Origin of the sequence: Sediminibacterium ginsengisoli (assembly GCF_900167075.1) — a bacterium.
GTDB lineage: Bacteria > Bacteroidota > Bacteroidia > Chitinophagales > Chitinophagaceae > Sediminibacterium > Sediminibacterium ginsengisoli.
In genome coordinates, this window is the sequence record NZ_FUWH01000001.1 from 1 (window position 1) to 461,373 (window position 461,373).

Consider the following 461,373-nt stretch of genomic DNA (forward strand, 5'->3'; position numbering starts at 1 on the left):
CTGAGGATGTGACGGAAGTATACCGCCGAAGGTGGGATATTGAAGTCTTTTTCAAATTCATCAAGCAATTATTCAATTTCAGTCACCTGGTGAATAGAAGTGAAAATGGGATTAAGGTTGTTCTCTATGTCACAATGATCGCAGCCATTTTATTAAGCGCTTATAAAAAAGAAACGAAACAACCGGGATATAAAATACCCAGGCTGAAGTTCGCCGCTGATCTCGAAGCAGAGATAATTAAATATCTGATTATCAAGTGCGGCGGTGATCCCGAAAAAATGAACGCTATTTTATTGTGTAACTCCTCATAAATATCTTTCGAACACCTGTGGTCGCCTGACCAACAGCATTGCCATTAACGCCCGCGACCAGTAATTGACCGCCAGTTCTTCGCTCCGGCGCATAGCAACCATAAGCAGGTTCCTATTTCCCCGATAGCTGGCAGTATTCTTAAATAGCCCGGGATGCCTGTTGAACCATAACCCAGTGAAAGCGTATTGCCGAAGAAATTGATCAGGTATCCGAAACATCCCAGCATGAGGAATATTCCCAGCAGCCTGGGCAGGAAATCAGATTTATAAACAAGGTAGCCGAATGGAAGTAGCCATAAGCCCCAGAAAATGGTTGTTATTAAAATGCCATTGTTATATTGATTCAGGTATAACATAACCTGGTTCTGTAATCCGGATAAATCTGCATTTTTCGGAACCGCAAGCAGATCAAGGATAGCGTATTTGTTTTGCAGGTTGATAAAAGAAATCGGCGCACTGATAATCGCCAGCAACGCCATCACTTTGGCCTGCCGCTCATTTACTGACCGCAGTAACCTGTAGAGCACAACAGGTAAAAAGATAAACGCGATATAGCAGATAACACTGCTCGCAAGACTCATCCTGAATAAAGATTCATTCCCGCGGATATTATTAAAAGTCTTTGCAGGATCATCCCAGACAAATAATTGTTTCGGAACATAAGCCAGGCTAAACATACCTGTTATAACTACCACCAGGTAGAGCAGTCCTGCTATTCTCGCCATTTTGTTCCTGTTATCCATAGATGTTTATTTTGTTATCGGGTAAATAATTTGTCTGCTAACAATATCAAGCCCTGCGTTATTACTCGTCTTCATACTATTGCTGGTCTTCATAATTGTTGCTGGTCAGGCGACCAGCAACGGCAGGGTTGTTTATGCGCCAGCCCTTATAAACATATCTTTTTAATGCATGTGAGCGAAAAAAATATGATTACCGGCAAACAAAGATGGCAATTGGCGGGTTGTTTATCTATAGCTTAATGTGTAGTTGATTTTTCAGGCCGGTCATACGTAGCCAGCAATCAATTTCTGACCATAAACAACGATATTCGTTTTATGACAGCCCAAGCCCGTAATTTTCGCCTTACTTTTCAAAAGCGCTGGTTTTGGCTGGTCGGTAATGCAGCTGAATTTGCCCTGGAGCCGCGGATCTTTCATTCCATCAGCCTGGGTCTGATGGTGCTGATGCTGGTGTATGTTCCTTACGATCTTCTGGCAGGAATGTATATAGCATCCTTATCGTGCCTGATCATCGCCGCTATCTTTTTTTATGAGTATTACCGCTCGCGTTTTCTTCGCCGCAAACACCGGAGCATTGTTTTCGGGGTGGCCGGCCTTGTATTGTTATCTGTTAACTATTTTGCCAATGCAGGCGTTGAAGGCTCTACCGATGTGATCTGGCCTGCCTACCTGCTGCTGGTTCTGACCATTTGCGAATACAGGCAGATGATAGTTTGGTTGCTCGTTTACATGCTGGCATTTGGTTTCGTACATGCATTGGAGCATCGTTACCCGGGGCTGGTATATTATCCGTTCCACGATGCAGCCGGGCAGTTTACCGATCATATCACAGCCTTTCCAATACCGGTGATCAGTATGGCAATTGTGGTAGGACTGTTTCGCCGCAATTACGATAAGGAAAGAACGATCGTTGCACAGAAGGACGCCGAAAAAGCCAGGCTGCTTTCCATTCTTTCCCACGATCTGCGTGCTCCATTTATACAGGTACAGCAATATTTTGAACTGCTTAAGTACGATACGCTTTCGCAGGCCGACCGTGCACGCCTTGAGCAGGCATTGAAACAGACAAACGATCAGGGCCTGAACCTCGTAACCAACCTGCTCTATTGGTCGCGTTCTCAGCTCGACGGATTTTCAATGCGGCTGGCGCCACAGCCACTGGCAGCTACGTTGAAGAATACCCTCGAAACAACTACCCGCCTGTGCAATGAAAAAGGTATTACGGTTATTGCAGCTATCCAGCCGGATATTTATGTAATGGCCGATGCAGATATGCTGCAGCTGGTAGTACGTAACCTGCTGCAGAATGCTATCAAATTCACTGCTCCGGGCGGAACGATCAAGATAGAGACGGAGCCTGATAATAACTGCTGCAGCATTCATGTGAAAGATAATGGCAAGGGGATCAGGCCGGAGCAACTTGAAAATATATTCTCAGGCATTAGGCCAACACCTGGAACTGCCAATGAAAAAGGAGTAGGGCTCGGACTTCGTGTGTGTAAAGAATTCATGGAGCGGCAGGGCGGGCATATCGGCGTTAAAAGCGAGTGGGGCGAAGGATCATGTTTTACGGTAAGCATTCCTGTTGCGGTTAATGCTGCTACCTGACCTGCAATTACTGCGTCAATTGATGATCTCTCCTTTGTTGTTCTCCAGTTTTGCCCTGAATTTCTGAAGTTCTTCGGCACCTGGCCGTACCCAGTCTGTTAGTTCGCCAATGATACGTAGCGGCTCCGCGGAACGGTAAGACCGGGTAGGATTGCCCGGAAATTTTTTATCCGTCAGGTTCGGATCATTCTCATAAGCTCCCGCAGGTTCAACAATATAAACACGTTCGGTTCCGGTGCCCTTAGCCAGTGCGGCGGCCAGACCTGCGCCATTGGGCAGCGCAGTGAAATAGATATGGTTCATGACGAGCTCAGACTTATAATTCGAATTACCGCCCGGGGTGAGTAAGTCGCCCACTTTCAGATCTGATTTTGTACCATGATAAAAAGGTCCTTTATCGGAAGGGTTACGCTGAAACAAAGCTGCCAGTTCGCGATTGTGCTTTGATTTTTCACTATCGCCCAAGTGCTCATAACATGCTGCAAGGGCCGAATAAAGAGCCGGGAATGCGCTTTTAACCGTATCGTCATTTATTTGTAAAGCATGATGCAAGGCGGTTTCCAGCCAATCCAGCTTATGCTGAACATTTTTTTGATGCTTTGCGAGGTAATAAGCTGCCAGGAATTTTTCGAGGTCATTCTCCGCTTTGTCCCAGGCTTCCGAAAACAGGCGGGCCGCTGCTTCAGGATCACCGGTTTCTTCCATAGTCATGCCTTGCAGGCATAGTTTGATAACAGGGTTGAATGGCGAAAATTCCATGTGAATTTATTATGCTGTTTGGTGTTCCAATTACTGCTGTTTATTTCTTAAGCAGCAATAATAATGATCAGCCCGGCAAAGGATAATTTATATGATCACTCGCAAATTTATCCAAATACCTGAGCCATTCCTCTTCCAGGTCTTTTAAAGATTTCCGGTATATTTTTTTTACTTCTTTAAATCCCTTTTCCCATAGCTCCCTGAGTTTGTCATTGCCGTAAGTTACCAGTAAAAATCCTGTAAAGCTTCCTATCTGTGGGTAGGCGATCATGGCGTTCAGCGCATAAAAGTCTTTTGTGAGTGCAGTGAGGTTAAACAGCCGGCGCTCGTTTTTCAGGTATTTGCACAGGGAGTCTACCTGGTAGCGACTCCAGGTATTATCATAATAAACGGCCAGGCCTTCGCTGAACCAGTTGTTGGCCGGTTTGCCCCAGATATGAAAAGCATAATAATGCGTCAGCTCGTGTTTTGTTGCCAGAGAGTAATTGCTGTTGTGCAAAAACACGACAATATTGTTTTCCGGAATAGCAAACCCCTGCGCTTCGAACCCGAGTAGCCGCTTTATTTTTTCTTTTGAATCAACAATGATAATGTTGGCCGTATCTGCAAAACTGCTGTCGTTAAGAAAATGAACGATCTGTTGTCTTGTGGTTTCAAGATTTTTTCTGATCAGATTTGCATGCTGGTCTGCATACTGGCCCGGTTCAACAAATAAAATGAAATGGTCGGACTGATGCTTTTTCCAGGCTGCAGGAAGTTGATTTAAAAACTGGTCCAGCCTTGGGTTGCCTTTTTGTGCAAAGGCCACGGTGTACAGAAATGACATTGTCAGCAGGGCAATAAGCTTCATTTGCGGGGGAATGGACTTTTTTTTATATAGATTAATGGCATGGATATTTCGTTCATTTCGGGCTTTTTTCATAAGAGCCCGGCAAAAATTAAGTAAAACGGAGCTCTTTTATCGTAAAATCTGCCGCTGTATATTCTTTGCTATCGGGAATGGCGGCGAGATCGATTTTGTGATCCTGCCAGGTGGGGTTGTATTGCGGATGCGACGTGATCGGTTTAATAGCGATCGGCGCGTATGTTTTTGAATGATCAAAGTCAATATAATACCGGTATGCCCCTTCCATCAGCGAAGATATATAATAGCGTATTTGCTCATCCGCAACATCGCTTGTATCCAGTCCAGCCTGGCTGAACAGTTTTCTTACAGCTTTGGTTTCATCGTCGTTAAGCGGATTGGAAAGCGGGATAATGGTTGTGTGTATATGGTCGGGCAATTGCTTAAATGCCTCTATTAGATCGTGAAGTTCTTTTTTGGGTTTTTGTACGATCCGCAACTCCTGGATTTTAGAGCCGGCAGATCTTCCAAACATTGGGCTGCAGAAACCGGCATTATTGAGAATAATTAATGAGTGGTCAATCGTTAGGTGTTCGGTGGAATCAATGAAGAGCAGATAAGCGGCAGGTAACATGGCAGGCGGCGTTTTTGCAGTAGCTTTTGGAAAGTTCCGGAACTTTCCAAAAGCTTAGTTTATGGATGCTTTCTTATTTATTTCTGTCAGAACCAAATAGCGCTTACGACCAAGACTTATGTAATAAAATAAAAGAACAAATGCCGGAACTACTAAAAAAATAGTATAACTGATATTGAATATAGTTGTAAGAATAAAATGAAGGGCGAGTATCGCTGCCGCAACCGGCATGATCCAGCGGCCATTTTTGAATCCGCCGACCTCCAGGTATATCGTTTCATTGTCGTCAACCCGGATGAGCAGGTCAGGGCTGCTGCACCAGTCGATTTTTACAGTCAGCGTATGATCACCGGGAGTTGTTGTAAACGTTTTATGCTGACCATTTGAAATGTTGCCCGCCTGTTGCCCGTCTATGAAGACCTTATAGTCGCGCATCAGGTTATTGTATTCGCTGGTCCTTTGAATATGAATGGATGCCATATTTTTCAATGCGTAATTATGTGATTATTTTTTAGCGAGATAGCCGGTTATTTGGGGCTGGCTGCAGTAAACCTTTTGGAAAGTTCCGGAACTTTCCAAAAGGGCGTAATTATTTTTTTAGAAGATAGCTGGTTATCTGTGCCTGGCTGAGATCAAGCGCATCTGCATGCGGGTCTGAGCGCAGAAAAACAAACTGCTTATCGGGAAGTACAATCATTGAATTGCCGCACCGGCTACGGTCCTTGAAAATTAAATTCAGTAAAGTATTTGAGCTGTCGATGATAATGTTGCGGTCCCATTTTTTAAGTTTATTCATATTGTTACCGGGTTCTCTGAAGTCGAAAGCCGAAATATTCTTTCTTTTTGCCAATACCTGCTGCACTCTTTGTGTGTGGGCGGCTATTGTTTTTTGAATATAATCATCGCTCATCTGATCAAGGGTATTCCAGCAACTTTCATTGTTGTAATCATATTTGATGATGAGTGTGTCTTTTAATCCTGTGGTACTATACCTGGCCAAGAAGCTTAGTAAAGTGTTATAGGTTTCCTGGCTGAGCGAGTCGCTGAATATTCTGTTCTTACTGTCGTAGCTGTAAAGCGGCGCACTTGAAGCACATGCCGACAATAGTAGTATGCCGGAAAAACAGGTCAGGAAATTTTTTATATTTTTCAACATATGCGCGGCAGTTTAGCTTCGGTTAACAATGTAACTTTTGGAAAGTTTGAAACTTTCCAAAAGTTATTTCCCGACAAGGCGCCTGTGGTAATTTATCTGTCCCAGGTGATAGGCCAGGTGCGTTGCCAGATGCACTAAAAAGTATTCAGTTGTTGTTTTTTCTGCAAACACCAGCACAGGGTATTCTTTTTTCAGATCTGCGTCAGCCAGCTTTCCGAGAGCATCTTTAATTACTTGTATGGTATCGGTTAATTTGCTAACGAGTTCTTGTCGCGGAATATCTTTCTGTGAAAATTCGAGTTCCCTGTTTCTCACATAACCGGTCTTCCCTAATTCCTTGCCAATATAAGTGTTCAGGTTGCCGACCAGGTGTAATGCAAGGTTTCCTGCAGCGTTTGAAATGCCACTTTCGATACGCCAGATCGTTGATTCATCGCGGTATTGATTAAGTTCGCTGATCACCTTGTTGAGATCTCTTTCGAAAAGTGCGGTTAGTGTATTTGCGAGCATGTTCAGGATTGTTAACTAAATATACTCTTTAAACCCGGCAGAATGGTAATAGATCTTAGTAAATTTTCATTTTTTGAAATGCCTGTACAGGCAATCAGGAACTCTTTCCGGGCTGTATTATTGCCGGTTGGTTATGGATCTTTTGAAATTCACAAGGTTTACAATTCCCCATGCTGCAAGGAGTAGTTCAACAGCAATACCGGCTAAGAAGTAAATACCCGGAATTCCGTCAGAAAATAAACTGATGATCCTTCCGAGGGCCAGGCCGGCCATAAAAACAATGTTCGTAATCGTTGCCGTTAACCACAGTTTCTGGTTGAAAACACCAATGAGCCAGAGAGAGCTCATGGCCAGATAAAGTCCCATAAGTGCCCGGAATATGTTCTTCAGGCTGGTGTGCTCGACAGCAAAGCCGAATAGCCTGGGCAGGATACGGCCGGGACAGACTCCGTATGCCAGACCGATACCAGATATCAGTAATGCCGAAACTAAAAGGTGAAAATTTTTCAAAGGAGTGTTTTTTGTATTTGAGGGAGTTCAGTATAGCGCATCATTTCCCAACTACTTCATAACACGATTCCAGTGCCGGACAATACAAATGCTGACCAACCAATTTATATGGTGCTGAAATGAGTTTCCCATTGTGTTTGAACGTAAAAGTATTTTTATTGAGCCGTAGGGGTGATTCGTCAGGAAAGCTGAAAATGATCCTGTAGGTGATTTTGCCGGAACCCTCAACCAGGTATACATTGCTATGGCCATGCCAGGTAGATGCAGCTTTTGATTTCTTAAATTCGGAAATTACATTAAGGCTTGCCGAATCAACAGTTAAAACGCCGAGGTATATTCTTCTGGCCGTATCAATAGGGCTTGTCTGAATATATGTTTTGTTTTTAACGCCGGCAATAATGATCTTTTTGAATGCACTTGTTTTAGTTTGACCAATGCATTTATTAAATACCATGAATAAAACAAGGGTTAATATGTAAAAATGCAGACTTCATGTAATTGAACCTGTTGCTAATTTAGAACAGCAAGCAGCTGTTTTTATCAGTAAGTATATTCCTTTACAGAAACCATATAAATTTCCCGTTTGCGTTTGCCATTTTTTTTAACCGTTACCTTGAAAATATTTTCCTCTGTACAGTTGCCAAAACTATCATAAGTATATTCTCCTTCAAACGTTGTTTCACTGCCATCCGGATTTTTTCTTACCCAGTGTATTAAATCACCATTCGTGTTATATACGGTATTGACGTCAGGGAATTTACTTGCTTCTGTGAAACTAATTTTTATGGTCTTGCTGGATAGAACTTTGCCATCATTGGATATTACAGATGTAAAGGCTTCGTTTTTATCATATGAATATGTGGCTGTTTCTTTGCCCTTTTGATTGCCATTCCCATCAAATAGCGATAATTCTATCGGATGGCCTTTTTCATTACAAACGATATCTGTTTGACGGATGACGCGGCCGATTTCATCTTTATCTGTTACGCCGATTAAAAAGAAATTGTTATCATAGGTGAAAACCGAACTTTCTTTAAAATACGCGAACTTCATCCATCTTTCAAAAACAGACGCGAGCACAATTCTGTGAACTGTGTCGTTTGTATAGCTCGCTTTTGTTTTCAGCATGCCATTAGCATCATAACTTTCTGACACTTGGACCATGCCTGCATTGTCGAAGACGATGACGTCCTTTGCAACATTATAACCACTTGCAGTAAAAGAAGTTGTTATATGTACAATTTTTTTGGGTCTTTTGGTCTTATATGACCTTTGTGCATTTAACTGCAATGCAGAAAAAATATTCTGCGATCTGGCAGATCCAATAAGAAATACTGCGAGGAGAAAGATTGTCAACTTGCGCATAATCAATACTTGCTGCAAATATACCCACCTTGGTAATATGAGGAGCCCGCATCCGGCTTCCGGGACTTATGGAAGGTAAATTGTTTTGATCAACAATTGTTGATGTCGTCGGGCAATTTGTAGAAAATTGACAATGCCTTAATCTCAACAATGCCTTCATAAGTCATCCGTTTAAAAATCGAACTGTCATTCTTGTCTAAATCCAGTTTGTCGGGGTTTGAAAGCCTGAAGCTGTCCTTGTCGATAAACACAAGTTTTCGTTTTTCAAGTGAATTGTCTGCCCATTTGATTGTGAGCAAACTGTCTTTTAATTCGTAGGTTCCTTTCCTGAGGTTTTCAGTAAGAATAACGCCATCCCTCAGCCCTTTATGTATAAAGCAGCTGCCTTCTTTCTGGAAGTAAAATGATGTAGTGGCTGCTGAATCCGAAAACTGCCATGTGCCAACAAGGGAAGTCGTTTGGCAAAACCCTGCTTGGATCCCGGAAAAAAATATCAGTAGTATAAATAAGCGTCTCATTTAATTGAATTTGTCAAATGATAACACAATATATCAGGATTTTCCTTGACTGGTTCATCTGAATTCAGGAACAAAAATTTCTCTAATAGCTTTACAGAGCTGATATTCTCTTTATGCAGGTATGCTTTAATTTCTGCAACCTTGATTACATGGAACGCATAGTCGATAACTTTTGCTACTGCTTCCTGCATAATCCCCTGCCTGTGAAATTCCGGCAAAAGTTCATATCCGAGTTCACATGCTCGGTTTTCGTCTGAAAACCCGAACAGGCAAATTGTGCCAATTAATATGTTTGGGTTATGTAAAGTGATGACCCAATATAAAGCACTGCTTTTAATAATCTTAGTTATAAAATCTCTTGCGTCATCAATTGTATTGCTTATTGGCCTGTCGAGGTATTTATTTACGTTAACGTCTGAGCGTAAGGTGAAAATTCGCTGATCGTCATGGATTGACAGTTGCCTGAGTGTAAGCCTTTCTGTTATCAGAATTGGGAAAGTATTGTGTTTTCCTTTTAACATATTGACAGTTCGTGATCAAATCCATGTATTCAATTAATTGCCTGGCCGTGGTAATCAATAAAAATGCTTTAGTTTGCGTTCAAGTGATCCCGGATAAAATGCTGCTGTTTTTCAAAAAATGCGCCTTATGTAAATGTCGCCAAAACCAGAAGCGATGAATTCTTCGGTAGACATGTAATTTGTAAAATCTGTAACAGATCGCCAGCCATTCAGTTCAAACTGCATGCTTTCGCCTATTGAAAAATTACATTCAATTTCAGGGTTATATTTTGCTATCTGACTTATGCAATCTTTAGCTTTTTGAGTCTGCTCGGGTACAGTATATTCAAAGGAAATCATATCTACAACATAGGTGAGGCCCTTTAAAACTTCGAGCTCATAACCTTCTACATCTATTTTGATGAACTTTGGTAAACCATATCTCTCAATCAATAGGTCCAAAGTTGTCATTTTAATTTTTATTGGCTTTGCCCATGTATAATTCTTAAATCTTTCTTTTTTTACATGTTCAATCCATTCTTCGGAAAAGGATGAAATTGTATGAGAATCTGCAATAAAAAAATCTTTGGTTTCCTCTTTCTCTCCGAGGCCCATAGGGACTATTTCAATGGTATTTCCAAACTTCTTTTTTAAAATAGTATAGCATTCTTTTTGTGGTTCAACGGCAACTACTCTTGCACCTATATTTAACAATGGCCTTATTCTATTGCCAAGATTGGCGCCTACATCAAACACTAAATCTTTTGGCTTGATAAATTCGCCATAAAACCTTTGCCGCGCTTTAATAACTTCTTCTGATTCTTCTTGTAAATTGGGTGTTAACCCTCTGAGTAACTTTACAATTTTGGGCCCTAAGATAAATTTTAATACTTTTTTCATTCAATCATTAATTTATTCCTGCACCAGCAACCAGACAGGTCTTGCTTTTCAATCGAAGAAACATTTTTGCAGTCACTAATTATACCGCTATAAATGTTTGAGAAGATTCGGCCACTTGTATTCCTAATAAAGCTATACCTGATCAGCTCATAATTTGGCCTCAACAACCCGGGTTAACCTGAGCCAAATTACTTTAGTCAGCGTAGCCCTGCAAATTTTTCGGTAACTTTTTATGCTGGCAAGGAAAGAATGGTAAAAGCCGGACAGAATGCAATAGCCTAATTTGCAGCCATGTCATTGTTCCGGCTTTGTAGTTTAGCAATCTCTTTCTTTTCCTGGTTTGGTATTTGCCAGCCATCTATCCATTGCATTGCTTCTTCCGGGTTAGTAAAAAAACGCTCTCTGTCGCTGCTGAATCTTGTCTCATATAGCTCCATTTTAGTCTCGTCCTGGTGCGAATGTGCAGCTCCAACGCATTGGATTCCTCTGGTGTTTTTGAAAGTCATTGTTTTGGCTTCTTCTTCAAACAAACCCAGGTAACCTGTTTTCCAGCCATAGTCGGCAAGTGTTAACGGAATCACAGCCCTGAATCTTTTATGTGCGTCAAGATTTACGGCTTTAAAGCCATGCATATTGATAAAGATCTTGAATGTGGAATTGTCTTCAATCTGGTCTAATGCGTTCCTGAAAGATGCCTCCCATTGCTCGATATCTTCTTTTTCGATGTCGCCGCTGATATGTGTTATAAGTAGTCTTTTTTCAGAGTGCCAGCTGGATGCTGTGATTTTAGTGGATACCATTTTGTCGATTCTTTGTTATTGGTTTTTAGTATTGTGGTCTGACAGGTTTTGTTCCCCGGACTTAAGTTATGATTTGCTTACGTTACAGGCGAAGGTGATTATATTTGGTTGTTACCTGTTTTTAGCAATTAAGTTTTTTGTTTTTAGTATTGCGGACCGGCACTTTGTTTTTTAAATACCAGTCAATAATCCTGTTCCTTAACCTGTCATAAATATCATCGTCTGTATATGGCTTGTTTTCTTTTGATATTGTATCAAGATCATTATTTATTTGACGTATGGTCTCTTTGCTGAACAAAGTCGTGTCTGCCAGGTGTTTCCTTAAATAAGATACGAGGATGCCATGACAGTCCGGGTTGAAATTGATATTACCATTACGTTGCGCTTCGTCTGCAAGCTTTTCTATCGCACGCAATAATTCTCCCTGAACGGTTTCAGCCTGTCCTGATTTGGGAACATAGGTTTTCCAGATAAACTGACCGATTTTTAAATACTCCTCCGCCGTCATTTTCTGTGCACTTGTATTGCTGTTTAAAAAGAAAAGCATGGTTGCTGAAAACAGGATTTTTTTCATGATCGGAATGTTGAGTAGCCTGGTATATAACAGTATTATTGCGGTGCTTCCGGTAAAGTTAAATATCAGGAAGCAAAGCGCTGTATTATCCCGGCGATCCAACATTAATAATTCGTTGCAATTTTATTTCAAAATAAAGGTTGCATTTACATTGGCCGTCACTTTTATTTTTTCAAACTCGATTTTAGGCATTTCGTTATAACCATTATTCTGAATTGATGCCAAGCCCCTGATTTTGATCCCTGCTACCTGATCTTGGAACGGCTGTGGAAAATTATTGTCGTTATCTGCAATATGAATAGCCGACCCGATCGTTTGATCCAATGGCTTCGTCAGGGCAATGGCTTTTTCTTTAGCGTCAATGATTGCCTTAGTCCGCATTTTGTTTTGGAGCTTCCTGAGTTCAGAATGATCCACCCGCTCGATGGAAGTATTCGATATCCCGAGCTCTTCAAGTTTCATGAATACTTTACTGGCTGTTACGGCGTCTGTTACTTTAAGCGTATAACTTTTTGTCTTGATCACGTCTTTGCTCTTCAAAAGATAGAATTTGAAGTTGCTCGACATATCAGAAGTGGTCAGATCGGTTTCCGTGTTTAGCCCTAAGCCTTTTAAAGCTGAGACCATTTTTTGTTCCAGTTCTTCAATGGAAACCCTGTCGCGCGTGTCTTTTTCTGAAAGCAGAATACGAATATAGATTTCATCAGGTGTTACCAATGTGTCGGCACTGCCAGTGACCTCAATGTACGGTACATCTATAAAATTCTTTGTCTGGGCACTTGCTGAACTGAGTGAAATGAGCAGGAGGGCTAAAAATGTAAGTCGTTTCATATCTTATTTTTGAAAAGGATGCCGGGATGCGTGAGATTACACAGGTAAGCATAAACTTTTTCAAAAATAATTTGAAGGGGTTCTGGAGGCCAGCCCTTGCCAAGCCAATGTTGCCGGGAGGGGTTGCTCTTTTTATAACAGCTTATTCACACAGCAGCATCCATGAAGTGCCATATTTGTCGCGGAGCATGGCAAATCTTCTTGCAAAGAAAGTCTGCTCCAGTTTCATGAAAATTTGTCCATCTCTGGAAAGTACTTCATAAAGGTGTTCTGCATTTTCAGGTGTATCAGGTCTGAGTGTAAGGTAGACGCTTCGCATTGGTTCAGCGTCCGGAACGTCAGCTCCTCTGATAATTGTACCACCTATTTCTATCATTGCATGAAGAATAGGCCTGGTCCATTCTTCAGGAAAATTGGCGGGTATATGTTCGTGCGGGAGCATCATTTTTATTGATCCGCCAAGAGTTTCTTCATAAAACTTGAAGGCTTCTTCGCAATGCCCGGGATAATTAATGTAAATGTCAAGGCCTATTTGCATGTTGTATATTTAAAAGTTAACTGGTTGGCTATTAATATCATTTGGAGACAATATATAGACAAATGTCCGCTAAAGAAAGCTTTGCGAAGATTAGGCAATAGAATTACCACTGCTATCTTGAACATTAAACCAATTAGTTAAGCCAAATCATATCACACACCATAGTCAAGCAAACTTTCAAATACTTTTATTTTGCCCGCGAAAGTACTCGATGCCTGGTCCGAATCACAATATTTGATGCACCCTATTCTGACGTCCAACTTTTGGAAAACCAACGTCGTCTGCATTTTCTATGACGTGATGATTTTATTTCCTCTGTTTTTAATTAGGAGCACTTCAACGATTTTAGCAGCAAGTTCGTCATCTATTTGTAAAGTTCTGGAAACAAATTCAAGGAGATTTTTTTCTCGTTCGTTAATAATTCCATCTGCCAGCACTATTTCTGTAGCCATTGCAAAAACAGTTGCCTTATCCTCCTCTTTTATTACTGCCGCACAACCTTCGATCAACTTTTGATTTCCCAGTTCATTTGATATTTGCATTGCAATTTTATAAAACGGAATGATTTCTATGTTTTCGAACTTCTGCTTAAAAATCAAAAGTCTTGATAACATATCGATTTCTACATCTGACACATCTCCATCAGATGCTGCACAAGCATATAAAACGCCCACCCATGCTTCGTAGTCGTTGAGCGACGTATAGGATTTTGTATTTGCTTGTTGCTTTGCGGTCGGCGAGAATATTTTGTCGAAAAGTCCCATATTGAAAGGTTTTAGTTAAAAATTACGTATAGTGTTTCTATGCTTTGCGGAGATTGAGTATTCTGTGATAGAAGTGTAAGCTTGACTTTCTTTTATCCAATTTGTTTAAAAAAAGTGATATGTTCCGTTCTACCAGACTCACAACCTCTTCAAAGCTGTAATAGCATTTTGATATTCCCTGAATGCGTTGCCGAACTGTTCTGTAAATTCATAATTACTGAACTCATATTCTTCGTTAAGACCTGTATTGGTTTGCAAACTAATTTCGCCATACCGCACAATCGGAATTTGATAGTTTCCGTTAAAGCGCTTGTCCGGGGTTCCGTTCTTGTTAACCTTAAACCAGGTTTTGTCTATAATTTTTGAGTCGCCAGGAACTGTTCCTGTTTCAGTAAACCGTACATAGCTTTGACTAAAGATTATTTCATCAAGGCCTATCAGTGCAAAGCTTGTTTTTGAGGAATACATAACGATGAAGCCCGGATAAAAGTATAAATCTGCACCGTTTGCATTTTGAAAATGTAATGCTTCAAAGTTGGATCTTATATCAGGCAGGGCTTTAATGCCAAACTTTACATCAGTCTTTTGCACAATAATGCTTGCTGATGAACGGGCGGCAACCCGGTCTTGCGAATGCGCACTCGTTACATCCCAGATTTTGTGGGAAGTTGTCAACTGTTTGAAAGCAGTGACAAGCTTGTCGTATTTTTCCTGTATCTCCGGCTCAAAATCTATGTCAAGGCTTACATAGCAGTTCTCAATTTGCTCTTTTAGCTGTTTAATCGCCTCCTGCTGTGCCCTGATATCTGTTTTTATGTTTTCTGCAATTGACCTTTTGATGAGACCGTAAAGCAGAATGTAACTTGCTGTCAGTTTAAGCTTTGAACTTCCAACGGCTGCCTGGATTTTAAGCAGGTCGTTTTTCAGGTCTTTTCTCTGCTGGTGTGCCATTATTATAGCTTCTTTCACACCTTGCATATCCTGGCTTGTAATTTCCTGAATATCCGCGCTGAAAATATTGTCTTCTGGTTCTGTAGTTGGCGGATGATAGTTTTGCGGCGCTGGATTATTGCCGGCGCCTGATAGTTTTTGTCTGTTGCGGATCCCGAGTATGGGTATGCTTGTATTTAGAAATGTTCCCGACTTGCCAAATGTCATGCTTGCACCCTTCACTCCAATAGAGGTGCTAATGCCTTTTTTGCTAAAATTCAAGTGGACACCAGGTATGATTTTAATTCGCCTTCGATAGCTCCATGCCATGTTGATAGGTTTAATTATGTTAGTCCTGTTTGATTCCTATTGCAAACAAAACTTTTTTTCTCGGCCTGGAATACGGGTTCCCGTAAAGTCGGGGCCTTTTAAAAAATAATTAAATCCTAATTATGAAAGTGCAGGATGTCCATGTATTCCAGCGCTTCTGCTAATAGTTTCGGCACGAACAAAAAAAATCACAGGCCGTTAAACCTGTGATTCCGGCATATGGTTGCTTTATGCTAAACTTTGCCCAATCTGTAAGTGGGTACCAAGCACAACCCTGTTCCAAAGATTGATGGTAATTACGGCCGTTATAATATCTGCGATCTGGGTTTCGCTAAAAAATTGCAAGGCGTTGGAATAGGTCTCATCTGATAATCCCTTTTGATGGATTAATGTCATTTCTTCCGTTATTGCCAACACGATCTTTTCTTCTTCCGTAAAAATATCCTCAGTTTCTCGCCATGCATTCAATAGAAAAATACGCTGGTTTGTTTCGCCATTTTTAATGGCGTCCTGCGTGTGAATATTGATACAGAATGCACAACCGTTGATTTGTGAAGCACGTATTTTTATGAGTTCTTTGGTTGTCCTGGATATGGAAGCGGTTGAAAGATACATTTCCAGGCCAATCATCGCTTTTAGTGCATTGGGAGCAACTTCCTTAATGTTAAATCGTTTTTGCATTGTATTATTCTTTTAATAATTGTTCAATGCAAAATTGGAGAATAAAAAAATCGAAGAACTTAAACTGGTTTAAGAAAGAAGTCTTTTACGGATCTCGCTTAAATATTCGGGAGTGAAACCAAGATAGGAAGCAATTAAGTATTGGGGAACACGTTGCACGAATTCGGGATGATTTCTGACAGCCTGCAAATAAAATTCTTCTTTAGAAAAGGAAAAAAGAAACTGGATACGCTTTTGAGCTGCTGCATAAGCTCGCTGGTACACGAAACGGAAATATCGTTCCATTACCGGAAATGCTTCTAACAGCTTTTCCTGTTTCTCTATAGTGATATAAAGTATGATTGATTTTTCTACAGCCTGAATATAAAATTGGGTAGGGACTTGTTTTTCGTAAGCAAAGTTGTCGGTAAGCCACCAGGTTTCTATAGCAAATTCGGTGGTTTGTTCAGTGCCTTTTTCGTTGATGTAGAACTTTCGCAACAAGCCGTTCAAAACAAAATAATGATGTCTGCAAATCTGTCCTGCCTCTAACAGGTTTTCCTTTTTGGCTACCTCTTTTGTGCTGAAATAGGTTTTAATTTCTTCAAATTCTTCGTCAGAGACTTGTGCGAACTTGCTTATATGTTTTTTGAATATTTCAGACATTTTGTTTTACGGGTTGGGTGTGTGAGATTGCAGTAAAGGTAAAGACTTTGCGAAGGTAGGGGCATGTGTGATCGCACTGCTGGTTTTGGCCACTACAACCTCGATTAGCTGAAGCCAAATTACAAAAGCCGACTAGAATTCTCCCGTTTCAGCGGGACTGATGGGTGCTATTCTGTCGCCTTTTTTGCAAAACCAATATTATAATACGGCTTAAATCAGCTTCGCTTTGTTAACCTTGCCTGGTTCTTCGAGCTATTATTGTTTGTATAAAAGAGAATACTAATATTCCTGCCAGTGAAATTTCCGAAATCAAATCTGATTTTTCACTGAGCCACTCAAATACCTGGTCAATGTAATTGTACCAGAAAAAAACACTGGCGCATACTGATGTAAAAATGCCGATAAGAACCTTAGCGAATTTTCCCTTCTCGGATCTGCCTATCCAGATAACAAATAAAATCATAACAAAAACGGCCGGAATAAGAGAAAGAATCTCTTTAACCTTTGACATTGGACTGTCCAATTGTTTCAGTGCAAATAGCAATAATAAAAAGATCAGGATGATAAAAAAGAAGATCCATTCCTTCGCGATTCGGTTTAGTTTCTTATTCATGTTAAAAAGTTTAGTAAATAAATTTTCCTTTAAATATATCACCATAGGATACGCTCCGCGGCTTGCGTACAAAATGAAAGGATTTTGCGAAGGTGTGGTATCTGTGATCCTACTGCTGGCTTGGCACTACAACCTCGATTAGATAAAGTCAAATTATAAAAGACGATTAGAAGTCATCCATTTAAACGAGATTGATAGGCGATATTCTGTTGCCCAACTTTTGCAAAACTAATGTTAGTTGCAGTTTAGGTCTGTTGCACTTAATGATTACTTAGTCACGCGTCAATTTTTGTCCTTCCCATTGATCAATCAAGCGATTCCATTTATCCTTTGAGACCGGCAAAAGCCATTTGTCAAAATATGTATGATAATCTACTTTGCCGCTGCTACTATTCTGCAAACTCTCGAACAAGCCGACCACAACTAAATTTTCTATGTCTGTATCACAGTTGGACAGAATGAGTTCAACTTGAACAAAGAAATTTGTAAAAATGTGAGTTTTAGTTTCAATATTACTTATGATGAATCTTCCTATTTCAGCTATGTCCAAATAATAAAGCCTCTCCTTTTCCAGGTCACTATATTCTTGTTGAAGATACTGAGCAAAAAATTTGTTTAAGTCTGAATTAAACTGAGTGAGGAGCTTGAATACTTCATCAATACTTAAATGATTGAATCTCATTTTCAAATTTCGAGAGGATTGAATAATTGCAGCGGCCAGAGCTTTGCGATGTGGCGATAGTCTGTCTTAATGTCGCCTGGTAAGTTATTCAAAAGTTGATCAGTGATCCATAGCCCAGCCCATATTCTATCCCGCCATATCGCAAAACCTCTTGTTGGCGGTGCGTTGTTCTTGCCTGATCAAACCTATATTTTATTTGCTACTTTATCGATTTCCAACACTGCAGGTGCTTAAAACTATTGCACTAAAGTTGATTTTCAATAGCCAGCTTATCTATAACTGACCATACTTGTTCAATCTTTCCCTCGTTAAATTGATAAAAAACATTTTCTGTAAAAGAAACCCTCTTCCCGTTTATATGCAGACCAAGAAAGTCCTTTTGTGGTGTACAGTCAAAACGTAATCTGCTGGCTAAATAAATATTATTAGAAACCAATAGTTGAACTTCAAAATGCAAGTCAGGAATTTCATTAAAGTTTTTCTCCAACATTTTTTGATAACCTGATAATCCAATCTGTGATTATTGTAGCATACATTATCGTGAACAAATTTCGCTAAACTTATTATATCACGCTTGTTTAAACATTTAATATATTCTCCGTAGATATCATTATAGCTATTCATTAACCTTATTTTTAAAATTGAACATATTTACCTGACAGGTTTTAATATCAGGGGCAGGTTATGTAATTTTTATTAAGACCGTCAGTTACGATGACCGCCAACGTAAAAGGCTTTGCGAAGGTTGGGCCGTCCGTGATCCCACTGCTGGCTTGGCCACTGCAAGCCCGATTAGCTGAAGCCAAATTACAAAAGTGGATTAGAATTCTCCCGTTTTTAAACGGAACTGATGGGGATTTCTGTCACCCAACTTTTGCAAAACCAATGTTGTAGGCAGTTTATTTTGTAATCAAGCTGACTGAATGCAGTTGAAACAAATTGCTATCGGTATTTGCAAGCCGGTCTAAGTATTCGCTATAGTCTTCCTCACTTTCAAGAAGCGAAAATCGCATTTTAACTTTACTTTCAAGTATTTCAATTGCCGCTGAGGTAAACCCATTAGATAAGGTCTCATATTTTAATTTATAGCCAATTCTTTCCTTAGCGAGACTCTTTGTTACATTTTGAATTGTTAGTTCTTTTGGTTTGTCAAATATCCATTTATATAATCGCAAACTTTGTCCACCACTCAATGTATAAATGCGGTCGGAATAAATTAAAGATAATTTCTCCTCATCGTTGAAGTGAAACTCAATGTCTCCATAAAACCAGATTGGACTGTTGTAATTGTCCGCATAAGTGTCATCTGGGTCAGGAAAGTTGTTTATTATCCATTCTTTGGTTTGTCCTATTTTTATATAGTCAAACTTACCAGTCTTTATAAATGTTAATAAGTCAATGTCTATTGGTTCAGTTACTATCATGTCTTAATTGCGCACAACGTTAAGGGCTTTGCGAAGGTTGGGAATTTGTTGATCGCCCAGCCCGTCATAAATGCCCATTTGAAAATATGTTGTTTAAGTTAAGAATTAAAGTTGAGTATTGAATGTCGAGCCCAACTGCTGCTAATGCCTGCACATAGATGATGTACATTGTCCAGCCCTGCTTTTGCAAATACTTTTGTTGTGCGCTGTTTATCGTTTTCTAAGCTCATTAATATATTCTAAAAAATTATTGGCAGTGTCACTTTCTTTTTTGTGTAAATTTTCTAAAATGTAGTATTTATCACCTGACATAAGCTTTCCATAAACTGCTGCAATATCCAAATAATTATCAATCATTCTCTTTTCCAAAAATTCCTCGTTCGCTAAAGTTTCTTTCTCAAATTCCGAAAACCCATCATCAACTAATTTTTTTCTTATTCTTGATTTTAGCTCAATTATCTCTTCGCAAAACGGACTTAAACATTCTCGATTGTGCAATGATTGATATCTCCCAGACCACATGTAAATTGGAACTATCTTATCATGATATGTTGCTTGTAACCTATTAGTTCCGAAAATAGAAGCTAAAACGATACCATCATAATCGGATTTGATAGTCTCATCTAAAATGTTTTTTTCAATAGCCGAATAATAATCTCCCCATTTTTCAAAATGGATAAAGTCATTTTCAAGTACTTTTTGTAATAACCCGTCATGAGTCACAAAATGATATTCAAATCCTTCTTGTTCGCCTTTGCGAATTGGTCTATTGGTATATCTTGGGATTAGTTTTATCTTTTCTTGCTTTAATTTAGTCTCGATAAGGTAAAAAAGGGTTGTTTTACCAACACCTGACGGACCGCTTAACGTAATAATTTTACCCATTTGATTACTTTAATTCTTTTAGAATAGTGATTTCAGTTGTTCCGTTTGATATTCTGTCGCCCTCAAAATTGATAAACCCATCTTCCTTCATTTTATTCAACTCGTCCAACAACTCGGGAGGGTTTATTCCATTTTCTATTGCTAAATCCACAATATAATCAGCTATGATTTTACGTCTTTTTTTCTTTATAGAAATAAAAGAACGGAACAGATATTCTCTTAATGTCTCTTCTTTAACGACTGCTTCAATATTTTTGGTCTCTACTACAGCCTTATTTAATAAAGTTGTCAAGGAGGTTTCTAAACTTTGTAGTTTGTCACCTGCTTTGCTTTGTTCAGCTAAAACTTTTGAAAGCTCTGATGAGAGTTCTGTCTTTAAATTAGCTATTTTATGCTCAGTCTTTTTTGCCAGTTCGTCTTCTATGCTTTCAGGTTTTTGAAAGTTTTGTTGTCCACTCCAAATATGTCCACGCATGTCAGATACAGTATCTTTTACAATTGAAAACGTATCTGAATATAGCTTGTCAAAAAGCTTTTCTAGCTTTTCAACGCTAGACATAACACTTTTTGAGGCTTCATTAGTTTTATCTGAAGCTTCACTTGATTTATTGAAAAATGCCCACGATAGCCATATAGCAATAATTGCTAAAATTAGTGAAGCTATTGAGGCTACTAAAGAAATAACATCTACGATTGTCATGTCCATTTATATTTAGTTTGGTTCTGTCAAATAGCACACAATGTTAAAGGCTTTTCGAAGGTTAGGTCATCCGTGATCCCACTGCTGGCTTGGCCACTACAACCCCGATTAGCTGAAGTCAAATTACAAAAGACGATTAGAATTCCCGCAGCTGATTGGCCAAATTCTGTCGCCCAACTTTTGCAAAACCAATGTTGTGTGAAGTTTTATCAGGGTTAAAAAGCTAAAGCAAATAAGCTAAGAATATAATTGTTACTATTCCAGTTGAAAGAATACACAATAGTGAATACATGTTAGTTTTGCCTATGCTTTTTCCCCATTTGGCAATATCTGCGAATGGCTTTTTCCTTATATCAGACTCAAATCTACTTTTCTCCATCATTCGATACTCTACAAATAAGAGAAGCATAAGATTTGCAATTGGAATTAATATTGTAGAGAGCGAAATTTCTTTTTCTAATTTGGAAAGTGCGAAATATCCAGCGATTAAGATATTGTTGAATGTAAAAAGCTTGTCGTGAATACGATCAAAATGCTTCAATGTATTCTTAAGTCCCTCTTCCTCTTGTTTTTCCCATCTTTTATCCATGTCGGATAATTCTTTTTCAGTCAGCAGCCCATGCTCTTTTGCAAAATCATCATCCATAATTTTTAATTTTGGTTTTGTGGAGGGTGTCATTAATTGCACACAACTTTAAAGGCTTTGAGAAGGTTGGGCCATCTGTGATCCCACTGCTGGCTTGGCCACTACAACCTCGATTAGCTAAAGCCAAATTACAAAAGCCGATTAGAATTTCTACAGCTGATGGGCGATATTCTGTCGCCCAACTTTTGCAAAACCAATGTTGTATGCAGTTTAGGTTACTCTGATAATAAGCGTTTTCTCCAATCCGAAAGTATTTCGACTACAGGAAAGAAGTTCATTTCAGCATTGATAAACGAATATCCCTTTATTATGGGCGACTGCAGAATATCAACATTCTTGTCACTGTCAAGATGAAAATGATTAAGTATGTTTAAGGTGCCAGGATGAGGTTTGTCATCTTTACGATGTTTATGATAGTTCGCGAGTCCAATTATTAGTTCGATCGCTGTCTTGTCAAAACCAGGAATGTTAGTATATTTTTGGTAATAGGCTGTTTTATTAGTAGTCGAGCCAGACAAGTCAAATATTGTAGAGTTGATATAATTCTGAAAAGCTAGTAAAGCAAGTCCAATAATTGGCTCTGCTTCCTCCAGCAACCATAATCCATCATACCAGCCGTTTAGTGTTCTCTGTGTTTTTAAAAAGTCTACGGAATCGTCTAATCCTTTTACGATATATTCCAAACTTGACAAATGAAAGTCAATTTCTTTCCAATGAGTCATCATCGGCTTCTCGTATTAATTGCATACAACGTTAAAGGCTTTGCGAAGGTTGGATAATCCGTGATCCCACTGCTGGCTTCGCCACTATAGACTCGATTAGCTGAAGCCAAATTACAAAAGCTGATTAGAATTCACACAGCTGATGGGCGATATTCTGTCACCCAACTTTTGCAAAACCAATGTTGTGTGCTGTTAAAGGTCTACATGAACGTTTGTGCTTTGATAATATTAATTGTTGGATTGATTTTTTCGATGATTTCTTTAATAAAGCTGAAGTCCTGGTTGCTCATTGCCCTTCCAGTTATCACCTCTTTGACTTCGACATCCACGTAGAGTTTGTCAGTTACGAATACACGTTCTTCCTCTTCATAAGCCCAAACATTTAGTTTGTGAGACAAAATCTCTCGCGGTGTGTCTTGTTCGATTTGCCCACCGTTTAAATAATGAATACCCGTATACTGAATAGGTCTTATGTCATACTTTTGGGGATTGATTGTTAATCCAATCGCGACACCTCGGTGTCCCTCCGAATAGTGTGACCACATCAACTCATTGTTGTTCTTTCGGGAAAGAGAACATAATCTCAAATCGCCTTTATCGGACGATATTTTCCTTAACATTGATTTGTCAAGTTCGCCTTTGTTATAGTAATATTGTCCCTCCATTGGATCGTTGAGGTCAACATATTTAGCTGCAAATAGCCTATTTTTCATTATGATGTCAATGAAAAACCTAAAATTTTGAACGCCTCTGTATTTGTAAAGTATTTTTTCCATAGCAGCGTGTTTGAACAATAGCACACAACGTTAAAGGCTTTGCGAAGGTTGGGCCATCTGTGATCCAAATGCTGGCTTGGCCACTACAGCCCCGATTAGCTGAAGCCAAATTACAAAAGCCGATTAGAATTTCCATAGTTGATGGGCTCTATTCTGTCGCCCAACTTTTGCAAAAACAATGTTGGGCGCAGTTCGGTGTCAGGAATTTTCTACCTCATTCCTAAGTTTTTGATCAATTAGATTTTGAACTTTTCGTACCCAATTATTGTATCCGTAAAAGGAAAGAAATAAACCTATAATAAGGCCGCATAAAGAAATAATGGAAAAATAAATCAATTTTTTAGTTTCAGCTTTTTGAAGATTGAGTAAATGGGCTGTTAAGGCATCATGCAGTTTGGAAGCGGCCCAGCGTTCCACCAATATCTTTTTCCCTTCTACTGCTGCGACTGATGTACTGTTTAACTGTTCACGTATCCGTGTTACCTCTTTGTCACCAATGTCTTTTTTCTTTATTCCGAGATTTCTTAAGAGTGAAATTTCGATAGAATCGATAGATGTTAGGGAAGTAAGCCTATCAAGCTCAATTTCTGAAAGGAGACTATCTTTAAAAAAGGTACTCTCACTTTTTAATATTTCTATTTCAATTGCATTACTCGATCCTTCAATTTTATCTACTTGGTTTATATAAAGAATGCACGAGGCGAGAATTATCAATAATCCAGACATGAAAATGAACTTGTACAAATTGTCCGTGGGCAATGTTGATGATATCATTTAATTGTCATTTTTATTGCGCCTAACGTTAAAGGCTTTGCGAAGGTTGGATAATCTGTGATCCCACTGCTGGCTTGGCCACTACAAACCCGATTAGCTGAAGCTACAAATTACAAAAGCCGATTAGAATTGCCACAGTTGATGGGCGATATTCTGTTGCTCAACTTTTGCAAAACCAATGGTTGACGCAGGTTAGCAGTCTGCGTCGATAACAATATTGTTTCTTGTTTCTCCGAAAGTATGTATAGGCTTGTAAACTAAATAATGTAGGATACCTGAAGAAACAAAAGTAAGAGTCGAACAGCCAATTCCGAAGCCTCTGAAAAACGAGATTGACAAAGCCAGTAAAAATGAGTTTATGAAGATTATTGGCATTACTCGCCAAAAGCCAACTGATGTAATAGTGTGAAATTTGGAGTTTTTGTGATTTCTGAAAAAAAGTAAGTTCTCGAGAGATTTTATTCTATTTATATACATTTGTGAAATCCCCGTTTCTATTACGTATGCAGCAAATAGGCCAATCCCACATAAAAAAATAAGTAAAAACACGTATCTGTAATCTTGAACGGAAAATGTGGTTTTTGTTTTGTCGCCTGATATAATATTTGCGACCCCGAAAGCAGAAGCTGGAATCGTTACTATCTTAAAATACCAGTCAAATAAGTTTTTTCTGTTTTTATGGGTTTCTTTATAGTAATCCCATTTAACCTTATACTCTTCTAATAAGGGATTGGGCGGTATTTCATCGCCTTGTGTTATTTTGTCGTTCAAAGTCATTATCATTTGAGAGCTATTATATAATACTCCGGCTAACGTTGAAGGGCTTTGCGAAGGTTGGGCCATCCGTGATTCCCACTGCTGGCTTGGCCATTACAACCTCGATTAGCTGAAGCCAAATTACAAAAGCCGATTAGAATTCCTACTGTTGATGGGCTATATTCTGTCGCCCAACTTTTGCAAAACCAATGTTAGCTGCTGTTTTTCATTTTGGACTTTAGTGAAAATAACTGGTCAATGTTATTGATATATTGAGCAAAGTCTTTTGTATATTTTCGTTCGATGTCAAATTTCTCTTTCGAAATGGATTGTGGAGAAAGCCATTTGTTCATTGCTTTATCCACGTAAAAACCACGGTTTTTGTCATTATTCGCATTCTGGAGCCAGTTAAGCATTCCTCTAATGTCAAACCCGAACTCGCTGTGTTTTTTAAATAGAGTAATGCTCGAGTTAATTTCAGTAACTAATTTTTGCTTGTCTTTAGTCATCGTTGACGACATAAGATTGAGAGCACCTATTATAGGTTCATATTCTTCGAGATACATTTTTAGGTCTTTTTGCATCTGCTCTTGAAATTCTACATGCTGTTTTATTTGATCATGTTTTACCTTATGCTTATGAAATATGTTGTCGAACTCATTGATGTTTCCATCTGGGTGATAAATCTTGATAAGAAGAAAACTGGCTTTTAAAAGTTCTTCTGCGGCGAGAATATTTAAGGAACACGCTACTCCATAGTCATTCTGTGCGGCAGCAGCATCTCCGGTTCTACTCAAAGCATCTGCGTTTTGTACGCTCAAGTTGTATCCCTCTCTATAAAATCGGAGGTACTCATTTAAATAGCAGCTAACGTTAAAGGCTTTGCGAAAGTTGGGCCATCCGTGATCCCGCTGCTGGCTTGGCCACTACAACCTCGATTAGTTAAAGCCAAATTACAAAAGACGATTTGAATTCTACCGTTTAAACGGGACTGATGGGCGATATTCCGTCGCCTAACTTTTGCAAAACCACTTTTGGCTGCAGGTTTTAGTTAATGTGTTCCATTTCTTTCAAAATATATTCTTCGAGAAATGCGTTTAATCTGGGATTGCTTGTGTCATTTGTCTTGTCGATTAATGCTTTGACTTCTTTCTTTGTTTTTCTGTCTATCCGACCTGCTATTACAATGATATTTTCATTTAAGGTTGTTAATAATTCACTTGTAAGTTTGGGTTGTATCCAACCTTTGAGATCAAAAGGAACCTGACTAATATATGATTCAAACTCGGTGAAATATTGGTCTGCATTTTTTAGCCGCTCTTTTATTCGATGCTGTCCATTCAATTCATATGCAAATAATGGAATTACTTCTGCTAATTCGCTAATTACGTCATCAATGCTTTTCTCAAGAAAATCGACATTACTATCCTCATTTTTTAATTTAGAGATAACTGGAAGAATTAAAGGCTTAATTTGCCCCATTGCATCGTCTATTTCCTGTCCGGTTTTTTCCTTTACCTTCTTGCTTAATTGATTTAAGAAAATATCAATCTCTTTGTCAATAGAATATTCATTTACCAAATAGTTTCTAATCTCTAAAAGGAGGAATAAAAGCTTCTTTAATTTTCTTCTGTCCTGTTTTTTATCAGTAAAGATTTTTCCACTTTCAGCCAGCCCCCAGCCAAAGAGGACTCCAAGTAAGGGTAATATGAGTTTTATCCATTCCATGTTTCAACTTGCAGCCAACGTTAAAGGCTTTGCGAAGGTTGGGTAATCCGTGATCCCACTGTTGGCTTGGCCACTACAACCCCGATTAGCTAAAGCCAAATTACAAAAGTTGATTAGAATTCTCCCGTTTAAGCGGGACTGATGGGCGGTATTCTGTCGTCCAACTTTTGCAAACCAATGTTAGCAGCAGTATTATGTCGTCTTGTGGTCAATGATTTTAGTAATGTCTTCAAATTTTATTTGCCACGATTTCGTTATCATTGTCTGTCCCTTTGCGTCAGCTGGATTTAAATCTTTTCCTATTATATCCAACTGCTCAGTCAGTGAGTTAAACTCTAATGATAATTTTGTGAAAAATCTATTACTTAAAAGTATCCCATTGACATCACAATTTTTTTCAAGTCTTGCTGCGAAATTAATCTTGTCTCCTATAAATGTAACCTCGATATCTCCCTTACCAATATTTAATGTGTAAATAGGTCCATTTGAAACACCAACTCTAGTTCCTGTTTCAACACTTTGGTCCATTTTTGAAAGTAAATTTTCAAAAGTCTCTTTTCCTAATAAGATGAGTTCAGAACAAAATTTTATTGTATTCAAATATGCTACAGTTGTCTTTTTCGGATAATTGAAAATTGCCAATACAGCATCACCAATGAATTTGTCAAGAATTCCATTATACTTGAAAACAAGGTCTCTAGCATTGCTGTAGTATTTGCTCATGGCTTCATTCAAATCATCTGGGTCAGCCGCCGTAACTATACTTGAAAAATTTTTAATGTCTGTCAATACAATTATTGCATCATTGTATTTTTGTCCAATAAATAGTTCCTTATGAAGCTGTTCACTTTCTTGGCTCAAGGTTGCTAAAATTGAATCAGAAAATTGTCGCCTAAGGGATATAAAGTCTGATGAATATTTTACTCCTCCTTGCTTGGTTTCAATAAGTGATTTTGCAAGTGCTTCCTTATCGGTTGATTGGTCGCCTAATTCGTTGCCAATATGTGCTTTTGAATAATTGTCAATTTTTGAAGTAATTGCTGCAATCTGTAACTGTACTAGATCATCCTTTGAATTTATTTCTAAGTTGTAGTTGTTTTTAAGAAAGTCAGCAAGGCTTAACCAGCTGGAATTTGAAAACGTAGCTTTTAAGAATTTATTAAAGAAATCAATTTCATTTTTTGATGGCTTCTTCGGTGTGATTAATATAAATTCATCAATGTCATTTATATGATGTAGAGAGTTTGATATTTTTCTAAGTTGTCCAACATTTAAATTTTGACCTTTTACTTCAATTGCAACTTTTTTTCCATCGTCATTTTTCAAAACAAAGTCAAAATTAGCTCTGTCTGAAGGCGTCGCAACAACTCTCTTTTTAAAATAGTCAAAAACTGTTGATAAAACAGATTCAATAAATTCGGGATTCAAAAACTCTGTCATAGTAGTGTGGTTGTATTGCTGCTAACGTTAAAGGCATTGCGAAGGTTTGGCCATCCGTGATCCCACTGCTGGCTTGGCCACTACAAACACGATTGGCTGAAGGCAAATTACTGAAGCTTGGTCAGAATTACAATAGCTGATGGGCAATATTCGGTCGTCCAACTTTTGCAAAATCACTGTTAGCGTCAGTGATCGTTCCAGTATGCTCCCACCAATATATTATCGAAAATCATCGCGGTTCCTTCGAAAATGGAATTGGAATTTTCGTCAAGCCATGAAAGCTGAAAGATGCTTCCGTTTATAGGATTTCGGCGAATTATCAATTGAGCAACTGCATGATTGGCATCTTCAAGCCAAATCGTTCGATATGTACCAATAAACACATCGGTAAGTACTAATGGTGTAATTAATTTACAAGACTCTGTAAATGGTCCATCGACGCTGTCACCATGATGATATTTTGATGTTAAACAGCCATCTCCTTCATTTCTCAATGTAAATGCTCCAATAATCTGATTTGCTTGCTTAGCCATAGTCCTTATTTTAATTGAAGAAAGTTCGGGGTAATGAAATTGAAGAAGTGCTTATAACGACTGGATGTGATGGTTGTCCGCAGTTCAATTTGCTTTGCCAGCGTTATACCTCCTTTTCTTATTGGGAAAAGTCCGCGCTTTTCTATTACATCAGCAATGGCCTCGAATGTCGATTTTTTATCTGGCATTGAAAGCAAAACAACTGCCACGGCTTCGTGTAGTTTTAAAGGATTTTTCAATAAACTAAATTTATAAGGATGAAGTTTTGTATTGGCAATACGATGTTGGCGGCTGGGCTTTTGTCAGTTATGTTGTTTTTAATTGTCAGCCTATGGGCGAATTTACTTTGTTTAAAATGGGAAGTCGTCCGTGTTTATCTGAGAACTGGTTTAACCAAGTTCGCTCAAGTTTTTGTAAATTCCTTGGGTCAAAAGTTGTGAAATAAAACCAAATTGCTTTTCCTTCGGAAGTGGGATTTGTCTTTTCGGGATTGTCTAAATGCTGTTTAAATCTCTTATTTAGGTTTGTTGCTAAACCAATGTAAAGAATAGTATTATCAAACGTTGTCAGAATATAACAACCATTTTCCTGTGGCACTGTTTTGAAAGAAACAAGTTTGAATTGCAGTTTTACTGTAGGCTTTGGCGTTAGCTCGTTAATCGTCATATTTCAATGTCTTTTTGAAAATTTGTTTTATGCAACGCTTTTACAAGCTCTGAGTTAATTACATTTAAAGCACCCGAATTTAAAAAACTTGCTGTTCCGCCTTTTATCCAAAAGTCTGTGTGTCCAACACCTGCGTAGTCGCCATCTACTTCTTCAAAAGTTTTTTCCAATAGTCCTTGCATAGTTGAAACTTTAAAGTCAGACATATTTATGATTTTATTGAAGAATGGAACAGCAAATTTGCAAAATAGCTCAACTCCATTGTATTTGAATAAAACAGTTGGTTCTTCTGTTCCCAAAATGTTCGTTATTGCTTTCCAATAATTCAAAAATATTTTATGTTGCTTGTTCGAAGTTTGAATAGTAATCGGATTGTTTGCTACCAAAACATATTTCTTAATTGATTTTACAAAACTCTGTTGATTGATACTTCCGTCATTGCTTTCTTGATTAGCCATTTTAATTTTGTTTAACCAAGGACTGTCTGGGTCTGAATTTAAAAAATCAACATACTTTAATGCTAAATCATCTTCGCCTTTTTCAATTGTTTTGGAAATCCATTTTGGTAAGTTTGGAATGTCTTCAATTTCTAACGCTTGAGTAAGTCTTTGATAAATTCTTTGTTCAACACCCTTTTCAACGCTTTTTTGAGTTGTGTTCACGATTAGAAAATGACACATTTGAGCAATCTTTGGAAGATTGATAGCAATGTTAACTGGCACGTCAAAATCTAAAACTCTTGTGTCCTTTTCGGCTGCCATTTTCAAGCCTTCAACACGATGTTGTCCGTCAACAACGCTAAACGGTCCTACGGTGTCAATATCAATCTCAATGGTGTTATTTGTAGGATTGAAGTCAATATTTTTATGTGTCGCCATAAAAATACTTGTCGGCAAAAAAGCGTCTTTTGTTTCTTGTCCTTCAACTATGTAGTCAGTAAGTCTTTTGGCTCTTGCTTTGTTCAAAAGCCTTTGATATCCTTTATCGTTGTCATCATCTGGGTCTAATGTTTCAACACTGTAGAAATTCGAGATTAGTAAATCCGATACTTTCAATGAAGTAGAATAAAGTGTCAGTTGACCTTGTTTTACTAACGCTGCTGGTCTTACTATTTTTTTACTCATTTTTCTTTCTCGTCTGTTTGTTTTAGGAAAGGTAGTCGTTTAGCCTTGCCGCTAACGTTAAAAGCTTTGCGAAGGTTGGGCCATCCGTGATCCCACTGTTGGCTTGGCCACTACAACCCCGATTAGCTGAAGACAAATTACAAAAGCTGATTAGAATTGCCACAGTTGATGGACGATATTCTGTTGCTCAGCTTTTGCAAAACCAATGTTAGCGGCTGAACTAGTCAGCATTGGCCTTAATAAGGTCTGCCTTATTAAATAGCTTTTTGAAGTAAAAATGATAAACTTTAGGGCCAGATGATTCGCTTAGTGGGAAGGCATTTACTAATGTCCAACCTTGTAGGCCTAAATAGTTTAAAGCATCTGTCACGGAGTTAAACTTTTTAAGTCTCCCCGTTACTTCATCTTTTAATCTTGTGTCACCACCAAAAAATTTTCTTTCCTCACCAAAATTCACGTCAATTGTCACTTTATTTGATAACAGTCGCCCTTGAGCAACTAACTCGCAATATTGTTCAACTTTAGTTGTGTCTGATTGCGCTTTAATTGCGCTAGTTGAGTAAAGTGTGAGGAAAAGGAAAAGTAAGATGAATTTCATATGTCAGTTTGGGTTAATTATATATTGAGTTTGTGTTTTGCTGCTAACGTTAAAGGTTTTGCGAAGGTTGGGCCATCCGTGATCCCACTACTGGCTTGGCCACTACAACCCCAATTATCTAGAGCGAATTACAAAGCCGATTAAAATTTTTCCGTTTAAGCGCAACTGAATGGCCAAAGTCTGCTACCCAACTTTTAACTATTGCAAGCAAGTATTTTTTTCCCACAGATGAATACGGGTTCCCGTAAATCAGTGATAATTTGAAAAAACCAATATCAGCCAAATTTTAATAATATCTTTTACGATTCTGTCTCCTGCTTACAATAAGATAGTCGGTTATAAGATCAGCGGTTTGCTCCAGATCATATTCAGTAAGCGCATTTGGAATTCTTAAAGTGGAATATCCCTTTTTAAATGAATGCAATGTTCGTTTTAGGTCAGACATAGCCTGTTTTCCGTTATAGGAGTGATGCATTCCGTCAACTTCTATATTAACTTTTGCATGTGGAAGAGCAATATCAATGGATTTAAAGCCATCTGATTTTTCAAGTCGCGCCGGTACACCTCTGTCCTTTAAGGCAAAGTATAATTCGATTGCATAGTCAGTTGCAGTAGAGTATTCTAAAATTTCACTGAACCAACTTTGGCATCGTCGGCATAGCGGATGAAAATAATTGTCAATAGAATAATTAAACACACGAATGTCTATTGCGGCGTCACATTCAATGCAGCCTAGATTTCGATTGTACTTTTTCATAAGAAGTCAGCAGTAAAGGTTTGCAAATAGTGATAGATTAGGTTTTGACGCGAGGTCTAGTCCTCACATGCTTTCGCCACCCTCAGTCACAACAATGCCTGCAGTAATCAAATTGGTACAAGCCTAATATATATACTATTTTCAATATTTAAAAGAGTTAATACAAAAAAATATTAGCTCAATTATGAGATCATATCATATAGTAAAAGACACCCCGCATCTCTACCAGTCGTTGCAGAAACACCTTTTTGGTTTCGGACGGAAATAGTAAGATCGGTACGGTTAGCCATTAACCATAAGACCCTACCAGTCTTTGCAGAGGCGCCTCTTCGGGTTGCAGATAATCGAAATAATGCGCAGCACATTTTGATAGATGCCAAAGCAGCGTTGGCGCAAAGACGAAGCCCAGCGGCCTGAGCGAAAAAGCAATGCGTTGAGTGAGGTTTGTAAATAGCCGGAGAGCGGGAATGATTGCCTAGCAGCTTTCGAATAGTTGTTGGTCAGCGACCAACAACGGCAATAAGATACCTGCACCGTCTGAAGCTTAAAATCTATAAGCAGTTTTAGAAATCGCAAGTGCGTGCTGCGCTGAGTCCCCTTCGGGAGACATCAGCGAGAAAAAATAGCCGGAGAGTGGGAATAATTGCTTAACAGCTTTCGAATAGTTGTTGGTCAGAGATCTGCAAATAGCAGGAGCCGGGTAATTATTCCTGAACAGCTACTGAGATACCTGCACCGTCTGAAGCTTAAAATCTATAAGCAGTTTTAGAAATCGCAAGTGCGTGCTGCGCTGAGTCCCCTTCGGGAGACATCAGCGAGAAAAGAGCGACAAATGCCTGCAGCTGCCTGAAAGTTCGAATGGATAAGCATCTTTAAAAATAGCAAAAGCGTGCTGCGCAGCGTCCCCTCCGGGAGACAGCTGCGGCGGCATAAAAAAGCCCCCCGAAAATCGGAGGGCTTCGTAGTCCCGACAAGAATCGAACTTGTATCTAAAGTTTAGGAAACTTCTATTCTATCCATTGAACTACGGGACCAGCCTTGCTCGTGCCCACGGTGGGGCCGGCGGGCTGCAAAAATAACAGATTATCATATTCGGCGCTCGTAATCGCCTATTAAAAATTAGGAAATGGCAGCAGACAAGCTTATCTTACCTGTTCAGCCCTGAACATATGAGAAAAATAGTGTTGGCCCTGCTTGCCCTGGCGGCAGTTTTATTCCTGATTAAAAGAAAGGATATGACCTGGAGACAATCCCTGCTGAAAACCATTTACCCCGTGCTGATGCTTAAATCAAAGCTCTTCCCGGGTAAAAAAGATGTACAACTCAATACAGCTAAGGCACCCGCGCCGGTGTCTTTTCATAGCTTAAATGCAACAACTATTGCCGGATCTCCACTTGCATTTGATTCTCTGAAAGGTAAAAAAGTGTTGCTGGTGAACACTGCCAGCGACTGCGGCTATACCGGCCAGTACGATGAACTGGAACGCCTGCAACGGCAATATGCAGGTAAAATAGTAGTGCTTGGCTTTCCCGCAAACGACTTCAAACAACAGGAAAAAGGCGATAATGCCTCGATAGCGGAATTCTGCCGGATGAACTATGGCGTGTCCTTTACCATGCTCGGTAAAAGCAGCGTGATTAAAGGGACTGACCAGAACCCGGTATTCCGCTGGCTCTCAGATCCTGCAATGAATGGCTGGTGCAGCCAGGCGCCGGTCTGGAATTTCTGTAAATACCTGGTTGACGAAAACGGTACACTTCTGGGCTATTTCTCCCAGCAGGTGTCGCCCCTCGATAAAAGACTGACTGATCTGATCCGATAATTACAAAGGACAATGCTCGTGGTAGTTCTCCAGCACGATCGGGTCGCGCTCGATCACGTAGCCGGCATAATTCTTTTGTACCTCGTCCAGCACGCCTTCCACTTCTTCCATGGTTTTCAGCGTAACAAGCCGGTTGCGGTAATCCTTGATGCCCGGTAAACCCTTCAGGTAATTGGCATAATGTCGGCGCATTTCATTGATCCCTACGATCGGGCCCTTCCATTCCAGCGATTTGCGTAAATGCCTCCGGCACACTTCCACGCGCTCATCAACAGTCGGCGGCGCCATCATTTCCCCGGTTGCCACAAAATGTTTGATCTCGCGGAAGATCCACGGATAACCGATCGCCGCACGGCCGATCATGATGCCGTCAACTCCGTATCGGTTCTTGTATTCCACGGCTTTCTGCGGACTATCAATATCTCCATTTCCGAAGATCGGGATCTTGATGCGCGGATTATTCTTCACCTTGCCGATCAGGCTCCAGTCGGCCTCGCCCTTATACATCTGCGACCGTGTACGGCCATGGATGGCCAGCGCTTTAATGCCCACATCCTGGAGTCTTTCAGCTACTTCTTCAATATTTTTCGACTGTTCATCCCAGCCCAGGCGGGTTTTTACGGTAACCGGCAGGCGGGTGGCTTTTACCACAGCATCGGTGAGCCTGATCATCAGGTCTATATCCTTCAATACCCCTGCTCCGGCACCCTTGCCCGCTACTTTTTTAACCGGGCAACCAAAGTTGATGTCGAGCAGGTCGGGATTGGTTACATCTACAATACGCGCGGCCATGGCCAGGCTGTCTTCATCGCCACCGAAGATCTGGATGCCGATAGGGCGTTCATAATCAAAGATGTCGAGCTTTTTACGGCTTTTGATGGCATCACGGATCAGGCCCTCACTGCTGATGAACTCGGTGTACATCAGGTCGGCCCCGTTGTCCTTACATACCACCCTGAACGGCGGATCGCTTACATCCTCCATGGGAGCGAGTAGCAAAGGGAAATCGGGGAGTGTTATTGTATCTATCTTAACCATAGCTGTAAAATGCGGACCGAACAGAACCCCGCCTGTCATATTTCAACAGGGGCGGATTTATTCTTTCCTGTATATTGTGGCTGCAAATTTACGTTCTTATTTGTCAACCGCATGAATCAACACCCCCGGATCAACTATCCTTCACAGTTTGTTTTGTTATTGGCCCTGGCGGGAATAGGCATGGTCATCGGTTCCTTCCTGGCCCTGTTCATCGTGAGCAGCCAGGCTAACGTTCCTTTTTTACAGGTTCCTGAAGCGATGAACCGCCCGGAATTTGCCCGGCTTTCAGGACTGGTGAACACGCTCGCCGCTTTCATGGCTTTTTTCATTCCTGCCCTGGTGGTAGCGCGGATCAGCGGTTCAAAACCATTTAAACGCCTGGGTTTCAATACCAAAATGAACCTGCGGCAGATCGGGCTGCTTTTGTTCATTACCTGTGCGGCCGTTGTGGTGAGCGGTGCACTGGGCACTGTGAACGAACAGCTGCCTCTGCCCGAAAGCTGGCTGGTGAAAGCGCGCCAGATGGAAGAATTGTACAAAAAGACCATCCTGGCCCTGGCGCAGATGAAAACGATCTGGGATTACCTGATCGCTTTGATCGTCATGGCGCTGGCTCCTGCCATTTTTGAAGAAACGCTGTTCAGGGGCAGCCTGCAGCAGATCCTGACGGACTGGACAAAACGTCCGCTGCTTGCTATTGTGATCACCAGCATCCTCTTCAGCGCCATCCACTTTTCTTATTTCGGGTTCCTGCCGCGGATGTGGCTGGGCCTGGTACTCGGGCTTGTATTCTTTTACAGCCGTAATATCTGGTTGAGTATTTTACTGCATTTCCTGAACAATGCCATGGTGGTGACGCAGCTCTACCTGCTGAGCAGCAAAGGCAAACCGATCGATAAGGCCATGGATGAAAATTCGCCGGTATGGCTGGGCATTGTTGGCCTGATCGCATTCATACTGCTGATGCGGCCATTCCGCAAAACCTCGGAGCAGTTAACCCTTACAGAAAATACCCGCTTATAATGGACCCCTGGAAAAAAGTATATGCAACCGGTAATTATGCGCAGGCCAATATCCTGAAAGGCATGCTGGAGGAAAATGAGATCCCGGTACAGGTGCTGAACAAGCAGGACAGCAGCTATCCGATGTTCGGCATTATAGAAGTATATGTACCCGGCCATTTGCTGGCTACCGCACAGCAGCTCATGAATAGCAGCCTCCTGAATTGATCCGGGCTTTATCTTCGTGGCTGCAAAACCACTTTTCATGGCTTTTAACTTCCAGACATTCAAAACCCGGGCGCTGACCGCCATTATCTTTGTTGTGATCATGCTGGCCGGACTGCTCTGGAACCAATGGAGCTTTCTGCTGCTGTTCTCGGTGATCCACTTCGGTTGCTGGACAGAATACCACAAGCTTGTAGGATTGATAGACCCCGCTTACGCGGAGATTTCAGCGCTGCATCGTTACAGCAGCATGGTAGCCGGCTGGGGTTTTATGTTGTGGATGACGGACGATACTTTCAACACCGGTGGCATTGTACTGCATGAAGTGGGCCGTTTGATCTTCTTCGTGGCATCGATCCTTTTCCTGGCGGCAGAAGTGGCGTTTAAAAAAGGCTTGCAACCCAAACTGATCGCCCATACTTTTTTCGGACTGATTTATATCTCACTCAGCTGGGGACTGATGCTGGATCTGCGCGGCGTGGCCATGTCGGTGCATTTCGATCTTGTTGGCTGGATGCTTCCGGTGATCATCATTGCATCGATCTGGATCAACGATACCATGGCTTATATCGTGGGTTCGTTCATCGGTAAAACACCATTTTCTCCTATTTCACCCAAGAAAACCTGGGAAGGAACGGCAGGCGGTGCAATACTGGCAGTGATCGCGGTGGCTTGTGCAGGCCATTTTATATATGGTTACGATACCAAACTGCTGCTGATGATCTCGGCCATCTGCGCCGTAATGGGAACCCTCGGCGACCTGCTGGAAAGCAAGCTGAAAAGAATGGCGGGCGTAAAAGACAGTGGCAGCATCATGCCGGGTCATGGTGGTTTCCTCGACCGTTTCGATTCGCTGTTACTGGCTACGCCGTTTGTATGGCTGCTGATGAAACTGGTGGCCTGATAGAGCGGTAGTTTCACCCAATCCTTATACATTTGCAGTTCAATCCCACTGCAATGACCATACATAGAGAAGGATACAAGAGCATCGGTATTTCAGCGCTCATTTTCGGCTTACTGAACGTAGCCTCATTTACATTCCTGAGCGCCAGCATACCCTGGCTGGCTATCGTGATCTTTCTGCTTACGCTGGGATTACTGCTTTTCATCATTTCCTTCTTCCGTATTCCGAACAGGCAACTGACCATCGACGATAGCAAGATCATTTGTCCTGCCGATGGTAAAGTAGTAGTGATCGAAGAAATTACCGACGTTGAATATTTTAAAGACCGCCGCATCCAGGTGAGCATTTTCATGAGCCCGGCCAACGTGCACGTGAACCGCAACCCCATGAGCGGCGAAGTGATCTACAATAAATACCATGCAGGTAAATACCTGGTGGCCTGGCATCCGAAATCCTCTACCGAAAATGAAAGATGGAGTGTAGTGGTGAATAACCAGCATGGTGCGATCCTGTACAAACAGATCGCCGGTGCACTCGCCAAAAGGATCTGTAACTATACTACGGTTGGTCAGCAGGTGAAGCAGACGGATGAATACGGCTTCATCAAATTCGGCAGCCGTGTCGATATCCTGCTGCCGGTTGGCACCAAAGTAGACGTGCAGCTGAACCAGGTGGTGAAAGGCGGTGTTACCGTACTGGCCAGCTGGAATTAATCGCGCCCTTATTTTACCTGTTTACCAGAACTGATATTGCATGCCTACTATTCAACTTGCGGAATTAACGGTAGTGGAAAGACAGCAATGGCTGCAGTATGCCATAGCCCCGCGCCCGATCTGCTTTGCCAGTACCATCGATGCAAACGGCCAGGTGAACCTGAGCCCGTTCAGCTTTTTCAACCTCTTTTCTTCCGCACCGCCGGTGGTGATCTTTTCACCGGCACGCCGCGTACGCGATAATACCACCAAACATACACTGGAGAACCTGCACGAAGTAAAAGAATGCGTGATCAATATGGTCGATTACGATATGGTGCAGCAGGTAAGCCTCGCCAGCTGCGAATTTCCGCGCGGTGTGGATGAGTTTGAAAAAGCAGGTTTTACCAAAGAGTCTGCCACCATGGTCAGGCCGCCGATGGTAAAAGAATCGAAGATCAAAATGGAGTGCCGGGTCCTGGAGATCAAAAGTCTCGGCGAATCCGGTGGGGCAGGCCAGCTGGTGATCGCTGAAGTATTGTGCATGCACGTGGACGATAACATCCTTGATGCCGATGGTAAAATTGACCAGCTGAAAATGCAGCATGTAGCGCGCCTCGGTGGCGACTGGTACTGCCGCGTAGACGAACATAGTCTCTTTAAAGTTCCCAAACCCAATACCCAGCTCGGTATCGGCATCGATGCATTGCCCCAGGGAATCCGTAACAGTAGTTTTTTATGCGGCAATCATCTCGGCATGCTGGCCAATGTGCACGCAATGCCGGTGGTTGATCCAGCTTTTGAAGATGAACAACTGAAAAATATAATACAGTACTATTCTGTAAGTCCTGCCGAAATGGAACAGGAACTGCATCGTTATGCCGCAAAACTGCTCGATAAAGGATTGGTGCAGGAAGCCTGGCAGGTGTTGCTGGCGGGGGATATAGGAGTTTTCTAAAAGCCGAAAAACTGTCGCGAAAAAGCTTTTCGCGACAGTTTTTGATTATTTTTGTCGCGAAAAAGGTATTTTTTGTCGCGAAAAGCTTTTAAGATGAAAAAAAATACGATAATCGAAGAGTTTGAGAAAATACAGTCGGCCCTTCAACAATTTGAAAAAGGCGCATCTGTTGAAGAGATTAAGGCTGCACTTGAAATTACTTTAGAGCTACGGACGCTTCAACGGCGACTTTCAAAATTGCAGGCTAATGGAATTATTGTTACTTCTGGCAAAGGACGTTCTCTCTTGTATTATCTCGCCAAAGAACCTATTACTTTAAAAGATCAAAAGCAGGAATCCGAAAAAGAACCGCTTCCTCTTTCAGAAAAAGGGAAAAGAATCAGACATCTTGTTTCCCAACCCATTCAAAAAAGAAAGCCTGTAGGGTATAACTTAAATTTTCTAAAATCCTATCAACCTAATGTAGACAGTTATCTTTCTGCAGGGGAAAGGAAAATACTTCTGGAATTCGGTAAAACAGCTAGTCTTGACCAACCCGCTGGTACTTATGCAAAAGAGATTTTGCAAAGATTATTAATAGACCTTTCCTGGAATTCCAGCCGTCTCGAAGGGAACACATATAGCTTGCTGGACACGCAACGGTTGATCTCTCAAGGTCATAGCGCTGACAACAAATCTGCCGCTGATGCTCAGATGATTCTGAACCATAAAGATGCTATTGAATTTATTGTTCAGTCATCAGATGAAATAGGATTTAATCGCTATACAATCACAAGTTTGCATGCACTCCTCTCCAATAACCTTTTGGCCGATCCTGCTGCTTCGGGACGTTTGCGAAATTTTGGTGTGGGGATTACAAATTCAGTGTACACGCCATTATCAATCCCTCAACAAATAGAAGAGTTTTTTGAAATGATGCTTACAAAAGCACAACAGATTAATGATCCGTTTGAAAAGGCTTTTTTTATTATGGTACATCTGCCGTATCTGCAACCTTTTGACGACGTCAATAAACGAGTATCCAGATTAGCGATGAATATTCCTTTAAATAACAGGAACCTGGCACCTTTGGCATTTGTTGATGTTCCGGAAGAGGTGTATCTGCAGGGTATTCTCGGAGTTTATGAATTGAACCAGATAGAACTATTAAAAGATGTCTTTATATGGGCCTACGAAAGGTCGGCGTTACGTTATGCGGCTTTACGGCAATCCCTGGGCGAGCCAGATACATTCCGAATGCAATACAGAGATGAAATTAGAAAACTGATCTCAGATATTATTTCCGGAGGGCTATCACGTGCGGAAGCTATCAGGAGAATAGAAGCAGATTCACAAGTAATTCCTGAAAAGGATCGTTCAAAATTTATTGAAACGATCGATACAGAATTATTAAGCTTGCATGAAGGGAATTTTGCACGTTATTTTATTCGCCCTTCTGTGTTTAAGTCCTGGAAAACAGCATGGGATTCCGAATAAGTAACGCAAGGGTCTTTAGAATATCTGCTCAAGCTCCTTCAAATGCCTGATCTCATAAGTGGCTTTGATATGCGGCTTGATATTGAGATGATTCACGAAAATAGTATCCATGCCTGCATTGATACCACCCTGTATATCTGCATCCAGGTTATCGCCGATCATAATACTTTCGTTAATGCTGGCGCCGGTTTTCTGAATGGCATAATCGAAAATGTCTTTGTTGGGCTTAAGACTGTTGCTGCCTTCAGATGTGATCACTTCGCCGAAGAAGGGCAATAACCCGGAATGGGTAAGCTTGCTGAGTTGCACCGTTTCAAAACCATTGGTAACAAGGTGCATCTGGTACGATTTTGTTTTCAGGTAAGTCAGGATCTCGATCGTATACGGAAAAAGATTTCTGCGCGATGGCAGCGCTTCCAGGAAGGCCACCGCCATGTTACGCGAAAGCGGTTCATCTGCAATTTTAAAATCGAGGAGCGACAGCCACATTCTTTTCCAGCGCAGTTCATCCTGTTTGATGAAGCCTTTGGTATAACGGTCCCACAATCTTTCATTGTGATAACTGTAGCGTTCAAAGAATTCGTTGAAATCAGCAATACCCCTGCTGCCGAGGTCGTTGCTGTGAAAAAGAGACTGGAGGGTTTCCCGGGCATTGGTTTCAAAATCCCACAATGTATGGTCCAGGTCGAAGAAAAGATGCCGGTATTTCATGTGGTAAAGTTAGGATGCAGGGATTTATCTGAAAAGATAAAATCCGGTTTCTCCGGAGTAACTTTGTATCATGAACGTAATTATCACAGGCGCATCGCAGGGTATCGGCTTTGCGGTAGCAGCGGCATTCGCGGCGGACGGGCACCGGTTATTGCTTTGCAGCAGAAACGCAAAGAAATTATACGATGCGGTCAGTGAACTGCAGAAACGTTTCCCGCAGGCGGAGATCAAGGCGCAGCCGGCCGATATGTCTGTAAAGGAAGAGATCCTGGCTTTTGCAAACTGGTGCCTCAGTTACGGAAGCCCCGATATCCTGGTGAACAATGCCGGTCGTTTCCTGCCCGGCAATGTGAGTGAAGAAGAAGAGGGCGTGCTGGAAGACATGATCCAAACCAATTTATACAGCGCTTACCACCTTACCCGTCAGTTGATCAAGCCGATGATGGCCGCCGGTTCGGGTCATGTATTCAATATCTGTTCGATAGCCGCACTGCAGGCCTATACCAATGGCGGCAGCTACAGCATCAGCAAATTTGCGCTGAACGGTTTTACAAAAAACCTCCGGGAAGAAATGAAGCCTCATGGTATTAAGGTTACGGCCGTTCACCCTGGCGCTACCATGAGCGGGAGCTGGGACGGCTTCGATATAGACCCCAAACGTATCATGGAAGCAGCAGATGTGGCAAAAATGATCCATGCCGCGGCCGGTCTTTCACCGATGGCGGTAATGGAAGAGATCATCCTTCGCCCCCAATTGGGCGATCTTTAACATCGACCCCTAACAATTCCTTCACAAGTACGTCACACTAACTTAACGGCACGGTAACGTTGGCTTCATATGCTATCGGGAGTTTTGCTAAACCCCATGTTATATGGAAAGACGTTCGGTTGATGTTGTTGTAATGAGTGACCTGCACCTGGGCACTTATGGCTGCCATGCGCAGGAGATTGTCAACTACCTGAAAAGTATTCACCCGCAGATCCTCGTTCTTAACGGTGATATCATCGATATCTGGCAGTTCAACAAACGCTATTTTCCCATCGCACATATGCAGGTGATCAAAGAGATCATGAACCTGTTGAGCAAAGGCACCCGTGTTATTTATATTACCGGTAATCACGATGAAGTGCTCAGGCGCTACAGCGATATGACCATGGGTAATTTCCAGCTCACAGACAAAGTGGTGATGGAGATCAATGGTAAAATGACCTGGATCTTCCACGGAGATGTATTCGATGCCACCACAAAAGGTAGCGCCAAACTCCTGGCCAAACTGGGCGGTCATGGTTACGACCTGCTCATTCTCATCAACAGTTTTATCAACTGGTGTCTCAAAGCCATGGGCCGCGAGAAAATGAGCTTCAGCAAAAAAGTGAAGAACAGCGTTAAGAAAGCGGTTGCATGGATCGGTGATTTTGAACAGACCGCAGCTGAACTCGCCATCGAAAAAAAATATGATTACGTGATCTGTGGCCATATCCACCAGCCCCAGAAAAGGGAAGTGGAAACCAAGGATGGTAAAGTGGTCTACCTCAACAGCGGCGACTGGATCGAGAACCTTACGGCACTCGAATACGAACACAACGAATGGAAGATCTATCACTACGATGAAAAACAGTTCGCTGCGGCTAAAGCACCGGTGGTAACCATGGGTAAAAAGCTGCCGGAACTGAACGTGGTAACGGACGAGGTCGCTTTATTCCTTCACTCTTTAGCAGTAAAATCATGAAAATACTTTATTCGGTCCAGGCAACAGGCAACGGCCATATCAGCAGGGCGATGGAACTGATGCCCTATCTTTCCCAGTATGGTAAGGTGGATGTGTTCCTGAGCGGGAGCAACAGTCACCTTCAGCCCGATCTCCCGATCGCTTATCGCAGTAAAGGACTGAGTTTATTTTATGGTAATACCGGCGGGCTGGACTACCTCCGCATGTGGAAGGAATGCAGCCTTTCAAGGGTGTGGAAGGAGGCACGTCAGTTACCGGTTGAAAAATACGACCTCGTACTGAACGATTTTGAAAGCATCACATCGCTCGCCTGCCGGCTGAAAAAAGTACCGAGCATCGGATTTGGGCACCAGGCCAGTTTCAGAAGCAATGCAACACCGCGCGCTGACAAAAAAGACCTGATGGGAGAACTGGTGCTGAAACAATATGCCACTGCCACGGATTATGTAGGCCTGCATTTCAGGAACTATGACAATTTTATTTTCTCACCGGTGATCAAGGAAGATATCCTGCAAGCGGATGCGGCAGACGACGGACATATCACCGTTTATCTTTCTCACTACAGTGATGAAGTGGTGATGGCTGCTTTATCCCGTGTGAAGGACATGCGCTTTGAAATATTCTCCAAAAAAGTAAGCGCACCGCAGGTACACGGCAATATCACCCTCTATCCTGTAAGCAACGAGGGATTCACCAAAAGCCTGATCCGTTCGCACGGCGTGATCACAGGCGCAGGTTTTGAAACGCCAGCCGAAGCTTTATATCTTGGTAAACGCCTGCTGGTCTTACCGATACGTGGCCAGTACGAACAATTATGCAACGCAGCGGCGCTGAAAGAATTCAATGTAAAAGTGGTGGATCAGATCACTGCATCTTTTCATTATGATGTTTTGCAATGGCTGGCGGCTATTCCTTCAAAACAACTGGAGCTTTCTCATTCAACGTATGAGATCGTGCAACAGGCGGTAAATGCGGGGCGGAAATTGCAGGCGGGACAGAAAGATATTTTATTGCAGGAAGAGGATTTGTCGCTGCTTTACTAAACATTTATATTCGATAAACTTACCTTGCCTAACTATTAATCGAGGCTGTATTTTGATATGGCAAAGTGTTAAATGTTGTAATTATAGTTCTTCATGTTGCATAGTTCTTTATTGTCTTCATCGTTAGAGTATTATTCCCATTAGTGCTAGGGATAGAATAGCTAAAATAATTCCAAAACAACCTTTGTTTTTTGATAAACCATAATTTTCTTCATTATCTGTGGTCGGGGGATTTTTAAACGTTTGATTTTTTTTGCTGGTCGCTATTTTAAGTGCTGCTTCAAGATAATCACAAGCTGCTTTATAAGCTATTGTATTAGTACTTCCCCCAATTACTTCGCGCCCATTAGTCTGATTTATTTTTCCAAAAAAACGAATGTCGGCACCCGAATATCGATTTATTGAGCGAATTATTTTTTCATCTTGAACAACTTCGGCTGCAAAGCCGAAAAAGATTGGTTTTTGAGGATGAATTTCAAGATTTGCTTGTCTGTCATCAGTTAACCAACGGTAGACTGAAAATATAAAAAAGGCTGCCTTATTATTAATTGATAAGCTTTCAAAAATGAGATCATATAACGCCCGGTTGCCAATGTAGTCTGAAAAAATCAGTTTATAATGATTTGCATAGTCTATTAATTCTTGACATGGGTCAGAATCACTATCCAGTTTTTTTTGTATAATAGCACTGAGGTCTTGTTTATTTGCATTTAAAGGAATTTTAGCCCCTAAGTCAGTTGCATATTTTATTTGAGCAACACTCGGTGGCTCAGGTGGCTTTACTGATATTTCAATAGGTTCAATTAAGCCTTGGCTTATGGCGTTAAGGCTTGCTTCCTCGTCAGAAAGAGCAGAAAGCTCAATAGTTCTTCTTCTTTTTGTAGTTTGATGGATACCAGAAATAATATATCGTCTTATTTGCATAGTATCCGTTCTTTCTGAATTACACGTGCTATTTTTTTCTCGCAAGAATAGAAAAATCCGAATCTTCCTTCACGATCGTATTGGTAAGTGTTCCGAGACCATCTATTTCCATTTCCACCACATCGCCCGGCTGCAGCCATTGCTCCTGGTAAGCCGGATCGTTGAGTTTGCCGGTTCCGTTCAGTTCCAGGAAACAACCGGTGCCTACGGTTCCGCTGCCGATCACATCACCAGGGTAAATATCCACGCCATAAGCACAACGCTCCAGGATCTCTGCAAAGGTCCAGTCCATATCTGCAAGATTCCCCAGGCTCACCTGCACACCGTTCACACGACATTTCATTTCCAGGTTCCAGGCTTTGCCGGTATGTCCTTCCTTGCAGGGCACTTCAAATGGTTCCAGTTCATCCAGCGTTACCAGGCAGGGGCCGATCACGGTTGAAAAATCCTTGCCTTTGGCAGGACCAAGGTTCAGCAGCATTTCTTCCATCTGCAGTCTTCGGGCACTCATGTCGTTCATGATCATCAGTCCTGCAATGTGTTTGTCCGCATCTTCAGCCCTGATATTTCTTCCCTGTTTGCATACCACGATGGCTGCTTCCAGTTCAAAATCGAGTTTTTCAAAATGATCGGGCATGCAACGGATATCGCCGGGGCCCTGTATACTATGATTATTGGTAAAATAGAAAATAGGATACTGGTCAAATTCAGGGATCATATCTACCTTACGGTTCCTTCTTGCCGCTGCCACATGTTGTCTGAATGCATAACCATCCCGGCATGAATTAGGGAAGGGCACAGGTGCCAGTAATCGCATGGAAGCAAGTGCAACTCCACGCTGTTTGCCGATGCGGCCGTCAACGATCGCTTTATTTACTTCCTGTGCGATGGGGAACATATCGTCCCAGTAATGCAGGAACATATTCATGCTGTTAGGCAGTTCCGGGTGAACCAGGTCGCAGTCGAATAAATAATCATCGTGCAGGAAAGCCAGCTGGTCACGGCCTTCGTTCATATAACTGACAAGCTTCATTTGAATGGATGTTTGGGGGCGAAAATAACATAAAAACATGAGGCGGATAGTTTTGCCTCATCCACTATCTTTAGCAACCCTAACAATTACGCCATGAAATATGCTCTCCGTTTACTGCCCTGCGTTGTTGCGCTGGCCATCGTTCTTGCTTTCCGTTCAGGTAATGAAACAGCTTCTTCCTGGATTCGGATCAACCAGCTGGGTTATACTACCCAGGGTATCAAAGCTGCTGTATGGTGCAGCAAGCAGACCGCGCCGATCGATGTGTTTGAACTGGTAGACGCATCAACTAAACAGGTTGCCTATAAAGGCAGTGCCGGACGCGCATTCGGTGCGTATGGTCCGTTCCTGCAGAGCCACAGGCTTGATTTTTCTTCATTTGTTAAACCGGGCCGCTATTTCCTGAGAGCCGGCAAAGCGGAATCGCCTGAATTTACTATCGGTGATGATGTATATAAAGGCTCCGCCGATTTCTGCCTGCGCTATATGCGCCAGCAGCGCAGCGGTTACAATCCGTTCCTGAAAGACAGCTGTCATACACGCGATGGTTATACTTTATACGGCCCCATGAAAGACAGTACTTACGTAGACGCAACCGGTGGCTGGCACGATGCGAGCGATTACCTCCAGTATACAACAACATCTGCCAATGCAACTTACCATCTCCTCGCGGCATACAGGGATTTCCCGGGTGTGTTCGGCGATACAAAGACATGGAACGGACTGGATGGAAAGAACGGTGTGGCAGATGTGCTGGATGAAGCGAAATGGGGGCTCGACTGGCTGAATAAAATGAACCCGAAAGAAGGCTGGATGTTCAACCAGCTGGGTGATGACAGGGATCATAAAATGATGCGGATCCCTAAAGAAGACACCAATTACTATGGCCGCGGGATCGAACGCCCGCTGTATTTCGTAACCGGCAAACCGCAGGTAAGGGGTAAATTCATGAACGCAACAACAGGTGTGGCTTCTACTGCAGGAAAATTCGCCAGTTCATTTGCACTGGCCGCAGAACTCTATGCTAAAAAAGATCCTGCCTATGCTAAAATGCTGCTTACAAAAGCAGATGCCGCGCTGAAAGCGGGAATAGAAAAACCGGGCGTTGCGCAAACTGCATCGGTATTGTCGCCCTATATCTATGCAGAAGACAACTGGCAGGATGATATGGAACTGGGTGCAGCAGCGATGGCTTCGGCAGGTAAAACACTGGGTATAAAACAAAATTTTAACAGCGGGCAACTTACCGGCATGGCATACAATTATGCGCAGCAGGAACCTTTAACCCCCTGGCTGGGTACAGATACCGCGAAGCATTACCAGTGGTATCCGTTTGTAAATGTCGGCCATTACGAACTCGCCAGGCAGCTGAAAGGCAAACAGAGAGATACCGTGATCGCGTATTATAAAACCGGGATCGAGAAAGTGTGGGCGAAAGCAACTACCAACGCATTTTACCGCGCCATTCCTTTTATCTGGTGCAGCAATAATCTTACTGTTTCTTTCGCTACGCAATGTTTCTGGTACCGCGAACTGACCGGTGATACACGTTACACCGCACTGGAGCAGGCCAATATCGACTGGCTTTTCGGCTGTAATCCATGGGGAACCAGCATGGTGTACGGCCTGCCTTCATGGGGCGATACTCCTGTTGATCCGCATTCTGCATTTACGCATCTGAAACAATATCCGATAGATGGCGGCCTGGTAGACGGTCCTGTTTACACTGCCATTTACAACGGGCTGATCGGAATCAGGCTCACACGTGAAGACAGCTATGCGCCTTTCCAGAGCGACCTGGCAGTGTATCATGATGACTACGGTGATTACAGTACCAATGAACCTACCATGGATGGCACGGCTTCGCTTATTTACCTGCTGGCAGCAAAAGAAGCGGATGCGAAAAAGAAACAGGCATTGAAACCGGCGGCTACGGCACCATTGAATACGAATATGGTCCGTTCACACGGCGCGGTGATCCGGGGCGATTCTACACGCAGAGAAATTGCACTGGTATTTACGGGTGATGAATTCGGGGATGGCTTGTCAACGATCATCAATACCATGAATAAACAGGCAGTTAAAGGTTCCTTCTTCCTGACAGGCCGTTTTTACAATACATCTTCTTTCCGCGAGCCGATAAGGCAATTGTACCGTGAAGGACATTATATGGGGCCGCATTCCAACGATCACCTGTTGTACTGCGACTGGACCAAACGCGACAGCCTGCTCATTACCAGGAGCACTTATATTCATGATCTCAATAAAAACCTGGATGCCATGCGTGCTGCAGGAATACCGGATGCATCTTACCGTTATTTCATACCGCCATACGAATGGTGGAATGATGCTGTGGCAAAATGGAGCAATGAGAGCGGCATCCGCCTGTTCTGCTTTACACCGGGCACAACCAGTAATGCAGATTATACCTATCCGGAAATGGGCAACAGTTACAAAAGCTCGGAAACGATCCTTAATAATATCAAACGCATCAATGAAACAAGGCCCGGCAAGCTGAATGGCATGGTGCTGCTGATCCACGCAGGAACAGATCCGCGGCGCACAGATAAATTATACAACAAACTGGATGAACTGATCAGCTACCTGAAAAAGAACGGGTATAGTTTTAAAACGATCGACAAACTGATCGGCGAATAATATCACCAGCGGTCTTCTTCGGGAATGTCATTTTCATTTTTGCGGAAGGCCGCCCTGGATTGCAGTTTCTGCTGCTGCCTTTCGATGATGAGTGCGGCAATGATGCGGCCTGCATCTTCGCTTGGATGCTGGGCAAGCATGTCCTTCAGCTTGTGCTCGCTTACATCGAGCCGGTACAGGAGATTGAGCAATGCGGGAAAATCAGATGTTACCAGGTTGTTTACGTATTCGACAAGCGCTTTCGCATCCAGGTTTTCCCAGGGTTGTATTTCTGCAGGCATATGCAAAATTAAAGGCTGTAATGCCAATCACTGAAATATCGTTTCCGTGATTTTACGGCGGTATTCGAAAATATGCTGCAGCCTGCGTTTAACGAAAAGGCTATTGGCTATATCGCCCAGGAAGGAAAAAGGGATGCGGTAATGAACAATATCCGTCATCTCAACACCCTGGGGTACTTCCCTGAAATGATGCTGGTGATGCCAGAGGCTGTAAGGGCCGTAGCGTTGCTCGTCCACAAAATATTCCAGTTCTTTTACATGTGTGATCTCGGTCATCCAGTAAAAGCTGATCCCCGCTACCGGACTTACCTTGTACTCGATCAGCTGGCCGGGATAGATATGGTTTCCATGATAAAGGCTGATCACCCGGAAACCCAGGTCGGGTGGTGTAATGCGCGCCAGGTTAGCCGGATCGCTGAAGAACTGCCAGGCAACGGCGGGGGTTACCGGCAGGATCTGCACCTGCTTGAAGGAATAGGTCCGGGACATATAACTGCTTTCCTTAAATAACAATATTCGCACCAAAAAGTTCATGCGGTTAACCGTATCGCAGGTACTGGCCCGGATGATTATCTTTACAATATGTCAGCAACAGCACAACAGGCAGAGCAATTCCGGAAAATCTATGAGTCACTGAACGAACAGCAGCGAAAGGCCGTAGATACGATAGAAGGGCCGGTGATGGTGATCGCAGGTCCCGGTACGGGTAAAACCCAGATCCTGGGTGCACGCATCGGCCGGATCCTGATGGATACGGATGCTTTACCGTCCAATATTCTCTGCCTTACCTATACCGATGCCGGTGTGGTTGCCATGCGCAAAAGATTACAGGGGTTTATTGGCCCCGATGCGTATAAAGTGAATATCTATACGTTCCATGCTTTCTGCAACGATATCATCCAGGAAAATCTTTCCCTGTTTGAAAAAACATCGCTGGATGCCATATCTGAACTGGAAAGCATAGAACTGTTTAAAAACCTGATCGACAGTTTTCCTAAAAATCACCCGCTCAAACGTTACCGCGGAGATGTGTATTTCGAGATCAGTAACCTGCGCTCTTTATTCAGCACCATGAAAAGGGAGGGCTGGACGCCGGAACAGATCAATACGGCAATCGATACTTACCTGGCCGAACTGCCCACCAGAGACGAATTCATTTATAAAAAAGCCTACAGGCAATTCAAGGCCGGCGACCTGAAGCAAAACAAAATAGCAGAAGAAACAGAGCGCATGGAAAAACTGCGTGCTGCAGTGAATGAGTTCAACCGATTCCAGGAGCTGATGCGCAAACGGAACCGCTACGATTTCGATGACATGATCAACTGGGTGATCCGCGCGTTCAGCGAAGACCCCTATCTCTTGTCAAAGTACCAGGAACAATTCCAGTATATCCTTGTTGATGAATACCAGGATACAAGCGGAACACAGAACCGGCTGGTAGAACTGCTGATCAGCTTCTGGGACAAGCCGAACATTTTTGTAGTGGGCGATGATGACCAGAGTATCTATCGTTTCCAGGGAGCCAACGTAGAGAATATGCTCGATTTTGCACACCGTTACCAGCAGGACCTGATGACCGTAGTGCTCACCAATAATTACCGTTCCATACAACCGATACTGGATGTGTCGAAAAGCCTGATCGACCGTAATAATGAACGCCTGGTAAACAAGATACCGGGTTTGTCAAAGGCATTATTGTCATCCAATACGGGCATCAATCAACTCACACATCCGCCGCTGATACAGGAATATAGCACCATGCGCCAGGAAATGATCGGCATTACTCTGGCCGCAGAACGCCTGCTGCAGCAGGGCATAGCGCCGGGAAAGATCGGTGTGATCTATAAGGAAAATAAATACGGTGAAGAACTGACGCGTTATTTCAAACAGAAAAATATTCCCGTTTACAGCAAGCGCAGCCTGAATCTTTTCGACCTGCCGATGGCGCAGAAGCTTATCCTGCTTTTCAAATACCTGGCAGCCGAGCACGATATCCCGTATGGCGGTGATGAAATGCTGTTTGAGATACTTCATTTCAACTGGTTTGGTATTGCGCCGATAGAAATAGCCAAACTCAGCGTGGAAGTTGCCGATAAAAAATTCGGTGAAGGGAAAACCTCGATCCGCAGACTGCTTTATGAAAAAGCGAACAGGCCGCCGGCAGACCTTTTCAGCACCGGTCCGGCGACCGGTCTCAAAGAAGCCAGCGCAGCACTCGAAAAATTAATAGCTGATGTGCCGAATGTAACCCTGCAGCACCTGTTCGAAAATATCATCCGCGAAGCAGGAGTGCTTCGTTATGTAATGCAGCAACCTGATAAACACTGGCAGTTGCAGGTCCTGACAGCTTTCTTCGATTTTATCAAAGATGAAACACACCGTAATCCCTTACTCACATTAGAACAACTGGTGAACATCATCATGCTGATGGAAAAAGAAGACATACGCCTGCCCCTGGTGCAGGTAAGCGGTATGGATACGGGTGTGAACCTGATGACTGCCCATGGTTCCAAGGGACTGGAGTTTGAATATGTGTTCATCGCCGGCTGTAATGCTGCCAGCTGGGAGAAAAAACGTAAACCGGGCGGAGGCTATTCACTGCCGGATACCATGTTCTCATCACAGCCGGCACAGAAAGACGATGAGGAGTTGCGCCGGCTTTTCTATGTAGCACTGACAAGGGCAGAGCAACACCTCTATATATCTTACAGCCGTTTCCGCGCAGACGGGAAAGAGCTGGAGCCGTCTATGTTCCTGGCCGAACTTCGCGAAGCGTATCATATGCCGGTTGAAAAGATCATCATCGATACGGAAACGGAAGCGCTCTTTGCCATGCTGGAGCTGACGGCCTCACTTGCACCGGAAATCGACCATGCAGAAGAAGAATTCGTTACCCGCCTGCTGGATAAGTTTGTGATGAACGTAACTGCGCTGAACAACTACCTGAAATGCCCGCTGCAGTTTTATTTCCAGAGCCTGGTGCGTGTGCCTTCTGGTAAATCGGAAGCCACGGAATTCGGTTCGGCCATCCATGATGCCTTGCAGAAACTGTTCGAGAAAATGCGCGAACGCGATGCATTCCCGCCGGCAGAAGAACTCATCAGCGATTTTGAGTGGTATATGCACAGGCACCGTGAAAGCTTTACCCGCGAACAGTTCGACAGGCGGATAGAATACGGACATGATGTACTCCGCAATTATTACGATACCTATGTAAACACCTGGAACCGCATTGTAGTGGTAGAACGTTCTATCCGTAATGTAGTGGTGAACGGCGTTCCGCTGAAGGGTAAGCTCGACAAGCTGGAATTCAACGGCAAAGAAGTGAATGTTGTGGATTACAAGACCGGCGATCCCGATAAAGCAAAAGACAAACTGAAACCACCGCACGATAAAAATCCGGATGGCGGCGATTACTGGCGCCAGGCTGTATTTTATAAACTGCTGATCGATCATTACGACCAGAAAGACTGGCGAGTGGTCAGCACCGAGTTCGATTTTATTGAACCCGACAATAAAAAGCAGTACCGCAAGGAAAAGATCACGATCACCCCGGCCGATACCACTACGGTAACCCAACAGCTCACCGAAGCCTGGGAAAAGATCCAGGCCCGCCAGTTCTATACCGGCTGCGGTAAGGAAGACTGCCATTGGTGTGGTTTTGTGAAAACGAATGACCTGGCCGTGGCACTGCACGACCTGTCGGACGGGGAAGAAACCGACGATTAACAGGATTTTGAGAACCGCATCCATGAACAATCCGCCCAAACCAGCTAAGTTTGCAGCGCTGATGAAAAAAACGATCCTATCATACAGCCTGGTCTGCCAGGCCCTTTTATTTGTATTGCTGACGGGTATGCTGGTATCCTGCGCCAACATCATACCACCCGGCGGCGGACCGCGTGATAGTCTGCCACCCCGGCTCTACATGGCAACGCCGCGGGATTCATCTGTAAATATGAGCACCACCACCAAAATGATCGTGCTTACGTTTGATGAATATATCGGCCCGCTCCAGGAAGTAGCCAAAAACATGATCGTATCGCCTACAACGAAAAACGCACCAATAGTGGATGCGCGTCTCCGCAACCTTACCATCCGTTTCCGCGATACGCTGGACCAGAATACCACTTACCGCGTCGATTTCGGAGATGCCATCCGCGATGTAAATGAAAATAATATTGCACGCGGTTTCAGCTACGTATTCTCAACCGGCAAAACCATTGATACCAATACATACCGCGGAAGAGTGGTAATGGCCGAAAGCGGCACGATCGACAGTACGCTGATCGTAGTGCTGCACAATAACCTGGCAGATTCGGCGGTCCGGAAACTGCGCCCGCGCTATTATGCGCGGGTTACCGGCAAAGGAGACTTCATGTTCCATAACCTGCCGGCCGGAAACTTTGCGGCGTATGTGGTTCCCGATGATTTCCTGCGCCGTTACGACGACAGTACAAAAATATTCGCATTTCTCGATCACCAGGTGAATACCAGGGCTGGGACAAGCGACACATTTTATGCATACCAGGAATTTAAAAGAGAGATAAAAGCGAGTGCGAATACAACCAACAAGGCAACAGGTAATAAGGACAAGGAAAAAGAAAAAGAGGATAAACGCCTCCGCTACAGCCATAGCCTCGAAGGCGGGCAGCAGGATCTGCTCGGCCATCTGCAGCTGACGTTCAACCGCAAACTGGCAACATTCGACAGCGCAGCGATCCAGCTCACGGATACATTATTCAGGCCATTGACCGGTTACCGTATTGAATTGGATACGGCACGCACCGGCGTTCATATTTATTACGCCTGGAAGGAAAATACACCGCTGCGTCTGAAGATAGCCCAGCAGGCAGTGGCCGATTCAGCGGGAATTACGCTTGCCAAGGCAGATACGTTACGGTTCAGCACACAGCGCGAATCCGATTACGGAAGCATCCGGCTCCGGTTCGCCAATATAGACCTGGCACGCAAACCGGTGCTGCAGTTTGTGCAGAACGACAAGCTGGAAGCATCTTATCCGTTAACACAGAAGGAGTTCTACCGCCGTTTGTACAAGCCCGGAGCGTATACATTGCGGATCCTTTATGATACCAATGGCAACGGCATCTGGGACCCGGGCAGTTTCAGAACTAAAAAACAGCCGGAAAAAGTAGAGCTCGTGAGCAAACAATTATCCATCCGGGCCAACTGGGATAACGAGGTTGAAGTATCTTTGTAACCGATTCAGAAAAGGCAGTCATCTACATGCAGTTACCATCATCATTACTGGAAAACGCCGTGGCGCAGTTTGCCAAACTGCCGGGTGTGGGCAAAAAGACCGCACTGCGGCTGGTATTGCATTTGCTCAAACAGGATGTGGATGATGTACAGCATTTCGGTGAAACCATTGCAAGAATGCGGCGTGATATCAAGTTCTGCCAGCGTTGCTGCAATGTAAGCGATGGTGATATCTGCTCCATCTGCGCCAATTCACAGCGTAATCCGCGGCTGATCTGCGTGGTAGAAAATATCCGGGATGTGATTGCTGTGGAAACCACACAGCAGTATAACGGAACTTACCATGTACTGGGCGGGGTGATCTCGCCGCTGGATGGGATCGGTCCGGATCAGCTGAATATCGAATCACTGGTACAAAGGATCGCAAGGGAAGAAACGGAAGAACTGCTTTTTGCCCTGAGCCCGAATATACAGGGCGATACTACCATTTATTATATCCAGAAAAAGATCGCGCACCTGCCCTGCAGGATCACAACCATCGCCCGTGGTATCGCTTTCGGCGGTGAACTGGAATATGCAGATGAAATGACCCTGGCACGCAGCATCGCCAACAGACTGCCTGTGCAGCAATACGTTAAATAAGATTTTAACGGTCCGCCATTACACCGTAATTTACGGAATGCGATTTTATATCACCCGGACATACGGTTTTGATGGCCGGAAGCCCGATATATTTTAAATTGCAGTTTAAACATCAATATTGAATATGAAAAATTGGGTAAAAATATTACTGATCCTGGTGGTGATCGGCGGCCTGGCAGCAGCCGGAGTGGCTTACTATGTTTACAATAAGCCCCATCGTGATGTGACCAAGGAAAAAGGTATCCTGTTAACGGCCCAGCAGCTGTACGATGCATTTAAAACCAATGAAGCCGATGCAAATGCAAAATACCTGGAAAAAGCCATTGAACTGAGCGGAGAAGTAGCGGCAGTAACAACCAACCAGGATGGGCAGGTAGTGGTAGATTTCAAAACCAGCGACCCGATGGTACTGATCAACTGTACTTTCAAAACCAACCCGGGCGCTATTAAACCCGGAGACACCATCACATTCAAAGGAATATGCACCGGTTATATTCCCGACGCCAATGTGGTGATCAATGAGGGGGTACTGGTAAAATAATTAATCAAACAGAAACCGAAGACTTATATGAAAAGAATAGCGTTATTATGTATGACCGTATGCCTGTTCTCCGTTGCTGTACAGGCACAGGTTCTGGCCACACGCAATGGCAAAATCAGCTTTGCATCGCCTTCAGATGATGATGTAAAAGCCGTGAATAACCAGGTAACGAGCAGGCTTACAACTGCTACCGGCCAGATGACCTTCAGCGTACTGATGAAAGGCTTCAAATTTGAGCTGGCAGAAATGCAGGACCATTTCAATGGAAAGGATTATGCCAATACCACCGCATACCCGCGTGCCGATTTTTCAGGTATGATCACGAATGTGAAAGCCATCAATTTTACAAAAGACGGCACGTATTCCGCAACCGTTAAAGGCAACCTGACCATGCACGGTGTTACAAAAAGCGTTACCGTAACAGGCAATGTTATTGTAGCCGGTGGCAAAGTAACCGTGAAAGCCAGTTTCCCGCTCAGCCTTGCCGATTATAATATCAATGGAAAAGGCGTAAGCTCAAAAGTAAATGTGGAAGTAAGCTGTAAATACGATTAAGCTAATCTGTCAATAAATTACACAGCCCTTCCTTACTGCCGGAAGGGCTTTTTTTTGTAATACCAATTAACTACCTTTGTATTCTACACAGGCGGATTTGTTTATTGTTCAGCCTGGGCTCCGGCCAATAGAACTAATAAACGTATAGGAAACTCTTCTGCTCCCTCCACGTTTATTTATTCTATTCCATGTAGTTAACCTGGTTATGCATGCATAACCGAAAATGTGAACTATGGATATCAGGAAAGAACTCGAAAAAAGGATTTTAGTGATAGATGGCGCCATGGGAACCATGATCCAGCGCCATAAACCGACAGAGGCGGACTATCGCGGTGAACGTTTCAAAGACTGGCATTGCGATGTGAAAGGAAATAACGACCTGCTTTGTATTACGCAACCCCAGATCATCAGGGGCATCCATAAACAATACCTGGAAGCCGGCGCCGATATCATCGAGACTAATACCTTCAGCAGCACTACCATTGCCATGGCAGATTACGATATGCAGTCGCTCGCTTACGAGCTGAATGTAGCTGCCGCCAGATGCGCAAAAGAGGCAGTGGCGGAATTCATGGCAGAACATCCTGATGCAACACCTAAATATGTAGCCGGTGCCATCGGCCCGCTGAACAAGACCCTTAGTCTTTCTCCCGACGTAAACAATCCCGGGTTCCGTGCAGTTACCTTCGACGAAGTGATGAACGCTTATTACGAGCAGATCTCCGGACTTGTAGATGGCGGCGTGGACATTCTCCTCATCGAAACCATCTTTGATACACTCAACGCCAAGGGTGCGATCTTTGCGGTGAAAAAATATTTCCGTGATACAGGTAAACCGGAATTACCGGTAATGATCAGCGGAACCATTACCGACGCTTCCGGGCGCACACTGAGCGGCCAGACACTCGAAGCATTTTATACCTCGGTAATGCATGCCAACCCGTTAAGCATCGGCCTCAACTGTGCGCTGGGTGCATCTGAAATGCGAAGTCATATTGAAGAACTTAGTCAGATCGCTGCCTGTTTCACATCCGCTTACCCCAATGCCGGTTTGCCGAATGCTATGGGCGAATATGATGAAGAGCCGCACCAGACAGCACATTTTATAGAAGAATGGGCGCGCCGCGGATTTGTGAACATTGTTGGCGGCTGTTGCGGAACAACACCTGATCATATCCGTCATATTGCGCAGGAAGTAAAAAATATCAGTCCGAGAACCCTCCCTGTACTGGAGGCTTCTTATTAAGTATCAACCCGGCTGTAAAGCCACCGAAACCATGAGCTCAGCAATAACCATCAAGCCATATCTGCGTCTTTCAGGACTGGAACCACTCGTGATCCGTCCGGAGATGAATTTTGTAAACGTAGGTGAACGTACCAATGTAACCGGCTCCAAGAAATTTGCGCGCCTGATCAGGGAAAACAAATACGAGGAAGCTTTATCTGTTGCACGCCAGCAGGTAGAAGGCGGTGCACAGGTACTGGATGTGAATATGGACGACGCCCTGCTCGAAGGCGTTTCAGCAATGACCACTTTCCTGAACCTGTTACAGAGTGAGCCCGATATTGCACGTATTCCTATCATGATCGACAGCTCAAAATTCGAGATCATTGAAGCCGGCCTGAAGTGTGTACAGGGAAAATGTATCGTAAACTCGATCTCTTTAAAGGAAGGCGAGGCAAAATTTATTGAACAGGCCATTGTCTGTAAATCATATGGTGCGGCAGTGATCGTAATGGCATTTGACGAAGTTGGTCAGGCCGATACGAAAGAAAGGAAGGTAGAGATCTGTCACCGCGCGTATAAAATCTTAACCGAACAGGTAGGCATTGCACCCCAGGATATCATCTTCGATCCGAACATTTTTGCGGTAGCTACCGGTATTGAAGAACACAATAATTACGCGGTAGATTTCATAGAGGCAACAAGGGAGATCAAAAAACTGATGCCGCTGACCAAGGTGAGCGGTGGTGTATCCAATGTGTCTTTCTCCTTCAGGGGAAATGATCATGTGCGTGAAGCCATTCACTCCGTTTTCTTATTCTATGCCATCAAAGCAGGTATGGATATGGGGATCGTGAACGCAGGACAGCTGGTAGTGTACGATGAGATAGAACCGACCCTGCGCGATCTTTGTGAAGATGTATTGCTGAACAGGAATAATGATAACAACGAAGCAACCGATAAACTGATCGCCCATGCGGAAACCGTAAAGGCGAAGGGTAAGGTAGAAGTGAAAGATGAGGCATGGCGTAATGAACCGGTAGAAAAAAGGCTGGCACACTCGCTTGTAAACGGCATCACCGATTATATAGACGCAGATACGGAAGAAGCGCGTCAGAAATATCCCAAACCGCTGGATGTGATCGAAGGGCCGCTGATGGACGGTATGAACATAGTAGGTGACCTTTTCGGAGCCGGTAAAATGTTCCTGCCGCAGGTAGTGAAAAGCGCAAGGGTGATGAAGAAAAGTGTAGCGATCCTGACTCCTTATATCGAAGCGGAAAAAGAGGCACGCAAACAGGCAAATCTTGCTGCGGGCACAGCAAATACGGAAACTGCCGGCGCAGCAAAGATCCTGCTGGCAACGGTGAAGGGTGATGTACACGATATCGGAAAGAACATTGTAGGCGTGGTGCTGGGCTGTAACGGGTATGATATCATTGATCTGGGTGTGATGGTTCCGGCAGATAAGATCCTTGAAACCGCAGAAAAGGAAAAGGCAGATATCATAGGCCTGAGCGGACTGATCACACCATCGCTGGACGAAATGGTACATATCGCGAAAGAAATGAAAAGACGCGGCATGAACCAACCCCTGCTGATCGGCGGTGCAACAACTTCGCGCATCCATACTTCCGTTAAGATCGCACCTGAATATGACAATGGTGTGGTACACGTACTCGATGCATCGCGAAGCGTAACTGTAGCCGGCTCATTGCTGAATAAAGAACAGAAAGAGGATTTTCTCGCCGGCATTTCCACAGAGTATAAAAAACTGAAAGAAAATTTCGACAATAAAAAACCGGTGAAGCAATACCTGACTTATGCGGAAGCATTGCAGAACAAGGTAGATGTGAACTGGGCTGAATATGAGCCAACAGTACCAACATTCATTGGTACCAAAGTGTTTGAAGATTATGACCTCGCGTCACTCAGGCCGTTCATCGACTGGAAGCCATTCTTCATCGCCTGGGAAATGCATGGTAATTTCCCCGATATCCTTACCGATAATGTAGTAGGAAAGGAGGCCACTAAATTGTATGAGGATGCCAATAAACTGCTGGATCAGATCATTGCAGAAAAATGGCTGACTGCAAAAGGAACCATCGGTTTCTGGGAAGCATCCAGCAAAGACGATGATGTGTTTGTGCAGCACGATGGTCAAGAGACGAAACTCTGTTTCCTGCGCCAGCAGATCAAGAAAGCGCCGGGGCAGCCGAACCTTTCACTTGCAGACTTTATCGCACCGGCAGCAGCAGGTAAAAAAGACTATATCGGTGCTTTTGCAGTTACCCTGCATGGCATAGAAGAACATATCCGCCGTTTCGAGGCAGCACACGATGATTACAACAAGATCATGCTGCAGGCCCTGGCCGATCGTTTTGCCGAAGCATTTGCAGAAGCGCTGCACCTGCATACCCGGAAAGAGTACTGGGGCTATGATAAAGACGAGCAGCTGAACAATGAAGAACTGATCAAAGAACAATATGTGGGTATCAGGCCTGCGCCGGGTTATCCTGCCTGTCCGGATCATACGGAGAAATACAAATTATTCGATCTGCTGAATGCTACCGAAACCACAGGGATACAGCTTACCGAAAGCCTGGCTATGTTCCCGGCGTCTTCGGTTTGCGGCTGGTATTTTTCAAATCCGAAAAGCCAGTATTACGGTGTAGGTAAAATACAGCAGGATCAGCTCGAAGATTATACAGAGCGTAAAGGGCTGCCTGCAGCTGAAATGGAACGCTGGCTCAGCCCGGTGCTCGAATAAACAGCCGTCAAAAAACAAACAGCTGTATCTTTGTGCCCTTTAACCAATAAAAGAGCAAATGAACCGTGTATGGCGTTTTGTGCTGCCGGTGATCGCTGTATTGCCGGCGATGCTGTTGCAGGCACAGGAAAAGAAAGAAAGGAAAGGTGAATTTTATTTCTCCTGGGGATACAACAAAGAATGGTATACCCGCTCCAATGTAAAAGTGGATCAGCCTTCATTGGGCAGCCAGTATACTTTAAGGAATGTGCGCTCGCACGATCATCCGGGGTGGGATGAAGGATTGTTCAGCATTCCGATCAGCATTCCCCAGTATAATTACCGCATCGGGTACTTCTTCAACAAGAAAAAAGGACTGGCATTCGAGATCAATTTCGATCATACCAAACATATTATCCAGGACGGGCAGGATGTAAGAATAACCGGAAAGCTGAATGGCCGCCAGGTAGACAGTACCGTGAATTTTTCAAAGGGCAACGGGTTCTATTATTACCTGAACAACGGCGCCAATTTCCTCCTGTTCAATATTGTAAAAAGATGGAACTGGTACGAAAGCCGCAACCATAACCTGAAAGTAGATGGTCTCGGTAAAGCTGGTATCGGCCCTGTGATCCCGCACGTGGAGAATAGTTTATTCGGTCAGAAAAATGACGACGGATTTCAGCTGGGTGGCTGGAATGCAGGAGTGGAGTATGCAGTACGCGGTACATTCTACAAACATGTATACCTCGAATTTGCCAACAAACTCGATTATGCCAGCTATTCCAACCTCAAAGTGTACAACGGAACGGCCAGGCAGAACTTCGGTACTTACGAACTGATCCTGAGCCTCGGTTATACTTTCCCGATGGGCAAAAGGGTTAACTGATATTTATGACCAACTCATAAAAAAGCAAAGGGAAAGCAGAACGCTTTCCCTTTGCTTTTATCTTTTCTCCAGCAGCCACCAGAGTTTTCTTCTTTTTTTCACTTTGAAATTCTTGGCGATATAAGCCTGGATATACTGCATGGCTTCCTCGATATCATCGGTAAGCAGGATCAGTTTTTTATCTTCTGCAGAAATAGTACCACTTTCGATCATGGTGTCGATCGCTTCCATCAGTGGCTGGAAATATTCCTTGCCAAACAATACGATCGGGAAATTGGTGATCACTTTAGTCTGCACGAGCGTGATGGTTTCGAACAACTCATCCATGGTGCCGAAACCGCCTGGCATAATGATGAATGCATAAGAATATTTTACAAGCAGTACTTTGCGGATGAAGAAATAATCGAACGTGATCCATTTCTGCATATAAGGATTGGGCTGCTGTTCAAACGGCAGTTTGATGTTGCAGCCCACAGACATACCGCCATGCTCGAAAGCGCCCCTGTTGGCAGCTTCCATAATACCGGGGCCGCCGCCTGTCATAGTAGTAAAGCCTAAACTCGCGATCCTTTTACCGAATTCCTGCGCTGCCTTATAATACCGGTGATCTTCCTTGAACCTGGCCGAACCAAACACCGTGATGCAGGGGTCCAGGAAATGCAGTGTTCTGAAACCTTTGATAAACTGCAGCAGTATCTGCCAGGCAAATCCTAATTCATAAATGCGGGGTTTAGGTCCGTCGAGATACACGGATTGTTTTGCCGGAATAATCCTTTCGTCTGTTTTTTCCATAATCTGTTCTTATATTCAATAGCGGTTCAAATTAGCACAAAATTTGCTGCTAAAAAGCAACTATCACACCTGCCGGCTTATGAAGAAGTTAATTTTCATCCTTTTGATACCCCTGTTATATGGCTCTCTGTCTGCGCAGAAAAAAATTGTGATAGAGGATCTGCGTAGTTTTTCCATGCATGGTCTTGAAAGTATTTACCTTCAAACACCCGCTATCAGGCAGACATTGCTCAGGAACCTGAATGAAATAGTATTACAGCATTTCGACTGTCCTCTTGCCGATACCAACTCGCTCTCTGTAGAAATGCTCAAGCTGCCGCGCGCCAGGACAAAAGCTGATTTCAACACGAGCGACACCAATCAGCTTCACCTTTTCCTGGATCTTTACCAGTATCGCCCGTTCGATTTTTTCCTGGCCACAAGGGCTACCCAGAACGACACTTCCGTGATGAAATCTACCAAGACGGTCATCCGCCTGAGTGCATTGCTGGCAAAGGATAAGAATACAGTGCTGCTGAACAAAACGATCGACCTGCTGCTGAGTCATGGGGAAACGCCGGGTATGGGGATTGTGTCGGAAAATACTTACTTGTCGCCCAAAAGTTTCCTTGAAGTATTGCGGACCGGTTTCAGGCTTTTACTGGATCCGCAGGATATGACGGAACAGATCGGCATCAAAGCCACGCCTGTATTCCAGGCAGAGAACCTGCTGATGCCGGCATTGTCGCAGCAGCAGCGGAGTGTTGCAGCCACACAGAAGAATGGTGCAGCATTTACTTATAACAGTGAACGGGAAATGGTTCGCTATGGCGACAAGCTCTACCAGGAAATAGAACTGCGCGGAAAAAACCCGACACCGCTTACGCCTTTCCTGCGGAATGTGATCGAAGAAGCACGAAATAAAAGCCGTTCCGATTTTATCTTCCTGCACCAGGAGCTGCGCGATGTGAAAAGGGATCATAACTATTTACTGAAGCTGCTCATCCAGGTAGGGCCGGATACCGAAGTAAGCAATCCGCTCACGAATTTTATGGAGGGCTATGTGCATTATCTCCTGAAAGACAAAGACACGATAGCCAGGTTCTCCATCAGTCATAATGCCAGGATGAGAGGAAAATTCATTTACCCTGATAAAGTCTGGAATGGCTTCGATACGGCATCTCTGCATACTTTCAGCCTTGCACAGGTTGTTCCGCCCCAGCCGCTTGTGGCTGCTTACCAGGTTAAAGGTCAGATCGGAAAGCACATGTTTACCATAAACTGCCTCGGCAGCAACACGGTGAAAGAAATACTGGTGGATGATAAAAGGATCTGTATTGTACAGGGGCGCTTTATTCCTGAAAGGTTTGTGTTTTTTGATGCATCTTTATCCCCCGAAATACTGGATCAGCTGCTGCTGATCGGGTTTTCCGGCTTTTTAGAATGATATACAACTGACTTATGCGTATTATTTCATACAACGTGAACGGCATCAGGGCTGCCATCAAAAAAGGATTTATTGAATGGCTGCAGACAAACCCTGCAGATATCATCTGCCTGCAGGAAACGAAAGCATCTAAAGACGATGTGAATATTAAACTCATCGAAGACCTGGGCTACGATACTTACTGGTTTTCGGCCAATAAAAAAGGATACAGCGGCGTAGCCATATTCACTAAAATAAAGCCCGACCAGGTTATTTACGGCAGTAATATCGAGCAGAGCGATTTTGAAGGCCGTGTGATCCGCGCTGATTTCGGAGATCTTACCGTTGTAAATGCATATTTCCCTTCGGGTACGAGCGGCGACATACGCCAGGTGTACAAATACCAGTGGCTCGATGAGTTCTTTGCGCACCTGCAGGAACTGCGTAAAACAAGACCGCAACTGGTGGTTACAGGCGATTACAATATTGCACACCGTGAAATAGATATCCATGATCCGAAAGGCAATAAAAATTCATCAGGCTTCCTGCCGCAGGAGCGAGCATGGATGGATATGTTCCTGGAGAATGAATGGATAGACAGCTACAGGCATGTGAACCCGGAAGCGAAAGGTGCCTATTCCTGGTGGAGCCAGCGTTTTCCATCTGTGCGTTTGCAGAACAAGGGCTGGCGGATCGATTATATCTCGGTAACCACGCCGTTGCAGGCATCCATCTGCGGGGCAGCTATATATCCTGATGTAAAGCACAGTGATCACTGCCCGATTTATCTCGAACTGAAACGAAACTGATATGCTTATCTATAATACAACCATCAAGGTAAGCTGGGCCATTCATGATGCGTGGCTGCAATGGGTAAAAGCAGAACATATCCCGCAAATGATGCGCTGCGGGTCATTTACTGGCTACCGCTTTGTGCAGCTGCTCGATACAGACGAAGAAGAAGGACCCACTTATGCAATCCAGTACGAACTGCCAGACAGGCAGGCATACGAACATTACCAGGCACAGTTTGCCGCAGGATTCCGTAATGAAGCGTTTGCACGATGGGGGAATGGTTTTATTGGATTTCACTCACTTATGCAGGTTGTGAATTGAGTGTGGATAGTTTTCCAAAATCATTTTGGTATTCATAAATCTTCGCTATATTCCCCTGAAAGCCGCTTGGGCGTTGCTTTTCAGCGTTTTTCTCCTGAAACCCTTTACAGTATTGGGTTTCAGCGGTTTTGTTTCCATTTTTGCCAGGAACACAATACGTATAAAATCGCCTGAAATCCTTGACAGTACCGCATTTGGGGGAATATTAAAAACTGCTTAAAAAGACGAAAAATATTTTGCTGATAGCTAAAAGCAGATAAATTTGTTTCCTGTTATTCAAACAATCTAAAAACACATCTATGAACAAAGCTGAATTGATCGCTCAGATCGCTGAAGATGCTGGTGTTACTAAAACCCAGGCTAACGCAGCGTTAGATTCTTTCGTTGACACTGTAACAAAAACCCTGAAAAAAGGTGATAAAGTTACCCTGGTAGGATTTGGTACTTTCTCTGTTTCTAAACGTGCTGCACGTACCGGTCGTAACCCGCAAACCGGCGAAACAATCAAAATCAAAGCTAAGAAAGTTGCACGCTTCAAAGCTGGTAAAGAACTGAGCGCTAAAATCTAATTTTAGTCCTGAAAAGAATTGAACCCCGCAAATTTGCGGGGTTTTTCTATTTTTGCGGTTCACTCATTGTTTAATACTTAAAACCAACATCATGGGCAGAGGTGATAAAAAAACAGCAAAAGGTAAAAGATTCAAAGGTTCTTTCGGTAAAAGCCGTCCGGCTAAAACCAAAAAAGCCGTAACTCCTAAAGCTTCTTAATCAAACGGGTAGATGATGCCTGGTCCGCATGCGGATCAGGCATCAGCAAATCCTGGTCAGGCTTTTTTCCCCGACGCGATCTCTTCTATCGCATGCACCAGTTTATCCAGGTCTGCTATGCGCGTGTATACATGTGGTGTAATACGTACACAACTGATATTCTCCCAGACAATCCCTACCGTGTGAATTTTATAAGTGCCGAATAAAGCACCATCGAGCTGTGCAGGTGTCATCCCGTCAACGGAAACACCGCAGATGGCACAGGAATAATCTGCTTTCAGCGATGTGTGCAGTTTTACTTTCGGTATATCTTTTACTTTATCTGCCCAGTAATTTTTCAGGTAACGGATCCTTTCCTCTTTTCTTTTACTGCCGATGGCGGTATGGAAATTAATGGCTTCGCCGATGCCCTGCTCTATGGGAAAGCTGCGTGTACCAAGGGTTTCGAACTTCCTGATATCGCCGCTGTTGGGTTTGTCGTTACAGGTAAGCGGCCAGATCTTTTCGATCTTCTCTTTTTTGATCCATAACATGCCGCTGCCGATAGGGGCACTCAGGAATTTATGCAGACTGGTGCCGAAATAATCGCATTCCAGGTCCGGTATCTTAAAATCGAGCAGGCCGAAGGAATGGGCGCCGTCTACCACTACTTCCAGTCCGTGCTGATGCGCCATCCGGCAAAGTTTGCGTACGGGCATGATCTGTCCTACCCAGTTGATGATATGCGTTACATGTAATATCCTGGTTTTGGGTGTGATCGCTTTCTCATAAGCCGCTACGATCTCGTCGTCGTTTTCTATGGGAAAATTAAAACTGAGTTGTTTATATACAATGCCGTCCCTTAAAGCGCGCTGCCTCCAGGCCTGTATCATATTCGGGTAATCCTGCAAAGTTCCGATCACTTCATCGCCGGCTTTCAGGTTCAGTCCGTAGATTACGGTATTAAGGGCTTCCGTGGCGTTCCGGTTAATGGCGATCTCATCGGGCTGGCAGCCTGCCAGTGTGGCCAGTTTGTAGCGCAAAGGCTCACGGCCCTGGTCCAGGATCCGCCACATAAAATATGAAGGGCCTTCATTGGCCAGTTTATTGTACCGTTCCACCGCCTCCTGCACAATACGCGGAGAAGGGCTGACACCGCCGTTATTCAGGTTGATGATGGCCGGGCTTACGGTAAAACCCTGCTGGATCACACTCCAGTAGTCTTCGTCTGCAGCTGCCAGCTCCGGGCTCAGCCCGCTTATTTTTTGCGCTGCCTGCTCCCAGGAAGCGGCATGCAGCTGATTGAAAAGGCTGCCTGCTGAAAAAGCGCCGGCCAGCATGCCGGCCTGTTTCAGGAATGTTCTCCGGTGATTCATTTTTTTTGATGAAAGTTAATCATTCCCTCAAATAATTCCCAGCACTCCTTTTGGGGCAACATTCCCTTAGTTTCTTTATATCTTTGTGCTGAAACACATGATTATGCAAAAGAAGCGTTTGATCCTGGCGGGATGTATCTTGTTACTGTTGTCTCTGAGTGAGCAGGCCGTAGCCCAATGCTCCATCTGTACCAAAACGGCGTCTCAATTGGGCGAAGGCCCTGCACAGGCGCTCAATTCGGCTATTATTTACCTGGCCGGCGCACCACTCGCGATCATGGGTTTTATCGGTTACAGGTGGTGGAAAAATGAAAAGAGGCTGCAGGATGCAGATATGAAATAAACATTAATCGGATAACCCATACTGATGCAGCTGAATAATCTTGGCCGTTACCTCAAATACAAACTGAACAAGGAAGAACGTAATATTCAGAAAGAAGCCCGCCGCTTTAAATGGCTCGAATCGTACGGTTTTAAAACCATTATCGATGTAGGTGCCAACGAAGGCCAGTTCACCAAAAAGATCCTGCGCGTGTTCCCGGATGCTGTGGTGCACAGTTTTGAACCGCTCACCGATGTTTATAATAAATTATCTGAAGCTTTCGGTCAGAACAAAAACATCATCACTTATAATTATGGTCTGGGCGAAAGCGCTGAAGAGAAAATGATCTACAACAACGAGTATTCGCCCTCTTCTTCGCTGCTGGAAATGCTGGACCTGCATAAAAATAATTTTGATTTCGCTGTAAAAAGCGAACCTATACGCATACAGATCAGAACGCTCGACAGCTTCTTCCCGCAGCCACCTGCCGGTCCGCTGCTGCTGAAGATAGATGTACAGGGTTATGAAATGTTCGTGCTGAAAGGTGCGGCACAGATCCTGGAACAAACAGACCTGCTGATCATTGAAACGAGCTTTTACCCGCTGTACAAAGACCAGCACCTGTTTGAAGATATCTATGATTACCTTACGGCACGCGGATTCAGGTATGCAGGTAATGTGGAACAACTGATCGCTCCTACAGATCATAAGATCCTGCAGGCTGATGCAGTATTCATCAAACGATAAACGGCTCGCCGGCCATGAACAGTACTGCTCCTTTTATTTCTGTGATCATCCCTACTTACAATGCTGCGGCTACCGTGGCACGTTGCCTGGATAGTTTTGTGATCCAGGACTATCCCAACAAGGAGATACTGGTGCTCGATGCATTCTCAACGGATGAAACTGTTGTCATCGTACAGTCTTTCTCTGCCGTACACGATTGTATAAAGCTGATGGTAGATAAAGACAAAGGCATTTACGATGCAATGAATAAAGGCGGTTCGCTGGCCACCGGCGAATGGCTTTATTTTTCCGGGAGCGACGATTTTCTGCTGGCTGATGATGTGCTTACGAAAGTGGCAAAGGAACTGGCGTCCGGAGAAGCTGATGTTTATTACGGAGACGTCCGCAGCGCCAGACTGGGTAAACATACCGGCGGTGTGTATGGCGGTCCGTTCGATGAAGTACGGATCCTGCAGACCAATGTATGCCACCAGGCGATCTTTATGCGCAGGTCTTTATTTCTTTCTTATGGCATGTACGATATCCGTTACAGGTATTATGCAGATTATGTAATGAACCTGAAATGGATGCTGGACAGCTCCGTCCGGAAAAAATACATCCCCGTTCTGATCGCTAATTATACAGACGGCGGTTTTTCCAGCACCGTTCCCGGCGATCCGCTTTTCTTCAGCAATTATGCTTCACTGGTAACTGAACTGGCTGCACCATTTTTTGAAAACTATCCTGATAAGATAAAATTCCTCAGGGTATTCTTTAACCGGATCAACAGGCTGGACGGGCCTGCCAGAACATTTGAAGCGGCCAGGCGTTTCGGGCAATACGGGAAAGCCGTATTCGCGGCACTTGCGCTTAGCATGCTTAAATATGCGGGTGGATTTTACTTCTTTAAAGAAAAGACCAACGCAAAAAATCAGCGTCTCGCTAATACTTCATCGTAAACAGACAGGTAATCTTCCGCAGCCTGCTGCCAGCTGAAAAAGCCGGCACGCGCTTTTACATGTTCTGCAAATTCCGGGTGATCCGTAAAATGCTGTAAGCAGCGGAACAATTCTGCGCGCATCGGTCCGGGATCGAAATCGTTGAAATAAAAAGCAGCATCGGATCCTATCTCGGGTAAAGAAGTGAGGGTGGAAAGCAATACAGGCTTGCCGAAATACATTGCTTCCACAACCGGCAACCCGAAACCTTCCGCAATCGACGGGAAAACAAAAGCAGTACACTGCATATAATACCATTGCTTATCGGCTTCGCTGATGGCTCCCGTAAAATGCACACGGTTATTAACGCCATGCTTTTTAGCTTCAGCGATAATACGTTCCTTATAGGAAGGATCGTGTACAATGCCGCCGATCACCAGTTCAAAATCATTATCAGCCAGCAATGCAGGCAGTACATGGAAATTCTTTTTTTCCTGGATAGTGCCGATCGTAAAAAGAAAAGGCCTGCGGGGTTGCAGCAGCGGCGCTTTTTCAATTTTTATTGTTTCAATATTACAGCCGTTGTAAATGATGCTGGTCTTTTTATTCTCCAGGTGTACATGCTGTTTCAGCTCCTGCAATACAAACCCGGAAATGGTGGTGATATGATCTGCGCGATCGATCTTTTCCTGAAGCTGGCGTAAATATTTTTTCTTTTTTGTTTCGTTTTTGCGCTGGTCATGAAGAAAATTGAGATCATGCACAGTGAGCACAACCGGGATCTTCCGCTTCGCGGGGAAATAATCGGTTGACTGATGTGTCGCATGCCAGAGGTCATAATTACGCGTGGCCGGGAGCAAAAATTTATGCAGGTTCTGCTGCAAAAGATAACCTGCGCCCTGTCCGAAAATGCCCTGCTGTACCGACGGTACATAAAATGTAAAATGCCTGGCTGTACCAGCTTTTTGCTGCAGTGCTTTTCCCAGTTGATAGCAATAATGATAAAGCCCTGTATTGGGATACTTCATCCGCTCACAATCTACCAGGATCTGCTGCATGGCTGTTATACGTTTATTGCTCGGTAAAATACTTCAATTATTGAATGCTCCAGAACATCTTGATGCAGAACAGCCACCTCCGCCATTCCGGCCTGCGTTTAAATGAAAGGATCTTGTGTCTGTTCTGAAAAAAGATCCGTACCCGCGTAAGATTATTCATCAGGCTGAAACTGGCGTAGCTTTTATGCATCAGACTGAAGAATCGCTTTTGATAAGGTAATTGCTCCGGACACTTTTCATACATCAGCGCCACTCTTCGCCTGATCTGTTCATTCTTTACAGCGCGCCCGGGCTTTTTCTTTTTTCTTTTCTTTCCATCCGCCGCCCTTACTGCACCAAAAACATTTCCGTCGTGCTGCCTGTACAGCACAAGCGGTTCCGGTATAAATTTTAAGGAACTGTCGAAAGTGGCTACAAAACTCAGCCAGTGGTCGTGCGGGATCATATCCGGCAGCGGAAAGGATGCTTCCGCCGTTTCTCTTGTCAGCAGCATGGCGTGGCCGGGCGCTGAATTCCCGATGGCATACATCAGGCAATCATCAAAATCTGCAAGGCGTTTTATATCCGATAATAATTTCCCTGTCTTTTCTCCATTGCTGTTGATCAGCGCCGAATTGCAGTACACAATCCGGTGGGCGCCCATTTCACGGTAGAGTTTGCTGAGCTTTTCCGGCAGCCAGATATCATCCTGGTCGCTCGGTGCCATCAGCTGACCTGTACTGAGCCGCATACCTTTTTCAAAATTTTTCACATAGCCAAGATTCACCTCATTCCGATACACTTTTACGCGGCTGTCTTTAGAAGCATATTCCTGTAAAATGCCAGGCGTATTGTCGGTGGAACAATCGTCCGTAACGATCAGCTCCAGGTTGGGATAGGTCTGGCCGAGGATACTGTCCAGCTGCTGACGGATAAACCGTTCGCCATTATAAGTGGCGATGATCACCGATATAAGAGGATATGTTGCAGGGCTGATTGGATCCATGTAAAATGCTTGATGATACGTTCTGAACAGGTGGCGGTTCCGTCAAAGATACTGTTGAATAAAACGGAAAAGATTAAAATCGGGTTCCTCCATGGCATTTGCGAGGGCTTGTTTCAACTGGCGTTTGTCCAGGTACTTCATTTTTTCCTGTTGTATCAGCTGCCAGGCTTTTTCCGTAAACAGCCATTGCCGCCTGTCTGAATGGTGCAGCTCGTGCTGGTGTGCTTCTATAGCTGCAGCCAGTTCCGGCAATCCGGTTTTCTGAACGGCCATGGTTTTGATGATCCTTATTTCCTGCTGTGCTGCATGAAATGCCGGTGCCAGCATGAGCCGCAGGTTCTTTACAAACTGGTCTGCATCCGGCCGGTCACTTTTATTCACAACAAATACATCCGCGATCTCCATCAGGCCTGCTTTCATGGTCTGGATCTCATCACCGGCCTCGGGGACCATTACCACCACAGTTGTATCTGCAAGTCCTGCTATCTCGATCTCGCTTTGCCCTACGCCCACCGTTTCAACAATCAGGTGATCGAAGCCTGCAGCCTGCATCACACTCATGATCTCGATGATCCGCGGATGCAGTCCGCCCAGTGCCCCCCTTGTTGCGAGGGAACGGATGAATACATTGGGATTGTTATACCATTCACTCATCCGGATCCGGTCGCCCAGCAGTGCGCCCATATTGAAAGGTGATGAAGGATCCACGCAGATCACACCTACTTTTTTCCCTTTACCCGCCCATTCGCCGATCAGTGCGTCGGTAAGTGTGCTCTTGCCCGCGCCCGGCGGACCTGTGATACCGGTCACCGCAGTTTGTGGTGCAGGCAGCTGTTGCAGGAAAAGATCATAGCCCGGCACTTCATTTTCGATCAGTGAAATGGCGCGTGCCAGTGCCTTATGACTGCCAGTAAGAATGTCTGCTGATAATTCCTGCCACATGCCGTTGCTGTAAGGAAGGTCCTTGTTTGATTATTTAATGATCCGGTAATTCCTGAAATCAAAAAGACGGATACCGGTGATCTTTTCAAAGTAATATAACAGCTTATCCTTGAATGAGAATTTTTTCTTTGTGATATCCAGGTCTACCTGCCAGTTCTTTCGTGCAATACGGTCCAGCATCACCGATGGGTGTGTCCCCTGGAAACGCTGAAGGGAATCGAAAAGATTAAAATCGTAGAAATCGGGGCTCATCATGAATTCCTTCAGATGCTCATCATCATGCCACAATTTGCTGAACTGTTTTTGTTTCTTCATCATCTGCTCGGGACTTTTTACCCAGCCGTAATGATAAACATAAGCATCGATGGGTTTCACATCCAGCTTCGCGTGGCCGATCCTGAAACCCTGCGCATCTTTATAGGCATTGATCTTTTTATCGTTCCTGATCACACGCACTTCATGATCATACCATTTGCGGCTGTCGCCTATATAATCGTAAGTGCCGTAAAAATGAAGGTATTTGAAAAGAAGTCCCTTCACACGCAGATCGTCCTTGTATTTTTCGCAGGCATCCCTGATCACGCCATGGTATTTTTCATGAACGGCTTCATCGCCCTGGATATAAAAAGCCCAGGTGCTTTCGGGGTCTATCAGGTGGAATGCCTTGTCCGTTTCTGCAGCCAGAACAGTTCCGCCGGAGCGCAATGCGGGATCCCATACGGAATGATGGATGATGATCTTGGGGCTGTTGATAGAGCGGATCAGCGCTTCGGTATCGTCTTCCGAATCGCCCACCAGTACGATCATTTCGTCAACAACCGGCAGGATGGATCGGATGGCTTCAACAACAGGATAGTCATTTTTAACGGCATTCCTGATAATGGTAAAACCCGAAATTTTCATACACTGCAAAATTGTTGCGGCAAAGAACCGAAAACTTTTGCATCTTGCCTATCTATACTTTTAAAAACGGCAAAGTGTGCAGCGGGAGGTAGCGTATGACAAACTTTATTCCCATCTTTCCCCTTGGCATTGTGGTATATCCCGGTGAATATGTGAACCTGCATATTTTCGAAGACCGCTATAAACAACTGGTAAACGACTGTCACAAATCAGGTAAACCTTTCGGCATACCGGTAGTAGTGAAAGACCGGCTGGAGGAAAGCGGCACACTGGTTTCAATAACCGAGATCGTAACCACTTATCCCGACGGGAAGATGGACATCCGCATCCGCGGCGAACAGGTCTTCAATGTGCTGGAAGTGATTCCTTCCGTGCCGGACAAATTATACCAGGGCGCCATAGTGAGCTACCCGGCCAACAGCGAAAGAAAGAACCGGGTGGCACTGGTACAGGTGCTTGCGGCGCTGCAGCTTCTCCATAAACTGCTGGGTGTAGCGAAGGATTTTAAAAAGAAAGAGCAGGACCTGGTGAGTTACGACCTGGCGCATCATGCAGGCCTGGCTCTGGAGGAAGAATATGAACTGCTCTGTCTCCTGCACGAATCGCAGCGGCTGGAATACCTGAAACGGCATCTCGATAAGGCTCTTCCCATGCTGGCAGGTATGGAAGATCTGAAAGAACGGATTAAGCTCAATGGTCATTTCAGGGAATTGAAAGGCTTTAATTTTGGACTATAACAAGAATGGCATGCAAACAACAGTATGTTTCGATTTTGGCAATACCCGGCTCAAATGCGCGGTATTCAAAGGGCGGGAAATAGCAGAGATTATAACCCTCGAAAATGATGGCCCGGAAACCATACAGGCATTACTGGATACCTGGAAACCGCAGAAATCCATCCTGTCATCAGTGATCAGGCACAGCGAAACACTGGAAAAGCAGCTGGCAGACCAGACCCGCTTTCATAAACTGGGTCATACCAGCAGGTTGCCCATGTCTACACCGGTAGGCAAGCCCGAGACCATCGGGGCAGACAGGCTGGCCCTTTGCGCGGCGGCGGTGGACCTTTTCCCCCAACAGCATAACCTGGTGATCGCACTGGGTACCTGCATTACCTATAATTTCATTAATAATCAGCATCAATTCCTCGGCGGAGCGATTTCCCCGGGTATGAACATGCGTTTCCGCGCCATGCACGAACAGACGGCACTTTTACCCCTGGTAAAGGCAGAAATGCATTTTCCGCTGGTCGGATACGACACAAAAACCAATATGCTGAGCGGCGTAATACTAGGAATGGCCAAAGAAATAGATGGAATTATTGATGAATATGCCCTGAAATACAGCAACTTTAACGTGCTGTTAACCGGGGGTGATATGGGTTTTTTTGTATCGCATCTAAAAAAGAGGATATTTGCCGACCCTTACTTAATTTTTAAAGGCCTGTATGCGATCAGTGAGCACAACAGCGGCCAGGCTTAGCCTGCCAATACTATTTGGATTTTCCCTGCTTAGCGCCTCGGCGCAGGAGAACTCTCCCTACACCCGTTATGGTATGGGAGATCTTTACAACGGAACACATATCATCAGTCGCTCCATGGGAGGTCTGGGTGCAGTATATTCAGACGGACTGAACAATAATATTGGCCAGTCTATCAATTTCCAGAACCCTGCAACCTACAGCAACCTGTATATGACAACGTTCGATATGGGACTTACCATCGACAGCAGGACCCTTCGCAGCGAAAACCCCTCCGGCAAGTTCGGTTCCAGGTATTTTGCCCCTACTTATCTTTCGGTAGGTATGCCCCTGAACAAGAATAAAAGCCTGGGCATGGCATTCGGACTGAGGCCTGTAACGAGGATCAATTATTCTGTGCATGAATTCGGAAAAGTAGGCACCAACGACAGTCTGGGTACTATTTATGAAGGCTCCGGTGGCCTCAACCAGGTATTTGCAGGGTTGGGAAAAAGGTGGAAAGCACTGAGCATCGGGTTCAATACGGGTTATAATTTCGGCAGGAGGGAGATCTCTACCAAAAAAACATTCCTGAACGATTCAGTATACCATTACCAATCGAAATCCTTTTCTGCAACAGATTTTAACGGAATATTCTTTAACGCGGGCATCCAGTACGACCTACCCATCGCGAAACGAGAAAACACCAATCTGAAATCTACTGAAAGGTATTACCTGCGCTTCGGAGCTACAGCTTCGCTGAGCCAGAAAATGTCTGCAAGCCAGGATATTATACGTGAAACCTACACGCAAACCACTTCCGGAGATATTACCATCGACAGCGTCTACGCATCCAAAAATCTGAAAGGCAAAATAGAACTGCCGGCCAGTTATTCCGGTGGTGTTATGCTGCATAAAACGGTATCAAATACAAGAGGGGTGTTTGAAATGTGGTCGATCGGCGCAGAATACAGTGCTACCCAATGGAGCAAATACAGGTTCTACGGCCAGACAGATCCACTGGTGAACAGCTGGCAGTTCCGCCTGGGAGCGCAGCTGAGCCCCGATCCGATCAGTGCACGCAACTACTGGAGCAATGTAAACTACCGCGCAGGTGTATACTTTGGTAAAGATTATGTGAATGCGGACGGTAAAGAACTGAAACAATTCGGTATTTCCCTGGGTGCAGGACTTCCCATCAAAAAATGGCGCTCTTACGATTACCAGTTTACGGTGATCAACACAGCCCTGCAATTCGGTAAAAGAGGTTCAGGGGTGAACAACATCACTGAAAACTTCTTCCAGTTCTCGGTTGGATTCAGTCTGAGCGATGTCTGGTTCAGAAAAATGAAATATGATTAATCGGTCCGGTCATAAAAATTATTTTGCAGCCGCCCTGATCAGCGGCTGCTTTTTTATGTTCGGATGTGAGAATGATATCAATGAAGTAAAACAGCTCGGTGCAAAAAAACCGAGTATTGAAGAGGGAAAAAAAATAGAAAGTTACCTCAGCACCGATGGTAAAGTACGTGCAAAACTTACCGCACCGATACTGCTTCGTTACCAGGGCGACAGTACCCGTAAATCCGAATTTCCTCAATCGCTCCATGTAGATTTTTATAATGACAGCCTGAAAGTAGAAAGCCAGCTGAGCGCGAAATACGGAAACTATATAGAAGGCGAGAACAAAGTATTCCTGCGCGACAGTGTGGTTGTATTCAATATAAAAGGTGATACACTTTTTACCGAAGAGCTTTACTGGGATCAGACCCAGAGCCTGTTGTATACGGATAAACAGGTAGTGATCAGCCAGAAAAACCCGCGCCAGAAGATAATCGGCCTCAAAGGCATGAAATGCCGCCAGGATATGTCGGATATGACCATTTATGAATTACGCCCCGGCAGTTTCCTGATTGTGCCAGACAGTACCACTACCCGGCGCGACAGCATTGCCACCCCTGCGCCCGCACCTGCCAAAACACACTAAGGGTTTCGTTTCTGCAAAGCGGATTATGAAGTAACTTGCTGTACATTCCTTACTAAACTTAAACAGGACAAACATGGAATACAGGAGAATGGGCCGTACCGGCCTTCAGCTAAGTGTGCTCAGTTACGGCAGCTGGGTAACTTTTCATAAACAGATAGACGATAGCAGCGCAGATGAACTGATGGGAATTGCCTACGATGCCGGCATCAACTTTTTTGATAATGCAGAAGTATACGCCCTGGGCGAAAGTGAAAAAATGATGGGCCGGGTACTGCGTAATAAAAACTGGGACCGGACTTCCTATACACTTTCTTCCAAAGCCTATTTTGGCTGGCGCGGAAACGAAAACAAACCCAACCAGACAGGACTGAGTCGTAAACACCTTACCGAAGCCTGTCATGAAGCTTTGCAACGCCTGCAGACCGATTACCTTGATCTCTATTTCTGCCACAGGCCCGATACCGGCGTGCCTATAGAAGAAGTAGTATGGACCATGCACAACCTGATACAACAGGGAAAGGTTCTTTACTGGGGTACCAGCCAGTGGAGCGGCGCTGAAATCATGGAAGCGCACCGGGTGGCGCAGCAATACAGCCTGATCGGTCCAACGGTAGAGCAACCGCAGTATAATATGTTCGAAAGATTTAAAATGGAGCAGGATTATCTGCCTGTTTTCAAAAATGTGGGTCTTGGAACAACGATCTGGAGTCCGCTGGCAGCAGGATTCCTGACCGGAAAGTACAATAACGGGATCCCGGAAGGTTCACGCCTGGCAATAGAAGGTTTTAACTGGCTGAAAGACAGGTGGATACAGGATGCGAAGCTCGAAAAAGTAAAGAAACTGGGGCAGCTGGCCGCAGATCTGAATGTTTCCCTCGCGTCGCTTGCCATTGCCTGGACGATCCATAATCCGAATGTGACCACAGCCATACTTGGTGCAACCCGTAAGGAACAACTGCATGAAAACCTGAAAGCCCTCGAGGTGTTACCGATTTTAACAACAGCGGTAATGGAACAGATAGAAAATATACTGGAAAATAAACCGGTACTGGATCTCGCATAAGGCATTGATAAAGAAGGAACAGCGAACTGCTTAAGCAGACTGTTCCTTCTTTTATTTTTACCGGGAACGCTCCCTTTCCGGCTTTGTTACAAAAAAAACTACATCATTTTCCAACCTTTTGGCAAATCCCCGCTCTTATTAAAGGAAATCATTGGAACAGGAATATACCATACAAACGGCTGTTGTGAGAAAAGCCTGCAAGGGCGATGGGGAATCTCAGTCCTGGCTGTACCGTCAGTACAGTAAGGCAATGTTCAACATCTGCATGCGCATGACCGGTAATCGCAATGATGCGGAGGATGTACTTCAGGACGCTTTTATACTGGCGTTCAGGAACATCCACCAGCTGAAAGAGCCTGCGCAGTTCGGTGGCTGGTTGAAACGGATCGTGGTTAATGAATGTATCCGTTTCAGCAAAAAGAACCTGCAATGGAGCGACTGGGATGAAAAATGGGACGATTCGCTGCGAAATGAAGAGCCCGAATGGTGGACAACGGTAAGCCTCGAACTGGTACACCGCGAGATCAAAGGGTTACCCGACGGGTGCAGGCAGGTGTTCAACCTGTATGTGCTGGAAGATTACAGTCACAGGGACATCGCATCAAACCTCGGCATTTCGGAATCCACCAGCAAAAGCCAGTATCATAGGGCCAGGCAACTATTGAAAGAAAGAATAACAAAGCAATTACAAATACATGGATGAATTTAAAAAATACCTGCAGCAAAACGCCGGATCGCTTGATCAGGATGAGCCAGCTCCCGATTTGTGGAACAGGATCAGCGCGGAGCTACAGCCACCTGTGGTGAAAAAGACCAATGTGGTGATGATGGTTGTGCGCTGGTCTGTAGCCGCCTGCATCATTGTGCTGGCAGGCATCGGAACCTGGCACCTGGTTAAGGGCAGTAAGACGGCTGCTCCGGAAGCGCCGACAGCTAACATAATCAAAGACACGCCGCCAGCAAAAACCGATGCACCCGTTGAACAGCCTGAAACAGTTACAACTACGGAGCCGGAAGTGCTGGCCAAAGCGGATGTAAAGCCGGCGGCTAAAAAGCCGAAAGTACAAAAGCAGCCAACACCTAAGGAATTGTCTCCGGATATGCAAATGCTGCAGAATATTGAAAACAGTTTCACGCAGGTGATCAACCTGCAGCGTGAGAAAGTAAGTACCATGCCGATGTATGCGGAAACGCCTGAGTATTTCAATGATTTCAAAATACAGATCAAACAGATGGAGAAAGATGAGAAAGTAATCAAGTCAGACATTGCAAAGCGCGGCATGAACGACGAGTTACTGGATCAGCTGATCAACCTGTACCAGCAGAAGCTGAACACCCTGAAGCAATTACAGCTTGAGATGAACAAGCTCAACAGCCGGTACAAAAAGAGCAGACAGCCTGTTGATCCTACCAGAACCTATTTCCTAAACATTTAATCACAACTTTATATGCAAACCCCGATGAAAAGAATTTTATTCAGCAGTATGGCGGTCCTGGCTTTTGCAGGAAGCGTACATGCCCAACAACTGACAGTGCTGCCACCACTGGCTTCAAGACCTGCTTCTGATGCGAAAGAACAAATGGCTATTAATAGTGACATTGACAGGTATAACAGTAACCTTGGCAAGTGCTGCGAAGAGCCGGGGCAGACAAGCCGCACTTTTAACCCTGCCGATCTGAAATCCAAGGAAGTAAGCCAGGAAGTGGCGATGCCTAAAGGTGGCGAAGTGTACATCGAAAACACCTATCGTACCACGCAGATCAAGATCTGGGATCAGCCTAAGGTAAAAGTAGTTACTACTGTATTTTACGAAGGTGAAGATAAACTGAGCAACGAAGAGTGGCTGGAAAAAGTAAACCTGTCGCTCCGTACACTGGGGACATCTGTAAAGATCAAATCCGGTGGTATCAACACAAGCGGCACTGTATTTTATGGCTCGGGTACAACCATTGCCAGCAGCGGGTCACGTAACAACACAGCAATTTTCAATGGCAATGGCCAGAATATAGGCACCAACAACAGTGTAAAACGTATGCTGGTGATTTATATCCCTTCCGGAACAAAGGTTGATATCGAAAGTAAATATGCCGATGTGCAACTGCCTTCAGGTATTGGTAATGTGATCCTGGATATATCCAACGGAAACGTGGAAGGCGAATCGCTGAACAAACTGATCCTGCGCTCCAAATACACCAACGTGAACCTGGGCGATATCAAGGAAGCAGAAGTGGAACTCTCTAACGGCCGCTTTACCGCCAAAAATGTAGGCGACCTGGATATCGATACCAAATATGCCACTGTAGAACTGGCAGCAGCTAAAAAAGTGGTAATGCGCAGCACCAACGATGAGTACGAACTCGAAGATGTGGAAGATATCCGCGGCCGCAAGAACTATGGCAATATGCGTATCACAAGGCTGAACGGTTCGTTCGACCTGGAAGGAAGCAATGCAGACATCAAGATCCGCAACCTGGGCGCCAATGTAAGCAGTATTAAAGTGAACAATAAATACGCCGATATCCGCATCCCGCTCCGCGAAACCAAAAGTTATGCGATCAACTTTTCCGGAGCATACAGTTCAGTATACGGCAACTTTGAGAAGAAACCATACACTGCAACCGATAAAGATGCAAAAGAAACAAAAGAGAGCTCTGTTACCGTAAACACTACCACAACCACAGTTTCAGGTAACGTGTACCGTAACAATACGCCGCTCACTGTAATAGGCCGTTCTACCATGGACCGCAACAGCGATAATCCATCGATGTTTACCGCCAATGTGGGCGATGGTAAACTGAAGATCGACATGAAGTGTCAGAACTGTACCGTAGATTTTAAATAACAGGCTTCATATCCCCTATACAACGGCTGGGTAACTGTAAATGGTTATCCAGCCCCTTTTAAAAAATTTTGCGCGGGAATACAGGATTGTTTGAAGCGCATCAAATTCACACAGCCGATTTTTCTCATGTTGTTATTATCGGTATCGTACCCCGTTTCCACGGGGTACTTCTGTTAACAGGGTATACAACCGCAGGATATGGCTGATGGCCGGCCCGGCTTTTGCTATATAGATTTTTTGTTCTATTTTTCCTGTATGACGGAACTGTATACCATCATCTGTATCGTGGCAACCCTGATCCTGATCGGCTTTTTTGCCGGTTATGAGATCGCATTTGTCAGCGCCAACAGGTTGAGTATAGAGCTGAAGAAAAAACAAGGCAAAAAAAGCGGCATCATACTCGCCGGTTTTGTAGAACACCCCGCACGTTTTATCGGTACCTGCCTGATCGGGCTGAATGTGTTCCTGGTAATTTATGGCTTGCTTTTCGATGGTTTCCTGAAAAGCATCGCCTGGAACCCGCTGCACATCAAAAATGAATATTTAAAGCTGATCATCGATACCATATTATCATCCATACTTGTGCTCGTGATCGGCGAATTCATTCCCAAAGCCATCTTCAAAGCCCGGAACGATGCATTGCTGGCTTTCTTTGCGCCGGTTGCGCAGTTCTTCCATACATTGTTCCAGCCGCTTACAAGCCTGTTTGTAAATATTTCCCAGTGGATCCTTAAATACCTGTTCAATGTGCGGATGAACGAACGCAGCGAAGTGTTCAGCAAGGTAGACCTGGAGCATTTTTTCCAGCAGACCAAAGAACAGGACGAGGATAACCAGGAGCTGAATACCGAACTTTTCGAGAATGCGCTCAGTCTCCCAACCGTAAAGATCCGCCAGTGCCTGGTGCCGAGAACGGAGATTGAAGGCGTAGACATCAACTGGACGGTGGAAGAAGTAAAAAGCCATTTCATCAGCACAAAACTCAGTAAACTGATCGTGTATGATGATTCAATCGACAATATACTCGGTTATGTTCACCAGATAGACCTGTTCAAAAGACCGGGAAATATCAAATCCGTACTGCACCCTATTATGGCAGTGCCGGAAAGTATGAGTGCGGCAGATCTGATCAACAAATTCACCAAGGAACAGAAGAGCATTGCCTGGGTAGTGGATGAATTTGGCGGAACCGCAGGGATCGTTACCATGGAAGATGTGCTCGAAGAAATATTCGGAGAGATCCAGGACGAATATGATGTGGAAGAATTTGTAGAGAACCAGCTTGCTGAAGATGAATTTATTTTCAGCGGTCGTCTCGAGCTGGATTACCTGAATGAGAAATACGACATGAATTTCCCTGTTTCGGAATCCGAAACCTTAAGCGGTTACATCATACACAAACATGAAGCGATCCCCAAACAGAAAGAAACCATCATCATTGGCGATTACCGATTCGACATCCTGAATGTAAGCGAGACCCGCATTGATATGGTTAAGATGAAGATACTCAGGTAACGGCTGATACTGTTTACCTGCCGGCTATAACTCCCAAGACCGATCTTATGTACAATTGTAAAAGCCTGGCTTTTGCGGCCGGCCTGTTGCTTATATGTAACAGCCTCGCTGCGCAGAAAACGGATGCTGTTATCAATGAATATGCAATCAATTATCCGAATGAGCGCATTTATGTGCATTTTGATAATTCATTGTATGTGCCCGGCGATACGGTATGGTATAAGGTTTATACCATGGCAGGCTTCCTTCCCACTTCTTTCAGTAAAAACGTTTACATAGACTGGAGCGATCAGAGCGGCAAAGTACTAGCGCACCAGTTGCTGGCGCTGGAGAATGCAACCGCAGCCGCGCAGTTTGTGATCCCTGAAAACTTTACAGGTAATGCGCTTTTTACAACGGCCTACACAAAATGGATGCTGAACGGAGATCCTGATTTTTTATTCAGGAGGCAATTGTCTGTAGTAACGGGAACGCCACCAAAACCCGAAGAACGCCAGGCGATTAAAACATCACTTAACTTTTTTCCTGAAGGCGGTTATGGCGTAAGCGGGCTCGGCAGCCGGCTGGCACTTAAAGCAACGGACCAGTGGGGCAATCCTGCAGAAGTGCGCGGCATTATCAAAGACGATCAGCAAAAAACAATAGACAGTTTTGCGACCACGCATAATGGCATGGGCCAGCTTGAAATAACCGCACAGCCCGGCGTAAAATATACTGCGGAATGGATTGCAGCTGATGGTAAGATCCAGCGCACGGCTTTGCCTGCCTTTAAGCAGGATGGAATACTATTGAAAGTAGATAATGTGCCTGGCCACAAAAAGGTTCGTATCAGTACGCTTCCCGGCAAACAGCAGTTGTATAAAGACTACCGGCTGCTGGTGACCATGCAGCAGCGCGTGGTTTATATGACTACACTGCAGTTCAAAGACAATCATCCGTTTGTGGAAATCAATATACCTGTATCCGAACTTCCTTCGGGTATCATGGTGGTTTCATTACTTGCTGCGAACTGGCAGCCTGTGGCGGAAAGGATCAGTTTTGTGTATGACAGGAATTCTGTTTTATATCCCGGCATGAAAATCATCCGCCGGCAACCGGAAGCCCGCGCATTGAATGAGCTGGAACTGCTGTACCACGATACATTTCCGGCAAGCATGTCTGTATCCGTAACCGATGCAGCCCTTGCGGATACTACAGCAACAGATAATAATATTGTCAGCAGCCTTTTATTGTCGGAAGAGCTGAAGGGCAGGATATATGACCCCGCGTATTATTTTTCAGACAGTTCCGAAGAGATCAAAAGCAATATGGACCTGGTAATGCTTACAAACGGCTGGCGCAATTACAACTGGCAAAAGATCGTGCAGCGCACAAAACCGGTATTTCAATATGCCCCGGATACAACTTACATGGTATTCTCCGGACAGATCAGGAATGTGCCGTTTCGCATTATGCGCAAAGATGTTGGCCTCATCAGTTTTTCATTCAAAGACGCAAAGCCGGTGGAAAGAAAGGACCTGCTTTTCAAAAAAGACGGCTCGTTTACAGACAGTAGCCTGATCATTTTCGATACCGCAAAACTCACTTATCGCTTCCCCATGGACAAAACCGGGCTTGTTACCTCCGATATCCTGTTTTTCCGCGACAAGGTCCCTGCACCGTTATCTGTTACGCCCTGGCAACAAAGAATGCCGGGTAGTAAAGTATTGCCGGGGATTACTGTGCCGGGATATGACAGCCTGGTGAAGCAGCTGACGATTTTACCCAATGTAGTAGTGAAGAGTAAGGCGCAGCCGGCACTGTCGACGGCCGATGAACTGGAGCAATTATACGCCGGCGACCTGGCCAAAAATGCACCGGGCTACAAATATGATATTGAGAATGATCCGGGAACAACCGGCCATACCAATATCATGAATTACCTGTTAGGGCGCGTGCCCGGGCTGATATCCGGCAGGAACGGGCCACAGTTCATGCGTGTTTCCAGGCTTAATACGGGAGAGATCAGTTATTTTCTGAATGATATGGTAACGGATTTTGAAAATATATCCACTATCCATCCCAGTGATATCGCATTTGTGAAAGCGATACCGGGTTACTATGTAGGAGCACCTAATGGCGGCAGCTCAGGAAGTATCCTGATCTACACTAAAAAAGACTACGTAGCCGGTAAAATGCGGCGAAAGGAAATACTGGTGGAAGGCTATACCGTTACCCGCCAGTTTTACCAGCCGGATTACAGTCAAACGACGAGCCCGGCACCCGATAACAGGCGTACGCTTTACTGGAACCCCAACCTGACCAGGGATGCCGCATCAAAAGCATATAAGTTCGCTTTTTATAATAACGATCATTCACGCAGGCTGAAAGTGATCATCGAGGGCGTGAATACAGACGGGAAACTGATCCGGTCAGAAAAGCTGATAGAATAATACCGATCGGCAAATGACGGATTGCTTCGCCGATCATCCTTAACTTTAGAAGCTTATAATCAGGGCAGCCGGTTTAATGCTGATGCCTGAACCCCAAGATTAAATCTTATGTTCCATCGTAAAAGTTTCGCTTTTGCAGCAGTTCTGTTGTTGATATATGGTAGCCTTGCTGCACAGAAAAAGGATGCTGTTATCAATGAATATGCTGTCAATTATCCGAATGAGCGCATTTATGTGCATTTCGATAATTCGTTGTACACAACCGGCGATACGGTATGGTATAAAGTCTATGCCATGGCAGGATTTACGCCAACTTCTTTCAGCAAAAACGTTTACATGGATTGGAGTGATCTGAGCGGAAAAGTACTGGCGCACCAGCTTCTTCCGCTGGAAAACGGAACTGCCGCCGCACAGTTTGTGATTCCCGGAACCTTTACCGGCAATACTCTTTTTGCAACGGCTTACACCAGATGGATGCTGAACGCTGATTCTGCTTTTTTATTCAGAAGACAATTTCCTGTAGTAACCGGAACGCCACCAAAACCTGAAGAACGCCAGACCATCAGAACTTCGCTTAACTTTTTCCCTGAAGGCGGTTATGGCGTAAGCGGACTCAGCAGCAGGCTTGCGTTCAAAGCAACGGATCAGTGGGGTAATCCTGCAGAAGTGCGGGGTGTTATCAAAGATGAACAGGGAAAGATAACAGACAGTTTTACAACCATACATGATGGCATGGGCCAGTTTGAAATAACAGCGCAGCCCGGGACAAAATATACCGCGGAATGGAGTGCCGCCGATGGCAGAATACAGCGGACAGCACTGCCCATATTCAGGCAGAATGGCATCTTATTGAAAGTTGACAACGCACCCGGAAGTAAAAAGATCCGCATCACTGTGCCGCAGGGGCAGCAGCAGGCATATAATGGTCATCATTTGCTGGTAACCATGCAGCAGCAGGTGGTTTATATGGCTACACTGCAGTTTAAGAACGGCAGCACGTTTATAGAAACAAATATTCCTGCAGGCGAATTTCCTTCCGGTATTATGGTGGTTTCATTGCTTACTGCCAACTGGCAGCCCGTAGCGGAAAGGATCACTTTTATGTATGACGATAGTTCTGTACTGCATCCCGGACTGAAAAGTATCCGCAAACAAACGGATGCGCGCGGACTGAATGAACTCGAACTTTTATACAACGATACATTTCCTGCAAGCATATCGGTATCTGTTACCGATGCAGCAACCGCAGACAGCACGGCAACGGATAATAATATCGTCAGCAGCCTGTTATTGTCGGAAGAGCTGAAAGGAAGGATTTACAATCCCGACTATTATTTTTCAGATACCACGGCTGAAGTAAGAAAGAACATGGACCTGGTAATGCTCACGAATGGCTGGCGCAATTATAACTGGCAAAAGATCGTGCAGGGCATTAAACCTGTATTTGAATATGCACCCGATACCACCTATATGGTATTTTCCGGGCAGATCAGGAATGTTCCGCCGGGCGTAATGCGTAATGGTAACGGGCTTGTAAGTTTTACATTCAAAGACGCAAAGCCGGTAGAAAGGAAAGACCTGCTCTTTAAAAAAGATGGTTTTTTCACAGACAGCACCCTGATCCTTTTCGACACGGCAAGAATCACGTACCGCTTTCCCACAGATAAAAGCGGGATGGCAACTTCGGATATCCTGTTTTTCCGCGACAGGTTACCAGCGCCTTTAACCATGGCTCCATGGCAGCAGCATACACCGGGTAAGAAGATCTTACCCCGTATTGAAATGCAGCAGAACGACAACTTCAGGAAAGACCTGACGCTTTTACCCAATGTAATAGTGAAAAGCAGGCCGCAACCGCAGTTGTCGCCAGCAGAACAGCTGGAAGAGAAATATGCGAGTGATATCGCGAAAAGCGCAAATGGTTATAAATATGATGTTGAAGCTGATCCCGGTATTTTCGGATATACCAATATCCTCGAATATCTCCCGGGCCGCGTTCCGGGGCTGACATATGCAAACGGCGAGCTTTATTTCATGCGTTACACCAAGATCAGCGGGCAGCCGGACCCGCCTGCTTATTTCGTGAATGATATACTGACGGATAAAGACGGCATCAAAGTCATCAACCCCAGGCAGATCGCATTTATGAAAGTGATACCAGGCTATTATGTGGCTGCACCCAACGGCGGAACCGGCAGTATTCTGATCTATACCAAAAAAGACTATGAAAATACCTCTGTGAAACGCGCAGAACTGGTAGTGGAAGGGTACACTGTTACCCGGGAATTTTACCAGCCCGACTACAGCAAGGGCTCTGATCCGGCGCCGGACAACAGGCGTACTTTATACTGGAACCCCAACCTGGCCCGGGATGCGGCATCGAAAGCCTGTAAGATAGCTTTTTACAATAACGACCATTCACGCAGGCTGAAAGTGATCATTGAGGGCGTAAATACAGACGGAAAACTGATCCGGGTAGAAAAAATGATACAATAACACAGGTTTGAACACTTAAAAATGGCAGGCCGTTTATTTTTGCATCCCGTAACTTTGGCAACTTATAACAGTCCAATCATACAATGGCATTATTAAACAGAAGCAGGGGTGGAAAGGCAGAGATGAGCTTTATAGATCATCTCGAAGAATTACGGATGCACATTATCCGTTCGGTACTGGCCATACTGATCATGGCGATCGTGGTCTTTATCTACAGGGACTGGGTATTCGATGTTGTGATCAAGGGACCGATCCGGCCCAATTTCATCAGTTATGAAATGTTATGCCGTTTCAGCCACTGGGCGCATATGGGCGATGCAATGTGTATGCCGCCTGTGAAAGTGCAGTTCCAGAGTCCTTCTTTCGGCGGCCAGTTCATCGGGAGTATCTCCATGTCGTTCATCCTCGGTATTATCCTGGCGTTTCCCTACATTTTCTGGGAATTCTGGCGCTTTGTAAAACCTGCACTGAAAGAAAAAGAGCTCAGGAATACGCGTTTCATCATTTTCTGGGTATCGTTTTTCTTCTTTATCGGTGCGGCTTTCGGGTATTTCCTGCTGGGGCCTTTTACTTTCAATTTCCTGGCCGGGTTCCAGCTGGGTACGGAGGGAACCATTATGACCCTGCCAACACTGGGCGATTACCTGGATAATCTGACTAATATCATTCTTGGCTGCGGACTGGCATTTGAGCTGCCGGTGCTCGCTTTTGCGCTAACCAAAATAGGATTGATCACTCCGGGTTTTCTGCGCAAGACGCGTAAATATGCAGTGGTGATCATATTGCTGGTAGCGGCATTCATTACGCCAAGTCCCGACTGGATGAGCCAGATGATCGTATTCATCCCCTTATGGTCGCTCTATGAACTGAGTATCATCATTTCGGCAAGGGTATACAAGGAAGAGCAGGAGAGAGAAGAGGAATGGAGTTGATGAACAGCTGCGGAAACCGCTAATTCCGCGTCAGGCAGGCTCTATCCGTTTATACATTTTTTTGAACAGGCAAAAGTCAAACAATTAACTTCACTTCACAAAACAGTAACATGAGCTTTGTTTTTGACCAGGCGAAACCCATAGCGATCGGATGCGATCATGCGGGACTGGAGTATAAGGATGCATTGGTAAAATGGCTGACCGGCAAAGGTTTCCAGGTAAAAGATTTCGGCACGTATTCGGCGGACTCTGTCGATTACCCGGATTTTACCCACCCCACTGCATCGAGCGTGGAGAAAGGCGAGGCAGCTTTCGGCATCCTGCTCTGCGGAAGCGCCAACGGAGTGGCCATTACAGCCAATAAACACCAGGGCATCAGGGCCGGCCTGAGCTGGCAGAACGATGTGGCAGAACTGATCCGTAAGCATAACGATGCCAATATGATCTGCATCCCCGCCCGTTTTGTAGCCTATGCGCTGGCAGAACAGATGGTGGAAATATTCATGAATACGCCGTTTGAAGGCGGAAGACACGCTACACGTGTTGGAAAAATTGCTTGTACCTAAATCCTAACTATAAGAACAATTATGAGAAAACTTGCACTATTATGCCTGCCCCTCTTAAGCACGGTGGCAATGGCGCAGGACAACTCTGCAAAATATGCGGAGCTGATCACTGCCAAGGGAATGAAAGATAAGCTGTCCATTATTGCCAGCGCAGAAATGGAAGGCCGCGAGACTGCAACTCCGGGACAGAAAAAAGCAGCTGCCTATATCGAGGAGCAATTCAAAAAAATGGGCCTGAAACCAGGTAACGGTAACAGCTACCAGCAGGTATATCCTGTTTACCGCGACCAGCTCACCGACAAAAAACTGTCTGTGAATGGTAAAGCTTATGAGTGGGATAAAGATTATGCATTCTCGCTGCAGGGTATTGCAAGCGGAGATCTGTCTTACGCCAACCTGGTATTTGCCGGATATGGTGTGGTAGATTCTGCGAACAATGTAAATGACCTGGCAGGTCTGGATGTGAAAGGTAAAATAGTAATGGTGCTTGATGGCAGTGCTACTGCAGCACCTGCACCGGCGCCGGGTGGTGGCCGCGGCCGTGGATTCTCTCCGGCTTCAGCTGCTGCAAAAGCTGCTGCTGCACGCAGGGCCGGCGCTGCCGGTCTGATCGTGGTATCTGCAGATTTCCCGCGCAGGATGCCTACACCGGTAAGAGGCAACATGTATATGAAAACCCCTGCCGTAACTCCTTTCACTACTGTAACCGTTTCAGCTGAAGTAGCTTCTGCATTACTGGGCAGAACCGCAAAACTGTCTATGGACGAACTGAAACAGGTAAACAAAGGCAACTACGTGGCGGAACTGAAAATCTCTGCAGTAAAAACCAAAGAAAACCTGGAAAGCAGCAACGTAATTGCTGTGCTGCCTGGTACAGATAAAAAAGACGAATACGTATTCCTGACCGCACACTACGATCACCTGGGCAAACAAGGCGATGTGATCTATTATGGCGCTGATGATGATGGTTCTGGAACAACTGCAGTACTGCAAATGGCAGAAGCATTTACCACAGCTGCTAAAAAAGGCAACAAACCACGCCGCAGCATCGTTTTCATGACAGTAAGCGGCGAGGAGAAAGGACTGTGGGGTTCTGAGTACTATTCAGAAAACCCGACTTTCCCGCTGGAAAAAACAACAGTAGACCTGAATACCGACATGGTTGGCCGTGTAGACACAGAGCGTAAACTGGCTGATACCCTCAACTATGTATATGTGATCGGTCATGATAAACTGAGCAGTGACCTGCCGGTGATCAATGAAGGTGTGAACAACAAATACACCAAACTCACACTGGACTACAAATTCGACGATCCTAAAGATGTGAACAGGATCTACTACCGTAGCGATCATTACAACTTTGCCCGCAAAGGAGTGCCTATCCTGTTCTTCTACGATGGTATGCTCCAGGCAGATTACCACAGACCAACTGATACGGTTGACAAAATCAATTTCGAACTGATGGAAAAACGTGTACGCATGATCTTCCACACAGGTTGGGAAATTGCCAACAGGGATGAAATGCTGAAAAGGGATATTCCTTTGACCATGCCAGCCCGTTAATCGCAACTGATTTAATATGCAGATCCCCCGGTTATAGCCGGGGGATTTTTTTGCTCGATAGATGAAAACTTCTATGTCCAATAATAAAGCCCGGCATCTCATGCCGGGCTTATAGTAATATCCCTGTAACGGAACAATTGAATTTTCTTACCCTTTCTTCAATAAAAGAATAATATTTCCCGTAGGCTGCTCCAGTACAAGACGAAGATTGCTGTTCACAAAATCAGCTTTAATGGTTTCTTTTACTTTGTCGCCCTCGGCTTCTACAGTAGTGATGGTAGAGTTCGCTTCATCTACCGTATATGTAGCTTTTGTAGCACCCGTACCCGGAACACCGGAATTCAGTTCGGCGGTACCATCGGCATTGAATTTAAAAGCCATCTTTTTGAAAACGCCTACCTGTTGTTTCATCATGCCCAATACCATGCTTTCCTGCTCAGGTTTAACCTGGCTTTTGATCGCTTCGCCTAAACTGAGGGAGTCCTTGTCCACATCATATTTAAAAGCAGGCGATGCATCTACAGCTGTGATAACCCAGTTGGATACGATATTGGTTTTTGTAACTTTTGTTTGTGCATTTACTGTCACCAGTGTAAAAGCCAATGCTAACAGCAGCAGACATTTTTGTTTCATGAAATTGGTTTGAGTTTGGGAATCTGATTCGCAGGACTATTTAAAGATAAGAAAAACTGCGCCAGGTAATCAAATACCGGCGCAGTTTCGGAAAGAGTTGTCAATATGTTATTACCAGCCCAGCAGGTAAGCGAAGATCAGCGGCGCAACAATCGTGGCGTCGCTTTCAACGATGTATTTGGGAGTGTTGATGTCCAGCTTGCCCCAGGTGATCTTTTCATTCGGAACGGCGCCTGAATAAGAACCGTAGGAAGTGGTTGAGTCACTGATCTGGCAGAAATAGCTCCAGAACGGCACATCATGCCATTCCAGGTCCTGGTACATCATCGGCACCACGCAGATCGGGAAATCACCGGCAATACCGCCGCCGATCTGGAAGAATCCGACACCTTTACCTGCGCTGTTGTTACGGTACCATTCGGTTAACCATACCATGTATTCGATACCGCTTTTTACCGTGCTTGCCTTCAGTTCGTTCTTGATCACATAGCTGGCAAAAATGTTACCGGTAGTGCTGTCTTCCCAGCCCGGAACCACGATCGGCAGGTTCTTTTCAGCGGCAGCTACGATCCAGCTGTTCTTCGGGTCGATCTCATAGTATTGTTCCAGCTCACCGCTCAGTACGGTTTTATACAGAAATTCATGCGGGAAATACCTTTCACCTGCGGCTTCAGCGTCTTTCCACTGTTTTACCAGGTGTTTCTGTAACCGGCGGAATGCTTCTTCCTCCGGGATACAGGTATCGGTTACCCTGTTATAATGATTTTCGAGGAGATCCCATTCGTCCTGGGGAGTCAGATCACGATAGTTGGGAACACGTTTATAATGACTGTGGGCCACCAGGTTCATCACATCTTCTTCCAGGTTGGCGCCGGTACAGCTGATGATGGCGATTTTATCCTGACGGATCATTTCAGCCAGGCTGATGCCCAGTTCTGCCGTACTCATGGCGCCGGCAAGGCTTACCAGCATTTTACCACCTTCGAGCAAATGGGTCTCATAGCCTTTTGCAGCGTCTACCAGTGCCGCCGCATTGAAATGGCGGTAATGATGTTCTATGAATTGCGAAACGGGTCCTTTATTCATTGTTTCTTGTTTTAAGGCGCAAAAGTAATTTTTTTGCCCGGTTTTACGTTGTTACGCTTTTTCAAGTCGTATTTTCGTTCATAGTGTAACCCCTACGCATGAAACTTTTATTTGCCAACATCAGGATCGGTAACCGGAACATTCCTTTCCCTGTACTGCTCTGGTTCCTGCTTGCTATTTTTGCCGCTGTTGCAGAGATCAGCCGTGGTGCCGGCGATATCAATAACTTCCTCATATTCAGGAATGTTTTCTGGCATACGTTCAACCGGGAGAATCTTTACCTTCCTTATCCGGAATTATATTTCGATACCAATCACTACGGCCCGGTTTTCAGTGTTCTCATCGCCCCGTTTGCACTGATGCCCATTGCCATCGGCTGCTTTCTCTGGTGCATGCTCAACGCGTGGATCCTGTACTATGCCATTTCAAAACTACCCCTTACCAGGCAGCAGCAACTCGGGATCCTCCTGATCACGGCCGTGGAAATGATGACTTCCATTCACAATGTTCAGTTCAATCCCATGCTGGCGGGCTGGATCATCCTATCCTATGTACTCACACAGAAAAAACAATACCTCTGGGCCACGTTTTTCATCGCCGCAGGCATGTATGTGAAGCTCTATGGCATTATCGGCCTTGCCTTTTTCTGGTTCTGCGATAACAAACCCAGATTTGTACTGTACTTTATCGGCTGGGTTATTGTTCTTTTCTGTCTCCCCATGCTGATCTCGTCTCCTGAATTCATTATCCAGAGTTATAAGGACTGGTACCAGTCGCTTGTAGAAAAGAATGCTTCCAATGTAGACCTCACGGCAGGAAGCGGTATGCAGGATATTTCGCTGGCAGGTATGATCCGGCGTATTTTCGGACTCAAACACATGCCCGGGCTCCCCATACTGATTCCCGCGGCTATACTCTACCTGTTGCCATTCTTACGCATTTCCCAGTTCAGGGAAATAGGTTTCAGGCTTTCTTACCTGGCGCTCGCGCTCATAGGCGTAGTCATTTTCAGCTCTTCGGCCGAATCGCCTACCTATGTGATTGCGGTTGCCGGAGCCGCTATCTGGTATGTAATACAGGATGATCTGACATTCAAGCCCTGGGTATTCATTCTCATACTTTTATTCATCCTTACCATATTTTCACCCACCGACATTGTACCCCGCTATATCAGGGAACATTTCGTTGTAAAATACTCGCTGAAAGCATTGCCTTGTTTCATCGTATGGTGTGTGCTGATTGTTCAGTTGTTAAAAAAGGATTTCAGGATCCGGACTAAAGCCCTATGAAAAGAAAGGTAGCCATTGTAATACCGGTATGCAACGAACAGGATAATATACCTGTGATACTGCCTGCATTACGGCAGGTGATGGATCAGACAGGCTATCCGTATTCCGTTACTTTTATAGATGATGGAAGCTCCGATAACACGCTGGAAGTACTGAAAACGGAAGCCGCGAAATACAACAATGTATTTTATATAGGCCTGTCGCGCAATTTCGGCCACCAGAACGCGCTGAAAGCCGGGATAGATCTTGCGGAAGGCGATTGTACCATTATGATGGATGGCGACATGCAGCACCCGCCCGATCTCCTGCCGGAATTACTGAAACGCTGGGAAGAAGGTTATGATATCGTTTACACCATCCGCCGCGATCATGAAGAACTGCCACTGATGAAACGTAAAACATCCAATATGTTCTACGACCTTATCAACAACCTGTCTGATATTGAACTGGAACAGGGTACTGCAGATTTCAGGCTGATGGATGGCAGGGTGATAGAAGTGTTCCGTGCATTCAAGGAAACAGATCTGTTCCTGCGCGGTCTCGTAAAATGGATGGGCTTCCGCCAGATCGGTATCGAATATGATCCGGCAATGCGCACACAGGGCAAGTCGAAATACACCATGAAGAAAATGATCCGTTTTGCTTTGCAGGGGATTACATCATTCAGCACAAGGCCGTTGTATATAGCAGCATACCTTGGTTTCGTATTTTCACTGCTTTCCCTCCTGTACATACCTTATATCATTTACAGTTATTATTTCGGACATACGATCTCCGGCTGGGCATCGATTGTGGCTACGATCGTGTTCTTTGGTGGCCTGCAGCTGATGATCCTCGGCATCATTGGTATGTACCTGGGTAAACTATTCATACAGGGCAAGCAAAGGCCCCATTATATTATCCGGGAAACAAACATGTCATGAAGGAAAGAGCGATACTGCTGAGCTTCGATGTGGAAGAATTTGATATGCCGCTCGAATACCGGTTCGATATTCCGCCGGCAGAACAGATGCGGGTGGGGAAACTGGGCCTTGATGCGATAAGGACTGTGCTGGAAAAACATACAGTACCCGCCACGCTGTTCACTACCGCCAATTTTGCCATGCAGTATCCGGATGATATGCGGCAACTGGCCCAGGCACATGAGATCGCCTCACATACTTTTTATCATTCCGATTTCAAAGATGAACATCTGCTGCAATCAAGGCAGAAGCTCGAAGAGATCACCGGCGTTCCGGTTACCGGCCTCCGTATGCCCCGTATGCGGCCCGTAGCTATGGAAGAAGTAAAGAAGGCGGGTTACAGGTATGATTCGTCGATCAACCCGACCTGGTTACCCGGGCGCTATAATAATTTCCATTTGCCAAGAACGGTTTATTATGAAGAGGGTATGATGCGCATCCCGGCTTCGGTATCACCCGGTATCCGTTTCCCCCTGTTCTGGCTCAGCTTTAAGAACCTCCCTTATGCGGTGTTTAAAATGCTGACCCTGCAAACCCTGAGAAAAGATGGCTATGTATGCCTGTATTTTCATCCCTGGGAATTTACTGATATTGCTGCTTATGGTTTGCCCGCCTATACAAGACGACTGGCAGGAGAACCTTTGCTGAACAGGCTGGACAGGCTGATCACGGATCTGAAAAAAGAAGGCAATTTCATTACAACAGCGTCTTTTGCAGCAAAAAGAGCCCCGTTGTAAAACGGGGCTCCGGAACTTATTGTGTTTCTCTTCGCTGGCATTATCCAGATCAGATATTTGGCGTTTAATCTCAGGTATGAAACCACCGCCGTTCACAAATGTTCTTGAATAATATACTACCAAACTCATGCCGCATCAGACACAGGCTGAAACAGCGCCCTGCGGTGGAAATGCTTACACGATCCTGGTTCTGCATGAGGATTATCCTATACAAACTGCTGAAAAAATAACACAGGTGTGGAAAGAGCGGACTGTTAAAAACACTAACATTTGTTAGTATGGCTATTCTTTTCGTATTTTTGGAAACCAAGTAACGGATATGGAAAAGGATTTTGAAAAAATATTCCAGGATAAGATAGACCGTGAGGTCCGGATTGAGCCGCGCGACTGGATGCCGGAGAAATACCGCCAGACGCTGATCCGCCAGATCAGTCAGCATGCGCATAGCGAGATTGTGGGTATGTTGCCTGAAGGTAACTGGATCACGCGCGCACCAAATCTTCGCCGTAAAGCCATCCTGCTGGCTAAAGTGCAGGATGAAGCCGGGCATGGCCTCTATCTTTATTCTGCTGCGGAAACCCTGGGTATCAGTCGTGATGAAATGTATCACCAGCTGCATACCGGTAAAGCAAAATATTCGTCCATATTCAATTACCCTACTTTAAGCTGGGCAGATATGGGGGCAATCGGCTGGCTGGTGGATGGCGCCGCTATTATGAACCAGGTGCCGCTCTGCCGTACCAGTTTTGGTCCATATGCAAGGGCAATGGTACGTGTGTGTAAAGAAGAGAGTTTTCACCAGCGCCAGGGTTTCGAGATCCTGCTTACGTTGAGCCGGGGCAATGAAGCACAGAAGAAAATGGCGCAGGATTCAATAGACCGCTGGTGGTGGCCGAGCATCATGATGTTTGGTCCGAAAGACGATGAAAGCCCGAACACACAGCTCAGCATGAAATGGAAGATCAAGAGGTTCACGAATGATGAACTGCGCCAGAAATTTGTTGATGTGTGTGCAGAGCAGATCAAGATCCTCGGCCTTACTATTCCCGATCCCGAACTGAAATGGAACGAAGAGCGCGGCCACTATGATTTTGGCCCGATCAACTGGGATGAATTCTGGCAGGTGGTACAAGGTAATGGCCCCTGCAACAAAGAAAGACTGGAAGCCCGCAGGAAAGCGTGGGATGACGGCGCCTGGGTAAGGGAAGCTGCATCTGCATATGCGGCAAAAAGAAAAAATGATACAACGGAAGCCGCGGCCTGAGCGGTTCTTTAATAATGCAAACTATGCTAAGGAAATTTTATTACGGAGATTACGGCGAATCAAAGAACGGCGCAGCTGATATCAGCACTTCCGGCGAACAGAAAAAGGAATGGCCTTTATGGGAAGTATTCATCAGGAGCCGCCAGGGACTGGATCATAAGCATGCAGGCAGCCTGCATGCAGCAGATGCACGTATGGCCGTTGAAAATGCAAGGGATGTTTATACCCGCCGTATGGAAGGTGTAAGCATCTGGGTAGTGGAAAGCAAGTACATTCATGCAAGCAATCCGGACGAAGCCGCTGAATTCTATGATCCGGCAAATGATAAAGCATATCGTCATCCTACCTTCTACGATCTGCCCGACGAATTAAAACATATGTAGTATCCGGCCCGCCAGCCAAACAAATCATTGCAGGAATGCTTTCTCCCAAAATAAAATACCTGTTATACCTCGCAGATAACGCGCTCATCCTGGGCCACAGGAACAGTGAGTGGTGCGGGCATGGACCGATACTGGAACAGGATATCGCTGTGACCAATATTTCACTGGATCTCGTAGGACAGGCACGTAATTTTTACCAGTATGCGGCATCCGAAATCGGTAATAATACCACAGAAGACAGCCTCGCCTATCTGCGTGATGTACGCGAATTTAAAAACTGCCTGATCACAGAACTGCCTAACGGCGACTGGGGCCAGACCATACTACGTCAGTTCTTTTTCAGTACCTATCAATACTTCCTTTATACAGCGCTGAAAGACTGTAATGATGAACAGCTCGCTGCAATCGCAGAAAAATCGCTGAAAGAAGTTACCTATCATGTACGCTGGAGCAGCGAATGGGTGATCAGGTTGGGCGATGGCACAGCAGAAAGCCACCAGCGCATGCTAACTGCCCTTGACAATCTCTGGAATTATACCGGAGAAATGCTGATTCCTTCAGCGTATGAAAAAGAAATAAATGAAGCTCTTGCTATAAAAGGAGCAGACAGCCTTGCAGAAAAATGGAACCGGAAAATAAAGGAAGTACTTGAAGAAGCGACACTCCCGGTTCCGCAGTCGGCCTGGTCGCAGCAGGGCGGAAAAGAAGGAATGCATACCGAACATTTAGGATATATCCTCGCCGAGATGCAATTTCTGCAGAGAGCTTATCCCGGTGTGGAATGGTAATAGTTTATCTTTAGAGATGCAGGTTGCAGAAAACGATATTGTCAGAAAAGTCCGTGCATTGCTCGAAACAGTATGTGATCCGGAAATCCCCGTACTTACTATAACAGATCTGGGGATTGTAAGAGCTGTACATGTAACGGACGATAAAGAATCTCCCGATATAGAAATTGTGATCACGCCAACCTACAGCGGCTGCCCGGCCATGGATGTGATCAGTATGCAGATCCGCATGGTACTGCTGGAAGCAGGTTTCAAAAATATCAAAATAACACAGGTGCTTTCTCCGGCCTGGACCACCGACTGGATGTCTGAAGCCGGAAGGCAGAAACTGAAAGCCTATGGAATTGCACCGCCCGCTTCCACGCAATCGGTCTGCACACCCGATGCATTCCAGGCAGAAGAAGCCGTGCAATGTCCGCAGTGCAACTCCTACAATACAAAACTGATCTCAAGGTTCGGAAGCACTGCCTGCAAATCGTTATACCAGTGCAACGATTGCAAAGAACCTTTCGATTATTTCAAGTGCCATTAACGGTAGCTGAATAATGCAGCAAACTTAACGGCATTGTCTGTAGCTATAGTAGTAAGGTCATCACGATTGGTGCCGAAAGAAGGCTGTTTTGCAAAATAAATATTGTCTGCCTCCTGTCTGGAATGCGGTATCGAAATGCTGATGCTGCGTTTTACCTGTTCCAGCTGATCGCAGATGAGCCAGTCGGTAGCGAATATCGCATTATAGGAAATGTCTTTTACCTTACGTCCGTCAGGATATTGTTTATCGCTGATATCCGCCCGTTCAAAGCCGCCCATGCAATCGGTAAGAATGATCAGGACAGAACTGTTATAACGCTCCTTTAAAGATTGTATCGCATGATTGTTTCCCTTGTGCAACTGCTTTTTCAAGTCGCTGTCGGCAAGTGAATCGATCAATACTGTCCTGAACAATGTGGCCTGCAGCTGTTTGCGAACGAGTCTTACATAATCGTTTTTGGTGTTGCCGATAACACGCATTCCTTTTTTCTTGCGCCAGCCCGTCATTTCAACATCGGCTGCATCTACCAGTATCACCGGTGAAGTAGACTGAACAAGCAGTACAGGTTGCGGCGGCTCCTGTTTTTTAAAACCGACAGATACCACACCGCAAGAGCTGAAGAACAGGATGCAGCATAAAAACGTAATGATTTTTATCATAAGCCAGGCGTTTATAAATTGTATTTTTGTGAAGATAACGGTTGCCGCTGCCGGCAGCCTGTATAAATAGACGAACGCAAAAAATACGGTATGAGCGCAATTTTGTTCACTATACAGGATGGCATTGCCACCATTACATTAAACCGACCCGATAAACTTAACTCTTTCAACCGCGAAATGGCGTTGCTGCTACAGGCTAAACTGGATGAAGCGGCATCACTGCATGAAGTACGATGCGTATACCTGACCGGGGCCGGAAAAGGTTTTTGCGCCGGGCAGGACCTGGCAGAAGTAGTAGACCCGGAAGGCCCGGGTATGCAGCGCATCCTGAGCGAACATTATAATCCCATCATCACCAGGCTGCGTAATATGCCGAAGCCGGTAGTGGCTGCGGTAAACGGTGTGGCAGCAGGTGCAGGTGCTAATATAGCACTGGCCTGCGATGTGGTAGTAGCAACTGGCTCGGCATCTTTTATCCAGGCATTTTCAAAGATCGGGCTGATACCGGACAGTGGCGGAACATACAGTCTGCCAAGATTGATCGGCTGGCAGAAAGCAAGTGCCCTGATGATGCTTGGGGATAAGATCCCCGCAGCGGAAGCAGAACGGCTGGGAATGATCTATAAATGTTTTGAAGACGCAGCGTTTGAAGGTGAAGCCTGGCAGATCGCCAATACGCTTGCAGTCATGCCCACAAAAGCACTGGCTTATATCAAACATGCACTCAATGCAGCTTCGGTAAATACACTTGAACAGCAACTGTTGCTGGAAGATGAATACCAGCAGAAAGCAGCCGTAACAGCAGATTTCAAAGAAGGCGTGGATGCATTCCTCGAAAAAAGAAAACCGCGTTTTAAAGGAGAATAAGCATGACAGACAAAGACAGCCAGGCCGTAATCTCAGTTGATTATATGATGAAGACAGACCTGTTCAGCCAGTGGCTGGGCATTTCTGTACTGGAAGTAAAAGCCGGCTACAGTAAAATACAGATGACCTTACGCCGCGAAATGATGAATGCCTTCGGGATCGCACATGGCGGAGTTACATTCGCATTTGCCGACAGCGCATTTGCGTTTGCCTGCAACAGCGACGGAAAAGTAACGGTGGCACTGGATGTATCGATCTCATTTCCCAAAGCCGGGAAAGAAGGTGATGTGCTCTTTGCAACGGCACGCCGTGTTAATACAACAAGGCGTACGGGATTATACCTGGTAGAAGTGACCAACGCAGACAATGAAATGGTGGCACTTTTCAAAGGCACCTGCTATAAAACAGAGAAAGACCTTATCGACCCCGCAAAGATGTGAGCATAAAAAAGGGCCGTATGAAAATACAGCCCTGCTCTTCTCGATTGCTTGTGATAACCTGTCATTATCGCGGTCATGGACGGATTTGAACCGCCGGTACAATGTTGCCCCACGGCACATGACCATTTTCTATGTGCATTAAATATAACTACCTATATCCGGCACAATATTAATACCCTTTTATTAATCTACAAAATTAGTAGACTATTATTTGATAAAATAAATGAACCGGTTGAGTGTTTCTGTAATGGATCGAAATGCATCTTCATTACAACCGGAAGGAAACCGCATCAACAGCATGGATAATGGCGATTCTCCAGTTCTGTAAGGTGGCTGAAAATAAGTGAAGGGTAATTGTATGAAGCCCAGCTTTTCATAGAAAGCAATACGTCTTGTGCTGTCATTATCCGCTGCCGGTTCGGTTTCAAGTACAATGCAGGGATATTTTGCCTGTAACATTTGTATAATAGTGCCACCGATTTTTTTTCCGCGCAGCCGGGGCTGAATAGCAAAATGTTCGATAAAATAAAACTCCGGCAACTGCCAGCCGATGAGAAAGCCGGCAAACAGGCCATCCGTTCTGAGTTCGAGGATCTCCATGGGTCCTCCGTTCTGCAGCAGGGCTGATACCTGACTCCATTCACGTCTTTCCGCTTTCGGGAAACTATATTCATAAAGCGCGTGGATCTGTGCCAGTTCAGCAGTGCAACCAATGGTAACAGGAATCATATCCATGCGATAAAAATATCTAATTTTAAGTATGATCTACGCTTTCAGAAACCATATACCCGTAATTGACGAAACAGCTTTTATTCACCCGCAGGCAGCCGTTACCGGCAATGTGATCATTGGAAAAGACGTGTATGTGGGGCCGGGAGCAGCCATTCGCGGCGACTGGGGCCGGATCATCATTGAAGATGGGTGTAATGTACAGGAAAATTGTACCATTCACATGTTCCCGGGTGTAACCGTGCTGCTGGAAGCAGGTGCGCATATCGGCCATGGTGCAATTATACACGGTGCGCGGATCGGCCGTAATTGCCTGGTTGGTATGAACAGCGTGATCATGGATAATGTTGTACTGGGCGAAGAATGTATTGTAGGTGCACTGAGCATGGTCAGGGCAGAGGTGCAGTTTGCACGCCGGAGCCTGATCGTGGGCAACCCCGCAAAAATGATCCGGGAAGTAAGCGATGAAATGATCGCATGGAAAACGGAAGGCACAAAATTATACCAGCAGCTGCCGGCTGATATGCGTGCCGGCTGGAAAACCTGTGAACCTTTGCGCAGCATCACCGATATCCGGGATGTGAATGAAGACGATGCACAAAATTATACTACCTGGAACCAGTCATCCGGCAGGTAAAGGCTGAAAACTGCAATAACTGCTGATACATTACCTTTGCGTTTTATCTGAACAAATGCCGTAGCGTTAAAAGACGCCACGGTTCAACTTACAGGAACGTGTCTGACAAGAATAACTTTATCGATTATATCCGCATTTTTGCCCGCAGCGGACATGGAGGGGCCGGCGCTAAACATTTTATGCGCAACAAGCTTACTGCCAAAGGCGGACCGGATGGAGGCGATGGAGGTCGCGGGGGACATATCATCCTGCGCGGCAATGCCCAGTTGTGGACACTGCTGCACCTGCGTTATTTTAAAAATGTTCTGGCAGAAAATGGTGAAGGCGGGAGCAAGAATAATTCAACCGGAAGGGATGGTAAGGATATCATTATAGAAGTACCGTTGGGGACAGTGGCCCGCAATGAAGAAACGGGCGAAGTGGAAGCCGAGATCCTCGAAGACGGCCAGCAGATCGTCTGGATGCGCGGCGGCCGCGGCGGTCTGGGTAACAGCAACTTTGCCACACCCACCAACCAGGTACCCGAACACGCACAACCCGGCGAACCCGGCGTGGAAGGCTGGAAGAACCTGGAGCTGAAAGTATTGGCAGACGTGGGCCTGGTAGGTTTTCCCAATGCAGGTAAATCTACACTGTTGTCCGTGATCACCGCAGCTAAACCCAAGATCGCAAACTATGCATTTACCACGCTGATACCGCAGCTGGGTATGGTAGAATACCGCGAAGGCCGCTCTTTCTGTATTGCCGATCTGCCGGGTATTATTGAAGGCGCAGCAGAAGGTAAAGGCCTGGGGCATCGTTTCCTGCGTCATATCGAACGTAATTCCATCCTGCTTTTCCTGATCCCTGCCGACAGTGCAGACCATGCAAAAGAATTTGAAATATTAAGGAGTGAACTGGAACAGTATAACCCTGAAATGCTGCAGAAAGACTTCATTATTGCGGTGAGCAAAAGCGACATGCTCGATGAAGAACTGAAAGAAGCCATCAGTAAGGAACTGCCTAAGGGAATCCCGAGCGTTTTCATCTCTTCCGTTACCAATTATGGTCTTACCACACTGAAAGATATGCTTTGGGATGCGCTGAATAAATCTATCGACTGAGTTTAATTACTGATAATCAATTCAAATATAAAATTATATTAATTTATTTATAATAAATTAATATATATGTATTCTTTTTTGGGTTACCTTTGTGCCGTTACAGTATTAAGAGTAACAACAGGCTGCCGGATCCGGCAAATGTTCTTGATCATTTACATTCTCCTGTTTCTGCGTTTGCTACGCCGATCTACGAAAAAATCTTGTTTGCATTTACGAATTATTGCTGCGCTTGCCGCTGACCATGAGGTTACGGATGCTTTTTGCCCTACGAGCTATTATTTATTAAAGAAAAAAATGAAAACAATTATGAAAACGCAATCAGTACGTGCAGTTGTAAGAATGATTATCCTTGGTGTGATCCTGTCTGTAGCAGTGACATTCGGTGCAAATGCCGCTACACCTGGTAATGACAGTGTGGATTCTGTCTCTTCCAAACAATTGAATATCCGTTATGCCGGTGTTGATGCAGATCAACTGCTGTCGTTCAACGTGAAATACAATAACCCCACCGGTCAGAAATTCAGCATTACCGTTTATGATGGTAACAACGAGATCCTGTACCGTGAAAGCTATTCCGATAAAGTGTTCAAAAAAGAATTCAGACTTGCCAAGAACGATATCAGCAAGCTCACATTCCTGGTGCAGGCTGGCAAACAGATCAGCAAGGAGGAGTTTGATGTAAACATCAGCACCCGCGAGATCATAGATGTAGTAGCCAGCAGGAACGAGAAATAGGTTTTACGATTTGAGTGAATATTTTATCCGGCTTAACAGGGCTGGTAAGGTAAGGACTGCAGTAATGCGGTCCTTATTTTTTGTATTGAGAGGTCTGCACTATTTATTATAATGGTATCTGCACTGAAATATATGAAGCCAGCCCTCTTTTACGGCATAAACCAGCCGGTGTTCATCGTTTATACGTCGACTCCTGTATCCCGAAAGACCCTTAAGCGCTTCAGGTTTGCCAATACCTTTGAACAGTGACCGGCATCTATCTTTAATCAGTTCGTTTATACGGTCCCGGATTTTTTTGTCCTGCTCCTGCCAATACAAGTAATCTTCCCAAGCCATAGATTGGAAAACTAATTCCATTTTATAGATTTAATTAATCTTCCAACAATTGACGAAGGTTACCGCCATTCTGGTTCATTTCATCAATGGCAGCTTCCAGCCGTGAACGATTCGCATGCGATGCAGTCAGGTGAAGGGTTTCCTGAATAGCATTGCATTCTTCCAGGTCCATGACTACCACTGTTTTACCTTTAGTTCTGGAAACCACCACTATTTCGCGGTCATTGTTTACCGCATTCAGGTTGTGAGCTAAGTTTTGCCTTAAATCACTATAATTAACGACTTTCATAAATTCTTATTTAAGGACAAAAAAAGTACTTTTTTTAATGAACGATTACTTCCCAAGTTTTGGAAATATTGGTGATGCAAATTTATGTTCTCAGAGTCCGTTTAAACCGGAGTATGAGAATATAAATTGCCTGCTGAAAAACAGATATACTTAATCGTTCGCAGACATGAAAAATAAACTTAAACCTGCTAATAGGATTTTTGAAAAAAACGAGAACATTACAGATCAATCAGGCTTACAGAACATATATAGAGTTGAAGCAGTAAATTCTTATTACTTATTCGATCATAGGCAACTCCTGAGGAGAAAACTGTTGGATGAGTCCAGACTGTCAAAAAAAGAAGCAATGGAAATTTTGAATGAATTTGAACAACTCACATAGTTGGGCATCGGCCTGCACTGAGATTGATGAGATACCATCTTATGATACCAAAATAAAAAAGCGACCAGTAAACATACCGGTCGCTTTTGTTATTTGAAAGACAATTCGGAACTATCCGATCGCCTCAGATTGCATGCTGCGTGCTACCTTTTTACGGTCTTCTTCGTTCAGAACGGTTTTACGCATACGGATCGTTTTAGGCGTTACCTCGATGCACTCATCCTGCTGGATATATTCCATGCACTCTTCCAGGGTGAACTGGAGCTTCGGTGTAATGCGAACGCTGTCATCGCTTCCGCTGGCGCGGTGGTTGGTCAGCTTTTTAGCTTCCACTGCGTTTACGTTCAGATCGCCTGGTTTGATATGCTCGGCGATGATCTGGCCCGCATATACCTCTTCTCCCGGATCGATAAAGAAGCTTCCGCGATCCTGTAATTTATCGATAGAATAGGCGGTAGTTGTTCCCTGGAATTTAGAGATCAGCACACCGTTGTTACGGCCCGGGATCGGCCCCTTCCACGGTTTGTATTCAATAAAGCGGTGTGCCATTACAGCTTCACCTGCAGTGTTGGTCAGCATTTGTGAACGCAGACCGATCAGTCCGCGTGAAGGAATTTCGAATTCAAGGTGCTGCATTTCGCCCTTGCTTTCCATCACCTGCATTTCACCTTTACGCTGTGTTACCAGATCGATCACTTTACCGCTGAACTCCGACGGTACATCTACTACCAGGTTCTCATACGGCTCATGTTTTTTACCATCGATGGTTTTCACGAGTACCTGCGGATTACCAACAGTAAGCTCATACCCTTCACGACGCATCGTTTCCACTAATACGCCCAGGTGCAGGATACCCCTTCCGTAAACCAGGAAGCTGTCGGCACTGTCTGTATCTTCCACGCGCAATGCAAGGTTCTTCTCGGTTTCTTTCATCAGCCTGTCGCGCAGGTGACGTGAGGTAACGAACTTACCATCTTTACCAAAGAACGGTGAGTTGTTGATACTGAAAGTCATGCTCATGGTCGGCTCATCCACGCTGATCACCGGTAATGCTTCCGGATTTTCTGCATCGGCAATGGTATCTCCGATATTGAAATCTTCCAGACCTACCACTGCGCAAAGATCGCCTGATACAACTTCTGCCACGCGGCGTTTGCCCATGCCCTCAAATACATACAATTCTTTCACACGGCTCTTCTTGATGGATCCGTCTGTCTGAACCAGTGCGATCTGCTGGTTTTCCTTTATAGAGCCACGCGTTACTTTACCAATGGCAATACGGCCAAGGAAAGAAGAATAATCGAGTGATGTGATCTGCAGTTGCAGGGTTCCTTCTGTTACAACAGGTTTCGGAACATATTTAATGATACCATCCATTAACGGGAGGATATCTTCTGTAGGAGTCAGGCTATCGTTGAACCAGCCGTTCTTGCCGCTTCCGTAGAAAGTAGGGAAGTCAAGCTGTTCTTCTGTTGCATCCAGGTTGAAGAAAAGTTCGAATACTGCATCGTGAACTTCATCAGGACGGCAGTTCGGTTTATCAACCTTGTTGATCACAACAATCGGCTTCAGTTTCAGCTGTAATGCTTTCTGCAGTACAAAACGTGTCTGCGGCATCGGGCCTTCAAAAGCATCTACCAGCAGGATCACCCCGTCGGCCATTTTCAAAACGCGTTCTACTTCACCGCCAAAGTCACTGTGGCCCGGCGTATCGATCACATTTATCTTGATGTCGTTGTAAGTAACGGCAGCATTCTTACTAAAAATGGTAATGCCCCGTTCTCTTTCGAGGTCATTGCTATCCATGATCAGCTCACCGGTTTCCTGGTTTTCGCGAAAAACCTTGGTAGTCTGAAGGATTCTGTCCACCAATGTTGTTTTGCCATGGTCAACGTGTGCGATGATGGCAATGTTTCTTATTTCCATGTAAAATTTTAAGGCTGCAAAGGTACGGCATTCACATGGGCGGGCAAAGAAGGAAAACAAAGTTAACATGTTGTGCCATGAAGAGCTACAAAGTATTTTTATTCATAATGCTTAAATCGCTCTTTTACATTTATAATATGAACATTCCCTAAAAACTTTCCCCGTTAAAACCGTCAGTGGTTTATACCGGGAATTTGGTTAGTTTTAGGTAAACAACTGTTATGCGCCTCCTGAAAAGAACCATCCTGGTCATTGCCATCATTGCCGTGATTTACCTGTTGGGGCCGCATCCGGCTCGTCCTGTTTACGGACTTACACTGCCGGCAGTGCCTGCTGAACCTGCAAAACTGGATGCTTATGTGACGGCAATTGAAGCTGGTCACAAGATCAAACCCGACAACGAAGCGCGTATCGTATGGGCGGACAGTACAAAAAAGAAAACACCTTATGCCATCGTTTATCTCCATGGCTTCAGTGCCAGCCAGGAAGAGGGTAACCCGGTGCACAGGGATATTGCAAAACAGTTCGGCTGTAATCTTTATTTGTCGAGGCTTTCACAACATGGCATCGATACGGCAGATGCGTTGGTCAATCTCACTGTTGATAACCTCTGGGAGTCTGCCAGGGAGGCATATGCCATCGGGAAACAGCTTGGAGAGAAAGTAATACTGATGGGTACCTCAACCGGCGGAACGCTTGCATTGCAGCTGGCGGCGGCTTACCCGGAAATTGCAGGACTGGTGCTGCTGTCGCCCAATATTGCCATCAATGATCCCAATGCCTGGATACTGAATAACCACTGGGGTGTGCAGGTCGCGCGGCTGGTAAAAAAATCGAAATTCAATACCTCAGCCAACCAGACGCCCGTATACAAGCAATACTGGACCTCTCAATACCGCCTGGAAGCCGCAGCAGAATTGCAGGAAATGCTGGAGACAAGCATGACCGATATTACGTTCCGGAATGTAAAACAACCGCTCCTGTTGCTTTATTATTATAAGGATGAAGCACACCAGGACCCGGTTGTAAAAGTTTCTGCCATGAAAGAAATGTTCGGTGAAATAGCAACGCCGGCAGCGATGAAAAAAGAAGTGGCTATACCGGGAACGGAAAATCATGTACTGGGATCGGCTATCGTATCCAAAGATGTCGGAAGCGTAGAAAGGGAGATTAAAAATTTTCTTAAAGACGTAATGAAATTGCCGGTGCCGTAATTTGCTCCCTGCGCTCGGCGAGTTTTCCTAACTTCACTTTTCAATCAAACGATTTGTATATGCCATTGAGTAAAATAGCAGGTATTGGTATGTATGTACCCGAAAATGTAGTCACGAACCAGGACCTTACCCGCTATATGGATACTTCCGACGAATGGATACAGGAGCGCACCGGCATCAGGGAGCGCAGATATGCGCACCGGACGGAAGAAACCACCACCACTATGGGTGTGAAAGCAGCAGAGATCGCCATTGAAAGAGCGGGAATACAGGCTGCAGATATAGACTTCATCATCTTCGCTACCTTATCTCCGGATTATTATTTTCCCGGCTGTGGTGTTTTGCTGCAGCGGGCAATGAAGATGAAAGAGATCGGTGCGCTGGATGTGCGCAACCAGTGCAGCGGTTTTGTGTATGCACTGAGCATTGCCGACCAGTTCATTAAAACAGGGATGTATAAAAATATTCTCGTGGTAGGAAGCGAGAAACATTCTTTCGGTCTCGATTTTTCAACCCGTGGCCGGAATGTTTCCGTGATCTTCGGCGATGGAGCGGGTGCTGTGGTATTACAGCCCACAGAAGAGGCCGGTCGCGGCATACTGAGCACACACCTGCACAGTGATGGCGAAGCAGCCGAGATACTGGCCATGTACAATCCAGGTACGCATGGCAATTACTGGGCTAAAGACCTTGCCGACTTCGACAACGCTGCGATCGGTGAAATGTTCATGAGTCATGCGATGATCGATAAAGCGCAGAATTTTCCTTTTATGGATGGCCCTTCGGTATTTAAAAAAGCCATAGTGAAATTTCCGGAAGTGGTGATGGAAGCGCTCGACAGGAACGGTCTTAATGCTTCGGACATAAACATGCTCATTCCGCACCAGGCCAACCTGCGGATCAGCCAGTTTGTGCAGCAGAAGCTGGGTCTGCGTGATGACCAGGTGTATAACAATATTCAATCTTACGGAAATACAACGGCGGCATCCGTACCCATTGCCTTGTGCGAAGCGTGGGAGAAAGGGCTGATCAAAGAAAAAGATCTTGTATGTCTAGCCGCTTTCGGCAGTGGATTTACATGGGCAAGCGCTTTATTGAGATGGTAATGCATAACAGGTTGTATCAATCACAAGCCGGTCATTTTCTTACGATTAACAGGATTTTATACCAATCCGTGAAAAAAAAGTGTACCATTGAAGTTTTAGAACGAAGACCCGCAGAGCAGTTATTTAATTAGAGACGATGGAAAGAAAAATTGTGTACCTGGTAAACCCTGTATCAGGTACTTCAAAGAAAGATGGGGTTAAAAAACTGGCAGAATCGGTAACTACCGCAAAAGGCATTCCTTATGAGATCATGCATACCCATGCAAACGGAGACTACGACCTGCTGAAAGAAAAAATACTTGCAGAACATATTACGGATGTAGTGATCATCGGCGGCGACGGCACCGTAAACCAGGTAACCAAAGCGTTGCATACATTACCTGTTAACTTTGGCATCATCCCGCTGGGCTCAGGTAACGGCCTCGCGCTGGCGGCTGGTATACCTTCAAAGACTGAACAGGCGCTGGACCTGATCTTTACAGGCAAAGCTGCTTATACAGATGCATTCATGGTGAACGATGAATACTCGTGCATGCTCAGCGGTATGGGATTCGATGCGCAGGTAGCCTATGATTTTTCAACCAAAGGAACGCGCGGGCTGTTTACTTATGTACAGCAGAGTATCATCAATTATGTAAAAGCGCATCCTTATCAGTATGAGATTGTGCTGGAAGATGGCTTCTCTTTTTTCTCAGATGCGTTTTTTATCAGTATCGCCAACAGTAACCAGTTTGGGAATAATGTTACCATTGCACCGCAGGCAAGCCTGAACGACGGATTGCTGGATATTGTAATTGTTCAGAAAATGAACAAGGCCCGGCTGCCGTTTGCGATCTTAAGGCAGATCCGCGGAAATAATAAACTGCAGCAACTGGTGGAAGACATGAGCAAGAAGAATATCCTGTATTTCCAGACCTCTGCACTCCTGATCCGCAACCTCAAGCACGCGCCGTTGCATATCGATGGCGAACCGAGGCCTACGGCGGATGAGTTCAATGTAAAAGTATTACGCAACTGCTTCAGGCTGATCAGGCCTCCGGAAGCAGGAAATTAATGCAATAAAAAAGCCGCTTTCGTTAAAGGCTTTGCGAAGGTTGGGGCATCGGGGTTCCCACTGCTGGCTTGGTCACTACAAACTCGATTAAATAAAGCCAATTACAAAAGCTGATTAAAATTCTCCCGTTTAAACGGGGACTGATGGGCTATACTCTGTCGCCCAACTTTTGCAAAACCAATGTTGGCTGAAGTGCGATAAGATTAAAGTTGCAGCAATTCCTTGAGCTTCTCATCTAATTGTCTCAACTCGTTTGATGTTAGCTTACCGAGCAGTCCCTTTGCTAATGATCTGTCTAGTGTCGCAATCTTTGCAACACGAATCAAAGATTGCTTTCTGAGTCCGTTTTCAGCAGAAGGGTTAAGGATCATATCAGATTTGTCTTTCCAGTCAAGCTGACTAGTTACAAAACAAACGGTTATATCAGCGTCTGTTTCAACCAGGACAACGGCTGGTCGTAACTTTGTGCCGCTTAAATCTGTAAAAGGAAAAGTAATTAAAACAATGTCACCCTTAGTCATTGTAGACCTGTTTTAGGTCACCCAATGTGTAAAGGTCTTCTTCCTCTTGAAGAAAAGAGAAGGCTTTGCTGTCTGATGCCATTTTTTGCATAGACTCAACCAGCTTGTGGTCTTCGTATCGTTTGGACACGAAATCAGCAAAGTCAGAGATTTCCTCTGCTTTGTCTTCAGGTAGTCGATTTATGGCCTGAAGCGTCTTTTCAATAATAGCCTGACGTGTCATATTGTAAAGTTATGCAAAAAAGATCAATTCAGCATTGCAGCCAACGTTAAAGGCATTGCGAAGCTTGGGCCATCCGTGATCCCTCTGCTGGCTTGGCCACCACAAACCCGATTAGCGTAAGCCAAAATACAAAAGTCGATTAGAATTCTAACTGATGATGGGCGAGATTCCGTTGCCGAGATTTTGCAAACCAATGTTATCGGCAGTTTAGTCGAGATCAAAATGTATTTTAGTATCAGTCGCATCGAATAATTCAGTTGTAGCACCATCGCGGATGCCTATAATTTTTTCATCATCTGTCAAAATGACTTTATCGTAGCTGGAAATCAAAAAGCCAGCTATTTTAAAACCCAATTTTGATTGGTAGTCTTCCGGAGCAATTTTCGATTGCTCAAGTTCTCTATTGATAAGATTTATTTGCTCAGATAATACTCTATCAGTCACTTGAGCCGATGCCAAACTACTTCCTAATAGCTTTTCAAGTTGGTTTTGTTGAATTAATATATCCATATGTGCTATTTAAGCTCTGTGAAAATTAATTCATGCGATTCTTTCATCCGAAAATTGGATATGCTTGAATAATTGCCCACAACGTATGAATGAAAGCGGCTTTTTTTATCTGGTACAAAACCTATTGTATCATTTCTTTTCCAAAATAACGCTGCAGCGCTGCCGGAAGCCTGATGCCGTTTTCCTGCTGGTTGTTCTCGAGCAGGCAGGCCATGATGCGTGGCAATGCCAGTGAACTTCCGTTGAGCGTATGCACCAGCTGTGTTTTACCCGATTCGTCTTTGAAGCGGCATTTCAAACGGTTGGCCTGGTAGCTTTCAAAATTACTCACACTGCTCACTTCCAGCCAGCGTTCCTGTGCGGCGCTGTATACTTCAAAGTCGTAGGTGATGGCGCTGGTAAAACTCATATCACCACCGCATAAACGTAGTATACGGTATGGCAGTTCCAAAGCCTGCAGCAGGCGTTCTACATGCAGTACCATTTCATCCAGTGCTTCATAACTTTTATCAGGATGTGCGATCTGTACGATCTCCACTTTCTCAAACTGGTGCAGGCGGTTCAATCCGCGCACATCTTTACCGTAACTGCCAGCTTCCCTTCTGAAACAAGGGCTGTATGCCGTCATTTTAACCGGGAATTCATCTTCTTTCAGAATAGTATCGCGGTAAATATTGGTAACAGGTACTTCCGAAGTCGGGATCATATAGAAATCGTCTTCGGGCATATAATACATCTGTCCTTCCTTGTCGGGCAGCTGACCGGTAGCGTATGCAGAAGCGGCATTCACCATGAAAGGCGGGAGTACTTCCTTATAACCGGCTTCGGTATTAAAATCCAGGAAATACTGGATCAGGGCGCGTTGCAGCCTGGCGCCGTTGCCGGTATACACCGGGAAGCCGCTTCCGGTAATTTTATTACCGAGTTCGAAATCGATCAGGTTGTATTTTTTGGCGAGGTCCCAGTGCGGCACAGCCGTTTCGGGCAGGTTCACAGCTACATCGCTCTGGCGAACCACCACATTGTCTTCCGGGGTTTTGCCTTCGGGCACCTGCGTGCTTGGCAGGTTTGGCAGTTGTACGAGAGAATCGTTCAGTTCCTTTTCCACTTTCGCCATCTGTTCTTTCAATGGTTCCAGCGAACTTTTCCAGTTAGCTACATCGGCTTTCAACGCTTCAGCGGCTTCTTTCTGCGCCTGCGCCATCAGTTTGCCGATCTCTTTGGAGGCGGCATTCACCTTGGACTGCGTATTGTCGAACTCGGCCTGCAGTTTCTTTCTTTCATCGTCGAGCGCGATAATACTGTCTACCAGTTCCGTCTGCTTAAAATGCTTTACAGCCAGTCTTTTTTTAACGTTCTCCGTATCGTTACGCAGAATACTCACCTGTAACATAAAAGGATCAATTTGGCGCAAAGATAAGCTTTAGAACAAGTGCATATGCGTAGCAATACGGTTTTTCGGCCGCACTGTTGCATGAGGATTTTTTTTAGTATAACTTGGGTAGCACATTATTGCACCGGAAGAGGCTGGACTGACGGGGCTGACCGGGATAATGTTTGTTACGGTTGAGGCCGATGAAAAAATCTTTCATATATAAGCTTTCGCTCGTATTTGTTATCACGCTGGTCGTTATCATGGGCAGTGGCTGGCTGGCCTATATCAATAACGACAGAGCAAAGAAGATCTCCGCCTGGATCGTGCATACGGAAACGGTGCTGGATATTACCAATCAGACTTTTTCGCTGATACAGGATGTGGAAACACGTTCCCGGGGCTTTGCGCTCACCGGCGACGTTGATTTTCTTGGTGATCAGGATGGCACAAAGGCAAAGATTTACAGCAATCTGGATACACTCCGGTACTTAACAGCTGATAATCCGCTGCAGAATGTGAGGATTGATTCCCTTGGTTTGTATGTGAGAAAAAGGATGGAGTTTGACCAAATGGTGGCAGATACCCGCCGCAGCAGCGGTATAGCAACAGCTGCAGATCTGATTTCCCAAAGGACCGGGAAATTATACATGGACCGGATCCGGCAGCTCATTGTTCAACTGCAGGCGGAGGAAAAAAGGCTGCTGGAGGAACGGCGCTCTGCCAATATTGCTACCACGCAACGGGTTAACCTGATCCTGCTCCTGCTTTTTGCAGCAACTATAGTGATAGTGGTACTTTCTTTTATTGCTATCCGTAATTATCTACGGGATCAGAAACGCCATCAGCTGGAGCTCGAAGAATGGACGGCCGGCCTGGAAGAGAAAATAAAAATGCGGACGGAAGATATTACCCGGAACGAGCGCCGGTTCCGGAATATCATAGAGAACGGTAACGATGTGATCATCCTGCAGGATAGCGCAGGCATGATCGTTTACCAGAGCCCTTCTGCAGAGCGGATTATAGGCTGGTCAGGCGAAATGCCGGGACACAGGCTTGAAGTTCATCCGCAGGACCATGTATTACTGTCGGAAAAAGAGCAGGAGGCAAAGCAGCATCCGGGTACACCTATCCGCCTTACACTTCGTCTCAGGCACCAGCAGGGCTATTACATATGGATAGAAGGGATATTGAATGCACTTTTTCACGATGAATCGGTGCATGGTATGCTGCTTAACTTCAGGGATATCACAGAGCGGGTTAAATCGGAACAGAAGCTTCGCGAAACGTTGAAAGAAGTATCCGATTACAAATATGCGCTTGATACCGCCTGCATTATAGCTATCACCGACCAGAAAGGCGTGATCAGGCAGGTGAACGAAAATTTCTGCCGGATATCGCAGTATACTCCCGAAGAACTGATCGGCCAGGATCACCGGATCGTTAACTCGCAATATCATCCTCCCGAATTCATAAAAAATCTCTGGGTAACCATAGCGAACGGCAAAACCTGGTCGGGCGAGATCCGGAACAAGGCAAAGGACGGAACTTACTACTGGGTGGCAACTACTATTATCCCCTTCCTGGATGAGCGGGGAAAACCCTATCAGTATATGGCTATCAGGGAAGACATCACAGACCGGAAAAAAGCAGAAGAGCAGATCCGGCAGATGACCGGAGAACTGGAAGAAAGGGTGAAAATGCGTACCCAGCAATTGCAGGAAGCTAACCAGGAGCTGGAATCCTTCACTTATTCCGTATCGCATGACCTGCGGGCGCCGTTACGGTCGATCGACGGCTTTACGCGGATTCTTTCAGAAGATTATACAGATAAGCTCGATGACGAAGCGAAAAGGCTGATGGATATCGTATTGAAAAATGCGAAAAAAATGGCGAATCTGATAGACGATCTGCTGGCTTTCTCCAGGCTTGGAAAAAAGGAAATATCCAGGCGGAATTTTTCAATGAATGAAATGGTACAGCAGGTATATGAAGATATTCTACCGTCAACTGAGGGCCGGGATATCAAATGGACGATAGCAGATTTGCCCGATGTGCCCGCCGATACAGCAGCCCTGCGCCAGGTATGGGTAAATATTATTTCCAACGCAGTTAAATATACCCGTCACACCGAAAAAACAGAGATCACGATAGGTGCGGATGAAGAGGCGGATAAAGTGGTGTATTATGTAAAAGACAATGGCACCGGCTTCGACATGCAATATATAGAAAAGCTTTTCGGGGTATTCCAGCGGCTGCATTCCGAGCAGGAATTCGAGGGAACAGGGGTGGGGCTGGCCATGGTGCGGCGGATCATCAACAAACATGGCGGTGAAGTATGGGCAAAGGGCGAGCTGAATAAGGGAGCCACGCTTTATTTTTCATTACCTAAAACTTAAATATGATGCAAAGCGCAGATGTATTACTGGTGGAGGACAATCCTAACGATGCCGAGATGACAATGCGGGCATTAATGAAGAACAATGTAGTCAATTCTATTACGCACCTCTCAGACGGCGCACAGGCGCTGGATTACCTGTTCCGGAAAGGAGAATATGCAAGCCGTACACCAGGGCACAATCCCAAGCTGATCCTGCTGGATCTTAAAATGCCGAAAGTAGACGGTATTGAAGTATTAAGAAAGATCAAAGAAACCGAAGACCTGCGGACGATCCCGGTAGTGGTGCTCACATCGTCTAACCAGGATCCGGATATCAGGATCTGTTACAGCCTGGGTGTAAACAGTTATGTGGTGAAACCTGTGGCTTTTGAGGCGTTTATCAAAGCCATTTCGGGGCTTGGGCTTTACTGGCTGATCACCAATCAGCCGCCGCAATGAGGTTTGATTATTATTTGCATCGGTAACGCGCCGCCCAGTAACTTTGCAGCATGTTTGTAAATGATGATCTGCAGCAAAGATGGTGGGCGCTGGAAGCAAAAATGGTAGAACGGTTCGGGAAAAAGCCGGACCTGGAGGCGATCCTGTTCCTGATCGGCATGCAGGAAACGGGCTTTATGAAAGAAAAGATCTCTAAAGAGCAGAAGCAGGACCTGATGCACGTTGCCGTATGCACGGTATTATGCCAGAGCGGCTATTACCTGTTGCAGGGGCACGATAAGGAAGGCTGGCCGCATTTCCAGCAGGTGAAAGAGCTGCCGGCAATGACGATGCCGGTACAGGAAAATTTTATAAAAGATCACGTACTGCTTTATTTTGAACAACAGGGGTTTTAAAAGAGGAATATTTTCCTAATATTTGCATTATCAAAACACGACTCATATGAATTTCCCGGCAGAATTACGTTACACGAAAGATCACGAATGGATAAGCCTCGAAGGCAATGTAGCCACTGTAGGTATAACAGACTTTGCACAGCATGAGCTGGGAGATATCGTATATGTGGACATTAATACAGTGGGCAGTGCCCTCGATGCAGAAGCGGTTTTTGGTACAGTAGAAGCGGTGAAAACCGTTAGCGACCTGTTACTGCCTGTAGCCGGTACTATTACCGAAGTAAACAGTCTGCTCGAAAAACAACCGGAACTGGTGAACACTGATCCTTATGGTGATGGCTGGATGGTAAAAGTAACTGTTGCCAATCCGGAAGACGTAGCCGCCCTGATGAGCAGCGACGCTTATGCCGCACTGGTAGGTTAAGAAATCCGGATCGTTTTCCGCTACGTATATCTTTACGTACAACCTTAATACCAAAGCCCAGTTTTGCAAGTAGTTAAGAAATACAGCGAAACAGAACTTGTGATGCTGCTCCGGCAGCGGTCAGGTGATGTATTTGAGTATCTGTATGATAATTACGCAGGGGCCCTCCATTCTATTATCCTGAACATAGTAAAGGAAGAACAGCAGGCATCCGATGTACTGCAGGACGTATTTGTGAAGATCTGGAAACAGATCGGCAATTACGACAGCAGCAAGGGCCGGTTGTTTACCTGGATGCTTAATATAGCACGCAACAGCGCCATAGACCTGGTGAGGAGCCGTCATTTCCAGAATAGTCAGCAAACGCTTGAATTAAGTGAGGAAGTGTATAATGGCGGAAGCACGGAAGGCCTCAATACCGATCATATCGGGTTGCGGAAGATTGTGCACCAGTTGAAAGAGGAGCAACGTGTGTTAATAGAATTGGCCTATTTTCAGGGGTATACGCAGGACGAGATCGCAAAACTCACTGCCTTACCATTGGGAACGGTTAAAACAAGAATAAGAGCCGGTTTGATCCAGTTAAGACAAATGATTAAAATATAAAGTGGATATCAGGGAATACATAGAAAGCGGAGCTATCGAAAGCTATGTGCTTGGCCTGGCCGATGCACAGGAAGCTGCCGAGCTTGAGCTGCTGAGCCGTCAGCATCCTGAAATAAGGGATGCCATTGACGCATTCGAGGCTTCCCTTGAAAGCCACGCGCTGGCGCATGCCGTTCCCCCACCCGCTGGCGTGAAGGAAAAACTGATCGGTGAGCTGAAAGATGGTTTTGTTGTAACCGATGTTATAACAACTGCTCCTGTTATCTCCGTCAACCGCCGCACCAGGTATATAGCCGCCGCTGCTGTTATATTACTGGTAGTAAGCGCAGGACTTAATATTTATTTCTATAACCAGTTCCGCGATACCAGGAACCAGTACCAGGCGCTGCTGATACAGAAGAACAGCCTGCTGGCAGAAAATAACGTGATGCAGGCCCGCTCACTGAATATGTACGAAGGCATGCAGATGATGAGCGATCCGGCCGTAAGAAAAGTTTCCATGTCAGGCGCAGGTACCGGCGTGAAAGAAAGGGAGAATAACCTGGCTACGGTATTCTGGGATAGCAAAACCAAAGATGTGTACCTGCTGGGCAATAAACTGCCCCAGGCACCTGCCGGAAAACAATACCAGCTATGGGCTATCGTAAACGGCAAACCTGTTGATGCAGGTATGATGGGCGATTGCCAGGGTCTCTGCAGGATGAAAAATATTACAGCCGCCTCAGCCTTCGCTATCACACTCGAGAAGGCAGGCGGTGTTGCCCAGCCCACACTTTCCGAACTGCAGGTGATCGGTAAAGTATAAACATTCCCCAATTTTCAGTTCCGTACCTCTTCGTCCTGCCGGTGGTTTTATCTTTGCCGGTTGTATCGTTATTGCTAATTAAAAACTCATGATTTGAAAGCTGTCCGCTTTATACCGGCTATTGCCTGGTTTGTGATCAGTGCTGTACTTTTTTGTTTGCCGGGATCTTTGATTCCGTCCCAAAGCTGGTTTTACGAACATATCCCTCAGATGGATAAAATAGTTCACGTGACCATTTTCACTTTATTGGGGATTACGCTGGCATACCCTGTCAAAAAAAGCAGCGTATCACACAGGAACAGGGTAAAATGGTTTCTCTTCGTTGCAATAATGGGTATCTTATATGGAACAGCGGTAGAATTTGTACAAAGGGCCTGGATTGCTAATCGTAGCTTTGATGTGTATGATATTGCTGCAGATACGATCGGCTGTTTACTGGCCTTCATTTTCAATATGATCGCATTTACAGAAAGGGCATAAAAAAAATTGGCCCCGATAGAAATCAGGGCCGCAACCAAAACTAACTGCTTATGAGAAAATTGACTACTTAACGTGTTTAATTATATAGAGCAAATCCGATGCCAATCTGTTTTTCACTTTTGTTAATCATTTCTAAAGATCTTTTTGTCTCTCCTATTCTGTGTCTTTAGCTCTCTTGCTCTTTGCTTATACAAATGTCTATATTAAAGACGAAAAGAAGTGTCAAGGGTTTAACAATGAAATGTTAAAGGAATAACTACAGGCTGTAGTTTGTTCTGAATGGACTGATTTTCAGCAAATTAAAAACCCTGATTTTAAAGGAAATTATTGCAGTAATAATTGCCTGAATGCGGTAGAATCTCCGTTGAAGACATTGCAGTCAACCGCGGTTATAATGCCATTTACCCTGCCGGTTTCACTGTGTTGCCAGAACGTCCATTCACGGCCTACCCTCGGTTTTTCCGGTTCCAGATAGTGCGCTACCCAAAGTGGATAATCGTTGAATTTTTTCCCCAGGTTCCGGTTATAAAAATCCGCATAAGTGTAGATGATTGGTTTTATACCATAATGAGCTTCCACTGCCTGCAGCCATTCTTTGAGCCTGGTCCGCATCAGCTCGGGTTTTACACCGTATAGCTGTTCTATATCTACCACGGGCGGAAGATCACCCTTTTGCAAACCAGCCTGTCTGATGAAATTTGCTGCCTGGTCCTTCCCGCTTTTTGTAGCCAGGAAAAAATGATAAGCACCACAGATCATACCTGCAGCTTTCGCACTTTCAAAGTTTGTTTTGAACTTTTTATCTGCATCGTTCAGTCCTTCCGATGCTTTGATAAACGCAAATCCCATCCGTGTACCGTCTACTTCCATGGCTTTCACTTCCGGCCAGGCAATGCTGCGCTGGTGACTGCTTACATCGATACCGTGAATGTCATATCCGGAAGGCATCGTAATTCCAAAAGCTGTATAACGGGCTTCCGAGGCCTTCTTTTCCTGTTCCTGCTGTAATAAATACCGGATGGAAAGGAAGAGAGAAACGCCTCCCAGCACAATGAGTACCAGCAGCCATAATACTCGTTCAATCCTGTTGTTCTTTTTAGCCTTTCTAGCCATAACGCAGCCAAAACTCCGTTTAATTATTCATAATCGCATTACCGTACAAAAAACTGTCCTGAAGTATCGAGCGCATCGGAAAGCCAGGATGGATTGATCCTGGCGAAATTGCCGGGAAGTGCTGCAGGATCAAAAAAACCAAGTGCGGCGGTTTCTTCGTTACAGAAGCCGGCTGCAATCTGATCATGCAGTACGGCTTCAAAATAAGTGGTGATGTATTGCACGGAGCCAGATGTGTAATGATAGGTTTGAGAATCGGGGGCTGAATACACACCAATGCACCTTTTTACGGAAGCGCTTGTTCCGGTTTCTTCCCTTATCTCCCGGATGATAGCATTTTCAACAGTTTCGCCAAATTCCACATGACCTGAAATGATGCACCACTCATTCACATCCTTTCTTTTCTGCAGCAATACCTGACCCTGCTCATTGAAGATAACGGCAGCAACTGCAGGCAGGATAACCGGAGTCTTTTCCATGCAATTATTTTCTGCAAAGTAAGCACCTGGCCGCAACTAAAACAGGGAAACTGGCCGTTCTACATTATTTTTACAATCACGATGCCTTATTTCAACTGGAACGATACGATCAATCTTTTTACCAAGTTTACCCCGCGGCGGTTATGGAATGCCGCTAAAGTGTATACCAGCTACCAGCTTACACGGTTAACGGGTAAGCCGGTACAATGGGGATACCCGGTATCCATTTCCTTCGAACCTACCACATCCTGTAATCTCCGGTGCCCGGAATGTCCGAGCGGACTGCGTGCATTTACGCGACCTACCGGGATGCTGCAGCGCGATTTCTTCACCGAAACCATCGATGATATTCATAAGGAGATCCTCTACCTGATCTTTTATTTCCAGGGCGAACCTTACCTGAACCCCGAGTTTCTGAACATGGTAAAATATGCGCATGATAAAGGCATTTATACGGCCACATCTACCAATGCACATTACCTTACCGATCAGAAAGCAAAACAAACGGTGGAGAGCGGGCTCGACAGGCTGATCATATCCATCGACGGCACTACACAGGATGTTTACCAGCAATACCGTGTAGGCGGCAAGCTGGACAAAGTACTGGAAGGGGCGCGCAATATTGTGAAATGGAAAAAGGAACTGAAAAGCAAAACCCCTTTTGTATTCTTCCAGTTCCTGGTGGTAAAACCCAACGAACACCAGATCGAAGAGATCAGGAGGCTGGGTAAAGAAATAGGTGTAGACCAGGTACGTTTTAAAACAGCGCAGGTCTACGATTATGAAAACGATCCGCACCAGCTGATTCCGGAGAATAATAAATACAGCCGTTACAAGAAGGACAGCAACGGCAACATGAAAGTAAAGAGTGGCCTCAGCAATCATTGCTGGAAGCTCTGGCATGCGAATGTGATCACCTGGGACGGCCTTGTTGTTCCCTGTTGTTTTGATAAAGATGCGATGCATCGCCTGGGTAATCTCAAAACCCAGGGCTTTAAAGAGATCTGGAACAATGATAATTACCGGCAGTTCCGCCGCGAACTGGTAACGAGCCGTAAGAACATCGATATCTGCGCCAACTGCAGCGAAGGACTTACTGTGTGGGAGGATTAAGGCGAACAATATATTATATATTTAACTTATTCAACTTCTCCGGGTTCGTTCTGATCCTTATTTTATTGTACTTTTACTGAATGGGCATTGAAAAAGATATACAGCAGCAGACGTTCAGAAATGAATATCAGAAGGCCGCTATTAATATTATTTTTTCATCCAACTGGCTCAATGAAAAAATAAAAGCGTTGCTGGAGCCGGAAGACATAACCCAACAGCAATACAATATCCTGCGCATCCTCAAGGGGAGCAAACAGCCACTCAGTACATTACAGATCAGGGCGCGCATGCTGGATAAGATGAGCGATACCAGCCGTATTGTAGAACGCCTGATGAAAAAAGGGCTGGTAGAAAAAAGAACCTGTACGGCGGATAAACGCCTCGTAGATGTAAGCATTTCCGCGCGTGGCGTTGCTTTGCTGGAAAAGCTGGAGAATATGAATACCGAACTGGACGAGATCCTCAACCGTCTTTCGGAAGAAGAGGCGAAGACCCTGAACCGCCTGCTGGATAAGATCCGCGAAGCGTGACAGGCGAAAAGCGAAGTATAATAAAATTGTTTTTTTATTTCCCGGATTCGAAGGATTAGTAATTGATATAACTAAGGAGCACGCTGTGTATTTAAGCACTGCAACAGGTATTTCATCCACATTTCAGAAACCGCCTCACCACATCATTTATCTTTGTACCATGAAAAGAATACTTACGTGCAGCCTGCTGCTCCTTACCACGTTATTGACAACCGCCTCTTTTGCGCAGGTATCGCCTGCTTACGAATTCCGCGCTGTATGGGTGGCAACGGTGAGCAATATCGACTGGCCCAGCCGTAAGAACCTTTCTGTTGAACAGCAAAAACTGGAATTTACCAGGTTGCTGGATATGCACCAGGCCAATGGCATGAACGCAGTAATTGTACAGGTAAGGCCTGCTGCCGACGCCCTGTATCCGTCTCCTTACGAACCCTGGAGTGAATTCCTTACCGGTCGCCAGGGTGTTGCACCAGCCCCGTATTATGACCCGCTGGAATTCATGATCGACGAAACGCATAAACGGGGGATGGAATTTCATGCATGGCTGAACCCCTACCGTGCCGTGTTCAACATGCTCACCTCTTCAGTTGCCCCCAACCATCTTACCAAAACAAAACCCGAATGGTTCCTGGTGTATGGGGGAAAGAAATACTTCAACCCCGGTTTGCCTGAAGTACGCGAGCATACGGTGAAAGTAGTGAAAGACCTGGTTACACGATATAATATAGACGGGGTTCATATGGACGATTATTTCTACCCCTATCGTATAGACGGGAAAGAATTTCCAGACCAGAAAACCTATGCACAATATGGGCGGGGCCTGAGCAAGGACGACTGGAGAAGAAGTAACTGCGACAGCGTGATCTTTGAACTTTTCACTGCCATCCGTTCCGTAAAACCTAAAATGCGTTTCGGGATCAGTCCTTTCGGTATCTGGCGGAATAAAAGCCAGGACCCGATGGGTAGCGATACAAGAGGCGGGCAGACCAATTACGACGACCTGTATGCAGATATCCTCCTGTGGTTGCAGAAAGGCTGGATCGATTATGTTACCCCGCAGCTGTACTGGGAGCGCGGCCACAAACTCGCGGATTATGATATACTCCTGAAATGGTGGAATGAACACGCTTATGGCAAACACTTATATATCGGTCACGGTATTTACAGGGCCGGTACCAATGCCGCCTGGCGTAACCCGGATGAAATTCCGGCAGAGATCAGGGAGCTGCGGAAATACAGCACCACGCAGGGAAGCATTTACTTTAACAGTAAAGTGTTTGAAAAGAATCCCAATGGCTGGAACGACAGCCTGCGGAACAATTATTACCGTCACCCGGCACTGATCCCGGCCATGCCCTGGATCGATAATGCCATTCCTTCACAACCCCTGACTGAAAAGCTGGACAACGACCAGGTAAAGCTGGTATACAAAGGCGAAGACAAGATCCGCGCATTTGCCATATTTACAGTAGCGCCGGGTGTTGAACCGAAATTCACCAATGCACAGCTTGTACAACTGATCATTGCCGACAAAACGGTTACTGTTGACCTGAATAAAGTACCGGATGCGAAAGGAATGAAAATTTATGCGGCGTCGGTAAGTCCTTATAATAATATCAGTCCGTTTACAGAGTTAAGGTAAAACTATCATTATCAGTATTTTATATCAATCGCCGGGACATGTAAGTGCCGGCGATCGCATTTCGGGCCGGTAAAGAAAAAAAATACTGTCAGGCATTCCAACCTTTATCCTGTTTCCTGCTCTTTTTAGTGCGCCCGTTGCGCAATTCATTATGCGGAAACTGAATCTTATCATACCAGTATTGATCCTTGCGGTTGCGCTGCTCCTTCTTTTTTGCGAGCGGCAGCCGGCAAAACAAAACAGGATGAGTGAAGCCAGTACTTCCATAACGGAAGACATCGGATCCGCAGCCGTCATGTTCAGATGTATCTGAGAAAGAAAAATTAATTAACCGGCAACCAGAACCCAATATGAACTGTTCAAAATTATTGGCATGCTTTCTTGCGTGCATACCTCTTCTTGTGCATGCCCAGAACTCGGGGCAGATCAGCGGAAAGATTGTTGATTCCGTCTCCGGCAAACCTCTTTCACTTGCAACCGTATCTGTTTTTACCGCAGCAGATACCACACTTGTCACTTATCGTCTCAGTAATGATGGCGGCGATTTTAAGGTGACCGGACTTCCTCTTTCAAAACAATTAAGAGTGATCGTTTCTTACTCAGGCTATGCAGTATACAGACAGGAATTCAGCCTGACGGCCGAAAAATCCGAACTGAATACCGGCACTGTTGCGTTGGTCACCAATGCAAATACACTGGATGAAGTGCTGGTTATAGCAGAACGTCCGCCGGTAGTGGTAAAAAGAGATACCATCGAGTTTAATGCGTCGGCATTTAAAACATTGCCTTCTGCGCTGGTGGAAGACCTGCTGAAAAAACTGCCGGGTGTACAGCTCGATGCAGATGTGAATATCACCGTGAACGGAAAAAAAGTGAACCGTATCATGGTAGACGGAAAAGATTTTTTCGGGGGCGATCCGAAAATGGCTACGCGTAACCTTCCTGCCAATGTAATTGAAAAGATCCAGGTGGTGGAAGATAAGGAAGATGCAGAGCAGAACCCGGATAAACCCAAATCAGATATCGGCCAGGTCATTAACCTGAAGCTGAAAAAAGATGTAAAGAAAGGCTGGTTCGGTAAAGCATATGCCGGCGGCGGCACAGACGAGCGTTATGAAACAGGAGGGATCATCAATACTTTCCGCGATACATTGCAGTTAAGTCTGCTCGGGTTTGCGAATAACCTGAACAAAGCCGGTTTCGGATTTAATGATATCCGTTCATTGGGCGGGTTCGACAGAAGCGGTATCAATAGCATTACGTCAACCAGCGGTGGCGGATTAAGTGTAAACGGGATTTCTTTCGGCGGAATAGGAGAAGGTGTGCAGACTTCAGCCGGCGGCGGCTTTAACCTGAATACAGAATTCAAAAAGAATATTACCCTGAATGGCCAATACTTCTATGGCCAGACCCGAAATGATATTACAGAACTGAACAGCAGGAAACAATTTCTCGGCGATACAATACTCACCACAACCCAAAAACGGGAAGAAGTACAAAAAACATTCAATCACAGGTTTGGAATGGGATTGAAATGGAGGATCGATAGTCTTACCAGGCTTGAATTCCGCCCGGGACTTGTAATATCGGACCAGGAAAGCAACCGCCTTACAAATATCAGTACCGAAAGCAATAAAGACGGACTGCTGAACCAGAGTAACAACCGCCAGCAGGTGAACGGACATAATGTGAATTACAATCATTCACTCACGCTCAATAAAACCTTCAGAAAAAAAGGCCGATCGCTGAATGTTTACAATTACCTGTATAATGATGCAACAGGCAGCGATCAGTATAATAACGTACTGAATACTTTCTACCCCACAGGCTCAACTACGTTAGACCAGCTGCGCGACCGCGACCTGGTTACAACACAGGTAACATTAAATACCATGTATTATGAACCGATCAGCAAAAGCCTTTCGCTCAGGCTGGCTTACCTGCTGAACTATACGGTGAATAAAGACGATCTCTCTACTTTTAACAAGAACGGGGGTAACGGCAAGTACGACCAGATCAATCCATTATTGACCAATAATATCGAGCGCACAAACCTGCGCAATACAGCAGCAGGCAGCCTGATCTGGAAGTATAAAGCACTCACGGTAACTGCAACCGGTAACCTGCTCTGGCTGGATCTTTCCAATAAATTTATTTCTGCGGGGAAAGAAGTACCAATGCATTATACTTATTTCCTGCCGGGTCTGTACGTGAACTGGAAGATCTTTAATGTCAGTTACGACAAAAGTATAACCCCGCCGTCCTTATCAGATATCCAACCCGTAGCGGACAATACCAACCCGTTATACATCAACAAAGGGAACCCGGATCTGCTGCCTGCGGAAAGACATAATGTAAGTTTCAGTTTCTTTAAAAATATCCCGCAGCAAAGCCTGCTGCTTACCGGTTACCTGAACGGAAGTTTTACAAATAACGGAGTGATCAGAAGCAGGACCATCGACGCCAACGGTATACAAACGACTATGCCTGTTAATTCGGATGATATCTATTCTATATACAGCAACCTTTATTTCAACAAGCAATTCAAGCTGAATAAATCCTTTCAGTTCACGATCGGAGCGGGATATAATGTAAACTACAACCGGAACCTTATTCTGATCAATAATCGGAAAAGTGCAACCACTACTATCGATGCCAACCCTTATGTAAGCGGTGGCATTAACTGGAAAGATAAAATTGAGTGGAATATTGCCTATACCCGCGGTTACAACAAAACGAGGTACGAGAGCAATGATTTCACAGATCTTGATGTAAACCGACACAGCCTGAATACGGATATAGTATTGCGCTGGCCCAAAGGCATTGTATGGGAGAGCAACCTGAATTACCGTTACAACTCGCAGGTAGCGCCGGGTATGCCCAAGTCAGTGGCGCTGCTTGGGGCAGGTGTTACATTCCTGTTCCTGAAAGAAGATAAAGGCCAGCTGAAACTTTCTGTATCAGATCTGCTGAACCAGAACACATCGATCTTTCGTTATGCTGCCGACAACTATATCAACGACAGGCAGATCAATGTACTGCAGCGTTATTTCATGCTCACGTTCACTTATAATATCCGGAGTTTCAAAGGCGGAAAAGTTGGTGGGTCGCAGAAAACATTTTTCTTTCTCTGATTGCCTAGTATGGTTTATGACAGCCCCCCGCAGTTCTCTGCGGGGGCTTTTTTTTTGACAGAAACAGCGCGGTCGGATATGGAAAAAAGAAGAATCAGCGTCTGTAAAATCAGTTTGACCGATTTAACAACTATTTTTTTAGTTTAAACTATATTTTTAGTTATAATTGCTTTATGAAAAAACTACTAACCATTGCTGCTGCTCTTTGTATGTCGGCCATCAGTTTTGCCCAAACGGGAAATATTTCCGGCAAAGTGTCTGACAGCACAGGAAAGCAACTGTTACCACTGACCACTGTTACAGTTTTTACAGCCCGTGATACAACCGTTGTAACGTACCGGCTCACGAATGAGAACGGGGTGTTCAAAATACCGGGTCTTCCGCTGAATGTGCCGTTGCGGGTAATGGCTACTTATTCAGGGTACGAGGCATTCAGAAAAGAATTCACTTTATCGGATGCGAATCCTGGCCTTGACCTTGGGCTGGTAAAACTGATCAGCACTTCAAAAGATCTGGACGAGATCATCGTAACGGCAGAACGTCCGCCGGTCATTATCAAGAAAGACACGATCGAGTTCAATGCATCTGCATTCAAAACACTGCCAAACGGCTTAGTGGAAGATATGTTTAAAAAAGTACCGGGCATGGAAGTGGATGCAAATGGCGATCTTAAGATCAACGGCCAGAAAGTGAATCGTTTGCTGGTAGACGGGAAACGTTTTTTCGGTGATGATCCCAAAATGGCAACACGTAACCTACCGAGCAGTTTTGTAGATAAGATACAGGTGATGGATGATAAAGATGAGATGGCCCTGAACAACGATGGAGATATGAGCAAGATCGGGAAAGTGATCAACCTTACCTTAAAGAAAGGCGTTAAAAAAGGCTGGTTCGGTAAACTATATGCCGGTGGCGGTACGGATGAAAGATATGAAGCTGGCGGTATTGCCAATATCTACCGCGATACATTGCAGATGAGCCTGATCGGGTTCAGCAATAATGTAAACCGCAGCAGTTTTAATATGAAAGATGTGACACAGCTGGGCGGTTTTGAACGCAGTGGCTTTTCATCCATGTCTATCTGGAGCGGCGGCGGCCGTGATGGTTTTGCACTCAACGGTATATCATTCGGCGGAACTTCTGCAGGCCTTACACGTGCAACCGGGGCCGGTGTTAACCTCAATCACGCCCCTAATAAAAACCTCTCATTCTTCGGACAATTCTTTTACGGGAACACCAGGTCTGTGGTAGAATCTGAAAGCAATGCACAGAAGTTCATCGGCGATACTACCATCAATACCCGTAACCGCAACCAGGCGCTCAATACCGGTAATTCATACAATGTAAATGCCGGAACCAACTGGCGGCCTGATTCTCTCACCAACATCACTTTCAGTGCATCGTTCAGCTATATAGGAAATGGAAGCAATGGTACAAACACAACGGTGGTTGTGAACAATAAGCTCGGGGCGCTTACCAATGTAGATGGCTCGTCTAATTCAGACGCATTCAACCGCGCCTATTATCATAGTTTTTCCCTTACGCGGCGTTTCAGGAAAAAAACCAGGAACCTGTCTATATACCATTCGCTGAACCTCGCAACGAACCCGGTTAATTATATTACGGAGACGGATAACGACTTTTTCTATCCCACCTCATATACCACATTCTTCCGTCAGCTCAGAACCACCAATGCGCCTTCCACCAGCATGAACCTCAATGCAAACTACAGCGACCAGCTTTCAAAGATTGTTACACTGAGGATCAACCAGCGTGTGGATTACGGCAAGCAGGTGCAGGATGTGTATACATTCGGAAAACATGTGAATACAAACGAATACGACAGCCTGGATATGAGCCTGAGCCGCGGACTGCAACGTGAGCAAACGCGCTGGAACAATAATGTTGCATTGAGCTACAAACTGAACAAAGTTACCTTGAACACGGGTTTTACCTGGCTGCAGCAATGGATCAATAACAGCTTTTCGATATTACCCGGCACCAATTCGAGGAATCATTATTCCGACCTGCTGTTGGGCGTAAGTCTTAACTGGAAGCGATTCAGTTTCGGTTTCTCGCAGGATGTCTTTGCACCATCGATCAGCTACATGGCGCCGGTTCCTGATAATTCAAACCCGTTCAATATCATGTATGGAAATCCGGCGCTCAATCCGTCAAAACGTAGCAGTTTAAACCTGAATGGTACCATCTACAATGTTAAGACAAGCACCACCATCAGCTTCAATGTGAATACAGGGTTTACAGACAATGCGGTTATCTATGATGTAACGCTCGGCAGCAACGGTGTACAAACCAATACGCCGATCAATGTGAATGGTTTATTCAGTACCAATGGTAGTCTCAGGTATTCAAGACAGTTCAAGAATAACCAGCGGTTCATATTCACCCTGGCGCCCAGCTTATTTGCCAACTACAGCAAAACGCCGATGTTGTTCAACAAGAACATGAGTGACGTGCGTGTGGTGAGTATTACACCTACCATGGCCATTACTGCCAACTGGAAAGACAAGGTAGAGCTGAGTTCTTCTTACAATCCAACCATTTCAAAAAGTACTTATTCCAACCAGCAGTTTAAAAGCACATCTCTTACCACGCATAATATCAACAGCGAAATCATCGTCCGGTTGCCTGAAAAATTTGTGTGGGAAACGAATGCTTCTTACCGGTACAACAGTATTACGGCGCCTGGCATACCTAAAACAAATATCTACTGGAATGCTGCGCTGAGCCTGCTGATGCTGAAAGAAGATAAAGGCGTGCTGAAACTGGCGGTATACGATATTCTCAACAGGAATAATTATGTTACCCGCGCCATTACATCAAATACCATTAATGATTTCTCCAGTAATGTGCTTCAAAGATATTTTATGCTGTCGTTTACTTATAATGTGCGTAACATGGGTGCTGCCAAACAAAAAATAGGCGGCAGAGAAAGGTTGCTCCTTTTCTGAGAACCTGCTCAGCTAATTGTGGCCGGCCTTTTAACAGGGCCGGCTTTTTATTGGAAGCGTTCAACCACACCCAATGCAAAAAGGGCAAAATCGTATTTCACAGGGTCTATAGGATCCAGTTCGCGTAAGTGTGCTGTGAGTTCAACCGCAGCCAGCCAGTCCGTCTGTTTCCTGCTGAGTAAATTGAAATGGCGTACTACCCGCGCCACATGCAGGTCTACCGGGCAGATCAGTTGTGACGGAGCGATACGTTTCCATAACCCCAGATCCACGCCATTGTTATCATTGCGTACCATCCAGCGCAGGAACATGTTGAGCCTTTTACAGGTAGATCCTTTATAAGGTGCTGCAATATGTTTACGTGTTCTGCCGGGCACATGTTCCAGGGAAAAGAAATAATGATGAAACCGGTTCAGCGCGGCTTCCATACTGAAAGCGCCGTTCTCCTCTGCATCTATCATAAAGGCAGCTTCGAGAGAATCCTGCTGTTCATAATGAAACCGGAAAAATTCAACGAAGTATAAGAGATCGGTTGCAGTAAATGTTCTGTGTTTGAATGATTCGAGCCGCTTCAGTTCACTGGCACCTGCATTGCGGCAAAATTCGTATGGCGCATTGCTCATCAGCGACATGAGTTCTTTCGATTTGTTGATAATGGTAGTGCGGTTACCCCATGCAAAAACAGCTGCAAAAAAACCGGCGATCTCCTGGTCCTGTTTACGTGTAAAAAGATGCGGGATGCATACCGGGTCTTCGAGAAGAAATGCAGGCCGGTTATACTGCGCTGCTTTTTCATCCAGGAATTTTTTCAGATCGAACTTGCTTTGCGCCACTTAGTAGAATTTTAATGCTCAAAGCACAAAGATATTGAAATAGCTACGGGCGCTTTCTCACCCTGCCGTTGCCGCTGATCTGTGTATCTACCGAACCGGGGCTGCCCCAGTAATCAATACTGCCCGAACCGTTGATGCGTGCGGTCAGTTTTTGCAAACAGTTCACTTCGATATTGCCGGAACCATGGATATCTGCCACCACTTCGCCCGCAGGGATAGCGGATGCGCGGATATTACCCGATCCGTTCACTTCAAATGCTGCTTTATTGAATGCGGAATTACCGATATCGATATTACCCGATCCGTTGATGCGGATCTTCAGGCTGGTACCTGTAAGAAAACCATTGATGCTCACAGCGCCGGAGCCATGTATCAGAACCGATTTGATATCCGGTACTATTACCTGCACTTTGATATTGTTCTTCCTGATATTATAAACATCGTCGTTAAAGCCAAGCACCAGCAACCTGTTTGCGACACTTGTCCTGTAAACGGGAACCAGGTTCTCGTATCCGCTCACAGTCACCTGCTGTAAAGTACCCTGCCTGATTTCCAGGTCGGCATCGCCGTCTATCCTCACTTCATCAAATGCAGAAACCTGTCTGTTCTCGGTAATAATGGCCCCGCTGCCCGTAAGATATTTTGTGCAGGCAGCAGCCACCAGGCAAATGCTGCATACAAAAAATGCTGCTTTCAATAAGGACCGTTTCATCGTGGGTAACTATTGATAAGAAGTAAAGTTCCGGCAGCGGTTGACAGACTTTCTGTCTTATTGAGGGAACGGCAATTTTTAGCGGATGAAATGTAGAAAAAGAGGATAAGAGCACCGGCTCTTATCCTCTTTTTATGATGACCCACATATTCATGTGATCTCCTAACCGATCGCCTGTGCGAGGTCTGCAATCAGGTCTGCGGCATCTTCAATGCCTACGCTCAACCTGATCAGGCTGTCGCTCAGCCCGTTTTTGATACGCTCTTCACGCGGTATGGAAGCATGCGTCATGGATGCCGGGTGGTTAATGAGAGATTCAACACCACCAAGGCTTTCCGCAAGCGCAAAGATGCGGGTAGCCGCGAGCACTCTTTTTGCTTCATCCACACTGTCGTCTTTCAGTTCAAAGCTCATCATTCCGCCGAAGCCGCGCATTTGTTTCGATGCAACTGCATAACCCGGATGATCTTCAAAACCGCTCCAGTATACTTTGCCTACTTTGGAATGGTTGCGCAGGTAATGTGCTACTTTTTCGCCGTTCTCGCAATGGCGCTGCATGCGTACATGCAGGGTTTTGATGCCTCTTAACACGAGGAAGCAGTCCATCGGGCCGGGAACAGCGCCGCAGCTTTTCTGTATGAAATACAATTTCTCTCTTAATGCTTCATCATTCATCACCAGGCAACCCTGTATCACATCGCTGTGGCCGCCGAGGTATTTGGTAGCAGAATGCATCACAATATCGGCACCAAGATCGAGCGGGTTCTGGAGGTAAGGAGAAGCGAAAGTATTGTCTACACAAAGCAGCACATTGGCCGCAGAAGCGATAGCTGCTACTGCCGCGATATCGGTAATGTTCATCAGCGGATTGGTCGGCGTTTCTATCCAGATCAGTTTTGTTGCCGGGGAAAGTGCTTTGCTGATATTGGAAACATCAGTGGTATCCACATAAGTGAACCTGATCCCGTATTTCGCGAATATTTTGGTGAACAGACGATAAGTGCCGCCGTACATGTCATTGGCCGCGATCACTTCATCGCCGGGTTCCAGCAGTTTGATCACAGCATCCGTAGCTGCTACGCCGCTGCCGAATGCAAGGCCGAACTTGCCGTTCTCGATCTGTGCGTACGCATCTTCCAGCGCTTTGCGGGTTGGATTCTGGCTTCTCGCATATTCATAGCCCTTGTTTACACCTGGCGCTTCCTGTACGTAGGTTGATGTCTGGTAGATCGGTGTCATGATGGCTCCTGTTGAAGGATCCGGCTCCGTGCCTGCATGTATATATTTGGTAGCAAGTTTCATGGGAATATGTTTATGGTTTGAAAAATTAGTTCTTTTTAACGGCTGCCGGTTTTTTAACAGGTGCGGCAGGTTCTGCTTCAGTGATCGGCAACACAGCTTTCACATCATCCCATAAGATGATCATGTTTGCTCCGTTCTTCGTATCATCGAAATAAATAGTAAAAGCTTCCACGTTATCTGCGGTTTTGTCTACTTCTACATCCGTTCTGAGCACATCTTTACGGCTGTCGTAGGTAAAGTTCCCCCAGCAGTAATTATCCTTGCTCAGGATCAGGGTCCATTTATTTTCAGCCGGAATACAATACAGCGTATAGCGCCCCCTGGTTACCGGTTTGCCCGAAACTTTTACGTTCCTGAAGAATTCTATCTCCGTTGCTTCATTAGCCCCGAGACGCCAGAGTTCATTGTACTTCACAATAGATCCGAAAATGACCCGGCCGCTTTTGAGGGGCCTGCCATAGATCACCCGCGCTTCAGGCTGGTCCTTGGCCTTGCCGCTCATTTTCAGAACCGGGTAGTTGGCCGGCCAGTAGCTCATATCCATGGGTGATTTATCGAGCTCTGTCGGCTTTTGTTGCGCTTCCGCACTTATTACACAGCACAGCAACAGTAAAGAGAGAATAGGTCTCATATTGTTAAATTTCATCAAAGATAAAATGACTGGTCATTCAGCAGTACATCGAATTGAGCAGCGGCAAATTTTTTAACATCCGGGAAAAAATCATCATAACAGGATTTCAATGATTCGTAATGTGTTTCAAAAAGCCGGAACACAGGTGCGGCCGTGTCCAGGTACTTCGCCCGTCTTACAACGCCTCCGAAACTTTTTTCTATTCCCCATCTGAACCGGTAATTGTAAAGCCAGTCGTGCTGCTGCATCCAGGGAAATATAAGCGCGAACTGTTCGGGTAATGACCCGTGACGGCTTTGCAGGGTACGGTAAGTAGCGGTGGTAAATTGCAGCCATTCCGCTTCGGTCATGATGGTCGGATCTAGTGCAAGGAAATGATCATACACTACGTCCATAAATGCGCCGGCATACAATCCCGATGCCGTTTTCAGGAACTGTTTGCCGGCCGCTGTTGCCGCATGGCTATCGGTGAACTCGTCTATCCGCCTGTGCAGCACGATCCCTTTCCGGATATCTGCCGGGTAATCATATTGTTTCTTTCCCTTTATAAAATCGCTGATCATATTACCCGTGAGTATGCCGGGATCACCGAAGGACAGATATGCGTGGGCGAGATAATTCATAATAAAACCAGAAAGGGCCAGTTATTACCGGCCCTTTCTGATATCAAGTTACAACATATTTCTATGTTATTGCTGTGTCGTTTTTTTAATCCAGTTACCTATCTCTTCGAGTACAGTCACGGAAAAGGTCTCTTCTATCTTATCGTATTCTGCCATCGGGCTCCAGGAGGTCTGGAACAGGTGATTGACGGCTTCAGGTTTTTTAACAGTATAATGGTTGTTGCCCGCTTTTTGTAACGCAGCTTGTATGGCGGGCAGGTTATTATTGGGCGTTACCTGTGTATCGTATTCGCCGTTGAGTGCGAGTACCGGGATCTTTATTTTGCTGAGGTTTACCGCTGGATCATAATTCAGGAAATAATTCAGCCATTTCAGCGCACGAGCTGCTTTCATCTGCTCTTCAAGCGCCAGGTATGGTTGTACGCCCGGAACAACCAGGAGCTTTTTTTCCGTTGAATCGGGCACTGCTGCCTTCCATTGTGTGTAAACTGTATTGATGCCGGCGCGGATTTCTTCATGACCGGTGCTTTTCATAAACATATTGAATACGCTGCTAAGCAGCGCCGCCGCTTTGGCATGTTCCTCTGCATTAAGTCCGGGCCGGATAAAATTCCGCTGCATCTGGTAGTTCCAGATCTCATTGCACTTAATACCCGGTGCTGCCAGCAATACAATGAAAGCAATATCCTTACGTTTTGCTGCAAGCATCGGGGCAATCATGCCTCCTTCGCTGTGCCCGATCAGACCGGTTCTTTTTTTGTCGATATCTGAACGTGTGAAGAGGTAATCGAGGCCGGCTTCTATATCGCGGGAAATTGTTTCCGTGGTGATATTGTCGATATCGCTCCCCAACTCCGATTTGCCCATACCCCTGTCATCGATGCGTAAAACAGCCAAACCCTGACGGGTAAGATAATCGGCCAGTACTGCATAGGTTTTGTGCGGGCCGGGACCTCCATCCCTGTCCTGCGACCCGCTTCCGGATATGAGGATCACGGCAGGGAAAGTGCCGGGGCCCTGCGGTTTGGTGAGTGTGGCGCCGAAGCGGACGGACTTATCGGCATTGGTATAGCTGATGTCTTCTGCCTGGTAAGGAAACGGAGGTTTGGGTGTTTGCGGTTTAACAACTACCGGTGGAGGCTGCACAGCATTATCGGAGCGGAGCAATACAAGGGGCAACCGCGCGGCGCCCTGCATGAACACGCCTGTGATGCTGTCTTTCTGATTCCACTTTCCTGTATACCCGCCCCGCATACTGGCAATTTCGGCGATCACACTATCGCCTAGTACTGTTGTTTTGGTAGCAGGTATATTGAATGCCTGCTGGTCGGGGCTGTCGAATGAAGCAATGTAAACTCCGGAAGCATTTTTAAGGTGCATTACAAAACGGAGCTTTACACCGCCTGCAGAAATCGTTCCCTGCCAGGTGCCGGTTATCTCCTGGGCCGTTACAAATGAAAAACAGGCTGTCGCAAGCAGGACAGAAAAAAAGCGTTTTATCATGAAAGGTCGTTTTTATGTTTCTGATAATACTGGTACGAGAAGATCACCGGTACCAGGCTGATGATGGCCGTAATGCTGAAGAAGGCAATCATCGACGCTTTGGCCGGTAATAACAGCGTGAGTATGCAGATAAGCAGACCGCCCGCCACCCAGCACCTGCCCGCCAAACGATGGGTGGCGCGCCAGGTGGCTTCGCTTTCCAGTGTCCAGGGTGTGCGGATACCTGCGAAATAATTAGGTTTGATGCTGTTCATGGCGTTGCCGATAAAAGCAAAGAAAAGCCCTGTTAACGGGAGGATCAGGTCTGCCTTGCCGGCGATGTCCGTTTTGCCGCCGGAGACACTGTAAATAATGAAAGCGTTCACAATAGCCAGGAATACCACTGTGCCCAACGCGATTTTTTTAAGTGTTCCTGCAGAATAACGGGCCGATTTTTTGGGGTCGATCCTGGGCAGGTATTTCATCAGCAGGTAACAAAAGATACCAACGCCGGTCATCAGTGCCTGAACGCCCAATAATTCCTTTTTACTGCCATAACGGTCAGGCTTACCATCGAGGCCGAAATGCATGGGAACCGTGTCGGCTAATGAATGGTACACCGAGGCGAGGTATACAACCGGCAGCAGGAGTAAGATCGCTGCTGCCACATCGGTCCTGGAGATTTTGCTCATAGCTTCTTTTTTTGAGTTCTGGTAAAACGGATCAACCATTGAAGGATATCATCCATCACAGAGGTATTCAAAGAATAATAAATGAACTGTCCTTCCTTCATCGCAACAACCAGCCCGGCCTGCTTCAGCAGATCCAGATGATGGGATATGCTGGGTTTGGAAATGCTGAAATGCTCCGCAATCTCTCCCGCCGTCAGGTCGCGCTCCTGCAGCAATTCCAGTATTTCCCTCCGGGTGGGGTCATTCAATGCTTTAAAAATGCTGTTCAAGGAACAAGTATTTAGACAAATGTCTAAATACTTGCCGGCATTGCAAAATAAATGTGGCACAGGCTTACCGTTCGTCCTAAAGCGGACACTGACTGTCCGCTTTAAAACACGTAAAAACAGCTTTTATAATTTCATTAAGAAAACTGTTGTAATCCTTACTGGTATTGGGTTTGAATTGAGTATTAACCTGCATTAACAATTCCTTTAACACCGTTCATAACAAAGGACTTCTGAAAGGATGATTTTAGTCACAATTGAGCTGTGCATGCCATTGCGCCGATCTACTTTTGATTTGTCAAAACGAAACGACGGTCTTTAAAAAATATTCAAATCAAAAAAAACATTCAAATCATGAAAAAGTTATTCCTGGCGGTACTGGTTGCTGCCACACTCGGTACCAGCGCTTTTGCTGCTGATGCAAACAAAGTAAGCTACAAAGTAAAAATGAGCTTCGAATCTCAGTTCTCGGATGCAAAAGATATTACCTGGAACGTAACGGAAATGTACACCCGCTTTACGTTTACCCTGAACGATGAGAAAGTAGAAGCTTTCTATTCTCCATCAGGTGAGTCGATCGGTGTAAGCCGTGCGGTTGAATTCAAAAAACTGCCACTCAACGCCGTTCAGAAGATCAAGAAAAATTACAGCGATTATACAGTGAAGGAAACGATCGAGTTTGATCGTGACGGCGACCGCGAATTCTTTGTTTCCCTTACAAAAGGTGATACCAAAAAGATCCTGAAAGTATCTGTTTACGGAAGCGTAAGCCTGTATACACCCGAAAAATAATCAATAGGTTTCTATAGTTCAGTTGGTTTAGAGGTCCCCGGCAGCAAACGGGGGCCTCTTGGTTTATTTGGCATCGAAGTCGAGCACCACCCGTTCCGTTCTCGGGTGCGACTGGCAGGTCAGTACGAAGCCCTGCTCAATTTCTTCCTGTTCAAGTCCGTAATTCACGTCCATATCCACTTCACCTTCTACCAGTTTGGCCCTGCAGGTACAGCAAACGCCGCCTTTACAGGCATAGGGCAGATCGGCACCGTTTTTCAGTGCGGCATCGAGGATGGACGGGCCTTCAAAAGGCAGTTCAAATCCGAAACTGACGCCATCTAACCGGATGGTGATGTTGCTGCTGGCATCGGGCCTGCCGCTTTTATCGCTGGCAGCCACTGTTGCTTTCTTCTGGTCCGGCGCTGTGAAGAGTTCAAAATGAATTTTTTTACTGTCTACACCAAGTTGTTCAAGCTGCGCTTTAACAGAAAAGATCATTTCTTCCGGTCCGCAGAGAAAGAAATCGTCCGTACTGCGCAGGTCGATATTTTTTTCGCAAAGGGCACTGCATTTTTCAGCATCGATCCGGCCGAAATGAATGGCCGCATCGGTCTTTTCCCTCGACAGGATATAGATGACGCGGAAGCGCGACATATACTTGTTCTTCAGCGCTTCCAGTTCTTCTTTAAAAATGATGGAATGCCTGTTCCTGTTACCGTACACAAGCGTGAAGCTGCTTCCGGGTTCTGTGCGCAAAGTGGTTTTGATGATGGAAAGCAATGGCGTAATGCCGCTTCCTGCTGCAAAACCTGTATAATTTTTACTGTTGGCGGGTGAAAGAGGAGTGAAGAACTTACCCATCGGCGGCATGGCTTCGAGCGTGTCGCCTTTTCGTAATTCCTCGTTGGCATAGGTAGAGAATGTGCCATGCGCTACCTGTTTAACGGCAATTCTCAGTTCATGATCGAGCGGACTGCTGCAAACAGAATAAGAGCGGCGGACTTCCTCACCGTTGATATGTGTACGGAGCGTAATGTACTGGCCCTGGGTATAAGCGAAGGTTTCCTGCAGTTGGGCAGGGATATCGAAGCTGATGGATACACAATCGTTGGTTTCCCTGCGGATATCTTTCACTTTTACAGGGTGGAAATGGAGCGACATAAATAAAGACTTTAAAACCGGCAGACTATTTATTGGTTAAACCGCCGGCCAGTATAGTGATCATATTTTCTTCCAGTTCGGCGGCACTGATCCGTTGGGTGGAACGGTGCCAGCTTTCAATGCCGCTGATGGCGTGCAGCATGATGAGAACAGCCGTAGGTGCATCAATTTTTTTGATCTCCTTCTCCCGGATACCGGTTTCAATGATGGAGGCGAAACGTTTGCGGTAGATCCTGCGCTGGTTCTGGTAGTTAGACAGGTAAGGATCTGCCAGGTGTTTCCATTCGCGGTCACTCACATATACTTCTTCATAGTGATGGATCATTTCATTGATATGAAAGCGCAGCAGTTTTTCGATCTTCTCGAGTGAACTGCTGTTTTCGCGTTCAATTTCATCGATATTATGCATGAAACGGTTAGCAACACTGAAGCAGAGTTCATGCAGTAATTCTGTTTTTGATTTGATGTGATTGTAAAGGCTGGCGGCCTCAACACCCACAGCCTCGGCCAGGTCGCGCATACTGGCTGCTTTAAATCCTTTTTCCCTGAACAGGGACGCGGCTTTTGCCACGATCACTTCCTTACGCGAGATATTTTTTTCTGTTTTGATTCTTGCCATGATGCGAATATAATATACTAACGTATGTTAGCGAAATAAATATAGACTGAAATGGGCGCTCGTTAGTTTTTAAATGCGCTTTTATTTGTTTTTGGCACGGAAGTATGGGTGGAAGCCTTTAAAATAGCGGGCTGATTATATTATTTAGCTATAAAATACGTTAGCTTCGCACCCCGATAACAAACCCATAAATATGTCTTTAGTAGTTGTCGGATCTATGGCTTTCGATGCCATTGAAACTCCGTTCGGTAAAAGTGATAAAATCATTGGCGGTGCAGGAACTTATATAGCCTGGTGCGCATCCAATTTCACATCAGTAAAACAGATATCCGTAGTAGGCGGCGATTTCCCGCAGGAAGAGCTGGATGCACTTACCAGCCGCAAAGTAAACCTGGAAGGTGTTCAGATCAAAAAAGACGAAAAGACATTCTTCTGGAGCGGACGTTATCATATGGATATGAACAGCCGCGATACACTGGATACACAGCTGAACGTGCTGGAAAATTTTCAGCCAGTTGTGCCCGAAAGCTACCAGGATTGCGAATTCCTGATGCTGGGTAACCTGGTTCCGGCTGTACAACGCAGTGTGATAGAGCAGCTGAAAACACGTCCCAAACTGATCGTAATGGATACCATGAATTTCTGGATGGAAATTGCCATGGACGATCTGAAGCAGACTATCTCAATGGTAGATGTATTACTGGTGAACGACAGTGAAGCAAGGCAGCTGAGCGGCGAATACTCCCTGGTAAAAGCTGCAGCAGCCATCATGAAAATGGGGCCTAAATACCTGATCATTAAAAAAGGCGAGCACGGCGCACTGCTGTTCCATCAGAATAAAGTGTTCTTTGCACCTGCGCTTCCGCTGGAAGAAGTGTTTGACCCAACCGGCGCGGGAGATACATTTGCCGGTGGCTTTATCGGTCATATCGCACGTACAAAAGACATTTCTTTCGAGAACATGAAAACTGCCATCATCATCGGCAGCGCCATGGCCTCTTACTGTGTTGAGAAATTCGGCACCGAAAGGTTAAGGGAGATCGGTAAAGCTGATATCGATGAAAGGCTGTCGCAGTTTGTACAACTGGTTAATTTCGACATTGACCTCGTATAAAGAATCTGAAAAAATTTTGCTTCAGCAAAAAAAGGATTACATTCGCTATACAATGATGACAACGAAACATACAAAACGTATTAAGATGCTCTCCTGACGGGAAGTGCCTGAACGTTTGTGTATGATAAATATACTTGAGGCCTTCCCGAAACGGGGAGGCCTTTTGATTTTAAGCACCATAAAACAAACCAATAAACCCAAAACAAAATGAAAGTAGCTGTTGTAGGCGCTACCGGACTGGTAGGCACCAAAATGTTACAGGTTCTGGCCGAACGGAATTTTCCCGTAACAGAATTGATTCCCGTGGCTTCTGAAAGATCAGTAGGCAAGGAAGTAACTTTTAAGGGCAAAAATTATAAGGTAGTGAGCATGGAAGACGGCATCGCAGCCGCTCCTGCAGTAGCCATTTTTTCTGCCGGCGGAAGCACTTCGCTGGAATGGGCGCCAAAGTTTGCAGCAGCAGGCATCCGTGTGATCGATAATTCTTCTGCATGGCGTATGGATCCGTCAAAAAAACTGGTGGTACCTGAAGTGAATGCAGATGTACTCACCAAAGACGATTATATCATCGCTAACCCGAATTGCTCTACTATCCAGATGGTGGTTGCCCTGCAGCCCCTGCATGCAAAATACAGGATCAAAAGAGTTGTGGTAAGCACTTATCAGAGTGTTACCGGAACCGGTAAAAAAGCCGTAGACCAGCTTTTCAACGAACGCAGCGGTAAAGAAGGGGAGATGGCATATAAATACCAGATCGATCTGAATGTGATCCCGCAGATCGATGTGTTCATGGACAACGGCTACACCAAGGAAGAAATGAAAATGGTGAACGAAACCAAAAAGATCATGAAAGATGATAGCATACGTGTAACCGCTACAACCGTCCGGATCCCTGTGGTGGGCGGTCATAGCGAAAGCGTGAATGTTGAATTCGAAAATGATTTTGACCTGGAGGAAGTGAAGGCCTTGCTGGCTGCCGCTCCTGGTATTATTGTGGAGAACGACGATGCGAACCAGCTCTACCCGATGCCGATGAATGCACATGAAAAAGATGAAGTATTTGTAGGCCGCCTCCGGCGGGATGAAACACAGGCCAATACGCTTAATATGTGGATCGTAAGCGATAACCTGCGCAAAGGTGCTGCCACCAATGCGGTACAGATCGCTGAATACCTGCAGCAGCAGGGACTTTTATAGCCAGTAACCTTGTGAGTGAATAATGATCCGCTGATGCGGATCGGCCGTGCCTGTGCAAACAGGCATGGCTTTTTTATATCTTTAAGACATAAATCATCACATGAAATTGCCCGATGCACAGCAACTGAAAGCCTGGGATGCCTACACCATACAGCAGGAACCCGTCAGCTCAACCGACCTGATGGAAAGAGCGGCTATGGCCTGTACCGGCTGGTTACTGACGCATTTCAATAACCGGGAATTCATGATCTTTTGCGGCAAAGGAAATAACGGGGGTGACGGATTGGCGATTGCAAGACTCCTGCTGCAGCATGGTTGTGCGGTAAAGATCTTTTTACCCCAAACCGCGAATCCTGTTTCTGCGGATCATGCGGTGAACCTGCTTCGTTTACGGGAAGCCGGCGGAAACGCCGTTGAAATTTCAACACGGGAAGAACTGCCGCACATCACTCAGGGAATCATTGTGATCGATGCGCTGTATGGTTCAGGTATGAACAGGCCCCTCGAAGGAATCGTGGCTGATATTGTAAATCACCTGAATAATTCAGAAGCGGTTGTCGTTTCGATAGATCTTCCGAGTGGTATGCTTGTTCACGAATCTTCTGTTGGCCGCCTGATGGTGAAAGCTGCATATACGCTGAGTTTTCAGGTATATAAGCTTTGTTTTATGGCAGCAGCAAATGCTGCTTTTTTCGGAAGACTGGTTGTTCTCGATATTGGCCTGCACCCGCTTTTCTTGCATCAGCTCGATACGGTTTACAGTATGACGACGAAAGAAAAAACAGTTTCTTTACTGAAAGACCGCGATGCATTTTCTCACAAAGGAACGCATGGCCATGCCTTGCTGATTGCCGGAAATAAAGGCAAAGCCGGCGCCGCAATTCTTGCAGCACGCGCATGTCTCAGAACGGGCGCCGGACTACTCACGGTTGATGCAGCTGAAACGATCATTGATATTCTGCAGACTGCAGTTCCGGAAGCGATGACCAAGGATAGACGTGAAAAGGCATTCAGTAACCGTTTCTCCGCAATTGGTGCCGGTCCGGGAATGGGTACAGGAAAAGAAGAAACAGACCTGCTGACCGGCTTGCTGAATGATACTGATCAGCCACTTATACTGGATGCAGATGCATTGACCATTCTTTCGGTACATAAACAATTGCTGGAACAGCTTCCCCCGGGAACCATCCTGACGCCGCATCCCAAAGAGTTCGACCGGGTTTTCGGAGCCTGCTCACATGAGTTCGACCGCTGGAACAGGGCTGTTGCATTATCTGTCCGCTATCCGTTTGTAATCGTTTTAAAAGGCCATCATACCCTGATCGCGTGGCAGGGGAAAGGCATGTTTAACAATACAGGTAATGCCGGTATGGCTAAAGGCGGATCGGGCGATGTGCTCACGGGCATGCTCACCGCTTTACTCGCACAGGGATATACAGCACATGACGCTGCAATACTGGGCGTATGGCTGCACGGACTGGCCGGAGATCTTGCATTGATGCAGCAACAGTCGCTTGAAAGTCTTTTACCTTCGGATCTTATCGATAGCATCGGTGCAGCATTCAACAGTCTGCGCGGGTAGCTATTCCATCGCGGTATTCAGGAAATAACAGAGTGGCTGCAGGGTTTCAAAAGCGCCAACGATCTTTGTTACCAGGTTTTTATCGGTCAGTTCCGCATCCGTAAGCGGCGTCATCGCGATCCAGCGCTTGAATTTCAGGTACTCGATCGCGGGATTGTCTTTCTCGTAACCTTTGGGCTCACGGCTTAATGTCTGTGCGTCTTCCTTTACCAGGCCGCCATACACTTTCTTGAATTTCGGTGAAGTGATGATCTTTTTGAAATCTTCCCAGTTATAATCGATCTCCTGCCTGATCTTTTTAATGTTTTGTTCTGGCATATAAGAACCGCCGCCTATAAAGCTTTTGCCGCCGGGTTGTAAATGAAAGTAATAGCCGGCGTATATGGACTTTTTCCCGCCCTGCACAATACTTGCACCCATATTGTTTTTATAAGGCGCTTTGTTCTTGCTGAAACGCACATCGCGGTTGATGCGGAAAACGCATTCCTTTGCAGTCAGCATTGCAATGGCCGGATCCTTTTTCCCGAATTTCGCGATCACAGAGTCGATGAGCGCTGCAAAATCTTCCTTTGCTGCTTCTTAAGCAGGACGGTTTTTATCGAACCATTCTTTATTGTTATTCCTGTCGAGCTGCTGCAGGAACCTGATTGTGCTTTGCTGTAGCATGTGTTATATCTTTTATTGAAGCAGGTTAATGAATTCATCTTCTGAAATGATCCTGATGGTGTTGATCTTTCTTGCTTTTTCAAGTTTGCTGCCGGCATCTTCGCCCACAACAAGATAGTTAAGTTTGCTGCTCACCCCGCTTACGATCTTCCCGCCATGTGCTTCTGCCATTGCTTCGGCATCGCTTCTTTTGAGCTTGCTTAACGTGCCGGTGAACAGGAAGGTCTGGCCATGCAGTGTGTCGGCACCTGCAGGTTTTTCTTTCTTTTCATTTTTAAGCTGCAGCCCGAGTTCTTCGAGTTGTCTTAGTATCTCCTGGTTCTGTTCGTTCTGGAAAAAATGATGAATACTGCCCGCTACTTTAACACCAACATCTTCCAGTTGCTGCAGTTCTTCGATGCTCATGTTGTTGAAATCGAAGATCTGTGTAACAGCATTGGCCAGCGTTTTCGCAGTTGTCTCACCTACAAAACGGATCCCGAGTCCATAGATTAACCTGTGCAGCGGTTGCTGTTTGGAGGCCTGTATGGCTGCGCCGAGATTCTCGATGCTTTTTTTGCCGAAACCTTCCAGTTTGCCAACCTCATCCAGCGGCAGTTTATAAATGGAAGGAATATCTGTCAATAAACCCAGCTCATAAAACTTGCGCACATTGGCTTCGCCGAAGCTTTTGATGTCCATGGCATCTTTACTTACGAAATGGATGATCTTTTCTACCACCTGCGCCTTGCATTCAATATTCACACAGCGCCATACGGCTTCGCCTTCTTCCTTGAACAGTTCGCTTTTGCAGACAGGACATTCTTTCGGGAAGATGATCTCCGTTTCGCTGCCATCGCGTAATTCAGGTAATGATTTCACGATCTGTGGAATTACATCGCCCGCTCTTTCAATCAGCACGCGGTCGCCTTTTTTCAGGTTCTTTTCCCTGATATATTCTTCATTGTGTACGGAAATGCTGGATACGGTTACGCCTGCCAGGTAAACAGGATCGAGCTTTGCCACAGGCGTTACCGCACCGGTTCGTCCTACCTGGAATTCAACATCACGCAGGATTGTACTTGCCTGCCGCGCTTTGAACTTGAAGGCAATCGCCCATCTCGGGTGGTGGGAAGTCATGCCCAGCTGTTCCTGCATAGATATTTCATCCACCTTGATCACCATACCATCGATCTCATAAGGCAGATCATCGCGTTTCTCTTCAAACTCAAGGCAGTAATCGATCACGCCCTGTATGCCTTTTACAACACGTTTTTCTTTTTCGGGTGATCGGAAACCGATATCCCATAACATTTTCAGTGAACCGCTATGTGTATCTAAAACCTTCGCCTGCGTATTCTCTCTATCGGTAACCGCATAACTGATATTGTACAGGAATGCATCCAGCCCCCGCTGCGCCACTTCTTTCGGATCTTTCATGCGCAGGCTGCCGGATGCCGCATTTCTCGGATTTGCCAGAGGCGAAAGTCCCTGCGCAACCAGCTGCTCATTATACCGGTGAAAAGCGGGTTTGCTCATGATGATCTCGCCGCGGATCTCCGCCTGCTGGATCCCGTAGCCGGAGAAAGGCGCCGACAAGGGAATAGAACGTACCTGACGGATATTGGTAGTCACATCTTCGCCCTGAATACCATCGCCCCTTGTAACACCGCGTACGAGCATGTCGTTCTCGTACAACAGTGAAATGCTGGCCCCGTCGAACTTTGGCTCAATGCAATACGTGATCTCTTCCTGTTTTGTAGCCTCGCGTACTTTCCGGTCGAAGTCGAGCAGGTCTTCCGCGTTATAGCTGTTATCCAGGCTGAGCATCGGTACCAGGTGCTGAACGGTATTGAACTGGCTGTTCAGACTGTTGCCCACTCTTTTGGTAGGTGAATCTGAAGCGGCAAGTTCCGGATGGTCCTTTTCAAGCTGCTCCAGTGATTTATACAATACATCATATTCAGCATCGGCTATGAGCGGATCATTCAGCACATAATACCGGTATTCATGGAAGCGTAATACAGCTCTCAGCTGTTGAACCATAGCTGCAACATCAGGCTGCGATGCGCCGGGGCGTAACAGCTGGTCGGTCTGTGCCTGAAGTGCGATGGTCTGTTCGGCGTTGTACATAAGGTGGAATTGGGGGCTAAAGTTAAGCTGTTAATCGATCTGCCTGCAGGCTCAAGGCAATAAATAAAGCCTGTGAAAGCAGGTTTTATCGGATAGCCAATATCTCTATCTTTACATACCAACCTGATCTGTAATGAAGAAGAACGCAACAATGGCTAATAACCCCTTACCGGCAATCAAAGATGCGGCGGCTCTGGTGGCGTCTTATCCGAAAATGCCGCTTACGGTCGACTGTGTGATATTCGGATTTGAAGAGAACGAGCTGAAAGTATTGCTGATCAAAAGCGACCTGGCGGTCTATAACGGCCAGCTGTCGCTGCTGGGAGATATTGTGAAGAATGAAGAAGAGCTGGATGCTGCCGCTTACCGCATATTAAAGGAGCGGACAGGCATGAACGATGTGTTCCTCGACCAGGTAAGAACATTCAGCAATCCGCTGCGTCACCCCGGCGGAAGAGTCATTACGGTGGCCTACTGTTCACTGCTGAACGTACGCCATCATGAACTGAAGATCCACGATAACGACCTGAACTGGCATAAAGTGTCCACGCTGAAAACGATGGCATTCGATCATAAGGAGATCATCGATGTATGTTACAAGTGGCTGCAGAAAAGGATACAGGAGCATCCGCTGGGGTTCAACCTCCTGCCGGAAAAATTCTCCCTGCGTGAACTGCAGAACCTGTACGAAGCGATACTTGACATCAGGCTCGACCGGCGTAATTTCCGGAAAAAATTTGCATCGATGGACCTGCTGATCGATATCGATGAAATGGAACAGGACGTTCCGCACAGGCCCGGAAAACTGTATAAATTCAACTTCGAGAAATACGAAAAGAACAAGAAGAAATGGATCGGGATTGATTTTTAAAAGCTGCACGAGCTTTAAAAAATGATCGTTCCGCAACAATTAGCTTATTTTTACCCATAAAGCATTCGCGCATGTTATATTCAATGACAGGTTACGGAAGAGCGGAACAAACGCTGGCCGACAAAACATTTCTCGTGGAAGTTCGTTCCCTGAACGGCAAACAGTTTGATCTCAGGCTCAATATTCCCGCCCTGCTCAAACCTTTCGAATTTGAAGTGCGCAATATGCTGAATGAAGGTCTTCAGCGCGGAAGTGTTGAATGCGGCATCACCATCAAGCAGAACGGAGGCTCAAAACCGGTATCCATCAATACCGAGCTAGCAAAAGCCTATTACCAGCCGGTTGCAGAACTGGCGGATGAGCTGAAAGTGGAAAAAGGAGATATCCTCAGCACTATTCTCAAACTTCCGGATGTGATCACACCGTCTACTGAAATGCTGAGCGATGAAGAATGGAATGCTTTTTCCAAAGTACTGAAAGAAGCCATCGCGCAGCTGAACGCACACCGCCGGGAAGAAGGAAAATCTCTCGAAGCGGATATCAGGCTGCGTCTTTCCAATATTGAAGCACAGCAGGCGCTGATCGCAGAACTCGAGCCGCAGCGTCGTATCAAGATCAAGGAAGGGCTGGTGAAAGTGCTGGAAGAAAATGTGGGCAAGGAAAATTACGACCCTAACCGTCTTGAACAGGAACTGATCTATTACATTGAGAAGATCGATATCAGCGAAGAGCAGGTGCGCTTGAAGAACCACTGCGATTATTTCCGTGCGATCCTCGATGATAAGGAAACAGGTAAAGGCAAAAAACTGTCGTTCATCCTGCAGGAGTTCGGCAGGGAGATCAATACCACCGGTTCCAAAGCATACGATTCCCAGATACAGCAATGCGTGATCCTGATGAAGGATGAACTGGAAAAAGCCAAGGAACAGATCCTGAACGTACTGTAGCTTCGCCCGGCATTGCATTATGCTTATCTTTGCATAAACGACTATCAGTGAAAAAACTGTCCGTATTCATTCTTGTTCTTGTATTGCTCCAGGGCTGCGGTACGCTGGATGTGTATGAAAAAACGAAGACATTCCCTGCGCATGAATGGAAGGGCAGTGAAAAGATCACCTGCGAATTCGCTATTGAAGATACCGTTTCCACTTATCATATCTATACGGTGATCAGGCATGAGGATGCCTACCGCTTCAACAATATCTGGCTCAATGTAACCACTGTTGCGCCGGGAGATACCGCACGTACACAGCTTGTGAACGTTACGCTCGCCAATAATGAAAAAGGCTGGCTGGGAACCGGGATGGACGATGTGTTTGATCACAGGGTCCGCATTACGCAGCAGCCGGTGCATCTGAAAAAAGGCACCTACACATTTACACTCCAGCATGCCATGCGTGAAGAGCCGCTGCAATATGTGCTGGCTGCGGGCATCCGTGTAGAAAAAGTGAAATTATGAGCCTGCTGAAAAATAAAAGGCTGGCATTCGTTACCCTGATATACTGGCTTTTGCTGGCTTATATGGTGGCGGCACTGTTTTTCTGGTTCATTGAACTGGATAAGCAGAACCAGAATATCAGCAGCATCAAACTGCAGGAACTGAAGCACGATGATCCGTCGTATTACCCCAAAGCCGTTGCAATAGAAGAAGCTAAAAAACGCAAAACGGCTCAATATCTCGGCGAGGGAATGACCTTTCTGGCACTCCTGACCGTTGGGGCTATCTATGTTTTCAGGGCTACCCGCCGCCAGATCCGGTTTTCGCAGCAGCAGCAGAATTTCATGATGGCAGTTACGCATGAACTGAAAACCCCCATTGCAGTAACAAGATTGAATCTCGAAACACTGCAGAAAAGAAAGCTGGATGAGGAAAAACAGCAAAAACTTATTGCCAACACTTTACAGGAAGCAAACCGGCTGAACACGCTTTGTAACAATATCCTGCTGGCAGCGCAGCTGGAAGCAGGCGGTTATAATGCGGCACGCCAGGAAATAAACCTGAGCGATCTGATCGAAGGCTGTATAGACGGCTTCCAGGCACGTTTCCCGCAACAGCTTATTATTGAAGATATTATGCAGGGGATCTATATCCACGGAGAACAGCTGCTGCTGGAGATGCTCGTCAACAACCTGCTCGAGAATGCCCTGAAATACTCACCGAAGGAAACAACCATCACCGTGAGTCTTTACGAAGAAGACAGGCAGGTGCAGCTGCAGGTGGCCGACCAGGGTTATGGCATACCTGACGATGAAAAAGGAAAGATTTTTGATAAATTCTACCGCTCAGGAAACGAAAATACACGCAGTGCAAAAGGTACGGGATTGGGTTTGTACCTTTGCCGTAAAATAGTGGAAAGTCATAATGGCTACATTTCTGTGACAGATAACCACCCGCAAGGAAGTATTTTTGCCGTATTATTCCAGCCTGAATGATGAAAGATAACAAAGCAAATATTTTGTTGGTAGAAGATGAAGAGAATCTTCATGAGACGCTGAAGCTGAACCTGGAAATGGAAGGCTATGAAGTTACTTCGGCCTTCGACGGTAGCGAAGCGCTTAAAAAAGTAAGCAACGAGTATTTTGATCTGATCATTATGGATATCATGCTGCCCGAAATAGACGGTATCAGCGTAACGGAAAGTATCCGTGTCAATCATAATGAAGTGCCTATCCTGATCCTGAGCGCAAAGAACAGCGGAAGCGACAGGGTACTGGGCCTTAAAAAAGGGGCGGACGATTATCTCACCAAACCATTCAACCTCGAAGAGCTCCTGCTGCGTGTTGACAAGCTGATCGAGAAAAATAAAAAGCTGCAGGAAAAGGAAACCGTGGGTGACAGCTATGAATTCGGCAATAACCGCATCGATTTCAAAGCGCAGGATGCAATTACATGGAACGGAGTACACGTAGAGCTCAGCAAAAAGGAAGCTATGCTGCTGAAGCTGCTGATCGAGAATAAAGGAGAAGTGGTTACACGCGAAAAGATCCTGCAGGTGGTTTGGGGTTACAATGTGTATCCTACCACCAGAACCATCGATAATTTCATCCTTAGTTTCCGTAAATATTTTGAAGAAGACAGCCGTAACCCGCGCTATTTTCATTCGGTAAGGGGCGTGGGCTATAAATACCTTGAACCATAAGATCCGTAACGGAACGCATAGCCGGTAAAATACAGCCGGAGAAAACCAGCAGATACATCGGATCTGTTGGTTTTTTTATGATCCGGATGATTGATTTGCACAGCCACAATTTTTTGTTGTGATCTGCGTTATCTAGCTACAAAAAAGCAACCATGTCACTGCAAACGATCATAGATTTTTTAGAGCCTGTAAATATTGCACAATTATCAGATGACGAAGGATTCCGGGATACGCAACTGGGAAAACATATTGCAGTGTACGAAGCGGAATTTCCTGATATCAGCAATGCCGATATGGTACTGGTAGGCTGCGGCGAAATGCGCGGTGCCGGTATCCAGTATACAAGTACCGGATCTCCCGATGCCATCAGAGCTGAATATTATAAGCTGTTCCACTGGCATACCGCTGTAAATGTTGCGGATGTCGGAAATGTGAAATGCGGTGCCACCCTTCAGGATAGTTATGCGGCATTGAGAATGGTGGTCAGCGAACTGGTATCAGCCGGCAAAAAGGTAGTGATCCTTGGCGGCAGCCACGATGTTACAACTGCGCAGTATGAAGCATATGGCGCTTTGGACAGGATCATCGATATCGCCTGCGTGGATGCACGGATCGACCTGGATATGGACAGCGTTCTGCCCGCAGATAATTTCCTGGTAGAACTTTTTACAGGCATGCCCAATCACCTGAAACATTACAGCCATATAGGATTCCAGAGTTATTTCATGCATCCGCATATGCTGGAAACCATTGATAAACTTCGCTTCGATTGCTTCCGTGTAGGAAAAGTAAAAGAGCATATTGAAGAAATGGAACCCGCTATCCGCAACAGCAACATGTTCAGTTTTGATATTGCCGCAATACAGCATTCACATGCACCGGCCAACCGTCTCACGCCAAACGGTTTCAACGGCGAAGAAGCCTGTACCCTGATGCAATATGCGGGAATGAGCCACGACTGCAGCAGTGTAGGCATCTACGGTTATATCCAGGCCCAGGATGAACATGCGCTCACAGCCAAACAGATCTCGCATATGTTATGGTACCTGATGGATGGCATTCACAAAGGCAAACAGGAAGCACCCCTCAGCGAACGCAATGCGTTCAATGAATTTACAATGGCTTTTGCAGAAGTGGAAACCACTTTCCTGCAGAGCAAACGTACCGGCCGCTGGTGGATGCAGCTCCACGATGGTAAATATGCAGCCTGTAGCTATAAAGATTATCTCACCGCCTGCAATAACGATATCCCCGAACGCTGGATGCGGGCGCTGGAAAGAAACTGATCGCGAGTTGTGTTTTCTTTAAATAAGAAAGCTCCCTGGTAACACCTGGGAGCTTTCTGCTGAATATAGGTTGGTCCGGTATAATTACCAGATCCTTGTACGCTGTTCTTTTGGCTTGTACATTTTGTCGCCCGGCTTCACATTGAATGCATCATACCATGCATCGATATTGGTTACAGGTGCATTTGCCCTGTGAATGCCCGGAGAATGCGGATCGGTAAGGATCAGCTGTGCCTGGGTTTCCGGCACTGCATTATTACGCCAAACCTGTGCCCAGTTAATGAAGAAACGCTGTGCCGGTGTAAGACCATCTATCAGTTTTCCTTTTTTGAACTCTTCGGTTTTGGTATAAGCTTCGTATGCAATGCTAAGACCACCCAGATCAGCCAGGTTCTCACCCAGTGTCAGTTTGCCATTTACATGGATCGTGTCAAGCACGGTGAGCGCGTTGTACTGGTTTACAACTTCATCAGCCTTGGCTTTGAATTTATCTGCATCTTCTTTGGTCCACCAGTCTTTCAGGTTGCCATCCGCCGCAAACTGGCGGCCCTGGTCATCGAAACCATGTGTCATTTCATGACCGATCACCGCACCGATACCGCCATAGTTCACCGCATCATCCGCACCAAAATCGAAGAACGGAGCCTGCAGGATGCCGGCCGGGAAGGTAAGATCGTTGTTGGACGGGCTATAAGATGCGTTGATCGTTGGAGGTGTCATGCCCATTTCAGTTCTGTCAACGGGCTTGCCCATTCTGTTCACCATATTGTTATAAGACCAGATACTGGCGCTGCGCAGGTTGCCGATATAATCGGTACGTGATGCTACTACTCCTTCATAGGTTTTCCATTTGTCCGGATAAGCGATCTTTTTGGCAAAGGCATTCAGTTTTTCAAGCGCTCTTGTTTTGGTTTCATCGCTCATCCAGTCGAGCCGCTTGATACGTTCTCCGAATGTGGCCTGTAAATTATTAACCAGTTCCAGCATCCGCACTTTCGCTTCCGGTTTGAAATATTTTTCTACATAGATCTCTCCCACCAGGTCGCCAAGCATACGGTCTATCTGACCACTTAATCGCTGCCAGCGCGGTGTTTGTTCTTTCTGGCCGGTCAGTACTTTGTTGAATGCAAAATCCTGATTTACAAAAGCGCTGCTGAGGTTTGGTGCCGCGCTCCTGATCACATTCCAGCGGAGATAGCTTTTCCAGTCGTTCAGGGAAACACTTCCCAGCATTCCGTTCACTGTTTTCAGAAATGAAGGATTGCCCACCAGCACGCTGTCTACACCTTTCACTTTCATCAGGCCGAACATATCGGTCCAGTTGATAGCTGGTGTAAGCGTGTTAAGTCCTGCTACTGAAAACTTGTTATAGGTTTTATATGGATCACGCATCTCAACCCGGCTGTATTGTGCTCTCGCCAGTTCGGTTTCGATCTGTAATACGCTGGCGGCGCTTTTCTCTGCAGTTGCTGCATCTTCACCTACCAGGGTAAACATTTTTTTAAGGTGCTCTTTGTACGCGTTGCGGATGGTGGTGCTGCGCGTATCATCCTTCAGGTAATAATCCCTGTCGGGCAGTGTTGTGCCGCCCTGGCTCACCGAAGGAATATATACTGTTACGTTTTTACGGTCTGGTCCTACGCCCATGCCGAATAAAGCGCTGCCCATGCCGTTGGTACGAAGTGTTGCTACTTCATACAGGAAGCTTTTGATATCGGCGAGTGCAGAGATCCTGTTGAGGTCGGCGCTGATTGGCGTAAATCCTTTTTTCTCTATACCGATGCTGTCCATACCACTTGCATAAAAATCGCCGATGATCTGTGTTTTACGGTCGCGGGAAGTGTTTTTAGCCGCATCTTCCAGCAATGTCTGCAGGCGTTTGGAACTTTCTTCACGTAATACATCAAAGCTGCCCCAGCGTGTTTTGGATCCGGGTACAGGGTTTTTCTTCAGCCATTCGCCGTTGGCATATACATAAAAATTGTCGCCGGGCTTTACAGACGGCTGCATATTGCTCTTGTCAATATACTTTGTTTTCGTGGTCTGTGCATCGGCAGCGCCGCCGCAAAGCAGCACGGCAGCCAGGGCAAGCCATTGAGGATGTTGTTTTATTTTCATGGTCGTTTTTTTCAGGATGCCTAAATTAATCTTTTTGAGGAGAAGAAGGAAGCAAAATTGATGAAGCACGGTCCTGAGTATGCGAAGTCATTTATTTGCTGTAAACTTGCCGATCCTGTTTAAAAACAACACCATGAAAAATGCCCGGACCGGCTGGCTGGCAGCTGCCATGTTTGTAATCAGTTCCTGTAGTGTTCAAAAGAAGCTGGAACGCCAGGCGAAAGCCGATATTTTCAGTAAGCCCGAGCTGTCAACGGCGCATGTGGGCATCAGCATTTATGATCCCGCACAGAAAAAATTCATTTACGATCACCAGGGCAATAAATATTTTGTTCCCGCCAGCAATACCAAGATCGCTACTGTTTATGTTGCCATGAAATACCTGGGTGATAGTCTTCCGGCACTGAAAGTAATGGAATATGAAGACCGCCTTGTACTGACGCCAACCGGCGACCCTACCTTGCTGCATCCGGATTATCCCATCCAGCCTGTGGTGAAAGCCCTGGCCGCAAGTTCCAAAGCCTTATGGAATAATGAACGCAACTGGCGGGAAAAGGCTTTCGGACTGGGCTGGTCCTGGAGCGATTATAATTCAGATTACATGGCCGAACGAAGTGCACTTCCGATCTATGGCAACGTGATCCGTTTTTCAGGAACAAAAGACAAGCTTTCCTACAGCCCGTCAACGATCAGCAAAGCGAAGATAGCCACGTCTCCCAAAGATGATGACGGCAGGTTTATCAGTGATGTCCGCCGCGATTATTATTCGAATAACTTTTCTGTACAGGCTGAAGGAAAAACAGCAAAAACAATTGATGTGCCTTTTATTACATCGCAGGAAACTTCTTTTGCATTGTTATCAGATACGATCCACAAAAAGATCAGCAGCCTGGGTGCAAAAACACCGGAAACAGCAGGACTTATCCGCCGTTATACCATCTATTCCCGGCCAACTGATTCCATGCTGAAACCGATGATGCACAGGAGCGATAATTTTTTTGCAGAGCAAAGTCTGTTAATGGTGAGCAACGTGAAACTGGGAAGTATGAACGATGCGGCGATCATCGATACCCTGTTAAAGACCGATTACAGCGACCTGCCGCAGAAGCCGCGCTGGGTAGACGGCAGCGGGTTAAGCCGGTACAATCTTTTCACACCGCAGGATTTTGTAACGATCCTCATGAAAATAAAGAACGAGTTTGAATGGAACAGGATCACTGATATTTTCGCCACCGGCGGAACAGGTACACTTGGTAGCTTTTACAAGGAGCTTAAAGGGAAACTCTATGCCAAGACCGGCACATTGAGCGGCCAGGTGGCATTGAGTGGTTACCTGATCACGAAGAAAAACAATACGCTTGTCTTTTCTGTGCTCGTCAACAATCACCAGACAACCGCTTCTGCCGTGCGTAAAGCAGTTGAAAGTTTCCTGATGAAGATTTACGAAACGAGGTAAGGATCTACTTGCCGAACATCCTGTCCAGCTGGTCTTCCTTGTATTCTATGAAGGTCGGGTTACCTGTTGGTGTAATGTTGGCATTACTGCAGGCAAACAATTCTTCCGCAAGCGTGAACATTTCTTTCTGAGATAATGATTGTCCTGCTTTGATGGCCTGCTGCCTTGCCATACAACGTACCAGTTTTTCGCGCCTGCTGAAAGTGACTTCGCTGCTGAAATGTTTGAATTGCTCGATCAGTAACTCTATCGCATGCGTTTCATTTCCCTGTAAAACATCCGCGGGGATGCCCGTTATGGTAAAGTTGTTGTTGCCTGAGGCAGACAGCTGGTAACCGATTGCCTGGAGGTCTGGCAACAGATCGTTGAGCAATGCGGCATCGGCCGGAGCCAGTTCGAGCGTGGCAGGGAACAGGGTTTGCTGCGATGCCATTTTCTTTCCGTGTGCTGCTACGCTGTAGCGGTTATAGAGTATCCGTTCGTGCGCCAGCTGCTGGTGGATCAGGATAAAGCCACTGTCCGTTGGCGCAATGATATATGTATTATGCAGCTGTAAAAGAGGACTGTCGGTCAGTACCTGCAGCTGCGGCTTTTTAGGAGCAAGCAGGAAATCCAGCGGATCGTGTGCCGGAGCCGGTTTCTGTTCGCTGCTCCTGGCAGGTTTATCCGCGGGTTCTGTAAAGAAGTCTTTCCAGTGCCGCAGTTCACTTTTGTTCTCCGGTTCGATGAAATGGGCCTGGTTCTTCTGCGTGAAGGTTTTGTAAAGACTGGATGATACGGCAACATCTTTCTGTTCTGTTGTGAAAGGTTTGTTCACCGCATCCAGCTGCTGGATATCTGCGTTGAGGGTAAAGTCGAGCGAGGGCGCTATGCTGGATTGCGCGAGTGCGTGTTTTACGGCAGCCTGCACAAAAGCGTAGATGATCTTTTCATCTTCAAACTTGATCTCCTGTTTGGTAGGATGAACGTTGATATCCACCTGTGCAGGATCGAGGTCGATATAGATCACATAACCGGGAAAACTGTCTTTGCCGATCATGCCTTCGAAAGCAGTATTCACTGCATGGTTGAGATAAGCGCTTTTGATAAAACGGTTATTGACGAAGAAATACTGATCACCGCGCGTTTTGCGTGCGGTTTCCGGTTTGCCTACAAAGCCATAGATGTTCATATAATCCGTTTCTTCCGAAACGCTTACCAGTTTGGCATTGTATTGATTTCCCAGTATCTGCACGATACGTTGTTTCAGCGAGCCTTTTTCAAGGTGGAACATTTCCTGGCCGTTGCTGGTAAGTGAAAAGAAAATATCCGGGAATGCCATCGCAACACGGATGAATTCGTCTATGATATGTCTTAATTCCGCTGCATTGCTTTTCAGGAAATTCCGTCGTGCCGGAACATTGAAGAACAGGTTCTTCATGCAGATGCTGGTACCCGCAGGAGCAGCACAGGGTTCCTGCTTCACCACCCTGCTGTTCTCTATCTCGAGATAAGTGCCGAGCTCATCTTCTGCACGGCGTGTTTTGATCTCCACCTGTGCCACGGCGGCAACGGAAGCAAGCGCTTCACCCCGGAAACCCATCGTTTTGATGCGGAAAAGATCGTCGATCTGTTTTATTTTACTGGTCGCATGCCGCTCAAAAGCCATACGGGCATCTGTAGGGCTCATTCCCTTCCCGTTATCGATCACCTGCACCAATGCCTTACCCGCATCCGAAATGATCAGCCTGATCTCGGTTGCGCCTGCATCCACCGCATTCTCCAGCAGCTCCTTCACCGCGCTTGCCGGCCGCTGGATCACTTCTCCCGCCGCTATCTGGTTGGCTATATTGTCGGGTAATAACTGTATGATATCCGCCACAAAATCCTGATTTGATAAAAGTCTGTAAAAATACTACACTTCGCAGCTTCCATAAAGTTTAAATTAACGTCCTGCAAACGCCATAACTGTAACGGTTGCGTTAATTTTGCATTTCAAATCAATAGTAATGACATTAAGTGCGGATATCAAAAAACTGGAAAGGCATTTTCTGCCGGCCGATTTTACTGTAACCACCTGGGATAACCTGGAACCTTATTTCAGGGAACTGGCAGACCGGCGGCTGGAATCCCGTGCCGACCTGGAAAAATGGCTGAAGGACATGAGTGAACTGGAAGCTGTAGTGAGTGAAGATGCCTGCTGGCGCCAGATCAAAATGACCTGCGATACCACCAATCCTGCCCTGGAAGAGGCATTTACTTATTTCTGCATGGAGATCCAGCCCCGGATCCAGCCCTATGCAGATCAGCTGAACCGTAAACTGCTGGCCTGTTCCTTTATCAGTGAACTTGATCAGCAGAAATATTTTACCTACCTGCGCAGCGTTAAAAAGAACATCGATCTTTTCCGCGAAGAGAATATACCTATCCAGGCAGAATTAAGCGTAATGCAGCAGCAATACGGAACCATTGCCGGCAAAATGACCGTGGAAGTGAACGGCCAGGAATACACCCTCCAGCAGGCAGCAAAATTCCTGGAAAGTCACGACAGGTCATTAAGGGAAGAAGTTTACCGCAAGATCCAGGAGCGCCGCCTGCAGGATAAGGATGCAATGAATACCCTGTATTCAGACCTGATCGCAAAACGCCACCAGGTAGCTTTGAATGCGGGTTTCGCCAATTACCGTGATTACAAGTTTGCTGAACTGGGGCGCTTCGATTATACCAAAGAAGATTGTTTTCAGTTTCACGAAGCGGTAAAACTGCATGTGCTGCCACTGATCGAAAAGATCTACCAGCGTAAAAAAGAAAAACTGGGCCTGGATGTGTTGCGTCCATGGGATACAGAAGCAGAACCGGAAGGTATCAAACCCCTGAAGCCGTTTACAGACGGTAAAGACCTGTATGAAAGGTCGGTAGCCTGTTTTGAGCAGCTCGGTACCTTTTTCGCAGATTGCCTGCGGAAGATGAACGAGCTGAATCATTTCGACCTGGAAAGCAGGAAAGGAAAAGCTCCGGGAGGCTACAACTGTCCGCTTGCAGAAAGCGGTGCGCCGTTTATTTTTATGAATGCTGCAGGACAAATGAGCGATGTTACAACGATGGTACACGAAGGCGGTCATGCAGTACATTCTTTCCTGGCACATAACCTTGAACTGAGTGCATTCAAAGAATACCCGATGGAGATTGCCGAAGTGGCGAGCATGGCCATGGAATTGTTCACCATGAACCACTGGCAGGCATTTTTCGATAATGACGAAGACCTGAAAAGAGCGAAAGAACACCAGCTGGAAAGAACGATCACCATTTTCCCGTGGATAGCGATCATCGACAAGTACCAGCACTGGGTATATGAAAACCCAACCCATACCGAAGCCGAAAGAACAGCAAAATGGATGGAGATCCTGGAAGAATTCTCAACAGCTGCTATCGATTATACAGGACTGGAGAAATTCCGTGAAATCGGCTGGCAGCGCCAGCTTCATTTGTTTGAAGTGCCGTTCTATTATATCGAATACGGCATTGCGCAGCTGGGGGCAATTGGTTTGTGGATGCAATACCAGCAGGACCCGAAAAAGGCGCTGGACAACTATGTTGCAGCATTAAGCCTCGGTGGAACAAGAACGCTTCCGGAACTCTACCAGGCCGCAGGACTGAAGTTCGATCTTTCGCCGCAGCATATTAAAACATTGATGGAGTTCACAGCGGCTGAAATGGATAAGCTGGCATAAGAACGTGATCATAAGCTAATGAAACAGGGCGATCTTTTGAGATCGCCCTGTTTCATTAGCTGCTTTTACTTATTTGTTTTTCCAGCGGAAAGTGCTGATCAGGTGTTTCATGTCCTGCAGCAGGAAATCGTTTACAATGCCAAGGGAATCTGCATTTGGGGTAGCATCGAAATAAAGCGCGCCCCGTAAAAAATGTTTCACGGAATCGGTCAGGAAAAACTGGTTGGCTGTAGCTACATCTCCGCCAACAGTAAAGAAAACACCGTGCACATTATTAGGTGTGCTGATCAGTGAATCTTCAATCGAGTAAGCTTTTGAAGCATGCTCTCCGGTGAATGTATACGCATGTTTGATAAGCGTATCGAACACATTTTTGCCGATGGCCTTATAACTCACATAAATGCGGCCGTTGAAACTCGGGAAGTCTACATTGATCCACCATGGTTCCGTTTCGGTTGCCTGGCCCATGAAAGTGGTGTCCTTCACAACCGTTGCATAAGTAGGGTATTCGAAAGAATACGGATAGCCGGGCATATCGAATACCTGGTATTTTTTTTCCGGGAAATCGATCTTGAAATAGCCGCGTGGCTTTGGTGTATATGAACTGTTACAGGCCTGCAGGAAGAATAAAACGATAAGCAGGCAGCCGATTGTGTTTCTGATGTTCATTATTCCTGTGCTCCTTCCGGTTTAATGGTTACCATGATCTTCTGAACACGGTTTTTTTCTACTTCCAGTACGGTAAAGGCAAAATCGCCGCTGGTAATTACCTGCGATACCTGAGGGATATCTCCTGCAAGTTCCAGCACAAGCCCGGCAAGAGAATCGCTCTCGCCTTTCACCTGCTCAAAGGTGTCGGTCTGCAGGCCCATGATCTTGCAGACATCGTTGATCATGGTACGTCCTTCAAATACATAATTGTTATCATCGATCTTTTTATAACCGCTGTCTTCTTCGTCGAACTCGTCTTTTATTTCACCGATCACTTCTTCCAGGATGTCCTCCAGTGTTACGATACCGCTGGTGCCGCCGAATTCATCTACTACTATGGCGAAATGGATGCGCTTGGACTGGAATTCCTGCAGCAGGTCTTCGATCAGTTTTTGTTCGTGAACGAAATAAGGCTGGCGCATCAGCGACTGCCAGTTGAAATCATCGGGTTCGTTGAGGTAGGCGATGAGGTCTTTGGTATGGATCATACCTGTTACTTCATCCAGTTCTTCCTTATATACGGGAAGGCGGCTGTAGTTGAGTTCGCGAACCATATCGATCAGTTCTCCGAAGCTTGCGGATTGCTCCACACCATGCACTTCCGTGCGTGTTTTCATCACCTGCTTTACCGTGATATTGCCGAACTTGACAATACCTTTCAGGATATTTTTCTCGTTTTCGGAAGCGGTACTATCGGTAGTCAGATCAATGGCATGATCCAGTTCTTCCAGGCTGTACGAGCCGTTGGATCTTTTGGCCAGTTTTTTCTCGATCACATCGGAATATTTCACCAGCCATTTGCTCAACCCTGCACAGGAATAGGAAACAGCCTGCACAATGCCGCCGAAGTCTTTGGCAAAGCGGATATTATTCTGTGTGGCCAGCACTTTGGGCATTACTTCCCCGAAGAGAACAAGCAGAAAGGAAACCGCCACTACTTTGATCACAAATTCGATCCAGGCCGCATCAAATTTCTCAAAATTGAACATTTCATCGATCAGCAGGTTGGAGATGATGATGATGGAAATATTGATGAAGCTGTTCGCGATCAGTAAAGAAGCAAGTAATGTTTTAGGCTTCTCCAGCAGATCTACAATTCTTTTGTATAATGGCTGCTGCTTGGCTTTCAGCAGATTGATATCCTTATAGGTAAGAGAGAAAAAAGCAACCTCGGAACCGGATAACACAAATGAAAGAAACAATAAGACCAGCAATACCATCACAAGCACAGTTGCACCCTGTGGCTGGATAGCTGATAATAAGGTAGTGTTAAGGACAGCGTCCAAAACCGGGTGATGATCCAAGGCAGAAATTTTAAATGAATAATCGGCCGGCCATCTTCTGGAAGCCGGCCCCCTCTTCTAACAAAAATATCATTTCCGGATGAATATCAGAAGGGCAGTGTTTCATTGGGTGGAGGAACATCGTCACCGGTGTATCCTTCCAGCGCTTCATGACCTCCCTGACCATCGCCACGCTTATCCAGCATGATCAGGTTATCACCCACTACTTCTGTTGCAAATTTTTTATTGCCCTCCTTATCTTCCCAGCTGCGGGTACGGAGACGGCCCTCTATATAGATCAGGCTACCCTTGTGGAGGTATTTCTGGGCCAGTTCGGCCAGCCCGCGCCATAATACTACTGTATGCCATTCTGTTTGAGATATCAGTTTACCGGAACGGTCTTTATAAGTTTCTGTTGTTGCCAATGGAAATTTTGCCACAGCAATATTGCCTTCCAGGTACTGAACATCAGGATCTTTCCCCAGGTTACCGATCAGCATGACTCTGTTAACACCCCTCATATGCTTTATTTTAGGTTCGTCGAAGGTTATACCACTCTTAAAAATACTTTTTTTTACTTAAACAAAAGCAGTACCAGCCAAAGAACCCGCAGGTATTTAACGGCCGTTCAGAAACTGTGTGATGAATTTTGGAAAAGCCAGGCCGGCCACTTCCGCCGGGCGGAGCCATTGCTGTGTTTTGAGTGAAGCTGGTATTGAAAGCAGTTGCACATGGATGAACTGACCTTTGATCTGCTGGTGGGTAAGTTGCTGTACAGACACAGGCGAAACCGAAACTAATGTTGCCTTCCGGATACCCATTTGTTCTCCCAGCCATTGACTTACAGAAGCCTGATCCCATTTCATGGCAGCTTCTGTTTCCAGCAGGTAAAATTCAAAAAGACCTTGCCAGATATCTTTTGCAGAACGCTGTTGTACCAGCCATTTGCCTTCATACTCAAACAGAAAGTAATAAAACCACCTGTGTTTCCGGTTCAGCGTTTTTTCTTTTACGGGCAGCTGGTTAACGGTTCCGTTATGGTAAGCCGCGCATTCTGACCGGAGGGGGCAGGACGCACAGAGCGGTGCAACCGGTTTACATACCGTAGCCCCGAAGTCCATGATGGCCTGGTTAAAAAAAGCGGGCTGTTTACGGTCGAGTACCTCGTTAGCCAATGCGGAAAATTCCTGTTTGCCTGCTGTGCTGTCGATAGCTGTACCGATATTGAAGAAGCGCGCAAGAACCCGGAATACATTACCGTCAACCACAGCATAAGGCTGGTTATAGGCAAAGGATGCGATAGCTGCGGCTGTATAGGGGCCTACGCCTTTCAGTGCAAGTATGTCCTCATATTGTACAGGGAATTCCCCATTTTGCTGAAAGGCAATGGTACGGGCTGTGGAAAGCAGGTTGCGGCAGCGGTTATAATAGCCAAGTCCTTCCCAGCATTTAAACACTTCCTGGTCTGGGGCAGCAGCCAGTTCGCGGATGGTGGGATAATTTTCGATAAAACGGGTATAATAATGCCAGCCCTGTTCCACCCGCGTCTGCTGGAGGATCACTTCACTGAGCCAGATCCGGTAAGGATCTTTTTCTCCTTTCCAGGGCATTTCACGCTTATTATCGTGCAAATGCCATGACATTAAAAGCCTCGAAAAATTTTTTTTCATCCGGAAGAAGGGTTGTCCGCAACACAATTCGGCAGAAAAGCGGCGATATTTCTGGTTGAAACCGTTTATTTATCAATTAATAACGTCTGTCATTTTTACGCTATCTTTTCTTGCAAATACCAGTTATTTTTCTTTATTTTAAGGGTAAAACTATCTAAAAACCCTTTTCAAATGAGAAAATCAGATCTCATCAACCAGATTTCCGACAAAACGGGCATACCGAAAGTAGATGTACTCGTAACACTTGAAACCATGTTCAAGGAAGTAAAAGAAAGCCTGTCAAACGGCCAGAACATCTATATCAGGGGCTTTGGCAGCTTCATTACAAAAAAACGAGCGGCTAAGATCGGACGTAATATCAAGAAAAACATTGCAGTAGAAATCCCTGAACATTTTATTCCCGCATTCAAACCTGCCAAAGAATTTGTCAGCGAAGTAAAAAGCAAACGTAAGTCGGAGTAACTTTGCAGAAATTTTCAGACAAGTGAAGAAACAGCAAATGTTACTGACAGGCGGCGGACTTGTCCTGTTGATCTTATTGTATTTTTTTGGAAAAACAGTATCTCCGGCAAAGTCGGATACCGCCAAAACAAACGTAGCGCCTGTAAATCAGGTAGTTAAGTTTGATGATTTACTTGTAAAAGCCAAAGAGCATATTTCTGCCGAGCAGAATGCACGCCTCACCGCGCTTGAAAATGCCGTGGTAAGAGGCGATGTAAAAGAGCAGCAGATCCATGTATATCACCAGCTTGCGCGCTTCTGGGCCGACTCTGCCCATATTTTCGAACCCTATGCCTGGTACACTGCCGAGGCAGCGAAGTTGGAAAATTCTGAAAAAAGCCTCACCTTTGCCGCCCATCTGTTTTTGGACAACCTGATAACAGAGGGGGAGCCTGCCATACAAACATGGCTGGCCACCAATGCAAAAGATCTTTTAGAGAAAGCGCTGGCGATCAATCCAGGCAACGATTCCAGCAAAATCGGGCTGGGAGCCTGCTATATGTTCGGTAACATTTCAGATAACCCGATGCAGGGCATTCTGCCGGTAAGGGAGATCGTGGAGAAGCACCCGGAAAACCTGTACGGACAGAAAATTCTGGGTTTGGGAGGAAGGAAAAGCGGGCAGTACGACAAAGCGATCGACAGGTTTAAAATCATTTTGCAGTACGAACCAAAGAATGTAGAAGCGATGTTGAACATTGCAGAATGTTACGAACTGAAAGGGGATAAGAAGGATGCAGTGAACTGGTATCAGAAAGCCAGGGACCTGATCGCAATACCCGAAGCCAAAACAGCGCTGAACAAAAGGATCGAAGAACTAAAGCATTAAACTTATTATTAACTATATAAAATTACTTTGAGTTATGCCTTGTGGTAAGAAGAGAAAGCGTCATAAAATTGCTACTCACAAACGTAAAAAACGTCTCAGAAAGAACCGTCATAAGAAGAAGAACAAATAGTTCTTTTCTGGTTTGACTATAATTAAACGCGACCTCCCTTACAGAGCGAGGTCGCGTTTAACACTTTATCTGTTAAAAGCCATCGCCTTCGTTCGCTGCAACTTTTACCTTTTCCTTCCTGATTCTTGTGGCTGATATTGCGGATGTAAGTGTATTCCTTTTGCCGTAACCATAACCGGCATGTGATTTTGTATTTAAAAGTTGCTGATTTGTGAACAAAGAATTAATTATAAATGCTGCCCCGGCAGGCGTTGAGATCGCGTTGCTGGAAGACAAAAAACTGGTGGAGCTGCACAATGAAAAGGCAGATGCCAATTTTGCTGTGGGCGACCTCTACCTTGGCAAGGTAAAAAAACTGATTCCCGGGCTGAACGCGGCATTCGTGGATGTAGGGTTTGAAAAAGATGCATTCCTGCATTATACAGACCTGAGTCCTTATGCACGTTCCATCATCAAGTTCACGCAGATGGCGATGAACGATAAGGATGAAAAGGGATTCGATTTTTCAAAATTTCAATCCGAGCCGGAAATCATCAAAACCGGTAAGATCAATGAAGTACTGAACGGAAAGCCCAATGTGCTTGTTCAGATCCTGAAAGAACCCATCGCAGCAAAAGGCCCGAGGCTGAGCTGCGAAATTTCTTTGCCGGGCCGCTTCGTGGTGGTAACGCCTTTCAACGAGATCGTTGCCGTGTCCAAAAAGATCCATTCTTCAGAAGAAAGAAAACGCCTGCACAAGATCGTGGAAGCGATCCGGCCCAAGAACTTCGGCGTTATTGTGAGAACTGCTGCGGAAGGTAAAACAACAGCAGAACTTCACCAGGATCTGCTTGCACTGATCGAAAGCTGGCAAACCATACAGAAGAACCTGAAAGGCGCTACCGCTCCTGTAAGGGTGATGAGCGAAGAAAACAAAACAACCAGCATTCTCCGCGATCTGCTGAGCGCTGATTTCAATAAAATTGTTGTGAACGACAAAAACCTGTTTGCCGTTACCCAGCAGTATATCCAGCGCATCGCTCCTGATAAAACGGATATCGTCTCTCTGTATAATAACGGCCTGCCCATCTTCGACCAGTTCGGCGTTACGAAGCAGGTTAAATCTTCTTTCGGTAAAACCGTGAACCTGCCAAGCGGCGCTTATCTCATCATCGAACATACGGAAGCCCTGCATGTGATAGATGTGAACAGCGGGTATAAGAGTGTAAGCAATAACCAGGAAGACAATGCACTTGGTACCAACCTGGAAGCAGCAGAGGAAATTGCACGCCAGCTCAGGCTGAGGGATATCGGGGGGATTATCGTAGTAGACTTCATTGATATGAAACTGCCGGATAATAAACGCAAAGTGCAGGAGGCGATGGAAGCGTTTATGAAAACAGACCGTGCCAAGCATTCGGTGCTGCCGGTATCTAAATTCGGATTGCTGCAGATCACACGCCAGAGAATGCGCCCTGAAGTGAATATCAATACTTCTGAAGCATGCCCGGTTTGTAATGGCACCGGTAAAATATCGTCAACATTACTGCTGGAAGATGAAATCGAAAAGCGGTTGAATTATCTGGTAACGAGCAGTCATAAAAACCTCACACTGGTAGTGCACCCCATCGTGCATTCTCATCTTACCAAAGGATTCTTCTCGTCCATTATCAAAAAATGGAAGAAGAAATTCAGGATCAAATTAAAGGCCCAGGCCAATACGAATTATCAACTGATAGAATTCAGGTTCTTTGATGAACATGATGAAGAAATAAAATTCTGATAATGAAAAGGGCGGCTGTACTGTTACAGCCGCCCTTTTTTATTTCTTATTTTGTAATTAGTCCCTGTCGCGCCCGTTTACAAAGATCAGCACATACTGAACAAGGGTAGCGATAGAAGCAACAGCCGCCACAACATAAGTACGTGCGGCCCATTTCAATGCATCTTTGGCACCCTCCTGTTCTGAAGGCACCAGCACTTTTTCACGTTCCAGCCAGGCCAGTGCACGGTTGCTCGCATCAAATTCCACCGGCAGTGTAATCAGAGAGAAAATGGTAGTCATCGCAAATAACACGATACCCGCGAGTAACAGGAATGGAAATGTATTGATGAGAATAATACCTGCCAGCAGGATCCATTGAACAATGCTGCTGCTGAACTGTACAACCGGCACCAGTTTGCTGCGCATGGTCAGCCATTGATAAGCAGTAGCATGCTGCACGGCATGTCCGCACTCGTGTGCAGCCACCGCAGCAGACGCGATGCTGGCTCCGCTGTATACTTCCGGACTCAGGTTCACTGTTTTCTTTGTGGGATCATAGTGGTCTGACAAAAATCCGTCTACCGATACAACCTGAACATCGTAAATACCATTATCGCGCAGCATTTTTTCAGCCACTTGCCTGCCGGTTAAACCGATGGCGAGCGGTTGCTGGCTGTACCTTGTAAACTTGGCTTTCAGTTGCATGGAAACCAGGAAACTGATGGCGACAAAAACAAGCGAAATCAACATAATACTACTCATAATTACCGTATTTGAATATTGCACTGCAAAATGCTAACCAATTATATTTCATCAGCTTAAGGGCGTAAAAGCAACATTCGAAAGGACAAAAAGTCTTATTTGAGGCTGGTTCGGGATATTTTGGGCTATCGGACTGACTTTTTGGCCGCATTTGAATTATTTAAAAATAGTATATGATCCCCTTAATTTTATACACAAGACCAAAAAATAATTTTGCCGTCTGGGCCATTTTTGTAATTTAGTGGCAGAATTTAATGGGTTAGTAAGTAATGGGGTCAACAGTCTTGTTGGCCCTTTTACATGTCTCCCGATAACACTCACACTTCCTCTTATTTTTGCAGGTACATCGCGGTTTGCGGATTAATTTTCATTGAATGAGCAAGATCAAAACAGCTTTTTTCTGTAGTAATTGTGGTTATGAAAGCGCCAAATGGCTTGGCAAATGCCCGGGCTGTGCGCAGTGGAATACGTTTACGGAAGAAGTGCTTGATAAGGGTAACGACAAGGAGCAGAAATGGGATGGTTATAACCAGGGAAAAAGGGCAGTGAAAACCGTTGCATTGCACGAAGTAACGGTTGCCGAAGAAAGAAGGATCGTTACCAAAGATGCGGAACTGAACCGGGTGCTTGGAGGCGGTATTGTGCCCGGTAGTCTTGTACTGGTGGCAGGGGAACCGGGTATCGGCAAGAGCACGCTGTTTTTACAGCATGGCCTGATGGCAGATCAGCTGACCGTATTATACATCAGCGGAGAAGAAAGCGAACAGCAGGTGAAGATGCGCGCCGACAGGCTGAACATCCCCAACAATAATTTTTATCTTCTGACCGAAACAGCAACGCAGACTATTTTTCAGGAGATCAGAAAACTAAAGCCGGAGCTGGTGATCGTGGATTCGATCCAGACGCTGCAGTCGAACAGTATTGATTCATCTGCCGGTAGTGTTTCGCAGATCAGGGAGTGTACGGCAGAGTTCCAGCGTTTTGCCAAAGAAACGAATACGCCGGTATTTCTGATCGGTCATATTACCAAAGATGGTGCGATTGCCGGTCCGAAGATCCTGGAGCATATGGTGGATACCGTATTACAGTTTGAGGGCGACAGGCATTATGCGTACCGTATACTCCGCACTCTCAAGAACAGGTTTGGCAGTACGTCTGAACTGGGAATTTATGAAATGACAGGTGGCGGCATGCGGGTGGTATCTAATCCCTCGGAAATACTGATCGCACAACGTGAAGAGCAGCTGAGTGGCAGTGCCATTGCAGCAACACTTGAAGGTATGCGTCCATTGCTGGTAGAGGTGCAGGCACTCGTAACACAAAGCGTTTACGGAACACCGCAAAGAACGGTCAGCGGATTTGACCTGCGCAGGTTACAGTTGCTGCTGGCTGTACTTGAAAAAAGAGGCGGCTTCCAGTTTGGTATGAAAGATGTGTTTGTGAATATTGCCGGAGGTATCAAAGTGGAAGATCCTTCCATCGATCTGGCAGTGATCTGCGCCTTATTGTCTTCCTATGAGGATGTACCGTTGCCGCATCATGTATGTTTTGCCGGTGAAGTGGGCCTGAACGGAGAGATCCGCGCGGTGAACAGGATCGAGCAGCGTATTGCCGAAGCCGAAAAACTCGGCTTCGAAAAGATCATCGTATCGCGTTACAACAAAAAAAGTTTCGACCCGGCAGCATATCGGATCCAGGTAATGGCCCTGGGCAGGGTTGACGAAGTTTATCAGCATCTTTTCTAGCTCCGATGGCATGGTCTTTTAAGCTTTTCTTGTAAAAAAAGCCATGAAAAAAACTATTATATACCTGATCATACCCTGCCTGCTGTTGCTGGCGGCATGTTCTTCCAGTCACCGCGTAACCAGCAGCTGGAAGGCGCAGGACTTATCCGGCGTTCCGGCAATCAATAAGGTCCTGGTACTGGGCGTGATCAATGAAAAAGACCGCCGGATCCGTGAGAATATGGAGGCGCAGCTGGTGCAGGATCTTACAGCCAAAGGCTATTCTGCAATTGGGTCTATGAGCGAATTCGGCCCCACTTCCTTCCAGAAGATGACGGAAGAAAATGCGTTGAAAAGGCTCAAGTCATCCAATTTCGACGCGGTGATCATTATTACGCTGCTGGATAAATCCAAAGAAAGATCTTTTGTGCCGGGCTCGGTACGCTACCAGCCTTATGCGGTGCGTTATAACCGTTTCTGGGGATATTATTCAACCTACTATGACCGTATTTATACACCTGGCTACTATACCACAGACACCAAATTCCTTTTTGAAACAAGCATGTACAGGCTGGAGAACAAGGATAATGATCTGTTGTATTCTGCGCAGTCTGAAGCTTTCGATCCCGGCTCTGCAGAGGAAATGGCATCCAGTTACGGCAAGAGCATTGTAAACGATATGGAAAAGAACGGCGTGATCATCAAAAAATAAAATTTACGGTAAATACGGATAAAGATTTGTTTGGGGCAATGCTAATTTCCTCCTCATGATCAGGATGTATTACGAAGCATTGCTCCAATTGGTTTACCCGCATCGCTGCCTGGGTTGTGGTACCGATGTGCTGCAGAAAGAGGCGTTGATCTGTGCGCAGTGTACAGGAGCGTTACCGGCGACAGGATTTTTCAATATTCCCGGCAACCCCGTAGAAAAAAGCTTCTATGGAAATGTAAAGATCGAGCATGCAGGGGCAGCCTGTTATTTTACCAGGGACTCGGTTATGCAGCGCTTGATGATCGCATTAAAATACCAGGGTAACAAAGAAGCAGGACTGTTTCTCGGAAGAATGATGGGGCGGATATTGAGCGGATGCGTCAGGTTCGGTGATATAGACATACTGATACCTGTTCCATTGAATGAACGAAAACTAAGACAGCGGGGTTATAACCAGTCATTCCTGCTCTGCGAAGGCATAGCGGAAACCTGGAATAAGAAAATAGTGGCTGATGCTCTTGTCCGCACACGTTTTACCAAAACCCAGACAAAGCAGGACAGGCTGCACAGGTGGGAAAACATGAAAGCAGTGTTTATGGTAAAAGATGTTACAGCGCTCGAAAATCAACATATCCTGCTGGTAGACGATGTGATTACCACCGGCGCCACACTCGAAGCCTGCAGTAACAGCCTGGCAGCTGTTCCGGGGGTAAAACTGAGCGTGGCAGCCGCGGCGTATACAATTTAAAATAATGGTTATGATTTTTTTTAAAACTGAATTCTGTTTTTAGTTGTTACTTTATAAAAAAAATCCATGAAAACTTTTTTATCCTTAATACTGGTAGCCATGCTGAGCGCATTTACCCTGCCCGGCGGAAATCCGTCCATTCACCAATTCAAGGTGAAATCCATTGAAGGCGGTATCATCGATTTCTCTGCATTCAAAGGCAAAAAAATACTTGTAGTGAACACTGCTTCAAAATGCGGTTATACACCTCAGTATGAAGCGCTGGAGAAAGTGTATGAGCAATACAGGGACAAACTGGTTATTGTAGGGTTCCCCGCCAACAATTTCGGTGCGCAGGAACCTGGTACCGACGGAGAGATCCAGGAGTTCTGCAAAGCGCGTTTCGGCGTAAAATTCCCGCTGTCCAGCAAAATCAGTGTAAAAGGTGATGATATGGCCCCTATTTACAAGTGGCTTACTTCAAAAGCAGAAAACGGTGTGCTGGATGCCACGATCGCCTGGAATTTCAACAAATTCCTGCTCGACGAAAATGGTAAAATGCTTGCATACTTTCCCAGTAAAGTAACCCCCGACAGCGAAGAAATCCTGAAATACCTGAAATAATCTAAGCTTAATTATAAAACAGTAAGTCCGCCAACTTTCGTTTTTGTACGACGGTCAGGCGGACTTTCTTATTGTGGAAAAACAGGCGGCAGGTTATCTCTTTTTGATGTGTTTCTGACCTGCATATGATTTACATTGCAGGCCGGATAATATTGATCATTCGTATTTACAGCTACATGCAGTTCAAAGATGTAATAGGACAAGAGGCGGTTAAGCAGCATTTGACGGAAATGATAGCCCATGACCGTCTTAGCCATGCACTGATCTTCCTGGGTAAGGAAGGCAGCGGAGCTTTGCCGCTAGCGCTGGCTTTTGCGCAACTGGTGGTAAGTCAGCCGGTAGCTTCTCCCGTTGTGGAAGACCTGTTCGGCGGTTTTACAGCGCTGGAAAGCAAGCCCGCTTTTGTATCGCCAGAGGATATTGCAACAATGCCGGCCTTTGCCAGGGCAGAACAACTGATCCATCCGGACCTGCATTTTTCTTATCCTGTAATACCAAAGAAGAGCGGCGATAAGCCTGTAAGTACAGATTATATTACCGAATGGCGGGAATTCATCCTGCAATTTCCTTACGGTAACGTATATGACTGGCTGCAGTTTATCGGTGCAGAAAATAAACAGGGAAATATTACTGCGGATGAATGCAATGACATCATCCGCAAACTGAGCCTGAAAAGTTTCGAAAGCGAATACAAGGTGCTGGTGTTATGGATGCCTGAATACCTCGGAAAGGAAGGTAATAAGCTGCTTAAGCTGATCGAAGAGCCGCCACCGAATACCCTTTTTATACTGGTGGCTGAAAATGACGAACAGATCCTGCCTACTATTCTCAGCCGCTGTCAGCTGGTAAAAGTTCCGCTGCTGGCCGACAGTGAGGTAGCGGAGGCTTTACAAACCCGTGGTAATGTTCCGCCGGATACGGCAAGACAAATAGCGGGTATCAGCGAAGGTAATTACCGGGAAGCCCTGCAACTGGTGCAGCATGCCGATGAAGACTGGCAGAGCCTGCTCCGTGAATGGTTGAATGCGACCCTGAAAGGCGGTCCGGTGGCCCAGGTGAAATTTTCGGAAGAAGCAGGCAAACTGGGGCGGGAAAAACAAAAACAGTTCCTTCGTTATTTCAATCATTTGCTGGAATTGAGCGTCCGCATCAGGGTTTTGGGTGCCGAAAACCTGGTTTTAGGGGATAGCGAGAAGGATTTTGCCCAAAGACTGAACAAAATTGCGTCTGTGAGCCAGCAACAGGCTATTATCGAAGAACTTGACCGCGCCTCATATTATATAGAAAGAAATGCTAATGCGAAAATGCTGTTCCAGGCCTTGACCATTAAACTCTACCACATCATTCAGAACAAAACCTTAATTTTGAGCAACTAGGAATCCCGTGTACAACGGGGAGGATGGATTGGAAAGTGGGCCGAAGAACTGTACAACGCTTATCAATATAATTTTGAAGGCATTCATGTTATGCTGGGTCGAGAAAAAAATAGAGTATGTAGTTGCCTGAATAACAGGCACGGGAGCAGGAAAGTGACCTAAACAGCAGCCACATAGCAGTATTATAGCCCGCCACACAATAATTTGTCCTGTTCCGGTGTTATTCATTCATAATTTAACTACCAGATATGGGATGTGGATCTTGTGGAACTGCAACGGGCGGCAAACCCGGCGGATGTAAAAGCAACGGCGGTTGCAGTACAGGAGGCTGTAACAGGCTGAATGTGCACGACTGGCTGATGAATCTTCCGTTCAGCGATCCTGAAAGCAGTTGTAAGGTTGTAGAAGTTAGTTTTAAACAAGGCAGCAGGAAAGAGTTTTTCCGTAACCCCACTTTGCAATTTTTTGAAAAGGGCGAATATGTTACCGTTGAAGGCGTAAGCGGATTCGATGTGGGTGAGGTAAGTCTTACCGGAGAGCTGGTACGCATACAGATGAAAAAGAAAGGGGTTGACGAATTCAATCCTGAAATGAAAAAGATCCTCCGCCGCAGCAGTGAAAGAGATGTCGAAACATTCAAGATCAGTAAAGGGCGCGAAAAGGAAATACTGGCGCGGAGCCGTGCCATTGCAAGACAGCTTGGTCTGCAGATGAAACTGAGTGAAGTGGAGATCCAGGCGGATGGGAAAAAAGGTACTTTCTTTTATACAGCAGATGACCGGGTCGATTTCCGGGAAATGATCAAAATATTTGCGGGCGACTTCAAGGTGAAGGTAGAGATGCGCCAGATCGGTATCCGCCAGGAGGCCGCGAAAGTGGGTGGCATCGGAAGCTGTGGCCGCGAACTTTGCTGCAGTACCTGGCTGAATGATTTTAAAAGCGTGAATACCACTGCAGCGCGTTACCAGAACCTTTCCATCAACCAGACCAAATTAAGCGGCCAGTGCGGCAGGTTGAAATGCTGTCTTAATTATGAGCTCGACACTTACCTGGATGCATTACAGCATTTTCCTGATTATGCAGATACGCTGGATACGGTGATGGGAACTGCACAACTCATCAAGAAAGATATTTTCAAAAACCTGATGTGGTATGTGCTGCCCAATAACAACAAGCACTATCCGTTAACGATACAGCGTGTAAAAGAGATCAAACGCCTGAACCAGCAGGGGCAGCGTGTAGACGAACTGCAGGCAGTGGAGATCACCAGCGGCAAACAAAAAGAAGCAGAACCGGCATTTGTGGAACTGGTGGGTCAGATCAGTCTGAAAAGCCTTGAACGTAACGACAGACGCCGCCGCGACCAGCAGCGGAATAGTAATAAAGGCAATAACCAGCCCCGCCAGCAGCAGCCACGTGGTCAGCAGGAACAGCGCCAGGGCCAGCCGGGAGGAAGTAACAACCAGCAGGGCGGCAGGCAGCAGAATCGTCCGCAGCAGCAGGGCGGACCGAAGCAGCAACAGGGTAATCGTCCTGCGCAACCTCCGAAAAATAATCCAGGTAACCAGGAGCAGAAACCTTCAGCGCAGGCCGGGAACAGACCGCAGCAAAATCCCAACAGGAATAACCAGCAGGGAGGCGCAAAGCCGCAGGGCAACCGTCCGCCAAGGCCACCGCGCCCGCAGCAAGGGCCGCCACCTCCGCCAAAAGAAAATAATTAATATGAAAGGCTGTTCCGGAATGAGCAGCCTTTTTTGTGAAAGGAGATCAATGGTTCGGGAGACAATGAACAGACCCTTATAGCTTTATGCTATCTTTGCAAAAACAGATCCGGATCACATGATAGCGATAGATAATAAACTGATTAGTGATGAAGTGCTCGACGAGCAGTTTGTCTGTGATCTTACGAAATGCAAGGGCGGTTGCTGCGAAGACGGTGATGCAGGCGCTCCGCTCGAAGATTGGGAAATGAAAGAGATCAATGATCACTATGAAGCGATCAAGCCTTATATGACGCCCGAAGGAATCCGCGAAATAGAACGTCAGGGAAAATATATTTACGATAAAGAATTCGGCTGGGTAACACCTACGATCAATGGTGCGATCTGTGCTTATGGATTCAGGGATGAAAAGGGTATTATTAAATGTGCAGCAGAACAGGCGTATAATGACGGAAAACTGGATTGGAAAAAACCGGTGAGCTGCCATCTTTTCCCTATCAAAATACAGAAAAGCCGCCGCGACCCCGATATGGAGTATGTGAATTATGAACCACGGGAAGATCTTTGCAAAGCTGCCTGCAGTCTTGGAGAAAAATTAAAAGTACCGGTATATATATTCTTAAAAGAAGCATTGATCCGTAAATACGGCGAAGATTTTTACGAAGCACTGGAAGCGGTTGCCGGATACAAAAAAAATAATGACTAAGCTGCGCATATGAAAGACACAGCTGCATCCTTTATAGCTAAAAGCACCATCAAAGCTGCCGATCTCGAACACCGGCGCAAGATCAATTTTAATATAGGCAGGTACAATGCGGTTGTTCCGCAAGGGAAAAAGCAGTTTGCAGACATGGCCGGAGCGCGGGAGCGTGCCAAGAACGCAAAATGGAATGCAATAGAACATCTCGATACATATCTCGAAATGTTCGAACAGAAAATAACTGCCCGCGGCGCAAAAGTGATCTGGGCCGAAGATGCTGCAGCAGCACTCGATGAAGTGGGCCGGATCTGCCGTGAACGCAATTGCAAAACCCTAGTGAAAAGCAAGAGCATGGTAACAGAGGAAATACACCTCAACCATTACCTTGAAACACAGGGGATAGAAAGTATCGAAACCGATCTCGGAGAATACATCCAGCAGCTCGATGGCGAGCCTCCATACCACATTGTAACACCTGCCATGCACAAAAGCAAGGAAGATGTAGCACGTCTTTTTGCAGATAAACTGGGTGTTCCTGCGGGTTTAACACCGGAACAGCTTACTCTTATCGCACGCAATAAACTCCGTGAAAAATATATTCAGGCTGAAGTAGGTGTAACCGGTGCCAATTTTATTGTTGCAGATGCCGGTGGCATTGCTTTAACCGAAAATGAAGGAAATGGCAGGCTGAGCATGGCCTGGCCTAAAACACATATTGTTATTGTAGGAATAGAGAAGGTAATACCATCGATGCATGACCTGCCTTTGTTCTGGCCCTTGCTGGCTACTTATGGAACCGGCCAGCAGGTAACGGTTTATAATACTTTGATCACCGGCCCGCGCCAGCCCGGCGAAACAGACGGACCGGAAGAAATGTTTGTGATCCTGCTGGACAATGGCCGCACCAATCTCCTTGCCAATCCCGCTACAAGAGAAGCATTGTACTGCATCCGTTGCGGCGCCTGTCTGAATGCATGCCCTGTATACAAAAATATCGGCGGACATGCTTATGAAACAACCTATAGCGGACCTATCGGAAAAGTGATCACACCGCATCTGCGCGGTATGGAAGATTATAAACACCTCAGTTATGCCTCATCCTTATGCGGCAACTGTACAGAAGTATGCCCGGTAAGGATCAACCTGCATGAATTATTGCTGGAAAATCGTCGAGAAGCAGTAACGCAGGGTACCAGTTCCCTGGCAGAAAGGCTGGCCTGGAAAGCCTGGAAAACGGCAAGCCTCAACCGCGGCATGATGAATATGGGTAATGGTAAAATGAAGAACTGGGTAGTGAATAAAGTATTCAAAGGCTGGACCACCCACCGCAGCGAACTGGATTTCAGCAGTAAAACCTTTAACGAACTCTGGCGCGAAAAAAATAAATAACAAACAGATTAATTCTCCTGCTGTGCGGCAATGACAGCACGTTGTTTGCGCAGACTTCTGTTAACCATGAATACACCGGCAAGCGTAATAACCGAACCTGCCAGGATTTTGAAAGTAAGATGCTCATCCAGCAGCATGGAGCCTATCAGAATTGCAACAATGGGATTGATATACGCATACAGTGCAGCAATTGCCGGCTCCAGGTGTTTCATAGAGTAGATGAATGCAATGAACGTGATTACGGAACCCGCAACGATCAGGTAAGAAATTGCTGCCCATGATTCCAACGGAATACGGTTGATGGGTAGAAAATCCCCGTTCAGTTTAGCCATAACAAAGAGGATCACGGAACTGATCAGCATTTCCCAGCCTGTGGCATAATAAGGATTCAGTTTCAGTTTATTCCTCGCAATAATGACCGTGCCGATGCTCCATGAAAGCATGGCAATAAATGATAAGAGAACACCCCACATATACCCTTCGGGATGATTATAGAATGCATGGTCGTAAAATACAAGGCCGATACCTCCGATCCCCAGTACGATTCCCAGGAATGTCAGCAAGGTGATCCTTGTATTTTTAAAGAAAAGCAGATCGATCAGTACAACCGACAATGGATATAATGCAGCGATCAGCGCTGCCATACCACTCGGAACATATTTCAAGGCGAGTGTGGCAAAACCGTTCGCAAGTACGAACATAAGGAAAGCCATCAGCACCAGCCAGCCGAATGTTTTACGATCCGGAACCCGATAGCCTTTGAGCAGGAAGAATACAAGAAAGAAAGTGCCGGCAATAAACTGCCTGATGGCGGCTATCTCCAGCCCCGGTACATGTTTTACACCGATCTTACTGGTAACCCATGTGGTGCCCCAGACAATGCTGGTAACCGCAAGTGCTCCATACGCTTTTTGCTTGCTCATTCCTGTTTCCCATGCTGTTTATGATCGGGGCCGGCTGGCCCCGATCATAAGTTTTTTATATTAGTGCCTGAAATGTCTTGTGCCGGTCATTACCATAGCAAGTCCATGTTCAACACAATAGCTGATACTGTCTTTATCTCTCACGGAACCGCCAGGCTGTATAAATGCTTCAATGCCCGCTGCATGCGCGATCTGTACACAGTCATTGAACGGAAAGAATGCATCTGATGCGAGCACCGCTCCTTTTAAATCAAAATTGAATTGTTTTGATTTTTCAATGGCGTGTCTTAATGCATCGATACGGCTGGTTTGTCCGCAGCCTTTACCAACAAGCTGTTTGTTTTTTACCAGTGCAATAGCATTGCTCTTAAGGTGTTTACAAACAAGGTTGGCAAATGCCAGGTCTTCTTTTTCTGCTGCAGTTGTTTCACGGCCGCCGCTTTCTTCCCATTTGCTGTAGTTGCCTTCATCTGCACCCTGCTCCAGTATGCCGTTCAGGATCGCTTTGGATGGGGTACGTAATACAGGTCGGGTTGTTTTTAATTGCAGCAGGATTCTGTTTTTCTTGCTTCTGAGTATTTCAAGCGCATCTGCATCGAATGCCGGCGCGATCAGTACTTCAAAGAAAATTTCGTTGATGGCATCGGCAGTTGCTTTATCGATAGTGCCGCTGCTTACCAGCACGCCGCCAAATGCACTTTCACTGTCGCCGGCGAGTGCCGCATCCCAGCTTTCTTTTACAGTTGGTCTGCTGGCAATACCGCAAACATTGGTATGCTTGATGATCGCAAAAGTTGTTTCATTGAATTCGCCGATGAGTTGTACGGCGGCATCAACATCAACCAGGTTATTATATGAAAGTTCCTTTCCGTTGAGCTGCTCAAATAATTCCTGCAGGTTGCCGCGGAATGCAGCCTGCTGGTGTGGATTTTCACCATAACGCAATACCTGGCCCGGGTTAAAGTAATTGCTGATGGCAATATCATAATGCATTACCACTTCAAAGGCTTTTGCAGCAAAGCCTTTACGCTGTTCCAGGCTGGTTTCTCCTTTCTGGTCTCTCAGGAGTTGTTCAAGTTTACTGTAATCGTCTTTGGCTGCAACAACAACAAGGTCCTTAAAGTTTTTTGCTGCTGCGCGGATCATTGAAGGTCCGCCGATATCGATCTTTTCAATAATGGCTTTTTCCTCGGTGGTATTACGTAAGGTTTCTTCAAAAGGATACAGGTCTACGATCACCAGGTCGATTTCAGGGATATTATAAGCCCTCATTTCTTCCAGGTCCTGCGGCTCATAACGGCGACCGAGTATACCGCCGAAGATTGCGGGATGCAGTGTTTTTACACGACCACCCAGAATAGAAGGGTAGGTTGTCAGACTCTCAACAGCTACGCAGGGAATACCCAGGTCTTCGAGAAATTTCTGGGTGCCGCCGGTAGAGTAAATAGTAATACCCAGCTCGTGCAGATTCCTGGCAATAGGTTCCAGCCCGTCTTTATAAAAAACGGAAATGAGTGCAGATTGAATTTTCTTTTGCATGATCAAATAAAGTCTTTAAGCCCGCCGGGGCCAAATGATAAGAAATAGGCTAGTAAAAGTCAGAGTGCCATCACCAATGCCCCTTGCTCAGGGATGGAATGGTGGCGCAAATGTAGGCTGTCTGCCTCTTTTTTCCAGAATCCTATTTTCCACAAGGGATTGCTGCTGTCGAATACATACATTTTACAGTCAAAAAAAGCGGTCAGCTCTGCAATCCGGACACGGGGATTGCTTCTGAGTATGATCATATCCACCGGAACCGGCTTTGCCGGGTATGGCTTTCCCGGCGGTTCAGCCAGGTACAGGATCGATTTCCCCCCGATGGTAAGCACCTCGTTACTGAAGCGCAGGCCGGTCAAAGCATCTCCAGCAGGGCCGACCCCATGTAAAATCCGCGAAGCTGTAAGTGCTGTATTCGCAGAACTGTATGCCGCTGTGTTTTTCTCTGCCAGGTCACCTGCAAAACAATGATAGAACCGGCCGATGTAAATGTCTGACAAACTTTGCCGGGGCAGGTTGTATACGACCAGTATCCGCTGCCTGTCGCGCCTGAATGAATAATAACAATCCAGCCCGCAAAACACTGTTATAGCAGCTATAGCCATTAAAAATGACAGCCTGTTTTTATACCAAAGCCAGTAAGCAATCGCGCCGGTGAAAGAATATAAGAGCAATTGCTGTAAAAAGCTGATGGAAATATTCCCGGTAACGGCGTATGGGATCCGGTCCGTTCGCCCTATGATACCATTCATTGCCTGTACCAATATGCCGATGCAGCGCCCCAGTATTGTATTCAGCACCGGAACCGGCGCAAGAACCAGTAATAGCATACTGCCGTATAAAACAAGACCGGATAGAGGTACAGCAAAAAAGTTTGAAAGAAGGAAGAGATTCGGGAATTGGTGAAAATAATAAAGCAATAAAGGCAAGGTAAGTACCTGTGCGGCTAATGTTACTGCGTTCAGCTGACAGATAAGGTCAAGTAATTTGTTCCTGCATGTAATACAGCGGTAGATCGGCTTCTGAAACAGCAGGATGCTGAGCACTGCAGCATAGGAAAGCTGGAATCCCGTATCCCATAAGTAGTACGGGTTGTATAGTAAAAGGAAAAATGCAGATGCGGCGAGCGTATTGAAGGTATTGGACTTCCGGTTAAGACCTTCACCTGCAATAATAAATGAGAACATCACTGCAGCGCGTAAAATAGAAGCGCCTGCACCCGCGAGCAGACTGAACCCCCAAAGAATAAAAAGTATCACCAGCGATTTTACGATCAATACCCATTTTCTCCGGCCCGCAAAATTGGAAAGACAAACCAGCATGCCATAGATCATCGCGAGGTGCATGCCGCTGATGGCAATGATATGTACAACGCCGGTATTGCTGTAAGATTGCAGCAGGGTTTTGTCCAGGTCGTTACGGTAGCCGATCAGCAATGCTTCTGCCACACCCGCTTCCTTTGGCCCGGGCAGGTATTTTTTCAAACATCCGAGTATGTATTGCTGCAACCTGTATAAACATTGCTGAAACCAGCCGGCTTCATTGCCGGGCAGCACTGTGTAATCTTTTGGATTGATGAATGCCTGGAAGAAAATATGCTGCATGCGGCAATACTCCCTGTAATCAAACATGCCCGGATTACCAGTTTCAGGGACCTGTTGCAGCGGCGCATAAAGTATGAGCTTTGTACCCATTGCAGGCAGGACAGGCGTACTGTCTTTTTTAAAATAAAGGATTATTTTTCCTTCTTCCGCCACCCATTTCCCATCCCGGTAAAAAGCATGCAGATCTGCAGTGGCTTTATAGGAACGCGCTTTTTCCAGCGCGTTCTCTGTAAGCGTTACGAGTACCGGCATGCCTCGGGTATAATTTTTACGCGGATCATGCTTTTGCCTGACACATACAAGCAGGATGCCGGTTGTAAAGAGCAACAGCTGTATGGCTGTGCCTGCAAGCGGGCGGAAAGCATAGCGTTTTTCAATTGGCAGCAACCTGTATAGTATAAGCACTACTGCAGATGCCAGTAACAGGCAAATACAGATCAGCCAGCCTGCCTGAAGGTAATAGGCACATAAGATGCCGGCAATCAATGCAGGCAGCAACCTTATGAAAGGTGCGGTTTTCCAGAATATGCCCTGTTCACGGATCATGGAGTAAACTTAGCAGGCGGGGATCAGTTTTAAAACGGAGACAGACAAATCAGGTATTAATGCTTATAAAAGGAAAGGTATTAATACGGTCGGGTATTTTCAGAGCTGCGCAGCATAACTTATTTTGTGCTGAATATGCAATCCGGAAAATATACTATTGCAATAATAGATGGAAGCGCAGACAGGCAACAACTACCTGCCGACATAGATCTCGCGCAGCACGACTTCTCCGGTTCCGGTGATGCCGCTGCATTTTCAGTTGCAGATACAGCACATGCTACCGCAATGGTAAAAACGATTCTTTCCATCGCACCTGTTGTACGTATTCTTTCACTGAAAGTAACGGATCAGTGGGGCATGCCGGATCTGGAAGCTGTAAATAATGCATTGCAATGGATCGCAGCACAGGAGCATATTGACCTTGTGTGTATAGCAGCGGCAGACTGGAGCAATTGTGTTTCCTGCGGGGATGCCTATCCTGAAACTGCTGTTTTGTTAGATCTGCTTATACATAAAGGCATCATTATCGTTGCACCAGCCGGTAACTGGTTTTCAGAATTTGACGAAACTGATGGAATGGCCTGGCCTGCGATACATCCTGGCGTGGTCAGCGTTGGTGCGATCATCCGTAATGCAGCTGATAAAATAATATTACATCCCGACAGCCAGCGTTTGCACCACATAAATGAATCCGGTTCATATACCACCGTTTTTGCGTTCCCCGGCGAACCCGGCAGAACCAGCGGCGCAGTGGCAACAATTGCAGGATATATGGCACTGATGCAGTCCGCCACGCAGACTTCTGTAAAAGAAATGCTTGCGCAGCGGACAAACCAGTTATTATTGAACGATGGCAGGTATTGGCCCTGCTGGACTACTTAACACAGCGTATTTATTCCGAGAAGGCTTCTATTGATGCAGGAATAAACACGGCAATGCTGATCACAAGGGTTACGCCGCATAATGCTAGTTTTGCTTTCGGATTTTTGGCCAGTTTCAGGAAAGAGATTGCACTGGTTACTTTCGAAACCTCACTGAAGAAAGTTCTCGTAAACTTCAGGGTAGCTTTCTTGCCGGTATTCTTCGTAAAAAACACAAAATTTATTCCCCTGATAATAGCACTGACCCCGAAGAAGAATCCTTCAATGCCTTTTAGTGCTTCTCCGCTTGGCGTACCTTCATTGAAGCAGTAAGTCCAGCGGCAGAATACGGCCATGCCGCCCAATGTCCAGCACAGGTAATCTCCGAGATTCGTACTGACTTTATCATCCATCAGCGTTGTGCTTATTTCGAATATCAGACCACCGAAGCCTAATATCGGTACAATAATGGAAGAGAGGCTGTCATACTTTCCTTTCAGGAAATCTTTTCCTTTTGTAAAACCATCTTTTGCTTTTTCAAACAGGGTTACGGGTTCGTAGAACGGGTCCGGTTTCTTGGTTACTACTGATGTTGCGCCTCCTGCCATTTCTTTGATGGAATAAAATGTGTCTGTAATGGCCGTGTATATTCCATAGGCCGGCATAGCCAGTGTTGCAAGCGCTTTCATATTCTTCACCGATATCCACGACGAATTCTGAAGCGATAGCTTGCCATACGCTGGCGCCAGTGTATGGCCTTCTTTGACCGGTGAGGACTTGAAGAACATTTTATACATCACCGTTGCCGGGATGGCTACCATCAGCATAACCGCATCGATGATCCTGAAGGAGATATCTGCATCTTCATCGGTAAAGAATTTGTAGATCTTTTCGATAAAAGGGAAGCGGATACGCAGCAGGCCCAATTCCCTGACTGCCTGTATAATCTGCCCGAGCAGTTCAAACAATTCATAAATGAGGATCTTGGCGGTTGCCAGCACTCCTGTAATGCTGTTGAGACCTACCACTTTAATGATCTCGAAAATGGTTGAAAAGCTGATGTCGCTCAGTTTCTGCAAACGCCCTTCAATAATAACCCCGAGGTCTTTTTTGATGGCATCGTAAATGAGCATGATCGCATCAAATGATTTTGTGGCAGTCTTTGCAGCAAATTTTTTCAATGCAGTAATCAGTGTTTCCAGCGGGTTCTTACCTTCAATGGTCACGATATTATCCATCACCTTCTGGAACTCTTTCTGTATGGTGGCAAATATGCTGTTGCCCATCATTTTATCAGAAGCTGATTCTTTGTCCGGATCATTCTTCAGTTTATTGGCCGGGTCTTCTTTTTTATCCTGCTCTATACCTGCCAGTTTTGCTTTTTCATATTCCGGTCCCTTCAGATCCTGTACTTTTTCGATCATATCATCGATCACCGAAATGATCGGCTCGCGCAGCTTTACTACTTTTTTTCCGAGACCAACCAGACCCTGATCGAAAAACTGTACAAACGCATCTCTCACACGAATGATATCCTGCCAGTCGAATACCATTTTTGCCCAGCTCACCACTTTCTCAAAACCCACTTTGATCTCGTTGAACATACTTTCGAAAAAGCTGCCGATCTGCTCCAGTCTTTTGATCACAAATGCCTTGATCTTTCCGCCGATCTCGCAGATAAGGTGGAAGGCCTTTTTCGCACCTTCTTTTACCTGCTTCAGTGCAATGGTCCAGCCTTCTGCCAGCAGATCCGATGCATTCCGGAAAAAGTCGCTGATATTATTATCTGGCAAAACAGTTTTATACGATAACGCAAAACTGCCCGGTATTAATGCCTGCAGCCCTTCATTACCCGAACGTACGGCCCAGAGGTAGCCATCAGACGATATATTACTTTCCACATCTGCAGCAAGGAATGAACTGAATGGTGCACTTGCCTTTGCTTTCCAGATGCCCGGGATACCGGTATTGGTGTTGTTTCCGTATGCAGACACCTGGCGTAAGGCTTCTGCAATGGAAGAAAGCGAAGCTGCTGCATTCGGCTTGGTGAGCTCTTTGGGCAGCATGGATACGGTATGGCCCGATTCGTTCGGAACGGTTGCTTTTTTCAGATCGGTATCCGTTACTCCCTGCATTTTTTCCATTAATGTACTGGCCGGGTTCACGTCTATCACCTCATTCACACCATCTACTGCAATGCGATAAAATGCCGGCAGGTAATTATGCGCCTTATCATAAATAGTAACGGCACCATTGAGATCCGTGGAAGTGGTAAAGGATTTGCCTGGACCTACAAATACAGACCGGCCGTTAATGATCAGTTGCGACAGGATGGATGCGCTGATCGTCAGGTCTCTGAACTGCACGGGCAGGCCGTCTGCATCTAATAATCTTGCCGTGGTGCTGAAGCAGGTGATCTTACGGCTCTTTTCTTCGTCTTTCAGAGTGAGCGGTGTTTCAGTCCAGCTGCCGGTAATTTCATCGCGCATCAGGAAGAGCGACTGGTTCTGTTTGTTCACAATGATCAGTGAAGCGGTAAGGTGCTTATCACCTTCGGCTACGGCTATTTCCGCGATCTCTTTTTCAACCAGTACTTCGTTCCAGTTTTTATCGCCCGCTTTTTTGTAAAACATATATAATTCATCAGCAGCAGTCAATGCCCAGATCGTAGTATCTCCGTCTGCCTCTTCCGTAACGATCAGGTCATTGATCTTCGGAAGCTTGCCCGGAGCGGCTATCGTTACAAGTTTGCCGCGCAGATGTTTGCTGACCTGGTCATAGGGCAACATGTGAATACCATCGCCGCCGAAATAGATATTGGTGCCGTAATCACCATCTTCATCTTCCTGCACCCGGCCGATGTCGATCACATGAGCCTGTTCAGGACAGGCCACCAGGTTACCGGTTGTAACATCAATCGTCGATTCATCATCATCCGGATCGAACTCCGGAAACGGCCGGTATGACAACTTTGTTTTGTTCTTTTCTGCTCCCAGTACAAACAATCCTGCACCCCCCACCGGCGCAACGCCGGCTTCGAATTTCCGGATATCGTTCAGTTGCAGGGAGGCTTCGAATGCAATGGCTTTATTGAATGTTGGCCTTGTTGCCGAAGCATTCATCAGGTACATGACCGGTCCTTCTTTTTTCGAATTGCCCGACAGTATGATTGTCTTCTCGCCATTTTTGTTCATGATCCGTAATGCATCGATCGTAACATCTGCGTCGGAACGGGTGCCGTAATTTTTCCAGTTGATTTCATCCCAGTCGGCCTTACTGCTGTTGATATTATTGCAGACGAAGATCCTGCTTCTGAGCGGCGAATTTTCTTCTTTTACTGCGACAGCGATGGTGATACCTTCTTCATCGGAATGGAAAGCATCAACAGCGGTAACTTCAGGTGTATCGCCGCCGTACTTTTTAAATTGCTCATTGTCACTTAAAGTGTACTGGATCCAGCCGTCTGCAGGCCCGTTGTAGCAGACAAGGCTCAGCTGGTTGTGATTGCCGATGGAAAGTACCATGGGTGTGGAAATATTGCCTTTACGGTTGGGCAGACTGATCACACGTCTCTGGTATTTGCCGATCCGGTCAGAATCAGACATAGACTCAAGTCCGAAAGCGCGGGAAGATTCTATATAATCAACAATATCATTGCCGATGGTCAGCTGCAGCTTTTCCTTCGATGCTAAATTGATTTTGGAAACATTGGGTTCCTGGTTCATAATAACAGTCAGTTAATTGGTTGATATAATGGTTGAAGGATCGGTCAGGCTTCCGGTGTTTTATAGATGGCGTCTATGAACAGATCTCCGCTGCCTGAAAAATGCGGACGCTGGTAAAGCAGTACACCGCCGCCGGGGGGAATGAATGCATAGTTGGTCATGTCGATGCTGAATTTGCCGATCATATCATTAACCAGGTTAGCCAGTTTGGCACCGATGGCTGTTTGTGTGGCCGAAAGTGCATCGCGGAGGGATGGGTAAGGAATGAACGTGTTCTTCAGCGCATCTCCGATGAAGTTCTGAATGCTGATATAACCAGTGCTGTCTGTGTCGAGGATCAGTTTCTCGAATTTGATCTTGTCTTTCAGCTTTGGCTTTACACTGAATTGCGAAAGCATATCATCTCCATCCAGTTCGTCGGCTTTTCCTTCCAGCAGGATGGTGCCGCTGAATTTCTGTGTGCCTTTTATTTTCTGCGAACCCACTTCAACATTGATGCTTTTGAAAAGCAGGCTGGCTTCTATTTCCAATACCGCAGCGGCATTGACAAAAATGTTTCCCTCAAACAGCAGCTCGTTTGTGCCTGGCTGTGGTTTAAAAGAGATCGTCCAGCTGGAGTGCTGGTTGATTCGGAAGATCAGGTCTGCAATTTTGGAAAGTATCCCCCATGAAAAACTCAGTATGTCGCCGATGGTTGAACGTTCCAATGCATTGAGAATAGCCTGGCGGACAGAATCAACGGCACGCACTTCTACAGAAGAGGTTTCGAAAAGATAATCCCAGGTGTAATAGTTGTCCTGCAATACCGGTAATGCTTTTTCATACACTTTTGAAACATCGGTACGAAGTGCGGAGCGGTCCAGCAGTTTTTTAAAAAGCGGTGCGAAATAACTGTACATGAACGTGTTTTTGCTGATCACCAGTACTCCGGCAACAGAGCCTTTGGTACTGCCCAGCATTTGCGGCTGCACCCATGCATGCGGCATTTTTTTCTTTGCTGTTTCGATATTACGGGGCAGCTGCCGGCCACCGAACATTCCCAGGTAATCCAGTGTGGGTGCCGAAGATGCACGGTTGATGCCATAAGTATAATCCGAGAGTGATAAGGTTGGTACAAATGAGGAGGGCGTCATCCGTACAACTGTTCCGAGCATGAAATCTTTATTCAGCATATTGCCTTTGGTAAGTTCGTTCAGTGCTTTTTTGGCTACCGTCAATGCTTTGTTGTCAACATCTTCCGGAACTCCTTTTATATCGGTTGCTTTCAGTTTGGTGATATCGATATGTGTGAGTTCCAGGAAAAGATATTCGAGGCTGAAAACCGATTCGCTTAAGCTGGGGTCATTTGCTTTGGCATTGTTCATAATAGCTACTGCATCATTATAGCTTTCTTCGTCGGCTGTTTTTAAGGTGCTGAGGTTGGTTTTTCTTTTACCCAGTTCCGTTACGAACGAAAATGACCAGTTCCTGACCTTCTCTTCTGCAAGCATTTTGTCCGAATTGTAATAAACGGTGCCGGACTCAAGCTTCAATGTTACCTGCACCTGCAGTGACCCTGCATTCTCCGCGGAGAGACTGATGGTCGGTGCTGCTATTTTAACATCCAGGCCTTCTTTTGTCTGTTCGCCGTTGTTGTTCTTCAGTCTTAGCTGAAGCATGTCTTTGATCTGTTTGGTCTTTTTCCATGCTGCCCATGCTGTTTTTAATCCGCCATTGATCGCTTTTTCGCTGATGGCGAGGCACATGTCAAAATCCTGCAGCTGGTTTTCCGAGTTGGTTTCCATTTGGTGTATTTATAAGGTTGGGTAAAGGATGTTGCAATGCGGGGATATAAAAAAACTGCTGCGGAAGAATTCCGCTGACGTATGCACGTATAGGCATACAGATATGGATTGTAGTGCAACACAGCAGTTCATTTTGGGATAAAAAAAATTGTGCAATTGTATCAGTAAGAAACACATTACCGAACAATGCACAGGGTCAAGACGAATTTCAATAAATTATATGGCAAATACAAGCGGCAAACGAAAAGAAATGTGAATATGACAAATTAATAGCATTGTATAATAGTGGTACCGGGGAAAATAACCCCAATAAAAAACCGTAAGCGAGAATTTCGGCTTACGGTTTTTTGCAACTGTGCAGGTGCACGGTACTATTATTTACTCAGGTTCATGCTTCTTTCTTTATAAAGCGTGCGGAAATAAGGATCGCGCAGGTCTTTGATAAAGCGGATGGCTTCACCGGTACTTTTCATTTCTGGTCCGAGTTCTTTGTTTACGCCCGGGAATTTTTCAAAGCTGAATACCGGTTCCTTGATCGCGTAGCCGTCCAGTTTTTTCTCCATGGTGAATTCTGTCAGCTTTGCTGCGCCGAGCATTACTTTGGTAGCAATGTTCAGGTAAGGGATCTGGTATGCTTTTGCAATGAATGGTGTGGTCCTCGATGCACGCGGGTTGGCTTCGATCACATATACTTTACCATCTTTAATGGCAAACTGGATATTGATCAGGCCCTTGATATTGAGCGCGCGTGCAATCTTCTCACTGTAATATTCCATCGTTTCCACCACAAGCGGGGTCAGGTTGAATGCCGGAAGTACCGCATTCGAATCGCCGGAGTGGATACCTGCGGGCTCAATATGTTCCATTACACCCATGATATGGAAATTCTCTCCGTCGAAGATGGCATCCACTTCCGCTTCCTGGCAACGGTCGAGGAAATGGTCGATCAGGATCTTGTTACCCGGCAGGTGTTTTACCAGGCTGATCACCGCTTTTTCCACTTCTTCATCGTTGATCACGATACGCATTCTTTGTCCGCCCAGTACATAACTTGGCCTTACCAGCACCGGATAACCAACGTTGTTGGCTACTTCAATGGCTTCTTCAGCTGTATAGGCAGTGCCGTATTGCGGATAAGGGATGTTGAGTTCTTTCAGCAGGTCACTGAAACGGCCGCGGTCTTCGGCGATATCCATGCTGTCGAAAGAGGTTCCGATGATCTTGATACCTTTTTCCGTGAGACGTTTTGCGAGTTTGAGTGCGGTTTGTCCGCCCAGCTGCACGATCACACCTTCCGGTTTTTCGAGCTCGATGATTTCCCATAGATGCTCCCAGAATACCGGCTCAAAGTACAGTTTGTCTGCCATATCGAAATCTGTAGACACAGTTTCGGGATTGCAGTTTACCATAATAGCTTCATAACCGCATTCTTTGATGGCGAGAAGGCCGTGAACGCAACAATAATCAAATTCGATTCCCTGGCCGATCCTGTTCGGGCCGCTGCCCAATACAATGATCTTTTTTTTGCCTGAAGGAATAGATTCGTTGGAGTTAAGTGTAGGATTCATTTTCGAAAGATTGCGCAAAATTAGGGGTATGAGGTAAGTTTTGAGCGATTTTTTTAAAAAGAATGCCCGGAACCTCGTTCAGCTTGCTTCATATCTCTTTTTATTCTTCGCGTTTTCCCCACATCTGGCAGCGGTTGCGCCATTCCTGTTTCACTTTTTCCCTTTCCTCCGGCGTCATGCCGTGCCATTTTTCCTTGAGCTCTTTTTTCCAGGAATGATCCCTGTGTTTACCCCAGCCGCCGCGGATACCGCCAAACAGGATCTTGCAGAGGATCAGCAGGCCGGCTGCCTGCCAGAAGCTGATCGCGGGAACGGTAAACAGTGCAGTTACCACGTGGTTCCACAGGTACATCACCAGCAGGCTCAGCAGCGATGCAATAGCCGCCACCATGATGATACAGCCGATTATTTTCTTCATCCAGAATTTCTTGTTCATTTTATTCAGTTTATTCAGTTCGTTAATAATTCGTCGCGCAGGATCGATAACCGCTCCCGCAGGTGTAAAACGGCGTAACGTTTCCTGCTCAGCAGGGTGTTGATCGTCTCGCCCGTTTTTTCGGCAATCTCCTTGAATGGAACACCTTCAATCTCGTTAAGCACAAATACATCCCGTTGCGCCGCAGGCAATTCATCCAGCGCACGGTGCAGGGTTTCCCAGAACAGGTTCTTCAGGTATTCGGTTTCCGGGTTGCCGGTATCGTCAAAAAACAATTCCGACCAGTCGAAACTGGTTTCATTGTCGGGGCCGCTGTACAGATCGTCCAGCAGTTCCGGTTTTTTCTTGCGCTGTTTATCGGTGATCTTGTTGCGGGTTACTGTGAACAGCCAGCCCGTAAGCTGCTCTATCGGCCTGGTATTGCCGACCAGCTGGTAAAAAACATCCTGCAGAATGTCTTCCGCATCAGCTTCATTGGCCACCCGCTTACGGATAAATCCCATCAAACGTTTACTATACGTATTGATGATATCGGTAATATTACTTTTTCGGGCCTCGGCCATGCTTATTGGTATCGGTATCGCCTTGTCCATGGTAAACAGGTAGACGGACGGCACATTTAAATATTGCAGCAAGCTAATTATTTTCAACAGCTATTTTGTTCCCCGCACCGGAAAAGAATAGCTGCCGCAGTTAATTCGTACCTTTATAATAGTACAAAAAGGGATTTATGGAATTTGGACGGGTACCCGAATCAGCATTGAACCAGATCGGTTTTTCGTTACCTGCAGAACCGCAGTTCAACAAGGATGTGCTGAAAGGTAAACGGGTTGCTCACCCCAAAGTATACCTTGGTTGCGCCAAATGGGGTCGCACTGAATGGATCGGAAAGATCTATCCGCCCAAGACCAAAGAGAAAGATTTCCTGGAGCATTATGTAAAACATTATAACAGCATTGAGCTGAATGCCACGCATTATAAAATTTATGACGCGGAAGGAATTGCGAAATGGGCCGCCAAAGCCGGAAACAGGGATTTTAAATTCTGTCCTAAAATGTACCAGGGTGTTACACATCGCGGCCGGCTGGATGATAAAGATTTCATCACTACAGCCTTCCTCGAAGGGATCCTGGCATTCGGCAGGCATCTCGGACCCGTTTTTGTACAGGTGAGCGATACATTCTCGCCGGCCAGAAAGGAAGAATTGTTCAAATACCTTCGCTCACTGCCGCAGGATCTGCAGTTTTTCCTGGAAGTAAGACATCCCGACTGGTTTGCCAAACAACCGGAGCGCACCGCATTGTTCGATACATTGAAAGAACTCAACATAGGAGCGGTGATCACAGATACCAGCGGGCGGCGTGATTGCGCGCACATGCATCTTACCGTTCCCAAAACCTTTATCAGGTATGTGGGCAACAGCCTCCACCCAACGGATTATACACGGGTAGACGAATGGATTGAACGTATGAAATACTGGCTGGACAAGGGCCTGAAAGAACTGTACTTTTTCATGCACATGCACGATGAGGCATTCTCGCCCGAACTGACGGTCTATATGGTTGATAAGCTCAATAAAGAATGCGGCCTGGATCTGAAGAAACCGGTTTTCACGCTTCCGCCTTTATTTTAGGCCTGCGGCCTTTGAAAGATTATTCCTCATGACCGTAGGTCATAAATTATATAGCGTATGAAAAAAATAGTCAGCATCTGTTTCGCAGCTGTGTTCCTGCTTGCCTGCTCTGGCATCAAGGTATTTAACACCGAATCAGCGGAGAATGTAAATCCTGCGGATTACAAAACATTCGGTTTTTATGAACTGAAAGCTTCCGGCGACACGATCACGCGGGGCTTTCCTTCGCGGGTGAATATACTGCAGACTGCAATCCAGGAAGAACTTACAGCGCGAGGTTACACACGTAACGATCAGCACCCCGATCTGCTGGTGAATATCGGTATAGTGATTAAACAGGAGATCCAGACCCGGCAGACCGACTGGCAGACTGATGGCAGGGTTGCTTATATCGGGCAGCGTAATTACTCCTGGAAGAGCACTGAAGTGGAGGTTGGCCGTTACAGGGAGGGAACTGTAACCATACACCTGGTAGATGCCAGGCAGCAAAAGATGATCTGGAAGGGTTCTGCACGTGGTGTGCTTCCGGATAAAGCGGAAGTGGCTACCAAAACAGTGCGTAAGGGTATGCACCAGCTGTTTGCAAAATATCCGTACCGCGCTTCCTGATTATTTCGCCTGGCAGAGTTCTTCCCATCTGGTGGTATAACGCGGGCTGCGCAGGTCCTGCCGCATTTTCCAGTTGCGTTCTGTACCGGAAGCGGCGAATTTCAACACGTCGTCACGCATGGCGAAATTGATATTGTCCATCATGCTCATCAGCATCCTTGCATTGCTGTCTGTGGCCGGGCGGAACAGGTTACCCTGTATGGAATGATCGGGTACGATACCGCTGAGCATCACACCGGCTTTCTTGTAAAGTTTTCCCTCTTCGTATAACCGGTCTGCCAGCGAAACTGCAGGCTTGATGAGTTCATTTGTAATGGATGTGGCAGCGGGTAAACTGGTATAACTGCTGATGCTTGGCCCATGCCTGAATGTGGTCTGGTGCGAATCTTCTTTTGGTACGATGAATACGCTGATAATGCTGGCGGCACCACGCTGGCGGCGTAATTTTTCAGCGGCGCGGGAAGTATAAGTGGCGATGGCTTCGCGGATATCACAGAGCCTGGAAACAGGGCTGCCGAACATCCGTGTGGTAGCGATCATTTTTTTATTTACCAGCGGATCTTCCATCTCGATGCTTGGCATTCCGTTCAGTTCGCGAAGCAGGCGCTCGCCGGTAACACCGCCCAGGAACCGGCTACCCCAGGCTGGTCCCTGGCGTGCAAGGTCGTAGGCGGTCTCGATGCCAAGTCCCCTGAGCTTTACCGCATGCCTGTAACCAATACCCCAGACATCTTCAATGGGTGTTTTCTGCAAAGCCTGTTCTGTCTTGCGTTTGGTGTCGAGCACCAGCACACAGTTGGTGGCCTGCTTGTGTTTTTTTGCAAGCCGGTTGGCGATCTTACTAAGTACTTTGGTTGGCGCCACACCGATGGAAACTGCAATACCCGTCCACTGTTCCACCGTTTCGCGCAGCTGCATCGCCGCCTGTGATAACTGCATCAGCGGTATGTGTTCGAGATTGAGGAAAGCTTCATCAACGGAATATACTTCCACGCAGCCGGGCGGTAATTGTGTACGCAGGGTTTCCATCACACGCCAGCTGAGATCACCGTAAAGATGGTAGTTGGACGAAAATGCAGCTACATTATGTTTTGCGATCAGCGGTTTGGCTTTGAAGTAAGGACCGGCCATATCCACACCGATCTCTTTGGCCTCATCACTGCGCGAAATGATGCAGCCGTCGTTATTGCTCAAAACTACCACCGGCCTTGTTTTGAGCTGGGGCTCAAAAAGCCGCTCGCAGGAGCAGTAAAAGCTGTTACAGTCAACAATTGCTTTCATATAAAAGGTATAAACCGCTTCAGCCCAGGGGATGAATGGCATAAGTAACTACACCCCAGGGCGCATATGCGGCAAATTCGTCAACCTGTATATCTTTATGCTGGCTGTTTTCAGACAGCAGGGTAATGCCTTTGATGTGCAGTTTCAGCCGTCTTACCAGCAGTTCGCCGTTGCAGGCCGCAACAATGATCTTACCACTCGTTGCTTTGATACTGCGGTCTACCACCAGCACGTCTCCGCTGAAGATGCCTGCACCGCTCATCGCATCGCTGTTCATGCGGAAAAAGAAAGTAGCAGGTTTGTTGCGTATAAGCTGTTCATTGAGATCGATGCCCCGTTCCATATAATCATCCGAGGCCGCACCGAAGCCGGTGGCATTTGCTGTCGGGATCTCCCACTGGTTGAATTTCTTGGAGCCTTTATAGGCGGCGCCATACCATTCTTCCCCATCCATAGCACAAAATTTAAAAACTAAATTATTTAGTAAAAATAATACTAAAATATTTATCTTAGTGAAAAATATTTATGGAAGCAGGGTTAGTAAAAACAGGATCATACCACAACAGGGTGCAGCCGGAAAGCCTGAATACCTATGCGCTGGTAGCTTGTCCGGACACGGTGGTGCGGGCGCAGCTGGCTGCTGAAAAAGAATATATGCAAACCACATATGATGCGGGAACAGCGGCAGGAGGCTGTATTATGCTGGCGCATTTTACGGCACGGGAAGACATGGAAGCCACACTGATCCGCTGGATGCACCGCATCATCAGCGCGCAGAAGAGCTTCCGGGTGCACCTGAACCGGTATGGTGGCGTACCACCGCACAGCATTTACCTGGGCATCGAAGACCATTCGCCCTTCCGGCAGCTGGCCACTGAAATGCAGGTAGTGGAACAATATATCAGGAGCTATGGAAATGCGGAAGTAAAGCTGATCAGTCAGCCGTTTCTGCCGTTGATAACGCATCTGCCCGAGCCGGTATACCAGCGTATCACAGCGGATTATGCAGACCGTCACTTTCACGCTTTCTTCGAAATAAAAGAACTGGTATTGCTGCGCCGCAGTCACGATTACGATGGCTGCCGCCAGGTAAACCTGTTTGGCCTGCAGCCTGCATAAACATTGACACTTTTAAGAACACTATATGCAGTTAATGGAGAATTATCCTGCCTGTGAATACCTGCTGGTGCTGGAGCCGCATGAAGCATTGCGGAATACCATCACGGAGATCAAGAAAAGTTTTGCCGAAAAATTTGAACATCCGCCGGCTGCGTACAGCAAACCACATATTACACTGGCAAGATTCAGACAATATGAACTGGCAGAGCAACGGATCGTGGCAAGACTGAAACCGCTGATCGCGGCAAGCGACTCCTTCCTGGTTGAACTGGAAGATTACGGCAGCTTTCCCACGCATACCATTTATATCAATGTGAAAACGAAAACACAGCTGACAACGCTTGTGAAATCGATGCGCCCGCTGCAGCGGCTGATGAAAATGAACGAAGAACATAAACCTCATTTCATTACGGAACCGCATCTCACCATTGCCCGCAAGCTGCTGCCCTGGCAATATGAGAAAGGCTGGCTGGAATACAGTCATGGCCACTTCAGCGGAAAATTCATGGCAGAACAGGTTTTACTGCTGCGTAAACGGCTGCATGAAAAACGTTATGAAACAGCATATCGTTTCCAGCTGCTGCATGAACGGCAGGAAACCGTACAGGCAACATTATTCTGAACCCGTTTGATAATATGTGAAGATGGAAGACAGTGAATACATTAAAGGCCGGGGCGCCCAGTTCAACCCCCGCAACAGGTTCCTCAAAAATGAACGCATCAGGGAGCAGATCGAAAGCATAGACGACTGGACCATTGCCAACGAAGCCACCGTTTACCTGGAAGACCAGGCTAAAAGCATCGTAAATAAAGTGGAAAGTCCTGATGTGGGCATGTGGTACAGCATGAATCCATACCAGGGCTGCGAGCATGGCTGTATCTACTGTTATGCAAGGAATGCGCATGAATACTGGGGTTACAGCGCGGGTATCGACTTTGAGAAAAAGATCATCGTAAAGAAAAATGCCCCGCAGCTGCTGCGTAAATTCCTGCTGAACCCGCGTTATGAATGTGTGCCGATCAGTTTAAGCGGTAATACGGATTGTTACCAGCCCGCAGAGAAAAAATTCCGGCTGACCCGCCAGCTGCTCGAAGTCTGCAACGAATTCAACCAGCCCGTAGGCATCATCACCAAAAATGCGGGCATCCTGCGGGATACCGACCTGCTGAAGGAAATGGCCGCAAAAAAACTGGTGAGCGTACTGGTCAGTATTACATCCTTCGATGAAGACCTGCGCCGGGCCATGGAACCGCGGACTACCACCGCACAGCAAAGACTGCGCGTTATAAGAGAACTGAGTACCGCAGGTGTAAGAATGGGTGTGATGCTGGGGCCGATGATCCCGGGACTCAATGAGCACGAGATGCAACGGATCATGCAGGCGGCGGCTTCTGAGGGCGCTATTTTCAGTGCTTATACTTTTATCAGGTTGAATGGGGCTATCAAGCTGATCTTTCACGACTGGCTCTATAAAAATTTCCCGGACCGTGCGGATAAAGTATGGCACCTGATCGAAAAAGGACATGGCGGACAGGTGAACGACAGTCGCTGGGGCGTACGGATGCGCGGTGAAGGCCCGATAGCCGACCTGGTACGCCAGCAGTTTGTTAAATACAATAAATTATACGGACTGAATGCAGAACGCTGGGAATTGGACGGGACGCGGTTCCGCAGGCCAGGTGAGCAGGGAAAGCTGTTCTGAGAAGCCCGGCTTTGTACTTTCTGTTCTTAGGTCTATTTTCGCTGCAAACCTATTAGTACTATGGAGCAGGCGATTGCAGGGATCAGTGATCTTTTCAGAACATTACAGCAGGAGCATGAAGACAGGATAGAAAAGTTGCCACAGAGCGGGAGCGACAGGATCTATTTCAGGATCTATGCCGGGGAAAAGACCTTTATCGCCACTTATAACCTGAACAGGCGGGAGACGCAGACCTTTGTGCAGTTCAGCAGGCATTTTAAAGCTGCAGCATTGCCGGTGCCGCAAATCCTGGCTGTGAATGAAGACGATACGATCTATATCCAGGAAGACCTGGGAACGGAATCGCTGTTGAACAAACTGGAAGAGCACGGACACGGGGAATATGCGTATAACCTGTTCAGGCAAAGCCTTTCCGCGCTGGCAGAATTGCAGATCATCGGCGACAAAAACCTCGATTACAACTGGTGCCTTACTGCAAAGGAATTTGGCAAGCAGGCGATCATGAGCGACCTGCTTTATTTTAAATATTATTTCCTCGATACATTACAGCTGCCCTACGATAAACAGGCCATGTTGGATGATTTTGAAGCATTGAGTTCTTACCTCACACGCACGGAATACAAATATTTCATGTTCCGCGATTTTCAGAGCAGGAATATTATTGTGAAGAATGATACAGTGAATTTCATCGATTTTCAGGGCGGGATGAAAGGCGCATTGCAGTATGATGTAGCATCACTTTTATGGCAGGCGAAAGCGGAACTGAGTGAAGAATGGAAAGATAGCCTGCTTTCTTTTTATATGGATGAGATCGAGCGCTTGCTGAAGCATGAAGTAGACCGTGTCACTTTTGTAAGCCAGTATAATGGATATGTACTCATTCGCCTGTTGCAGGTAATGGGCGCTTATGGTTTCAGGGGATTGTTCGAAAGAAAAGCCCATTTCCTGGCCAGCATACCGCTTGCATTGAAAAACCTGAGGTTCTTCCTCGATCATAAACGCATCGGTATCATTACACCTGAATTCAACAGGGTATTGCGTGAAGTGGTAAAGGATGAAATGATAGAAAGATTCCAGCCACCGCAGGCCGATGAGTCAACGCCGCTGCAGATCGAGATCAGCAGTTTCTCCTATAAAAAAGGTATTCCTGCAGATGAAACTGAAAACGGCGGTGGTTTCGTATTCGATATGCGCGGGATCCTTAACCCGGGACGTTTCGAAGAATACAAAAAACTGAGCGGCCAGGATAAATCAGTACAGGATTTCCTGGAACAGCGTACACGCATGAGTGAGTTCCTGAACAGTGTGTGGGATCTGATCGATATCACGGTGGAAGAGTACCTCCGCCGCGGATTCGATCACCTCATGATCAATTTCGGTTGCACGGGCGGACAACACAGAAGTGTATACGCAGCGGAGCAGACAGCCAGGCATCTGCGGAACAAGTACAAAGTGAAAGTGAACCTGCAGCATACGAATAAGCAGAACTGGGTACGTTAACTGATTCGTTGTTTTAATTACCACACATGAAAGCTATGATATTTGCGGCGGGCCTGGGTTCCCGCCTGAAACCCTGGACAGATCATCACCCCAAAGCCCTTGCAGTTGTAAACGGTAAAAGTCTTTTGCAAAGAAATATACTGTACCTGCAGCAGTATGGCATAACGGAAGTGATCGTGAATGTGCATCATTTTGCCGGCCAGGTGATTGCTGCCGTGGAAAATGCACAGGGTTGGGGAAGCAGGATCACTTTCTCCGATGAAACCGCCGAAGTGCTCGAAACCGGCGGTGGACTGCAGAAAGCCGCCTGGTATTTCGAAGGCGAAAGTTCTTTTGTTGTAATGAATGCGGATATCCTTACAGACATGGATCTCGGCGCGATGATCAGCACACATAATACCGGTAATGCAATGGCAACACTGGCGGTGTCTGACCGGAGCTCATCGCGTTATTTCCTGTTCAATGAAGCGCAGGAACTGAAAGGCTGGCAGAATGTGAAGACCGGCGAGCAGCGCCCGGAAGGTATTCTTGAGCAGCAACCTGCATTAAAACCCAAAGCATTCAGTGGCATACATGTGATCAGCACGGCCATTTTCCCGCAGATTAAACAACAGGGAAAGTTCTCGATGGTTGATGTGTACCTTTCTTTAATGAATGCGTATCCGATCCGCTCCTTCGATCATACGGGCGCACTGCTGATAGATGTTGGCAAGCCCGAAAGCCTGGAAAAGGCTGAGCAGCTGTTTCAATAGCCGTTATACCTTGATGTAGATTTTCTTTTTATCGAGCAGGTACACGATCAGCCAGTAAAATGCGATCATCACCAGTGCATACACCAGTGAACCTACACGCAGATCGGTTGCGATATTTTTGCATACATGATTATAGAACCAGCTGAAAGCGGAAGTATATACTTTCTTCCCAGACTCATCGATATGATCTGTGAAGCGGAACAGTCCCAGCAGCCTTGGCAGGAAACCGCTTAATACGAATATGAACAGCGGGTTTTTACCAAATACATCAAAGAAACGGCTCCAGGAGCCTTTGATTTCCCTGAATTCGATCAGGTAGATCAGTATGCCGAGTGTGATCATGGCTAAACCACTGGTGTAAAGTACATAGCTGCTGGTCCATATTTTTTTGTTGATCGGAAACACCATATCCCAGCAAAAACCTGCGAACACAAACACGGCACCCGCAATCAGCAGGTTGGAAAGCATTTCGAAGGATTTGCCTTTCTGCTGGATGTACTGGCCGACCATAAAACCGAAAACAACCTGTACAATTGCAGCCATGGTGCTGCTGATTCCTTCCGGATCAAAAGGAACGCCTTCGCCCTTGTACATGTGAGAGACGCCGAGAATATTCTTATCGATCGCGGTTCCGAAATACCCCTGCAGACTGTAAGGGTCGCCGGGTTTGCCCAGCCAGTTACAGATGAACCAGTAAAGCAGTAGCAGGATGCCACTGATCACGAAAGCGCCACGGGTTTTACCATAGAATACGATCACCGAGGCGAAGAAATAACAAAGCGCGATCCTTTGTAAAACCCCAAAGATCCTGATGTTCTCCCAGGTTTTGGCCACCAGGTTATCACCGTCCCACCTTACAAAAGGGCTCCAGTTAAGAAAAAGTCCGATCAGGAAGATCAGCAGGGTTCTCTTGATCACTTTTTTCCAGAAAACGCCTGCGCCGGCCTGTTCAAAACGGGGCATCACAAAAGCCATGGCATTACCTACGGCAAAAAGGAAAAAAGGAAAGACCAGGTCTGTAGGCGTGCAGCCATGCCAGGTAGCATGTTCCAGCGGACTGTAAATATTGCTCCAGCTTCCGGGGTTGTTAACGAGGATCATCAGGGCAACGGTAGCGCCCCGGAAAACATCGAGCGAGTAATAACGCTGGTTCATATACAGGCAGTTGAAGGGTGAAGATAAGGAACCCGGTGGTAAAATCACAGCGGTAGTTGCCTGAAATAAGGGTATTTGCCCCGCATTGCTTATTTTGCACGGGCTAAAAATCAGGCATGGAAAAGAATATAGTGATAACCGGAGGAGCAGGCTTTATCGGCTCTCATGTGGTGCGGTTGTTCGTGAACAAATACCCGCAATACCGCATCATCAACCTCGATGCGCTTACGTATGCAGGTAACCTGGAGAATCTGAAAGATATTGAAACGAGTCCCAACTACGTATTTGAGAAAGCGAATATTCTCGAAGCGGAAGTGCTGGAAAATATTTTTAATAAGTATAATGTTACAGATGTGATCCACCTGGCAGCTGAATCGCATGTAGACAGGTCTATCGTATCGCCGCTGGACTTTGTATATACCAATGTGATCGGCACAGTGAACCTGCTGAATACAGCCCGGAAGAAATGGGCCGGCGAATTCGAAAAGCATCTCTTTTACCATATTTCAACCGATGAAGTATACGGAAGCCTCGGCGAAACCGGCCTGTTCACAGAGACAACTGCATATGACCCCAACTCTCCGTATTCTGCCAGTAAAGCCGCTTCCGACCATTTTGTAAGGGCGTACAGGGAAACATACCATATGCAAACAGTTGTATCCAATTGCTCTAATAATTACGGCCCTTACCATTTTCCTGAAAAGCTGATCCCGCTCTTCATTCATAATATCATACAGGAAAAACCACTGCCTGTTTACGGCGACGGAAATTACACGCGCGACTGGTTATTCGTAAAAGATCATGCCCTGGCTATCGATCAGGTATTCCACGAAGGAAAGGACGGCGAAACCTATAATATCGGCGGATTCAATGAATGGAAGAATATCGACCTCGTTAAACTGCTTTGCAAACAGATGGATGAAAAGTTAGGCCGTGAAGCAGGCCATAGCGAAAAACTGATTACCTATGTTAAAGACAGGCCTGGTCACGACAGGCGTTACGCGATCGATGCTTCAAAGATCAACAGGGAACTTGGCTGGAAACCATCTGTTACCTTTGAAGAAGGATTAAGTGAAACGATCGACTGGTACCTGGCCAACAAAGAATGGCTTGCTAACGTGACCAGCGGTAATTACCAGCATTATTATCAATCCATGTATTCCAATCGCTGAAAATGAGGATAGAATCAACAAAGCTTAACGATTGTTATCTGATACATAATACCATTTTCCGGGATGAAAGAGGGTATTTCTTCGAAAGTTTCAATAAGCAGCGTTTTCTCAAAGAAACCGGGATAGAAATAGAATTTGTTCAGGACAATCAATCCAGCTCAGAACGTGGTGTGCTGAGAGGGCTCCATTTTCAGCATGGTTCCCATGCACAAAGCAAGCTGGTACGTGTGCTTCAGGGAGAGGTACTGGATATTGCCGTTGACCTGAGAAAAGACTCATCAACGTATGGTCAGCATGTTGGTGTTGTTCTTTCCGGCGACAGCGAGACCCAGTTTTTTGTTCCGCGTGGGTTTGCACATGGATTTGTAGTACTGAGCCAGCGGGCAGTTTTCTTCTATAAATGTGACAATTACTACAATAAGGCTTCAGAGGGCGGGATTATTTATAATGATCCTGCGCTAAATATAGATTGGCAATTACCACCCGCAGAGTTACTACTCTCCGACAAGGATAAAGTACTGCCTACATTAAAGCAAATCGAAAACGATCTTAATTTTTAGTTTATGAAAGGGATCATTCTTGCAGGAGGTTCAGGAACGCGGTTATACCCGATCACAAAAGGGATCAGTAAACAGTTGATGCCCATTTATGATAAGCCGATGATCTATTATCCTTTATCGATTCTGATGCTGGCGGGAATCCGCGAGATACTGATCATTACCACCCCGGAAGACAGTTCTCAGTTCCAGCGTTTGCTGGGCGATGGTGTGTCGCTTGGATGTGCGTTCTCCTATGCCGTGCAGGAAACACCTAACGGGCTGGCGCAGGCATTTGTAATTGGAGAAAAGTTCATTGGTAAGGACAAAGTGGCGCTGATACTGGGCGATAATATTTTTTACGGCGCGGGATTGAGCAGTCTGGTACAATCATTCAATAATATCAACGGGGCGGCGGTATTCGCGTATGAGGTGGCCGATCCCGAAAGATATGGTGTGGTTGAATTTGACGAAAACTATAAAGCGGTATCCATAGAAGAAAAACCGGCCTCTCCGCGTTCGTCGTATGCAGTTCCCGGCCTTTACTTTTACGATAACGACGTAGTAGCTATTGCCAAAAGCATAGAACCTTCTGCAAGAGGTGAATATGAAATTACAACAGTGAACAATGAATACCTGCAACGCGGCACACTCCAGGTGGGTATCATGGGAAGAGGTACAGCCTGGCTCGATACCGGCACATTCGATTCCCTGAGTGATGCCTGTGAATTTGTAAGGGTAATTGAAAAAAGGCAAAGCCAGAAAATAGGCTGCATCGAAGAAGTTGCATACCGGATGGGCTATATCGACAGAACGCAACTGAATAAACTTGCCGATATCTATGCCAAAAGCGGGTATGGAGAGTACCTGCGCCGGATCAGGTAAGCGTAAACCATGAAAATGTGTATTTTTTTTCCTGACGCTGAACAAAAGCGTATGCAGCATTGTTATAACAGACATGGAAGCGTTCACCATTAAGGACCTGGAAAACCTTTCCGGGATCAAAGCCCATACGATCCGTATATGGGAGCAACGCTATTCCCTGCTCAAACCTTCACGTACAGATACCAACATCCGTTACTATTCCAACGACGAGCTTAAAAAAGTCCTGAATATTTCTATCCTCAACCGTTACGGGTATAAGATCTCGGAGATCAACCGGATGAGCCTCGATGAAATGAATGAAAAGATCCGGGCACTGGCAGACACAGAGGCAAGACTGGAACTGACGCTGAATAAGCTGGTGGCAGCAATGATAGACATGGATATGGAGCTTTTTGAAACCTTGATTGACCAGTATACAGCGCAGCAGGGAATAGCCGGCGCGATACAGATGCTGGTTTTCCCGTTTCTCGAAAAGATCGGCATTCTATGGCAGACCAATCACATCACTCCCGCGCAGGAACATATGGTCAGCAACATCATCAGGCAGAAACTGATAGCCGGGATCGACCGCTCTCCGAAGCCACAAACAAAACACAAGACCATAATTTTATTCCTGCCGCCGGATCAATACCACGAACTCGGACTCCTGTTCATGCAATTCCTCTTAAAGCAGGAAGGGCATGAAGTGCTGTACCTGGGCTGCGATACACCTGTTAAAGAGCTGGAATATGTAGCCAGGCTCAAAAAACCGGATTTCATATACTGCCACCTTACTTCTGTAGCCCAGAATTTCCAGCTGGGAAAATGGCTGACCCAGCTGGGCCAGCAGCTTGCGAACTTCCCGGTTGTTTTTTCCGGTCCGGCGCTGAATGCCTGGCGGAATAAACTACCCGCCCAAATGCAGCTGAAATCGTCCTTCCAGGAGGTCATCGAAGCCTTCAAATAATATCCCGTTTCCAGCTATCAAATTAAAAATGACGCAAAATCATCCTATGTTTTATTTTTTTGTTTAATTTTATGATATCAAAAGTTAAACAAATGTCATCGCAGGAATTTGATCAGCTGATAAAGAACGACACTGACTTTCTGAAGCCGTTTGCCATAACGCTTACGCATGATCCGGAAAAAGCCAGTGATCTTTTCCAGGAAACCCTGTACCGTGCTCTGGTGAACAGGGAGAAGTACCAGGCGGGAACCAATATCAGGGCCTGGCTGTATACAATCATGCGCAATATTTTCATCAATGATTACCGGCGCAGGGAAAAGCAGCGTTCTGTACTGGATTCGGTTTCATCGGGTTTTGCATCGGCTTCCGAATCAACAACACTCAACGACGGTATCAGCACCCTGCAGGTTAAGGAGATCCGTGCCGCGATACACCGGCTTCCGGGCATTTTCAGGAACCCGTTCCTGATGTATATGGACGGATACCGCTACCATGAAATAGCTGGCATGCTCTGCGAACCGCTCGGGACCGTTAAAAGCAGGATCCATTTCGCACGTAAACAGCTGAAAGATCAATTATCCAGGTATTAAACATCAGCCCTTGAAAAAGCACGTTATTGTTATCGGCAGTGGTTTCGCAGGCTTGTCTGCCGCCTCTTTTATGGCCCGCGCCGGTTGGCGTGTAACGGTGCTTGAGAAAAATGCCTCCCCGGGTGGCAGGGCAAGACAGCTGACTGCATGCGGGTTTACTTTCGATATGGGGCCTAGCTGGTACTGGATGCCGGACGTGTTTGAGCGATATTTTAAACAGTTCGGCAAAACCGTGCCCGACTATTACAAACTTCAGCGGCTTGATCCATCCTATCGTGTTTATCATCAGGACGGGCCTGTTGATATTCCCGCAGATTACGCGGCGCTGAAAGCCGTATTTGAAACCATCGAACCCGGAAGCGGCAAACAGCTCGATCTGTTTTTAAAGGAAGCGGAATATAAATACCGGATCGGTATGGGTAAACTGGTGTACATGCCGGGATTGTCCGTAACCGAACTTTTCGACGGTGAATTAATGAAAGGAGTATTGAAGCTGGATGTATTCCGCAATATGCAGTCGCATACAGCCAAATATTTTAAACATCCTTTGTTGCGTCAGCTGATAGAATTCCCGGTATTGTTCCTGGGTGCTTTGCCCCGCCAGATCCCTGCTTTATACAGCCTTATGAACCATGCCGACATCGTAGGCGGAACCTGGTACCCGGAAGGCGGCATGTATTCAATTGTGCAGGCCATGTACCGGCTGGCGCTCGAACTTGGTGTTACCTTCCATTTTGAACAGCCGGTAGAAAAAATGGTTGTTCAGAACGGGATCGTAAAACAGGTGCATACTACAGCTGCCGATGGAACGAAAAGGGTATATGAAGCAGATGCGGTGATCGGCAGCGCAGATTATCACCACATAGAGACCAGCCTGCTGCCCGAAGATATGCGCAGTTACTCCGCGGCTTACTGGAATAAAAGGGTGATGGCGCCTGGTAGTCTCATTTATTACGTGGGGCTGAATAAAAAGCTGTCCGGCATCACACATCATTCCCTTTTCTTCGATACGTCGTTCGATACACATGCCGGCGAATTGTATACAAACCCGGCATGGCCTTCCGACCCTTTGTTTTATGCCTGTGCAGCTTCGGTTACAGACCGGCACGCTGCACCGGAGGGGCATGAGAACCTGTTCCTGCTTGTGCCGGCAGCTGCCGGACTCACAGGCGATGATGAAACATTGCGTGAACACTATTTCGGCCGATTGATCTCCCGCATGGAAAAACATACCGGACAATCCATCGGGGATGCCGTTGTTTATAAAAGCTCATTTGCACACAGTGATTTCAGCAGCGAATACAATGCATTCAAGGGGAATGCATACGGGCTTGCCAATACATTATTGCAGACATCCTTGCTGAAACCATCCTGCAGGAGCCGTAAACTGAACAATCTTTTTTATGCCGGGCAGCTGACAGTGCCTGGTCCTGGTGTGCCGCCCAGCCTGATCAGCGGAGAAATTGCGGCGCGTGAACTCATCAAAACATACCCACAAACATCATAAAACATAAACCGTTTCACATGATAAGCCTGTTCCATGATATAAGCCAGCGTTGCAGTGAGATCGTTACAGACCGCTACAGTACGAGCTTTTCAGCTGCCATCAGGTTGCTGCATAAAGACATGCGGGGTCCTATAAGAAATATTTACGGCTTTGTAAGATTGGCTGATGAGATCGTAGACAGTTTTCATGATTACGATAAATCGTCATTGCTGAATGAGTTTCGCCAGGCAACTTATGATGCAATTGAAAAGAAGATCAGCCTTAACCCGATCCTTCACAGCTTCCAGCTTACATTCCACGCATATAACATGAATATTAAACTGGTGGAAGCTTTCCTGCACAGCATGGAAATGGACCTGGTGCGTCGTGATTATAACCGGGCCGGTTATGAAGAATATATTTATGGCAGCGCGGAAGTAGTAGGACTGATGTGTCTTTATGTTTTCTGTAATGGCGACGAGGTTGTCTACAACTCGCTGACCCCCTATGCAAGAAGCCTGGGCGCCTCTTTCCAGAAAGTAAATTTCCTGCGCGATATCAGGGCTGATTACGAGGGCCTGGACAGGATCTATTTTCCCGGCTGCGATTTCAGGAATTTCACAGAAAAGGAAAAAGCTGAAATTGAGAAGGATATTGAAAAAGATTTTAAGGAAGCTTACCAGGGGATCCGCAGGCTGCCCGTGCGGGCAAGGTTTGGCGTATATGTTGCATACCGGTATTATTACCTTTTATTCAGTAAGATCAAAAAGGCCAGGGCCAGCCAGATCATGGAACAAAGATTCCGGGTGCCGGATTACCGTAAGGCACTGATCTGGGTGCAGGCCGGCCTGGAGATGCGTTTGAATATGATCTGACAATTAACATACAAGATTTACTTTTAGATATGGAACATGTGATCCTTGTTGATGAATCTGACCTCGAAACAGGTGTTGCTGAAAAAATAGCAGCTCACCGTGACGGTCTGCTGCACAGGGCATTCAGCGTTTTTATTTTTAACAGTGACGGCGAGCTGTTATTGCAACAGCGTGCAAAGGACAAATATCATAGTGGCGGATTATGGACAAACACCTGCTGCAGTCATCCACGCCCGGCTGAAGATATCGCTGCCGCTGCAGAGCGGAGGCTGCAGGAGGAAATGGGTTTTACAGTACCGCTGGAGAAAGCACTTGATTTTATATATAAAGCCCCGCTGGCCAATGGCCTTACCGAGTATGAATACGATCATGTTTTCATCGGTTATTATGATGGCGAGATCATGCCGGATATCTCCGAGGTAATGGACCATGATTTTCTGTCTTTCGAAATGCTCGATGTGCTCATGAAAAAAGAGCCTTCTTCCTTTACCGCATGGTTTCATATAGCGCTCCCGCTTGTACGAAGCTGGCTGGAGCGCCGGAACGAACAAATGACAGCCTGATGAAACAAGAAAAAACGGCCATTGTTATAGGAGCCGGCGTTGCCAGTCTTGCCGCAGCGATCAGGCTGGCTGTTGAAGGCTATGAAGTAGATGTTTTTGAAAAAAATGAGGTTCCAGGTGGTAAGTTGGGACTGCTCATAAGAGGCGGTTATCGTTTCGATACCGGGCCAAGCCTTTTTACAGAGCCCGCTAATATCGCAGCGCTGTTCAGCCTGGCGGGAGAATCGATGGAAGATCACCTGCCATACGAGCCCGTAACTGTATCCTGTACTTATTTTTATGAGGACGGCGGCGTACTCCAGGCGCACCGTGATCCTGTTTTATTTGCGGCTACCCTGGCGGAGCAACACCAGGAAAACCCTGCAGTTGTTGAAACCTATCTGAGGCAGGCAGGTAATATGTACGACCGGATCGGAAAATTATTTACGGAACATTCATTGCATCAAAGAAACAGTTTTAGTATGCGTTCGGTGATCCGCGCATTGAAGACCACAAGACCGGCGCATCTCTTCGGTACGCTCCACCAGCTGAACCGGAAAACCTTCCGCAATGAAAAAACGGTACAGCTCTTCAACAGGTATGCAACCTATAACGGCAGTGATCCGTACAGCGCTCCGGGTATGCTGAAACTGATCTCGCACCTCGAACATAATGAGGGTATTTATTATCCCGCAGGTGGTATGATCAGTATCGTAAATGCTTTATACCAGCTGGCGCTGCGGAAACAGGTCCGTTTTCATTTCAATACACCCGTTCAGCGGATCATAACGCATGAAGGTTATGTTACCGGTGTTGTGGCCGGACACAGGAATCACTATACCGGGAATGTGATCAGCAATATGGATGTGTTTTTTACTTACAAGCACCTGTTGGGTCATGATTATAAAGCCGCGCGTTTATTGCGCCGCCAGAGAAGCAGCAGCGCCGCTATTTTTTACTGGGGCATACGGCACGAATTCCCGCAGTTTGGCTTGCATAATGTTTTGTTCAGCGGGAATTATAAAGCCGAGTTCAACTGTATTTTCAAACAGGCGCGTGTTTACGAAGATCCAACTATATACATCAACATCACTTCCAAACAGGAGGCCGGGATACATGCGCCGCATGGTTGTGAGAACTGGTTTGTGATGATCAATGTGCCGTCAGTTACAGGCGGCGACCGTGAAGCGTTCAGGAAGCATTGCAGGCAGCTTGTCATTACCAAACTGAACCGGATGCTGCAAACAGATATAGAACCCCTGATCGAAACAGAAGACTTTCTCGATCCGGATGGAATTCAGGATAATACCATGTCTTACAAAGGCGCTTTATATGGCAGCAGTTCCAATTCGGCAATGTCTGCTTTTCTGCGTCACCCTAACTTCAGCAAAGAACTGGCAGGATTGTATTTTACAGGGGGTAGTGTACATCCGGGCGGTGGAATACCTTTGTGTTTAAAAAGCGCAGCTATCGTAAGCGGACTCATTACAAAAGCTGAACACAAAAAGCACTGAGAGAATGCAGGTAAACAAATTACATATTTCAACAACTGTTGCACTGCTGTTTCATGTATGCGGCGCTGTTGGTATTGTATGTACACCTTACCGCGACTGGTTTATACAACACACACCATTGAATCTGTTACTGATGGCATTACTGCTGGTCTGGAACCAGCAGGATAAAAATCCGCGTTTCTTCCTGTTTTTATTCATTGCTTTTGCAACAGGCATGCTTACGGAAATTGCGGGAGTACAATCAGGGCTGCTTTTCGGTACTTACAGTTACGGAACAGTAATGGGTGCGCGAATTGGCGGAGTACCCTGGCTCATAGGGCTGAACTGGGCAGTGATCATGATCTGCACCGGTTCTGTTATGGCAATGCTGCTGGAACAGGTAGCAATAAAAGATCCCGGACGCGCAATGCCGGCAAGGCTGCAACAATTTTCGCTGGTGCTGGATGCGGCGATACTGGCGGTTGTATTCGACTGGATCATGGAACCCGCAGCTGTAAAGCTCGGGTTCTGGCAATGGGAGAACGGTGTTATCCCGGTTTATAATTATGTATGCTGGTTTGCGATCAGCCTGTTGCTGCTGTTCATTTTCAGCAGGATGCGGTTCCGTAAGGAAAACAGGTTTGCGGCCCACCTGCTCATCATACAGGCATTATTCTTTTTAATCATCAGAACGTTCATGTGATATGTGGTATGTATTGATTACACTCCTGAGTTTTGCCCTGATGGAATGCGTTACATGGCTCACACACCGGTATGTAATGCATGGATTCCTGTGGTTCCTGCATGAAGATCATCACCGGAAAGGCCCGGGCTTTTTTGAAAAGAACGATGCATTCTTTGTGATCTTTGCTATTCCCAGCTGGCTATGCATCATGCTTGGCAGCATGAACCAGGCCTATTGGGTAGTAGCGATAGGGGCCGGTATAGCGCTGTACGGAGCTGCGTATTTCCTGGTGCATGAAGTGATCATACACCAGCGGTTCAAGTGGTTTACACATAGCCGTAACCGTTATGTACGGGCCATCCGCTGGGCGCATAAAATGCACCATAAACACCTGGGAAAAGAAGACGGCGAAAGCTTCGGCATGCTGATCGTGGCAAAAAAATACTGGGATAAGGTAAGGCGCGATGAAAAACTGCAACATGTAAAACCCGCAGAAAGCAAATGACAGGAAACCGCTACGATTATATTATTGCAGGCGGAGGTTGCGCAGGACTCAGTCTTTTAATGCGAATGCTGCAGCAGGATCAATTCAGGAATAAAAGTATCCTTTTGATAGATCCGCAGCATAAAAATACAAACGATAAAACCTGGTGTTTCTGGGAAAAAGAGCCGGATATTTTTGAGCCTGTCGTTTTTCATTCCTGGTGTAAAGCCGGGGTGCATTCAGATACTGGTTCTGTAATATTTGATCTTGCTCCATATCGCTATAAAATGATCAGGAGCATTGACTTTTATGAATACGTCCATACCCGGGCAGCTGCACATGCCGGCGTGTCTGCATTACAGGCAACGGTTACGGATATGCATCAGCTTGACAACGGAACGGTTAACGTGCAAACAGACCAGGGAGCTTTCTATGCTGATCTTGTATTTAACAGCACGCCGCTTCAGGCACAGCCCGTAAAACAAACTCAAATGCCACGTCTGCTGCAGCATTTCAAAGGCTGGCTTATAGAAACGGAAACCGGATGCTTTGATGCGGAAACTGCTACCCTCATGGATTTCAGGGTTTCACAGGAGCAGGGAACCACATTCGTATATGTGCTGCCCGTATCGGAAAAGCAGGCTTTGGTTGAGTATACTGTTTTCTCGGAAACTGTTCTGCCAGGGCATGTTTATGATGAGAGGATCGAATCATACCTGCGTAATAACCTCGGTATTCAAAACCGGAAGATCCTGCACGAAGAAGCCGGGGTGATTCCAATGAACAATGATCCTTATAACAATTCCCAAAGCAGCATTATACATATCGGCACTGCGGGTGGCCAGGTAAAAGCCAGTACCGGCTACGCATTCAGGTTCATCCAGAAAAAAACAAAGGCTATTGTGGAGGCGCTGGTACGGAATGAGCCGGTAACGCAATTGAAGGAACCCGGAAAACAGAAGGCAATTTTCTACGACAATATTCTTCTCCGGGTACTCAAACAACACCCACAGCTGGGCAGTATTGTTTTCAGCCGGATCTTCTCCCGCAATCCTCCTGCCCGCATCCTGCGATTTCTTGATAATGAAAGCAGTTTGGCAGACGACCTGCAGATCATGTGCAGTGTACAAGCCGGACTGTTTACCCGGGCGGCATTTCAGGAGTTAATGGCACGGATGTAAGTGTTTTTCTATTACTTTTGCAGCTTTCCGGCCTCGTAGTACAATGGATAGTATAAGAGTTTCCGAAGCTCCAGATCCAGGTTCGATTCCTGGCGAGGCCACTTTCAACTAATGCCCAATACCATTTTATAACAGGAATTACCCGGTTTCAGTTCCTGCAGCCTCCCTGCTGTTCATTCCCTTTTTGATATTTTCCGTATCTTTTCCGGAGCCGCTTCCATAATAAAACTGCTTATGTATACGATACGTAACCTCTTATTTTTTATTACCGTTTCCGTAATGATTTACGGTTGCGCCACTATACGCAAGTTCCCTGCAAGCTCAGATCTGGCAGAAACCAGGTTGATGGACGCTGAATTGCAAACGCCCCAGTCAATGACGATCTACAGGGATTCCCTTTTGCTTGTGATGAATAATTTGAATACTAACCCCCATCATATACGCGTATTCGATATCGCCGGGAAAAAAGCAGTAAATAATCTTTTTCCTGCAGGTTCAAAGAAGGGCGGAACCATGGCATTCATGTCTTTCGGCATTTCCGACAGCCTCGTATGGGTATTCGATGTAGCTAAAAACGGGTTCATTACAGCCAATATAGATTCCGTATTAAAAAGTAACGGATCACTGGAATATTATTCGGAATACCGGATAAAACCGCAGGTCTTTTACTACGACGCAACCCTTTTAAACCGCAACGAAGCCCTGCTCAGCGGTAATTATGATACAGACGAAAAACTCAGTTACGTAAAATTTGCCGATACAACACAAAACAAAAAACTGCTGTCTTACCTGGAAGATTCTGCTATCGGCTCTTCAAGGTTTAAGAAAACATCATACGAGAGTTTTATGCTGCTGAAGCCGGATAAGAAAAAACTGCTGCTGGCCTGCAGGTATTCCGATCAGTTTGAATTACTGGATCTGACCACCGGAGCGCATAAAAAAATGAAGGGGCCCATCGGATTTGCACCACAGCTTGCACCCTTCGAAGATAACTCCGGCAGACCTGTAGCCGCGCCGGACAATGCAACAATGTTTGGTTTTCTGAAAGGATTCGCTACGGAAAAATTTATCTACCTTTTATTTTCCGGGAACGAGATCAAGTCGCCCAGAAGATTCTACAGCAATCAGGTACTCGTGTATAATTGGGAAGGGCAGCCGGTAAAACAATTCAACCTGAAGAACGATATCGTCTGCTTCTCGGTTTCATCCGATGATAAAACCCTTTACACACTCAATCCGCGGACAAGGGTGATCAGCTTTTCCGAATTGAAATGGTGATACCTGAATGAAACAATTAAAAGCCAGATAGCTTTCTTTAACCGGAAATAGTTATTTTACAAGTAGCAACCCAAACAAACTGCTGAAGATGAAAAGATATATAACCGTTGTTTTTGTTTCCTTCCTGTGCCTGAACCTGAAGGCACAGGAGACGACAATACTGAATGTAGTATATGATTTTTCATATACCAGGGACCTGGCTGACCCCTCAAATCCCTATAAATCAGAAATGATATTATCTGCGGGCCAGTCGGGCAGCCGCTATACTACCCGCGATCTTTTTAACCGCAACAGTCCTGCTGCCATCAAATTAAATAAACAGCGTGAAGCAAAAGAAAGCTCCGGTGCAGCTGCAAATACCACTGTTGCAGTTGGGGGGCCAATGCTTACTGTGAGTAATGCAGGCACACTGATCAATGAAGAAATCTTTATCAGTAAAACCAATGGCACTGTTCAGACTGCCGGCCGGATCGGGTTTAAAAATTATCATTTCTCGGTTCCGCTTCCTTCCATTAACTGGAAGCTGGGGAATGAGCAAAAAATGATCTGTGGTTATAACTGTCAGAAAGCAGTTGGCGATTTCGGGGGAAGAACATTTGAAGCCTGGTTTGTTCCGGACCTGCCTTATTCTTTCGGTCCCTGGAAGCTGAACGGTTTACCCGGCCTGATCCTCAGCGCCAATGATACAAAAAATGAGATCTCTTTCACCTGTAAGGAAATTACAAAAAACAGCGATCCCGAAGAACTGATAACATCCTACATGAACCTGGGCCGCAGCGTAGAGGTAAAACCCAAAGAATACCAAAGAGTAGCCGGCATGTTTGCAAGCGATCCTGCTGCTATGGTTGAAGCACAAATATCCGGAACCACGGTCAGCGTCCGCAACCTGGATTCGCCCGGCGATAAAAGCATTAAAAAAATAACCAGGTACAACCCGATGGAACTCAAATAGAGTGCCTTTCTTCTGCGGATGAAAACTTCATACTGTAAACTACTATACTGCTTTGTTGCAATACTCCTGTCCGCAACAGTCCCGCATACATCGTTTGCGCAGGAGCAGAAAATATATTCCGGTACAGTGTCGGATTCTGCCCAGCCGGTTGTTTCCGCCAATGTTTTTATCGTGAATGATGCCGGGGTATTGCTAAGTTTTGCAATTACTGACCAATACGGCAGTTTCCGGATCAAACTTTCTGAAACGCTGATGCAGCAGCCTCTCTGGATAGAAGCTACGGGTATGGGTTACAAGAAGGAGCGGATAAAATTCGATCCGAAAAAACAGGAATATAAGTTCAGGTTAACCCGCGATCCTGTTTTCCTGGAAGGTGTTACCGTTACCAGCCGCCCCAAACTTCAGCAGATGGGAGATACTTTGCGGTATATCGTTTCGAGCTTTGCTGAAAAAGAAGACCGGAGTATCGGCGATGTATTGCGACGTATGCCCGGCATTAAAATAATGGATGACGGAACCATTTATTATAACGACAAGCAGATAGAGAACCTGTACATACAGGGTGATGATCTCATGAGCGGCAAATATGGTACGGCTACAAAAGTCATCAGAAAGGAAATGATCAAAAGTGTGGATGTTATCCAGAATCACCAGCCGATCAAAGTTTTAAAAGACAAAGTATTTTCCGATAAAACATCTGTTAACCTGGTGCTGGCCGATGAAAACTCAATTAAGATTTCTTCCGGCGGCAGCATCGGTTTAGGGCTCCCCGGTCTTTATGATATCAGTGCAAATACGATTCTCCTGAACAAAAAGATCAAATCCATCAATCTTGCAGCGATCAATAATACCGGCAACGATTACCGGAACCAGCTGAAATCCCAGGGAAGCGGTAATATGGGGGGCAGTATCGATAAAGATTTTCCGGAACTGACATTGTCGCTGTCGTCCGCGCCGGTGCCCAATATCGCCCAGCAATATTATTTCGACAACCAGTCACGCATCTTCAACTTCAATAACCTTTATAATCTTAAGAACGGCATCCAGCTGAAAGCGAATGTGCAGGTATTTGACGACCGGAATCTTTTCCTGTACAATGGCAACACGAAAAATTTCATCAATGGTGATACTGTTATTTACCAGGATCATGAAAGTGTCCGCAACCGCCCGAAAGCTTTCAGCGGATCATTCCAGGTATTTGCTAACAAGGAGAAGTTCTACTTTAATAATGTTACGCAGTACAGGTCATGGGTGGAAACCAATGCTGCCGGAATGCAGTTTAACAGTAATAGCTTCTCCCAGGAATTACGTAACCGCCGATATGAATTAAGCAATGACCTTCACTGGATGCCTACCATAAAATCAAATGCTGTTTTTGAATTGAGATGGCTGCTGAAAAAGGCAGATTATGATAAACAACTGGCGCTGTATGATGGTTTTGTGAGCAGTATCAAAGGCCATGAAGGAGTATATGACAGCATCATTCAAAAACTGAAAGATCCTGTTTTCATGTCGCACGTATACCTGTCTGCAAAGCGATCCTGGCGCTGGGGAACCGTGTATCAGAATGCAGGCTGGATCACGGAGAATCACCTGGTACAGTCTGCCCTTGCCTTTCTGAAAAATGGAAATCTTACGCCTTATTCCGGTGATAACGGAAACCATCAGCGCTGGCGAAACAATCAGTATTATGTGAGTTCCGGTTTCGATTTTAAAACGAACCGCTGGAGCGGAACAGTGCAGCTGCCCCTGATACTGCAGCAGCTGCGTGACGTACAGGAATATTACGGGTTCAACAGTGCGTTGAATAAGGTCCGTTTCAATCCGAAAGCGTCGCTGCGGCACCAGATCAGCCTGGAGAAACAGGTCTCTTTAAATTATAGTTATACCACCACATTCGGTGATTTTACAGATACCTATATCGGAAGCATACTCAAAAACTACAGGAATGTTTCTTCCAGCCAGGGTGTGATCCCCTTTAATAAGATCCATAGTTCCTCGCTGAGCTATGGTTACCAGAAATCGATCAGCTTGTTTTTCTTTAATGCTGATGTTAGTTACAGTCATATTACAGGAAACACACTGATGGCGTCAGCTATTACAGACAGTATTGAGCAGACTGCACTGGTGCAGGGAAACAATGTCCAGGAAAGATGGTCTGCCAATACGGGAGTGAGCAAATTCATTTTTGCGATCAAGCTGAATACGAGCCTGAAGCTGGGGTATAGCTTTTCCCGGAACAATGTTATTTTAAATAATCAGCCCGTTTCTGTTCACAACAATGTTTTATCAGCCTCGGTTCAATTCTCCAAACGTTTTTCCGATAAGATTTCAGTGGAGTATGGCGGGAGATATGAGCAGGTAAAAGTAACTTCTTCCGGAAATGCGGCTGCACAGAAAGTGCAGAATCTGAATCAGACCATCAAGGCCTCTTTCATTCCCGATAAAAAGCTGCTCGTTGATTTTGTGATCCGCAACGCCATTCAGAAAAACAACTTTATCACGCAGGATTATTTTTTCTCCGATGCAAAGATCAGGTATACATTTTCGAAGAAGAAATTTGATCTCAATATTGAAGCCTACAACCTGTTCAATGTAAAAGATTATGTCTATTTCAACGCAGACAGCTACCGGCTTCTTTCAAACCATTATTATCTCCGGGGGAGAATGATCATGGCGAAAGTGGATGTTTATTTCTGATGGGAAAAAAGCATGTGTTCTTTTGTAATCAAAAAAACAATTAGCCAATAGGGCTTATGATTTCTGTACGGCCGTCGGCATATTTTTTAATAAAGTTATCCAATGATTTGCATTGCATTTTGGGCAGCGGCAAGGCCTGCCCGGCGGGCACGATTCACGACGAGGCGTTTAGTGAGATAACTGTGCCCCTCTTCGGTTTCGTATTTCGACGCTTTTGAATTTGATTTTTACTTACAGTTGCGATGCTACTACATTTTCTTACTTAAAGGTACGAAAATATGAAAATGCCGTATTCAGGATCAATACAACCGTTTGATGCCCGATATCAGTAAGAAGAAACCATTGCCATCGACTCCCTCGCCATTTGCTGATTGTACTCGAAAGTGAGTCTCTTGTGATTCACGGTATCCATGATCGTTCCGATAAAGCAAAGTCCGGCAGTGAAAAAGTAAATGATGCCCATGCCGTTCTGCCCTACCATAAAACGCTGAACACCTGCAATACCCAGGAAACCGAGCACACAGCCGAGCAGGATCTGGTCTGTTTTTCTGCGTTTGCTGTTATAAAGGGCAACAAAAGTCATCAGGCGTTCTTCAGGCAGATCGCGGGTAATATGTTGCAGAAATACCATTTCTTCACCTTCCAGCGCCGGGATCAGGTTCATAAAATTGGGTGCCATAATACTACAGGGTGTTTGATTGCAGGAGTTGTTTTAGCCTGATAAATATAACAATTACAGCGAAGATTCCCAGCGGATGGTATTGCCAGGATGACCGTAGCCGTAAATGCAGCGCTTCATGTATCGCATGCCCGATGCCGCAACCCGGACATTTACCCAAACCCACAAGCGAAGACAAACATAACGAGGTGGCTGGCTTTTCCACCGGCAGAAAAAACAACAGGACCAGTGCTGTGAACCAGAACAGCAGTTCATTGTATTTCAGCAGGAAGTGCCCGATCCTGATCATGACTGTTGATTATTATTTCCCGAATGCGGCAATATTGCTGCTGAAGATCTTCACGGCAATGGCCAGCAGTATCACTCCGAAGAATTTCCTTACCGCCAGCAGGCCCGCGGGTCCCAGCAGTTTCTCGACAAACTTCAGTGACCTTAATACGGCATACACAACGCCCAGATTGATCATGATGCCTGCAAGAATATAAGTTGTTTCGAAGTTTGCTTTCAGCGACATAATGGTTGTAAGCGTACCGCTTCCCGCAATGATCGGAAACGCGATGGGCACAACGCTGCCGGCGTGCGCATCTTTATCGCCCTTGAAAATTTCATGACCCAGCACCATTTCAAGACCAAGCAGGAAGATCACCACAGAACCACCCACCGCAAAAGAACGGATATCCAGCCCCAGCATTTTGAGAAAGGCTTCGCCGAGGAAAAGGAAGAGGATCATCAGCGCGCCGGAAACAAAAGTTGCCTGCAGGGTTTTAATACCGCCCATTTTCCCTTTCAGAGAGATCAGCAGGGGAATGGAGCCGACAATATCAATTACGGCAAATAAGGTAAAAGTAATAGTCAGCAGTTGATCGATATTAAAAGCCATAATGCGGGGTTTTAATAAAGATATGATCTTGCTCCCGTATAAAAAACAGGCTTGCAGGGAAACCGTTATGCCTGGCTGCTGTTAACGGTTGGCCTGTGCCACTCTTTGCCTGCAGCAGAATAATTGTACAGCAGTTCATGACTGAGATTACCGGGTTCGCCCGAGATCTTTACCACGCAGCCATAATGCAAGGAGAAAACATCAAAGGATTCTTTCAGCGGCGTTGACGTAACATGTGCGAGAATGCTGCGTAAAACGCCGCCATGGGCCACAATTACGGCAGGCGAAGGCTGTTGCATGATCTCCGAAAAACAACGGAGTACTCTTTCGTGCATGATGGTATAGCTCTCGCCACCCGGTACGGTAACATTTACAAAGTCCTTAAGCCATGGATCCATTTCTGCTTTGGAGATCTCATCCCAGGCCTGCATTTCCCAGGTTCCGCAATCAAGTTCCTTTAATGCATCGTTGAATTGTATCTCATGTGCCGGGAATAAGGCGCTGGCCAGTTTGCTGCATCTTTGCAAGGGACTGCTGTAAACTGTTCTGATGTTTGCAGGCAGGTGGGGCCTGGTCAGTTCCACTTCTTCAGGAAAACTTTGTACTACGTCGAGATCCGTCTGTCCGTAACAGATGCCTTTTGCAATATCGGGTGTGGTATGCCTGATCAGGTAGATCTCGGTTTGCATATGCTGAAATTTCGGCAAAAATAAATAAACGCAGCGCTCTTTGAACGATTGGCGGTTTTGTTTACCCGATTGTTTTTTTGCGCGATCGGTCGACTGACCGCATCGGTTGTTAAAGTGCGGGTAACAGATCGCAGAACCAGAAACCCATCCCTGTTGCCTCACCGCAATTATCGCTGCTGCTTTGCGGCGCTTTGTATTCGCGGTAAACTTTTTCCCCTGTCTCAAATGCAACCGGCTGTTTGAAGATGGGCCCATCGAACACGAATGTGTGGAACTCGCCATTTTCACCACAGGGGTCAACGCCTGCGGGCAGATCTTTCAGGAAGTCATGATCAATAATCCTTCCGGCAAAGCTGCTGTCCAGCAGTTCGGATTTCGTGCATACTACAATGGTCTTAAAACCAAGATCGAGGAATTCGTGTATAAGTTCGGTGGTGTCTCTCTTCCATAACGGAAAATAAGCAGAGAATCCTGCAGCGGCAAGTTTTTCTTCACGGTACCTGCGCAGGTCTTCCAGGAAAATATCGCCGAATACGGAATGGGTATAACCCGCTTCGCGGAATGTGGCCATTGTTGTTTCCATCGCTTTTTCGTAGTCGTGCATGGATGGCTGATCGGCAAGCAGCAATCTGGTGAGGGGAAGACCTAATGCCGCTGCCTGTTGCTCCAGCAGCACTGTTCTTACGCCATGCATCGATACCCGGTCGTAAGTGCCGTTGATACTGGTAAGCAGTTGTTGTATTTCATAATCAGGATTACGCAGGGTATGGAACAATGCCAGTGCACTGTCTTTTCCACCACTCCAGTTGAACAGGGATTTGTGCGCCACAAAAAAGATTTAAAAAGTAAAAAAGAAACGTCAAGATATAAAAAAGCCGCAGATTGCTCTGCGGCCGTTTCTCAATGGTTATTGGTTTGGGGAAAGATATTTCTCTTTAAAGAAAATGTATTTGTTCTTGATATCTTTCAGGCAGTTGTTGCACAAACAATCTGTGTACCGTTCCTCGGTAAAGGCCCTCTCTTCCATGGTGAGCTGCACAGTGCTGCAATGGCAGTGTGCAACATCGCCCACTTTGCATTCGAAAGATTGTTTGCACCTCGGGCATATTTTCTGTTCATGTGTCGGCATCACGTATTGTTTAGTGCGAATCAGCTACCAGTTAAAGGTAAGCCCCGCATTGAATATAACAGGGATCGCGTTATACCCCCTGGTATCGTAAAATTTCCTGTTGGTGAAATTCTGTACATCGGCAAAGAACTTCAGGCTCTCGGATGTTTTGTACTCTGCATAAGCGCTGAAGATTACATAGTTGTCGAGGAACAGGTCCTGCTTTTTGTAACCACCCACGTCATAACGTCCGGCCACATATTTACCGCTGATACTCGCATAGAGACCTTTGGTGAACTGGTAGCCGGTAGTCAGGTTAATGCTGTGTTTTGGTCTGCGCAGCGAATAATTGTACAGCGTATCTTTAAAGTTCACACGGCTTTGTGTTGCTTCTTCCAGTGATGTATAGGCATAGTTACCTGTAATGGTCCAGGTGGCGGTTGGTGCAACGGTTACCTCGTATTCTATACCTCTTGCTTCCTGCTTCGCGAAATTAAAATAGCGGCCTGGCGTGCTTACGTTGTTGTAATCGATACCATTGGTGATGTCGCGGTAGAAGAATACGATCCTGTTGCTGAAGCCTTTATATTGCTGCTGTACACCCACTTCATAGTTTACAGATCTTTCAGGATCAAGCGCTACTTCAGTTCCGGTAGAATAGATCTGGTACAGCGATGGCGCCTTAAACGCGCTGGCGATACTTCCGAATACCCTGTAATGCTCACTGATGGTATAAGAAGGGTTGAATGTGTAAGTGAAATTGTTGCCGTAACGGGAATGGTTATTATACCTTCCGCCCAGCTCTACATTAAAACCTTTCAGGCCGAATGCAAGCGAGGCGTAAGCGGATGCCTGGTTCATTCCTTTATCCGGAAAACTGCTGTTGTAAGGGCCGAATGAACTCATGGAAACATACTGGTTATTCATTGAGCCGAAACGATAATCGCCGCCTGCCAGTAAGGTGAGGCCTTTAACAAGCTTTACAGATGCATATAACTCTGCAAACTGGGTAATGGCATCGTAATCATTCATAGAGTAGGCTGTTGCGCCCGGAATAGTAGCGTTGTCGTTGTAGTTCCGGTGCATTTTGCTGTACTGGTAATTACCGTTCAGCGACCAGCGGTCTCTTTTAAACACGAAACCTGCACCTGCTGTGAGATTTTTGTTGTCGATGGTATAGTTCCGCTTATCTGCAAAGGCGCCCGCATCAATGTCGGCATTGTACTGGCTGAACATGGTGAATGCTTTAACAGCCAGCTGGCTGGTGGCCTGGTAAAGGACCGAACCACTGGTAACGGTTCCGTCATAACCGTCGTTATCGAAGTTTTTGGTTCCGGTACTGTCATAGGCTGCGGAGAATCCTTTGGTGCTCAGCCGTGCAAAACGACCTGTATAGGTGAGTTTGCCGGTTTTGCCGTAAACCTGGAGGTTGTTACGGGTAGTGCTTTTGTTACCGGCTGTCATGGTTGCTTTTACGTTAAAAGGTTTGCTGATGTCCTTTTTAACGGTGATGATATTGATCACACCCGCAACGGCGTCGCTGCCGTAGAGGGTAGACTGCGCACCTTTACAGATCTCGATGCGCTCGATATCGTTGATGGAAAAAAGATTCAGATCGAAATCATTGGTGATCTGCGAAGGATCGTTTACCGGTATGCCGTCCAGCAGGATCAGCGTACGGCCCGACGCGGCACCACGCATGAATACGGACTGAACACCGCCCGGATTGTTCAGCGCGCCGTTGATGGTGATGCCCACCTGCTCGTTCAGTAACTGCGCAACGGTTTTGCCGGTGCTTCTTTCGATCTGTTGTTTGGTGATAACGGAAATGACTTTTCCGGTTGTACTCTGTTTCTGCTCTGTTTTATTGGCAGTAACGATCACATCATCCAGTTGCCTGGTCCTGATGCTGTCTTGTTGTGCAAAACTCGCACTACCTGCAAGCAGTGCGGTAAGGAGCGTAAATGATCTGCTCATTGTTTTGGTTTTGATTTGAACAATGAGCTTCCAGGGAATAATAGAGAAATATAAAATGACTGCTGCAGACAGCATTTTACATCCTTGCCTTTCGCCCGAAAGCCGTGAATGATAATATACCAGGCAGGTCTTCTGGCTTACATCGCGCACCTGGCCTTCCCGTGATGAACAGTGGCATGGAGTAGGTGCGGTTCCGGCCATGAACGGCCGGATAATGCTTACAGCTACGGGGATAGCGCCGGAATTGCACCGGACTTCCCTTTTAATCACGCAGTGCGTGAACCGGATATGCAGACAAAGGTAATCACATTGTGCTATCGGCGAGAAAAATAATCGGCGGATAAGGAATCGGATTAACCGATAAGCGGTATTGACCAGCGGGTAACGCCAACAGTTTCAGTTAAGTTTATTACATTTAAAGCCACAGATATTAATTATGCAGGGAAAACAGAAACTGAACCTTTTCAGCTTTACGATGATCGTTGTAGGACTGGTCATCGGTATGGGTATTTTCAGAACGGCAGCAACCAGTGCAAGGGATGCGATAGCGCCATCGGTTTATTTTACAGCCTGGGTGCTGGGTGGTTTCATCGCATTATGCGGTGCGCTTACTTATGCCGAGATCGGCAGCCGTTACCCGGTTACCGGTGGTTATTACAAAATATTTTCTTATGCCTATCACCCGAGTATAGCATTCGCGATCAATTGTATTATCCTGATCAGTAATGCAGCCAGCCTGAGCGGTGTGGCCCTGATCGGCAGTGGTTATATTGCAAAACTGTTTCCGCAATGGCAGTGGACGGATATAGACAAAGCCTTGCTGAGCTGCGGGGCTATTATTATATTCTATGCCATCAACCTGATGGGGCTGCGCATGAGTTCCCGCGCGCAGAATGTGCTGATGCTGATCAAGATTACCATGATCGTAGTGCTGATCGGTGCATTGCTGTTTCCGCATGACAGTGCGCAGGCTGCGGTGAGTGCAGCCGCTCCCGCCGCAGTAACAACGCCTTCCATGAGCTGGATCCAGAGTCTGGGATTAAGCCTGATAGCGGTGTCGTTTACCTATGGCGGTTATCAGCAGACCATCAATTTCGGAAATGAAGTGGATCGCCCCTCAAAGAACATCCCCAAAGGGATCTTTATCGGTATCGCGATCATTATTGCTTTGTACCTGCTGGTGAATCTCAGCTACTATAGCATTGTAGGGTTCGATAATATGAAAGGCGAAAGAGAGATCGCTTATGTGGTGATAGAAAAAACTTTCGGAACGCGGGGTGCAGATATTTTCTCCTTTTTCCTCTTCTTTGGCGTACTCGCATATGTGAATGCTTTATTGCTGAGTAATCCCCGCGTTATGTATGCAATGGGAACCGAAGGAACACTGCCTGCGGTTTTCATGAAGCAGAATAAAAAGAACGCAGTGCTGACGGTTTCCCTTACCGTATTTGCCGCTATGTGTATCGTGATCCTGTTCTTCGCACAAACATTCGAGAAGATCCTCAACTTCACTATTTTCCTCGATTGTTTCGGAATGGTGGCATCGAGCGCAACAATTTTTGTATTGCGGAAAAGGACTAAACATCTCGATAATACGGGCATTTATAAAATGAAACTTTTCCCCGTATTACCGGTGATCTTTATTGCCGCCTACCTCTTTGTAGGAACCAGCATTGCTATCCAGACGCCTGATACGGCCCTGGTGGGTGTTGCGGTGCTGGCAGCCTTTATGGTACTCTATTTCGTTACCCAGAAATTCAGGCGGCAGCCCGTTCTTCCTGCCGATCCGGAACAAGAAGCATAATTATGGATCTTTCATTCATCATCAACGAACTAGGCGAAGAGCGCGATGATTATTTTCGCGCCATCGCGCCGCCGATCGTTCAGACCAGCAATTTCGCTTTCAAAACCGTTGCTGAGATGCGCAATGCTTTCAGCGATGAATACTCAACCTGGATCTACAGCCGCGGAATGAACCCGACGGTAGATATTCTCCGTAAAAAACTGGCCGCGCTCGACGGGGCTGAAGATTGCCTGGTATTCAACAGCGGCGCCGCAGCCATATTTGCTGCCGTGCTCGCCAACGTGAAAAGCGGGGATCATATCGTAAGTGTAAAAGAACCTTATTCCTGGGCACAGCGCATGTTTGAGGTGATCCTGCCGCGTTTCGGGGTTACGGTAACTTATGTGGATGGTACGGAAACAGCGAATTTTAAAAATGCGATCAGGCCCGAAACCACGCTGATCTACCTCGAATCTCCCAACAGCTGGTCGTTTGCCCTGCAGGATCTTTCAGCCGTAGCTGCACTGGCAAAGGAGAAAGGAATCACAACTGTTATCGACAACAGCTATTGCACACCAATTTACCAGCGACCCGTGGAAATGGGTATCGACCTGGTGCTCCAATCCGCTACCAAATACATCGGCGGACACAGCGATACGGTTGCTGGCGTTCTCTGCGGAAGCCGTGCCATGATCGAAAGGATCTTCAACAGCGAATACATGAATATCGGCTCCGGCATACAACCATTCAATGCCTGGCTGCTGATACGTGGTCTACGCACTTTGCCCGCAAGGCTGGAGCGTATAACCCGCACTACCGATACCGTAATTGCTTTTCTGAAAGAACATGAGCGCGTAGAAAGGGTCTTGTTCCCGTTAGATCCGTCTTTCCCGCAGTATGAACTGGCCAGGCGGCAGATGGAAGGCGGCTGCGGACTGCTTACATTCATCATAAAAGCGGAATCCTGCGGCACCATCGAACGTTTTTGCGAGTCGCTCAGGCATATCCTGATGGCGGTAAGCTGGGGCGGGCACGAATCGCTCATCATACCCAAATGCGCCGGAATGCCGCCGGAGCAGTTCAGCAGTACCATCGAAATGCACCGGAGCCTGCGCCTGTACACAGGACTGGAAGACGCAGATTATATCATCAGCGACCTGAAACGCGGATTCGATGCCATTGCCGGGCTCCCCTGACAATTCCTTAAAGATGATGCCGTCTGTCTAAAATTTATGGAAGTGCTGCGGAAACTGCTATTTTTGTTTATATGAGAAAGTTATTTACCCTTGTTTGCTGTGCATTCCTCTTGCAGGGGCGGGCGCAGAACGGTTCCGATAAATGGGACCTGCGGCAGTGCGTAGAATATGCCAGGCAAAATAACATATCTGTAAAACAGGCCGATGTGCAGGCACGGATTGCTGCGCTGCAGGAAAAACAGGCCAAATACAACCTATACCCGAACGCATCAGGTAATGCCACTACCGGTGTCCGTTTCGGCCGCTCTATTGATCCTACCACCAACGGGTTTGCCAATTCGCAGTTCCTTTACCAGAATTTCGGCATCAGCGGCGGTGTGCAGATTTACAACCAGGGTCGTCTGCGCTACAACCTGGAAGCAGCGAAACTGAACCTGAAAGCGGCACTTGCCGATGTGGAGACTGCCGCAAATGATGTATCTATCAACGTAGCAACCTATTACCTGCAGGTCTTACTGGCCAAGGAACAGATCAATGTTACCAATGTTCAGATCTCTCAGACACTGACCCAATACGACATCACTAAAAAAAGAGTGGACGCCGGTGCATTACCGGAGCTCAACCTTGCCGAAGTGGAAGCGCAACTGGCAACAGACAGTACCAATTATATCTCTGCACGGGCACAATACGAGCAGAGCCTGATCAATCTCCGTGCATTGCTCAACCTCGATCCTTCCGTATTATTCGGCCTTGAAACACCACCTGTAGAACAGATCCCGATCGAAACGCTGGGTGATCTGCAGCCGGAATACGTGTACAACCTGGCGCTGGGTAACCAGCCCCTGCAGAGAGCCAACGAATTCAGGATCCAGGCCGCGCAGAAAAATATTCTCGCTTCCAGGGCGATCATGTATCCCACATTAAGTGTGGGCGCCAGCCTCGCCACCAACTTTTCCAATTCGTTCAAATATACCAACGGAGTTACGTTTGGCGGTTATGCTCCTATTACCGGGGCCGAACCCGTCGTTAATATCAGCAACGTAAACTACTATGTGCAATCACCCATCTACAAAGTAACCCAGAGTTCCCGGAGTTTTGGCGATCTCTGGAGTGGCTGGAGCGATCAGCTGAGCAATAACTTTGGTCAGAACGTAGGCCTCACGCTTTCTGTGCCCATTTTCAACAATGGCCAGGGAAGGATTGCACACCAGCAGTCAAAACTCAACCTGAAATCCGCAGAACTGCAGAAAGAATCGAGTAACCTTAAACTGAAACAGGATATTTATACGGCTTATACCAATGCATCATCGGCCCTGCAGAAATTCAACGCAGGTAAGAAAAACGTGGAAAGTGCCCAGAAAGCCTATGATTTTGCATTGAAACGTTATGAGGTAGGATTGCTGAACTCGCTCGATCTCATCACCAATCAGAACAACCTGCTCCGCGCTAAATTGCTGCAGCTGAACAACCAGTACGATTATGTATTCAAAATGAAATTGCTGGAGTTTTACAAAGGGCAGGGTATGAAATTATAACACTTAACCTGGCGAATATATCCCAAACACAAAAGAAATTTTATGAGTAAGAAATTGATCTGGATCATTGTAATACTCCTCGTTGTGATCGCAATTTTCGTGGGCCTTAAAAAAGGAGGCGTGATAGGGAAGGAAGAAGGCATCAAAGTCTCTGCCGAAAAAGTAACCACACGCACCATCATCGAAGCCGTAAATGCGAGCGGGAAAGTATACCCCGAGATCGAGGTAAAAGTAAGCCCGGATATCAGCGGTGAGATTGTTGAGCTGACCGTAAACGAAGGCGACAGCGTTAAAAAAGGACAGATTCTTGCCAGGATCTATGCCGATATCTACTCAACCCAGCGCGATCAGGTTGCAGCAGGTGTTGACCAGGCCAGGGCATCCCTCTCTAACTCAGAAGCAAGTATCGTTGGGTTAAAAGCAATGCTGGACAATGCAAAAGCCACTTACGACAGGCAGCGTAAACTGCTCACGGATAAAGTGATCTCCCGTTCAGAATTTGAACAGGCAGAACAGGCATACCGTTCGGCTGAAGCTAATTATAATGCTGCAAAAGAAGGACTGAGAGGCAACCAGGCATCTATTCTGAGCGCAGAAGCGCAATTGTCGCGTGCCAACAAAGACCTGTCGAGAACCACGCTCACAGCCCCGATGGACGGAGTGATCAGCCTGCTGGCCGTTAAAAAAGGGGAACGTGTGGTAGGTACGGCACAAATGGCGGGAACAGAAATGATGCGTGTTGCAGATATGAGAAGTATCGAGATCAGGGTAGACGTGGGCGAGAATGACATCCCCAAAGTAAAACTCGGTGATACGGCAATTGTGGAAGTAGATGCATATACTAACCGTAAATTCAAAGGCCTGGTTTACAAGATCGCCAATCCCAATACTACAACGGCAACCTCCTCATCATCCGGCACTGAAGTAACAAACTATAAAGTCCATATCAGGTTACTGCCTTCCAGTTATGCAGACCTGGTAGCTGCAGGTAAAAGCTTTCCTTTCCGTCCGGGTATGAGTGCCAGTGCCGATATCCAGACCCGCACCAAAACCGGCGTAACAGCTGTTCCGCTGAATGCAGTAACAACGAGGGATAAGGATAGCGACAAATCTCCCGGCACGAAAAAAGACGACAAGCCGGAAGATCAGGATACACCGAAATCGGCCAGTGCGGAAGATGGCATAGAAGAAGTGGTATTCGTTTTACAGAAGGATAATAAGGTAAAGAAAGTAAAAGTGAAAACCGGTATCCAGGACCTGAACTATATCGAGATCGTTGAAGGACTGAAAAGCGGCGATGAAGTCATTTCCGGTCCTTACAGCATCGTAAGTAAAACACTCAAAGACGGCAACCTGGTAACGGTTGTACCTAAAGACAAGCTGTTTGACGAGAAGAAGAACTAAGGGCAAACTGGATTTGCTGTGATATTTGTGTAGGAACCAGATTTAATTTTTTGCGCATGCAGTTTGGAATGATAGGCAGCGGGAGCTGGGCAACGGCGCTTGCAAAGATCCTTACGGATAACGGGAATACTATTAACTGGTGGGTCAGGAATGAGGATACGATCCGCTATATTCAGAAAAGAGGACATAATCCGCATTACCTCGGTGCTGCTTATTTCAACCAGCAGCAACTGAACCTCGATAGCGGGATCCGCAATATTGTAGCGTCATCCGACGTGCTGGTGATCGCCATTCCGGCAGCCTATGTGGCATCAGCGCTGGAACAGCTTGATAAAAATGCGTTACAGGGCAAAAAGATCGTATCTGCGGTGAAGGGAATGCTACCTGCAGGCAACCAGTTGCTCAATCACTACCTCGCAACACAATACGATTTCCCGGAAAAAGATTATGTGGCATTATTAGGCCCGTGTCATGCTGAAGAAGTGGCCGCCGAAAAACTGTCATACCTCACTTTTGCAGGCAGCGATATCGATTTTACAACTGCAATTTCTGCTTCTTTCCGCACAGATTATATTAATACCGTTGTCAGCACGGATCTCACGGGGGTTCAATATGCGGCGGTACTGAAAAATATCTACGCGCTGGGCGCCGGCATTGCACACGGGCTCGAATACGGCGATAATTTCCTGAGTGTATATATCGCCAACAGTGCACGGGAAATGGTAGATTTTCTCCGGAAACTTACCATGCAGGAAAAAGGTGCGCAGGACGACCCGCCTGATTATGCGGCATCTGTTTACCTGGGTGATCTGCTTGTAACCTGTTATTCCTTATTCAGCCGTAACCGCACTTTTGGTAATATGATCGGGAAAGGCTATTCCGTAAAAGCGGCCCAGCTGGAACTGAATATGGTGGCCGAGGGGTATAATGCCAGCAAGTGTATCACAGGGAAAAACGAAACCGTTGGCGCCGCTCTTCCTATTGCAAGGGCCATTTACGAGATATTATGGGAACATCTTCCTGCCGCTGATGGATTTAAGAAAATAGAAGGCTTTCTGCAATAACGAAAGTTGTACCTTTAGGTATGCCAGTTTCATTTACCTTATTAAGCCCAGGTACCATCATCGCCCTCATAGGGTGTGTGGCCTTCATCAGCCTGGTGAAAAAAATGGCTCATAAAAGACACTGATCATAGATCAAACAGATCGGCAGCGATTCCGTCTGCCAGGAATTTCCCTGAAGCATTCAGTTTTAACCGGTTTTCTGTAAACAGAACATGAGCATTGCTGATATGTTTCTGCACTGCTGCCATTAATCGTTCTGCCTGGTCATGGCCCCAGGTCATTCTTACATGTTCAACAGAAACGCCCTCCAGGGTCCGCAGGCTGGTCATGATGTATTCATTCAGCTGTTGTTGCGGCGTAAGGATTTCCTCCTCGCCGGGAATTGTTCCGGCTGTTACGCCAGCCAGGTAAAGACTGTTGTTGGCCATATTCCATTGCCGGCTGCTGCCGTTAAAGGAGTGCGCCGAAGGGCCTAAACCGAGATAAGGTTTACCCTGCCAGTAGCTGCTGTTATGCCTGCTCCTGAAACCGGGCAGGGCAAAATTGGAGATTTCGTAATGTTCAAAACCAGCTTCGGCCAGCTTTTGGGTAAGTATTTCAAAATGTCGCGCCTGTTTGTCGGGATCTACATCCTCCAGTTTATGCTGACGTATCAGCTGATCCAGCGCGGTTTTCGGTTCAACGGTAAGTGCATAACAGGAAATATGCGGGATTCCGGCGTTGAGCAGGGTTTCAATGTTGATCAGCCATTGCTCATCACTTAAGGTAGGTGTACCGTAGATCAGGTCAGCTGTGATATTATCAAAGCCGGCTTCTTTTGCAAACCGGATGGCATTGAGCGCCTGTGATGCATTATGCGCCCGGTTCATCCAGGCAAGATCCGCATCTGCAAAAGACTGGATCCCGATACTGAGCCTGTTTACGCCGGACTGCTTCCAGCCGGCGAGGCTGGTTTCATCAATATCATCAGGATTGGTTTCCAGTGTGATCTCGGCTCCGGGTACAACAGTAAATAATTGATACAATGTACTGATGATCGCATCCAGCTGGGCTTGCGTTAAGAGAGAAGGGGTGCCTCCGCCGAGATAGATGGTTTCAACCGGCCCGGTGATATAATTTTTTTTCAGGTGCGCTTCGCGGATAATGGCATCCACCATATCAGGAAGTTTCTGATGTGCGGTAGAAAAGTGAAAGTTGCAGTAATTGCAGGCTTTTCTGCAAAAAGGGATATGAATATAGATGCCTGCCATAAAGCAAAATTATGCCTCCGCACTGAATCATCTCCTGATGACGGAAACGTTATTTTTAAATGCCTCCTGTGCCGCGTCATTCTTCATCCCAAATCAATATTTTTGCTGAAAGCAACGGATTGAAGCAGATTTTCCTGATACTGGTTCTGATGAGCAGCATTTGCGGAGTGATGGCCCAGGCCGATTCACAGTCCAGGCCGGCGCGCATGGAAACGGCAGGAGTCCGGCAACAGGCAGTGGTAAAACGTGCCGATACACTTGTAAGAACACAGGTGGCGACAATTACCGTTGACTCGGCCATGCAATCCCGTTTAACGGACAGTCTGCTCCAGGACAGCCTGCGCAGGGATTCTCTCGCTAAAGCAGCACAGGTATTGCCACCGGTTGATCGCATTGACACATCTACATATGCCCGTTATCGCACCGGTTACCCCTTTGCGCCGATGGATAAGCCGGCTGTTTATATGAATATTGAATACCGCGAACGGGCATCCAAAGACGATCTTTTCTATGTGCTCACGGGATTGGTTTTCCTGCTGGCCTTTGTAAAAGTGGCATTCCCGAGGTATTTCCGGAATATATTTATCCTCATCTTCCAGACATCCCTGCGGCAGAAACAGACCCGCGACCAGTTATTACAGGATAACCTGGCTTCGCTGTTCACCAATCTTTTATTCGTTATCAGCATGGGATTGTACGGCGCTATTGTGGTAGGGAACAAGGGGCTGGCTTCCATATCCTTCTGGTGGGTAGCTGTTTACGGGGCCGCTTTGCTGCTGGTGGTTTACACGGGAAAATTCCTTTTTTTACAGTTTTCGGGCTGGGTTTTCAATTCCAGGGAAGCAGCTTCGGCCTATATTTTTATTGTATTCCTCGTGAATAAAGTGATCGGTATCGTATTGATTCCCTTTCTTTTATTACTGGCTTTTACCGGTGAACCAGCCGCCGATGTGGTCTTTACCGTGTCGCTGGCAGTGATCGGATTGCTGTTAATATACAGGTACCTGATCTCCTTCGGAGCACTCCGCAGTAATTTGAAAGTGAATGCCTTGCACTTTTTCCTGTACCTTTGCGCCGTTGAAGTACTCCCGATACTGTTAATATACAAGCTGTTGGTTAACTATATCGACGGAAGATTTTAATTTTGCAACCTTAGAGCAATCAGCAATCTAGAGTATCATGGTAAAAAGCGGGTCAAAAAAGTCAACGCCAAAGACAACCAAACGGATCCTGATTTCCCAACCCAGACCGGAAAGTGAGAAATCGCCTTATTTCGACCTGGAGAAAAAATACCAGGTAGAATTATTCTTCCATCCGTTTATTAAACTCGAAGGAATACCGGCAAGGGAATTCCGCAAACAGAAGATCGACATTTCGCAGTATTCGGCCGTTATATTCACCAGCCGGAATGCCATCGACCATTTTTTCCGCACCTGCGAAGAAATGAAAATCACCATTGGCCAGGATACCAAGTATTTCTGCATTACCGAGGCGGTAGCGCTTTATCTCCAGAAATTCATCCTCTATCGCAAACGTAAAGTGTTTTATGGTGCAGATGGTACCAATAAAAGCATGTTCGACGTGATCAACAAACACAAGGAGAACGAAAAATTCCTCTACGTGTGCAGCGAGAACCAGCAGGATAATGAAATCGTGAACTGGCTGAAAACGAATAAATGCGAATACCAGCTTGCATTCATGTACCGTACCATCAGTAACGATGTAAAGAGTGTATTCACCCACTGCGATTTCGATGTCATCTGCTTTTTTACACCAAGCGGCGTAAAAAGCCTGTTCGATAATTTCCCTTCATTTGAACAGAACGGAACTGTTATCGGCGCTTTCGGAAACAATACTTCCAAAGCTGTGGAAGATGCAGGCCTCACCCTGGAAATCAAAGTACCGGCACCGCAACGCCCGAGCATGGTAGCGGCGCTCGACCATTTCCTGGCCGCGTCTGCAACGCCGGTAAAAAAATAAAAAATGAACTGAATATATCTGATACCCTGCCCAGGCAGGGTATCTTTGTTATGGGAAACCCACACTTTTCCTCATCCAATCGTCCTATATGCAATACACGAATCTGCTTGCGCATGAAACAAGTCCTTATCTGCTGCAGCATGCCCATAATCCCGTTAACTGGTATCCCTGGGGCGAAGAAGCGCTGAATAAAGCAAGAGCCGAAGACAAGCCGATCCTTGTCAGCATTGGCTATTCCGCCTGTCACTGGTGTCATGTAATGGAAAGGGAAAGTTTCGAGAGCGAAGCCGTAGCAACCATTATGAATGAGCGGTTCATCAATATAAAAATAGACCGCGAGGAACGGCCTGACCTGGATCATATCTATATGGATGCTGTTCAGGCCATGACGGGAAGCGGCGGCTGGCCGCTGAATGTATTCCTTACGCCGGAGGGCAAACCATTTTATGGCGGCACTTATTTTCCGCCCCGAAGAGCGCACAACCGCGCCAGCTGGACGGAGGTCCTGGAAGGCGTTCATAAAGCGTATACAGAAAACAGGGATAAAATAGAAGATCAGGCGGAGCAGCTTACAAAGCATATTGAGCAGACCAATGCTTTTGGCAGAACGGTAGGTGTTCAGTCCGAACAGGATCATGCTTTGTTACAGCAGATCGCAGATAATATTTTAAAAAATGCCGATACCGAATGGGGCGGTTTTGGTGCCGCGCCTAAATTCCCACAGACATTTTCCATTATTTATCTGCTCAGGCACTATCATTTCAGCGGACAGCAGGAAGCGCTTGATCAGGCACTGCTGAGCCTTGATAAAATGATCGATGGTGGTATTTACGACCAGCTTGGTGGCGGTTTTGCCCGCTACAGCACCGATCCGGAGTGGCTTGCGCCGCATTTTGAAAAGATGCTTTACGACAATGCCCTGCTGGTAAATGCCATGAGCGAAGCATTTCAGCTTACCGGCAATAAAAAATATGAAAGGGCTATCCGGGAAACGATCGGGTTTGTGAAAAGAGAGCTGACCAGCCCGGAAAAAGGTTTTTATAGTGCGATCGATGCGGACAGTGAAGGGGTGGAAGGTAAATTTTACACCTGGCAGCAATCAGAAATTGAAGCGTTACTGGGCAGCGATGCCCCAGTTTTTTGCCGATATTATGATATTTCCGAGGCCGGGAACTGGGAACACACAAATATTTTAAGGGTAAAAAAAGATCCCGAAAATTTTGCACTACAGGAGAACAGGGATATTAACGACATAAACAGGATACTGGAAACCGGCCGGAAAAAATTGCTTGAAGCCCGGGAATTACGCCCCAGACCTTTACTCGATGATAAACAACTTTGTGGCTGGAATGCATTGATGATCACAGCCTTAGCCAAAGCCTACGCCGCATTGGGCGACCCTGAATACCGGAGCATGGCCGTTTCCGCCACCGGTTTTCTCGAAAAAGAGTTCCGCAGGGCAGATGGAAGCTGGCTGCATACGTTCAAGCAGGGCCATGCAAGGATCCCGGCTTTCCTGGATGATCTGGCTTTCCTGGTCCAAGCTTATATCCATCTCCAGGAGATCACCGGTAACCAGGAATACCTGCTGAAAGCCCGTGAACTGGTAGAATATCTTAACCTTCATTTCTCGGAACAAGACACCGGCTTCTATTATTATACACACGATGGTCAGCAGGATGTGATCGTACGGAAAAAGGAAATCTATGATGGCGCTACGCCTTCTGCAAATGCTGTAATGGCATCCAATATATTGTATATTTCTAAAATATTTAATGTTTTTGAATGGGAGGAGAGAGCCAGGCAAATGATCGCTTCGCTCCAGAAAACAATTGTGGGTTATCCGGGATCATTTGGGGTATGGGCAGCCAGTCTGCAGCAGCTGGTAAACGGGACTGTGGAAATCGCAATTGTTGGGGCAGGAGCAGCAGATCATCTCAGTGTCGTTTTACGACAGTTCATACCCAATAAAGTGATTCAGGCGTCTGTAAAAGAGCAGCCGGAATTTCCTTTACTGGCCGGGAAAAAGCCTGCTGAAAACGGAGAAACCCGGTTTTATCTCTGCCGCGATTATGCGTGTAGTGATCCCCTTACAGATGTAGTTGATTTTTTAGCAAAAGTGTAACAAAGAATGCGGTAATTTGCCTGTCCGACAGTTGACTAGCCTTATGAAAATGATTATGAATTTTAATTCACAATGCCGTTGAGAGCAAATTTTACCCGCCTTTAAAAATTATTGAGATTTAAACAGTAAAGTTGGCAATACTGCCAATGCAAAACTTATATTTGTCACTGTCATAAACCATATTTCTTTTTATGAAAGGATATTTAACTACCATCACTGTAGCTGCTATATCATTGACCTTATCCTCCTGCTTTCTGAAAAAAGGCAATAAGGCAAGGGCTTTGCCTGATGATGGACAGTTGCATGGTGTTGCGCCAACAGCGAGACAAAGCATGCAGCCACCTGTGGGAATGGTATATATACAGCCGGGCGCATTTCACATGGGTCCGAATGATGAGGATATTACTTTCAGCTACAGCAACAGAAATCGTATGGTGTCTATGCCGGGTTTCTGGATGGATGCTACGGAGATCACCAATAACCAGTACCGCCAGTTTGTAAACTGGGTACGTGATTCCCTCGCTTTCAAGATCCTGTTCGGCTCGGGTATCAACAAAGAAGATACAATGGCGGTTGACTGGAAGCGGGTAGCTACCATCAAGTACGATAAAACGACCATCGAGAAATTAAACGAGCTGAACCTCGCACCGGATAACAGGCTTTACGGCCGCCCGGGCATCGATCCTAATAAACTGATCTACCACTACGAATTTTTTGATCTGCCTGAAGCTGCAAAACGCGAAAATGCAGACCTGCCAGTGAGCAACTTCGTAATTAAAAGAGATCAGAAAGTGTATCCCGATACACTGGTATGGATCAGGGATTTCTCTTACTCTTATAACGAACCTCAGACCAAGCAATATTTCAGTCACCCTGCCTATGGCGGTTACCCTGTAGTAGGTGTAACCTGGAAGCAGGCGGTCGCTTTCTGTAACTGGAGAACACATATACAGAATTCATTCCTGGAAAGGAAAAATATGGCCATCGATGGTGATTACCGTCTGCCGAACGAAGCGGAATGGGAATATGCAGCACGTGGCGGAAGAACGAATTCTATGTTCCCGTGGGGTAACTATTACCTGAGGAATAAAAAAGGCTGTCTGATGGCCAACTTCAAACCAGGCCGCGGTAACTACGCGGAAGATGGCGGCTTCTATACTGTTCCTGCAAATGCATACTGGCCGAACGACTGGGGCTTATATAATATGTCAGGAAACGTTGCAGAATGGACGGCTTCCTATTTCTATGAAGGCTCTTACAACTTCATGGCAGATATGAGTCCGGATGTGAGACTGGATGCGAAAGACGAAGACCTGCCAAACATGAAACGTAAAGTGGTGCGTGGCGGAAGCTTTAAAGATATCGGGTATTACCTGCAGGTGGGAGCCCGTAATTACGAATACCAGGATACGGCAAAATCATACATCGGGTTCCGTTGTGTGATAGACCTGGCTCCGAAATGGAAAAAATAATCAAGGCTGATACAAACTGAAAATAAAAAATCCAAGCAAATCCTTTTTAACCCTTACAAATTTTAAACAACACCACTATGGCTTCTGGAATTTCTCCCGTAACCAACCGTATTGTAAACGTTATCGTTTGTCTCGGCGCCGCTGTCGTAATTTTCGGGGCAATGGCAAAGATCCTTCACCTTTCATGGGCCGACTGGGCTCTGAAGATCGGTCTTACCACTGAGGCAATGATCTTTATTATCTATGCAATTCTCCCTCCGCCGGATATGGACAGTCATGCTGCTCCGGCTCCTGCAGCAGCAGGCGGTAACCAGGCTTTGAATGTAATGCAGGATATGCTTGCAAAAGCGGATATCACTCCTGTAACACTGTCTAAGCTGAGCGAAGGCTTTAAAAAATTAGGAACAACTGTAGAAAACATGGGCGAGATCAGCGACGTGGTAAAAGCCACCGGCGATCTTTCTGCTAAAACCAAAGAAGCAACTGTTGCCTTATCATCAGTAGCCGGCGCGGTTAACGAAGCAACCAAATCCATGAGCGGACTGAACCTTGCATCTGAAAGCACCAAACAATACCATGAGCAGGTACAGGTACTTACCAAAAATTTGTCTTCTTTAAATACGATTTACGAATTGGAACTCCAGGAAAGCAACAATCACCTGAAAGCACTGAACCAGTTTTATGGTAAACTGGCACAGGCTTCTGCAGCTATGACCACCAGCGCGGAAGATGCAATGAAGGCGAAAGAGCAGATCGCAGCACTGGCCAACAACCTGTCTAAACTGAACCAGGTATATGGTAACATGCTTACTGCAATGCAGGGTAGATAAAATTTGCAATCCGATCAGATAAACCAATTTAAAACCGTATTGTAAAAATTTAGAAGCATGTCACTACCCAAGGAGCCGCGGCAGAAGATGATCAACATGATGTACCTGGTGCTTACCGCACTGCTGGCACTGAATGTATCGTCTGAAATCCTCAACGCGTTCAAAACAGTGGATCGCAGTTTGATGACAGCCAGCGAGATAGTAGAAAAAAAGAACACGGATATATTCAAATCATTCCAGAAAAAAATAGCCGACCCTAAAACACAGGCCAAAGCACAGGAATGGTTTCCGAAGGCTGAAAAAGCTAAAGTACTGGCTGACCAGGTATATGAATATATCAATCAGCTGAAAGCAGAATTAAAGAAAGAATCAGGACTGAAAATTGAAAACGGCGTTGAAAATTACAAGGAAGATGATCTGGATGCACCAACACGTCTTCTCGTTTCTTCTCCGCCGAATGGCAAAGCAAAAGGCGCTGAACTGTTTGCAAAACTGCAAAACTTCAGGAACCAGTTGCTGGAAATAGATCCTGAGATAAAGTCCGAAATCGGGCCTAATCTGCCGCTTGATCTGCGTGTACCGAAAACGAATAATGAAGCCGGTAAAGATGACTGGGCTTTCAATTATTTCCATATGACGCCTACGGTGGCGGCGATCACTATCCTGAGCAAGTTTCAGAACGATATCAAGAACAGCGAAGCCCAGGTAGTAGAGTTCTGCCATAAGAAAATAGGTGAAGTAGAGATCATTTACGATGAATTCCAGGCTTTTGCAGGAACCAACTCACAGTACCTCATGCCGGGCGAAGAGCTCGTGATCACTGCAGGTGTGGGCGCGTTCAGCAAAGCTGCAAAACCAAGTATCACGGTAGATGGCGCATCAGTTCCGCTGAAGGAAGATGGTGCAGCAGAGTATAAAACAACTGTGAACACATCAGGCGCAGGAACTAAAAAAGTAAGGATCTCTTATATCAAGCCCGATGGAACAACAGCAACCGTTGAAAAAGAAGTGAAATATACCGTAGGTGTACCTGCCGGACTGGTGGTATCAACCGACAGAACAAGGGTATTCTACCGTGGTATCGAAAACCCGCTCAGCGTAACCGGAGGCGGTGGCGATGAGAAGGTAAACGTGAGTGTGGAAGGACAGGGTGTGAACATGAGCAAAGCAGGTCCGGGTCAGTATGTTGTGGTACCTAACCAGCTGGGCAATGTAACGGTAGTAGCTTCAGATGGAAAGAAAACACAAAGGATCAATATACCTGTGAAAAAAATCCCGGATCCGATAGCACTGGTAGGCGGAAGCGCCGGAGGTACCATGAGCGCGAATGTGTTCCGTGTACAGAAAGGTGTGATCGCGGATCTGCGCGACTTCGTATTCGAAGGAATCCAGTTCAAGGTAGTTTCCTTCATGGTGATCTGCACCGGAAAAGGATTCGATGAGCCAGGCTACGAACAGAATACCGGCGCAACCTTCAGCGGAGAGACACTGAACCTGATCAAAAGGTGCCAGGCAGGAACTACGGTAACTGTAGGTGAGATCAAAGTAGCAGAACCGGGTGGCGGAACCAGGAAGCTTGATCAGAATATAACATTCATCTTGCAATAAGAAGAATTATGAAAAAGACACCATTGTTTTTATTGTTGACTTCGTTGCTGATCGGTAGTGCGGCAATGGCGCAGTTCAACCTTCCTCCGAAGAAGGCTGCTGCAGATACGGGAAGGAACAAAACGACCAATCCTGCAACAACGGCACCTCCTACCATTACCAATAAGGTAACGGGTCTGCCTCCGGCAGGCACTGGAAATGCCAATGCAGCAAACGCTCAGCCAACCAAAACAATTGATACAACAATGGTTGGTGGTTTTATGGGCGAACCGTTGCCCAGGAGCCTGCGCAGCGGAACAGCAGTAGAACGTACCATTACAAGGGAGAAAAAACCATTGCCTTACGAGCACCTGCGCGAAGACGACTGGCATTACAGTGAAATGATCTGGTCTGAGATCGATGCGCGTGAGAAAATGAACCAGGCTTTCATGTACCCGGGTAAAGACGACAATGGTGTGGACCAAAGATTCTTTTCGATCCTTTTAAGTGCGATCAAGAACGACAGCGTTGTAGCTTTTTCTGCTGAAGGTGGTGATGACCAGTTCAGAACACCACTTGCTTATGCTGATATCAGTAAAATGCTGAAAGGAAGTCTGGATACACAGCTTGTACCGAACCCGAATAACCCGAATATCTTTGATACAGCGGTTATTTACGATACCAAGTTTGCACCGAATCCGGATTCTATCTACACATTCCGCCTGAAACAGCAATGGATCTTCGATAAGGAAGCAAGCAGGATGTTCTGCCGTACCATCGGTATTGCACCTGTAGCCAAGATCGTTCTGAATGGGAAATCGGTAAGCAAAACGCTTTTCTGGGTATACTACCCGGATATCCGCCAGACGCTTACCAAGTTCCTGGTCTATAATCCCAAAAGTTTCGCCAGCCGGATGACGTGGGAGGATCTTTTTGAGAACCGTTATTATTCGAGTTATATCATTAAAACAAGCAATAATAACCCGAACGACAAATTTCTGTCGGGCATGATCAAAGACCCGTTATTCAGGTTACTGGAAGGAGATAATATCAAGGAACGCCTGTTCAACTACGAGCAGGACCTGTGGCAATATTAAGATAATAACTAAACCAATTGAAAAGAGAGGCCCTGAAAGCCTCTCTTTTTGCGTGTTTTACCGCTTATATTATAAAATTTTAATCAGGGATTGTTGTTTGATTAAATACATTTCGTAACTTTACTCTGGTTTTTCATAGGATATTGGATTTTAAAAACGGGGCTGGATTTCTATCCTGGCCCCTTTTTATTTGTCCTGATCCGCGCCTCCCTGGAAATGATTCCTGATAATCGCAGCTTTTGCTTTTCCTACCGCTTTCACCAGTTCTTCTTCCGGTAATGCTTTAACCGCTGCAACGGAACGATATGTTTTCAATAATTGTTCGGCCGTTTGTTTGCCGATGCCTTTTATCTGCTCCAGTTCATTTTTGAATGTACCCTTCGATCGCTGGTTGCGGTGAAAAGTGATACCGAACCTGTGCACTTCATCCCGGATACGGCGAACGAGTTTAAGACTGTCGCTATTCCACGGAAGTTTAATAGACGTGCTGTCCCCCGGGAAGAAAAGTTCTTCTTCATTTTTAGCAAGCCCTACAACAGTTACACTACCCACAAGGTTAAGTTCACGGATACTTTCCATAGCGGCGCCCAGCTGCCCTTTACCGCCGTCTATGATGATCAGCTGAGGCAAAGGCTCCTCTTCGGCAAGCAGGCGCCTGTAGCGTCTGTAAACCACTTCTTTCATCGTTGCAAAATCGTTGATGCCCTCAACTGTCTTCACATTGTAATGCCGGTAATCTTTCTTGCTGGGCATCCCATCTCTGAAACAGACCATGGCCGATACCGGGAAAGCTCCCTGGAAATTGGAGTTATCGAAACATTCGATATGCACGGGTACTTCCTGCAACTGCAGGTAACGCTGCAATTCGTAAAGGACTTTCTTTTTTTCCGCATCGGTCTTCCCTTCGAGATGCAGGATCTTTTTCTTTTTCAGGTCTTCGCGGAAATACATCACATTCTTTACGGAAAGATCCAGCAGTTTCTTTTTATCGCCGCCTTTGGGTATGGTCACAGCCAGCTGATCGTCGATCACCTCAACCGGAAATGGAACAATAATTTCTTTTGCCTGGCTGTTGAATGTACCGCGGAGCTGCGTAACGGCAAAGGATAGTACTTCCTCTTCCGTTTCTTCCAGTTTTGTTTCGAGCAGTACGGTATGGGTCTGCACGATGGTGCCGTTCTGCACCATCAGGTAGTTTACGTAAGCCTGGTCATCCTCTTTGGCAACGGAAAACACATCCATGCTGAGCAGGTGTTTGCTCACGATCACCGATTTCGCCTGATAATTTTCAAGATGCTCTATTTTCTGCCGCAGCATTTCAGCTTTTTCGAACTGAAGCGATACAGCCAGTTCCTGCATTTCAGTTTTGAAATGACCGATCACCGAACCCAGGTTGCCTTTCAGGATATTTCTTACCTGCTGTAAACCTTCTGCATAATCTTCGGCCGATTGCAACCCTTCACAGGGGCCTTTACAATTACCGAGATGGTATTCCAGGCAAACCTTGAATTTCCCTTTGCGGATATTATGATCCGTGAGATTGAGTTTACAGGTTCTCAGGGGAACATATTGCCGGGTGAACTCCATCAGCTCACGTACTTTACCTGCAGATGTAAAAGGCCCCAGGTATTCCGAACCATCGTTTATTTTTTTACGTGTAAAGAATACGCGCGGAAATGGTTCTTTACGGATAACGATATAAGGATAGGTCTTATCGTCCTTAAGATTGATATTGTATTTCGGCTGGTATTCCTTGATCAGCGAATTCTCAAGCAGGAAAGCATCGTGTTCGGAATCAACGATCGTAAAAGCAATACGATGGATCCTTTTAACGAGCTCATGTGTTTTATAAGTGGTGAACGTTTTCGAAAAATAAGAACCTACACGCTTCCGGAGGTTCTTCGCTTTGCCCACATACAATAAAATATCTGCGGCATCATAATATTTATAAATGCCCGGCTGCCCTGGTATGGTATGCGCTATCTGTTGAAACTGTTCTCCTGTCATGCTGCACTCACTTCCTATTGTGCGGAAGTATCGTTATTCCAGTTAATATAATTCAATTCGGTATGCGTATAAGTACCTGCAGTCATATAACGGTTTACCGTAAAACTACTGAAGGCTTTCCAGTTGGCCTGTTCGGTAACCAGCGTATCTCCCTTGCGGTAGTTACTGCGTATAAATACGCGCTTGACCTGGCTGCTTTCCTGGTCCAGCAGGATATCGATACTCCTGATCACCGCATCGGGGTTAATACTGGTATAGTTGATCGTATAACTTTTTGTAGTGAGATCCTGGAAAACGGTCTCCCTGTACAAAGGTCTTAACGCCGGTGTTGCGATATTCTTTTCAGTAAAAAAGTGCATCCATTCTTTCAGCTGTTCCTGGGTAAGTGTAACAGAATCTTTTTTTGTATCCACTTCACTGATCTTGTATACAGGTGTTTTCAGGGCCGATGCATATTGCAGCTGGCTATTAAAAAAGGTGGTCAGATCGTAGATACTGCTGGTATCCGTTCCGGGCTGGGAATCAGCTCCTGTTACCGCCTTGTTTTTATTCCTGCAGGCTGCAATGACCAGCAATGTGACGAAACACCATGCCATTTTTTTCATCTTCAAAAATATTCATTAACAGGCAATAAAATACTGTGCCGTGTAGTCAAATGAGGAGGAAAACGGGAAAATAGTTTACCTGAACAACTGCTTGGTAAGGCCGATCCTCACACCATAATCGAGCAGGTATTCTTTGATAGGATAAGCATTGGAATAAGTAGGCAAATGCTGGTAGCGGATCTGTGGTCCGATCTGCCAGGTTGCTTTCCTGGTTTTGTAAGTCAGGTTGATACCTACACTGGTATTGATATTCCATTTACGCAGGAACTCGCCGCCATCGGCATAATGTTTCATGTCTGTAGAAAGCATGTAAACATGGTTGTTAAGCGTAAATGTTGGTTGTACGGAAGCTTCTGTATTAAGACCGATGTTTTTGCCCTGGATGATATCCCATTGCAGGCCAACCGGTACGGAAACCTGATACAGCTTGTTATCGAGCTGGGTGCTGCGGAAACCGGTATTATTGTTATATGGCGACAGTAATGTAATATTCTCCACGCCCCTGTAATTGATCAGCGAAATGGTGGTAGGGTCGTTGGTGAGCGACTGGAATGTTTCGATATGATACTGGCGTATGTTAAGTTGTGCGCCGGTTTTCAACTTCAGCCTGTCGGAAATATTGTAAAGAACCGCAAAGCCGAGTTCAAGGCCGATTGCAGGTTTATGTCTTACGATATTATTTACATCTGCGGAAAGGTTCTGGCTCGGAGGTGCGGTGGTAGACGTAACTGCGGGCTGAACCACTTCTTTCAGCTTTTCATTGGAGAGTCTCCTGTAGCTATGGGATGGTGTTACATAGAACTGTACACCGAATTTGTGACTTCTTGCTGTAATGGCAAGTTTAGGTGCAGCCGGTGTGTAGTTGAGACTTTTCAGGAGTTCGGAAGAGGGGCTGTTGATGCCGGATGGCGCAACAACCGGAAGCAGGCTGATGCTGGCCGCAACCGGTTGCATATCAGCCGCGAAACTGATATTTCCCGTATTGTTATTGCTGATAAAGCTATTGTTGAAAATAGCAGCGTAATGCTGGCTTTCAACCGGGATATAAGTATTTGCTGCCTGTTTCAAGGCCGTGTTTTTATTATCGGTTCTGCTTGAAACGGTCTCCTTTGCTTCTGTATTGATCGCAGCAGAAGCGAGCAGGTGCTGTTCATCGTCGGCCGTGATTACGGCAGGCCTGTTGTAATCGGCGAAAGTTTCGTTGGTAACTTTACCCGGAGTGCGGGTGCTGAAATAATCAGGATCGCTTTTCTTGCGTATAATAGTTGTACCCTGTGTTTTTATTTCACTCTTTGCGTTCATGGCAAGGGGGGCGGAGCCGGAAGGCTGGCCGGGCCTTACATTGAGCAAAGTGCTGACGGTAAGTGCTGTGATGATAAAGAGAGAGATGAAACTGAGCGCGGGCCAGGATTTATGGCCATGTAAATCCGTTCTGATGCTCTTCCAGACCTTGTCTGAAGGATACATCCGGTGCTGTTTTACTTCATCCTGTAAAAACTGCTCGAATTCGTCATGGTACTGCTGGTTCTCCATAGCGCAAACAAGAACTGCCGTTAAGGTTTTCTAAGAGCGGCGAGCCATTGAAAATCCTGTTTTGGTGTATCGATAATTTTCTTTTTGATCAATATTGTCTCCAGCATTGCTTTGGCACGTGTGTACTGGCTGCGGCTGGTACTTTCTTCTATATCAAGCATCAATCCTATTTCCCTGTGGCTGTAACCTTCCAGGGCATACAGGTTCAATACGGTTTTATATCCTACAGGTAACAGCCGGATGCACTCAGTGATCTGCCTGGCCTGCATGATAGAGGGAACCGTTTCTTCTTTCACCTGGAGGGTACTGGCATGGTCAAGATCCACACTGTCGCTGAACTTTTTGTACTTCTTCAAAAAGTTGATGCAGGTGTGTACAATGATCCGCCTGATCCAGCCTTCGAATGCGCCCTTGTTCTGGAAAGTGTGTACCTGGGTAAACACTTTGATGAACCCTTCCTGCAACATGTCTTCCGCATCTTCGCGGCTCTGTGCAAAACGGTAGCACACACTCAGCATCTTGGGGCTGTAGCGGTTGTACAACTCGCGCTGTGCTGCTGCATCATTATGGATGCAGCCTGCAATGATCGCCTGTTCCGTCATGAGGGATTAAAATGATTCCCATAAATATAGACATTATTTTATTGATTATGCTGCATTTCCAACCGCCCCGGAACCTCCGCACAAAGAAATAATAATACGCTTACCCCGTTTTGGCCGGTTTGCCACCATTCTCCGCCGGTTCATCCATTTACCGGAAAATATTTTTTGCAACAATGATGTATTTTGTCTTTTTTGTTTACGTTTGCAACGTTGTATCAAAAAATACCCAATGAGATCATTCCTAACCACTTTACTTATCGGCAGCCTGGTATCGGCTTCCGGTATTGTTAATACTGCTACTGCCGCTCCTTATGGCAGCTATGCAGAAGTTCCCGGTAAATCTGTATTGAGCGGGAAAGTAACAGACGCTTCCGGCAAACCCCTGGCCGGCGCTGCCGTTTTCCTGCACGAAGCAAAAGCCGGTGTTGTGACCAAAGATGACGGAACCTTTACTTCTCCGGCTGTTCCCGCAGGAAAATACCTGGTGGAGGTTTCTTTTACTGGCTATGCTACCCAGATCCTGACCATCGATCTGAGCACCAACGCCGTCAGGAACTTTTCCCTCACTGAAACTGTAGTTGAGCAGGAAGCGGTAATCGTTACCGGCGTGGCTTCTGCTATCCGGCTGAAAGAATCTGCCCAGCCGGTATCGGTTGTAAAAAGAAGCGACCTGCTTCAGAGCAGTTCTACCAATATCATCGATGCATTGAGCAAAGCGGTGCCTGGTGTTTCAGGATTGTCTACCGGTCCGGCGATTGCCAAACCGGTTATCCGGGGCCTTGGTTATAACAGGGTGGTTACCGTTCACGATGGTGTTCGCCAGGAAGGGCAGCAATGGGGCGATGAGCACGGGATTGAGATCGATGAATATTCTGTTCAGAAAGTGGAAGTGCTGAAAGGGCCGGCTTCGCTGATGTATGGCAGCGATGCGATGGCCGGTGTGGTGCATATCATCACCAATGTGCCTGTGGAAAGGGGAACCATCAAAGGAAATATTCTCGGCAGTTTTACAGACAACAACGGCTTATGGGGCACCAATGCCAATGTAGCAGGCCACCTGAACAATGGATTCAACTGGAATGCTTATGGTACTTACCGTTCTGCAGGCGATTACCAGAATAAATACGATGGCCGGGTATTCAACAGCCGTTTCAACGAACGTAATTTCGGCGGTTATGTGGGGATCAATAAATCATGGGGTTACAGCCACCTTCTCGTGAGCAATTTCAACCAGCAGATCGGTATGGTGGAAGGTGCGCGTGATGCAGCTACCGGGCAGTTCCTGATCTTCCCTGAAACACCCGACGAGCGGATCGCAACAAATGATGAACTGAAAAGCCGCAGCATTTATACGCCTTATCAGCGCATCAATCATTTCAAAATAGCAAGTGACAATAATTTCGCTATCGGAAATAACAGGCTGATGGTGAACATCGGCTACCAGGAAAACAAACGCAGGGAATTCGGCGATCCGGATGCGCCTGGAACACCAGACCTTTTCTTCGATCTCAAAACCGTGAACTATAGCGTTCAGTTTCAGCTGCATGAGAACAACGGCTGGAAAACGGCGTTCGGTGTTACCGGTATGTACCAGCAGAACCGCAACCTGGCAGAAGAAGTGCTGATACCTGAATACAACCAGTTCGATGCAGGTGCATTTATATACACCAAGAAAACATTCAATTCAAAACTTACCTTAAGCGGTGGTGTGCGCGGCGATATCCGTTCGCTGAACAGCAAGGCTTTTGATGATAACGGCTCGCCTAAATTCAGTGCATTCAAAAAGAACTTCGGCAATTTCAGCGGAAGTGCAGGTCTGAGCTACAACACCAGCAAGGACGTAACACTGAAACTGAATATTGCACGCGGTTACCGCGCACCATCCGTGAGCGAACTGGCCAGCAATGGTGCTCATGAGGGAACCAACCGTTATGAATACGGCGATAATAACCTGAAAACAGAAACATCTTTCCAGGTTGATGCAGGTGTTGAAGTAAATACCATGCACGTGAGCTTCAGCCTGAATGCGTTCTATAACAACATCAGCAATTATATCTATTACAGCAGGCTGGAAGCTGTTGGCGGCGGCGATTCGCTCGTTGACCTGGGCGGCGGTGATTTTGCGGAAGCATTTAAATTCAGGCAGGCCGGTGCTTCACTGGCTGGTTTTGAAGTGAATGTAGACCTGCACCCGCATCCGCTCGACTGGCTGCATTTTGAAAACAGCTTCTCTATGGTTGCAGGCACCTTCAACCAGACTTTTGAAGGAACCAACAAATTACCTTTCATCCCGGCGCCGCGCTGGCAGAGTGAACTGCGCGGTAATTTCAAAAAAGCGGGCAGCACACTTCGCAACGCTTACCTGAAGTTTGCGCTGGATTATACAGCATCGCAGAAAAATGTATTCTCAGCATACAATACTGAAACCCCCACCGGCAGCTATGCGTTGTTGAATATAGGCGCAGGTACTGATGTAGTCAGCAGGGGCAAAACGATCTTCGGCATCCACCTTTCACTGAACAACCTCACGGATGTGGCGTATCAAAACCACCTCAGCAGGCTGAAATATACCGATGTGAATAATGTGACCGGAAGAACAGGTGTATTCAATATGGGCAGGTCTTTCAATGTGAAGATCAATGTGCCGCTCGATTTCAGGTTGAAATAAGTTAACGTATCAGTGATATCGTTGTGAGGCGGTACGGTTGCAGCAGAATTTTCTGAGCAGATGTGCCGCCTCTGACGTTTCTTTATTACATTGCTGATATGGATATCACCATCAATACCCCCGCTTTGTTATTCCCGGCTATCAGCCTGATCATGCTGGCTTATACGAACCGTTTCCTTGCCTTATCAAGCAGGGTAAGAAACCTGCACGATCGTTACCAGAGCCACGAACAGAAACATATTATCCATGGCCAGATCAAAAACCTGCGTTACCGGTTAAAACTGATCAGGAATATGCAGGCTTTGGGTGTATTGAGCTTTCTCGCTGCCATCTTCAGCATGTTCCTCATCTATAACGAATACATGACCATTGCCAATATCGTATTTGCGGGAAGCATGCTCACGTTTGCCGCTTCGCTGATCTTGTCATTGCTCGAGATCAAACTCAGTACCCGCGCACTGGAGCTGGAACTGAGCGACATGGAAGGCTTGGAAGATCCTTCGGTGCTGGAGTTTTTCAGGAAGAAGTTTGATCGGGATTAAGTGCCACATGTACTGATTAATTTCTGTCTGATATTAGCTTGGTTATATATTTTTTGCGCGCTGTATTTTTATCAATATTGAATCGATATTCTTAATCCATTTAATTAGTTCTGGATCTATCCAAATTAAAATATCGTTTATTGATTGATAGATATCTTCAACGTATGTAAAATCAATGATATTAGCATTAAAACATATTGGTTCATTGTGGTTTATACGATTTCTGAATTGCCTTATTTTATTAAGTCTGTCGCAAACTTCTCTTCTACCATGAGCGGGTGGTAAATTGCTGAAAACCTGGATTGGACGCCCTGAAAGTAATCGATAATGGTGCACCTCGAATAAATCAGTCCAAAATCCAAATGTTTGATCTGCAATAATTTTACCACTGGTTATCTGAAGCCTTAAACGTTGAAACCGCCGTTCTGACTTTTCTATGGATGATTTTAAAAAATCATTATTAATTCTTTGCCCTGTTCTCCGATCAAAATAACTAAGTGAAGGGTCTGACATGAATCCAAATTTTTGATTTGTAATCCAGTCTGGATCATTAAAATATACTGATAGTATCGTATTTATACGGTTTCTTAAGGTGACTTCTAAAATTCCCAACAATGGATGGAACGCTTGGGCAATTTTTAAATTTGCTTTATACAGTCTTATGGTTTTTGCTTTCTTATTACCACTTGCAATTAAATATCTATCAAGGCGTTGTGATGATAAATAAAGTTGAACGGTTTGAAATCTCATATTGGTGAAATATTTCAGCAAATGTCGATGAGACGACTTAACTTTACAGTGTGATGCCTGGTAAAGCCTCTTGCTTCGCAACGTAACCAGGTGTAAGAATTTAAAAGGGCCGCAATTGCGGCCCTTTCTTTTGATATATGTCTTAAAAATTTACGCTTTCCTTTCACCGATCTGCTGACGCCACATCGCGTAATACAATCCTTTCTCGGCAAGTAATTCGTAGTGATTGCCGGTTTCGGCTACCTGTCCTTTTTCCAGTACATAAATGCGGTGTGCATGCATGATGGTACTCAGCCGGTGCGCGATCATAACGGTAATCTGTTCTTTTTCTTTTGAAATGCTGCGGATGGTATTGGTGATCTCTTCTTCTGTAATACTATCCAGCGCTGAAGTTGCTTCGTCGAAAATGAGCAGGTGCGGATGTCTTAACAGCGCTCTTGCTATTGATAAACGTTGTTTTTCGCCGCCGCTTAATTTAAGGCCGCCTTCGCCGATCATGGTGTCGATTCCCTTTTCAGCCCTCGATAACAGGCCATCACAACTTGCTTTGTGCAATGCATCGAGCAGATCCTGTTCTGTTGCCTGCGGCGATACGAAGAGCAGGTTCTCGCGGATGGTTCCGGCAAATAGCTGTGTATCCTGTGTTACAAAACCGATCTGGTTCCGCACTTCGTCAAAATTGATCTCATTGCCATCCACGCCGTTATAGCAGATCTTGCCTTCCAGTGGCCGGTATAGTCCTACCAGCAGTTTTACCAACGTACTCTTTCCTGCGCCGGACGGACCAACGAATGCGATGGTCTCACCTTTTTTCACATCGAACGAAATACCATCAAGTGCTTTATAACTGGCTGTCTGGTGCTGGAAGCTCACATCCCTGAATTCCAGTTCTTCCACCAGGCCTACCTTCTTTGGCTCACGTGGCTGGTGTTCTACCTCCCTGCCCATCAGGTTATGAAAGTTAATCAGTGATGCTTCTGCCTCACGGTAGCTCATGATGATACTGCCGATCTCCTGCAGCGGCCCGAAAATGAAGAAACTGTAGAACTGGAGCGAGATCAGCTGACCCAGTGTAAGTACATCCCTGAAAATGAGCCACATCAGTGTAAAAGTGATCACCTGGCGCAACAGGTTTACCATGGTTCCCTGGATAAAGCTCAGCGACCTGATATTTTTCACCTTGCGCAATTCCAGCCCGAGGATCTTATAGGTATTTGTATTCAATCGTTTTACTTCCTGTTCGGTAAGCCCGAGACTTTTCACCAGCTCGATATTGCGTAGGCTTTCGGTAGTAGATCCGGCGAGGGAGGTAGTTTCCTTCACAATATTCTTCTGGATCACTTTGATCTTCTTGCTCAGCAGGTTGGTTACCACGGCGATAAGCACTGCGCCCACGAGGTAAATCGGCACGATAGACCAGTGAAGCCGGGTAGCATAGATAGATACAAATACAACGCTTACTATAATTCCGAATAGTACATTGATGACATAGCCGATGAACTTTTCGGTATCTGCCCTTACTTTGGTCAGTATCGAAAGGGTTTCACCACTACGCTGGTCTTCAAAATCCTGGTAAGGCAGACGCATGGAATGTTTCAGGCCGTCTGTGAAAATACGGGCGCCGAATTTCTGGATGATCACGTTCACCACATAATCCTGGAAAGCCTTGGCTATACGGCTTACCATGGCCGTGCCGATCAGCAGCAGGAACATGACGATTAGTCCGTTGATGAATTCTTTTTCCGCTCTCGGCGATCCGTCGGCCCCGAAATGAGGCACTTTGGCAAATTTGTCGATCAGCTGACCAAACAGCATCGGGTCAAATAAGGAGAAGGTCTGGTTGATGGCTGCCAGCAATAATGCCAGTAATACCAGCCATTTGTAAGGCTTTAAGTATTGATATAAAAGCTTCATGGGTTTATTTAAGGTGTTTTATCCTGTCAATTTTCATACTAAGTTCCATAACGTGACAAAGTTGCCATCTTTTGCCATTTGGAGGCTGACAGCCGTTTTCCACCAGTGTTAACAATAAGATAGCCCGGACCTGCGCCCCGGCAGTCATTTAATCGGTAACTTACAAAAACCTTAAATCGTATGCGCTGGAGAAAATTTAATGGGGAAACCATTCAGCTGCCTATCAAAGATGCGGTTGAAGATGCAATTAAAAGAGAAACCTCCGCTGGCACCAAACTCAAAGTGTGCATCGGCACAGACAGCCAGGTAAAAGGAGAAGACACCGAATTTGCCACGGTCATCGTTTTCCTGAGAGAACACAACGGCGGGTTCATGTACATTCACAATGAAAAGACCAGGCAGAAATTCCACATCAAGGAAAGAATGCTGGTAGAAGTAGCCAAAAGCATCGAGATCGCTTATGAGCTTTGCAATCTTTTCATCGAGTACCATGTAGACATGGAAGTTCATGCAGACATCAACACCAATCCACAGTTCAAAAGCAACGATGCCTTGCGCGAAGCCATGGGTTATATCCTGGGTATGGGTTTTGCGTTCAAAGCCAAGCCCGAAGCTTTTGCGAGCAGCTGCTGTGCCGATAAAGTGGTGAACTGATCAGATGCATTACTCTTCACTCAATGCTTCCTTGTTGCAGTCAGCAATGAATTGCAGCACGTCTTCACGTCCCTGCATCTTTTCGGCGCTGGTTACGAAATAACGCGGCAGGAACTGCCAGGTTTCCAGCATTTTGTCGAAAAATGCCTTCACATTCGCCTGTACGGCACCGGGCTTTTCCTTGTCGGATTTTGTAAACACGAGCGTAAAAGGAATTTCCCAGAGGTCGAGCTGGTTGATGAATTCAAGATCCAGCTTCTGTGGTTTATGCCTGGAATCGATCAGCACGAAAACATTCACGAGATTTTCTCTCTTGCGGAGGTAATTTTCGATCATCTGCTCCCATTTTCTCCTGCTCGACTGCGACACTTTGGCAAAGCCATAACCCGGCAGATCCACCAGGTACCATTTTTCGGAAGGCGACTTTTCTGACGCGGCGCTTGTTACCACGAAATGATTGATCATCTGGGTTTTTCCGGGCGCGGAAGAGGTTTTAGCCAGCTTGTTATTGCGGCATAACATATTGATAAGCGATGACTTGCCTACATTACTCCTGCCGATAAATGCATATTCCGGCTTGTCCGGCTTGGGACATTTATCAAATGAAGGGCTTGAAATAAGATATTCGGCTTTCCTGATCAGCATAGCAATTCAACATGTCAGGCTTACGCCTGGATTAAAACGTTTCCGGTCATTTCAGCCGGTATGGGCAGATCCATCATTTTCAGGATGGTTGGCGCAATATCGCCCAGCTTGCCATTCTGAACAGTACCGTTCCAGTCTTTATCGATCACAAAAAGCGGTACGAGGTTCAGCGTATGCGCGGTATTGGGACTGCCGTCTTCATTGATCATAAAATCGGCATTGCCATGATCTGCAGTAAGGAAAATGGTATAGCCATGCGCCAGTCCTGCTGTTACCACCCTGTTTACGCAGGCATCTACTGTTTCAGCGGCTTTGATGGCTGCGCTGAATACACCGGTATGACCTACCATATCTGTATTGGCATAGTTGAGACAGATAAAATCTGCTGTTTCCTGTTCAATTTCCGGGATGAGCTTATCGGTTATGCCGTAAGCACTCATTTCCGGCTGAAGATCATAGGTGGCAACTTTGGGTGATGGTACCATGATGCGGCTTTCTCCCGGGAACGGCTCTTCGCGTCCGCCACTGAAGAAGAAGGTAACGTGCGGATATTTTTCAGTTTCTGCAATGCGGATCTGTTTTTTACCGTTTGCAGAAAGCACTTCTCCAAGTGTATTATTCAGGTTGTCGTTCTCGAATACCACGCTCACATCCGTGAACTTATGATCGTACATGGTCATGGTGGTATAATGCAGTGCCAGTTTATGCATGCCGAATTCAGCGTTATTGGTCTGCGTAAGCACTTCGGTGATCTCACGGCAGCGGTCTGTACGGAAGTTAAAGCAAAGAGCAACATCTCCGTCTTTGATAGTAGCCAGCGGTTGCTGTGCTTCGTCCACGATAACGGTAGGCAGGATGAACTCGTCTGTAACTGAAGCGGCATACGCCTGTTCAATGGCAGCGATGGCATCGGTAGCTTTCTGGCCTTCGCCTTTCACCATACAATCGTAAGCCAGTTTTACCCTTTCCCAGCGTTTGTCGCGGTCCATGGCATAATACCTGCCACTTACGGAAGCAATGCGGCCAACGGAATTGTTGAGATGCTGCTGCAAGGTGGTGATAAAGCCGAGCCCGCTTTTCGGATCGGTATCGCGGCCATCGGTAAATGCGTGGATATATACTTCGGTAAGGCCTTCTGCTTTACAAAGATCGCAGATAGCCATGAGGTGGTTGATATGGGAGTGAACGCCACCGTCGCTCACCAGTCCTAAAAGGTGGAAGGGCTTGTTATTGTTCTTTGCAAAACGGATAGACGATAAAAGCGTATTGTTTTTCGCCAGTTCGCCTTCACGGATAGCAACATTGATACGCTGCAGTTCCTGGTAAACGATCCGGCCGGCGCCCAGGTTCAGGTGACCCACTTCGCTGTTGCCCATCTGCCCGTCGGGCAAACCTACGGATTCGCCACAGGTAACCAGGGTTGTATGCGGATATTTGTTATATAAGGAGCTTACAAAGGGAACATTGGCATTCTGAATTGCATCGGCGGTCTTGATTTTGCCGAGCCCCCATCCATCCATTATAACTAAAATGACTTTTCTGCTCATTGTTTTAAAACTACTTGTTAGGAATTGAAATTAGGCATTAACTTTAGCGCAACACTCAGAATGCAAAGTTGGCATGTTTTTGGCAATTTCAGCAGAAGATAATATTTATGAACATGAAAAGATTTTTTTTGATAGCGGGATTGAGCCTTTTCCTGATGTCGTTCACCTATTTCCAGGATTCCGGAGCGATCATCGAGGCTTTGAAATCGACCGACGTATCTAAAATTTCGTCTTATTTCGATGATTACGTAGATCTGAAGATCATGGAAAAAGATGAGGTGAAAAACATGGGCCGTAACCAGGCCGGCGTATTGCTGCGCTCGTTTTTCTCAGAAAATGGTGTTAAAGCTTTTGAAAAGATCTCCGACAGGCAGTTAGGGAATACGATGTATGTAACCGGTAAACTCACCGGGAACAATAAAAATTACAATATTACCCTGTTGCTGCGTGCGAAAGACGGCAAATACCAGATCCTTACGATCAGGATCAGTTAGAAAAGGAAACGTTAAAAGATACCTGCAGCCCTCGTTTGAAAACGGGGGCTGTTTGTTTTCAAGAACCTTAATTTTGTATTATGATACGATCTTTCGATGAACAGTTACGGCATCTTGTAACGGAAGCCCTCCACGAAGATGTGGGGGATGGCGATCATTCTACATTAAGCTGTATCCCGGCCGATAAAAAAGGCAGGGCCGTGCTGAAGATAAAACAGGATGGTATACTGGCCGGCATGGAAGTAGCGCAGAAGATCTTTAATATAGTAGAGCCCGGTTCTGCATTTACTGCTTTTAAAAAGGACGGGGAGGCCATGCTGAACGGCGAGAAAGCATTTGAAGTGGAAGCTTCCGTTCACACGATCCTGAAATGTGAGCGCCTGGTGCTGAACTGCATGCAGCGTATGAGCGGAATTGCTACGCTGACACACCGATACACTACCTTATTACAGGGTTTCCGCACACGCTTGCTCGATACACGCAAAACCACACCGAATTTCAGGCTGCTGGAAAAAGAAGCGGTAAAGATCGGCGGTGGCACCAATCACCGGTTCGGGCTTTATGATATGATCATGCTGAAGGATAATCACATCGATTATTGCGGCGGACTGGAGCCCGCCATCCTCAAAGCATGGCCCTATGCAGCGGAGCGAAACCTAAAGATAGAAGTGGAAACGAGAAGTCTTGCCGATGTAAACACGGTTTGTGCGATCGGTGAAGGCAAAGTCTTCCGGATCATGCTGGATAATTTTACACCCGAACAGGTGCGTGAAGCCGTTGAGCGCATCGGCGGACGTTTTGAAACAGAAGCCAGCGGCGGCATCAACCTGGATACGATACAAGCTTATGCATCAACAGGAGTGGATTATGTGAGTGTAGGCGGACTCATCCACCAGGCACATAGTCTCGACCTCAGCCTAAAAGCTATTATTCTTTAATTGTTAATCACCGGTATGAGTAAAAAGAACAAGGCGGACGCCAACGGATTTGTATACAGTACGGATCCCGGTTTTCAATTCCGCGAAGAAGAATCACAGGAACAGGAAACACTTGCGCCGGCTAAACAGCAGCTCCGCGTTAAACTGGATACGAAAAACCGTGGCGGCAAAGCCGTTACACTGGTTACCGGTTTTGCCGGAACTGCAGATGACCTGGAAGCATTCGGTAAAAAGATAAAGAACTTCTGCGGTACAGGCGGCTCTGTAAAAGACGGCGAAGTGATCATCCAGGGCGACCAGCGCGATAAAGTTATGCAGTGGCTTGCTAAGAACGGGTATGAAAAAAGCCGCAAACTATAGCTGCGGCTTTGATAAATATCGTCAGGATCAATAATCGATCTCCAGTTTCAATTTGTCTTTGAGGTCTCTCACTGCAGGAAACTGTTCTGCGATGCGTTCAAATTTCTGCTTGCTGTTCATGCGCATATAAGCCGGAACATCTTCTTTTTCCGAAGCTTCTACCAGGATGGAAAATGTAATACTGCGATTATTGAATGCTTTGTGCAGATGATCGATCAGCATCATCCTTTCCTGTTCTACAAATTTCTGTGCTGTAAGTGCGGGAACGGAAACCGTAAAACGGATATCGTTCTCAATAGTGAGTACTGCTATTTTAAAGGTTCCGGCTGAAGAGTGCTTCTGCTGCTTTTCCAGCATTGCACCATATTCTTTCCAGCAGGCCTGTAATTTTTCCATGTTCAGTACTTCGGCCTCTTTTACTTCTTCAATGGCATACTGATCACCATATTTCTCACGGAGCGCATCCAGCAGGTTCCTTTTGCCGCCCGATGGAGGAGGTGGTGGTGCTGGTCTCTGCAGTGGCGGTGCAATTGCTGAAGGTTTGGGCGCTGCGGTTGCAGGTCGTGCAGCTGGTGCAGCAGCAGCTGCAGGCTGATCTATATATAATCTGGCCGCCGGCGTAGCTGCCGGTACTGCAGTTTGTTTTAACTGTATAGGTGCAACGGCTTTGCTACGGAATGCTATAGGGCCGTCAATCCGTTTTTTTTTTACAACAGTACCATTGTCTGCTGCCAGCTCGAGCGCCTGTTGCAGGAAGTTGAGTTTGATCAGTGTGAGTTCAACATGAAGGCGTTTGTTCCGCGCCATTTTAAAATTGATCTCGGCATCGTTCAGGATGTTGAGTGCGCTCACCAGGTAAGATAATCCTGTACTGTTGGCTGTAGCTGTATATTTTGCCTGCATGCCTTCCACTACTTCAAGCAATGATGCAGATTTAGGGTCTTTGCAAACGAGCAGGTTCCTGATAAATTCTGCAAAACCGTTTAAAACCAGGTCGCCTTCAAAACCTTTCCGGTTGATCTGGTCGTAAAGTATCATAGCACCTGCCATATCCTGCTGCTGCATACATTCGAGCAGTTTGAAATAATAATCCTCATCCAGGATATTCAGATGTTCCAGCGTATTCTGGTAAGTGACAGTGCCATTGGTAAAGCTTACGATCTTGTCCAGGATACTCAGCGAATCGCGCATACAACCTTCGCTTTTCTGGGCAATGACCTGCAATGCTGCTTTCTCTGCTTTGATCTCTTCCTTGTCTACGATTTCCTGCAGGTGTTCTACCGTATCGTTATTGGTGATCCGTTTGAAGTCGAAGATCTGGCAACGGCTCAGGATCGTTGGCAGGATCTTATGTTTCTCTGTTGTTGCAAGAATGAAAATGGCGTAAGATGGTGGCTCCTCCAGTGTTTTAAGGAATGCATTGAAGGCACTTGCACTTAGCATGTGTACCTCATCCACAATATATACTTTATACCTGCCGGCCTGCGGCGCAAAACGTACCTGCTCTACCAGTGAGCGGATATCGTCTACCGAGTTATTACTCGCGGCATCCAGCTCATGGATATTGAGTGATGTGCCCGCATCGAATGAAACGCAGCTGTTACAGGTATTGCAGGCTTCGCCGTCCGGTGTGGGCGATGTACAGTTGATGGTTTTAGCCAGGATCCGTGCGCAGGTGGTTTTGCCAACACCTCTTGGCCCGCAGAACAGGAACGCATGCGCCAGCTGGTTATTCCTGATGGCATTTTTGAGCGTTGTTGTGATATGCGATTGCCCAACAACAGTATTGAAATTTTGCGGCCTGTACTTCCTGGCGGAAACGATAAACTTATTCTCCATAACAGTGATGCAAGATACACAGAAAAGCGGTTAGCATAAACCTCTGACGGTATACGATCAATAGCAACGCTTTATCTATAACGATTAATTATTTGTATTCCATCTCCGGATGCCTTTCAAAGGCAGCGTCGCGGTTGAACAGGTAGCGGAACGTGATCATCCGCCTGCTTTGCGTACCGCCGAGGCTTTTATAAATATTCAGCATTTTCGGATTCCATTCTCCTGCCCAGCCCATTTCATATTCCGTGTACCAGCCTTTATTCTGAAGCAACAAAGCTGATTCGTAGATCATGAAACTGTCGATCCCCAGTGCCTGGTATTTTGGAACAACACCGAAAACAAGGCCGGTTAAACGTTTGCAGTAACCCGTTTTCTTCAGCCACAGCAACCGCAGCTTCTGCAGCAAGCCCATCTTGCCATTGAAATGTTTGAAATACTGGTTTACATCAGGGATATTGATGAACATGGCAATCGGTTCTTCCTTATAATAGGCAAACCATACCGTGCGTTCATCCATGATCGGTTTCATACTGTTGAAGAGCTTTACGATCTGCTCTTTGGTCACTTCCTTGGCTTCCCCGTGCTGCGCCCAGGCCGCATTATAAACCGTTACAAAATCTTCAGCATATTTATCGAGTTCAGACAGTTTTGCATGCCTCGCTTCATAACCCGGCTTGGCCTTGAATTTGGCATGCCGTTCAGGAAAACGTGCCGGCAGCGGATCATCCACATTCATGTGGTAATAATACTGGTTGTAATAATTTTTGAAACCGTAATTATTGAATAACGCTTCATAATAAGAGGGATTGAACGACATGCCGTACATCGGTTCACTGTCGAACCCTTCCACCATCAGGCCCCACCATTTATCACGGTCACCGAAATTGATCGGTCCGTCCATCGCTTCCATGCCCTTCGCCTGCAGCCACGCTTTTGCCGTATCGAACAGGAGATTGGCTGCTTCCTGGTTGTCGGTACAGTCGAAGAAACCTATGCCTCCCGTTGGGAAATCCGTTCCGTTGTTGATGTATTTTGAATTGGTGAAAGCTGCAATGCGACCGATCAGCCTGCCATTATCGTCCTTCAATACCCAGCGTATCGCTTCACCGTATTTGAAACTTTTATTTTTAGCAGGATCAAAGACCGCTTTCACTTCATTGTCGAGCGACCGGATATAACAGGGGTTATGCCTGTTCATCAGTGCATTCACTTCCAGGAAATCTTTTTCGAGTTGCTTATTGTTTACTTCTGATATCTGCATGAAGCTGCTGTTTATACAAATGTAAGCGTTCTTGTTTCGTAGCGTATTAGTTGGCGAACAGTTTGGCGGCCATTTTTGCGTCGTGACCGTAAATATCTTTCCTGAAATTCAGCTTGCCTTCCTGGTCTACCCATGCTGTAAAATAGGTAATGTACACCGGAACCGTTTTTTTCAGCGGTACCCATTTTTCTTTCGACAGATGCATGGCTTTATCAATGCTGTCGCTGTTCCAGGTAGTATCAGCACGTAAAAGATACTCTGCCAGTTTTTTCGGTTCGCCGAGGCGGATGCAGCCATGACTGAAACTGCGGCTCGACTCATTGAACAGACCGCGGTTGGGTGTATCATGGAAATAAATATTGTAATTGTTCGGGAAAAGGAATTTAACCAGCCCGAGTGAATTACCAGGCCCGGGTTTCTGCCTGATCTCCGGAATGCCGCCACTTTTGCCGGTGATCTCCATATTGTTCCGCGCAAGGTAATTGCTGTTCCTGCTCATGGCTGGCAGGATCTCTTTCTTTACGATGCTCGATGGCACATTCCAGTAAGGACTGAACACCACATACTGCAGCTTGCCGCTGAAGATAACGGTATTGTTTGCGGCAGTTCCCACAATTACATTCATATCGAACACCTGTTTTCCGCTGTCGAATACATGCATCTTGTATTCCGGGATATTTACGAGAATAAAATTGGTGTCGTTTGCAGCCGGCATCCAGCGCATTCTTTCCATATTCACCAGCATCTGCCTGATCCGGTCATTGAGCGGTGTATTCAGTTCACTGATGGTTTTGGCACTGATGCGCCCGTCTGCATATAATCCTGTTCTCAGCTGAAAGGAGCGCACGGCTTCTGTAAGCGCACTATCGAAAACTTCAGTACTATCTGCCTGCTGAAGATCACCAAGCAGCACCAGCCTTTGTTTGATCGCCGGTATCACAGCCGCTGAATCGCCTTTGCGTAATGTTTTCTTTATGGTCGGGATACTGTCCCAGGTTGTATTTTTTGCAAGCGAGGTATAGGCAAAGAATTGTTCTTCCAGCTTCTTGTATTGCGGACTGGCCTGCAACAATTTTTCAGGTCCGTCTTTCGTGCTTACGGCCGTATCCAGCAAAGCCGCCAGATCAATTTTTTTACGGGGAATGAACCAGCCCAGTTCCTGTGTGTTCAGGTTGCTTCCCTTGTATGTTTTTGCCGCATACCGGAAGAACTGGCCGGAGAGCATTAGTTCCGTGGAAAGCTGTGAAGCGTAATGTGTGGCATTCAGCGAGCCTTTTGCGGAAAGCGTATCGTAGAGGCGTTGTAATATATCGTTGTAAATAGAACTGTCGCCAGACCTGCTGATATAATCGTGCTGTAGGTTGATGAAGTGATAAGCCTGCTCGGTAAGCCCTGCCGTATCGAACCAGGCATACTCGTAGTTCCTGTGACTGTAGAAATCGTCGAACTGCTCGGAGAATGGTTCGTATTGAATATTGCTGTCGATGAAGGCACTGAGCTGCGCACTGTCGAAAAAAAGGGTATTGAAGGATGTGATTTTGTTTACGGTCGTATCTCTCGGTACCTGTCCTCTTTTCCGCTGGTTCTTACATGCCTGAAATAAAAAGATCCCTGCGAGAAGGATAAAAAATAATTTGCGCTTCATAGATGGAATTTACGAAGGAAAATGATACGTTCTATAGTGCCGGTTGTTGCTTTAATCAGAACTTTTATCAGGAATTTATAAGCAGTGTTGCAGCCACCATACCGGCGGTTTCGGTTCTCAGCCTTGTTTGTCCTAAAGTAACCGGGATGAATTTCAGATCAAGTGCGGTTTGTATTTCTGCGGGTGAAAAATCACCTTCAGGACCGATCATGATCAGTGCGTCTGAAAAAGGGGGAAGTTCGCCGATGTTGTTTTTGCTGTCTTCCTCGCAATGAGCAAGGAGTTTCAGCTGGTAATCGGGGCGGGAGAGTGCTGTTTTATAAGCAATGGGTTCGCGTAATACAGGCAGCCATAGTTGCTGGCTCTGCAGCATGGCAGAAACGAGGATATGCTGCATCCTGTCTGCACGGAAACGGGTATGTTCCGTTCTTTCACAGAGCAACGGGATGATCTCGCTGATGCCAATTTCGGTCGCTTTTTCAAGGAACCATTCGAAGCGGCTGGTGTTCTTCAGTAATGAGATACCGATAGCGATCTTTTTTTGCTTTTGAGGAACGAAGATTTCACTTTCCAGCAGTACTACAGCTTTTTTACGGTCTTCTTCAACGATCCTTGCGTTATAGGAATAACCTTTTCCGTTGGTGAGCCGTATCAGGCTGCCGGCCTTCATGCGCAATACCTGGATGCAATGCTTGCTGGTATCCTCGCTGAGCTGGAAATGGCTCGATACACCGGCTACGTCCGGTTCATAAAAAAAAGGAAGCGTCATTGCAGGATCAGGGTTTTAGAAAGGTGCATCGTTTTCAAATCCGGAATCAAAATCGTTACCATTCATTTTGCTGCCCTGGATAAAGAATTTTCCACCGCCACCGTTATCCGCAGGTGCGCCGCCGCCTGGTGCCGGGGGCGGGCCGAGTGGTTTCCAGCCGCTGAACCCGTCGCCTTCGTTGCTGTCCCATTCTTCGAACTTCTGGATCTCCAGTTTCGCGCGGAGCTTGATGGTTTCAAGGGAACCGTTACGGTGTTTGGCGATACGTACGTGTGTTTCACCATGCGTACTTTCACCCATTTCGTTATTGTTGATCTCGTAGTATTCCGGACGATAGATGAACATTACCATATCCGCATCCTGCTCAATGGCACCCGATTCACGAAGGTCACTCAGCTGCGGCATCTTGCTTTCCTTACGGGTTTCCACCGCACGGCTCAGCTGGCTCAGTGCGAGGATCGGGATATTCAATTCCTTGGCCAGACCTTTCAGATTTCTCGAGATGGTACTGATCTCCTGTTCACGGCTGCCGTTCTTGTCGGGCGTACCGCTCATGAGCTGCAGGTAATCGATAATGATCATGCCTACACCATGCTTGTTTACAAGTCTTCTGGCTTTGGCGCGGAATTCAAATACGTTGAGGGCTGCGGTATCGTCGATGAAGATAGGAGCAACCTCCAGTTTTTTAACACCCTTGGTGTGGAGCTGCTGGTATTCGTGTTCTTCCAGTTTACCACGGCTGATCTTTTCCATTTTGATCTCGCTCTCGGCGCTGAGGATCCGCTGTACCAGCTGGCCGGCGCCCATCTCCAGCGAGAAGAAGGCAACGGGGATCGGTTTGGTAGGATGCAATGCAGCATTACGCGCCAGGTTCAGCGCAAATGCGGTTTTACCCACGGCAGGCCTTGCTGCCAGGATGATAAGATCGGTTGGCTGCCAGCCATAGGTAACACGGTCCAGCGAACTAAACCCGCTTGGCACACCTGAAATATCTTCGGTTTTTGTTCTCAGTTCGTCGATCCTGTTGATGGTCTTGGCGAGCACATTGCCGATATCGTCAAAATTCTTTTTGAGGTAATTGTTGGTGATATTGAACATTTTGGTCTCGCTCTCATCCAGCATATCGAATACATCGGTGCTGTCTTCATATGCATCGCCGATGATCTCGCTGCTGATACGGATCAGCTCGCGCTGGATGAATTTCTGCAGCACGATACGGGCATGCGCTTCAATATTGGCCGTGGAAACCACGGAGTTGGTGAGTTTGGTAACGTAGTAAGGGCCACCTACCGCATCCAGCTGCTCGCGCATTTTCAGTTCTTCCACCACTGTCAGGATATCGATCGGCATGCTTTTCTGCTGCAGTCCCTGAAAAGCTTTGTAAATGATCTGGTGTGCTTCTACGTAAAAACACTCCGGCTTGATGATCTCTGTAACGGTATCGAATGCACTTTTTTCAAGCATAATAGCACCCAGAACGGCTTCCTCGAGTTCTTTGGCCTGGGGTGGTATTTTCCCATATACCATTGTGCTAAGGTCTACACTGGTCTTTCTTCTCTTACGGTCTTTATTCAAACTTGTCAGGTCCATGGTACGTTCTGTGATCTTTGGTTAGCGGTCTCTTTGTGCCCTTTTTCCGGCGGCGGCCAATGTTACGGAATTGTTACCGCGCAGGTAAGGGGGAGCGAATATGGGTTAAGAAATCGGGTTCTGAAAATTTTTTTCGTCCAATATTCATCCACAGCAGTTCACACCCAGATTCACACCTGTAAGGTCTCCATTCACACAATTTACCACTGTTATCCACCAAAATCAAAAGTTTTCCGCCTTCCGGCACAGGTAATGCACAAGGTGCTGTGTACAAAGAATTATGAACAAAAAGGGGGCCGGGAATCAGAAAAAGCGTAATTAATGAATTGTGAAAAACGATGTTTTTTGTGCAAAACCAGGCCCACCGCAGGTTCCGGAGATGGCCGCACCACATCCAGATTTTATCACCTATTTTTGACGCCCGAAAAGAGCAAGCAATTATGACCATTAGTTACAACTGGCTGAGTGAATATCTCCCCGAAACGATCGATCCGCAGAAATTATCCAAAATACTGACCTCGATCGGACTGGAAGTGGAAAGCCTGGAACGTTATGAAAGCATCCGCGGCGGACTGGAAGGTGTGGTGATTGGTGAAGTGCTTACCTGTGAGCAGCATCCCAATGCCGATAAACTCAAAATCACCAGTGTGAACATCGGTGCTGCTGAACCTATACAGGTTGTATGCGGCGCAGCTAATGTTGCTGCCGGCCAGAAAGTAGCGGTAGCTACGGTAGGTACAACCATTTATCCTTCCTCCGGCGACCCGTTGACCATGAAAGTGACTAAAATACGCGGTACCGAAAGCTTCGGGATGATCTGTGCCGAAGATGAACTGGGTCTCGGTACCAGCCATGCAGGTATTATGGTATTGCCGGAAGACCTCGTGCCTGGTACACCTGCGGCTGATTATTTTAAACCTTACACGGACTGGACCTATGAAATAGGCCTTACACCTAACCGGATGGATGCGATGAGTCATCTCGGCGTAGCCAGGGATGTATGCGCATACCTGACACATCACCAGAAAGAAGCAAGGTCCAAAACCCCGTTTACCAACGGCCTCAAAGCGGATAATAACAGCCTGCCGATCAGGATCACGATCGAAAATGCAGCGGATTGCCAGCGTTATGCGGGTATCAGTATTTCCGGTGTAACCGTAAAGGAATCGCCGCAGTGGCTGAAAGACCGGCTGGTATCCATTGGTCTTCGTCCCATCAATAATATCGTAGACATTACCAATTTCATCCTGCACGAAACAGGACAACCCCTCCATGCTTTCGATGCAGATCAGATCACCGGCGGTGAGGTAATTGTAAAGAATCTGCCAGAAGGAACACCATTCGTTACACTCGATGAAAAAGAGCGAAAACTGGGCGCAGGAGACCTGATGATCTGCAATGCGGAGGAACCGATGTGTATCGCCGGTGTTTTTGGCGGTCTGAAAAGCGGCGTAACTGAAAAAACGGTGAATATATTCCTGGAAAGCGCCTGGTTTGCACCGGTAAGCATCCGGAAAACCTCTGTTAAACATGGTTTGCGCACTGATGCAGCAACACGTTTTGAAAAAGGCGTGGATATTTCAGCAACAGTACAGGTACTCAAGCGTGCAGCCATGCTGATCAAAGAGATCGCAGGCGGACAATTATCCAGCGATGTAACAGATATATATCCAGATCCGAAGCCAAAAACAGAAGTGGCGATCAAATATCATTATCTTAAAAAGCTGAGCGGAAAAAACTATCATCCGGACAAAGTGAAGCGCATTCTTACCAGCCTCGGGTTTGAAATTGTAAAGGAAGGCCTGGACGAATTATGGGTGGCAGTACCATACAGTAAGCCTGATATTTCTATTCCTGCCGATATCGTAGAAGAAATAGTGCGGATCGATGGTTTGGATAATATCGAAATCCCTTCGGCTATTACGATCAGCCCGGCCATTGACCAGATGGGAGTAAAAGAAGGAGTGAAAGAGAAAATAGCCAACTATCTTACCGGAAGGGGATTCGTGGAGATCTTCACCAATTCCATCACCAACAGCCGTTATTTTGAAGAGCCGGTGCTCACCCATACGGTGAAAATGATCAATAACCTGAGTGCCGAACTGGATGTAATGCGTCCGTCGATGCTGGAAACAGGGCTTGAAGCGATCGCGTACAATATCAACAGGCGAAACCTCGATCTGCAGTTATTCGAATATGGTAAAACCTATGCTACCAGCGGGCCTGGAAATTATACGGAAGAGGAGCATTTATGCCTTTATCTCACCGGTAAATCAGGAGAAGACAGCTGGCGTCTGAAAGCGGCAGCGCATGATCTTTTCAGTGCGAAAGGTGTGTTGGCGGCCATGTTAGCGGTGTGTGGTCTGAAAGACGTGCAATTAGTAAAACAGGAAGATGCGCTCGCGATCCTGAACGGGAAAGCGCAGATAGGTATTCTTAAAGAAGTATCCCGCAAAAAGCTACAGGCTTTTGACATCAGGCAGGCGGTTTATTTTGTGGATATCAGCATGAACGCATTGCTGGAAGCTGCCGGAAAGAACAGGATCGTATATAAGGAAGTGAGCCGTTTTCCGGTGATGCAGCGCGACCTGGCCCTGATCGTAGATAAAAACACTACGTATGAGGCCATCACGGCAGCTGTGCAGAAACTGAAACTGCCCAAACTGAAAGAAACCCGCCTGTTCGACATATTTGAAAGCGATAAATTAGGCGCCGGTAAAAAATCGGTGGCAATCAGCTTTACTTTTGTGGATGAGGAAAAGACACTGACCGATAAAGAAGTGGATGGCATGACCGCCAAACTGGTACAAAGTTTCGAGAAGGAGCTGGGTGCCGAGATCCGGAAGTCATAGGTGTAACGGGAAATAATATAAATGATAGCAGTATCTTAGAACCATGGTAGACCTGGAAATCCGGATAAAAAGCATAAGCGACAAGCTCCAGTTATTACTGAGGCAGCAACAGCTATTGCTGAAGGATAACCAGCGGCTGAAAAAAGAACTGGAAAAAGCACAGTTATCGGGCGAAGAAAAAGATGCAGCGATCCTGTTGCTGCAGCAGCAGACAGATGCCCTGAAACTGGGCGCAGCACAGCGGACACCGGAAGAAAAAGCGGAGCTTGAAAAAAGGATCAACGGCTACCTGAAGGAAATAGACAAATGCCTGGCGCTCCTGAATGCATAACCTTATGGCAGAACTGATACCCGTAAATATTGTGATTGCAGACCGCAGCTACCGGCTGAAGATCCAGGCGGCTGATGAGGAAGTAGTACGCAAGACAGCAGCCCTCATCAACGACAAGATCAACGAATTCCGCGGCAGCCTGGCCGGAAAGGATATGCAGGATTATGTAGCCATGGTACTGCTCTGGTTCGCAACTGAAAAAACGAACAGCGGGATCGATGCAGTTAAATGGAACGAAGCAGCCGCAGGTCTCACCGCCATTGAAAAAGCCATGGAAAAAGCACTGGCTGAAACCGAAAAAAGCATACTTCCGGACAGCATCTAGGGTTTCCCCGCTGAATTCCGCATCATTCTTCATCCTTCTTACTTATCTTCGTGCCAATCATTTTGTTTATTAAAAGAAAATGATATGTGAACGTACCATCAGATTGATTGTGAATTATTTAAAATTGCTTAAACCATGGACAATACAGTTATCCTGATCATTATAGGTGTTGTGGCAGCTGTTGCCGGTCTTATTGCCGGCAAATTGATTTTTGCCAAAGACACCCGCAAACAGCTGGAAGATGCTGAAGCGCAGGCAAAAGCATTCCTCAAAGAAGCTGAACTGAGGGCGGAAACCATCAAAAAAGAAAAACAGCTGGAAGCAAAAGAACGCTTTGTGCAGCTGAAGGCCGAGCACGATAAGGAAGTGCTGGAGCGTAACCGTAAAATAGGCGAATCCGAGAACAGGGCTAAACAGAAAGAGATCACGATCAACCAGAAAGAAGCGGCGCTGGACAAGCAGATCAAGGAAAATGAAGCGATCAAGGAGAACCTGAACCGCCAGATCGAGGTGGTGAATCATAAACGGACCGAACTGGAAAAACACCAGGAAGAACATATCCGCAGGCTGGAAAAAATAGCCGGACTGAGCGCAGAAGAAGCGAAAACACAGCTGGTGGAAAGCCTGAAACAGGAAGCGCACAGCCAGGCACTGGCCCTGCAGCAGGAGATCATTGAAGATGCGAAGCAGAAAGCCAACAAGGAAGCGAGAAAAATCGTTATCCAGTCGATCCAGCGTACAGCAGCAGAGCAGACCATCGAAAATACCGTTACCGTATTCAACCTGGAAACAGATGAGATCAAAGGTCAGATCATTGGTCGCGAGGGACGTAATATCCGCGCTATTGAAGCTGCAACAGGTGTTGACCTGATTGTGGATGATACTCCGGAAGCAATCATTCTTTCTTCATTCGATCCGTTACGCCGCGAAGTAGCGCGTCTGAGTTTGCAGCGACTGGTGGCGGATGGCCGTATTCACCCTGCGCGTATTGAGGAAGTGGTAGAAAAAACACGCCGCCAGCTGGAAGAGCAGGTGATGGAAATAGGTGAGCGTACGGTGATAGAAATGGGAATTCACGGTCTGCATAAAGAACTGGTGCGTATCGTAGGTAAAATGCGTTTCCGTTCATCTTATGGCCAGAACCTGCTGATGCACAGCCGCGAAACCGCGAATCTCTGCGGAATCATGGCAGCAGAGCTGGGCATGAACCCCAAACTGGCGAAAAGAGCAGGCCTGCTGCACGATATAGGTAAAGTGCCGGATGAAGAAACAGAACTGAGCCACGCACTGCTGGGCGCGAAGCTGGCAGAGAAATACGGTGAGAATCCTGCGGTGGTGAATGCGATCGGAGCACACCACGACGAGATGGAAATGCAATACGTGATCTCCCCGATCGTACAGGCCTGTGATGCGATCAGCGGTGCCCGTCCGGGTGCACGCCGCGAGATCATGCAGCAGTACTTACAGCGTATCAAAGACCTTGAAAACCTGGCGCTTGCTTACCAGGGCGTGGAAAAAGCCTATGCGATCCAGGCCGGCCGTGAGCTGAGGGTAATTGTGGAGGCGGAAAAAGTGACCGATACCGACAGCGATAAGCTGAGTTTCGAGATCGCGCAGAAGATCCAGACCGAAATGACGTACCCGGGCCAGATCAAAGTAACCGTAATCCGTGAAAAACGCGCGGTGAACGTGGCCAGGTAGTAAATAGCTATTTGTAATGGCATTATATATAATGGTTTTGCAGGATGTAAGAACTCCGGCAAAACCATTATTGTTTTTAAAAATGAGATTGACACAGGTTGCAGGAAGGGAGTATTAATGGTTTTCAGCGATAACCGGGATATTTTGGATATTTTTTTGGATATTCCTTGGACCTTATTATCCACATCCTTACCTTTGCCGTCCGTAAAAATTAAAAGTTATGAACGCAGCAGTTCAGTTTGTTCACGATCAGTTGACAGCTAAGAAAGAGCACCCGAAGTTTAAAGCCGGTGATAATGTAACCGTTAAATATAAAATCGTTGAAGGTGGTAAAGAGCGTATCCAGGATTTCCGCGGAGACGTAATCAAAATCCAGGGTTCTGGTGCTACTGTAACTTTTACAGTACGTAAGATCTCTGACGGAGTAGGCGTAGAGCGTTTATTCCCGATCCTTTCTCCGAACATCGACTCTATCGTGCTGAACAAGACCGGTAAAGTTCGTCGTGCTAAACTGTTCTACCTCCGTGAGCGTAGCGGTAAGAGCGCACGTATTAAAGAAAAACGTTTCTAACCGGGAACTGATTGAATATTTTAAAGCGGAAGCCTTGGGTAAAACTAAACTTCCGCTTTTTTATTAGGTCTTATACAGGTCATTAATTTTTATTGCGGGTGAGGTGATGTTTTACCTTACCTTTGGTATCCTCAAAAACATCATTTTATGGGTAACTTAGGATTTCAGGAGATCTTGTTGATCGCCGTAGTTGTGCTGGTATTATTTGGCGGAAGGAAAATCCCTGAATTCATGAGAGGTCTTGGAAAAGGCATCCGTGAATTCAACGATGCAAAAAACAACGTGAAGAAAGAACTGGAAGAAGGAATGAAAGAAAAAGACCAGGCTTCTACTACCACGCAACCGTAATCTCTTTATCGTTTTAAAGTATTCTGGCCTTTGTTTCGCTTCAGCACAATCAAAGACTACCATACCGCATTACAGAACGGCCAAACCACCTGTGTGGAGGCCGTTCATTTTTATATCCGTGCCATAGAAGCACAGCGTGAACTCAATGCCTACCTTGAAGTATACGCAGCCGAAGCTTTGCAGCGCGCTGCAGAACTGGATGCCCGGCTTGCATCAGGCGAACCTTTGGGGAAACTGCACGGCGTTGTAGTGGGCCTGAAAGATGTGATCTGTTATAAAGACCACCGCGTTTCCGCCGCTTCACGCATCCTCGAAGATTTTGTTTCCATTTATAATGCCACTGCTACGGAAAGACTACTTGCTGAAGGTGCCATCATCATCGGCCGCCAGAACTGCGACGAATTTGCGATGGGCAGCAGCAATGAAAAATCTGCATACGGCCCGGTAAAAAATGCACTGGATCATACACGTGTACCCGGTGGTTCATCCGGCGGATCTGCTGTTGCCGTGCAGGCTGGCCTTTGCATGGTCAGCCTCGGAAGCGATACGGGCGGCTCCGTAAGACAACCGGCCGATTTCTGCGGCATTATCGGGCTTAAACCTACCTATGGCCGTATTTCCCGTTACGGGCTGCTTGCTTATGCCTCTTCCTTCGACCAGATCGGTATTTTTACCAATACCGTGGCGGACGCCGCTTTGCTCCTGGAAGTGATTGCAGGACCGGATGCTTACGACAGCACCGTTTCAACGCAACCTGTACCTGCTTATAGTAAAGAAATTGCGGCAGGTGCAGATAAGAAATACCGCATCGCCTATTTTCGCCAGGCATTGGAACATCCCGGTCTCGACCCGGTGATCAGGGACGAGATCAGCTTGTTTATCAAAAAATTAACAGCTGCAGGTCATATTGTAGAAGCAATTGATTTCGAGCTGCTTGAATATGTTGTTCCAACATACTATGTGCTTACAACTGCGGAAGCTTCCAGCAATCTTTCCCGTTACGATGGGGTAAGATTCGGGCACCGTACAAAAGTAGCAACGGAAGAACTGGCAGATATGTACAAACTCACCCGGAGTGAAGGTTTCGGAAAGGAGGTACAGCGCCGGATCCTCCTGGGCACATTTGTACTCAGCGCTGGTTATTTCGAGGCCTATTTTACTAAAGCCCAGCAGGTTAGGCGCCTGATCAGCGAGAAAACCACCACCATTTTCAGCAATTATGATGCGGTGATATCACCCACTGTGCCTTCCACTGCTTTCAAGATCGGTGAAAAACAGCAGGACCCGGTTGAGATGTTCCTGGCTGATATCTATACCGTATTTGCCAACCTGGCAGGTATACCCGGTATATCCATTCCATTGTTCACACACCCCGAAGGAATGCCGTTCGGCCTTCAGATCATGACTTCTCACTTTGATGAGGTATCTTTGCTGCGCCTTTCAGCCGAACTGATGCAGTTGAAATGAACAGCTCTTCTTAATTAAGTTCCCGCTGAAAGGTTAATAAACTTGTTTCAATGCAGTGGTTCGGAATCAACTTTCAGCATAATATCTCCGCTGCCAGGGCTACCCTGGTTAGCTTCGCTTTCCTGGCAGGAAGCATGGCGGCGATGTCGTTCACCAACGATCCCGCGGGTGTTGCTGTTTCTGATTCAACCCTTCCTGAAAAAGGATTCAAAAGCCTTTTTACCAACAATAAGTTCGACGCTACCAAACCTTATTCAACCCAGCTCAACCCGAGAGCGGTCTCTTTTGTGCAGGAATATATCCGCAAGCAGGGTAAAGAACTGGAACGGATGAAAACCTGGGGCCGGCCTTATTTTGACCTATATGACAATATCCTGGCAGTATATGGTTTACCCCGGGAAATGAAATACCTCAGCGTGATCGAAAGTCACCTTAGTTCCGGGCTGGTATCCTGGGCCGGAGCTGTTGGTCCCTGGCAGCTCATGGATTACGAAGCCCGCCGTTTCGGGCTGCGTGTAGGCGGAATCGGTGATGAGCGCATGGACTATTACAAGAGCACGCATGTGGCAGCACGCCTGATGAAGGAATTATATACTGAATTCGGCGACTGGTTGCTGGTGGTTGCTGCTTATAACGGCGGCAGCGGTCGTGTCCGCCAGGCCATCCGTAAAGCCGGCAGCCGCGATTTCTGGGATCTGCAATACTACCTGCCCGAGGAAACACGTAACCACGTTAAGAAGTTCATTGGCACCCACTATATTTTTGAAGGCAGTGGTGGTGCAACAACCATGACCGCGGCAGAAATTGAGGTACATAAAGCCAACCTGGCCTTGCTGGAAGCACAACCCAGTGAAGCGGATGCGGCCAATACCTCGGCCCTGGAGATTGGCGGACGGTATAATTCCCTGGTAGTGGCCAATCATCTCCTGATCGATATCTCCCAATTCAACAAATGGAACCCCGGCTTTGACAAGCTCCTGGCTGCAGGTAAAAAATATACACTCCGTTTACCGAAAGATAAGATCGCTGTATTTGAAGCTAAAAAGGAGCAGCTGCTCATAGAATCTGTTCGTGCCTTGTTACAGAGCGGCAGCTGAGGATTAATTTTCTGCCTGTAATACTTTATTGATGGCCGTTGCTTTTAACAGGCACTCTTCGTATTCATTTTCCGCATCACTGTAGAATGTAATTCCGCCGCCCACGAGATAGGACAGGTAATGATCTGCTTCATTATACAGGATACTACGGATCACCACATTAAAGTCAAAATCCTTTTCAGGTGTTATATAACCTACCGCCCCGGAATAAATACCCCGTCGGGTACGCTCGTATTGTTCCGTAAGAAGCAGCACATTTTTTTTGGGAGCACCGGTCATGCTGCCCATCGGGAAAGTGGCCCGGAGGATTTCTGTAAAGCCCGTATGTTCTTCCAGCCGGCCAGTAATGGTAGAGATCATCTGGTGCACCTGCGGAAAGCTGTGAATGCTGAAAAGCTCCGATACGGCTACAGTTCCTTCGCGGCAGATGCGGCTCAGGTCGTTGCGGACCAGGTCTACCACCATTACATTTTCGCTTTTGTCCTTCTCGCTCAGGCTGAGTGTTCTTGCCAGTTGCTGATCGGCCTCCTGATTGGTTGTATCGCGTTTTATTGTGCCTTTGATGGGTTGAGAAATAAGCAGGTCTCCTTTTTTCTGCAGGTAACGTTCCGGGCTCGCACATAAAAGGTAGCGATGCCGCTGCTTGTAAAAACAGGCAAAAGGGTTGGGTGAAACAGCGGTGAGAGACTGATACAATGCGGTGGGATCGACTCTTGCATTTTCTGCATAAAACTCCTGGCAAAAATTGATCTCATAACAATCTCCCCTCCGGATATGCTGCCTTAATTTTTCAATGGTGCCGGTGTATTGGTCTTTCCCGATCCGGGCCCTGATTTCCAGCTTGCCGTTGGGCTGTTCATTAAAGACTGGTGCAGTAATAAGTTCATTGTAGACCTGCTGCGGATCAGTAAATGACCGGATGGTGGCTTCACTACCGCTAAGTTGTACAATGGTTTCGGGCTGGAAAAAGAAAAGATCCGGGAAGCCGATAGGGTCGGGATGTGCGGATGAAAGGTTCCAGATCTCATTTTTCAGGTCATAGGAAATATGACCGAAGATCCAGTCGTTTCTGCCCTGCAGGTATTCGTCAAGGCCTGGCAGGCTTTGGCCGGAAGGCGGCTCATATACAGAAACGGCGCCTGCTGCGAGGATGCATTCTATGGAATGATGATCGGAATGGTACTGATGGTTATCCAGAAAAGAACAGATGTTGAACCGGCTACCCCAATTCAACATCTGCTTTTTAAATTGTGCTGTATCTGCTACAGGAAAAATTCTTGTTTGTCTATTCATCGGGATGATTAAAAATCATCATCGTCATCATCAAATCCGTCATTTTTATCGTTGAAAAGATCGAATTCTTTGAAGTCTTCATCTAATTTGAAGTCGTCATCTCCGTCATCGCCTTTTTTCTTGGCGCCGCTGCCGCCTGCTTTTTTGGTTTTGCTTTTGGGAATATCGAATTCATCGAAATCAGGATCCCAGCTATCCTCTTCTTCGGCCTTGCCCCAATCGTCTTCAGGCTCATCGAAGTCGTCTTCATCATCATCGTCATCATCGCCTTTCGCTTTTTTAGACGACGCTTTGGACGAGGTTTTGGATGGCTTTACATCCAGCTCTTCGTCATCTTCGAGATCATCATCATCGTCTTCCATTTGCTTTTTGCTTTTAGGAGACGGTTTCTCATCCGCTTTCTTAGCGGGTACTTTTTTCGGTGTGGAGGATTTATTATCCTTATCAGATTTCGCTGCCATATTCCAATAAGATTTCTGCGTAAAATTTCAAAGCAAATTGCTATTAACCAAATATTTTTTTTCAACACAAATGCGATGCCAGTTCCGGCTTACAAACGAACGATCTGTTCTCTGCCTGGTCCGTTGGATACGTATTTTACCGGTGCGCCAATATATTGATTAATAAAGTCTACATATGTATTCATGGTTGATGGCAATTCAGCCGCATTGTGCATAGCCGTTGTGTCTGTATTCCAGCCCGGGAAGCTCTTCAGCACCGGGGAGATTTTTGCCCTCGATATATGATAAGGGATCTGCGTGGTTTCTGTTCCGTTGATATCGTACGCAGTACATACTTTCAGTTCCTCGAATGAATCCAGCACATCGGCCTTGGTCATGATCACCTGGGTTACACCGTTGATCATACAGGCATATTTCAGTGCTACCAGGTCGATCCAGCCGCAACGGCGGGGACGTCCTGTTGTTGCGCCGAACTCGCTGCCTATTTTGCGGAGCTCTTCGCCGGTTGCATCATCGAGTTCGGTCGGGAACGGTCCGCCGCCTACACGTGTGCAATAAGCTTTGGTTACACCGAATACTTCGTTGATCTTCTTGGGAGAGATGCCCAGACCGGTACAAACGCCGGCTGAAATGGTATTGGAAGATGTAACGAAGGGGAATGTTCCGAAATCGATATCGAGCATGCTGCCCTGTGCGCCTTCTGCCATTACTTTTTTGCCCTTGCTGATCTCATCGTTGATATAATATTCACAATTGATCACATTGAGGGTCTTCAGGAATTCGATCGCCTCGAAAAATTCTTCTTCCCAGGCTGAAATATCTTCTATGAAATGAAAATTATCAAGCAGTTTCTGGTGTTTCAGGCGGAGCTTGATATACTGTGTTGTAAAGGATTTGTCGAGCAGGTCGCCAACGCGCAGGGCATTACGACCGGTTTTGTCCATATAAGCAGGTCCGATACCTTTCAGGGTAGAACCGATCTTGCTTTCGCCTTTTGATAATTCAGATGCCTTATCCAGCGCCCTGTGTGTAGGAACGATGATATTGGTCTTGTCAGAAATGAACAGGTTCTTTTTTACATCAATGCCGAATGCAGCAACGGCATCGCACTCACGCTTTAAGGTTACCGGATCGAGCACCACACCATTACCGATAATGTTCACTGTATTCTGGTGAAAGATACCGGAAGGGATCTGGTGCAATACCATTTTCTTACCATCTACATACAGTGTGTGCCCTGCGTTGGGGCCGCCCTGGAAACGGGCAATGATGTCATAATGCGGCGCAAAGTAATCAACGATTTTTCCTTTGCCTTCATCGCCCCATTGTAAACCTAAGAGTACGTCAACCATAAAATGCTTTTGGATCGCCGCAAAAATAAGCGATGCCACTGAGTAAAACGGAAATAGAAAAAATAAATTGACAAAAGTGCAAAAGAGGTTGAAAAGCCGTATAGTTATTGATGCCTGCAGGACCGCCGTACCAGGAATACCGCTTCCCGGCCACCTGTCTGCCACCCGGATCGTCAGCTCACGGTTTCCGCATCAAAACGCTCCACGGACTGGATGCCCTGCAATGATTTAAGACGCAGCACCAGTTCCTCCAGTTCTTCCTTGTCGTGCACGAACACTTTAATGGTACCTTCAAAAAGACCTTCCCTGGATTCGATGGTGAGCCCGGAGATATTGATCTTCAGATCGCCGCTGATCACATTCGTGATTTTATTGATAACACCCACATCATCGAGGCCCACGATCTTAAGTCCTGTGAGGAAAGAAATCTCTTTATTCTTGGCCCATTTCGTTTTTACCACCCTGTGACCGTAATTGGCCATTAACTGCGCCGCATTGGGGCAGCTGGTACGGTGGATGATGAGGCCTTTGCCAACGCTCACGAAACCGAATACGTCATCACCCGGTATCGGATTGCAGCATTTGGCAAGCGTATACATGATCTTATCGCTGCTTTCGCCGAAAATGATCAGTTCCGAATCTTTCCGGGAATATTGCCTGGACGGGTCCGCCGCAATGTCCGGTATCACCGGTTTGGGTTTGGGGATCTCTATTTTATCGCCCAGTACCTGGAAGTCTTTCAGCTCTTTCAGGTCTATCTGCTTGGTAGCAATCCGGTAATTCAGGTCCAGCGAAGATGGCACTTTATAAAACTGTACCAGTTCATCGATATTATGCTGGTTATAAGCGGCACCGATCGATTCCAGTCTGCGCTGCAGCACATATTTTCCGTCTTCCGCGATCTTTCTCTTCTCTTCGCGCAGCGCGTCTTTGATCTTATTTTTCGCCTTAGCCGTTACTACTATATTCAGCCAGTCTTCCGAGGGCTTCTGTTTGTTGCTGGTAATGATCTCCACCTGGTCGCCGCTGCGGAGCTTATGGCTGATGGGAACCAGTTTATGGTGCACTTTGGCGCCGATACATTTGGTACCGATGGCCGAGTGGATGGCAAAGGCAAAATCGAGCGCGGTGCTGCCTGTGGGTAGCATTTTGACTTCGCCCTTGGGCGTATAAACATAGATCTCTTCTGCGAGGAAAGAGGTTTTAAAATCCTGCAGGAAATCCACACCGTCTGTATCCTGTGTGGTCAGCACTTCCCTGATCTGCCCGAACCATTTGTCGAAGCGGTCTTCATCATTGCTGCCTTCCTTGTATTTATAGTGTGCTGCAAGGCCTTTTTCGGCGATCTCATTCATACGTTTGGTACGGATCTGTACTTCCACCCATTTTCCCTGCGGACCCATCACCGTGGTATGCAAAGCCTCGTAACCGTTGCTTTTGGGATTGCTGAGCCAGTCGCGCAGCCGTTCAGGAGACGGCATGTATTCGTCCGTGATCATGGAATACACTTTCCAGCAATCTTCTTTTTCTTTTTCCTGCGGCGAATCTAGGATCACACGGATAGCGAAGAGATCATATACTTCCTCGAAGGACACGCCTTTTTTCTTGATCTTGTTCCAGATGGAGTGAATGCTTTTCGGGCGGCCGTAGATTTCGAAATTGAAACCTGAGTTCTGCAGTTTATCTTTCAGCGGCCGGATGAATTCATTGATATACCTGGTACGTTCACGTTTGGTTTCGGCCAGCCTTTTTGCGATCTCGCGGTAGGCTTCGGGCTCCAGGTACTTCATGGAAAGATCTTCCAGTTCTGTCTTGATATTGTACAGCCCCATCCTGTGTGCCAGCGGTGCATAAACCCATACTGTTTCCGATGCGATCTTCAGCTGTTTTTCCTGCTTCATACTGTCGAGCGTACGCATATTGTGCAGGCGGTCGGCCAGTTTGATCAGGATCACGCGCGGATCGTCGGTAAGGGTGAGCAGGATCTTCTTGAAGTTCTCGGCCTGCTGCGAGCTGTTGGTGTCCATTACCGTAGAGATCTTGGTAAGACCGTCTACAATACGCGCGATCTCGGTCCCGAATTCCCTTTCAATATCTTCCAGGCTGATATCGGTATCTTCCACGGTATCGTGCAGGAGGGCGCAGATGGTACTGCGGACGCCCAGACCGATCTCTTCCACGCAGATCATGGCAACGGCGATGGGATGCAGGATATAAGGTTCGCCGCTTTTACGCCGCATGGTTTTATGGGCATCTGCGGCCATTTCAAACGCATGCCTGAGCAATTCCTTGTCGCCTTTCTTGAGTTTGGGACGTAAAGCCCTCAGCAAGGCACGGTAATGCCTTACGATCTCTTTCTTTTCCTGCTCGGGATTGAGGTTATAGGTAGGTAATGCTGCTGCGCCGCCGGTTGTTTGCTCCATATCGATACGAAATTAAGAATAAGTAGTTAGTAATGGACAGGCAGGCAGCTGCGGATAGGAGCGGATATAAATTAACGGTCAAAATTCCATAACCGGCAGGTTCGCAGCTGTGAATCCCGTTAACTTTGCCGTTCAATGAGTGATACGCCCAAAAAAAAGGTTTTCGACTTCTCGCTGCTCGGCAGGATATTCCGGTTTGTAAGGCCATACAGGTCATTTTTCTATATCAGCCTGCTGCTGGCTGTAGTGATGGCACTGTTTGCGCCGGTGCGGCCATACCTGATCCAGCTGACGGTGCACAAAGCCACAGGCAAGCCGGTTGATATCCCGGGCTGGCTCGATTTCCTGCTTTTCAGTACCGAACTGAATGATGCCACAAGGTTTATTATCGCTGTAACTATTTTCCAGGTGATCTTTCTTTTCGTGGAAACGGCTGTCCGTTTTGTATTCACGTTCATTACGGCCTCCATGGGGCAGAGTGTGGTAAAAGACATGCGGAATACGGTGTATAAGAAGATCCTGGGGTTAAACCTTGCGCAGTTTGACAAAACCCCGATCGGTACACTGACCACCCGCACCATCAACGATATAGAAAGTATCAACGATATTTTTTCAGACGGACTGATCCCTATCATAGCAGACCTGCTGACAATCGTGGCAACATTGGTGACGATGTTCTGGATGGACTGGAAGTTAACACTGATCAGTCTTGCGCCGTTCCCGATCATGATCGCTGCAACGTATTATTTTAAAGAAAGCGTAAACAAAAGTTTTATACGCGTAAGGAATGCGGTAGCGGCCCTGAATGCATTTGTACAGGAACATATTACGGGAATGCAGGTGGTGCAGGCATTTGCGGCGGAAGACCGGGAAATGGACAAATTCAAAAAGATCAATTCCGAGCATCGCAATGCGAATATCAAAGCCATTTTTGCTTATTCCGTGTTTTTCCCGCTGGTGGAAGTGGTGCTGGCGCTGAGTACGGGTCTGCTGGTGTGGTGGATCGCCGACAGGTCGCTGGACGCGGGCCTGCTGGTGGCGTTCATTCTCTACCTGAATCAGATCTTCCGTCCTTTACGCGTGATCGCTGATAAGTTCAACGTGCTGCAGATGGGTATGATTGCGGCAGAAAGGGTGTTTAAGGTGCTGGATAATACCGACGAGATGGCTCCGCAGCAGGATAACGCGTATGCACCGGAAACGATCAGGGGCGAAATAGCGTTCGAAAAGGTCTGGTTTGCCTATACGGATGAAAATTATGTGCTGAAAAACATCGATTTTACGGTAAAAGCGGGAGAAACGGTAGCGCTGGTAGGGCATACGGGTAGCGGAAAAACATCTATTATCAGCTTGCTGAACAGGTTATATCATATACAGAAAGGAGAAATCCGCCTGGATGGCGTGAATATAGAAGCGTACGATCTGGACCGGCTGCGCGGAAGTATAGGTGTGGTGCTGCAGGATGTATTTCTGTTTTCGGGTTCTGTAATCGATAATATAACCCTGCGAAACCCGGCCATTACGCGGGAGCAGGTGATCCATGCGGCGAAAATGATCGGGGTGCACGATTTTATCATGCGGTTGCCGGGGAATTACGACTATAACGTAATGGAGCGTGGAAATACGCTGAGCCTGGGGCAGCGGCAGCTTTTATCGTTCATCCGGGCCCTGTTATATGATCCGGCCGTACTGATCCTGGATGAGGCCACTTCATCCATAGATACGGAAAGCGAGCAGCTGATCGAAAAAGCGATCGATACGCTGATCTCCGGGCGTACATCGATCGTGATTGCACACCGTTTATCTACGATCCGCAAGGCAGACAAGATCATTGTGCTGGATAAGGGCGAGATCCGGGAAGTGGGCAATCATGAAGAGTTGCTGCAGATGGGCGGCTTCTATGCACGCCTGCACGAAATGCAGTTTGAGAAAAAGAACAGTCCGGCTGCCTGATCAGTGTTATTTATACACATCCCGCAGCTTTTTATGGCGGCAGGGCGGTGCTTCCTGCTGCAGAACCGGCAAACCTCAATTTTTTCTGATTATTCCGCCGGTTCAAAGTCATTTTTCACCGTCACACCCTTATCTTTGCCGCAAATTTCGAGACAGGTATGGCCCGCAGAAGTGTACAATCTTTACTGGTAGCGACTTTCAGCCTTTTTTTGGCCACTTTTTCTACTGCAACATATGCGCAGCATGATACTGCCCAACATGAAGCAACAGCAGAAGTGAGCAGCCATGAGAAGAAAGAAGGCGAATTCAATGTAACGGAAACCATCCTTGAGCACCTTAAGGATGATCACAGCTGGCATTTATGGGGTCATACATCCCTGCCTTTGCCGGTGATCCTTTATTCAGATAAAGGTCTGGAAGTCTTTTCTTCAGCCAACCTGGTAGATGAGCACCATGCACCGGCTGTTTACAACGGTAATTATGCTTATAAGACCATTGAAGGCAAGATCAGGGTTGTAAATCCTGACGGAGCGGTGAATACCGAATTGTCTGCGAAAGTCTGGGATTTCTCCATTACTAAGAACGTAGCATCTTTATTGCTTACTGTAACGATCCTGCTGCTGATCTTCCTGAGTGTGGCATCGGCATACAGGAAAACTGGTGTAAAAACGGCGCCTAAAGGATTGCAGTCGCTGATGGAACCGATCATTCTTTTTGTACGTGATGAAGTAGCGAAGCCGAATATCGGCCATCGTTATGCGAAATACATGCCATTCCTGTTAACCGTGTTCTTCCTGATCCTGATCAATAACTTTCTGGGTCTGGTACCGTTCTTCCCCGGTGGAGCGAACGTGAGCGGAAACATTGCGTTTACCATGACGCTGGCAGTATTTGTATTTCTGCTGGTGAATTTCAGCGGAAACAAAACTTACTGGGAACATATTTTCTGGATGCCGGGAATGCACTGGAGCATGAAGCTGTTCCTTGCGCCGATTGAGCTGGTAGGCATCTTTACCAAGCCGATCTCGCTGATGATCCGGTTGTTTGCGAATATCACGGCGGGTCACATCCTGGTATTGAGCCTGGTGTGCCTGATCTTTATCTTTAAAACGGTATATGCGTCAGTGGTGGCGGTACCATTCGTGGTATTTATCAGTGTGATCGAGTTGCTGGTTGCATTCCTGCAGGCATATATCTTTACAATGCTGGCGGCGATGTATATCGGAATGGCAACAGAAGAGCATCATCATGAGGGAGATCATGAGCCGCATTACAACGAGACAGACTTAGAAAAAGTACATCATTAATCATAACTTTTTTTCAATAACAATTAAAACGTAACAAAATGGTAGTAGGAAGTGTTGCCGCAATTGGTGCAGGTATAGCTGCTATCGGTGCCGGAATCGGTATCGGTCAGATCGGTAAAGGTGCTGTAGAAGGTATCTCCCGTCAGCCTGAAGCTGCTAACGACATCCGTGCAAGCATGATCGTAGCTGCCGCCTTCGTAGAAGCGGTTGCTCTGTTTGCAGTGGTAGTTGCCCTGTTGGGTAATGGTTAATCCGCAAAAACATTATACAGGTCCGAAGCAAAGGGCGGAGGACCTGTATGATCTTTTCAAATTCAAGTTACACAAACGTTATTTATGTTATTAGAGATAAATCCTTTGGTATTGCCTGATATCGGGCTTGTTTTCTGGAGCACCATCGCATTCCTGGTATTGCTGTTTGTATTGGGCAAATTTGCCTGGAAGCCAATCATGAAGGCGATCAATGAGCGTGAGAAAGGTATTGAAGATGCGCTGGCAAAGGCAGACAGGGTAAAAGCTGAAATGGTAGCCCTGCAGAGTGAAAACGAGGCCATGCTGGCCAAAGCCCGTGAAGAAAGGGCAATCCTGCTGAAAGAAGCAAAGGAAACTTCGGATAAAATACTGGCTGAAGCGAAAGATAAAGCCAAAGCTGAATATGACAGGATCGTTGCAGATGCACAGCTTGCCATTACACAGCAGAAAAATGCGGCATTGACCGATGTGAAGAACCAGGTAGGTGCGCTGGTGGTAGACGTGGCGGAGAAGGTTTTACGCCGTGAACTGGCCAACAAGGCAGACCAGGAAAACTATATCAGCGAGCTGACCAAAGATGTTAAGCTGAACTAATCTCAGCAGAAAAAATTCTTAATTTCTAATTCGTTCTCCAATCATGCCAAACCCACGTTTAGCTGACAGATATGCCAAGAGCCTGGTAGACCTTGCCAGGGAAAAAGACCAGCTGGAAGTAGTGCATACCGATATGCAGTATGTAGTGGCATTATGTAATGCAAGCGCAGAGCTTGTATCACTGCTGCGTAGCCCGATCATCAAGGCAGATCAGAAAATGGCGATCCTGGATGCGCTGATCAAAGGAAAAGTAGGCGAACTCACTGCGGCGTTTATCCGCCTGCTGGTGCAGAAAGGCCGCGAATACGACCTGCCGGAAATGGCAACAGCCTTTATCAACCAGTATAACAGCATCAACGGAATCCATAAAGTATTGCTGACAACAGCCGTACCTGTAACCGATGAGATCCGTAATGCCATCACCGACAGGCTGAAAAAAGAGAAAGGACTGGAAAAAATACAGCTGGATACAAAAACAGATGAAAGCCTGATCGGCGGATTTGTGCTTGAATTCAACAACAACCTGGTAGATGCCAGTATACTGCGTGATCTGAACGATATCCGCAAGCAATTCAGCCAGAATCACTATGTACAATCAATACGATAATCAATAAACCCTAATTTTTAAATACATAATCATGGTGGACATTAAACCTGATGAGATATCAGCGATACTGAGGCAGCAACTCAGCAATTTCAATGCTTCTGCTGACCTGGAAGAGGTTGGTACCGTATTGCAGGTGGGTGACGGTATTGCCCGCGTTTACGGCCTGAACGGCGTAAGAAGTGGTGAACTGGTAGAATTTGAAAATGGTGTAAAAGCCATTGCGCTTAACCTGGAAGAAGATAATGTGGGTGTGGTATTGATGGGTGAGAGCGGAGATATTAAAGAAGGCGCCAAAGTAAAACGTACCGGCAAGATCGCTTCCATTAAAGCGGGAGAAGGTGTTGTAGGACGTGTAATCAATACACTGGGTGAACCAATCGATGGTAAAGGCCCTATCACCGGAGAACTGTACGAAATGCCGCTGGAGCGTAAAGCACCGGGCGTTATCTACCGCGAGCCGGTTAAAGAACCACTGCAAACCGGTATCAAAGCCATCGACGCGATGATCCCTGTGGGCCGTGGCCAGCGTGAGCTGGTGATCGGTGACCGTCAGACCGGTAAGACCGCGATTTGTATCGACACCATCATCAACCAGAAAGAATTCTACGATGCAGGAAAACCTGTATACTGTATATATGTGGCAGTGGGCCAGAAAGCGTCTACCGTTGCAGGTGTGATGAAAACCCTGACCGACAATGGCGCGATGGCATATACTACCATCGTATCAGCATCAGCTTCAGATCCGGCTCCGCTGCAGTTCTACGCACCATTTGCGGGCGCAGCGATCGGGGAGTACTTCCGCGATACCGGCCGTCCTGCACTGATCATTTATGATGACCTGTCGAAGCAGGCCGTAGCATACCGTGAGGTATCACTGCTGCTGAGAAGGCCTCCGGGACGTGAAGCATATCCTGGTGACGTATTCTACCTGCACAGCCGTCTGCTGGAAAGGGCTGCAAAAGTGATCAACAACGATGCTGTTGCGAAGAATATGAATGACCTGCCTGATTCTATCAAACACCTGGTAAAAGGTGGCGGTTCACTCACTGCACTCCCGATCATTGAAACACAGGCTGGTGACGTATCAGCTTATATCCCAACCAACGTGATCTCGATCACCGACGGTCAGATCTTCCTGGAAGGTAACCTGTTCAACGCAGGTATCCGTCCGGCGATCAACGTAGGTATCTCTGTAAGCCGTGTGGGTGGTAACGCGCAGATCAAATCCATGAAAAAAGTATCGGGTACCCTGAAACTCGACCAGGCCCTTTACCGTGAGCTGGAAGCGTTCTCGAAATTCGGTGGCGACCTCGATGCTGCAACCAAATCAGTAATTGATAAAGGTGCACGTAACGTGGAAATCCTGAAGCAACCACAGTACACTCCGTTCAGCGTTGAAAAACAGGTAGCGATCATCTATCTCGGAACCCAGGGTCTGCTCCGCGAAGTAGCCGTGAAGAACGTGAAAGAATTCGAATCACACTTCCTGATGGAAATGGAGAACAAACTGCCGGATGTTCTGGCTGAGTTCAAGAAAGGTAACCTGCCTGATGACGGTGTTAAGAAAATGACCGACCTGGCCAAGAGCCTGGTTCCTCAATACAAATAAGCAACGCTTATATAAAATATCAAGCGCCGGATCTGATCCGGCGCTTTTTTATTGTACAGAACTGAGATCACCTGGTTACAGGAGCTGGTAAATCTCCGTATTTATTCTGCAGTAAAAGCACATCATTTTTTTTCGACAGGTCAAAACTTTCAATCCGTTCACCGGTAAAATACAGTTCAACAATGGTTGTCTTTTTTTTCCAATAGATGAGTAAGAGGTCGGTATGTGCAGTGAAGAATTTTTTGCGTTCCGCATCCATGCGATCGTCCCTGTGCAGGATTACCCTGTAATTAAACGGAGGACTGGCAGCCGGAAGTTGCTGAAACAAAAATACCAGTGCTGTTACAGGCAGCAATAACCACATACGATGTCTGTTATTGTTATATGGTTTGTTCATCATACTTATACGCTGTTTTAAGGGAATGCTATGTAAGGAGTTTGCAAAAGCAAAAGACTTTCCCTGCAGGGCGCCAAGTAATAAATACTGGTACTCCTTTTTGTTGTAACCGCTGTTGATCACTTCCCGGTCTGCAATAAATTCGAGATTAGTTCTTATCGCATTCCGTGTGAACCAGGCAAAAGGATTGATCCAGTTTATAATAATCAATATTTCGGCAAATAATATATCCAGTGTATGCCATTGACCTGCGTGTGCCATTTCATGGCGGAGTACAGCAGCTGGTATATCCTGCAGCCCGCCTGGTATATATACAGAACGTCCGATGCTGAAAGCCTCAGTGCCCTTGGATAAACGATAGATACTGATGCCGTCTTTATCAGCGATCCATTCCGCTGAGTTTCTGAATACCAGGTAGGAGATCCATTGTAATAACAATCTTAACAACAGCAAGGCACTTACCAGCAGGTATACCCAAAAGATAACCCGCAGGGGCAGACTTTGTTGCGGAGAGGGTAAGTTTTTCAGTAATGCCTGCTTTGCAGGAGTAATGGTTTTGTAAAACACACCGGTAATGCTGCCGGAACCAGGCAATGATAAAGGGAACAGAAACGGAAGCAATAAAACAACGGGATATAATAAGAGGAAGAACCGGTTGAATGTATACCATGTTGTTTTCCGTAGTAATAGGAAGTAAAAACTGAAAGATATCGCCAACGCAAGATTGAAGAAATAAACTGTCATGTAGTTACTGTTTTAAAGCATTTCGGATCTGTTGTGCGAGTTCTACAGGGTTGTTGGATGGAGTTGCCATAAAAATATTCCCGTTGCGATCGATCAGGCAGGTGGTGGGATAACCGTTTACCTTGTAATCTTTTACAACTGCATGCTGTATCTGCTGGTTTTGGGTAAAAACATGATAGCCCTGGATTTTTCTTTTCTGTAATGATTCTTTCCATACAGGTTCACTATCTACCGAGATACAAAGAAACACAACGCTGTCGCTGCCGAACTGTTTCTTCACCGATGAAATGTTTTCGAATAAAGCATGACAGGGGCCGCAGGCTTCATACCAGAAATCGATCAGCACCACCTTACCACGGAAGTCGCTGAGTGTTACTTTTTCTCCTTTTGTATTGGTGAGCGTAAATGAAGGTGCAGGCATGCCTTTTCTGAACACATGCAAATCACGGAACAATGCACTAATATATTCGCGGTAAGCAAGGTCTTCCCGCGAATGGTAAATAGTAGAGATCAGTTTTTCCAGGTCCTCTGCCTGGTTAAGTTTAGCCAGATCGTTCTCAAGGAATAATGTGAATACGGGAGTTTTCAAAGCGCCAGGTAATACAGAATCGAGATAACTGTATTTGGACGGCAGGTCTTTTCCGGATGTACCAGACATTTTTCTGGCATCGTATTCCATGAAAAGTGTATTAAAAACTGCATTGATATAAGAGGAGGAAAAGGCAAGGGATTCATCGAACTGCAGCATGTTACTAATGGCGGCTGTTGCAGCCGGCGATAGTTCAGCAGTTCTTTTCTTCAGTGTTTCCTCACGGCTTTCGTGGTATACCATGCCAACACTTCTGTATTTGTTTGCGCTGATATTTGCTTTGAGATCAGCCTGTAATATTCGCAAGCTTTCCTTGCTCAAAAAGGGTTTGACAGAATCCAGCTTTGTCTGAAATACAGTTCCGATACTGTCGGTGAAATTCAGAAGATTATCGAATGGATAGGGCTGGTTGCGGGATAACCCAGCGCGTTGTGATAGTTTCCGGTAAATGTCTAACGTTCTCCAGCTGTTGACGTAATCAAATTTCTGTGCACCCTTACCGTTGATGCTAAGTGTATTGCGGAAGTCGTTTGCATCGTAAGAAAAATAAAGACTGTCGCCAGGTTCTATGAGTCCGCTTACATAATTAATACCTTCCTGCGTGTAAACACTAACAGGACCAGTTACAGCCAAAAAGCTACTGAAGCGCCCATTTATGAGTGGAATAGTAAAAGACCTGCTCTTTCGCAAAACCGGGTCATCGGATATTACTATTTTAACCGAATCCTCCTTGTGATTCATAATGGTGCCGCTAATCCATGCACCTGTTTTTTGTTGTTGTGCGGCTAATGAAAAACATGGAAGAAGGAGGGTTACAATGAGTAGTCGGCGCATGATTTATTGTTTGGGTTCTGAATCGTTTTCGATCATATCGATCATCCTGCGGAGTTCCTCCGGGCTGACCTCTTTTTCTTTTATAAAGAAAGAAACCATTTCCTTGTATGAATTGGCAAAATAATCCGCGGCAAACCGTTTCATGCAATGCCGGGTATAGGCTTCCCGCGATATAGATGGCTGGTATACATTTACGTTGCCGATCATGCGCGAACTAAGAAACCCCTTTTTCTCCAGGTTCTTTATGGTGGAAGCCAGGGTAGTATACGGAACAGCTGCCGGCATCAGTGCCAGGAAAGCTTTGATATGTCCTTCCCCGTTTTTCCAGACTGCCTGCATGGCTTCTTCTTCCTGTTTGGTCAGTTTTTCCATCTACGAACTTTTCGTAAATATAATGAAATGATCGTAGCAAGCAAATCTATTTCAGGATAAAAAAATTTAAATAATAGTTTGGTTTATAAAATAAACTATTCTATGTTTGTCTCATCAAAACAAAAATGAGATGAAAAAGTTGACGCTCCTGGCTTTACTGGTACTGCTGACAACCCTGGTTAATGCACAGGTAAAGATTACCGGAACTGTAAAAGACGCGAAGGGACATGTGATCCCCGGTGCAAACGTTGCCATCAGGGGTTCTTATGATGGCACCACTGCTGATTCAAGCGGTATGTTTTCATTCAAAACAACTGAGAAGGGCGACCAGGTATTGGTTGCATCAAGCATAGGTTATAAAACTGCTGAACAGGCGATCCGGATCGAGAAAGCAGATCTCAGTTTCCTGTTTGCTTTAAAAGAAGAAGTGAGCGAACTGAAAGCGGTTACCGTTACGGCGGGCAGCTTCGAGGCCGGAGATAAAAAGCGTGCTGCTACGGTATTATCCTCCCTGGATATACTTACAACAGGCGGTGCCAATGCCGATATCACTGCGGTGGTAAAAACACTGCCAGGTGCACAGCAGGTGGGCGAGCAGGAAGGTCTGTTCGTGCGTGGAGGTGCAGGTTATGAAGCCAAACAATTTATAGACGGTACACTGGTAAATAATCCTTTCCAGGCGAGCGTGCCCGATATCGCATCGCGCGGTCGTTTTTCTCCGAGCATATTCAAAGGTACTATATTCAGCACCGGTGGTTATTCTGCCTTGTATGGCCAGGCACTTTCTTCTGCGCTGATCATGGAGAGCATCGATATCCCGGACAGGTCTGAAGCAACGGTATCCCTTTCTACCGTATTTGTTGGTGCCGGTATGCAGAAAGTGGCAGAAGATAAAAAATCATCCTGGGGTGTAAACTATGGTTATACCAACCTGATCCCTTATTTCGCGGTGGTAAAACAGAAACCTGATTATTTCCGCATTCCTCAGTTTCATTCTGCCGATGGTAATTTCCGTTTCAAAACGAAAAAAGGCGGTATGGTTAAATATTATACCACTTTCGGCGCAAGTGATCTTGGCCTGCGCAGGGAAAATATCAACGATGCTTTGCTGAAGAATGCTTTTGGTCTTCGCAACACAAACTGGTACAATAACCTGAGCCTGCGCGAAAGCCTGGGTAACGGCTGGAAACTCAACCTAGGCCTGAGTTACAGCACAGATCACAGCAAACTGCAGAACCAGATCCAGGATCAGAATAATAACCCTTACACTTCCGGAATGGTCTGGATCGACAGTACCAACTTCAACCTTACCACAAGGGCAGACCTGAGCCAGGTAAAAGCGGTGTTCGATAAAAGGCTGAGCGGTATCAGTGTGATCCGTTTCGGTGGTGAGTACATGTATTTTTATAATACTAACCTGTACAATGGTTACAAATCATCACTCACAGATCATTTCAAATCTTTGTTCAGTGAGGCGGATCTGTATATCACCAATGACCTCGCTGCAAAAGTGGGTGCAAGGTTCGAACACTCGTCACTGATCAATAAAGCGAATATCGCACCACGTCTTTCTCTTGGCTACAAAACAGGAAAAGGTGCGCAGATGGGTCTTGCGTATGGTATTTTCTACCAGAAACCAGAGAACAGTTATCTCTACGCCACTACCAATTTCGGTTATACAAAGGCGACACATTATATCCTCAATTATATCAAAAACACCACATTGCAAACCTTCCGCGCAGAAGTGTTCTACAAGAAATATGAAGATCTTGTAAAAACCTTCCCAACCTATAACAATGCCGGAACCGGTGATGCAAAAGGTGTGGAATTTTACTGGAGGGATAAAAAAACCTTCAAGGGACTGGATTACTGGATCAGCTATTCTTATCTTGATACCAAACGTGATTACCTGAACTATCCACGTGAACTGCAGCCTGGTTTCGCGGCCAATCATACCGCTTCACTGGTATTGAAGAAATTTGTGAACAGCATCAATACCGGCTTCAACTTCACGTATTCATTCGCAACCGGAAGACCTTATTATAACCTTGTGAAGAATGGCAACCAGTACAATATCGCAGATGAGGGCAAGACGATCAATTACAACAACCTTGGTTTCAGCATGAACTACCTTACCAAAATGGGTAAAGCATACGCGGTGGTAGTTGCCTCAGTAACCAACGTTCTCGACAGCAAGCAGATCTTCGGTTACAACTATTCTTACAATGGCGCACGCAAAGAAGCCATACAGCCTCCGGCTCCGCAGTTCTTCTTTGTGGGTTTGTTCCTGAGCTGGGGTGTTGACAGAAGGGATGATGCTATCAACAATAACCTTTAATAACCTGACTAAAAAATATAAACCATGACCACACAACAACAAAAAGACGAAATGCTCTGGCAGATGGCTAAAGCCAGGGTCGCTTTCAGATGGAGTGCCTGTTCTTACCTGCTGGTAAATGCCATGCTGGTGGCAATCTGGTTCCTGACTTCCGATCATGCAAATCATTATTTCTGGCCTATCTGGCCGATGATGGGTTGGGGCTTAGGCCTGGCTTTCCAGTATTTCCGGGCTTATCATGGCAACGGTCTTGCAATGACCGAACTGGAATATGAAAAATTACGTCAACAGAACAATCAATAATATTTTTAAATTATCAACTTAACACTATGAAACACTTACTCGTCATCGTCAGCGTATTCTTCGCGGTTCAGCTGGCTGCACAATCCCGTTACGAATCAGGCATGCAGAAAGGACTGGAACAACTAAAGGAAGCGAAAACAGCAGACGACATGATCGCAGCATCCGGTTTTTTTGAAAGGATCGCTGATGCGGAGAAAGACAAATGGCTGCCGTATTATTATGCCGCTTATGCCAATCATATTTCCGGCTGGATGAATGCAAAAGCAGATAAAGACAAAGTTTCTGAAAAAACAAAAGACCTGCTGGGTAAGGCGGAAGCGATTGAGAGGAACAGCGACACTTATTGCCTGCGCCAGATGGTTGCGGTAATGCAGATGACTGTTGACCCGATGGCCAGGTACCAGAGCTATGGTGCCGAAGCGGCAAATGCACTGGCGAGTGCTAAAAAAGCAGATCCGGCCAACCCGCGCGTTTACCTGATCGAAGGGCAGTATATGAAAAATGTACCTGAAGCGTTCGGCGGGGGAAAAGCAGTAGCAAAAAAGCTGGCTGAAAAATCACTGGAACTGTTCGCTACGGCAAAACCTGCTTCTCCTTTTCATCCTTCATGGGGTAAGGATCAGGCAGAACAACTGTTAGCTGCTTGTCAATAACTTGCTTCCTTAATTGATCCGTTCAGTTAAAGCATATTTTATCTTTATCGTTTCGGTTTGCATTGCGCTTTGATAGCGCAATGCAGACTGTTTTAAGACCGCATCTCAAACCGATCGTATGGATAATAAAAAATTATCGCCGCAGGAAAGCCTTGACCTGATCCAGTCGATGGTGCAGCAAGCGAAACAAAAAGCCAGCGACAACAGCTTTTATTTTCTTTTCTGGGGCTGGCTCGTTTTTGCCTGCTGCCTGCTGCAGTTTGTGATGAAAGCTATATTGCATTACCCGCAGCATTATCTCGTATGGTGGGCAATGCCATTAGGTGGTGTGATCAGCGGTATCTATAGTTTCAGGCAATCCAGGACCAGGCAGGTCAGATCATTTATTGACGATGCATTATCCAGTTTCTGGATCAGCATTGCCATTGCCTTTTTTGTACTGGCCATTATTAATGTTTACACTACTGCCTGGCAGAACGCATTCACGTATTACATTCTTTTATATGCAGTGGGCACTTTTGTTTCAGGGCAACTGTTACGTTTCAAACCGCTGGTCATAGGAGGATTGATTAACTTTGTACTTGCTGCTGTCTGCGCCCGGCTTAATTATGATTACCAGTTACTGGCAGGAGCGGCGGCTTTGCTTGTCAGTTATATAATACCCGGCCATTTATTGCGCAGCCGCTACAGGAACAACAAAAATTGAAATCAATGTCTGATTCACGTGATTTAACAGAACAGGAAAGTCTTGCCCTGATCAGTAATATGATCCAGAAGGTAAAAGCGAGTCACCATGATACCGGTATCACTTCACTGATGTGGGGAACCGTTGTAACACTGGCTTCACTGGTCACTTACCTGCAGCGCGAATTTGAATTTAAAATCGGTTTCGATATCTGGCTGATCGTATTTGCGGCTATTATCCCCCAGGTGATCATCACCCTCCGTAAAAGAAGACAGATCAAAGTTGTGAAATATGAGGATGCGGCACTGGATGCGGTTTGGCTTGCTTTTGGTCTCAGTATTTTTGGTCTTACTGTTTACCAGAATATCGTTCCTTATGCTACGGTGACTCTGAGCCATGAGGAAGGCTGGCAAATGGTAAAACATTATACCGATGGATCCGGCAAACCTGATGAAATACTACGTCCTTTTCCGTTAAGCATATATTCCATTTATATCCTGCTGTATGCAGTACCTACACTGGTGACCGGTATCACTAAAAAATTCAGGTACATGATCCTGGGTGCCATACTTTCCTATGTTGCATTTGTTATCTCCTGTTACACCGCTTCAAAATACGATATGCTGCTCGGCGCTATTGCCGCTGCCTTCTGCTGGCTGATCCCTGGTATTATCATCAGGAGGAAATACCTGGCTCAAAGAAAAGCTGATGTTTAAAGAACTGGATCCCATATTACACTCGCAGCTAAGGCTGGCAGTCATGAGCCTGCTCATTGGCGTAAAGGAGGCAGAGTTTACTTTTATCAAAGAGAAAACGAATGCTACTGCGGGTAATCTGAGTGTGCAGGTTCAAAAGCTGAAAGAAGCTGGATATATTGAAGTGCTGAAACAATTCAAAGACAACTACCCCCAAACCACCTGCAAAGTCACTCCCAAAGGCATTGAAGCTTTTGAAGCCTACGTAAAAGCATTGCAGCAATATTTACAGGTAGGAAAATAACCGCGCAGTTAAAAAACGGTAATACGCCAGTTACAGTCAGACGCCTGCCCCGCTTCCAGGCGCTGAATACCTTCTTTGTCTTCCAGTTTCCCGGTCGCTATCTCACTATCGGCGATACCGCACCAGGGTTCTATACAAACAAAATCTGCATTTTTACTGCTCCAGATACCCATATAAGGAAAGCCCGCGAATTGTACAGTAAGACCGTGTGAAGACCTGTGGCTTCTGATGGATATGCTGTCTGATGCAAGGTTCTTGAATACCAGCGCATCGCCGGAAAACAATTCTTTTGTTAACGGGATGCTGTTGTTACCGTTGAAGAAAGGAACCGGCTCACGCGCAATAACACCTTCGGGCAATACCGGCCATTTCCCGGCAGTTTCATTGTGGCTGAAAACAAGCTGCCAGTCGCTGTAAGCTGTTTCTGCCGTTAATGGTATTGCAAAAGCAGGATGCGCCCCTACAGAAAAAAACAGAGGCGACGTGCCTGTGTTCTCTGTTTTATAATGCACATCGAGTGTTGTTTCCGATAAGGTATAAATGATGGAGAAACGAAACCGGAACGGGTATACAGCAAGTGTTGCAGCAGAATGCGATAACGTGAATGTGAGCTTTGTTTCCGTTTGTTCCGTACATTCAAAATCCTGTTCTCTTGCAAAGCCATGCCTGCCGAGCTGGTAGCTTCTGCCTTCAAATTCATAAGTGCCGTTCTTCAGGCCGCCTACGACCGGAAACAGTACCGGGCTTTTTTTGCCCCAGAATGCCGGGTCGCCCTTCCACATATATTCAAGGCCATTATCCAGGCGGCGTATGCTTTGCAGTTCAGCGCCTTTGGCGGCAACAGTTACAGAAAGCACTTTATTGGTTAATGTAAACGTACCGTTGCTCATTTATTTCTCGGTTTCTTCTGCCAGTCTTTCATCCACTGCGTTTGCCAGCAATCTCGCACTCATCTTGCGCATCGGGTTCTGGCGCATTTCTGCGTAACCATTTCTTTTTGCAAGGATATCGATACATGCAAAAGTTGCTGCCAGGAACGAACTGTGATCTGCTTTGCCTTTACCCGCAATATCGAATGCAGTACCATGGTCAGGGCTGGTCCTTACGGCATTCGCTCCCAGTCCTGCGGTATAATTAACCCCTTCCCCGATCGCGAGTGATTTGAATGGGATCAGCCCCTGGTCGTGGTACATGGCCAGTACGGCATCGAATTTTTCATGCTGACCTCTTGCAAAGAATGCATCGGCGCTGTATGGTCCGAAAGCAAGCATATGGTGTCTTGCTTCTTTCACTGCCGGTTTGATGATCGTCTCTTCTTCCTTCCCGATCAATCCTTCATCCCCTGCATGCGGATTCAGCGCAAGTACTGCTATTTTAGGTTTATCAATACCGAAATCCTTCTGCAGGCTGCTGTGCATGATGCGCAGCTTGCTCAGGATGTTTTCTTTTGTAATATGGCTGGCTACATCAGACAGCGTTACATGTTCCGTTACCAGGCCTACACGGATATTATCTGCCAGCATGAACATCACCACATCATTTACACCGAACAGTTCTTTGAGATAGGGTGTATGACCGCTGTGTCTGAATGCTTCCGACTGGATATTCTTTTTATGAATGGGCGCAGTTACCAGTCCATGGATCTGACCTGCTTTTAATGCATTGGCCGCATCCTGGAGTGAAAGCAGCGCATATTTACCGCCGGTCTCGTTCAGCTGACCGGGCGTAATGGCCACTTCTTCCTCCCAGCTGTTGTAGATATTCACCTGTTTGGGGTTCAGCCTGGAGAGGTCTTTGCTGCTGCTGTAATTGAAATTTATATCTGCAAGTCCTTTACGGTAAAAGTTCAGGGCTTTGTTGTTGGCAAAAACAACAGGGGTGCAGAAATCCAGCAGCCTGTGATCGGCAAGTGTTTTAAGGATCAGTTCGAGGCCGATCCCGTTTAAGTCGCCACAGGAAAAGCCGATCACCGGTTTTTGCATTTCATTACTCATCGCAAATGATTTAAGGCGTAAAAGTACAGATTATACTTCATGAAAGCGAAAACCAGCTGCGCCGGCACTCTCAGATGATTGACCTATTTTTGTAGCATGGAGTATACGCTGAAAAAATCGCTGGGCCAGCATTTCCTGAAAGATGAGCAGGTTTGCCGCAATATTGTAGCTGCGCTGCAGGAACACGACCTCAGCCAGTTACTGGAAGTTGGTCCGGGCGGTGGCGCACTCACCAAACACCTGCTGCCACTGGCCAACGTGGATTTTAAAGCTGTTGAGCTGGATGAGGAAAAAGTGATTTATCTTAAACATACCTATCCCGTTTTAAAAGACAGGATCATCCATGCAAGTATTCTTGACGTGCCGCCGCCATTCAGCGGTAGTTTTACGGTAGTCGGGAATTTTCCTTATAATATCTCATCACAGATCCTTTTCCGTATGCTGGAATGGAAAGACCAGGTACCTGTGATGGTAGGTATGTTCCAGAAAGAGGTGGCCGACAGGGTTGCATCCGGCCCGGGCACAAAGGATTACGGTATACTGAGCGTACTGGTACAGGCTTTTTACGATGTAACCTACCTGTTCGATGTGCCGCCCGAAAGTTTTAACCCGCCCCCAAAAGTCATGAGCGGGGTGATCAAACTGGTAAGACGCACTGAATCCTATAACATGAAAAGCGAACGTGCCCTGTTTGTGCTGGTAAAAGCTGCATTCGGCCAGCGCCGCAAAATGTTGCGCAATCCGCTGAAAGGCATGTTCGATAAGGAAGTACTGGCAGAGGAAATATTCAGTAAGCGGGCGGAGCAATTGAGTGTTGCAGATTTTGCAGCGCTTACTTTTCGTATGAAATAAAACAAGCAGTAAAACTGCCATAACATGAATCTGAAACCGAAAGTAATTATAACGGCCCCCACACATGAGATCCTTGTAACCAGGCTAACTGAAGCCGGTTATGAAGCTGTCTGTAAACCTGATGTCACTTACCAGGAACTGAGCGATTGTATCGGAGAGATGACCGGCCTGATTGTTACCACCAGGCTGAAGATCGATGCGCCACTGCTTGAAAAAGCAACACAGCTGAAATGGATCGGTCGATTGGGCAGTGGCATGGAGCTGATAGATGTTGCAGCAGCAACGGCGCTTGGTATCCGCTGCGAGAGCAGTCCTGAAGGCAACCGTAATGCCGTGGCGGAACATACGCTGGCACTGGTGCTGAACCTCATGAACAGGGTCGGGAAAAGCCAGCAGGAGATCCGTGAGGGCAAATGGCTGCGTAATGAAAACCGTGCCGATGAACTGACCGGTAAAACCGTTGGTGTGATTGGTTTCGGGAATACGGGTATGGCATTTTCGCATTTGCTCGCACCCTTTAATGTGGATGTACTTGCTTTCGACAAGTACAAGACCGTTTTCAGTTCGGGTTATGTACGGGTGGCATCGCCGGAACAGGTAGCTGCTTCGTGTGATGTAATCAGCCTGCATCTGCCGCTGAGCGAAGAAACATTCCATTTTGCCAACGAAGCCTTTTTCAATTCGCTGGAAAAAAAACCTTATTTCGTTTCCACCTGCCGTGGGAAAGTAACAGATACCCATGCATTGATCAACGCATTGAAGAATGGCAAACTCAAAGGAGCTGCGCTCGATGTGCTGGAGAACGAAAAACTGGAAACCTATACAGCAGAGGAAAAGCAACGGCTCAACTGGTTACTCGAACGCCCCGATGTGATCATCACACCGCATATAGCCGGCTACAGCCACGAAGCATATTACAGGATGGCAACCGTATTGCTGGATAAGCTTGGTATTTAAGTATCACTGTCTTCTTTCACCGGCCTGTTTTCCATTTTGTAATACACCCAGCAGAACAGCAGTACAAAGGCAGCTTTGGCCTGAACGGGTAACTGACGCATACAGTCTGCATCCCTGCAAACCAAGGGTAGCAGGAATACAGCTGCCACCAGGAAGCATCCAAAAAAGAAATAGCCGGGAATATCCTGTTTCTGTTTCATAATCGGGATCAGGGCTTTTTCAGTCCGGTATTAAAACTTTTCATCGCGCGGCCGCTGAGCTGAATGGTAGCAGAATCGCCGGCAGAGAAAAGGTTGTTTGCAAAGAATACATCGCTTGCGCTGAACCTGCTTTTCTGACCAATACTGATATTGGCCTGCGGAATGGTATCAGTACCCGTAACAGCCACCGATGCTTTGTCCGCGGCATTTATATCCAGTTGCTGAACCTTTATATCCGCCAGTTTAATTTCAGCCTTACCACTCGCAGATACCGCCAGTATTTGTGTACGATCGCCTTTTAATGAGATCTGGTGATTGCTGGCTGTTATGCTTTTTAACTCCGCTGTATAGAGATCACCGAGGAATGCGGAATAACGTTTTTCAAGACTGTCTTTCGCAAGGATATAAAGCGTATCGTTCCTGACCGTTAACGTTACAGGTAACTCTTCTTCTGAAAAGCTGCTGGAGATTTCGGATTTGCTACCTTGGTTTACAGAGATCCTGTAATTCTCATTGGAGGCATTTGTTATGTTTTCCTTCCATACAATATGAGAAAAAGCAGGCAGTGCACGTGTACTGGATACAGGAGTGATCCTGTTGTTTTTATATTCAGATTGTATTTTAAAGTTAGCAGTGGCCAGTGTTGCTACGAACATTAATAAAGCAAGGGTGATGGTAAGATTGCTTTTTTTCATTGTAACGGTTTTATAACTTGTTGTCGGATTGGTATTGATTGAATTTTTCCTGCAGTTCGGTAAAGGAAATATTCAGCAGGCTGAGTGTTTTGAATAAACGTAACAGTTCATTATTAAAGAATTCCTGTTTCAGCAGGGTATGGGCCTGTTGTTTTCCGTCGCCGGCAACAAAATAACCGATACCTCTTTTATTCGTAATGATCCCCTGTGCCTGCAGGTATTCGAATGTGCGCATCACGGTATTAGGATTCACTTCAAGCTGAACGGCCATTTCCCTTACAGAAGGGATGCGTTCCTCCTCAGCAAACTGGTTGTTCAGGATCCGTTCACAGATCATTTCTGCGATCTGCAGGTAGATAGGTTGTTGCGAATTAAATTCCATGCATTACACCTGTTTTTCTTTCAGTTTAAAATAGCTGGCAGTCCAGAAGCAAATAAACAGCATACCAGCAATAAATCTAGGTATGAAATAATTCCATGATTCCGGCAGATTCACATAACCCGTAGCGATGAATTCATCCTGTCCTTTCGTTTCCATCAGTCTCGCTCCTTCATTGTAAAAAGTTCCTTTGGGCATACTTTCCTGCGGAATAATTCCTTTGAGATGATGATAATTTCCCCAGATCAGCACAAAGCCTGCAGCTATTACGCAGATCGTTGTTTTGATATAAGCCTGCTTTTCAAAACAAAGCGAACCATAATGCGCAACACTGCTCAGAATAACAGCAATTATGATCATCTGCCTGGCTTTGATTGTATCCAGCGGATATACTTTTGCAGTGAATGCTTCCGCATATTCCGGCGTTACATTGGCCGGCATTTTATGAAAACTGTTGTACACATTGCATACGATCCAGTCTGCCGTATAAAAGACGCACAGGTATAACAGGAAAAAACCGATCTGCGTAATAATAAAAGAGACCAGCAGTTTTTCAGCAGAAGATGCAGGCAGTTGCAAAAACTGGATGCCTTTTGCTTTTTGCTGGAAGAACTGGTACGACATTGATGAGAAGATCGTTGTTGCAAACAGCATCCCCAGGAAAAATAGCGCTTCCTGCAACTGAAAAAGGAACCTGCTGTTGAGATTGGTGAGTATTACAATAAGGTAAAAGCTGAACAGGATGGCAAACAATGCCGCTGCAGATAAGAGGTAACGGCTTCTTTCCTCCCTGATATGTTTGCCGAACAGCAGGCCGAATCTTTTGAAACTGAAAATATTATTCATAATAATTGTCCTGGTTAATTGGTAAATAATGATTTCATCTGCGCACTGTTTTCCGTAACCGCATTAAAGAAGAGTTCAATATCCATACGGCTGTCATGCCTCTGCGCTTTATTCAGCATAACGGCAGAAGTACCCATCAGGTTGCTTTCGGTGTAAATACTGCCGGCAGCATCGGCTTCGTTGCTGAACTGGACAAAAGCCAGTTTCTCGGTAATGGTATCGATACCGGCGTTTACAAGCAGGGAGCCTTCGTCAACGATGAGGATACTGTCTATAAGATGATCGAGATCACGTACCTGGTGGGTACTGATGATCACGCAGCGTTCATCGGTCATGGCGGCTGCCATCATTTTCCTGAACTGGCGTTTGGATGGTATATCCAGGCCATTGGTCGGTTCATCCAGGATCAGCAGTTCGGTATTGGCGGCAATTCCCAGTGCGATCCAGGTTTTTTTCTTCTGACCATAACTCATTTGTTTGAGGCTTTTCAGCGGCACATCGAACTCGGTGAGCAGTTTCAGGAAAAGTTGTTTATCGAAGCGCGGATAAAAAGGAGCATAATCATCCGCAAATACTGTTACATTAATATCCGGGGTTTCAATTTCCTCCGGGATAAAGAATATTTTCTCCAGGAATGACGGTTGCCTTTTACGGGGCTCATAGCCCATGACCTGCACTTTACCATTAACCGGAAATACCAGTCCGCTGATGAGTTTGAGTAACGTTGATTTGCCGGCGCCGTTCTTGCCAAGCAGGCCATAAATATGGCCGGCTTCTACTTCCAGCTTCAGATCGCGGTAGAGCGACTGCTTTTTCCTGTAGCCGAAATGAACCGATGAAAAATGGATCATGTCTTAGTGTATTAGTGTTATAGTACACTGTAAAAATAAATAAACTTTTCAATGCGCCAAATTTTTCTGCGTGAGGGTTTAATTGGTTCTACAGGAAAGATTTTTTATTTTTGACGTTCTGCAACGCTGCAATCAAATGCGGCGTTGTATTTTTTTTACCCTTTTTTAAACCAAAAGAGTATGAGTGACGCAAATATGTATGTTACAAAGGAGACATTTGAGAAAATGCGTGAAGAATTGCAACGTATGAAATCAGTGGATCGTCCGGCCGCTTCAGCTGCTATTGCCGAAGCCAGGGAAAAAGGTGATCTGAAGGAAAATGCGGAGTATGATGCTGCCAAAGAGGCCCAGGGTATGCTGGAAGCCAAGATCAAACAGCTGGAAGGAACCATTGCCAATGCCAAGATTGTCGATACCAATGATATAGATACCAGTAAAGTTACTATTCTGACCAAAGTGACCATTACCAATATGGCTACCAAGAAAACCGTTACCTACCAGATCGTGGGTGAAAAAGAAGCTGATCTGAAACTGGGTAAGATTTCTGCCGGTTCGCCGATCGGTAAAGGACTGCTCGGAAAACTGAAAGGGGAAGTTGCTGAAGTACAGGCCCCTACCGGTATCATGAAATTCAGGATCGAAGACATTACGATTTAAAAGCTTGTATACATAATTGTATTGAAACAGCCGGCCTGCCGGCTGTTTTCTTTTTGCCGGCTGGATAAAAAGTGGCAATTTTCATTCTAAAAAAAGGTCATGACTATATTTTCCAGGATCATTGCGGGCGAAATCCCTTCTTATAAGATTGCCGAAAATGAACATTTTTTTGCATTCCTGGATATTTTCCCGCTGGTGAAAGGCCATGTGCTTGTAGTGCCTAAAACTGAAGTGGACCAGTTTTTTGATCTGCCCGAGAGTTTCCTTTCCGAATTCCTTACGTTCGCAAAACCTGTTGCCAAAGCCATCGAAGCTGCATTTCCCTGTAATCGCTGCGGGATCAGTGTGGTGGGGCTGGAAGTGCCGCATGCCCATATGCACCTGCTGCCCATCAACAGTGCCGATGATCTGAATTTCACACGTCCCAAGCTGAAATTGTCCGAAGCTGAACTGAAGGAAGTACAGGCAAAGATCCTCGCTGCACTCTAGTGTTTATTTTTTGACACGGTCCGGGTTCTTCAGTATAAAATCATCCCAGCCCTTTGCACCTTTTGTATTCAGTTTTACCGGTGAACTGCACTGGTAATGATGGCAGAGCGCAACTGCCAATGCATCCGTAGCGTCGAAGTACTGCGGTTTTTCTTCGATACTGAGAATACGCTGGAGCATCTGCCACACCTGGTCCTTGTCGGCATTGCCATTCCCTGTGATGGATTGTTTTACTTTTTTGGGCGAGTATTCCGTAATGTCGAGCCCTGCCTGCATGGCTGCCGCAATGGCTACGCCCTGCGCCCTTCCGAGCTTGAGCATACTCTGTACGTTTTTTCCGAAAAACGGTGCTTCAATCGCAAAGCTGGTGGGCCGGTATAGTTTTACCAGTTCACTTACCTTAGTATGGATCATCTCCAGCCGCGCATAGATGTCTTTCTGCTGCGTGAGTTTCAGCACATCCATCAGCAGTACACGGGGCTCAACTGTGGCACTCAGCAGTGCAAATCCCATTACCTGCGTACCCGGATCTATTCCCAGTATGATCTCTGCTTTCTTCATTGCGCGGTGAAAATACGAAAAGAGTATAAGCCGCCGGTCCAGGGGATGGCCTGCTTTTTTATATATGCGTAATTCCACCGTTCTTTGTACGTATAAGCTGCATTTTGACGAAAAAACTGAAAATATTCCTTAACTATTTTGTCGGACCTGTGCTCTTTCTTTGGCTTTCCTATTCCATCTATCACCAGGTGAAGAGCCAGGGAGATGTACAGCAGTCCTGGCACCTGATCCGTTCGGCCTTTACGGGCGAACAGAACTGGAAGCTGCTGCTGGCACTTCTGCTCATGCCGCTGAACTGGGGCATTGAAGCAGAGAAATGGCGCTTTCTCGTAAAGGACATTCAAAAGGTTTCATTCTTCAAAGCATACCGGGCCATATTTGCAGGCCAGGCCATCGCGTTCAGCATGCCCAACCGGGTGGGTGAATCTGCCGGACGTTCGGTTTATCTCGACGAAGGAAACCGCATCAGGGGCATTGCGCAGTCGCTCGCCGGAAGCATGAGCCAGATCATTGTAACATTCGTACTGGGCATCGCCGGTCTTTATTACACCAGGGCATATATACTGGATGCAACCCATCAGCTGGAAGGATTGTCAGTATTCTGGCTCGACGGATTGATCTATGCGCTCACAACAGGCATTACTTTATTTATTGTAGTGTATTTCAGGATCTCCTGGTTTGTACAACTGATAGAAAAAATACCCATTGTGGCCCGGCATCGTTTTTTTATAGAAAAGCTGGAAGGGCTTCATTGGAAAGAGTTAACAAAAATTTTACTACTTTCTGCTGCCCGATACGTTGTATTTGTAGGGCAATATGTTTTATTGCTGCAGGTATTTGAAGTAGGAATTGGTTTTTCAACCGCGATACCCTTGATCTGCGTAATGTTCCTGGTGATGGCTATTATCCCAACCATTGCACTGGCAGAACTTGGGTTCAGGGGGAAAGTGAGTATCATGCTATTCGGGATGATGAGTGCAAATACCTTAGGCATCATTGCAACGGCTGCCGGTATCTGGATTATTAACCTGATCATTCCGGCAATCATCGGAACTGTATTTATACTGGGATTAAGATTGTTCAGAAATAAACAGACAACGTGAAAAAAACAGTACTCTTCATACTATTGTTCATCGGACTGAAACCGCTGTCTGCAGGAGACGAGTTCTGCGGCATCAGGAATACTTCCTTCAGGGACGGTGAAAGTATTTCCTTCAATGTATTTTATGCGGTAATGGGCATTTACATCAATGCCGGTAACGCCAATTTCTCCGTTTCATTATCCGAAATGAATAACAAGCCTGCGTATCATATTGTAGGAACGGGTAGTTCCAATACCAGCTACGACTGGATCTTCAAAGTTCGCGACAGGTATGAGTCTTATATCGATACCGCCACGCTGCAGCCATTGAAATTCATACGGAATATAGAAGAAGGCAGCTTCAAGAAATACGAGAACATCACTTTCAATCAGACTACCAATACCGCTGTTACAACAGATGGTGTTTTCAAGGTTCCCAATTGTATACAGGATGTGCTGAGCGCCGTTTATTATGCACGCAATATCAATTTCAATAAATACAAAGCGGAAGATAAGATCCCGTTCAATATGTTCCTTGACAACGAGGTATACAGTTTGTACATCAAATACCTGGGTAAGGAAACCATCAAGACCAAGTACGGAAAATTCAGGGCGATCAAATTCAAACCCTTACTTGTAAAAGGTACTTTGTTTGAAGGCGGGGAAAAAATGACCGTTTGGGTGAGTGACGATGAGAACCATATTCCATTACGCATTGAAAGCCCGATCGTGGTGGGCAGCGTTAAAGTGGATATGATGCAGTATCGCAACCTCCGTTATCCGCTCAGTTCAATGATCAGCTTCAGGTAGCGTTAAAGGCTTTGCGAAGGTTGGGGCATCCGTGATCCCACTGTTGGCTTAGCCACTACAACTTCGATTAGCCGAAGCCTAATTACAAAAGCCGGGTAGAATTCTCCCGTTTAAACGGGACTGACGGGACAGTTTCTTTCGCACAACTTTTGAAAAACCAATGTTGTACGAAGCGGAGTGTTATTCTGTCAAACGGCTTTCAATGTCCATTCGCTGGTGAAGTATTCTGATAATTTCGATATCTGTTGCGGAAATTTGCCGATAGAAAATCAAATGTGACTTTACTTTTGAACAGCGGTATTTGTCACGTAGATGAGAAAAGTCTTTGCCTGATTTCGGATTATCCGATAAATATTCTATTTCGTCGAAAATCAGGTTAATATATCTGTCCGCCTGTTCCAGCGACCATGTCTCGAAGGTATAAAGCCAGATATTTTTAAGATCATTTGCGGCTTCGACACTTAGCTTGTGTCCCATTACTTCACATATTTGTCATGAAGGTCCTTGATGAATTTCTTCCGATCCACTTTAGGAAGAAAACCAGACTTCTCTCCTTTTTTCAACTCTTTAATAAGTTCAGTTTTCTGTCTCTCCTCTTGCTCAAAGAGTCGTAATGCTGCTCTTACAACTTCACTCGCGGACGAAAAGCGGCCACTGTCAACCTGGCGGGATATAAAGTTGTCGAAATAGTCACCCAACAAAATAGAAGTATTCTTTGGCATAACATCTGATTTTCAAATCAAATATACCAATTATTGGTATTGTATCCAAGTTTGAAAATGTCCGCCTTTTCGTACAACTATAGCATTACCGTATGACTGATGGAAAGAATTCTGTCCGTTTCCGTTTTTTCCGTTTCTGTATTCCATGTTCTTAACCTGGAACGTTTATAAATGATGCGGCAGATCACCAGCACCATGATGCAGGCAATAAAAAGGCCGCCTGCCAGTCCGGGGATGATGGAATTGAAATAGTTGATACTCCAGTAACTGCAGAAAACAACAGAAAGGGCGGATAAAATTCCGGAGAATGCGGCGATCATTGCGTTACCGCCGCGGTTGGCGATCTCTATGCGGGCGTTGCATACCCCGCAGTTGATAGCGGAAAAGTTATGCAGCATCACGAAACGCTTGAACGGTATCCGGGATCCGCAGCCCGGACATCCTGATACATGGTTCATGGATATTGGATTTTAAAATAACAATAGGATACATTAAAAGTACAACTGCATTACCATGAATACAACAGTGAAAACACCGAATTTTCTTCGGTGTTTTCACGGATAATATCCGGTGATTACATGGGCGGATCACTACATAGAATGTAGTGTACTATAACGTAGAGAGGTCGAAACAGCTGTTGGCACGGATGCCTTTTTCTGTTACCTGGAGTGTGCAGCATTCGTTAACGGCATCATGTTCGAAGTAAAGAACATAGTTATTATCTGCCGCCTCCTGCAGGAAACTCTTCTTTTCCTGTAGTGTTGTAAGCGGGAACATATCATATGCCATTACATAAGGAAGCGGGAGATGACCTGTTGAAGGCAGGAGGTCTGCCATGTATACGATGGTCTGCTCTTTATACCGGATCTGCGGCAGCATCATTTTATCGGTATGGCCGTTTACAAACCGGATGCTTATATGATCTGTAAAGGGTACACTCATCAGTTTCCCGTCTGCATCAAATGCTGCATCAGGTGTTTCAATGAATTTCAGCTGGCCGCTTTCTTTGATGGGCAGGATATTGTCTTTCAGGAAAGATGCTTTCTCGCGGTCGTTGGGTACGGTGGCCCATTTCCAGTGGTCTTCATTGCTCCAGTAAGTGGCATTGCGGAATGCGGGTACGAGTTTGTTGCCCTGGCGTTCTATACTGCCGCCGCAATGATCAAAATGAAGATGGGTGAGCAATACATCGGTGATATCGTCTTTACTGAAACCAGCTGATTTCAGTGATCTTTCGAGGGAATGATCTCCGTGCAGGTGATAATGACTGAAGAATTTCTCATCCTGCTTATTGCCGATGCCGGTATCTACCAGGATCAGCCGGTTGCCTTCTTCAATCAGTAAACAGCGCATGGCCCAGGAGCATAGGTTGTTCTCATCGGCTGGGTTCGATTTCTGCCAGATACTTTTCGGAACTACGCCGAACATGGCACCGCCGTCGAGCTTGAAATTACCGCTATGTATGGTATGAAGATTCATGAATGAGTGAGTTTAGAACGATTTCTTTGTGTAGCTGAAGCGTAAACCAGCATGGCAAACCCAAGCGCAAAAAATGCAACCAGGGCAAGCACCGAATTGCGCTGTGAGCCGGTCAGTTCATTGATATAGCCAAAGCTGAACATCCCGATCACGATCGCGATTTTTTCGGTTACATCGTAAAAGCTGAAAAAGGAAGTGGTGTCTTTTGTTTCGGGCATCAGCTTCGCGTAGGTACTGCGGCTGAGTGATTGTATCCCGCCCATTACAAACCCTACCAGCGTTGCAAGCGAATAGAATTCATATATGCCATCTCGGGGCAGCATATAACCGATCACACATAATACGATCCATAAAGCAACCATTACCATCAGCGCCCGGAAATTGCCGATACGGTCGGAAAGCTTTGCTGTTAAATAAGCGCCCGGAATGGCTACGAGTTGTATGATAAGGATAGAGATGATCAGGTTGGTGGTAGGGATATTCAGTTCGCTTTTGCCATACAGTGTAGCAGCCAGCATTACGGTCTGAACACCCATATTAAAAAAGAAGAAAGCGCCGAGATAACGTTTCAGAACCGGCAGATGTGTTAGCTGTTTCCATACCTTGTTCAGCTCTTTATAACCATTGGTGAAAATGCTGCCTTTGTTGCCTGATCCGGCAGGCTGGCTCTTAGGCAGGCGGCTCAGTGAGAACTGGCCGAAACCCCACCACCATACACCTACCAGCAGAAAGGAGATCTGCGAAGCTTTACCCGTTGTGATCCCGAAAGTATCCGGCATCAGCACAAACACGAAACAGATCACCTGCAGGATCACACTACCGATATAACCCATAGAAAAACCTTTCGCACTCACTTTATCCTGGTCTTCAGGCGCTGCGATTTCAGGCAGGTAAGAATTATAGAATACAAGACTGGCCCAGTAACCAATACAGGCAACGATCATACAGATCAGGCCGTAAGCCAGGTTACTGCTGTTATAAAAGAACAGGGCGCAGCAGGCAATGCTTCCCATGGTACAGAAAAAACGGAGAAAGCTTTTTTTGTTGCCTTTATAATCTGCTATGGAAGAAAGGATCGGCGAGATAAGCGCTACCACAAGAAATGCAACGGCCAGCGCATAGTTATATAAAGATGTGTTCACGAATTCCCGTCCGAAAAGTTTTACCGTATCGTTCGCTGTTGCATCGTTGCCATCCCCGGTAACAGCTTCAAAATAGGCAGGGAAAATGGTGGATGTTATAACGAGGTTGTACACGCTGTTGGCCCAGTCGTACATAGCCCAGCCCGTGATCACTTTTTTGGAAGCGGTTTTCATCAATTCAGTTTTGATTGATTAAATATAATCCATGTTGGCTATTCTGCACAGCCACCCCCTGGCGAAAGAGACCATTCAACCGGTGATGATCATGATTATTTCAGATTGCCGGTCAGGATCAGTCCCAGCAGGATCAGCCCTACGATCACCCTGTACCAGCCGAACAGTTTGAATCCGTATTTCTGCAGGTAACCGATAAAGAAACGGATTGCCAGCAATGCCACGAAGAATGCCACCAGGTTGCCGATGCCCAGCAATACCAGGTTGTCTTTGTTCTTAAGGATCTCCGGGTGTTCTTTCATCGTTTTCAGCAGCTTGTAACCGGTGGCTGCTGCCATTGTGGGTACAGCCAGGAAAAACGAGAATTCTGCCGCCAGGTTGCGGGTCAGCTTTTGCTGCATACCGCCGATAATACTTGCCGCACTCCGGCTGGTTCCCGGGATCATGGCCAGGCACTGCCAGATGCCGATCAGGAATGCTTTGGAAAGACTGATATTCTCTTCTCGTGTTACCGTTGGCGCGCTTTTGAAAAGCTTATCGATGAACAACAATACGATCCCTCCTGCCAACATGGTACTGGCAACCGTAAGCGGACTTTCAAGCAATGCGTCGATCTTGTCTGAGAACAGGAAACCCAGCAGCAGTGCCGGGATTACGGCCACGATGAGTTTAATGTAAAAATTCCATTTGTTGAGCGGGAAGAACTTCTTCCGGTAATAGACTATTACAGACAGGATGGCGCCCAGCTGAATGGCTACTTCAAAAAGCTTGGTAAAATCATCTTCCGCAATGCCCAGGAATGAACTTGCGATGATCATATGGCCGGTTGATGAAATAGGGAGGAACTCTGTGAGCCCTTCGATAATGGAAATAACAATACACTCAAAAATGCTCATGGGGTGGAATTATGTATCAGTAATGTATAAAAAAAGCGGTGTTGCCCACCGCTTGCTGTTATTTTCAGATTAAATGTATGTATTAATTGGCTTTTGGCTTCTTGAAGATCGCATAAACTTCAACCAGCAGTCCAAGCACGATCAGGATCGGCGCTACGGTAATGCGGGTGCTGCTGTACACTTCTTTATAATCAAATACATTCGGGTCCTGGCTTTTGCCACCGCTCATCAGGAAGAATCCCAGTATGATGATGATTGCACCAATACCCATCCACATCAGGTTGTCTTTGGTAAATAAAGGTGCGGTCGTATTTGTTTTCTGTTCGCTCATTATTGATAATTATAAGATTTGCAAGATAAGGGGAAAGCCTTAATCATGAAAGTCGTTTTTAATACAGATCGTCCAGCTTCATTTTCAGGTATTTGATCACGCTCCGGTGGGTGCTGTACACCGAGATCAGTACACCCAGCAGGATCAGTCCGCCGAACAGGATCAGCGTCAGTTTGATATCCCGGATCGCTTTCAGCGGCGGGAACTGGCTTTCTGCCCAGCTGATCAGGGTAAACAATAGTACAATCGCAATGCCCGAACTGATGAGTCCGTTCACCAGGGCCCTGATATTCAGCGGCCGGGCAATAAAACTCTGCGTGGCACCTACCATCTGCATGGTCTTGATCAGGAACCTGTTGCTGAACATGGCCAGGCGGATCGTATTGTCGATACTCACGATCACGATCACACACAGTGCAATGGCTACCACCAGGAAGATCAGCCCGATCCTTGCAGCACGCTCATTGAGGCTGTTCACGAGACTGGAGGGATATTGTAATTCGGTAAGCTGGTTGCCGTATGCCGCCATCAGCTCGGAAGAAATCTTTGAGAGGCTGTCCGGGTTCACATAATCCGCTTTTGCGTAAAAATCGATGCTTTCCGGCAGCGGGTTCACATCCAGGATCTTGGCCCAGTCTTCATTGTTTTCCTTGTTCCAGATCTTTTTGGCCGCTTCTTTATCAATATAAGCCACATTCCTGGCATAAGGCTTCGATGCTATGAACTGCTGGATCTGACCAATAGTGTCTTTGTTGAGGGTACGGAGATAAGCGCTGAGCCTGATATCTTCCTTCAGGGTATTGCCAACCGATTTGATGTTCAGGAAGAACCAGCCCATGATACCCATGATCAGTAAAACAAGGGCTACACCCACAATGCTGTAGATATAATTGGGTTTACTGCGCTTGAGAGATGATTTGCCTGCTGCTGCCATGAAAATCTTTTTTTACTTCGTGCGAAAAATGCTGTCCAACGCCGAGGACAGTGAAATGCAAATGTAGGCTTTTGAAGCCTAAACACTTACATTTGCAGCCACTCTAACGATCAATTTGCTTTTGAAAATATAGCATTCCTGCCTTAATTGGGTTAAAGATTTGTTAGAATCCGCCTGGCAGCAGTTTACAAAAATTATAAACGACAGTTAGTATCATGGAATACAGTTTCAGGGATATTGAAAAAAAATGGCAGCAGAACTGGAAAGAGACCGGCATCTACCAGGTAGATAATAATAGCAGCAAGCCTAAATACTATGTGCTGGATATGTTCCCTTACCCGAGCGGCGCGGGCCTGCATGTAGGGCATCCGCTGGGTTATATCGCTTCGGATATCTACAGCCGTTTCAAAAGGCTGAAAGGCTTCAACGTACTTCACCCGATGGGGTACGATGCTTTCGGTCTGCCTGCAGAACAATACGCCATCGAACACGGGATCCATCCGGCTGTAAGTACGGCCAGGAATATCGACACTTTCCGCAAACAGCTGGATAATATCGGGTTCTGCTACGACTGGAGCCGCGAAGTGCGCACATCGGACCCGGCTTATTACAAATGGACGCAGTGGATCTTCCTGCAATTATTCAAAAGCTATTATAACCGCACTGCCGCCAAAGCCATGCCCATCACGGAACTGGTGAAGGAATTTGAGCAGAGCGGTAACCAGTCTCATCCCTGCCCGGGCGATGAGAGCATTCAGTTCGACGCAGCCGGATGGGGCAGTTACAGTCCTGCCAGGCAGCAGGAGATCCTGATGCATTACCGGCTTGCTTTCTGCGGTTACGGTGAAGTGAACTGGTGCGAGGCCCTGGGAACCGTGCTGGCCAATGATGAAGTGGTGAACGGTGTGAGTGAACGCGGCGGATATCCCGTAGTGAAGAAAAAACTGCGCCAGTGGTATCTCCGCATTACCGAATATGCAGACCGCTTGTTACAGGGGCTCGAAACCATCGAGTTCAGCGATGCAATGAAGGAAATGCAGGGTAACTGGATCGGGAAAAGCTCAGGGGCAGAAATCTCATTTGCTCTGGCGGATACCAACGCTTCACTGATGGTATATACAACGCGCCCTGATACCATTTTTGGTGTTGATTTCATGGTGGTTGCTCCCGAGCACGAACTGATCGAAAAGATCACCACACCTGAACAGCGCCAGGAAGTGGAGGCTTATATCACTTATGTAAAAAGCCGCAGCGAACGCGAACGCCAGGCTGAGAAAAAGATCAGCGGTGCGTTTACCGGCGCTTATGCTCTGAACCCTTTCAACGGAAGAAAAATCCCGGTCTGGATCTCTGAATATGTGCTTGCTGGATATGGTACCGGTGCCATCATGGCCGTACCCTGCGGTGATGAACGCGACTTCAGATTCGCGCAGCATTTCAGTATTCCGGTTACCAATATCATCGGCGAAGCATTCAATGGCAACGAAGCCAATCCTACAAAAGACGCCGTTTTATCCAACAGCGGTTTTCTCGATGGTATGGTAATGCGTAATGCGATTGAAACAGCTATTAACAGGCTGGAGGAAATGGGCATCGGTAAAAGAAAGGTCAATTATAAAATGCGCGATGCTGCGTTCAGCCGCCAGCGCTACTGGGGTGAACCTTTCCCGATCCAATGGAAAGACGGAACTGCCATTCCGCTGGATGAAACAGAACTCCCGTTGCTGTTACCTGAAGTAGACAGTTACAGCCCCGGTCCTGAAGGTGAAGGCCCGCTGGCCAATATACCGGAATGGGTGGCAAAAGAACTGGAAACGAATACCATGCCTGGTTATGCCGGTTCTTCCTGGTACTTCCTGCGTTATATGGATCCGCATAACAATGAAACATTCTGCAGCCGCAAAGCCAGCGACTACTGGAACCAGGTTGACCTGTATATCGGCGGCACGGAACATGCTGTAGGACACCTGCTTTACAGCCGTTTATGGACCAAAATATTGTTCGATCTGGGGCATATCGGTTTTGAAGAACCATTCCGCAAACTGCTGAACCAGGGAATGATCCAGGGCTCGAGCCGTTTTGTATACCGGGTGAGGAATACAAAGAAATATGTTTCCGCAGGTCTTGCAGCACAGTATGAAACAGACAAGCTGCATGTGGATGTGAATATGGTGGATGGTGTGGAACTCGATACGGAAGCATTCAGGAAATGGCGTAACGGAGAATTTGCAGAAGCGGAATTTGTACTGGAAGACGGTAAATATATCTGCGGCGTAGAAGTGGAGAAGATGAGCAAATCCAAATTCAACACTGTGAATCCGGATATGCTCGTAGAGAAATTCGGGGCCGATACATTCCGTATGTACGAGATGTTCCTGGGTCCGGTAGATCAGAGCAAACCCTGGGATACAAAAGGTATTGAAGGTGTGCACCGGTTCATTAAAAAACTCTGGCGACTTTTCTTCGATGAAACAAAAGGCAAGATCTGGACCGAAGAAAAAGCAACGCCGGAAGAGCTGAAGATCCTGCATAAAGCCATCAAAAAAACGGAAGACGATACCGAACGTTTCAGTTTCAATACAGCAGTGAGCGGTTTCATGATCTGCGTGAACGAGCTCAGTGATCTGAAATGCAACAAACGCGAGATCCTGGAGCCATTGCTCATCTTGCTTGCATCCTATGCGCCGCATGTTTCCGAAGAATTATGGCACCAGCTTGGTAACGAAGGCTCTGTACTCGATGCGTCTTACCCTGCGTTCATTGCAGAACATGTTGCGGAATCAGCAAAGGAATATCCTGTAAGCATCAATGGCAAAGTACGCACCAGTATCAGCATCTCGCTCAGTGCGGGCGAAAATGAAGTGCAGGAGCTGGTACTTGCCAATGAAACTGTACAGAAATGGCTGGAAGGGAAACCCCTTAAAAAATTCATTTTTGTAAAGGGCCGTATGATCAACGTGGTTATATAAACTACGGGTTCTTTGCCAGATAGTCTAGCATCACCGGGAAGAAAGCATTGAAATCGGCATACTTCTCTGTGCCGAGATATTCAGTCCAGATAAAAGGTGCGAGTTTTTTTACATAGATGAAATCACTCGCATCTTCTTTACTGATCGTTTTTTCATAGGCACGGTAGCTTTTATATTTCCTGAAAAGGCAGGCTACCACGGAACGGACTATGTTTTCGTTCAGGCAATATTCCCAGTTGGAGATATTGTTCCTTTTCATGCCTTCATCCTCCCCGTTAAATAAGGACGACAGGCTATTCACTTTTGCTTCGTATTGTTTCATTGCATCATTGATCATGATATGACTGCCCTCATGCCATAGCAGGTGATAGATGGTTTCTGTTCCTGCAGTAAAACGGGGCTGACCGTGAATGGAGGCGGTGTCGTTGAAATAACCGGTTTCATAGGCTACATAATCTTTGTACCCCGGATTAATGTTGTTCAGGTTGGTAATCGCATGCGCCCCCCAGTTGTTCAGGGGTTCGATGCCGATATACAGGTGTGCAGTATGTTCTGTTTTGTAGAAACCGGTGAGCTTGGAAACCGAAGCACTGTCTTCAATTTTTTTGTAAAGATCGGCACTCCACTTTTTGTATTGTGGTTCATGCGAAGAATAGAACTGCCAGAAATTCGCGTCTTTGTAAAATTGTTTGACCAGTTCAAGATACTGTAATACCGAGTCCCTTCCGTAATGCCTGAACCAGTTGGGGACTTCGGGCCTTGTGAGCCGGATGTCAGGGAAATTGTCGAAAGCCCAGCCCAGTTCGGTAAAATCGGTATAGATACTTTTTTTAAAACTCCTGATCCATTGCACCGCCGGGTGGTTGACATATGGAGCGAAATATTGCTTCATCTCTTCGTAATAGGCAGACGGCGTTGATTTCGGATACTTATCTGCCAGCAGCTGCACCACCGACATCAGCTCACAACCGGGATGAACGTAAACGGTAAGATTACTGTTGGCTTTGGAGCCATAAGGAAGCGGTGTATGTTCCTGCGCATGAACACGGGTGCAAAACGAGAGTAAGGCAAAAAACGATAAAAGCTGTTTCATAACAATGATTTTCGTGCAAGCTTTATTTTTTCATTTCAGCAGTAACAGCCAGATTGACAACGGTGTTTGTTTTATTGATAAAAGCCGCCGTAGTTTTCGTCAGTAAAAAAGAGGTTTTGATGGATGGAAAAAAGCTGTTGATAAAATATAATCCGGCCAGCAGGAACTGTGCAGTAATTTCAGGCTTATGTTTCTGAAACGTAACAACATGGCATGGCTGCATGTGCTGTTCTGGTGTGTGATCTTCATCAAGCGGAATATCCTTGTACTGGATGCATCCGGCCTTTCTTTTGATACCGGCGCATACATCGCTTCTTTCTCATTAAAAAAACTGCTGATAGAGTTAGGGTATACCAGTATTAATATGGTTGCGTTTTATGCCACTTACTTTGCAGTAAGACGTGCCATAGTAACCAGGAAGTTTTTGTACTGGCCGCTGATGATTATAGCAGTATGGGCTTTGCTGGTCCTGTACAGGGCCGCACTCGAGTTCGGTATATTCAAATCGTTACTGCAGTACGATAATTACAGGCATAACCTGCATTTCAGCTGGCGGTACTTTATCCCCAATGTAATCATGTATTACTGGGAATATATGATCTACGGCCTTGCGCTTGCTTTTTTCATGCACTGGCAGCATACGGAAAAGATGCGGCAGCAGGAATACGCTGCCATGAAGGAAGCTGAACTTTCATTTCTGCAATCGCAGATCAATCCGCATTTTTTATTCAATACCATCAATGATATCTACGCATTATCGCTGAAGAAATCCGACCAGGCACCTGAAGCCCTGATGCAGCTTTCGGGGTTGCTGCGTTATGCATTGTACGATAATAAGCAGCAGGCTGTTCCGTTGGAAAGGGAACTGGATTATATCAAAGATTACCTCGCACTGCAACGGGTCGGATATGGCCAGGCTTTTTATATCCATGAACAATACCAGGGAAATATGGAAAGCTGGCAGTTGCCGCCGATGCTGCTACTGCCCTTTGTTGAAAACGCCTGTAAACACGGGATCGTGAATGATGCTTCATCGCCTGTAAACATCTCACTGCTTGCAGAAACAGGCGAACTGTATTTTTCAGTGACCAACCGCATCGCCACCGGCCGTAAAGATGCAACGGGCGGGATCGGGATCGATAATATCAGCAAAAGACTGGAATTGCTATACCCTGATAAATATCGTTTGCAGATCAGTAATACGGATGATATTTTTACAATCGACCTTATCCTGTATAAATGAACCTGTCAGTTATCATAGTAGACGATAAACCGCTCGCCGTTGAGATACTGGAAAGCTACCTGCAGAAGATCAGTTTTGCAACGCTGGCAGGAAGTTTTACCAACCCGCTGGAAGCACTGGCATTTATAGAACAGAACAGGCCTGATATCGTATTGCTGGATATACAGATGCCGGAGATCACCGGCGTTCAGCTGATGCGGATGGCGGGTAGTCATAGTCGCTATATTCTCACAACCGCTTACGCGGAATATGCAGTGGAAGGCTTTGACCTGGAAGCTGTTGATTACCTGCTGAAACCTGTATCCTTCGACCGGTTCTACCTGGCCATGCAGAAAGCGAAAAATCTTTTTGCCGCAGTTCCGGAAATGCCAGTACAACGTGAAGTACAATCCGCGAAAGATTTTATGTTTATCAGAACGGACAGGAAGATCAGAAAGATCAATTATGCGGATATCCTGTTCATAGAAGCAAGACAAAACTATATCGAGATCCATACCCCGCAGGAAAAAATGATGGCGCTGCAAACCATGAAACAGGCCATGGATACACTGCCGGTAACCGGCTTTATGCGGGTACACAAATCCTTCATTGTAAATATAGCTGCCATCGACGGCATTGAACAACATATCATTTCAATGGGCAATGCGCGGATACCGGTGGGAGAAGCATACCGCACAGAGTTTTACAGAACGATCGGAGTCTGATTCACCGGGAGAACGGCAGGTTGCCGGTTTTCGTGTAAAAACAGGCGCTTTTATCAATACTCTCTTATCTTCACTCCCCTAAAACATGAAAAACATGAGAACCTCAAGATGGCTCCCTGTTGCGATCGCAGCAGTTGCTTTTGTGCAGGGGTACGGGCAGAAAAAAGAATTCAGCACCGCAGACCTGCTTGCCGGAAAACTGCCCAAAAACCTGATCAACCCGCTTCCGGCTATAATTAAATGGGTAGACGATGAGCATGTGATATTAAGGCAAAGCATCCATCCTGATTCTGCTGCTAAAAATTATGTGCTTGATGTTAAAACCGGCAGCATGACCGAAACCCAGGAAGGCGGTGGCGGTTTTGGCAGGGGTGGAGGCCGTGGCGGCTTCGGAGGGGGAACCGGTACCGGCAAAGTAATTGTATTCAAAGACAATGATCTTTTTTTCATCCAGAACGGTACAGAGAAAAGACTGACCAATGACAAGGATGAAGAGAAAAATGCAACTTTCTCTCCTGACAGCAATTATGTTGCGTATACAAAAAACAACAACCTCTACACCTATAACCTCGCTGCAGGTAAAGAAACCCAGCTTACTACCGACGGCACGGCTACAACCCTCAACGGTTATGCAAGCTGGGTATATTTTGAAGAAATTTTCGGAAGGGCAACGCGTTACCGCGCTTTCTGGTGGAGCCCGGACAGTAAGAAACTGGCTTACATGCGCTTCGACGAAAGCATGGTGCCGATGTTCCCTATTTATGTGAACGAAGGGCAACATGGTTATATTGAGCAGACACGTTACCCGAAACCAGGCGATAAAAATCCTGAAGTAAAAGTAGGGATCGTAAATCCGGATGGCGGCAGTACAACCTGGGCTGCGTTCAACGACAAGGACGATCAGTATTTCGGCTGGCCCATGTGGCGCCCGGGCACCAATGCACTCTGGGTGCCCTGGCTCAACCGCGATCAGAACAACCTGAAAATGTACGAGGTGAATACTTCTAACGGTTCAAAGAAAATGATCTTTGAAGAAACGCAGAAAACCTGGATCGACCTGGACGATAAAGACCGCGTAACCTTCCTGGCAAACGGTAAGCAGTTCATCATGCAGAGCGATAAAACCGGCTGGGCACATCTCTATCTGTACAACAACGACGGTTCTCTGAAAAACGCCATCACCGAAGGAAAATATACCGTAACCGGTGTTAAGCTGATCGATGAGAAGAACGAAACGATCTATTTCACCGCACGTGGCAAGGAAAATACTGCACACACGGATCTGTACAGTGTAAAATTCAACGGAACAGGATTCAAACGTCTCACATTCGGCGATTTCAATCACGCGCAGACCAATCTCTCACCTAACGCGAAATACTTCATCACCACTTATAATAATGCTGCTACTCCAAGTAAGATGGCGCTGGTAGACAATAACGGCAAACTGGTGAAAGAACTCGGTAGTGCAAAAGGCGCTGAAATGGACAACTACAATATGGCGAGAACAGAGCTGGTGCGGATTAAAAGTGATGATGGTCTGTACGAACTGCCTGCACTGGTTACCTGGCCGCTGAATATGGACCCGAATAAAAAATACCCGATGCTGATCAGTGTTTACGGCGGGCCTAATGCAGGTAATGTATGGGATTCCTGGACCTGGAGCGCCAGCCGCCAGTTCTATGCATCTGAAGGACTGATCCAGGTGGCATTCGATCACCGCGCGAGCGGCCATTTCGGAAAAGAAGGGGTTAATTACATGCACCGTAACCTGGGTTACTGGGAAATGGCAGACTACAAAGCCATGGCCAAATGGTTCATCGCCAAAGGCCAGGCAGACCCGGCGAAGATCTGTATCACCGGCTTCAGCTATGGTGGTTACATGAGCTGTTATGCGCTTACTTACGGATCAGACGTGTTTACACATGCAATGGCTGGTGGCAGCGTTGTAGACTGGAGCCTTTACGACAGTCACTATACCGAGAAATTCATGGGTACTCCGCAGAATAATCCGCAAGGGTATAAAACAAGCAGTGTCTTGTCTTATATAGACCAGTACAAAGGCATGCTGCAGATCGTACACGGTACAAGTGATGATAACGTGCACATGCAGAACAGCATGCAGCTGGTCAGTGCGCTGGAAGACAAAAAGAAAGACTTTGAATTCATGTTATATCCGGGCGGAAGGCATGGCTGGAGTGGCGCTAAAAACGACCATTTCACCAATCTGAAAACGAAATTCGTTTATAAATACCTGCTGGAGAAGCCGGTTCCGAAAGCGCTTTTAAGATAAGTATGACCCTGTCATAGATTGAGCCGCAATAACATCCCGTTATTGCGGCTTTTTTATTCACCATTCATAACATTCGGTTTGGGGCTGAGAAACCGAGTCGCTATATTGTAGAAAAACCAAAATAATACGCATGAGCAGAATTTTAATGATGCTGACGGCCTGTTGTTTGTCGGCAGCCGTTACCGCGCAACAGCCCGGCACTTATTTTCTTTCCAGCCCGGCATTAACCCCTGACGGAGAAACCGTGGTATTCAGCTTTGAAGGTGATCTCTGGAAGGCAGGCGTGAAAGACGGACAGGCTACAAGGCTTACCGCCATGCAGGGGTATGAGAGCAATGCAAGGATTTCGCCCGATGGTAAATGGATCGCATTCACGGGCAGGCAATACGGCAATCCGGATGTGTTCATTATGCCGCTTGCCGGCGGTGAGATCAGGCAGCTCACTTTTCACAGCGCATCGGATGACATGAACAGCTGGAGCTGGGATAGCAGGAGTATTTATTTCACTTCAAACCGCGCCGGTCAGCAGGCTGGTTATACAGTGGGTATCAATGGCGGCACACCGAAAAGGGTATTTGGCGATCACTTTTTCCAGTACGATCATGCGTTAACAGAGCATCCGCTTACGGGAGAGATCTTCTTTAACGATACCTGGGAAAGCAGCAACCAGGCTACCCGTAAAAAATACCGCGGCCCGTTCAACCCGGATATTCAGTCTTATAATCCAAAAACAAAACAGTACAAAAAGTATACAGACTGGGATGGTAAAGATTTTGGAGCCACCATCGACCGCAACGGAAACCTGTATTTTATTTCGGATGAGGCAAACGGGGAATATAACCTGTACACAATGGACAAAGGCAAAAAGACAGCCCTGACCAATTTTCCCGCTTCCATCAGAACACCGGTGGTAAATGCCAACGGTGGTTATGTTGTGTTTGAAAAAGAGTATCGCTTGTGGTTGTATGATGTAGCTTCCCGTAAATCCAGATTGCTGGATATAAACGTATTGCGCAATAATGTATTGCCTTCGGAAAAGGACTATGATGTGCGCAACAGCATGACCAATTTCGATGTTTCTCCCGATGGGAAAAAACTCGTATTCACTGCAAGAGGTGAATTGTTTGTAAGTGATGTTGACGGTAAATTTGTAAAACAGCTGAACAAGGGAAATACAGAAAGGGCCAGGGAAGTAAAATGGATGAGCGATAACAGGACCATCGTATTCAACCAGACCTCGGGCGGTTTCCTCAACTGGTATACGATCACGGCCGATGGTTCAGCACCTGTTAAGCAGCTGACATCGGACCTGCGCAATAACCGTGCAATCGCGTTAAACAAGGCAAGAACAAAAGGTGTATACCTCAGCGGCCGCGACGAAGTTCGTCTGCTGGATCTGAAAACAGGTGAAAGTAAAACGCTCGCCAAAGACGAGATCTGGGGCTTCCAGAATTCAGACCCCGGGTTCTCGCCTAATGATGAATATGTTGTTTTCACTGCGATCAGGAATTTTGAACAGGACATCTTCGTGCATCATATAAAAGATAACAAAACCATCAATCTCACAAAAACCGGTGTTACCGAAGCGAGTCCCGTATGGTCGCCCGATAGCCGTTATATTTATTTTATTTCTGCCAGGACCAAACCTTCCTATCCCTTTGGTATGCAGAATCCGCGCATCTATCGTATGCCGCTGGAAAAGATAGACGAGCCGTACAGGAGCGATAAGTATGAGGATATGTTCAAACAGGAAAAGAAAGACACCACGCGCAAAGACACAACAAAAAAAGCACCTCCTGTTGTGGCCTCCATCAATATCGATACGGATAAGATCATGGAAAGACTGGAGCAGGTTGGGCCATCGTTCGGTTCGCAGTATTTGCTCACTGTTGTGCAGAAAGGTGAGAAGACCGTTGTGCTGTTCGTAAGCGATCACGCAGAAGGCCGTTCCGCTTTATGGAAAACAACATACGAGCCATTTGAACAGCCTAAAACTGAAAAGATCAATGGCACCGATGGCATGGGTGCAGACTTTGCCGAAGGCGGCGATAAGACCATGCTGCTGATGAATGGAAATATCTATAAGCTGAATATCGATCTGAGCAGAACTGATCCCGTTGTGATCAGCAATGTATTCAGGCGTAACCTTGCCGGCGAGTTTACACAGATCTATGAAGAAGCATGGGCGCAGCTGGATGAAAATTATTATGATGAGAAATTCCACGGTGCCGACTGGCCTGCACTTAAAAAGAAATATGGCGCTTTCCTGCCTTACCTGAATAACCGCGGCGATCTGCGCATATTGCTGGCCGATCTGCTGGGCGAGCTGAACTCCTCGCACCTGGGCTTCACTTCCAACGGTTCTGAGGAAAGCGTGATTCTGTCCAACCGAACCATGGAAACCGGAATCGTGTTCGATAATAACGATCCTTATAAAGTCAGCTATATCGCAAAACGCAGCAATGCAGATAAAAAAAGCATTGATGTGAAACCGGGTGATATCCTGGTAAAAGTGAATGACGAAGCTGTCAATCGCGAAATGGACAGAAACTATTATTTCAGCAAACCTTCGATAGATAAAGAGATGAGGTTAACGTTCAGTCGCAATGGCGCAGAGTACCAGGTTAAGATACATCCGCAGGTTACACTGGGTAGCAACCTGTACGATGAATGGATCGACAATAACCAGAAACGTGTTGATGAAAAAAGCAATAACAGGATTGCATATCATCACATGAAGAATATGAGTACAGATGAACTGGAGAAATTCCTGCTGGATATGACACAGGATCTCTACAGCAAAGATGCCCTGATACTTGACCTGCGTTACAATACAGGCGGTAATGTGCACGATGAAGTACTGAAATTTCTGAGCCAGCGTTCCTACCTGAAATGGAAATACAGGGAAGGCAAACTGGCAAACCAGTCAAACTTCGGCCCTTCGGATAAACCGATCGTTCTGCTGATCAATGAGCAATCGCTGAGTGATGCGGAAATGACTGCGCAGGGTTTCAAATCCCTGAAACTGGGCAGCATCATCGGAACCGGCACCTACCGCTGGATCATTTTCACAAGCGGTGCAGGGCTTGTTGACGGTTCATTTGTAAGATTACCGGGCTGGGGCTGTTATACGCTCGATGGTAACGATCTCGAGAAAACCGGTGTAGAACCTGATATCAAAGTGCCGATGGGTTTTGAAGACAGGCTCAATAAAAAAGATCCGCAGCTCGACAGGGCGATTACAGAAATCATGAAACAGTTAAAATAATCCGGATCTTTATCCGCCCAATAAGCGACACGAATTATTTAACCGGTATTCATGAATGATATTAAAACTGCTATCAGTCCGGTAGCAAAAACCATAAAGCAGGTGGTTCCGTTTGATCCTCAGACGGACCACCTGCTTTTATTTGATCTTACAGCAGCCAATCAGACACTCACACCGGAAATGGTTGGTGATACAGCCCTCTTCAGTAACTATATCAACAGTAGGCTTAAAGCAGCCGGCGCAACCTACGGTATCGGCGGCTATAATGAACACAGAACGGTATATGCAAGAAGCGGTCTGTTCGATGGTGCCGGGGAGCCGCGTCGCCTGCATCTGGGCGTTGATATCTGGGGCGCTGCCGGAACACCCGTACATGCACCGGTTGATGGAACCATTCACAGTTTTGCCAACAACGAAGGTTATGGTGATTATGGCGCGACCATTATCCTGCAGCATGTTATCGGTAATTTTGTTTTCTACAGCTTATACGGTCATCTTTCCGCAAAAGACCTGTTGCATCTAAGAACCGGCCAGGTCATCAATGCCGGTGAAAAAATCGCACATTTCGGGAAACCTGAAGAGAACGGCCAGTGGCCGCCGCACCTGCATTTCCAGCTGATGCTTGACATGCGTGGTTACAGTGGTGATTATCCGGGTGTATGTAAATTTTCAGAACGGAGCGAATGGCTGGCCAATAGTCCGGATCCGGACCTTTTTTTACAAATGATGCAATACGCGAAACCTGATCAGTACTAACGAAATTGATTGATCTCTGTAGAACTGATGATCCTCGATCCTGTTTCTGTAAGCGCAACGTGCACCATGCACTTTGCAATAGCGGTTGCAGGAACACCCCGCAGCACAGGAAATACTTTCTTCAAAAAGGGATCAAGCCAGGTTATTACCCGTTGCATCAGCTTTTCACTGCTTCGTTTTTCTGTACGGTTGCCCAGTATCAATCCCGGCCGGAAAATAAAAAGGGAAGGAAAACTGCAGTTGCGGAGGTCGGCTTCTAGTTGCGCTTTAACGCGGCTGTAGAAAAAGGCAGACTTTGCAGAACTGCCTGCAGCAGTAATAACCAGGAATTTCTCTGAGCCTGCTTCTTGCTGAAGCCTGGCAATTTTCAGCGGGTACAAATGATCAGCCTTGCTGAACTCTTCTTTACTGCCTGCTTTTTTAATAGTAGTACCCAGGCAGCAGAAAACATCCGTTGCTTTTACTGATGAAGTAATGGTGTCATAATCTACCTGGATTTCTTCCAGTTTGCTATGAATAATACCGGATGCGCGGCGGGTATAAATGATCACTTTGCTGTAGGCAGGGTTGTTCAGCAGTTCTTCCAGCAGCAGGCCGCCGGTAAGGCCGGTTGCACCAAGGACCAGGGCAGTACGATCTTTCATATCTTTAAAGCTACTATTCTAAACGCTTATTTCGTAAGGATTCTCCCTGCGGAATTCAGTAATTTTGTGGTCTATGGCAAATAGTAACCTGAACAGCGACGCACAGGGATTAACCTCGGCGGACAAAGAGTTCGAAAACTCTATCCGGCCGCAGGAGATCGATGATTTCTCCGGTCAGCCCCAGCTGATCGAGAACCTTTCCATTTTTATCAAAGCGGCAAAGATCAGGGGCGAAGCGCTGGATCATGTATTGTTTCATGGCCCTCCCGGTCTGGGTAAAACAACACTGAGCCGGATCGTAGCCAACGAGCTGGGCGTGAACATTAAGGAAACTTCCGGTCCGGTTATTGAAAAGCCCGGCGACCTGGCGGGGTTGCTGACAGGTTTGCAAGCCAACGATGTTTTATTCATAGATGAGATTCACCGCCTGAGCACTGTGGTGGAAGAATACCTTTATGCTGCCATGGAAGATTTCAGGATCGATATTATGATCGACAGCGGCCCCAATGCCCGCAGTATCCAGATCAACCTGAACCCGTTTACGCTGGTAGGCGCTACTACACGAAGCGGTTTACTTACAGCGCCATTACTATCCCGTTTCGGCATCAAATCGAGGCTGGAATATTACAACTCGGACGTTTTACAGAAGATCATACTGCGCAGCGCAGCTATATTGCAAACGCCTATCACCAGCGATGCCGCAGGGGAAATTGCAAGGCGCAGCCGCGGTACGCCAAGGATCGCAAACGGATTACTGAGAAGGGTAAGGGATTTTGCGCAGGTATTGAACGATGGCAACATCGACCTTGGTATTACCCAGCATGCACTAAAAGCATTGAATGTGGATGAACACGGACTCGACGAAATGGATAACCGCATTCTTGCCGCCATCATCGATAAGTTCAAGGGCGGACCTGTTGGCATCACCACCATAGCAACAGCGGTGGGCGAGGAAGCCGGTACCATTGAAGAAGTGTATGAGCCGTTCCTGATCCAGGAAGGCTTTCTCCAGCGTACACCCCGCGGCCGGGAAGTAACAGCCAAAGCATACAGTCATCTTGGCCGAAAACCGTTCAGCGGAGGCAGCCAGCCAGATATGTTCAATATTTAAAAAGAAAGGCAGCGTTCAATACGCTGCCTTTCTTTTTATGCTTCTGATCGGACCTGTTATGGAGCTACCAGCCTGAACCCGTTACCGTGAATATTCACGATTTCGATTTCGCTGTCTTCTTTCAGGTATTTACGCAGCTTGGCAATATATACATCCATGCTTCTTCCGTTGAAATAGGTATCGCTGCCCCAGATCTTTTTCAGGGCACGTTCACGCGGAAGCAGGTCGTTTTTATGTTCGGCCAGCATTTTCAGTAATTCGTTTTCCTTGGGCGATAAAGTTTGTGTTTGCCCGTCGTGCTTGAGTTCACGCAGTTTAGGATTGAAGTGGTATTTACCGAGATCGAACTCAACATTGTCGCTCACGCGGTTCTCTTCTTCATTCCTTTTCAGGATGGCGCGGATCTTGAGCAGCAGTACTTCGCTGTCGAAAGGTTTGGTGATATAATCATCGGCGCCGAGTTTATAGCCCTGTATGATATCTTCTTTCATCGTTTTGGCGCTGAGGAAGAAAAGAGGAATATCGGGGTCAACATCACGGATCTCTTCTGCCAGTGTAAATCCATCCATGTTGGGCATCATTACATCGAGCAGGCAGATGTCGAACTTTTCACGCTGGAAAGCGGCAAGGCCGAGCCTTCCGTCGCGCTCAAGCGTAACATCATAATCGTTCAGCTCCAGGTAATTTTTCAGTACCATTCCAAGGTTCGTATCATCCTCGCATAACAGGATCTTATATTTCTTTTTATCGTCCATGATTCTAATATTTATGTCAAATAAAGATAATTCATTGTGACTTCATTTCCTACGGCCGGCAATCTTTTGTTAAAAAGGCTCAGTGGTTCAATGGCTCCCTGTAATAAACATGCCAGCATGTATTCTCTGCCTCAAATAACTTAAATTCATTTATTTGCAGTTATAAAAACCAGCGAAGATGGCAGATCAGTTATTTTTTCAGCAATCGGTTCAGAACGGATACAGTTTCAAAGGCGAAAAGGTAAAAATAGGGCGTGCCATGCTGGATGGTGAAGTAGTGGAAGCGGCAGATGTTTTTCTCCCGCTGAAAACCATGAACCGTCACGGACTGATCGCCGGGGCAACAGGAACAGGGAAAACCAAAACCCTGCAGCTGCTTGCAGAATCACTCAGCGACAACAGTGTGCCCGTTTTGCTGATGGATATCAAAGGCGATCTGAGTGGCATTGCAGCTTCGGGAACTTCCAATGACAGGATCGCCGAACGGTACAGCAAACTGGGTATGGATTACCAGCCAGCGGCTTTCCCGGCAGAACTGATGACGCTGAGTAATGAAAAAGGCGTAAGACTGCGTGCAACGGTAAGTGAGTTCGGTCCGGTGCTGCTGAGCAAGATCCTCGGGCTGAATGATACACAGTCGGGTGTTGTAGCCCTGATCTTCAAATACTGCGATGATCACAAAATGCCCCTGCTCGATCTGAAAGACTTTGTCAGGGTATTGCAGTATATCGGTAATGAAGGGAAGAAAGAGATCGAGGCGGAATACGGTAAGATCTCAACCACATCAACCGGAACCATATTGCGGAAGGTGATAGAACTGCAACAGCAGGGTGCGGATGTTTTCTTTGGTGAGAAAAGCTTTGAAGTGGATGACCTGATGCGGATGGACGACCAGGGCCGTGGTATGATCAGTGTATTGCGTGTAACGGATATGCAGGACAGGCCTAAGCTCTTTTCCACTTTTATGCTCCAGTTGCTCGCAGAGTTATATGCAGTATCTCCTGAAGAAGGAGATATGGATAAACCCAAGCTGGTTTTATTCATAGACGAAGCACATCTTGTTTTCAATGAAGCCACGGATGCGCTGCTGCAGCAATTGGAAACAGTGATCAAACTGATCAGGTCTAAAGGGATCGGTATTTTTTTCTGTACACAGAATCCGCAGGATATTCCGGCACCGGTACTGAGCCAGCTGGGCTTGAAAATACAACATGCATTAAGGGCATTCACGGCAGCTGACCGTAAAAGCATTAAGCAGGCAGCTGAGAATTTCCCCGAAACAAGCTTTTATAAAACCGGTGATCTCCTCACACAAATGGGCATCGGTGAAGCATTGGTGACCTTGCTGAACGAGAAAGGCATTCCCACTCCGCTCGTGCATACCATGCTTGCGTCACCGAGAAGCAGGATGGATATATTAAGTGATGCAGAGATCGATACAATCACCGGCAACAGCAAACTTGTAAAAAAATACAGTGAAACGATCGACAGTGAAAGCGCGTATGAAATGCTGACCGCAAAACTCAGTGCTGCGGCAGCCCGGACCGAAGAGGAGGAACCGGCAAAACGAAAAGCTGCACCAAAGGAAGAAACGATCTTTGATAACCCGGTGCTGAAACAGATGGGGCGTACTGCTGCTAACGTGATAACCCGAAGCCTGCTGGGTGCACTTGGGTTTAGCGGCAAACGGAAGAAACTATTCTGATCAGGGTATTGAAACAGTACCATCTTCATGAAGCCTGATCAGGTCCTCGTTCTGCATGAATTGTAATGCCTGCCAGATCTGCTCACGGCTGTAGGCGGGCATTGATTGCAACAGGCTGTTCATGGTAGTCTGCTTTGTTAATTGCTGCATGATATCCGCATGAAGTACTTTGAATTCAGCGGCACTTAAAGGCTTCTTTTTTCTTTCCAGGCAATTGTCGCAGATGCCACATTCCTTCCTGTTCTCATCACCGAAATAATTACCGATGAACAGGCTTCTGCAGGAACTTAAACGGATATAAGCGATCATTTGCTCCAATCGTGCTGCATACAATTTTTTCCGCTCTATATAAGCCTGGTGATTGATGTGCAGGTATTCTGCCGGCGCGCGGTTGAGCAGGTAATGGATCTGTGGCGTTTCCTTCTGGGGCAGGAATTCTATGATACCATAAGCTGCCAGTTGCCGTAATTGTTTTTTGATATGATCGATGTCGGTTCTGCATAATCTTGCCAATTGTTTTTCAAACACCGAAACACGGTTGTCGGCAATGCCCTGGTAAGCGCGCAGCAGGCACCTGATCAGGTCTCCGAAATCGCTGTGTGCCGTTTCGAATTCACGGAGCGTTTCACTGGTTACGTTGAACATAACCTGTGAGGGCAGGAAGATGTTTTCTTCAAACCCGAGGTGTCCTTCCTGTTCCAGCACTTTCAGCGCATTCTGTACCAGCAGGTGATCCAGTTTGAAATTCTGCTGAAAACTGTACAGGTCAAAATCATAATAGCAACCTTCTCCTGATCCTACCGGTACATGCAGAAAATCTGCGAGTGCCTGGTATACGGCGCGGATCTGCGGGATGGCCGGGAAGCGCCGTTCAGGCATGCTTTCCAGCTGTGTGATATTGTCCTGCTGGTAAAGCAGGATCGCATAAGCTTTCTTTCCGTCCCTGCCTGCACGTCCCGCTTCCTGGTAATAGTTTTCCAGGCATTCCGGCGGGTCATAATGGATAACGGTGCGCACATCCGGTTTGTCGATCCCCATGCCGAATGCATTGGTACATACCATCACCCTTGTATTACCTTCGATCCATTTCTGCTGCGCCAGTTCCCTGGCCTGCTGTTCGAGCGCTGCATGATAATAATCGGCATTGATCTGCTGCAGCTGTAAAAGCCCTGCGATCTCTTTTGCCTGTTTCCTGCTGTTGACGTATACAATGGATGATCCGGGCACTTTACTTAAAATATCCGTGATCCGGTTGATCTTGCTTTCAGTTAAAAAACAGCTGTAGGATAAGTTGGGCCGTTCAAAAGGCTGACGAAAAACGGCAGGCTGATGCAGTTTCAGTTTAACCAGTATGTCTTCCTGTACCACCGGCGTGGCGGATGCTGTCAGTGCAATAACGGGAACATCGGGAAGTTCTTCCCTCAACCTGGCAATACGCAGGTAGGGTGGCCGGAAATCATAACCCCATTGCGAAACGCAGTGTGCTTCATCAACAACGATCAAGCCGGTTTCAATAGCCGGAAGATACTCCCTGAACAGCGCAGATTCCAGCCGTTCGGGCGAAAGATAGAGAAACTTATAATCGCCACGCGCTGCTTCCTGTAAGATCTGTTTTACTTCCGCATAATTCAGTCCGCTGTGCAGGGCTACGGCAGGTATATCTTTCTTCAGCAAACCCTCTACCTGGTCCCGCATCAGTGCGATCAGCGGGCTTACCACAATACAAAGGCCTTCCCTGATCAGCCCCGGTACCTGGAAACAGATCGATTTGCCGCCACCTGTTGGCAAAAGCGCAAGGGTGTCTTTTCCGTCCAGGACGGATTGAATAATAGCTTCCTGCCCGGCCCGGAATGAAGGGTGCCGCCAGTATCGCTGTAATATGGAAAGTGCTTCAGTTGTCATTCATCGCCTGTGGACTGCAATAATACGAATACGTGCAGCGTATAAAACATATTTGCTCCTGCCTGCTCAGATCACTTTTTTGAACCTGAGACGAACGGAGTTAACTGCAAGTACCACATCGCTCAGGCCCATCACCAGCGCTCCGAAAGCAGGACTCAGCAATCCCACTGCCGCAACCGGTATGGCAATGATATTATACGCGAAGGCCCAGAAGAGGTTCTGTTTGATGGTGAGATAAGTGTGTTTGCCGAGTCCGAGCGAAAGCGGCAGGTTTTTCAGGCCATGGTTCATTAAAACCACCTGCGCACTCTGCATGGCAATCTGTGATGCTTCACTGAGAGAAATGCCTACAGTGGCTTTGGCAAGTGCAGGTGCATCGTTGATGCCATCACCTACCATAGCCGTAGGAGCCTGGTTATTGAGTTCAGCGATTTTTGCGAGTTTCTGTTCGGGGGTCTGTTCTGCTATTACAATGCCGATCTCCAGTTCCCGGGCAACCTGTTCAGATTTTTCGCGGGTGTCGCCGCTGAGCAGAATAGTGGTAATGCCTGCTGCGTTCAGCTGACTGATCACTGTTTTTGCTTCCGGCCTGATATCATCCTTCACATCGATCCAGCCGATCAGCACATCATTCCGGAGAATATAGACATTGTGATTTTGTTCTGTTGTAAGGTTGCTTGCTGCTTTACAGGAACCAGCTACATAGCGGTTTCCTTCTTTGTCGGTTGCTTTGAGCCCCAGTCCTTTAACTTCTTCGATCTTCGCCCATTTTATTTCGGTACTGCTTTTCCATTCCTTTACAATGGCTCTTGCGATCGGGTGATTGGAGTATTTTTCCATCGACCATGTTATGGCCCTGAATTCTTCTTCTGTTATGTCCGGCTGTAAAATGCCTGATGCTGAAATCCGGAAAAGACCTGTGGTAAGTGTACCGGTTTTATCAAACACTACCTGCCTGATGCTTCTGAACACTTCCAGGCTGCGCGCGTTTTTAAAGAGCACACCATTCCTGGCTGCCCTTCCAAGACCAACGGCGATGGCTGCCGGTGTGGCCAGGCCCATGGCACAGGGACATGCAATCACCAATACCGCGATGCCGCGTAAAAGACTCTCACTGAAGGTATGGTCCGCCGCAAAATAATTGATCAGCAATGTAACCAAAGCAATGCTGAGTACGGCCGGTACAAAAATGGCGCTGATCTTATCGGCCAGTTGCTGAACAGGTGGTTTCTCGGTCTGCGCATCTTTCACCAGTTTCAGGATATTGGCCATTACCGTGTCTTCACCTGTTGCAGTTACATATACTTTTACGGTGCCGCTTTCGAGTATGCTTCCTCCGATCAGTCTGTCGTTCATTTTTTTATAGACCGGGCTGCTTTCGCCGGTAATGATCGCTTCGTTCACGCTGGCCTCGCCCCATAATATTTTGCTGTCCATGGGTACATGTTCACCGCTGTTGATCAGCAAGAGGTCGCCAACTTTGAGACTTGTACTTTCTACGGGAAATACATGTTCCTGGTGATGTTCATCGTACGCGATCATATTGGCCATCGTCTTTTGGGTAACGGCCAGTTTTCTCAGTGCCGCCTGCGTGGTTTCTACCGATTTATCTTCAAGCCAGTTGCCGAGAAAAACCAGTGTGATGATCGTGGCTGTTGTTTCATAGAACATGAATTCTGCAGCACGGCCGATGAGCGTACCGTAAAGACTATAACCAAAAGAGGCTATAGCACCCACCGCAATCAGTACGTTCATGTTGGGAATGCCTTTGGAGAGACTTTTCACCGCACTTCTGCCGAAGAAATCCATTCCCATCAGGAATACGGGAATGGTAAGAGCAAGCTGAACCATCGGGTTCATGAGCGCATGAATATGAATGCCCGGGATCATATGCACCATCAGCGGAGCGGTAAACACAAAACAGAAAAGAAACCTGCGGAAATGATTCCGGAAGAATTTTTTAGGTTTTGCCTGTTCAGACCTGCTGCCGTTCACAACATGGTAGCCCATCTGTTCTATTTCCTTTTCGAGCTGAGGTTTTTCGGTCTGCCTGTTATCGGGCAGCTCGAACTGTACATCGCCGCCCATGAAATTCACTTTCACATTATGCATGCCTTTCTGCTGCAGTAATTTATCGATCGAAAGGGCGCAGTTGGTACAGCTCATCCCTTCTACCTTCCAGTTCACCTTTTCCATTTCTGTCTGCTGTTTATTGAAAAATTCCCGGTTATTCGTCTTTTGCAAAGTTACCGATTGCCGCTTCTACGGTGTTTGCGTTTAACGGTATATTTCTACAGCGATGTTGCAGAAGGGTTGGCTATCTTTGCATCATGGATGCTATTTTTAACCAGGACGGATTGCGGGAAGTGGCCCGCTTACTGTGGAAAGAAGGGAAACAAAAAAAAGTATGGGCTTTTCATGCAGGAATGGGGACAGGCAAAACCACTTTTATACATGCGCTTTGCGAAGAGCTGGGTGTGAAGGACGCCGTAAGCAGCCCCACATTCGCTATCGTAAACGAATATGAAAGTCCGGTGGCGGGGGTTATATTCCATATGGACTGGTACCGGCTCAAAGACGAAGAAGAAGCCATCCAGGCTGGCATCGAAGACCAGCTGTACAGTGGTAGTCTCTGCCTGGTAGAATGGCCGGAAAAAGCGCCGGGACTGCTGCCCGACGATACCTTTCATGTGCATATGGAAGCGCTCGATGAAAATACCAGGCGTTTATACACCCTGAAGGAAACAGAAAAAAAGTTAACTTAGCTGCCGTCCTTAATAAACCTGTACCAAGATATAACCACCTGTTCCCATGGCAACCATTAAACCGTCTATCAGTCCTTCTATCACGTATGGAACATTAGAGGAAGTATTGGATGTAAAGCCGCAGGGTGCAAAAATGAATATCGGCATTCCCAAGGAGATCGCTTTCCAGGAGAACCGGATCGCGCTCACGCCGGATGCGGTAGGCGTGCTGGTGGCAAATGGCAACCAGGTAGCCGTAGAACACAAGGCCGGTGAAGGCAGTAATTATACAGACCAGGATTATGCAGAGGTTGGTGCCAAGATCGTGTACGACAGGGCAGATATCTTCAAATGTCCGCTGCTGGTAAAAAGTGCACCTCCGGTAGAAGAGGATATGCCGCTGCTCATGCAAAACCAGACCATCATTTCACCGATACATCTTTCCGCACTGAAGAAGGAGTATATAGAGAAGATGATGGAGAAACGCATTACTGCGCTCAGTTTCGAGAATTTCAAGGATGCCAGCGGAACTTATCCCATTGTCAGGAGCATGAGCGAGATTGCCGGAAGTGCGGTGATGCTGATCGCAGGTCAGTATCTCAGCAGTTTCAATAAAGGCAAGGGCGTACTGCTGGGCGGCATCAGTGGCATTCCGCCAACAAAAGTTGTGATTGTAGGCGCAGGTATTGTAGGCGAATTTGCAACCCGTAATGCGCTTGCACTCGGTGCTTCGGTGAAAGTCTTCGACAATGATGTGTACAGGCTGAAACAGCTTCAGAATAACCTCGGACAACGGATCTGGACCAGCGTACTGGAACCGCGCATCCTGTCAAAGCAACTGAAAACCTGTGAAGTGGCCGTAGGTGCTTTAAGCAATGAATATGGCCGTGCGCCGGTAGTGGTAACGGAAGAAATGGTGGCAGCGATGCGGCCGGGTAGCATCATCATAGATGTGGCGATTGATCGCGGCGGTTGTTTCGAGACCAGCGAACTCACCAGTTACGAAACGCCTACCTTCATCAAACACGATGTGATCCATTACTGTGTACCCAATATCCCAAGCGGATTTGCGCGTACTGCCAGCCAGGCTATCAGTAATGTACTGATGCCACTGATCCTGGAAGTAAGCGATGAGGGCGGCCTGGAAGAAATGGTCTGGCATAACTTCAATCTCCGCGAGGGTATTTATATGTTCAAGGGTGCACTCACAGATTTCTATATCAGCCAGAAATTCGATCTGAAATACACGGATCTTAACCTGCTCATCGCCAGCCGCAGGTAAGTTATCCTTCTTCCACTTCGTCATTATTTCCCTGGCCGTTTACAACGGAAGGGTCGGCATTGGTAACCTGCTCGTTTCCGGTTGCAGCGCCAGACTTATCGGGCTTGTCCTCTTTTTGTAATTCCCGTAATACGTTTGTATTGATCGGTTTTGTTTCTTCGTTGCCGGGGCGTTTGTTTTTCGGATCCTGCATCATGTCTTTTATTCACCGCAACAAAAAAATCGTGCCCGCAAATCCGGGCAGCAGACGGGAAAAATATAATATCTTGTTGCGCTATGATGCGAAAGCTTGTTTCTTCAATAAAAAAGATCACAATCAGGATGCGGCTGGCGTTGCGCCTTTTCCTGGCAAATGACCCTTTGCGGCTTGCCGGCGCCACAGCTTTTTTTACCACGTTCGCATTGCCTTTTATCCTGATCATTCTCGCACAGTTACTCAGGGTCTTTTTCGACAGGCATCAAATCAACCAGCAGCTTTTCGACAATCTCTCCAGTATTATCGGGCTGGAAAGTGCCCAGCAGCTTCGTATTACCGTTCGTGGTTTCCGCGGACTGGGCATTAACTGGATGGCGATTGCAGGCGGGTCGGTTTTCATGCTCTTCGTATCTACAACCTTATTCCGCGTGATCAAAGATTCCTGCAACCAGATCTGGATGATCAGGCAGAAGCCCAGGCAGGGATTTGCCATTGCCATGGGCAGCCGGTTCAGGTCTTTGCTGGTGATCATTTTTACAGGTATTCTTTTCGTCAGTGGTATGCTGATCGAAAGTTCCCAGGTCTTTCTGGGCGAAGCCATCAATCACCTGTTACCCGGCAGCGGGATGTTCCTGAAAAGACTGATCTCAACAATTGTATCCCTGAGCATTGGCGTAGGCTGGTTTGCTGTGGTATTCAGGTATATTCCTGACGGCAGACCCCAATGGCGTGTGGCACTGGCAGGAGCGGTAGTGACCAGCATACTGTTCAATGCGGCAAAGCTTGTACTCAGACTGTTGCTTGTAGAAAGCAATCTCGATACCATTTTTGGTAAGTCCGGCGCTATCGTACTGCTGCTGTTATTTGTATTTTATACAGCCATGCTGTTGTATTACGGAGCCGCTTTTACAAGGGTCTGGGCCAACAGCACCGGCCGGCCGATACAGCCGTTGCCACATGCAACCATCTACCGCTATGCAGATCTCCCGGTAATGCAAAAGGGTGAATAAGCGCACTTCAACCTCATTCCATAAAATAATCAGGAAAGGCTCAGGAGAATTATGTAATTTTTAGGATCAGAAAAGAACTAATCTTTTGGTATGTCAGATAAAAACAAATCTACTGCTCACAACGATTCCCGGCGCAATTTTCTCAGGCAAAGCTCTGCGCTTACAGCACTTGCGATCGCTCCGCAGGCTGTGCTCAAAGCGGCTGAAGGTAAAATGGATGAAAAGATCGCCGGTTATTTTGAAAAAATGCCGCTGAGCATAGAGGTGAACGGCAAAATGCACCAGCTTTCTGTTGAACCGCGTGTAACATTGCTCGACCTGCTGAGAGAGCAGCTGCACCTCACAGGTTCAAAGAAAGGCTGCGATCACGGTCAGTGCGGTGCGTGTACAGTGCATGTAAACGGTTCCCGTATCAACTCCTGCCTCAGTCTCGCCGTAATGAATGAAGGTAAAAAGATCACTACCATAGAAGGACTGGCGCAGGGCGACAAACTGCATCCGATGCAGGAAGCATTCATCAAACATGACGGCTTTCAATGCGGCTATTGTACGCCCGGGCAGATCATGTCGGCTATAGCCTGTATCAAAGAAGGCCATGCCAATTCCGAAGCAGAGATCAGGGAATATATGAGCGGGAATATCTGCCGCTGCGGCGCATATCCCAACATTGTTGATGCGATTGTGGAAGTAAAAAATGCAGGAGGTAAGTTATGATGAACTTCGAATATGTCCGCGCGTCTACCGCTGCCGGTGCGGTTTCGATGCTGGCGAAACAAAGCGATGCCGTATTCATTGCAGGTGGCACCAATCTGGTAGACCTGATGAAGCGCGGGGTTGTTTCACCTATGCGCCTGATCGACATTAATACATTGCCACTGAAAGAAATAACCCTCAGCGGCAATAAAGTCACTATAGGAGCGCTGGCATTGAACAGTGCTGTGAGCGAACATCCGCTGGTGATCAAACATTTTCCGTTGCTGTCGTATGCGCTGAAAGCCGGTGCCTCGCAGCAGTTAAGGAATATGGCAACGGTAGGCGGCAACATGATGCAGCGTACGCGCTGTTCCTATTTTTACGATACGGTGATGCCCTGCAACAAAAGAGAGCCGGGTACCGGCTGCGGTGCCATGCAAGGGATCAATCGTATGCATGCGATATTCGGTTCGTCAGAGAACTGCATAGCCGTACATCCCAGCGACATGTGTGTGGCATTGGCTGCGCTCGATGCATCAGTGATCATCCGCGGCGCGAAAGGAGACCGTAAGATACTGTTCACAGACTTTCACAGGCTTCCGGGTAATACGCCGGAAAAAGATAATAACCTTCAACCGGGAGAACTGATCACGCATGTGGAGATCCCTGTTAATGCTTTTCAGCAGCACGCTTATTATCTCAAGATCAGGGATCGTGCTTCCTATGCATTTGCATTGGTTTCCGTTGCGGCGGCACTGGAGATGCAGGGAAATAAGATCAGTAAGGCAAGGCTGGCCATGGGCGGTGTTGCACACAAACCGTGGCGACTTACTGAGGCTGAAGCTTTCCTGAAAGGGAAGGAAGCAACCGAAACAAATTTCAAAGCTGCTGCTGCACTTGCCATGCAAGGTGCAAAAGCATATGAACATAATTCATTCAAACTGCAGATGGCTCCAAATGCCATTGCAGAAGCGCTGAAAAAAGCGACTTCCAAAGCGTAATCTGATATGGAAAAACAATTCTTCTTTGATGCCGATACTCCTGATCCGGACAGGGTTGACGGACGCGCTAAAGTTACCGGATCTGCCAGGTATTTTGCAGAATATACATTGCCGGACATGACGTATGGTGTGCTGGTGACAAGCCCCGTTACAAAAGGCCGTATCAAAGCGCTTGACACCAAAGCAGCAGAGAAAGCGCCGGGCGTGATTGCGGTTCTGTCGCACCTGAACAAACCATCCGTGCCGGGTTATGAAGCGCCGCCGGCAGAAGGCAGAGGGCCGGGGATGCGTATATTTTATACCGACAAGATCTATTTCAACGGTCAGCCTGTAGCATTGGTGGTGGCAGACAGTTTTGAAAGAGCCACTTATGCTGCAACACTCGTGCGTGCGCAATACGAAAAAGAAGAATTCCGGACTGATTTTGATGCCAACCTGGACAAGGCCGTAGCACCGCGGGCTCCGGGAGCGGCAGAATATAAAAGGGGAAATATTGATGCATATAAGAATGCAGAAGTGCAGCTTGAATCTGAATATTTCATCCCAACGGAAATGCATAACCCGATGGAACTGCATGGAATCCTTGCACATTGGGAATCGCCGGAGAAAGTGATAATGTATGCAAAAACACAAGGCGTAAAAGCAACACAGCAAACTGTTACCAATCTTTTCAAATTACAGGCGCAGAACGTACAGGTATTTTCAGAATTTGTGGGCGGCGCTTTCGGTATTGCACTGCGTACATGGCCGCATGAAGTTGCTACCGTAATGGCCGCGAAAATGGTAGGTAAACCAGTGAAGCTTGTACTCACGCGTGAGCAGATGTTTACTATGGTGGGTTATCGTCCGCAGGCGAAACAGAAACTGGGAATGGGTGCTACTAAAGCCGGTATCCTCACAGGCATTACGCATGAGGCGATTGGCCAGACAGCCACTTATGATGAATTCACAGAAGGAATTGTGAACATGACCAAGTTCATGTACGCATGCCCGAACGTCAATACCCGTTACAAAGTATTACCCCTCGATGTATGTGTTCCGATCTGGATGCGCGGTCCCGGCGAAGCAACCGGTGCTTTCGCACTGGAGTCTGCGATGGATGAAATGGCATATCGTCTCGGAATTGATCCGGTCGAATTCAGGATCCGTAATTACGCAGAAACAGATCCGCAGCGTAACCAGCCTTTTTCAAGCAAATATGTAAAAGAAGCTTACCAGATGGGGGCCGACAAAATCGGCTGGTCTAAAAGGAATCCGGTTCCGGGTTCCATGAAGAACGGGGACTGGCAGGTGGGTTATGGTATGAGTACAGGCGTATTTACTGCCGGCCGCGGTGGTGCTACCGTACGTGCTGTTATTTCAGACGATGGAATGCTGCTGCTGCAGAGCGCAGTGAGTGATATCGGTCCCGGCACCGGAACGGCCATGGTTAAAATAGCTTCTGACCTGATGGGAATGCCTTTTGAGAAGATCAGGTTTGAGCTGGGTAACTCATCATTGCCGCCAGCCCCCAGCCAGGGCGGATCTTCAACTTTATCTACCGTAGGTTCAGCCGTAAATGATGCTTGTCTGGCTTTGCAGGAACAACTGGCAATACTGGCAGGACAAAAAACCTTTGCAGGCAAAACAAAGCAAGATATTGTTTTCAGTAATGGTAGGATCGGCTTGAAAAACGAGCCAGCTTCGGCGATCGGCTATGCGGAATTACTTCGTCAGAACAATACGCCGGCAGTGGAAGTAACCAAAGATTCCAGGCAGGGGGAAGCTGCCAGGAAATATTCGATCTATTCTTTCTCCATCCATTTTGTGGAAGTGAATGTTCATCCGGCTACAGGCGTTGTGAAAGTAACGAAGATCGTTTCTGTAGGTGATGCGGGAACGATTGTCAGCGCTAAAACCGCGGCCAGCCAGATGATCGGCGGCGCTGTAGGCGGTATAGGAATGGCATTAACGGAAGAAGCGATCATGGATCACAGGTTTGGCCGCTACGTGAATCATAATTTTGCAGATTACCATGTTCCGGTGCATGCAGATGTGCCGCATGTGGAATCACTGTTCATCAATAAGCCAGATCCCATCATCAACCCGATGGGTGCAAAGGGTATGGGCGAGATCGCACTGATCGGTTTTTCAGCCGCGGTTGCCAATGCGGTATTTCATGCAACAGGCAAACGCATCCGTTCATTGCCCATCACGCCGGATAAGATTTTGCAGACCAAAGCGGTATAAATACTAGTTGTAAATAACCATGTTCAGTGGCTGCACATGACCTGTAAAGGAAAAGGACTCAGGAATAAAAACCCGCTTGCGTACTGTTTCCACCAGCTGGTTAATACTTGCTATGGATGAAGCTTCATTGTCGTTGATATGTATATGCCAGGTTTCCTCTATTGCATTGAAAAGGTAAGCGATCTCCCAGTCGGTAAGGCCAAGATCTCTTTTCAGGTCGGCATCTGCTGCAAATGTAACGGGGTGGATATTCAGCTTTTGTCTTAGCAGGTGTTGAATACTGGTAGCAGGTGTTTGCATTGGTTTAGTTTTTTGCTCTCTCTCCAAGACCAAAAACACTGCCAAATGTTTATTAACAAGGTGTTAAATTGATTTTGTCAGCCTCCAAGCCCGCTGAACATACCGAAAAAAATGATGGCAGCCACGATCAGGGTGATCGTTACATAGAGATAATCCTTTTCAATAGCGAATGCGATCACAGAAAAGATAATCCGTAAAATAGGTGTTGCGATCAGTACCAGTACAGCCAGCTGTATAATGGCAGCTCCTTCCAGGCGCATGGCCCCGGCCAGTATTTTTGTAACATGACGGTATTCTGCATCTGTTCCGGTAAATACTTTATAATCCGGAATGGTATCATGTTCACGCAGATAAATGATGCCGCCTGCCAGTGCCAGCAGGGCCGAAAGGATCACACCGGTACGCAGGAGCTTGCCGATCAGCCGCTCCGCGTCTCTTTGTTGTACCGTTTTTACTGGTGAGGTTTCCATTTTGTTCCTTTTTATAACATTATACTTTTCCCATCATGCCGTTATAGATCATTTCAAGCGCCATGATACCGATCACAATACTGAAAAGCAACCTGAGCCATTTTACATCGGCACGTATCAGTATGCGTGTGCCCAGTAATGAACCTGCAAGAACACCGATAATAACCGGCAATGCCAGTCCGGGTTGTATGTAGCCCCGCTGCAGGTAAACCACTGCTCCTGTTGCTGTAGTGATCCCTACCATGAAATTGCTGGTGGTAGTGGATACTTTAAAGGGCACCCGCATCATAATATCCATCGCCACCACTTTCACTGCGCCTGAACCAATACCTAGTATGCCCGAAAGAATACCGGCAAGCGTCATGATGAGATAACCGCCGCCTACATTTTTCACACCGTAATTCACCACTCCTTCCGGGCTGGGGTAAGAACTGCCGAGTTTCAGTTTTTCTGCAAAAGCTGAATTGGTACTGATATGCACTACTTTCTTCCGGAGCGACATCAGCGAGGAGAACAACAGTACTAATCCGAACATAATGGCAACAATATGTGTCGGAATCAGTACAGCGATCACAGCGCCGGCTATTGCCCCGGAGGTTGTAGCAATTTCCAGGAACATACCGATACGGATATTGGTAATGCCTTCCCGGATATAAGCCGCCGCTGCACCTGAAGATGTTGCAATAGAAGCGATCAGCGATGCGCCGATCGCATAACGGATATCATAGCCGAAACCAAGTGTAAGTAAAGGGATCAGTATCACACCACCACCCAGTCCGGTCAGTGAACCAAGCATGCCGGCACAGAAAGCACCGCCGAGAAGGATCAGTGTGAAAACGATTAAACTCATTGGAGTGGCTTTTCTGTTGATAGTTTTACCTTGATGACTGAATGATCGCGGATCTCTTCAGATACTGCTTTAACAAGGGTATCGCCTGTCTGTAATTTACCGAATATCTCAATTTTACCCCCGGCATCAGCACCTTTCTGTACCGGGATCCAGTTTACCTGGCCATTGGTTACGCCAATTACATAGGTGCCGGTTGATGAGTTCAGGATCGCGCTTTTAGGAACTACAAAACTGCTGTCATTGGCATTCAGCTGAAGGTTTACTTCTGCTATCATGCCCGGCAGCAGTTTTTTATCGGCATTCGTTACATCCATTTCAATACGCTGCGAACGTAAGCGGGTATCCAGTGCGCCGGCCATACGGTTTACCCGGGCACTGAATTTTTTGCCGGGATAGGCTTTGGTACTGAAGTTCACTTCGCTGTTGTCTTTCAGATAGCCGATATAGGTTTCAGGCACAGCGATCACCAGCCTCAGTTTTCCCTGCTCCTGCAGCGTGAACATCGGCAGGTCGGAACCTTTTCCCGAAGGACCAACATATGCACCTGTATTGGTATTACGCGTGGTGATCACGCCACTGAAAGGTGCGCGGATCTCGAGGTAATTGCTGTTGTCTGTTACTTCGCGATAACTTGCTTTCGCAGCCTGGAATTGTGCATAATCCGATTTCTGTCTTGCGAGTGCAAGATCAAGATCATTGGGTGAAATGGTGCCGGGCGTTTTGCTTGTTTCAAGCAGGCGGTCATAATTGGCTTTGCTTGCTATATAAATGGCTTCAAAGGATTTTAAACGTGATTCGGCAGCAGAAAGCTGTGAGCCGATCTCCGGTGCTTCCATGGTGGCAAGCAGCTGCCCCTGTTTTACCTGGCTGCCAACATCCACATAAATCTTCCTTACAAAACTGCTGACCTTGGCATAGATATCCACCTGCTGAAATGCGATCAGTTCTCCGGGGATCTGTAATGATGCAGAAAGTTTCTGCTTCTCCAGCAGTATCGCTTCCGTTGCTGCCGGAGCCGCCGCAACTTTCGGCGCCTCGGCTTTTTTCTCAGCGTTGCCCGATTTGCAGGCCTGCAGTGTTGCCAGGGCTAAAAGCGCGATGCCGCATATTGTTTTTGCGTTCATGGCCGCCGTTGAATTGATCTTATACATGTTTGGTGTTGTTATCATACAATGAAGGAATATAGAATTTGCTTTCCTGGTCTTCAGGATCAAGAGATACAGACTGTGTGGTAGCTTTACCCTGTGCCCATGCAAAGACCAATGGCAGTATAAAGAGCGCTGCAAAAGTAGAGGCGATCAGCCCGCCGATCACGGCCCGCCCCAGTGGTGATGACTGATCTCCCGCTTCGCCCAGTCCGCTGGCCATCGGGATCATACCCGCCACCATGGCCATGGTCGTCATCAGGATCGGCCGTAAACGTAATGCGGTAGCCTCCCTTGCGGAAGTGAAGGCATTGCCGTTATGTTTTCTCAATTGCTCCGCATTGGTGATCAGCAGTACGGAGTTGGAGATGGATACACCCACTGACATGATGATACCCATATATGACTGAAGGTTCAGTGTTGAACCTGTCAGGATCAGCATCAGCAATGAGCCGAACAGTACTGCAGGCACGGTTGCCAGTACCACCAGCGATACTTTGAACGACTGGAAGTTTGCCGCCAGCATCAGGAAGATCACAACGATGGCCACCATCAGCCCTGATTCAAGACTGCTTAAAGTATCGGTAAGCGTATTGCTCAGTCCGATCGGTTCTACGGTAAGGCCACGAGGCAGTTCACCCAGTTCGCCGATCAGTTTCTTCACTTCCCTCGATGCAGTGCCGAGATCGGTTTTGTTGAGGTTGGCTGTAACGGATAAGGTTGGCATGGCACCGAGATTATCGTTCTCGCCGTAGGTTGTGCCGTTGGTGATCGTAGCCACATCACCCAGTACGGGTCTTGTGCCGTTCTTCTGCAGCGGGATCTCCTTCATGTCATCCTTGCTGGCGATCTTGCTTTCAGGAACCTGTACCTGTACACTGTAGCTGTAACCAGCCTTTTCATCCACCCAGATATTTTTATCCGTAAAACGTGAAGAAGAAGTTGATGTGATCAGTGAACGCGATACATCGTTGATGTCCACGCCCAGTTGTGCAGCACGTGTACGATCGATGGTCACATCCAGGGTCGGGTATTTGGTAGACTGACCTAATTGCACATCGCGCAGGTAAGGCACTTCTTTCAGCTTCGCGATCAGTTTTGCGGCATATTCTTCATTCAGCTTTTTGTTACGGCCCGAAAAACGTACTTCAATCGGTGTGGGCGAACCCTGGCTGAGGATTTTTTCGGTAAGCTCTATCGGCTCAAAAGAAGGGACCATATCCGGAACGATCTTTTTCATTCCATCCCGGATCTTGTCTTTCAGTTCCTCAAGATCCGTTTTATAGTGTTCACTGAGACTTACCTGCAATACGGCTTCGTGCGGACCTGGCATGAACAGGTAGATCGGACTTACGGAGAATTGCGAAGGGTGCGAACCGATATAGGCAGAAGTAATCGCTACATTCTGTTCGCCAACAAGGTCTTTTACAAGCTGGATCACTTTGATGGTCTTCTCTTCTGTTCTTTCCGCACGTGTTCCTTCCGGTGCACGCAGCCTTACCTGGAACTGACCGCTGTTTACTTTCGGCAGTACATCTCTTCCGATCGATTGTAATAGCCAGAACGCCAGTGCGGAGATGATCAGCACATAACCAATGGTGATCGCTTTGCGGAAAGGCATCAGTCTGTCGCTGAAACGCATGAACCTGTTCCTGAATTTTTCAAAGCCCGAGATCTTGCCATCATTGTTGAAGTCTTCTCTTTCCACCAGCATTTTTTTCTGATCCCAGGTATCCTGTTCTGCTTCAGCAGTGATAGCAGGATCAGCTGTTTTGCCGTGTTTCTTTTTATGCGCTTTCATGATCCAGTTAGCCATTACAGGAACAAAAGTCTGCGCAAGGAAATAGGAAATGATCATGGAGAACCCGATGGCCAGCGCGAGCGGCAGGAATAATGAGCCCGGTATACCGCTCATGGTAAATGCCGGCGCAAATACGGCGAGGATACAGAAAAGGATCAGCAGTTTTGGAAAAGCGATCTCTTTACAGGCATCCCAGATGGCCAGCGCTTTGGGTTTCCCCATATCCAGATGCTGGTGAATATTTTCGATGGTGACCGTACTCTCATCCACAAGGATCCCGATGGCCAGTGCAAGACCGCTCAGCGTCATGATATTGATGGTTTGTCCGAAAAGATTCAGGAAGAGCACGCCCGAGATGATCGATGCAGGAATGGTAAGAATAACGATCAGCGCGCCGCGGGCATCGCCGAGGAACAGCAGAACCATCAGGCCGGTAAGCAGGGCGCCGATAGCGCCTTCTGTCAGCAGGCTTTTGACGGAGTTGATCACATAGGTCGACTGGTCGAATTCATAGGAAAGTTTAACGTCTTCCGGCAGTTGCGCCTGCAGCTTCGGGAGTGAGGCTTTGAGTTTCTGAACCACATCCCAGGTAGACGCATCGCCGTTCTTGGCAACACTCAGGTACACAGATCTTTTTCCGTTTACAAGCGCATAACCAACTGTAATATCGGCGGCGTCTTCAACCGTGGCCACGTCGCGCAGGTAAAGATTCTGGGCGCCGCCTTTGAAGAGCGGGATATTCTCAAAATCCTTCACGTTTTTGATCAGCGTATTGGTAGGCGTAAGATAATTGGTGTCGCCGATGCGTACGTTGCCTGATGGTGTTGTCTGGTTGTTGAGTTTTAGTGCTTCTACCAGCTGGTCTGGTGTCATGTTATGCGAACGCAGGAGATCAGGATCGGCTTTAATTACAATCGTTCTTACGTTACCGCCGAAAGGTGGCGATGAAAGCAAACCCGGAATAGCGGTAAATGATGAACGCACATAGGTATTGGCCAGGTCCATCAGTTCATTGTTGGTACGGACGTCACTCCGCAATACAAGCTGGCCGACAGGCAGCGTGGAGGCATCGAAACGAATGATGAAAGGCGGCTGCGATCCCTGCGGGAAAATCGCCTGTATACGGTTTGTATAAGAGCTCATTTCGGCGGAAGCCTGGGCCATATTGGTGCCGGGATAAAACGTAACTTTCATCAGCGTAAGCCCCTGAATGTTTTTGGTTTCGATGGATTTGATACCATTTACGAACAACAGGATGTTTACATATTGTTTACCGAAAAGCGCTTCCATCTGGCTGGGTGTATAACCACCGAAGGGGTGCGCAATATAGATCACCGGCAGGTCTAGTTTCGGAAAGATATCTATCTTGATCTTATCAATGGCTTTGATGCCAAAGAACAGCAGGCCGGCTACCAGTACAATGATGGTAATCGGCTTGCGTAATGCGAATCGGATCATGTTCATGATAAACGCAATAAAAGGTGATGGGTACTTATTTTTATTTCACTTGTTTCAGGAATAAATCGAGATCGCCTGATGCCGCAGCTTTCTGCAAAAGCGCCTGCCATACATTGATATAAGCCACACTTACATCTGTTTCCGCTTTGTTTACCGCATATAATGCCTGCTGCAGATCGATGATGGTAGTGAGGCCGTTTTTGTACAATACACTTTTCTGGATATATGCATCGGTTGCCGACTTATACTGGTTAGGCACTTCATGAAAACTGCGTAAGGAATTCTCGATACGCTGATCTGCAAAACTCAGTTGTGCTTTGAGCTGAGATTGCACCAGGTCATATTCGTCCCTGTACGCTTTTGTGATGAATTGCTGGGCAACTACCTGCTGTTTGATTTTTGTTGGACTGATGATATTCCAGGAAACGGAAAATCCGGCAACATAGTTGGCACGTGCAGGTTTGATGCCTTCGAAGTAACTTTTGGAATACCTGTCGGTGAACCCTGGCGCATAGTTGTAATCGAACCCGGAGCCTCTTGCCTGGAAAATACCAAACAGGTTAATGCCGGGCAGAATCGATTTTCTGATCGCCTCTTCCTGTTTGGTGCTTTGTGCAACACGGCTCGCATAATACTGCACCTGCGGGTTCTGTTCGATATCGCCGGTATTGGTAAAAGAGACAGGGATCTTTTTGAAGAAAGAAGAATCCAGCAGGAATAATGTTTCAGGAGCGATGTTCATTTGCTGGATAAGGATATTCCTGAGCTGTTGTTCATTGTTGTTTGCATCGATGAGCGCCAGCCTGGCGCGCGACACTTCTGCATTGGCGATAGATGAATCAACACCGGCATTCAATCCTGATAAGGTTCTTGCCAGTACAGCATTTTTAACGGTGGTGGCACGTTCCAGGTTCGATTGCGCATTCAGGATCAGCCGCTGCGCAATCAGCAGGTTCAGGTATGCGCCTGATATGCGGATGCTTTGTATAAATTCTTCCTGCAGCAGATCGGCGGAATCTTTGCGTACCTGGGCAGATGCTGCATCGATGCGCGACTGTCTTCTGCCGAAAGTAAAAGCTTCCCAGTTGGTGTTGATGATGTAGAGGGAGCCGAACGCAGCGGCCCAGCTTTGTTTGTCTGAAGCCGGCCCGGCAGATGATACACCCAGGATACCAGCGGGAGCCATCGGTCCGAACTGGCCGTTGATGGTACCGTAGTTCTGCTGCAGACCTGCGATCACATTGGGCAGGTAGTCATTCTTAACGTTAACCGCAAGGGCAGAAGAGGCATTGAGGTAATCCTTTTTCGCTTTGAGCGACTGGTAATTGGTAAGGCCTGTCCGGATCGCATCCTGTAGCAGGAGAGAAGGGGATTGCGCTTTGGTGGCAGCTGTAAAACAGAGAAGCGAAACAGCTGACATGATCAGGTGGCTACGGCCACGGGTCCATAGGTTCATCATGCGAAACAGTTGATGTTTGGTTCGTTGGCAGGCTATCGGAGACAGGCAGGGGGTATCTTGCCTGTTATTTCTTTGTTTGCTGCCCCGTAATTCTCGCAACGCAATGCCATGCTCTCGCGGGGTCTTTATCAACAATGCTTTTCAGGAGATCGGCATGGGCGTCGTGCATTTTGATGAATACAGCGGTGCTCGTGTATACTTCCTGGAAGGATTTCTTTATCTGTGCTGCAATTGTTTTATACAGGTCGGCAAGGATGCCATTCTGGGCTGCATCGGCAATCGCGATATGGAACTGGATATCCGCTTCTATACAGGCTTCTATATCACCTTCGAGCGCGGCATCATATCTTTTTTTCAGTAACTGTGTCAGCAGCCTGATGTCTTTCTGTGTTCTGTGCTCTGCGGCTTTTTCAGCAATCTTCAGTTCAAGCAGTTGCCGTACTTCATTCAGTTCGGCACCTTTTGCGTCCTGCAGGCGCATATACCAGGGGATACAATTGCCATGCTGCAGCTCTACAAAAGTACCCAGGCCCTGCTGCACGCGGAGAATCCCTGAATTGGCAAGGATGCGAACGGCTTCACGAATGCTGGAACGCCCTACTTTGAATTGCTGCATCAACTCGGGTTCCGTAGGCAGTTTATCACCGGGCTTATAACGGCCTGCGGCGATCTGCTGCTGCAGTTTCGATGCTACTTCATCGCTGAGAGAATATTTTTTTACGGCATTATCCATTCAAAACATCATATCATCAGATGATTAAAGGTAACGTGGGTTTAACGGATCCGCCAAATTTTTTTCACTGGGGGCTGAAAAATTATTTCAGTTCTTCGATCTGTATATCGCGCCATCTTACCTTAATCCCGCCGCCATCATGGATCTGGAGAGCGATAAATCCTTTTCCGGCAGCGATTTTATCGTCCTTAAAACTGACCATTTCATGACCGTTCAGCCAGGTGGTTACATGATCGTTTTCAACACGGATCTTCAGGTTATTCCATTCACCCATCTTCAGCCATTTTTCGTCGTCGGCTTTGGGTTTCACCAGCCAGCCTCGTCCGTAAGACTCATAGATACCGCCTGTAAACCTGTTCGGCGGGGCTACTTCCACCTGCCAGCCGCTGATCTTCACACCCTCGATAGAGGACCGGAAGAACACACCGCTGTTGCCATCTGCTTCCTGCAGGAAAGAAAGACTGAGTTCGAAATTTTTAAAATGCTTATTGGTGGAAAGATAGCCATACTGTTTATCCGGACCGCTTTCGCAAACCAGTTCGCCGTTGGCCACATACCATTTTTCGGTACCGTGGATGGTCCAGCCTTCGAGGGTTTTACCGTTGAAGAGCGATGTTTTTTGTGCGATAAGCCACCCTGAAAAAGAGAGCAGCAGTATGAGCAGGAATAATTTTTTCATATGGCGGTAAGAATGTCTTTTTTCCGAAGCCTGAATTTAGTTATTCTGGCTAAATTTAAGTAGTAAAACCTGCTTCTTGTTTTCCTGCATGTAAAACCTTGCTTATGTGGTGGATATACGCTTTGCTCTCGGCCCTGTTTGCTGCACTCACGGCCATTTTTGCTAAAATTGGTATTGAAAACGTAAACAGTAACCTGGCCACAGCGCTCCGGACTGTGGTCATTATAGTAATAGCATGGGGAATTGTGCTGGCACGCGGAGAAACAAAAGGCCTTGCCACCCTTTCCCGGCATAATCTTATCTTCCTGGGCATATCGGGAGTGGCAACGGGTCTCTCCTGGATTTTTTATTTTAAAGCGTTACAGGTTGGTAAAGTGTCGCAGGTAGCTCCGGTCGATAAACTGAGCGTTGCCCTTACTATCCTTTTATCTGTGATCTTCCTGAAAGAAGCACTCACGCTCAGGGTTGCCATCGGTGCTGCGCTGATCATTGCAGGTACGATCGTTCTTATTAAATAAACAGCTCTTTTACCACGGAAAGCTGATCTTGCCCATTGTAACGGAAGGAATACCATTCCTGTTTGCACCCGGATGTTCCTGCCCGCCGCAAATGGTTTCATTGGCGAGGATTGCAAAGAGTACAGCTTCTTTGGCATCAGGGTTAATGGCCAGTTCATCCGTTGTGCGGAATACGATTCCCGGCAATTGTTCCTTTATATGCGCCATAAGCAAGGGGTTGTGCATGCCGCCGCCACTGGTATAAACCACAAACTCCTGCCGGGATGGAAGTGTACGCTGAATGGCGTCTACGATCATATCCGCAGAAAAACGGTTCAGGGTTGCCATCACATCTTCATGAGAAAGACCGGTTAAGCCCGCCCTTGATAAGGCGTCTGACAAATAGGCGAGATTGAAAAGTTCGGGTCCGATGGTTTTCGGGAAGCCGTTGCTGAAGAAAATATGTTGTTTCAGTTCGTGCAGTAACCCGGCATGTATGTTTCCTGCACCGGCAACAGCTGCGTTCTCGTCAAAATATTTGCCATGGAAATGTTGTTGTATGTATGCGTCCATCAGCGTATTCCCGGTTCCCACATCGGTACTGAATACTTCCGATGCATTACGGCTGGATGGCAGGTAAGTGAAGTTGGCAATGCCGCCGATATTCAGCATGATGCGGTTTTCTGCATTGCTGCTGAAGATGAGATAATCGCCATAAACAGCCAGCGGCGCACCTTCACCGCCTGCAGCAATATGTTTCTGTCTGAAATCGCTGATTGTAATGATGCCGGTTGCCACGGCAATATGATCGCCATCACCGATCTGCAGTGTTGCATTGCCAAACATATCTTCAGGGTGAAGAAATTTAGGTGCGTGATAAATGGTCTGTCCATGACTGGCAACCAGGTCTACATCAGCAGCGGAAACTTTCCAGCGCTGAAGACATTCATTGATGAGCCGTGCATGTTCCAGTCCAACCCATGCGTTCAGTACGCATACTTTTTCGAGGTCTGCATCCCTTCTCGAAAAAATGGATTTGATCTGTTCCTTGAAGCCCGGTTCGTAACTCATGGTCTGAAATGCTTCCAGCCTGATCTGTGTGTTCATGCCGTTACCACTGATACGGCAGAGTGCTATATCGAGACCGTCTACCGAAGTGCCGCTCATTAATCCTATGATCAGTCTTGAAGGCTTGCCAGCCATCCCGTATAATGCAGCTATGTTACGATTCATAAAAGAGATTTTGGCTTAAATGCGCAAATTGGTGCATGAATATGCAATTTTTATTTGGTTTTTAGCGGACTTATGAGTTAATTTTAGGGAAGCCATCGAGAAAATGCCTACTACCAAAACAAAGGTTCCCCAAGGAATACTTATATGCCGGAATTGCTTTTTACGTGTAGCAGCTGTGACGATTGCAGTTAAGCATCACTGGTATATTCCTGAGTGCAGGATTGAAATGGCATCATCATTTTTTACAGAGCAAGAAAAGTAAAACAGTTCACCGGATGACTCCCGGCATCGTATTGCCTGAACGGTTGTGCATGCAGGTGATTTGTTAACAAAACAGGATTGAATACAAAGAAATTAACAGAGGCATCGTAAAAAACAAATCCCTTGTCTATGTTAATGAGCACTGATAATTTTTAAACTAAATCTGACAACGATGAAAATGCTACAACTGCACCGCAGATGGGTGATGCTATTGCTTGTACTGACGGTGAATCTGCTTGCTGCCGGCGCTTTCGCGCAGGTGCGCATTAGCGGTAAAGTGACAGGAAAAAATGATACGGGCGTAGAAGCAGCTTCTGTTACGGTAAAAGGAACAACTTCCGGAGCGGCTACGGATAACAATGGTATATACGGGTTTACCGCCGCCCTGAAACCCGGAGACTATACGCTTGTTTTTTCAAGCGGCGGCTATAAAAGCCAGGAACTTACATTGAAAATAACAGCAGGCACAAACAGTTATACTGTGAATGCCACCCTCACTGAAGATTTTTCAAAACTGGATGAAGTGATCGTTACAGGTACTTCTGCGGGAACAACGCGCAGGCAACTGGGTAGCTATATCGCTTCGGTAAAAGCGGACGACCTTACACAGGGTGCAACAGGTAATGTACTTGCGGCATTGCAGGGTAAAACTGCCGGTGCCCAGATCTCACAGAACTCGGGCGATCCTGCCGGTGGTCTTTCTGTAAGATTACGCGGTATCAGTTCTATCTCTTCTTCTTCCGAACCTTTGTACATCATCGACGGTGTGATCGTTAACAATGCTACCAACCGCGTTACCAATACTTCGGGTAACTATGATGGTAACAACTTTATCGGAAACATCGGGCAGAGCCGGATGGTGGATATCAACCCGAACGATATCGACAGGATAGAAGTCCTCAACGGCGCAGCAGCTGCGGCGATCTACGGTAGCCGCGCAAATGCCGGGGTGGTTCAGATCTTCACTAAAAAAGGTAAAAGCGGTGTGCCGGTGATCAGCTTTTCCAGCAGCTACACCAACAGCAGCCTGCGTAAAAAACTCGACGTGAACCAGTCGCCCACCAAATTCGGCGGACCAACAGACGGTCCCGGTGCGCAGACCCAGGATATCCTCACACCAACACTGACGAATACGACCAATGTTACCCGCTACGATTACCAGGATTATATCTTCCGTAACGCCAGCGGTACCGACAATAATATTTCGATCAGCGGCGGTACCGAGAAAACGAAGTATTATGTTTCAGGTTCTTATTTCTTTAATCAGGGTATTATCAGGAATACCGATTTCCAGCGCTTCAGTTTCCGCAGTAATATCGACCAGGTGCTGAACAAATGGGCCTCTTTCAATATCGGTCTGAACTATGTGAACAGCAGTGCAAACGAGAAGCCGGACGGTAACTCTTTCTTCTCGCCGATGAACTCGGTTACCATTATCGGTAACTTCCATAATATCTGGCAGCGCGATGCATTGGGTAACCTGCTGGCTGTTGGAGAACGGGGGCGTGTAAATCCTGTTTCTGTTATTGAAGACATCAAACAGAAACAAACCACCAACCGTGTGATTGCAAACATGGGTCTGAAACTGAAACCATGGCGCAAACTCTCGATCGATTACACCATGGGTATCGATAACTATGCACAGAACGGAACTACGTACATTCCTCCGTTCACCTATAACGTAAATACTGCGTTCTATGGCGGCGGTTCTACACTCGATCCTACGCAGAACGGTTATGCAAGTACGGCTTCGAATAACTTTTTTGCCATCAACCACGACCTGAACGCTACATTCAATACCGATATCACCAGTGATATCAACTCGGTTACGCAGGTAGGGTTCTCACAGCAGTATGAAAAGAACAACTATGCTCTGCTGCAGGGACGCGGTCTGGCCCCTTTTGTACACACGGTTAACGGTGCAAGTACGATCCTTGGCGGTGTTGATGAAAGAAGCGAGATCTCCGTTTCAGGTGCCTATGTGCAGCAAAATTTCAAATTCCGCAACCAGTTTTTCCTGACAGGTGCCGTAAGGGTGGATGGTTCTTCTGTGTTCGGAAAGGATCAGCGTAACCAGACCTACTATAAAGCCAGTGGTAGCTATGTATTGTCCGGAACAGATTTCTGGGCTAAATCAGGCGTTTCAAAATGGTGGGATCTCTTCAAGATCAGGCTGGCTTATGGTGAGAGCGGTAACCTTACCGGTATCGGCGCTTACTCAAGGTTCAATACCTACAGCTCATCTTCTTATGTAGGCCGAACTGCATTGAATTCAAGCAGTACACTGGCTAACGAGAATGTGAAGCCGGAGCGCCAGCAGGAAACAGAGCTTGGTTTCGACATGTCGTTCCTGAATAACCGCCTTGGTCTTACCGTGAACATTTACAACAAGAAAGTAAAAGACCTGCTGATCAATCGCTTCATTGCGCCGAGCACAGGCTTCTCCAGCCTGCTCGATAATTTCGGTTCTCTGGAGAACAAAGGCTATGAAGTAGTGCTCACCGGTTCTCCTGTTGCCAGCAAAGACCTGAAATGGGAAATCACAGGGATCTTCAACCATAACCGTAACAAAGCGGTAAGCATCGGCCAGGCGCTTACGCTCCTGAGCACCAATGCGGGTGCACCTGTTGCCATCATCGAGGGCCAGCCGATCGGTATCTTTTACGGAACACCTTTCGCGAGAGATGCAAGTGGTAACCTGCTGGTGAATCCTGCCGGTTTCCTGATGCCTGAAAAGGGTACACAGAACAATGTGCTCTCTTATACTCCGGGCCGCGATGGAACAGGAATGCCTACAGGCGGTACTGTACGTAAAGTGATCGGTAATCCTAATCCTGATTATACAGCCAGCCTCGTAAATGAACTCTCTTACAAAAAACTGAGCCTGCGTGTTCAGATCGATGCGGTAAGAGGTGTGAATGTATTCAATGCCGATTTCCGTACCCGCCAGGGTGTTGGTAATGGCAAGGTTGCTGAAATGGAACAGCGCGGACAACTGCCACGCGGTTATATCAACAACATTTATGCAACAGTTGAAGAATGGCGCGTATCAGATGGTTCTTATACCAAGCTGCGCGAACTGGCACTCACATACCATTTCGGAAAGATGAAATGGATGAATGATCTGAGCGTAAGCTTCAGTGCCAGGAACCTGATCAGCTGGGATAACTATAATGGATACGATCCGGAAGTGAATGCCGGCGGACAAAGCACCATCCTGCGCGGAATTGATTTCGGTGCGGTGCCGATCCCTAAAACATTCTCATTCGGTATCCAGGCTAAATTTTAATCCATTAAACAACTTTGTATGAAAAAGACAATCAAAAACCTGACATATACGGCGATGGCGGTCCTGCTGATACAGGCCACCGGCTGCAAGAAAAATTTTGATAACCCGAATGCCGCCACTTCAGGACAGGTATTCAGTTCGGCAAAAGGTCTGGCTGGTGTGGCTGTCGGCTTACAGCGTACTTATGTGGCCAATGTGGCTTACGGTATGTACGATGCAACCGGCCTGCTTACCAATGAAACAATCCTGCTGAACGTGGGAAATGGTTCCGAAGCACAGTTTTCAGCAGGCGGCACCGCAGTAGATGGTACCAATGCGCTGCTTGGTAACGTATGGGCTTCCGCCAGTAAAGTCATTTACGATGCCAACAACGTGATCAACGCGGCAGGCCTGCTCACAGATAAGAATTATGCAAGCGGCCTGATCGGTTATGCCACTATCTACAAGGCGCTTTCCATGGGTTGTATGGCTTCTTACTGGGAAAAAGTGCCGGATACAATCGGTGTCACCAACACCACTTTCTCAGACCGCATGATTGGTTTTAACCGTGCGGTAGCAGCAATAGACAAAGCCCTGGCTGCGATCAGTGCCAATGCGATCAGTTCAACCTTTCTTACCGATATCCCGGCTGGTGTTGATATCCTGAATACACTGAACGCACTCAAAGCCCGTTATTCGCTTTTTGCGGGTAATTATAGTGCAGCCATGGCAGCGGCCAACGCAGTGGATCTTACCAAAAAATCGACCATGAACTTCGATGCGGCCAATCCGAATCCTGTATTCAACTCGGTAACATCTACCAATAACGTTTACCAGCCTGTAGATTCAACACTGGGTCTGCCTCCGGCTATTGCGCCTGATCTGGCTGATAAACGCATTCCTTTCTATACGCTGATCAATCCTACCATTAACCCGCGTTTCAGATTGAACGGGTTCTGGAATGCAGCACTTGCGCCCATCCCGATCTACTATCCGGGCGAAATGACACTGATCAAAGCTGAGTGTTATGCGCGCCAGGCAACACCAGACCTGATTAACGGTAATATCGAGCTGAATAAAGTGGTAACCAAAAAAGCAGCTGCAGATGCGCTCGGTATCGGTGCCGATCTGCCTGTTGTGGCTCCTGCTACCATTGCTGATCTGCTTACCCAGATCTACCGCAACAGGTGTATCGAACTTTACCTGTCGGGTATGAAACTGGAAGATATGCGCAGGTTCGGCCGCCCTACAGGCGAGCGTAAGCGTAACCTGCTGCCTTATCCTTTCAGGGAGCGCGACAGCAATACCAATACACCTCCTGATCCTGCATTTTAACTGCAAAACCTTACCGATAAAACAAAGCGCCACCCAACCAGGTGGCGCTTTGTTTATGCCGGAAATACAATATAACCAGCAGGCGCGGCGCATACAGAACCACATTTATTGAATTATCTTTACGCCGGACGACAGTTAATCATTAACTTTCTCAAAAGGATCATTATACCCTGACTTTATCCTATGATCAGATCATTACCTTTTAAACTCTACGCAGGACTGGTTATTGCAGTGCTGCTCGTTCTTATTGTAGGCTTTGTTTCTGTGAATGCCCTTGAAAAACAGGAAGAAGAAGCCGAACTGGTAAGGTCCAGTAACCAGGTGATCACCTCTATACGGCAGCTGCGTTTTGAACTGATGCGGGTCCGCTCAGCACGCCGTTCGTATTGGGTAACAGGCAATGAGTCTTACCTGGATCAGTTTCAGAAAGGTGCTGTTGCCATTCCCATGAGTGTTTCAAGTTTAAAGCAACTTGTGATAGATGATGCTGCGCAGACCAATCACATTCAAAAACTGGATGAGATTTTTGCCGAAATATTTCATTACTGGCAGAAAGAAGGCCGGATCACACCTGAAATGGACAAAGCAGCCTTTGCCCGTGTAGTGAATACAGAAGAGCAAATGCTGAAGAATGCCATTAACCAGTTCGATACGGCACGCATAACAGAAGAACGACAGTTGCACGCAAGGGAAAGAAGCGCCAGGAAACATCACGTAGAAACAAGGACCATCCTTTTTACAGGAATAGGCATATTGATGGTGGTGGTATTGCTGCTGATCAATTCTGTACTGCAGACATTAAAAAGCCGGTATAAATCGGGACTTAAGCTCAAGGAGAGCCTGGCCGAAATGGAGAAGATCAATAAAAGCGCGCAGGAAAAAAACTGGGTGCTGGAAGGAATGAGCTATGTGAACAACCGGATGCAGCTCGTGGATTCCACAAGAGAACTGGCGGGCAAGATCATCGATGCATTGGTGCAATACCTCGAATTGCCTGCGGGAGTCATTTATTTTTACGATGAAAAAGAACAGAAGTTGTTCACGGTAGCATCAGTATCGGTTTCTTCTTCGGCTTCAAAAGAATACCGGATCGGCGATGGTATTGTTGGAAATGCCGCACTAAGCAAAACACCGGTACTGATCAAACATATCCCGCCCGATTACTGGAAAGTGGAATCGATGCTGGGGCAGGTAACAGGTAACGGTGAGATCATCTGCATACCGCTCTGGATGAACGGAAAGCTGAAAGGATTGATAGAGCTGGGTTGCTTTGAATCATTCAGCAGCATTCAGCTGGCCCTGCTGAACAGTATTACCGATATTCTTTCAGTTGCCATCAACTCCTACCAGTCTCGCGAAAGAATCGATATCCTGCTCGAAGAACTGCAGGATCAGCAGGAAGAGCTTCGTCAGATCAATGATGAGCTGAGCCGCCAGACAGAGGAACTCCAGGCTTCGGAAGAAGAATTGAAAACACAGGAAGCTGAATTAAAACAGATCAACCTTGATCTTAAAGAACGTAACGAGACCATAGAAAGCGCCAGGAGTGCACTGGCCATTAAGGCAAAAGAACTTGAATCGGCCAGCCTGTATAAATCGGAGTTCCTTGCGAATATGTCGCACGAGCTCAGAACGCCGTTGAACAGTGTACTGATCCTCGCTAAACTGCTGGCTGACAATACTACCGGTAATCTTACAGAAAAACAGATCGAGTATGCAAAGATCATCCGTAAATCAGGAAAAGACCTGCTGGACCTGATCAACGATATCCTTGATCTTTCCAAGATCGAAGCCGGTAAAGTGGAGCTTGACATACAACCGGTACGGATCACAGAGATCCAGGCGGATATCAGGCAGTTGTTCAGCGTGGTAGCAGCCGAAAAAGGTATTGAATTTAAAACGGAGATCGCAGCAGATGTACCCGAACTCATCAATACCGATAAGCAGCGTGTTGAACAGGTGATCAAAAACCTGCTGGCCAATGCGTTCAAATTCACACAAAAGAACGGAACGGTAACATTATCGATGTCCAATAAAAATCAGTTCAATGAACCGGTACTGAGCATCAGTGTTTCAGATACGGGAATTGGTATATCACAGGAAAAACAACAACTGATCTTCGATGCGTTCCAGCAGGCAGATGGTTCTACCAGCCGCAAATACGGTGGTACGGGTCTTGGCTTGTCCATCAGCAAAGAGCTGGTAAGATTACTGAACGGAAGCATCGATGTATTCAGCACAGAAGGCAAGGGCAGTACATTTACGATCCTTTTACCTTACCGCATCAGTAATGCTAAAACAGAAAAGAGCAAATCCCTGGCTTTGTCACCAACAGCTGTTCCGGAACTCGATGCTTCTAAAGTAACGCTCCAGCAGCAGGTGGAAGACGACCGGGATAATCTGGAAGAAGGCGACAGGCCGATACTCATTATAGAAGACGATGTGAATTTTGCAACCATCATCAAGGATTTCACCCGGCACAAAGGCTATAAAGCAATAGTGGCCATGCAGGGCGATGAAGGACTGCTCTATGCCCAGCAATATATTCCGGCCGCGATCATTCTTGATATGCAATTGCCCGTAATGGATGGCTGGACATTGCTTAAAAAATTCAAGGCTGATGAAAAGCTGAAAAATATACCCGTACACATCATATCAGCGTTCGATGATAACAGGCTGAAACACGCTGATGTGCTGGCATACCTTAAAAAGCCGGTTGATACGGAAGAACTGGATAAAGTGTTTACAGTGATTGAAGCGCATCTCAGATCGGGCAGCAAAAAAATGCTGCTTATTACAGACAGCCAGTTCAGCGATACGGAACTCACGCGGTTATTCAGGGAGAAGAAATATGAAATAGAAGTAGAGCAGGTTGCGGCTTTGTCCCAGGCGAAAAAAGCCAAAGAAAATGTTTACGACTGTATCATTATACCTGTTGGTGTGGATACGGATAAGCAGCAGCTGGAAGCAGTCTGCAGTGAGATACAGTCTGCAAAGATACCGCTGGTGCTTTATCTCGACGAAGGGATCAGCGGTGAGGAAGAACAGGAGCTGAAAAAGATGCGGTCCGACGCCATGCTGCGAAGTTCCACCGGCGCTAAACGCCTTACAGAAGAACTGGAGCTCTTCCTTTATAAAATGAAGGAAGTAGTGAGGCAGCCGGAAACAATATATCCGGAAATGGTAAATGATACCAGCCTTGAGAATAAAAAGATACTGCTGGTAGATGATGATATGCGGAATGTATTTGCCATAAGTGCCGCACTCCAGGCAAACGGAATGGAAGTGGTGGCCGCAAGTGATGGCAAGGAAGCGATTGAGCAGCTGAAACGCTATTCCGGAATAGATTTAGTGCTGATGGATATCATGATGCCGGAGATGGACGGTTATGAAGCGATGCAGAAGATCAGGAATGAAATGAAATTGATCGATATTCCTATTATCGCACTGACAGCAAAAGCAATGGCGGGCGACCGCGAAAAGTGCATTGCAGCAGGCGCATCGGATTACATCACGAAGCCGGTAGATATGCAGAAGCTGTATTCATTGATGCGTGTATGGTTAACAAAATAAAAACCAGAAGCAGCAATGGATAACAGGACGGAAATAACCGCTGAAGAACTGGCTGCTTTGCTTGAGCAGTTGGACAGACAATACGGGTATGATTTCTCACAATATGCGCACCCGTCACTCATACGACGGACGCATAAGTTCATGTCTGAAAATGATATTTTGTCAGTAAAGGAATTGCAGTTATTGCTGATGAGAGAACCGGCTGTTTTTCAGCAGTTGCTGGACACTCTTACTGTGAATGTAACTGAAATGTTCCGGGATCCGTCTTTTTTCCGGGCTGTTCGTGATAAGGTGCTGCCGGCATTGGCTGACTGTCCTGCCATTAATATCTGGCACGCAGGTTGCTCAACAGGAGAGGAAGTGTTTTCCATGTCTATCCTGTTGCAGGAAGCCGGGTTGCTCCAGCGCGCACGCTTGTATGCAACGGATATCAACCCGATTAACCTGGATAAAGCAAGGTCCGGAATGATTCGCCTGACAGGCATGAAAACCAATACTGCGAATTATTACCAGGCCGGGGGAAAAGAGGAGTTTGCTGATTATTACACTGCCATGTACGATCATGCATTATTCAAACAGGAGCTGCGCAACCGGGTGATATTCATGCCGCATAATCTTGTCACAGACCGTTCATTCAACGAGTTCCAGCTGATCTTCTGCAGGAATGTAATGATCTATTTCGACAGGTACCTGCAGAACAAGGTAGTGGATCTTTTATATGCAAGCCTTGCCCCATCCGGCTTCCTTGCATTAGGTATGAAAGAAACATTATTGTTCTCAGGAAAAAGAGAAAAAATGGAAACAGTATCCGACCAAGTAAAACTATTCCGCAAAAAAGAATAATTTCCCCTGTATATGAGAGCCACCAAGAAGAACGAATTCAAAATACTGTTGGTTGATGACCGGCCCGAGAACCTGATCTCACTGGAAGAGCTGCTGATTGCAGAAGGACGCAGTTTTATCAAGGCCGGGTCTGGTAATGAAGCGCTGAAACAGGTAATCAAAAACGAAGATATCGGCCTGATCCTGCTCGATGTGCAGATGCCGGAAATGGATGGCTTTGAAGTGGCAAGGATCCTGAAATCCAATCCCAAAACAAAAGATATCTCTATCATTTTTGTTACAGCATTGAGTCAGCACGAAGAATATGTGCTGAAAGGATTTGAAGAAGGTGCTGTAGATTACCTGCAGAAACCGCTCGACATCAATATCGTAAGAGCAAAAGTGAATGTGTTTGAACAGTTGTACCGTAACCAGCGCGATCTTAAAAACACTTTGGCTGAACTGAATCTCATCAACAAGCAACTGGAGAAGTTTGTATCCATCGTTTCACATGATCTTAAATCGCCTTTATCTTCCATGATCATGGTGCTGGATCTGCTGCGCACCAATGAACTGGTGCAGAACAATGCAGAATTGAAAGACGATATCAATATGCTTTCCCAGGCCTCGGGCCACTTATCTGATATGATCGTTTCCCTGCTGGAATATTCACGTCTCAGTGCATCGCAGCAAACGGTTGAAGAAGTAAACACCTACGAACTGGCGCAACAGGTGGTGGAAATATTGTTGCCGCCCAAAAACATTACGGTTGTAATCAGCGAACATCTTCCGGTAATTCATACGTCACGCATCAAACTGCAGCAGGTATTGCAGAACCTGGTAAGTAATGCTATCAAATACAACAATAAGCCTGAAGGAATCATTGAAATCGGCGCAAAAGATAAAGGACCCTGGGTTGAGTTTTACGTAAAAGACAATGGTCAGGGAATTGCCGAATCAGATAAAGAACGGATATTCATGCTGTTTGCCACAACAGAAAATACTTCTGCAAACGACAGTAGCACAGGTATTGGTCTGAATCTTTTAAAAGTACTGGTAGAGGAACAGGGCGGTAAACTCTGGGTTGATTCCGTAAAGGACGAGGGAAGTACCTTCTATTTCGAATGGAAAAAAGATTAATCTTTATTTATAGTCTGATATAGATAATACTTCACTACAGAAACGATATTCCTGCGGGTCATTACTACAGACAATTACCAGTTTGTCTTTGCAGTAAGTATGGAGCAGGTCATAATACAATTCATATCCCGAAACATCGAGGTTGGTGCAGGGTTCGTCGAGCAGTACAATAGGCAGATCGGGGAAAATGGCCTGCGCAAGTTTTACTCTCTGTTTCATCCCGCTGCTGTAATAACGGATCTGCTTGTCGGCCGCGCCTGATAAGTTTACAATATCCAAAGCCTGATCTACAGAAAGCCCGTTTATAAAGGGTTTGAAAGAGGAGTGGAATGTAAGGAACTCCCGGGCTGTCATTTCCTCGATGATCTCAAGATAAGGAGCTGCAATGGCAAGCTCACGGAAAACCTGTTCGGATGAAATAATGTTGCCGTCTCTGCTGTAATCCACTTTGCCCTCGCTCGGATTCATACTGCCTGCGATCACCTGAAGCAATGTGCTCTTCCCGCTTCCGTTTGGTCCGGTAATGGCATAGGATTTTCCCTGCTCGAAAGCGCAGGTTGCGCGGCGGAATATCCAGTCGCGGTTAAACCTTTTACCTGCATCAGTGAGTACGATCTTCATGTTCCCCATAATGGTGCATTGGATCAGTCCTCGTCGCTTCCACCTTTTACAAATCGTTTGATGATACCCCGGCCGCTCTCACGGATGAAGGTAACGATCTCATCTCTTTCATCGCTTGCTGCCAGTTCTTCTTCAATGAATTCAAGCGCCTGGGATGTATTCAGCCCTTTGTTGAAAATGATGCGGTAGATATCGAGGATATGATTGATTTTTTCCAGCTCAAACCCCCTGCGCTTAAGACCTACGCTGTTAACGCCGCCATAGCTGAGCGGGTTTCTTACGGCTTTGATATAGGGAGGCACATCTTTACTTACAAGGCTACCGCCCGCAATATAGGCGTGCTGCCCGATGGTTACGAACTGGTGCACGGCACTAACACCCGCAATCCAGGCCCAGTCGCCCATGATCACGTGTCCTGCCAGCTGTACACTGTTGCTCAGCACGCAGTTGTTGCCGATGATACAGTCGTGCGCAATATGGCTGTATGCCATGATCAGGCAATGGTTACCTACTTTTGTTTTCCAGCGGTCTGTGGTACCCCGGTTGATGGTTACGAACTCGCGTATCGTGGTGTGATCACCTATTTCCACGGTTGTCTTTTCGCCATTGTATTTCAGATCCTGCGGAATGGCTCCCAATACGGCGCCCGGAAAAATCCGTGTATTCTTTCCGATCCTCACCCCGTCCATAATGGTAACATTGCTGCCTATCCAGGTTCCTTCGCCGATCTGCACATCTCCATGTATCACGGTAAACGGATCGATCTTTACATTCGGAGCGATGCGGGCATTGGGGTCTATGTAAGTATATGGGTGAGTCATTGTATTGGTATTACTTGCAGGGTAGGGTTTAGAATTGGTATATATAGGTATCTGGTATTACGGACGCTTTACTACTTGTGCTACAAGATCCGCTTCTGTTGCTACTTTGCCACCAACATATACGGTTCCGCGCATTTCGCAGATGCCGCGGCGGATAGGTCCGGTAAATTCCATCTTCAGGATCATCGTATCGCCCGGCCTTACCATCTGCTTGAACTTACAATTGTCTATTTTCAGGAAATAAGTGTCGTACTGACCTTCCGGCATGGAATTGATGCACAGGATCCCGCCGGTTTGTGCCAGCGCTTCTATCTGCAGCACGCCCGGCATCAGCGGGTTACCCGGGAAATGTCCGGGGAAGAACCATTCGTTGAAAGTCACGTTCTTGATACCTACGATATAAGTGTCGGTAAGTTCTATGATCTTATCAACGAACAGGAACGGATGACGGTGAGGCAGTGTTTTTTCTATCTTTTCAAGCGAGAAAACCGGCGGCATGTTCGGGTCGTAAACCGGTACGTTTTTTACATGTTTATTTTTCTTTATATATTGTTTGATCTTCTTCGCAAATTCAACGTTGGTGCTATGTCCGGGCCTGTTGGCGATGATACGTGCTTTGATGGGATAGCCGATCAGGGCCAGGTCGCCCACCACATCGAGCAGTTTATGCCTTGCCGGCTCATTTGGGAAACGGAGCTCGAGGTTATTCAGGTAACCTTCACTCTTCACTTCAATACGGTCGCGCTTGAACACTTTTGCCAGCCTGGTCATTTCAGAATCTGAAACCGGCTTGTCTACCACCACAATGGCATTGTTGATATCGCCGCCCTTGATCAGGTCATTGTCGAGCAGCATTTCCAGTTCGTGTAAAAAGCAGAACGTGCGGCAGGGCGCGATCTCGGATTTGAAGTCCTTGATGGTTTTTAACCCCGCATGCTGTGTTCCTAAAACCGGGCTGTTAAAATCGATCAGTGTGGTTATCTGGTAGTCGATAGCGGGCAATGCCACCATTTCTACCCTTTTTTCCTCATCGTAATGGTAAATATTTTCATCGAGGCTGTACCAGGCTTTCGTTGCTTCCTGTTCTACCACGCCTACTTTTTCAATCAGTTCTATGAACGGGGCTGAGCTGCCATCCATGATCGGGATCTCCGGGCCGTTCAGTTCTATCAGTGTGTTATCAACACCCATTCCCACCAGTGCGGCCAGGATATGTTCTACAGTGCTTACTTTGGCATCACCTACCTGCAGTGTTGTACCACGGCTGGTGTCGGTTACAAGATCGCAGTCTGCTTTGATGATCGGCTGATCAGGCAGGTCGGTCCTTTGAAACTGGATGCCAAACCCTGGATTTGCCGGCTTTAATACCATATCCACCATGATGCCGGTGTGCAGACCGGTACCGCTGATGCTGATAATATTACTGAGTGTATGCTGCTTATCGGGATTGAAATTACTGTCCATAGTCGGCAAAAATAATACTTCCCGACCGTTTAAGCACTGTTTTATGATGCATTCACTCGTTCTTCAACGAGTTGGCGCACCATTTTCTCCAGTTCTTTGATCCTTTTTTCCATCTCCGGAAGAGAACGGGCGATGGCCTGGCTGCGAAGTGCATTGCTGTAATCGAAAGCCGGCGTTCCGGTTACGGAACTGTTGGGTTCTTTCAGCGACTTTGTTACACCGCTCTGACCGTTGATCTTGCAGTTATCGGCAATGGTGAGGTGACCTGCAATGCCGGACTGGCCGCCCATCATTACATTCTTGCCCAGTTTGGTGCTGCCGCTAACGCCCGACTGTGCGGCGATCACTGTATTTTCACCTACTTCCACATTATGTGCGATCTGGATCAGGTTGTCGAGCTTGGCGCCGGATTTGATCAGTGTTGAGCCCATGGTGGCGCGGTCTATCGTTGCATTGGCCCCGATCTCCACAAAATCTTCAACCACCACATTGCCGATCTGGGGAACTTTCTTAAACGTGCCATCGGCCTGCGGTGCAAAACCGAAGCCGTCGCTGCCGATCACGGTGCCGGCATGGATGGTCACATTATTACCGATCACACAGTCATGGTAGATCTTAACACCGGCATGTATCATACAGTTCTGGCCGATCTGCACATTGTTACCCAGTACTACGCCCTGCATGATCTTGCTGCCGTTGCCGATCACGGCATGATCGCCGATATAGGAAAATGCGCCTACAAACACATGCTCGCCCAGGCTGGCAGTGTCGGCAATATAGCTGGGCTGCTGGATGCCTGCGAGTTGCTGGGTCATCAGTTCCTGGTATTTGGAAAGCAGGGTAGCAAAGGCAGAATAAGCGTCCGGTACTCGGATCAGTGTGGCATTGACCGGTTGCTTCAGCTCCAGGCTATCGTTGATGATGATAACAGAAGCGTTGGTCAGGTAGAGGAATTCTTCGTATTTAGGGTTGGCCAGAAACGACAACTGCCCGCTCCGGGCTTCTTCAATTTTCCCGAACGAAGCCACGGCAGCATTGCCATCGCCCTCCAGTCTGCCATTGATCATCATGGCTATTTGCGCGCCTGTAAATTGCATATCGAGGAGTTTAGTCATTGATGGCAACCACCGCTTCCCTGTTACGGAAAAGAACCCGGCCTGTTACGTCAACGTACAAATGTAATTTTTTTTGACGGGGGCAGAAAGATTTTGATGGATCAACGCATTATCAATTTCTGAAATATCCTTCACCTCTCCATTCCTGAAAAGTATATTAATCTTTTCATCCCTGGTCTGGTAAAGTGTATTGCTGGCTTCCCCTGTAAAAGAGAAATAATGCACTTCCGCCGCAGTTATATTAAATTTTTTAATTACTTCATTTTCTTTTTCTGCTATGAATGCCGGATCGAACGGGGCAGCCTGTATTTTGCATTTATACAGCTGCCTGTTCAGGAAACGCCTGCAAAGCAAAGACAGGATAGGGTCTGTATGACCACTCCAGCGCTTGATGGCATGCATTACATCATGATCATCCAGTGAGCAGAATTTCTCCAGGTTCTCAATATTCATATTGCCATCGAATCCGCCCAGGAAAAAGTCCAGCGCTGATTGTGTATCCAGTTGTTTTTCGCCCCTGGTATGCAATTCCCTCGCTCTCGTAAGGATCTTCACCAGCATCTTTTCAGCAGCCAGCACGGTTTTATGCAGATAGACCTGCCAGTACATCTGGCGCCTGGCCACCAGGAACTTTTCAACGCTGTAGATCGCTTTTTCCTCTACCATCAGATCGCCTTCGTGAACAGTAAGCATCTTGAGGATCCGGTCGTAGCCGATCACTCCTTCGCTTACGCCGGAATAAAAACTGTCCCTGGTGAGATAGTCCATCCGGTCCACATCCAGCTGACCGCTGATCAGCTGGTGCAGGAAAGGTTTATGGTAATCGTTGGTGAAAATGCGGATAGCCAGGCTGAGCTGACCGTTAAGTTCCTCATTCATTACATGCATGATCTTCAGGGAAAGCTGCTCATGATGCACCCCCTGTACCAGCGTATGTTCAAGTGCATGGGAAAAAGGCCCGTGACCGATATCGTGCAGGAGAATAGCTGCTTTAACAGCCAGTTCTTCTTCCCGGGTGATCTCGATATTCTTGCTTCTCAGCTCTGCAACAGCGCAACTCATCAGGTGATAAGCACCAAGTGAATGATGCAGCCTTGTATGAACGGCCCCCGGATAAACCAGCTGCCCCATGGCTGTTTGCTGGATCCGGCGTAACCGCTGGTAATAAGGATGAGAGATAATGGAAAATATCAGCGGCTGGTTAATAGTTATAAAGCCGTAAACCGGGTCGTTGATGATCTTCCTTGCTGTGACGTTCATGCTGTTGGTAAATTGTTAAATCCGATACAAAGACAGTTGGCAAAAGTACAAAGAGAACAGTGAACGATTGGAATGAAATAGATTTACCCTCATTTTTAACAGTTTAGTTATCGATCACACGTCTACTCGCTTTTTCTTCTTATTTTAATAGTGCCGAGGCATTCCCGGTACAATAACCAAAAACAACCTGTTATGCCTGTTGCAAAAATATTATGGGTAGATGATGAGATCGAAAGCCTGCAGTCGCAGAAACTTTTCCTGGAACACAAGGGTTATGAGGTGCAGACGGTTACAAACGGTTTCGACGCAATTGAATATGTGAAAGATCAACCGGTGGATGTAGTGCTGATGGATGAGACGATGCCGGGAATCACCGGACTTGAGACCCTGGCCCGGATCAAAGAGATCAATGCCGGGATCCCGGTGGTGCTGATCACCAAAAATGAAACGGAGAACCTGATGGATGAAGCCATCGGCAGCCAGATCAGCGATTACCTCATCAAACCGGTCAATCCTAACCAGGTGCTGCTCAGCCTCAAAAAACTGATCGATAACAAACGACTTGTTGCGGAAAAAACCACTACGGCTTATCAGCAGCAGTTCCGTGAACTCTTTATGGCGCTGAACGACAACCCTGATTATAACGGCTGGATGGATATTTACAAGAAGCTGGTGTACTGGGAGCTGGAAATGGAAAAGAGCGACAGCCCCGAAATGCGCGAGGTATTCGATTCACAGAAGGATGAAGCGAACACCGCTTTTTTCAAGTATGTGAGTAAGAATTATACCAAATGGGTGGATCCCAAATCGGCCGAAGCACCTATAATGAGTCACCAGCTGTTCCGCTTTAAAGTACTGCCGCATGTGGAGAAGGGAACGCCGGTCTTTTTTATCCTGATCGACAATCTGCGTTTCGACCAGTGGAAAGCCATTCAACCACTGTTTTCCATGTTTTTCAGGATCCTGGAAGAGGAAACATTTTATTCCATCCTGCCCACTGCAACACAGTATTGCCGCAATGCGATATTTGCCGGGCTTTTACCGGTAGAGATCGAAAAACAGTTTCCGCAGGAATGGAAAAATGATGATGAGGACGGGGGGAAAAATCTTTTCGAAGAAACTTTTTTCCGTGCCCAGCTGAAACGCCTGCGCAGGGAAGATATCCGTTTCAGCTATAATAAAGTGCTGCATCACCAGGATGGTCAGCAACTGGTGAATAATATCCATAACCTGCTGGAGAACGACCTGAACATCATCGTATACAATTTTGTGGATATGCTGAGTCATGCCCGCACCGAAATGGAAGTGCTGAAAGAACTGGCAAGTGACGAAGCGAGTTACCGCAGCATCACGCGGAGCTGGTTTGAGCATAGTCCATTGTTCCAGGCGCTGAAAAAGATAGCCGACCGTAATATCAAACTTATACTGGCAACCGATCATGGCAGTGTAAGGGTAAATACGCCGCATAAAGTGATCGGCGATAAGCAGACTACCACCAATCTCCGCTATAAACACGGCCGGAACCTGAATTATGAACCCAAAGATGTACTTGCTTTCCGGGATCCGAAAGAAGCAGGGTTACCGGTGCCGAATGTAAATTCTTCGTTCATTTTTGCGAAAGAAGACGGGTTTCTCTGTTACCCGAATAATTACAATCATTATGTTAATTATTACCGGAATAGCTTCCAGCATGGCGGGATAAGCCTGGAAGAAATGATCGTTCCTATTATAAAAATGGTCAGCAAAGCCCATTCCTGACACAATGTGTATAATTACTGGAAAAGCAGGCTGGCACAGGGCGTCAGGTGTGGTATATTTGCAATGAACAGATCATAAACAATATTCGGATGAAATATACACAATCCACGGTATCAAAACTGGAAGACATATTGGGCGAGTCGGGCTATGTGGTGCGCTACGAAAGAGGAACGTTCCAGAGCGGCTGGTGTTTACTTGAAATGAAGAAGATCGTGGTACTGAATAAATTCCTCAACCTGGAAGGGCGGATCAATACACTCATGGAACTGATTCCCCAGCTGGCTATTGATTTCGACAAACTCACGCTGGAATCGCAGAAGCGTTACGAGGAAGTGATCAAAAAATTTGAAGCGACCGCTTAAAATTTACGGTTATTACCTAATCTCTTCTCTTTCTTTTTACATTAGTTTTGGCCTGTGACACACCCACGTCTATCTATAACATTTCTTGGTACAGGTACGAGTTCAGGTGTGCCGATGATCGCGTGCATGTGTGAAGTATGTACGTCGGGTCATCCGCATGATAAACGCCTGCGCAGCAGCATAAAGGTATCTTCGGCTACAACAACGGTGGTAGTGGATACAACACCCGATTTCAGGTACCAGATGCTGCGTACACAAACCACTCAGCTGGATGCGATCCTGTTTACGCATCCGCATAAAGATCATATCGCCGGTCTTGATGATATACGGGCATATAATTATTTTCAGGGCAAGGCGATGGACATCTACGCCAATTTCATGACAGCCGAAGCAATACAAAGGGATTTTTATTATGCTTTCGCGGAAAAGAAATACCCGGGTGTGCCGGAACTGAACCTCATCACTATTGAAGACAGGCCTTTCAATATCGGAGATATACAGGTAACACCGGTAGAAGTGATGCATCATTTATTACCGGTATGGGGCTTCCGTTTTGGCGATTTCACTTATATCACAGACGCAAATAGTATTTCTTCAGAATCGAAAGCAAGGATCAAAGGTTCACGTACACTTGTATTGAACGCGCTGCGGAAAGAAAAACATATCTCTCATTTTACGCTGTCGGAAGCCATTGCGCTGGCAGACGAGCTCGAAGTACCTGAAGTGTACCTGACGCATATCAGTCATCAGCTGGGTAAACACGAAGACATCAACAAAGAACTCCCCGCTCATATCAGGCTCGCATACGACGGCCTGCAGGTCACACTCTGATAACCACTGACAGGATCTGATTGGTAACTGCCGCATCTCCGTAGCAGAAGGCATCGCTATGCGGCTAAAAGAAATTTATGAAACAGGTCATCAAAGAATACCTGTCGTTCACCAAAAAAGAACGGCTTGCTGTGCTCGTATTACTGGTATTGATCACGGTATTTCTCATTTTACCAGGATTAATGCCACCACATATTCCCGATGCGGTGGAAAATGAAGCATTGCATCACCTGCTGACCCGCCCGCAAAGCATACAGGAGATACCGGAAAACAAAAATAAAATGCCTGATAAGCCAGGTGATAATGGAGCGGCGAAACCCGGCCCGTCGTTATTTCTATTCGATCCCAATACCATAACACAGAAAGAATGGATGGCACTGGGGTTGAAAGAACGCACAGCCCAAACGATCCTCCGGTTCAGGGATAAGGGCGGAAGGTTCAGAACGCCGGCGGACCTTGGAAAAGTGTGGGGACTGCGTAAAGAAGAGGTGGAGCGCCTGACACCCTATGTCCGTATCGCGGCATCCGGAGAAAACAACCGGAAGCCGGATAACAAAACTCAGCCTGCGAAACCCGTCATAATAGATATCAACACTGCCGGTGAAACTGATTGGGCGCAATTACCTGGTATCGGAAAACGGCTGGCGGGAAGAATAGTGCATTTCAGGACTAAGATGAATGGTTTTGTGCGGGTAGAACAGGTAGCCAAAACCTATGGCTTAAGCGACAGCCAGTACCAATTGGCATTGCCTTACCTGCAATGCAGACCTGAAACTGCCCGCAAAATCGACATCAATACCACAACAGCCTGGGAGCTCATTTCAGCCTGTGACCTGCCCGGAGATATTGCTTATGCGATCATCAGGGAACGGAAAAGAAAAAGCTCATTTAAAAGACTTGATGAGCTGAAAAATATTGCTCAGCTCTCAGACACAACCTATCAACGGCTGGAAATGATTTTAACAATCAGGGAACCCTGACAACAAAAAAGATTTGGTCAAATCAGTAAAAGCGCCTTTTTTTGCTTTAAATACTAACAAACGATAGTTTGTTTTATAAGGAGGCTACCTGTATATACGATTGCTCGGGTTACAAGGTAGCCTCCGTCTATTTTAAACAGTAAGGATTATGAATTTCCAGGAAAATGAACTCACGCAACAGGTAGCAGCAACGGCCCGGGATTTTGCAAAACAGCATATTCTGCCACATGTGATGGAATGGGATGAAACGCAGGAGTTCCCTGTTGCACTGTTTAAAGAACTGGGAAAACTGGGCATGATGGGAGTACTGGTACCTGAAAAATACAACGGCGCCGGTCTGGGTTATTTTGAGTACAATGTGATCATCCAGGAAATTGCCAAAGTCTGTGGTTCTATAGGACTTAGCGTTGCGGCACATAATTCATTGTGCACCAACCATATATTGAGTTTCGGCACGGAAGCTCAGAAAGAGCGCTGGCTTCCCAAACTGGCTACGGCTGAATGGATCGGCGCCTGGGGACTGACCGAACCCAATACCGGAAGCGATGCGGGTAACATGAAAACAGTAGCAGTGCAGGAAGGTGATGAATGGGTGATCAATGGCACCAAAAGCTGGATTACACACGGGAAGAGTGGTGATGTAGCGGTAGTGATCTGTCGTACCGGAGAACCCAGAACCAGTGGCAATTCCACAGCATTCGTGGTTGAACGGGGCACACCGGGTTTCCAGGCAGGAAAAAAAGAGAATAAACTGGGAATGCGTGCCAGTGAAACGGCTGAAATGATCTTTGATAACTGCCGGATTCCGGATGCAAACCGCCTGGGTAATGTGGGCGATGGTTTCAGGCAGGCAATGAAGATCCTGGATGGCGGACGGATCTCGATTGCGGCTTTGTCGCTCGGCATAGCAAAGGGTGCTTATGAAGCGGCTAAACAATATGCAAAAGAACGGCATCAGTTCGACCAGCCGATTGCTAATTTCCAGGGAATCAGTTTTAAACTGGCAGATATGGCTACCGAGATCATGGCTGCGGAACTTCTGATCCAGCAATGCTGCGACCTGAAGGAAAGACATGAAAAAGTGACCCGTCAGGGCGCTATGGCCAAGTATTATGCCAGTGAAGTAGCAGTAAAAACAGCTAATGATGCGGTTCAGATCTTCGGGGGTTACGGGTATACCAAAGATTTTCCGGTAGAAAAATACTATCGTGATGCAAAATTGTGTACTATTGGTGAAGGAACTTCCGAAATACAGAAGCTGGTTATAGCCAGGGAAGTGCTCCAGGGATAGTCTCTAACGATTGCTTGCTCATATAAAATAAGCCCTCCGAAAGAGGGCTTATTCTTTTACATTTTATCCGGAAACGATTTTAGTCTTCCTTGCTGCCTGAAGCAAAGATCTGATCAACCGCTCCACCCAGCATCGGGAATTTTTCTTTTACAAAACCTGCGATGGTCTGGATTGCTTTCTGCGCCTGCTCCGGAGTGAGCCCTGCTTCATTTGCAAGGCGATCGATAAGTTCATTCATGGTGATATATTTTAGGTTGATTGTTTATATAGGTTTGCAAAATAAATGCTTGCAAACAAAAAGCGATGAGAAGTTATTCCCATCGCTTTCATTTATTTATTTCCGGGGATAATTATGCCACTTTCAGTACGCTCAGCTTGCTTTTGCCAAACATCTGTGCCGCATAATCAGCCGTAATATGAAGTTTCTTGGTATCGGTTCCCGGCAGTTCGAACATAGCGTCTGTGAGAATGCTTTCGCAGATACTGCGTAAGCCTCTCGCACCGAGTTTGTATTCCATGGCTTTGGTCACCATGAAATTAAGCACTTCCTCATCTACCTCCAGTTCAATTCCTTCCAGCTCAAACAGGCGTGTATATTGCTTGATCAGTGAATTTTTCGGCTCGGTCAGGATGCTCTTCAGGGTTGCCTCATCGAGCGGGTTCAGGTGTGTTACCACGGGTAAACGTCCCAGCAGCTCCGGTATCAGGCCAAAACTCTTCAGATCCTGTGCATTGATAAAATGCAGCAGGTTTTTGCGTTGCATATCCTGTTCTTCCTTGTTTACGCTGAAGCCGATGGCATTGGTGTTCACACGCCGTGCGATCACTTTATCGATGCCATCGAATGCGCCGCCACAGATAAAGAGAATATTACGCGTATCCACTTTGATCATTTTCTGCTCCGGATGTTTCCTGCCCCCCTGCGGTGGCACCAGCACTTCCGTTCCTTCCAGCATTTTGAGCAGGCCCTGTTGTACGCCTTCCCCGCTTACATCACGGGTAATGGATGGATTATCTCCCTTTCTCGCGATCTTGTCGATTTCATCCACATACACAATGCCTCTTTCAGCTGCAGCTACATCGTAATTACAGTTCTGTAAAAGGCGGGTCAGCATGCTCTCCACATCTTCACCCACATAACCTGCTTCAGTAAATACCGTTGCATCTACAATAGCGAAAGGAACATTCAGCAGGCGGGCAATGGTTTTTGCCAGCAGGGTTTTGCCGGTGCCGGTTTCGCCTACCATGATGATATTGCTCTTCTCTATTTCTACCTCGTCGGGCTGTTGTTTGTTGGTAACACGTTTAAAGTGATTGTAAACGGCTACTGACAGGATTTTTTTTGCTTCATCCTGGCCGATAATATACTCATCCAGGAATTTTTTGATCTCTGCCGGCTTACGTACATTCAGCTTGAAGCCGGAAGATGACCCGTTATTCGATTCCTGTTTAATGCTCAGTTCCTGTGAAATGATCTCCTGGGCATGCTCCACACAGTTCTCACAGATATGACCTTCCTGACCGGCAATGAGAATTTTCACCTCGTCGCGGCTGCGGCCACAGAAAGAACAGTGTAAATTGGTTTGTTTTGCCATAGTTGCTTTTTTTTCCTTCGCACAAGTGTACCTGAATCAGGACACGTCCTGCCGTCTAATTGTTGCAAAGCTATAAATACTTCGCTTTCTCGCTACATATTTGGTATATGCGGTCCTCAGATCTTCGTGAGCACCTGATCCACAATACCATAGGCCACTGCTTCATTGGCATCCATCCAGTAATCCCTGTCGAAATCCTTCATAACCTGCTCTATCGTCTTGCCACAATTATCGGCGAGTATTTTTGCGCCGAGGTCCTTTGTTTTCCTGATCTGCTCAGCCTGGATCTCTATATCCGCACTGGTTGCCTGGAAATATCCGCCCAGGCTTGGCTGGTGGATCATTACTTCCGCATGAGGGTAGATATACCTTTTACCCTTGGTGCCCACGCTCAGCAGGATGGAGCCCATGCTGGCCGCCAGTCCCATACAAATAGTACTTACGGGGCTCTGGATCAGCTGAATGGTATCATAAATAACCATGCCGCTGGTTACAACGCCACCCGGACTGTTAATATAAAATTTGATCTCTTCTCCTGGTTTATCGGCATCGAGCAGTAATAATTTACTTACCACGTCGCGTGCAGATTTATCGTCCACAACACCCCACAGGTAAACGGCTCTTTTTTCGAAGAACAGTTTTTCCATCTTCTTCATCATAAATCCTGCTGCATCTTCCTGTTTTTCAGGTTTTTGCTCATTTTCATCGTCGTCGTTCATCAGGTAGGGGTTCACTATATATTTTGACTGGATCATCTTATGTTCGGTTTATTGTCTGATACTGATTGATTATTTCTGCTGCGCCTTGCGCGGATTGGTAAGCAGTACTTCGTCTACAAGCCCGTATTCCTTGGCTTCCAGGGCGGTCATCCAGAAATCACGATCGCTGTCTTTGGCGATGGTCTCAGGATCTTTACCTGTATGCGATGCCGTAATGTTATACAGTTCCTGTTTCAGTTTTTTGATTTCCCTTGCGGTGATCTCAATATCTGTAGCCTGGCCCCCGATTGCCCCGCTTGGCTGGTGCATCATGATGCGGCTGTGTTTCAGTGCAGTACGCTTGCCTTTCACACCTGCACAGAGCAGGATCTGGCCCATGCTGGCTGCAATACCGGTACAGATGGTTGCCACATCCGGCCCGATGAACTGCATGGTATCATAAATGCCTAAACCGGCGTAAACGCTGCCTCCGGGACTGTTAATATACATCTGGATATCCCTGGAGCGGTCAGTGCTTTCCAGGAACAGCAACTGTGCGGTTACGATATTGGCCACATAATCATTGATCCCTTCACCCAGGAAAATGATACGGTCCATCATCAAACGACTGAATACGTCCATGCTGGCTACATTCAACGGTCTTTCCTCGATAATATAAGGAGTAAGATTGGTAACATTAGCGTGCTGCTGGTAATTGTGCAGTGTGGCACTGCTGATACCACGGTGTTTTACTGCGTATTGCTCAAACTCTTTTCCAAAATTCATTTGTTTCAATTTTCGCTTTGAAGATAAGTGAATTTATACAGTCAAATATTGTGCAAAGGCTGTTTTACGTCAACTCGTCAGTCGTAAAACCTGGTTCGCGCCAGATCAGGCCTTTAGGGTGCTAACAAAAGAGCCGGCCCTGACAGGCCGGCTCGGTGTATTGCTTGGGATTCAATTAATGGTGGTGATGGTGCAGTTTGGAAGCAAAATCAGCTGCACTGATGCTTTCTTCCTTCGCTTTTACCTGGTTTTCCAGCTGCCCGAACAGTTTTTCGGTACTGATACGGTGGTAGCTGTCCTCAACAAATTTGCGGTCCTGCATCATACGGTTTGCGTAATCTTCTACCCATTGCTGGTTATCACCCAGTGCGCCCAGCTGACCGCCCATGTAGCTGAATAACTGCTGTTTAGCGAATTCGCGGATATCTTCCGGTAATACCTCGATCTTATTGTCTGCTACAACCTGGTTGCTGATCAGGGTCCATTTCAGCTGGTTTACAAAGTTCGGGTACTCGGCTTCTGCCTCTTCGGCAGTTTTAGGCTTCTCGCCACCGGTCTTCAACCAGTTTTTCAGGAAGCTTTCAGGGAAATCCATATGGGTATGGTCTACCAGGTGGTGGTAGATCTGGTCGTGTATCTGGTTGCGCGACTGTTGTGCATAGTAATTCTCGATCTCTTTACGGAGTTCTGCACGGAAGTCGGCTTCGGTCTTGATCTCACTGTTAGGGAAAGCTGCCCCGAAGAATTCTTCGTTCAGTTCCGCTTTTTCTACCAGTCCTACTTTAGTGATCAGTACGTTAAAGTATTTGTCGCCTTCTTCTGCAGTAAGGCCCAGGTCGGCAAGGATCGCTTCTTTTTCCTTCTCTTCAAAAGCTTTTGCGGGCTGAAGTACGAAAGAATCGTTGTTTTTCTTGCCGATCAGCGTTTTACGGAAATCTTCAGTGAAGTATTTAACCAGCAGCGAATTGCTTTTGGTGATGCCGCCTTCAACTGCGTTTCCGTTGGCATCGCTTTCTGTGAAAGTTACGTTCAGTACGTTATCATCGCCGGTAACAGCTTCGGGCTCGGTCATTTTACCGTGACGTACCTGCTGGCGTTCAGCTTCTTCCTGTATCATTTCATCGGTAACGGTTACATTATAACGGGTTACGTTGATTTTGGCAGGATCGATCTCGAAAGAAGGCTTCAGTCCGATCTCGAAAGAGAAAGCGTATTCGCCGGGGTTATTCATATCCAGGCCACTTGCATCATTGTTCAATGGCAGTGGCTGGGCAAATATTTCAAGTTGTTCTTTGCCGAGATAATCATTCAGTTCTTTTTCCACCATGCGCAGTACCTCATCGGTAAATACGCTCTGGCCGTACATTTTCTTTACCAGGCCTGCAGGCACCATTCCTTTACGGAAACCGGGAATATTCGCTGTTTTAGCGTATTTCTTCAGGCTTTGCTCAAAGCCATTGTAATAATCTTCCTTATTCAGGTTTACGGTGAGCTTATCGTGCAGCAAGCCTATGTTCTCGCGCGTAACTGTTGCCATGATTGTGTTTTTATTTCTAAAATTGGGCTGCAAAGGTAGGGGATTGCGGGAAATTCAGCATAAATAGGGGCAATTTATCCTTTACCACAGATGATATTATAATAATATTTAACTTATTGTTGCCTCACGGGAACCACTCAGAATGCAGTGCATCGGTAATCCGGCTTATGCGACTCCGAATGCATGCCTTCCATCCCAGGAACGCTTATTTTCCGCCCGCTTTTTCTGTAGTTTGTACCGGATGCCGGCTTTTTTTGAAAAAATGTCCGCATCTCCTGTAACATCTTTTACGAACCTGCGATAAGATTGATAATAACAACACCGACAACAGCTTTTGGAAAGGACTGAGATAATATCATACAACGAAATCGAGAAATGTAAGAGGGGCGATGCGTCGGGGTATACCGAACTGTATAACAGGTATGCCAAAGAGGTTTATAATACCATTTACCGCCTTGTGAGGCATACGGCGGAAGCGGAAGACCTGCTGCAGGAAACATTTGTATCCGCTTTTCAGTCGATCGACCGTTTTGAACATACGGGTGGCTTCAGGGCCTGGATCAAAAGGATTGCTATCAATAAGTCCATTTCCTGGATGCGCCGGCAGAAAATAAGAATGGTGGAACTGGAAACTTCGGGTGCGGTGGTAGCGGAGGAAGAAGCGATCGATGAAAAAGCTTTCGTGATGCGTGTGGAAGAAGTGAGAAAAGCGATCGACGCTTTACCGGAAGGTTACCGGACCGTAGTTCAGCTATACCTTTTCGAAAATATTCCCCAGGAAGAAATTGGTCAATTGCTCGGCCTGGCGCACAATACAGTCCGGATACAATATCACAGGGCGAAACAAAAAATACTGCAAAACCTAAAACAGGGAGGTTTGTCATGAGTAACGAATTAGAACAGTTTGTCAATAATAACAGGGAGGCATTTGATCATCTCAGCCCGGATCCGGCTATCCTGCAAAGGATACAGGAACGGATGGCGAGCCAGGAACCGGCAGAAGGTCTGGTGGTGAACGAGGAAGGAATGATCACTAAAAAGGAGAACGCTAAACGCAAAGAAGGAATTGTGATCTCTTTCCGCATGTTACGTGTGGCTGCGGCCTGCCTGGTGCTCATCAGCGGTATTACAGTTTTCAGGCTGATGCAAAAAGAAACGCCGGCAGAACAGCCTGTTGCTGCCAATACAACGGCTGCAACACCGGAATCCACGGCAACGGCAACCATTAACCCGCCGCAGGTATTGCCTGAGCAGCCTGAGATCTATCATGATGAAAAGAAACTGCCCGATGTTTCACTGGCAGGGCAGCGACTGGCAGAACGCAGGCAGGTATTATTTGCAAAACTTGCCAATATGCAATCGCCTACAGAAAGACTGAGTGCAGCGGCACAGGTGGCAAAGCTGAGGTCAACCGATAAAGAACTGGTAGATGCCCTGGTACGAACCATGAACAATGATCCCAATACCAATGTTCGACTGGCTGCGCTTGAAGCGCTGGGTCGTTTCCACAGAGAGAAATATGTGAAACAGCAGCTGGTACGTTCACTCAAAAAACAGAAAGACCCGATGGTGCAGATAGAACTGATACAGCTGCTTACGAGGATGAAAGAATCTGCCATCATCGATGAACTTGAAAAAATAACGCAGGATGGAAATACCATGGACGCAGTAAAAGACCATGCCTATTCAAGCATCCTCACATTAAGATCATAAATAAAATCCCCCGATAATGCCCCACCGGTTCATGCATGACGGGCAAGGCATGTCTGATCACTAACAAAATAAAAAGAACAATAATGAAAAAGTACATCGTAACAACACTGGTAGCGTTCGCAGCGCTGGTGTCTGTAAAAGCACAGGAATTCAAACTGGCCAAATCAACAGGCAAGATCGTCATCAATCTTTCTTCCGTAACCGTGGAAGGGTATAGCGGCAATGAAATCATTTTCAGCTCCGATAAAGAGGCCAATGAAAACGACGATCGTGCAAAAGGCCTTCGCCCGATCAGCGGATCCGGTCTTACAGATAATACCGGTCTTGGTATCAGCGTAACAGAAAAAGACGGCGTGGTTGAAGTTACGCAGGTGAGTGCAAAAAATGCGCAGATCAAAATCAAACTGCCTAAGGCAATGAGTGTTTCCTATTCATTCAGCAAAGTGATGAATGCAGGAAAAGGGATCTTTAAAAACCTGGAAAGCGAGATAGATGTATCTGTGCAGTACAACAGCATCCAGCTGGAAAACGTGACAGGACCTCTTGCAGTAAAATCTGTTTATGGCGGCGTAGATGTAAAGTTTGGCGAGAATATCAAAGGCCCTATATCTGTAGTATCTATTTATGGCTATGTGGATGCATCTATCCCTGTTACAACAAAAGCCAACATTAAAATGAGCACTTCTTATGGTGAGATCCTCGCTGCCTCAGATCTTAAGATCGAAATTGAAAAAACCGGCGACATGGTCAGCTATTCAGATAAAGTAAAAGGTAAACTGAATGGTGGTGGCTTTGATCTGTCGCTCACTTCCAACTATGGGAAAGTATATCTCCGTAAAAACTAATTCCTGCTCATCTAAAACCTTGCATTATGAAAAAGATAGCAATGATGATGGTCTGCCTGATCGCACTCGGCGCATCGGCACAGACAACGGTTACACGTTCATACCCCGTAAAACAGGGTCAGCAGGTTGCACTTGATTTCGATTTCCCCAAAGTGGTTAAAGTCAGTACCTGGGATAAAAACGAAGTATATGTGAAAGCAACAGTATCCATCAACGATGGTGAGAACGACAGCGCTTTTGTACTGGAAGATAAAAGTAAAGATGGTGTTCTCAGTATCAGCAACAGGATCAAAGACCGGGAAAGCCTGCCCAAACGATACACCATTATGAGAGACGGCCAGAAACTCGTTTTCAAAACACGGGGTGAAATGAGAGCATTCGGGGATAAAAATGGTATTCGTAATTACTATTCCGAAGGTGTGGATATGGATATCACGCTTGAAATAAAAGTGCCTGCAGGAATGGCCACTGATATCAAAGCAAAATATGGTATTGTTGAGCTGGTTGGTTTCAACGGTCCGGTAACTGTAACTGCAACTTACGGAGGAATCGATGCAACGGTTCAGGAAGCAAATACAGGCAAGTTGTCGGCCACCACAAATTACGGCCAGATCTACAGTAACCTCGACCTGAAGGTCAAAGATTACACGGAAAAGAATTTCTACACTTCTTTTACGGCGGAACCGGGCAAAGGCCCTGCGTATATACTCACATCGAAATACGGCAAGATCTATCTGCGCAAGCCATAAATGATCTCCCCGAAATGAATAAGCGGATACCGGCGATGAGCTGCGGTCCGCTTATTTGTTTTTTGATGCCCTTAAAAATGACACTGCGGTATAAAATATCCGGCTTACTTTTGCCGCGAAGTGAAGCAACTGCTCTCCATCATATTAATCCTGGGAATTTTCCTGCAGCCATTCTACAAGACTATGGCAGTGCAGAGCTTCCGCATCAATCACTTCTATCGTTCAACCGAAAAAGCTGCCGATGGACAGTCATTGATTTTCTGCGGTGTGGAAAGTTCCGTTGAAAAGAAGATCGTTCAGGATGAACACCGAAAAGACCACTCCCCACAAATACAGTCAAACGACTACCTGGTTTTCTTCCAGGAAATTCCGGTTTTCGATTTTTCAATGCAGGCCCTGAATATTGAAAATTTCAGTAACCATCTGCCCGGAATCCTGCTGCAGCGCAGCAAAGGCATTTTTCAGCCGCCACGTTTCATCGGATAATTTATTGTTATTGCCAATGTTGGTCTTATTGCTGTTGGTCGCCTGACCAACATGTATGACAGCACCCGCGTGAAGGTTATAATTTATAGTCAGCTTCAGAAATAGCAGGATCGTGCTGCGCTGAGTCCCCTCCGGGAGACGTCAGCGGCGGCGGGCCGAGCAGCCGGAAGCAATGAGTTCATAGCGGTTTGGAGAATTGAAATGTTTTCCGGACATCTATGATCATGCGGCCAACAATTGAAAAATGATATACAATCTGTAATGGCAAACATTGAATGTGTACTGTTGTTGGTCAGCTACCAACAACAGAAAGCGCTATTCCCTAACTTATCAATCTTATCAAATGAAACCTACTTCAATCATAATTTTAGCTTTAATTATTTTTTCTTCCTGCAAAAAGAACAGCGATCAGCCGGCGGTTAATGCAGGGCTGAAATCTTCGCTCACTCTGCAATTCGACAATATAGCCGGCGCTGCCAATGTGCAGCTGAATACGGGACGTTATACCAATTCGGTCGGCGAAGACTTTACCATTACGATGCTGCAGTATTACATCAGCAATGTGCAGCTGACAACAACCGATGGTACAAAATATGCGGTTCCGCAGGATAGTTCTTACTTCCTCGTGCGGGAAAGCGATCCTGCAACACAGTTCTGTAAACTGAATGTGCCACTTGGAGAATACAGATCTGTTTCGTTTGTGCTGGGTGTAGACAGTCTGCGCAGCACAATGGATGTCAGCAAAAGAACAGGTGTACTCGATCCTGCTGCAACCGGTCATGATGATGGTGGTATGTACTGGGGCTGGAACAGCGGTTATATCTTCTTCAGGATGGAAGGCATTTCCAGTTTTGCACCGGCGGATCCGGCGGGACTGAAAAAATTCCGTTATCATATCGGCGGCTTCGGTGGTTATTCGGCGCCATCGCTGAACAACATCAAAAATATCACACTCGATCTCAGTGCAAACGGAACGGCAAAGGTCCGAGAGGGCAGGAGCAGTAATGTCCATATCATGGTGGATGTATTGAAAATGTTCAACGGCGCTACCGATGTAAGCATTGCAGCCAATCCGACGGTTATGTTTGGCGATTACAGTGCCAGGGTTGCTGCCAATTATGTGCAGATGTTCAGGCATGATCACACCGAGAATTAGTTGACATGGCTGCGGTAGGCTGAACAATATCGCAGCCTTTTTTCCGGAACCAGATTTTTCAGCTTAAACAATTTGTATGCGATCAAGAAAGATCACGATGATTGCTGCATTGGTATTGTTATGTGCCTGCAGTAAAACGGCTATAGATGTATTCACCGGCTTCCGTAAACCTCAACATTTCCCTGAACCTGTTTACCGTGTTGCAGATAACCCCGTGAGCAAGGCTGGTTTTGAATTGGGAAGGAAATTGTTTTACGATGGGATCCTCTCCCGCAATAACCAGGTTAGCTGTGGGTTCTGCCATATCCAGAGCGCGGCATTTACGCACCACGGGCATGATGTGAGTCATGGAATAGACGACCGTCTGGGTAGTCGTAATGCTTCGCCTATCATGAACCTTGCGTGGCGTTCTTCTTTCATGTGGGATGGCGGAATAGGGGACCTTGATCTCCAGCCCATCGCACCGATCACCAACCATGTTGAGATGGATGAAAGCATCGCAAATATATTGGCGAAGCTGCGTAACACCCCCGTCTATCCATCGCTGTTCGAAAAAGCATTCGGGAGCAGGGATATTACAACAGCGCGGGTGATGAAAGCTTTGTCGCAGTTCATGATCATGTGTGTGAGCAGCGAATCAAAGTACGACAGCGTGATGCGTAACCAGACAGGCTTCACCGAAAATGAGAAAGCCGGTTATCAGCTGGTGCAGCAGAAATGCGCCGGTTGTCATAAAGAGCCATTGTTCACTGACGAGTCTTTCAGGGACAACGGTATTGCTGTCGGTTACAACAACGACTCGGGGCGATACGCCGTTACACTGAACCGTGCAGATCTGTACAGGTTCAAAGTGCCATCGCTGCGCAATCTTGCTTATACGGCACCCTATATGCACGACGGTCGTTTCTATAACCTGCAGATCGTGCTGGATGCTTATTCGGGTGATGTACACGATAAGCCCAATCTGGATCCGCTTTTAAAACAGAACGGCGTATTGGGCATTCCACTGAGTACGACAGAAAAAACACAGATCCTGGCGTTCCTCAATACACTTAACGATCATCAGTTCGTGAATAATAAAATGCTGGCTGAGCAATAATGCAGCTTAGTATTTCATCAAATAAACATCATGAAAAAAATAATCATCATTGTTTCACTTTTAATAACGGTTGCACAAGCCTATGCCTGTGATATATGCGGTTGCGGAGCAGGCAGTAACTATCTCGGAATTCTGCCGGAATTCAGTCGCAATATCATTGGTTTGAGATACCGGTATAATGGTTTACAAACGCATATCAGCGGTGGAACTGTCACCTACCTGACAACAGACGAGGTCTACAGATCTGCTGAAATATGGGGCGGTTTTAATATCAGTCATAAGTTTCGTCTTATGGCGGTATTACCGTATCATTTTATTGAAAAGAAAAACCAGGGGCAATCAATACCGAAGAATGGTTTGGGCGATATATCTGTTACGGGCTTTTATCAACTGCTGAATAAGCGCCAGACCATTTCCGGGAACAGGATCCTCGTACAAAGTCTTTGGGTTGGTGGTGGTTTAAAATTACCAACAGGAAAATACAACCCGCAGGATAAGTCGCCCGGCGCTGATAATGCCAATCTTTTCCAGCTTGGAACAGGCAGTGTCGATTTTACAGCCAACGCTATGTATGATCTTCGTCTGCAGGATGCCGGTATCAGCACCACTTTGCAGTATAAAACGAACACAATGAACAGCAATGACTACCGCTATGGCAATAAATGGAACGCGAGCGCACAGCTGTATTACAAATTCAGATTAGGTCATGGTATTTCACTTGCGCCGAATATAGGCATGCAATATGAAAATGCTATGAAAGATAAGGATGGAAAATATGAAGCCGAGGCATCAGGAGGTTATCTTTTAACCGCAGCAACAGGAGTGGAACTGGTTTTGAACAGGCTGGCTATCGGTTCCAACTGGAATACTCCGCTGAATCAAAACCTTGCCAATGGCTTTGTGAAAGCAAAAAACAGGCTGATGGTTCATTTTGCAGTTACATTCTGATGAATACCTGGTATATCATCCGGTAACACGTTGAGTTACCGGATGATTATTGATACTTCTGTTTTGTTCATGCAGGTTTGTTTAAAGCGTTTAAGTTAAGTCCCCGGCAGGGGCAACTGAACAGAGCGTTTTTCAGGCATATTCTAATGCATTCAGATCATTGCGGCGATTTTCTTCCGTTCTCCTAATATCGTGAGACTCACGGCTTTTCTGCAACAAAAAACCAAAATTTGTTTCCAACCTTTTTTGAAAAGCAGACTCTTTATACGGTTGCAATCTTTAAACCCCAAGTATACTGTTTATGAAATGTCTGCTTACAGCTTTAACAAGTCTGTTTTTTATCTCTTTGTCTGCCCAGACCGGTACTGTTTCCGGCAAAATTATTGACAGTGCATCGAAAAAAGGGCTGGCTCTGGTTACCGTTACCGTTTTCCGTGCAAAAGATACAAGCATCGTTACCTACCGGCTGAGCACTGAAAGCGGTGAGTATAAGATCCCCGGCCTTCCCATGAATATCCCGCTTCGCCTGATGGCCACTTATTCCGGTTATGATGCTTTACGGAAAGATTTCATACTTACTGAAAAGGAACCCGCGGTCAATTTCGGAGAGATTGGTCTGACCGGAACTTCCAGGCAGCTGGATGAAGTGATCGTGGTAGCTGAACGGCCACCGGTGGTGATCAAAAAAGATACCATCGAATTCAATGCGTCGGCTTTCAAAACATTACCCAGTGCTTTACTGGAAGATCTTCTTAAAAAATTGCCGGGCGTCATGGTTGATGATAATGGGAATATTACCATCAACGGACAAAAAGTTAATCGTCTGCTGGTAGATGGCAAACGTTTTTTTGGAGATAATCCGCAGATGGCTACACGTAACCTGCCCAGTAATATGATCGATAAAGTGCAGGTAATGGACGACAAGGAAGAGATCGATTTCAATAATGACGGCGATCTGAGCAAGATCGGGAAAGTGGTCAACATTACTTTGAAGAAAGCAATTAAAAAAGCAGTCTTCGGTCGCGTACTTGCGGGGCTTGGGAGTGATGAACGATATGAGACAGCCGCTATCCTCAACACATTCCGCGATACATTGCAGCTGAGTTTGCTGGGTTTTGCCAATAATATCAACCGCTCTTCCTTCAGCACCAAAGACATTACACAGCTGGGTGGTTTTTCAAGAAGCGGCTGGGGAACGATCAACGGGAATGGAAATGCTGCCGGACAACAGGGTTTTACTGTTGACGGATTCTCGCTCGGCGGAACCGGTTCAGGTTTAGCCAGGGCGAATGGACTTGGTTTTAATCTGAATCATTCGCCATCCGACAAAGTGAATTTTTCCTTCAACTACATGTTTGGAAATACGCATAATGATCTCGAACAGACAATCAATACACAACGTTTTTTCGAGGATACTGTAGTGACTGCAAGAACGCTTACAACCAAAACATCAGGTGGACGTACGCATAACCTGGCATCGAGTGGTGGCTGGAAACCGGATTCGCTTACCAATATGACCATCCGTTTGTCTTATGCACACGCAGACCAGTGGTCGGAAGCACCTTCCGTGATCACAACTACCAATAATAAGATCGGTGCGGTAAATAATGGCACTGGTGTATTGACAACGAACGGTTTTTCAGACAGCTATTCTGAAGTTTTCATGTTCTCACGCCGTTCTGCGAAAGTAAAAGCGCGTAACCTGTCCATTACCCAGGTGCTTACCTATAATACAAATCCGCTTTCAAGTATAACCGAAAACCTGAACAGTTATCAATACCCCGTTTTCTCGAACCTTGTATTTCAGCAGCTGCGCGCAACCAATACCCCGACTACCAATGGATATTTATTTGTCAATTACAGTACACCGCTGAGTTCGCGGTTAACATTGAGGCTTAATCCATCGCTCACTTACCAGAAGAACCAGCAGGACGTGATCACTTATGGCAAATACCTCGCATCGGGTAATTACGACAGCCTGAATGTTTCGCTTACCAGCAATCTTGCCCGTGAAATGACGCGCGGTCAGGCAGGAGGCGTATTAAGTTACCGGATCAATAATGTAAATCTTAACGCCGGAGTTGGCTGGTTGCAGCAGTGGATCAATAACAGCTTTACAGGCGGTGCGGGCAGCAGGCTTTATTATTCCAATGTTTTGCTCAACCTGAGTGTTAACTGGAAACGGTTCTCTGTAGGTTTTTCCCAGGACGTAAATGCTCCGGGCATCAACTTTCTGTTGCCGACGCCGGATAATTCCAATCCATTCTTTATCGTGTATGGCAATCCCGGCCTTGCACCAGCCAAACGCAATAACATCAACTTCAACGGGAATATCATAGACGCACGGAAGAATATTAATTTTTACTTCTCGGGCCAGTCGGCCATCACCGATGATGCCGTGATCCAGGCGATAGAACTCGGCAGCAATGGTATTCAGCAGAATAAGCCGGTCAATGTGAGAGGAGTATGGAGCAACTATTTCAATATGGGCTTCAGTAAACAATATAAGAATGCGAAGCAGTTGAATGTTACAGTTTCCGGCGGAACAGATTTCAGCCTGAACAGAACGCCAATACGTTTTAATAATGAAGACAGTCGTCTTACCGGTTTAAGTATCGGCGGAAATGTAGGAGTGGCGCTAAACTGGAACGACCTGATCGAGTTCAGTCCGAGGTACAGTATCAACTCTAACCAGAGTCATTATACAAGCAATGCATTTAACAGCGCTAACATCATACAACAGGTGCTGCAGGGCGAATTCATTGTGCGCATGCCTAAGAAGATCGTATGGGAAACCAACATGTATTACCGTCATCTGAACCAGGTAGCGCCCGGTCTGCCGAAAGCAAGCGTGTATTGGAATGCCGCTGTTACCTTGCTGATGTTCAAACAGGATAAAGGGCAACTGCGCCTGGCGGTATACGATATCCTCAACAGCAATACAAGTGTGGTACGGTTTATCAATACAAATGCGATCACCGATAACAGAACAAACGTGCTGCAACGGTATTTTATGCTGACGTACACTTATAATATCCGCAGCTTTGGCGGGCAGACGACGAAAGTGGGAGGAAACAAAAGCCTATGGAATTTTTGATCAGTACACCGCAATAACAATTGGTACTATTTTCAAACTTTTGGAAAGTTTTAAACTTTCCAAAAGTTGCCTGGTTAAATGCAGGCAGGTTCCTTTCCAAAGAATTTTTTTGCTATTCGATATTGTTAGTCTACTTTTGCGGTAGACTATTAAAAATTATCACTCGTGAATCGGTATTCCAACTGGTATTGTTGTACAAATCGCATGACAGGCATGATGCCTTGTTGTAAGGTTATGCCTTTTGAAAATATTTGTACCGGTTGATCAGCATAAAAAAATTGTATTCTGCAGTTTATGATTCCCCGGCATCCCCGGGGATTTTTTTTTTGAACCAAACAATAACGTCAAATGATACAGATCAGGAATATTTCAAAAACATTCCGGCAGAACAACAAGGTGTTCAGGGCACTGGACGGCATTGATCTTGAAATAGCAGAAGGAGATATTGTAGGAATTATAGGCAGTTCCGGTGCAGGCAAGAGTACCCTGATCCGTTGTGTTAACCTGCTTGAAAAGCCGGATAGCGGACAGGTATTGATCAGGGGGAAAGATCTCACAACCCTTGACAGCAAAAGCCTTGCAAGGGAGCGGAAAAAAATTGGAATGATCTTCCAGCACTTTAACCTGCTCTCTTCCAGGACGGTTTTTGAAAATGTGGCGCTTCCGCTGGAACTGGAGCATGTGCACAAGACGGAAGTCAGCAGAAAGGTAACAGCGCTTTTGAAGCTGGTAGGTCTGGAAGACAAAGCGGCTGCATATCCCGCTAATCTTTCCGGCGGACAAAAACAACGCGTGGCCATTGCAAGGGCGCTGGCCAATGATCCGTACCTGCTGCTTTGTGATGAAGCTACCAGCGCACTGGACCCGGCCACCACACAATCGATCCTGCAGTTGTTACGGGATATTAACCAGCGCCTGAAAATCACCATCCTGCTCATTACGCATGAAATGGAAGTAGTGAAATCGATCTGCAACCATGTGGCTGTGATCGATCATGGAAGGCTGGTGGCGAAGGGCACGCTTGAACAATTATTATCGGGGAACAGTCACCCTGTTCTGAGGCAATTCATTAATACAAATCATATGTCAATACCACAGGAGTTATATAAAGGTGTAAAGGAAAAATATGCCGAGGGCTTGTTCCCGCTGGTTGAAATAGAGTTGAACGGAAATATCCCTTTCGAAAAGCTGATCGATACCATTTATTACCATTTTCAGATTCCATACAAACTGGTGAAAGCTGAAGTGGAATACCTCGGCAAGGCCAATTTCGGCAAATTGTTGCTGCACCTGCTTGGTACAGATAAGAGTAATGAAAATGCGATCCAGTATTTCAATCAGAACAATATTAAAAACACCATCAAAGGATATGCTTGATTCAAATATTTCGTTATTGGCCAAGGGCTTGGGTGAAACCGTTTTTATGTCGTTCGCTTCCTGTTTTTTTGGCTTCGTGCTCGGCTTGCCCGCTGGTGTTGTTTTGTTTCTGACGCGAAAGGGGCAATTGCTTGAACAATCTTTCTATCACCGGTTATTGTCGACCGTAGTGAATGTGTTCCGGTCTATTCCCTTCATCATACTGATCGTATGGATGATCCCTTTTACCCGTACACTGATCGGTACTTCCATTGGCGTATTTGCAGCCCTTGTTCCGTTAAGCATAGGCGCAGCACCTTTCATTGCGCGCCTCGTAGAGAACAGCCTGCTTGAAGTGCCGCAGGGTTTAATTGAAACTGCAAGAGCAATGGGAGCTTCACCATTCCAGGTAATCACGAAACTGTTATTGCCGGAAGCACTGCCATCGCTGATCAACAATGCCACCATTACGCTGATCACACTGGTAGGTTATTCTGCCATGGGCGGAGCGGTAGGCGCGGGCGGACTGGGGCAGGTGGGCTATCAGTATGGTTATATCGGGTACGATGCATTTATCATGAATGCGGTATTGTTGCTGCTTGTACTGCTGGTATTCGCGATCCAGTTCACGGGTGATAAGCTTTCTAAAAAATTCAATCACAGGTAAAAAGTCAAAAATGAAAATACATTCGTCGGTTTATGTTGTTGTAATCGCTGCTGCTTTCTTTCTTGTTTCCTGCGCTTCAAAAAAGAATAATCCCGATTATATAAAAGTGGGGATTGCTTCCGGCCCTGAAATGGGAATTGCTGAAGCTGCGAAAAAAGAAGCAAAAGAGAAATATGGTTTGGAAGTAGAGCTGGTTTCTTTCAGCGATTATGTATTGCCGAATGAAGCCCTCCATCTCGGAGACATTGATGTGAATGCTTTTCAGCATGTTCCTTACCTGAATGAACAATCGAAACAGCGTGGTTATAAACTGGCAGTGCTTGGAAATACATTTGTGTATCCGATCGTTGCCTATTCCAAAAAAATAAAAAACACCTTGGAACTGCAGAATGGCAGCACGATCGCGATCCCCAATGACCCAACCAACGGTGGCCGGTCTTTATTACTGCTGCAGAAAAACGGCCTGCTGAAACTGAAAGATAACATTGGCCTGTTACCGAAAGTAACAGACATCGTAGATAATCCCCGGCAGTTAAAGATCCTGGAAATAGAAGCCCCACAATTGCCACGTGTGCTCGATGATAAGGAAGTTGCCATTGCCATCATCAACAACAATTTCGCAGCACAGGCAGGATTAAATGCTGACGAGTACGGAATTTTCAAAGAAGATAAAGAATCACCTTATGTGAATGTAATTGTGTCGAGGGATGATAATAAGAATGAGGAGAAGGTGAAGAAGTTTGTAAAAGCATACCAGTCGCAGGCGGTGGCAGATGCGGCGGTTAAATTGTTTAAGGGTGGTGCGGTGAAGGGGTGGTGAACATGTGTCAGTGTTGTGGTTGCTGGCTGGCCGCACCGGTGGAATAGTGATATTATGAATGTCTAATCAACTGGTTATTAATCAGGTTAATGAATAGCGCTTTATTTGATAATTATAATGATCAAATTGTATATTTTTTGTAATTTTGATTAGAATAGTTATCATTTTATGACGCCAATATCAATCAAAGATATCAAGCTGGAAATCGGAGAGCTTATAAGATTACGCCGGAAACAACAACATCTTTCCCAGGAAGAGTTGGCAGAAAAAATGGGTGTATCGAGGATGACGATCCAGAAACTGGAAGCCGGGAAAAATGCTACTGTCGACACGTTGCTTAAAGCGCTTCGCCAGTTCGATCTCCTTGAACATTTTAAAGAAATGGTCGATAATCAAAAGAATAGTCAATCTTATCCGTCCTTATACTAATGTCAAAAAACAACATTATTGAAATATATGCTTTTGATCAGGAAATAGGTAAGCTTGGTCTGGATCCGGATCGGAGGGCTTCGTATTTCCAATACAACCCTGAATTTCTGAATTCGGAAAAATACACAAGGATTTTCCCATTGCTGATCCGCAGGATAAAAGAAGTACAGTTGTTCGACAGGTATAACAGCAACACTTTTCGCGGATTACCACCACCTTTTGCGGATTCTCTGCCCGATCTTTTCGGCAACATTATCTTTAAGGCATGGCTAGAAAATACCCATAAAGACTTTAACCAGATTTCTGTACTGGAACAATTATGCTATGTAGGTAAAAGAGGCATGGGCGCACTGGAGTTTGCGCCGGCAAAAAAAATCCCTGAAGGCACTACGATAGATCTGACAGAAATAATCGAAGTAGTAAATCAGGTACTCGAAAATAAAAACAATGTGACGGGGCAGGGGCTGGATACTACATCCTTGATCAACATTTTCAAAATAGGAAGCTCTGCAGGAGGCGCAAGGCCAAAGATCCTGATATCGCAGGACAAAACTACCGGCCGTATTATTCCGGGCGACCTGGTGTATTCAAATGATTATGATCATTACCTCATTAAACTAGGTATTGATAAAGATGTTTCTTACAGCAGGGAAACGATTGAATATGTTTATTACAGGATGGCGGTTGATGCCGGTATAGAAATGATGCCGTCGCGGATGATTGATGAGAGACATTTCGCAACACTTCGGTTCGACAGGGTTGACGGAAGAAAAAAACATATACTGACGGCTTGTGGCATGCGTGGCTGGGATTTTGAAGATCCGCAGGTGTCGGCCTATGAAAACCTGTTTGATCTGGCCTTATATCTCAAATTGGAGCAGCGTGATATTGATCAGCTGTTCCGGCGTATGGTATTCAATCTTGTATTTGCAAATCACGATGATCATCTGAAAAATCATGCTTTCATTTACGACGAAATAAGCGACCAGTGGCGATTGGCTCCCGCGTATGACATTACCTATTCACTCAATCCGCTGATCAACTTTACCCAGACATCCAGGGCCTTATCCATAAACGGGAAACGGACCAGTATAACAAGAGCTGATGTTAATAGTATAGCCGAAAAGTACACGATCAGCAGGGCAGACTCTGTCATGACAGGTATACAGGATCTCACAGCTGCCTGGCCGGTATATGCAAAAGAATACAGCATTTCTGAAAATGTGGTACGCGCTATTCAGAAGAGTTATTGGATGCAATAAGAAGCAGGAATTATGTGGGAGTAAGAATTTGCAGTGCAAATAAAAAAAGTGAGAGCTGCTCTCACTTTTTTTGTGCGGATGATAGGGGTCGAACCTACATGCCTCGCGGCGCTAGATCCTAAGTCTAGTGCGTCTGCCAATTTCGCCACATCCGCAACACGGGTCGCAAAAGTAAGGATTTTGGCAGAATTACGCGCAACAGCCGGAATGTTTTAGCCTACCACCTTTCCGCTTCTTCCGTTCTCTGGCTGTTCTGCCTTGCTTGCGGATGCGGATGATTTCTTTGCCTGTTATTGTTGTCTGACCTGTCGGAACCGCGGAAATTACGGCGCTGGCCGTTGTTACCATGATTGCGCTGACGATGCCTGTTGTCCGGTTTTTGCGGTAATGACTTTTTGATGTGGACGAGAGATGTGTCGGCCATTGCATACGGATGGTCGTTCACAAACGGGATCGTGATGCCGATCAGTTTCTGGATATCCCGCAGGTATTCTTTTTCCTCCGTATCGCAGAAGGAAAATGCAATGCCTGAAGCGCCTGCACGTCCTGTACGGCCGATACGGTGCACATAAGTTTCAGGAACATTTGGCAGTTCGTAATTGATCACATGCGAAAGGTTATCTACGTCGATACCGCGTGCCGCAATATCTGTAGCTACCAGTACCCTGGTTGTGCCGCTTTTGAAATTCGTTAATGCCCGCTGGCGTGCATTCTGTGATTTATTACCATGGATCGCTTCTGCTGTGATGCTGGCTTTCTGCAGGTCTTTCACCACTTTATCCGCACCGTGTTTGGTGCGTGTAAATACCAGTACGCTTTTGATGGCAGGATCTTTCAGTACATGTATCAGCAGTTGTTTTTTGTCGTTTTTCTCTACAAAATAAACAGCTTGCTGAATGGTCTCCGCTGTTGATGAAACCGGCGTCACTTCTACTTTCTGCGGGTTGGTAAGAATGGTATTTGCCAGTGATGCGATCTCGCCCGGCATGGTTGCGGAGAAGAACAGGGTCTGCCTTTTCGCAGGAATGCGGGTAATTACTTTTTTCACATCATGGATAAAGCCCATGTCGAGCATACGGTCTGCTTCATCCAGTACAAAATGAGTGAGCTGGTTCAGTTTGATATAACCCTGGTCCATCAGGTCCAGCAGTCTGCCTGGTGTGGCGATCAGTATATCCACGCCCTGTTTCAGTGCTGTGGTCTGCGGTAATTGCGATACGCCGCCGAAGATCACCAGGTGTTTCAGGTTGGTATGTCTGCCATATGCCGCAAAGCTTTCGTCTATCTGGATCGCCAGCTCGCGGGTTGGTGTAAGGATCAATGCCTTAATGCCTCTCGGATGATTACCTGCCTGGCGCTCGTTGTAGAGCAGTTGCAACACGGGAATGGCAAAAGCAGCTGTTTTACCGGTTCCGGTCTGCGCACAACCCAAAAGATCGCGGCCCTGTAATACTACAGGTATGGATTGTTGCTGTATGGGCGTAGGTGTAGTGTAACCTTCTGTCTTCAGTGCCTGTAAGATAGGATCGATCAGGCCTAATTGTTCAAATGTCAATGAAAATAAATTTAATATAAACTCAGCTGAAATAGAATCAGATGATATATGGTCTGCACTTTATTTACCCGGGGAACTTTGTCACGGAAGGAGATCCGGGAGCGGCAGAAGCCGATATGAATACCACAAAGGTAGCACAAATAATATTAATGCAGTTATTGCGATTGTAAACGATTCGTTATCAATAGTTTTCTAAACGGAGAGTAGTGCAACAATGCTTTCCAGGTATTGCTGATCAATGGTGTCGAACTGGTCCAGCTCATCACTGTCCACATCCAGCACGCCTGCCACTTCTCCATTCCTGAATAAGGGTATTACAATCTCTGATCTTGACAGGCTGCTGCAGGCTATATGCCCCGGGAATTTTTCCACATCCGGCACGATCAGCGTTGCTGCCTGCGCCCAGCTGCTGCCGCAAACGCCGCGGCCTTTACGGATCCTGGTACAGGCTACCGGTCCCTGGAATGGTCCGAGCACCAGCTCGTCTTCCTTCACAAGATAAAACCCTACCCAGAACCAGCCGAACTGTTCTTTCAGGGCCGCTGCCACATTCGCGAGATTGGCTATCACATCATTCTCGCCCTCCAGCAATCCTTTGATCTGGGGTATGAGCGCTTGGTATTGTTCTTCCTTACTTCCTTTCAATATATTCAGGTCTTCTGCCATTGAATTGATCGTTAAAATCTTTTTTAAAATATTTGCTACAGGTATTTGCCCACAACAGGCAGCTTACGGAATTCCTTCCGTTCTACCTGCAGGATGAACCAGGAAAAGGCAAACAGGAACAAGGTTCCGGTACCAAGTTTGAACCATAACGGTCCGTAAAAATACGTAATGCTTTTTTGCAGCAGGAAAAGCAGCACCACGATCACCATATACGCTACCAGTTTTTTCGTGGCATAGGGGATACGGTATTCCTTTTGCCCCCAGCGATAGCTGACCACCATCATACTGCCATAACAAAGAAAGGTTGCCCACGCACAGGCCATGTAACTGAAATACGGAATGAACAGCCAGTTGATCACCAGTGTTACCGCCGCTCCGATCAGCGTGATCCAGGCGCCGGCCATGGTTTTATGCCCGAGCTTGTACCAGACGCTGAGGTTATAATAAATCCCCAGGAACATATTCGCGAGCAATAATATTGGTACCACTTTCAGGCCGGTCCACATTTTCGGGTTACGGATGAACTGTTTCCAGATGTCCAGGTACAACACCACCGCAAGGAACATAAAGCATAAAGTGATCACAAAAAACTTCATCACACGGGCATAGATCTTCGGTGCATTGGCATCTTCTGCCTGCTTAAAGAAAAACGGTTCTGCTCCCATGCGGAATGCCTGTACGGCCAGCGTGATCAGGATCGACAATTTATAACAGGCTGAATAAATACCCACTTCTGCTTTTGCTGCTGCCACACTGCTTACCGGTGCCCACCAGCCCAGCATGATCCGGTCGAAAGTTTCATTGATCATACCCGCAAAACCGGCAAGGATCAATGGCATGCCATAACGCATCATCTCTTTCCATAACGTGGTATCCAGTTTCCAGCGGAAGCCCAGTAATTCGCGGCTTAACAGCAGCAGCGTAACACCATTCTGGATCACATTGGCCACCAGTACATAACCCACAGCCCAAGTGGGATCAAAGTAACGCGCTATCCAGTGTGAAGGATTGTCCTTTACCAGCGTTGGACAAACACTCAGGAAAAAATAGATACTGATGATATTGATCAGGATGCCACCCACTTTGGCAATGGCAAATTTAACAGGCCGCCCGTCCTGGCGAAGTTTGGCGAATGGAATGGTACAAAGTGCATCGAGTGCGATGGTGACGGTTGCCAGTGTCAGGTATTCGGGGTGCTCTGTGATCTGCAGCAGCACTGTCAGGGGGCCGCGCAGGAACAGCAGTGCAACACTCAGCACAATCGTACTCAGGATCAGCGAAATACTGGTGGTGCTGTAAACGGCATTCTTGTCGGATTTGTTCGCAAAGCGGAAAAAAGCCGTTTCCATGCCATAGGTAAACACCACATTCATAAAAGGAATGAATGCGTATACGATCGACATCTCGCCGTACTGTACATCGGAGAATTTGAACGTAAGGTAGGGCGTAAGCAGGTAATTGATGAACCTCGCTGCGATGGAACTTACCCCATACCATAATGTCTGCCCTGCTAATTTCTTGATACCACTCAACGAATTACCCTGTTTATAAAAATGAAAGAATATACGTACCGGCCTGCTAAAGTAACAAATGTTCCCGTCAGGGATGGAAATCTACCGGAGGTTTATCATTGTTTTCACTTCCCGGCGGCCCGAAACGCGGGTCTTTCAGGAAGACCGAATCGGTCAGCGTATAGAGAAATGCCGTGAGCTGGCCGATTTCGAAGTTGGATAAGGGCAGTCTGTTACGCAGCAGGCTGTCTGTATTGGGCATCACCGTCATGGTTTTCCGGTAATGCTCAAAAACCTGCAGCAGAGAAAAGAAGCGGCCATCATGACCATAAGGGAATGTGCGCCCGACATTTCTGAGGCTCGGAACCCTGAATTTCAGTGAATCTGCGCTTTTGCCTGTGATCTTCATACGGCCGTCATCTTTCAGGTATGGATCTGAGGTGAGGCCGGTATTGCGGTAAGAGAAGTCTGTAAAGAATGGTTCTGTATGACAACTGGTGCATTTCTTTTTAAAGATCTCGTAACCCAGTTTTTCCGGCAGGATGAATGTGTCTTCGCCCCGCATGACGCGATCATATTTGCTGTTGCTGCTGACGAGTGTAAGTACAAACTGGCTCAATGCCCTGGTAATACGCTGTGTGTTGATCGTTTCATCACCAAAGGCCGAACGGAATTTCTGCCGGTAATTTTTATCGGCTTTAAGCTTTCTGATAATGTTCTCGATCGTTTCGGCCATTTCATTCGCTGCGGTCATCGGCGCAAGCGGCTGCAGGTCCAGGTGGTTGATCCCGCCGTCCCACATGAACTCTTTCTGCCAGGCCAGGTTGAAAAGTCCGGGCGCATTTCTTGTGGTGAGACTATTATTAAATCCGTGACTGAGATTGTGATCGTAGCTGTTGAACGCCCCGAACTGCTGGTGACAGCTGCCGCAGGAAAAATTGCCGTCTTTGCTCAAGCGACCGTCGTAGAACAGTTCCCTGCCCAAAGCAATTCCTTCGCGGGTGAGCGGGTTGCTTTTAAAATCATACACAGGCTGCGGCCAGCCTTTGGGAATGTTGAATGCTACAGGCGTGGGCCTGAAATAATTGTCTACGTTCACCCAGCCGGCACAGGCGAGTACCAGCAGTATCATGATCCATATAGTAGCGCGCATTTTCATGGTCTGGCAATGCTGAACATGGTGCTGTAATTATCTGCCAGTTGCATGGCCAGTTCGCCGGGACTATGGCATACAGGCGTACTGCTGATCCTGATCTTGTTTTTGCCGGAGAACCAGGCATTGATGTCGGCAATGACTGTTATGTTTTGCTGGTTCATGCCATCCGGTAAATGCAATTGAACGGTACGCGTAGTATTATTTTCATCGCGGTAGCCGCCCACATGATAAGTGAACTGTCGTCCGGCAATATGTGAAGCGGGGGAGCTGCCTTCCAGTTTTGCCATTACATAACCGCTGTTCCAGGTCCAGAACATGCCATGTAACGGATCCAGCGCGCCGGTCTGAACGCCGGATACATTCCTGATACTGTCTACGCCGATCACAAATGAGATCATGGCCACCGGAAAGCCCGGATCTTTCAGTGCGATCACCTGCGAAGCACTGTCGGCAGCATCAATGAGATAATGTTCGTCGGAAAGGCTAACACTTCTGCCATCGCCGGAAACAGCTTTGATGCGGGAGATATAATATTTAAAACGATAAGGAGTAACGGTATCTCCGTTACGAAGCACGTAGGTATTGCCGGGTATCAATACTTCATTCCCTGCACGATTCTCGAAACGCAGGACGATGCCGCCAGGTTCAGGCGATCGCCAGCCAGCCAGCAGCAGGAGGCAGAACATGGAGGCGATCAGTTTCATGAAAGGTCGTTTTTATTGATTTTACGGCGAAGCGCTTTGGTAAAAGTATTTCGTTTTTTGCTTTCAATCCTTTTCTCAACAGCTGCTTTCGTGGGTTTTGTGGCCCGCCTCACTTTCTTTTGTACCAGTGCCGCTGCAAGCAGTTGGTTCATTTTCCGGATCACTTCCTGTTTATTGCCGAGCTGTGTTCTTTCCGACTGTGATTTTACCAGCAGGTAACCCTCGTCTGTAATACGTGTTGCCAGTTTGCCGGCAACCCGCTCTTTCTGCTGTTCGTTGAGCAATTGAGAGGACTGTACATGCCAGCGGCCTTCCACCATGGACTCTACCTTGTTCACATTCTGACCGCCTTTACCGCCGCTTCTTGCTGTCTGGAAGAGGATTTCCGGTGTAATGTCTATCTTCATTTTAATAAAGTTCGTACAAAAAATGTTAAGGTGATATGAGAATTGTAGTACAGCGTGTAAGCGAAGCTTCGGTAACGGTAGCGGGAAAAATAACAGGCGAGATCGGCAAAGGGTTAATGGTACTGCTTGGTATTGAAGATGCAGATACGGATGAAGATATCCGCTGGCTGAGCGGCAAGATCACAGGTCTTCGGATCTTCGATGATGAAAATGGTGTGATGAACCTCGGCATAAAAGAAGCAGGCGGCGACATTCTGCTTGTGAGCCAGTTCACCTTACATGCCAGTACAAAAAAAGGGAACAGGCCTTCTTATATTAAAGCGGCCAAACCTGATATTTCCATTCCTATGTATGAAAAAATGATCGCGCAGCTGGAAATGGATCTCGGCAAAAAGATCGCTACCGGTATCTTCGGCGCCGATATGAAAGTGAGATTGCTGAATGATGGCCCTGTGACCATCTGCATCGATTCGAAAAACAAAGAATAACTGAAAATACATGACAATAGAACAAGCACAGCTGGATGTTGATCAGTGGATCAAAACCGTTGGTGTCCGCTATTTCGGCGAGCTGACCAATCTTGGTATTTTAATGGAAGAAGTAGGTGAACTGAGCCGCCTGATGGTTCGCAAATACGGGGAACAATCCTTTAAGCCGTCAGATACAGGAAAAGAACTGGCAGATGAAATGGCCGACGTTTTATGGGTGCTGCTTTGCCTCGCCAACCAGACGGGCGTAAATCTCACCGAGGCGCTGGAACAAAACTTCCGGAAAAAGAATATCCGCGATGCTGAAAGGCATAAGAACAATGAAAAGCTCGGTTGACAACAATTAAAAACGGGATGCAAAACTGCATCCCGTTTTTAATTGTTATTTTGAATTGATCTTACGGGAACAGGCTCTTCTCTTTCGCCATTTTCTCCACCTCTTTCACAGTTCTCGGCGCGCCGGCAGACAGGTTTCTGTAGCCGTCTTTGGTGATCAGGATATCATCTTCGATCCTTACCCCGATGCTCCACCATTTTTTGTCGCATTTACTGTTTGGCGGGATATAAATGCCGGGTTCTACGGTAAGAACAACACCTTCAGACAGAACATTCGGTCCCACATCGTGCACATCCAGCCCCAGGTGATGCGAAGTGCCGTGCGGGAAATAAGCGCGTGCCTCTGATTCTGTGGAAATGATACCCAGCTTCATCAGCCCGCGTGCAATGACGCTTGCAGCTGCCATATGAGGTGCGCGGAAAGAATTGCCTGGTTTGCAGGCCGCAAAACCTGAGTCCTGGGCTTCGAGTACCAGTTCATATATGACCCTTTGTTCATTGGTGAATTTGCCGTTTACCGGAACAGTACGGGTTACGTCTGCCGTGTAACCGTGGTATTCAGCAGCACAATCGCTCAGCAGCAGATCGCCGTCTTTCATCAGTTTCAGGTTCGTTTCATAGTGCAATACGCAGCTGTTTTCGCCTGAACCGTTAATGCTCGGATAGCCGGGATATTCAGAACCGTTCTTTTTGAAAAAGTATTCCATGATAGCCTGGGCCTGGTATTCGGTCATGCCGGGTTTTACAGCTCTGATCACTTCATTATGACCTTCAACGCTCATCAGCGTAGCTTTTTCGATCAGTGCGATCTCTTCCGGCTGCTTGATGCCACGCAGTGTGCTGAAAATGGTTTGTGTGGTTCTTGCTGCGATCGGTTTTTTGTAAGTGGTGAGTGCACTGTCTACTGCCTGCGCCATCCTGGAAAGCGGGTCCATACCGCCGCGGCCGTAATATCTGGACAGGATATTTTCTGAATAGAGCGTAGTCAGTACTGAATCGTATTTGCTGAAATCAACCGTTGAAAAATTGAACTGGTTGTGAACGAATACGTTCTCGAATTTATAACGGGCGGTCACGCCTTCCACGCCCAGGATCTTGCCGGTCCACATTTCCTGCTGCGGATTGCGCGGCTGCACAAACAGGAATTCAGTGCCTGTTTTGCCAAGTATGGTTACCGGTGTCTTGAACAGCAGCAACAGGGAGTTGGGTTCGTTGAGGCCGGTCAGGTAATAAAAATTCTTATTCTGGGAATAGAGATAGCTTACATCGTTATTCCGGTTACGAACCTGTGCGGCGAAGAATACACCCACAGAATTGGCAGGCATTTTTTCCTTAACGGCAGCCCGGCGGCCGGCATGAAATTCAGGAGAGAGATAATCGTCAGGGTAGTCGCTTTTCTGCTGCGCCAGCAGACCAACAGGGGCCAGCAAGAGCGTCAGGCAGAGTGCCGGCAGTAGTTTTCTAAGCATGTTTAATTGAGTTTTGGATCGCTAAAGCTAATTTTTTTATCGGATCGGTATGTATTTTAGTGATGAACGACATAATCCGGCAAGGCTATCGGCGTAATGATTGCTGCTTATCCCATATTTTTGCGCTCTTATGAGCATGCAACAAGAAAATAAATTCCAGGCGATCATTTCGCACGCCAAAGAATATGGCTTTGTATTCCCCAGTAGTGAGATCTACGACGGCCTCAGCGCTGTGTACGATTACGGTCCTTACGGCAGTGAGCTGAAAAAGAATATCCGTGATTACTGGTGGAAAAGCATGACCCAGATGCACGACAATATCGTTGGCATCGATGCCGCCATCTTTATGCATCCGACAACCTGGAAAGCCAGCGGTCACGTTGATAATTTCAGTGACCCGATGATCGATAACCGCGACAGTCAGAAGCGCTACCGCGTAGACCATCTCCTGGAAGCCCATGCAGAAAAGCTGGAAGCGGCCGGAAAAAAGGAAGAAGCAGATGCGGTGCTGAAGAAAATGGATCAGTTGCTTGCAGCTGAGGATTATGCAGGCCTGAAAGATCTGATCGCAGCAGAGAAGATCGTATGTGGCATCAGCGGTACCGGAAACTGGACCGATATCCGTCAATTCAACCTCATGTTCTCCACGCAGCTGGGTTCAGTTGCAGAGGATGCAGATACCATTTACCTGCGCCCGGAAACGGCACAGGGTATTTTTGTGAACTTCCTGAACGTGCAGAAAACAGCCCGGATGAAAGTGCCTTTTGGTATTGCCCAGACCGGTAAAGCTTTCCGTAACGAGATCGTGGCCCGCCAGTTCATTTTCCGCATGCGGGAATTCGAGCAGATGGAAATGCAGTTCTTTGTACGCCCCGGCACACAGATGGAATGGTATAACTACTGGAAGGAAGCCCGCCTGAAATGGCATACCAGCCTGGGGATACCGGCAGAAAAATACCGTTACCACGACCATGTAAAGCTGGCGCACTATGCCGATGCCGCACTGGATATCGAATATGAATTCCCGTTTGGCTTCAAGGAAGTGGAAGGGATTCACAGCCGCACCGATTTCGATCTGAAAAGCCACCAGGAATACAGTAAGAAAAAACAGCAGTATTTCGATAATGATGTGGATCCGGCAACCGGCAAGCCTTATGGCAACTACATTCCTTATGTGATTGAAACCTCTATTGGTCTCGATCGTATGTTCCTGCTGGTAATGAGCCATGCTTACGAAGAGGAAGTGCTCACAAAAGAAGATGGTACTCAGGAAACAAGGGTGGTCATGCATATCCCGCCGCAGATAGCACCGAATAAACTTGCTATTCTGCCACTGCTGAAAAAAGATGGCCTGCCGGAGATCGCGCGTGAGCTGATGGACGAATGCAAGCCTTTCTTCAAATGCTTCTACGAGGAAAAAGATGCGATCGGAAGACGTTACCGCCGCCAGGATGCGATCGGAACGCCTTTCTGCGTAACCATCGATCACCAGACCAAGGAAGACCAGACCGTAACCATCCGTTACAGGGATTCCATGAAACAGGAGCGTGTCCACATCAGCAAAGTGAAAGAAATAGTGCTCGGAGCTATTGCCTGATCCATTCAGGTTCATGTATAAAAAAGCCGGTTGGCCGGTCGGGATAAACCGACGGCTGACCGGCTTTTTCTTGTCGGTTTTTTACCCGTAGAGTTCGAAATGAATATCTTTTTTGTCGTAGCCGAGATCCTGTAAACGCTGGCGTGCTTCATCGATCATGTTCTTCCAGCCGCAAAGGAAAAAACTGGCCGGGTTCTTTTCGGCCTTCAGAAGTGTTTCATACACACCATGCACATAACCTTTGTATTCGCCGGAACTTACCTGTTCTTCCCTCGAAAAAACCGGGTGGTAGAAAAAGCCGGGTTCCTGCTGCTGCAGTGCTTCCATTTCGTTCCTGTAAAGTGCGTCTCCGAATGTACGGCAGCCAAAGATCAGGTGGATATCGCGGTGCGGGATGTTGTTATGATGGATGAAGTTGACCATGGAGCGGAAAGGTGCAATGCCCGTGCCGGTACAAACCAGGAACAGGTCTTTTTCCAGCGAATCCGGCAATGTAAAAACACCCTGCGGTCCACGCAGTAATAGTTCTGAGCCCTCCTTCACTTCGCGGAAAAGATAATTGGTACCGGCGCCGTCTTCGAGTAATACGATCACCAGTTCAATCACATTGGTGCCGTCAGGTGCGGAAGCGATCGAATAACTGCGCCACCGTTTGTTCTTTTTTTCATGGATCGGCAGGTCGAGCGTAACAAACTGGCCGGGCTTGAAATCAAAAACATCCAGCTCCGGAATCTCGATCCAGAAATGCCAGGTAGCAGGTGTTGCCCGGTCTATCCTGATGATCCTGCCGGTGCGCCATGGTTCAAGCATTGTTGCAGTTTTACACAAGATAATCAAATGCCTGTAGTAACGAGGCCGTTGGTGCATAAAAAAAGCGCCGGGGTTACCGGCGCTTTTATCGTAATAAACGGATGATTTATTTAGGATCCAGTGCTTTTTTGATCCTGTCTGCAACATCCTGCAGGTGGTAACGGCTCATTTTGTCCGGAGCTGTTTGTGCAGCTGCGGTTACTTCAGTCTGCAGAGACCTCAGTACACCTCTTGCTACAGAAGTAACATCTGTATTTTTGGTGTTGGTGAAAGCTGCTGCAAAACCGGCAGGCAAACCGGAAACCTGTGGTGTTACAGGGTTCAGCAGGGAAGCCAGTTTCTCAACATAAGCTTTCTGCAGGTTTCTCCTGTAAGTATCGATCGGCTTTTTGGTAGTGAGTTCGCTCCAAACGCCTTTCTTCACATCCTCCATCATTTCATCAACAGTGTAAGTGCCTGCGCCGAAACGATCGGTGCTTGCAACCAGCCTGAAGAGACGACCGCCATCGAGCAGGCTGTTCAGTACATTCGTCTGGATAGTCTGCAGCCTTTCGCTGGTAGCCGGTGTTGAGATCTTGTTGAGTATGTTTTTATCCAGCAACCAGGTTGGTGTTTCGAACAGTTGTTTGTTCAGGAAGTTCACCGCTTCTTTCTGGATTGCTTTAGGTGTAGCTTCATACACATCGCCAGGTTGTTCTACGCTTTTGAAAGTTTCGTAAACACCACCTACGTTTTTGGTCACATGGCCCATGTAACGGTTAAACTGACCAGTGAGCTGTGTGTACATTTCGCTCAGGTTATCATAATGATCACCTTCTTCTTTTGTCCACTCAGGTAAGCCTGCCAGTACGCGTTTCAGGTTCTTGATACCATATTCGCTTGCTTTTACGCTGTTGTCTGACAGGTCTTCGCTTTGTGCACGTGGATCAGGGTTTCCGCCTTCGCCACCGAACCAGAGGCGTGGATTGGCTGCCAGGCGCTCGATGATCCATTTGTTGTTGATCAGCTGGTCTTTTTCTTCATCAGATTCGCCGGTGTATTTGTAACCCCACTCGATAGCCCATTTATCGTAATCACCGATACGTGGGAAAAGCCCTGCTTCGCTGATATTATCTTCAGGTTGTGCTACATAGTTGAAACGTGCATAGTCCATGATAGAAGCGGTATGACCGTTGGCTTCAACCCATGCTTTGTTACGCAGGTTCTCTACCGGGGTTTTGCTGCTGCTTCCCATGTTGTGACGCAGACCGAGGGTATGACCCACTTCGTGGGAAGATACGAAACGGATCAGCTGGCCCATCAGTTCGTCATCGAACTTCATTTTGCGGGCTTTGGGATCTACTGCTGCAGTCTGGATCATGTACCAGTCGTGCACCAGCTTCATTACGTTATGGTACCAGCCGATATGGCTTTCCAGGATCTCGCCGCTGCGTGGATCGTGCACCTGCGGGCCATAAGCGTTCTCGATATCAGAAGCGAAGTAACGGATCACAGAGAAACGTGCATCTTCGAGGCTCATGGTAGGATCGTTCTCAGGCCATTCTTTGGCAACGATCGCGTTTTTGAAACCGGCTTTCTCGAATGCTTTCTGCCAGTCGTTCACACCTGCGATCAGGTAAGGACGCCATTGTTTAGGAGTAGCAGGATCGATATAATACACGATTTGTTTGGCAGGTTCTACCAGTTCGCCGCGTTTGTATTTGTCCATGTCTTCCGGTTTAGGCTCGAGTCTCCAGCGAACGGCAAAAGTCTGCCTGTCCACTTTCTGCTGGTCGTCGCTGAACACAACAAAACGGTCAGCGAAATAACCTACGCGTGAATCGAACAGCCTGCGGTGCATAGGCACTTTCGGCAGGATGATCATAGAGGTATTCAGTTCGAGGGTAATAGCGCCTGCGTTACGTGCTGCTGGCAGGGAAGGAGTAGACGGTGCGCCCGGTGTAGGTGCGCCGAATCCGCCGCCGGCAGATGCGCTGTATGTTTTAACGGTCTTGATCTCGGTATTGAGCGGGTAAGTGTTGATGCTCTGGATGTACGACCTGTCGGCAGCCAGCATGGTCAGTCCGAAAGAACGTTTGTCGTTTGCATCGAGGCCAACGATCTGATTATCGCCTTTAAAGAAGTCGGTAACATCGATCACCACGCTGCCGGAATCCTTGCCGAAAGCTTTGATATCGAAAGCTGCCGCGATCGGATCGAGGTAAGAATTGTTCACTGCTTTGGAGATGGCAGTGGTAGAATCGGCACGACTGATCAGGGTAACAACGCGGATAAAGATGTTGTTGCTGGGCCCTTTTTCGAATTTCAGGCTTTGTTCGTTGATTTCTTCACCACCGTATTTACCCCCGCCGCCCGGTACTTTGGTAAAACGGGTTACCGCAAGGATTTCGCGGTTGAGGACAGAGTCTGCGATCTCAAAGAAATACCTGTCGTCCACTTTGTGAACCGTGAACAGGCCTTTTTTGGTAACAGCCTTGTCTGTGATCACTTCCCTGTAAGGGCGGGGGCCTTGCCTCATGGTCATATTAGCCCCTCCTGGTAGTCCACCGCCGGGTCTGCCGGCAGGGGCCGGAGCCGTGGTATCGCGCTGCTGGGCCATGGCCAGGGTTGTGGCCAGTAACGCAGCAGTAACAAAATACTTTTTCATAAGCGTATGTAAATGATTTCAATAATCGCTAAAGATAGGGGATATTCGGAATTGATATTTCAGAGAATGACGAGTGGGATGAATGGAAAAATTTATAAAACGAATCGGTAAAAATTCTTGCGTTGCAACGTTTTTAACACTTACCTTGCCAGTCCTGGAAATAGCCTATTTTCTATTAACTGAAACGTAATTTGCTGCTTCCGGGAAAATAGTTAATTTGTAACCCCTTTCGAAACTTTTGAAGATTGTTTTTAGTTTTCAAAACAATTTTCATTAGAATTGCGAGGAATTTTTTTAAATCAACTGTAATTTTCAAAAAAACAAAAACCAATTGAATCATGGCTGAAACAAAACCATCTGCAACAGCAGCTGTAAAGAGCACAACTTCTGTTCAACCAAAGAAGAGTAGTAATCTGGTGGCAACTATCGCACCAATTGCTTGTATCCTGGGTGGGTATTTTATCTGGCGTGTCGTGTTAGGCAGTGCAAGTAATTTTACAACTCCTGATCCGGATGCCAGCCATTGGTTCTGGCCTAACCACCACGGTCCAAAAGGAACTTTCACTAAAATGTACGAGGGTGGTATCATTGTACCGGTGCTGATCGGCTGTCTGCTGACCGTACTGACATTCGTGGTAGAAAGGCTGCTGACCGTATCTAAAGCTTCAGGTACAGGAAACATCGCAGAATTCGTACGTACAGTACAATTCCACCTGGCTAACAAAGACGTTGACAAGGCTCTGGCAGCTTGCGACAAGCAAAAAGGATCTGTAGGTAACGTAATGAAAGCAGGTCTGCGTAAATACAAAGAAATGATTACCAATACAGAACTGGCAACCGAGCAGAAAGTGCTGAACATCCAGAAAGAAGTTGAAGAAGCAACTGCGCTGGAACTGCCGATGCTGGAAAAAAACCTGGTATTCTTATCAACTATCGCATCAGTAGCAACCCTGTTGGGTCTGTTGGGTACGGTAATGGGTATGATCCGTTCATTCTCTAAACTGGGTGACGAAGGTGGTGGAGAAGCTGCACGTGAGCTGTCTCAAGGTATCTCTGAGGCCCTGTACAATACCGCTCTGGGTATCGGTACTTCAGCTGTAGCGATCATCATGTACAACGTGTTCACTACCCGTATCGATGCGATCACCTATGGTATCGATGAGTCTGGTTTCACTTTAACTCAAAGCTTTGCAGCCAATTACAAATAATCTTTGATTATTTGTGTGGAAAAAGAAAAGTTTTGAATCTTATTTGTGATAACTAAATAAATTAATAACAATGGGTAGAGCCAAATTACCTCGTAAGAGCACGAACATAGACATGACGGCGATGTGCGACGTGGCTTTCCTCCTGTTGTCGTTCTTTATCCTTACTACAAAATTCAAACCGGCAGAAGCTATCGCGGTAACGCAACCGAACTCGGTATCTTCCCAGGTAGCCCCGGAAAAGGATTTTGTACTGATCACGATCGACAAAGACGGAAAAGTGTTCCTTACGATGGATGATGAACAAAAGAAAGAAGTGGTAGCGAATGCGCTCAATTCAACCCAGAACCTGGGTCTGAATGTTGCAGCCTTTAAAAAATCCGGTTTCTTCGGAGCGCCGTTCACGAGCCTTGCTTCTTTCCTGAGCATCCCTGAAGAGCAGCGTAAAGGCGATAAATTACCTGGTATCAGCGTAAAAGATACTGCCAATAACGAACTCGTAACCTGGATGCGTCTGATTAAAGATGCCTATATGGGACAAAAGGAGCCCGCCATTCTGTTAAAAGGAGACAATGCTGCCAAATTCCCGGCTTTCAAAGCGGTGGTAGATGCGTTTAAAAAGAATGACATCCTCAAATTCCAGATGGTAACTACTCCGAAAGGAGTTCCTGAAGGTACAGAGCTGTACAAACAGGCCATGAGAGGCGTTAAGAGGGAAGAATAAGTAAACTGTTCTTCAAGACAACAATTTTTAAACTAAAACAAAATCTACCACTATGGCAGAAATGGATACCTCGAGTGGCGGTGGCCATAAAAAAGGCCCCGGGGTCAAAAAAGGGAAGAAACTTTCTACCCGTGTTGACCTGACGCCCATGGTGGATCTGGGCTTCCTGCTCATCACATTCTTTATATTCACCACAACAATGAGCCAGCCAACGGCTATGAAGCTCTTTCTGCCGAAAGATGCTGATAAGCCCGAGGATCAGAACAAGGCTAAGCAGTCCGGTGTAATTACCATCCTCCTCGGAAAAGACAATCACGTCTTCTACTATGAGGGTGAACTTGATAATGCGGCGTCTAATTTCAAGTCGTCCAGTTTCAAGGATATCCGTACCGTATTGCTCGACAAAAAGGCACGTACGCCTGAAAAAGACCTGGTAGTGATACTTAAGCCGTCTTCACAGTCTACGTACCGTAATGTGGTTGATATCCTGGACGAGATGACCATCAACGTGCTGAAGCGGTATGCGCTGGTTGATATCTCCGAAGTGGAGGAGAAACTGGTAGCAGCATCCGACGGAAACGTAACAGCATCCAATTAATGTGTGGAAATTTCCACCGAATGAATCTTTTATACAAAAGCCATTACAATGGACGTAAATAAAATTTTATCAGCAGACATCCTCGACATACTGTTCGAGGGTAAAAACAAGGAGTACGGCGCGTACGACCTGCGCAGGTCGTATAACAAGCGTATCACTGTAGCCCTTGTATCTACTGCGGTGATATGTCTCCTGTTGTTTTTGGGATCTATTATGGCTAATTCTTCCAAAAAGGAAAAAACTGAGATCCTTGTAGCAGAAGATGTTACACTGGAGAAAGTGGAAGAGAAGAAGCCACCGGAGGCACCACCTCCGCCACCTCCGCCAAAACAGGAGCCACCAAAAGTAGAGATCACCAAGTTCACACCTCCGAAGATCGTAAAAGACGAAGAGGTTAAGCCGGACGAAGAGATCAAAGAAGTAACCAAACTGGAAGATACCAAGATCGGTACCATCAACCAGGAAGGTGCCAAAGATGAAGGTATTGTGGCACCACCGGTAGAAAGTAAAGGTACTGGTGTGGTAGAAGCACCCAAGGTGGAAGAAGACTACGATAAAGTATTTACCGTAGTACAAATCCCTGCCGAGTTCCCTGGCGGTCTCGCCGGCTGGACCAAATACCTGGAGCGTAACCTGAACAGGGACCTCCCGGTTGAGAACGGTGCGCCTCCCGGCAAATACACTGTTTATGTGTCATTTGTGGTAGACAAAACAGGTGCTATCAGCGAAGTAAAAGCTGAGAACGATCCTGGTTACGGAACTGCTGCAGAAGCGGTTCGTGTAATCAAGAAAGGGCCAGCCTGGAAAGCAGCCGTACAGAACGGCCGTAACGTAATCTACCGCCACAAGCAAGGTATTACCTTCCAGGTATCTGAAGATTAATCAGCATTTCTGATGCGATAAAGAAACCCTCCAAACGGAGGGTTTCTTGTTTTTAAGGCCAAAGTGGGCGTGCATTGCGCTTTGTTGGGTACCGCACCCAAAGAGGCGCTTCTGCAAAGACTGTTGAGTCTTTTGGTTAATGGTTAATTATACCGATCAAAGCCGGTCTGCACTGTCGCCATTGTTGGTCGCTGACCAACAACAACGTTCTGTCGATAGGAAGGCCGCACCTCATACAGAAAAACGCTCTCCCGCTGATGTCTCGCGGAGGGGACTCAGCGTAACACGCATTTGCTATTTCTAAAGCTGTTTATAAATTCCAACCTTCACGCGGGTGCCATCATTTGTGTCGCTCAGGCCGCTGGGCCTCGTCTTTGCGCCAGCGCTTCTTTGGCCTCTACCAAACTGTGCTGCGCATCATTTTGGTTGCCTCCGCTACGCTGGGCACCGAAGCCAAAGAGGCGCCTCTGCAAAGACTGGTAGGGTCTTTTGGTTAATGGTTAATTATACCGATCAAAGCCGGTCTGCATTGCCGCCGTTGTTGGTCGCTGACCAACAACAACGTTCTATCGATAGGAAAGTCGCACCTCATACAGAAAAACGCTCTCCGCTGATGTCTCCCGGAGGGGACTCAGCGCAGCACGCATCTGCCATTTTTGAAACTGTTTATAGATTTCAACTTTCAGGCGGTGCTGTCATTTGTGTCGCTCAGGCCGCTGGGCCTCGTCTTTGCGCCAGCGCTTCTTTGGCCTCTACCAAACTGTGCTGCGCATCATCTTGGTTGCCTTCGCTACGCTGGGCACCGAAGCCAAAGAGGCGCCTCTGCAAAGACTGGTAGAGTCTTTTGGTTAATGGTTAACCGTACCGATCTTACGATGTCGCTGCTGATGTCTTTCGGGGGCTCAGCGCAGCACGCATCTGCCATTTCTGAAACTTACGCGGTGCTGTCATTTGTGTCGCTCAGGCCGCTCAATCCTCACTTTGCTACTTACAAATCACTTCATCGAAACAACCTCCCTTTCCCTCACCATGCCACAAGCATCCCTCACCGTACCGCAGGTACCCCTCACTTCGCTACTTACATCACTCACCCGATATGGAAATTCCCCACCCGCGCATCCTATTAATAAACCTAACATTATGGAAAAGCAAAAAATTCTCTCCGCAGACATCCTCGACATTTTATTCGAAGGAAAGAACAAAGAGTACGGTGCGTACGAATTGCGCAAGACCTATGAAAAGCGCATCACGTATGCATTGTCGGGCACAGCTGTTATTTGTTTGTTACTGTTTGCTGGTTCTATTCTTGCGCGGGATGGCAAGAAACAGGATCCGCAATTGTATGTAGATAAACAGATAGAACTGGAGTCCGTCAAGAAAGATCCGCCACCAGAAGAGTTGCCAAAGCCCGAGCAAAAACCGGTAGAAGAAAAGCCAATTGCAACAGTAAAAAATCTAACACCCCAGATCGTTCCTGATAAAGAAGTGACGCCGGAAGATGAAGTGAAATCGATTGACGAAATGGTGGATGTGAAGATCGGAAAAGAGAATCTCGATGGCGAAAAAGGAGTAGACATTGTAACCCCACCCGTAGAAAAATCGATTGGCGTTGGCGAAGGCCTGAAAGTGAAAGAGCCCGATTACGAAAAAGATATTTTCTACAACGTGCAGATTGCGGCTTCTTTCAACGGCGGTATGGACGCCTGGCGCAAATACCTGGAACGCAACCTGAACCGCGACCTGCCTTCAGAGAACGGAGCACCGCCTGCACAGTACACAGTAACCGTTTCCTTCATTGTAGACCGCGAGGGCAGGATCAGCGATGTAAAGGCGGAGAATGACCCTGGCTTCGGAACAAAAGAGGAAGCCGTGCGCGTGATCCTGAAAGGCCCCAACTGGATCCCTGCGCAACAGAATGGCCATAAAGTGATCTACAGGCACAGACAACGGATCACTTTCCAGGTGGAATAAAGCCTGGTGCCGTATCCTGACCCGATTGACTTAATTTTGCAGCTAAATGCAAAGACTATGAGCGGTCAGTTGATGGGTTGGGACGATACAATCGTGGCGCTGGCTACCCCTCCGGGTATCGGCGCCATCGGCGTGATAAGGGTCAGCGGCAAAAAGACCTTTGATGTAATGAATGAACTCTTCCCTTCCAAAGATCTTCATCAACAGGCAACACATACCATACATGTCGGTTTTTTAAAAGAGGGCGAACAGGTGCTGGATGAAGTGGTACTTTCCCTGTTCCGCAATCCGAAATCTTATACAGGTGAAGATGTGATCGAGATCAGTTGTCATGGTTCACCGTTTATACAGCAGCAGGTAATGGCTGCCATTACTTCCCGCGGGGTGCGGCTTGCAAAGCCCGGCGAATTCACACAACGTGCTTTTCTCAACGGCAAACTCGATCTGGCACAGGCAGAAGCGGTAGCCGACCTTATTGCCAGTAATACAGCCGCCAGCCAGAAAGCAGCCATGCATACCATGCGCGGTGGCTTCTCTAACGATCTGCAGGCACTGCGCGAACAACTGATCAGCTTCTCCGCCATGATAGAACTGGAACTCGATTTCTCGCAGGAAGATGTTGAATTTGCAGACCGTACCGCGCTCAATAACCTGATCCATACACTCTCGATGGCTACGCACCGTTTGCTGCATTCTTTCCGCCTGGGAAATGTGATCAAGAACGGCGTACAGGTGGCGATTATCGGCAAGCCGAATGCAGGTAAGTCTACTTTACTCAACGCACTACTGAACGAGAACCGAGCCATTGTAAGCGATATAGCAGGCACTACCCGCGATACGGTTGAAGAAGTACTGAACATAGATGGTATTCTTTTCCGCCTCATAGACACGGCCGGCATCCGCGAGCATACACAGGATTTAGTTGAAAGCATCGGTATCGAAAAAAGCCTGGAGAAAATGCGCGCCGCTGATATCGTACTTTATCTTTTCGATATCAACGAAATCACACCGGAGCAATTGCAGCAGATCAGCGGAGACCTTACCCGCGAAGACATCAACCACTTACTCGTAGCCAACAAATGTGACCTGCAGTCTGAAGCCTTACAGCAACAGTTTTCTGCTCTCTTCAGCAATATCATCTTCATCGCCGCCCGCGATAACCGCGGCATAGACCTGGTTAAACAGGAACTGGTTGCCCGCACCATCGGCGGCCAGGTGAATACCGAATCCACCATTGTTACCAACGCCCGCCACTACGATGCCCTCTTAAAGCTCGCTGGTGCTTTAGACGATGTACAGCTGGGCTTAGATCAGAAAGTCCCCGGCGATCTTTTAGCGCTTGATATTCGCCAGGCCTTGCATTATTTGGGTACCATCACCGGCCAGATCACGAATGAGGATCAGCTGGATTTTATTTTTAGTAAGTTTTGTATTGGGAAGTAGAACACCTAAACCATCGTTAAACAAAACAAATACATATTTGTAAATAAAGACTTCCACTCTGGAACTTTAATTTCGCATATCATACACAATAAAATCCCTATGAACAAAATCCTCCTCACTCTCTGCATCTCATTCACCCTCACTACCACTCATTCATCAGCCCAAGATGCCACCAAAAATGAATTATATAAAACCATCGCCCACATGGATAGTGTGATGTTCGATGCTTTTAACCGCCAGGACTTGGAGACGCTGAAACTGGTCTTCGCTTCCAATCTTGAATTTTATAATGATGGCGGAGGTCTCAGCGGTTATGAAGAAACGATCAGTAACTTTAAGAAGATGTTTGAAGCTAACAAGACCAGCGGCCTGCGCCGGGAATTGCTTCCCGGCACTTTGGAGGTTTATCCCGTTCCCGGATTTGGTGCAATCGAGGTTGGAAAGCATAAATTCATTCATACAGAAAACGGGAAGGAAGAAGTGGGGCTCTTGAAGTTTATCCAAACCTGGCGCTACGAAAACGGGAAATGGCAGGCAACCCGCGTGATCAGCCTTGGACATTAATCTGTATTTCTATAACCTGATTGGCTCGGCAATCTAAAGTCGAAATCAGTGAGCATTAGGATTTTGCTATGAATGCCTTCCGGAGGGCATTCATGAAGCGAGGTTTTATCTGAATATCGCAAAGACAAACAGTATCTTCAACCGCAGTTTAATTAAGTTTGTTTCTATTCGCGCTTTAGCACTTCCCGCACTTCAATATTTCCGCCAGCCTGCTCAAAGATCGGATTAAGCTTTGCCAGTTCTACTGCTTCGTCGATGGTTTCCGCTTTTACAACAACGTAACCACTGATGAATGCACTGTTTTCCGTATGTGGCCCGTCGGTCACTACGCTGCCTGTTTGTATGGTTTTAGCCGTTGCGGGGAATGGCAAAAGCGTGTTGCCCTTGTCTGCAAGCCTGCCCAGTGCTGTGATTTTGGCCAGCCAGTTCATACGTGCCTGCATTTGTTCGGGCGATGGCCTGAAGTTGGCAATGTCTTTTAATCTGAAGATCAACGCAAATTCTTTCATTTTTAAAGTTTGTTGTTCATATGATAACGATTGACGTTTTGTAATGGGGACAGTTCTGCGATTGTTTCTGCTCAGCAAAAAATAAAAAGTTCGGTATATTGTATTGGCAGCATCGGGCTATGAATTTACATGCGCCAAAGACATCGGGAATCTGCGGTTTACAAGATGCAAACACGGGAGCTGAAGTGGCGTAACTAATTGTTATGCAAAAAGACTATGTAACAATAATTCTCTTTTGTATATTGATTTCGCATCCATGCGCACATCAAAAAACCATACCCGTAAACCAAATACCAGGCAGGAAACTATTGCTTTTTCTTCCGGTATTTCCAAACCTGCTGTAAAGCCTTTTCATGCGGTAAAAGCCGGCAGCCCGCCCGTTGTACAACGTTATACCGAAGAGGACGGCGCCAAGGTCTCTGAAAACAGGGAATTTGCAGTAAAAAAGGAAGGGCTGGCAGACAGTGAGCTGTATGTTAGGGATGGCATACAGCCCAGAGATCTGGATGTTGCCACATTTACTCCAGGCGCTGCTTCAGAGGATCATCCTTACGGGATGAAAAAAGTAGAAAAGACCCTGTTGATGAGTACAGACGATATTCAGCGGATTCATTGTGGTGACTTTGCAAGAAGGGCTACAGGCATCGGGGAGAACGTAGAGAATGGAACTGCGCCTCCGGGCCGCAGTCTCTATACAGAACTTACCTGGGGCATCAGTCCGGATGAGAGAACACAACGCAGCAACTGGGGAAATCACTATGCACCTGTGATCCTTGCAGACGGGGGCGACAGAGGCACTTTCGAAACTGCTGTTCATGTTGATCATGCATGGTTTGGTATTTACGGACAGGCCAGAGGTCAGACTTTCCGGATAAAAACTGTAATAGCTGATATAAAACTGGCTGTATCAAGAAAAATACTGGATGAGGAGACGGGCATAAAATTATTGACGGCCGTAAATGAATACATAAGTTCGGGTGAGAGAACAATAGAAGACGATAAATACCTGCAGAAGGAATTGGAGGCAATAGCCGAAATGGAAGGAAAAGATCCCGATATAGACGAAAAGTTCAAGGCGGCGGCAGAAAAGAAAAGATTGGAAGAAGAAGCCGAAAGAATTGAAATGGAAAGGGTATGGGGGCTCTTCAGAGACGAGGATGCAAATACAGTTTGGGAAGCTATTAAAGAGATCAATCCTTCGTCTTTAAAATATGGATTACTTCACAAGATCGAAACTAAGGCGAAGGAGGAAAACCAAACAGTAATGCTGGTAAAAATACAACGCTGCAAGGAATTGAATGACGAACGTCTGGGCGTGAAAAAGCGTGGCGGAATGAGCACAACGAGTAAAGTAACGATTGGTGCGGGTATTATAGCAGCCGGTGTATTAATCGCATGGCTACTTACCAGGAAGAAAAAATAAGTGATATTATTAATTTAAGATAAACCGCAATACCAGGCTGGTAGGTTACCTATGTTACCAGAGCGGAACTTAACAGCAAACTGCTTAGAACTACAGGCATGACGGCCTGGCCGGTAACCTCAATTCTTACTTTTTTTATCATCTCTGTACAATAATCGCCTGACAGAAACAAGGTGTGCGAATAAAACAACAGGAACAATAAAAGTTGGTAACCAGCTGAAAGGGAAATATAAAATGCCGATGTTGGGTTGATCGAACGCAAATTTTTGAAGCGGGGAAGGCGTTGATAAAAAAGCATTCACAACGATATTAAGCAGCAGCGCCAGGCAGAGGAGGTTCCATACAAGAATTCCTTTCCGCGTGATTTTTGCTTTTTTAAAACCCAGCCAGGCAATGAGCGGCGCTGTAATACCCGCAATGATATCAAAATTCCGCCCTTCAAAAGTCATCAGGCCGGGAATGGCTTTGTTCAGGAAAAGCCAGAACAATACGATCTCCACGGGAATCCTGACAATATGCAGACAGGTAAGGTTAACTAAAGGAAGGCTGTCGATAAATGTCCGCCCTTTTTTTGTTGCGAATAAGATGATGATTGTAGCGATCGGCGGCATTACCCCGAACAAAACAATTTTCGGAGGCAGCGCATCCGTGCCGGTATTATACACGTTCTTAAATGTAAGAACCGCCTGGATCGCCAGCCATAGAAGCAAACAGGCAGTGATCCTGCCGGCATTCTGTCTTACTGTTTGTGTCGCAGCATTTCTGATTGTCAGAAAGAATAGCAAAAGTGTAACTAATGCTGTAAGCCCGAAAAACAGGGGCACATATATGGGCAGGGATGGTAACATGGTTATTTTGAATACTGCAAGATAATTTTATTCTGAATACATGTGTGCGTGCAACTTACTAAGGAAAAAGTATTTCAGGTAGCAAAAAAACTTGCATATGTCTTTTTTTATTTGCAACTTGGTGATCTCCCCCTGAAATCCAATCCGATATCCTGAGACATCTTTTATCGTATGCGTCAATCGCATAGGGATCATGCTTTTATTTAATAACCATAAACTAAACCCATGGGAAATTTAGGTTTTCAGGAACTGCTCCTGATCATATTCGTCATTGTAGGATTTCCATTATTTTTTTATTGGCTTGGCAAACGGTCAGGTTATAAACAGGGCCAGCTGGATATGTACAAGAAAATGGAGGAGGAGAGGCGACGCTAAGCTGTTCAATACTAACCGCTAACTAACATTATATCAAAACCAGCTATGCAGTATTTTTTACATGATGGCCAGGATCAATATGGCCCTTTTACCTTAGATGAATTACGTAGTCAATCGCTTTTAAAACCTGATACACTGGTGTGGTGTGAAGGAATGACGGAGTGGCTTAAAGCAAGTCACATCGAAGAGTTAAAAGCTGTGCTTAAATCTGTTCCTCCGCCATTGGTAAAGCCTCCGGCTATTACAATTCCTGGCACAAAAGCTTCACCTGCGCCTTTAATGCTTCAACCTGCATCTTCAGGATTTGCAGCATGGAAAGCCATTGCAATTATTGTAGTTGTATTGGTTTTGGCTTATGCAGGTTACGCTGTATATGATAAACAACAACAAGAAAACCAGGAACAGGAGCGTATTGTCCGCGAGGAAAGCCTGAAGAAGCAGGTCAGGGATAATATCCGCGCATATGTACAGGCCGGAAACAGCGAATACAGGATAAGTGTTCTAGGTGGCGTTTATGGCTTGAGTATTACTGTCTCTAATCAAACAGAGTACCTGCTTGATAATGTGCGGGTGCTGATCAGGTATATAAAAGCCAATGGAGAAACATGGAAAGAAGAAACGCTTGATTTCGCACTGGTTCCTCCTAACAATAAAATGACTTTGCGTGCGCCGGATAGTGATCGCGGAACGAGCGTGGATTATAAGATCGTTTCGATTAAATCCGAAGCGTTGGGTTTATAAAAAACAACTTTTGGAAAGTTCCGGAACTTTCCAAAAGTTACGTTTACATGTTCAGTAATACCTATACCTCACCGAATCCACATCATTCCCGTAAGGTGCATAAGAAACATAACTTTCCTTTACCAGCCTGCTGCTATTATAGCTGTATTGTACGGATGTTCTTTTATTAAATGTTCCCATTGCATAATGGTATTGTTCTTCCGTTGCCAGCTGATTGTGGCTGTATGTGTATAGAAATTTATAGGAAGGCTGGTTCCGGCCATCCAGCAATTGCACTTCAACAGGTTGTGTGCCCTGGTATTTTGTTTCCTTCACTTTAAGTAACACGGCATTTACATCATAGGTTCTGCGTTTGGTTTCAAGGTTATTGGTGTATTCAACTCCGGTCGCTTCCGTGTTATCATAACGGGCTGCTGCTGCGTTGTAAATTGAGATGACATAACTTTTGAGGAAGATGCCCTGGTAGAAATATTCCTCACGTGCTGCCGGCTTGAATTGATGTGCGGCAATATCATAATCGAACCGGTATTTTTCGGAAAGAAAACCCTGGCGGTAGATAAGACTGTCGTAAGAAACCTGTTCTTCCGTGCCGTTATTTAAAACTACTGTCCGTTCGATCTTGCGTAAAGTGTCGTTCACATAGATAAATAAATCCCGGCTGCTGTGGTAAAGATTGTTGGGTGCCAGGTAGTAAATCTTTTCTTTCAGCCTGTTGCTGGTGCCGGTAAGGGTAACATCTGCTGGTTTGGTGCAGGCAGAGAAACTGATCATCGCAATGATCACTGCAAAGAATCCGTATTTCATAAAAGTTGCTTTATTTTCTTCTATGATACACACAATGGCCGGCGGGTGATGATTTTTAGTTCAACTGCTGATAGTTGTGTTTAAAATGAAGCTCAGGCCTGATAGGGAGCTTTTGGAAAGTTCCGGAACTTTCCAAAAGCTGGTTCCGGGAAAATTGGATTATATTGTTTCTGTATTTACCCCGAGAATATGCAGCAAATATCCCAAACTTCTATCCTTGTCGCTACCAGCCTGCTGGACGGCAGCGATTTTGAAAACGCCCGTGTTTTTATTCATCATTCGGATCAAAAAGATGTGGTTGGCTTTATACTGAACAAACCTTTCAACAGGAGCCTCAATGAACTGGCTGAATTTTCTCACAGTAATCCTGTGCCTTTGTTCAATGGCGGCCCGGTTGATCACGAACATCTTTTTGTATTGCACCGCAGACCGGATCTGATACCCGGCGGCGAACCCATTGGCGATGATGTGTATTTCGGTGGCGATTTTCAGCAGGCTGTAAACCTGCTCAATAACGGCTCACTTCCCGAAAGCGACATCCGTATTTTTATCGGTTATTGCGGCTGGGACAAAGAACAGCTCGATGAAGAGATCGGAGAAGGCAGTTGGACAGTTACTGCGAATGGCGGCAAGGGGATATTCTCTTTTTAACATACCCAGCACCGTGGTTTTTCCCGGATGTATCATAATTCTAAGTTGGTATATTTAATGCCATTATCTTACTGTGCAAAAAACATCCGTACATACCAATGCCACACAGCCTGTTGCAGATACGAGGCAGGGTAATAACGGAATGAGTTTACCTGCTGTCGGTCTTCTTCAGGAAAGAAACTACAGCCAGCCGGGGGCACAAAATCCCTATACGTTTAATCCGGACGGTCCGCCAGTGCAAGGATTTTTTACCCGCGTTAATGATAATTCCGGAATGCAGTATCGGAATGGAGTTTCTTTCCGGCCAGGTACAGCAACCTCGCAAAATGGCAGCGGGTCTGCTCAGTTACAGTCGTGGCCTGAAGCACAGCGGCAGCGCATGAACACAATAGGTGAAACTGCGATCTCATCCGGGAGCACGGTGGTTCAGGGCGTATTCAAAAAAATAGATACCTATTATATTGACGAAGAAAGTAAGGAGACCTATTATTTCGACCGGCAGCTCGATGATAATATATACAGCCTGTACAATCATCTGTATCGTGTTATTATGAATGCTAACGGCGAATTGCTGAAAAAATATCCGCTGGACAAAAATGATTACATGCCTGACCTGGCAAAAGAATTCCGGCAGCCGGAACAATTATCAGCTACAGAGGAAGACGGAGACATGTTCTATCCGGAAGAACATGTCGGTCCCGGCATTAAAGAAGAAACCGGCGCGAAGATCGGTAAACTCACTACTGATCTCACAGCACAGATAAGGTTGCTGCCAATGAGCCAGGGCAGTAATAAAGATGGCCAGTTCAACGAATATAAATATACGGCAAATCAGATCTGGGTTTCGTCTGTAGAACTCGGGGATCTCGACAGGCCGGAAACCCAGTTTGATAATCAGGAATCGCATACTGTTTCCTGGACCCTTGTACGTAATGGCATCATGGCGCTGAAAGATCAGACCCTGCAGGATTTTGTGCTTTACCTGAAACAGGCTTTTGATGAACTTGCTGTTTTTACTCATGAACTGGAAGGTAAGATCCTGAGCGAAATGGCGACAGGAAATAATTTGCTTCAATCAATGGCCGAGCACAAGCTACCGCTTGCTGTATGGCAAACGCTTACCTCCAGGCTGCTGATCCAGTACTTGCAGGTTTACCAGCTTAGCTCCGCTGCAACATATAAAAGAGGACCGGCCAAAGGACATGGAGAATCGCACGCAAGAAAACGACTGGAAGATGACAACAGGGAGGCTGAACAGCATAAAAAATGCTCCCGCAGCAATGCCAAGATCGCATTGGATATAGCAAAACTGCTCGATGTTCAATTCAGGGTGGATTCACTCGGTGTGCAGGAATATGCATTTGCAATCAAGCACTGGATAGAGATGTTGGATAGTTATCTGCCGTCCCTGATGGCGTATTGCAAGGATGATATACTGAAACCCGTTCTGGAAAAGCAGCTGGCTGTGTCTTTTAAACGTGAACTTGGGTTGGATGATGATGATAACGTGATAGTGATGGAACTGCTGGATAATTACAACTACAGCCATGTCATGTCTAAAAAGAAAAACGTAGAAAGTAGCGTCAAAATAAAAAAACTAGACGTGAATAAAATCGATATCGGGCAACTGCAGACCAGTTTTGTAGCTAATATTGGCATTAGACCGGAAGAACAGGGCACCAACCAGAACAGGACAGTTGTTGACGGACAAAGCTTTACAGACAAATCGTACCTGGTAGGCGATCTTTCCGTAAGGGATATCATGATCAGCGACCAGGACCGGCCCAAGACCAAATTCATCAAAGACCAGAAATCGCATACAGTTCCATGGACGCTTGTACGTAATACCATCACGAGTTTCCAGGGTCAGCCTGTTATAAGATTGCTGAAATATCTTCATGACAGGTTTGAAGAACTGGCAAACGATGTTAGTCATACCAATGGGAAAGAGCTTGTAGTAGCTGGTCTGAAAAAGATCAATGACTGTACAGGCAGCCATTTTGTTGATGAATGGCAGGCGGAGATCAGCGAGATCGTTCGTTCTTATTTCATTGCGCACCAGGTAGCAGAATCCACGTCTTATATCAATCCGAAAGAGGCGGACCGGGCATTGGGACATGGAGAAAGTTCACATATGAAAGTATTGCGCAGAAATGAATATACACTTTCCAGCAGGGGAGGTATTATTGATGATGAGGAACGGATCGGTACTGCCGTTAAATCTATGTTCGATGCAGAAATAACAAATTCATTCGGCGAGAAGAATGTCAGGAATGCTTACAAGGGGCTGTTGCATATGATGAACGCCTCATTTCCTGTCATTATGAAGCACTACGGCCAAGCAATACAGGAAAAAATGATGGAAGAGACAGTGGGCAGTGGCAGAAAACTGGGCGAGCTCATGGCTGATAAATCACTCGAAGATAAAAATAGTCTTTTCGGGCCAGTCAATCTTGGTATGGATGAGAACCCGTTCGGTGACGATTCGCTGATAAATGAACATGGATTTATCAGGGCGCAGCATATGCCTGATTTCATCCAGGCATATCGCAGTGATCTCGCATTGTCCAATGCTTTCCTGACTGAAGGTGAAGGCCAGATTGCAGCAACTTATCTTGGGCTGACCTTAGAAGTATACAGCGCGAGTCCGAAGGGAAATATTACTAATATTCAGAATCCCGGTGGCGGCGATTGCCTGATCCATGCCCTTGTTCAGGCCTTTAATATAAAAGCCGGAAAAGCGCCTGGTGAAGCAAGTGCCGAAGAGATACTCGCTATACGGAAACATATTGCAGCGGAACTGTCGGATGAAACGATCGAAAATCTCTGTATAGCTGCCGTTACAGGTAAAATCGTGGGAATAGATGAGCCCGGGTTGGGCCCGAAAATGCGTAACCTGCTTAGGAATCCGGCCATCATGTATGCAAAAACAGTAAGATTGTTTGACAACGATAATTACAAAGAAGCACCAGATGATTTTCCCAATATCGGTAACCTGGAGGATGATAATGTGCAGGATGCACCGGTAACAGGCCCTGTGTCAACATTCGGAGGCGGCGAAGCTGATAGAAAACTGGCATTGTTATGTGAGGGAAATCACTATATCCTCATGCGCAATAATGATGCATAACAGGTAACATTAAGCAGGTATCCCGAACCGTACATCAAACTGGCTTTTATCTTCCTGCATTTTCCTTTTATATTTGAATCATGCTGCATAATCATCATTTCCGCTCGTACGGAAGCCTTGTGAAAGGATGGCTTGCCGGTATCGTACTGCTTGTGTCTTTAACACAGGCCAATGCCCAGTATGTGAACGACCGTATCGTCTGGTCTGACCGAAAACTTACCGCGAAAGATTTTAAACAGCGTTTCGATACTTCGATGATCAAAGATGAGCCGAGAGCCGTGGCGCATATCAGTACCACGATATGGTTCGATTATAAAGAAACGGACAAAAAGGAACTGATCTTCGATGTGTATGCCTACTTCAACCCCGATTTTTCCTGGGTAAAGCCGGGTTTCAGGCATGATGGGCAGGTGATGAATCATGAACGGTTCCATTTTAACCTGGCTGAACTCTATGCCCGCAAAGTCCGTAAACTGCTCAGCACCTATACCTTTAACCCGGATACCTATAAAGTACAGATCGCCGCTTTCCAGAAAAAGTTCAGCGATGAAATGCGCGCACAGCAAAAGCGTTATGACGAGGAAACGGTACACGGAACAAAAGTGCATACGCAGGCCGACTGGGAAGATGCCATTAAAAGGGAGCTGGAAGAATTGGACACCTACCGGAAGGAGAAACACATGCGTCCGAACAGGTCGCTGATGAACGCCACAGCGCAGAATTAGGGCTGGCATAATATTTATAGCAGCGAACTTTTTTGCTTTTACTGTGGCTTGTTGATTTACAGGCTGTTAAATAAGTAAATAATGAGTATTTTGCGGATATGATCCTTATAGTGGATGATCGCCCCGAGAATATCCTCTCGCTGAAAAGTTTCCTCGAATTGCACCAGTTCGAGGTTGATACTGCTGCATCCGGAGAGGAAGCGCTTAAAAAAGTACTGAACACCCCCTACTTCCTCATTATCCTGGATGTACAGATGCCGGGCATGGATGGTTTTGAAGTTGCTGAAGCCATTTCCGGTTACAGCAAGGCAAAAGACACGCCCATCATTTTTCTCAGCGCTGTGAGCACGGAGAAACGTTTTATCACACAGGGCTATACTTCCGGCGGTGTGGATTATGTAACCAAACCTTTCGATCCGGATATCCTGCTGCTTAAAGTGAAAACTTTCTACCGCATTCACGTGCAGAAGAAAGCACTGAGCGATATGCAGGATGAACTGAAGAAAGAGATCGAGATCCGTAAGCATGCCGAAATGGAGCTGAACCTTGTGAACCAGCTGCTGGAGCAAAGGGTAGCTGAACGCACGGAAGAACTGAAAAACACCAACGAGATCCTCGCCAAGAAAAATACCGAGCTCCAGCAGTTCGCTTATGTTTCTTCGCATGATCTGAAAGAACCGCTGCGCAAGATCCAGATCTTCAGCAATATCATCCATGATAAATACCTGCAGAATAATCCCGAAGCAAGCGATTATATCAACCGCATCATTTCCTCTTCAAGCAGGATGACCACACTGATCAACGACATCCTCGAATATTCGAGGCTTACCGTTAAGAATGATTTCCGCAATATGGATATCAACCTGATCGTAAATGGTGTGATCGCAGACCTGGACATTTTTATCCAGGAGAAAAAAGCGGAAATCACCGTAGCGCCCTTCCCGCTGATGATGGTGATTCCCGTTCAGATCCGTCAGTTGTTCCAGAACATTATCAGTAATGCGCTGAAATTCTCCCGCCCTGATATTGCCGTTAAGATTAATATCAACGCTGAAATCATTGCCGAGAAGTCTTTCTCTTCGCCGGCAGTTCCCGTAGAAGAGGCGGAATACTGCCGTATCAGTATCAGCGATAACGGGATCGGTTTTAATGAATTGTATATCGATAAGATTTTTGCCATATTCCAGCGCCTGCATTCGAAAGACGAATATGCCGGAACGGGAATAGGGCTGGCCATCGTTAAAAAAATTGTAGACAATCATAACGGCCTTATCCAGGCATGCAGCAAGCCCGGAGAAGGTGCTGTGTTCACCATAGTGCTGCCACTTACCCAATCCATTACTCATCCATCTTCAGAAACCATATCCGCATGAAATCTTCTTTAAAAAGGAACCTGATCATTGGCTTCGGTTTTTCGCTTGTACTGTTGATCGTCAGCTCAGTCGCTTCTTATGTAAGCATCCGCAACCTGCTCGACAGTGTAAAAGCTGTTCAGCATACCGGAGATGTGATTGAAAGACTCGAACGGACGCTTTCTATCCTGAAAGATGCCGAGACGGGTCAGCGCGGTTTCCTGCTCACGGGTAAAGAGGCATATCTGGAGCCCTACAATGGTGCATATGACCGGGCATTGAACGAGCTGCAGCAGTTGCGTCAGCTTACGGTTGACAATGCTGCGCAGCAGGCCAATGTGGAAGACCTCAATGATGTGATCGTGCTACGGCTGAAAATGCTGTCTTCACTGATCTCAAAAAGAAAGGCCGGCCAGCAGCTTGATGAGACGGAACTCGAAAAAGGTAAAGAATACATGGATGAGGCGCGCAGGCTTGTTGCCGTTATGCGTGGCCGTGAAAGAGACCTGCTTGCCACACGCGTGGAAAAGCTGGATCGGTTTGCCTCCAACACTCCTTTGCTGATCCTGCTCGCAGCAGCAATGTCTGTGATTATCACGGTCATCTTCTTCATACGCATCACCAACGATTTTGACAGGCGTTCGAAACTCCAGAAAGAGCTGGAAGATAAAGACGCCGATATTTCAAGACGCATTTCACTGATCGAAGGCATTGCTGAAAAAGTATCTTCCGGCGACTATGCCATCCGGGTTAAAGATGAAGGCAGTGACGGGCTCGGGAATCTCGCTGCATCGCTCAATAAAATGGCCGGTTCGCTGCAGCATTCTTTTTCATTGCTGTCGGATAAGGAATGGCTGCAGGCAGGTGTGGCAAAAGTAAATACAGAGATCATCGGGGAGATGGATATGGAAACACTGGCATCAAAGTCGATTGCGTTCATTGCTTCTTATACGCATAGTATCGTCGGTGCTTTATATATCTGTGAACATGATGAACGCTATGTTTTTGCAGGAGGCTATGCATTCGCCGGCGCGCGGAACAGGGTGATCAGACTTGGTGAGGGAACAGTTGGTCAGGCTGGTGCCAGTAGACAGACGATTCTTCTTACAGACATTAAAGATGAGAATGTTATGCTGAGTTTTGCAGCCGGCCAGGTAAAGCCGAGTTGCATTATAGCTGTACCTGTATTCTTCGAAAACAACGTCATCGCAGTGATGGAATTTGCGGCGCTGCATACCTACACCGAAAATGAAATGACATTCTTTAAAGACGTGGCATACAATATCGGCATTGCGGTGAACGGCGTTGAGAACCGGAAAAAGCTGCAGAACCTGCTGGAAGAAACGCAATCGCAGTCTGAAGAACTGCAGGCACAACATACCGAACTGGAAAATATCAATGAAGAACTGGAAATGCAGGCGCAGAAACTGCAGGCTTCTGAAGAAGAGCTGAAAGTACAGCAGGAAGAACTGCTGCAGGCTAACCAGGAACTGGAAGAAAGATCGCGCATGCTGGAAGAGAAAAACCAGCTGATCGTTGAACGTAACCAGGAAATACAGATGAAGGCAGAACAGCTTGCGCTGAGTACAAAATATAAATCGGAGTTCCTTGCCAATATGTCGCATGAACTGCGCACGCCGCTGAATTCGATATTGCTGTTGTCGAGACTGATGTCTGAGAACAACCAGCAGAATCTTTCAGACGAGCAGGTTGAATATGCCCGGGTGATCCAGAGCTCCGGTCAGGGCTTGCTGGTACTGATCAATGAAATACTGGATCTCTCCAAGATCGAGGCCGGCAAAATGGAACTGCAGGTAGAACCGGTGCCGGTTCGGGAAGTGGCCAATTCCCTGCAGTCTTTATTCCAGCCCCTGGCCGAAGACAAAAGGATCGGCTTCAGGATGGAGATCGGGCAGGACGTACCCGAAATGGTAGAGACCGACCGGCTGCGCCTGGAACAGATCCTCAAAAATTTCATTTCCAACGCACTCAAATTTACCTCCAAAGGATATGTAGCGCTTGGTATCCGTTCGCACGAAAAAGACAGGCATATCGTATTGTTTTCTGTAAAGGATACAGGTATCGGTATTTCAAAAGACAAGCAGGACCTGATTTTCGAAGCTTTCCAGCAGGAAGATGGTTCAACACGCCGCAAATACGGCGGCACCGGCTTAGGGCTTTCTATCAGTCGCGAACTGACCAAACTGCTCGGCGGACAAATAGAACTCAGAAGTGAACCCGGTGAAGGCAGTGAGTTCATACTTATACTGCCGATCACATTCGATCGCCGGCTGCTGGAGAACCAGCCCGTTGAAATACTCCCGGCGAAAGAGCAGCGCGACGAATCGCTCGCGGACAGAAAAGAAGAAACGCCGCGTTACCTGAGCGATTTTGTACCTGCAGATGTGCCGGATGACAGAGAGCAGATCAGGCAGGGGGATAAGGTGATTCTCATCGTTGAAGATGATACTGCGTTTGCAATGTCGATGCTTGAATTTACCCGGCAGCAGGGTTACAAAGGTGTGGTTTGTGTGCGCGGTGACGAGGCATTGTCATTCGCGAAGCAATATCATCCTGCGGGCATCCTGCTCGACATTCAGCTGCCCGTGAAAGATGGTATGGAAGTGATGGATGAACTGAAGACCGATCCGGCTACCAAACATATACCGGTCCATATGATGTCGTCTTACGAAATGCGTTACAAGAGTCTTTCGAAAGGTGCGGTAGACTTCATCAGCAAACCTTTTGCATTCGATCGGATGCAGGATGTATTTGAAAAGCTCAATTATATCCTTACTAAAAATCCGCAGAAAGTCCTGATCGTTGAAGAAAATAAAAAGCATGCAAAAGCATTGGCTTACTTCCTGGAGACCTATAACGTGAACGCAGAAATAAAAAGCTCAGTGAACGATGGCATACAGGCATTACTGGGGCAGGAGATCAACTGTGTGATATTGGATATGGGTGTTCCTGACCAGAAAGGATATGATACGCTGGAAGAAGTGAAGAAGACGCCCGGTCTTGAAGGCTTGCCTATCATCATCTTTACGGGTAAAAGTCTTTCGAAAAATGAGGAAATGCGGATCCGTCAGTATGCAGATTCTATTGTGATCAAAACGGCACATTCCTACCAAAGGATTAAGGACGAAGTATCGCTTTTCCTGCACCTGGTAGAAGAGAATACCAAGCCATCCGTAACCACGCAATACCGCAAACTTGGCGCGCTGAATGAAGTGCTTAGCGGGAAGACTGTACTGATTGCAGATGATGATGTCCGCAATATTTATTCGCTCACGCGGGCACTGGAAAGCTTCAATATGAATGTGCTTTCTGCGATAGACGGAAAGGAAGCCATGAAACGCCTGGCTGAGCATCCGGATACGGATATAGTGCTGATGGACATGATGATGCCTGAAATGGATGGTTACGAAACAACACGCGAGATCAAGAAAGACCGGAACCTGAAACATATCCCCGTGATCGCAGTAACTGCGAAAGCGATGCTTGGCGATCGCGAGAAATGCATCAGGGCGGGCGCATCTGATTATATTACCAAACCGGTAGATATAGACCAGCTGCTGTCGCTGCTGCGGGTATGGCTGTATGATGTAAAAGCTTAAACAGAACTTATGAAACCTGGTTCAGAAATACTGATCATCGATGATGATCCGCGTAACATATTCGCTTTATCAGCCGTGCTGCGTGCGAAAGGTTACCAGTGCCGGTCGGTTACCGGTATGAAGGAAGCTTTCGGACTGATGCGGACCGAGAAAAATATCGGCATTATCCTGCTGGATATGATGATGCCTGGTATCGATGGTTACCAGGCTATCCCGATGATCAAGGCAACAGAAGGTTATGAGCATGTGCCGGTGGTTGCAGTAACCGCGCAGGCCATGGCGGGCGATCGCGAGCGTTGTCTTGCCGCCGGTGCAAATGACTATATTTCAAAACCCGTAAACATAGACGAATTGCAGGCTGTTCTGCAATCTTACCAGTGATGGAACGTGCATTGCATATACGTGATGATGAAACGGAGCAGCTGCTCAACGACGTGCAGGTGAAATACGGGTATGATTTTACCAGCTATTCGCGTGCGTCGCTGAAAAGGCGTATCAACAGGCTGCTTCTCCTGGATAAATTTCCCTCTGTTGCGGAGTTCCGGCACCATGTGCTTTCCGAAGAACAGTATATCAATCGTTTTGTGGAAGAGCTTACTGTGAACGTTACCGAAATGTTCAGGGATCCTTCCTTTTATAAAACATTGCGTAATGAAGTACTGCCCATTCTGGCTACACATCCGTTTATAAGGATCTGGCACGCGGGTTGCAGCACGGGCGAGGAAGTGTATTCGATGGCCATATTGCTGCACGAAGCAAACCTGTTGCATAAATCTTTGCTGTATGCGACAGACATCAATCCCGGTGTACTGGAAACATTAGGCAAGGGGATTTTTCCCATGAGCCAGATGAAACAGTATTCGGAAAATTATATCGAGTCTGGCGGGAAAGAAGATTTCTCTTCTTACTATACTGCCAAGTACGACTGGGCAAAGTTCGACGAGGTATTCGGAAGCAAAATGATCATCTCAACACATAACCTTGTGTCTGACCGTTCGTTCAATGAATTCCAGCTCATCTGCTGTCGTAATGTGCTGATCTATTTCGATAAGCCCTTACAGGATAAAGTGCTGGATCTTTTCAATGAAAGCCTGGAGCCGCTCGGTTTCCTGGCGCTCGGCTCTAAGGAGAACCTGAAGTTTGCGCCTGTGGGCCGGCGATTCAAACAGTTCACCGGAAAGGAAAAGATATGGAGAAAGATAAAGTGAGATCATCCTGTTGCCTGGCTGTGATCGGTGGTTCGGCCGGCAGCCTGGATGCGATCCTGAAAATATTACCCTGCCTCAACACTGGAGCTGCTTATGCTGTTGTGATCGTACAACACCGTAAGCCGCTGCAGGATTCTCCGCTGGCGGATATTCTTTCTGACAAAACAGGCTGGAGCGTAAAGGAAGTGGAAGAAAAAGAAACAGTCACGCCGGGTACCGTTTATATTGCTCCCGCAGATTATCACCTGCTGTTTGAGACTGATCACAGCTTTTCACTCGATGCCTCGGAAAAGGTCAATTACAGCCGCCCCAGTATTGATGTCACTTTTGAGTCTGCAGCTGATGTATATGGTTCCTCGGTGATCGGTATCCTGCTTTCAGGTGCCAATGCAGATGGTGTGGAAGGCTTACAGAAGATCAGGGATGCAGGCGGTATCTGTATTGTGCAGGACCCGGCTACGGCAGAAGTTTCCTATATGCCAGCCGAAGCATTACGCAGGCTGCAGCCAGACCTTGTATTGCCGGCCGAAGGAATTGGTATGTACCTGAATGCCATTTGAGTTGTATCTTGGAAAAAAGAACAGGCATGCGCAGACGTTTTCATCCGTTTTTATTCATTATTACTTGTTTAATGCTCTCCGCACAATCTATGGCAGCCACTAACCACAGGCAGGACAGTACGCTGACACAAAAGATACAGCAGCTGCTAAGCGGTCAGCAGGGCGTATTCGCTGTTGCCTTCAAAGACCTTGCTACCGGTGAAACAATCCTGATCAACGAAAAGACGATGTTTCATGCAGCAAGTACCATGAAAACACCTGTGATGATCGAATTGTACAAACAGGCTGCTGCCGGTACATTCTCGTTGCAGGATTCGGCGCTGGTCCGGAATGAATTTAAAAGCATTGTAGACGGCAGCCTTTACCGTCTTGATTCTGCGGTTGACAGCCAGCGCGAACTGTACCGCCGGGAAGGAGAGCGGCTTTCATTGAACGAACTCATCTACCAGATGATCATCCGCAGCGGTAACCTTGCCACCAACATCCTTATTGAAATCCTTGACGGAAAAAAAATAACGGCCACCATGCGCGAACTGGGTGCGCCTGATATCCAGGTGCTGCGTGGCGTGGAAGACCAGAAAGCCTTTGACCAGGGACTGAACAATACCACCACGGCTTATGACCAGATGAAAATCTATGAAGCGCTCGCAAACGGAAAAGCAGTGAATAAAGACGCTTCTGATGCAATGATCCGTATCCTGCTCGACCAGCAGCATAATACCGTGATCCCTGCATTGCTTCCGAAAGATGTGAAAGTGGCACATAAGACGGGGTCAATCACCAGTGTGCATCACGATGCAGGTATTGTTTTTCTTCCGGACGGCCGTAAATATGTCCTGGCATTATTGTCGGCAAAATTCACTTCAGATAAAGAAGCTACAGGGGCAATGGCACGTGTGTCGCAGCTTGTTTACCGGTATATGACCGGTAAGTAGAAAAGGGCTTTGCCGGCTGATGACGATCTGGCTAAATAAAAGGCATATACGATTGAACAGGTTTACAGCAGCTAGTCTTATCTTGTTGCTGACCGGTCATTCATGCCGGTAATATTTCAAATGCTGCCGCTATATGAAAAGAACACTGCATATTGTTTTATTGTTCCTGTTTGCCAATGCCCTCCATGCCCAGTCTTCCCAGGGCTGGCAAAATCTCTTCAATGGAAAAGACCTCAAAGGCTGGAAGCCGCTGAATGGTAAAGCAAAATTTGAAGTGCGTAACGGAGAAATTGTGGGTACTACCGTAGCCGGCGAACCCAATTCTTTTCTGGCAACTGAAAAAGAATACGGCGATTTTATCCTCGAGTTCGAATTCCGGCTGGATCATAACATGAACTCCGGGGTGCAGTTCCGCAGCGAAAGCAAGCCGGAATACATGAATGGGCGGGTGCATGGTTATCAATACGAGATTGATCCTTCACCCCGGGCCTGGACTGCCGGTATTTACGATGAAGCGAGGCGAGACTGGCTTTATACCATGGATTATAATCCCGCAGCCAAATCCGCTTTCCGCATGGGCCAGTGGAATAAATGCCGGGTAGAATGTACCGGCACGTTGATCCGGACATTCATCAATGGTATCAGTGCGGCAAGTATTGTTGACGATATGACCCTGCGGGGTTTCATCGCGTTACAGGTACATGCGATCGGCAAGAGTGATCCTCCGGGCAGGGAGATCCGCTGGCGCAATATCCGCATACAGACATCGAACCTGAAGCCCACACCCCTTGATGATATATTCGTTGCAAACTTCATCCCCAACTCACTTTCAGAACAGGAGAAAAAGAATGGCTATACCTTGCTGTTCGATGGTAAAACCACCAACGGCTGGCGCGGCGCGTATAAAAAACAGTTTCCTGAAAAAGGCTGGGTGGTGAAAGACGGAGCTTTACAGGTACTTCCTTCAGACGGCGGCGAAGCAACCAATGGCGGTGATATTGTTACCCTTAAAACCTATAAAGCTTTTGTATTTGAATTCGATTTCAAACTTACCGAAGGCGCCAACAGTGGTGTGAAATACTATGTAACTGAAACCGAAGGCAACCAGGGTTCGGCTATCGGGCTTGAATACCAGGTGCTCGATGATGAAAAGCACCCCGATGCAAAACTGGGATCCATCGGTAACAGAACACTTGCCTCTTTGTATGACCTGATCCCATCGATAAAAGAACCGCGTGCCAGGAGAAAAATAGGCGAGTGGAATAAAGGTGTGATCATCGCATATCCGGATGGCCGCGTGGAGCATTTCCTGAATGGCTGGAAAATGCTGGATTACAAAAGAGGCAGTCAGTATTTCTACGCACTGGTTGCAAAAAGTAAATATGAAAAATGGCCCAATTTCGGAATGGCGCCTGAAGGACATATCCTGCTGCAGGATCATGGAAACAATGTGAGCTACCGCAGCATCAGGATCAGGGAACTGAACTGATTTTACACGTTATTGATCATCACATAAAACGATTGTTATGTCTGTTAACCGGAGAAAATTCATCAGCCAGGGACTCCAGGCTACTGCGGGCGTATATGCTGCCAGCCTGGGTTTCAGCGCTAAAAGTTATGGTCGTATCATCGGTGCAAATGACCGGGTAAGAGTTGGTGTGGTGGGTTATTCGGACCGGTTCCGCCAGTCGCACCTTCCTTGTTTTGAAAATCATTACAAGGAATTGAATTTCGATATTACAGCAGTTTCGGATTTGTGGAAGCAAAGACGTGAAGAAGGCGCGGCATTGCTTAAGGAGCGGATGGGACATGACATCACAGCCTGCCGGAACAACGAAGAGTTATACGCTCAGAAAAACATAGATGCTGTCTTTATCAGCACAGCAGATTTTCAGCATGCGCTGCATGCGATAGAAGCGGTAAAAGCCGGCTGCGATGTTTACGTGGAAAAGCCTTTTGCCGAAACGATGGAAGATAACCGTGCTGCGTTAAAAGTGATCAAGGCTTCAGACCGTATTGTACAGATAGGATCGCAGCGCCGGAGCGGCAATAATTATAAGGCGGCAGCTGACTTTATCGCTTCCGGAAAATTCGGCGATATCACTATGGTAGAGCTCAGCTGGAATGTAAACCAGCCCGGCCGCTGGCGCAGACCGGCACTGGTAGCGCAACTGAAACAGGAAGATACCGACTGGAAACGCTACCTGATGAACCGGCCTTTTGAAGCCTGGGATCCGCGCAAATACCTCGAATACCGTTTGTTCTGGCCTTACTCTTCGGGCATGCCCGGACAATGGATGTCGCACCAGATCGATACAGTGCATTGGTTCACCGGCCTGAAGCATCCGCGCAGTGTGGTTGCCAACGGAGGCATCTATAAATGGAAAGATGGTCGAAAAAACTGGGATACCACAACGGCCGTGTTTGACTATGGTCCTGAGAACGATCGTTCCGCCGGCTTCCAGGTAGTGTTCACTTCCCGCATGCACAACGGCGACGAAAGCCCTGCCGAGATTTATTATGCGAATGGAGGTGAGCTGAACCTCATCACCAACAAAGTATCTCCCAAAGGTGGATTAAAAGAACAGGCCGCAGCGGCAATGAACATGCCCGCCAACCTGCTCCCCGAACTGAACCTGACGGAAAAAGCCATAAAAGTTGCTACAGCCGCCAATACAGGTGGGGACGCCCTTACCTCCGCGCACATACGCAACTGGATGGAATGTATCCGCAGCCGGAAACAACCCAATGCACCTGTGGAAGCGGGTTATTATCATTCCATTGCCACCATCATGACCAATGCAGCCGTCCGTACGGGCCAGAAAGCTACCTTCGATGAGAAGACACAGGAAGTGATGGCTGGTGGTAAGGTTTTTAAATGGTAAGGAGGGTGAGGGCGTACCTGCGGCACAGTGAGGGTGCGCCCGGAGTGCGGTGAGGGGAGCGAGGGGCCTGTGACCAAGTGACCAGGGTGGGCAGCTTTCCTAGTCTCAGGCCAGCTTAAATCCGCGTACCGCTCTCTTAGAGAAGCTTCTAAAAAAATGGATCATGCCAATCAAAAACTGGGGCATGATGCTTGATCAGTTCTTAACTATAACAGGGTCAGAATTTAAACTCGTAAGCCCTGTTTTGAAAGTTTACAGACTTAATGGGATAGTCCCAAGACTGCCCAAGCATTGGCAAGGAGCAACCTCACCCACCTCACCGTGCAGCATGCACCCCTCACTTCTGCATACTACGCTTACTTCACCGCCAACCCCTCACATCCCCTCACCGTGCAGCATTCACACCCTCACTTCTGCATACTACGCTTACTTCACCGCCAACCCCCTCACATCCCCTCACCGTGCCACAGGCACACCCCTCACTTCCGCATACTACGCTTACTTCACCGCCAACCCCTCACATCTCCTCACCGTGCCACAGGCACACCCCTCACCTGGCACAAACATCCTCTCTAAACCCCACATCACCAGCCAATTACCCCCTCCTTCCTTAGTTGACAACGTTACCGGGAACGATTGCGTAGAAAAAAACTTCCCAACACTTCATCATATCTGCGGATAAGTGTAGCATTGACTTAGTAAATGAGCACTAAAGCGACAGCATAGTGAGATTTGCTTTATAAAACTGCTTGCCATGAACCGGAATCAATCATACTTTCCTGTTTCTCTTGCCGCCTGTGGCAGCAACTCCCTTCCTTTTATCATACAGAAAACAAAATCAGAACAATCTACCGATTGCTTAAACCGCTTGCGTATGCCTAAGAACATGAAATGTATCTGCCTTATGGCCATTGCCATGCTGTTGTGCTACATCCCGCACCAACTGCTGGCACAAACAAAATTTGAAGTGAAGGGCCGGGTCCTTTCATCCGATAACCAGCCGATTGAAGGGGTGAATGTCATCCAGAAAGGCAACCGCCAGGCCGGAACAGCCACTGATAAAGACGGTCAGTTCCGTATACTGGTTGAGAACAACAAAGCTACGCTTGTTTTCTCCGCTGTAGGTTATACAGCGCATGAAGAAGCGCTCAACGGACGCAGTACACTGAATGTGAAAATGACTCCTGAAGTAAAAGAAGTGGATGAGGTTGTAGTGATCGGGTACCAGTCTGTAAGACGTAAAAATCTGCTTGCTTCAGTTGCAAGCGTGAGCTCCAAAGACCTGAAAGACATCCCTGTTAACTCCGCTGCCGAAGCACTTAACGGTCGCCTGGCCGGTGTTACCGCCACTACTGCAGAAGGCTCTCCCGACGCTGATATCCGTATCCGTGTTCGTGGCGGTATGTCTATCACCGGTGATAACTCACCTTTATATATAGTGGATGGTGTTCAGGTTGAGAACGGGCTTTCTGCCATCTCTCCGCAGAATATCCAGTCGATCGACGTACTGAAAGACGCTGCAGCTACCGCTATCTATGGTGCGCGTGGTGCAAATGGTGTGATCGTGATCACAACAAAAAGCGGCCGTACCGGCAGACTCACTGTAAGCTATAACGGCTTTGTTGGCGTGAAATCCTTAGCTAAAAAACTGAATGTGCTCAATCCTTATGATTTCGTGGTTTATCAGTCTGAGCGTTCAAGGGGAAGCAGTACAGACAGCGCCACTTTCACGAAGAATTTCGGAACAACCTGGGATACACTGAACAATTATAAGAACGTACCTGTGGTTGACTGGCAGGACGAGATCATGGGTAAAACCGGCGTAATGCAGACGCATAATGTGAATGCAATGGGCGGTACCAAAAACCTGACTTACAATTTTGGTTACACTTATAATGATGATAAAGCGATCGTGATCAATTCACAATACAAACGTCACCTGCTTAATTTCAAAGGAGATTACAAGATCACATCAAAACTGAAATTCGGACTGTCGACCAGGTACACGCACACTGATGTGTTAGGCGCCGGCGTTTCTTCAGATCAGGGTTCTGCTTACAACAGGCTGCGTAACGCAGTTAAATACAGGCCATTCCTTTCTTCAGGACAGGATATCGACGATAACGATCCTTATGCAGACCCTAACGTAGGTAACAGCCTGAACCTGGTGAACCCGATCCTGCTGGCAGGTGCAGAGTACCGAAAAAAATCGACCGATGTATTCAATGCTATAGCTAACCTTAGCTATACCATTGCAAAGAACCTGACCTTCAGATCAACATTCGGCTATGACAGGACCAACCTGGTAGACCGCCAGTTCCTGGATTCCCTTGCACCTTTCTCTGTACTGCAGGGAAGCAAAAAACCGGTTGTTCAACTTGATACATCCTATAAAACCATCTATACAAATTCGAACGTACTCACTTATTCAGTATCCAACTATAAGAACAGGCACAGCTTTGATGTGCTGCTGGGAGAGGAAACTTATGACCTGCGTACGGAAAGCCACACTACATTGCTGAGGAACTACCCCAACAATATCGGTCATGATGATGCGTTCGGTCAAACCAATCTCGGAACACCGTTTGTCGGTTATCCGCGCATGGGTAAAACAAGGTATACCAGCCTTTCTTTCTTCAGCAGGCTGAATTATACCTATCTCAACAAATACTATTTCTCGTTCAATGTGAGAGCAGATGGCGCGTCTAAATTTGCAGATGGGCGCAAATGGGGTTATTTCCCTGCGGGTTCAGTTGCATGGCGCGTGAAGAACGAGGATTTCATGAGCAATGTGAAATTCATCAGTGACCTGAAATTCAGGGCAGGTTTCGGTACCGTGGGTAATAACAGGATCAATGATTACCTGTTCCTGACCACATTCAAGAATGATGGAGCTTATTACTATGGCCTCAATAACCAGGCTGTAAATGCTTACTATTCTTCAGGTCTTGTGAACGAGGCACTGCAGTGGGAATCTACTGTTAACAGGAATATCGGTGTAGATATCAGCCTGTTCAAAGACAGGTTAAGCCTGAGTGTTGATTACTATAACAACAGCTCTAAAAACCTGCTGCTGAATGTTCCGATCGCATCTACCTATGGTTATGCAACACAACTTCAGAATGTAGGCCGTACCTCAAACAAAGGCCTGGAGATCCAGCTGAATGCAACCCTGGTACGTAAGCAGGACTTCACCTGGACGGCCAGCTATAACATGTCGTTCAACAAGAACAAAGTTGAACAGCTTGGTGTAAACCAGAATTCATTCTTCCCGGCAGCGAGCTGGGGTGTTTCCGGTCAGCCGACAGATTATATCATCCGCATAGGCGATCCTGTAGGATCTATGTGGGGGCTTGTAACCGACGGATTCTACAAAGTATCTGACTTCGATTATAACACAGCAACAAGTGTGTACACACTGAAAGCAGGTGTAGTGAATAACTCAGCCATCATCGGACCTGTACAGCCGGGTTCGATCAAATTCAAGGATCTGAATGGCGATGGTGTGATAGACCTCAACAACGACAGGAAGATCATCGGAAATCCGAACCCTAAATTCACAGGTGGTCTGAACCAGCAATTCACTTACAAGCAATGGGATATGAGCGTATTCGTGAACTTCTCTTACGGAAACGATATCTACAATGCAAACAAGATCGAGTTCACCAACGGTTACACCAACAACTCCAATATGCTCGCCATGATGGAGAACCGCTGGAGGGTGGTAACAGCAAACGGACAGACTGCACAATATGTGAACAGTTCAAACCAGGTGGTGGGTATCGCGCCTGATCAGCTTGCGGCACTGAATGCCAATGCAACCATCTGGCAGCCGCTGAAGAGCGCCGGTGCTTTCTATCCGCATTCATGGGCAATCGAAGACGGTTCATTCCTTCGTATCAATAACGTGACCATCGGTTATAATATGTCTTCGAAAAGTATCCGTAAAGCAGGTCTGAGCAAACTCCGTTTCTATGTAACTGCGAACAACCTGGCAGTACTGACCAGCTATACCGGTTACGATCCGGAAGTGAGTGTAAGGAACAGCAACCTGACGCCAGGCCTCGATTACTCAGCGTATCCTAAAAGCCGGACATTCATTTTTGGTATCAATGCAACATTCTAATCAACACACAATAAACATTGCTATATGAAGAAGAAATATTTTTATAAACTTACATTCATCGCAGGAGCAGGATTATTGTTACTGTTGGGCGGCTGTAAAAAATTCCTCGACCAGCAGCCGATCACGGAAGTGAGTGCTGAAATGGTTTTTAAAGATGTACCCAGTACCTATAAAGCGATTGCAGGCGTTTACAGCCGTTTAGTGGGCGATGCGGGTTTCGGTATCCGTCTGAGTCTTTACTATACCGTTGATACGGATGAGATGCAAGGTCCTACCGGTGCTTCCGACAATGACCGCAGGGATATTGCACGTTATATCGCAACATCCACCAATGCGCAGCTCACTAACCCGTTCAACCAGCTTTTTACAGGGATCGAATATGCCAATATCTGTATTGCCAACATTCCTAAAATGGCAATGTACAATAACGGCTCTGAACAGGAAAAGAAACAACTGCGCAGGATGTATGGCGAAGCGCTGGCATTACGTGCCCAGTACTATTTCCAGGCTATCGTTAACTGGGGCGATGTACCTGCGCACTTCAACCCGGCTTCTGTAGATGCTGCAACCAATCCATTCCCTGTACGCACAGACCGCGATACCATTTACAATCGCCTGCTGGAAGATCTGAAAACAGCAGCTGACCTCGTACCATGGCGTAATGAAGTTGCCGGCATCGGCGACCAGATCGATGAGCGCCTGACCAAAGGTTCCATCAAGGCTCTGAGAGCGCGTATCGCTTTATTCAGAGGCGGATATGCGTTGCGCAAAGACGGTACGATGAAAAGAGGCTCAGATTACCAGACCTATTACCAGATCGCAAGGCAGGAATGCAGCGAGATCATCGCTTCTGCACAACACTCTCTGAACCCGAGCTATAAGGCACTGTGGAAAGACCAGGTAAATGCAAGAGCCGTAGCTGACCCCAACGGTGAGCTGATGTTCCAGGCATCAGGTATCGGCGCTTCAGGTGCGGAAGATACCAAGCTGGCTTATTATAACGGTCCTACTGTAGGATCTTTCGGTAATAAAAGTATCAATGTGCTGCCTAACTATTTCTATCTGTTCGATTCTACAGACCAGCGTCGTGATGTAACCTGTGCCGTGTACAATGTTGCTGCCGATGGTGCCACCAAAGTGGGCCAGGCTATCACTGCAATTGTTGATGGCAAATACAGGCGCGACTGGATCACTAACCCGGTTGTAGCTCCTACCAATGCGGTACAATACTTCGGTTTGAAATGGCAGATCCTGCGTTATTCAGACGTACTTCTGATGTATGCAGAAGCTGAAAATGAGCTGAACCCGGCACCAACTGCCGCAGCTTTCAATGCAGTGAACCAGGTGCGCAGGAGAGGTTACGGGAAACCGATCAATACACCTGATGCAACGGTTGACCTGCCTTCAACGCTGGACAAAAATGCATTCTTCACCGCCATCGTAAAAGAGCGTTCTCTCGAGCTGGGTGGTGAAGGTGTTCGTAAGTTTGACCTGATCAGGTGGAACATGCTGGCTGCCAAGATCGCAGAAACAAAAGCGACACTGCTGGCTATGTCTAACCTCTCAGCACCTTACAATACATTACCTATTGCTATGTATTACAAGAATAACTCAACTGCTGATGATGCAACCCTCTGGGCTAACTCATTCTACAAAACAGCGCCAACAGCAACACCTGCCGGTACAACCAAAGTAACCTGGTTCAGTGCTGCAATCAATACCACAGCACTGTCGCGTTATGCTACAGGATTTACTACCGGTAAATCAGAATTGAACCCGATACCACAACCTGCCAGGGACGCTAACTTTAACCTGTCGCAGAATCCGGGTTATTAAAATTACACACGGCATCAGCTGATGATCGTATATTTAGTAAGGCTGCCTGAGGGTGGCCTTACTTTTTTCATAACATCTTTTTTTATGAAGAAGACAATACTGCTCCCGTTTTTCCTGGTATTGATGATCGCAACAGCCGCACAGCAACAGATATTGAAAGTAAATGCTGACGGCAAAGGCGGTTACAGCTCCATCCAGGCCGCGATCGATGCAATACCTGCGGGTAACCAGACACCGGTTACCATTCACGTCAGTCCCGGTGTTTATAAAGAACGTGTAGTACTGCCGGAAGGAAAAGATCATGTAACCATTGAAGGAGAAAATGCTGCTACTACGCTGATCACCTTTAATAACCACACTGGTACTGTTCTGCCTGGCGGCGACACGATCAACACCTGGACCTCGGCAACCTTTTTTATTTATGCCAGTGATTTTACCGCAAATAATGTCAGCTTTGAGAACAATGCCGGAATGACGGCAGGTCAGGCTGTTGCAGTATTTGCGAATGGCGACCGGCTGATGTTCAATAATTGTCGTTTTCTCGGATTCCAGGATGTATTATTCTGCAGCGGAATCAACAGCAGGCAGTATTATCGCAATTGCTACATCGAAGGCTCTACCGATTTTATTTTTGGTGCTTCAACGGTTGTCTTTGATCATTGCCAGATACACAGCAAAAAGAATTCTCATGTTACGGCGGCGTCTACACCTCAGGATAAACCGTATGGTTTTGTATTCCTCGATTGCAGGCTGACCGCTGATACCGGTATTACGAAAGTTTCACTCGGCAGACCCTGGCGTCCTTATTCGGCAGTGGCGTATCTCCGTTGCGAGATCGGTGCGCATATTGTTCCGGAAGGCTGGAATAACTGGAAGAACCAGGAGAATGAAAAAACAGCCCGTTATGCCGAATACAGGAATACTGGCCCTGGTGCAGCTTTGAACCAGCGCGTTTCCTGGGTGCGCCAGCTTACAGAAAAAGAAGCAGCGGGTTACACTGCCCTGAACATACTTGGCAGCTGGATCAAAAATGGTTCAGTCAAAAAATAAAATGTATCATCATTAGAAGCAAGCTATCCGATCATGAGAAGGATACCGTTTATATTATGGGTAGTATTGCTGCAGGGTGCAATAAAAGCACAGCCGCCCGCAGCAGTTTCAAAAGTGTGGCGTGCTGATAACGGGAACGGTACGTATAAAAATCCGGTACTCAATGCTGACTATTCAGATCCTGATGCCATTCGCGTTGGGGAGGATTATTACATGATCGCTTCTTCTTTTGAAGCGATTCCGGGGCTTCCCATATTGCATTCCAAAGATCTTGTGAACTGGTCATTGATTGGTCACGCTTTGAAGAGACAGCCGCCGTTTGATCATTTCTCCGTGCCCCGTCACGGTAACGGTGTATGGGCTCCTGCCATACGTTTTCATAAAGGCGAATTTTATATTTATTACCCCGATCCTGATTTCGGTATCTATCTCACCAAAGCCAAAGACCCGCGCGGACCATGGTCTGAACCTTTGCTGGTTGAATCCGGTAAAGGCCTTATTGATCCTTGCCCTTTATGGGACGAGGATGGACAAACTTATCTCGTTCATGCCTGGGCCGGAAGCCGCGCTGGGATCAAAAGCATTATCACGATCAAAAAAATGAATACTGAAGGAACGCAGGTTACCGATGCAGGTGTGCTAGTATACGATGGCCATGAAAATGATCCGACGATCGAAGGGCCTAAGTTGTACAAACGGAACGGGTATTACTACATTTTTGCACCGGCCGGTGGTGTTTCTACCGGATGGCAGCTGGTACTTCGATCGAAGAATATTTATGGGCCTTACGAACGGAAAGTTGTAATGGATCAGGGACAATCACCTGTGAACGGTCCGCACCAGGGCGCATGGGTTACTACACAAAAAGGTGAAGACTGGTTCCTGCATTTCCAGGACAAAGGCCCGTATGGTCGAGTGGTACATCTGCAACCCATGGAATGGAAAAATAACTGGCCTGTAATCGGAGTTGACAAAGACGGTGATGGCAAAGGCGAGCCCGTTCTGCAATACCGCAAACCCGATACAGGGCGCAGCTGGCCTGTGCAGACACCGCCGGATACAGATGAATTCAACGGAACATATTTAAGTCCTCAATGGCAATGGCAGGCAAATCCGAAAGGCACGTGGGCATTCATGCATGTTGCAGCAGGGGTATTACGTCTATTCAGCGAGCAGCTGCCAGACAGTGCCATCAATCTCTGGGATGCGCCGAATGTATTGCTGCAGAAATTTCCTGCGGATAGTTTTATGGTCACAACAAAGCTTAACTTCAAACCCAATACGAAGCTGGAAAGTGAAAGGACCGGTCTTGCAATTATGGGTCTGAACTATGCAACATTAGGATTGAAGAGCACCAACAACGGTATATATCTTGTGCAGGGTACCTGTACTGATGCAGCAAAAGGAAACAAAGAAAAGGAAGTCAGTATCCGGAAGATAACAGAGGCAACAGTGTATTTACGGGTAAAAGTTACTGCAGGAGCAATCTGTACTTTCAGCTATAGCACAGACGGGTTGAATTATACCGATGCAGGCACTTCGTTTCAGGCAGCAGAAGGCCGCTGGATAGGTGCAAAAGTTGGCTTATACTGCACAAGGACATCCCGTACCAATGATGCAGGTTATGCAGATGTGGACTGGTTCCGGGTAGAACCCATAAAATAACAGGTATGAAGAATTACTGCGTTTTATTTTGCCTCATTCTTGCAATACAAAGCGGGGCGCAACAATTCATTCCGCTCTGGCCGGAAGGTGCAAAGCCAAATGATAACGGTCATCTTGTAAAAGACAGTATTGCCGCAGAGCGTATCTGGAAGGTAGGCACACCTGGCCTTTACGCTTTCCCGGTGCCTGAAGCGGAGAATAAAGGAACCACTGTGATGATCTGTCCGGGCGGCGGTTACGAAAGACTATCGCATATTTATAATGGCTTCCAGATGGCGCGCTGGTTCAATTCCATCGGCATCAATGCCTATGTGCTGATCTACCGGTTGCCGCACCAGGCCGATCTTGTAAAACGTGAAACCGCAGCCTGGCAGGATGCTCAACGTGCTATGCGCCTGATCAGAGCCAACGCCACTGCATGGAAAATCAAGGCAGATAAGATCGGTGTGATGGGTGTTTCGGCGGGCGGACACCTGGCCAGCACGCTTGCTATTCACACAGAAGATGTCAGCAACATTCAGGACTCGCTTACCAATGTTTCCTTCCGGCCTGATTTTATGATCCTGCTTTCACCTGTGATCACAATGGGAAAATTTGCGCATGGCGGGAGCAAAAGAAACCTGCTGGGCGCAGACACACTTGGCGCAAACCTGCAACGGTTTTCCTCTGAGCTCAATGTTACGGCACAAACGCCACCAACATTTATTGTGCATGCCTATAACGATAACAGTGTGCCTGTACAGAACAGCTTGTTGTTTTACAATGCCCTGATAGAAAAGAAGGTTAATGCGAGCCTGCATGTGTTTCCGCAGGGCGCTCATGCTATTAAACTCCGGGATAATCCGGGATCCGTTGAATACTGGAGCCAGCTTTGCGAAGCCTGGATGAATGAAATGAATTTTACCATACCCGTTAATGCCAGGAAATAATGTCCTTATCCGTACGCCGTAAATATCTTATTGTTTGCCTGTGGATCGCGGGCATTTTCATGCTGTTGTATGTAAGAGCAAATGCACAGAAACAATATAACGTGCTCGACTGGAAGCCTGAATATTCGTTAAACAGTTTCCTGCTTCAGCAAATGCATGCGCAATACGACGCGAGGAAGATAAATTTCAATAAGGCACTGGCATCCCGAAACGCAGCGCAGCAATATGTTGCGGATTGCAGACGAAAAGCTCAAATATTATTCGGGGAAAGGCCGGATCAAAAAGGAATCCCGGAAGTCAAACTGACCGGAACCATCAGGGCTGCCGGTTATCGTATAGAAAAGCTGTTGTATAAAAACAACGGCCATCACGTTACAGCCAATCTTTACCTTCCTTCAGCCGACCGAAAACTACCTGCGGTGGTACTGCTATGCGGGCACGAAGACGCGGCAAAGGCAACTCCTTCCTATCAGCAAACAGCTATCCTTTTTGCGAAGAACGGGTTTGTGGTTTTCGTGATCGATCCTTTATCTCAAAGCGAACGTTACCAGCTTACAGACCAGTCAGGCAAGCCGTTAACACGAGGCGGAACTACCGAACATACTTTGCTCAACCAGGCTGCGAATCTGCTCGGCACTTCCATGCCTGCAGATGAATTGTGGGATAATATGCGGGGCATCGATTATCTCGTTACAAGAAAGGAAGTAGACAGCACGCGTATCGGCTGTATCGGAAATTCCGGCGGCGGGATCCAGACCATTTACCTGGCGGCAATGGATAAAAGGGTCAAAGCCTTTGCGCCCTGCAGTTATCTCGCTTCGCGCGAACGTACACTTGAATTGACAGGTCCGGCCGATGGCTGTGCGCAGGTTCCGGGTGAAGGTCGCCTGCAGCTGGAGATGAATGATTTTTTACTGGCCGCCGCACCGAACCCCATGCTGATACTGGCCGGCCGATTCGATTTCATTGATTACCGTGGTGTTGAAGACGCATTTCATGAACAAAAGCAGTTATACAGGGTACTCGGATATCCCAACAACACAACATTGTTCACTTATGATGATGGTCACGGCATATCAAAACCAAAACGTGAATTCGCAGTAACCTGGTTCCGTAAACAATTCTATAAAGACACAACGCAAGTCCGCGAACCAGAATTGCAATTGTATACCCCGCAGGAATTACAGGTAACAACTACCGGCCAGTTGAATAGTTTTCTGCAGAACGAAGAAACGCTGCCGCAAAGAAATCTCCGGCTATTTGAGTCAGGCGAAGAAAAAAGAAAACACTTTACTTCCCTCCCGGATAATGATCTGAAAAATGCTATTGCAAAATTACTTGGTATCAATACCGCCGGTAAACTGACAGCAGAATCAAAAGGGATCATTAAAAACGGAAATATTACTTACTACAAATGGATCGTCAGAAAAGATGGTGAAATCCCTTTGCCTTTGATGATAGCGTATCCGGATGTAAAAGCAACAAAGCTGACAATCTATACAGGCACCCTCGGCAAAAATCGGCTTGCGGATAGTGTAAGTCTTATAAACGAACAGTTGCGCTCCGGTTCAGCTGTGATACTTTGTGATGTACGCGGTACAGGCGAGACCGCAGATAAAGCTGAATTCAACGACCCCAAATACTATAATAAGGATTACCGTAATGTAATGCTGGCTTTACATACAGGAGCAACACTGACAGGACAAAGAACCACTGACCTGTTGTCGCTGATCGATTTTGTAAAAACAGACCCTGTCCTGGTTAACCTGCCCATAGAAATGCATGCCGACGGAGCGCCTGCACTTGCTGCACTGCATGCGTTGCTGTTCAGGAAAGAAATTTCAGCACTTTATACCGATGATCGTATCCGCTCCTTCCGCGATATACTTGAACGTTCCACAGAGCAGGACTGGTATGCATACGTAATACCCGGCATACTGGATTATTACGATATTCCTGACCTGGTTAAAATCGCAGGAATGGAAAAGGTCCACAATACAAAAGGCAGGAAATAATAACCTATTTCTTTTTTGTCTTCTTCAATGACGATTCGCGGATAAAAAGATGTGGCTGCAATACCTGGGTTTCAAAATCTTTTACAGGTCTCTTACTTTCGATCAGGTCAACAAGCAGGTTAGTAGCAACCTGGCCTATTTCAAATGCCGGCTGCCTTACAACTGACAATGAAGGTGAGAGCAATTCAGTAAGGTCAATATTGGAAAAACCCAGCAGTGCAATATCTTCCGGCACCCGAATATTACGGGCTTTAAAATACCGGAGGCAGTTGGTGGTAAGTTTATCGGCAGTGGCGAAAATGGCGTCAGGTTTTTTCTTCTGAGACAAAAGCTCATCCATAGCCTGTTCCACTTCCTCATAGATCAGTCCGCCATGAGGGCAATATTTAACCAGGCTTTCATCGTAAGGTAACCCATGCTGCGCTAGCCCTTCTTTATAACCGGCTAATCTTTCCCGGGTAATAGACAGGTATTCGGAATTAGCCAGGGCTGCAATATGTTTATGGCCTGTGGCCGCCAGGTGGGCTGTTGCTTCGGCGGCGCCTTTGAAATTATCTACAGTTACTTTGTGCGTATCGATATCCTCCACGATCCTGTCAAAAAATACGATCGGCAGGCCCCGTGCATGCAGGCTTTGCAGGTGTTCAAGATCTTTGGTTTCGGAAGAAACGGAGACAAGCAGGCCATCTATCGAACGTGAGGCAAGGTATTGTACGTTGATCAGTTCCCTGTCGTAAGATTCATGGCTCTGCGCAATGATCACATTATAGCCCTTATCGTACGCAATCGATTCGATACCGTTGATGATCTGGGAGAAAAAACTGTTTGCGATCTCACAGACAATGATGCCGATTGAACGGCTCCTTTTTTCCTTCAGGCTTAGTGCGATCGGGTTAGGCCTGTAATTGATCTTTTCAGCGTACTCCAGCACCAGTTTTTTGGTTTCCGGGCTGATTTCATAGCTGTCACGCAGGGCCCTGGAAACGGTAGAAGTGGAAAGTCCGAGAGCTTTGGCGATGTCTTTTATGGTAACTGCTTCAAATTTCATTACAGGCGGATAAGATTCGTCTCGCCTAAAATTAAGCTATTTATCATAAAGCGGGAGGTCAGGCCAGGGCGCCGACCGTTTCCTGTTTGATGCGGCTGAGGTCAACACCCATTCTTGTAAAGGCTTCCACGCCTTTTTCAGTCACATAAAAATGGGCATCGGAAGTATCAGTTGCGGCGATCCAGCCTTTTTCGATGAAGCTGTTCAGCAACAGCGTACCCAGTTTTCCGCCGAGGTGATCGTAGCATTTTTTGGCAGGTATAACAAGTGTATTCCGGTTCATGGGGAAGTGTTGAATTAAAGATAAAAAAAATGCCGGACATTTTCCCGGTACGATATGCAGGACACGGGCGCAACGGAAATCGTTACCGGGAACGTTTGCGTAAAAAAACACCCGGAATATGCATCTTTCCCGGGAATAACTGTGTAGACTTGTTACCTGATAACGTGAGTGTCACGGATGCAGAGAGATGATCGCCCATAATTTGCTTTGCTATGGTAAGGAATAAAAGAAGATACTGCCGGTACAGCCATGCATCTGTATGTGTTGAGAGTGGAGCAAAAAATGGTGGTTCTTTAACAACTTCGGGTTTTTTATTTGGTATAATAGGCAATTGTTAGAAGTAAAAGCTATGCAGCTAAACCTGCATAGCTTTTTTATGCCACAAACATCTGATTGATCGTGATTAAAAAGTCTGGAATGAAAAACTGCCTGTATTTAGCGGCTCTGCTGATTGTGATGTCATTTTACGCACCTGAAAAAAAAGTCAGCTTTTTTATGGTGGGCGATTCCACCATGGCGGACAAGCCGCTTGCAGGTAATCCTGAACGCGGCTGGGGGCAGTTGTTCCCGGAATACCTCACTGCCAATGTGAACGTGCGTAATTGTGCCGTGAACGGAAGAAGTACCAAAAGTTTTATCAAAGAAGGCCGCTGGGATAGTGTGATGAAAAATGTCAGCAAGGGCGACTGGGTGTTCATCCAGTTCGGCCATAATGATGCAAAGAAAGAAGACAGCAACCGTTACGCAGCACCGCAAACAACCTATCGCCAGAACCTTGTAAAATTTGTAACGGAAGCACGCGCCAAGGGTGCCAACCCCGTACTCATAACGCCTGTTATGCGCCGTAAATTCGATGCGACGGGCAAGCCGGAGGATACACATGGCGAATATCCGGGCGTGGTAAGGGCTGTTGCAGCTGCTATGAATGTACCACTGATCGATCTGCACCAGAGCAGCACAAAGCTGCTCGCAGAACTGGGGCCTGAAACTTCTAAAAACCTGTTCCTGTGGATTGAGCCGCGTCATTATACTGCTGCCCCAGAAGGTAAAAAAGACGATACCCATTTTTCAGCCTATGGCGCAGCAAGGATTGCTGCATTGGTATGTAAGGAAATACTGGAAAAGAAAATGCCGCTTACTGCCTACCTGAAACCATCCGCTCATCCGGGCAGATATGAATTTGAGCTGCCGCAGGTCTACACCCCTCATTTCAGAAAAGATACCCTTCATATTACTGCATTTGGTGCTGTTAATGACGGGGTAACTTTAAACACTGTTGCCATCAATAAGGCAATTGCTGCAAGTAATGCCGCAGGAGGTGGTGTTGTAAATATCCCGCAGGGATTATGGCTCACCGGTCCGATTGTTATGAAAAGCAACGTGGAACTGCATACTGAAAAAGGTGCAGTGGTATTGTTTACAGACGATCGCAGTGCTTATCCGCTGGTGAAGTCTTCGTTTGAAGGTGTAAATGCCGCCCGCTGCCAGTCGCCGATCACAGCAGAAAACCTGGAGAACATTGCCATTACGGGTCCGGGTATTTTCCATGGTTCCGGTCATGTATGGCGCCCCGTGAAAAAAACAAAACTCACAGAAACAGAATGGAAGCGTCAGCTGACCTTCGGCGGTGTGCTGAGCGAGGATAAAAGTACCTGGTATCCTTCAGCTGGGGCGTTGAAAGCGTCACTGACAGGTAATATCGGCAAGCTGACGCCAGGTAAAGAACTGAAAGATTTTGAAGAGATCAGGGATTTCCTGCGTCCGAACATGCTGCGCATTACTGATTGTAAAAATGTATTGTTAGATGGGGTCACTTTTGAAAACTCGCCCGCCTGGACCATGCACGTCATGGTAAGCCGCGAGATCACCATCCGAAACGTAACGGTGAAGAACCCGTCCTACGGTCAAAATACAGATGCCCTCGACCTGGAATCCTGCGCCAATATCCTCGTAGACGGATGTTCGTTTGATACGGGTGATGACGGGATCTGCATCAAATCCGGGCGGGATGAAGAAGGTCGTAAAAGAGGCCTGCCGACAGAAAACCTGGTTGCCAGGAATACAACCGTATATCATGCACATGGCGGTTTTGTGATCGGCAGCGAAATGAGTGGCGGGGCACGTAATCTTTATGTGTCCAACTGTTCATTCATCGGTACGGATATCGGGCTTCGTTTCAAAACAGTAAGAGGTAGAGGCGGCGTTGTTGAGAATATTTATGCATCAGACATCATCATGCGTGATATTCCCGGCGAAGCAATTTCTTTCGATATGTACTATGCAGCGAAAGATCCTGTTCCGCAGGCCGGCGAAAAAAGAGAGCTACCTAAAATAGAGGTATTACCTGTAACAGAAGCAACACCTGTATTCAGGAATTTCTTCATTAATAATGTAGTATGCAATGGGGCTGAAAAAGGTGTGTTCATTCGCGGCATTCCTGAAATGAACGTGAGTTATGTACAGATGAGCAATATGGTGCTGAAGACCCGTAAAGCCATCGAGTGCACGGAAGCAACAGGAATCACTTTCAATAATGTGAAACTGGTACCAACGGAAACGGATCCTGTTGTATACCTGCAGAACAGTAAGGAAATAACATTCAACAAACTGTCGGCAGCGCCGGGTGCTGCACTGCTGTTCAGCGTGAATGGCGACAGGAGCGCTAAGATCAAAGTGAAAGGTTCTGATCTCTCAGGAGCAAAGCAGGTGTCGGCATTTAATTTCGGCGCGTTAAACCAGTCATTGGAAATCATTAAATAAACTCAATGAAACGTTTCTTCGGACTTCTAATCATAACAGTTGCATTTACTGCTACAAGTGCAGCAGCACAACCCTGGTCGGAAAAAATGACCGGAACGGTGATGCGTATCTGGGCAGACAGCATGGCCCTGAAACCGAATCAGCCTGCAGGCTGGGCTTACGATCAGGGCTTGATCCTGAACGGGATTGAAAAGGTCTGGAAGCGTACCGGCAATGGTAAATATTTTGCCTATATCCAGAAAAGCATGGATTTTTTCGTGAACAAGGATGGCAGTATCAGAACGTACAAACCGGCGGATTATAATATCGACAATATCAAATGCGGCGACAACCTGCTGCTGTTATATGAGGTGCTGGGTGATGAGAAATACCGCAAGGCGGCAGGACTCCTCCGCGAACAGCTGAAAGCGCAGCCGCGCACCAATGAAGGCGGTTTCTGGCACAAGAAAAGATATCCTTACCAGATGTGGCTCGACGGCCTGTATATGGGTGAACCTTTTTATGCACGTTATGCAACCCTGTTTAATGAACCAGCCGCTTTCGACGATATCGCAAACCAGTTCATCTGGATGGAAAATCACGCAAGAGACAAACGGACGGGGCTGCTGTACCATGGCTGGGATGAAAGCAAAGCGGAAAAATGGGCAGATAAAACAACCGGCCTTTCGCCTCATTTCTGGGGCCGTGCCATGGGCTGGTATGGAATGGCATTGGTAGATGTGCTGGATAATTTTCCGAAAGATCATCCGAAAAGATCAGCATTAATAGCCATACTCAAACGTTATCTCACAGCAGTAAAATCTGTACAGGATAAGAACAGCGGTGTATGGTGGCAGATCCTTGATAAACCCGGACAGAAAGGAAACTATCTCGAAGCTTCTGCATCGAGCATGTTCGTTTATACTTTTGCGAAAGCAGTTCGGATGGGTTATACAGATGCGGCAGATTATGCGGGAGCTAAAAAAGCATACGACGGCCTCATCAAAACATTCATCAGCACAGATGCAAACGGTCAGGTTAACCTAAACCAGGTATGCCAGGTGGCAGGATTGGGTGGAAATCCTTATCGCGACGGAAGCTATGAATACTATGTAAGCGAACCCATCGTAACCAACGACCCGAAAGGAATCGGCGCATTTATTCTTGCCGCATCAGAAATGGAAACACTGGCTGATATCCGTTCCGGCGCGGGTAATGGCAAGACGGTATTGCTAGATTATTACTTCAATAACGAACGCAGAAAAGACAAGGACGGAAACAATGTGCGCTTTCATTATACATGGGAAGATCAGTCCAACAGCGGCTTCTCTTTGTGGGGCAATATTTTCAGGAACAACGGCGCAGCAACACGGGCACTGGAAACAGCACCGACCGCAGCAGCCTTGAAACAGGCATCGGTATACATTATCGTAGACCCCGATATCCCTAAAGAAAATCCAACACCCAACTACATACAACCACAACATACCAGTGTGATCGCTGACTGGGTAAAAGAGGGCGGTGTGCTTATATTGATGGGGAATGATACCGGCAATGCAGAGTTCGATCATTTTAACCAGCTGGCAGGAACCTTCGGAATACAGTTCGATAAAAACAGTACCTACCATGTGACCGGCAAGCAGTTCGAAATGGGCCTGATCACTATCAATAAAAATAACAGCCTGTTCAGAACTGCAGAACGTGTTTACCTCAAAGAAGTAGCTACGCTAAGTCTTAAATCACCGGCGAGCCCGCTTGTAGTGGATAAGGATGGCCGCAATATCGTAGCTGTTGCAAAATATGGGAAAGGTTACGTGTTTGCAGTAGGCGACCCGTGGATTTATAACGAATATCTCGACGGAAGGCGCCTGCCTGCCAGCTTCCAGAATTTTGAAGCGGCAACAGATATAACCAAATGGGCATTGCAGCAGGCCCGTAAAAAATAAACAGATGCAATTGAAGGCAACATATATACTGGTCCGTTTATTCTTCCTGTTCATTGGAACTGGCAGTGTATTGTCTGCAACTGCAGGGAAAGAGATCATCGTAGACAGCAAGGGCAAGGGCGATTTTCTCACGATCCAGGCTGCTATCAACAGTCTGCCGGAAAAAGCAGAGGCCCAGCGTGTGATCCTGGTACGTAATGGCGTTTATACGGAAAAGATTTTTCTAGACAAGAACTTCATCACATTAAAAGGAGAGGACAAGCAAAAAACGATACTCACAATTTCCCAATCGAGGGATATCTGGCGCTGCGAACATCCGGATGACTGGGGTGTTGCTACCATCAACCTGCAGGGCAGCGATATCGTTCTTGAAAATCTTTCCGTGATCAACAGTTTCGGGTTCGATAATCCTGAAGGGCAGAAATACAAATGTGCTTCCGACAGTGCAGGAACGGAAAAGATCACCAGGAGAAGCAGTCACCAGATGGCATTGCGCAGTTTCAGTACAACAAGACTGAAAGTGATCAATTGCATTTTCCGTGCCTATGGTGGTGATACGGTAAGTCCCTGGAATACGGAAGATGGAATGTTCTATTTCAAAGACTGCCTCATGGAAGGCGGCGTTGATTTTTATTGTCCGCGCGGCTGGGCATGGGCTGAGAACTGCACATTTGTAGCCCATGGAAACGTAGCTGCTATCTGGCACGACGGATCCAAATACAAGGATTCCAAAACGGTTCTGAAAAATTGTGTATTTACAGGTGAAGATGGTTTCAAACTCGGACGTTACCACAGGGATGCGCAGTTCTATCTCATCAACTGCAGTTTCCCTGAGAATATGGCGGATACGCCTGTATACCTGAATCCATCCAACCCGCAGAATGTGATCCAGTGGGGCGAGCGGGTTTACTATTACAACAGTCACCGCAAAGGCGGCGATTATGCATGGCATAAGAATAACCTCGAAAAAGCAGAAGGTGCACCCAGGCCGGAATCGATCACCCCGCAATGGACATTTGCCGGTAAATGGGATCCGGTGGGTGAGACTGCAGCTATAGCTGCGTACCAACAAGCTACCGACCCCATGGCAGAGAACATGCTGGCATACCAGCGTGCAGTGGGTGGGTGGCCAAAAGCTGTAAATGAGATCAAGGTCGATTATACAAAACCACTTACGGAAGCCGAACGTCAAGCCATTAAAGCAGATTCGTTGCATGAAGATGCGACGATCGACAATAACGCAACAGCACGCGAGGTCCGTTACCTGGTAAAAGCATACAAGCAGACGCATAACAGTAAGTACCTCGCAGCTGCAGAAAAAGGAATCGGTTATTACCTGAAAGCACAATATGCCAATGGTGGCTGGCCTCAATACTATCCGGATGCCCGTCTCTACCGCAGTCAGATCACGTACAACGATAATGCGATGATCAATGTGCTGAATATCCTGGAAGATGTGCTCGAAGGAAAAAATGATCTGGAGGTGATCAGCAGTGCATACCATGAAATGGTGCGTAATGCGGTGAGAAAAGGTGTGTCATGCATCCTCGCAACTCAAATAAAGGTAAAAGGCAAACTGACGGCCTGGTGCGCACAATACAACGCACGTACGCTGGAACCGGAAATGGCACGGAAGTTTGAACTGGTATCATTAAGCGGTAATGAATCGGTGGGTATCGTGAGTTTCCTGATGCGGATGAAAGAACCTTCTGCAGCAATTGTGGAAGCGGTCAGATCTGCCGTTGACTGGTTCAATGCCGTACGGATTGACGGGTATAAGTACATCGACGTTGCGGATGCAACTATGCCAAAGGGAACGGACCGTGTACTGGTGCCTGAGCCCGGAAGCACAGTATGGGCCCGGTTTTATGAGATCGGGACGAACCGCCCTTTTTTCAGCGGTCGCGACAGTGAAAAAAAATATGACGTAAAGGAGATCGAGTATGAGCGGAGAACGGGTTATGCATGGTATGGAACCTGGCCCGAAAAACTGCTACAGAAAGAATACCCAGAATGGTTAAAAAGAAACAAACTTAAATAAAGGTGAACATGCAATTGTCGAGAACAACAGTAGCGCAGATCAGTAACAGTGGGGTGGAAAAGCCTGCAGATGCGCTGTTTCAATTACCGGAGAAAGTGTTACAGTTTGGGACAGGCGTTTTATTACGCGGCCTGCCCGACTATTTTATTGATAAGGCGAACAAACAGGGATTGTTCAACGGCAGGGTAGTAGTAGTGAAGTCTACAGCAACAGGCGGGACAGATGCATTCAAAAAACAGGATGGACTCTTCACGCTGCTGGAACGTGGGTTTGAAGCCGGCGAGCGCAAGGACAGGGCAGTTATCAATGCAGCGATCAGTCGTGTGTTGTCTGCACATGATGAATGGGAAATAATATTGAGCTGTGCCGCATCAGCAGAAATGCAGGTCATCATCTCCAATACAACAGAAGTGGGCATCACACTTGTGCCTGAAGATGCACGGGCCGAAAAGCCGGCTTCTTTTCCGGGTAAGCTGCTTGCATTCCTGAAAAAAAGGTACGAAGCATTCAATGGCTCCGCAGAAGCGGGCATGGTGATCATTCCGACAGAACTGATCGTTGACAACGGGAAAAAACTGAAAGCGATTGTGCTTGAGCTGGCTCGTTTACAGCAGGCGACCGATGCATTTATCAACTGGCTGAATGAAGCAAATGATTTTTGCAGTTCACTGGTAGACAGGATCGTTCCCGGTAAGCTCAACAGTGCTGATGCTAAGCTGGAACAGGAGAAACTGGGTTATGAAGATGAGTTGCTGATCATGTCTGAATGTTACCGGTTATGGGCGATAGAGACAGCATCGGAAAGAACAAAGGCGATCCTGTCTTTCAGCAAAGCCGATGCAGGTGTTGTTCTGGCGCCGGATATCAATAAATTCCGTGAACTGAAATTACGCCTGCTCAATGGTACACATACATTTGCCTGCGGACTTGCCTGTCTCGCCGGTTATGAAACCGTAAAGGAAGCCATGCAGGACGAAGATTTCAGGACGTACGTTTCAGAACTGATGTACCAGGAAATTGTACCGCTGGTTGCAGGTGAAACGATCACAACAGAAGAAGCCAATGAATTTGCAACATCAGTGATCGATCGTTTCCGGAACACGCATATCGAACATTTGTGGCTGAACATAACAGTGCAGTACAGTTCAAAAATGGCCATGCGTAATGTGCCGCTGCTGAAAAAATATTATGCACAATCCGGTTCCGTGCCAGAACGCATGGCTATAGGATTTGCTGCTTACCTGCGTTTCATGAGATCAAGGCTTACAGATAACAATTGTTATACAGGCAGTCATAAGGGTACGGATTACCAGATCCAGGATGATAAGGCAGGAATTCTTCACCAGGCATGGAGCACTACAGGAAACATACAGGAATATGTTGCCGCTGTGCTGAACGATGAAACACTCTGGGGTTGCAGGCTTTCAGAATTACCGGGTTTTGAAGCTGCCGTAACTGCCTGTTTCAGTCAGCTGGAAGAGAATGATGTTACAAGTGTGATCACTAAAAAAGCAGAAGTATAGTTATGAAAAATAAAGTGATACAGGTACACCCGGCAGACAATGTGCTGGTAGCCCTGCAGGATCTGCGCAGCGGTGAAACCATCGAATGGAAAGATAAAACTTACCTGTTACTGGAAGATATACCTGCCAAACATAAATTCACAACCGCAGAGATCGCGGCAGGTGGCGCCGTTACCATGTACGGAGTGCTGGTGGCGCTGGCAAAAGAAGATCTTCCTGTAGGAGTACGTATTGCAACGGAAAATGTAACACATGCATCCGGTGCTTATTCACTTCGGGAGAGACGCACAGCCTGGCATACACCGGAAGATGCAGCCCGGTGGAAGGAGCGGACCTTCATGGGTTATCACCGTGAAGACGGAAGCGTTGGTACGGCCAACTACTGGTTAGTGATACCATTGGTGTTTTGTGAAAACCGAAATGTGGAAGTGATCCGTGAAGCGCTGCAGGAAGAGCTGGGGTATGCGCGCCCTAAAAAATACCATCGCTTCGCACAGAAATTATCGGACATGTATAAATCGGGAAAAGGTGCGGAACAGATACTGGAAGAAGATTTTGAAGAAACGGCCGTCTCAGCAGGAACAACGCCGTTGTTTAAAAATATCGACGGCATCAAATTCCTTACCCATGATGGCGGATGTGGCGGTATCAGGCAGGATGCACAAACATTATGTGCGCTGCTGGCGGGTTATATCACCCACGCAAATGTTGCAGGCGCAACCATCCTGAGCCTGGGTTGTCAGAATGCGCAGGTAGCTATGCTGCAGGAAGAGATCCGGAAAAGATCACCTCAGTTCAGCAAACCACTTTATATTCTCGAACAACAAAAGATAGGTACTGAAACAAACCTGGTTGCATCTGCCATCAGGCAGACTTTTGCCGGTCTTGTAAAGGCGAACGAGCTGGAAAGAAAACCGGCGCCGATCAGTAAACTCTGCATCGGACTCGAATGTGGCGGCTCTGACGGATTTTCGGGGATCTCTGCAAACCCGGCAATCGGTTACACTTCTGATCTGCTGGTAGCGGCTGGCGGTTCGGTGATCTTATCCGAATTCCCGGAATTATGCGGCGTTGAACAGGAACTGAGCGATCGTTGCTCAACAGAAGAACAGGCGCGGAAGTTCATGCAACTCATGAAAACCTACAATGAAAAAGCGGAAGCTGCCGGCAGCGGTTTTTATATGAATCCTTCTCCCGGTAATATCAAAGATGGCCTGATCACCGACGCTATCAAATCGGCAGGTGCTGCAAAAAAAGGCGGTACTTCGCCCGTTACAGATGTGCTGGATTATCCGGAGAAAGTAACAAAGCCCGGACTGAATCTGCTTTGCACACCTGGTAACGATGTGGAATCAACCACTGCTGAAGTGGGGTCAGGAGCAACGGTAGTCCTGTTCACAACAGGATTGGGAACACCTACCGGCAACCCGATTGCGCCGGTGGTGAAATTGTCTACCAATACGGCTTTGTATAACCGTATGCCGGATATTATCGATATCAATACCGGAACGATCATTGAAGGTGAAGAAACAATAGAAGAAGCAGGAGAACGGATACTTGAGTATGTAATACAGGTGGCCAGCGGCGAAATTAAAGTCAGCGCCGTACGCAATGGCCAGGATGATTTTATCCCCTGGAAAAGGGGCGTAAGCCTGTGATTGAACAGACAAGCGCAGGCAGAGAAAATTAATAACAACAAAGCAATCAAACCTAAGCATGAAAAAATTTCTAGACGAGGACTTCCTGTTGCAAAGCAAAACAGCGCAGCGTTTGTACCACGATTATGCGAAGCAGATGCCGGTGATCGATTATCATTGCCATTTGCCGCAGCAACAGATCGCGGCAGACCTTCAGTTTGAAAACCTGACGCAGGTATGGTTGGCCGGCGATCATTATAAATGGCGCGCGATGCGCACCAATGGTGTAGAAGAAAAATTCTGTACCGGTAATGCCACAGACCGCGAAAAATTTGAGCAATGGGCCGCCACCGTACCCTATACTTTACGTAACCCGTTATATCACTGGACACATCTCGAACTCCAGCGTTACTTCGGTGTTACGGATATCCTGAACCCTGCGAGCGCCGGCAGGATCTACGATACCTGTACGGCGATGCTGCAAAGCAAAGAATATTCTGTCCGCAACCTGCTCCGTAAAATGAACGTAGCACTGGTATGTACAACAGATGATCCTGTTGATTCGCTGGAGTACCATCTTCAGCTGAAGAAAGAAGGATTTGAAATTCCTATCCTGCCTGCATTCAGGCCCGATAATGCCATGAATGTATCCGATGCCGGAAAATTCAATCAATACGTAAAACGCCTGGAGGCGGTTACGAATATTTCCATTTCATCTTTCGATGACTTCCTGTACGCTTTGCAGAGCCGTCACGATTTCTTCGCAGCCTGCGGATGCTCCGTATCCGATCACGGACTGGAAGAGATCTATGCAGAAGAATTTACCGGTTCGGAGATCGACAGTATCTTCAATAAGATTCATGCCGGTAAACAACTCGGGGAAATAGAACAGCGGAAATTCAAATCGGCAATGCTGGTGCATTTTGCGGAATGGGATTGGGAGAAAGGCTGGGTACAGCAATTTCACCTGGGCGCGCTGAGGAACAACAACAGCAGGATGATGCAGCAACTTGGTCCTGACACCGGTTGGGATTCCATCGGCGATTTTTCACAGGGAAGAGCACTGGCTGCATTCCTGAGCAAGCTCGATGGCGATAATAAGCTTACAAAAACCATTATTTATAACCTGAATCCTGCCGACAATGAACTGATGGCGACAATGATCGGTAACTTCAACGACGGGTCGGTTGCCGGCAAGGTACAGTTCGGGTCTGCCTGGTGGTTCCTCGATCAGAAAGACGGAATGATCAAGCAGATGAATGCCTTGTCTAATATGGGTCTGCTCAGTCGTTTTGTGGGTATGCTCACTGATTCAAGGAGTTTCCTGTCTTATCCCAGGCATGAATATTTCAGGCGTTTGCTCTGTAATCTTTTTGGTGATGAAATAGAGAACGGCGAATTGCCGAACGATATCGAATGGACCGGCAAGATCGTGCAGGATATCTGCTATCGCAATGCACAGCAGTATTTTGGCTGGAAATCGATCACGCCGGAAGGATAATAATGGTAAATTTGTATCCTTTGTTATTTATTTAAGTATCAACAGAACCCTATAGCATGCAATTCAGAGAACAGGTAAAAGAAATCTTCGTTACAGAAAACGAGATACCCGCAGACTACCAGGTAACAACCGAAATTCACCAGCGCGAATACCTCAGCGATGGTGAAATGAAAAAATGGGATGGGAATGTGCACGAAGTGTATTCTCCTATCTGTGTAAAAACTGCAGAAGGACTGAAAAGGAAACTGATCGGAACCTATCCCGTATGCACCGAGAAAGAAGCCTTCGAAGCGCTCGATGCTGCGGTGACCGCATATGATAACGGGCGCGGACAATGGCCAACCATGAGTGTGGCAAACCGTATCAAATGCGTGGAGAAATTCATCGCGAAGATGATGGATCAGAAAGATATCGTGGTGAAACTCATCATGTGGGAGATCGGTAAGTCCTATGCCGATTCAGTGAAAGAGTTCGACCGTACGGTTGAATATATCTACGCAACGATTGATGCGCTGAAAGATATCGACCGCGATTCCTCACGTTTCACCATTGAACAGGGAATTGTAGCACAGATCCGCCGTTCGCCGCTTGGTGTTGTATTGTGCATGGGACCTTTCAACTATCCGCTGAACGAAACCTTTACAACCCTGATCCCTGCGATCATCATGGGTAACACTTTGCTCTTTAAACCTCCGAAACACGGAACCCTGTTGCATTACCCGCTGCTGGAAGCATTCAGGGAATGTTTTCCGAAAGGAGTGGTAAATACAGTTTACGGACGTGGTAATACCATCATCCCTGGTCTGATGAAATCAGGCAAGATCAATGTGCTTACACTGATCGGTTCAAGCAAAGTAGCCAACGAGTTGAAAAAGCTCCACCCTAAAGTGAACAGGCTGCGTGCGATCCTGGGTCTCGATGCCAAGAATGCTGCCATCATTACACAGAAGGCAGATCTGAAGCTGGCAGTGCAGGAAACAGTGCTGGGAAGTCTTTCATTCAACGGCCAGCGCTGTACAGCACTGAAGATCGTGTTTGTACACAGGTCTGTAGCAGATGAGTTTATTGCACAACTGACCGCAGAAGTAGCTAAACTTAAATTCGGCATGCCATGGGAAAAAGGGGTGTCACTGACACCTTTACCTGAGCCAAACAAACCTGCCTATCTTAAAGAGTGTATCGAAGATGCGGAAGCACATGGCGCAAAAGTGGTAAATGAACATGGCGGTACAACAGTTGAATCTTTCGTTTATCCTGCAATCCTTTACCCGGTTAATAACAGAATGAAACTCTATCGCGAAGAGCAATTCGGACCATTGATCCCGGTTGTACCTTTCGATGACCTGGAAGAGCCGATCGGTTACCTGATCGAATCCACACACGGACAGCAGGTAAGTATCTTCAGCAATAACCAGGAAGAAGTAGCATCGCTCATTGATCCGCTGGTGAACCAGGTAAGCCGTGTGAATATCAACTGCCAGTGCCAGCGCGGACCAGACGTATTCCCGTTCACCGGCAGGAAAGACAGTGCAGAAGGAACATTGTCGGTAGTGGATGCACTGCGTTCATTCTCGATCCGTTCGCTCGTGGCAGCCAAGCTCACAGAAAGCAATAAACACCTGATCAACGAGATCGTGGGTAAACATGAATCCAATTTCTTAAGCACGAAGTATATATTCTGATGACAGGAACAATGTTTGATCTGGCTGGTAAAACAGCGCTGGTAACCGGTTGCAATAAAGGGATCGGGAAAGGCATGGCACTCGGCCTTGCGGAAGCCGGGGCCGATATCATTGGGGTATCTGCTTCTCTCGAACCTGAAGGCAGCGAGATTGAAAAAGAAGTGAAAGCGCTGGGCAGGAAGTTTACTGCTTACCAGGCCAACCTGTCTGACCGTGAAACGATATACGGATTCTTGCAGTCGCTTGAAGCAAACAACGGAACGCCTGATATCCTCGTGAACAACGCCGGAACCATTATGCGTAAACCGGCAGCGGAACACCCGGATGAATACTGGGATACCGTGATGGCCATCAACCTGGATGCACCCTTTATTCTTGCCCGTGAGATCGGGAAACGTATGCTGGAGAGGGGATCGGGAAAGATCATCTTCACCTGTTCATTGCTGAGTTTTCAGGGCGGGATCAACGTTCCCGGCTATGCAGCCAGCAAAGGAGCACTGAGCAGCCTGATCAAGGCATTGGCAAATGAATGGGCTTCCAAAGGGATCAATGTAAACGGCATTGCTCCGGGTTATATCGCAACGGATAACACCGAAGCGCTGCGCAACGATCCGGAACGCAGCAGTTCGATCCTTTCGCGAATCCCTGCAGCGCGCTGGGGTGAACCGGAGGATTTCAAAGGCCCGGCCGTATTCCTGGCGTCAGCCGCATCCGATTATGTAAACGGAACCATCCTCACTGTAGATGGCGGCTGGATGGGGCGCTGATGCGAACAAGATAGCTTAATGAATTAATGATAGCTGATAACAAAAACTGGTACCGGGTGCATTAATTTTGTACCCGGTATCTTTTATACAGAAACAAGGAAAACAGATCAATATGGAAATCAGATTTCAGAATAGTCCCAAAGAGGTAAAAGGCATGAGTACGCAGGAACTGCGCGGGAATTTCCTGGTACAGGAACTCATGCAGCAGGATGCGGTAAAACTTGTTTATTCTCATTACGACAGGGTGATCACCGGTGGTGTTGCTCCCAAAGCAGGTGCCAGTATTGCATTGCCAAATGAAGCAGAACTCCGCGCCGATTATTTCCTGGAAAGAAGAGAGCTGGGCATCATCAATGTTGGCGGTACAGGTACGGTAACTGCGGACGGAACAACATATACACTCAACAAACTGGATTGTCTTTATCTCGGTAAAGGCACACGTGAAGTGGCCTTCAGCAGCAACGACGGCTCTGCACGTTTTTTCCTTTTATCAGCACCGGCGCATCATACTTATCCCAACAGCCTTATGACCAAGGAACAGGCTTCTCCTGTTGCACTTGGCTCAGCGGCAACATCCAACCAGCGGACTATCTACAAATACATTCACCAGGAAGGTATACAAAGCTGTCAGCTTGTAATGGGACTTACCGTACTGGAGCAGGGAAGCGTGTGGAATTCCGTTCCGCCCCACACACATACCCGCAGGATGGAAGTGTATTTTTATTTCGATGTTCCGGAAGAGCAGCGCGTATTCCATTTCATGGGCGAACCCCAGGAGACACGCCACCTGGTAATGAATAACCATGAAGCTGTGATCTCGGCACCATGGTCTGTTCACTTTGGTTCAGGCACTTCCAATTACGCGTTCATCTGGGCAATGGCCGGAGAGAATTATACATTCACTGATATGGACCCCGCACCGATCGCTACATTGCTTTAAAGCATGTTCATCATAAACAAAAAACCGCAGCGCTTATACAGGCTGCGGTTTTTTATTGCAGTAAGCCGGAATCAGATCTTAACCTTGATCACCAGCTTTTTGATATTGTCGTTGCCGATCATCGGTGCATGTACATCTTCAGGATAAAAGATCCCGAACTGTCCCGCGCCGAGTGCGAAATACATATCAGGAGTGTCGTTGTAAAATACCACATCTTTTTCCTCGTTGTATTCTCCGCGTTGCTGGGTACAGGTTTCACGGGGCTTCCAGCCAATGGTTTCATGACCGCTGATGCAAACCTGTATATCGATATGTTTGTTATGACACTCGAATTTTGCAATGGACTCTTCGGTGGTCATACCGGTTTTGTAAGATACGCTGCCTTTGAGGTTGTCGCCGTCTATCTCAAACTTTCCTGTTTCCAGGCTTGCGAGATCCGTTGTACGGATGTACTCGAATGCTTTGGCAAAAAGCGGGTGCAGTGCAGCATATTTCTGTGCGTTGGCAAGTGAATCGATTACCATCTTGTTTTGTTTTTGGAATGAATAAAAAACCGTTCTGCGCAGTCAGCACAGAACGGTATATACGTATTGATGAACTGACATGATTAACGCTGAACCCTTCCGGATCCGTCGCCTGCAACCAGTTCTTCCACTTCTTTGCGGGTAGCATGGTTGAGATCGCCCGGAATGGTATGTTTCAGTGCAGAAGCTGCAACACCGAACTCAGCTGCATCGGCCATGGATTTGCCGGCAACGAGACCGTAAATGAAACCGCTTGCAAATGAATCGCCGCTGCCTACGCGGTCAACGATGCGCACTTCATACTGCCTGGTATGATAGAACTCATTGCCATCGTACACCAGCGCACTCCAGCCGTTGTCAGAAGCACTATGGCTTTCTCTCAGGGTAGAAGCTATATATTTGAAACCGAATTTTTCTTTCATTTGCTGAAATACGCTTTTGTAACCATCGAGATTCAGTTCGCCTTTGGTAACATCGGTACCTTCGGCCTTGAATCCGAGTGTGGTTTCGGCATCTTCTTCGTTACCGATACAAACATCTACGTACTGGCAGAGTTTGGTCATCACTTCCCTTGCTTTTTCCTTGCTCCACAATTTCTTACGGTAGTTCAGGTCTATACTGGTAGTGATCCCTTTTGCTTTGGCAGCTTTCAGCGCAGCTTCGGTAAGCGCAGCAGCTTTATCGCTGAGGGCAGGAGTGATGCCGGTTGTATGGAACCAGTCCGCACCTTCAAATATTTTATCGAAATCGAATTCACTTACATCCACATCCGCAATAGAAGCGCCTGCGCGGTCGTACACAACCTGTGAAGCACGCATGGAAGCGCCGGTTTCAAGAAAGTAAATACCGAGACGCTGGCCACCGCGTGCAATGAATTGCGTATCCACTCCATAACGGCGGATATGATTGATTGCGGCCTGACCCAGCGGGTTATCCGGAACCTTGGTTACAAAAACACCATTCAGTCCATAATTAGATACAGCCACGGCTACATTGGCTTCACCACCACCGTAGGTAACATCAAAACTGTCACTTTGAACAAAGCGCTCGAAGCCCGGAGTAGACAAACGGAGCATGATCTCTCCCAGGGTTACAACTTTTTTTGGCATGTGTAGAGATTAAAATGTAATAATAAAAGGATGTGTGTTATCTTGATACCATCAATCTTCAAATTTCTCTCAATATTTCGGTAAGATGAAATAATAGGCTGAGGTTTTCCATTTAAAATTATGCAAACGTTTGCGTAAAAAAATGGCAGGCTGAACGCTAATTCCAATAACATTGTCCTTTAATCAAAAAGCCATATGGAAAAGAAGGTAGAAGTAATGAACCTGATACCCGAACAGGGAGTGTTGCCTTTATATTTCACCAAAGACACAGAAGTTAGCATCAATGTACTGAAAGCCCTGTACCAGGCTGGTATCAGAGCTGTTGAATACACCAACAGGGGCGAAGCCGCACTGCAGAATTTCAAAGAAATGCGTAAGGTGTGCGATACGGAACTGAAAGGAATGTATCTCGGTATCGGTACTATTAAGAACGGCGATATGGCCCGCACCTTCATCGATGCCGGCGCAGACTACATTATCTGCCCCGGTCTCGTGGAAAGCGTTGCAAAAGCTGCTGATGCTGCCGGCGTATTATGGGTTCCGGGTTGTATGACCCCTACCGAGATCATCAGCGCAGAAACACTCGGCGCTAAAATGATCAAACTCTTCCCGGGCAATATACTCGGCCCGGATTTTATGAGCGCCATCAAAGAACTCTTCCCTGATCTGAAATTTATGCCCACCGGCGGCGTGGATACCACTAAGGAAAATATCGGCGCATGGTTCAAAGCCGGCGTTTGTGCGGTTGGTATGGGTAGCAAACTTATCAGCAAAGCTTTGCTGGAATCGAAAGATTACGCAGCCATCGAGAGCCAGACCAGAGAAGTATTGGCAATTGTGCAAGCGCTGCGGGCAAAATAGAATACAGTTTTTTTCATATATCAGCCGGTTAACGGCTGACTGCTTTTAAAATTTACTACGATGAACCAGGCCATAGGAAAATACAGGTGGACGATATGCGGACTCGTATTCTTTGCCACCACGATCAACTATATCGACCGGAACGTGATCAGCTTCCTCAAGTCGACCTTTACCGAACAAATGGGATGGACTGACGGCGATTATGCAGATGTGGAGATCGTCTTCAAGTTATTTTATGCAGTTGGTATGCTCGGTGCAGGCCGGCTCATTGATAAGCTGGGAACCAAGATCGGTTACGGACTGGCAACGCTCTTATGGAGTATTGCCGGTATCGCCACTGCGCTGGTGAATACGGTTGCCGGTTTCCAGATCGTAAGAGGAGCACTGGGTGTAACCGAATCAGGTAACTTTCCTGCAGCGATCAAAACAGTAGCAGAGTGGTTTCCTAAAAAAGAACGGGCACTGGCAACAGGTATCTTCAATTCAGGTGCTAACATCGGTGCTATCGTTACACCGATCGCCGTGCCGCTGATCGTTACCTACTGGGGCTGGAAATGGGCCTTCATACTTACCGGCCTGCTCGGCCTCGTATGGGTAGTGCTCTGGTTCATGATGTACGAGATCCCGCGCAAACACAAGAAACTATCAGTAGCGGAACTGCATTATATCGAAAGCGATAAGGATGAGGAAAAAGCAACGGCGGAAGAAGCGAACGAACCGAAACTCTCATGGTTCAAACTGCTGGGCTACAGACAAACCTGGGCATTTGCACTGGGTAAATTCCTCACAGACCCGATCTGGTGGTTCTATCTTTTCTGGCTGCCCGATTTCTTCGAAAGTACTTACAACATCAAGCTGCTGGCGGCAAGCTGGCCTGTAGCTGTAGTATACCTGATCTCGACTATCGGCAGTATCGGCGGGGGCTGGCTTCCTTTATACCTGATCAGGAAGGGCTGGTCCATACCTAAAGCAAGAAAAGTATCGATGCTGATCTATGCATTCTGCGTATTGCCGATCCTTACAGCACTGGTACTGGGTAAAGTGAATATGTGGCTGGCGGTAGGAGTGATCGGTATTGCAGCGGCAGCGCACCAGGCCTGGAGCGCCAATATCTTCACTACGGTGAGTGATATGTTCCCTAAGAAAGCTACAGCATCTGTAACCGGTATCGGGGGCATGTTTGGCGGACTGGGCGGTATCTGTCTCTCTTTCTTTGTACAGAAAAATATGTTTGTGCATTACCGCTCGATCGGTCAGATCGAAACGGCTTATTATATCATGTTTGTTGTGTGCGGACTCTCTTACCTGCTGGCCTGGGTGCTGATGCAGGTGCTGATTGGTAAAAACAGGAAGCAATTGGAGTTATAACATACGAAGAATTCAAGATCGGTAGAAGTGGCTGAGGTGTGTCGGACTGGTTGGTTCCGGCGCACCTTTTTTCTGAAACAGGTAAGCAAATCAATACCTATGTATATGAAATCCCTGCTTAAACAGGCGGCGTTCATCGCATGTCTGCTGCCGGTAGCTGCAGCAGCGCAAAAACAGAAAATAACGGTAACCGATCTGCCGGCACAACAACAGGTGGTTATTGCTGTGAACGGCAAACCGTTTACAACGCTGATCTACTCAGATACCATGGAAAAACCATTCCTGTACCCGATCTATGCGGCTAACGGAACAACGGTAACCAGGGGCTTTCCGCGTAATCCCGAACCCGGCGACCCTACAGATCACCCGCATCATATCGGTTTATGGCTGAATTATGAAAACGTGAACGGGCTCGATTTCTGGAACAATTCCTACAATATTCCGGCAGCAAAAAAATCGCAATACGGCTGGATCCATACAGACAGGATCAGCGCAGCTGAAAGCGGATCCAAAGGGAAACTTGCCTATGAAGCCAGCTGGACCAACCAGCAGCGTAATGTATTGCTGCGCGAAAAAACCAGCTTTCTGTTCAGCGCGGAAGGTGAGGCAAGGATCATCGACAGAACCACTACGTTAACAGCAGTGGAGGACGTATCCTTTCCCGATATCAAAGACGGTTTTCTGGGCCTCCGTGTGGCACATGAGCTGGAACTGCCCGTAAAGCAGGCAAAAGAATATAAAGACGATAAAGGGAATATTACCCGCGTGAATGAAACAAAAGATGCACGCGTAACCGGCAATTATCTCACATCCGCAGGCAAACAGGGCGATTCGGCCTGGGGCAGCAGGGGCAGCTGGTGTATGCTGTATGGCAAAAAGGGGGGCGACAGTATCAGCATCCTCATCATCGATCATCCGGAGAATCCCGGTTATCCAACTTACTGGCATGCGCGTAATTATGGACTTTTCGCAGCGAACCCCTTAGGGCAGAAAATCTTTTCCGAAGGACGGGAGGCGCTCAATTACAAACTGGCAGCCGGCAACAGTGTTACTTTCAGGTATCGTATTGTGATCAATGCAGCCGGCCGGTCATTGAACAGCGCACAGATCACGGCTTATGAAACTGCATTCAAAAAGAGTCAATAGCGGATCAAAAACCTGTAGATTTGCGGCAATCTTACGATATGCAGCATAGTTTTTCCTACAATAAGAAGAAAGTCATACAGGCCTTGCGGTACCATTTTGTACAGAAACCTGAGATCAGGATCCTGATGATCCTGGTAAATGTATTCGCTATTGTGGCGGCTGTCCTGTTCTATACCAAAAAGATCCGCCCGGAGCCATTCCTGCTGGGTTCACTGATCTGGCTGGGGATGATGGCCACATTCTGGTATTTCCTGCCCAACAGTATTTACAAGAAAGCCAGCACCTTCCGCGATGCGTTTATCATAACCTTCGATGAATCGGAAGTGAGACTGGAAAACGAAAGGGGCTTTGTGGAATGGCAATGGGAGAAATTCAGCCGCTTTTTCGAAAGCCCGCATTTTTTCCACCTTTATTTCGACTCGAAATCGTTCTTTCTTGTACCCAAAGACGATATGCCCGATTCATTCAGGCATGAGCTTCGGGGAATGCTGAACCGAAAGATCAGTAAGAAATAAATAAAGTAATTACAGGTTTTTGGACATTTCAAAGTGCGGGATGGTCACTTCTTCAAATTCTTCGCCGGATACCTGGTAACCCAGTTTTTCGTAGAAACCGATGGCCGTATCGCGTGCATGCATGGTCATGCGGCGGTAATTCCTGTCGCGGGCAATATTCTCCGCAAACATCATCAGCACCCTGCCGATCCCTTTACCCTGTAACCCGGAATAAACGGCCATCTGCCTTAAACGGACGGTTTTAGGATCGCTTTCCGTGAGGATGCAGCAACCTTCCAGCTTATCATCGTCGAAACAGCCGATCAGGATATCGTCTTTTTCCTTTTCCAGGTCTTCCATGGTAAATACCAGCCCGAGAGGCTTGCGCAGCATCTGGTAACGCAATTCTACCATTTGCGCATATTCAGGTGTTCCGTGGTCTATAATTTTAAGCGCCATAGACATTGAAAGTATGAAATTTAACGGGTATTCAGATCAAATGGGAGGGTATGATTTTTGAAGAATAACCTGAAAATGAAGGCTGTGAAAACAAAAGTGCGTTAAAATATTGCTTATTTGACAAAAAGTATATTTTTGCGGCTGTAACAAAAACTTTTTACAATGTCAGACATCGCAACAAGAGTAAAGAAAATCATAGTTGACAAGTTAGGAGTTGACGAGGCCGAAGTAACCAATGAGGCTTCTTTCACTAACGATCTCGGTGCCGATTCTTTGGATACCGTTGAGTTAATTATGGAATTCGAAAAAGAATTCAACATCTCTATCCCAGATGAGCAGGCTGAAACCATCACTACTGTTGGTCAGGCTGTTGCTTACCTCGGCGAGCACGCAAAGTAAGAATCCACGCTATTAAAGGAATAATTTAATCCGCCTTTCTGCGGCACACAAGGCCCGAAAGGCGGATTATCACTTAAACAGGTTATCAGATGCAATTAAAACGAGTTGTTGTTACAGGAATCGGTACACTTACGCCTATCGGGAACAATCTCAATGACTACTGGAGTAATCTCATCAACGGAGTATCCGGAGCTGCTAACATCACTTTATTTGATGCATCTAAATTCAAAACCCGTTTTGCATGTGAAATCAAAGGCTTTGATCCTACCCAGTTCATGGACAGGAAGGAAGCCCGTAAATTAGACCGTTTTGCGCAACTGGCGGTTGTTGCCAGCGATATGGCTGTAGCCGACGCTGGTATCAGCACCGAAAATGTGGATGTGGACCGTGTAGGGGTAATCTTCGCCAGTGGTATCGGCGGACTGACCACTTTCCAGGAAGAAGTGATCAGTTTTGCAAAAGGAGACGGTACCCCCCGTTTCAACCCTTTCTTTATTCCTAAAATGATCCTTGATATTGCAGCCGGACAGATCTCTATGCGTCATGGTTTCCGCGGCCCTAATTTCGCCGTGGTAAGTGCCTGCGCATCGAGCACCAACGGTATCATATCTGCGGTAGATAATATCCGCCTGGGAAAGGCTGATATTATCCTCAGCGGCGGATCAGAAGCTGTGATCAGCGAAGCCGGTCTCGGCGGGTTCAATTCCATGAAAGCGATGAGCGAAAGGAATGACGATCCTGCAACTGCAAGCCGCCCTTACGATAAAGACCGTGATGGTTTTGTAATGGGTGAAGCAGCAGGCGTACTGGTTCTGGAAGAATACGAGCACGCGATCAAACGCGGAGCAAAGATCTATTGTGAGATCGCAGGCGGCGGCGCAACTGCCGATGCGTATCACCTTACCGCACCGCATCCGGACGGCCTCGGCGCACGCAATGTAATGCTCGCAGCCCTGAAAGATGCAGGTATGAAACCGGAAGAGATCGATTACATCAATACACACGGCACTTCAACACCACTCGGAGATGGCGCGGAAGTAAAAGCAATCACCGAAGTATTCGGCGAACATGCATACAAACTGAACATCAGTTCCACCAAATCCATGACGGGCCATTGCCTGGGTGCAGCCGGTGTTATCGAAGCCATTGCATGTATCCAGAGTGTGATCCATGACATTGTGCCCCCAACCATCAATCACTTTACAGACGACCCCGAACTCGATCCTAAATTGAACTTCACTTTTAACAAGGCACAGAAAAGAACAGTGAACGCTGCCTTAAGTAATACTTTCGGATTTGGCGGACACAATGCCTGTGTTATTGTAAAAAAATACGTAGCTTAAGGGTGTGCAATTAATCAATAACTTATTCGGGCGGTCGCAAGGCGATTCCTCTTTCGAAAAGCAACTGAAAAATGTACTGGGATTAAAACCAGGCAATGCGGCGCTTTACCGTACCGCACTCAGTCACCGTTCCGTTAAGGAAACCCCGGATGAGAACAACGAAAGGCTCGAATACCTCGGCGATGCCGTATTGAGTGCGATCGTGGCCGATTATCTGTTCAAACGTTATCCCTATAAAGGTGAAGGCTTCCTCACCGAAATGCGCAGCAAAATGGTGAACCGCCAGCAGCTGAATGATATCGCATTGAAAATGGGCCTGCGCAAGCTTACCTTTTACAACAAGTTCGATAATTCCCTGAAAGGCAGCCAGATCTTCGGAAATACCCTGGAAGCAGTGGTTGGCGCAGTATACCTGGATAAGGGCTATACCAAAACACACCAGTGGGTACTGAAGCATATTGTAATTGCGCATATGTTTGTGGACGACCTGGAGCTGGTTGACATCAACCTCAAGAACAAACTCATCGGCTGGGCCAGCAAAAACGGAAAAAGCCTCTCTTTCGATCTCGCAGATGAAAAAATGGAAGGCAGCCGCAGGCTCTTTACCATTAATGTGGTGATCGATGGCCAGATGCTCGCACAGGGTAAGGGCTACAACAAAAAAGACGCCAGCCAGGCAGCAGCCCAGGTAGCGATCGAGAAGCTGGGAATCAGCTGAATTCTATTCTTCGCCGGGTTTACTCTCCTGGCATAATTCAATCAGAACGCCGTTGGTGCCTTTGGGATGCAGGAAGCACACCAGTTTATTATCCGCTCCGGCTTTCGGTTCTTCATTGAGCAGTACAAAGCCTTCATTACGAAGTCGTTGCATTTCAGCACGGATATCGGCAACCTCAAAAGCAATATGATGCATGCCCTCGCCTTTTTTCTCCACGAACCTGGCGATCACGCCGTTTTCATCGGTACTTTCCAGTAATTCTATCTTGGTTTCACCTTTCTGAAAAAAGGCTGTTTTTACCTGTTCGCTGGCAACGGTTTCCGTTTTGTAGCAGGTTGTATCGAGCAGTTTTTCGAAGAGCGGAACGGAGGCAGATAAGCTCTTAACGGCGAGCCCTATATGTTCTATTTTATGCATCAGTGTCTGTTTATGTAGTACCTTTACATTACAATTTTGGTAAAATACGCTGCATCGGCTGTAGCCGCCAAATTTATGCAGTATTTTTGCCCTATTATCAGTATTAGTGTTTAAACTTTGTGAGGTTATGTTGAAATTACCGATTTACCTGGATAACAATGCCACTACACCAATGGATCCGCGGGTGCTGGAAGCCATGCTGCCTTATTTTACGGAGCATTTCGGAAACGCAGCAAGCCGTAACCATTCCTTTGGCTGGGAGGCAGAAGAGGCCGTGGATTATGCGCGTGAACAGGTAGCTGCGCTGATCGGTGCAGATCCCAAAGAAATTATATTTACGTCGGGCGCAACAGAAGGCGATAACCTGGCTATCAAAGGTGTGTATGAAATGTATGCTTCCAAGGGTAACCATATCATCACCTGCACCACGGAACATAAAGCGGTACTGGATACCTGCAAACATATTGAGCGCAGCGGCGGGGAGGTTACTTACCTCAACGTAAATGCTGAAGGTCTGATCGATCTGAAAGAACTGGAAGCAGCGATCAAACCGAATACCATCCTTATCGCGATCATGTACGCGAACAACGAGATCGGCGTGATCCAGCCCATGAAAGAGATCAGCCAGATCGCACGCAAACATGGTGTGCTCTTCTTCTCCGATGCCACACAGGCAATCGGAAAAATTCCGGTTGACGTGAATAAGGACGGCATCGACCTGATGGCTTTCACCGGGCATAAAATGTACGGTCCGAAAGGCGTTGGCGCTTTGTATGTGCGTCGTAAAAATCCACGTGTAAAAGTAACTGCACAAATGGATGGCGGCGGACATGAACGTGGTATGCGCAGCGGTACACTGAATGTGCCGGGCATTGTGGGTTTCGGTAAAGCATGCGAACTTGCAAGACTTGAAATGGCTGCCGATGCTGAAAGACTCGGCAAACTGCGCGATAAACTGGAGAATGCACTGATGCAGCTGGAAGAAGCGTATGTGAACGGAAGCCGCGAGCACCGTTTACCGCATGTGGCCAATATTTCTTTTAAATATGTGGAAGGAGAAGGACTGATGATGGGCTTTAACAAGAATATCGCCCTCTCTTCAGGCTCTGCATGTACGTCTGCTTCGCTGGAGCCGAGCTATGTACTGAAGGCGCTTGGCCTGGGAGACGACCTGGCGCACAGCTCACTGCGTTTCGGACTCGGCCGCTTCACTACGGAAGAGCAGATCGATTATACGATCAAAGCCGTAAGCGATACCGTTCTGAAACTGCGCGAGATGAGTCCGCTCTGGGAAATGTTCAAAGAAGGTGTGGATCTCGACAAGATCGAATGGGCGCACCATTAAAAATACAACCCGGTCCTGTTTACGGGGCAGCCGCCGGGTTTTAGCAATCCCGTAATAAAAAAGAACGATCATGGCATATTCTGAAAAAGTAATAGATCATTACAGCAACCCCAAAAATGTGGGCACGCTGGATAAGGCAAAGAAGAATGTAGGTACCGGCCTGGTAGGTGCACCTGAATGCGGAGACGTAATGCGACTGCAGATTGAAGTGGATGAGACAGGGCTGATCACCGACGCCAAATTCAAAACCTTTGGTTGTGGTTCGGCTATCGCTTCTTCGTCACTGGCCACAGAGTGGCTGAAAGGCAAAACGGTAGACCAGGCGGTGCAGATAGACAATATGGATCTGGTGGAAGAACTGAACCTGCCGCCGGTAAAGATCCACTGTTCTGTACTGGCAGAAGATGCCATCAAAGCAGCGATCAACGATTACCGTAAAAAGAACGGGCTGGAAGAGCTTGTTTTTGAAGAGAAGGGCGTTCACTAATTGTTATACTAGACATCATAAAAGGAGGTATTTATGGCAGAAGTTGCAACAGAGAACAGCATTTATGTAACAGAGAAAGCAAAACAGAAAGTGCTGCAGCTGATGGAAGAAGCAGGCGTGACTGCAAATGACGGATATTTTCTGCGTGTAGGCGTTGTAGGAGGCGGATGTTCGGGGTTGAGCTACAAGATGGATTTCGACAACGAGATCAAACCGGCCGACCAGGTTTTTGAAGACAACGGTATTAAAGTGGTAACAGACCTGAAAAGCTTTCTGTACCTCGTTAATACAGAGCTTGATTTTTCAGACGGACTGAACGGCAAGGGGTTTTTCTTTAACAACCCCAATGCCAGCAGGAGCTGCGGTTGTGGAGAAAGTTTCGCAGTGTAACATAACAACTGAAGTAAAATCAAAATAAAAGCCGGGCTTAATGCACCGGCTTTTTGCTTAATAAAGAACCAACTATGAAGAGACCAACCGCGTGATGATCATTAAGAGGGTGTATAAATAAGTCCTGTGTAACGTGGCTGATCTTATCCTGCGGGGATTACTGGTTTTTCTTCACTTCTTTCACTTCCTCTTCTCCCGCTGACGTCTCCCAAAGGGGACTCAGCGCAGCACGGACTTGCTATTTTTAAAGCCGCATATAGAGTTTAACCTTCAGACGGTGTGTCGCTCAGGCCGCTGGGCCTTGTCTTTGCGCCCGCGCTTCTTTGGCCTCTACTGGTTTTTCTTCACTTCTTTCACTTCCTCATCTTTGATAACTTTCGGCGGATCTTTTTTCATCTCTTTTACTTTTCCTTCTCTTGGCATCGGAGGCGGCGGTGGTGGTGCCTGCTGCGATACTTTAACTTTCGGATATTCTTTCACTCCATTTCCTTTTCCTTCCCTCGGCATTTGAGGCGGTGGAGGCGGAGCCTGCTGTGATACTTTAACTTTCGGATATTCTTTCACTCCATTTCCTTTTCCCTCCCTCGGCATTGGGGGCGGCGGTGGCGGAGCCTGTTCAGATACTTTAACCTTTGGATATTCCTTCACTTCTCCGTCCTTCACTACTTTCGGCGGCGTAAATTTCACCACTTCTATTTTCGGCGGGTCTTTCCTTACTTCTTTCACTTCATTATCTTTATCCCTGACCACTTTGGGCGGGGCTTTTTTCGTTTCCTGTGCATGGGAAAAAATGCCTGTCAGGAACAGGCTGCAGAACAAAAGACAGATCCTTTTCATAATGGTAGTTTTAAATAGGACGCGAAATGTGATTATTTCCATAAAGTAGGCGATAAAAACCTTGCGACTTGGGCCGAATGACCAATAACATTTAGTTTTGATACCATGTGGATGATCTGCAAAAAAGAATGGCAACAGTTTTTCAGCAGTCTTACGGGCTATATTGCCCTCGTTGTTTTCCTGCTGATCAACGGGTTACTCCTGTTTGTATTCCCCGACAGCAGTATACTGGATTTCGGATATGCGTCGCTGGGTAGTTTTTTCAGCCTGGCGCCCTGGGTATTATTATTTTTAGTACCTACCATCACCATGCGCAGTTTTGCGGATGAATACCGGGCAGGTACATTCGAGCTGCTTAAAACATTGCCGCTGAAGCCGGCGCAGATCGTATGGGGTAAATTCTTCGGCGCCCTGCTGATCGTTATCTGTGCCTTACTTCCTACTATCATCTATGCCATTTCGATACAGCAGCTCAGCGTAACAGGCGGTATCGATGTGGGTGCTACAGTGGGCAGCTATCTCGGGCTGGTATTACTGGGGGCAGTCTTTACTTCTGTCGGCATCTGTGCAAGCAGCTTTACCAACAATACAGTGGTTGCATTTATTGCCGGCGCATTCGTCTGCTTCCTGCTTTGCAGTGGTTTCGATGCCATCAGCAGGTTGCCTGTATTCAGGGCGGGAGCTGATTATTATATAGAGATGCTGGGGATCAATTTTCATTACCGCAGCATCAGCCGCGGTGTGATCGAAAGTAAAGACCTCGTTTATTTCACAGGTATTATTCTTTTATTCCTGCTGGTGACCCAGAAAAAACTGGCAGACCGTTAAAATGAAGACCGCAGGATAAACAAGATCAGATGCAGAAATTATTAAAGCATAAATATTGGTGGGCGGTATTGCTGGTGCTATTCCTGGCAGTCGTTTATCTTTCTTCCGGCCTGCATTTCCGTGCCGACCTTACCGCGGAAAAAAGGTACAGTTTAAGTAATGCCACAAAATCATTGCTGGAGAAAGTGGATGATGTGGTAACCGTACACGTCTATCTCACGGGCGATCTTCCCGCAGACTACAGGAAGCTGAGTATAGCCACCAGGGATCTGCTTGAGGAATTCAATGCTTTATCAACCAATCTGGTACGGTTCAGTTTTGAAAAACCGGGTGAAGGTATCCAGAATGACACTGCGGTAGCGATATTGTACGACAGCCTTGCCCGGATGGGTGCTGTTTATGAACGCAGTGATGTGATCTCCGATCAGAAAGAAAAAGCAACCAGTCATTTTATCTGGCCATCCGCACTGGTAACATACAAAGACCGGCGTCCGATAGCGGTAGACCTGCGCAGCAGCCGCAAAGTATACAAACAGTATAATGTAGTTACCGATGATCCGCAGGAAGATATCGAAGCCACAAGAAACGCAGCAGAAGCATTGCTCGAGTACAAGTTTGCCAATGCCATCGATAAACTGACACGTAAAACGGTTCCAACCGTAGCATACGTGGTAGGGAATGGCGAGCCGGTAGACCGGACCGTGAACGACCTGGGTGAGAGCCTGCGCAGTGAATACAAGCTGGCCGTTTTTGACCTGAAAAAAGGTTACCCTGATGCTTCGATGATAGATGCGATGGTGATCGTAAAACCAACGCAGCCATTTACAGATGAAGACAAGCTGAAGCTGGATCAGTATGTAATGAATGGCGGTAAGCTGATCTGGTTCGTAGATAAATTACACGCAGAACTCGACAGCCTGATGCGTAAACAGGCAGAATATACGGCGTTCGACAGGGGATTAAACCTCGACGATATCTTATTCCGTTATGGAGTAAGGGTCAACGGCGACCTTGTGCAGGATCTCAACTGTGCAAAGATCCCCGTTGTGATAGGCCGTAATCCTGACGGATCTCCAACCATGCAGCGGGTACCATGGCCTTATTATCCGTTTCTTTCAGCGCATGGCGATAATCCGATCTCACGCAATCTCGACAGGGTATTACCCATTTTCCCATCGAGCATAGATACGGTGAAAGCGCCGGGAATAAAGAAAACAATATTGCTGGCAACAGACAGCAGCAGCAGGCAACTGGCATCACCGGCGATTGTGTCGCTGAACAGTGTGAAGAATGATGCGGATCTGAGAACTTTCAATAAAAGTTACCTGCCGGTAGTTGTTTTGCTCGAAGGAAAATTCACATCACTATTCGCGAACAGGGTAGGCCAGACACTGCTCGATTCCATTCAAAAGGCAAGCGGCAAACCATTTTTGCCGAAGGCCATTAAGGAAGGCAAGCAGATCGTGGTTTCTGATGCCGATCTTGTGACCAATGTGGTCAGCAGCAGCCAGGGACCCTTGCCAATGGGTGAGTTGCCGCTGGAAGGATACCGGTTTGCCAACCGCGAGTTTTTCCTGAATTGTGTGGATTACCTGGCCAGCAACAACAATCTTTTCGAAAGCCGCAACAAGGAAGTGATTTTACGCTTACTCGACAAGCGCAAACTGGAAGATCAGCGGACACTCTGGCAATTCCTGAACATAGCACTGCCCGTATTGCTTGTAATACTGGCAGGGATCATTGTGCAGTGGCGGCGGAAGAGAAAGTACGGAACACATCCGGCTGCATAGCGTAAAAGAGGTACGGACGCAAGCGGTGAACCGCCTATCTTTACAGTAAAATCCACTTCATGACCCACCACCAGATCGTTTATCTTGTATTTGGTATTATACTGGTACTTGCCCTCGCCTTGGATCTCGGCCTGCTGAGTAAAAAAGATAAAAAAATCACCATCCGCCAGGCATTGATACAGACCTGTTTCTGGGTAATGCTGGCACTCGGCTTTTTTGTTTTTATGTGGGTGGAAGAAGGTCCGAAACTTTCATTCGAATACCTCAGCGCTTACCTGATGGAGTGGAGCCTGAGCATTGATAATATCTTCGTCTTCATCCTTATATTCAACTCGTTCCGAGTAAAGGAAAAGTATTATTCACGGGTATTGCTGGTGGGGATCCTGATGGCCATCGTGTTCCGTGTGATCTTTATTACCGTAGGCGTGGCACTGGTGGAAAGGTTCAGCTGGGTGCTTTATATTTTCGGCGTATTCCTGCTGTACACCGGTTATAAAATGTTTACATCCAACGATGAAGAATCTTTTGAACCGCACGATACAAAGATTTACCGTTTCCTGAAAAAATACCTGCCCCTGGCTCCCAATGACGGCGAAGGTAAATATGTGGTTGTGGAGAACGGAAAACGTTTTTATACAACACTGTTTGTGGTGGTAGTGCTGCTGGCCTGTATCGATCTCGTTTTCGCACTGGATTCCATACCTGCAGTAATGGGTATTTCAAGAGACAAGCTTGTGATCTATACGTCCAATATTTTTGCGGTACTGGGTCTCAGGTCGCTTTTCTTCCTGCTGCGCGGCGCAGTTTCCAAATTCGATTACCTGCAGCAGGGTATTGCGATCGTGCTGGTATTCATCGGCGCTAAAATGCTGGGCGAACATTATATCAACCAATGGGTGGGCAAGACCACGCAGGTATTCCTATCCCTCGCCGTGATCCTGGTCTGCATCAGCGGTTCTATTGTGTATTCCATCTATAAGAATAAAAAAGGAACACCGCCCGATGTTCAGGATGACTCACTCACAGAATAGATAGTCCGTAACGTGCAGTACACTTTACAACATATTGCAGAGATCATCGGGGCGGAAACCATTCCCGTTTCTGCCAGACCGGTTGTTCACCTGCTTACAGACAGCCGCAGGCTTGTTTTTCCTGATACTTCTCTTTTCTTCGCCATCGGC

433 protein-coding genes, 3 tRNA genes, 2 pseudogenes and 1 riboswitch (1 of these 439 only partly in view) are annotated in these 461,373 nt (G+C 46.4%); of the genes and pseudogenes, 252 read left to right on the forward strand and 186 right to left on the reverse strand.

All coding sequences use genetic code 11. The features are described from left to right. The coding region (locus tag B5D42_RS00005; protein WP_139366916.1) for a transposase at window positions 1–311 on the forward strand (311 nt) is incomplete at its 5' end. Between the two features lie 44 nt (window positions 312–355). Here the strand turns inward: B5D42_RS00005 and B5D42_RS00010 are convergent. Next, window positions 356–1,054 carry a DUF4386 domain-containing protein gene (locus B5D42_RS00010; protein ID WP_078829371.1) on the reverse strand — a complete coding sequence of 233 codons (699 nt, stop codon included), beginning with the start codon at window positions 1,052–1,054 and terminating at the stop codon, window positions 356–358. A 315-nt stretch (window positions 1,055–1,369) separates the two neighbouring features. On the opposite strand from B5D42_RS00010, the gene B5D42_RS00015 reads away from it, so the two are divergent. Then, complete coding sequence (locus B5D42_RS00015; RefSeq protein WP_078829372.1) at window positions 1,370–2,662, forward strand: sensor histidine kinase; 1,293 nt, start codon at window positions 1,370–1,372, stop codon at window positions 2,660–2,662. A gap of 15 nt (window positions 2,663–2,677) precedes the next feature. Here the strand turns inward: B5D42_RS00015 and arr are convergent, their stop codons facing one another. From arr to B5D42_RS00215, 40 genes and pseudogenes are all read right to left on the reverse strand, one after another. Beyond that, the gene (arr, locus tag B5D42_RS18275) at window positions 2,678–3,082 is read right to left on the reverse strand and encodes an NAD(+)--rifampin ADP-ribosyltransferase (RefSeq protein WP_394333286.1); all 405 of its coding nucleotides are present in this window, start codon (window positions 3,080–3,082) and stop codon (window positions 2,678–2,680) included. Window positions 3,083–3,488: 406 nt separating this feature from the next. Then, window positions 3,489–4,343: a hypothetical protein gene (locus B5D42_RS00025; protein ID WP_078829374.1), complete on the reverse strand. Its 855-nt coding sequence runs from the start codon at window positions 4,341–4,343 to the stop codon at window positions 3,489–3,491. Between the two features lie 16 nt (window positions 4,344–4,359). Beyond that, window positions 4,360–4,764 (reverse strand): hypothetical protein, encoded by a 405-nt coding sequence (locus tag B5D42_RS00030; protein WP_176112855.1) that lies wholly within the window; start codon window positions 4,762–4,764, stop codon window positions 4,360–4,362. Window positions 4,765–4,953: 189 nt separating this feature from the next. Beyond that, entirely contained in the window at window positions 4,954–5,379 is a 426-nt protein-coding gene (locus tag B5D42_RS00035; RefSeq protein WP_139366918.1) for a hypothetical protein, read from the reverse strand. A 109-nt stretch (window positions 5,380–5,488) separates the two neighbouring features. Next, complete coding sequence (locus B5D42_RS00040; protein WP_078829377.1) at window positions 5,489–6,055, reverse strand: hypothetical protein; 567 nt, start codon at window positions 6,053–6,055, stop codon at window positions 5,489–5,491. 63 nt (window positions 6,056–6,118) lie between these two features. Then, window positions 6,119–6,565 carry a DUF1572 family protein gene (locus B5D42_RS00045; protein ID WP_078829378.1) on the reverse strand — a complete coding sequence of 149 codons (447 nt, stop codon included), beginning with the start codon at window positions 6,563–6,565 and terminating at the stop codon, window positions 6,119–6,121. 117 nt (window positions 6,566–6,682) lie between these two features. After that, window positions 6,683–7,075, reverse strand: a complete 393-nt coding sequence (locus B5D42_RS00050; RefSeq protein WP_078829379.1) for a DUF4345 domain-containing protein — start codon at window positions 7,073–7,075, stop codon at window positions 6,683–6,685. 40 nt (window positions 7,076–7,115) lie between these two features. Beyond that, window positions 7,116–7,529, reverse strand: a complete 414-nt coding sequence (locus B5D42_RS00055) for a hypothetical protein (RefSeq protein WP_078829380.1) — start codon at window positions 7,527–7,529, stop codon at window positions 7,116–7,118. Window positions 7,530–7,615: 86 nt separating this feature from the next. Next, entirely contained in the window at window positions 7,616–8,440 is an 825-nt protein-coding gene (locus B5D42_RS00060; RefSeq protein WP_078829381.1) for an RHS repeat protein, read from the reverse strand. A gap of 89 nt (window positions 8,441–8,529) precedes the next feature. Then, the gene (locus B5D42_RS00065) at window positions 8,530–8,958 is read right to left on the reverse strand and encodes a hypothetical protein (RefSeq protein ID WP_078829382.1); all 429 of its coding nucleotides are present in this window, start codon (window positions 8,956–8,958) and stop codon (window positions 8,530–8,532) included. Continuing rightward, complete coding sequence (locus B5D42_RS00070) at window positions 8,955–9,479, reverse strand: GNAT family N-acetyltransferase (RefSeq protein WP_078829383.1); 525 nt, start codon at window positions 9,477–9,479, stop codon at window positions 8,955–8,957. Before B5D42_RS00070 ends, B5D42_RS00065 begins: the two co-directional genes overlap by 4 nt. 111 nt (window positions 9,480–9,590) lie before the next feature. Further along, complete coding sequence (locus tag B5D42_RS00075) at window positions 9,591–10,358, reverse strand: FkbM family methyltransferase (protein WP_078829384.1); 768 nt, start codon at window positions 10,356–10,358, stop codon at window positions 9,591–9,593. A 278-nt stretch (window positions 10,359–10,636) separates the two neighbouring features. Beyond that, entirely contained in the window at window positions 10,637–11,158 is a 522-nt protein-coding gene (locus B5D42_RS00080; protein ID WP_078829385.1) for a hypothetical protein, read from the reverse strand. 121 nt (window positions 11,159–11,279) lie between these two features. Continuing rightward, window positions 11,280–11,732 carry a hypothetical protein gene (locus B5D42_RS00085; RefSeq protein ID WP_217698753.1) on the reverse strand — a complete coding sequence of 151 codons (453 nt, stop codon included), beginning with the start codon at window positions 11,730–11,732 and terminating at the stop codon, window positions 11,280–11,282. A 123-nt stretch (window positions 11,733–11,855) separates the two neighbouring features. Further along, entirely contained in the window at window positions 11,856–12,563 is a 708-nt protein-coding gene (locus B5D42_RS00090) for an SIMPL domain-containing protein (RefSeq protein WP_078829387.1), read from the reverse strand. 142 nt (window positions 12,564–12,705) lie between these two features. Beyond that, window positions 12,706–13,101 (reverse strand): VOC family protein, encoded by a 396-nt coding sequence (locus B5D42_RS00095; RefSeq protein ID WP_078829388.1) that lies wholly within the window; start codon window positions 13,099–13,101, stop codon window positions 12,706–12,708. A 290-nt stretch (window positions 13,102–13,391) separates the two neighbouring features. Beyond that, window positions 13,392–13,865 (reverse strand): tellurite resistance TerB family protein, encoded by a 474-nt coding sequence (locus tag B5D42_RS00100; RefSeq protein ID WP_078829389.1) that lies wholly within the window; start codon window positions 13,863–13,865, stop codon window positions 13,392–13,394. Between the two features lie 138 nt (window positions 13,866–14,003). Continuing rightward, a complete protein-coding gene (locus tag B5D42_RS00105; RefSeq protein ID WP_078829390.1) occupies window positions 14,004–15,125 on the reverse strand; it encodes a DUF4236 domain-containing protein in 1,122 nt (373 codons plus the stop codon). Window positions 15,126–15,353: 228 nt separating this feature from the next. Then, window positions 15,354–15,806: a carboxymuconolactone decarboxylase family protein gene (locus B5D42_RS00110; protein ID WP_078829391.1), complete on the reverse strand. Its 453-nt coding sequence runs from the start codon at window positions 15,804–15,806 to the stop codon at window positions 15,354–15,356. Between the two features lie 69 nt (window positions 15,807–15,875). Then, a complete protein-coding gene (locus tag B5D42_RS00115) occupies window positions 15,876–16,451 on the reverse strand; it encodes a Crp/Fnr family transcriptional regulator (RefSeq protein ID WP_078829392.1) in 576 nt (191 codons plus the stop codon). 229 nt (window positions 16,452–16,680) lie between these two features. Further along, window positions 16,681–17,064: a hypothetical protein gene (locus B5D42_RS00120; protein WP_139366919.1), complete on the reverse strand. Its 384-nt coding sequence runs from the start codon at window positions 17,062–17,064 to the stop codon at window positions 16,681–16,683. A 271-nt stretch (window positions 17,065–17,335) separates the two neighbouring features. Next, window positions 17,336–17,746 carry a DUF7674 family protein gene (locus tag B5D42_RS00125; protein WP_078829394.1) on the reverse strand — a complete coding sequence of 137 codons (411 nt, stop codon included), beginning with the start codon at window positions 17,744–17,746 and terminating at the stop codon, window positions 17,336–17,338. 244 nt (window positions 17,747–17,990) lie between these two features. Beyond that, a complete protein-coding gene (locus B5D42_RS17975) occupies window positions 17,991–18,236 on the reverse strand; it encodes an ester cyclase (RefSeq protein ID WP_217698755.1) in 246 nt (81 codons plus the stop codon). Window positions 18,237–18,645: 409 nt separating this feature from the next. After that, a complete protein-coding gene (locus tag B5D42_RS00135; RefSeq protein ID WP_078829396.1) occupies window positions 18,646–19,170 on the reverse strand; it encodes a hypothetical protein in 525 nt (174 codons plus the stop codon). A gap of 210 nt (window positions 19,171–19,380) precedes the next feature. After that, window positions 19,381–20,055, reverse strand: coding sequence for a nucleoside-triphosphatase (locus tag B5D42_RS00140; protein WP_078829397.1), 675 nt, complete (start codon window positions 20,053–20,055; stop codon window positions 19,381–19,383). Window positions 20,056–20,059: 4 nt separating this feature from the next. Next, the gene (locus tag B5D42_RS00145) at window positions 20,060–20,761 is read right to left on the reverse strand and encodes a hypothetical protein (protein ID WP_078829398.1); all 702 of its coding nucleotides are present in this window, start codon (window positions 20,759–20,761) and stop codon (window positions 20,060–20,062) included. A gap of 217 nt (window positions 20,762–20,978) precedes the next feature. Next, the gene (locus B5D42_RS00150; RefSeq protein WP_139366920.1) at window positions 20,979–21,401 is read right to left on the reverse strand and encodes a hypothetical protein; all 423 of its coding nucleotides are present in this window, start codon (window positions 21,399–21,401) and stop codon (window positions 20,979–20,981) included. Between the two features lie 215 nt (window positions 21,402–21,616). Beyond that, a complete protein-coding gene (locus B5D42_RS00155) occupies window positions 21,617–22,126 on the reverse strand; it encodes a hypothetical protein (RefSeq protein ID WP_139366921.1) in 510 nt (169 codons plus the stop codon). Between the two features lie 197 nt (window positions 22,127–22,323). Then, window positions 22,324–22,899 carry a DUF2971 domain-containing protein gene (locus tag B5D42_RS00160; RefSeq protein WP_078829401.1) on the reverse strand — a complete coding sequence of 192 codons (576 nt, stop codon included), beginning with the start codon at window positions 22,897–22,899 and terminating at the stop codon, window positions 22,324–22,326. Between the two features lie 198 nt (window positions 22,900–23,097). Beyond that, window positions 23,098–23,625, reverse strand: coding sequence for a hypothetical protein (locus tag B5D42_RS00165; protein WP_139366922.1), 528 nt, complete (start codon window positions 23,623–23,625; stop codon window positions 23,098–23,100). A gap of 1,016 nt (window positions 23,626–24,641) precedes the next feature. Next, window positions 24,642–25,256: pseudogene (locus tag B5D42_RS00170) on the reverse strand (AbiV family abortive infection protein); the annotation flags it as partial. A gap of 220 nt (window positions 25,257–25,476) precedes the next feature. Beyond that, window positions 25,477–26,157, reverse strand: a complete 681-nt coding sequence (locus B5D42_RS00175; RefSeq protein WP_078829405.1) for a hypothetical protein — start codon at window positions 26,155–26,157, stop codon at window positions 25,477–25,479. A gap of 192 nt (window positions 26,158–26,349) precedes the next feature. Beyond that, on the reverse strand, window positions 26,350–27,597 hold the full coding sequence (locus B5D42_RS00180) for an adenylate/guanylate cyclase domain-containing protein (protein ID WP_078829406.1): 1,248 nt from the start codon (window positions 27,595–27,597) through the stop codon (window positions 26,350–26,352). 185 nt (window positions 27,598–27,782) lie between these two features. Then, on the reverse strand, window positions 27,783–28,130 hold the full coding sequence (locus B5D42_RS00185; RefSeq protein WP_078829407.1) for a hypothetical protein: 348 nt from the start codon (window positions 28,128–28,130) through the stop codon (window positions 27,783–27,785). 5 nt (window positions 28,131–28,135) lie between these two features. Next, window positions 28,136–28,369, reverse strand: a complete 234-nt coding sequence (locus B5D42_RS00190; RefSeq protein WP_139366923.1) for a hypothetical protein — start codon at window positions 28,367–28,369, stop codon at window positions 28,136–28,138. Between the two features lie 85 nt (window positions 28,370–28,454). Then, window positions 28,455–28,796: a GIY-YIG nuclease family protein gene (locus tag B5D42_RS00195; protein ID WP_078829409.1), complete on the reverse strand. Its 342-nt coding sequence runs from the start codon at window positions 28,794–28,796 to the stop codon at window positions 28,455–28,457. After that, entirely contained in the window at window positions 28,793–29,920 is a 1,128-nt protein-coding gene (locus tag B5D42_RS00200) for a DGQHR domain-containing protein (RefSeq protein ID WP_078829410.1), read from the reverse strand. Before B5D42_RS00200 ends, B5D42_RS00195 begins: the two co-directional genes overlap by 4 nt. 220 nt (window positions 29,921–30,140) lie before the next feature. Next, window positions 30,141–30,518, reverse strand: a complete 378-nt coding sequence (locus B5D42_RS00205; RefSeq protein ID WP_078829411.1) for a hypothetical protein — start codon at window positions 30,516–30,518, stop codon at window positions 30,141–30,143. A 286-nt stretch (window positions 30,519–30,804) separates the two neighbouring features. Then, window positions 30,805–31,275: a DUF559 domain-containing protein gene (locus B5D42_RS00210; RefSeq protein ID WP_139366924.1), complete on the reverse strand. Its 471-nt coding sequence runs from the start codon at window positions 31,273–31,275 to the stop codon at window positions 30,805–30,807. Between the two features lie 962 nt (window positions 31,276–32,237). Beyond that, window positions 32,238–32,309, reverse strand: a tRNA-Arg gene (locus B5D42_RS00215). A gap of 201 nt (window positions 32,310–32,510) precedes the next feature. On the opposite strand from B5D42_RS00215, the gene B5D42_RS00220 reads away from it, so the two are divergent. After that, window positions 32,511–33,098, forward strand: a complete 588-nt coding sequence (locus tag B5D42_RS00220; protein WP_078829949.1) for a glutathione peroxidase — start codon at window positions 32,511–32,513, stop codon at window positions 33,096–33,098. Here the strand turns inward: B5D42_RS00220 and dusB are convergent, their stop codons facing one another. Beyond that, complete coding sequence (dusB, locus tag B5D42_RS00225) at window positions 33,099–34,136, reverse strand: tRNA dihydrouridine synthase DusB (RefSeq protein ID WP_078829412.1); 1,038 nt, start codon at window positions 34,134–34,136, stop codon at window positions 33,099–33,101. Between the two features lie 111 nt (window positions 34,137–34,247). On the opposite strand from dusB, the gene B5D42_RS00230 reads away from it, so the two are divergent. From B5D42_RS00230 to B5D42_RS00255, 6 genes are all read left to right on the forward strand, one after another. Next, on the forward strand, window positions 34,248–35,159 hold the full coding sequence (locus B5D42_RS00230) for a CPBP family intramembrane glutamic endopeptidase (protein ID WP_176112856.1): 912 nt from the start codon (window positions 34,248–34,250) through the stop codon (window positions 35,157–35,159). Then, a complete protein-coding gene (locus B5D42_RS00235; RefSeq protein ID WP_078829414.1) occupies window positions 35,159–35,365 on the forward strand; it encodes a putative signal transducing protein in 207 nt (68 codons plus the stop codon). The genes B5D42_RS00230 and B5D42_RS00235 overlap by 1 nt, the downstream gene beginning before the upstream one ends. Window positions 35,366–35,402: 37 nt before the next feature. Further along, entirely contained in the window at window positions 35,403–36,266 is an 864-nt protein-coding gene (locus tag B5D42_RS00240; RefSeq protein ID WP_078829415.1) for a phosphatidate cytidylyltransferase, read from the forward strand. A 53-nt stretch (window positions 36,267–36,319) separates the two neighbouring features. Continuing rightward, a complete protein-coding gene (locus B5D42_RS00245; protein ID WP_078829416.1) occupies window positions 36,320–36,979 on the forward strand; it encodes a phosphatidylserine decarboxylase family protein in 660 nt (219 codons plus the stop codon). A gap of 40 nt (window positions 36,980–37,019) precedes the next feature. Next, window positions 37,020–37,916: a flavin reductase family protein gene (locus B5D42_RS00250; protein WP_078829417.1), complete on the forward strand. Its 897-nt coding sequence runs from the start codon at window positions 37,020–37,022 to the stop codon at window positions 37,914–37,916. 93 nt (window positions 37,917–38,009) lie between these two features. Beyond that, entirely contained in the window at window positions 38,010–39,392 is a 1,383-nt protein-coding gene (locus tag B5D42_RS00255) for a Fic family protein (RefSeq protein WP_078829418.1), read from the forward strand. 15 nt (window positions 39,393–39,407) lie between these two features. On the opposite strand, the gene B5D42_RS00260 is transcribed toward B5D42_RS00255, so the two are convergent. Continuing rightward, window positions 39,408–40,103, reverse strand: coding sequence for a YjjG family noncanonical pyrimidine nucleotidase (locus B5D42_RS00260; RefSeq protein WP_078829419.1), 696 nt, complete (start codon window positions 40,101–40,103; stop codon window positions 39,408–39,410). A gap of 70 nt (window positions 40,104–40,173) precedes the next feature. On the opposite strand from B5D42_RS00260, the gene B5D42_RS00265 reads away from it, so the two are divergent. The 3 genes from B5D42_RS00265 to B5D42_RS00275 all read left to right on the forward strand — a co-directional run bounded on the left by B5D42_RS00265 (window position 40,174) and on the right by B5D42_RS00275 (window position 42,876). Next, on the forward strand, window positions 40,174–40,872 hold the full coding sequence (locus tag B5D42_RS00265) for an SDR family NAD(P)-dependent oxidoreductase (RefSeq protein WP_078829420.1): 699 nt from the start codon (window positions 40,174–40,176) through the stop codon (window positions 40,870–40,872). A 103-nt stretch (window positions 40,873–40,975) separates the two neighbouring features. Then, window positions 40,976–41,833 carry a UDP-2,3-diacylglucosamine diphosphatase gene (locus B5D42_RS00270; RefSeq protein WP_078829421.1) on the forward strand — a complete coding sequence of 286 codons (858 nt, stop codon included), beginning with the start codon at window positions 40,976–40,978 and terminating at the stop codon, window positions 41,831–41,833. Continuing rightward, the gene (locus tag B5D42_RS00275) at window positions 41,830–42,876 is read left to right on the forward strand and encodes a glycosyltransferase family protein (protein ID WP_078829422.1); all 1,047 of its coding nucleotides are present in this window, start codon (window positions 41,830–41,832) and stop codon (window positions 42,874–42,876) included. Before B5D42_RS00270 ends, B5D42_RS00275 begins: the two co-directional genes overlap by 4 nt. A 123-nt stretch (window positions 42,877–42,999) precedes the next feature. On the opposite strand, the gene B5D42_RS00280 is transcribed toward B5D42_RS00275, so the two are convergent. Further along, on the reverse strand, window positions 43,000–43,800 hold the full coding sequence (locus B5D42_RS00280) for a hypothetical protein (RefSeq protein ID WP_078829423.1): 801 nt from the start codon (window positions 43,798–43,800) through the stop codon (window positions 43,000–43,002). A 28-nt stretch (window positions 43,801–43,828) separates the two neighbouring features. Beyond that, the gene (locus tag B5D42_RS00285) at window positions 43,829–44,833 is read right to left on the reverse strand and encodes a fumarylacetoacetate hydrolase family protein (protein ID WP_078829424.1); all 1,005 of its coding nucleotides are present in this window, start codon (window positions 44,831–44,833) and stop codon (window positions 43,829–43,831) included. 93 nt (window positions 44,834–44,926) lie between these two features. Here B5D42_RS00285 and B5D42_RS00290 point away from each other — a divergent pair, with 93 nt between their 5' ends. Further along, a complete protein-coding gene (locus tag B5D42_RS00290; protein WP_078829425.1) occupies window positions 44,927–47,491 on the forward strand; it encodes a bifunctional glycoside hydrolase family 9 protein/polysaccharide deacetylase in 2,565 nt (854 codons plus the stop codon). 2 nt (window positions 47,492–47,493) lie between these two features. On the opposite strand, the gene B5D42_RS00295 is transcribed toward B5D42_RS00290, so the two are convergent. Further along, window positions 47,494–47,772 (reverse strand): hypothetical protein, encoded by a 279-nt coding sequence (locus tag B5D42_RS00295; RefSeq protein ID WP_139366925.1) that lies wholly within the window; start codon window positions 47,770–47,772, stop codon window positions 47,494–47,496. A 27-nt stretch (window positions 47,773–47,799) separates the two neighbouring features. Further along, a complete protein-coding gene (locus tag B5D42_RS00300; protein ID WP_078829427.1) occupies window positions 47,800–48,261 on the reverse strand; it encodes an SRPBCC family protein in 462 nt (153 codons plus the stop codon). Between the two features lie 93 nt (window positions 48,262–48,354). Here B5D42_RS00300 and B5D42_RS00305 point away from each other — a divergent pair, with 93 nt between their 5' ends. The 8 genes from B5D42_RS00305 to B5D42_RS00335 all read left to right on the forward strand — a co-directional run bounded on the left by B5D42_RS00305 (window position 48,355) and on the right by B5D42_RS00335 (window position 59,593). Continuing rightward, window positions 48,355–51,501, forward strand: a complete 3,147-nt coding sequence (locus tag B5D42_RS00305; RefSeq protein WP_078829428.1) for an ATP-dependent helicase — start codon at window positions 48,355–48,357, stop codon at window positions 51,499–51,501. 22 nt (window positions 51,502–51,523) lie between these two features. Further along, on the forward strand, window positions 51,524–52,993 hold the full coding sequence (locus B5D42_RS00310; RefSeq protein ID WP_176112857.1) for an Ig-like domain-containing domain: 1,470 nt from the start codon (window positions 51,524–51,526) through the stop codon (window positions 52,991–52,993). A gap of 26 nt (window positions 52,994–53,019) precedes the next feature. Further along, window positions 53,020–53,634, forward strand: coding sequence for a recombination mediator RecR (gene recR, locus B5D42_RS00315; RefSeq protein ID WP_078829430.1), 615 nt, complete (start codon window positions 53,020–53,022; stop codon window positions 53,632–53,634). 124 nt (window positions 53,635–53,758) lie between these two features. Then, window positions 53,759–54,175: an OB-fold protein gene (locus B5D42_RS00320; RefSeq protein ID WP_078829431.1), complete on the forward strand. Its 417-nt coding sequence runs from the start codon at window positions 53,759–53,761 to the stop codon at window positions 54,173–54,175. A 27-nt stretch (window positions 54,176–54,202) separates the two neighbouring features. Beyond that, a complete protein-coding gene (locus B5D42_RS00325) occupies window positions 54,203–54,730 on the forward strand; it encodes a YceI family protein (RefSeq protein WP_078829432.1) in 528 nt (175 codons plus the stop codon). A 232-nt stretch (window positions 54,731–54,962) separates the two neighbouring features. Continuing rightward, window positions 54,963–55,976, forward strand: a complete 1,014-nt coding sequence (locus B5D42_RS17810; protein ID WP_176112858.1) for a homocysteine S-methyltransferase family protein — start codon at window positions 54,963–54,965, stop codon at window positions 55,974–55,976. 31 nt (window positions 55,977–56,007) lie between these two features. Further along, entirely contained in the window at window positions 56,008–58,725 is a 2,718-nt protein-coding gene (gene metH / locus B5D42_RS00330; RefSeq protein ID WP_176112859.1) for a methionine synthase, read from the forward strand. A 58-nt stretch (window positions 58,726–58,783) separates the two neighbouring features. Beyond that, window positions 58,784–59,593, forward strand: a complete 810-nt coding sequence (locus tag B5D42_RS00335) for a hypothetical protein (protein WP_078829433.1) — start codon at window positions 58,784–58,786, stop codon at window positions 59,591–59,593. 57 nt (window positions 59,594–59,650) lie between these two features. On the opposite strand, the gene B5D42_RS00340 is transcribed toward B5D42_RS00335, so the two are convergent. Then, window positions 59,651–60,385: an LOG family protein gene (locus tag B5D42_RS00340; protein WP_078829434.1), complete on the reverse strand. Its 735-nt coding sequence runs from the start codon at window positions 60,383–60,385 to the stop codon at window positions 59,651–59,653. A 79-nt stretch (window positions 60,386–60,464) separates the two neighbouring features. Here B5D42_RS00340 and B5D42_RS00345 point away from each other — a divergent pair, with 79 nt between their 5' ends. From B5D42_RS00345 to B5D42_RS00365, 5 genes are all read left to right on the forward strand, one after another. Beyond that, complete coding sequence (locus tag B5D42_RS00345; protein ID WP_078829435.1) at window positions 60,465–61,811, forward strand: hypothetical protein; 1,347 nt, start codon at window positions 60,465–60,467, stop codon at window positions 61,809–61,811. 14 nt (window positions 61,812–61,825) lie between these two features. Further along, window positions 61,826–62,599: an exodeoxyribonuclease III gene (locus B5D42_RS00350; protein ID WP_078829436.1), complete on the forward strand. Its 774-nt coding sequence runs from the start codon at window positions 61,826–61,828 to the stop codon at window positions 62,597–62,599. A gap of 1 nt (window position 62,600) precedes the next feature. Beyond that, entirely contained in the window at window positions 62,601–62,906 is a 306-nt protein-coding gene (locus B5D42_RS00355) for a DUF4286 family protein (RefSeq protein ID WP_078829437.1), read from the forward strand. A gap of 299 nt (window positions 62,907–63,205) precedes the next feature. Next, a complete protein-coding gene (locus B5D42_RS00360) occupies window positions 63,206–63,475 on the forward strand; it encodes an HU family DNA-binding protein (protein WP_078829438.1) in 270 nt (89 codons plus the stop codon). Window positions 63,476–63,566: 91 nt separating this feature from the next. Continuing rightward, window positions 63,567–63,674, forward strand: coding sequence for a 30S ribosomal protein THX (locus tag B5D42_RS00365; protein ID WP_078829439.1), 108 nt, complete (start codon window positions 63,567–63,569; stop codon window positions 63,672–63,674). 56 nt (window positions 63,675–63,730) lie between these two features. Here the strand turns inward: B5D42_RS00365 and B5D42_RS00370 are convergent, their stop codons facing one another. Continuing rightward, entirely contained in the window at window positions 63,731–65,029 is a 1,299-nt protein-coding gene (locus B5D42_RS00370) for an aminotransferase class V-fold PLP-dependent enzyme (protein ID WP_078829440.1), read from the reverse strand. Window positions 65,030–65,132: 103 nt separating this feature from the next. Between B5D42_RS00370 and B5D42_RS00375 the strand changes: the two genes are divergently transcribed. From B5D42_RS00375 to B5D42_RS00385, 3 genes are read left to right on the forward strand one after another with little or no spacing between them, the layout of a single operon-like run. Further along, a complete protein-coding gene (locus B5D42_RS00375; RefSeq protein WP_078829950.1) occupies window positions 65,133–65,372 on the forward strand; it encodes a CAMCR motif-containing small membrane protein in 240 nt (79 codons plus the stop codon). Between the two features lie 24 nt (window positions 65,373–65,396). After that, a complete protein-coding gene (locus B5D42_RS00380; RefSeq protein ID WP_078829441.1) occupies window positions 65,397–66,098 on the forward strand; it encodes an FkbM family methyltransferase in 702 nt (233 codons plus the stop codon). Between the two features lie 14 nt (window positions 66,099–66,112). Beyond that, window positions 66,113–67,036, forward strand: coding sequence for a glycosyltransferase family 2 protein (locus tag B5D42_RS00385; protein ID WP_078829442.1), 924 nt, complete (start codon window positions 66,113–66,115; stop codon window positions 67,034–67,036). Here the strand turns inward: B5D42_RS00385 and B5D42_RS00390 are convergent. From B5D42_RS00390 to B5D42_RS00405, 4 genes are read right to left on the reverse strand one after another with little or no spacing between them, the layout of a single operon-like run. Then, window positions 67,009–68,073 (reverse strand): glycosyltransferase family 4 protein, encoded by a 1,065-nt coding sequence (locus B5D42_RS00390; protein WP_217698756.1) that lies wholly within the window; start codon window positions 68,071–68,073, stop codon window positions 67,009–67,011. The two genes, B5D42_RS00385 and B5D42_RS00390, sit on opposite strands and share 28 nt — an antisense overlap. Window positions 68,074–68,110: 37 nt before the next feature. After that, a complete protein-coding gene (locus B5D42_RS00395) occupies window positions 68,111–69,058 on the reverse strand; it encodes a glycosyltransferase family 2 protein (RefSeq protein ID WP_078829443.1) in 948 nt (315 codons plus the stop codon). Between the two features lie 42 nt (window positions 69,059–69,100). Further along, complete coding sequence (meaB, locus tag B5D42_RS00400; RefSeq protein WP_078829444.1) at window positions 69,101–70,000, reverse strand: methylmalonyl Co-A mutase-associated GTPase MeaB; 900 nt, start codon at window positions 69,998–70,000, stop codon at window positions 69,101–69,103. 30 nt (window positions 70,001–70,030) lie between these two features. Further along, entirely contained in the window at window positions 70,031–70,903 is an 873-nt protein-coding gene (locus B5D42_RS00405) for a glycosyltransferase family protein (RefSeq protein ID WP_078829445.1), read from the reverse strand. A gap of 95 nt (window positions 70,904–70,998) precedes the next feature. On the opposite strand from B5D42_RS00405, the gene B5D42_RS00410 reads away from it, so the two are divergent. The 14 genes from B5D42_RS00410 (at window position 70,999) to B5D42_RS00475 (ending at window position 87,759) form a co-directional block, all read left to right on the forward strand. Continuing rightward, window positions 70,999–71,640, forward strand: a complete 642-nt coding sequence (locus B5D42_RS00410; RefSeq protein ID WP_078829446.1) for an LON peptidase substrate-binding domain-containing protein — start codon at window positions 70,999–71,001, stop codon at window positions 71,638–71,640. A gap of 10 nt (window positions 71,641–71,650) precedes the next feature. Then, a complete protein-coding gene (locus B5D42_RS00415) occupies window positions 71,651–72,385 on the forward strand; it encodes a type III pantothenate kinase (protein ID WP_078829952.1) in 735 nt (244 codons plus the stop codon). After that, window positions 72,351–73,724 carry a BamG family beta-barrel-assembly machinery protein gene (gene bamG, locus B5D42_RS00420; RefSeq protein WP_139366926.1) on the forward strand — a complete coding sequence of 458 codons (1,374 nt, stop codon included), beginning with the start codon at window positions 72,351–72,353 and terminating at the stop codon, window positions 73,722–73,724. The genes B5D42_RS00415 and bamG overlap by 35 nt, the downstream gene beginning before the upstream one ends. Further along, window positions 73,717–74,349, forward strand: coding sequence for an LPS export ABC transporter periplasmic protein LptC (gene lptC / locus B5D42_RS00425; protein WP_078829448.1), 633 nt, complete (start codon window positions 73,717–73,719; stop codon window positions 74,347–74,349). The genes bamG and lptC overlap by 8 nt, the downstream gene beginning before the upstream one ends. Before the next feature lie 73 nt (window positions 74,350–74,422). Then, window positions 74,423–75,412 carry a potassium channel beta subunit family protein gene (locus B5D42_RS00430; protein ID WP_078829449.1) on the forward strand — a complete coding sequence of 330 codons (990 nt, stop codon included), beginning with the start codon at window positions 74,423–74,425 and terminating at the stop codon, window positions 75,410–75,412. Between the two features lie 151 nt (window positions 75,413–75,563). Beyond that, a complete protein-coding gene (locus tag B5D42_RS00435; protein WP_078829450.1) occupies window positions 75,564–76,115 on the forward strand; it encodes an RNA polymerase sigma factor in 552 nt (183 codons plus the stop codon). Beyond that, the gene (locus tag B5D42_RS00440) at window positions 76,108–76,848 is read left to right on the forward strand and encodes a hypothetical protein (RefSeq protein WP_078829451.1); all 741 of its coding nucleotides are present in this window, start codon (window positions 76,108–76,110) and stop codon (window positions 76,846–76,848) included. Before B5D42_RS00435 ends, B5D42_RS00440 begins: the two co-directional genes overlap by 8 nt. 24 nt (window positions 76,849–76,872) lie before the next feature. Further along, complete coding sequence (locus B5D42_RS00445; RefSeq protein WP_139366927.1) at window positions 76,873–78,255, forward strand: DUF4097 family beta strand repeat-containing protein; 1,383 nt, start codon at window positions 76,873–76,875, stop codon at window positions 78,253–78,255. 255 nt (window positions 78,256–78,510) lie between these two features. Then, entirely contained in the window at window positions 78,511–79,770 is a 1,260-nt protein-coding gene (locus B5D42_RS00450) for a hemolysin family protein (RefSeq protein ID WP_078829953.1), read from the forward strand. A gap of 47 nt (window positions 79,771–79,817) precedes the next feature. Continuing rightward, window positions 79,818–82,202, forward strand: a complete 2,385-nt coding sequence (locus tag B5D42_RS00455) for a hypothetical protein (RefSeq protein WP_078829453.1) — start codon at window positions 79,818–79,820, stop codon at window positions 82,200–82,202. Between the two features lie 108 nt (window positions 82,203–82,310). Beyond that, window positions 82,311–84,698: a hypothetical protein gene (locus B5D42_RS00460; protein WP_078829454.1), complete on the forward strand. Its 2,388-nt coding sequence runs from the start codon at window positions 82,311–82,313 to the stop codon at window positions 84,696–84,698. Window positions 84,699–84,781: 83 nt separating this feature from the next. Beyond that, window positions 84,782–85,630 (forward strand): twin-arginine translocase subunit TatC, encoded by an 849-nt coding sequence (gene tatC / locus B5D42_RS00465; protein ID WP_078829455.1) that lies wholly within the window; start codon window positions 84,782–84,784, stop codon window positions 85,628–85,630. Window positions 85,631–85,740: 110 nt separating this feature from the next. Continuing rightward, on the forward strand, window positions 85,741–86,196 hold the full coding sequence (rpiB, locus tag B5D42_RS00470; protein ID WP_078829456.1) for a ribose 5-phosphate isomerase B: 456 nt from the start codon (window positions 85,741–85,743) through the stop codon (window positions 86,194–86,196). A gap of 21 nt (window positions 86,197–86,217) precedes the next feature. Continuing rightward, window positions 86,218–87,759 carry a M28 family peptidase gene (locus B5D42_RS00475; RefSeq protein WP_078829457.1) on the forward strand — a complete coding sequence of 514 codons (1,542 nt, stop codon included), beginning with the start codon at window positions 86,218–86,220 and terminating at the stop codon, window positions 87,757–87,759. Between the two features lie 147 nt (window positions 87,760–87,906). On the opposite strand, the gene B5D42_RS00480 is transcribed toward B5D42_RS00475, so the two are convergent. Both B5D42_RS00480 and B5D42_RS00485 read right to left on the reverse strand, forming a co-directional pair. Beyond that, window positions 87,907–88,392, reverse strand: a complete 486-nt coding sequence (locus B5D42_RS00480; protein ID WP_078829458.1) for a hypothetical protein — start codon at window positions 88,390–88,392, stop codon at window positions 87,907–87,909. A 111-nt stretch (window positions 88,393–88,503) separates the two neighbouring features. Then, complete coding sequence (locus B5D42_RS00485; RefSeq protein ID WP_078829459.1) at window positions 88,504–89,478, reverse strand: deoxyhypusine synthase family protein; 975 nt, start codon at window positions 89,476–89,478, stop codon at window positions 88,504–88,506. A 98-nt stretch (window positions 89,479–89,576) separates the two neighbouring features. Here B5D42_RS00485 and B5D42_RS00490 point away from each other — a divergent pair, with 98 nt between their 5' ends. From B5D42_RS00490 to paaD, 7 genes are all read left to right on the forward strand, one after another. Further along, window positions 89,577–90,767: a glycosyltransferase family 87 protein gene (locus B5D42_RS00490; RefSeq protein ID WP_078829460.1), complete on the forward strand. Its 1,191-nt coding sequence runs from the start codon at window positions 89,577–89,579 to the stop codon at window positions 90,765–90,767. Next, window positions 90,764–91,690, forward strand: a complete 927-nt coding sequence (locus tag B5D42_RS00495) for a glycosyltransferase family 2 protein (protein ID WP_078829461.1) — start codon at window positions 90,764–90,766, stop codon at window positions 91,688–91,690. Before B5D42_RS00490 ends, B5D42_RS00495 begins: the two co-directional genes overlap by 4 nt. After that, window positions 91,687–92,466 carry a polysaccharide deacetylase family protein gene (locus B5D42_RS00500; RefSeq protein WP_078829462.1) on the forward strand — a complete coding sequence of 260 codons (780 nt, stop codon included), beginning with the start codon at window positions 91,687–91,689 and terminating at the stop codon, window positions 92,464–92,466. Before B5D42_RS00495 ends, B5D42_RS00500 begins: the two co-directional genes overlap by 4 nt. 319 nt (window positions 92,467–92,785) lie before the next feature. Continuing rightward, window positions 92,786–93,730, forward strand: coding sequence for a 1,2-phenylacetyl-CoA epoxidase subunit PaaA (gene paaA / locus B5D42_RS00505; RefSeq protein WP_078829463.1), 945 nt, complete (start codon window positions 92,786–92,788; stop codon window positions 93,728–93,730). Between the two features lie 23 nt (window positions 93,731–93,753). Then, window positions 93,754–94,113, forward strand: a complete 360-nt coding sequence (gene paaB, locus B5D42_RS00510; RefSeq protein ID WP_139366928.1) for a 1,2-phenylacetyl-CoA epoxidase subunit PaaB — start codon at window positions 93,754–93,756, stop codon at window positions 94,111–94,113. Between the two features lie 35 nt (window positions 94,114–94,148). Beyond that, complete coding sequence (gene paaC / locus B5D42_RS00515) at window positions 94,149–94,901, forward strand: 1,2-phenylacetyl-CoA epoxidase subunit PaaC (RefSeq protein ID WP_078829465.1); 753 nt, start codon at window positions 94,149–94,151, stop codon at window positions 94,899–94,901. Window positions 94,902–94,917: 16 nt separating this feature from the next. Next, the gene (gene paaD / locus B5D42_RS00520) at window positions 94,918–95,433 is read left to right on the forward strand and encodes a 1,2-phenylacetyl-CoA epoxidase subunit PaaD (protein WP_078829466.1); all 516 of its coding nucleotides are present in this window, start codon (window positions 94,918–94,920) and stop codon (window positions 95,431–95,433) included. On the opposite strand, the gene B5D42_RS00525 is transcribed toward paaD, so the two are convergent. Next, window positions 95,430–96,092 (reverse strand): hypothetical protein, encoded by a 663-nt coding sequence (locus tag B5D42_RS00525; RefSeq protein ID WP_078829467.1) that lies wholly within the window; start codon window positions 96,090–96,092, stop codon window positions 95,430–95,432. The genes paaD and B5D42_RS00525 overlap by 4 nt on opposite strands. A gap of 90 nt (window positions 96,093–96,182) precedes the next feature. Between B5D42_RS00525 and B5D42_RS00530 the strand changes: the two genes are divergently transcribed. Both B5D42_RS00530 and paaI read left to right on the forward strand, forming a co-directional pair. Next, window positions 96,183–96,959 carry an enoyl-CoA hydratase-related protein gene (locus B5D42_RS00530; protein ID WP_078829468.1) on the forward strand — a complete coding sequence of 259 codons (777 nt, stop codon included), beginning with the start codon at window positions 96,183–96,185 and terminating at the stop codon, window positions 96,957–96,959. A gap of 2 nt (window positions 96,960–96,961) precedes the next feature. Beyond that, a complete protein-coding gene (paaI, locus tag B5D42_RS00535) occupies window positions 96,962–97,399 on the forward strand; it encodes a hydroxyphenylacetyl-CoA thioesterase PaaI (protein ID WP_078829469.1) in 438 nt (145 codons plus the stop codon). A 207-nt stretch (window positions 97,400–97,606) separates the two neighbouring features. Here paaI and B5D42_RS00540 read toward each other — a convergent pair whose 3' ends face one another. Further along, the gene (locus B5D42_RS00540) at window positions 97,607–98,134 is read right to left on the reverse strand and encodes a GNAT family N-acetyltransferase (RefSeq protein ID WP_078829470.1); all 528 of its coding nucleotides are present in this window, start codon (window positions 98,132–98,134) and stop codon (window positions 97,607–97,609) included. 25 nt (window positions 98,135–98,159) lie between these two features. Between B5D42_RS00540 and B5D42_RS00545 the strand changes: the two genes are divergently transcribed. The 3 genes from B5D42_RS00545 to B5D42_RS00555 all read left to right on the forward strand — a co-directional run bounded on the left by B5D42_RS00545 (window position 98,160) and on the right by B5D42_RS00555 (window position 100,603). Beyond that, complete coding sequence (locus B5D42_RS00545) at window positions 98,160–98,765, forward strand: acyltransferase (RefSeq protein ID WP_078829471.1); 606 nt, start codon at window positions 98,160–98,162, stop codon at window positions 98,763–98,765. A gap of 98 nt (window positions 98,766–98,863) precedes the next feature. Further along, window positions 98,864–99,868: a GTPase ObgE gene (obgE, locus tag B5D42_RS00550; protein ID WP_078829472.1), complete on the forward strand. Its 1,005-nt coding sequence runs from the start codon at window positions 98,864–98,866 to the stop codon at window positions 99,866–99,868. 306 nt (window positions 99,869–100,174) lie between these two features. After that, window positions 100,175–100,603, forward strand: a complete 429-nt coding sequence (locus B5D42_RS00555) for a hypothetical protein (RefSeq protein ID WP_139366929.1) — start codon at window positions 100,175–100,177, stop codon at window positions 100,601–100,603. 99 nt (window positions 100,604–100,702) lie between these two features. Here B5D42_RS00555 and B5D42_RS00560 read toward each other — a convergent pair whose 3' ends face one another. From B5D42_RS00560 to typA, 3 genes are all read right to left on the reverse strand, one after another. Beyond that, window positions 100,703–100,960: a Txe/YoeB family addiction module toxin gene (locus B5D42_RS00560; RefSeq protein WP_078829474.1), complete on the reverse strand. Its 258-nt coding sequence runs from the start codon at window positions 100,958–100,960 to the stop codon at window positions 100,703–100,705. A 13-nt stretch (window positions 100,961–100,973) separates the two neighbouring features. Continuing rightward, window positions 100,974–101,228, reverse strand: coding sequence for a type II toxin-antitoxin system Phd/YefM family antitoxin (locus B5D42_RS00565; protein ID WP_078829475.1), 255 nt, complete (start codon window positions 101,226–101,228; stop codon window positions 100,974–100,976). A 493-nt stretch (window positions 101,229–101,721) separates the two neighbouring features. After that, window positions 101,722–103,536 carry a translational GTPase TypA gene (gene typA, locus B5D42_RS00570; protein ID WP_078829477.1) on the reverse strand — a complete coding sequence of 605 codons (1,815 nt, stop codon included), beginning with the start codon at window positions 103,534–103,536 and terminating at the stop codon, window positions 101,722–101,724. A 221-nt stretch (window positions 103,537–103,757) separates the two neighbouring features. Here typA and B5D42_RS00575 point away from each other — a divergent pair, with 221 nt between their 5' ends. From B5D42_RS00575 to B5D42_RS00585, 3 genes are all read left to right on the forward strand, one after another. Beyond that, entirely contained in the window at window positions 103,758–104,750 is a 993-nt protein-coding gene (locus B5D42_RS00575) for an alpha/beta hydrolase (RefSeq protein ID WP_078829478.1), read from the forward strand. 59 nt (window positions 104,751–104,809) lie between these two features. Next, window positions 104,810–105,856 (forward strand): 3-oxoacyl-ACP synthase III family protein, encoded by a 1,047-nt coding sequence (locus B5D42_RS00580; RefSeq protein WP_078829479.1) that lies wholly within the window; start codon window positions 104,810–104,812, stop codon window positions 105,854–105,856. 136 nt (window positions 105,857–105,992) lie between these two features. After that, window positions 105,993–106,910 carry a diacylglycerol/lipid kinase family protein gene (locus B5D42_RS00585; RefSeq protein ID WP_078829480.1) on the forward strand — a complete coding sequence of 306 codons (918 nt, stop codon included), beginning with the start codon at window positions 105,993–105,995 and terminating at the stop codon, window positions 106,908–106,910. Window positions 106,911–107,113: 203 nt separating this feature from the next. Here B5D42_RS00585 and B5D42_RS00590 read toward each other — a convergent pair whose 3' ends face one another. The 4 genes from B5D42_RS00590 to serS all read right to left on the reverse strand — a co-directional run bounded on the left by B5D42_RS00590 (window position 107,114) and on the right by serS (window position 109,557). After that, window positions 107,114–107,431: a type II toxin-antitoxin system PemK/MazF family toxin gene (locus tag B5D42_RS00590; protein WP_078829481.1), complete on the reverse strand. Its 318-nt coding sequence runs from the start codon at window positions 107,429–107,431 to the stop codon at window positions 107,114–107,116. Further along, window positions 107,424–107,654, reverse strand: coding sequence for a hypothetical protein (locus B5D42_RS00595; RefSeq protein WP_078829482.1), 231 nt, complete (start codon window positions 107,652–107,654; stop codon window positions 107,424–107,426). Before B5D42_RS00595 ends, B5D42_RS00590 begins: the two co-directional genes overlap by 8 nt. A 207-nt stretch (window positions 107,655–107,861) precedes the next feature. Next, window positions 107,862–108,164 (reverse strand): hypothetical protein, encoded by a 303-nt coding sequence (locus tag B5D42_RS00600; RefSeq protein WP_078829483.1) that lies wholly within the window; start codon window positions 108,162–108,164, stop codon window positions 107,862–107,864. 121 nt (window positions 108,165–108,285) lie between these two features. After that, the gene (serS, locus tag B5D42_RS00605) at window positions 108,286–109,557 is read right to left on the reverse strand and encodes a serine--tRNA ligase (RefSeq protein WP_078829484.1); all 1,272 of its coding nucleotides are present in this window, start codon (window positions 109,555–109,557) and stop codon (window positions 108,286–108,288) included. A gap of 182 nt (window positions 109,558–109,739) precedes the next feature. Between serS and B5D42_RS00610 the strand changes: the two genes are divergently transcribed. From B5D42_RS00610 to B5D42_RS00640, 7 genes are all read left to right on the forward strand, one after another. Beyond that, window positions 109,740–111,935 (forward strand): sensor histidine kinase, encoded by a 2,196-nt coding sequence (locus tag B5D42_RS00610; RefSeq protein ID WP_078829485.1) that lies wholly within the window; start codon window positions 109,740–109,742, stop codon window positions 111,933–111,935. Between the two features lie 2 nt (window positions 111,936–111,937). After that, window positions 111,938–112,375 carry a response regulator gene (locus B5D42_RS00615; RefSeq protein ID WP_078829486.1) on the forward strand — a complete coding sequence of 146 codons (438 nt, stop codon included), beginning with the start codon at window positions 111,938–111,940 and terminating at the stop codon, window positions 112,373–112,375. A gap of 50 nt (window positions 112,376–112,425) precedes the next feature. After that, on the forward strand, window positions 112,426–112,770 hold the full coding sequence (locus B5D42_RS00620) for a hypothetical protein (protein ID WP_078829487.1): 345 nt from the start codon (window positions 112,426–112,428) through the stop codon (window positions 112,768–112,770). Window positions 112,771–112,816: 46 nt separating this feature from the next. Further along, window positions 112,817–113,194 (forward strand): glycine cleavage system protein GcvH, encoded by a 378-nt coding sequence (gene gcvH, locus B5D42_RS00625; protein WP_078829488.1) that lies wholly within the window; start codon window positions 112,817–112,819, stop codon window positions 113,192–113,194. A 63-nt stretch (window positions 113,195–113,257) separates the two neighbouring features. Continuing rightward, window positions 113,258–113,800, forward strand: coding sequence for an RNA polymerase sigma factor (locus B5D42_RS00630; RefSeq protein ID WP_245825514.1), 543 nt, complete (start codon window positions 113,258–113,260; stop codon window positions 113,798–113,800). Window position 113,801: 1 nt separating this feature from the next. Further along, window positions 113,802–114,605 carry an anti-sigma factor gene (locus tag B5D42_RS00635; RefSeq protein ID WP_078829490.1) on the forward strand — a complete coding sequence of 268 codons (804 nt, stop codon included), beginning with the start codon at window positions 113,802–113,804 and terminating at the stop codon, window positions 114,603–114,605. A 210-nt stretch (window positions 114,606–114,815) separates the two neighbouring features. Next, a complete protein-coding gene (locus B5D42_RS00640) occupies window positions 114,816–115,085 on the forward strand; it encodes a VanZ family protein (protein WP_139366930.1) in 270 nt (89 codons plus the stop codon). A 324-nt stretch (window positions 115,086–115,409) separates the two neighbouring features. On the opposite strand, the gene B5D42_RS00645 is transcribed toward B5D42_RS00640, so the two are convergent. Then, window positions 115,410–116,198 carry a glycoside hydrolase family 25 protein gene (locus tag B5D42_RS00645; protein ID WP_078829492.1) on the reverse strand — a complete coding sequence of 263 codons (789 nt, stop codon included), beginning with the start codon at window positions 116,196–116,198 and terminating at the stop codon, window positions 115,410–115,412. A gap of 38 nt (window positions 116,199–116,236) precedes the next feature. Beyond that, complete coding sequence (locus tag B5D42_RS00650; protein WP_078829493.1) at window positions 116,237–116,677, reverse strand: NUDIX domain-containing protein; 441 nt, start codon at window positions 116,675–116,677, stop codon at window positions 116,237–116,239. Window positions 116,678–116,758: 81 nt separating this feature from the next. On the opposite strand from B5D42_RS00650, the gene B5D42_RS00655 reads away from it, so the two are divergent. The 3 genes from B5D42_RS00655 (at window position 116,759) to B5D42_RS00665 (ending at window position 119,962) form a co-directional block, all read left to right on the forward strand. Next, complete coding sequence (locus B5D42_RS00655; protein ID WP_078829494.1) at window positions 116,759–117,790, forward strand: radical SAM/SPASM domain-containing protein; 1,032 nt, start codon at window positions 116,759–116,761, stop codon at window positions 117,788–117,790. Window positions 117,791–117,870: 80 nt separating this feature from the next. Further along, window positions 117,871–118,320: a MarR family winged helix-turn-helix transcriptional regulator gene (locus B5D42_RS00660; protein WP_078829495.1), complete on the forward strand. Its 450-nt coding sequence runs from the start codon at window positions 117,871–117,873 to the stop codon at window positions 118,318–118,320. Between the two features lie 160 nt (window positions 118,321–118,480). Continuing rightward, entirely contained in the window at window positions 118,481–119,962 is a 1,482-nt protein-coding gene (locus B5D42_RS00665) for a glycoside hydrolase family 10-like protein (RefSeq protein ID WP_078829496.1), read from the forward strand. An 88-nt stretch (window positions 119,963–120,050) separates the two neighbouring features. Here the strand turns inward: B5D42_RS00665 and B5D42_RS17815 are convergent, their stop codons facing one another. After that, on the reverse strand, window positions 120,051–120,353 hold the full coding sequence (locus B5D42_RS17815; protein WP_176112860.1) for a hypothetical protein: 303 nt from the start codon (window positions 120,351–120,353) through the stop codon (window positions 120,051–120,053). Between the two features lie 10 nt (window positions 120,354–120,363). Here B5D42_RS17815 and B5D42_RS00670 point away from each other — a divergent pair, with 10 nt between their 5' ends. Both B5D42_RS00670 and B5D42_RS00675 read left to right on the forward strand, forming a co-directional pair. Further along, complete coding sequence (locus B5D42_RS00670) at window positions 120,364–123,096, forward strand: outer membrane beta-barrel protein (RefSeq protein ID WP_176112861.1); 2,733 nt, start codon at window positions 120,364–120,366, stop codon at window positions 123,094–123,096. 173 nt (window positions 123,097–123,269) lie between these two features. Next, a complete protein-coding gene (locus B5D42_RS00675; RefSeq protein ID WP_078829499.1) occupies window positions 123,270–126,068 on the forward strand; it encodes a TonB-dependent receptor in 2,799 nt (932 codons plus the stop codon). 47 nt (window positions 126,069–126,115) lie between these two features. Here the strand turns inward: B5D42_RS00675 and B5D42_RS00680 are convergent, their stop codons facing one another. From B5D42_RS00680 to B5D42_RS00715, 8 genes are all read right to left on the reverse strand, one after another. Beyond that, window positions 126,116–126,901: a TIGR02757 family protein gene (locus B5D42_RS00680; protein WP_078829500.1), complete on the reverse strand. Its 786-nt coding sequence runs from the start codon at window positions 126,899–126,901 to the stop codon at window positions 126,116–126,118. Between the two features lie 43 nt (window positions 126,902–126,944). Further along, window positions 126,945–127,613 (reverse strand): head GIN domain-containing protein, encoded by a 669-nt coding sequence (locus B5D42_RS00685; RefSeq protein ID WP_078829501.1) that lies wholly within the window; start codon window positions 127,611–127,613, stop codon window positions 126,945–126,947. Window positions 127,614–127,775: 162 nt separating this feature from the next. After that, a complete protein-coding gene (locus tag B5D42_RS00690; protein WP_441295783.1) occupies window positions 127,776–129,011 on the reverse strand; it encodes a cystathionine gamma-synthase in 1,236 nt (411 codons plus the stop codon). Further along, window positions 128,941–129,546 carry a DUF2911 domain-containing protein gene (locus B5D42_RS00695; RefSeq protein ID WP_078829954.1) on the reverse strand — a complete coding sequence of 202 codons (606 nt, stop codon included), beginning with the start codon at window positions 129,544–129,546 and terminating at the stop codon, window positions 128,941–128,943. Before B5D42_RS00695 ends, B5D42_RS00690 begins: the two co-directional genes overlap by 71 nt. Window positions 129,547–129,560: 14 nt before the next feature. Further along, window positions 129,561–130,169 (reverse strand): acyl carrier protein phosphodiesterase, encoded by a 609-nt coding sequence (locus B5D42_RS00700; protein WP_078829503.1) that lies wholly within the window; start codon window positions 130,167–130,169, stop codon window positions 129,561–129,563. Window positions 130,170–130,235: 66 nt separating this feature from the next. Further along, the gene (locus tag B5D42_RS00705) at window positions 130,236–131,672 is read right to left on the reverse strand and encodes an alpha/beta hydrolase family protein (RefSeq protein ID WP_078829504.1); all 1,437 of its coding nucleotides are present in this window, start codon (window positions 131,670–131,672) and stop codon (window positions 130,236–130,238) included. After that, window positions 131,669–132,343, reverse strand: coding sequence for an SdpI family protein (locus tag B5D42_RS00710; RefSeq protein ID WP_176112863.1), 675 nt, complete (start codon window positions 132,341–132,343; stop codon window positions 131,669–131,671). The genes B5D42_RS00705 and B5D42_RS00710 overlap by 4 nt, the downstream gene beginning before the upstream one ends. After that, window positions 132,340–132,612 carry an autorepressor SdpR family transcription factor gene (locus tag B5D42_RS00715; protein WP_078829506.1) on the reverse strand — a complete coding sequence of 91 codons (273 nt, stop codon included), beginning with the start codon at window positions 132,610–132,612 and terminating at the stop codon, window positions 132,340–132,342. The genes B5D42_RS00710 and B5D42_RS00715 overlap by 4 nt, the downstream gene beginning before the upstream one ends. A gap of 351 nt (window positions 132,613–132,963) precedes the next feature. Between B5D42_RS00715 and B5D42_RS00720 the strand changes: the two genes are divergently transcribed. After that, entirely contained in the window at window positions 132,964–133,401 is a 438-nt protein-coding gene (locus B5D42_RS00720; protein ID WP_078829507.1) for a hypothetical protein, read from the forward strand. 63 nt (window positions 133,402–133,464) lie between these two features. Here the strand turns inward: B5D42_RS00720 and paaE are convergent, their stop codons facing one another. Both paaE and B5D42_RS00730 read right to left on the reverse strand, forming a co-directional pair. After that, window positions 133,465–134,544 carry a 1,2-phenylacetyl-CoA epoxidase subunit PaaE gene (gene paaE / locus B5D42_RS00725; protein WP_078829508.1) on the reverse strand — a complete coding sequence of 360 codons (1,080 nt, stop codon included), beginning with the start codon at window positions 134,542–134,544 and terminating at the stop codon, window positions 133,465–133,467. 25 nt (window positions 134,545–134,569) lie between these two features. Next, on the reverse strand, window positions 134,570–135,163 hold the full coding sequence (locus B5D42_RS00730) for a TetR/AcrR family transcriptional regulator (RefSeq protein ID WP_078829509.1): 594 nt from the start codon (window positions 135,161–135,163) through the stop codon (window positions 134,570–134,572). A gap of 193 nt (window positions 135,164–135,356) precedes the next feature. Between B5D42_RS00730 and B5D42_RS00735 the strand changes: the two genes are divergently transcribed. From B5D42_RS00735 to B5D42_RS00745, 3 genes are all read left to right on the forward strand, one after another. Beyond that, complete coding sequence (locus tag B5D42_RS00735) at window positions 135,357–136,277, forward strand: PfkB family carbohydrate kinase (RefSeq protein ID WP_078829510.1); 921 nt, start codon at window positions 135,357–135,359, stop codon at window positions 136,275–136,277. 207 nt (window positions 136,278–136,484) lie between these two features. Beyond that, the gene (locus tag B5D42_RS00740; RefSeq protein WP_078829511.1) at window positions 136,485–137,474 is read left to right on the forward strand and encodes an aspartate-semialdehyde dehydrogenase; all 990 of its coding nucleotides are present in this window, start codon (window positions 136,485–136,487) and stop codon (window positions 137,472–137,474) included. 100 nt (window positions 137,475–137,574) lie between these two features. Next, a complete protein-coding gene (locus tag B5D42_RS00745; protein WP_078829512.1) occupies window positions 137,575–139,056 on the forward strand; it encodes an NAD(P)H-hydrate dehydratase in 1,482 nt (493 codons plus the stop codon). On the opposite strand, the pseudogene B5D42_RS00750 reads toward B5D42_RS00745, so the two are convergent. Together B5D42_RS00750 and ligA are read right to left on the reverse strand one after the other, a co-directional pair. After that, a pseudogene (locus tag B5D42_RS00750) lies at window positions 139,057–139,722 on the reverse strand (DUF2461 domain-containing protein). 12 nt (window positions 139,723–139,734) lie between these two features. Next, window positions 139,735–141,834: an NAD-dependent DNA ligase LigA gene (gene ligA, locus B5D42_RS00755; protein WP_078829513.1), complete on the reverse strand. Its 2,100-nt coding sequence runs from the start codon at window positions 141,832–141,834 to the stop codon at window positions 139,735–139,737. A 133-nt stretch (window positions 141,835–141,967) separates the two neighbouring features. Here ligA and B5D42_RS00760 point away from each other — a divergent pair, with 133 nt between their 5' ends. From B5D42_RS00760 to B5D42_RS00785, 6 genes are all read left to right on the forward strand, one after another. Next, entirely contained in the window at window positions 141,968–142,705 is a 738-nt protein-coding gene (locus B5D42_RS00760) for an NUDIX hydrolase (protein WP_245825515.1), read from the forward strand. A gap of 71 nt (window positions 142,706–142,776) precedes the next feature. Then, window positions 142,777–143,652 carry a YicC/YloC family endoribonuclease gene (locus B5D42_RS00765; protein WP_078829514.1) on the forward strand — a complete coding sequence of 292 codons (876 nt, stop codon included), beginning with the start codon at window positions 142,777–142,779 and terminating at the stop codon, window positions 143,650–143,652. Between the two features lie 47 nt (window positions 143,653–143,699). Continuing rightward, window positions 143,700–144,164, forward strand: a complete 465-nt coding sequence (locus tag B5D42_RS00770; protein WP_176112864.1) for a gliding motility lipoprotein GldH — start codon at window positions 143,700–143,702, stop codon at window positions 144,162–144,164. After that, window positions 144,161–145,138, forward strand: coding sequence for a sensor histidine kinase (locus tag B5D42_RS00775; RefSeq protein ID WP_078829516.1), 978 nt, complete (start codon window positions 144,161–144,163; stop codon window positions 145,136–145,138). The genes B5D42_RS00770 and B5D42_RS00775 overlap by 4 nt, the downstream gene beginning before the upstream one ends. Beyond that, window positions 145,135–145,845: a response regulator transcription factor gene (locus B5D42_RS00780; protein ID WP_078829517.1), complete on the forward strand. Its 711-nt coding sequence runs from the start codon at window positions 145,135–145,137 to the stop codon at window positions 145,843–145,845. The genes B5D42_RS00775 and B5D42_RS00780 overlap by 4 nt, the downstream gene beginning before the upstream one ends. 152 nt (window positions 145,846–145,997) lie before the next feature. Beyond that, a complete protein-coding gene (locus B5D42_RS00785; RefSeq protein ID WP_078829518.1) occupies window positions 145,998–147,131 on the forward strand; it encodes an arginase family protein in 1,134 nt (377 codons plus the stop codon). 84 nt (window positions 147,132–147,215) lie between these two features. On the opposite strand, the gene B5D42_RS00790 is transcribed toward B5D42_RS00785, so the two are convergent. Next, a complete protein-coding gene (locus B5D42_RS00790) occupies window positions 147,216–149,249 on the reverse strand; it encodes a M13 family metallopeptidase (RefSeq protein WP_078829956.1) in 2,034 nt (677 codons plus the stop codon). Window positions 149,250–149,382: 133 nt separating this feature from the next. On the opposite strand from B5D42_RS00790, the gene B5D42_RS00795 reads away from it, so the two are divergent. Beyond that, on the forward strand, window positions 149,383–150,705 hold the full coding sequence (locus B5D42_RS00795; protein WP_176112865.1) for a D-alanyl-D-alanine carboxypeptidase/D-alanyl-D-alanine-endopeptidase: 1,323 nt from the start codon (window positions 149,383–149,385) through the stop codon (window positions 150,703–150,705). Window positions 150,706–150,709: 4 nt separating this feature from the next. On the opposite strand, the gene mutL is transcribed toward B5D42_RS00795, so the two are convergent. Then, a complete protein-coding gene (mutL, locus tag B5D42_RS00800; protein WP_078829520.1) occupies window positions 150,710–152,566 on the reverse strand; it encodes a DNA mismatch repair endonuclease MutL in 1,857 nt (618 codons plus the stop codon). Between the two features lie 127 nt (window positions 152,567–152,693). On the opposite strand from mutL, the gene B5D42_RS00805 reads away from it, so the two are divergent. Further along, window positions 152,694–154,415 (forward strand): M3 family oligoendopeptidase, encoded by a 1,722-nt coding sequence (locus tag B5D42_RS00805; protein ID WP_078829521.1) that lies wholly within the window; start codon window positions 152,694–152,696, stop codon window positions 154,413–154,415. 69 nt (window positions 154,416–154,484) lie between these two features. On the opposite strand, the gene gldD is transcribed toward B5D42_RS00805, so the two are convergent. From gldD to mutY, 4 genes are all read right to left on the reverse strand, one after another. Further along, window positions 154,485–155,084, reverse strand: coding sequence for a gliding motility lipoprotein GldD (gene gldD, locus B5D42_RS00810; protein WP_245825516.1), 600 nt, complete (start codon window positions 155,082–155,084; stop codon window positions 154,485–154,487). Further along, on the reverse strand, window positions 155,084–156,412 hold the full coding sequence (gene gldE, locus B5D42_RS00815) for a gliding motility-associated protein GldE (RefSeq protein ID WP_245825517.1): 1,329 nt from the start codon (window positions 156,410–156,412) through the stop codon (window positions 155,084–155,086). Before gldE ends, gldD begins: the two co-directional genes overlap by 1 nt. Before the next feature lie 104 nt (window positions 156,413–156,516). Beyond that, the gene (locus B5D42_RS00820; protein ID WP_078829523.1) at window positions 156,517–156,930 is read right to left on the reverse strand and encodes a single-stranded DNA-binding protein; all 414 of its coding nucleotides are present in this window, start codon (window positions 156,928–156,930) and stop codon (window positions 156,517–156,519) included. Between the two features lie 96 nt (window positions 156,931–157,026). After that, the gene (mutY, locus tag B5D42_RS00825) at window positions 157,027–158,079 is read right to left on the reverse strand and encodes an A/G-specific adenine glycosylase (RefSeq protein WP_078829524.1); all 1,053 of its coding nucleotides are present in this window, start codon (window positions 158,077–158,079) and stop codon (window positions 157,027–157,029) included. Between the two features lie 171 nt (window positions 158,080–158,250). Between mutY and B5D42_RS00830 the strand changes: the two genes are divergently transcribed. From B5D42_RS00830 to B5D42_RS00840, 3 genes are all read left to right on the forward strand, one after another. Next, on the forward strand, window positions 158,251–158,541 hold the full coding sequence (locus B5D42_RS00830; protein WP_078829525.1) for an HU family DNA-binding protein: 291 nt from the start codon (window positions 158,251–158,253) through the stop codon (window positions 158,539–158,541). A gap of 22 nt (window positions 158,542–158,563) precedes the next feature. After that, window positions 158,564–159,409: a DUF6340 family protein gene (locus B5D42_RS00835; protein WP_245825519.1), complete on the forward strand. Its 846-nt coding sequence runs from the start codon at window positions 158,564–158,566 to the stop codon at window positions 159,407–159,409. Between the two features lie 341 nt (window positions 159,410–159,750). Beyond that, a complete protein-coding gene (locus tag B5D42_RS00840) occupies window positions 159,751–161,301 on the forward strand; it encodes an Rne/Rng family ribonuclease (RefSeq protein WP_078829526.1) in 1,551 nt (516 codons plus the stop codon). A 57-nt stretch (window positions 161,302–161,358) separates the two neighbouring features. Here B5D42_RS00840 and B5D42_RS00845 read toward each other — a convergent pair whose 3' ends face one another. After that, on the reverse strand, window positions 161,359–162,045 hold the full coding sequence (locus B5D42_RS00845; RefSeq protein ID WP_078829527.1) for a zinc metallopeptidase: 687 nt from the start codon (window positions 162,043–162,045) through the stop codon (window positions 161,359–161,361). 374 nt (window positions 162,046–162,419) lie between these two features. On the opposite strand from B5D42_RS00845, the gene radA reads away from it, so the two are divergent. The 8 genes from radA (at window position 162,420) to B5D42_RS00885 (ending at window position 171,018) form a co-directional block, all read left to right on the forward strand. Next, window positions 162,420–163,790, forward strand: coding sequence for a DNA repair protein RadA (gene radA / locus B5D42_RS00850; protein ID WP_078829528.1), 1,371 nt, complete (start codon window positions 162,420–162,422; stop codon window positions 163,788–163,790). A 43-nt stretch (window positions 163,791–163,833) separates the two neighbouring features. Further along, on the forward strand, window positions 163,834–164,481 hold the full coding sequence (locus B5D42_RS00855; protein ID WP_078829529.1) for a hypothetical protein: 648 nt from the start codon (window positions 163,834–163,836) through the stop codon (window positions 164,479–164,481). A gap of 55 nt (window positions 164,482–164,536) precedes the next feature. Next, a complete protein-coding gene (locus B5D42_RS00860; RefSeq protein ID WP_078829530.1) occupies window positions 164,537–165,229 on the forward strand; it encodes a ComF family protein in 693 nt (230 codons plus the stop codon). Window positions 165,230–165,295: 66 nt separating this feature from the next. Beyond that, on the forward strand, window positions 165,296–165,832 hold the full coding sequence (locus B5D42_RS00865) for a glutathione peroxidase (protein ID WP_078829531.1): 537 nt from the start codon (window positions 165,296–165,298) through the stop codon (window positions 165,830–165,832). Window positions 165,833–166,062: 230 nt separating this feature from the next. Further along, a complete protein-coding gene (locus B5D42_RS00870; protein WP_245825520.1) occupies window positions 166,063–167,208 on the forward strand; it encodes a DNA polymerase III subunit in 1,146 nt (381 codons plus the stop codon). Between the two features lie 248 nt (window positions 167,209–167,456). Further along, the gene (locus B5D42_RS00875; RefSeq protein WP_078829532.1) at window positions 167,457–168,929 is read left to right on the forward strand and encodes a PSP1 domain-containing protein; all 1,473 of its coding nucleotides are present in this window, start codon (window positions 167,457–167,459) and stop codon (window positions 168,927–168,929) included. A gap of 118 nt (window positions 168,930–169,047) precedes the next feature. After that, window positions 169,048–169,635 (forward strand): DUF3109 family protein, encoded by a 588-nt coding sequence (locus B5D42_RS00880; RefSeq protein ID WP_078829533.1) that lies wholly within the window; start codon window positions 169,048–169,050, stop codon window positions 169,633–169,635. Between the two features lie 9 nt (window positions 169,636–169,644). Next, the gene (locus B5D42_RS00885) at window positions 169,645–171,018 is read left to right on the forward strand and encodes a LutB/LldF family L-lactate oxidation iron-sulfur protein (protein ID WP_078829534.1); all 1,374 of its coding nucleotides are present in this window, start codon (window positions 169,645–169,647) and stop codon (window positions 171,016–171,018) included. An 8-nt stretch (window positions 171,019–171,026) separates the two neighbouring features. Here B5D42_RS00885 and B5D42_RS00890 read toward each other — a convergent pair whose 3' ends face one another. From B5D42_RS00890 to B5D42_RS00900, 3 genes are read right to left on the reverse strand one after another with little or no spacing between them, the layout of a single operon-like run. Further along, window positions 171,027–171,941, reverse strand: a complete 915-nt coding sequence (locus B5D42_RS00890; RefSeq protein WP_078829535.1) for a DMT family transporter — start codon at window positions 171,939–171,941, stop codon at window positions 171,027–171,029. Window positions 171,942–172,001: 60 nt separating this feature from the next. Then, the gene (gene purH / locus B5D42_RS00895; protein ID WP_078829536.1) at window positions 172,002–173,480 is read right to left on the reverse strand and encodes a bifunctional phosphoribosylaminoimidazolecarboxamide formyltransferase/IMP cyclohydrolase; all 1,479 of its coding nucleotides are present in this window, start codon (window positions 173,478–173,480) and stop codon (window positions 172,002–172,004) included. Window positions 173,481–173,539: 59 nt separating this feature from the next. Next, entirely contained in the window at window positions 173,540–175,630 is a 2,091-nt protein-coding gene (locus B5D42_RS00900) for a ComEC/Rec2 family competence protein (RefSeq protein ID WP_078829537.1), read from the reverse strand. A gap of 135 nt (window positions 175,631–175,765) precedes the next feature. Between B5D42_RS00900 and B5D42_RS00905 the strand changes: the two genes are divergently transcribed. Next, the gene (locus B5D42_RS00905; RefSeq protein ID WP_078829538.1) at window positions 175,766–176,512 is read left to right on the forward strand and encodes a S8/S53 family peptidase; all 747 of its coding nucleotides are present in this window, start codon (window positions 175,766–175,768) and stop codon (window positions 176,510–176,512) included. A 10-nt stretch (window positions 176,513–176,522) separates the two neighbouring features. Here B5D42_RS00905 and B5D42_RS00910 read toward each other — a convergent pair whose 3' ends face one another. From B5D42_RS00910 to B5D42_RS00930, 5 genes are all read right to left on the reverse strand, one after another. After that, window positions 176,523–180,215 carry a hypothetical protein gene (locus tag B5D42_RS00910; protein ID WP_078829539.1) on the reverse strand — a complete coding sequence of 1,231 codons (3,693 nt, stop codon included), beginning with the start codon at window positions 180,213–180,215 and terminating at the stop codon, window positions 176,523–176,525. Between the two features lie 44 nt (window positions 180,216–180,259). Further along, entirely contained in the window at window positions 180,260–181,999 is a 1,740-nt protein-coding gene (locus B5D42_RS00915) for a hypothetical protein (RefSeq protein ID WP_078829540.1), read from the reverse strand. A gap of 374 nt (window positions 182,000–182,373) precedes the next feature. After that, window positions 182,374–183,567 carry a carbamoyl phosphate synthase preATP-grasp domain-containing protein gene (locus B5D42_RS00920; RefSeq protein WP_245825521.1) on the reverse strand — a complete coding sequence of 398 codons (1,194 nt, stop codon included), beginning with the start codon at window positions 183,565–183,567 and terminating at the stop codon, window positions 182,374–182,376. A gap of 100 nt (window positions 183,568–183,667) precedes the next feature. After that, a complete protein-coding gene (locus tag B5D42_RS00925; protein ID WP_078829541.1) occupies window positions 183,668–184,003 on the reverse strand; it encodes a hypothetical protein in 336 nt (111 codons plus the stop codon). 14 nt (window positions 184,004–184,017) lie between these two features. Then, entirely contained in the window at window positions 184,018–184,566 is a 549-nt protein-coding gene (locus B5D42_RS00930) for an RNA polymerase sigma factor (protein WP_139366956.1), read from the reverse strand. Between the two features lie 167 nt (window positions 184,567–184,733). Between B5D42_RS00930 and B5D42_RS00935 the strand changes: the two genes are divergently transcribed. Further along, entirely contained in the window at window positions 184,734–185,636 is a 903-nt protein-coding gene (locus B5D42_RS00935; protein ID WP_078829543.1) for a DUF72 domain-containing protein, read from the forward strand. Between the two features lie 57 nt (window positions 185,637–185,693). Next, window positions 185,694–186,245 carry a DUF4136 domain-containing protein gene (locus tag B5D42_RS00940; RefSeq protein ID WP_078829544.1) on the forward strand — a complete coding sequence of 184 codons (552 nt, stop codon included), beginning with the start codon at window positions 185,694–185,696 and terminating at the stop codon, window positions 186,243–186,245. Here B5D42_RS00940 and B5D42_RS00945 read toward each other — a convergent pair whose 3' ends face one another. Next, entirely contained in the window at window positions 186,246–187,526 is a 1,281-nt protein-coding gene (locus tag B5D42_RS00945) for a Y-family DNA polymerase (RefSeq protein ID WP_176112866.1), read from the reverse strand. A 19-nt stretch (window positions 187,527–187,545) separates the two neighbouring features. Next, window positions 187,546–187,980 (reverse strand): LexA family protein, encoded by a 435-nt coding sequence (locus B5D42_RS00950; RefSeq protein WP_078829546.1) that lies wholly within the window; start codon window positions 187,978–187,980, stop codon window positions 187,546–187,548. Between the two features lie 71 nt (window positions 187,981–188,051). Between B5D42_RS00950 and B5D42_RS00955 the strand changes: the two genes are divergently transcribed. From B5D42_RS00955 to B5D42_RS00975, 5 genes are read left to right on the forward strand one after another with little or no spacing between them, the layout of a single operon-like run. Beyond that, window positions 188,052–188,645 carry a 2'-5' RNA ligase family protein gene (locus B5D42_RS00955; protein WP_139366932.1) on the forward strand — a complete coding sequence of 198 codons (594 nt, stop codon included), beginning with the start codon at window positions 188,052–188,054 and terminating at the stop codon, window positions 188,643–188,645. Between the two features lie 25 nt (window positions 188,646–188,670). Beyond that, window positions 188,671–189,267: a 2'-5' RNA ligase family protein gene (locus B5D42_RS00960; protein ID WP_078829548.1), complete on the forward strand. Its 597-nt coding sequence runs from the start codon at window positions 188,671–188,673 to the stop codon at window positions 189,265–189,267. 22 nt (window positions 189,268–189,289) lie between these two features. Then, window positions 189,290–190,348 (forward strand): PA0069 family radical SAM protein, encoded by a 1,059-nt coding sequence (locus B5D42_RS00965; protein ID WP_078829960.1) that lies wholly within the window; start codon window positions 189,290–189,292, stop codon window positions 190,346–190,348. Between the two features lie 60 nt (window positions 190,349–190,408). After that, a complete protein-coding gene (locus tag B5D42_RS00970) occupies window positions 190,409–191,848 on the forward strand; it encodes a RapZ C-terminal domain-containing protein (protein WP_078829549.1) in 1,440 nt (479 codons plus the stop codon). Between the two features lie 26 nt (window positions 191,849–191,874). Beyond that, window positions 191,875–192,600: a nucleotidyltransferase family protein gene (locus B5D42_RS00975; protein WP_078829550.1), complete on the forward strand. Its 726-nt coding sequence runs from the start codon at window positions 191,875–191,877 to the stop codon at window positions 192,598–192,600. 3 nt (window positions 192,601–192,603) lie between these two features. Here B5D42_RS00975 and B5D42_RS00980 read toward each other — a convergent pair whose 3' ends face one another. Further along, the gene (locus tag B5D42_RS00980) at window positions 192,604–193,755 is read right to left on the reverse strand and encodes an acyltransferase family protein (RefSeq protein WP_078829551.1); all 1,152 of its coding nucleotides are present in this window, start codon (window positions 193,753–193,755) and stop codon (window positions 192,604–192,606) included. A 116-nt stretch (window positions 193,756–193,871) separates the two neighbouring features. On the opposite strand from B5D42_RS00980, the gene rfbB reads away from it, so the two are divergent. From rfbB to B5D42_RS01060, 16 genes are all read left to right on the forward strand, one after another. Beyond that, the gene (gene rfbB / locus B5D42_RS00985) at window positions 193,872–194,927 is read left to right on the forward strand and encodes a dTDP-glucose 4,6-dehydratase (RefSeq protein ID WP_078829552.1); all 1,056 of its coding nucleotides are present in this window, start codon (window positions 193,872–193,874) and stop codon (window positions 194,925–194,927) included. A gap of 2 nt (window positions 194,928–194,929) precedes the next feature. Next, window positions 194,930–195,487 carry a dTDP-4-dehydrorhamnose 3,5-epimerase gene (gene rfbC, locus B5D42_RS00990; RefSeq protein ID WP_078829553.1) on the forward strand — a complete coding sequence of 186 codons (558 nt, stop codon included), beginning with the start codon at window positions 194,930–194,932 and terminating at the stop codon, window positions 195,485–195,487. Window positions 195,488–195,490: 3 nt separating this feature from the next. Further along, complete coding sequence (gene rfbA / locus B5D42_RS00995; RefSeq protein ID WP_078829554.1) at window positions 195,491–196,348, forward strand: glucose-1-phosphate thymidylyltransferase RfbA; 858 nt, start codon at window positions 195,491–195,493, stop codon at window positions 196,346–196,348. Between the two features lie 73 nt (window positions 196,349–196,421). Continuing rightward, window positions 196,422–197,294 carry a MerR family transcriptional regulator gene (locus B5D42_RS01000; protein ID WP_078829555.1) on the forward strand — a complete coding sequence of 291 codons (873 nt, stop codon included), beginning with the start codon at window positions 196,422–196,424 and terminating at the stop codon, window positions 197,292–197,294. 92 nt (window positions 197,295–197,386) lie between these two features. Further along, window positions 197,387–197,884, forward strand: coding sequence for an RNA polymerase sigma factor (locus tag B5D42_RS01005; protein ID WP_078829961.1), 498 nt, complete (start codon window positions 197,387–197,389; stop codon window positions 197,882–197,884). A 10-nt stretch (window positions 197,885–197,894) separates the two neighbouring features. Further along, window positions 197,895–199,391: a bifunctional phytoene desaturase/3,4-desaturase gene (gene crtID, locus B5D42_RS01010; protein ID WP_078829556.1), complete on the forward strand. Its 1,497-nt coding sequence runs from the start codon at window positions 197,895–197,897 to the stop codon at window positions 199,389–199,391. A gap of 17 nt (window positions 199,392–199,408) precedes the next feature. Then, complete coding sequence (locus B5D42_RS01015) at window positions 199,409–200,245, forward strand: phytoene/squalene synthase family protein (protein WP_078829557.1); 837 nt, start codon at window positions 199,409–199,411, stop codon at window positions 200,243–200,245. Between the two features lie 29 nt (window positions 200,246–200,274). After that, window positions 200,275–200,808 (forward strand): isopentenyl-diphosphate Delta-isomerase, encoded by a 534-nt coding sequence (gene idi, locus B5D42_RS01020; protein WP_078829558.1) that lies wholly within the window; start codon window positions 200,275–200,277, stop codon window positions 200,806–200,808. Further along, window positions 200,808–202,301 carry a 1-hydroxycarotenoid 3,4-desaturase CrtD gene (gene crtD, locus B5D42_RS01025; protein ID WP_078829559.1) on the forward strand — a complete coding sequence of 498 codons (1,494 nt, stop codon included), beginning with the start codon at window positions 200,808–200,810 and terminating at the stop codon, window positions 202,299–202,301. The genes idi and crtD overlap by 1 nt, the downstream gene beginning before the upstream one ends. 4 nt (window positions 202,302–202,305) lie before the next feature. After that, entirely contained in the window at window positions 202,306–202,983 is a 678-nt protein-coding gene (locus tag B5D42_RS01030) for a carotenoid biosynthesis protein (protein ID WP_078829560.1), read from the forward strand. Between the two features lies 1 nt (window position 202,984). Beyond that, window positions 202,985–203,470, forward strand: coding sequence for a sterol desaturase family protein (locus tag B5D42_RS01035; protein WP_078829561.1), 486 nt, complete (start codon window positions 202,985–202,987; stop codon window positions 203,468–203,470). Further along, window positions 203,467–204,630 carry a lycopene cyclase family protein gene (locus tag B5D42_RS01040; protein WP_078829562.1) on the forward strand — a complete coding sequence of 388 codons (1,164 nt, stop codon included), beginning with the start codon at window positions 203,467–203,469 and terminating at the stop codon, window positions 204,628–204,630. The genes B5D42_RS01035 and B5D42_RS01040 overlap by 4 nt, the downstream gene beginning before the upstream one ends. A 29-nt stretch (window positions 204,631–204,659) precedes the next feature. Beyond that, window positions 204,660–204,731: transfer RNA gene (locus B5D42_RS01045), tRNA-Arg, on the forward strand. Window positions 204,732–204,864: 133 nt separating this feature from the next. Then, the gene (locus B5D42_RS01050) at window positions 204,865–205,908 is read left to right on the forward strand and encodes a BF3164 family lipoprotein (protein ID WP_078829563.1); all 1,044 of its coding nucleotides are present in this window, start codon (window positions 204,865–204,867) and stop codon (window positions 205,906–205,908) included. Window positions 205,909–205,996: 88 nt separating this feature from the next. Then, window positions 205,997–206,860 (forward strand): GLPGLI family protein, encoded by an 864-nt coding sequence (locus tag B5D42_RS01055; RefSeq protein WP_078829564.1) that lies wholly within the window; start codon window positions 205,997–205,999, stop codon window positions 206,858–206,860. A 126-nt stretch (window positions 206,861–206,986) separates the two neighbouring features. Beyond that, on the forward strand, window positions 206,987–209,560 hold the full coding sequence (locus B5D42_RS01060; RefSeq protein ID WP_139366934.1) for a TonB-dependent receptor: 2,574 nt from the start codon (window positions 206,987–206,989) through the stop codon (window positions 209,558–209,560). 325 nt (window positions 209,561–209,885) lie between these two features. On the opposite strand, the gene B5D42_RS01065 is transcribed toward B5D42_RS01060, so the two are convergent. From B5D42_RS01065 to B5D42_RS01095, 7 genes are all read right to left on the reverse strand, one after another. Beyond that, window positions 209,886–210,239 carry a TM2 domain-containing protein gene (locus B5D42_RS01065; protein ID WP_078829566.1) on the reverse strand — a complete coding sequence of 118 codons (354 nt, stop codon included), beginning with the start codon at window positions 210,237–210,239 and terminating at the stop codon, window positions 209,886–209,888. 4 nt (window positions 210,240–210,243) lie between these two features. Then, window positions 210,244–210,528 (reverse strand): DUF2752 domain-containing protein, encoded by a 285-nt coding sequence (locus B5D42_RS01070; protein WP_078829567.1) that lies wholly within the window; start codon window positions 210,526–210,528, stop codon window positions 210,244–210,246. Window positions 210,529–210,540: 12 nt separating this feature from the next. After that, window positions 210,541–211,119: a MarC family protein gene (locus B5D42_RS01075; protein WP_078829568.1), complete on the reverse strand. Its 579-nt coding sequence runs from the start codon at window positions 211,117–211,119 to the stop codon at window positions 210,541–210,543. Window positions 211,120–211,184: 65 nt separating this feature from the next. Further along, the gene (cobC, locus tag B5D42_RS01080; RefSeq protein WP_139366935.1) at window positions 211,185–211,808 is read right to left on the reverse strand and encodes an alpha-ribazole phosphatase; all 624 of its coding nucleotides are present in this window, start codon (window positions 211,806–211,808) and stop codon (window positions 211,185–211,187) included. A 109-nt stretch (window positions 211,809–211,917) separates the two neighbouring features. Then, window positions 211,918–212,637 (reverse strand): Dph6-related ATP pyrophosphatase, encoded by a 720-nt coding sequence (locus tag B5D42_RS01085; protein ID WP_078829570.1) that lies wholly within the window; start codon window positions 212,635–212,637, stop codon window positions 211,918–211,920. Window positions 212,638–212,715: 78 nt separating this feature from the next. After that, the gene (locus B5D42_RS01090) at window positions 212,716–212,937 is read right to left on the reverse strand and encodes a cysteine-rich CWC family protein (RefSeq protein WP_078829571.1); all 222 of its coding nucleotides are present in this window, start codon (window positions 212,935–212,937) and stop codon (window positions 212,716–212,718) included. Window positions 212,938–212,961: 24 nt separating this feature from the next. Continuing rightward, window positions 212,962–214,893, reverse strand: coding sequence for a TonB-dependent receptor plug domain-containing protein (locus B5D42_RS01095; protein WP_176112867.1), 1,932 nt, complete (start codon window positions 214,891–214,893; stop codon window positions 212,962–212,964). Between the two features lie 105 nt (window positions 214,894–214,998). Then, a riboswitch (cobalamin riboswitch) is annotated at window positions 214,999–215,195 on the reverse strand. A 134-nt stretch (window positions 215,196–215,329) separates the two neighbouring features. On the opposite strand from B5D42_RS01095, the gene B5D42_RS01100 reads away from it, so the two are divergent. The 5 genes from B5D42_RS01100 (at window position 215,330) to B5D42_RS01120 (ending at window position 221,875) form a co-directional block, all read left to right on the forward strand. Then, window positions 215,330–216,697, forward strand: coding sequence for an APC family permease (locus B5D42_RS01100; protein ID WP_078829573.1), 1,368 nt, complete (start codon window positions 215,330–215,332; stop codon window positions 216,695–216,697). A 2-nt stretch (window positions 216,698–216,699) separates the two neighbouring features. Continuing rightward, window positions 216,700–217,872: a trans-sulfuration enzyme family protein gene (locus B5D42_RS01105; protein ID WP_078829574.1), complete on the forward strand. Its 1,173-nt coding sequence runs from the start codon at window positions 216,700–216,702 to the stop codon at window positions 217,870–217,872. A 71-nt stretch (window positions 217,873–217,943) separates the two neighbouring features. Next, on the forward strand, window positions 217,944–219,407 hold the full coding sequence (locus B5D42_RS01110; protein ID WP_078829575.1) for a TolC family protein: 1,464 nt from the start codon (window positions 217,944–217,946) through the stop codon (window positions 219,405–219,407). 42 nt (window positions 219,408–219,449) lie between these two features. Beyond that, on the forward strand, window positions 219,450–220,811 hold the full coding sequence (locus B5D42_RS01115) for an efflux RND transporter periplasmic adaptor subunit (protein ID WP_078829576.1): 1,362 nt from the start codon (window positions 219,450–219,452) through the stop codon (window positions 220,809–220,811). A gap of 56 nt (window positions 220,812–220,867) precedes the next feature. Continuing rightward, window positions 220,868–221,875, forward strand: a complete 1,008-nt coding sequence (locus B5D42_RS01120) for an NAD(P)H-dependent glycerol-3-phosphate dehydrogenase (RefSeq protein WP_078829577.1) — start codon at window positions 220,868–220,870, stop codon at window positions 221,873–221,875. A gap of 125 nt (window positions 221,876–222,000) precedes the next feature. On the opposite strand, the gene hemW is transcribed toward B5D42_RS01120, so the two are convergent. Then, window positions 222,001–223,125 (reverse strand): radical SAM family heme chaperone HemW, encoded by a 1,125-nt coding sequence (gene hemW / locus B5D42_RS01125; protein ID WP_078829578.1) that lies wholly within the window; start codon window positions 223,123–223,125, stop codon window positions 222,001–222,003. A gap of 119 nt (window positions 223,126–223,244) precedes the next feature. On the opposite strand from hemW, the gene B5D42_RS01130 reads away from it, so the two are divergent. The 7 genes from B5D42_RS01130 (at window position 223,245) to porN (ending at window position 232,216) form a co-directional block, all read left to right on the forward strand. Next, window positions 223,245–224,267 (forward strand): DUF4271 domain-containing protein, encoded by a 1,023-nt coding sequence (locus B5D42_RS01130; RefSeq protein ID WP_176112868.1) that lies wholly within the window; start codon window positions 223,245–223,247, stop codon window positions 224,265–224,267. A gap of 37 nt (window positions 224,268–224,304) precedes the next feature. Next, complete coding sequence (locus B5D42_RS01135) at window positions 224,305–225,105, forward strand: uroporphyrinogen-III synthase (protein WP_078829580.1); 801 nt, start codon at window positions 224,305–224,307, stop codon at window positions 225,103–225,105. Window positions 225,106–225,193: 88 nt separating this feature from the next. Then, a complete protein-coding gene (locus B5D42_RS01140; RefSeq protein WP_078829581.1) occupies window positions 225,194–227,230 on the forward strand; it encodes a thioredoxin domain-containing protein in 2,037 nt (678 codons plus the stop codon). 191 nt (window positions 227,231–227,421) lie between these two features. After that, window positions 227,422–228,702 (forward strand): T9SS ring complex lipoprotein PorK/GldK, encoded by a 1,281-nt coding sequence (porK, locus tag B5D42_RS01145; RefSeq protein WP_078829582.1) that lies wholly within the window; start codon window positions 227,422–227,424, stop codon window positions 228,700–228,702. A gap of 77 nt (window positions 228,703–228,779) precedes the next feature. Beyond that, entirely contained in the window at window positions 228,780–229,532 is a 753-nt protein-coding gene (gene porL / locus B5D42_RS01150; RefSeq protein WP_078829583.1) for a type IX secretion system motor protein PorL/GldL, read from the forward strand. Between the two features lie 57 nt (window positions 229,533–229,589). Further along, window positions 229,590–231,140 (forward strand): type IX secretion system motor protein PorM/GldM, encoded by a 1,551-nt coding sequence (porM, locus tag B5D42_RS01155; RefSeq protein ID WP_078829584.1) that lies wholly within the window; start codon window positions 229,590–229,592, stop codon window positions 231,138–231,140. An 8-nt stretch (window positions 231,141–231,148) separates the two neighbouring features. Next, complete coding sequence (gene porN / locus B5D42_RS01160; RefSeq protein WP_078829585.1) at window positions 231,149–232,216, forward strand: type IX secretion system ring subunit PorN/GldN; 1,068 nt, start codon at window positions 231,149–231,151, stop codon at window positions 232,214–232,216. A gap of 186 nt (window positions 232,217–232,402) precedes the next feature. On the opposite strand, the gene uvrC is transcribed toward porN, so the two are convergent. The 4 genes from uvrC to B5D42_RS01180 all read right to left on the reverse strand — a co-directional run bounded on the left by uvrC (window position 232,403) and on the right by B5D42_RS01180 (window position 236,963). Beyond that, complete coding sequence (gene uvrC / locus B5D42_RS01165) at window positions 232,403–234,223, reverse strand: excinuclease ABC subunit UvrC (protein ID WP_078829586.1); 1,821 nt, start codon at window positions 234,221–234,223, stop codon at window positions 232,403–232,405. A 14-nt stretch (window positions 234,224–234,237) separates the two neighbouring features. Further along, window positions 234,238–234,828, reverse strand: coding sequence for a hypothetical protein (locus B5D42_RS01170; RefSeq protein ID WP_078829587.1), 591 nt, complete (start codon window positions 234,826–234,828; stop codon window positions 234,238–234,240). A 75-nt stretch (window positions 234,829–234,903) separates the two neighbouring features. After that, the gene (locus B5D42_RS01175) at window positions 234,904–236,361 is read right to left on the reverse strand and encodes an outer membrane beta-barrel protein (protein ID WP_078829588.1); all 1,458 of its coding nucleotides are present in this window, start codon (window positions 236,359–236,361) and stop codon (window positions 234,904–234,906) included. 20 nt (window positions 236,362–236,381) lie between these two features. Beyond that, window positions 236,382–236,963 carry an RNA polymerase sigma factor gene (locus B5D42_RS01180; RefSeq protein WP_078829589.1) on the reverse strand — a complete coding sequence of 194 codons (582 nt, stop codon included), beginning with the start codon at window positions 236,961–236,963 and terminating at the stop codon, window positions 236,382–236,384. Between the two features lie 229 nt (window positions 236,964–237,192). Here B5D42_RS01180 and B5D42_RS01185 point away from each other — a divergent pair, with 229 nt between their 5' ends. Together B5D42_RS01185 and B5D42_RS01190 are read left to right on the forward strand one after the other, a co-directional pair. After that, on the forward strand, window positions 237,193–239,631 hold the full coding sequence (locus B5D42_RS01185) for a TonB-dependent receptor (protein WP_078829590.1): 2,439 nt from the start codon (window positions 237,193–237,195) through the stop codon (window positions 239,629–239,631). Between the two features lie 98 nt (window positions 239,632–239,729). Beyond that, window positions 239,730–240,173, forward strand: a complete 444-nt coding sequence (locus tag B5D42_RS01190; protein ID WP_078829591.1) for a DUF2721 domain-containing protein — start codon at window positions 239,730–239,732, stop codon at window positions 240,171–240,173. 42 nt (window positions 240,174–240,215) lie between these two features. On the opposite strand, the gene B5D42_RS01195 is transcribed toward B5D42_RS01190, so the two are convergent. Continuing rightward, a complete protein-coding gene (locus tag B5D42_RS01195; RefSeq protein ID WP_078829592.1) occupies window positions 240,216–240,923 on the reverse strand; it encodes an Abi family protein in 708 nt (235 codons plus the stop codon). A 150-nt stretch (window positions 240,924–241,073) separates the two neighbouring features. Further along, window positions 241,074–242,837, reverse strand: coding sequence for an ABC transporter ATP-binding protein (locus B5D42_RS01200; protein WP_078829593.1), 1,764 nt, complete (start codon window positions 242,835–242,837; stop codon window positions 241,074–241,076). A gap of 180 nt (window positions 242,838–243,017) precedes the next feature. Here B5D42_RS01200 and B5D42_RS01205 point away from each other — a divergent pair, with 180 nt between their 5' ends. Next, window positions 243,018–243,491: a ribonuclease H-like YkuK family protein gene (locus tag B5D42_RS01205; protein WP_078829594.1), complete on the forward strand. Its 474-nt coding sequence runs from the start codon at window positions 243,018–243,020 to the stop codon at window positions 243,489–243,491. Window positions 243,492–243,500: 9 nt separating this feature from the next. Here B5D42_RS01205 and yihA read toward each other — a convergent pair whose 3' ends face one another. Both yihA and gpmI read right to left on the reverse strand, forming a co-directional pair. Then, on the reverse strand, window positions 243,501–244,136 hold the full coding sequence (yihA, locus tag B5D42_RS01210; protein WP_078829595.1) for a ribosome biogenesis GTP-binding protein YihA/YsxC: 636 nt from the start codon (window positions 244,134–244,136) through the stop codon (window positions 243,501–243,503). 20 nt (window positions 244,137–244,156) lie between these two features. Next, complete coding sequence (gene gpmI / locus B5D42_RS01215) at window positions 244,157–245,683, reverse strand: 2,3-bisphosphoglycerate-independent phosphoglycerate mutase (protein ID WP_078829596.1); 1,527 nt, start codon at window positions 245,681–245,683, stop codon at window positions 244,157–244,159. Window positions 245,684–245,796: 113 nt separating this feature from the next. Here gpmI and B5D42_RS01220 point away from each other — a divergent pair, with 113 nt between their 5' ends. From B5D42_RS01220 to B5D42_RS01230, 3 genes are all read left to right on the forward strand, one after another. Next, on the forward strand, window positions 245,797–246,177 hold the full coding sequence (locus tag B5D42_RS01220; protein WP_176112869.1) for a DUF4783 domain-containing protein: 381 nt from the start codon (window positions 245,797–245,799) through the stop codon (window positions 246,175–246,177). Window positions 246,178–246,257: 80 nt separating this feature from the next. After that, window positions 246,258–247,115, forward strand: coding sequence for a carboxylating nicotinate-nucleotide diphosphorylase (nadC, locus tag B5D42_RS01225; protein ID WP_078829598.1), 858 nt, complete (start codon window positions 246,258–246,260; stop codon window positions 247,113–247,115). Window positions 247,116–247,130: 15 nt separating this feature from the next. Further along, the gene (locus B5D42_RS01230; protein WP_078829599.1) at window positions 247,131–247,475 is read left to right on the forward strand and encodes a translation initiation factor; all 345 of its coding nucleotides are present in this window, start codon (window positions 247,131–247,133) and stop codon (window positions 247,473–247,475) included. 27 nt (window positions 247,476–247,502) lie between these two features. Here B5D42_RS01230 and B5D42_RS01235 read toward each other — a convergent pair whose 3' ends face one another. The 5 genes from B5D42_RS01235 to dnaB all read right to left on the reverse strand — a co-directional run bounded on the left by B5D42_RS01235 (window position 247,503) and on the right by dnaB (window position 254,579). After that, a complete protein-coding gene (locus tag B5D42_RS01235; protein WP_078829600.1) occupies window positions 247,503–249,314 on the reverse strand; it encodes a DNA polymerase III subunit gamma/tau in 1,812 nt (603 codons plus the stop codon). 88 nt (window positions 249,315–249,402) lie between these two features. After that, complete coding sequence (locus tag B5D42_RS01240; RefSeq protein ID WP_078829601.1) at window positions 249,403–250,575, reverse strand: hypothetical protein; 1,173 nt, start codon at window positions 250,573–250,575, stop codon at window positions 249,403–249,405. Between the two features lie 46 nt (window positions 250,576–250,621). Then, window positions 250,622–252,220, reverse strand: coding sequence for a L,D-transpeptidase family protein (locus B5D42_RS01245; RefSeq protein WP_078829602.1), 1,599 nt, complete (start codon window positions 252,218–252,220; stop codon window positions 250,622–250,624). A 67-nt stretch (window positions 252,221–252,287) separates the two neighbouring features. Then, window positions 252,288–252,989, reverse strand: a complete 702-nt coding sequence (locus tag B5D42_RS01250) for an RsmE family RNA methyltransferase (RefSeq protein WP_078829603.1) — start codon at window positions 252,987–252,989, stop codon at window positions 252,288–252,290. A gap of 15 nt (window positions 252,990–253,004) precedes the next feature. Next, the gene (gene dnaB / locus B5D42_RS01255; RefSeq protein ID WP_078829604.1) at window positions 253,005–254,579 is read right to left on the reverse strand and encodes a replicative DNA helicase; all 1,575 of its coding nucleotides are present in this window, start codon (window positions 254,577–254,579) and stop codon (window positions 253,005–253,007) included. Window positions 254,580–255,019: 440 nt separating this feature from the next. On the opposite strand from dnaB, the gene pheT reads away from it, so the two are divergent. From pheT to B5D42_RS01295, 8 genes are all read left to right on the forward strand, one after another. Next, window positions 255,020–257,431, forward strand: a complete 2,412-nt coding sequence (pheT, locus tag B5D42_RS01260; protein WP_078829962.1) for a phenylalanine--tRNA ligase subunit beta — start codon at window positions 255,020–255,022, stop codon at window positions 257,429–257,431. Between the two features lie 43 nt (window positions 257,432–257,474). Continuing rightward, window positions 257,475–257,762: a hypothetical protein gene (locus tag B5D42_RS01265; RefSeq protein ID WP_078829605.1), complete on the forward strand. Its 288-nt coding sequence runs from the start codon at window positions 257,475–257,477 to the stop codon at window positions 257,760–257,762. Window positions 257,763–257,766: 4 nt separating this feature from the next. Further along, entirely contained in the window at window positions 257,767–258,087 is a 321-nt protein-coding gene (locus B5D42_RS01270; protein ID WP_078829963.1) for a cell division protein ZapA, read from the forward strand. Window positions 258,088–258,222: 135 nt separating this feature from the next. After that, a complete protein-coding gene (rny, locus tag B5D42_RS01275; protein WP_078829606.1) occupies window positions 258,223–259,788 on the forward strand; it encodes a ribonuclease Y in 1,566 nt (521 codons plus the stop codon). A gap of 220 nt (window positions 259,789–260,008) precedes the next feature. Further along, window positions 260,009–260,359, forward strand: coding sequence for a 50S ribosomal protein L19 (gene rplS / locus B5D42_RS01280; RefSeq protein ID WP_078829607.1), 351 nt, complete (start codon window positions 260,009–260,011; stop codon window positions 260,357–260,359). A 147-nt stretch (window positions 260,360–260,506) separates the two neighbouring features. Then, entirely contained in the window at window positions 260,507–260,707 is a 201-nt protein-coding gene (locus tag B5D42_RS01285) for a Sec-independent protein translocase subunit TatA/TatB (RefSeq protein ID WP_078829608.1), read from the forward strand. A gap of 30 nt (window positions 260,708–260,737) precedes the next feature. Then, the gene (gatA, locus tag B5D42_RS01290; protein WP_078829609.1) at window positions 260,738–262,174 is read left to right on the forward strand and encodes an Asp-tRNA(Asn)/Glu-tRNA(Gln) amidotransferase subunit GatA; all 1,437 of its coding nucleotides are present in this window, start codon (window positions 260,738–260,740) and stop codon (window positions 262,172–262,174) included. Window positions 262,175–262,224: 50 nt separating this feature from the next. Beyond that, on the forward strand, window positions 262,225–263,271 hold the full coding sequence (locus tag B5D42_RS01295) for a lytic transglycosylase domain-containing protein (RefSeq protein WP_078829610.1): 1,047 nt from the start codon (window positions 262,225–262,227) through the stop codon (window positions 263,269–263,271). A 3-nt stretch (window positions 263,272–263,274) separates the two neighbouring features. Here B5D42_RS01295 and B5D42_RS01300 read toward each other — a convergent pair whose 3' ends face one another. From B5D42_RS01300 to B5D42_RS01315, 4 genes are all read right to left on the reverse strand, one after another. Further along, window positions 263,275–264,564 carry an anthranilate synthase component I family protein gene (locus B5D42_RS01300; RefSeq protein WP_078829611.1) on the reverse strand — a complete coding sequence of 430 codons (1,290 nt, stop codon included), beginning with the start codon at window positions 264,562–264,564 and terminating at the stop codon, window positions 263,275–263,277. 8 nt (window positions 264,565–264,572) lie between these two features. Continuing rightward, window positions 264,573–265,025, reverse strand: a complete 453-nt coding sequence (locus B5D42_RS01305) for a hypothetical protein (protein ID WP_078829612.1) — start codon at window positions 265,023–265,025, stop codon at window positions 264,573–264,575. A gap of 89 nt (window positions 265,026–265,114) precedes the next feature. Beyond that, a complete protein-coding gene (locus B5D42_RS01310; RefSeq protein WP_078829613.1) occupies window positions 265,115–266,377 on the reverse strand; it encodes an adenylosuccinate synthase in 1,263 nt (420 codons plus the stop codon). Window positions 266,378–266,550: 173 nt separating this feature from the next. Continuing rightward, the gene (locus B5D42_RS01315; RefSeq protein WP_078829614.1) at window positions 266,551–268,800 is read right to left on the reverse strand and encodes a RelA/SpoT family protein; all 2,250 of its coding nucleotides are present in this window, start codon (window positions 268,798–268,800) and stop codon (window positions 266,551–266,553) included. 135 nt (window positions 268,801–268,935) lie between these two features. Here B5D42_RS01315 and B5D42_RS01320 point away from each other — a divergent pair, with 135 nt between their 5' ends. The 6 genes from B5D42_RS01320 to atpA all read left to right on the forward strand — a co-directional run bounded on the left by B5D42_RS01320 (window position 268,936) and on the right by atpA (window position 275,121). Further along, window positions 268,936–270,753, forward strand: coding sequence for an ABC transporter ATP-binding protein (locus B5D42_RS01320; protein WP_078829615.1), 1,818 nt, complete (start codon window positions 268,936–268,938; stop codon window positions 270,751–270,753). Window positions 270,754–270,911: 158 nt separating this feature from the next. Next, the gene (gene atpB, locus B5D42_RS01325; protein ID WP_078829616.1) at window positions 270,912–272,060 is read left to right on the forward strand and encodes a F0F1 ATP synthase subunit A; all 1,149 of its coding nucleotides are present in this window, start codon (window positions 270,912–270,914) and stop codon (window positions 272,058–272,060) included. 38 nt (window positions 272,061–272,098) lie between these two features. Next, complete coding sequence (gene atpE, locus B5D42_RS01330) at window positions 272,099–272,311, forward strand: ATP synthase F0 subunit C (protein ID WP_078829617.1); 213 nt, start codon at window positions 272,099–272,101, stop codon at window positions 272,309–272,311. Window positions 272,312–272,395: 84 nt separating this feature from the next. Next, window positions 272,396–272,905, forward strand: coding sequence for a F0F1 ATP synthase subunit B (atpF, locus tag B5D42_RS01335; protein ID WP_078829618.1), 510 nt, complete (start codon window positions 272,396–272,398; stop codon window positions 272,903–272,905). A 43-nt stretch (window positions 272,906–272,948) separates the two neighbouring features. Beyond that, the gene (gene atpH, locus B5D42_RS01340) at window positions 272,949–273,512 is read left to right on the forward strand and encodes an ATP synthase F1 subunit delta (protein ID WP_078829619.1); all 564 of its coding nucleotides are present in this window, start codon (window positions 272,949–272,951) and stop codon (window positions 273,510–273,512) included. Window positions 273,513–273,543: 31 nt separating this feature from the next. Further along, window positions 273,544–275,121 carry a F0F1 ATP synthase subunit alpha gene (gene atpA / locus B5D42_RS01345; RefSeq protein WP_078829620.1) on the forward strand — a complete coding sequence of 526 codons (1,578 nt, stop codon included), beginning with the start codon at window positions 273,544–273,546 and terminating at the stop codon, window positions 275,119–275,121. A gap of 67 nt (window positions 275,122–275,188) precedes the next feature. Here atpA and B5D42_RS01350 read toward each other — a convergent pair whose 3' ends face one another. From B5D42_RS01350 to B5D42_RS01360, 3 genes are all read right to left on the reverse strand, one after another. Then, the gene (locus B5D42_RS01350; RefSeq protein ID WP_078829621.1) at window positions 275,189–276,262 is read right to left on the reverse strand and encodes a M56 family metallopeptidase; all 1,074 of its coding nucleotides are present in this window, start codon (window positions 276,260–276,262) and stop codon (window positions 275,189–275,191) included. A gap of 4 nt (window positions 276,263–276,266) precedes the next feature. After that, window positions 276,267–277,484, reverse strand: a complete 1,218-nt coding sequence (locus B5D42_RS01355) for a TlpA family protein disulfide reductase (protein WP_176112870.1) — start codon at window positions 277,482–277,484, stop codon at window positions 276,267–276,269. Between the two features lie 204 nt (window positions 277,485–277,688). Further along, complete coding sequence (locus B5D42_RS01360) at window positions 277,689–278,057, reverse strand: BlaI/MecI/CopY family transcriptional regulator (protein WP_078829623.1); 369 nt, start codon at window positions 278,055–278,057, stop codon at window positions 277,689–277,691. A gap of 130 nt (window positions 278,058–278,187) precedes the next feature. Between B5D42_RS01360 and B5D42_RS01365 the strand changes: the two genes are divergently transcribed. From B5D42_RS01365 to B5D42_RS01390, 6 genes are all read left to right on the forward strand, one after another. After that, window positions 278,188–280,395, forward strand: a complete 2,208-nt coding sequence (locus B5D42_RS01365; protein ID WP_078829624.1) for a TonB-dependent receptor — start codon at window positions 278,188–278,190, stop codon at window positions 280,393–280,395. A gap of 24 nt (window positions 280,396–280,419) precedes the next feature. After that, on the forward strand, window positions 280,420–280,698 hold the full coding sequence (locus tag B5D42_RS01370) for a 2TM domain-containing protein (RefSeq protein ID WP_078829625.1): 279 nt from the start codon (window positions 280,420–280,422) through the stop codon (window positions 280,696–280,698). Window positions 280,699–280,724: 26 nt separating this feature from the next. Beyond that, window positions 280,725–281,351 carry a hypothetical protein gene (locus B5D42_RS01375; RefSeq protein ID WP_078829626.1) on the forward strand — a complete coding sequence of 209 codons (627 nt, stop codon included), beginning with the start codon at window positions 280,725–280,727 and terminating at the stop codon, window positions 281,349–281,351. Window positions 281,352–281,469: 118 nt separating this feature from the next. After that, entirely contained in the window at window positions 281,470–282,057 is a 588-nt protein-coding gene (locus tag B5D42_RS01380; RefSeq protein WP_078829627.1) for a hypothetical protein, read from the forward strand. Between the two features lie 5 nt (window positions 282,058–282,062). After that, window positions 282,063–282,752: a hypothetical protein gene (locus B5D42_RS01385; RefSeq protein WP_078829628.1), complete on the forward strand. Its 690-nt coding sequence runs from the start codon at window positions 282,063–282,065 to the stop codon at window positions 282,750–282,752. Then, window positions 282,745–283,035, forward strand: coding sequence for a winged helix-turn-helix domain-containing protein (locus B5D42_RS01390; RefSeq protein WP_078829629.1), 291 nt, complete (start codon window positions 282,745–282,747; stop codon window positions 283,033–283,035). The genes B5D42_RS01385 and B5D42_RS01390 overlap by 8 nt, the downstream gene beginning before the upstream one ends. Before the next feature lie 8 nt (window positions 283,036–283,043). On the opposite strand, the gene B5D42_RS01395 is transcribed toward B5D42_RS01390, so the two are convergent. Both B5D42_RS01395 and pdxA read right to left on the reverse strand, forming a co-directional pair. Next, window positions 283,044–283,925: an aldose 1-epimerase family protein gene (locus B5D42_RS01395; RefSeq protein ID WP_078829630.1), complete on the reverse strand. Its 882-nt coding sequence runs from the start codon at window positions 283,923–283,925 to the stop codon at window positions 283,044–283,046. After that, window positions 283,926–285,029 carry a 4-hydroxythreonine-4-phosphate dehydrogenase PdxA gene (pdxA, locus tag B5D42_RS01400; RefSeq protein WP_078829631.1) on the reverse strand — a complete coding sequence of 368 codons (1,104 nt, stop codon included), beginning with the start codon at window positions 285,027–285,029 and terminating at the stop codon, window positions 283,926–283,928. It lies immediately after the preceding gene. Between the two features lie 96 nt (window positions 285,030–285,125). Here pdxA and rsmA point away from each other — a divergent pair, with 96 nt between their 5' ends. Together rsmA and B5D42_RS01410 are read left to right on the forward strand one after the other, a co-directional pair. After that, window positions 285,126–285,881: a 16S rRNA (adenine(1518)-N(6)/adenine(1519)-N(6))-dimethyltransferase RsmA gene (gene rsmA, locus B5D42_RS01405; RefSeq protein ID WP_078829632.1), complete on the forward strand. Its 756-nt coding sequence runs from the start codon at window positions 285,126–285,128 to the stop codon at window positions 285,879–285,881. A gap of 24 nt (window positions 285,882–285,905) precedes the next feature. Next, on the forward strand, window positions 285,906–286,838 hold the full coding sequence (locus B5D42_RS01410; protein ID WP_139366936.1) for an NAD(P)-dependent oxidoreductase: 933 nt from the start codon (window positions 285,906–285,908) through the stop codon (window positions 286,836–286,838). Here the strand turns inward: B5D42_RS01410 and B5D42_RS01415 are convergent. Genes B5D42_RS01415 through B5D42_RS01435 form a run of 5 tightly spaced genes read right to left on the reverse strand, consistent with a single transcriptional unit; the run spans window position 286,835 to window position 289,809 of the window. Continuing rightward, window positions 286,835–287,038 carry a hypothetical protein gene (locus B5D42_RS01415; protein ID WP_078829633.1) on the reverse strand — a complete coding sequence of 68 codons (204 nt, stop codon included), beginning with the start codon at window positions 287,036–287,038 and terminating at the stop codon, window positions 286,835–286,837. The two genes, B5D42_RS01410 and B5D42_RS01415, sit on opposite strands and share 4 nt — an antisense overlap. Before the next feature lie 8 nt (window positions 287,039–287,046). Further along, on the reverse strand, window positions 287,047–287,733 hold the full coding sequence (locus B5D42_RS01420; RefSeq protein ID WP_078829634.1) for a GIN domain-containing protein: 687 nt from the start codon (window positions 287,731–287,733) through the stop codon (window positions 287,047–287,049). Window positions 287,734–287,743: 10 nt separating this feature from the next. Then, window positions 287,744–288,115 (reverse strand): GntR family transcriptional regulator, encoded by a 372-nt coding sequence (locus B5D42_RS01425; RefSeq protein ID WP_078829635.1) that lies wholly within the window; start codon window positions 288,113–288,115, stop codon window positions 287,744–287,746. 3 nt (window positions 288,116–288,118) lie between these two features. Continuing rightward, on the reverse strand, window positions 288,119–288,958 hold the full coding sequence (locus tag B5D42_RS01430) for a hypothetical protein (protein ID WP_078829636.1): 840 nt from the start codon (window positions 288,956–288,958) through the stop codon (window positions 288,119–288,121). A 14-nt stretch (window positions 288,959–288,972) separates the two neighbouring features. Beyond that, window positions 288,973–289,809, reverse strand: a complete 837-nt coding sequence (locus tag B5D42_RS01435) for an ABC transporter ATP-binding protein (RefSeq protein ID WP_078829637.1) — start codon at window positions 289,807–289,809, stop codon at window positions 288,973–288,975. Between the two features lie 180 nt (window positions 289,810–289,989). On the opposite strand from B5D42_RS01435, the gene greA reads away from it, so the two are divergent. Next, window positions 289,990–290,466: a transcription elongation factor GreA gene (gene greA / locus B5D42_RS01440; RefSeq protein ID WP_078829965.1), complete on the forward strand. Its 477-nt coding sequence runs from the start codon at window positions 289,990–289,992 to the stop codon at window positions 290,464–290,466. Between the two features lie 99 nt (window positions 290,467–290,565). Continuing rightward, complete coding sequence (locus tag B5D42_RS01445; protein WP_078829638.1) at window positions 290,566–290,955, forward strand: HIT family protein; 390 nt, start codon at window positions 290,566–290,568, stop codon at window positions 290,953–290,955. A gap of 3 nt (window positions 290,956–290,958) precedes the next feature. On the opposite strand, the gene ruvC is transcribed toward B5D42_RS01445, so the two are convergent. Continuing rightward, window positions 290,959–291,516 carry a crossover junction endodeoxyribonuclease RuvC gene (gene ruvC / locus B5D42_RS01450; protein WP_078829966.1) on the reverse strand — a complete coding sequence of 186 codons (558 nt, stop codon included), beginning with the start codon at window positions 291,514–291,516 and terminating at the stop codon, window positions 290,959–290,961. 104 nt (window positions 291,517–291,620) lie between these two features. On the opposite strand from ruvC, the gene B5D42_RS01455 reads away from it, so the two are divergent. Beyond that, the gene (locus B5D42_RS01455) at window positions 291,621–292,619 is read left to right on the forward strand and encodes a lysylphosphatidylglycerol synthase transmembrane domain-containing protein (protein ID WP_176112871.1); all 999 of its coding nucleotides are present in this window, start codon (window positions 291,621–291,623) and stop codon (window positions 292,617–292,619) included. Next, window positions 292,616–293,407: a DUF3108 domain-containing protein gene (locus B5D42_RS01460; RefSeq protein WP_078829640.1), complete on the forward strand. Its 792-nt coding sequence runs from the start codon at window positions 292,616–292,618 to the stop codon at window positions 293,405–293,407. The genes B5D42_RS01455 and B5D42_RS01460 overlap by 4 nt, the downstream gene beginning before the upstream one ends. Window positions 293,408–293,587: 180 nt before the next feature. On the opposite strand, the gene B5D42_RS01465 is transcribed toward B5D42_RS01460, so the two are convergent. The 8 genes from B5D42_RS01465 to B5D42_RS01500 form a co-directional block, all read right to left on the reverse strand. Continuing rightward, window positions 293,588–293,884 carry a type II toxin-antitoxin system RelE/ParE family toxin gene (locus tag B5D42_RS01465; RefSeq protein ID WP_078829641.1) on the reverse strand — a complete coding sequence of 99 codons (297 nt, stop codon included), beginning with the start codon at window positions 293,882–293,884 and terminating at the stop codon, window positions 293,588–293,590. Continuing rightward, window positions 293,884–294,129, reverse strand: coding sequence for a type II toxin-antitoxin system ParD family antitoxin (locus B5D42_RS01470; protein WP_078829642.1), 246 nt, complete (start codon window positions 294,127–294,129; stop codon window positions 293,884–293,886). Before B5D42_RS01470 ends, B5D42_RS01465 begins: the two co-directional genes overlap by 1 nt. A gap of 77 nt (window positions 294,130–294,206) precedes the next feature. Continuing rightward, a complete protein-coding gene (locus B5D42_RS01475) occupies window positions 294,207–294,587 on the reverse strand; it encodes a hypothetical protein (protein WP_139366937.1) in 381 nt (126 codons plus the stop codon). A 151-nt stretch (window positions 294,588–294,738) separates the two neighbouring features. Further along, entirely contained in the window at window positions 294,739–295,608 is an 870-nt protein-coding gene (locus B5D42_RS01480) for an MBL fold metallo-hydrolase (protein ID WP_078829644.1), read from the reverse strand. Further along, window positions 295,605–296,924: an MFS transporter gene (locus B5D42_RS01485; RefSeq protein ID WP_078829645.1), complete on the reverse strand. Its 1,320-nt coding sequence runs from the start codon at window positions 296,922–296,924 to the stop codon at window positions 295,605–295,607. The genes B5D42_RS01480 and B5D42_RS01485 overlap by 4 nt, the downstream gene beginning before the upstream one ends. Window positions 296,925–297,019: 95 nt before the next feature. Then, a complete protein-coding gene (locus B5D42_RS01490; RefSeq protein ID WP_078829646.1) occupies window positions 297,020–297,820 on the reverse strand; it encodes an undecaprenyl-diphosphate phosphatase in 801 nt (266 codons plus the stop codon). An 82-nt stretch (window positions 297,821–297,902) separates the two neighbouring features. After that, window positions 297,903–298,151 carry a DUF3098 domain-containing protein gene (locus tag B5D42_RS01495; RefSeq protein ID WP_078829647.1) on the reverse strand — a complete coding sequence of 83 codons (249 nt, stop codon included), beginning with the start codon at window positions 298,149–298,151 and terminating at the stop codon, window positions 297,903–297,905. Window positions 298,152–298,209: 58 nt separating this feature from the next. Then, on the reverse strand, window positions 298,210–299,085 hold the full coding sequence (locus tag B5D42_RS01500; protein ID WP_078829648.1) for a cell division protein FtsX: 876 nt from the start codon (window positions 299,083–299,085) through the stop codon (window positions 298,210–298,212). A gap of 215 nt (window positions 299,086–299,300) precedes the next feature. Between B5D42_RS01500 and leuS the strand changes: the two genes are divergently transcribed. Beyond that, window positions 299,301–302,054: a leucine--tRNA ligase gene (leuS, locus tag B5D42_RS01505; RefSeq protein WP_139366938.1), complete on the forward strand. Its 2,754-nt coding sequence runs from the start codon at window positions 299,301–299,303 to the stop codon at window positions 302,052–302,054. 1 nt (window position 302,055) lies between these two features. On the opposite strand, the gene B5D42_RS01510 is transcribed toward leuS, so the two are convergent. Then, window positions 302,056–303,147 (reverse strand): DUF4932 domain-containing protein, encoded by a 1,092-nt coding sequence (locus B5D42_RS01510; protein ID WP_078829650.1) that lies wholly within the window; start codon window positions 303,145–303,147, stop codon window positions 302,056–302,058. A 187-nt stretch (window positions 303,148–303,334) separates the two neighbouring features. Here B5D42_RS01510 and B5D42_RS01515 point away from each other — a divergent pair, with 187 nt between their 5' ends. The 5 genes from B5D42_RS01515 (at window position 303,335) to B5D42_RS01535 (ending at window position 311,408) form a co-directional block, all read left to right on the forward strand. Next, complete coding sequence (locus B5D42_RS01515) at window positions 303,335–304,390, forward strand: sensor histidine kinase (RefSeq protein WP_078829651.1); 1,056 nt, start codon at window positions 303,335–303,337, stop codon at window positions 304,388–304,390. After that, entirely contained in the window at window positions 304,387–305,094 is a 708-nt protein-coding gene (locus B5D42_RS01520) for a LytR/AlgR family response regulator transcription factor (protein WP_078829652.1), read from the forward strand. The genes B5D42_RS01515 and B5D42_RS01520 overlap by 4 nt, the downstream gene beginning before the upstream one ends. Before the next feature lie 94 nt (window positions 305,095–305,188). Continuing rightward, a complete protein-coding gene (locus B5D42_RS01525; RefSeq protein WP_139366939.1) occupies window positions 305,189–307,384 on the forward strand; it encodes a S9 family peptidase in 2,196 nt (731 codons plus the stop codon). 130 nt (window positions 307,385–307,514) lie between these two features. Further along, window positions 307,515–310,652 carry a S41 family peptidase gene (locus tag B5D42_RS01530; RefSeq protein ID WP_078829654.1) on the forward strand — a complete coding sequence of 1,046 codons (3,138 nt, stop codon included), beginning with the start codon at window positions 307,515–307,517 and terminating at the stop codon, window positions 310,650–310,652. A gap of 51 nt (window positions 310,653–310,703) precedes the next feature. After that, entirely contained in the window at window positions 310,704–311,408 is a 705-nt protein-coding gene (locus B5D42_RS01535; RefSeq protein ID WP_078829655.1) for a peptidoglycan DD-metalloendopeptidase family protein, read from the forward strand. On the opposite strand, the gene B5D42_RS01540 is transcribed toward B5D42_RS01535, so the two are convergent. Next, window positions 311,405–312,052 (reverse strand): Rossmann-fold NAD(P)-binding domain-containing protein, encoded by a 648-nt coding sequence (locus tag B5D42_RS01540; protein WP_078829656.1) that lies wholly within the window; start codon window positions 312,050–312,052, stop codon window positions 311,405–311,407. The two genes, B5D42_RS01535 and B5D42_RS01540, sit on opposite strands and share 4 nt — an antisense overlap. Before the next feature lie 73 nt (window positions 312,053–312,125). On the opposite strand from B5D42_RS01540, the gene ruvB reads away from it, so the two are divergent. Next, window positions 312,126–313,163 (forward strand): Holliday junction branch migration DNA helicase RuvB, encoded by a 1,038-nt coding sequence (gene ruvB / locus B5D42_RS01545; protein ID WP_078829657.1) that lies wholly within the window; start codon window positions 312,126–312,128, stop codon window positions 313,161–313,163. Window positions 313,164–313,219: 56 nt separating this feature from the next. On the opposite strand, the gene B5D42_RS01550 is transcribed toward ruvB, so the two are convergent. After that, window positions 313,220–313,918 carry a response regulator transcription factor gene (locus B5D42_RS01550; RefSeq protein ID WP_078829658.1) on the reverse strand — a complete coding sequence of 233 codons (699 nt, stop codon included), beginning with the start codon at window positions 313,916–313,918 and terminating at the stop codon, window positions 313,220–313,222. A 178-nt stretch (window positions 313,919–314,096) separates the two neighbouring features. Here B5D42_RS01550 and B5D42_RS01555 point away from each other — a divergent pair, with 178 nt between their 5' ends. After that, window positions 314,097–315,623 (forward strand): helicase HerA-like domain-containing protein, encoded by a 1,527-nt coding sequence (locus B5D42_RS01555; protein ID WP_078829659.1) that lies wholly within the window; start codon window positions 314,097–314,099, stop codon window positions 315,621–315,623. On the opposite strand, the gene B5D42_RS01560 is transcribed toward B5D42_RS01555, so the two are convergent. Together B5D42_RS01560 and B5D42_RS01565 are read right to left on the reverse strand one after the other, a co-directional pair. Beyond that, the gene (locus B5D42_RS01560; protein WP_078829660.1) at window positions 315,624–317,525 is read right to left on the reverse strand and encodes a RecQ family ATP-dependent DNA helicase; all 1,902 of its coding nucleotides are present in this window, start codon (window positions 317,523–317,525) and stop codon (window positions 315,624–315,626) included. It abuts the gene before it with no gap. 66 nt (window positions 317,526–317,591) lie between these two features. Further along, window positions 317,592–319,769: a heavy metal translocating P-type ATPase gene (locus B5D42_RS01565; protein ID WP_245825522.1), complete on the reverse strand. Its 2,178-nt coding sequence runs from the start codon at window positions 319,767–319,769 to the stop codon at window positions 317,592–317,594. Between the two features lie 86 nt (window positions 319,770–319,855). On the opposite strand from B5D42_RS01565, the gene tsaE reads away from it, so the two are divergent. Both tsaE and B5D42_RS01575 read left to right on the forward strand, forming a co-directional pair. Further along, window positions 319,856–320,290 (forward strand): tRNA (adenosine(37)-N6)-threonylcarbamoyltransferase complex ATPase subunit type 1 TsaE, encoded by a 435-nt coding sequence (gene tsaE, locus B5D42_RS01570; RefSeq protein WP_078829661.1) that lies wholly within the window; start codon window positions 319,856–319,858, stop codon window positions 320,288–320,290. Window positions 320,291–320,336: 46 nt separating this feature from the next. After that, window positions 320,337–321,551 carry an alanine dehydrogenase gene (locus tag B5D42_RS01575; protein ID WP_078829662.1) on the forward strand — a complete coding sequence of 405 codons (1,215 nt, stop codon included), beginning with the start codon at window positions 320,337–320,339 and terminating at the stop codon, window positions 321,549–321,551. Between the two features lies 1 nt (window position 321,552). On the opposite strand, the gene B5D42_RS01580 is transcribed toward B5D42_RS01575, so the two are convergent. Beyond that, window positions 321,553–321,747 carry a hypothetical protein gene (locus B5D42_RS01580; RefSeq protein ID WP_078829663.1) on the reverse strand — a complete coding sequence of 65 codons (195 nt, stop codon included), beginning with the start codon at window positions 321,745–321,747 and terminating at the stop codon, window positions 321,553–321,555. Window positions 321,748–321,827: 80 nt separating this feature from the next. Between B5D42_RS01580 and B5D42_RS01585 the strand changes: the two genes are divergently transcribed. The 4 genes from B5D42_RS01585 to B5D42_RS01600 all read left to right on the forward strand — a co-directional run bounded on the left by B5D42_RS01585 (window position 321,828) and on the right by B5D42_RS01600 (window position 326,680). Continuing rightward, on the forward strand, window positions 321,828–322,757 hold the full coding sequence (locus B5D42_RS01585; protein ID WP_078829664.1) for a YihY/virulence factor BrkB family protein: 930 nt from the start codon (window positions 321,828–321,830) through the stop codon (window positions 322,755–322,757). 90 nt (window positions 322,758–322,847) lie between these two features. Then, window positions 322,848–323,471, forward strand: coding sequence for a (2Fe-2S)-binding protein (locus tag B5D42_RS01590; protein ID WP_078829665.1), 624 nt, complete (start codon window positions 322,848–322,850; stop codon window positions 323,469–323,471). After that, window positions 323,468–324,451, forward strand: a complete 984-nt coding sequence (locus tag B5D42_RS01595; RefSeq protein WP_078829666.1) for an FAD binding domain-containing protein — start codon at window positions 323,468–323,470, stop codon at window positions 324,449–324,451. Before B5D42_RS01590 ends, B5D42_RS01595 begins: the two co-directional genes overlap by 4 nt. Before the next feature lie 6 nt (window positions 324,452–324,457). Next, entirely contained in the window at window positions 324,458–326,680 is a 2,223-nt protein-coding gene (locus tag B5D42_RS01600; protein ID WP_078829667.1) for a xanthine dehydrogenase family protein molybdopterin-binding subunit, read from the forward strand. Window positions 326,681–326,683: 3 nt separating this feature from the next. Here B5D42_RS01600 and B5D42_RS01605 read toward each other — a convergent pair whose 3' ends face one another. The 8 genes from B5D42_RS01605 to B5D42_RS01640 form a co-directional block, all read right to left on the reverse strand. Further along, window positions 326,684–326,980 (reverse strand): acyl carrier protein, encoded by a 297-nt coding sequence (locus B5D42_RS01605; RefSeq protein ID WP_078829668.1) that lies wholly within the window; start codon window positions 326,978–326,980, stop codon window positions 326,684–326,686. 77 nt (window positions 326,981–327,057) lie between these two features. After that, the gene (locus tag B5D42_RS01610; protein ID WP_078829669.1) at window positions 327,058–327,450 is read right to left on the reverse strand and encodes a DUF1634 domain-containing protein; all 393 of its coding nucleotides are present in this window, start codon (window positions 327,448–327,450) and stop codon (window positions 327,058–327,060) included. A gap of 19 nt (window positions 327,451–327,469) precedes the next feature. Further along, window positions 327,470–328,300, reverse strand: a complete 831-nt coding sequence (locus B5D42_RS01615) for a sulfite exporter TauE/SafE family protein (RefSeq protein WP_078829670.1) — start codon at window positions 328,298–328,300, stop codon at window positions 327,470–327,472. Beyond that, window positions 328,297–329,469 (reverse strand): efflux RND transporter periplasmic adaptor subunit, encoded by a 1,173-nt coding sequence (locus B5D42_RS01620; RefSeq protein WP_078829671.1) that lies wholly within the window; start codon window positions 329,467–329,469, stop codon window positions 328,297–328,299. The genes B5D42_RS01615 and B5D42_RS01620 overlap by 4 nt, the downstream gene beginning before the upstream one ends. Then, window positions 329,444–332,710, reverse strand: a complete 3,267-nt coding sequence (locus B5D42_RS01625) for an efflux RND transporter permease subunit (RefSeq protein ID WP_078829672.1) — start codon at window positions 332,708–332,710, stop codon at window positions 329,444–329,446. Before B5D42_RS01625 ends, B5D42_RS01620 begins: the two co-directional genes overlap by 26 nt. Window positions 332,711–332,744: 34 nt before the next feature. After that, window positions 332,745–334,163, reverse strand: coding sequence for a TolC family protein (locus B5D42_RS01630; protein WP_078829673.1), 1,419 nt, complete (start codon window positions 334,161–334,163; stop codon window positions 332,745–332,747). Window positions 334,164–334,227: 64 nt separating this feature from the next. Continuing rightward, window positions 334,228–334,896 carry a FadR/GntR family transcriptional regulator gene (locus B5D42_RS01635; RefSeq protein ID WP_078829674.1) on the reverse strand — a complete coding sequence of 223 codons (669 nt, stop codon included), beginning with the start codon at window positions 334,894–334,896 and terminating at the stop codon, window positions 334,228–334,230. 82 nt (window positions 334,897–334,978) lie between these two features. Continuing rightward, window positions 334,979–335,575, reverse strand: coding sequence for a 3-keto-disaccharide hydrolase (locus B5D42_RS01640; RefSeq protein WP_078829675.1), 597 nt, complete (start codon window positions 335,573–335,575; stop codon window positions 334,979–334,981). 104 nt (window positions 335,576–335,679) lie between these two features. Here B5D42_RS01640 and B5D42_RS01645 point away from each other — a divergent pair, with 104 nt between their 5' ends. Beyond that, a complete protein-coding gene (locus tag B5D42_RS01645) occupies window positions 335,680–336,093 on the forward strand; it encodes an EamA family transporter (RefSeq protein WP_078829676.1) in 414 nt (137 codons plus the stop codon). Window positions 336,094–336,102: 9 nt separating this feature from the next. On the opposite strand, the gene B5D42_RS01650 is transcribed toward B5D42_RS01645, so the two are convergent. Further along, window positions 336,103–337,305: an anhydro-N-acetylmuramic acid kinase gene (locus tag B5D42_RS01650; protein WP_078829677.1), complete on the reverse strand. Its 1,203-nt coding sequence runs from the start codon at window positions 337,303–337,305 to the stop codon at window positions 336,103–336,105. Between the two features lie 433 nt (window positions 337,306–337,738). Here B5D42_RS01650 and B5D42_RS01655 point away from each other — a divergent pair, with 433 nt between their 5' ends. The 5 genes from B5D42_RS01655 to B5D42_RS01675 all read left to right on the forward strand — a co-directional run bounded on the left by B5D42_RS01655 (window position 337,739) and on the right by B5D42_RS01675 (window position 347,704). Continuing rightward, window positions 337,739–340,855, forward strand: coding sequence for a SusC/RagA family TonB-linked outer membrane protein (locus B5D42_RS01655; protein ID WP_217698757.1), 3,117 nt, complete (start codon window positions 337,739–337,741; stop codon window positions 340,853–340,855). Window positions 340,856–340,873: 18 nt separating this feature from the next. Beyond that, window positions 340,874–342,169, forward strand: coding sequence for a RagB/SusD family nutrient uptake outer membrane protein (locus B5D42_RS01660; RefSeq protein WP_078829678.1), 1,296 nt, complete (start codon window positions 340,874–340,876; stop codon window positions 342,167–342,169). Window positions 342,170–342,352: 183 nt separating this feature from the next. After that, window positions 342,353–345,742: a response regulator gene (locus tag B5D42_RS01665; RefSeq protein ID WP_078829679.1), complete on the forward strand. Its 3,390-nt coding sequence runs from the start codon at window positions 342,353–342,355 to the stop codon at window positions 345,740–345,742. 15 nt (window positions 345,743–345,757) lie between these two features. Next, window positions 345,758–346,585 (forward strand): CheR family methyltransferase, encoded by an 828-nt coding sequence (locus B5D42_RS01670; protein WP_078829680.1) that lies wholly within the window; start codon window positions 345,758–345,760, stop codon window positions 346,583–346,585. Between the two features lie 12 nt (window positions 346,586–346,597). Then, window positions 346,598–347,704 (forward strand): sensor histidine kinase, encoded by a 1,107-nt coding sequence (locus tag B5D42_RS01675; protein ID WP_078829681.1) that lies wholly within the window; start codon window positions 346,598–346,600, stop codon window positions 347,702–347,704. 3 nt (window positions 347,705–347,707) lie between these two features. On the opposite strand, the gene B5D42_RS01680 is transcribed toward B5D42_RS01675, so the two are convergent. From B5D42_RS01680 to B5D42_RS01700, 5 genes are all read right to left on the reverse strand, one after another. Continuing rightward, window positions 347,708–348,325 carry an ABC transporter ATP-binding protein gene (locus B5D42_RS01680; RefSeq protein WP_078829969.1) on the reverse strand — a complete coding sequence of 206 codons (618 nt, stop codon included), beginning with the start codon at window positions 348,323–348,325 and terminating at the stop codon, window positions 347,708–347,710. Window positions 348,326–348,348: 23 nt separating this feature from the next. Then, window positions 348,349–349,146 carry an acyl-ACP--UDP-N-acetylglucosamine O-acyltransferase gene (gene lpxA / locus B5D42_RS01685; RefSeq protein ID WP_078829682.1) on the reverse strand — a complete coding sequence of 266 codons (798 nt, stop codon included), beginning with the start codon at window positions 349,144–349,146 and terminating at the stop codon, window positions 348,349–348,351. Between the two features lie 57 nt (window positions 349,147–349,203). Beyond that, window positions 349,204–350,610, reverse strand: a complete 1,407-nt coding sequence (locus B5D42_RS01690) for a bifunctional UDP-3-O-[3-hydroxymyristoyl] N-acetylglucosamine deacetylase/3-hydroxyacyl-ACP dehydratase (protein ID WP_078829684.1) — start codon at window positions 350,608–350,610, stop codon at window positions 349,204–349,206. Window positions 350,611–350,651: 41 nt separating this feature from the next. Further along, window positions 350,652–351,707, reverse strand: a complete 1,056-nt coding sequence (gene lpxD / locus B5D42_RS01695; RefSeq protein WP_078829970.1) for a UDP-3-O-(3-hydroxymyristoyl)glucosamine N-acyltransferase — start codon at window positions 351,705–351,707, stop codon at window positions 350,652–350,654. 63 nt (window positions 351,708–351,770) lie between these two features. After that, complete coding sequence (locus B5D42_RS01700) at window positions 351,771–352,985, reverse strand: HD domain-containing protein (protein ID WP_078829685.1); 1,215 nt, start codon at window positions 352,983–352,985, stop codon at window positions 351,771–351,773. A 192-nt stretch (window positions 352,986–353,177) separates the two neighbouring features. Between B5D42_RS01700 and porX the strand changes: the two genes are divergently transcribed. The 5 genes from porX to B5D42_RS01725 all read left to right on the forward strand — a co-directional run bounded on the left by porX (window position 353,178) and on the right by B5D42_RS01725 (window position 358,207). Then, window positions 353,178–354,743: a T9SS response regulator signal transducer PorX gene (porX, locus tag B5D42_RS01705; RefSeq protein ID WP_078829686.1), complete on the forward strand. Its 1,566-nt coding sequence runs from the start codon at window positions 353,178–353,180 to the stop codon at window positions 354,741–354,743. 89 nt (window positions 354,744–354,832) lie between these two features. Beyond that, entirely contained in the window at window positions 354,833–355,105 is a 273-nt protein-coding gene (locus B5D42_RS01710) for a hypothetical protein (RefSeq protein WP_078829971.1), read from the forward strand. Between the two features lie 54 nt (window positions 355,106–355,159). Next, on the forward strand, window positions 355,160–355,936 hold the full coding sequence (locus B5D42_RS01715; RefSeq protein WP_217698758.1) for an MBL fold metallo-hydrolase: 777 nt from the start codon (window positions 355,160–355,162) through the stop codon (window positions 355,934–355,936). Between the two features lie 77 nt (window positions 355,937–356,013). Next, a complete protein-coding gene (locus B5D42_RS01720; protein ID WP_078829688.1) occupies window positions 356,014–356,916 on the forward strand; it encodes a ComEA family DNA-binding protein in 903 nt (300 codons plus the stop codon). A 148-nt stretch (window positions 356,917–357,064) separates the two neighbouring features. Continuing rightward, window positions 357,065–358,207, forward strand: a complete 1,143-nt coding sequence (locus B5D42_RS01725) for an acyl-CoA dehydrogenase family protein (protein WP_078829689.1) — start codon at window positions 357,065–357,067, stop codon at window positions 358,205–358,207. 79 nt (window positions 358,208–358,286) lie between these two features. Here B5D42_RS01725 and B5D42_RS01730 read toward each other — a convergent pair whose 3' ends face one another. From B5D42_RS01730 to tig, 5 genes are all read right to left on the reverse strand, one after another. Continuing rightward, window positions 358,287–358,445 carry an HU family DNA-binding protein gene (locus B5D42_RS01730; protein ID WP_139366940.1) on the reverse strand — a complete coding sequence of 53 codons (159 nt, stop codon included), beginning with the start codon at window positions 358,443–358,445 and terminating at the stop codon, window positions 358,287–358,289. 112 nt (window positions 358,446–358,557) lie between these two features. Next, window positions 358,558–359,802 carry an ATP-dependent Clp protease ATP-binding subunit ClpX gene (clpX, locus tag B5D42_RS01735; protein WP_078829691.1) on the reverse strand — a complete coding sequence of 415 codons (1,245 nt, stop codon included), beginning with the start codon at window positions 359,800–359,802 and terminating at the stop codon, window positions 358,558–358,560. A 116-nt stretch (window positions 359,803–359,918) separates the two neighbouring features. After that, on the reverse strand, window positions 359,919–360,557 hold the full coding sequence (locus B5D42_RS01740; RefSeq protein ID WP_078829692.1) for a ClpP family protease: 639 nt from the start codon (window positions 360,555–360,557) through the stop codon (window positions 359,919–359,921). Between the two features lie 33 nt (window positions 360,558–360,590). Then, window positions 360,591–361,286: a ClpP family protease gene (locus B5D42_RS01745; protein WP_078829694.1), complete on the reverse strand. Its 696-nt coding sequence runs from the start codon at window positions 361,284–361,286 to the stop codon at window positions 360,591–360,593. A 175-nt stretch (window positions 361,287–361,461) separates the two neighbouring features. Further along, window positions 361,462–362,823: a trigger factor gene (gene tig / locus B5D42_RS01750; protein ID WP_078829695.1), complete on the reverse strand. Its 1,362-nt coding sequence runs from the start codon at window positions 362,821–362,823 to the stop codon at window positions 361,462–361,464. A 334-nt stretch (window positions 362,824–363,157) separates the two neighbouring features. Between tig and B5D42_RS01755 the strand changes: the two genes are divergently transcribed. From B5D42_RS01755 to B5D42_RS01825, 14 genes are all read left to right on the forward strand, one after another. Continuing rightward, on the forward strand, window positions 363,158–363,709 hold the full coding sequence (locus B5D42_RS01755) for an RNA polymerase sigma factor (RefSeq protein ID WP_078829697.1): 552 nt from the start codon (window positions 363,158–363,160) through the stop codon (window positions 363,707–363,709). After that, window positions 363,706–364,536: a HEAT repeat domain-containing protein gene (locus tag B5D42_RS01760; protein WP_078829698.1), complete on the forward strand. Its 831-nt coding sequence runs from the start codon at window positions 363,706–363,708 to the stop codon at window positions 364,534–364,536. The genes B5D42_RS01755 and B5D42_RS01760 overlap by 4 nt, the downstream gene beginning before the upstream one ends. An 83-nt stretch (window positions 364,537–364,619) precedes the next feature. Continuing rightward, window positions 364,620–365,381, forward strand: coding sequence for a DUF4097 family beta strand repeat-containing protein (locus B5D42_RS01770; protein ID WP_217698759.1), 762 nt, complete (start codon window positions 364,620–364,622; stop codon window positions 365,379–365,381). Between the two features lie 26 nt (window positions 365,382–365,407). Next, on the forward strand, window positions 365,408–366,130 hold the full coding sequence (locus B5D42_RS01775) for a DUF4097 family beta strand repeat-containing protein (protein ID WP_078829702.1): 723 nt from the start codon (window positions 365,408–365,410) through the stop codon (window positions 366,128–366,130). A gap of 120 nt (window positions 366,131–366,250) precedes the next feature. Continuing rightward, a complete protein-coding gene (locus B5D42_RS01780) occupies window positions 366,251–366,616 on the forward strand; it encodes a hypothetical protein (protein ID WP_139366941.1) in 366 nt (121 codons plus the stop codon). Window positions 366,617–366,959: 343 nt separating this feature from the next. Further along, window positions 366,960–367,772, forward strand: a complete 813-nt coding sequence (locus tag B5D42_RS01785; protein ID WP_078829705.1) for an MbnP family protein — start codon at window positions 366,960–366,962, stop codon at window positions 367,770–367,772. Between the two features lie 76 nt (window positions 367,773–367,848). After that, a complete protein-coding gene (locus B5D42_RS01790; RefSeq protein WP_078829706.1) occupies window positions 367,849–368,871 on the forward strand; it encodes a cytochrome-c peroxidase in 1,023 nt (340 codons plus the stop codon). Window positions 368,872–368,901: 30 nt separating this feature from the next. After that, a complete protein-coding gene (locus B5D42_RS01795) occupies window positions 368,902–369,819 on the forward strand; it encodes a transporter family protein (protein WP_078829707.1) in 918 nt (305 codons plus the stop codon). Between the two features lie 301 nt (window positions 369,820–370,120). After that, window positions 370,121–372,916, forward strand: a complete 2,796-nt coding sequence (locus tag B5D42_RS01800) for an outer membrane beta-barrel protein (RefSeq protein WP_078829709.1) — start codon at window positions 370,121–370,123, stop codon at window positions 372,914–372,916. A gap of 348 nt (window positions 372,917–373,264) precedes the next feature. After that, on the forward strand, window positions 373,265–374,293 hold the full coding sequence (locus tag B5D42_RS01805; RefSeq protein ID WP_078829710.1) for a methionine ABC transporter ATP-binding protein: 1,029 nt from the start codon (window positions 373,265–373,267) through the stop codon (window positions 374,291–374,293). Between the two features lie 46 nt (window positions 374,294–374,339). Continuing rightward, a complete protein-coding gene (gene metI / locus B5D42_RS01810; protein WP_245825523.1) occupies window positions 374,340–374,939 on the forward strand; it encodes a methionine ABC transporter permease MetI in 600 nt (199 codons plus the stop codon). Window positions 374,940–374,949: 10 nt separating this feature from the next. After that, complete coding sequence (gene metQ / locus B5D42_RS01815) at window positions 374,950–375,759, forward strand: methionine ABC transporter substrate-binding lipoprotein MetQ (RefSeq protein ID WP_078829714.1); 810 nt, start codon at window positions 374,950–374,952, stop codon at window positions 375,757–375,759. 168 nt (window positions 375,760–375,927) lie between these two features. Continuing rightward, window positions 375,928–376,188 carry a helix-turn-helix domain-containing protein gene (locus B5D42_RS01820; protein WP_078829716.1) on the forward strand — a complete coding sequence of 87 codons (261 nt, stop codon included), beginning with the start codon at window positions 375,928–375,930 and terminating at the stop codon, window positions 376,186–376,188. Beyond that, a complete protein-coding gene (locus B5D42_RS01825) occupies window positions 376,188–377,450 on the forward strand; it encodes a type II toxin-antitoxin system HipA family toxin (protein ID WP_078829717.1) in 1,263 nt (420 codons plus the stop codon). The genes B5D42_RS01820 and B5D42_RS01825 overlap by 1 nt, the downstream gene beginning before the upstream one ends. A gap of 73 nt (window positions 377,451–377,523) precedes the next feature. Here the strand turns inward: B5D42_RS01825 and B5D42_RS01830 are convergent. The 7 genes from B5D42_RS01830 to arfB form a co-directional block, all read right to left on the reverse strand. Continuing rightward, a tRNA-Leu gene (locus B5D42_RS01830) sits at window positions 377,524–377,605 on the reverse strand. Window positions 377,606–377,667: 62 nt separating this feature from the next. Continuing rightward, the gene (locus B5D42_RS01835) at window positions 377,668–379,005 is read right to left on the reverse strand and encodes a DEAD/DEAH box helicase (RefSeq protein ID WP_078829718.1); all 1,338 of its coding nucleotides are present in this window, start codon (window positions 379,003–379,005) and stop codon (window positions 377,668–377,670) included. A gap of 192 nt (window positions 379,006–379,197) precedes the next feature. Then, the gene (msrC, locus tag B5D42_RS01840) at window positions 379,198–379,671 is read right to left on the reverse strand and encodes a free L-methionine (R)-S-oxide reductase MsrC (RefSeq protein WP_078829719.1); all 474 of its coding nucleotides are present in this window, start codon (window positions 379,669–379,671) and stop codon (window positions 379,198–379,200) included. 35 nt (window positions 379,672–379,706) lie between these two features. Continuing rightward, entirely contained in the window at window positions 379,707–381,203 is a 1,497-nt protein-coding gene (locus tag B5D42_RS01845) for a lipopolysaccharide biosynthesis protein (RefSeq protein ID WP_078829720.1), read from the reverse strand. A 67-nt stretch (window positions 381,204–381,270) separates the two neighbouring features. Beyond that, window positions 381,271–382,335, reverse strand: coding sequence for a cytochrome-c peroxidase (locus B5D42_RS01850; RefSeq protein ID WP_245825524.1), 1,065 nt, complete (start codon window positions 382,333–382,335; stop codon window positions 381,271–381,273). A 2-nt stretch (window positions 382,336–382,337) separates the two neighbouring features. Then, on the reverse strand, window positions 382,338–383,042 hold the full coding sequence (locus B5D42_RS01855; RefSeq protein WP_078829722.1) for an MbnP family protein: 705 nt from the start codon (window positions 383,040–383,042) through the stop codon (window positions 382,338–382,340). Further along, window positions 383,039–383,449: an alternative ribosome rescue aminoacyl-tRNA hydrolase ArfB gene (gene arfB / locus B5D42_RS01860; protein ID WP_078829723.1), complete on the reverse strand. Its 411-nt coding sequence runs from the start codon at window positions 383,447–383,449 to the stop codon at window positions 383,039–383,041. The genes B5D42_RS01855 and arfB overlap by 4 nt, the downstream gene beginning before the upstream one ends. Window positions 383,450–383,484: 35 nt before the next feature. Between arfB and dtd the strand changes: the two genes are divergently transcribed. Both dtd and B5D42_RS01870 read left to right on the forward strand, forming a co-directional pair. Further along, window positions 383,485–383,937 carry a D-aminoacyl-tRNA deacylase gene (gene dtd, locus B5D42_RS01865; protein ID WP_078829724.1) on the forward strand — a complete coding sequence of 151 codons (453 nt, stop codon included), beginning with the start codon at window positions 383,485–383,487 and terminating at the stop codon, window positions 383,935–383,937. A 10-nt stretch (window positions 383,938–383,947) separates the two neighbouring features. Next, window positions 383,948–384,274, forward strand: a complete 327-nt coding sequence (locus B5D42_RS01870) for a nucleotide pyrophosphohydrolase (protein ID WP_078829725.1) — start codon at window positions 383,948–383,950, stop codon at window positions 384,272–384,274. A 61-nt stretch (window positions 384,275–384,335) separates the two neighbouring features. Here B5D42_RS01870 and B5D42_RS01875 read toward each other — a convergent pair whose 3' ends face one another. Next, window positions 384,336–385,742, reverse strand: coding sequence for an aminopeptidase P family protein (locus tag B5D42_RS01875; protein WP_078829726.1), 1,407 nt, complete (start codon window positions 385,740–385,742; stop codon window positions 384,336–384,338). Window positions 385,743–385,872: 130 nt separating this feature from the next. On the opposite strand from B5D42_RS01875, the gene B5D42_RS01880 reads away from it, so the two are divergent. Next, the gene (locus tag B5D42_RS01880) at window positions 385,873–387,339 is read left to right on the forward strand and encodes a glycine--tRNA ligase (protein WP_078829727.1); all 1,467 of its coding nucleotides are present in this window, start codon (window positions 385,873–385,875) and stop codon (window positions 387,337–387,339) included. An 81-nt stretch (window positions 387,340–387,420) separates the two neighbouring features. Here the strand turns inward: B5D42_RS01880 and B5D42_RS01885 are convergent, their stop codons facing one another. Continuing rightward, window positions 387,421–388,149, reverse strand: coding sequence for a ferredoxin--NADP reductase (locus tag B5D42_RS01885; protein ID WP_078829972.1), 729 nt, complete (start codon window positions 388,147–388,149; stop codon window positions 387,421–387,423). 106 nt (window positions 388,150–388,255) lie between these two features. Next, on the reverse strand, window positions 388,256–390,796 hold the full coding sequence (locus tag B5D42_RS01890; RefSeq protein WP_078829728.1) for a zinc-dependent metalloprotease: 2,541 nt from the start codon (window positions 390,794–390,796) through the stop codon (window positions 388,256–388,258). Between the two features lie 338 nt (window positions 390,797–391,134). On the opposite strand from B5D42_RS01890, the gene B5D42_RS01895 reads away from it, so the two are divergent. From B5D42_RS01895 to B5D42_RS01925, 7 genes are all read left to right on the forward strand, one after another. Continuing rightward, window positions 391,135–392,004 carry a MotA/TolQ/ExbB proton channel family protein gene (locus B5D42_RS01895; RefSeq protein WP_078829729.1) on the forward strand — a complete coding sequence of 290 codons (870 nt, stop codon included), beginning with the start codon at window positions 391,135–391,137 and terminating at the stop codon, window positions 392,002–392,004. Between the two features lie 70 nt (window positions 392,005–392,074). After that, entirely contained in the window at window positions 392,075–392,725 is a 651-nt protein-coding gene (locus tag B5D42_RS01900; protein WP_078829730.1) for an ExbD/TolR family protein, read from the forward strand. A 52-nt stretch (window positions 392,726–392,777) separates the two neighbouring features. Beyond that, a complete protein-coding gene (locus B5D42_RS01905; protein ID WP_078829731.1) occupies window positions 392,778–393,323 on the forward strand; it encodes an ExbD/TolR family protein in 546 nt (181 codons plus the stop codon). A gap of 48 nt (window positions 393,324–393,371) precedes the next feature. After that, window positions 393,372–394,205, forward strand: coding sequence for an energy transducer TonB (locus B5D42_RS01910; protein WP_078829732.1), 834 nt, complete (start codon window positions 393,372–393,374; stop codon window positions 394,203–394,205). Window positions 394,206–395,345: 1,140 nt separating this feature from the next. Continuing rightward, window positions 395,346–396,176 (forward strand): energy transducer TonB, encoded by an 831-nt coding sequence (locus B5D42_RS01915; RefSeq protein ID WP_078829733.1) that lies wholly within the window; start codon window positions 395,346–395,348, stop codon window positions 396,174–396,176. 57 nt (window positions 396,177–396,233) lie between these two features. Continuing rightward, the gene (gene mnmE / locus B5D42_RS01920; protein WP_217698760.1) at window positions 396,234–397,619 is read left to right on the forward strand and encodes a tRNA uridine-5-carboxymethylaminomethyl(34) synthesis GTPase MnmE; all 1,386 of its coding nucleotides are present in this window, start codon (window positions 396,234–396,236) and stop codon (window positions 397,617–397,619) included. Between the two features lie 99 nt (window positions 397,620–397,718). Further along, the gene (locus B5D42_RS01925) at window positions 397,719–398,183 is read left to right on the forward strand and encodes a nuclear transport factor 2 family protein (RefSeq protein WP_078829734.1); all 465 of its coding nucleotides are present in this window, start codon (window positions 397,719–397,721) and stop codon (window positions 398,181–398,183) included. A 164-nt stretch (window positions 398,184–398,347) separates the two neighbouring features. Here the strand turns inward: B5D42_RS01925 and B5D42_RS01930 are convergent, their stop codons facing one another. Then, entirely contained in the window at window positions 398,348–398,692 is a 345-nt protein-coding gene (locus B5D42_RS01930) for a YciI family protein (RefSeq protein ID WP_078829735.1), read from the reverse strand. Window positions 398,693–398,948: 256 nt separating this feature from the next. Between B5D42_RS01930 and B5D42_RS01935 the strand changes: the two genes are divergently transcribed. Next, on the forward strand, window positions 398,949–400,115 hold the full coding sequence (locus B5D42_RS01935; protein WP_078829736.1) for a hypothetical protein: 1,167 nt from the start codon (window positions 398,949–398,951) through the stop codon (window positions 400,113–400,115). A gap of 119 nt (window positions 400,116–400,234) precedes the next feature. Here the strand turns inward: B5D42_RS01935 and B5D42_RS01940 are convergent, their stop codons facing one another. Then, a complete protein-coding gene (locus tag B5D42_RS01940; RefSeq protein WP_078829737.1) occupies window positions 400,235–400,963 on the reverse strand; it encodes a DUF8737 domain-containing protein in 729 nt (242 codons plus the stop codon). Window positions 400,964–401,383: 420 nt separating this feature from the next. Here B5D42_RS01940 and B5D42_RS01945 point away from each other — a divergent pair, with 420 nt between their 5' ends. Continuing rightward, the gene (locus tag B5D42_RS01945) at window positions 401,384–402,079 is read left to right on the forward strand and encodes a DUF4339 domain-containing protein (RefSeq protein ID WP_078829738.1); all 696 of its coding nucleotides are present in this window, start codon (window positions 401,384–401,386) and stop codon (window positions 402,077–402,079) included. A gap of 51 nt (window positions 402,080–402,130) precedes the next feature. On the opposite strand, the gene B5D42_RS01950 is transcribed toward B5D42_RS01945, so the two are convergent. Continuing rightward, complete coding sequence (locus B5D42_RS01950) at window positions 402,131–402,883, reverse strand: hypothetical protein (RefSeq protein WP_139366943.1); 753 nt, start codon at window positions 402,881–402,883, stop codon at window positions 402,131–402,133. A gap of 189 nt (window positions 402,884–403,072) precedes the next feature. Here B5D42_RS01950 and B5D42_RS01955 point away from each other — a divergent pair, with 189 nt between their 5' ends. The 17 genes from B5D42_RS01955 to B5D42_RS02035 all read left to right on the forward strand — a co-directional run bounded on the left by B5D42_RS01955 (window position 403,073) and on the right by B5D42_RS02035 (window position 429,570). Continuing rightward, window positions 403,073–403,534, forward strand: a complete 462-nt coding sequence (locus B5D42_RS01955) for a YqgE/AlgH family protein (RefSeq protein WP_078829740.1) — start codon at window positions 403,073–403,075, stop codon at window positions 403,532–403,534. Window positions 403,535–403,913: 379 nt separating this feature from the next. Beyond that, entirely contained in the window at window positions 403,914–406,664 is a 2,751-nt protein-coding gene (locus B5D42_RS01960; RefSeq protein WP_176112873.1) for a hypothetical protein, read from the forward strand. 80 nt (window positions 406,665–406,744) lie between these two features. After that, window positions 406,745–407,389 (forward strand): DUF922 domain-containing protein, encoded by a 645-nt coding sequence (locus tag B5D42_RS01965; protein WP_078829742.1) that lies wholly within the window; start codon window positions 406,745–406,747, stop codon window positions 407,387–407,389. A gap of 98 nt (window positions 407,390–407,487) precedes the next feature. Then, the gene (locus tag B5D42_RS01970; protein WP_078829743.1) at window positions 407,488–408,762 is read left to right on the forward strand and encodes a response regulator; all 1,275 of its coding nucleotides are present in this window, start codon (window positions 407,488–407,490) and stop codon (window positions 408,760–408,762) included. Beyond that, window positions 408,759–412,361 carry a response regulator gene (locus B5D42_RS01975; protein ID WP_078829744.1) on the forward strand — a complete coding sequence of 1,201 codons (3,603 nt, stop codon included), beginning with the start codon at window positions 408,759–408,761 and terminating at the stop codon, window positions 412,359–412,361. Before B5D42_RS01970 ends, B5D42_RS01975 begins: the two co-directional genes overlap by 4 nt. 9 nt (window positions 412,362–412,370) lie before the next feature. Beyond that, complete coding sequence (locus tag B5D42_RS01980) at window positions 412,371–412,742, forward strand: response regulator (RefSeq protein WP_078829745.1); 372 nt, start codon at window positions 412,371–412,373, stop codon at window positions 412,740–412,742. Beyond that, complete coding sequence (locus tag B5D42_RS01985; protein WP_078829746.1) at window positions 412,742–413,569, forward strand: CheR family methyltransferase; 828 nt, start codon at window positions 412,742–412,744, stop codon at window positions 413,567–413,569. Before B5D42_RS01980 ends, B5D42_RS01985 begins: the two co-directional genes overlap by 1 nt. After that, a complete protein-coding gene (locus B5D42_RS01990) occupies window positions 413,551–414,129 on the forward strand; it encodes a chemotaxis protein CheB (RefSeq protein WP_078829747.1) in 579 nt (192 codons plus the stop codon). Before B5D42_RS01985 ends, B5D42_RS01990 begins: the two co-directional genes overlap by 19 nt. A gap of 89 nt (window positions 414,130–414,218) precedes the next feature. Continuing rightward, window positions 414,219–415,064: a serine hydrolase gene (locus B5D42_RS01995; RefSeq protein ID WP_245825525.1), complete on the forward strand. Its 846-nt coding sequence runs from the start codon at window positions 414,219–414,221 to the stop codon at window positions 415,062–415,064. A 133-nt stretch (window positions 415,065–415,197) separates the two neighbouring features. After that, window positions 415,198–416,553 (forward strand): 3-keto-disaccharide hydrolase, encoded by a 1,356-nt coding sequence (locus B5D42_RS02000; protein ID WP_078829748.1) that lies wholly within the window; start codon window positions 415,198–415,200, stop codon window positions 416,551–416,553. Window positions 416,554–416,590: 37 nt separating this feature from the next. Continuing rightward, entirely contained in the window at window positions 416,591–417,949 is a 1,359-nt protein-coding gene (locus B5D42_RS02005; protein ID WP_078829749.1) for a Gfo/Idh/MocA family protein, read from the forward strand. A gap of 874 nt (window positions 417,950–418,823) precedes the next feature. Further along, window positions 418,824–422,075 (forward strand): SusC/RagA family TonB-linked outer membrane protein, encoded by a 3,252-nt coding sequence (locus B5D42_RS02010; protein ID WP_217698762.1) that lies wholly within the window; start codon window positions 418,824–418,826, stop codon window positions 422,073–422,075. Window positions 422,076–422,099: 24 nt separating this feature from the next. Further along, window positions 422,100–423,911 carry a RagB/SusD family nutrient uptake outer membrane protein gene (locus B5D42_RS02015; protein ID WP_078829751.1) on the forward strand — a complete coding sequence of 604 codons (1,812 nt, stop codon included), beginning with the start codon at window positions 422,100–422,102 and terminating at the stop codon, window positions 423,909–423,911. 84 nt (window positions 423,912–423,995) lie between these two features. Beyond that, the gene (locus tag B5D42_RS02020) at window positions 423,996–424,961 is read left to right on the forward strand and encodes a pectinesterase family protein (RefSeq protein ID WP_078829975.1); all 966 of its coding nucleotides are present in this window, start codon (window positions 423,996–423,998) and stop codon (window positions 424,959–424,961) included. A 33-nt stretch (window positions 424,962–424,994) separates the two neighbouring features. Continuing rightward, the gene (locus B5D42_RS02025; protein WP_078829752.1) at window positions 424,995–426,626 is read left to right on the forward strand and encodes a glycoside hydrolase family 43 protein; all 1,632 of its coding nucleotides are present in this window, start codon (window positions 424,995–424,997) and stop codon (window positions 426,624–426,626) included. A 5-nt stretch (window positions 426,627–426,631) separates the two neighbouring features. After that, the gene (locus tag B5D42_RS02030) at window positions 426,632–427,555 is read left to right on the forward strand and encodes an alpha/beta hydrolase (protein WP_078829753.1); all 924 of its coding nucleotides are present in this window, start codon (window positions 426,632–426,634) and stop codon (window positions 427,553–427,555) included. Continuing rightward, window positions 427,555–429,570: an alpha/beta hydrolase family protein gene (locus tag B5D42_RS02035; RefSeq protein WP_078829754.1), complete on the forward strand. Its 2,016-nt coding sequence runs from the start codon at window positions 427,555–427,557 to the stop codon at window positions 429,568–429,570. The genes B5D42_RS02030 and B5D42_RS02035 overlap by 1 nt, the downstream gene beginning before the upstream one ends. A 4-nt stretch (window positions 429,571–429,574) precedes the next feature. Here the strand turns inward: B5D42_RS02035 and B5D42_RS02040 are convergent, their stop codons facing one another. Together B5D42_RS02040 and B5D42_RS02045 are read right to left on the reverse strand one after the other, a co-directional pair. Further along, entirely contained in the window at window positions 429,575–430,618 is a 1,044-nt protein-coding gene (locus B5D42_RS02040; RefSeq protein WP_078829755.1) for a LacI family DNA-binding transcriptional regulator, read from the reverse strand. Between the two features lie 58 nt (window positions 430,619–430,676). Continuing rightward, window positions 430,677–430,901 carry an ArsR family transcriptional regulator gene (locus B5D42_RS02045; RefSeq protein ID WP_078829756.1) on the reverse strand — a complete coding sequence of 75 codons (225 nt, stop codon included), beginning with the start codon at window positions 430,899–430,901 and terminating at the stop codon, window positions 430,677–430,679. 417 nt (window positions 430,902–431,318) lie between these two features. Here B5D42_RS02045 and B5D42_RS02050 point away from each other — a divergent pair, with 417 nt between their 5' ends. The 9 genes from B5D42_RS02050 (at window position 431,319) to kduI (ending at window position 445,677) form a co-directional block, all read left to right on the forward strand. Then, window positions 431,319–433,661 (forward strand): glycosyl hydrolase family 28 protein, encoded by a 2,343-nt coding sequence (locus tag B5D42_RS02050; RefSeq protein WP_078829757.1) that lies wholly within the window; start codon window positions 431,319–431,321, stop codon window positions 433,659–433,661. Window positions 433,662–433,666: 5 nt separating this feature from the next. Further along, a complete protein-coding gene (locus B5D42_RS02055) occupies window positions 433,667–435,586 on the forward strand; it encodes a glycoside hydrolase family 88 protein (RefSeq protein ID WP_078829758.1) in 1,920 nt (639 codons plus the stop codon). Window positions 435,587–435,590: 4 nt separating this feature from the next. Continuing rightward, on the forward strand, window positions 435,591–437,627 hold the full coding sequence (gene pelA, locus B5D42_RS02060; protein ID WP_139366944.1) for a pectate lyase: 2,037 nt from the start codon (window positions 435,591–435,593) through the stop codon (window positions 437,625–437,627). An 8-nt stretch (window positions 437,628–437,635) separates the two neighbouring features. Continuing rightward, window positions 437,636–439,150, forward strand: a complete 1,515-nt coding sequence (locus B5D42_RS02065) for a tagaturonate reductase (protein ID WP_078829977.1) — start codon at window positions 437,636–437,638, stop codon at window positions 439,148–439,150. Window positions 439,151–439,152: 2 nt separating this feature from the next. Next, on the forward strand, window positions 439,153–440,808 hold the full coding sequence (locus tag B5D42_RS02070; RefSeq protein WP_078829759.1) for a UxaA family hydrolase: 1,656 nt from the start codon (window positions 439,153–439,155) through the stop codon (window positions 440,806–440,808). A gap of 58 nt (window positions 440,809–440,866) precedes the next feature. Beyond that, complete coding sequence (gene uxaC / locus B5D42_RS02075; RefSeq protein ID WP_078829760.1) at window positions 440,867–442,288, forward strand: glucuronate isomerase; 1,422 nt, start codon at window positions 440,867–440,869, stop codon at window positions 442,286–442,288. 56 nt (window positions 442,289–442,344) lie between these two features. Beyond that, window positions 442,345–443,970, forward strand: coding sequence for an NADP-dependent glyceraldehyde-3-phosphate dehydrogenase (locus tag B5D42_RS02080; protein WP_078829761.1), 1,626 nt, complete (start codon window positions 442,345–442,347; stop codon window positions 443,968–443,970). Continuing rightward, entirely contained in the window at window positions 443,970–444,737 is a 768-nt protein-coding gene (locus tag B5D42_RS02085) for an SDR family oxidoreductase (RefSeq protein WP_176112874.1), read from the forward strand. The genes B5D42_RS02080 and B5D42_RS02085 overlap by 1 nt, the downstream gene beginning before the upstream one ends. A 112-nt stretch (window positions 444,738–444,849) precedes the next feature. After that, the gene (gene kduI, locus B5D42_RS02090; protein ID WP_078829979.1) at window positions 444,850–445,677 is read left to right on the forward strand and encodes a 5-dehydro-4-deoxy-D-glucuronate isomerase; all 828 of its coding nucleotides are present in this window, start codon (window positions 444,850–444,852) and stop codon (window positions 445,675–445,677) included. 71 nt (window positions 445,678–445,748) lie between these two features. Here kduI and B5D42_RS02095 read toward each other — a convergent pair whose 3' ends face one another. Both B5D42_RS02095 and B5D42_RS02100 read right to left on the reverse strand, forming a co-directional pair. Continuing rightward, window positions 445,749–446,201, reverse strand: coding sequence for a NanQ anomerase/TabA/YiaL family protein (locus tag B5D42_RS02095; protein WP_078829762.1), 453 nt, complete (start codon window positions 446,199–446,201; stop codon window positions 445,749–445,751). An 83-nt stretch (window positions 446,202–446,284) separates the two neighbouring features. Then, the gene (locus B5D42_RS02100) at window positions 446,285–447,310 is read right to left on the reverse strand and encodes a sugar kinase (protein ID WP_078829763.1); all 1,026 of its coding nucleotides are present in this window, start codon (window positions 447,308–447,310) and stop codon (window positions 446,285–446,287) included. Window positions 447,311–447,505: 195 nt separating this feature from the next. On the opposite strand from B5D42_RS02100, the gene B5D42_RS02105 reads away from it, so the two are divergent. The 4 genes from B5D42_RS02105 (at window position 447,506) to B5D42_RS02120 (ending at window position 451,200) form a co-directional block, all read left to right on the forward strand. After that, the gene (locus B5D42_RS02105) at window positions 447,506–448,171 is read left to right on the forward strand and encodes a beta/alpha barrel domain-containing protein (RefSeq protein WP_078829764.1); all 666 of its coding nucleotides are present in this window, start codon (window positions 447,506–447,508) and stop codon (window positions 448,169–448,171) included. Between the two features lie 60 nt (window positions 448,172–448,231). After that, window positions 448,232–449,539, forward strand: coding sequence for an MFS transporter (locus B5D42_RS02110; protein ID WP_078829765.1), 1,308 nt, complete (start codon window positions 448,232–448,234; stop codon window positions 449,537–449,539). A 105-nt stretch (window positions 449,540–449,644) separates the two neighbouring features. Further along, complete coding sequence (locus tag B5D42_RS02115) at window positions 449,645–450,685, forward strand: DUF6807 domain-containing protein (RefSeq protein ID WP_078829980.1); 1,041 nt, start codon at window positions 449,645–449,647, stop codon at window positions 450,683–450,685. Window positions 450,686–450,723: 38 nt separating this feature from the next. Further along, window positions 450,724–451,200, forward strand: a complete 477-nt coding sequence (locus B5D42_RS02120; protein WP_078829766.1) for a YcxB family protein — start codon at window positions 450,724–450,726, stop codon at window positions 451,198–451,200. 9 nt (window positions 451,201–451,209) lie between these two features. Here the strand turns inward: B5D42_RS02120 and B5D42_RS02125 are convergent, their stop codons facing one another. After that, the gene (locus B5D42_RS02125; protein ID WP_078829767.1) at window positions 451,210–451,638 is read right to left on the reverse strand and encodes a GNAT family N-acetyltransferase; all 429 of its coding nucleotides are present in this window, start codon (window positions 451,636–451,638) and stop codon (window positions 451,210–451,212) included. A 162-nt stretch (window positions 451,639–451,800) separates the two neighbouring features. Here B5D42_RS02125 and B5D42_RS02130 point away from each other — a divergent pair, with 162 nt between their 5' ends. From B5D42_RS02130 to rnc, 3 genes are all read left to right on the forward strand, one after another. Next, a complete protein-coding gene (locus B5D42_RS02130; protein WP_078829768.1) occupies window positions 451,801–452,037 on the forward strand; it encodes an acyl carrier protein in 237 nt (78 codons plus the stop codon). Between the two features lie 89 nt (window positions 452,038–452,126). After that, the gene (gene fabF / locus B5D42_RS02135) at window positions 452,127–453,380 is read left to right on the forward strand and encodes a beta-ketoacyl-ACP synthase II (RefSeq protein ID WP_078829769.1); all 1,254 of its coding nucleotides are present in this window, start codon (window positions 452,127–452,129) and stop codon (window positions 453,378–453,380) included. Between the two features lie 4 nt (window positions 453,381–453,384). Next, window positions 453,385–454,098, forward strand: a complete 714-nt coding sequence (gene rnc, locus B5D42_RS02140; RefSeq protein WP_078829770.1) for a ribonuclease III — start codon at window positions 453,385–453,387, stop codon at window positions 454,096–454,098. Window positions 454,099–454,101: 3 nt separating this feature from the next. On the opposite strand, the gene mce is transcribed toward rnc, so the two are convergent. Further along, window positions 454,102–454,515: a methylmalonyl-CoA epimerase gene (gene mce, locus B5D42_RS02145; protein ID WP_078829771.1), complete on the reverse strand. Its 414-nt coding sequence runs from the start codon at window positions 454,513–454,515 to the stop codon at window positions 454,102–454,104. A 127-nt stretch (window positions 454,516–454,642) separates the two neighbouring features. Here mce and B5D42_RS02150 point away from each other — a divergent pair, with 127 nt between their 5' ends. From B5D42_RS02150 to B5D42_RS02160, 3 genes are all read left to right on the forward strand, one after another. Next, window positions 454,643–455,860: an IscS subfamily cysteine desulfurase gene (locus tag B5D42_RS02150; protein ID WP_317041999.1), complete on the forward strand. Its 1,218-nt coding sequence runs from the start codon at window positions 454,643–454,645 to the stop codon at window positions 455,858–455,860. A gap of 70 nt (window positions 455,861–455,930) precedes the next feature. After that, the gene (gene iscU, locus B5D42_RS02155; RefSeq protein ID WP_078829772.1) at window positions 455,931–456,347 is read left to right on the forward strand and encodes a Fe-S cluster assembly scaffold IscU; all 417 of its coding nucleotides are present in this window, start codon (window positions 455,931–455,933) and stop codon (window positions 456,345–456,347) included. 33 nt (window positions 456,348–456,380) lie between these two features. Beyond that, window positions 456,381–456,737, forward strand: coding sequence for a HesB/IscA family protein (locus tag B5D42_RS02160; RefSeq protein WP_078829773.1), 357 nt, complete (start codon window positions 456,381–456,383; stop codon window positions 456,735–456,737). Between the two features lie 330 nt (window positions 456,738–457,067). Here B5D42_RS02160 and B5D42_RS02165 read toward each other — a convergent pair whose 3' ends face one another. Further along, window positions 457,068–457,574 carry a hypothetical protein gene (locus B5D42_RS02165; protein WP_078829774.1) on the reverse strand — a complete coding sequence of 169 codons (507 nt, stop codon included), beginning with the start codon at window positions 457,572–457,574 and terminating at the stop codon, window positions 457,068–457,070. 105 nt (window positions 457,575–457,679) lie between these two features. Between B5D42_RS02165 and B5D42_RS02170 the strand changes: the two genes are divergently transcribed. The 4 genes in view from B5D42_RS02170 to B5D42_RS02185 are tightly spaced (at most 59 nt apart) and all read left to right on the forward strand, a layout consistent with a single transcriptional unit that may run on beyond the window. After that, on the forward strand, window positions 457,680–458,402 hold the full coding sequence (locus tag B5D42_RS02170; protein WP_078829775.1) for an ABC transporter permease subunit: 723 nt from the start codon (window positions 457,680–457,682) through the stop codon (window positions 458,400–458,402). Window positions 458,403–458,431: 29 nt separating this feature from the next. Beyond that, the gene (gldG, locus tag B5D42_RS02175) at window positions 458,432–460,192 is read left to right on the forward strand and encodes a gliding motility-associated ABC transporter substrate-binding protein GldG (protein ID WP_078829776.1); all 1,761 of its coding nucleotides are present in this window, start codon (window positions 458,432–458,434) and stop codon (window positions 460,190–460,192) included. Between the two features lie 59 nt (window positions 460,193–460,251). Beyond that, the gene (locus tag B5D42_RS02180) at window positions 460,252–461,223 is read left to right on the forward strand and encodes a TerC/Alx family metal homeostasis membrane protein (RefSeq protein WP_078829777.1); all 972 of its coding nucleotides are present in this window, start codon (window positions 460,252–460,254) and stop codon (window positions 461,221–461,223) included. A gap of 12 nt (window positions 461,224–461,235) precedes the next feature. Continuing rightward, window positions 461,236–461,373, forward strand: the 5' portion of a protein-coding gene (locus B5D42_RS02185; RefSeq protein ID WP_078829778.1) for a bifunctional UDP-N-acetylmuramoyl-tripeptide:D-alanyl-D-alanine ligase/alanine racemase. 2,358 nt of this gene lie beyond the right edge of the window; only the first 138 of its 2,496 coding nucleotides appear in the window; the start codon lies at window positions 461,236–461,238; the stop codon falls past the right edge of the window.

Coding starts and splice junctions, on each gene's coding strand:
- B5D42_RS00075 (WP_078829384.1), bottom strand. CDS start 10,358: ATGAAAAAAGTATTAAAATTTATCTTAGGGCCCAAAATTGTAAAGTTA.
- B5D42_RS02010 (WP_217698762.1), top strand. CDS start 418,824: ATGCCTAAGAACATGAAATGTATCTGCCTTATGGCCATTGCCATGCTG.
- clpX (WP_078829691.1), bottom strand. CDS start 359,802: ATGGCAAAACAAACCAATTTACACTGTTCTTTCTGTGGCCGCAGCCGC.
- rpiB (WP_078829456.1), top strand. CDS start 85,741: ATGAGCTTTGTTTTTGACCAGGCGAAACCCATAGCGATCGGATGCGAT.
- B5D42_RS00040 (WP_078829377.1), bottom strand. CDS start 6,055: ATGTTGAAAAATATAAAAAATTTCCTGACCTGTTTTTCCGGCATACTA.
- B5D42_RS01360 (WP_078829623.1), bottom strand. CDS start 278,057: ATGGAAAAACTGACCAAACAGGAAGAAGAAGCCATGCAGGCAGTCTGG.
- B5D42_RS00460 (WP_078829454.1), top strand. CDS start 82,311: ATGTTCCATCGTAAAAGTTTCGCTTTTGCAGCAGTTCTGTTGTTGATA.
- B5D42_RS00540 (WP_078829470.1), bottom strand. CDS start 98,134: ATGGATATGATTCCTGTTACCATTGGTTGCACTGCTGAACTGGCACAG.
- B5D42_RS01645 (WP_078829676.1), top strand. CDS start 335,680: ATGTGGTGGATATACGCTTTGCTCTCGGCCCTGTTTGCTGCACTCACG.
- B5D42_RS00640 (WP_139366930.1), top strand. CDS start 114,816: ATGGATAAAATAGTTCACGTGACCATTTTCACTTTATTGGGGATTACG.
- leuS (WP_139366938.1), top strand. CDS start 299,301: ATGGAATACAGTTTCAGGGATATTGAAAAAAAATGGCAGCAGAACTGG.
- recR (WP_078829430.1), top strand. CDS start 53,020: ATGCAGTTACCATCATCATTACTGGAAAACGCCGTGGCGCAGTTTGCC.
- B5D42_RS00490 (WP_078829460.1), top strand. CDS start 89,577: ATGAAACTTTTATTTGCCAACATCAGGATCGGTAACCGGAACATTCCT.
- B5D42_RS00440 (WP_078829451.1), top strand. CDS start 76,108: ATGGATGAATTTAAAAAATACCTGCAGCAAAACGCCGGATCGCTTGAT.
- B5D42_RS00885 (WP_078829534.1), top strand. CDS start 169,645: ATGAAAGACACAGCTGCATCCTTTATAGCTAAAAGCACCATCAAAGCT.
- B5D42_RS01635 (WP_078829674.1), bottom strand. CDS start 334,896: ATGGATAATGCCGTAAAAAAATATTCTCTCAGCGATGAAGTAGCATCG.
- crtD (WP_078829559.1), top strand. CDS start 200,808: ATGAAACAAGAAAAAACGGCCATTGTTATAGGAGCCGGCGTTGCCAGT.
- B5D42_RS01960 (WP_176112873.1), top strand. CDS start 403,914: ATGAACACAATAGGTGAAACTGCGATCTCATCCGGGAGCACGGTGGTT.
- B5D42_RS01600 (WP_078829667.1), top strand. CDS start 324,458: ATGGAAAAACAATTCTTCTTTGATGCCGATACTCCTGATCCGGACAGG.
- radA (WP_078829528.1), top strand. CDS start 162,420: ATGAGCAAGATCAAAACAGCTTTTTTCTGTAGTAATTGTGGTTATGAA.
- B5D42_RS00845 (WP_078829527.1), bottom strand. CDS start 162,045: ATGAGTAGTATTATGTTGATTTCGCTTGTTTTTGTCGCCATCAGTTTC.
- B5D42_RS00500 (WP_078829462.1), top strand. CDS start 91,687: ATGAAGGAAAGAGCGATACTGCTGAGCTTCGATGTGGAAGAATTTGAT.
- B5D42_RS02180 (WP_078829777.1), top strand. CDS start 460,252: ATGACCCACCACCAGATCGTTTATCTTGTATTTGGTATTATACTGGTA.
- B5D42_RS01515 (WP_078829651.1), top strand. CDS start 303,335: ATGTTTCTGAAACGTAACAACATGGCATGGCTGCATGTGCTGTTCTGG.
- B5D42_RS00735 (WP_078829510.1), top strand. CDS start 135,357: ATGTCTTTAGTAGTTGTCGGATCTATGGCTTTCGATGCCATTGAAACT.
- B5D42_RS01490 (WP_078829646.1), bottom strand. CDS start 297,820: ATGAGCATTTTTGAGTGTATTGTTATTTCCATTATCGAAGGGCTCACA.
- B5D42_RS01875 (WP_078829726.1), bottom strand. CDS start 385,742: ATGCTTAGAAAACTACTGCCGGCACTCTGCCTGACGCTCTTGCTGGCC.
- mutY (WP_078829524.1), bottom strand. CDS start 158,079: ATGAAAAAAAATTTTTCGAGGCTTTTAATGTCATGGCATTTGCACGAT.
- B5D42_RS01180 (WP_078829589.1), bottom strand. CDS start 236,963: ATGACGGAACAGGCGATCATTGCAGGCTGCATCCATAATGATGCAGCA.
- B5D42_RS00455 (WP_078829453.1), top strand. CDS start 79,818: ATGTACAATTGTAAAAGCCTGGCTTTTGCGGCCGGCCTGTTGCTTATA.
- B5D42_RS01690 (WP_078829684.1), bottom strand. CDS start 350,610: ATGGACAGTAATTTCAATCCCGATAAGCAGCATACACTCAGTAATATT.
- mce (WP_078829771.1), bottom strand. CDS start 454,515: ATGCATAAAATAGAACATATAGGGCTCGCCGTTAAGAGCTTATCTGCC.
- B5D42_RS00920 (WP_245825521.1), bottom strand. CDS start 183,567: ATGAATCCTACACTTAACTCCAACGAATCTATTCCTTCAGGCAAAAAA.
- B5D42_RS00380 (WP_078829441.1), top strand. CDS start 65,397: ATGCAGCTGAATAATCTTGGCCGTTACCTCAAATACAAACTGAACAAG.
- B5D42_RS02085 (WP_176112874.1), top strand. CDS start 443,970: ATGACAGGAACAATGTTTGATCTGGCTGGTAAAACAGCGCTGGTAACC.
- B5D42_RS00045 (WP_078829378.1), bottom strand. CDS start 6,565: ATGCTCGCAAATACACTAACCGCACTTTTCGAAAGAGATCTCAACAAG.
- B5D42_RS01035 (WP_078829561.1), top strand. CDS start 202,985: ATGTGGTATGTATTGATTACACTCCTGAGTTTTGCCCTGATGGAATGC.
- typA (WP_078829477.1), bottom strand. CDS start 103,536: ATGGAAATAAGAAACATTGCCATCATCGCACACGTTGACCATGGCAAA.
- ligA (WP_078829513.1), bottom strand. CDS start 141,834: ATGTACAACGCCGAACAGACCATCGCACTTCAGGCACAGACCGACCAG.
- B5D42_RS01805 (WP_078829710.1), top strand. CDS start 373,265: ATGATACAGATCAGGAATATTTCAAAAACATTCCGGCAGAACAACAAG.
- B5D42_RS00780 (WP_078829517.1), top strand. CDS start 145,135: ATGATGAAAGATAACAAAGCAAATATTTTGTTGGTAGAAGATGAAGAG.
- B5D42_RS01660 (WP_078829678.1), top strand. CDS start 340,874: ATGAAAAAGACAATCAAAAACCTGACATATACGGCGATGGCGGTCCTG.
- B5D42_RS01640 (WP_078829675.1), bottom strand. CDS start 335,575: ATGAAAAAATTATTCCTGCTCATACTGCTGCTCTCTTTTTCAGGGTGG.
- B5D42_RS00255 (WP_078829418.1), top strand. CDS start 38,010: ATGAAAAAAAATACGATAATCGAAGAGTTTGAGAAAATACAGTCGGCC.
- B5D42_RS01785 (WP_078829705.1), top strand. CDS start 366,960: ATGAAACCTACTTCAATCATAATTTTAGCTTTAATTATTTTTTCTTCC.
- B5D42_RS00195 (WP_078829409.1), bottom strand. CDS start 28,796: ATGACGATTAACGAGCTAACGCCAAAGCCTACAGTAAAACTGCAATTC.
- B5D42_RS00745 (WP_078829512.1), top strand. CDS start 137,575: ATGAAATTGCCCGATGCACAGCAACTGAAAGCCTGGGATGCCTACACC.
- B5D42_RS01185 (WP_078829590.1), top strand. CDS start 237,193: ATGAGATCATTCCTAACCACTTTACTTATCGGCAGCCTGGTATCGGCT.
- B5D42_RS01665 (WP_078829679.1), top strand. CDS start 342,353: ATGATCAGATCATTACCTTTTAAACTCTACGCAGGACTGGTTATTGCA.
- greA (WP_078829965.1), top strand. CDS start 289,990: ATGAGTGACGCAAATATGTATGTTACAAAGGAGACATTTGAGAAAATG.
- pdxA (WP_078829631.1), bottom strand. CDS start 285,029: ATGAGTAATGAAATGCAAAAACCGGTGATCGGCTTTTCCTGTGGCGAC.
- B5D42_RS00830 (WP_078829525.1), top strand. CDS start 158,251: ATGAGAAAATCAGATCTCATCAACCAGATTTCCGACAAAACGGGCATA.
- B5D42_RS00145 (WP_078829398.1), bottom strand. CDS start 20,761: ATGGACATGACAATCGTAGATGTTATTTCTTTAGTAGCCTCAATAGCT.
- B5D42_RS00270 (WP_078829421.1), top strand. CDS start 40,976: ATGGAAAGACGTTCGGTTGATGTTGTTGTAATGAGTGACCTGCACCTG.
- B5D42_RS00160 (WP_078829401.1), bottom strand. CDS start 22,899: ATGGAAAAAATACTTTACAAATACAGAGGCGTTCAAAATTTTAGGTTT.
- B5D42_RS00955 (WP_139366932.1), top strand. CDS start 188,052: ATGGAAGCAGGGTTAGTAAAAACAGGATCATACCACAACAGGGTGCAG.
- B5D42_RS00445 (WP_139366927.1), top strand. CDS start 76,873: ATGAAAAGAATTTTATTCAGCAGTATGGCGGTCCTGGCTTTTGCAGGA.
- B5D42_RS01005 (WP_078829961.1), top strand. CDS start 197,387: ATGTCATCGCAGGAATTTGATCAGCTGATAAAGAACGACACTGACTTT.
- B5D42_RS01730 (WP_139366940.1), bottom strand. CDS start 358,445: ATGAATGAACTTATCGATCGCCTTGCAAATGAAGCAGGGCTCACTCCG.
- B5D42_RS01270 (WP_078829963.1), top strand. CDS start 257,767: ATGGCAGAACTGATACCCGTAAATATTGTGATTGCAGACCGCAGCTAC.
- B5D42_RS00295 (WP_139366925.1), bottom strand. CDS start 47,772: ATGCCTGCAGAAATACAACCCTGGGAAAACCTGGATGCGAAAGCGCTT.
- porN (WP_078829585.1), top strand. CDS start 231,149: ATGAAAAAGACACCATTGTTTTTATTGTTGACTTCGTTGCTGATCGGT.
- B5D42_RS01105 (WP_078829574.1), top strand. CDS start 216,700: ATGGATCTTTCATTCATCATCAACGAACTAGGCGAAGAGCGCGATGAT.
- B5D42_RS00390 (WP_217698756.1), bottom strand. CDS start 68,073: ATGCAGCAGATCCTGGTAGATTGTGAGCGGATGAAGTATCCCAATACA.
- B5D42_RS01285 (WP_078829608.1), top strand. CDS start 260,507: ATGGGTAACTTAGGATTTCAGGAGATCTTGTTGATCGCCGTAGTTGTG.
- B5D42_RS01890 (WP_078829728.1), bottom strand. CDS start 390,796: ATGAAAAAGTATTTTGTTACTGCTGCGTTACTGGCCACAACCCTGGCC.
- B5D42_RS01110 (WP_078829575.1), top strand. CDS start 217,944: ATGAGAAAGTTATTTACCCTTGTTTGCTGTGCATTCCTCTTGCAGGGG.
- B5D42_RS00590 (WP_078829481.1), bottom strand. CDS start 107,431: ATGACTAAGGGTGACATTGTTTTAATTACTTTTCCTTTTACAGATTTA.
- B5D42_RS01880 (WP_078829727.1), top strand. CDS start 385,873: ATGAGCATGCAACAAGAAAATAAATTCCAGGCGATCATTTCGCACGCC.
- B5D42_RS00035 (WP_139366918.1), bottom strand. CDS start 5,379: ATGGCATCCATTCATATTCAAAGGACCAGCGAATACAATAACCTGATG.
- B5D42_RS02150 (WP_317041999.1), top strand. CDS start 454,643: ATGTTGAAATTACCGATTTACCTGGATAACAATGCCACTACACCAATG.
- B5D42_RS01965 (WP_078829742.1), top strand. CDS start 406,745: ATGCTGCATAATCATCATTTCCGCTCGTACGGAAGCCTTGTGAAAGGA.
- B5D42_RS01895 (WP_078829729.1), top strand. CDS start 391,135: ATGGCTGAAACAAAACCATCTGCAACAGCAGCTGTAAAGAGCACAACT.
- B5D42_RS00705 (WP_078829504.1), bottom strand. CDS start 131,672: ATGATAAAACGCTTTTTTTCTGTCCTGCTTGCGACAGCCTGTTTTTCA.
- tsaE (WP_078829661.1), top strand. CDS start 319,856: ATGGATGCTATTTTTAACCAGGACGGATTGCGGGAAGTGGCCCGCTTA.
- cobC (WP_139366935.1), bottom strand. CDS start 211,808: ATGCAAACCGAGATCTACCTGATCAGGCATACCACACCCGATATTGCA.
- B5D42_RS00015 (WP_078829372.1), top strand. CDS start 1,370: ATGACAGCCCAAGCCCGTAATTTTCGCCTTACTTTTCAAAAGCGCTGG.
- B5D42_RS01550 (WP_078829658.1), bottom strand. CDS start 313,918: ATGGACGATAAAAAGAAATATAAGATCCTGTTATGCGAGGATGATACG.
- B5D42_RS00495 (WP_078829461.1), top strand. CDS start 90,764: ATGAAAAGAAAGGTAGCCATTGTAATACCGGTATGCAACGAACAGGAT.
- B5D42_RS00950 (WP_078829546.1), bottom strand. CDS start 187,980: ATGGATGGGGAAGAATGGTATGGCGCCGCCTATAAAGGCTCCAAGAAA.
- B5D42_RS01420 (WP_078829634.1), bottom strand. CDS start 287,733: ATGAAAAAAAGCAATCTTACCATCACCCTTGCTTTATTAATGTTCGTA.
- B5D42_RS02050 (WP_078829757.1), top strand. CDS start 431,319: ATGAAAAACTGCCTGTATTTAGCGGCTCTGCTGATTGTGATGTCATTT.
- B5D42_RS01605 (WP_078829668.1), bottom strand. CDS start 326,980: ATGCAAACACCTGCTACCAGTATTCAACACCTGCTAAGACAAAAGCTG.
- B5D42_RS00105 (WP_078829390.1), bottom strand. CDS start 15,125: ATGGCATGGAGCTATCGAAGGCGAATTAAAATCATACCTGGTGTCCAC.
- B5D42_RS00685 (WP_078829501.1), bottom strand. CDS start 127,613: ATGAAACGGTCCTTATTGAAAGCAGCATTTTTTGTATGCAGCATTTGC.
- B5D42_RS01770 (WP_217698759.1), top strand. CDS start 364,620: ATGAAAAAGTACATCGTAACAACACTGGTAGCGTTCGCAGCGCTGGTG.
- B5D42_RS00010 (WP_078829371.1), bottom strand. CDS start 1,054: ATGGATAACAGGAACAAAATGGCGAGAATAGCAGGACTGCTCTACCTG.
- B5D42_RS00375 (WP_078829950.1), top strand. CDS start 65,133: ATGCAAAAGAAGCGTTTGATCCTGGCGGGATGTATCTTGTTACTGTTG.
- iscU (WP_078829772.1), top strand. CDS start 455,931: ATGGCATATTCTGAAAAAGTAATAGATCATTACAGCAACCCCAAAAAT.
- B5D42_RS00855 (WP_078829529.1), top strand. CDS start 163,834: ATGAAAAAAACTATTATATACCTGATCATACCCTGCCTGCTGTTGCTG.
- bamG (WP_139366926.1), top strand. CDS start 72,351: ATGCGATCAGTGAGCACAACAGCGGCCAGGCTTAGCCTGCCAATACTA.
- msrC (WP_078829719.1), bottom strand. CDS start 379,671: ATGGCAGAAGACCTGAATATATTGAAAGGAAGTAAGGAAGAACAATAC.
- B5D42_RS02110 (WP_078829765.1), top strand. CDS start 448,232: ATGAACCAGGCCATAGGAAAATACAGGTGGACGATATGCGGACTCGTA.
- B5D42_RS00280 (WP_078829423.1), bottom strand. CDS start 43,800: ATGCAAATAAGACGATATATTATTTCTGGTATCCATCAAACTACAAAA.
- ruvC (WP_078829966.1), bottom strand. CDS start 291,516: ATGAAGAAAGCAGAGATCATACTGGGAATAGATCCGGGTACGCAGGTA.
- B5D42_RS00480 (WP_078829458.1), bottom strand. CDS start 88,392: ATGAAACAAAAATGTCTGCTGCTGTTAGCATTGGCTTTTACACTGGTG.
- B5D42_RS02000 (WP_078829748.1), top strand. CDS start 415,198: ATGAAAAGAACACTGCATATTGTTTTATTGTTCCTGTTTGCCAATGCC.
- B5D42_RS01395 (WP_078829630.1), bottom strand. CDS start 283,925: ATGAGCAACGGTACGTTTACATTAACCAATAAAGTGCTTTCTGTAACT.
- B5D42_RS00975 (WP_078829550.1), top strand. CDS start 191,875: ATGAAAGCTATGATATTTGCGGCGGGCCTGGGTTCCCGCCTGAAACCC.
- rplS (WP_078829607.1), top strand. CDS start 260,009: ATGAACGCAGCAGTTCAGTTTGTTCACGATCAGTTGACAGCTAAGAAA.
- B5D42_RS00120 (WP_139366919.1), bottom strand. CDS start 17,064: ATGAATAAGAAACTAAACCGAATCGCGAAGGAATGGATCTTCTTTTTT.
- B5D42_RS01585 (WP_078829664.1), top strand. CDS start 321,828: ATGATGCGAAAGCTTGTTTCTTCAATAAAAAAGATCACAATCAGGATG.
- B5D42_RS00530 (WP_078829468.1), top strand. CDS start 96,183: ATGAGCGCAATTTTGTTCACTATACAGGATGGCATTGCCACCATTACA.
- B5D42_RS00125 (WP_078829394.1), bottom strand. CDS start 17,746: ATGAGATTCAATCATTTAAGTATTGATGAAGTATTCAAGCTCCTCACT.
- B5D42_RS01510 (WP_078829650.1), bottom strand. CDS start 303,147: ATGAAACAGCTTTTATCGTTTTTTGCCTTACTCTCGTTTTGCACCCGT.
- B5D42_RS01235 (WP_078829600.1), bottom strand. CDS start 249,314: ATGGAGAATAAGTTTATCGTTTCCGCCAGGAAGTACAGGCCGCAAAAT.
- B5D42_RS01415 (WP_078829633.1), bottom strand. CDS start 287,038: ATGAAACAGAAACAGGATATTCCCGGCTATTTCTTTTTTGGATGCTTC.
- B5D42_RS01795 (WP_078829707.1), top strand. CDS start 368,902: ATGAAAAAAATAATCATCATTGTTTCACTTTTAATAACGGTTGCACAA.
- pelA (WP_139366944.1), top strand. CDS start 435,591: ATGCAATTGAAGGCAACATATATACTGGTCCGTTTATTCTTCCTGTTC.
- paaC (WP_078829465.1), top strand. CDS start 94,149: ATGCTTTCTCCCAAAATAAAATACCTGTTATACCTCGCAGATAACGCG.
- B5D42_RS00090 (WP_078829387.1), bottom strand. CDS start 12,563: ATGAAACGACTTACATTTTTAGCCCTCCTGCTCATTTCACTCAGTTCA.
- B5D42_RS02125 (WP_078829767.1), bottom strand. CDS start 451,638: ATGGCGCTTAAAATTATAGACCACGGAACACCTGAATATGCGCAAATG.
- B5D42_RS02030 (WP_078829753.1), top strand. CDS start 426,632: ATGAAGAATTACTGCGTTTTATTTTGCCTCATTCTTGCAATACAAAGC.
- B5D42_RS01350 (WP_078829621.1), bottom strand. CDS start 276,262: ATGACAGTTTATTTCTTCAATCTTGCGTTGGCGATATCTTTCAGTTTT.
- B5D42_RS00655 (WP_078829494.1), top strand. CDS start 116,759: ATGCCTTATTTCAACTGGAACGATACGATCAATCTTTTTACCAAGTTT.
- B5D42_RS00790 (WP_078829956.1), bottom strand. CDS start 149,249: ATGAAAATAAAACAACATCCTCAATGGCTTGCCCTGGCTGCCGTGCTG.
- B5D42_RS01365 (WP_078829624.1), top strand. CDS start 278,188: ATGAAAAAGTTGACGCTCCTGGCTTTACTGGTACTGCTGACAACCCTG.
- B5D42_RS00095 (WP_078829388.1), bottom strand. CDS start 13,101: ATGCAAATAGGCCTTGACATTTACATTAATTATCCCGGGCATTGCGAA.
- B5D42_RS00545 (WP_078829471.1), top strand. CDS start 98,160: ATGATCTACGCTTTCAGAAACCATATACCCGTAATTGACGAAACAGCT.
- B5D42_RS01700 (WP_078829685.1), bottom strand. CDS start 352,985: ATGAACGTCACAGCAAGGAAGATCATCAACGACCCGGTTTACGGCTTT.
- rny (WP_078829606.1), top strand. CDS start 258,223: ATGGACAATACAGTTATCCTGATCATTATAGGTGTTGTGGCAGCTGTT.
- B5D42_RS00135 (WP_078829396.1), bottom strand. CDS start 19,170: ATGATAGTAACTGAACCAATAGACATTGACTTATTAACATTTATAAAG.
- B5D42_RS01370 (WP_078829625.1), top strand. CDS start 280,420: ATGACCACACAACAACAAAAAGACGAAATGCTCTGGCAGATGGCTAAA.
- B5D42_RS01075 (WP_078829568.1), bottom strand. CDS start 211,119: ATGGCTTTTAATATCGATCAACTGCTGACTATTACTTTTACCTTATTT.
- B5D42_RS01245 (WP_078829602.1), bottom strand. CDS start 252,220: ATGAAGCGCAAATTATTTTTTATCCTTCTCGCAGGGATCTTTTTATTT.
- B5D42_RS00795 (WP_176112865.1), top strand. CDS start 149,383: ATGAAAAATGCCCGGACCGGCTGGCTGGCAGCTGCCATGTTTGTAATC.
- B5D42_RS00890 (WP_078829535.1), bottom strand. CDS start 171,941: ATGAGCAAGCAAAAAGCGTATGGAGCACTTGCGGTTACCAGCATTGTC.
- B5D42_RS02065 (WP_078829977.1), top strand. CDS start 437,636: ATGCAATTGTCGAGAACAACAGTAGCGCAGATCAGTAACAGTGGGGTG.
- B5D42_RS00775 (WP_078829516.1), top strand. CDS start 144,161: ATGAGCCTGCTGAAAAATAAAAGGCTGGCATTCGTTACCCTGATATAC.
- B5D42_RS00245 (WP_078829416.1), top strand. CDS start 36,320: ATGACCATACATAGAGAAGGATACAAGAGCATCGGTATTTCAGCGCTC.
- paaD (WP_078829466.1), top strand. CDS start 94,918: ATGCAGGTTGCAGAAAACGATATTGTCAGAAAAGTCCGTGCATTGCTC.
- B5D42_RS01425 (WP_078829635.1), bottom strand. CDS start 288,115: ATGGAATTTAATTCGCAACAACCTATCTACCTGCAGATCGCAGAAATG.
- nadC (WP_078829598.1), top strand. CDS start 246,258: ATGATACGATCTTTCGATGAACAGTTACGGCATCTTGTAACGGAAGCC.
- B5D42_RS00595 (WP_078829482.1), bottom strand. CDS start 107,654: ATGACACGTCAGGCTATTATTGAAAAGACGCTTCAGGCCATAAATCGA.
- lpxD (WP_078829970.1), bottom strand. CDS start 351,707: ATGCAATTTACAGGCGCGCAAATAGCCATGATGATCAATGGCAGACTG.
- B5D42_RS00175 (WP_078829405.1), bottom strand. CDS start 26,157: ATGGAATGGATAAAACTCATATTACCCTTACTTGGAGTCCTCTTTGGC.
- dusB (WP_078829412.1), bottom strand. CDS start 34,136: ATGGTTAAGATAGATACAATAACACTCCCCGATTTCCCTTTGCTACTC.
- B5D42_RS01310 (WP_078829613.1), bottom strand. CDS start 266,377: ATGGTTGACGTACTCTTAGGTTTACAATGGGGCGATGAAGGCAAAGGA.
- B5D42_RS01800 (WP_078829709.1), top strand. CDS start 370,121: ATGAAATGTCTGCTTACAGCTTTAACAAGTCTGTTTTTTATCTCTTTG.
- B5D42_RS01950 (WP_139366943.1), bottom strand. CDS start 402,883: ATGAAATACGGATTCTTTGCAGTGATCATTGCGATGATCAGTTTCTCT.
- B5D42_RS01095 (WP_176112867.1), bottom strand. CDS start 214,893: ATGAGCAGATCATTTACGCTCCTTACCGCACTGCTTGCAGGTAGTGCG.
- B5D42_RS01540 (WP_078829656.1), bottom strand. CDS start 312,052: ATGAAAGATCGTACTGCCCTGGTCCTTGGTGCAACCGGCCTTACCGGC.
- B5D42_RS01015 (WP_078829557.1), top strand. CDS start 199,409: ATGATAAGCCTGTTCCATGATATAAGCCAGCGTTGCAGTGAGATCGTT.
- B5D42_RS00055 (WP_078829380.1), bottom strand. CDS start 7,529: ATGGTATTTAATAAATGCATTGGTCAAACTAAAACAAGTGCATTCAAA.
- B5D42_RS00600 (WP_078829483.1), bottom strand. CDS start 108,164: ATGGATATATTAATTCAACAAAACCAACTTGAAAAGCTATTAGGAAGT.
- B5D42_RS01240 (WP_078829601.1), bottom strand. CDS start 250,575: ATGCAGATATCAGAAGTAAACAATAAGCAACTCGAAAAAGATTTCCTG.
- B5D42_RS00155 (WP_139366921.1), bottom strand. CDS start 22,126: ATGATGACTCATTGGAAAGAAATTGACTTTCATTTGTCAAGTTTGGAA.
- B5D42_RS00325 (WP_078829432.1), top strand. CDS start 54,203: ATGAAAAGAATAGCGTTATTATGTATGACCGTATGCCTGTTCTCCGTT.
- B5D42_RS00740 (WP_078829511.1), top strand. CDS start 136,485: ATGAAAGTAGCTGTTGTAGGCGCTACCGGACTGGTAGGCACCAAAATG.
- B5D42_RS01530 (WP_078829654.1), top strand. CDS start 307,515: ATGAGCAGAATTTTAATGATGCTGACGGCCTGTTGTTTGTCGGCAGCC.
- B5D42_RS02115 (WP_078829980.1), top strand. CDS start 449,645: ATGAAATCCCTGCTTAAACAGGCGGCGTTCATCGCATGTCTGCTGCCG.
- tig (WP_078829695.1), bottom strand. CDS start 362,823: ATGGCAACAGTTACGCGCGAGAACATAGGCTTGCTGCACGATAAGCTC.
- B5D42_RS02070 (WP_078829759.1), top strand. CDS start 439,153: ATGAAAAATAAAGTGATACAGGTACACCCGGCAGACAATGTGCTGGTA.
- B5D42_RS00620 (WP_078829487.1), top strand. CDS start 112,426: ATGTTTGTAAATGATGATCTGCAGCAAAGATGGTGGGCGCTGGAAGCA.
- B5D42_RS00335 (WP_078829433.1), top strand. CDS start 58,784: ATGAACCGTGTATGGCGTTTTGTGCTGCCGGTGATCGCTGTATTGCCG.
- yihA (WP_078829595.1), bottom strand. CDS start 244,136: ATGCTGATCAGGAAAGCCGAATATCTTATTTCAAGCCCTTCATTTGAT.
- B5D42_RS02165 (WP_078829774.1), bottom strand. CDS start 457,574: ATGAAAAGGATCTGTCTTTTGTTCTGCAGCCTGTTCCTGACAGGCATT.
- B5D42_RS02100 (WP_078829763.1), bottom strand. CDS start 447,310: ATGCCAAAAAAAGTTGTAACCCTGGGAGAGATCATGCTCCGTTTGTCT.
- B5D42_RS02105 (WP_078829764.1), top strand. CDS start 447,506: ATGGAAAAGAAGGTAGAAGTAATGAACCTGATACCCGAACAGGGAGTG.
- B5D42_RS02040 (WP_078829755.1), bottom strand. CDS start 430,618: ATGAAATTTGAAGCAGTTACCATAAAAGACATCGCCAAAGCTCTCGGA.
- fabF (WP_078829769.1), top strand. CDS start 452,127: ATGCAATTAAAACGAGTTGTTGTTACAGGAATCGGTACACTTACGCCT.
- B5D42_RS00180 (WP_078829406.1), bottom strand. CDS start 27,597: ATGACAGAGTTTTTGAATCCCGAATTTATTGAATCTGTTTTATCAACA.
- B5D42_RS00450 (WP_078829953.1), top strand. CDS start 78,511: ATGACGGAACTGTATACCATCATCTGTATCGTGGCAACCCTGATCCTG.
- B5D42_RS00650 (WP_078829493.1), bottom strand. CDS start 116,677: ATGGAAAAGACTCCGGTTATCCTGCCTGCAGTTGCTGCCGTTATCTTC.
- porM (WP_078829584.1), top strand. CDS start 229,590: ATGTCACTACCCAAGGAGCCGCGGCAGAAGATGATCAACATGATGTAC.
- B5D42_RS00275 (WP_078829422.1), top strand. CDS start 41,830: ATGAAAATACTTTATTCGGTCCAGGCAACAGGCAACGGCCATATCAGC.
- B5D42_RS00940 (WP_078829544.1), top strand. CDS start 185,694: ATGAAAAAAATAGTCAGCATCTGTTTCGCAGCTGTGTTCCTGCTTGCC.
- B5D42_RS01555 (WP_078829659.1), top strand. CDS start 314,097: ATGGCAGATCAGTTATTTTTTCAGCAATCGGTTCAGAACGGATACAGT.
- B5D42_RS00360 (WP_078829438.1), top strand. CDS start 63,206: ATGAACAAAGCTGAATTGATCGCTCAGATCGCTGAAGATGCTGGTGTT.
- purH (WP_078829536.1), bottom strand. CDS start 173,480: ATGCAAAAGAAAATTCAATCTGCACTCATTTCCGTTTTTTATAAAGAC.
- B5D42_RS00395 (WP_078829443.1), bottom strand. CDS start 69,058: ATGGATCCAATCAGCCCTGCAACATATCCTCTTATATCGGTGATCATC.
- B5D42_RS00350 (WP_078829436.1), top strand. CDS start 61,826: ATGCGTATTATTTCATACAACGTGAACGGCATCAGGGCTGCCATCAAA.
- B5D42_RS01190 (WP_078829591.1), top strand. CDS start 239,730: ATGGATATCACCATCAATACCCCCGCTTTGTTATTCCCGGCTATCAGC.
- metI (WP_245825523.1), top strand. CDS start 374,340: ATGTCGTTCGCTTCCTGTTTTTTTGGCTTCGTGCTCGGCTTGCCCGCT.
- B5D42_RS01595 (WP_078829666.1), top strand. CDS start 323,468: ATGATGAACTTCGAATATGTCCGCGCGTCTACCGCTGCCGGTGCGGTT.
- B5D42_RS00720 (WP_078829507.1), top strand. CDS start 132,964: ATGAAAAAGTTATTCCTGGCGGTACTGGTTGCTGCCACACTCGGTACC.
- B5D42_RS01940 (WP_078829737.1), bottom strand. CDS start 400,963: ATGTTACCATCCCTGCCCATATATGTGCCCCTGTTTTTCGGGCTTACA.
- B5D42_RS00700 (WP_078829503.1), bottom strand. CDS start 130,169: ATGAATTATCTCGCCCACGCATATCTGTCCTTCGGTGATCCCGGCATA.
- B5D42_RS00820 (WP_078829523.1), bottom strand. CDS start 156,930: ATGAGGGGTGTTAACAGAGTCATGCTGATCGGTAACCTGGGGAAAGAT.
- B5D42_RS00965 (WP_078829960.1), top strand. CDS start 189,290: ATGGAAGACAGTGAATACATTAAAGGCCGGGGCGCCCAGTTCAACCCC.
- dnaB (WP_078829604.1), bottom strand. CDS start 254,579: ATGGACCTGACAAGTTTGAATAAAGACCGTAAGAGAAGAAAGACCAGT.
- B5D42_RS00235 (WP_078829414.1), top strand. CDS start 35,159: ATGGACCCCTGGAAAAAAGTATATGCAACCGGTAATTATGCGCAGGCC.
- B5D42_RS00285 (WP_078829424.1), bottom strand. CDS start 44,833: ATGAAGCTTGTCAGTTATATGAACGAAGGCCGTGACCAGCTGGCTTTC.
- atpE (WP_078829617.1), top strand. CDS start 272,099: ATGGTAGTAGGAAGTGTTGCCGCAATTGGTGCAGGTATAGCTGCTATC.
- B5D42_RS00760 (WP_245825515.1), top strand. CDS start 141,968: ATGAAGAAGAACGCAACAATGGCTAATAACCCCTTACCGGCAATCAAA.
- B5D42_RS01090 (WP_078829571.1), bottom strand. CDS start 212,937: ATGCCGACACATGAACAGAAAATATGCCCGAGGTGCAAACAATCTTTC.
- B5D42_RS00340 (WP_078829434.1), bottom strand. CDS start 60,385: ATGGAAAAAACAGACGAAAGGATTATTCCGGCAAAACAATCCGTGTAT.
- pheT (WP_078829962.1), top strand. CDS start 255,020: ATGACCATTAGTTACAACTGGCTGAGTGAATATCTCCCCGAAACGATC.
- gpmI (WP_078829596.1), bottom strand. CDS start 245,683: ATGAGCAGAAAAGTCATTTTAGTTATAATGGATGGATGGGGGCTCGGC.
- B5D42_RS01535 (WP_078829655.1), top strand. CDS start 310,704: ATGAATGATATTAAAACTGCTATCAGTCCGGTAGCAAAAACCATAAAG.
- B5D42_RS01390 (WP_078829629.1), top strand. CDS start 282,745: ATGTTTAAAGAACTGGATCCCATATTACACTCGCAGCTAAGGCTGGCA.
- B5D42_RS00675 (WP_078829499.1), top strand. CDS start 123,270: ATGAAAAAACTACTAACCATTGCTGCTGCTCTTTGTATGTCGGCCATC.
- atpF (WP_078829618.1), top strand. CDS start 272,396: ATGTTATTAGAGATAAATCCTTTGGTATTGCCTGATATCGGGCTTGTT.
- B5D42_RS00165 (WP_139366922.1), bottom strand. CDS start 23,625: ATGTCTGGATTATTGATAATTCTCGCCTCGTGCATTCTTTATATAAAC.
- B5D42_RS00785 (WP_078829518.1), top strand. CDS start 145,998: ATGTCACTGCAAACGATCATAGATTTTTTAGAGCCTGTAAATATTGCA.
- serS (WP_078829484.1), bottom strand. CDS start 109,557: ATGTTACAGGTGAGTATTCTGCGTAACGATACGGAGAACGTTAAAAAA.
- B5D42_RS00925 (WP_078829541.1), bottom strand. CDS start 184,003: ATGAACAAGAAATTCTGGATGAAGAAAATAATCGGCTGTATCATCATG.
- B5D42_RS01900 (WP_078829730.1), top strand. CDS start 392,075: ATGGGTAGAGCCAAATTACCTCGTAAGAGCACGAACATAGACATGACG.
- B5D42_RS00405 (WP_078829445.1), bottom strand. CDS start 70,903: ATGAAAATTTCGGGTTTTACCATTATCAGGAATGCCGTTAAAAATGAC.
- B5D42_RS00665 (WP_078829496.1), top strand. CDS start 118,481: ATGAAAAGAATACTTACGTGCAGCCTGCTGCTCCTTACCACGTTATTG.
- B5D42_RS01140 (WP_078829581.1), top strand. CDS start 225,194: ATGCAATACACGAATCTGCTTGCGCATGAAACAAGTCCTTATCTGCTG.
- B5D42_RS00305 (WP_078829428.1), top strand. CDS start 48,355: ATGTCAGCAACAGCACAACAGGCAGAGCAATTCCGGAAAATCTATGAG.
- B5D42_RS01985 (WP_078829746.1), top strand. CDS start 412,742: ATGGAACGTGCATTGCATATACGTGATGATGAAACGGAGCAGCTGCTC.
- B5D42_RS01200 (WP_078829593.1), bottom strand. CDS start 242,837: ATGAAGCTTTTATATCAATACTTAAAGCCTTACAAATGGCTGGTATTA.
- B5D42_RS01910 (WP_078829732.1), top strand. CDS start 393,372: ATGGACGTAAATAAAATTTTATCAGCAGACATCCTCGACATACTGTTC.
- B5D42_RS02025 (WP_078829752.1), top strand. CDS start 424,995: ATGAGAAGGATACCGTTTATATTATGGGTAGTATTGCTGCAGGGTGCA.
- B5D42_RS00805 (WP_078829521.1), top strand. CDS start 152,694: ATGACATTAAGTGCGGATATCAAAAAACTGGAAAGGCATTTTCTGCCG.
- B5D42_RS01485 (WP_078829645.1), bottom strand. CDS start 296,924: ATGAAAACCGCTTCCAAAAAAGTGATCACGGGCTGGGCTATGTACGAC.
- rfbA (WP_078829554.1), top strand. CDS start 195,491: ATGAAAGGGATCATTCTTGCAGGAGGTTCAGGAACGCGGTTATACCCG.
- B5D42_RS02055 (WP_078829758.1), top strand. CDS start 433,667: ATGAAACGTTTCTTCGGACTTCTAATCATAACAGTTGCATTTACTGCT.
- B5D42_RS00080 (WP_078829385.1), bottom strand. CDS start 11,158: ATGGTATCCACTAAAATCACAGCATCCAGCTGGCACTCTGAAAAAAGA.
- B5D42_RS01380 (WP_078829627.1), top strand. CDS start 281,470: ATGGATAATAAAAAATTATCGCCGCAGGAAAGCCTTGACCTGATCCAG.
- B5D42_RS01885 (WP_078829972.1), bottom strand. CDS start 388,149: ATGCTTGAACCATGGCGCACCGGCAGGATCATCAGGATAGACCGGGCA.
- porL (WP_078829583.1), top strand. CDS start 228,780: ATGGCTTCTGGAATTTCTCCCGTAACCAACCGTATTGTAAACGTTATC.
- atpH (WP_078829619.1), top strand. CDS start 272,949: ATGCCAAACCCACGTTTAGCTGACAGATATGCCAAGAGCCTGGTAGAC.
- B5D42_RS01220 (WP_176112869.1), top strand. CDS start 245,797: ATGAAAAGATTTTTTTTGATAGCGGGATTGAGCCTTTTCCTGATGTCG.
- uvrC (WP_078829586.1), bottom strand. CDS start 234,223: ATGACAGGAGAACAGTTTCAACAGATAGCGCATACCATACCAGGGCAG.
- B5D42_RS01300 (WP_078829611.1), bottom strand. CDS start 264,564: ATGAATAGACAAACAAGAATTTTTCCTGTAGCAGATACAGCACAATTT.
- B5D42_RS01135 (WP_078829580.1), top strand. CDS start 224,305: ATGGTAAAAAGCGGGTCAAAAAAGTCAACGCCAAAGACAACCAAACGG.
- B5D42_RS01575 (WP_078829662.1), top strand. CDS start 320,337: ATGGCAACCATTAAACCGTCTATCAGTCCTTCTATCACGTATGGAACA.
- B5D42_RS00935 (WP_078829543.1), top strand. CDS start 184,734: ATGGAATTTGGACGGGTACCCGAATCAGCATTGAACCAGATCGGTTTT.
- B5D42_RS00930 (WP_139366956.1), bottom strand. CDS start 184,566: ATGGCCGAGGCCCGAAAAAGTAATATTACCGATATCATCAATACGTAT.
- lptC (WP_078829448.1), top strand. CDS start 73,717: ATGATTAATCGGTCCGGTCATAAAAATTATTTTGCAGCCGCCCTGATC.
- B5D42_RS00580 (WP_078829479.1), top strand. CDS start 104,810: ATGCCATTGAGTAAAATAGCAGGTATTGGTATGTATGTACCCGAAAAT.
- B5D42_RS00410 (WP_078829446.1), top strand. CDS start 70,999: ATGACAAACTTTATTCCCATCTTTCCCCTTGGCATTGTGGTATATCCC.
- B5D42_RS00185 (WP_078829407.1), bottom strand. CDS start 28,130: ATGGCTAAGCAAGCAAATCAGATTATTGGAGCATTTACATTGAGAAAT.
- B5D42_RS01745 (WP_078829694.1), bottom strand. CDS start 361,286: ATGAATTTTGGAAAAGAGTTTGAGCAATACGCAGTAAAACACCGTGGT.
- B5D42_RS01170 (WP_078829587.1), bottom strand. CDS start 234,828: ATGAAAAAAATGGCATGGTGTTTCGTCACATTGCTGGTCATTGCAGCC.
- B5D42_RS00695 (WP_078829954.1), bottom strand. CDS start 129,546: ATGAGACCTATTCTCTCTTTACTGTTGCTGTGCTGTGTAATAAGTGCG.
- B5D42_RS00320 (WP_078829431.1), top strand. CDS start 53,759: ATGAAAAATTGGGTAAAAATATTACTGATCCTGGTGGTGATCGGCGGC.
- B5D42_RS01265 (WP_078829605.1), top strand. CDS start 257,475: ATGGTAGACCTGGAAATCCGGATAAAAAGCATAAGCGACAAGCTCCAG.
- B5D42_RS01820 (WP_078829716.1), top strand. CDS start 375,928: ATGACGCCAATATCAATCAAAGATATCAAGCTGGAAATCGGAGAGCTT.
- B5D42_RS02080 (WP_078829761.1), top strand. CDS start 442,345: ATGCAATTCAGAGAACAGGTAAAAGAAATCTTCGTTACAGAAAACGAG.
- tatC (WP_078829455.1), top strand. CDS start 84,782: ATGGCATTATTAAACAGAAGCAGGGGTGGAAAGGCAGAGATGAGCTTT.
- B5D42_RS01465 (WP_078829641.1), bottom strand. CDS start 293,884: ATGGGACACAAGCTAAGTGTCGAAGCCGCAAATGATCTTAAAAATATC.
- B5D42_RS01250 (WP_078829603.1), bottom strand. CDS start 252,989: ATGACGCTTCCTTTTTTTTATGAACCGGACGTAGCCGGTGTATCGAGC.
- B5D42_RS01375 (WP_078829626.1), top strand. CDS start 280,725: ATGAAACACTTACTCGTCATCGTCAGCGTATTCTTCGCGGTTCAGCTG.
- B5D42_RS01670 (WP_078829680.1), top strand. CDS start 345,758: ATGGATAACAGGACGGAAATAACCGCTGAAGAACTGGCTGCTTTGCTT.
- B5D42_RS00230 (WP_176112856.1), top strand. CDS start 34,248: ATGAATCAACACCCCCGGATCAACTATCCTTCACAGTTTGTTTTGTTA.
- B5D42_RS01305 (WP_078829612.1), bottom strand. CDS start 265,025: ATGGCAGCGAAATCTGATAAGGATAATAAATCCTCCACACCGAAAAAA.
- B5D42_RS02015 (WP_078829751.1), top strand. CDS start 422,100: ATGAAGAAGAAATATTTTTATAAACTTACATTCATCGCAGGAGCAGGA.
- B5D42_RS00205 (WP_078829411.1), bottom strand. CDS start 30,518: ATGAAATTCATCTTACTTTTCCTTTTCCTCACACTTTACTCAACTAGC.
- B5D42_RS01615 (WP_078829670.1), bottom strand. CDS start 328,300: ATGAGTTTAATCGTTTTCACACTGATCCTTCTCGGCGGTGCTTTCTGT.
- B5D42_RS00875 (WP_078829532.1), top strand. CDS start 167,457: ATGGGATGTGGATCTTGTGGAACTGCAACGGGCGGCAAACCCGGCGGA.
- meaB (WP_078829444.1), bottom strand. CDS start 70,000: ATGTGGCAGGAATTATCAGCAGACATTCTTACTGGCAGTCATAAGGCA.
- B5D42_RS01610 (WP_078829669.1), bottom strand. CDS start 327,450: ATGGAAACCTCACCAGTAAAAACGGTACAACAAAGAGACGCGGAGCGG.
- B5D42_RS00915 (WP_078829540.1), bottom strand. CDS start 181,999: ATGGAAACCAACTCGGAAAACCAGCTGCAGGATTTTGACATGTGCCTC.
- B5D42_RS00355 (WP_078829437.1), top strand. CDS start 62,601: ATGCTTATCTATAATACAACCATCAAGGTAAGCTGGGCCATTCATGAT.
- rfbB (WP_078829552.1), top strand. CDS start 193,872: ATGGAAAAGAATATAGTGATAACCGGAGGAGCAGGCTTTATCGGCTCT.
- B5D42_RS01040 (WP_078829562.1), top strand. CDS start 203,467: ATGACAGGAAACCGCTACGATTATATTATTGCAGGCGGAGGTTGCGCA.
- B5D42_RS01620 (WP_078829671.1), bottom strand. CDS start 329,469: ATGATAACAACACCAAACATGTATAAGATCAATTCAACGGCGGCCATG.
- B5D42_RS01870 (WP_078829725.1), top strand. CDS start 383,948: ATGACAATAGAACAAGCACAGCTGGATGTTGATCAGTGGATCAAAACC.
- B5D42_RS00025 (WP_078829374.1), bottom strand. CDS start 4,343: ATGAAAAAAGCCCGAAATGAACGAAATATCCATGCCATTAATCTATAT.
- B5D42_RS01295 (WP_078829610.1), top strand. CDS start 262,225: ATGCAGTGGTTCGGAATCAACTTTCAGCATAATATCTCCGCTGCCAGG.
- kduI (WP_078829979.1), top strand. CDS start 444,850: ATGGAAATCAGATTTCAGAATAGTCCCAAAGAGGTAAAAGGCATGAGT.
- uxaC (WP_078829760.1), top strand. CDS start 440,867: ATGAAAAAATTTCTAGACGAGGACTTCCTGTTGCAAAGCAAAACAGCG.
- atpB (WP_078829616.1), top strand. CDS start 270,912: ATGGCCCGCAGAAGTGTACAATCTTTACTGGTAGCGACTTTCAGCCTT.
- B5D42_RS00555 (WP_139366929.1), top strand. CDS start 100,175: ATGAAAACGCAATCAGTACGTGCAGTTGTAAGAATGATTATCCTTGGT.
- B5D42_RS01710 (WP_078829971.1), top strand. CDS start 354,833: ATGAAATATACACAATCCACGGTATCAAAACTGGAAGACATATTGGGC.
- B5D42_RS00525 (WP_078829467.1), bottom strand. CDS start 96,092: ATGATAAAAATCATTACGTTTTTATGCTGCATCCTGTTCTTCAGCTCT.
- B5D42_RS01000 (WP_078829555.1), top strand. CDS start 196,422: ATGGAAGCGTTCACCATTAAGGACCTGGAAAACCTTTCCGGGATCAAA.
- B5D42_RS00345 (WP_078829435.1), top strand. CDS start 60,465: ATGAAGAAGTTAATTTTCATCCTTTTGATACCCCTGTTATATGGCTCT.
- B5D42_RS01525 (WP_139366939.1), top strand. CDS start 305,189: ATGAGAACCTCAAGATGGCTCCCTGTTGCGATCGCAGCAGTTGCTTTT.
- B5D42_RS00575 (WP_078829478.1), top strand. CDS start 103,758: ATGCGCCTCCTGAAAAGAACCATCCTGGTCATTGCCATCATTGCCGTG.
- B5D42_RS01070 (WP_078829567.1), bottom strand. CDS start 210,528: ATGATCAGGATCGGGCACTTCCTGCTGAAATACAATGAACTGCTGTTC.
- hemW (WP_078829578.1), bottom strand. CDS start 223,125: ATGGCAGGCATCTATATTCATATCCCTTTTTGCAGAAAAGCCTGCAAT.
- B5D42_RS01320 (WP_078829615.1), top strand. CDS start 268,936: ATGAGTGATACGCCCAAAAAAAAGGTTTTCGACTTCTCGCTGCTCGGC.
- B5D42_RS01100 (WP_078829573.1), top strand. CDS start 215,330: ATGCAGGGAAAACAGAAACTGAACCTTTTCAGCTTTACGATGATCGTT.
- B5D42_RS02160 (WP_078829773.1), top strand. CDS start 456,381: ATGGCAGAAGTTGCAACAGAGAACAGCATTTATGTAACAGAGAAAGCA.
- B5D42_RS00150 (WP_139366920.1), bottom strand. CDS start 21,401: ATGGATGATGATTTTGCAAAAGAGCATGGGCTGCTGACTGAAAAAGAA.
- B5D42_RS01930 (WP_078829735.1), bottom strand. CDS start 398,692: ATGAAAGAATTTGCGTTGATCTTCAGATTAAAAGACATTGCCAACTTC.
- B5D42_RS00290 (WP_078829425.1), top strand. CDS start 44,927: ATGAAATATGCTCTCCGTTTACTGCCCTGCGTTGTTGCGCTGGCCATC.
- B5D42_RS01975 (WP_078829744.1), top strand. CDS start 408,759: ATGAAATCTTCTTTAAAAAGGAACCTGATCATTGGCTTCGGTTTTTCG.
- B5D42_RS00485 (WP_078829459.1), bottom strand. CDS start 89,478: ATGAATAAAGGACCCGTTTCGCAATTCATAGAACATCATTACCGCCAT.
- B5D42_RS01580 (WP_078829663.1), bottom strand. CDS start 321,747: ATGATGCAGGATCCGAAAAACAAACGCCCCGGCAACGAAGAAACAAAA.
- B5D42_RS01475 (WP_139366937.1), bottom strand. CDS start 294,587: ATGAACCATGTATCAGGATGTCCGGGCTGCGGATCCCGGATACCGTTC.
- gcvH (WP_078829488.1), top strand. CDS start 112,817: ATGAATTTCCCGGCAGAATTACGTTACACGAAAGATCACGAATGGATA.
- B5D42_RS01470 (WP_078829642.1), bottom strand. CDS start 294,129: ATGCCAAAGAATACTTCTATTTTGTTGGGTGACTATTTCGACAACTTT.
- B5D42_RS01915 (WP_078829733.1), top strand. CDS start 395,346: ATGGAAAAGCAAAAAATTCTCTCCGCAGACATCCTCGACATTTTATTC.
- B5D42_RS00870 (WP_245825520.1), top strand. CDS start 166,063: ATGATAGCCCATGACCGTCTTAGCCATGCACTGATCTTCCTGGGTAAG.
- B5D42_RS00615 (WP_078829486.1), top strand. CDS start 111,938: ATGATGCAAAGCGCAGATGTATTACTGGTGGAGGACAATCCTAACGAT.
- B5D42_RS00310 (WP_176112857.1), top strand. CDS start 51,524: ATGAACAATCCGCCCAAACCAGCTAAGTTTGCAGCGCTGATGAAAAAA.
- B5D42_RS17815 (WP_176112860.1), bottom strand. CDS start 120,353: ATGCACGCAAGAAAGCATGCCAATAATTTTGAACAGTTCATATTGGGT.
- B5D42_RS01970 (WP_078829743.1), top strand. CDS start 407,488: ATGATCCTTATAGTGGATGATCGCCCCGAGAATATCCTCTCGCTGAAA.
- B5D42_RS02020 (WP_078829975.1), top strand. CDS start 423,996: ATGAAGAAGACAATACTGCTCCCGTTTTTCCTGGTATTGATGATCGCA.
- B5D42_RS01230 (WP_078829599.1), top strand. CDS start 247,131: ATGAGTAAAAAGAACAAGGCGGACGCCAACGGATTTGTATACAGTACG.
- rsmA (WP_078829632.1), top strand. CDS start 285,126: ATGGAGTATACGCTGAAAAAATCGCTGGGCCAGCATTTCCTGAAAGAT.
- B5D42_RS01740 (WP_078829692.1), bottom strand. CDS start 360,557: ATGATCCAGTCAAAATATATAGTGAACCCCTACCTGATGAACGACGAC.
- B5D42_RS00660 (WP_078829495.1), top strand. CDS start 117,871: ATGGGCATTGAAAAAGATATACAGCAGCAGACGTTCAGAAATGAATAT.
- B5D42_RS01760 (WP_078829698.1), top strand. CDS start 363,706: ATGAGTAACGAATTAGAACAGTTTGTCAATAATAACAGGGAGGCATTT.
- B5D42_RS01050 (WP_078829563.1), top strand. CDS start 204,865: ATGTATACGATACGTAACCTCTTATTTTTTATTACCGTTTCCGTAATG.
- B5D42_RS01935 (WP_078829736.1), top strand. CDS start 398,949: ATGCGCACATCAAAAAACCATACCCGTAAACCAAATACCAGGCAGGAA.
- B5D42_RS01905 (WP_078829731.1), top strand. CDS start 392,778: ATGGCAGAAATGGATACCTCGAGTGGCGGTGGCCATAAAAAAGGCCCC.
- B5D42_RS01560 (WP_078829660.1), bottom strand. CDS start 317,525: ATGACAACTGAAGCACTTTCCATATTACAGCGATACTGGCGGCACCCT.
- B5D42_RS01030 (WP_078829560.1), top strand. CDS start 202,306: ATGCAGGTAAACAAATTACATATTTCAACAACTGTTGCACTGCTGTTT.
- B5D42_RS01315 (WP_078829614.1), bottom strand. CDS start 268,800: ATGGAGCAAACAACCGGCGGCGCAGCAGCATTACCTACCTATAACCTC.
- B5D42_RS01120 (WP_078829577.1), top strand. CDS start 220,868: ATGCAGTTTGGAATGATAGGCAGCGGGAGCTGGGCAACGGCGCTTGCA.
- B5D42_RS01445 (WP_078829638.1), top strand. CDS start 290,566: ATGACTATATTTTCCAGGATCATTGCGGGCGAAATCCCTTCTTATAAG.
- B5D42_RS01825 (WP_078829717.1), top strand. CDS start 376,188: ATGTCAAAAAACAACATTATTGAAATATATGCTTTTGATCAGGAAATA.
- B5D42_RS00860 (WP_078829530.1), top strand. CDS start 164,537: ATGATCAGGATGTATTACGAAGCATTGCTCCAATTGGTTTACCCGCAT.
- B5D42_RS00980 (WP_078829551.1), bottom strand. CDS start 193,755: ATGAACCAGCGTTATTACTCGCTCGATGTTTTCCGGGGCGCTACCGTT.
- gldG (WP_078829776.1), top strand. CDS start 458,432: ATGCAGAAATTATTAAAGCATAAATATTGGTGGGCGGTATTGCTGGTG.
- B5D42_RS01590 (WP_078829665.1), top strand. CDS start 322,848: ATGTCAGATAAAAACAAATCTACTGCTCACAACGATTCCCGGCGCAAT.
- B5D42_RS01520 (WP_078829652.1), top strand. CDS start 304,387: ATGAACCTGTCAGTTATCATAGTAGACGATAAACCGCTCGCCGTTGAG.
- B5D42_RS00110 (WP_078829391.1), bottom strand. CDS start 15,806: ATGCAAAAACGATTTAACATTAAGGAAGTTGCTCCCAATGCACTAAAA.
- B5D42_RS01720 (WP_078829688.1), top strand. CDS start 356,014: ATGAAACAGGTCATCAAAGAATACCTGTCGTTCACCAAAAAAGAACGG.
- porK (WP_078829582.1), top strand. CDS start 227,422: ATGAAAGGATATTTAACTACCATCACTGTAGCTGCTATATCATTGACC.
- B5D42_RS01675 (WP_078829681.1), top strand. CDS start 346,598: ATGAGAGCCACCAAGAAGAACGAATTCAAAATACTGTTGGTTGATGAC.
- paaE (WP_078829508.1), bottom strand. CDS start 134,544: ATGTCGCTCCATTTCCACCCTGTAAAAGTGAAAGATATCCGCAGGGAA.
- B5D42_RS02170 (WP_078829775.1), top strand. CDS start 457,680: ATGTGGATGATCTGCAAAAAAGAATGGCAACAGTTTTTCAGCAGTCTT.
- B5D42_RS01385 (WP_078829628.1), top strand. CDS start 282,063: ATGTCTGATTCACGTGATTTAACAGAACAGGAAAGTCTTGCCCTGATC.
- idi (WP_078829558.1), top strand. CDS start 200,275: ATGGAACATGTGATCCTTGTTGATGAATCTGACCTCGAAACAGGTGTT.
- B5D42_RS00565 (WP_078829475.1), bottom strand. CDS start 101,228: ATGAAAGTCGTTAATTATAGTGATTTAAGGCAAAACTTAGCTCACAAC.
- B5D42_RS02130 (WP_078829768.1), top strand. CDS start 451,801: ATGTCAGACATCGCAACAAGAGTAAAGAAAATCATAGTTGACAAGTTA.
- B5D42_RS00300 (WP_078829427.1), bottom strand. CDS start 48,261: ATGTCCCGGACCTATTCCTTCAAGCAGGTGCAGATCCTGCCGGTAACC.
- B5D42_RS01980 (WP_078829745.1), top strand. CDS start 412,371: ATGAAACCTGGTTCAGAAATACTGATCATCGATGATGATCCGCGTAAC.
- B5D42_RS00140 (WP_078829397.1), bottom strand. CDS start 20,055: ATGGGTAAAATTATTACGTTAAGCGGTCCGTCAGGTGTTGGTAAAACA.
- B5D42_RS00385 (WP_078829442.1), top strand. CDS start 66,113: ATGAACAGTACTGCTCCTTTTATTTCTGTGATCATCCCTACTTACAAT.
- B5D42_RS00060 (WP_078829381.1), bottom strand. CDS start 8,440: ATGCGCAAGTTGACAATCTTTCTCCTCGCAGTATTTCTTATTGGATCT.
- B5D42_RS01500 (WP_078829648.1), bottom strand. CDS start 299,085: ATGGCAGCAGCAGGCAAATCATCTCTCAAGCGCAGTAAACCCAATTAT.
- paaI (WP_078829469.1), top strand. CDS start 96,962: ATGACAGACAAAGACAGCCAGGCCGTAATCTCAGTTGATTATATGATG.
- paaA (WP_078829463.1), top strand. CDS start 92,786: ATGGAAAAGGATTTTGAAAAAATATTCCAGGATAAGATAGACCGTGAG.
- B5D42_RS00910 (WP_078829539.1), bottom strand. CDS start 180,215: ATGAACCAGGAACCCAATGTTTCCAAAATCAATTTAGCATCGAAGGAA.
- B5D42_RS02095 (WP_078829762.1), bottom strand. CDS start 446,201: ATGGTAATCGATTCACTTGCCAACGCACAGAAATATGCTGCACTGCAC.
- rfbC (WP_078829553.1), top strand. CDS start 194,930: ATGAGGATAGAATCAACAAAGCTTAACGATTGTTATCTGATACATAAT.
- B5D42_RS00115 (WP_078829392.1), bottom strand. CDS start 16,451: ATGTCTGAAATATTCAAAAAACATATAAGCAAGTTCGCACAAGTCTCT.
- B5D42_RS00970 (WP_078829549.1), top strand. CDS start 190,409: ATGGAGCAGGCGATTGCAGGGATCAGTGATCTTTTCAGAACATTACAG.
- B5D42_RS00065 (WP_078829382.1), bottom strand. CDS start 8,958: ATGAGACGCTTATTTATACTACTGATATTTTTTTCCGGGATCCAAGCA.
- B5D42_RS01790 (WP_078829706.1), top strand. CDS start 367,849: ATGCGATCAAGAAAGATCACGATGATTGCTGCATTGGTATTGTTATGT.
- B5D42_RS01855 (WP_078829722.1), bottom strand. CDS start 383,042: ATGAAACTGATCGCCTCCATGTTCTGCCTCCTGCTGCTGGCTGGCTGG.
- B5D42_RS00415 (WP_078829952.1), top strand. CDS start 71,651: ATGCAAACAACAGTATGTTTCGATTTTGGCAATACCCGGCTCAAATGC.
- B5D42_RS01680 (WP_078829969.1), bottom strand. CDS start 348,325: ATGAAGATCGTACTCACTGATGCAGGTAAAAGGTTTAACCGCGACTGG.
- metH (WP_176112859.1), top strand. CDS start 56,008: ATGAGCTCAGCAATAACCATCAAGCCATATCTGCGTCTTTCAGGACTG.
- B5D42_RS00210 (WP_139366924.1), bottom strand. CDS start 31,275: ATGAAAAAGTACAATCGAAATCTAGGCTGCATTGAATGTGACGCCGCA.
- B5D42_RS01430 (WP_078829636.1), bottom strand. CDS start 288,958: ATGAATAATATTTTCAGTTTCAAAAGATTCGGCCTGCTGTTCGGCAAA.
- B5D42_RS01925 (WP_078829734.1), top strand. CDS start 397,719: ATGAACAAAATCCTCCTCACTCTCTGCATCTCATTCACCCTCACTACC.
- B5D42_RS00905 (WP_078829538.1), top strand. CDS start 175,766: ATGCAATCCGGAAAATATACTATTGCAATAATAGATGGAAGCGCAGAC.
- paaB (WP_139366928.1), top strand. CDS start 93,754: ATGCTAAGGAAATTTTATTACGGAGATTACGGCGAATCAAAGAACGGC.
- B5D42_RS00765 (WP_078829514.1), top strand. CDS start 142,777: ATGTTATATTCAATGACAGGTTACGGAAGAGCGGAACAAACGCTGGCC.
- B5D42_RS17810 (WP_176112858.1), top strand. CDS start 54,963: ATGGATATCAGGAAAGAACTCGAAAAAAGGATTTTAGTGATAGATGGC.
- B5D42_RS01065 (WP_078829566.1), bottom strand. CDS start 210,239: ATGGCACCCAATTTTATGAACCTGATCCCGGCGCTGGAAGGTGAAGAA.
- B5D42_RS02005 (WP_078829749.1), top strand. CDS start 416,591: ATGTCTGTTAACCGGAGAAAATTCATCAGCCAGGGACTCCAGGCTACT.
- B5D42_RS00085 (WP_217698753.1), bottom strand. CDS start 11,732: ATGAAAAAAATCCTGTTTTCAGCAACCATGCTTTTCTTTTTAAACAGC.
- B5D42_RS00240 (WP_078829415.1), top strand. CDS start 35,403: ATGGCTTTTAACTTCCAGACATTCAAAACCCGGGCGCTGACCGCCATT.
- B5D42_RS01410 (WP_139366936.1), top strand. CDS start 285,906: ATGAATCTGAAACCGAAAGTAATTATAACGGCCCCCACACATGAGATC.
- B5D42_RS01995 (WP_245825525.1), top strand. CDS start 414,219: ATGGCAGCCACTAACCACAGGCAGGACAGTACGCTGACACAAAAGATA.
- B5D42_RS00900 (WP_078829537.1), bottom strand. CDS start 175,630: ATGATCCGTGAACAGGGCATATTCTGGAAAACCGCACCTTTCATAAGG.
- ruvB (WP_078829657.1), top strand. CDS start 312,126: ATGGCAAATAGTAACCTGAACAGCGACGCACAGGGATTAACCTCGGCG.
- B5D42_RS00260 (WP_078829419.1), bottom strand. CDS start 40,103: ATGAAATACCGGCATCTTTTCTTCGACCTGGACCATACATTGTGGGAT.
- B5D42_RS00645 (WP_078829492.1), bottom strand. CDS start 116,198: ATGGCTAGAAAGGCTAAAAAGAACAACAGGATTGAACGAGTATTATGG.
- B5D42_RS00220 (WP_078829949.1), top strand. CDS start 32,511: ATGACCTGGAGACAATCCCTGCTGAAAACCATTTACCCCGTGCTGATG.
- B5D42_RS00880 (WP_078829533.1), top strand. CDS start 169,048: ATGATAGCGATAGATAATAAACTGATTAGTGATGAAGTGCTCGACGAG.
- B5D42_RS00265 (WP_078829420.1), top strand. CDS start 40,174: ATGAACGTAATTATCACAGGCGCATCGCAGGGTATCGGCTTTGCGGTA.
- dtd (WP_078829724.1), top strand. CDS start 383,485: ATGAGAATTGTAGTACAGCGTGTAAGCGAAGCTTCGGTAACGGTAGCG.
- B5D42_RS01775 (WP_078829702.1), top strand. CDS start 365,408: ATGAAAAAGATAGCAATGATGATGGTCTGCCTGATCGCACTCGGCGCA.
- B5D42_RS01990 (WP_078829747.1), top strand. CDS start 413,551: ATGGAGAAAGATAAAGTGAGATCATCCTGTTGCCTGGCTGTGATCGGT.
- B5D42_RS02035 (WP_078829754.1), top strand. CDS start 427,555: ATGTCCTTATCCGTACGCCGTAAATATCTTATTGTTTGCCTGTGGATC.
- arfB (WP_078829723.1), bottom strand. CDS start 383,449: ATGAAGATAGACATTACACCGGAAATCCTCTTCCAGACAGCAAGAAGC.
- B5D42_RS01195 (WP_078829592.1), bottom strand. CDS start 240,923: ATGAGATTTCAAACCGTTCAACTTTATTTATCATCACAACGCCTTGAT.
- B5D42_RS01435 (WP_078829637.1), bottom strand. CDS start 289,809: ATGATCCATTTTTCATCGGTTCATTTCGGCTACAGGAAAAAGCAGTCG.
- B5D42_RS00865 (WP_078829531.1), top strand. CDS start 165,296: ATGAAAACTTTTTTATCCTTAATACTGGTAGCCATGCTGAGCGCATTT.
- B5D42_RS00365 (WP_078829439.1), top strand. CDS start 63,567: ATGGGCAGAGGTGATAAAAAAACAGCAAAAGGTAAAAGATTCAAAGGT.
- B5D42_RS00475 (WP_078829457.1), top strand. CDS start 86,218: ATGAGAAAACTTGCACTATTATGCCTGCCCCTCTTAAGCACGGTGGCA.
- porX (WP_078829686.1), top strand. CDS start 353,178: ATGCCTGTTGCAAAAATATTATGGGTAGATGATGAGATCGAAAGCCTG.
- B5D42_RS01650 (WP_078829677.1), bottom strand. CDS start 337,305: ATGAATCGTAACATAGCTGCATTATACGGGATGGCTGGCAAGCCTTCA.
- B5D42_RS01725 (WP_078829689.1), top strand. CDS start 357,065: ATGAATTTCCAGGAAAATGAACTCACGCAACAGGTAGCAGCAACGGCC.
- gldD (WP_245825516.1), bottom strand. CDS start 155,084: ATGAACATCAGAAACACAATCGGCTGCCTGCTTATCGTTTTATTCTTC.
- B5D42_RS00730 (WP_078829509.1), bottom strand. CDS start 135,163: ATGGCAAGAATCAAAACAGAAAAAAATATCTCGCGTAAGGAAGTGATC.
- B5D42_RS01945 (WP_078829738.1), top strand. CDS start 401,384: ATGCAGTATTTTTTACATGATGGCCAGGATCAATATGGCCCTTTTACC.
- B5D42_RS00250 (WP_078829417.1), top strand. CDS start 37,020: ATGCCTACTATTCAACTTGCGGAATTAACGGTAGTGGAAAGACAGCAA.
- B5D42_RS00560 (WP_078829474.1), bottom strand. CDS start 100,960: ATGGAATTAGTTTTCCAATCTATGGCTTGGGAAGATTACTTGTATTGG.
- B5D42_RS00585 (WP_078829480.1), top strand. CDS start 105,993: ATGGAAAGAAAAATTGTGTACCTGGTAAACCCTGTATCAGGTACTTCA.
- mnmE (WP_217698760.1), top strand. CDS start 396,234: ATGAGCGGTCAGTTGATGGGTTGGGACGATACAATCGTGGCGCTGGCT.
- B5D42_RS00200 (WP_078829410.1), bottom strand. CDS start 29,920: ATGAGTAAAAAAATAGTAAGACCAGCAGCGTTAGTAAAACAAGGTCAA.
- lpxA (WP_078829682.1), bottom strand. CDS start 349,146: ATGACTCACCCATATACTTACATAGACCCCAATGCCCGCATCGCTCCG.
- B5D42_RS01115 (WP_078829576.1), top strand. CDS start 219,450: ATGAGTAAGAAATTGATCTGGATCATTGTAATACTCCTCGTTGTGATC.
- B5D42_RS00370 (WP_078829440.1), bottom strand. CDS start 65,029: ATGAATCACCGGAGAACATTCCTGAAACAGGCCGGCATGCTGGCCGGC.
- B5D42_RS00070 (WP_078829383.1), bottom strand. CDS start 9,479: ATGTTAAAAGGAAAACACAATACTTTCCCAATTCTGATAACAGAAAGG.
- metQ (WP_078829714.1), top strand. CDS start 374,950: ATGAAAATACATTCGTCGGTTTATGTTGTTGTAATCGCTGCTGCTTTC.
- B5D42_RS17975 (WP_217698755.1), bottom strand. CDS start 18,236: ATGTTGGAGAAAAACTTTAATGAAATTCCTGACTTGCATTTTGAAGTT.
- B5D42_RS01955 (WP_078829740.1), top strand. CDS start 403,073: ATGCAGCAAATATCCCAAACTTCTATCCTTGTCGCTACCAGCCTGCTG.
- B5D42_RS01055 (WP_078829564.1), top strand. CDS start 205,997: ATGAAAAGATATATAACCGTTGTTTTTGTTTCCTTCCTGTGCCTGAAC.
- B5D42_RS01175 (WP_078829588.1), bottom strand. CDS start 236,361: ATGGAGAACCAGCAGTACCATGACGAATTCGAGCAGTTTTTACAGGAT.
- B5D42_RS01205 (WP_078829594.1), top strand. CDS start 243,018: ATGCGCTGGAGAAAATTTAATGGGGAAACCATTCAGCTGCCTATCAAA.
- atpA (WP_078829620.1), top strand. CDS start 273,544: ATGGTGGACATTAAACCTGATGAGATATCAGCGATACTGAGGCAGCAA.
- B5D42_RS01495 (WP_078829647.1), bottom strand. CDS start 298,151: ATGAGCGAACAGAAAACAAATACGACCGCACCTTTATTTACCAAAGAC.
- B5D42_RS02120 (WP_078829766.1), top strand. CDS start 450,724: ATGCAGCATAGTTTTTCCTACAATAAGAAGAAAGTCATACAGGCCTTG.
- B5D42_RS00100 (WP_078829389.1), bottom strand. CDS start 13,865: ATGGGACTTTTCGACAAAATATTCTCGCCGACCGCAAAGCAACAAGCA.
- B5D42_RS00610 (WP_078829485.1), top strand. CDS start 109,740: ATGAAAAAATCTTTCATATATAAGCTTTCGCTCGTATTTGTTATCACG.
- B5D42_RS01850 (WP_245825524.1), bottom strand. CDS start 382,335: ATGCGCGCTACTATATGGATCATGATACTGCTGGTACTCGCCTGTGCC.
- B5D42_RS02045 (WP_078829756.1), bottom strand. CDS start 430,901: ATGAACCGGAATACACTTGTTATACCTGCCAAAAAATGCTACGATCAC.
- B5D42_RS01480 (WP_078829644.1), bottom strand. CDS start 295,608: ATGAATCTTCATACCATACATAGCGGTAATTTCAAGCTCGACGGCGGT.
- B5D42_RS00960 (WP_078829548.1), top strand. CDS start 188,671: ATGCAGTTAATGGAGAATTATCCTGCCTGTGAATACCTGCTGGTGCTG.
- B5D42_RS01625 (WP_078829672.1), bottom strand. CDS start 332,710: ATGAACATGATCCGATTCGCATTACGCAAGCCGATTACCATCATTGTA.
- B5D42_RS01655 (WP_217698757.1), top strand. CDS start 337,739: ATGAAAATGCTACAACTGCACCGCAGATGGGTGATGCTATTGCTTGTA.
- B5D42_RS00945 (WP_176112866.1), bottom strand. CDS start 187,526: ATGAAAGCAATTGTTGACTGTAACAGCTTTTACTGCTCCTGCGAGCGG.
- B5D42_RS00710 (WP_176112863.1), bottom strand. CDS start 132,343: ATGAGCAAAATCTCCAGGACCGATGTGGCAGCAGCGATCTTACTCCTG.
- B5D42_RS00430 (WP_078829449.1), top strand. CDS start 74,423: ATGGAATACAGGAGAATGGGCCGTACCGGCCTTCAGCTAAGTGTGCTC.
- B5D42_RS01630 (WP_078829673.1), bottom strand. CDS start 334,163: ATGATGAACCTATGGACCCGTGGCCGTAGCCACCTGATCATGTCAGCT.